255 protein-coding genes, 3 tRNA genes, 3 pseudogenes and 1 riboswitch (1 of these 262 running past the window's edge) are annotated in these 326,786 nt (G+C 69.2%); of the genes and pseudogenes, 153 read left to right on the top strand and 108 right to left on the bottom strand.

The window, feature by feature from the left end; genetic code table 11:
* Positions 1-598: pseudogene (locus tag ACTJI8_RS17655) on the top strand (hypothetical protein); the annotation flags it as partial.
* Between the two features lie 221 nt (positions 599-819).
* Here the strand turns inward: ACTJI8_RS17655 and ACTJI8_RS17650 are convergent.
* The 3 genes from ACTJI8_RS17650 to ACTJI8_RS17640 form a co-directional block, all read right to left on the bottom strand.
* On the bottom strand, positions 820-2,085 hold the full coding sequence (locus ACTJI8_RS17650; RefSeq protein ID WP_440734730.1) for a hypothetical protein: 1,266 nt from the start codon (positions 2,083-2,085) through the stop codon (positions 820-822).
* 161 nt (positions 2,086-2,246) lie between these two features.
* Positions 2,247-3,626 carry a hypothetical protein gene (locus ACTJI8_RS17645; RefSeq protein ID WP_440734729.1) on the bottom strand — a complete coding sequence of 460 codons (1,380 nt, stop codon included), beginning with the start codon at positions 3,624-3,626 and terminating at the stop codon, positions 2,247-2,249.
* Positions 3,627-3,895: 269 nt separating this feature from the next.
* On the bottom strand, positions 3,896-5,173 hold the full coding sequence (locus ACTJI8_RS17640) for an MFS transporter (RefSeq protein WP_440734728.1): 1,278 nt from the start codon (positions 5,171-5,173) through the stop codon (positions 3,896-3,898).
* 127 nt (positions 5,174-5,300) lie between these two features.
* Here ACTJI8_RS17640 and ACTJI8_RS17635 point away from each other — a divergent pair, with 127 nt between their 5' ends.
* Positions 5,301-6,941, top strand: a complete 1,641-nt coding sequence (locus ACTJI8_RS17635; RefSeq protein WP_440734727.1) for a LuxR C-terminal-related transcriptional regulator — start codon at positions 5,301-5,303, stop codon at positions 6,939-6,941.
* A gap of 322 nt (positions 6,942-7,263) precedes the next feature.
* Here the strand turns inward: ACTJI8_RS17635 and ACTJI8_RS17630 are convergent, their stop codons facing one another.
* Together ACTJI8_RS17630 and ACTJI8_RS17625 are read right to left on the bottom strand one after the other, a co-directional pair.
* Complete coding sequence (locus ACTJI8_RS17630; RefSeq protein ID WP_440734726.1) at positions 7,264-7,833, bottom strand: hypothetical protein; 570 nt, start codon at positions 7,831-7,833, stop codon at positions 7,264-7,266.
* Between the two features lie 265 nt (positions 7,834-8,098).
* A complete protein-coding gene (locus tag ACTJI8_RS17625; protein ID WP_440734725.1) occupies positions 8,099-8,494 on the bottom strand; it encodes a hypothetical protein in 396 nt (131 codons plus the stop codon).
* Positions 8,495-8,899: 405 nt separating this feature from the next.
* On the opposite strand from ACTJI8_RS17625, the gene ACTJI8_RS17620 reads away from it, so the two are divergent.
* On the top strand, positions 8,900-10,420 hold the full coding sequence (locus tag ACTJI8_RS17620; RefSeq protein ID WP_440734724.1) for a helix-turn-helix transcriptional regulator: 1,521 nt from the start codon (positions 8,900-8,902) through the stop codon (positions 10,418-10,420).
* A 114-nt stretch (positions 10,421-10,534) separates the two neighbouring features.
* Here ACTJI8_RS17620 and ACTJI8_RS17615 read toward each other — a convergent pair whose 3' ends face one another.
* The gene (locus tag ACTJI8_RS17615; protein WP_440734723.1) at positions 10,535-11,344 is read right to left on the bottom strand and encodes an alpha/beta hydrolase; all 810 of its coding nucleotides are present in this window, start codon (positions 11,342-11,344) and stop codon (positions 10,535-10,537) included.
* The gene (locus ACTJI8_RS17610; RefSeq protein WP_440734722.1) at positions 11,341-12,429 is read right to left on the bottom strand and encodes a LacI family DNA-binding transcriptional regulator; all 1,089 of its coding nucleotides are present in this window, start codon (positions 12,427-12,429) and stop codon (positions 11,341-11,343) included. Before ACTJI8_RS17610 ends, ACTJI8_RS17615 begins: the two co-directional genes overlap by 4 nt.
* 188 nt (positions 12,430-12,617) lie before the next feature.
* Between ACTJI8_RS17610 and ACTJI8_RS17605 the strand changes: the two genes are divergently transcribed.
* The 5 genes from ACTJI8_RS17605 to ACTJI8_RS17585 all read left to right on the top strand — a co-directional run bounded on the left by ACTJI8_RS17605 (position 12,618) and on the right by ACTJI8_RS17585 (position 20,836).
* On the top strand, positions 12,618-13,568 hold the full coding sequence (locus tag ACTJI8_RS17605; RefSeq protein ID WP_440734721.1) for an ABC transporter permease subunit: 951 nt from the start codon (positions 12,618-12,620) through the stop codon (positions 13,566-13,568).
* The gene (locus tag ACTJI8_RS17600) at positions 13,565-14,515 is read left to right on the top strand and encodes a carbohydrate ABC transporter permease (protein WP_440734720.1); all 951 of its coding nucleotides are present in this window, start codon (positions 13,565-13,567) and stop codon (positions 14,513-14,515) included. The genes ACTJI8_RS17605 and ACTJI8_RS17600 overlap by 4 nt, the downstream gene beginning before the upstream one ends.
* A 51-nt stretch (positions 14,516-14,566) precedes the next feature.
* Positions 14,567-16,132 (top strand): DUF3502 domain-containing protein, encoded by a 1,566-nt coding sequence (locus tag ACTJI8_RS17595; RefSeq protein ID WP_440734719.1) that lies wholly within the window; start codon positions 14,567-14,569, stop codon positions 16,130-16,132.
* A gap of 143 nt (positions 16,133-16,275) precedes the next feature.
* Positions 16,276-19,224 (top strand): hypothetical protein, encoded by a 2,949-nt coding sequence (locus ACTJI8_RS17590; protein WP_440734718.1) that lies wholly within the window; start codon positions 16,276-16,278, stop codon positions 19,222-19,224.
* 37 nt (positions 19,225-19,261) lie between these two features.
* Complete coding sequence (locus tag ACTJI8_RS17585; protein ID WP_440734717.1) at positions 19,262-20,836, top strand: family 43 glycosylhydrolase; 1,575 nt, start codon at positions 19,262-19,264, stop codon at positions 20,834-20,836.
* A gap of 80 nt (positions 20,837-20,916) precedes the next feature.
* On the opposite strand, the gene ACTJI8_RS17580 is transcribed toward ACTJI8_RS17585, so the two are convergent.
* Positions 20,917-21,573 (bottom strand): NAD(P)-dependent oxidoreductase, encoded by a 657-nt coding sequence (locus ACTJI8_RS17580; RefSeq protein WP_440734716.1) that lies wholly within the window; start codon positions 21,571-21,573, stop codon positions 20,917-20,919.
* A 461-nt stretch (positions 21,574-22,034) separates the two neighbouring features.
* A complete protein-coding gene (locus ACTJI8_RS17575; protein ID WP_440734715.1) occupies positions 22,035-24,110 on the bottom strand; it encodes a hypothetical protein in 2,076 nt (691 codons plus the stop codon).
* 212 nt (positions 24,111-24,322) lie between these two features.
* On the opposite strand from ACTJI8_RS17575, the gene ACTJI8_RS17570 reads away from it, so the two are divergent.
* On the top strand, positions 24,323-25,693 hold the full coding sequence (locus tag ACTJI8_RS17570; RefSeq protein ID WP_440734714.1) for an MFS transporter: 1,371 nt from the start codon (positions 24,323-24,325) through the stop codon (positions 25,691-25,693).
* Positions 25,690-25,833, top strand: a pseudogene (locus tag ACTJI8_RS17565) (IS110 family transposase); the annotation flags it as partial. The gene ACTJI8_RS17570 and the pseudogene ACTJI8_RS17565, both read left to right, overlap by 4 nt.
* A 35-nt stretch (positions 25,834-25,868) precedes the next feature.
* Here ACTJI8_RS17565 and ACTJI8_RS17560 read toward each other — a convergent pair.
* The gene (locus ACTJI8_RS17560; protein ID WP_440734713.1) at positions 25,869-27,068 is read right to left on the bottom strand and encodes an FAD-dependent monooxygenase; all 1,200 of its coding nucleotides are present in this window, start codon (positions 27,066-27,068) and stop codon (positions 25,869-25,871) included.
* A 78-nt stretch (positions 27,069-27,146) separates the two neighbouring features.
* Between ACTJI8_RS17560 and ACTJI8_RS17555 the strand changes: the two genes are divergently transcribed.
* From ACTJI8_RS17555 to ACTJI8_RS17470, 18 genes are all read left to right on the top strand, one after another.
* The gene (locus ACTJI8_RS17555) at positions 27,147-27,620 is read left to right on the top strand and encodes a MarR family winged helix-turn-helix transcriptional regulator (protein WP_440734712.1); all 474 of its coding nucleotides are present in this window, start codon (positions 27,147-27,149) and stop codon (positions 27,618-27,620) included.
* 599 nt (positions 27,621-28,219) lie between these two features.
* Complete coding sequence (locus ACTJI8_RS17550) at positions 28,220-29,455, top strand: D-arabinono-1,4-lactone oxidase (protein WP_440734711.1); 1,236 nt, start codon at positions 28,220-28,222, stop codon at positions 29,453-29,455.
* A 265-nt stretch (positions 29,456-29,720) separates the two neighbouring features.
* Positions 29,721-31,241 (top strand): APC family permease, encoded by a 1,521-nt coding sequence (locus tag ACTJI8_RS17545; RefSeq protein WP_440734710.1) that lies wholly within the window; start codon positions 29,721-29,723, stop codon positions 31,239-31,241.
* A gap of 219 nt (positions 31,242-31,460) precedes the next feature.
* Entirely contained in the window at positions 31,461-32,762 is a 1,302-nt protein-coding gene (locus ACTJI8_RS17540) for a Glu/Leu/Phe/Val family dehydrogenase (protein ID WP_440734709.1), read from the top strand.
* 364 nt (positions 32,763-33,126) lie between these two features.
* Entirely contained in the window at positions 33,127-33,774 is a 648-nt protein-coding gene (locus tag ACTJI8_RS17535) for a TetR/AcrR family transcriptional regulator (protein WP_440734708.1), read from the top strand.
* Positions 33,775-34,316: 542 nt separating this feature from the next.
* The gene (locus tag ACTJI8_RS17530) at positions 34,317-35,714 is read left to right on the top strand and encodes an NAD(P)/FAD-dependent oxidoreductase (RefSeq protein WP_440734707.1); all 1,398 of its coding nucleotides are present in this window, start codon (positions 34,317-34,319) and stop codon (positions 35,712-35,714) included.
* Positions 35,715-35,910: 196 nt separating this feature from the next.
* A complete protein-coding gene (locus ACTJI8_RS17525; RefSeq protein WP_440734706.1) occupies positions 35,911-37,275 on the top strand; it encodes an APC family permease in 1,365 nt (454 codons plus the stop codon).
* Between the two features lie 30 nt (positions 37,276-37,305).
* Positions 37,306-38,538 carry a tryptophan synthase subunit beta gene (trpB, locus tag ACTJI8_RS17520; protein ID WP_440734705.1) on the top strand — a complete coding sequence of 411 codons (1,233 nt, stop codon included), beginning with the start codon at positions 37,306-37,308 and terminating at the stop codon, positions 38,536-38,538.
* Positions 38,535-39,335: a tryptophan synthase subunit alpha gene (gene trpA, locus ACTJI8_RS17515; RefSeq protein ID WP_440734704.1), complete on the top strand. Its 801-nt coding sequence runs from the start codon at positions 38,535-38,537 to the stop codon at positions 39,333-39,335. The genes trpB and trpA overlap by 4 nt, the downstream gene beginning before the upstream one ends.
* Positions 39,336-39,443: 108 nt before the next feature.
* Complete coding sequence (locus tag ACTJI8_RS17510; protein ID WP_440734703.1) at positions 39,444-41,228, top strand: helix-turn-helix domain-containing protein; 1,785 nt, start codon at positions 39,444-39,446, stop codon at positions 41,226-41,228.
* Between the two features lie 151 nt (positions 41,229-41,379).
* On the top strand, positions 41,380-42,327 hold the full coding sequence (locus ACTJI8_RS17505; protein ID WP_440734702.1) for a C-terminal binding protein: 948 nt from the start codon (positions 41,380-41,382) through the stop codon (positions 42,325-42,327).
* 16 nt (positions 42,328-42,343) lie between these two features.
* On the top strand, positions 42,344-43,621 hold the full coding sequence (locus ACTJI8_RS17500) for an aspartate aminotransferase family protein (protein WP_440734701.1): 1,278 nt from the start codon (positions 42,344-42,346) through the stop codon (positions 43,619-43,621).
* 20 nt (positions 43,622-43,641) lie between these two features.
* The gene (locus ACTJI8_RS17495) at positions 43,642-44,529 is read left to right on the top strand and encodes a fumarylacetoacetate hydrolase family protein (RefSeq protein WP_440734700.1); all 888 of its coding nucleotides are present in this window, start codon (positions 43,642-43,644) and stop codon (positions 44,527-44,529) included.
* A 67-nt stretch (positions 44,530-44,596) separates the two neighbouring features.
* Positions 44,597-46,693 carry a hydantoinase/oxoprolinase family protein gene (locus tag ACTJI8_RS17490; protein ID WP_440734699.1) on the top strand — a complete coding sequence of 699 codons (2,097 nt, stop codon included), beginning with the start codon at positions 44,597-44,599 and terminating at the stop codon, positions 46,691-46,693.
* A gap of 2 nt (positions 46,694-46,695) precedes the next feature.
* Positions 46,696-48,459, top strand: a complete 1,764-nt coding sequence (locus ACTJI8_RS17485; RefSeq protein ID WP_440734698.1) for a hydantoinase B/oxoprolinase family protein — start codon at positions 46,696-46,698, stop codon at positions 48,457-48,459.
* A 213-nt stretch (positions 48,460-48,672) separates the two neighbouring features.
* Entirely contained in the window at positions 48,673-50,625 is a 1,953-nt protein-coding gene (gene iolD / locus ACTJI8_RS17480; RefSeq protein WP_440734697.1) for a 3D-(3,5/4)-trihydroxycyclohexane-1,2-dione acylhydrolase (decyclizing), read from the top strand.
* A gap of 3 nt (positions 50,626-50,628) precedes the next feature.
* On the top strand, positions 50,629-51,984 hold the full coding sequence (locus tag ACTJI8_RS17475) for an aldehyde dehydrogenase family protein (protein ID WP_440734696.1): 1,356 nt from the start codon (positions 50,629-50,631) through the stop codon (positions 51,982-51,984).
* A gap of 221 nt (positions 51,985-52,205) precedes the next feature.
* Positions 52,206-53,693, top strand: coding sequence for a PucR family transcriptional regulator (locus ACTJI8_RS17470; protein WP_440734695.1), 1,488 nt, complete (start codon positions 52,206-52,208; stop codon positions 53,691-53,693).
* A gap of 104 nt (positions 53,694-53,797) precedes the next feature.
* Here the strand turns inward: ACTJI8_RS17470 and ACTJI8_RS17465 are convergent, their stop codons facing one another.
* Positions 53,798-55,120, bottom strand: a complete 1,323-nt coding sequence (locus tag ACTJI8_RS17465; RefSeq protein ID WP_440734694.1) for an MFS transporter — start codon at positions 55,118-55,120, stop codon at positions 53,798-53,800.
* Between the two features lie 387 nt (positions 55,121-55,507).
* Between ACTJI8_RS17465 and ACTJI8_RS17460 the strand changes: the two genes are divergently transcribed.
* Positions 55,508-56,440 (top strand): 2-hydroxyacid dehydrogenase, encoded by a 933-nt coding sequence (locus ACTJI8_RS17460; protein ID WP_440734693.1) that lies wholly within the window; start codon positions 55,508-55,510, stop codon positions 56,438-56,440.
* Between the two features lie 132 nt (positions 56,441-56,572).
* Here ACTJI8_RS17460 and ACTJI8_RS17455 read toward each other — a convergent pair whose 3' ends face one another.
* Positions 56,573-57,718: a Gfo/Idh/MocA family protein gene (locus ACTJI8_RS17455; RefSeq protein WP_440734692.1), complete on the bottom strand. Its 1,146-nt coding sequence runs from the start codon at positions 57,716-57,718 to the stop codon at positions 56,573-56,575.
* Between the two features lie 187 nt (positions 57,719-57,905).
* On the opposite strand from ACTJI8_RS17455, the gene ACTJI8_RS17450 reads away from it, so the two are divergent.
* The 6 genes from ACTJI8_RS17450 (at position 57,906) to ACTJI8_RS17425 (ending at position 66,611) form a co-directional block, all read left to right on the top strand.
* The gene (locus tag ACTJI8_RS17450; protein ID WP_440734691.1) at positions 57,906-58,661 is read left to right on the top strand and encodes an SDR family NAD(P)-dependent oxidoreductase; all 756 of its coding nucleotides are present in this window, start codon (positions 57,906-57,908) and stop codon (positions 58,659-58,661) included.
* A gap of 91 nt (positions 58,662-58,752) precedes the next feature.
* Positions 58,753-60,513: an IlvD/Edd family dehydratase gene (locus ACTJI8_RS17445; RefSeq protein ID WP_440734744.1), complete on the top strand. Its 1,761-nt coding sequence runs from the start codon at positions 58,753-58,755 to the stop codon at positions 60,511-60,513.
* 56 nt (positions 60,514-60,569) lie between these two features.
* Positions 60,570-61,553, top strand: coding sequence for a D-2-hydroxyacid dehydrogenase (locus ACTJI8_RS17440; RefSeq protein WP_440734690.1), 984 nt, complete (start codon positions 60,570-60,572; stop codon positions 61,551-61,553).
* Positions 61,554-61,779: 226 nt separating this feature from the next.
* Positions 61,780-64,563 (top strand): FAD-binding and (Fe-S)-binding domain-containing protein, encoded by a 2,784-nt coding sequence (locus ACTJI8_RS17435; RefSeq protein ID WP_440734689.1) that lies wholly within the window; start codon positions 61,780-61,782, stop codon positions 64,561-64,563.
* A 216-nt stretch (positions 64,564-64,779) separates the two neighbouring features.
* Positions 64,780-65,988 (top strand): D-arabinono-1,4-lactone oxidase, encoded by a 1,209-nt coding sequence (locus tag ACTJI8_RS17430; RefSeq protein WP_440734688.1) that lies wholly within the window; start codon positions 64,780-64,782, stop codon positions 65,986-65,988.
* 80 nt (positions 65,989-66,068) lie between these two features.
* Positions 66,069-66,611, top strand: coding sequence for a VOC family protein (locus ACTJI8_RS17425; RefSeq protein WP_440734687.1), 543 nt, complete (start codon positions 66,069-66,071; stop codon positions 66,609-66,611).
* A 133-nt stretch (positions 66,612-66,744) separates the two neighbouring features.
* Here the strand turns inward: ACTJI8_RS17425 and ACTJI8_RS17420 are convergent, their stop codons facing one another.
* From ACTJI8_RS17420 to ACTJI8_RS17395, 6 genes are all read right to left on the bottom strand, one after another.
* On the bottom strand, positions 66,745-68,799 hold the full coding sequence (locus tag ACTJI8_RS17420; RefSeq protein WP_440734686.1) for a beta-galactosidase: 2,055 nt from the start codon (positions 68,797-68,799) through the stop codon (positions 66,745-66,747).
* A 47-nt stretch (positions 68,800-68,846) separates the two neighbouring features.
* Entirely contained in the window at positions 68,847-71,555 is a 2,709-nt protein-coding gene (locus ACTJI8_RS17415) for an Ig-like domain repeat protein (protein WP_440734685.1), read from the bottom strand.
* Positions 71,556-71,648: 93 nt separating this feature from the next.
* Positions 71,649-72,992 (bottom strand): ABC transporter substrate-binding protein, encoded by a 1,344-nt coding sequence (locus ACTJI8_RS17410; RefSeq protein WP_440734684.1) that lies wholly within the window; start codon positions 72,990-72,992, stop codon positions 71,649-71,651.
* 88 nt (positions 72,993-73,080) lie between these two features.
* Positions 73,081-73,977 carry a carbohydrate ABC transporter permease gene (locus tag ACTJI8_RS17405; protein WP_440734683.1) on the bottom strand — a complete coding sequence of 299 codons (897 nt, stop codon included), beginning with the start codon at positions 73,975-73,977 and terminating at the stop codon, positions 73,081-73,083.
* Positions 73,974-74,906: a carbohydrate ABC transporter permease gene (locus ACTJI8_RS17400; protein WP_440734682.1), complete on the bottom strand. Its 933-nt coding sequence runs from the start codon at positions 74,904-74,906 to the stop codon at positions 73,974-73,976. Before ACTJI8_RS17400 ends, ACTJI8_RS17405 begins: the two co-directional genes overlap by 4 nt.
* The gene (locus ACTJI8_RS17395; RefSeq protein WP_440734681.1) at positions 74,906-76,969 is read right to left on the bottom strand and encodes a beta-galactosidase; all 2,064 of its coding nucleotides are present in this window, start codon (positions 76,967-76,969) and stop codon (positions 74,906-74,908) included. Before ACTJI8_RS17395 ends, ACTJI8_RS17400 begins: the two co-directional genes overlap by 1 nt.
* A gap of 216 nt (positions 76,970-77,185) precedes the next feature.
* Between ACTJI8_RS17395 and ACTJI8_RS17390 the strand changes: the two genes are divergently transcribed.
* Positions 77,186-78,244 (top strand): LacI family DNA-binding transcriptional regulator, encoded by a 1,059-nt coding sequence (locus ACTJI8_RS17390; protein ID WP_440734680.1) that lies wholly within the window; start codon positions 77,186-77,188, stop codon positions 78,242-78,244.
* A 9-nt stretch (positions 78,245-78,253) separates the two neighbouring features.
* Here ACTJI8_RS17390 and ACTJI8_RS17385 read toward each other — a convergent pair whose 3' ends face one another.
* Positions 78,254-78,682 (bottom strand): hypothetical protein, encoded by a 429-nt coding sequence (locus ACTJI8_RS17385; RefSeq protein WP_440734679.1) that lies wholly within the window; start codon positions 78,680-78,682, stop codon positions 78,254-78,256.
* A 79-nt stretch (positions 78,683-78,761) separates the two neighbouring features.
* Here ACTJI8_RS17385 and ACTJI8_RS17380 point away from each other — a divergent pair, with 79 nt between their 5' ends.
* From ACTJI8_RS17380 to ACTJI8_RS17360, 5 genes are all read left to right on the top strand, one after another.
* Positions 78,762-78,890: a hypothetical protein gene (locus tag ACTJI8_RS17380; RefSeq protein ID WP_440734678.1), complete on the top strand. Its 129-nt coding sequence runs from the start codon at positions 78,762-78,764 to the stop codon at positions 78,888-78,890.
* Between the two features lie 410 nt (positions 78,891-79,300).
* Entirely contained in the window at positions 79,301-80,122 is an 822-nt protein-coding gene (locus ACTJI8_RS17375) for a MerR family transcriptional regulator (RefSeq protein ID WP_440734677.1), read from the top strand.
* A 96-nt stretch (positions 80,123-80,218) separates the two neighbouring features.
* Positions 80,219-80,563 (top strand): VOC family protein, encoded by a 345-nt coding sequence (locus tag ACTJI8_RS17370; RefSeq protein ID WP_440734676.1) that lies wholly within the window; start codon positions 80,219-80,221, stop codon positions 80,561-80,563.
* Between the two features lie 169 nt (positions 80,564-80,732).
* The gene (locus ACTJI8_RS17365) at positions 80,733-81,491 is read left to right on the top strand and encodes a patatin-like phospholipase family protein (RefSeq protein WP_440734675.1); all 759 of its coding nucleotides are present in this window, start codon (positions 80,733-80,735) and stop codon (positions 81,489-81,491) included.
* A gap of 169 nt (positions 81,492-81,660) precedes the next feature.
* Positions 81,661-82,773, top strand: coding sequence for a fatty acid desaturase family protein (locus ACTJI8_RS17360; protein WP_440734674.1), 1,113 nt, complete (start codon positions 81,661-81,663; stop codon positions 82,771-82,773).
* A 69-nt stretch (positions 82,774-82,842) separates the two neighbouring features.
* Here the strand turns inward: ACTJI8_RS17360 and ACTJI8_RS17355 are convergent, their stop codons facing one another.
* Complete coding sequence (locus ACTJI8_RS17355; RefSeq protein ID WP_440734673.1) at positions 82,843-83,943, bottom strand: serine hydrolase domain-containing protein; 1,101 nt, start codon at positions 83,941-83,943, stop codon at positions 82,843-82,845.
* A gap of 136 nt (positions 83,944-84,079) precedes the next feature.
* Between ACTJI8_RS17355 and ACTJI8_RS17350 the strand changes: the two genes are divergently transcribed.
* Positions 84,080-84,286, top strand: coding sequence for a DUF6458 family protein (locus ACTJI8_RS17350; RefSeq protein WP_440734672.1), 207 nt, complete (start codon positions 84,080-84,082; stop codon positions 84,284-84,286).
* Between the two features lie 295 nt (positions 84,287-84,581).
* Here ACTJI8_RS17350 and pgi read toward each other — a convergent pair whose 3' ends face one another.
* The 3 genes from pgi to ACTJI8_RS17335 all read right to left on the bottom strand — a co-directional run bounded on the left by pgi (position 84,582) and on the right by ACTJI8_RS17335 (position 88,361).
* Positions 84,582-86,264, bottom strand: a complete 1,683-nt coding sequence (pgi, locus tag ACTJI8_RS17345) for a glucose-6-phosphate isomerase (protein WP_440734671.1) — start codon at positions 86,262-86,264, stop codon at positions 84,582-84,584.
* A gap of 104 nt (positions 86,265-86,368) precedes the next feature.
* Positions 86,369-86,749, bottom strand: a complete 381-nt coding sequence (locus ACTJI8_RS17340; protein WP_440734670.1) for a VOC family protein — start codon at positions 86,747-86,749, stop codon at positions 86,369-86,371.
* Positions 86,750-86,870: 121 nt separating this feature from the next.
* A complete protein-coding gene (locus ACTJI8_RS17335; RefSeq protein WP_440734743.1) occupies positions 86,871-88,361 on the bottom strand; it encodes an amino acid permease in 1,491 nt (496 codons plus the stop codon).
* A 199-nt stretch (positions 88,362-88,560) separates the two neighbouring features.
* Here ACTJI8_RS17335 and ACTJI8_RS17330 point away from each other — a divergent pair, with 199 nt between their 5' ends.
* Genes ACTJI8_RS17330 through ACTJI8_RS17315 form a run of 4 tightly spaced genes read left to right on the top strand, consistent with a single transcriptional unit; the run spans position 88,561 to position 92,308 of the window.
* Positions 88,561-89,979: a DUF2252 domain-containing protein gene (locus ACTJI8_RS17330; RefSeq protein WP_440734669.1), complete on the top strand. Its 1,419-nt coding sequence runs from the start codon at positions 88,561-88,563 to the stop codon at positions 89,977-89,979.
* The gene (locus ACTJI8_RS17325; protein ID WP_440734668.1) at positions 89,976-90,905 is read left to right on the top strand and encodes an aldo/keto reductase; all 930 of its coding nucleotides are present in this window, start codon (positions 89,976-89,978) and stop codon (positions 90,903-90,905) included. The genes ACTJI8_RS17330 and ACTJI8_RS17325 overlap by 4 nt, the downstream gene beginning before the upstream one ends.
* Positions 90,906-90,947: 42 nt before the next feature.
* The gene (locus tag ACTJI8_RS17320) at positions 90,948-91,319 is read left to right on the top strand and encodes a PLD nuclease N-terminal domain-containing protein (protein ID WP_440734667.1); all 372 of its coding nucleotides are present in this window, start codon (positions 90,948-90,950) and stop codon (positions 91,317-91,319) included.
* Positions 91,316-92,308: an epimerase gene (locus ACTJI8_RS17315; protein WP_440734666.1), complete on the top strand. Its 993-nt coding sequence runs from the start codon at positions 91,316-91,318 to the stop codon at positions 92,306-92,308. The genes ACTJI8_RS17320 and ACTJI8_RS17315 overlap by 4 nt, the downstream gene beginning before the upstream one ends.
* Before the next feature lie 122 nt (positions 92,309-92,430).
* On the opposite strand, the gene ACTJI8_RS17310 is transcribed toward ACTJI8_RS17315, so the two are convergent.
* From ACTJI8_RS17310 to ACTJI8_RS17295, 4 genes are all read right to left on the bottom strand, one after another.
* Positions 92,431-93,414, bottom strand: a complete 984-nt coding sequence (locus ACTJI8_RS17310; RefSeq protein WP_440734665.1) for an epimerase — start codon at positions 93,412-93,414, stop codon at positions 92,431-92,433.
* On the bottom strand, positions 93,411-94,031 hold the full coding sequence (locus tag ACTJI8_RS17305; protein WP_440734664.1) for a DUF4166 domain-containing protein: 621 nt from the start codon (positions 94,029-94,031) through the stop codon (positions 93,411-93,413). The genes ACTJI8_RS17310 and ACTJI8_RS17305 overlap by 4 nt, the downstream gene beginning before the upstream one ends.
* A gap of 193 nt (positions 94,032-94,224) precedes the next feature.
* Positions 94,225-95,151, bottom strand: a complete 927-nt coding sequence (locus ACTJI8_RS17300; protein ID WP_440734663.1) for an NYN domain-containing protein — start codon at positions 95,149-95,151, stop codon at positions 94,225-94,227.
* A gap of 31 nt (positions 95,152-95,182) precedes the next feature.
* Positions 95,183-96,220, bottom strand: coding sequence for a Gfo/Idh/MocA family protein (locus tag ACTJI8_RS17295; RefSeq protein WP_440734662.1), 1,038 nt, complete (start codon positions 96,218-96,220; stop codon positions 95,183-95,185).
* An 88-nt stretch (positions 96,221-96,308) separates the two neighbouring features.
* On the opposite strand from ACTJI8_RS17295, the gene ACTJI8_RS17290 reads away from it, so the two are divergent.
* A complete protein-coding gene (locus ACTJI8_RS17290; RefSeq protein ID WP_440734661.1) occupies positions 96,309-97,184 on the top strand; it encodes a sulfurtransferase in 876 nt (291 codons plus the stop codon).
* Between the two features lie 192 nt (positions 97,185-97,376).
* On the opposite strand, the gene ACTJI8_RS17285 is transcribed toward ACTJI8_RS17290, so the two are convergent.
* The 9 genes from ACTJI8_RS17285 to hrpA form a co-directional block, all read right to left on the bottom strand.
* Positions 97,377-99,845: a CHAT domain-containing protein gene (locus ACTJI8_RS17285; protein WP_440734660.1), complete on the bottom strand. Its 2,469-nt coding sequence runs from the start codon at positions 99,843-99,845 to the stop codon at positions 97,377-97,379.
* Positions 99,846-99,872: 27 nt separating this feature from the next.
* Positions 99,873-101,522: a S8 family serine peptidase gene (locus ACTJI8_RS17280; protein WP_440734659.1), complete on the bottom strand. Its 1,650-nt coding sequence runs from the start codon at positions 101,520-101,522 to the stop codon at positions 99,873-99,875.
* A 139-nt stretch (positions 101,523-101,661) separates the two neighbouring features.
* Positions 101,662-102,132 carry a hypothetical protein gene (locus ACTJI8_RS17275; protein WP_440734658.1) on the bottom strand — a complete coding sequence of 157 codons (471 nt, stop codon included), beginning with the start codon at positions 102,130-102,132 and terminating at the stop codon, positions 101,662-101,664.
* Positions 102,122-102,820, bottom strand: coding sequence for an RNA polymerase sigma factor (locus tag ACTJI8_RS17270; protein ID WP_440734657.1), 699 nt, complete (start codon positions 102,818-102,820; stop codon positions 102,122-102,124). Before ACTJI8_RS17270 ends, ACTJI8_RS17275 begins: the two co-directional genes overlap by 11 nt.
* 93 nt (positions 102,821-102,913) lie before the next feature.
* Entirely contained in the window at positions 102,914-104,437 is a 1,524-nt protein-coding gene (locus tag ACTJI8_RS17265; RefSeq protein ID WP_440734656.1) for a Mur ligase family protein, read from the bottom strand.
* A gap of 62 nt (positions 104,438-104,499) precedes the next feature.
* Positions 104,500-105,318: a shikimate 5-dehydrogenase gene (locus ACTJI8_RS17260; protein ID WP_440734655.1), complete on the bottom strand. Its 819-nt coding sequence runs from the start codon at positions 105,316-105,318 to the stop codon at positions 104,500-104,502.
* Positions 105,319-105,450: 132 nt separating this feature from the next.
* Positions 105,451-106,812, bottom strand: a complete 1,362-nt coding sequence (locus ACTJI8_RS17255) for an O-acetylhomoserine aminocarboxypropyltransferase/cysteine synthase family protein (RefSeq protein WP_440734654.1) — start codon at positions 106,810-106,812, stop codon at positions 105,451-105,453.
* Between the two features lie 87 nt (positions 106,813-106,899).
* Positions 106,900-107,847 carry a quinone oxidoreductase family protein gene (locus tag ACTJI8_RS17250; RefSeq protein ID WP_440734653.1) on the bottom strand — a complete coding sequence of 316 codons (948 nt, stop codon included), beginning with the start codon at positions 107,845-107,847 and terminating at the stop codon, positions 106,900-106,902.
* A 59-nt stretch (positions 107,848-107,906) separates the two neighbouring features.
* Positions 107,907-111,947: an ATP-dependent RNA helicase HrpA gene (gene hrpA / locus ACTJI8_RS17245; RefSeq protein ID WP_440734652.1), complete on the bottom strand. Its 4,041-nt coding sequence runs from the start codon at positions 111,945-111,947 to the stop codon at positions 107,907-107,909.
* 77 nt (positions 111,948-112,024) lie between these two features.
* Between hrpA and ACTJI8_RS17240 the strand changes: the two genes are divergently transcribed.
* On the top strand, positions 112,025-112,957 hold the full coding sequence (locus tag ACTJI8_RS17240; RefSeq protein WP_440734651.1) for a nucleoside hydrolase: 933 nt from the start codon (positions 112,025-112,027) through the stop codon (positions 112,955-112,957).
* 39 nt (positions 112,958-112,996) lie between these two features.
* Here ACTJI8_RS17240 and ACTJI8_RS17235 read toward each other — a convergent pair whose 3' ends face one another.
* Positions 112,997-113,782: an SDR family NAD(P)-dependent oxidoreductase gene (locus ACTJI8_RS17235; protein WP_440734650.1), complete on the bottom strand. Its 786-nt coding sequence runs from the start codon at positions 113,780-113,782 to the stop codon at positions 112,997-112,999.
* Positions 113,783-113,884: 102 nt separating this feature from the next.
* Here ACTJI8_RS17235 and ACTJI8_RS17230 point away from each other — a divergent pair, with 102 nt between their 5' ends.
* Both ACTJI8_RS17230 and ACTJI8_RS17225 read left to right on the top strand, forming a co-directional pair.
* Positions 113,885-114,484 (top strand): TetR family transcriptional regulator, encoded by a 600-nt coding sequence (locus ACTJI8_RS17230; RefSeq protein ID WP_440734649.1) that lies wholly within the window; start codon positions 113,885-113,887, stop codon positions 114,482-114,484.
* Between the two features lie 70 nt (positions 114,485-114,554).
* Positions 114,555-115,394 (top strand): aldo/keto reductase, encoded by an 840-nt coding sequence (locus ACTJI8_RS17225; protein ID WP_440734648.1) that lies wholly within the window; start codon positions 114,555-114,557, stop codon positions 115,392-115,394.
* Positions 115,395-115,463: 69 nt separating this feature from the next.
* Here ACTJI8_RS17225 and ACTJI8_RS17220 read toward each other — a convergent pair whose 3' ends face one another.
* The 3 genes from ACTJI8_RS17220 to ACTJI8_RS17210 form a co-directional block, all read right to left on the bottom strand.
* Positions 115,464-115,934, bottom strand: coding sequence for an SRPBCC family protein (locus tag ACTJI8_RS17220; RefSeq protein WP_440734647.1), 471 nt, complete (start codon positions 115,932-115,934; stop codon positions 115,464-115,466).
* A 20-nt stretch (positions 115,935-115,954) separates the two neighbouring features.
* Positions 115,955-116,872 (bottom strand): acetoacetate decarboxylase family protein, encoded by a 918-nt coding sequence (locus ACTJI8_RS17215; RefSeq protein WP_440734646.1) that lies wholly within the window; start codon positions 116,870-116,872, stop codon positions 115,955-115,957.
* A 94-nt stretch (positions 116,873-116,966) separates the two neighbouring features.
* On the bottom strand, positions 116,967-117,908 hold the full coding sequence (locus ACTJI8_RS17210) for an NAD-dependent epimerase/dehydratase family protein (protein ID WP_440734645.1): 942 nt from the start codon (positions 117,906-117,908) through the stop codon (positions 116,967-116,969).
* A gap of 114 nt (positions 117,909-118,022) precedes the next feature.
* On the opposite strand from ACTJI8_RS17210, the gene ACTJI8_RS17205 reads away from it, so the two are divergent.
* The 7 genes from ACTJI8_RS17205 to ACTJI8_RS17175 all read left to right on the top strand — a co-directional run bounded on the left by ACTJI8_RS17205 (position 118,023) and on the right by ACTJI8_RS17175 (position 126,092).
* Positions 118,023-118,622, top strand: a complete 600-nt coding sequence (locus ACTJI8_RS17205; RefSeq protein ID WP_440734644.1) for a TetR/AcrR family transcriptional regulator — start codon at positions 118,023-118,025, stop codon at positions 118,620-118,622.
* A gap of 87 nt (positions 118,623-118,709) precedes the next feature.
* A complete protein-coding gene (locus ACTJI8_RS17200; RefSeq protein ID WP_440734643.1) occupies positions 118,710-120,311 on the top strand; it encodes a succinic semialdehyde dehydrogenase in 1,602 nt (533 codons plus the stop codon).
* Positions 120,312-120,342: 31 nt separating this feature from the next.
* Positions 120,343-121,026, top strand: coding sequence for a type 1 glutamine amidotransferase domain-containing protein (locus tag ACTJI8_RS17195; protein WP_440734642.1), 684 nt, complete (start codon positions 120,343-120,345; stop codon positions 121,024-121,026).
* 36 nt (positions 121,027-121,062) lie between these two features.
* Complete coding sequence (locus ACTJI8_RS17190) at positions 121,063-122,832, top strand: thioredoxin domain-containing protein (protein WP_440734641.1); 1,770 nt, start codon at positions 121,063-121,065, stop codon at positions 122,830-122,832.
* A gap of 214 nt (positions 122,833-123,046) precedes the next feature.
* Positions 123,047-124,201, top strand: coding sequence for a histidinol-phosphate transaminase (locus ACTJI8_RS17185; protein ID WP_440734640.1), 1,155 nt, complete (start codon positions 123,047-123,049; stop codon positions 124,199-124,201).
* Complete coding sequence (locus ACTJI8_RS17180) at positions 124,198-125,616, top strand: amino acid permease (protein WP_440734639.1); 1,419 nt, start codon at positions 124,198-124,200, stop codon at positions 125,614-125,616. Before ACTJI8_RS17185 ends, ACTJI8_RS17180 begins: the two co-directional genes overlap by 4 nt.
* 2 nt (positions 125,617-125,618) lie before the next feature.
* Complete coding sequence (locus ACTJI8_RS17175) at positions 125,619-126,092, top strand: Lrp/AsnC family transcriptional regulator (RefSeq protein ID WP_440734638.1); 474 nt, start codon at positions 125,619-125,621, stop codon at positions 126,090-126,092.
* 3 nt (positions 126,093-126,095) lie between these two features.
* Here the strand turns inward: ACTJI8_RS17175 and corA are convergent, their stop codons facing one another.
* Positions 126,096-127,058 carry a magnesium/cobalt transporter CorA gene (gene corA, locus ACTJI8_RS17170; protein WP_440734637.1) on the bottom strand — a complete coding sequence of 321 codons (963 nt, stop codon included), beginning with the start codon at positions 127,056-127,058 and terminating at the stop codon, positions 126,096-126,098.
* 1 nt (position 127,059) lies between these two features.
* Positions 127,060-128,631 carry a dolichyl-phosphate-mannose--protein mannosyltransferase gene (locus ACTJI8_RS17165; protein ID WP_440734636.1) on the bottom strand — a complete coding sequence of 524 codons (1,572 nt, stop codon included), beginning with the start codon at positions 128,629-128,631 and terminating at the stop codon, positions 127,060-127,062.
* Between the two features lie 23 nt (positions 128,632-128,654).
* Between ACTJI8_RS17165 and rsmI the strand changes: the two genes are divergently transcribed.
* Complete coding sequence (gene rsmI / locus ACTJI8_RS17160; protein WP_440734635.1) at positions 128,655-129,470, top strand: 16S rRNA (cytidine(1402)-2'-O)-methyltransferase; 816 nt, start codon at positions 128,655-128,657, stop codon at positions 129,468-129,470.
* A gap of 389 nt (positions 129,471-129,859) precedes the next feature.
* Here the strand turns inward: rsmI and ACTJI8_RS17155 are convergent, their stop codons facing one another.
* Together ACTJI8_RS17155 and ACTJI8_RS17150 are read right to left on the bottom strand one after the other, a co-directional pair.
* Complete coding sequence (locus ACTJI8_RS17155; RefSeq protein WP_440734634.1) at positions 129,860-130,861, bottom strand: CU044_5270 family protein; 1,002 nt, start codon at positions 130,859-130,861, stop codon at positions 129,860-129,862.
* Positions 130,827-131,393 (bottom strand): RNA polymerase sigma factor, encoded by a 567-nt coding sequence (locus ACTJI8_RS17150; RefSeq protein WP_440734633.1) that lies wholly within the window; start codon positions 131,391-131,393, stop codon positions 130,827-130,829. Before ACTJI8_RS17150 ends, ACTJI8_RS17155 begins: the two co-directional genes overlap by 35 nt.
* A gap of 107 nt (positions 131,394-131,500) precedes the next feature.
* Between ACTJI8_RS17150 and ACTJI8_RS17145 the strand changes: the two genes are divergently transcribed.
* The 4 genes from ACTJI8_RS17145 to ACTJI8_RS17130 are packed head-to-tail and all read left to right on the top strand — an operon-like array spanning position 131,501 to position 135,051.
* Positions 131,501-132,133 (top strand): class I SAM-dependent methyltransferase, encoded by a 633-nt coding sequence (locus ACTJI8_RS17145; RefSeq protein ID WP_440734632.1) that lies wholly within the window; start codon positions 131,501-131,503, stop codon positions 132,131-132,133.
* Between the two features lie 57 nt (positions 132,134-132,190).
* A complete protein-coding gene (gene metG / locus ACTJI8_RS17140; protein ID WP_440734631.1) occupies positions 132,191-133,768 on the top strand; it encodes a methionine--tRNA ligase in 1,578 nt (525 codons plus the stop codon).
* 54 nt (positions 133,769-133,822) lie between these two features.
* Positions 133,823-134,143, top strand: coding sequence for a hypothetical protein (locus ACTJI8_RS17135; RefSeq protein ID WP_440734630.1), 321 nt, complete (start codon positions 133,823-133,825; stop codon positions 134,141-134,143).
* Positions 134,144-134,169: 26 nt separating this feature from the next.
* On the top strand, positions 134,170-135,051 hold the full coding sequence (locus tag ACTJI8_RS17130; RefSeq protein ID WP_440734629.1) for a TatD family hydrolase: 882 nt from the start codon (positions 134,170-134,172) through the stop codon (positions 135,049-135,051).
* On the opposite strand, the gene ACTJI8_RS17125 is transcribed toward ACTJI8_RS17130, so the two are convergent.
* On the bottom strand, positions 135,033-136,313 hold the full coding sequence (locus tag ACTJI8_RS17125; RefSeq protein WP_440734628.1) for an MFS transporter: 1,281 nt from the start codon (positions 136,311-136,313) through the stop codon (positions 135,033-135,035). The genes ACTJI8_RS17130 and ACTJI8_RS17125 overlap by 19 nt on opposite strands.
* A gap of 36 nt (positions 136,314-136,349) precedes the next feature.
* On the opposite strand from ACTJI8_RS17125, the gene rsmA reads away from it, so the two are divergent.
* A complete protein-coding gene (rsmA, locus tag ACTJI8_RS17120; RefSeq protein ID WP_440734627.1) occupies positions 136,350-137,198 on the top strand; it encodes a 16S rRNA (adenine(1518)-N(6)/adenine(1519)-N(6))-dimethyltransferase RsmA in 849 nt (282 codons plus the stop codon).
* 133 nt (positions 137,199-137,331) lie between these two features.
* Here rsmA and ACTJI8_RS17115 read toward each other — a convergent pair whose 3' ends face one another.
* A complete protein-coding gene (locus tag ACTJI8_RS17115) occupies positions 137,332-138,015 on the bottom strand; it encodes a hypothetical protein (protein WP_440734626.1) in 684 nt (227 codons plus the stop codon).
* Between the two features lie 224 nt (positions 138,016-138,239).
* Here ACTJI8_RS17115 and mgrA point away from each other — a divergent pair, with 224 nt between their 5' ends.
* The 6 genes from mgrA to ACTJI8_RS17085 all read left to right on the top strand — a co-directional run bounded on the left by mgrA (position 138,240) and on the right by ACTJI8_RS17085 (position 145,591).
* Positions 138,240-139,307, top strand: a complete 1,068-nt coding sequence (mgrA, locus tag ACTJI8_RS17110; RefSeq protein ID WP_440734625.1) for an L-glyceraldehyde 3-phosphate reductase — start codon at positions 138,240-138,242, stop codon at positions 139,305-139,307.
* A gap of 4 nt (positions 139,308-139,311) precedes the next feature.
* Positions 139,312-140,298, top strand: coding sequence for a 4-(cytidine 5'-diphospho)-2-C-methyl-D-erythritol kinase (locus ACTJI8_RS17105; RefSeq protein WP_440734624.1), 987 nt, complete (start codon positions 139,312-139,314; stop codon positions 140,296-140,298).
* Positions 140,299-140,377: 79 nt separating this feature from the next.
* Positions 140,378-141,391, top strand: a complete 1,014-nt coding sequence (locus ACTJI8_RS17100; protein ID WP_440734623.1) for a LacI family DNA-binding transcriptional regulator — start codon at positions 140,378-140,380, stop codon at positions 141,389-141,391.
* A 164-nt stretch (positions 141,392-141,555) separates the two neighbouring features.
* On the top strand, positions 141,556-143,076 hold the full coding sequence (gene mmsA / locus ACTJI8_RS17095) for a multiple monosaccharide ABC transporter ATP-binding protein (protein WP_440734742.1): 1,521 nt from the start codon (positions 141,556-141,558) through the stop codon (positions 143,074-143,076).
* Positions 143,077-143,081: 5 nt separating this feature from the next.
* Positions 143,082-144,401 carry a multiple monosaccharide ABC transporter permease gene (gene mmsB, locus ACTJI8_RS17090; RefSeq protein WP_440734741.1) on the top strand — a complete coding sequence of 440 codons (1,320 nt, stop codon included), beginning with the start codon at positions 143,082-143,084 and terminating at the stop codon, positions 144,399-144,401.
* Positions 144,402-144,475: 74 nt separating this feature from the next.
* Positions 144,476-145,591, top strand: coding sequence for a substrate-binding domain-containing protein (locus ACTJI8_RS17085; RefSeq protein WP_440734622.1), 1,116 nt, complete (start codon positions 144,476-144,478; stop codon positions 145,589-145,591).
* A gap of 102 nt (positions 145,592-145,693) precedes the next feature.
* Here ACTJI8_RS17085 and ACTJI8_RS17080 read toward each other — a convergent pair whose 3' ends face one another.
* Positions 145,694-146,890, bottom strand: a complete 1,197-nt coding sequence (locus ACTJI8_RS17080; protein ID WP_440734621.1) for a hypothetical protein — start codon at positions 146,888-146,890, stop codon at positions 145,694-145,696.
* A 182-nt stretch (positions 146,891-147,072) separates the two neighbouring features.
* Between ACTJI8_RS17080 and eno the strand changes: the two genes are divergently transcribed.
* The 6 genes from eno to ACTJI8_RS17050 all read left to right on the top strand — a co-directional run bounded on the left by eno (position 147,073) and on the right by ACTJI8_RS17050 (position 182,774).
* The gene (gene eno / locus ACTJI8_RS17075; protein WP_440734620.1) at positions 147,073-148,353 is read left to right on the top strand and encodes a phosphopyruvate hydratase; all 1,281 of its coding nucleotides are present in this window, start codon (positions 147,073-147,075) and stop codon (positions 148,351-148,353) included.
* 100 nt (positions 148,354-148,453) lie between these two features.
* Positions 148,454-148,984 (top strand): FtsB family cell division protein, encoded by a 531-nt coding sequence (locus ACTJI8_RS17070; RefSeq protein WP_440734619.1) that lies wholly within the window; start codon positions 148,454-148,456, stop codon positions 148,982-148,984.
* Positions 148,985-149,018: 34 nt separating this feature from the next.
* The gene (locus tag ACTJI8_RS17065) at positions 149,019-149,540 is read left to right on the top strand and encodes a DUF501 domain-containing protein (RefSeq protein WP_440734618.1); all 522 of its coding nucleotides are present in this window, start codon (positions 149,019-149,021) and stop codon (positions 149,538-149,540) included.
* Positions 149,541-149,550: 10 nt separating this feature from the next.
* Positions 149,551-150,858: a S8 family serine peptidase gene (locus ACTJI8_RS17060; protein WP_440734617.1), complete on the top strand. Its 1,308-nt coding sequence runs from the start codon at positions 149,551-149,553 to the stop codon at positions 150,856-150,858.
* A 13-nt stretch (positions 150,859-150,871) separates the two neighbouring features.
* Positions 150,872-152,287, top strand: a complete 1,416-nt coding sequence (locus tag ACTJI8_RS17055; RefSeq protein WP_440734616.1) for an NAD(P)/FAD-dependent oxidoreductase — start codon at positions 150,872-150,874, stop codon at positions 152,285-152,287.
* A gap of 355 nt (positions 152,288-152,642) precedes the next feature.
* Positions 152,643-182,774: an Ig-like domain-containing protein gene (locus ACTJI8_RS17050; protein ID WP_440734615.1), complete on the top strand. Its 30,132-nt coding sequence runs from the start codon at positions 152,643-152,645 to the stop codon at positions 182,772-182,774.
* 114 nt (positions 182,775-182,888) lie between these two features.
* Here ACTJI8_RS17050 and ACTJI8_RS17045 read toward each other — a convergent pair whose 3' ends face one another.
* Positions 182,889-184,358 (bottom strand): MFS transporter, encoded by a 1,470-nt coding sequence (locus tag ACTJI8_RS17045; RefSeq protein WP_440734614.1) that lies wholly within the window; start codon positions 184,356-184,358, stop codon positions 182,889-182,891.
* Positions 184,359-184,465: 107 nt separating this feature from the next.
* On the opposite strand from ACTJI8_RS17045, the gene ACTJI8_RS17040 reads away from it, so the two are divergent.
* Both ACTJI8_RS17040 and ACTJI8_RS17035 read left to right on the top strand, forming a co-directional pair.
* Positions 184,466-184,882, top strand: coding sequence for a winged helix-turn-helix transcriptional regulator (locus tag ACTJI8_RS17040; protein ID WP_440734613.1), 417 nt, complete (start codon positions 184,466-184,468; stop codon positions 184,880-184,882).
* 25 nt (positions 184,883-184,907) lie between these two features.
* The gene (locus ACTJI8_RS17035; RefSeq protein WP_440734612.1) at positions 184,908-185,201 is read left to right on the top strand and encodes a YciI family protein; all 294 of its coding nucleotides are present in this window, start codon (positions 184,908-184,910) and stop codon (positions 185,199-185,201) included.
* A 76-nt stretch (positions 185,202-185,277) separates the two neighbouring features.
* Here the strand turns inward: ACTJI8_RS17035 and ACTJI8_RS17030 are convergent.
* A tRNA-Leu gene (locus tag ACTJI8_RS17030) sits at positions 185,278-185,350 on the bottom strand.
* Positions 185,351-185,416: 66 nt separating this feature from the next.
* On the opposite strand from ACTJI8_RS17030, the gene ACTJI8_RS17025 reads away from it, so the two are divergent.
* The 3 genes from ACTJI8_RS17025 (at position 185,417) to ACTJI8_RS17015 (ending at position 188,638) form a co-directional block, all read left to right on the top strand.
* A complete protein-coding gene (locus ACTJI8_RS17025; RefSeq protein ID WP_440734611.1) occupies positions 185,417-186,667 on the top strand; it encodes an alanine racemase in 1,251 nt (416 codons plus the stop codon).
* The gene (locus ACTJI8_RS17020; RefSeq protein ID WP_440734610.1) at positions 186,664-187,977 is read left to right on the top strand and encodes a D-arabinono-1,4-lactone oxidase; all 1,314 of its coding nucleotides are present in this window, start codon (positions 186,664-186,666) and stop codon (positions 187,975-187,977) included. The genes ACTJI8_RS17025 and ACTJI8_RS17020 overlap by 4 nt, the downstream gene beginning before the upstream one ends.
* 82 nt (positions 187,978-188,059) lie before the next feature.
* Positions 188,060-188,638, top strand: coding sequence for a LemA family protein (locus tag ACTJI8_RS17015; RefSeq protein WP_440734609.1), 579 nt, complete (start codon positions 188,060-188,062; stop codon positions 188,636-188,638).
* Positions 188,639-188,749: 111 nt separating this feature from the next.
* Here ACTJI8_RS17015 and ACTJI8_RS17010 read toward each other — a convergent pair whose 3' ends face one another.
* Positions 188,750-190,078 (bottom strand): winged helix-turn-helix domain-containing protein, encoded by a 1,329-nt coding sequence (locus ACTJI8_RS17010; protein WP_440734608.1) that lies wholly within the window; start codon positions 190,076-190,078, stop codon positions 188,750-188,752.
* Positions 190,079-190,217: 139 nt separating this feature from the next.
* Between ACTJI8_RS17010 and ACTJI8_RS17005 the strand changes: the two genes are divergently transcribed.
* Together ACTJI8_RS17005 and ilvA are read left to right on the top strand one after the other, a co-directional pair.
* Positions 190,218-191,414, top strand: a complete 1,197-nt coding sequence (locus ACTJI8_RS17005) for an AI-2E family transporter (RefSeq protein WP_440734607.1) — start codon at positions 190,218-190,220, stop codon at positions 191,412-191,414.
* Complete coding sequence (gene ilvA, locus ACTJI8_RS17000) at positions 191,411-192,664, top strand: threonine ammonia-lyase (RefSeq protein WP_440734606.1); 1,254 nt, start codon at positions 191,411-191,413, stop codon at positions 192,662-192,664. Before ACTJI8_RS17005 ends, ilvA begins: the two co-directional genes overlap by 4 nt.
* Before the next feature lie 78 nt (positions 192,665-192,742).
* On the opposite strand, the gene greA is transcribed toward ilvA, so the two are convergent.
* Together greA and ACTJI8_RS16990 are read right to left on the bottom strand one after the other, a co-directional pair.
* On the bottom strand, positions 192,743-193,231 hold the full coding sequence (gene greA, locus ACTJI8_RS16995) for a transcription elongation factor GreA (RefSeq protein WP_440734740.1): 489 nt from the start codon (positions 193,229-193,231) through the stop codon (positions 192,743-192,745).
* A 94-nt stretch (positions 193,232-193,325) separates the two neighbouring features.
* A complete protein-coding gene (locus ACTJI8_RS16990; protein ID WP_440734605.1) occupies positions 193,326-193,712 on the bottom strand; it encodes a DUF4307 domain-containing protein in 387 nt (128 codons plus the stop codon).
* Between the two features lie 93 nt (positions 193,713-193,805).
* Here ACTJI8_RS16990 and ACTJI8_RS16985 point away from each other — a divergent pair, with 93 nt between their 5' ends.
* Positions 193,806-194,066, top strand: coding sequence for a hypothetical protein (locus ACTJI8_RS16985; protein WP_440734604.1), 261 nt, complete (start codon positions 193,806-193,808; stop codon positions 194,064-194,066).
* A 58-nt stretch (positions 194,067-194,124) separates the two neighbouring features.
* Here ACTJI8_RS16985 and trhA read toward each other — a convergent pair whose 3' ends face one another.
* A complete protein-coding gene (trhA, locus tag ACTJI8_RS16980) occupies positions 194,125-194,862 on the bottom strand; it encodes a PAQR family membrane homeostasis protein TrhA (protein WP_440734603.1) in 738 nt (245 codons plus the stop codon).
* A 93-nt stretch (positions 194,863-194,955) separates the two neighbouring features.
* Here trhA and ACTJI8_RS16975 point away from each other — a divergent pair, with 93 nt between their 5' ends.
* The 3 genes from ACTJI8_RS16975 (at position 194,956) to ACTJI8_RS16965 (ending at position 198,485) form a co-directional block, all read left to right on the top strand.
* Positions 194,956-195,741: an isoprenyl transferase gene (locus tag ACTJI8_RS16975; protein ID WP_440734602.1), complete on the top strand. Its 786-nt coding sequence runs from the start codon at positions 194,956-194,958 to the stop codon at positions 195,739-195,741.
* 74 nt (positions 195,742-195,815) lie between these two features.
* Positions 195,816-196,940, top strand: a complete 1,125-nt coding sequence (locus tag ACTJI8_RS16970) for an aminotransferase class V-fold PLP-dependent enzyme (protein WP_440734601.1) — start codon at positions 195,816-195,818, stop codon at positions 196,938-196,940.
* 201 nt (positions 196,941-197,141) lie between these two features.
* Complete coding sequence (locus tag ACTJI8_RS16965; protein ID WP_440734739.1) at positions 197,142-198,485, top strand: PhoH family protein; 1,344 nt, start codon at positions 197,142-197,144, stop codon at positions 198,483-198,485.
* A gap of 47 nt (positions 198,486-198,532) precedes the next feature.
* Here ACTJI8_RS16965 and ACTJI8_RS16960 read toward each other — a convergent pair whose 3' ends face one another.
* Positions 198,533-200,827: a hypothetical protein gene (locus ACTJI8_RS16960; RefSeq protein WP_440734600.1), complete on the bottom strand. Its 2,295-nt coding sequence runs from the start codon at positions 200,825-200,827 to the stop codon at positions 198,533-198,535.
* Positions 200,828-201,003: 176 nt separating this feature from the next.
* Between ACTJI8_RS16960 and ACTJI8_RS16955 the strand changes: the two genes are divergently transcribed.
* A complete protein-coding gene (locus tag ACTJI8_RS16955) occupies positions 201,004-201,417 on the top strand; it encodes an ASCH domain-containing protein (protein ID WP_440734599.1) in 414 nt (137 codons plus the stop codon).
* A 121-nt stretch (positions 201,418-201,538) separates the two neighbouring features.
* On the opposite strand, the gene ACTJI8_RS16950 is transcribed toward ACTJI8_RS16955, so the two are convergent.
* From ACTJI8_RS16950 to xseA, 5 genes are read right to left on the bottom strand one after another with little or no spacing between them, the layout of a single operon-like run.
* A complete protein-coding gene (locus ACTJI8_RS16950) occupies positions 201,539-202,933 on the bottom strand; it encodes a class II fumarate hydratase (protein ID WP_440734598.1) in 1,395 nt (464 codons plus the stop codon).
* A gap of 40 nt (positions 202,934-202,973) precedes the next feature.
* Positions 202,974-203,627, bottom strand: coding sequence for a carbonic anhydrase (locus ACTJI8_RS16945; RefSeq protein WP_440734597.1), 654 nt, complete (start codon positions 203,625-203,627; stop codon positions 202,974-202,976).
* The gene (locus ACTJI8_RS16940) at positions 203,624-204,277 is read right to left on the bottom strand and encodes a DUF4245 family protein (RefSeq protein ID WP_440734596.1); all 654 of its coding nucleotides are present in this window, start codon (positions 204,275-204,277) and stop codon (positions 203,624-203,626) included. Before ACTJI8_RS16940 ends, ACTJI8_RS16945 begins: the two co-directional genes overlap by 4 nt.
* Complete coding sequence (locus ACTJI8_RS16935) at positions 204,274-204,558, bottom strand: exodeoxyribonuclease VII small subunit (protein WP_440734595.1); 285 nt, start codon at positions 204,556-204,558, stop codon at positions 204,274-204,276. The genes ACTJI8_RS16940 and ACTJI8_RS16935 overlap by 4 nt, the downstream gene beginning before the upstream one ends.
* A gap of 9 nt (positions 204,559-204,567) precedes the next feature.
* Positions 204,568-205,944 carry an exodeoxyribonuclease VII large subunit gene (gene xseA / locus ACTJI8_RS16930; RefSeq protein WP_440734594.1) on the bottom strand — a complete coding sequence of 459 codons (1,377 nt, stop codon included), beginning with the start codon at positions 205,942-205,944 and terminating at the stop codon, positions 204,568-204,570.
* Positions 205,945-206,075: 131 nt separating this feature from the next.
* On the opposite strand from xseA, the gene ACTJI8_RS16925 reads away from it, so the two are divergent.
* A complete protein-coding gene (locus ACTJI8_RS16925) occupies positions 206,076-207,089 on the top strand; it encodes a 4-hydroxy-3-methylbut-2-enyl diphosphate reductase (RefSeq protein ID WP_233312104.1) in 1,014 nt (337 codons plus the stop codon).
* Entirely contained in the window at positions 207,086-207,640 is a 555-nt protein-coding gene (locus tag ACTJI8_RS16920) for a DUF6264 family protein (RefSeq protein WP_440734593.1), read from the top strand. Before ACTJI8_RS16925 ends, ACTJI8_RS16920 begins: the two co-directional genes overlap by 4 nt.
* Before the next feature lie 71 nt (positions 207,641-207,711).
* Here the strand turns inward: ACTJI8_RS16920 and ACTJI8_RS16915 are convergent, their stop codons facing one another.
* Positions 207,712-208,305, bottom strand: coding sequence for a DUF4822 domain-containing protein (locus ACTJI8_RS16915; protein ID WP_440734592.1), 594 nt, complete (start codon positions 208,303-208,305; stop codon positions 207,712-207,714).
* 220 nt (positions 208,306-208,525) lie between these two features.
* Here ACTJI8_RS16915 and ACTJI8_RS16910 point away from each other — a divergent pair, with 220 nt between their 5' ends.
* Both ACTJI8_RS16910 and ACTJI8_RS16905 read left to right on the top strand, forming a co-directional pair.
* Entirely contained in the window at positions 208,526-209,029 is a 504-nt protein-coding gene (locus ACTJI8_RS16910) for a sigma-70 family RNA polymerase sigma factor (RefSeq protein WP_440734591.1), read from the top strand.
* Positions 209,026-209,679, top strand: a complete 654-nt coding sequence (locus ACTJI8_RS16905) for an anti-sigma factor family protein (protein WP_440734590.1) — start codon at positions 209,026-209,028, stop codon at positions 209,677-209,679. Before ACTJI8_RS16910 ends, ACTJI8_RS16905 begins: the two co-directional genes overlap by 4 nt.
* Positions 209,680-209,777: 98 nt before the next feature.
* Here ACTJI8_RS16905 and fbaA read toward each other — a convergent pair whose 3' ends face one another.
* The gene (fbaA, locus tag ACTJI8_RS16900) at positions 209,778-210,806 is read right to left on the bottom strand and encodes a class II fructose-bisphosphate aldolase (protein WP_440734589.1); all 1,029 of its coding nucleotides are present in this window, start codon (positions 210,804-210,806) and stop codon (positions 209,778-209,780) included.
* 183 nt (positions 210,807-210,989) lie between these two features.
* Between fbaA and glpX the strand changes: the two genes are divergently transcribed.
* Together glpX and ACTJI8_RS16890 are read left to right on the top strand one after the other, a co-directional pair.
* Entirely contained in the window at positions 210,990-211,982 is a 993-nt protein-coding gene (gene glpX / locus ACTJI8_RS16895; protein ID WP_440734588.1) for a class II fructose-bisphosphatase, read from the top strand.
* 162 nt (positions 211,983-212,144) lie between these two features.
* A complete protein-coding gene (locus tag ACTJI8_RS16890) occupies positions 212,145-212,357 on the top strand; it encodes a UDP-N-acetylmuramyl pentapeptide phosphotransferase (RefSeq protein ID WP_440734587.1) in 213 nt (70 codons plus the stop codon).
* Here ACTJI8_RS16890 and ACTJI8_RS16885 read toward each other — a convergent pair.
* Together ACTJI8_RS16885 and ACTJI8_RS16880 are read right to left on the bottom strand one after the other, a co-directional pair.
* Positions 212,332-213,687: a DNA recombination protein RmuC gene (locus ACTJI8_RS16885; protein ID WP_440734586.1), complete on the bottom strand. Its 1,356-nt coding sequence runs from the start codon at positions 213,685-213,687 to the stop codon at positions 212,332-212,334. The genes ACTJI8_RS16890 and ACTJI8_RS16885 overlap by 26 nt on opposite strands.
* A 65-nt stretch (positions 213,688-213,752) precedes the next feature.
* Positions 213,753-214,355: a 3'-5' exonuclease gene (locus ACTJI8_RS16880; protein WP_440734585.1), complete on the bottom strand. Its 603-nt coding sequence runs from the start codon at positions 214,353-214,355 to the stop codon at positions 213,753-213,755.
* A 79-nt stretch (positions 214,356-214,434) separates the two neighbouring features.
* Here ACTJI8_RS16880 and ACTJI8_RS16875 point away from each other — a divergent pair, with 79 nt between their 5' ends.
* The 4 genes from ACTJI8_RS16875 (at position 214,435) to ACTJI8_RS16860 (ending at position 216,890) form a co-directional block, all read left to right on the top strand.
* On the top strand, positions 214,435-215,175 hold the full coding sequence (locus tag ACTJI8_RS16875; protein WP_440734584.1) for a class I SAM-dependent methyltransferase: 741 nt from the start codon (positions 214,435-214,437) through the stop codon (positions 215,173-215,175).
* Positions 215,176-215,206: 31 nt separating this feature from the next.
* On the top strand, positions 215,207-216,280 hold the full coding sequence (gene ychF, locus ACTJI8_RS16870) for a redox-regulated ATPase YchF (protein ID WP_440734583.1): 1,074 nt from the start codon (positions 215,207-215,209) through the stop codon (positions 216,278-216,280).
* Positions 216,281-216,388: 108 nt separating this feature from the next.
* Entirely contained in the window at positions 216,389-216,595 is a 207-nt protein-coding gene (locus ACTJI8_RS16865; protein WP_440734582.1) for a type II toxin-antitoxin system RelE/ParE family toxin, read from the top strand.
* Positions 216,570-216,890 carry a HigA family addiction module antitoxin gene (locus tag ACTJI8_RS16860; RefSeq protein WP_440734581.1) on the top strand — a complete coding sequence of 107 codons (321 nt, stop codon included), beginning with the start codon at positions 216,570-216,572 and terminating at the stop codon, positions 216,888-216,890. Before ACTJI8_RS16865 ends, ACTJI8_RS16860 begins: the two co-directional genes overlap by 26 nt.
* Positions 216,891-217,018: 128 nt before the next feature.
* Here the strand turns inward: ACTJI8_RS16860 and ACTJI8_RS16855 are convergent, their stop codons facing one another.
* The gene (locus ACTJI8_RS16855) at positions 217,019-217,363 is read right to left on the bottom strand and encodes a LysR family transcriptional regulator (protein WP_440734580.1); all 345 of its coding nucleotides are present in this window, start codon (positions 217,361-217,363) and stop codon (positions 217,019-217,021) included.
* 45 nt (positions 217,364-217,408) lie between these two features.
* Positions 217,409-218,188 (bottom strand): alpha/beta fold hydrolase, encoded by a 780-nt coding sequence (locus ACTJI8_RS16850; protein WP_440734579.1) that lies wholly within the window; start codon positions 218,186-218,188, stop codon positions 217,409-217,411.
* Positions 218,189-218,271: 83 nt separating this feature from the next.
* Here ACTJI8_RS16850 and ACTJI8_RS16845 point away from each other — a divergent pair, with 83 nt between their 5' ends.
* Both ACTJI8_RS16845 and ACTJI8_RS16840 read left to right on the top strand, forming a co-directional pair.
* On the top strand, positions 218,272-220,041 hold the full coding sequence (locus ACTJI8_RS16845) for a GNAT family N-acetyltransferase (protein ID WP_440734578.1): 1,770 nt from the start codon (positions 218,272-218,274) through the stop codon (positions 220,039-220,041).
* 67 nt (positions 220,042-220,108) lie between these two features.
* Positions 220,109-220,270 carry a hypothetical protein gene (locus tag ACTJI8_RS16840; protein WP_440734577.1) on the top strand — a complete coding sequence of 54 codons (162 nt, stop codon included), beginning with the start codon at positions 220,109-220,111 and terminating at the stop codon, positions 220,268-220,270.
* Here the strand turns inward: ACTJI8_RS16840 and ACTJI8_RS16835 are convergent.
* A complete protein-coding gene (locus ACTJI8_RS16835) occupies positions 220,263-220,604 on the bottom strand; it encodes a YciI family protein (protein WP_440734576.1) in 342 nt (113 codons plus the stop codon). The genes ACTJI8_RS16840 and ACTJI8_RS16835 overlap by 8 nt on opposite strands.
* Positions 220,605-220,697: 93 nt before the next feature.
* On the opposite strand from ACTJI8_RS16835, the gene ACTJI8_RS16830 reads away from it, so the two are divergent.
* Genes ACTJI8_RS16830 through ACTJI8_RS16815 form a run of 4 tightly spaced genes read left to right on the top strand, consistent with a single transcriptional unit; the run spans position 220,698 to position 223,362 of the window.
* The gene (locus ACTJI8_RS16830) at positions 220,698-221,273 is read left to right on the top strand and encodes an alpha/beta fold hydrolase (RefSeq protein ID WP_440734575.1); all 576 of its coding nucleotides are present in this window, start codon (positions 220,698-220,700) and stop codon (positions 221,271-221,273) included.
* On the top strand, positions 221,273-221,827 hold the full coding sequence (locus tag ACTJI8_RS16825) for an isochorismatase family protein (RefSeq protein WP_440734574.1): 555 nt from the start codon (positions 221,273-221,275) through the stop codon (positions 221,825-221,827). The genes ACTJI8_RS16830 and ACTJI8_RS16825 overlap by 1 nt, the downstream gene beginning before the upstream one ends.
* Before the next feature lie 45 nt (positions 221,828-221,872).
* Entirely contained in the window at positions 221,873-222,697 is an 825-nt protein-coding gene (locus tag ACTJI8_RS16820) for a DNA-formamidopyrimidine glycosylase family protein (RefSeq protein ID WP_440734573.1), read from the top strand.
* A 26-nt stretch (positions 222,698-222,723) separates the two neighbouring features.
* Positions 222,724-223,362: a DUF1345 domain-containing protein gene (locus tag ACTJI8_RS16815; RefSeq protein ID WP_440734572.1), complete on the top strand. Its 639-nt coding sequence runs from the start codon at positions 222,724-222,726 to the stop codon at positions 223,360-223,362.
* On the opposite strand, the gene ACTJI8_RS16810 is transcribed toward ACTJI8_RS16815, so the two are convergent.
* The 3 genes from ACTJI8_RS16810 to ACTJI8_RS16800 all read right to left on the bottom strand — a co-directional run bounded on the left by ACTJI8_RS16810 (position 223,346) and on the right by ACTJI8_RS16800 (position 225,084).
* The gene (locus ACTJI8_RS16810) at positions 223,346-223,933 is read right to left on the bottom strand and encodes a 1-acyl-sn-glycerol-3-phosphate acyltransferase (protein ID WP_440734571.1); all 588 of its coding nucleotides are present in this window, start codon (positions 223,931-223,933) and stop codon (positions 223,346-223,348) included. The two genes, ACTJI8_RS16815 and ACTJI8_RS16810, sit on opposite strands and share 17 nt — an antisense overlap.
* Positions 223,934-224,048: 115 nt before the next feature.
* A complete protein-coding gene (locus tag ACTJI8_RS16805) occupies positions 224,049-224,348 on the bottom strand; it encodes a Fe-S cluster assembly protein HesB (protein ID WP_440734570.1) in 300 nt (99 codons plus the stop codon).
* Positions 224,349-224,511: 163 nt separating this feature from the next.
* The gene (locus ACTJI8_RS16800; protein ID WP_440734569.1) at positions 224,512-225,084 is read right to left on the bottom strand and encodes a carboxymuconolactone decarboxylase family protein; all 573 of its coding nucleotides are present in this window, start codon (positions 225,082-225,084) and stop codon (positions 224,512-224,514) included.
* Between the two features lie 147 nt (positions 225,085-225,231).
* Between ACTJI8_RS16800 and ACTJI8_RS16795 the strand changes: the two genes are divergently transcribed.
* The gene (locus tag ACTJI8_RS16795; protein ID WP_440734568.1) at positions 225,232-225,393 is read left to right on the top strand and encodes a hypothetical protein; all 162 of its coding nucleotides are present in this window, start codon (positions 225,232-225,234) and stop codon (positions 225,391-225,393) included.
* Positions 225,394-225,516: 123 nt separating this feature from the next.
* Here ACTJI8_RS16795 and ACTJI8_RS16790 read toward each other — a convergent pair whose 3' ends face one another.
* Complete coding sequence (locus ACTJI8_RS16790) at positions 225,517-227,007, bottom strand: MDR family MFS transporter (protein ID WP_440734567.1); 1,491 nt, start codon at positions 227,005-227,007, stop codon at positions 225,517-225,519.
* 238 nt (positions 227,008-227,245) lie between these two features.
* Between ACTJI8_RS16790 and ACTJI8_RS16785 the strand changes: the two genes are divergently transcribed.
* The gene (locus tag ACTJI8_RS16785; RefSeq protein WP_440734566.1) at positions 227,246-229,141 is read left to right on the top strand and encodes an ABC transporter ATP-binding protein; all 1,896 of its coding nucleotides are present in this window, start codon (positions 227,246-227,248) and stop codon (positions 229,139-229,141) included.
* A gap of 119 nt (positions 229,142-229,260) precedes the next feature.
* Here the strand turns inward: ACTJI8_RS16785 and ACTJI8_RS16780 are convergent, their stop codons facing one another.
* The 7 genes from ACTJI8_RS16780 to ACTJI8_RS16750 form a co-directional block, all read right to left on the bottom strand.
* Positions 229,261-230,034, bottom strand: coding sequence for an SDR family NAD(P)-dependent oxidoreductase (locus ACTJI8_RS16780; RefSeq protein ID WP_440734565.1), 774 nt, complete (start codon positions 230,032-230,034; stop codon positions 229,261-229,263).
* A gap of 65 nt (positions 230,035-230,099) precedes the next feature.
* Positions 230,100-231,041, bottom strand: a complete 942-nt coding sequence (locus ACTJI8_RS16775; RefSeq protein WP_440734564.1) for a glycosyltransferase family 2 protein — start codon at positions 231,039-231,041, stop codon at positions 230,100-230,102.
* Between the two features lie 9 nt (positions 231,042-231,050).
* Positions 231,051-232,196: a cysteine desulfurase family protein gene (locus ACTJI8_RS16770; RefSeq protein ID WP_440734563.1), complete on the bottom strand. Its 1,146-nt coding sequence runs from the start codon at positions 232,194-232,196 to the stop codon at positions 231,051-231,053.
* Between the two features lie 2 nt (positions 232,197-232,198).
* Complete coding sequence (gene nadC, locus ACTJI8_RS16765; protein WP_440734562.1) at positions 232,199-233,065, bottom strand: carboxylating nicotinate-nucleotide diphosphorylase; 867 nt, start codon at positions 233,063-233,065, stop codon at positions 232,199-232,201.
* Positions 233,065-234,651: an L-aspartate oxidase gene (gene nadB, locus ACTJI8_RS16760; RefSeq protein WP_440734561.1), complete on the bottom strand. Its 1,587-nt coding sequence runs from the start codon at positions 234,649-234,651 to the stop codon at positions 233,065-233,067. Before nadB ends, nadC begins: the two co-directional genes overlap by 1 nt.
* A complete protein-coding gene (gene nadA / locus ACTJI8_RS16755; RefSeq protein ID WP_440734560.1) occupies positions 234,651-235,970 on the bottom strand; it encodes a quinolinate synthase NadA in 1,320 nt (439 codons plus the stop codon). The genes nadB and nadA overlap by 1 nt, the downstream gene beginning before the upstream one ends.
* Entirely contained in the window at positions 235,967-236,674 is a 708-nt protein-coding gene (locus ACTJI8_RS16750; protein ID WP_440734559.1) for an NUDIX hydrolase, read from the bottom strand. Before ACTJI8_RS16750 ends, nadA begins: the two co-directional genes overlap by 4 nt.
* 107 nt (positions 236,675-236,781) lie before the next feature.
* Here ACTJI8_RS16750 and ACTJI8_RS16745 point away from each other — a divergent pair.
* The 9 genes and pseudogenes from ACTJI8_RS16745 to ACTJI8_RS16705 all read left to right on the top strand — a co-directional run.
* A pseudogene (locus ACTJI8_RS16745) lies at positions 236,782-237,576 on the top strand (DUF817 domain-containing protein); the annotation flags it as partial.
* A 116-nt stretch (positions 237,577-237,692) separates the two neighbouring features.
* A riboswitch (glycine riboswitch) is annotated at positions 237,693-237,786 on the top strand.
* A gap of 245 nt (positions 237,787-238,031) precedes the next feature.
* A complete protein-coding gene (gene gcvT, locus ACTJI8_RS16740; RefSeq protein WP_440734558.1) occupies positions 238,032-239,138 on the top strand; it encodes a glycine cleavage system aminomethyltransferase GcvT in 1,107 nt (368 codons plus the stop codon).
* Positions 239,135-239,512 carry a glycine cleavage system protein GcvH gene (gene gcvH, locus ACTJI8_RS16735; protein ID WP_440734557.1) on the top strand — a complete coding sequence of 126 codons (378 nt, stop codon included), beginning with the start codon at positions 239,135-239,137 and terminating at the stop codon, positions 239,510-239,512. Before gcvT ends, gcvH begins: the two co-directional genes overlap by 4 nt.
* 56 nt (positions 239,513-239,568) lie before the next feature.
* Positions 239,569-242,385 carry an aminomethyl-transferring glycine dehydrogenase gene (gene gcvP / locus ACTJI8_RS16730; RefSeq protein ID WP_440734738.1) on the top strand — a complete coding sequence of 939 codons (2,817 nt, stop codon included), beginning with the start codon at positions 239,569-239,571 and terminating at the stop codon, positions 242,383-242,385.
* 196 nt (positions 242,386-242,581) lie between these two features.
* Entirely contained in the window at positions 242,582-244,207 is a 1,626-nt protein-coding gene (locus tag ACTJI8_RS16725; RefSeq protein ID WP_440734556.1) for a peptide ABC transporter substrate-binding protein, read from the top strand.
* 183 nt (positions 244,208-244,390) lie between these two features.
* Positions 244,391-245,320, top strand: coding sequence for an ABC transporter permease (locus ACTJI8_RS16720; protein ID WP_440734555.1), 930 nt, complete (start codon positions 244,391-244,393; stop codon positions 245,318-245,320).
* Entirely contained in the window at positions 245,310-246,254 is a 945-nt protein-coding gene (locus tag ACTJI8_RS16715; protein WP_440734554.1) for an ABC transporter permease, read from the top strand. The genes ACTJI8_RS16720 and ACTJI8_RS16715 overlap by 11 nt, the downstream gene beginning before the upstream one ends.
* A complete protein-coding gene (locus ACTJI8_RS16710; protein WP_440734553.1) occupies positions 246,251-247,924 on the top strand; it encodes a dipeptide ABC transporter ATP-binding protein in 1,674 nt (557 codons plus the stop codon). The genes ACTJI8_RS16715 and ACTJI8_RS16710 overlap by 4 nt, the downstream gene beginning before the upstream one ends.
* A 5-nt stretch (positions 247,925-247,929) precedes the next feature.
* Positions 247,930-248,505, top strand: coding sequence for a PH domain-containing protein (locus tag ACTJI8_RS16705; RefSeq protein WP_440734552.1), 576 nt, complete (start codon positions 247,930-247,932; stop codon positions 248,503-248,505).
* A gap of 124 nt (positions 248,506-248,629) precedes the next feature.
* On the opposite strand, the gene ACTJI8_RS16700 is transcribed toward ACTJI8_RS16705, so the two are convergent.
* Positions 248,630-249,604, bottom strand: a complete 975-nt coding sequence (locus ACTJI8_RS16700; RefSeq protein ID WP_440734551.1) for a hypothetical protein — start codon at positions 249,602-249,604, stop codon at positions 248,630-248,632.
* Positions 249,605-249,841: 237 nt separating this feature from the next.
* On the bottom strand, positions 249,842-250,639 hold the full coding sequence (locus ACTJI8_RS16695; protein ID WP_440734550.1) for a CPBP family intramembrane glutamic endopeptidase: 798 nt from the start codon (positions 250,637-250,639) through the stop codon (positions 249,842-249,844).
* 117 nt (positions 250,640-250,756) lie between these two features.
* Here ACTJI8_RS16695 and typA point away from each other — a divergent pair, with 117 nt between their 5' ends.
* Positions 250,757-252,670, top strand: coding sequence for a translational GTPase TypA (gene typA, locus ACTJI8_RS16690; protein WP_440734549.1), 1,914 nt, complete (start codon positions 250,757-250,759; stop codon positions 252,668-252,670).
* A gap of 103 nt (positions 252,671-252,773) precedes the next feature.
* On the opposite strand, the gene ACTJI8_RS16685 is transcribed toward typA, so the two are convergent.
* Entirely contained in the window at positions 252,774-253,322 is a 549-nt protein-coding gene (locus ACTJI8_RS16685; protein ID WP_440734548.1) for a helix-turn-helix domain-containing protein, read from the bottom strand.
* A 65-nt stretch (positions 253,323-253,387) separates the two neighbouring features.
* Between ACTJI8_RS16685 and ACTJI8_RS16680 the strand changes: the two genes are divergently transcribed.
* The 6 genes from ACTJI8_RS16680 to ACTJI8_RS16655 all read left to right on the top strand — a co-directional run bounded on the left by ACTJI8_RS16680 (position 253,388) and on the right by ACTJI8_RS16655 (position 257,776).
* The gene (locus ACTJI8_RS16680) at positions 253,388-254,140 is read left to right on the top strand and encodes an AzlC family ABC transporter permease (RefSeq protein WP_440734547.1); all 753 of its coding nucleotides are present in this window, start codon (positions 253,388-253,390) and stop codon (positions 254,138-254,140) included.
* Complete coding sequence (locus ACTJI8_RS16675; protein ID WP_440734546.1) at positions 254,137-254,451, top strand: AzlD domain-containing protein; 315 nt, start codon at positions 254,137-254,139, stop codon at positions 254,449-254,451. The genes ACTJI8_RS16680 and ACTJI8_RS16675 overlap by 4 nt, the downstream gene beginning before the upstream one ends.
* 9 nt (positions 254,452-254,460) lie before the next feature.
* The gene (locus ACTJI8_RS16670) at positions 254,461-254,889 is read left to right on the top strand and encodes a histidinol dehydrogenase (RefSeq protein ID WP_440734545.1); all 429 of its coding nucleotides are present in this window, start codon (positions 254,461-254,463) and stop codon (positions 254,887-254,889) included.
* Positions 254,890-254,898: 9 nt separating this feature from the next.
* Positions 254,899-255,219: a ferredoxin gene (gene fdxA, locus ACTJI8_RS16665; RefSeq protein ID WP_045272231.1), complete on the top strand. Its 321-nt coding sequence runs from the start codon at positions 254,899-254,901 to the stop codon at positions 255,217-255,219.
* Between the two features lie 4 nt (positions 255,220-255,223).
* Positions 255,224-256,336, top strand: a complete 1,113-nt coding sequence (dapC, locus tag ACTJI8_RS16660) for a succinyldiaminopimelate transaminase (RefSeq protein ID WP_440734544.1) — start codon at positions 255,224-255,226, stop codon at positions 256,334-256,336.
* A 144-nt stretch (positions 256,337-256,480) separates the two neighbouring features.
* Positions 256,481-257,776, top strand: a complete 1,296-nt coding sequence (locus ACTJI8_RS16655; RefSeq protein WP_440734543.1) for a citrate synthase — start codon at positions 256,481-256,483, stop codon at positions 257,774-257,776.
* A gap of 90 nt (positions 257,777-257,866) precedes the next feature.
* Here ACTJI8_RS16655 and ACTJI8_RS16650 read toward each other — a convergent pair whose 3' ends face one another.
* Both ACTJI8_RS16650 and ACTJI8_RS16645 read right to left on the bottom strand, forming a co-directional pair.
* Complete coding sequence (locus tag ACTJI8_RS16650; protein WP_440734542.1) at positions 257,867-259,249, bottom strand: DEAD/DEAH box helicase; 1,383 nt, start codon at positions 259,247-259,249, stop codon at positions 257,867-257,869.
* A 197-nt stretch (positions 259,250-259,446) separates the two neighbouring features.
* Positions 259,447-260,844, bottom strand: a complete 1,398-nt coding sequence (locus ACTJI8_RS16645) for an MFS transporter (protein WP_440734541.1) — start codon at positions 260,842-260,844, stop codon at positions 259,447-259,449.
* Positions 260,845-260,982: 138 nt separating this feature from the next.
* On the opposite strand from ACTJI8_RS16645, the gene ACTJI8_RS16640 reads away from it, so the two are divergent.
* Complete coding sequence (locus tag ACTJI8_RS16640) at positions 260,983-261,552, top strand: TetR/AcrR family transcriptional regulator (RefSeq protein WP_440734540.1); 570 nt, start codon at positions 260,983-260,985, stop codon at positions 261,550-261,552.
* A 22-nt stretch (positions 261,553-261,574) separates the two neighbouring features.
* On the opposite strand, the gene dapD is transcribed toward ACTJI8_RS16640, so the two are convergent.
* Entirely contained in the window at positions 261,575-262,528 is a 954-nt protein-coding gene (dapD, locus tag ACTJI8_RS16635) for a 2,3,4,5-tetrahydropyridine-2,6-dicarboxylate N-succinyltransferase (RefSeq protein ID WP_440734539.1), read from the bottom strand.
* Positions 262,529-262,593: 65 nt separating this feature from the next.
* Between dapD and dapE the strand changes: the two genes are divergently transcribed.
* From dapE to ACTJI8_RS16620, 3 genes are all read left to right on the top strand, one after another.
* Entirely contained in the window at positions 262,594-263,667 is a 1,074-nt protein-coding gene (gene dapE / locus ACTJI8_RS16630; RefSeq protein WP_440734538.1) for a succinyl-diaminopimelate desuccinylase, read from the top strand.
* Complete coding sequence (locus ACTJI8_RS16625) at positions 263,660-264,931, top strand: hypothetical protein (RefSeq protein WP_440734537.1); 1,272 nt, start codon at positions 263,660-263,662, stop codon at positions 264,929-264,931. Before dapE ends, ACTJI8_RS16625 begins: the two co-directional genes overlap by 8 nt.
* Before the next feature lie 101 nt (positions 264,932-265,032).
* A complete protein-coding gene (locus tag ACTJI8_RS16620) occupies positions 265,033-265,206 on the top strand; it encodes a DUF3117 domain-containing protein (protein ID WP_082076728.1) in 174 nt (57 codons plus the stop codon).
* Between the two features lie 70 nt (positions 265,207-265,276).
* Here the strand turns inward: ACTJI8_RS16620 and ACTJI8_RS16615 are convergent, their stop codons facing one another.
* Positions 265,277-265,909 carry an O-methyltransferase gene (locus ACTJI8_RS16615; protein ID WP_440734536.1) on the bottom strand — a complete coding sequence of 211 codons (633 nt, stop codon included), beginning with the start codon at positions 265,907-265,909 and terminating at the stop codon, positions 265,277-265,279.
* Positions 265,910-266,003: 94 nt separating this feature from the next.
* Between ACTJI8_RS16615 and ACTJI8_RS16610 the strand changes: the two genes are divergently transcribed.
* Positions 266,004-266,465 (top strand): Sec-independent protein translocase TatB, encoded by a 462-nt coding sequence (locus ACTJI8_RS16610; RefSeq protein WP_440734535.1) that lies wholly within the window; start codon positions 266,004-266,006, stop codon positions 266,463-266,465.
* Between the two features lie 22 nt (positions 266,466-266,487).
* Here ACTJI8_RS16610 and ACTJI8_RS16605 read toward each other — a convergent pair whose 3' ends face one another.
* The 3 genes from ACTJI8_RS16605 to ACTJI8_RS16595 are packed head-to-tail and all read right to left on the bottom strand — an operon-like array spanning position 266,488 to position 269,419.
* Positions 266,488-267,615 carry an Mrp/NBP35 family ATP-binding protein gene (locus tag ACTJI8_RS16605; RefSeq protein WP_440734534.1) on the bottom strand — a complete coding sequence of 376 codons (1,128 nt, stop codon included), beginning with the start codon at positions 267,613-267,615 and terminating at the stop codon, positions 266,488-266,490.
* Positions 267,612-268,133 carry a DUF1003 domain-containing protein gene (locus tag ACTJI8_RS16600; protein ID WP_440734737.1) on the bottom strand — a complete coding sequence of 174 codons (522 nt, stop codon included), beginning with the start codon at positions 268,131-268,133 and terminating at the stop codon, positions 267,612-267,614. Before ACTJI8_RS16600 ends, ACTJI8_RS16605 begins: the two co-directional genes overlap by 4 nt.
* Complete coding sequence (locus ACTJI8_RS16595) at positions 268,133-269,419, bottom strand: magnesium transporter (RefSeq protein ID WP_440734533.1); 1,287 nt, start codon at positions 269,417-269,419, stop codon at positions 268,133-268,135. The genes ACTJI8_RS16600 and ACTJI8_RS16595 overlap by 1 nt, the downstream gene beginning before the upstream one ends.
* Positions 269,420-269,506: 87 nt before the next feature.
* On the opposite strand from ACTJI8_RS16595, the gene ACTJI8_RS16590 reads away from it, so the two are divergent.
* From ACTJI8_RS16590 to ACTJI8_RS16580, 3 genes are read left to right on the top strand one after another with little or no spacing between them, the layout of a single operon-like run.
* Entirely contained in the window at positions 269,507-270,295 is a 789-nt protein-coding gene (locus tag ACTJI8_RS16590) for a general stress protein (RefSeq protein ID WP_440734532.1), read from the top strand.
* On the top strand, positions 270,292-271,047 hold the full coding sequence (locus ACTJI8_RS16585; protein ID WP_440734531.1) for an alpha/beta hydrolase family protein: 756 nt from the start codon (positions 270,292-270,294) through the stop codon (positions 271,045-271,047). The genes ACTJI8_RS16590 and ACTJI8_RS16585 overlap by 4 nt, the downstream gene beginning before the upstream one ends.
* Complete coding sequence (locus ACTJI8_RS16580) at positions 271,044-272,222, top strand: MalY/PatB family protein (RefSeq protein WP_440734530.1); 1,179 nt, start codon at positions 271,044-271,046, stop codon at positions 272,220-272,222. The genes ACTJI8_RS16585 and ACTJI8_RS16580 overlap by 4 nt, the downstream gene beginning before the upstream one ends.
* A gap of 33 nt (positions 272,223-272,255) precedes the next feature.
* Here the strand turns inward: ACTJI8_RS16580 and ACTJI8_RS16575 are convergent, their stop codons facing one another.
* The 3 genes from ACTJI8_RS16575 to ACTJI8_RS16565 all read right to left on the bottom strand — a co-directional run bounded on the left by ACTJI8_RS16575 (position 272,256) and on the right by ACTJI8_RS16565 (position 276,200).
* Positions 272,256-273,197: a phosphotransferase gene (locus ACTJI8_RS16575; protein WP_440734529.1), complete on the bottom strand. Its 942-nt coding sequence runs from the start codon at positions 273,195-273,197 to the stop codon at positions 272,256-272,258.
* On the bottom strand, positions 273,164-274,594 hold the full coding sequence (locus tag ACTJI8_RS16570) for an aminopeptidase P family protein (protein WP_440734528.1): 1,431 nt from the start codon (positions 274,592-274,594) through the stop codon (positions 273,164-273,166). The genes ACTJI8_RS16575 and ACTJI8_RS16570 overlap by 34 nt, the downstream gene beginning before the upstream one ends.
* Before the next feature lie 109 nt (positions 274,595-274,703).
* Positions 274,704-276,200 carry a S8 family peptidase gene (locus ACTJI8_RS16565; protein ID WP_440734527.1) on the bottom strand — a complete coding sequence of 499 codons (1,497 nt, stop codon included), beginning with the start codon at positions 276,198-276,200 and terminating at the stop codon, positions 274,704-274,706.
* A 184-nt stretch (positions 276,201-276,384) separates the two neighbouring features.
* On the opposite strand from ACTJI8_RS16565, the gene ACTJI8_RS16560 reads away from it, so the two are divergent.
* On the top strand, positions 276,385-276,780 hold the full coding sequence (locus ACTJI8_RS16560) for a DUF3054 domain-containing protein (RefSeq protein WP_440734526.1): 396 nt from the start codon (positions 276,385-276,387) through the stop codon (positions 276,778-276,780).
* A 52-nt stretch (positions 276,781-276,832) separates the two neighbouring features.
* Here the strand turns inward: ACTJI8_RS16560 and ACTJI8_RS16555 are convergent, their stop codons facing one another.
* Positions 276,833-277,867, bottom strand: a complete 1,035-nt coding sequence (locus ACTJI8_RS16555) for an endonuclease/exonuclease/phosphatase family protein (protein ID WP_440734525.1) — start codon at positions 277,865-277,867, stop codon at positions 276,833-276,835.
* Between the two features lie 118 nt (positions 277,868-277,985).
* Here ACTJI8_RS16555 and ACTJI8_RS16550 point away from each other — a divergent pair, with 118 nt between their 5' ends.
* Positions 277,986-278,876, top strand: coding sequence for a PHP domain-containing protein (locus tag ACTJI8_RS16550; protein WP_440734524.1), 891 nt, complete (start codon positions 277,986-277,988; stop codon positions 278,874-278,876).
* A gap of 100 nt (positions 278,877-278,976) precedes the next feature.
* On the opposite strand, the gene ACTJI8_RS16545 is transcribed toward ACTJI8_RS16550, so the two are convergent.
* Complete coding sequence (locus tag ACTJI8_RS16545) at positions 278,977-280,500, bottom strand: DEAD/DEAH box helicase (protein WP_440734523.1); 1,524 nt, start codon at positions 280,498-280,500, stop codon at positions 278,977-278,979.
* A 210-nt stretch (positions 280,501-280,710) separates the two neighbouring features.
* On the opposite strand from ACTJI8_RS16545, the gene ACTJI8_RS16540 reads away from it, so the two are divergent.
* Entirely contained in the window at positions 280,711-281,424 is a 714-nt protein-coding gene (locus ACTJI8_RS16540; RefSeq protein WP_440734522.1) for a ferritin-like fold-containing protein, read from the top strand.
* A gap of 72 nt (positions 281,425-281,496) precedes the next feature.
* Here the strand turns inward: ACTJI8_RS16540 and ACTJI8_RS16535 are convergent, their stop codons facing one another.
* Positions 281,497-281,784: a hypothetical protein gene (locus ACTJI8_RS16535; protein ID WP_440734521.1), complete on the bottom strand. Its 288-nt coding sequence runs from the start codon at positions 281,782-281,784 to the stop codon at positions 281,497-281,499.
* A 17-nt stretch (positions 281,785-281,801) separates the two neighbouring features.
* Positions 281,802-282,026: a DUF3107 domain-containing protein gene (locus tag ACTJI8_RS16530; RefSeq protein ID WP_233311956.1), complete on the bottom strand. Its 225-nt coding sequence runs from the start codon at positions 282,024-282,026 to the stop codon at positions 281,802-281,804.
* Positions 282,027-282,193: 167 nt separating this feature from the next.
* Here ACTJI8_RS16530 and ACTJI8_RS16525 point away from each other — a divergent pair, with 167 nt between their 5' ends.
* Positions 282,194-285,418: an ATP-dependent helicase gene (locus ACTJI8_RS16525; RefSeq protein WP_440734520.1), complete on the top strand. Its 3,225-nt coding sequence runs from the start codon at positions 282,194-282,196 to the stop codon at positions 285,416-285,418.
* The gene (locus tag ACTJI8_RS16520; RefSeq protein WP_440734519.1) at positions 285,415-288,984 is read left to right on the top strand and encodes a UvrD-helicase domain-containing protein; all 3,570 of its coding nucleotides are present in this window, start codon (positions 285,415-285,417) and stop codon (positions 288,982-288,984) included. The genes ACTJI8_RS16525 and ACTJI8_RS16520 overlap by 4 nt, the downstream gene beginning before the upstream one ends.
* Here the strand turns inward: ACTJI8_RS16520 and ACTJI8_RS16515 are convergent.
* Entirely contained in the window at positions 288,930-290,363 is a 1,434-nt protein-coding gene (locus tag ACTJI8_RS16515; RefSeq protein ID WP_440734518.1) for a phosphotransferase, read from the bottom strand. The two genes, ACTJI8_RS16520 and ACTJI8_RS16515, sit on opposite strands and share 55 nt — an antisense overlap.
* Before the next feature lie 68 nt (positions 290,364-290,431).
* Between ACTJI8_RS16515 and nudC the strand changes: the two genes are divergently transcribed.
* Together nudC and ACTJI8_RS16505 are read left to right on the top strand one after the other, a co-directional pair.
* Entirely contained in the window at positions 290,432-291,445 is a 1,014-nt protein-coding gene (nudC, locus tag ACTJI8_RS16510; protein WP_440734517.1) for an NAD(+) diphosphatase, read from the top strand.
* Complete coding sequence (locus ACTJI8_RS16505; protein WP_440734516.1) at positions 291,442-293,169, top strand: ATP-dependent helicase; 1,728 nt, start codon at positions 291,442-291,444, stop codon at positions 293,167-293,169. The genes nudC and ACTJI8_RS16505 overlap by 4 nt, the downstream gene beginning before the upstream one ends.
* A gap of 756 nt (positions 293,170-293,925) precedes the next feature.
* Here the strand turns inward: ACTJI8_RS16505 and ACTJI8_RS16500 are convergent.
* Positions 293,926-295,344: a zinc-dependent metalloprotease gene (locus tag ACTJI8_RS16500; RefSeq protein WP_440734515.1), complete on the bottom strand. Its 1,419-nt coding sequence runs from the start codon at positions 295,342-295,344 to the stop codon at positions 293,926-293,928.
* Positions 295,345-295,578: 234 nt separating this feature from the next.
* Here ACTJI8_RS16500 and ACTJI8_RS16495 point away from each other — a divergent pair, with 234 nt between their 5' ends.
* The 4 genes from ACTJI8_RS16495 to ACTJI8_RS16480 all read left to right on the top strand — a co-directional run bounded on the left by ACTJI8_RS16495 (position 295,579) and on the right by ACTJI8_RS16480 (position 300,984).
* Positions 295,579-296,646, top strand: coding sequence for a YlbL family protein (locus ACTJI8_RS16495; RefSeq protein ID WP_440734736.1), 1,068 nt, complete (start codon positions 295,579-295,581; stop codon positions 296,644-296,646).
* A 77-nt stretch (positions 296,647-296,723) separates the two neighbouring features.
* Entirely contained in the window at positions 296,724-299,633 is a 2,910-nt protein-coding gene (locus ACTJI8_RS16490) for a UPF0182 family membrane protein (protein WP_440734514.1), read from the top strand.
* Positions 299,634-299,681: 48 nt separating this feature from the next.
* Positions 299,682-299,755: transfer RNA gene (locus ACTJI8_RS16485), tRNA-Met, on the top strand.
* A gap of 149 nt (positions 299,756-299,904) precedes the next feature.
* Positions 299,905-300,984 carry an alkene reductase gene (locus tag ACTJI8_RS16480; protein ID WP_440734513.1) on the top strand — a complete coding sequence of 360 codons (1,080 nt, stop codon included), beginning with the start codon at positions 299,905-299,907 and terminating at the stop codon, positions 300,982-300,984.
* Positions 300,985-301,029: 45 nt separating this feature from the next.
* Here the strand turns inward: ACTJI8_RS16480 and ACTJI8_RS16475 are convergent, their stop codons facing one another.
* On the bottom strand, positions 301,030-301,818 hold the full coding sequence (locus ACTJI8_RS16475; RefSeq protein ID WP_440734512.1) for a slipin family protein: 789 nt from the start codon (positions 301,816-301,818) through the stop codon (positions 301,030-301,032).
* Between the two features lie 139 nt (positions 301,819-301,957).
* Here ACTJI8_RS16475 and ACTJI8_RS16470 point away from each other — a divergent pair, with 139 nt between their 5' ends.
* Entirely contained in the window at positions 301,958-302,761 is an 804-nt protein-coding gene (locus tag ACTJI8_RS16470; protein ID WP_440734511.1) for a carbon-nitrogen hydrolase family protein, read from the top strand.
* Positions 302,762-302,767: 6 nt separating this feature from the next.
* On the opposite strand, the gene ACTJI8_RS16465 is transcribed toward ACTJI8_RS16470, so the two are convergent.
* Positions 302,768-303,976 (bottom strand): aminotransferase class I/II-fold pyridoxal phosphate-dependent enzyme, encoded by a 1,209-nt coding sequence (locus ACTJI8_RS16465; RefSeq protein ID WP_440734510.1) that lies wholly within the window; start codon positions 303,974-303,976, stop codon positions 302,768-302,770.
* A 98-nt stretch (positions 303,977-304,074) separates the two neighbouring features.
* Between ACTJI8_RS16465 and ACTJI8_RS16460 the strand changes: the two genes are divergently transcribed.
* From ACTJI8_RS16460 to ACTJI8_RS16450, 3 genes are all read left to right on the top strand, one after another.
* Positions 304,075-305,556: a S1C family serine protease gene (locus ACTJI8_RS16460; protein WP_440734509.1), complete on the top strand. Its 1,482-nt coding sequence runs from the start codon at positions 304,075-304,077 to the stop codon at positions 305,554-305,556.
* 127 nt (positions 305,557-305,683) lie between these two features.
* Positions 305,684-306,994: a CDP-glycerol glycerophosphotransferase family protein gene (locus tag ACTJI8_RS16455; RefSeq protein WP_440734508.1), complete on the top strand. Its 1,311-nt coding sequence runs from the start codon at positions 305,684-305,686 to the stop codon at positions 306,992-306,994.
* On the top strand, positions 306,991-308,445 hold the full coding sequence (locus ACTJI8_RS16450; protein ID WP_440734507.1) for a CDP-glycerol glycerophosphotransferase family protein: 1,455 nt from the start codon (positions 306,991-306,993) through the stop codon (positions 308,443-308,445). The genes ACTJI8_RS16455 and ACTJI8_RS16450 overlap by 4 nt, the downstream gene beginning before the upstream one ends.
* 42 nt (positions 308,446-308,487) lie before the next feature.
* On the opposite strand, the gene ACTJI8_RS16445 is transcribed toward ACTJI8_RS16450, so the two are convergent.
* The 4 genes from ACTJI8_RS16445 to ACTJI8_RS16430 form a co-directional block, all read right to left on the bottom strand.
* Positions 308,488-309,525 (bottom strand): glycosyltransferase family 2 protein, encoded by a 1,038-nt coding sequence (locus ACTJI8_RS16445; protein ID WP_440734735.1) that lies wholly within the window; start codon positions 309,523-309,525, stop codon positions 308,488-308,490.
* Between the two features lie 139 nt (positions 309,526-309,664).
* Positions 309,665-309,970, bottom strand: coding sequence for a hypothetical protein (locus tag ACTJI8_RS16440; protein WP_440734506.1), 306 nt, complete (start codon positions 309,968-309,970; stop codon positions 309,665-309,667).
* A 101-nt stretch (positions 309,971-310,071) separates the two neighbouring features.
* The gene (locus ACTJI8_RS16435) at positions 310,072-311,070 is read right to left on the bottom strand and encodes a hypothetical protein (protein WP_440734505.1); all 999 of its coding nucleotides are present in this window, start codon (positions 311,068-311,070) and stop codon (positions 310,072-310,074) included.
* Between the two features lie 96 nt (positions 311,071-311,166).
* Positions 311,167-311,859: an NTP transferase domain-containing protein gene (locus ACTJI8_RS16430; protein WP_440734504.1), complete on the bottom strand. Its 693-nt coding sequence runs from the start codon at positions 311,857-311,859 to the stop codon at positions 311,167-311,169.
* A 240-nt stretch (positions 311,860-312,099) separates the two neighbouring features.
* Between ACTJI8_RS16430 and ACTJI8_RS16425 the strand changes: the two genes are divergently transcribed.
* The 3 genes from ACTJI8_RS16425 (at position 312,100) to ACTJI8_RS16415 (ending at position 315,788) form a co-directional block, all read left to right on the top strand.
* Entirely contained in the window at positions 312,100-313,902 is a 1,803-nt protein-coding gene (locus tag ACTJI8_RS16425) for an ATP-binding cassette domain-containing protein (RefSeq protein ID WP_440734503.1), read from the top strand.
* A gap of 5 nt (positions 313,903-313,907) precedes the next feature.
* Positions 313,908-315,446 (top strand): hypothetical protein, encoded by a 1,539-nt coding sequence (locus ACTJI8_RS16420; RefSeq protein ID WP_440734502.1) that lies wholly within the window; start codon positions 313,908-313,910, stop codon positions 315,444-315,446.
* Between the two features lie 75 nt (positions 315,447-315,521).
* A complete protein-coding gene (locus ACTJI8_RS16415) occupies positions 315,522-315,788 on the top strand; it encodes a DUF3039 domain-containing protein (RefSeq protein WP_045272272.1) in 267 nt (88 codons plus the stop codon).
* 3 nt (positions 315,789-315,791) lie between these two features.
* Here the strand turns inward: ACTJI8_RS16415 and ACTJI8_RS16410 are convergent, their stop codons facing one another.
* Positions 315,792-317,114: a nicotinate phosphoribosyltransferase gene (locus ACTJI8_RS16410; RefSeq protein WP_440734501.1), complete on the bottom strand. Its 1,323-nt coding sequence runs from the start codon at positions 317,112-317,114 to the stop codon at positions 315,792-315,794.
* A gap of 64 nt (positions 317,115-317,178) precedes the next feature.
* On the opposite strand from ACTJI8_RS16410, the gene murI reads away from it, so the two are divergent.
* The 4 genes from murI to ACTJI8_RS16390 all read left to right on the top strand — a co-directional run bounded on the left by murI (position 317,179) and on the right by ACTJI8_RS16390 (position 320,444).
* The gene (gene murI, locus ACTJI8_RS16405; RefSeq protein WP_440734500.1) at positions 317,179-318,012 is read left to right on the top strand and encodes a glutamate racemase; all 834 of its coding nucleotides are present in this window, start codon (positions 317,179-317,181) and stop codon (positions 318,010-318,012) included.
* Positions 318,009-318,770, top strand: a complete 762-nt coding sequence (rph, locus tag ACTJI8_RS16400; RefSeq protein ID WP_440734499.1) for a ribonuclease PH — start codon at positions 318,009-318,011, stop codon at positions 318,768-318,770. The genes murI and rph overlap by 4 nt, the downstream gene beginning before the upstream one ends.
* Positions 318,767-319,357, top strand: a complete 591-nt coding sequence (gene rdgB / locus ACTJI8_RS16395) for an RdgB/HAM1 family non-canonical purine NTP pyrophosphatase (protein WP_440734498.1) — start codon at positions 318,767-318,769, stop codon at positions 319,355-319,357. The genes rph and rdgB overlap by 4 nt, the downstream gene beginning before the upstream one ends.
* Before the next feature lie 154 nt (positions 319,358-319,511).
* On the top strand, positions 319,512-320,444 hold the full coding sequence (locus tag ACTJI8_RS16390) for a cation diffusion facilitator family transporter (RefSeq protein WP_440734497.1): 933 nt from the start codon (positions 319,512-319,514) through the stop codon (positions 320,442-320,444).
* 18 nt (positions 320,445-320,462) lie between these two features.
* On the opposite strand, the gene ligD is transcribed toward ACTJI8_RS16390, so the two are convergent.
* Complete coding sequence (gene ligD, locus ACTJI8_RS16385; RefSeq protein WP_440734496.1) at positions 320,463-322,472, bottom strand: non-homologous end-joining DNA ligase; 2,010 nt, start codon at positions 322,470-322,472, stop codon at positions 320,463-320,465.
* A gap of 46 nt (positions 322,473-322,518) precedes the next feature.
* Between ligD and ku the strand changes: the two genes are divergently transcribed.
* Positions 322,519-323,355 (top strand): non-homologous end joining protein Ku, encoded by an 837-nt coding sequence (gene ku, locus ACTJI8_RS16380; protein WP_440734495.1) that lies wholly within the window; start codon positions 322,519-322,521, stop codon positions 323,353-323,355.
* Between the two features lie 7 nt (positions 323,356-323,362).
* Here ku and ACTJI8_RS16375 read toward each other — a convergent pair whose 3' ends face one another.
* From ACTJI8_RS16375 to ACTJI8_RS16360, 4 genes are all read right to left on the bottom strand, one after another.
* Entirely contained in the window at positions 323,363-324,049 is a 687-nt protein-coding gene (locus ACTJI8_RS16375; RefSeq protein WP_440734494.1) for a DedA family protein, read from the bottom strand.
* Between the two features lie 153 nt (positions 324,050-324,202).
* Positions 324,203-324,284 (bottom strand) — tRNA-Leu (locus tag ACTJI8_RS16370).
* Between the two features lie 48 nt (positions 324,285-324,332).
* The gene (locus ACTJI8_RS16365) at positions 324,333-325,175 is read right to left on the bottom strand and encodes an aldo/keto reductase (protein ID WP_440734493.1); all 843 of its coding nucleotides are present in this window, start codon (positions 325,173-325,175) and stop codon (positions 324,333-324,335) included.
* Positions 325,176-325,233: 58 nt separating this feature from the next.
* A complete protein-coding gene (locus ACTJI8_RS16360; protein ID WP_440734492.1) occupies positions 325,234-326,445 on the bottom strand; it encodes an MFS transporter in 1,212 nt (403 codons plus the stop codon).
* A gap of 110 nt (positions 326,446-326,555) precedes the next feature.
* On the opposite strand from ACTJI8_RS16360, the gene ACTJI8_RS16355 reads away from it, so the two are divergent.
* On the top strand, positions 326,556-326,786 hold the 5' portion of the coding sequence (locus ACTJI8_RS16355; RefSeq protein ID WP_440734491.1) for a MarR family winged helix-turn-helix transcriptional regulator. 219 nt of this gene lie beyond the right edge of the window; only the first 231 of its 450 coding nucleotides appear in the window; the start codon lies at positions 326,556-326,558; the stop codon falls past the right edge of the window.

Genomic DNA, 326,786 nt, shown 5'->3' with positions numbered 1-326,786 from the left:
AGGTGGCCTCGTTTTCACACGTCGCAATGGCCTACTTTTCGAACGTCGTCGACAGATGATACGGACAGCGCGCAATCGCAGCGGCAAGATTCGGGCGATCGGAACCGTCCGGGCCTATCGCGGGAAGGTATCCGGCTACCTCGTTCCGGAGTTCGGCGATACGCCGCTCCGGGATATCGACGTCGAGCGCATCCGCGTGATGATCGATCGCCTTGACAAGATCCCGGCGCCACTGAATCCGAAGTCGAAGTTCAACGGGATCACCCGGCCGGTGCTGATCGTGCTCATGATGATCTTGCGCCAGGCTGCCCGTGACGGCGTGATACCTGTGGCGCCGAACATCGTCGTATCTGTCGATGCTGGTGACCACTTCGTCCTCCATCCAATCGGACGGCAACCGCAGGCGGTGCGTCTCGGCATCCACGTTACGAACGGCCTCGAGCGACGCTCGGGTCCAGCCCCTATCAGCGATCACGCACCGCCAACCAGGCCCGGTGACAACACCCCCAGATCATCAAGGACAGGGGGCAGCAATCATGCCGAGCCTGGCAGGCCGTCACCCTTCAGGATCTCTCCACCCGGGCTACGAAGAAAGTAACGGGGCGTCGCGGCCCGCGACCGACAGATCTCCGGGTACATCGAGCCCGGCCACGCGCGCGGCGGCGACCGCGTCGCTGTATGCCCCCGCGCAAGTCGACGCGGTTCAGGCATCACACCAAGCCCCTGAGCGCGGATGCCACGGTTCCCCGGCTCGCCCCGGCGTTGCCGGACCGCGGCCGGAATGGCGGCGTGCGCGCGTGCCGCCATTCCGTCGCCGCGTCAGCAGACGAGGTTGTGCGTGTAGGTCGCGATCGGGTCGGTGCCGCCGTAGAGGTGCACGACGGCGCTCGTCACGCCCGTGTCGAGGACGATCGGAGCGTTGGCTCCGGCGTTGTAGTAGACCAGCCGGCCGTCGGGGGCGAGGTAGGTCGCGTGCCCGACGACGACGGAGTTCGCGGGGACGCCCGTCGCCGTCTGGTACGTGCCGTTGGTGACGCTGTAGACCGCCGGGATGCCGGTGGTCACGTACGTCACGTAGGGATCGGTGCCGCCGTAGAGCGCCGTCGTCGCGCTGGACACCCCTGAGCTGACCACGGTCGTGGTGTTGGTGGCGGCCCGGTAGTAGTACAGGAGCCCGTCGGGTGCGAGGTACGTGGAATGGCCGACCGCGGTGGTTCCGGCCGGGACGCCGGTCGCGGTGACGTAGTTCGCGGTGGTGGCGTTGTACGCCCTCGCGACACCGCCCGCGACGAACGTCAGCACGGGCTGCGTGCCGGCGAAGAGCGACACCTTCGCGCTCGACACCCCGGACGCGACGAGGACGGATGCGTTCGTTGCGGAGTTGAAGTAGTACAGATCGCCGTTGGCGGCGAGGAACGTCGCGTGACCGACGGCGGTGGATCCGTTCGGCACGCCGGCCGCGGTGATCGTGGTGCCCGTCGCCACGTCCTGCACCATGGCGACCCCGCCCGACACGTACGTGGAGTAGGACTGGGTGCTGCCGATGAGGACGGTCGTGCCGCTGGTGACATTCGTCGCGAGCGGCATCGCCTTGCCTGCGACGGTGTTGAAGTACACGAGGCTGCCGTCGGGGTTGAGGAAGGTTCCGTGGCCGACGGCGACGGAACCGAGCGGGATCCCGGTCGCGGGCGGGTTTCCGGCCGAGACGACGTCGTAGATCTTCGCGCCGACCTGAGCCGTCACCGCCACCGGCGCGGTCGCGTTCGCCCCGGTCATCGACGCGCCCATCGTCGGAACGGAGGCCGCGTTGGGCGTCGCCTTGATCGCAGGCAGGACGACCTTGCCGTTCGGGTCGGTGGTGAAGCTGCGGGGGCCGGTGAACCCGTCCGCCCAGGTGAGGCCGCTCGGCAGGACGACGCTCACCGTCGTGCTCGCCGCGGGAGTCGTGCCGTTCGTGGTCGCGGCGAGAGTCACGCCGGTCAGGTTGCTGCACCCGCCCACGGTGTAGGGGCCGTTGACGAACTTCAGCGTTGGTGCGCCCGCCGATGCTGCAGCCAGCGGCATGGCGGCGGCGGTCGCGATCACGGGGACGCTCCATGCCGCGCCCCGAACGATCGTGCGCCGACTGATCCGTCCCGCCGTGGCGCCCTCAGGCGCGCTCGGCTCCTGAGCCTGTCCCGCTGCAGGTCGTTGCAACATCGTGGTGCTTCCTTTCGCTGTGTTCTCTCGGCTTCGCTTTGCGGGCTTCAGCACGCGACGGACTCGACGTAGGTGACGCCGTCGACGCCGGCGGTGAACTCGCCGCCGACCGCGCTGACCACGTTCGACGCCGCGAGGTCGTTGCCGTGGAAGAGCCCGCCGTCGGGGGCGAGGAAGAAGCTCCAGCCGACCGGGGTGGCACCCGCCGGCACGGTGGCGAACGTCGTCGTGATGGGGGTCGACCCGTCGGGGAACCACTGGTACGACTTGGCGACTCCGCCTTCGATGAAGGAGACCCCGTCGGTGGCTCCGGTGGTCAGGTCGCCCAGCTGGTCGCCGACGGCGGCGCTGACACCGGTCCCGACCAGCTCACCCGAGCTGTGGTACAGGTCTCCGCCCGCGGTGAGGACGAAGTTGTGGCCTACCGCCTTCACTCCTGCGCCGTTGGGGACGGCCGGGAAGTCGCGCTGGATCGCGCTGGAGGGATCTGCGGGGTTGATGAAGTAGATCCGCGCCTGGCCGTTCGTCACGTACGTCACGGACTCGGCGCCGATGATCTGCTCGCCGATAGCGCTCGTGACGCCCGTGTCGATGAGGTCGTTGCCGTGGTAGAGCCCGCCGGCCGCGGTGAGGAAGAAGTTCCAGCCCACCGCGCGCGCCCCCGTGGGAACGCCGGTGAGGGCGGTTGCGCTGATCGCGTTGGTCGCCGGATCCCAGCTCCAGATGTGTGCGACGCCGTTCTCGTCGACGTACGCGACGCCGTCCAACACCCCGTTGGTCGCATCGCCCTGGGTGTCGCCGACGGCGCTGGAGACGTTCGATGCGATCAGCGTGTCACCGTGATACAGCTTTCCGCCGGGGCCGAAGAAGAAGTTCCACCCGGCCGACGTCGCGGCCGGGTTCGCGAACGTCACGATCGTGCCATCACCGGCACGCCAGTCCCGTGCGACGAGATTCGGGGTGACGGTCACTGGGGCGGTTGCCGTGGCGCCGGTGCTGGACGTCGCGGTGAGCACCGCGCTGGTTGCGGATGCGCCGAGGATCTGTCCGGAGGGGATGGTGATGCTGCCGGTCGCGTCCGTCGGAGAGAAGGACCTAGGGGCGGTCGACCCATCCGCCCACCGCAGCCCAGCCGGGAGCGTGACCGTCACGGTCTTTCCGGCGTCGGGCGTCGCGCCGTTCGACGTCAGATTCAGAACAACATCGCCCAGAGGCCCGCACCCGGTCGCCGTGTAGGGGCCGTTGACGAACTTCAGGGCCGGTGCGGCCACGGACGCCGCAGCCAGCGGCATCGCCGCAGCCGTGGCGATGATGGGGAGACTCCACGCCGCGCCTCGGACCACCGTGCGCCGACTGACCCGGCCGTTCCGAACGGCGCCGCCGTCGTCTGTGGCCTCCAGCGATTCGCCTGCACGTCCTTGCAGCATCTCGGCATGTCTCCTTCGTTCTTTGCGCTCTGGAATCCGGATTCACGGCGCGGACAGCAGGCGCGAGGATCGCACACCGCAATCGGTCATGAACGTCTTGCGCTCACGCCGGCGGAGCTGCCGCACTCCCGCGCTCGGCAGGTATCGGATACTGAACAGACTGTCCGAGCAGCCCGGAGGAAGCGACGGATTCCGGGGTGAAACGGGGGTGAAAAGGGGTCACCGCGCCTCTGCGACGGGCCTTATGCGCCGCTGGACGTTCGGCCGGATCACCGTGCTCCTGTGCGTCGCGGGCGGAGGATCGCCGTGAGTGCGACGGCGATCCAACTCAACGGGATGAGGGCGAGCAGCAGGAACAGTGCGGAGTAGTCCGCAACGCTCCTGATCGCGATCACGGCCCCGAGGACGAGCGACGGACCGATGAGCGAGCCGATGCCGATGACGGCGCTGTACACGCCCAGCCTCCAGCCCGCCCTTTCCGATGTCGTGAGCGCCAACGCTGCGGTGAAGAGCAATGTCGTGCTGATGCCGATCGCGATCCCGCTGAGAAGGCCCGCGATCGCCAGCAGCGCGAGGGAGGTCGTCATCGCCCGGAGGACCAATCCCGACACGAGCAGCACACCGGCGATGGTCAGGAGGGGCAGCGTGCGTCTCAGCATGCGGGGGAAGATCAGCATGACGACGGATGCTCCGACGAGGCCGAGGAGTGCCACGGCCAGGACGAGGGTCCCCGCCTGCGTCGCCTGATCCCATTCGAGACCGAGACGCGTCACGATATCCAGCGGGTGGTAGGTCAGGTACGCCGACAGGGCGACCTGCGAGCTGAACCCGAGCACGAGCACGGCGCCCCATGACATCCGCGGCGCCGCCGATGGCTCCGACTCGGGGGCGGGCGCGGAGGTCCTCGGGTGATGCTGAACATCTGCCGGCGCAGAGGTCCGCGCCAATGCGATCGCGACCACGGCCACGGCGCACAGCGCGAGGCAGATCGACGTCCCCCACGCAGATCCGGGCAGCAGCATCAACAACGCGATGGGGATGAGCAGCCCCACCGACGACACCGCGATCATGATCACCGCGCTGCGCTCCCGCCGAATGGCCGGCACGTGCGTCAGCAGGGCCCGAGACACGGCGATCGCTCCCGAAAGGCCTGCCTGTGCCAGGCCCCAGCCGGCGGCGAGCTCCCATCCCGAACGGGAGAGGCTCATCCACGCGAGCGCGAGAACCCCCACCGCGGTTCCACCGAAGAGCACCCACCAGCGGCTGCGGGCCGATCCCGTTCCGAGGTCGGCGGCCCGCCCTGCGAGGAGCGCGCCTACGATCGCGCTGCCGGACCCGACGGCGATGGTGGCCGCCGTCCAGCCTGCGGCGGCGTCCGCTCCCTCGATCTCCGAAGCCCGTCGCGCGATCGCCACGGTCGCCGGGGGAACGAGGGCGGCCAGCAGGAAGAACTTCGCGACGTTCGCCTTCAGGCCGAGCAGCCGTGACTCGTCGGCCGGTGTTTCCTGGTGATCACGGGGCAGCGGTTCTCCCGCGACATGCGTCATGACAGCCTCTCGTGCGGCGTGCCACCTCTGGCCTGGGCGGCATGATCGGGCGGGCGCACCGGCGTGCGGAGCATGGCGCCGCGCCCGCTGTCGGTCGGGACGCGGCGACTCCGGCAGAATATCGGATATGGAGAGCATGCCGGCTCTGGGAGACGGACAGACGAGCGACGCACACCGCAGAGAAGCTCCTTTCCGGAACCCTCCTGAGCTGGCCGTGCCGGCGACCGTGCAGGAGATCTCGGACGCCGTCGCGATCGAGGACTACGACGCCGTCATGGACCTGCTCCGGGCCGAGTGGTTCGCGCTGATCGCCGCCCATTCGGACGATCTTCGCGAGCTTCTCCGCGACCTGCCGCCGTCCGACCTCCAGAGCCGTCCGCTTCTCGGATTCGTGTACGGCCTGTCGTTCTACGGCCTCCCGCACCACCGCCTCAGGTCCGCCCGCATCCTCGTCTCCGTCCTGCGGGCGGCGCATGGCAGGAAGCGCGAGCTCCCCGCGATCGATCGCGCTCTCATCCGCGCCAGCGAGGCGGTCGCATATCGCCTCCTCGGCCGTCCCCGCCTCGGGCTCCGCTCCGCGCGGGCGGCCGTGCGCGCGCTCGACGGCCTGAGCGACGCCGAGCGCGAGGAGGTCGGTGACGTCCCCCGGATCTACAGCCAGATCGGGACGTCGTTCTACCGCGCGGGAAACGTCGACGAAGCGCTCGGGACGCTGGAGAAGGGTTACGCCGAAGCGGCGCCGGAGCGCCCGCAGAACGGGTTCTCGAACATCTCGATGCTGGCGGGCATCCACGCGTTCCGCGGCGACATGGGGCTGGCCGCGCGATACACCGAGCTCGCGCGTGAAGACTCCTGGACGGACGTCCAGAGATCGATGTATCCCGGCACCTTCTACCGCCTGGCCGAATCGATGATCGCGCTCGAGCGCTTCGATACCGCCACGGCGCGCGAGCATCTGGCGAGCATGGTCAACGACCCCGACACGATCGAGTTCTGGGTGGAGATCGCGATCGTCGAGGCCTGGACGGAGCTCGTCGACGGGCGACCGGGGGAGGCGATCGCGCGGCTCGACGCGTTCGTCGCGAGGCGGGGCGCCGAGGGACGATCCGTCGCGTCCCGGCATCGGCTCGCCGGCATACGCGGAGTGATCCATCTCGCCCTCGGCGACGCCGATGCCGCCTCGGTCGCCCTCCGTCACGATCCGGGCTCCGACGCGGACGCGCACGTCCAGCGGGCGCGTGTCGCTCTGGTGCTCGGGCGCATCGACACGGCTCTCGGCGAATCGCGGCGCGCCGCCGGCGCGGGGCTCTCCTCCCGCTCGGAGGCAGAACGGCTGACGATCGAACTGGCCGCCCTTCTGCGTTCCGCGCCGTCGGCGCGGAGCGCAAGGCTTGCTCTCCAGCTCGCCGCCGTGCTGGAGCACAGCGGTCAGCGTCTGGCACTCGTGCTGATCCCGCCATCCGACCTGGAACGGGTGCGAAGAGCGCTCGCGGACGCCGGTCGCGCCGACATCGCTCAGGACCTTCCGGCGCGATCGCTCCTGCTGCACGGGGAAGACGAGGCGAACCTGACCGAGCGCGAAGCCGTCGTGCTCGGCGAACTCGTCCGCACCTCATCGATCAAAGCCGTGGCGTCGACTCTCTACGTCTCCTCGAACACCGTCAAGTCCCAGGTCAGAAGCCTCTACCGCAAGCTCGGAGTGACCAACAGGGAAGACGCGATCGCCGTCGCCCGAGGTCGCGGCCTCCTGCACGACGGCGAACTCTGACGACTCTGACCACGCGATCCCGCGAAAGCACGGCCAGCGGGCACGCGCTCGCCGGTGATCACCGGCACGGGGCCGACCAGCGGCGCGTGCACGACCGGGTCGTCGAGGGCAGACTCGAGGGCGAGCGTCGCATCTGCGGGGATCCGGTCGAAGCCTTCGGGACTCAACAATCCGGCACGGTAAGCACGATGGCGTAATCGTGCTGGCGCACGGGTTAGCTCCACGCGTGCAGCGGTCCGACGGCACCGGCACCGGGCGAGCTCAGCGGCGTACGCAAGCCGCTGAGATCGCCCGGAACTGTTCGCTAACAGAAGTGTCGGCGTCAGCGCAGGCTGGGCACGCGTCGCACCAGGGATAGTTGCTGCCACCGGGCGTTCAGGCTCAAGCGGCGCGCGGCTGGCGTTATCGAGAGGGCGACGAGTACCAATGCGTAGATGATTTGCTCGTCGACGATCGGGTTGTTCGGGCTCTCCCACACCGCGATGCGCAGGGTCAGCATCAAGGCGATTCCCGAGACTGTGGCGATGCGTGTTGCGACTCCAGCGAGGAGTGCGATGCCGACTCCCCCCATGCCGAGCATGAAGAGCCAGTCGACGATCGGGCTTCCGGCGATGGAGGCAAAAACGGGGGCGAGTGGCCCCTGCGTCCCGAACTGAAGGAACCCGGTCGTGGGGGACCCCCCATGGATCCAAGCTTCGGGACCGAACGGTGTGACGGCGCCAGTCTTAGGATCTCGTCCGGTGGCGAAGCCGAACCCGAAGGTTTTGTCGAGGAACGTCCACAGGAAGACGAACGCAATGCCGATGCGCAATACCGGCCAGACGGCGTGCAGCGGATTAGGCTGCACGCCGCTCGTCTGCTGAGGGGATGTGGTGAAAGTGGGGGCTGTCATGGCGTCTCCGGTCTGTACCGCTTGCTTATCCTGAGCTCGTGTGAGCTCCGTCACTGGCAGAACACGACGTGGGCCTGCCTTGAGTTCATCGATATCGCCTTGAGTCCAAATATGACCGCGCGCGACCCAGTCCTCGCCGATCGTGCCGCACCGTCAGCCACCCGGCCGCTCCCATCGTGCCGGCACTGAGCCCCGCCCGCATCGTCCACCACGCCGACGGTGGTGCCGACCGGGCGTGACCGGCTCGGATCCGGGATGGCCGGACCTACTGGCAGGCGCCGTTCTGAAAGTGCGTGTTGAACGTATGCACCTGCACCCAGGCGATCTGCTTGTCCGGGTCGGTTGGCACGGTCCAGGAGGTCGAGCCGGCCGTTGGCGCATTGCCGAAGTTGGTGCCGAACGAGATGCTCGACCCGTCGGCATAGTGCACGTTCACTTCGTAGATGTCGGGAACGCGAGCGTAGGTCACCGCGACCATGTTCTGGTCGACGACGTAGCGGCCGTTGTCGCCGTCCTGGACGTTGCCGCACACGACGGCGGCTTTGCGCGTCGAGGCGGCCGCCATCGGCGCTGCGGCCGCGACCGCGATCACCGGGATTGACCACGCTGCTCCCTTCACGATCGTCCGCCGGCTCAGCATGGTCTTCTTTGTCTCGTTCATCGGTACTCCTGGGTGTGGGCTGCGCAGCTCAGTCCGGGCGGCGCTCACGGTCAATAGCCGTGCGACCTCGGATGACCCACCGCGCTGTTCTGCAGGCGGCGCTCGAGTGCGACGGCTCGGAAATCGAACCCGCAGGGCATGCCCTGACAGTCGAATGGCTGGTGACGCTCGGGCGCGTCACCGGTGTAAAACCCTGTCAGCCCTGAGATGACGGAGAAGGTCCGCGAGTTCCAAATCACCCCATTGCGCTTGTACCGCTCACCCGGTGACTCACCCTCAGGCCGGACGGGGCCCGGACCGCTGCCCTTCTGCTGGAGCGCGGCTGGGAGCTCCGCCCGACGGCATAGGATGGCCGTGCGGCGGTCCGTCAGGACGCATTCGCAGGGGATTTCGTGGGGACGAAACGTGGATATCGCGCAACGATTCATCGATGCGGCATTCGACGGCAGAGACGCTGAAGCCGTAGCGCTCATGGAGACATGGCCAGTCACGCTTTGGTACTCGATCGCGCCGCACCAACTGGGCCGTCTGCTCGCGCGACTCGATCCGCGGGCGCGGCGGCGCTCTCCGACTGTCGCTCTGATAGCCGAAGCACTCTCGCCCAAGGGGAGCCGTCCGCGCGCGCTGCAGACGAAAGGCCCGGTTCCAGATGATTTCTATCTGTGGGCGACCATCGCGGAGGCGCTACAGTTGCGGCTGTCGGGCGACCCAGTCGCCGCCTACGAGCTCTTATCCGAACTCTATGCGCAACTGCTCGGCCCGAAGCGCTACGGCATTGGGGTCTCCGACCCGATCCTCTCCTTCGTCCTGCGTCATGCCGCCGAGTCCGCGCTGCTGGCAGGACGGCTCCATGAGGCGCTGGTGCTTTTCGAGCGGCTCGCAAGCACCCCCAACGATGGCGAACTCGTCATCTTCGCGCGTGAGGCGCACCTCCGAGCCGCCCTCATCCACCAGCTCTACGGCAGCACCCGAGCGGCCGGAGCGCATCTGCGACAGGCAGAGAACGTCCCGCGCACCACCGGCTGGGCTGAGGCGCAGCTCGATCTGGACCGGCAGTTGATCGATGCGTTGCGACAGGTCGAGACCCCGGATGCGGCTGTCTCCGCGATCTTGGATCTCAGTTACGCGAGCGTGGGTGAGCTATGGCCGTTCATCGCCATCGGGTTGCATGCGTGTGCCGCGATCGCAGGGCGTCGCGACGATGCGCGGTCACGCATCGATGAACTGTGGACCGCTGGCTACGGACGCAGCGGCACCGGTTTCGTTGGTACGACCCTGCCCGCGCTTCTCGCCTATGACGCAATCCTCAGCGGCGATGTCCCGCATGCTCAGGCCGAGATTGCCGCCCTGCCCGCAGACACGTGGCTTGTGGTGCTCGTCCGCGCGCTGATCGATGTCGGATCAGGAGCGCCGATGCGCGCTCTCGCCGCCCTCGATGATGCGGAGGCGATGACGAGCGGGCTGAGGCAGGCGAATCGGCACCGCATCCTGGTCACCAGCCTTGCCCACTATCTCACCGACGACCCCGGCAAGGCAGCGCTCACCTTCCGCCGGCTTCCTGCCAAGGCACGACGATGCGGTGCCTACGAGATTTCGATCCTCACGATCCTCGCCCCCGGCGTGCTGAGCGTCGTCGCCGACCATGTGCCGGACCTACTGCCAGACGGATTCGCGACGGGCGATGCCGGCGTGCTCGAGAAGCCGCGTCTCACGCGCCCCGAGCTTGAAGTGCTGACCGGGCTCGCCCGCGGTCTGAGTCGTTCGGACATCGCGAAGGACCTGTTCCGCTCGGTGAACACGGTGAAAACCCACCAGCGCTCGCTGTACCGCAAGCTCGGCGTCTCCTCAGCCGCCGAAGCCGTGGATCATGCCATCGAAACCGGGCACCTATGGAACCGCAGCGCTCGGAGAGCACCTCTCTCTTGACAGGATGTTTCGGGACTCGGCACTCGGCATCGCCGTCCGCATGGGCCATGCCATGACGAGTGCTCAGCCGCCGATTCCGCGCCCGAGCACCAGCCCGTCGATCGCGGCGGCTCATCATGGCACGGAGGCAAAGAACCGCAGGGACTCGGAAAGGAACCACTCCGGCGCGTCGCGCCGGACGAAATGTCCCGCATCCGGAGCGACTGCATAGGTCGCGCCGCACTCGACGGCGAGTTCACGATGCGCTGCAGTCATACCGATCCGGTCCGTGCCTGTCAGGATACGGACTGGAACGCCGGCCCGCGTCACCGTGGCGAGCAGCTCTGGCCATGGTCGGGTCGGGATGATATCGCCGTTCTCGACGATCCACGGATCGGTTTCGGCCTTCGCACGTGCCCAGGCATCGATCTCATCGTCTGTCCATCGTGGAAAACGGCCACGGCCTATCGTTCTCCGCGCCTCGAGGTTGGCGTGCTGCAGAAGAACCAGATCATCGACCGCCGCGGCGGCAGCTCGCCGTTCCTGGTAGCGGGTCGGCGGCAACCGCCAGAAGGGGTCCTCAAGCAGCACGCCCGAGAACAGCGCGGGGTGATCTGCGACCGTGGCAATCACGGCGCCGCCGGCGGAATGCCCGTAAGCGAAGCGGGGGAGTTGGAGATCGACGACGCAGCTTTCCAAGGCGACCGTGAGGTCGTCGGCGATCACATCACCTGGATGCTGAGATGCGGCGGAGTCCGCCCAACGGGCGGAACCGCCATGACCACGCAGGTCGACGCGAACGACATCGAAGCCGGCTGAGGCCCAGGCCGCGGCGAGTGGGCGGAGCGTGTCTGCTGACTCCGCGAGTCCGTGCACGGCGAAGATCGAGCCCCGCGATGAACTGGCGGCGTTCATGCGCAGCATGTGGAGGGGCGATTCCGTCATCCGCGCAGCGCTGGTCCCGTAGACCCTCGCACGATCAGCTCCGGTTGGAGCATCACGTGTCCGCGGCGTTCCTGCGAGAGCGCGATGTCCGCTGCGGCGACTCCGACGTCGAAGAACGGAGGGCGAACGGTGGTGAGTCCTGGTGTGAGATCGCTCACGATCGGGACGTCGTCGAAGCCAACGACGGACATGTCGCGCGGGATGGAGATACCCGCCGCGCGCAGCGCGCGCAGCGCGCCGATCGCGATCACGTCGGTCATGCACACGAGCGCCGTCGCCGTGGCCTCGCTCTGCAGAAAACTGCGGACCGCGACTTCCGCTGGACCTTCGTGGTTCGTCGTCTCGATGACCAGGCCTGGATCGTATGCGAGGCCGTGGGAGCGCAGACCCTCGACGTAGCCGCCGTGACGCAGGTCCGCGGTGGTCATTCCTCGGCGCTCCCCGACGTACGCTATCCGTCGATGTCCGAGGGCGGTGAGGTGCTCGACGACGCTGAGAATTCCACGACGTTGGTCGTAGTCGGCGCTGGGGATCTCGTCGTGTCCATCAAGAGGGGGGCGGCCGCAGAAGACCAAGGGCGCGTCGACATCGGCCAATGAACGTGCGTACCCGACCGCGGCCCCCTCGAATGCATCATCATTCTCCGTCGACCCCACCAAGAGCACGCCGGCGGTACGCTGCTCCCGCAGCGACTTCACCAGGTCGCCTTCGCGCGCCCGATCGCCGTGGGTGGTGCAGATCATCAAGAGGTAGCCGCTGGGCGTCGTCCGAGACTCGACACCGGCCGCAAGCAACGCAAACGTCGGTCCGATCATGTCACGAACCACGAACGCCATGGTTCGCAGGCCCCGGCCGGTCATGGATCGGGCGAGGCCGTTGACGACATATCCCAGTTCATCCGCGGCATCGAGTACGCGTTTGCGCGTCACCTCGTGAACGTTCGAGGCGTCAGAGAAAACGCGCGAAGCCGTGGCCGCGGACACGCCGGCTCGTGCGGCGACGTCTCGAAGGTTGACAGTGCCGAGCCGTGCCGGCCCTGGACGCGTGCGGGGTTCACTCTCGGCGGGAACTTCTCGGTCGTTCACGGTCTCGATGTTAGGGGAAAGGTGTCAGCGAAGAAACTGGTTACATGTCGAGGGGCGGTAAGTCTGGGCGGTCACAGCAACATGTGGAACTAGTTACATTCTGCTTGACTTGAGCGGTGGCGTGGTCTACTTTCGAGCATGAAACTAGTTCCAGCACCTGCTGGAGCTAGAACCCGAGGAGACTCTCCGTGCAACGAGGCACCGCAACGACCGCGCGCCGGCGAACCAGAACGTCGAGCCGTGGCACTCTCGCACTGCTGCTACTCGCGCTTCCCGGCATCGCGTGGTTCCTGGTCTTCGCCTATGGCCCGATGGCAGGGCTCATCGTTGCGTTCAAAGACTTCAACGTCACCGACGGCATCTTCGGGAGCCCCTGGAACGGGTTGCAGAACTTCGCGTACTTCTTCGCGAGCGGTGACGCACCCCGCATCGTCATCAACACCATCCTGCTCAATGCGATGTTCCTCACCGCATCGATGGCCGCGGGCCTGCTTCTTGCGCTGATGCTCAACGAGATTCGGGGGAACCTCATTCGGCGGTTCGGCCAGTCGGTGATTTTCTTCCCCTACTTCGTGTCCCCGATCGTAGTGAGCATCATCCTCCAGGCGGTGCTGGCCGGCGTAGGTGGGCGGGGCGGCATGCTGAACGACTTCCTGAACGTCTTCGACATACCTCAACTCAACTGGTACACGACGCCGGGAGTCTGGCCGTGGATCCTCACCATCGTGAAAGTGTGGCAGCTCGGCGGATACACGTCGGTGATCTTCCTTGCGGCGATCACGTCCATCTCGGAGGACGTCTACGAGGCCGCGGCGCTTGACGGGGCCAGCCGTGCACGCATGGCGCGCTCCATCACGACACCTTTGCTGCTACCGACGTTCGGGATACTGATCGTCCTCGGCGTCGGGCGGATCTTCTTCGGAGACTTCGCCACCATCTACGCCATTGTCGGTGACAACGGGACGCTGTTCCCGACGACAGACGTGATCGACACCTACGTCTTCCGATCGCTGCGCACCGTCGGCGACTTCGGCACCACCGCGGCGATCGGTCTGTTCCAGTCGCTGGTCGGGTTCGTGTTCGTGGCCGCCGCCGTCATCGTGCAGCGGCGCATCGACAAAGAAAGCAGCATCCTGTGAGCGCTCTCACCTCGACTCGTCCTTCTACGCCGCGCGAGACGGTGTCGGCCCCGAAGGCAAGCGGCCCGGCCCGGCGGACACGCAACCGCCCCGAGGCGTTCCAGATCATCAGCTATCTCTGCATCGGGACCTTCTCGGTGTTCTGCCTGGTACCGCTCTGGATGATCATCGCCGGGTCCTTCACGGACGAGACAAGCCTTGCCGCGCAGGGGTACAGTTTCTGGCCGGCGCCGTTCTCGCTCGCGGCGTACCAGATGCTGTTCTCCGGACAATCGCTGCTGCTCGGTTATGCAGCGTCTCTGTTCATCACCGTCGTGGGAACAGCGCTCTCACTCTCCTTTACGGCGCCATTGGCCTGGGTGATCGCACGACGACTTCCGCGCGTGAGTCGGCCGCTCACGATCTTTGCGTACATACCGATGCTCTTCACGGGCGGGCTGGTACCGCTTTACCTCCTGGTGACCCAGGTGCTGCAGTTGACGAACAGCTGGTTCGCGGTGATTCTGCCCGTCATGCTGGCGCCGTTCCTCATCTTCGTGTCGGTCAGCTTCTTCCGGCAGCTTCCCGAGGAGATCTTGGACTCGGCGCGGATCGACGGCGCGGGCGAGCTGCGGGTCTTCTTCCAGATCGTGTTGCCTCTGTCGAAGCCGATCCTCGCGGTGGTCGGACTGTTCTACGCCGTCACCTACTGGAACGAATGGTTCATGGCGCTGCTCTTCCTCTCGGACCCTGACAAGTTCCCCCTGCAGTTGATCCTGCAGAACCTCATCTCCAACGTTGCGAACGCCGCGAGTCTCCCCGGTGCGTCCGCCGCTCAGGCCGCGGCGCCCGTGTATCAGCTGCGGTTCGCGATGACCGTTCTCACGATCGCGCCGATCCTCTTCGCCTACCCCTTCGCCCAGCGCTACTTCGTCAAGGGCCTCACTCTCGGAGCCACCAAGGGCTGAGAGGCCCACCGCACTGATCCCTGCCACCTGTTTTCAAAGGAGTTCACAGACATGTCAACATCCATCAGCCGCCGTGGCTTCCTGGCAATGGGCGGCGCTGCCGCCTTCTCGATCGGGCTGGGCGCAGCTCTCACCGGCTGTTCTCCGTCCGGTTCCACCGGTTCGGTCTCCGGCACCTCGCTCTCCATCCTTCCGGGCACCGCGCCCACGAACTGGAAGACAGTGCTCGACAAGTTCAATGCAGGACTGAGGAAGGAGCACGGGTTCGCTCTCGACGCGCAGTTCATCAACTGGACGAACTACGGGCAGCAGTCGCTGCTCAAGTTCACTGCCGGCGCGAAGTTCGACAATGCGCTGCAAGCGCTATGGCTGAACCTGGCGCAACTCCAGCAGCAGAAGGCGCTCGCTGATCTCACGAGTGAAGTGGCGAAGTGGCCGAATCTTTCCAAACAGCTCCCTTCCGACCTCATCGACGCCAACAAGTGGAGCGGCCATCTGTGGGGGATTCCCCAGGCGAACAGTGCCGGTCGCGTGCAGCACTTCAGCATCCGCAAGGATCTTGCCGAAAAGCACGGATTCGGCGCAATCGAGGATTACGACACCTTGGAGAAGTACTTCTACGACGTCAAGCAGAAAGAATCGGGCGTCACTCCGTTCGCAGTCGCCTCGAACCAGACCTTCGAGCTCGCGATCGGCCCGCAAGGGCCGGTCGGACTCTTCGATCAGGCAGGATGGGCCGCCCCGTCGAGGTACTTCAACACGTTGTTCGCCGGATCCGGGCTCTACTTCAGCTTCGACGAGCGCAAGCTTGCGAGCGGAACCGCCGACCCGATCCCGTTCTGGGAGAACACGCAGATCGTCGACACCCTTCGCCGTATTCGCAAGTACTACCAGGACGGCATCATCAACGCAGACGGGCTGAATACTGACAGCGCGACGATCACCGCACAGTTCCAGGCGGGAAAGTTCGGCGGCCAGTGGGCGATCACGGACGGCACGGCCAGCAACGCGCTCGTCGCTCTGCGCAAGGCTGTGCCCACGGCGGATCTGCAGGAGGTGCTGCCGTTCGGCGGCCCCCTCGGGTCTCAGAAGCCGCTGCAGACTTTCCAGGCGGACAATCTCGTGGTTGTGAGTGCCCGCGGCGGCGATCTCGACCGGGCGATGGCGCTCCAGGACTATCTGTCGATTCAGAAGAATCATGATCTGCTTGGATACGGCATCGAGGGAACGGACTGGTCTCCGCAGGGTGAGAACGGTATCAAGCAGCTCAGCTCGTACAGCTTCCCCGGGTTCGCGCTGTTGTGGCGTTCGAAGCTCGAGCGACGCTCGTCGTACATGACAGAGTCCGAAAGCGCAGTGTTCGACTGGGCGCAGAGCTACGACAACTTCACAAGGGCCACGCTCGCTTCCTTCATTCCTGACGTGACGCCCGTGAAGCAGGCGGCGGCAGCGATGAACAACGTGATCACGCAGTTCGCCAACCCCCTGTTCTACGGGGTGGTCGATGTGGACAGCCAGCTTGATCAGCTCAAGGCCGCGGCCGACGGCGCCGGCCTCAGCACGCTTCAGAACGAGATGGCCAAGCAGGTGCAGGCCTATCTGAAGGCTCGCAGCTGACAGCCAGCGGGTGCGGATGATGAGTCTTCCGCCGCTTCCCGTATGCAGATGGTAACCACGCAGGGCCATCGATGCGCCGTCATGCCTCGGCGCCGCACGGAACCATGATTCGCCATGACCGACGTCGAACAGACAGGAAACCCATGAGCAAGGACATCAGCCGCCGTCACCTTCTCACCACCGCGGCCACCGGCGCGGGACTCGCCATCGCGAACGCGGTCGTCTGGCAGTCGATGCCCGCGAGCGCCGATCCGCGGCCCGGCGTCGCCGCCGCGGGTAAGCCTGTCGATGGGCCCGCAATCGATCGGTTGGTCTTCGGTGATGCCGGATCCGAGGCGGCGCATGGTCTCACGTCGACGCTGTCGGATGTCGTCCCCGGCGCGCTCAGTCAGTCGGCACGCGTCCTCAATCCCACGGCGCAACCGGGGTGGTGGGGAGGGTCGCTGACATTCACCGTGCAGGTGGACCCGATGGCGACCAATTACGTCACGGTGAAGCTCTGGGGCGGCGACCACGGCGATGCTGCTGACGAGTCGCACAACTGGCGCCTGCAGCTCTTCGTCGATGGCGAGTCCGTCGGCTGGTACGACGAGGGCTCGATCGACAACCTTGACCTGTTGGGCATCGATCCGAGATCTCCGGAGCGGTTCTTCCTCCACACACTCCCGCTGCCCGCTGCGAAGACCTCCGGTAGAACGTCCCTTCAGGTCGAGATCCGGTCGATGGGGCGGATCTGGTCCTACGGCCAGGCGAACAACTTCTTCTACGACCAGACCGAGCCCTCGCGGCCGATCTACGGTGTCTACTCACACTCGACGCCCTACTTCGTCCCGGCATCCGACGACGTCTTCGGCGCGGCACCCGCGGCACCGGCCAGGGAGAACACGGATGACGACGCCATCGCCCAAGTACGCTCCCGAGTGCTCGCCGAGCAGCAGCGCCTGGTATACGGGGGTGGCACGCAGAACATGGACGCGTGGGGCTTCAATGCGCTGGCCGAGGGGTACGCCTGGAAGGACAGCACCGCGTTCCAGAACCCCGACGCGCTGTCGGCGATCTGCGAGGCGATCGACGGCCGTTACCTCGCGTGGAAGGCCGACGCCACGGTGCTCACGGCCTCAGATCAGCAATGGCAGGGGTTCGGTCGAGTCGGACTCGTCCTCGCCTATCTGTGGCAGGACATCCAGACCGAACTCGCCAAGAACGTCGTACCCGGGACGACCCGGTTGGTGAATCCGGGATTCGAACTCGGAACAGATGTGCCACTGGGCTGGTACGTACAGCCGTGGGCCGCGAACGGCCGTCTCTCTCGTGACGCGTCGACAGCGCACGGCGGACAGGCATCGGCAAAGGTCGTCTCGAACGGTGCGGGGATCGTTGTGTCTCCGACCGATTCGGTCCTCGTCGGCCCCGGCACCTTGACGCTGTCAGGATGGTGTAGGACCGACGGATCCACGGCGTCCTTGACCTCGGCGAAGCTGGATGTGCTGTTCTTCGACGATGCGAATCGCCTCGTAGGATCCGACAACAACTTCTTCCCTGGTTCCCGCGTGGACACCTGGCAACAGATCACCGGATCGGTCCAAGTGCCGACCGGTGCGACGCGATATCAGCTGTGGATGGTCGCGATGAACGGAGCGACGGCGTGGTTCGATGACCTGACGGTCGATGCGCCCGAGCCGATCGTCGCATCACCGGTGGCGCGCAGAGACGCGTATCGGGACATGCTCGTGTCGAGTCGGGACTACTGGATGCAGAACTCCCGCTTCTACACGAACCAGGCGCAGATCGCCGCGATCGGCATCTATCAGGCGAATCGTGGCTTGTCCCTGCTCTCACCGGGGGATGCCTGGTCAGAGACGCGCGCGCGGCGCTGGATCCACGAAAGCATCGGTTTGAAGCCCTTCCTCGGCTCCGAGCTCCCGGACGGCACGCGCACCGTCCCGCTCGGGACGGACTACGCCGTCGTCACGCCCAAGGGGTTGACGCGTGAACTGGGCTATGTCGGCAACTACGGCGAAGTGACCGACTGGCTGGTCATGATGTACGAGTCGTTGACGCGTGGTCATGGGGCTGTGGAAGCACCGGAGGTGCGCGAGCAGATCCTGAAGATCATCAAGACGCGCGCCTACTTCCGGCATTTCGACGTGGACGCCGAAGGGAAGCGGATCAGCCGTCTGGAGACCGAGATCGGCTGGCGAAACGAGGTGTATCCCGGCATCGCCGACTACGTGCAGCCGACGCACTGGGATTCGAGCCCGGTCATGGCTGCGGGGGCCTTCGGCGATACGGACCTGGTCGGCTGGACGCAGGAGATGTTCGATGACGGGCAGTTCGGGCCGCAACTGCAGCTCCTGACCACGAACCTGGGGACGAGGGTAGGCCTCGCTGCCACAAGGACCCTGGCGCGTGATCTGCCGGACTTCCGTGCCGCGGCTGCGTCATCTGCCCGCATGCCGGCCGGATGGTCGGCGCCGGACTACGTGTTCACGGACGAGGTCGCCGGGGCGATCGCGGTCAAGAACGGCCAAGAGCTCTTCTTCGCCTCGCTGTATTGGCGTGCTCGGGCAGGTGTCAACGGCTGGGGCCGTGTGCACCTCGTCACCCCGTCGTTGCAGCGCTCTGCAACGGTGCGGGAAAGGACAGACGGAGAACTCTCCGCCACGACGTTCACCGTGCAGGACTGGGTGACCTGGGACTACGCGATCAACGATGCGACCGGCGGCCCGTCTCCGATCCCCGCCGGTGGCTGGTCAGCTCCAGGCGATGTCGTGCACCAGGCCTTCTCCGGTGAGGTGATGCAGCAGGCCAAGCTTCCTGCAGGCGTCGATCCGACATTCGGCTCGCCCACTCTGGGCACGGAGGCTGCCCTCGTCGGTCTCGCGCCGTTCTATCAGCTCGAGTACGGTCGCTACATCGTCGCGATGAACACGACCCTTGACCAGACGTTCCGCCTGGGCACGTCGCAGAAGGGCAAGGCGCGGGTTCTCTCCGCGGGACCGCACGGGCGCCAGGATCTGAACTCGACGGTCGAACTGCAGCGGCCGATCAAGATTGGCCCGCGCAGCACTTTGGTGCTCTACCGCCTCTAATCCGAACCACGATCGAGAAGAGGGAGGGGGTATGCCGATGCCTGCTGTCAACCCGGTGATCCGCGGCTTCGCACCGGATCCTTCGATGCTCCGCGTGGATGAGTGGTTCTATGTCGCAACCAGCTCGTTCGAGTGGTATCCGACCATCCCCATCCGTCGCTCTCGTGACCTCGTCGAGTGGGAGTACGTGGGGAGCGTGGAGGGTGCGGTCCCGGAAGGACACCTGCATGGTGTACCCGACTCCGCCGGGATCTGGGCGCCCTCCATGAGCCATGATGGCGAACGATTCTGGATGGCATACGCGATCGTTCGGACTTTCCTTGGCAGACAGCTCGACGTCGAGACGTATGTGACGACGGCACCGGCGGCACAGGGCCCGTGGTCTACCCCTGCGAGGGTTAGCGGCCATGGATTCGACCCCTCGATCTTCCACCATGAGGGGGCGCACTATCTGCTCAATCTGCAGTGTGACTCGCGCTCCGGCGGGAGTCGTTTCTCCGGCATTCTGATCGCGCGGCTGAACGATGAAGGCACTCGTATCGCTCAGCCCCCGGTCCTCTTGCTGCAGCATGCGACGTTGATCGAGGGACCGAAGCTGCTCCACCGTGACGGCTGGTTCCATCTCATGCTCGCACAGGGGGGCACCGGCGTGGAGCACGGCGTTCTGATGGCACGCAGCCGGGAACTGTTCGGACCGTACGAGCTCGACGAGCAGCCACTTCTGACGTCGCGCGACGACTCAGGGCTTCGGCTGCAGAAGGCGGGCCACGGTGAGCTGCTCCAGGATGAACAGGGCCGGTGGTTCTTAGGTCATCTCGCTTCCCGGTGGCTGGACACGGCGCAAGGGCGCCAGTTCCCCTGGGGTCGTGAGACCTGCGTCCAGGAGATCGAGTGGCGGGACGGCTGGCCTCGACTCGCCTCGGGCGGGTGGCACCCGGCCGACACGTTCACACCGCCGGTCGTGGTCGGGGATGCCGCCCCAAAGCCCGTACCGCCCCTGGGCGCGCCCGGCTGGCCATGGCGGACATCGCGCAGTGACGGCACAAGCTGGGCCGTCACTGCGCCCGACGGGTTGCGGATCCGCGGCAGACATGGGCTCGAGTCGCTCTTCGGCGCGAGCTTGGTCGCGCAGCCCCTTCGTGAACGTTCCGTGCAGCTCGGCGCCATCGTGGACGCTGATCCTCGCTCGTACACCGAGGGCGCCGGTATCGTGCTCTGGTACGACTCAACAAGCTACTACTCGTTGGCGATCACCTGGGTCGAGCCGGACGGACAGCAGCAGCGCGGACAGCAGTGGCGCGGGGAGGGCAGCCGCGCTGTAGTGCTCACTGCACGCGACGCCATCGGGGCACGCGTACTGGCGACCCGCCGCTTGAGCGATCGGAAACCGGTCGAGCTGGTTGCTGTCATCGACGGCGCATGGGCGCATTTCAGCGTCGATGGCGAACCGATTGGACCGTCGTTGGATGTCGGAATCCTCTCGGACGACTATGCCGGAGGTCTTCGCTTCACCGGTGCCATGGTTGGCGTATTCGCGTTCGATGTCGTGAGTGCGGAGTTCTCCGCCACGTTCCGGAACCTCAACGCTGTTCAGTACAGCCAGGAGCCGTGACATCGGATGCGATGAGGTCGGCTGCCCTCGAGGGGTAGACGACTTCATCGCCCACGGGGTGTATCGCGCGCGGCGCGATGTCAACCGTTCTCGGGAAAGGCCAGCGGAAGCCCGTGGGCCAGTCTGTTCAGCTCACTCGCGACGTGCTCGCCGAGACGTGCCAGCTCGGGGCCGGTGGAGCCCGCCATGTGTGGGGTCAGCAGGACGTTGGGCAGGTCGTAGAGCGCGTGATCAGGTGGCAGGACCTCGGGCGTTGTCACGTCCAGCATCGCATCGATGCGCCCCGTGCGGAGCTCGTCCACGAGCGCGTCCTGGTCGACGAGCAGTCCTCGCGCCGTGTTGATGAATGTCGCTCCGTCGCGCAGGGAACGCAGGAGCTTGCCCGTGATCATGCCTGCCGTGTCGACGGTGAGCGGAGCGTGCAGGCTGACGACATCGCTGGTCGCCATGATCTCTTCGAGAGATGCGAGACGGACGCCGAGCGCACGTGCGTCCTCCGCGACGACGTACGGATCATATAGCGCGACATCGAGTTCCAGGCCGAGCGCGTTCAGACGCTCCATCACCATGCGGCCGATACGGGATGCCCCGATGATACCCACGGTCTTGCCGCGGTTACCGGCGTCCAGGAAGTCCTGCTCCCGATCGATGAACTCCCGTCGCCGCTGGTAGAGCCGAGCCGATTGCAGTGCGCGCTTGTTCGCGAGCAGAATCAGCGCGGTTGTGAACTCCGCCACGGGCACAGCATTCGCGTGTCCTGCGTTCGAGAGCAGGATGCCTCGGTCTCGAGTGGTGGAGGGGAGCAAGCTGGCAGCGCGGCCACCCGCGAAGAGAATCGCCTTCACGTGGGGAGCAGCGTCAAGGTCCGCCTCGGTCAAACTCGGTGCGCCCCAACCCATGATGAGCACATCGCTTTGCAACAGCGCTCGGCGCGCGTGCTCATCGATCTGGGCAAGCGGGCGTCCGACGACATCTCTCGCGGCTGCGCTGCGCAGGCCCGATCTCTCGGTGCCGAACAGGTGGTCGGCGAGCGAGGGAGGGCTCATCAGCATCGTGTAGTCGAGGACAGTTGGAGCTGTAGCGACAGGGTCAGCGCCAGGGAACGTCGATCCCATGGGGGAGGCTCTCATCGGCTTCTCTTCTGCTTGTCGGACACCGCTTGCTGCGGCTGCGTTCGACGCGCCATCTCGCACACTGTTCATGCGTGCCCCAGATGGAACATCGCAGCGGAGTGGCCTGCCACATAACCGCTTGGCGCTTCGATCTGCGCGAGGACCTCGGCGGATGCGAGCTGGGGAACAGCGACTGGGCTCGAACGATGGTTGACGATGACTAGTCGATCGCCGAAGCGAGCGAACTCGACCCCCTTCTGAGGCGGGACCACGACGGAAGGTCCGAGCCCGATGAAAATTTCGACGGGCGTCTTCCGCAACAGCGGAAGAGGGTGCATCTCTCTGCGGCCGTATCGTGGTGGGACGATGGGCATCGTTTCGCGAGCGTACGCGTAACCGTATTCGAAGCCGATGGAGTAGACGATGCCGGCGCCGAAGCGTGTTCTGATCATCGCCGGGTCTCCAGACGCCATGTACGTCGCCACCGACTCCCCGGAGCGGAACGCGGTGTTCGACCATCCATGCGGGATAACGGGTTCGACCCAGTCGATGCAGTCGAATTCGACCTCGTGCTCCGTGACCTCGAAGACCTTGTGCGCGAGTTCGCAGTGCGGCCCATGGAGCAGCGTGCCGCCATCGCGGACGAAGGATCGGATGGCATCCTCCAACCCCGTGTTCTCGCCCACGTCGTACAGCGTGTTCGTGGAGATCGCCAGCACGGCGTACTCCGTCAGCGCGCCTTCGGTGATCTGATCGGGGTGGAGGACATCGACGTGCCAGCCGAGATCGGTGAGCTGCCGATGCCAGCCAAGCAGATCCATCCTGTGTCGGCCGCCCTCATCTACCTCGAGTGGCTCGAACAGGCTCATCTCCCTGGGGAAGAGCAGTGCCGCCTCTTTCGGACGTGGTTCCTCCAAGAGCGGGATCGTCTGCGAAGCCCAGTCCAGGCCCGTGCGTAGTGACGCACGGAAGACCTCATCCGCGCGGAAGAGCACCCCGCCGTCGTCGAGGCCGCTATAGCCGTATGCGTGCAGAGCTCCGGCGCCCGCGGCGACCTGGGTGCCGATGGCTTCGGCGGGTGGAACGACGTCGTAGACATCGACATTGACATGCCGGCCGAGATAGAGGCCTGCAGTGAAACGGCGGTGCGCGTTGGCCGTCCGCATGATCGACGCCTCGACGCTCAATGCGGACGCATCGGGGCGATTCTCGGCATTCAACGGGGCGCCGATGAACAGCACTCCGTCCACGTGCTTGGCGCAGCGGTACACGTCGAGTGCGCGCTGCCCGGTCTGCCAGTCCGGCTGGCCGGGTGGGTTGAAGAAGTAGCCCCATTGGTGCAGGACGGGCTCGGCGAAGATCGGCTGCGCAAGGGTGCGCCAGCGGTCCTTCATCGAGGCGAAGTAGTTCTCTGTCACTTCGGCGAGGTATGACTGGTTGTCTATCCAGCGGTGGAAGTCTGCGGTTCGCGCCGCGAAGTCAGCGGCTGTGGGGCGCGCGCAGCCGACCCAGTCGAGCGCGTCGGGGCGCAGCCAGTACTCATTGGGTGTAAGCGCATCGAACGCGGAGGCGCGTGTCTCGTACGCATGGTTGAGTTGGGCGATGTCGGCATACCGCGTTTGAAGCCAATCGAAGTAGTGGCGCCGACCCTCCGCGTCGAAGCTGGGCTTCGAGATGGGGTCGAACATGGTCTGCATCAGGATCCTGCCGTCGTCCTTGCGATGCATCCGATCGCCGTAGAGCCGCAACAGCCCCTGCACATGATCGACCATGCTGTCCTGCGCGCGAGGGGACCAGTACTTGTACGTGCCCATGGACGAGCCATCTGGACGCACCGCATCCTCGCCACGAACGGGAGGGACATCGCGGATGGTGGGGTAGAGGTTGTCGCCGCACAGGTACAGGGCTAGACAAGTCACATCAAGGCCGTTGAGTGCGGCCTCGCTCATCATCAGTTCCTGCATGGAGACGTATCGGCTCGCGTCTTCGCCTTGGTAGCGCGCGAAGAAGTCCTCCCAGGGCTTGGAATCGAGATTCACGCTCGTGAAGCCGAGCGCGGCGATATCCGCGATCCCTCGCCTGGTAGCGGACTCGTCGCTGTAGAAGGGCTCGAAGAAGTTGCCGAACCAGAGTCCGAGCATGGGCTGTGCTGGTGTCGTCATCGAAGTGCTCCGGTGGGAAGTGATTAGCGTTCTCGAGCATAGTTGTAACTAGTTACAAAGTCTATGCCGACAGTACGTGCTGTCCAGTAAAGCGTGGCCGCTATGCTCCTTTTGGCGGGTAGCTCGTTGGGAGGGCCGGGGCGCGGTATGTGTGGTCTCTTTCGGTTCGCGTGTATTCCCGTACCGTTCGACTGTCCGCGGCGGCCGGCCGTATGACTCCCGTTCGTCGCAACGCTGTCGCGGTGCTGGTCGCGGGATGCTTCTTCATGGAGAACCTCGACGGCACGATTGTCGTCACCGCAGCACCCATGATCGCTCGCGACCTGGGCGTCACCTCGGCGGCGGTTGCCGTCACCGTTACTGCGTTCCTTCTGACAGTCGCCGTGCTGATCCCGGCATCCGCCTGGCTTACCGACCGATTCGGTGTGCGTCGCGTGTTCACCGTGGCGATTGCCGTGTTCACGCTCGCAAGCCTGCTCTGCGCGCTGAGCGCGACCCTGCCGATGCTCGTAGGCATGCGCGTTCTGCAAGGCTTCGGAGGTGCGCTCATGGTGCCAGTAGGGCGGCTCGCCGTGCTACGGGTCACGCCGCGCGGCGGGATCATCCGGGCTATCGCCATCCTCGTCTGGCCGGGCCTCGTCGCTCCGGTGATCGCGCCGTTCCTCGGTGGGTTCTTGAGCACCTACCTGTCGTGGCACTGGATCTTTCTCATCAACGTTCCGCTCGGCGTGGTGGCGTTCGCCGTCGCCCTGCGGGTCGTCCGAGATGTGGAGCTGCCCGAATCGAGCCGTCTCGACGTCGTCGGGTTCGCGCTTGTCGCGATAGGCCTTGGGGTGCTCGTGTGGGGATCGAGCTTGGTCACCAGGGAGGGCGTTGACGTGCCCGGGACGCTCGTCGCAGTGTCGGTGGGGCTCGTCGTCACCGGCGTTGCGGTGTGGCATCTGTTGCGTACGGCCGCGCCGATCCTGGATCTGCGGGTGTTCCGCTTCGAGTCATTCCGTATCGCGAATGTCGGTGGGGCGGTCTACCGCGCCACGATCAGCGCCGTGCCGTTCCTGCTGCCGTTACTGTTCCACGACGCCTTCGGTTGGTCGGCCGTGAATGCCGGCACCGCCGTGCTGACCCTGTTCGTCGGAAACATCGGCATCAAGCCGGCCACCACGTGGATGCTGCACACCTTCGGGTTCCGCGCGGTGCTCGTCGCCTCGAATGCCGTCGGGATCCTGTGCATGGTGGCGATGGCCTTCCTTACCGCTGCAGTGCCGGTGCTGCTCATCGTCGTTGTGCTGGTCGGCAGCGGCGCTGCCCGCTCCACCGGCTTCACGGCATACTCCACCATCACGTTTGCCGACATCGACGACGACATGGCCGCGGCCAACACGCTCAACGCCACGCTGCAGCAGATCGCTGCCGGCTTCGGCGTGGCGGTCGGAGGCATGATGCTCGCCGTCGGATCCGCCCTTGGGCCTGGGCTCGTCCCATACCGGATCGCGTTCCTCGCGATCGCTGCGATCACCGTCTTCCCGCTTGTCGAGGCGTTGCTGCTGTCGAGCCACGCCGGGCGCCGGCTGACCCAGGGGTGATCGCAGCGGTCGTGCCCCTCGAACCTGAGCAGCTTCGTCGACCCCGGAGCAACAACGGTATCCGGGCCGCGCTACGAGTCCTGGTCACCGCCCGCGAGCACATGACGGCCGAGCGCACCGCGACCGTCAACGGGCTCACCCGGCCCTTTCCGCGTCGCTTGGGGCCGTGAGCTAGTCACGTGTCGAGGATCGAGCTCTCCCACGGGATCGTGTGGTTGTAGAGGTGGTTGTTGCGGGTGTCTTTCATCGCGCCGCGCAGGAACAGCGGGAGCAGGGCGTCGCGCATCAGGATGGCGAGCTTCGATGAGGTCACGGTCTTCTGCCGGCCGATCGCGCGGGAGTATGCCACGACCTCCTCGGCCCGGTGCTGGCGCAGCTGCTGGTACCGGGCGAACGCCTGCTGATGGTCCGGGTGGTCGCGCAGGCAGAGTGCGAGGGTCACGGCGTCCTCCAGGGCGAGCGAGGCGCCCTGGCCGGCGCTCGGCGAGGTGGCGTGCACGGCGTCGCCCACGGCGACGACGCGACCGCGATGCCAGTGCGGCACGTGGGGCAGCTCGTAGATGCCGTACGCACCGATGGCGCCGGTCGTGTGGTCGAGGATCTGCGGGACCGGGTACGGATCCCCCGCGTGCAGGCTTCGCAGCTCGTCGATCCACGTCGTGCTCGGCACCGCCCGCAACTCATCGCGGTCCCTCTCTGCCCTGGCGGGGTTCGCGAACCAGTACGCCGTGCCGTCGTCGCGCACGAGGTATCCGAAGAACCCTCGGGATCCGAACACCATGTGCTGTGTGAGCGGGGTCGGCGCGAGACCCTCGACGCGCGCGAATCCGCCGATGCTGAGCAGGCCGGCATACGTCGGATCCGGCGCGGTCGGGTCGATCCACCGCCGGGTCGGCGAGCCGACGCCGTCGCAGCCGATGAGGATGTCGCCGATGGCCCGGGTGCCGTCGGCGAAGTGCGCGGTGACGCCGGACGCCGTCTCCTCGATGCGGTCCAGTCTCGCGCCCCAGGTGAGCGGGATGCCCGCCTCCGCGGTCGCCTCGCGCAGCACGCTGTTCAGCCATTCCCGTCGCACCACGACGCTCCCGCGCTCCGGTTCGCCGGCGGGGCCGTTGGGCACGGTGCCGAGCATGCGCCCGCGCCCGCTGGACATCTCCATGTACGGGCAGAGGTGGCCGGCCTCGAGCAGGCGATTCTTCAGGCCGAGCGTGTCGAGCACGGCGAGCCCGTTGGTGGCGACGTTGAGGAACAGCCCGCCGAAGGCATCGGGCGCGGGGCGGGCCTCGAAGATCTCCGCCTCCCACCCGGCGCGTCGCAGGAAGAGGGCGGCGGCGGGTCCGGCGACTCCGCCGCCGATGATGATCGCCTTGGGCATCGGATCGGCCTTTCGATAGTCTTGAAGAGAGCAGAGAGTCTCGTTTCTAGAGTCTCTCGATATTAGAGAGATTATCAGATGGTCGAACCGTCCGCACGTCGTGCTGCCGCGATCGCCCGCCAGGGCGAGGCGATGCAGGAGTTCATGGCGCGCGCAGTGCTGTTCCAGGACGCCGTCGCCCGCTCGGTCGGCCTCAACAGCACCGACCTGCAGGCCGTGGGCCTGCTGCTGAGCAGCGGTCCCGCGACCCCCGGCGAATTGGCGGCACGCACCGGGCTCACCGCGGGCGGCGCGGTCACGGCGATGATCGACCGGCTCGAGCGCGCCGGCTACGTGCATCGCGCGCGCGACGAGGCCGACCGCCGCCGGGTGATCGTCACGGCGGATCCGGATCCGATCATGGCCGGTGTCGGACCTGTCTACGGCCCGGTGACGGAGCGGTGGAATGCCTACCTGGAGACGCTGAGCGACGAGCAGATCGAGTTCGCCGCGGAGTTGCTGACCCGGGCTGCCGAGGTGAACCGGGAAGAAATCGACGAACTCCGGCGGTGAATGCAGAACTGAGCCGCACGTCTGGTTGCTGTTGGCGAAGACGTTCTTGACGCGCACTCGTCACATGTATGCGATACGCAGATACCGAGTCCTGGAATCGGTACTGGAAAGGCAATCAACGAGTGGCATTAGGTGTGATGTCCAGGCAGGTTGTTGAGTCTGCTGATGGGGGTGGCTCCGAGGCTGAGGCCGCGACGTACGAGCTCGCCCCAGGCGTGCGCACCAGTGATCTCATCTTGGTCTCCGGACAGCTCAGTATCAGCCCGGACGGGACGACCCCCGCCGGCGGAGCCGCGTCGGTGTGGCCGACATCGGTGGAGATGGCGCCCTCATCGAGATCGGTGCCGTCGCCCGCGTCCGCGCCTAACACCGGAGCACGTGTCGCAAGCACGTGGCACCCGCCTTGGTCCTTTGTCACTGCCAAGCCAAGCCAACTCACCCGCCACAGGCGGGACACCTCAGCGACGTCGATGATCGATGGGCGCTACGCGGCGGCCGACGTCATCCGTCTGGTCTGTCCCGATGCGGCACAACCCCGGATCTGCGCTTCATGTTCGGATGAGCTAACGCGGGAACCTCGCAACCTGAGGAGTTTGGAAATGAGCAATCTGAAGTGGACGAATTGGGCCGGCACCGAGACCTGCCGGCCCGAGTCCATCGTCAAGGCGGTCTCGGTAGACCACGTGCGGGAGATCGTGACCGACGCCACGCAGCGAGGGGTTTCCGTCCGCCCGGTAGGCAGTGGTCACTCGTTCGCCCCCCTCGTACCGACCGACGGCATCGTTCTCGACATCTCGGCGCTGTCCGGCGTGCAGTCTGTGGACGACGGCGCCGCGTCCGCCCGGGTCTGGGCTGGCAGCCGGCTCGCGGACCTCGGTGAGCCGCTGTGGGATGCGGGCCTGACACTGCGTAATCAGGGCGCCATCGACGCGCAGACGATCGCCGGTGCGATCAGCACCTCGACGCACGGGTCTGGATTGCGGCTGCAAGCGATGTCGGCAGGCGTGATCGGTGCCGACGTCGTCACGGCGTCTGGTGCCCTGATCCGAATCGGTGCCGACGATCCCCGCCTGCCTGCGCTCCGGGCGTCGATGGGGACGCTGGGCGTCATCGTCAGCTTGGACCTTCAACTTGAGCGCGCGTTCAAGCTGAAGGAAACCCTTGCATTCTGGCCCTTCGCGGAGGTCGTCGACCGCTGGGACGAGATGAATCACGCCCATCGGCACTTCAGTTTCGTTCGCGGGCGCATGTACGACATGTCTGCAGAGCTGCCTCCGATCCCGGATGGCATGAAGGAACCGACCCTCGTCCGGATCTATGACGCCGTCGACGTGGATGCCGAGGACGATGCCACGCCCGCGGCGCGCCTGAACCGGCCGTACAAAATCTACCCCGACGTCTACACCGGGTCGTGGGAGGAGATCGAACCGCTCGTCCCGTACGACACGTCGATGGACACGATCCAAGACTGCCTGGAGCTCCTCCAGCACTACCCGAACGAGTACCCGATCGAGGCGCGGACCGTGGCGGGGGACGACACCTGGCTTTCTCCGATGTACGGGCGCGATTCGGTGGCGATCGATGTCTGCCGGGCCGTCGGGAAGGACAACACCCCGTTCTTCCGGGCGGTGGACGAAGTCGTGGGTCGCTACGGCGGGCGGCCGCACTGGGGGAAGCAGCCGTACTTCCGCGACACCGAGACGTACCGTGCCATGTACCCGCGATGGGATGACTTCGCGGAACTCCGTAGGCAGCTGGATCCGACGGGTACGTTCCTGAATGCCCAACTCCGGACCCTCTTCGAAGAGGAGCGTTCGCTCGCTGGCCGTGGATGACACGCGAGCCTCTGCTTGACCCGAAGGGTTGCGGTCGAGGGCGCCCCATTCCGGGGCGCCCTCGACCGTTTGCGTCCCCCGGGGCCTCAGTGTGTTGCGCGGGGCACGTGCCGCTGCTGGGATGTCTACGGGCGCGGCCTTGTCTCGATCTGGTACACCCTCACGGTCTCCAACCTCTCTTTACTGGCACCAGCGCTGCGGTGGCGATGCTGCCCCCGCATGGATGACTTCGAGCGCGAACCATCCCGAATGACAGGAATCAATGATGATGACAAACGCTACCCCCGTGGCGCCGGACTCCACCCGAGGGGCCGCCGCCGAACGCGAGAACCTGACCGGCAACATGCGCACGCTGTCCCTGGTGCTGAGCGTGCTGGCGTTCTCCGCCCCGCTCGTCACGGTCGCCGGATACCTGGTCTTCGTGATCGCACCAGTCGGTGAGTCCGCTCCCGTGGCATGGATCATCGCCACGGTGGTGCTTCTCATCTTCTCGGTGGGGTACACCACAATGACCCGTCACGTGCCGCGACCGGGCGCGTTCTACGCGTACATTTCGGCCGCGTTCGGCCGAACGCCCGGAGTCGGGGGCGCCTACCTCGCAACGCTCTCGTACATCCTGATCGCCGCCGGCCTCTACGTCTTCGCCGGCATCACGGTCACCGGACTGATCTCAGGTCTAGGCGGCCCCTCGACGCCGTGGTGGCTGTGGACACTCGTCGCGCTGATCGGCGTGAATTTCCTCGGCTACATGAACGTCGACCTCTCCGCTCGGGTGCTCGTGGTCGTGATGATGATCGAAGTACTGATCGTGGTCATCTTCGATGTCGTCGTCATGGTACGCGGCGGCGCGGAAGGGCTGTCCTTCGCCCCGATCAACGTCGCTTCGTTCATCAATCCCGGTGCGGGTGTTGCGCTTCTCATTGCCTTCGGCAACTTCCTCGGCTTCGAGGCGACGGCGCTCTACCGAGACGAGGTCCGCAACCCGAACAAGACGGTGCCTCGCGCGACCTACATCTCGGCCATCTTCATCGGGCTCCTCTATGCTGTGTCGGGTTACGCGCTCATCACCGCCTACGGATCGGGTGCGGTGGCCGCGGCCCAGAACAACCCGAGCGAGATGTTCGCACTGGCCATCAACAAGTTCGTTCTGCCGGGATCGTCGGCGTTCGTGAACATCGTCGTTGCCACGTCTGCGTTCGCGTCGCTCCTGGCCGTCCACAACGTGGCCTCGCGCTACATGTACAACCTGGGTGTGGATCGTGCGTTGCCGAGCTTCCTTGGCAAGGTGAACCCGCGACACAAGTCGCCGAGCCGGGCATCGATGGCGGTCGGCACCATCATCCTGATTCTGCTCGTCGCCGTCGCCGGCCCATTCGTCGTGGCCAACTCGGACCCATCGGTTCTCATTGGCGCCGGAAGTGGGGTCGGCTCGGCCGGCGTCCTCATCCTCATGGCGATCGTCAGCCTCGCGGTCATCGTATGGTTCGCGCGCACGGGTGTTCCCTCGAAGGAGAACGCCTGGAAGGTGTTCATCGCGCCTGCAATCGCGTTCCTGTCCCTCGCGGCGATGGTGACGTTCGGTCTGGTGCGGTTCGATCTACTCGTGGGTGGAACGCCCGGCGAGTTCACGTGGCTGATCGCGGTGCTGCTGGGTGTTTTCGCTGCAGGGTGCGCGGTGGCCCTGTACCTCCGTTCCAACAAGTCTGAGATCTACGCACTTCTCGGACGACGGGACCGCACGATCGACGAGGAGCGACTCGAGGCGGAGATCACCACTACTCCGTAGACGACCTCGAAGCGCTGGGCCGTCGACGGAGATCAGCGGTCCACAGTCAGCCCGCGGCATGTGCCGCGGGCTGACTGTGGCGTGAGGGCGAGAGATTCGGCCGCCGTGCGCGCACGTTGCTGCCGGGCGCCCGTCCGGAATTGGAACACCTTCGTCCTGACGCCGCTCTGTAGCGTCGTAGACATACGGTGACGATGGGGAATGCTTCGAGGAGTAGTCATGACAATCAGCGCAACGGCGGACGAGGTCGCCGTCGGCGGTCCGACAGAATCGGCGGATGGTGCGAGCACCCTCGCCGCCGCACGCGAGCAGCTCGCAGCTGCGGCCGCGCGGCTCGGCCTGGACGAGGGCATGCACGCGATGTTGTCCCGCGCACGCCGGGAAATGACCGTGACCGTGCCGCTTCGGCGGGACGACGGCTCCACGACCTGCTACGTCGGCCATCGCGTCCAGCACAATCTCTCCCGTGGCCCCGGAAAGGGCGGACTGCGCTTCAGCTCGGCCGTCACCCTCGACGAGGTGCGCGCCTTGGCCATGTGGATGACGTGGAAATGCGCCCTGGTCGACATCCCCTATGGTGGTGCCAAAGGCGGTGTGACGATCGACCCACAGCAGCACTCGGCCATGGAGATCGAACGGGTCACCCGTCGATACACCAGTGAGCTCGCCGAGTTCATCGGCCCCGAGCGCGACATCCCGGCTCCAGATATCGGGACCGACGAGCAGACCATGGCCTGGATGATGGACACGATGTCCGCCAACCGCGGGTACACGGTGCCGGGCTCCGTGACGGGCAAGCCGCTGCTCATCGGCGGCTCGCTCGGGCGCACCGATGCCACGTCGCTCGGCGTCGCCCAGATGGCACTCGCCGCACTGCAGCACGTTGGTCTTCGTTCCGGGCAGACGACGGCCGCTGTGCAGGGATACGGCAAGGTCGGGCGGGGCGCTGCGCGCTTCCTCGCGGAAGCGGGTGTCCGCGTCACTGCGGTGAGCGATCAGTTCGGCGGCGTGTCGAACCCTGGCGGCTTCGACTTCGATGCGCTTGACAGGCACGTCCGCGAGACCGGCACCGTCACCGGTTTCCGCGAGGGCGATCCGATCGGCAACGACGATGTCCTGCAGACGGAGGTGGATCTGCTTCTCCCCTGTGCGGTCGAAGGCGTGATCACCGCCGCCAACGCGGACCTCGTCCGGGCAAAGGCAGTCATCGAGGGGGCCAACGGCCCGACGACGCCGGCAGCGGACCGCATCCTCGATCATCGAGGCGTGCTGGTCGTCCCGGACATCCTCGCCAACGCCGGTGGAGTGATCGTCAGCTACTTCGAATGGGTGCAGGCCAATCAGGCGTACTGGTGGACCGAATCGGATGTGCGTGGGCGCCTTAGAGAGCGGATGGTCGCGGCGTGGGCAGACGTTGCGCGTACTGCCGCACAGGCGGGGTGCACCCTTCGGGAGGCTGCGATGTCTACCGCCGTGGGCCGGGTCGCCGAGGCTCACCGTGTCCGCGGACTATACCCCTGATCAACACTTGGGACGCCGGCCGGTCCTTCGACTACGGAGAAGGCGGGTGTCGTTGCCGTGAACGGGATCGAAAGGAGTACGCCATGATATGTCCTGTGTGTGGTCTCAGGCTGAGCACTCATTGCGACAAGCATGGTTGGCCGCCATCATTGGTGCTCAGCCAGCACTGGCGTGCGGGCGAGGGCTACAGAACGCCCGGCGTCGCAGCAGTCGCCCCAGCGCAGGCCGAACGGGCGATGGCCAGCTGAGTGGTGCGGGTTGCCAACTCACACTGGATGGCGCATGCCCGGCGCCAAAAGGATAACATCGTACCGAACGTTTGTTAGGTCGCTATTGAGGCTGGCCAAAGGGGGAGGAGGCGCTCGTGAGCACTGAGACGCGTACGAGGCGCGCTGCAGCGCGTCAGGTTCTTGTCGACCACCTGGCGAGTCAGGAGCACAACGGCTGGACCCCATCGCAGGCCAGGATCCTCGATGCGTTCCTCCGGCTTGCGATCACGAACGGATTCGACTCCGTCACGATGCGCATGATCGGCAGATCCGTTGGCATCAAGGCGCCGAGCATCTATGCGCACTTTCCCGGCGGCCGAGAAGAGATCGTCGCCGAGTCGCTGCGCTGGCATTTCCGTCAGTTCGGTCTGGCGCTCCTCGACGCAACGGGCGGCCGCCAGAGTCCCGACGAATTCTGGGAAAGCATGGTACGGCTGCATTTCGTGCGACAGAGCACGCTGCCCGAGAGCAATCTCTGGGATTTGTTGGTGCAGACCGATCGCATGGCGGCGATCTTCCCGCCCGACCTGCGTCACCGCGTCGCCATGTGGGTTGAGATCCACGAGGACATGTACGTTGCGGCGGCCGAGGATCTGGGATTCGAGGAACCACGCGAGGCTGTTCGCACCGTCATTGCGCTTCTCGAAGCGACGACGCGATGGGCGTCTGCGGGGTCATCGCTCGACGATGCTTCCACGCGCGCGATAGCCCTCTCGCGGCACCTCCTGAGCTTCAACGCTTAGGTCCCGGGGCCTCATCCTGGCGGGTCTGTGATGCGTACGGCTCGTCGGCACGGTCGATCGCGCCGCGACGGGCACTGTGCGAACAGCCGACGCGATTGCCTCCTTCCGCTCGGTGGCGCATTGCAGTAAGGTGAGGAGCCAACCTAACGTTCGTTAGGACTCACTGTCGAGATACTGCCGATGCGAAGCTCGTCGCCGAGCGCATCGGCGGAGAGCGAGGAATCATGAACGGGATACTCGGTGTGTATCACGAGGTAATTCGCGTGCGCGCACAGGTCGTTCGGGAGAATCCGGGCGAAGGCGGCACCTCAACAGGCGAACGGCAGGGCGGGTCCGGTGGACTCGGCCCCTGCGCGACAGTCTTGGAGTCGCATGGCGGTCGCCAGCTCATCGATTACGTCGGTTGAACCCGTTCCTGCGCTCGATGGCAGTGCTCCTTCGCCAGACCTTGCGGGACGGAATTGCGTCTCGATATGGGACAACGAGTCGAGAACAAGTCCTGCCTACACTGCTCCGGTAACGGATCGATTGGAGAACTCCCGATGGCGAAAGTCCTCATCGTCGGTGGAGGATATGCAGGCTTCTACGCGGCATGGAACCTCGAGAAGCGCCTCCGGAAGGGTGAGGCGGAGCTCACGCTGGTGGATCCACTGCCGTACATGACGTACCAGCCCTTCCTCCCAGAAGTCGCCGCCGGCTCCATCGAGGCGCGTCATGCGGTCGTGGGGCTGCGTCGTCATCTGAAGAAGACGAAGGTTATCGCCGCCAGGATCACGGCCATCGACCACGCCAACAGAGTCGCGACGGTGACGCCTCGTCAGGGTGAGTCGTGGGTCGAGGAGTATGACCACATCGTTGTCACGGCAGGGGCGGTCTCGCGAACCTTTCCCATCCCGGGGATCGCCGAGAACGCCATCGGTCTGAAGACGATCGAAGAGGCTGTCGCGATCCGCAACCGCCTGGTGTCCAACTTCGACAAAGCCGCCGCGATGCCCGCGGGCGAGCAGCGGGCCCGGCTGTTGACAGTCGTGGTGGTAGGTGGTGGATTCGCTGGGATCGAGGTGTTTGCTGAGCTGCGTTCACTGGCTTCGGCACTTGTTGCCAAATACCCGACCCTGACGCCGGAGGACACGCGTTTCCACCTCATCGAAGCGATGGGGCGCATCATGCCGGAGGTTTCGCAGGCGACTGGCGAATGGGTGCGGCGACGGCTGGCCGCTCGAGGCGCCCAGGTGCACCTCGACGCGCAGGTGAAGGATGCAGTGGGCGGTGACGTGGCCCTTTCGACCGGCGAGATCATTTCGAGCGATCTCATCGTCTGGACTGCGGGCGTGATGGCGAATCCCACGGTCGTGCGCGGAAGCGATCTGCCGCTCGACGAGCGCGGTCGTATCCAGACGCAACCCGACCTTCGCGTGTCTCGCGACGGAGACGTCGTCGATGGGGCGTGGGCTGCTGGAGACATTGCTGCCGTGCCTGACCTGTCCGGAGGCGGGGTGGGCGGACACTGCGTACCCAATGCGCAGCACGCGGTTCGGCAGGGAAAGCAACTCGCGAAGAATCTCACGACGGTGCTTCGTGGAGGCGAGCCTCAGAAGTACCTGCACAAGAACTTGGGCGCGGTCGCGGCGCTCGGTCTCTACGACGGAGTGTTCCAATCCGGGCGCATCGCAATCAAAGGCTTCCCGGCGTGGGTGGCGCATAGGGGATATCACGGCCTGGCGATGCCGTCGTGGGAGCGAAAACTGCGCGTGATCGGAGGGTGGTGGAACAACCTCTGGCTCGGCCGCGACTTCGTGGATCTGAGCGCTGTTCACGACCCGCGGCGAGCGTTCGAGGAGTTTGCTGCGCGCCCGCGCGAAACTGCGCCCGCGCCGGAGGCCCACAAGCCAGAAGCGGATGCGCGGCTCGATGTCGCTGCAGCACCGGCAACCGCCTAGCAGCGGACGATGCGGAACAGACTGACCCCGCGGTGCATCGGGCGGAGGAGATGCTTCCTCAACGCCATCCGCGGCCTGCACATCGAACAATGATGAGGATCAATTGACAAGCCAACTATCGACACGCACCCCGGCCTCTCCGGACACCACTGCGATCAACCGCCTGAGCGGGAACATGGGAACGGGGGAGCTCGTGATGAGCGTCCTGGCGTTCTCGTCGCCGCTGGCTACCGTCGCCGGAACGATGCCCGTTCTACTGATGTTCGGGGGAAGTACTGCGCCCGCGATCTACGTGATCCTCACGGTCATGCTGCTGATCTTCTCAGTGGGCTTCGTGGCGATGAGCAGGCACATCGACAACCCGGGTGGGTTCTACTCGTTCGTGACGGCCGGCCTCGGTAAGCCCGCTGGCCTCGGAGGAGCCTTCCTCGCGCTGGTTGGGTACTTGTTCATCGGATTCTTTGCCCCGAGCTTCTTTGCAGTGACAATGCAGAGCTTCGTCGCGGGGCTCAACGGCCCGGACATCCCCTGGTACTGGTACGCGCTGGGCATCATCGTCGTCACAACCGTGCTGGCGTATAGCCGAATCGATCTGTCGGCAAAGGTTCTGACGGTCATCATGGTTCTGGAGGTCGTCGTCATCGTCGTCTTCGACGTCGTGTCGTTCGCATCGAGCGGCGGCGAAGCGAAGAGCCTCTCGCTCGCGATGCCGGCGTTGAACGACCCCACGCTCGGGCTCGCGCTACTGTTCGCGGTGGGCAACTTCTTCGGTTTCGAGGCGACGGTGATCTACCGCCAAGAGGTCAAGGACCCCGATCGCACGATCCCGCGGGCGACCTACATCGCGGTCGTCGGCATCGGCATCTTCTACGCCGCCACCGCCTGGGCCTATGTGGCCTTCTTCGGCACCGACGGAGCACAGTCAGCCGCGCAGCACGACCCCGTCAACTTGTTCAACACCGCAGTGACCGCCCTGATCGGGAAGATCTTCGCGGACATCGTCGTCGTGCTGCTCATCACTTCGACCCTTGCGTGCATGCTGTCCATCCAGAACATCGCGGCGCGGTACGGCTTCTCCCTCGCCCGCGACCGAGCGCTGCCGCGCGCGCTTGGTCGCGTGCACCCGCGTCACAAGTCCCCGTACGTCGCCGCCATCGCGATCGGCGTGCTGTGGGCGGCAGGTTACGTGGTCTGTGCCCTGCTCGGCGTTCCGGCTCAGCTCATCTATCCGATCGCGAGCGGGAGCGGCACCTTCTCGATCCTCCTCCTGCTGTTCATCGCGAGCGTGGCCGTCCTGGTCTATTTCGTGCGAGAGCGCCGAGTGCGGAGGGAATCGGTGTGGAAGACGATCCTGGCGCCGGCGATCAGTTCGGTGTTCCTGGGGTTCGTGACGTACGTCGCCGTCACGAACTTCCCAGAGCTGATCGGAGGGTCCGGACTGTTGACAGTGATCTTCATGACGTTCACATTCGCGCTCTTCGTCGGCGGGGTCGGGTACGCCCTGTTCCTGCGGGCGAAGCGCCCCGATTCGTATGCGAGGCTCGGGCGCCAGCGCTTCTGATCGCGCCCCGTTCTCTTTCCAGGCACAGTGATGCGACAGATCATTCCCAACCTCCGCGATCAGCCGGGGCCGTTCTTCGGCGACTTCGGCGGGCGGTTCATGCCCGAATCGCTGATCGCGGCGATCGACGAGCTCACCGTGGCCTACCGCGCGGCGATCGCCGACCCCGCTTTCCAGTCCGAGCTCGCGACGCTGCTGCACTCCTACGCGGGGCGTCCGTCGCCGATCACGGAGGTGCCGCGGTTCGCCGAGCACGCGGGCGGCGCGCAGATCTTCCTCAAGCGCGAGGACCTGAACCACACAGGTTCGCACAAGATCAACAACGTGCTGGGTCAGGCGCTGCTGACCAAGCGGCTGGGCAAGACCCGGGTGATCGCGGAGACCGGGGCCGGTCAGCACGGCGTCGCCACCGCGACTGCGGCCGCACTGTTCGGCCTCGAGTGCACGATCTACATGGGCGAGGTCGACACCGAGCGTCAGGCGCTCAACGTGGCCCGGATGCGCCTGCTCGGCGCCGAGGTCGTGCCCGTCACCACGGGGTCGCGCACGCTCAAGGACGCGATCAACGACGCCTACCGCGACTGGGTGGCGTCCGTCGAGACCACGAACTACATCTTCGGCACGGCGGCGGGCCCGCACCCGTTCCCTGCGATGGTGCGCGACTTCCAGAAGATCATCAGCGAGGAGGCCCGTCAGCAGCTGCTCGACGAGGCCGGACGCCTGCCGGACGCGGTGCTCGCGTGCGTCGGCGGCGGATCCAACGCGATCGGCATGTTCGGCGCCTTCCTCGACGATTCCGGCGTGCGCCTGTACGGCGTCGAAGCCGCCGGCGACGGGGTCGATACCGATCGTCATTCCGCGGCCATCGAGCGCGGTCGGCCCGGCGTGCTGCACCGCGCCCGCACCTACGTGCTGCAGGACGAGGACGGGCAGACCACCGAGTCACACTCCATCTCGGCCGGGCTCGACTACCCCGGCGTCGGGCCGGAGCACGCCTGGCTGGCGGCGATCGGCCGCGCCGAGTACATCCCGGCCACCGACGACGAAGCGATGCAGGCGCTGCGCCTGCTGAGCCGCACCGAGGGCATCATCCCCGCCATCGAGTCCGCGCACGCTCTCGCCGGGGCGATCCGCATCGGCAAGGAACTCGGCCCCGACGCGATCCTCGCCGTGTGCCTCTCCGGCCGCGGCGACAAGGACATGGACACCGCGGCCCGCTACTTCGGGCTGTACGACGACGTAGATCAGGGGGGCGGGGAATGAGTCGTGTCGCCGACGCGCTGGATGCCGTCGAGGCCGAGGGGCGGGGTGCTTTCATCGGCTATCTGGTGCTCGGATACCCCGACCTGTACACCAGTGTCGAGGCAGCCATCACCCTCGCCGAGAACGGGGTCGACGTCCTCGAGCTCGGCCTGCCCTACTCCGACCCGGTGATGGACGGCTCAATCATCCAGGAGGCCACCCAGACCGCCCTCGCGAACGGGTTCCGTCTGAGTGATCTGTTCCCCGCGGTCAAGGAGATCGTCGAGCGCGCGGGGGTTCCCGTACTCGTGATGACCTACTGGAACCCCGTTGTCCAGTACGGCGTCGACCGCTACGCCGACGACCTCGCCGCGGCCGGCGGCGCCGGGCTCATCACGCCCGACATCACTCCGGATGCCGCCGCGGAGTGGATCGCCGCCTCCGAACGCGCCGGTCTCGATCGCGTTTTCCTTGCCGCCCCGACGTCCACCGACGATCGCATCGATCTGATCGTGCGCTCGAGCACTGGTTTCGTCTACACAGTGTCGACGATGGGCATCACGGGGGAGCGGGCCCAACTGGATGCCGCCGCCCGCACGCTCGTGGGGGGCCTGCGCGAGCACGGCTGCAAACGCGCTTGCGTCGGCGTCGGCATCTCGGCCGCCGGCCAGGTCGCCGGCGTGCTCGACTACGCCGACGGCGCGATTGTCGGCACCGCGCTGGTGCGCGCCCTGCGCGACGGCGGTTTGGAGGGCCTCGCGTCCACCGCACGGACCCTCGCCGCGGGCACCGTTCGCGCGCCATCGTCGCCGTTCTGATACTGAGCGGCGTCGAAACCGTCCTTGTATGGCTCTTTCCTACCTAACTAACGTGTGTTAGGCTCACCGCGACGCCGTGGTTACGCCCGAGACGCGGAGGTACTCGAGATGGCTCTTACTGCAATGCCGCTGTTGGCCCACGAGAGGGTCGATCATGCACGCGACCTGTTTGCTCACCGAGGAAGCGAGGACCTCTCGGGCATTCGCCCGATTGTCGCGCGCTCCTGGTACCGCTGCCGGGCGGCGGGCGTGGATCCTGAAGTTGAGAGGCCCGTTCTCGAGAGTGCCCGCGTCGATGAGTTCACGATGCAGGCGGCCGAGCAGCACCTGCGAAAGCTCGACGAGTTCGCAGCGGATCTCGGCGGCTATGTGAATCTCACCGGGCCCAATGGTGCACTTGTCCACCCCGCATTCCTACGCGACGACGATGGGTTTCCTGACGGCTACTCACTGCGCGAAGAGTACAGCGGCAGCAACGGTGAGGGCCTCGCCCTCGAGGAGGGGCGCTCGGTGTGGCTCGCGCCCGAGGAGCACTACCGCAAGGACATGCAGCGCAATTGGTGCTTCGCGGCCCTCATCCGAGATCCCTTCCACAACCGCGTTCGGGGGGTCATCGGCTTGACCCTCCCAGCGGATCGTGTCGGCCACGTCGAACCCTCGTCCACTCTGCTGATGCTGAACGGCGTCGCGTCTCGGATCGAGCGCGACATCGAAGAGAGGACGTCTTCGCGCGAACGGAGTCTGCTGCATGAATACCTGACCATCTCTCGTCGGCGCAGCAACTCCGCCGTCATCGCCATGGACGGCAAGAACCTGTTCATGAACAGCTACGCCGCGGCAGCAATGGATGGCGCGGACTTCACCGTCATCAGCAGCTACGTCAAGGAAGTCATGGCGAGCGGCGGTCGGATGCATCGCAAGATCGTGTTGCAATCCCTGGGCACTGCAACGCTCGAGGTTTCCGCCGTCACAGCCCCCGCCTCGGCTGTGGGCGCGGTGGCCGTGTTCCGGTCGCTCGAGAAGAACGAGGCTGTCCTTGCGGACACGCGACGCGAGTCCCGCACTGAAACCATGTCCGACACGCTGGACGAGGGGCCGCTGCGGGCTATCCACGGTGTCAGTGCCGAGTTCCGGGCCACCCGCGATCTCGCTGCGGCCGCCATCGCGCAGTTGCGTTCTGCGACGATCATCGGCGAACGGGGGTCCGGCCGACGGCGCATTGCGGATGCGATCGCGGCAGCGCACGGCCGCGCTTCCGTGTACGACGCCGCGGACAGGTCCAACGGCGCGGCCCGCCTCGTGGACTTCCTCGCTGACCTCGATGACACTGCAGCGCCGGTGATCATCGAGCACGCGGACGAGCTGGCGATGCTCGACGCAACGCAGGCCCGCGATCACTTGCTGATGAACCCCGGGCTCTGCGTGATCCTCACCGTCAGCCGCCCGACGGACGCCACCCAGATGATCGGCGAAGCAACTGATTCGCTCGAGATCCCGACGACGCCACTTCGCAGCCGCCGCGAGGACATCCCCGTCCTCGCCCGCACGATCGTCGCCGAGATGAGTGAGCGAGTCCTGTCTCGAAATCTCGTCACCGTGCTCACCAATGCGGACTGGCCCAGGAACGTCGATCAGCTGCGAGCGGCCCTCGCCGAAGCGGTCCTCCGCGGAACCGGCCGCGAGATCACGGTCGACGACCTTCCGCGCGGGTTCCAGCGGATCGAGACAGGGGCTCGACTCTCCCGTCTGGAGGACGCCGAGCTCAGCGAAATGCGCATCGCCCTCCGTGAAGCGAACGGCAACCGCCGTCTTGCGGCCGAGATGCTCGAGATCGGCCGTTCCACCCTCTACCGCCGCATGGACTATTTCCGTGCACGGGGGTTCGACCTTTAGATTTCCAAGCCGCCTCGCCCGGCGGCGCGAGGTTTACCGATGTGTGTCGATCTGGCACGCACAGCCGGGTCCTTGGGCCCCTGTAATTGAAAGAGAATTCGGTCCAATCCGCGCGCACGCGAGGACACAAGAAAGAGATGGCAGGAGAAAGATGAACCGTGATGATCGGGGAACCATCCTGGTGGCGCCCCACCACTTCCCGGGTCTGGAGCGCGAGCACTCCCTTGCGGAGTCGCTCGGCTTCCAACTCGTGGTCGCGGCCGACGTGGACGAGTTCCGGCGTGAGCTTCCGGAGGCGGAGATCGTCATGGTGACGCCCTACGCCCGCCTCACGGCTGATGACTTCCCCAACATGGGCAAGTGCCGCGCCGTGGTGCGCTACGGCATCGGTTACGACAACATCGACGTCGACGCTGCCACGCGCGCCGGGATCCCGGTTTCGATCGTCCCGGGAACGGCATCCGAGGAGGTGGCATCCCACGCGTTCGCGATGGGCCTGTCGCTCGCACGCCGACTACCCGCCGGAGACGCGGCCATCCGCAACCTCGGTTGGAACGGCGTCATCGGATTCGACACGCCGGTTCTTTCGCAGCTTCAGGTCGGCGTGGTCGGCATGGGGCGGATCGGCCAGCACGTCGCGCGGATGTACTCCAGCGTCGGTGCCAAAGTCCGGGGCTACGACCCGTTCGTCACGGAGAGCTTCGTCGAGCTCACGGACCTCGCTGACATCCTCGAGAACTCGGATGTCGTCTCGCTGCACCTTCCGCTGACCAGCGAGACGCATCATCTCGTCTCGGCCGACGTGCTGGCGCGGATGCGCCGCGGTGCTGTTGTCGTGAACGTCTCGCGCGGCGGTCTCATCGATGAGACGGCTCTCGCGGAGGCGCTGACCTCCGGCCACATCGCCGGCGCCGGAATCGACACGTTCGCCGAAGAGCCGCTCGCCGCGGACCACCCCATCCGGACCGCGCCGAACACCATCCTTACCCCGCACATCGCGTGGCGCTCGGACCGGTCGACGGATGCCCTGCAGGACGGAGCGGTCGAACGCGTCCGTCTGGCGCTCACCGGCCAGCCCATGCTCGACCTCGTCAACTGAAGCGGAGAAGAACACCATGTCGACCACGAACCTCGGCGGCCTCGCCTCCGCTCAGACAGTGACCGAAGATCCCCACCTGCGTCGGGGCTCGCGCGGCTTCCCGCTCCTCCCGGGTGGGTACGGCCGCTCGACCTACTACACCGGTGCGCCCAGCCCCTACGCCGTCCGTGGCGACGGATACCGAGTCTGGGACGACCGCGGGCGCGAACTCATCGATGCGAACAACAACTTCACGTCGCTGATCCACGGCAACGCACACCCCGAGATCGTCGAGGCCGCCACCAAGGCGCTGTCCGAGGGGTCGAGCTGGGGAATCCCGAACCTGTACGAATGGGAGCTTGCGGATCTGCTCGTTTCGCGCCTGCCTGCCCTCGACCAGGTGCGATTCACGAACTCCGGCACCGAAGCGGTGATGTCGGCCATACGTATCGCTCGGGCCGCGACCGGCCGGGACAAGGTCATCGTCACCAAAGGCGGCTACCACGGCACGTCCGAGGTCGCCCTCGTGCCAGGCGGCCCGAGTTACACGCGCGGCGTGCCCCAAGGAGTCATCGACGACGTCACCGCCGTCCCACTGAACGACACCGACTTCCTCCGGCAGGCCATCGAGTCGGCACCGGACGCCTACGCAGCCATCATCCTGGACCTCCTGCCCAACCGGGCCGGCCTGCTCCGGATCACGGAGGACTTTGTCCGGGCGGCGCGGGAACTCGCGACCCGACACGGGGTCGTCCTCATCATCGACGAAGTGATCAGTCTGCGTCTGGGATACAACGGCTTCAGCGGCGCCTACGGCGTCGAGCCCGATCTGCTCACCACGGGCAAGCTGATCGGCGGTGGCTTCCCGGTCGGAGCCGTGGTCGGTCTCGGCGATCTCATGGCGGAGGTCGACCCCACCCGCAAGGGCAGCCTGCCGCACGGCGGCACCTTCTCGGGCAACCCGGTGAGCATGGCCGCAGGCGCCGTCGCGCTCCGGCTCTACGGCCCCGACCAGGTGGAACGACTGACCCGCCTGGGCGACACGGCCCGCGAGGCGGCGAACGCCCGCGTCGCCGACGCCGGTTGGGAGATTCGCGGAAGCGGGTCGCTCCTGCGCGCGGTTCCCCGCGGCGCCGAGAAGGTCGACGAGCAGACGCAGCACGAGCTGTGGTGGGCGTCGTATGACCGCGGGCTGCTCGGCTCGCCCGCGAATCTGCTGTCCCTGTCGACTCCGATGGACGACACCGTCGTCAACGACCTCACCGAACGTCTCGTGGACGCGGTGCTGGCCGTTGCCGCGTCGTCCCGGTCCTGACCGCAGAAGGAGGAGCACCAATGAAATTCATCTCGTATGTACACGACTCGGGTGTCCGCGGCGGCATCCTCGCCGCCGACTCGGTCTACGACCTCGAACGGCTGCTGGAGGCCGCAGACCTGCCCGGCGGGGCGACCTCCTCGGTGCGCGAATATCTCGCGCGGTCGGAAAGCATCTCCGAGCTCTCCGCAGCGGTCGGTTCCCTCATCGTCGACAATCCGGCCACTCGCGTCGGCGCCCGCTCCGACGTGACGCTGACCGCGCCGATCACCGACCCAGGGAAGGTCCTCTGCGTCGGGCTCAATTACAAGGATCACGTCGCAGAGACCGGACGGGCCCTTCCGGAGTATCCGGATGTCTTCGCCAAGTTCGCATCCACGATGGTCGGGCCCGATGACGAGATCGGCGGCGCGGACGTGAGCGCCGACCTGGACTTCGAAGGCGAGGTGGCCGTGGTCATCGGTCGTCGTGCCTCGCGCGTGGCCGAAGAGGATGCGCTCGACCATGTTGCCGGGCTCTCCGCACTGAACGACATCTCGGCACGCGATCTGCAGTGGCGGGGAACGCAATGGTTGCCGGGCAAAGCGGTCGACGGCTCGACGCCGTGGGGCCCCGCCCTCGTCACGCTCGACGAGGTGGGAGATCCGCAGACGCTCGAACTCGTCACCCGGGTCAACGGCGCGGAAATGCAGCGGTCGAACACGAAGCTCCAGATCTTCACGATCGCGCGCATCGTGTCGTACCTGTCGAGCTTCCTCACGCTCGAGCCCGGCGATGTCATCGCGACGGGCACGCCGCAAGGGATCGGCGCGAAGCGCACCCCTCCCGTCTGGCTCCGGCCGGGCGACGTCGTAGAGATCGACGTCGAGCGCGTCGGGCTCCTGCGCAACCGCGTCGGCGCGCAGTGATGCGTCGCCCCCGTCTCCGCTCAGCGGAGCCATCCACATTCACGTTCGAGAGAAAAGCGAAAGATTCATGAGCGCAGTCCAGACACAACCCGGCGGCGGAGAGACGCGGTATCGCATCGCCGTCGACACCGGAGGCACGTTCACGGACGTCGTCGTCGGGTCGAGCACTGGCGACATGGCCGTCGGCAAGGCACTGACCACCTACGACCGCGTCTTCACGGGGTTCGAGGGAGCCGTGCGACGGGCAGCACAGTCCGTCGGGTGGGATGGCGATGAGGTGCTGCGGAACGCCGATGTCATCGTGTACGGCACCACACATGCCACGAACGCGGTGCTGACCGGGCGGGTCGCCAAGACAGCGCTGCTCGTCACAGACGGATTCGCGGACACGCTGCTGCTGCGCGAGGGCGGTCGTCGCGATGCCTTCGATTCCAAGGCGGCGTACCCTCCGCCCTACATTCCTCGCCAACTGACATTCGAGATCACCGAGCGTTTGTCTGCCGAAGGGGAAGTCCTCACCCCCCTCGATGAGGAGCAGGTCCGCTCCGTCCTCCGCACCTTCCCGGATCACGGGATCGAAGCCATTGCGGTGGCCTGTCTGTGGTCCATCATCAACGACGTGCACGAGAGCCGGATCGCCGAACTCATCGAGGAAGTGCTTCCGGGCGTCCCGTACACGCTCTCGAACGACGCGAACCCCACCATCCGCGAGTACCGGCGTGCGTCCGCGGCGTCGATCGATGCATCGCTGAAGCCGCTGATGGCGGATCACCTCGGCAAGCTCCGCGGCGACCTTCTGCAGTTCGGTTTCGATGGCGACCTGCTGGTCGTCACCTCCGAGGGCGCTGTCCTCGACGTCGTGGACGTCCTCGACCGTCCGGTCCTCCTCCTGAACTCTGGCCCATCGATGGCACCGCTCGTGGGTGCCGCGGCTGCACCTGAGCGCGAAACCGTGGTGGTGTGCGACATGGGCGGCACGACCTACGATGTCTCGCTGGTCGAGAAGGGAGTCGTGCGGCACACTCGTGAGGCCTGGCTCGGTGAGCCGTTCGTCGGCCACCTCACCGGTCTGTCTTCGGTCGCCGTCACGAGCATCGGCGCCGGCGGCGGAAGCATCGCGTGGATCGACGCGGGTGGACTCCTCCGGGTCGGTCCGCAGAGTGCACGCAGCACGCCCGGCCCCGCAGCGTATGGCCTCGGCGGCGAAGAGCCGACCGTGACCGACGCCTGCGTCGTGCTCGGCTACCTCGACGCTCAGGGATTCGAGGGCGGATTCACCCTCGATCACGATGCAGCAGTCAAAGCAATCGAGACTCGTATCGCCAAGCCACTGGGAATGGACGTGCTCGTTGCAGCTCAGGCCATCCTGGATGTCTCCGGACACCAGATGGCCACGGCGACGCGACAGGCGGCACTCGAACACGGCGTCGATCCCCGGGGCGCGCTCATCGTCGCCGGCGGTGGCGCCGGCGCGATGGTGGCTGCGATCATCGGCAACATCCTCGAGGCCGATACAGTCCTCATCCCGGCGACCGCAGGCGTCTTGGCCGCCTATGGCGCTCACCGCGCCCCGATCGCAACCGAATTCCTGTCACCGCTGCACAACGACACGCGCAATTTCGACAGCGCGTCCGCGGCCAGTGCGGTCAAGGAGCTCGGCAAGAAGGCCAAGTTCTTCGCGGCGCGGTTTGAGACGGTCAACCCCGACGCGCAGTTCTCGTACTTCGTCGACGCCCGCTACCCCGGTCAGGCCTGGGATCTGCGCGTGTACCTCGATGGTGCCCCCGACGCAACCGGTGACGCAGCCCGCCAGATCGAGGATGCCTTCCACGCCGAGCATGATCGCCGAAACGGCACCCACGATCCCGCGAGCCGAGTGGAGATCATCACGTGGGGTGTCCGAGTCGAGATCCCGAGGCACGAACTGCTGAGCGACGAGGTCACTGTGACGGGCGAAAGCGTCGTGCACCGCCACGACCCGATCGTCTTCGGCGGCGAGAGCCACGTCACTCCGCGCTATCGCGGCGTGACCCTGTCGCCCGGTCAGCACATCGCGGGTCCTGCGATCATCGACCAGCCGACCACGACGATCGTCATCCCGCCCGAGTGGGACGCGGATCTCGACGATCGATCCAACATCTATCTGAACCGTAAGGAGGCGTAACCGTGACACGCCAATTCGACCCCGTCAAGCTGTCGGTCCTCGCCAACGCGTTCGACGGCATCGTCCGCGAGATGACGAACGGACTCCTCCGCTCGGCGCGGTCTTCCGTGATCAACACGGCGCGCGACTTCTCCTGTGCTGTGCTGACTGCCGACAACCAGCTCCTCGCCGCCGCGGAAGGCGTTCCCGTGCACGTCTTCGGTGCCGGCCCGCTCGGCGAGGACATGATCGAACTGCACGACGACATCCGCGAGGGAGACGCGTTCCTGCACAACGATCCCTATCGGGGAAACTCCCATGCCGCGGACCACTGCATTCTCGTACCGATCTTCGTCGAAGGCCGACACCTCTTCACCGCGGTGACCAAGGCGCATCAGGCCGACTGCGGAAACTCGCTCCCGACCACCTTCTTCGCGACAGCGCGCGACGTGTATGAAGAGGGAGCGTTGATCTTCCCCTGTGTACGAGTGCAGCGGGACTACATGGACATCGATGACATCGTCCGGATGTGCCGCGCCCGCATCCGCGTGCCGGATCAGTGGTACGGCGACTACCTGGCATCGGTGGGCGCGTCGCGCATCGCCGAGCGGCGGATCAAGGAGCTCTCGGAGAAGTTCGGCGTCGACGACCTCCTCGCCTTCGTCGACGCATGGTTCGACTATTCCGAACGCATCACCGCGAGCGCGATCGAGACCATGCCGGAGAGTACGCTGCACGGCAAGTCGGCTCATGATCCGTTCCCGGGCACCGGGCCGGACGGGGTCGAGCTTCAGGCAACCATCCACATCAAACCGTCGGACGGTCGCATCTCCATCGACCTGCGCGACAACCCGGACAACCTGCCGAACGGCCTGAACCTGACGCGGGCGACCGCGACAGGCGCCGCGCTCGCCGGAGTGCTTTCGGGCATCCCCGAGACGCTGCCGAGCAACGCCGGCACGTTCCGCCGGATCGAGGTGCTCCTGCGAGAGGGCTGCGCCGTCGGTATTCCGCAGCACCCGTTCTCGTGCTCATCCGGAACGACCAACCTCGCAGACCGCATCGTGAACATCGCCCAGGCAGCGTTCTCGCAGATCGAGGACGGTTACGGAACGGCCGAGGGCGCGGCCGGCCAGGCGCCGGCCAAATCGGTGATCTCCGGCACGGATGAGCGCAACGGCAACGCCTACGTCAACCAGATCCTCGTCGGCGGGGTCGGTGGCCCTGCAACGCCGTACGTCGACGGTTGGCCGACATATCAGCGGCCGGTGTGCGGTGCACTCCTGTACCACGACAGTGTGGAGGTCGACGAGCAGCGGTATCCGATCCTCATCCACGAGCGCACTCTGATCGCCGATTCGGGTGGGGCCGGACGCCAGCGCGGCGGCCTCGCGACCCGCGTCTCCATGGAGCCCCGGGCTGACGCCGTCACCCTCACCTACGGCATCGAAGGCAAGCTGAACCCGCCGAAGGGCGTACGCGGGGGAGGCGGTGGTGCGGAGCCCGACGCGTGGGTCGAAGATCTGACCACTGGTGAGCGGCGCGCGATCCCGGTCGTTGGGCGATACGACCTCAAGCGCGGGGAGAAGGTCGTATCCATCACCCCCGGCGGTGGCGGCTACGGCAACCCGCTCGAGCGGGATGCCGAGGCAGTCCTCGACGACCTGCGCGAGAACCGCGTGAGCGCGGAAGCCGCTCTCTCCGAGTACGGCGTCGTCATCACTGACGGTGCCCTCGATGCGGATGCGACCACCTCGCTGCGCCGGGAACGCCTGGGCGTGCACTGACGCCTACCGTGGCGTCGATCAGGCGACGGGCCGAATCAGGTCGGCTCCGGGGCTTCGGGCGGGTGCACACACTCGCCCGAAGCCCCGTTCTCGTTCCTGCCGGCGTCTCCCGGCTCTCGTATCAAACTGGCACAACCCGAGCGGATGACACGGTGTGAGGCTCGATTGCAGGCCGGGATCGATTCTCACCGGCCACCAGTCTGAGGAGTAACCATGAGCAGCACCGCCACCGTCGAGGTTCCAATCGACGCATCGGCCAATGCAATCCGCCGCCGCACCGTCGCGCAGGCGATCGTCGAGTACCTGCAGGTGCAGTACAGCGAGCTCGACGGTGAGCGCCGTCGTCTCGTGCCGGGACTCTACGGGATCTTCGGCCACGGCAATTCGGTGGGCCTCGCGCAGGCGACTGATGAGTATGGCACCGAATTCCCCTTCTACCCGGCCAAGAACGAGCAGTCGGCCGTCCACGCGGCTATCGGCTACGCGAAGGCCACCAACCGGATGTCCACACTGGCTTGCACGGCGTCGGCCGGTCCGGGCTCGACCAACATGGTCACTGGTGCGGCTACTGCCACGACCAACCGCCTGCCGGTGCTGCTGTTCCCTGCAGACATCATCAACAACCGTTTCGGTGACCCTGTGCTCCAGCAGGTCGAGCACCCGATCGAGCGAGATGTCTCGGCTAACGACTGCTTCCGCCCGGTCAGCCGCTACTTCGACCGGATCACGCACCCGGCACAGCTGCTCTCGACGCTGCCTGAGGCCATGCGTGTACTGACAGACCCGGTCGAGACGGGCGCCGTCGTGGTGTGCCTGCCCCAGGACATCCAGGGCGCGGAATTCGACTTCCCGGAGGCGTTCTTCGCTCCGCGTGTCTGGCCGATCCGTCGTCGTCCTGCCACGGAGGACGAGATCCGCGACGCGTTCGAGATCATCAAGGGTGCCAAGCGTCCCCTCATCGTCGCCGGCGGCGGCGTGCGCTATTCGAAGGCGGTCTCCGAGCTGCGCCGCTTCAGCGGTGAGTTCGGCATCCCCGTGGCCGAGACCTACGCGGGCAAGGGCGTTGGACCGATCGACGAGTTCGGGGTCGGCGGCCTGGGGGTCACGGGTACCGTCGGCGCGAACCAGCTCGCCGACCAGGCCGACTGCGTGATCGCCGTCGGCACGCGTCTGCAGGACTTCATCACCGCGTCGCGCTCGCTCTTCCAGAACCCCGAGCTCCGTATCGTGCACCTCAATGTGAGCTCGTTTGACGCACACAAGATGGGCTCGTACGCCGTCGTCGGCGACGCGAAGGGTTCTCTCAGTTCGCTGCAGGAACGTCTGGAGGCGGCCGGATATGCCACCGATGCGGACTACCGCGACGAGATCGCATCCGCGCAGAAGTTCACACGCGAGCGCCTCGAGCACGATCTGCAGGACTTCCCCGGCGAGACCCTCAGCCAGGCGCAGGTCACGCACGTGCTCAACGAGCACACCGACGCGCGAGATGCTCTGGTGCTCGGCTCGGGCGGCGCCGTCGAGCTGGTCCACAAGGCGTGGAACCCGGCGAACGGGACCGAGATCCACTTCGAGTACGCGAATTCCTGCATGGGCCACGAGATCCCGGCCGGCCTCGGCTATCGCCTCGCGACGCCCGACTCGACGGGCGACGTGTTCGTGCTGATCGGTGACGGTACGTACTTCATGCAGCCCACCGAGCTCCTCACCGCGACCCAGCTTCGGGAGAAGGTGACGGTCGTCGTCATCGACAACCGCGGTCACCAGTGCATTTGGCCGCTGCAGGTAGCCAAGGGCGGACCCGATGCGGAGTTCGGCACCCAGCTGCGTGAGCGCGGCGAGGCGACCGGCAATTTCGACGGCGCCGTCGTCGACCTCGATATCGCGGCGAACGCAGCCAGCATGGGAAGCGCGGCCTGGACGGTGACCACAGCCGACGAGCTGCGTGCGGCTTTGGTTGAGGCGCGCGAGGTCCATGACCGCCCCGCGGTCATCGTCGCCAAGGTCGAGCCGTACCGCTACCTGTCGGGCAACGGCGCATTCTGGGACGTCGGCGTGCCGATGACCTCGGAGCGACCCGGAAACCAGGCGGGCACCGCGGAGCACCTCCGCGGACGCGCCCGCCAGCGCTTCTTCGCAGCGACCACTGGGCCCAGCGAGGGCTGACCGATGAGTTCATTCGCAGTCACGGATCCAGCCACGGGGACGGTCGTCGCGCAGTATGTCGAATCGACGGACCACGAGGTCGAGGCGGCACTCCAGGCGACTGACCGCGCGTATCGGGGCTGGGCTCGCGAGACAACGGTTCGCGAACGCGCGGCGCTCGCGAACCGTCTGGCCGAGCTGTTCCTCGAGCGCGAGGACGAACTCGCGTCGATCATCAACCGAGAGATGGGAAAGCCCATCGACCAGGGGATCGGCGAGGTGCGTTTCTCCGCCGGCATCGCGGCCGCGTTCGCACAGAACGCAGAGGAGTGGTTGGCGGACGAGGTGCTGGAGGTCGCGGACGGGCTTCGCTCGTTCCTCCGCTTCCAGGGCACTGGCGTCATCCTCGGCATCATGCCGTGGAACTACCCCTACTATCAGGTGGTCCGCTTCGCCGTGCCCAACCTGATCCTCGGCAATACGATCATCCTGCGTCACGCCAGCCAGTGTCCCGAATCGGCGCTCGCGCTGCAGGAGCTGTTCACTGACGCAGGGTTCCCCGCGGACGCGTACGTGAACCTGTTCGCGACGCACGGCCAGATCTCCACGATGATCGCGGATGACCGCGTCCAGGGGGTGTCACTGACCGGATCCGAGGGCGTCGGCGCCATCGTCGCGGAGCAGGCCGGTCGCGCCTTGAAGAAGTGCGTCCTGGAGCTCGGCGGGTCGGATGTCGTCCTCGTGCTCGACACGGCGGACATCGACCATGCGGTGGAGCAGGCGGTTATCGGTCGGATGGACAACACCGGACAGAGCTGCAGCGGTTCCAAGCGCATCGTCGTTTCCGATGCTCATTTCGATGAGTTCGCAGCGAAATTCGCCTCGGCGATCGGTGCGAAGTCCTACGAGAACGGGGACTACGGACCGCTCTCGTCGACCTCGGCGACCCAGACCCTCGCGGCGCAGGTACAGGGCGCGCTCGATCAGGGAGCCCAGATGCTCGTCGGCGACAACCAGCCGCAGGGCAACCGCTACACGCCGTCGATCCTTACCGATATCACTCCGCAGATGGATGTCTACAGCGAGGAACTCTTCGGTCCGGTCGCGCAGCTCTACCGGGTCTCGAGCGATGCAGAGGCCATTGCACTGACCAACTCATCGCCGTACGGTTTGAGCGCCGTGGTGATCTGCGACGACCTCGAGCGCGCCGAGCGGATCGGCGATCAGCTCGAGGTCGGCATGGTCTTCATCGGCGCCGGCATGCTCGGCGGCCCCGATGTCCCCTTCGGCGGCGTCAAGAAGTCTGGCTACGGCAGAGAGATGGGCAAGGTCGGAATGCTCGAATTCGCGAACAAGAAGCTGTTCCGCTTCGCGAACTGAGCGCATGTCGGCGAAAGCGGTGCAGACCAACCCGGTCTGCACCGCTTTGCTCATGAATGTCGCGACGGGCCGGCCTCGAAAGTGCGCGCCCTTCAATGAGTCGAGGTTGCGAAGACGCGGTCCATGAGAGAAAGAACCCACACGATGCACTCGAAGAGTCGCCACCGAAGTTCTCGACCCAGAGAACGCCGATATGATGCTCGTCGCGTCAGCTGAGTTCAATGCCCATTGCCAGCGAGAGCCTCACGATTGCCGACCTTGTCGCGATGCCAAACCTCGGATTGAGGCTAGTGGCGGGGAGCAGCGGAGCGACGAACGAGGTGCTCTGGACGCACACCTCCGAGCTCCAGGACCCCGGACCCTGGTTTGAGGGCGGCGAGCTCCTCGTCGTCAACGGGCTCGGGATTCCGAGGGATGGGAGGAGCCAAGTCCAATACGTGACGCGACTCGCAGATCATCGCCTCGCCGGGATCGCGATCAGCGTTCTGGGGCCTGAGCTTACGACTGAGATGCTTGCAGCGGCGGATCGGCTTGATTTCCCGATCCTGCGGATTCCGCAACGGATTCCCTTCATCGAGTTCTCGCATCTGGTTGCGAACTCAAGCGAACGCGCAGCGCGTGGCCGCCTGTCTCGGCATCTGCGGATCCTGGAAACGCTCAGGCTTCGAAACAGTCTTGAGAGTGATCCGGTGCAGATCTATACCCAGTTGGAGCAAGCATCGGGTTACCGGCTCTCGCTGATCTCGCCCGCTGGGCGTCCGCTCTTGCGGGCCTGGCCCTCGGTTCCTGACGACGTTGAACTGCAGCAATCCGCGCAGGGCGCGGATCTTCAGGTGATTCCGAACGGGTACATGCTCCCGCTGTTCGTGGGCGACCGTGTCACCGCATACTTGGTCGGGGTGGAGAACCCCGAGACCGAACCCGGGGGACTCGCGGCACTCCAACACGTCAGCAGCCTCGCCGTCCTCGACGCAATCGATGATCAGCGGCGACGGGAGGCCTTGCATCGTGAAGGCGGCTTGCTCCTGTCACAAGCATTTGATGAGGACCGCGAGGAGAGTCGCCTCGACGATCGGTTCTCTGCTGCGGGGCTCTCGCTCTTCAATGGGGTTCGCATTCTTGCAATCGAAGCCGCTCATACATCCGCGGTCGATGAAATCGAAATAAGAGATTGGCTCGCTGATCGTGGTCTTCCGCATCTCATCCTGCAACGGGACGCGCTTTACGTTGCAGTCAATTGTGGGCTGGGGCAGCTCGACTCGCTCGCGGTTGGCTGTGGGGTGAGGATCGGAGTGAGCACGGAGGCTCGCACCATCTCAGAGCTTGGCCACAATCGGCGTCAGGCGAAATGGTCATTGAGGCTTGCACGGGAATCACCGGGAACAGGCGTAACGGTTGCCGAGCAGCAGTTCGGCCTGGCTCGGTGGCTGAATCCCGACTCGGAGTCGCTCGAACAGCTTGCCTCGGGCATACTGCACCCGCTCGTTCAATACGATGCCCAAAACGGCGCCGACCTGTTGGGTACGCTGCGTGTGTATTTTCGCAACCAAGGCAGGTTGCGTTCGACAGCCGCACAGTTGTTCGTCCACGAGCACACGCTGGCTTACCGTCTCAAGCGCATCGAGCAGATCACGGGACGCGACCTCAAGAGTTACCGTGATGCGTTCGAACTCTGGCTCGCCGTCGAGTCGGGTCCTTTTGCCAGTTGAAGCTGACGTCGCATCTGAGAATTGGAGCGACGAGACGCCTGGCCTGGACCTGGCGCACGGCGCCGGCGGACTGGATCCAGCTCGCCGGCGCCGTGCGGAGAGCCTCACTCCGGCAGATTTCGGCCAGCCGTCTCACGGGAGAGGAATGTGCCTGTCAGGCCGAAGCCGGTGGACACGGCCCCGAGCATCGTGACGGCGACCCAGCTGCCCGTGGCACCCAGCAGCGCGAATGAAAGCAGCGCGGTCAGGCCGGCGAAGGCCGAACCCCCCTGAAAGCCGATGGACATGCCGGTGTAGCGAACATTCGAGCCGAAGAGCTCAGATAAATACGCGGACAGCGGCCCGTAGGTCGCACCCACGAACACGAGCTCCCCGCCGACGGCCAGAATGATCGCTCCGAACGAGGCATCCGGCGTGAGGAGGTTGAAGAAGACGAAGAGCCAGAGGAAGCACCCGATGAAGCCGATGGCGAGCACGGGACGACGGCCGATCCTGTCGCACACAAAAGCCCAGGTGAGCGACGACGCGATGTAGATCACCTGGGCGACGGTGATCGCCCAGAGGACCGTGGTCGCCTGCAGGCCGAGATACGTCGTGGCGTAGGGCGTGACGAAGACGAGCGAGAGGTGGAAGTAGATCATGGAGAGGGACACGGTGATCGCGCAGAACACTTGCCGACGGTACGACTTGAACAGCCGCGCCACCGGGAGCTTGGCGATCCCGGCCCCGGAGTCCTCGGCTTCCTTCTTCTGCATCTCGAGGAATGCGGGCGTGTCCGCGATGCGCGTGCGGATATAGGCGCCGACGATCAGCAGAAGCGCGCTGATGAGGAATGGGATGCGCCACCCCCACGCCTCCAGTTGCGCTTCGCTGAGCATTCCGGTCAGAACCGCCAGCAGCGCCGATGACAGAAGGAACCCGAAAGAGGCGCCGACGTTAGCGACGGTCGAGAAGAGAGCACGATTTCGAGAATTCGCCACGTTCTCGATGACCAGGGTCGCCGCACCCGCATACTCACCACCCACCGCGATTCCCTGCGCGAGGCGCAGCAATACGAGCAGGGCGGTGGCCCACCCGCCGAGCACGGCGTACGTCGGAAGCAGACCCAGAAGCACGGTGCTCGCGCCCATGAGCCAGACGGTGACCACGAGCATCTTCTTGCGTCCTATCCGGTCACCGAAATGGCCGAAGACGATGCCTCCGATGGGTCGGGCGAAATAGCCGACGGCCAGGGTGCTGAAACCGAGCAGGATTTCGGAGATCGGATCGCCAGGCTGGAAAAAGAGGCGGCCGAGGATCAGGCCTGAGAGAGATGCGAAGATGTAGAAGTCGAACCATTCCAGTACCGCGCCGATGGTGCTGGAAATGACGACGCGTGCAATCGATGTCCGCGATTCGGCGGTTCTGATCATGACATCGGTGTCCATGTGCTCTCCGTTCCTCAGGCCGGCAACCTTGTCGATCTGATGATTTGCCTGGGCGGCACCTTGCCGTCCCGGCGCTGACTACGATGCGCCGACCCGACGGCAGAAGCCCCGCCGTCTCAGAGCGTTGGAGCGTCCTGTTCGCACGTGTGCCCTTGTTCGACCATTGCGGTTGGCGCTCTCACGACGGTAACGGCCAGCGGATCGACAACGTATTGGCGAAAGTCCCAAACGTGCTTTCCAAGAATGGCGAAAACGAGATGTCTCGGAAAGGTGTCTCGTGCCCTGACTCCCGGTAATGTCGGCCCTTGTCGTGCACTCTCGGTGAGATGAGAACGTGCCCTCGCTGCCTCGATCGCGGCAGACCAGCCCGCGGGACCAAGGACAAAGATGACTGAGATGAACGCGCTCACCGTGAGCGTGCCGACCACCGAGCTCGCGCACGATCTCCGAGGGCTTCCGGAGCGCGTTCGCGTACTGGGCTGGAACTTCGACGGTGATCCGCCCGTCCCGCACGTTGACATCGTCGTGCTGCCATACCTGTCCAGCCTGGAGCCGCTGCACGCACTCGGTCGCGTCTCCTCGCGGCTCGTGCAGAGCCCCGCGCTCGGCTTTGACGGAATCGAGGCGAGGCTCGTCCCGGGAATCACGTTCGCGAACGGAGTGGCCGTGCATGAGACATCCACAGCCGAGATGGCGCTGGCGCTCGTGCTGGCTTCGCAGCGCGATCTGCCCCGAATGCTCGTGGATCAGACGCGCGGCCACTGGCCGCAGCGGGACATCTTCGTCCCCGGCCTCGCCGACCGCCGCGTTCTTCTGATCGGCTACGGCGGGGTCGGGCGTTCGATTGCGCATCGGCTACGAGCCTTCGAGGCCGACACATCGGTAGTCGCGTCCCGGAGCTACTGCGCCGACGACGGGACGGAGATCCACGCGGTGGATGAACTGCCTCGGTTGCTCGCCACCACCGAGATCGTGATCGTCGCTGTTCCGCTCACGCGTCGCACTGAACGGCTCATCGACGGGGACTTCCTCGCCAGGCTTCCCGACGGTGCCCTCGTGGTCAACGTGTCGCGAGGGCGTATTGTTGACACAGGTGCCATGCTGCGTGAGGCCGGGCGCCTCCGCTTTGCGCTGGACGTTACGGATCCCGAGCCGCTCCCTCTCTCACACCCGCTGTGGTATGCCCCCGGCGTGATCATCACGCCGCACGCCGCGGCTGGGACGATGGCAATGCGCCCTCGGATCGCCGGCTTGGTGACGCGGCAGATCGAGCGGATGCTCGCAGGTGAGGAACCTCTGAACGTGGTGATCCGCACCTAGTGCTCGCCCGTTCATCCAGGAGCAGCGAACAACGGGGGAGGGGGATGCGGCGCGGGACGATGGAGCGGGCGAGGCGCAGGGCGGCGAGGATCTCACCGCCCCGCGTATCAAGGGTTGATTTTCGTCGGCAGGTCACGCGTCGTATGTCGTCGCCCCATCAACGGCGGCAAGGTCGACCCATGCTCCCGTCTCAGCACTTCGGAGAGATGCATCGACGAGCTCGGAAGCGCTCCACCCGTCTGCCGCAGACGGGGCGAGCTGTCGTCGCTCCGCCACAGACTTCAGGAACAGTGCCGCCTCGATGACCTTGAGGTCGTTGAATCCGATGCCAGGGCCGGCGTTCGGCTGGAAGCGGCTGAATTCGCCGAAGGCTGGTCCGGTCATGATCGTTCGGTAGCCGTGCCCGTCATCGGCGAGCTCGAGCTGATTCATGCGCTCGAAGTTCCATCGCAGAGATCCCTTGGTCCCATATACCTCGATGATGTACTCGGCGTGGGGTCCGATCGCCACCCGAGTCGACTCGAGGATCCCGATCGCGCCACCCTCGAAGCGCGCGAGGATGGCAGCATAGTCTTCGTTCTCCACCTCGCGGGTGGTGCCGCCGGGGACCGGGCGATCCTTGATGAAGGTCTCGGTTACTGCGTTCACCGAGGCGATTCGTCCGACCAGGTACTGTGCCAGGTCGAATCCATGGCTGAGCACGTCGCCGAGCACCCCCGAGCCGGCATAGGCCTGCTCGTATCGCCAGGTGAACCCCTGGGTCGGATCGGACGCGTAGCTTGTGAGAAGGCGGATCTGCACGTTTGTCACGGTGCCCAGCGCACCCGTGGCGATGAGGCGCCGGGCTTCGGCCACGGCGGGAGCATGTCGGTAGTTGAATCCCACCGCCGTGATCAGACCGGCCTCCGTCGCGCGCTGGGAGATGTCGCGCGACTCGCCGGCGCTGCGGCCCATCGGCTTCTCGATCCAGAAGTGCTTGCCGGCTTCGATGGCCGCCAGCGCGATCTCGTGGTGCAGGAAGTTCGGGGAGCAGATGGAGACGACGTCGACATCCGGATGAGCGAGCACTTCTCGATAGTCGGAGGTGGTTTCGCGATACCCCACATTGACCTCGGCATACTGGCGTGCTGCTTCGTCGGGGTCTGCGGCGATCACGAGTTCCGGGTGCTGAGGCAGCTCCGGGAAGAACTGACGGGTTCCGAGATAAGCCCGCGAGTGCAGGCGTCCCATCCAGCCGACCGAGATCAGCCCGACCCCGATCTTCTTCTGGTCTTCCACGTTGACTCCTTCGCGTCGTTGCATTGGCAGTTGTGTCGCGCGTGATGCCGTAAGGCTGGGGCGCGCTGATGCCACGCTAAGAAGCCGGTGGCCCGGCAAGTTGTTCCAATCTGGAACAGCTCAGGAGCGTGAGCTCGGGATGGAATGAGATCAGCAGGCACCGAGCCCGAAGGAGCGCCGTCCTCTCATGTCACTCAATCGAGCCGAGTTCGCACGCGTCCTCGTCACCGGAGCCACCTCCGGCGTAGGAGAGGCCGCAGCCAAGCTTTTCGCCCGACGGGGGGCGCGGGTGGCCCTGGTTGCGCGCCGCGCGGACGAACTGAGCCGTGTCCAAAGCGAAATCGGTGATTTGGGGAGCGCCTTCATCGCAGACGTTGCCGACGCGTCAGCCGCAACGGGTGCGGTGGATGCAGCGATCGCGTCGTTCGGAGGTCTGGACGTCGTGGTGAACACGGCAGGGATCGCGACGCAGACGGCTATCGAAGACCTCGACGTCGATACCTGGCGGCAGACGATCGACACGAATCTCTCGGGGACGTTCTATGTGTCGCGCGCGGCCGGCCTGCACATGGCCGAAGCCGGTGGCGGCTCGATCGTCAACGTTGCGTCGGATCTTGCGTCGACGGGGGTCGCGGGCCTCGCCCACTACAGTGCGTCCAAGGCCGGTGTCGTGGGTCTCACACGGGCTCTCGCGATCGAGCTCGCCCCCACCGTTCGCGTCAACGTGATCTGTCCCGGTCCGATCGACACCCCCATGATGCGGGCCGAACTCGCTCTCGCCGACGACCCGCAGCACGCCCGCCGGGAGAAGGAAGCGACCGTGCCGCTGAATCGACTTGCCGATCCGCTCGAAGTCGCGAAGGCGATCTACTTCCTTGCGATCGACGCCACCTTCGCCACCGGGACCAGCCTGGCGTTCGATGGCGGCACTACCGCCGCCTAGCAGCCGCATCACCACCTCCATTCCGCGCCTGCGCGGAGCCCAGAACAACCACGAACGATCAGAACACCACTCGCAAAGGAGTACCGAGGTCATGGCCGACGTCAACAACAGCGACCTGCGCAGCGCTCACTGGTTCGGTCCTCACGACCTGACCGGGTTCATCCACCGGACGGCCATTCAGGCGGAGGGCTTCTCGAACTTCGCGATAAAGGATCGCCCGGTCATCGGCATCGCCAACTCGTGGTCCGAACTCGTTAACTGCAACATCCACTTCAAGCTCCTTGCCGAAGCGGTCAAGCGCGGTGTCCTGATGGCCGGAGGCCTGCCACTCGAGTTCCCGACGATCTCCCTCGGCGAGAGCCTCATGAAGCCGTCCGCGATGCAGTTCCGCAACCTGATGGCGATGGATGTCGAGGAGTCGATCCGGGCCTACCCGCTTGACGCGATCGTGCTTCTGGGCGGGTGCGACAAGACGGTGCCCGCGCAGCTCATGGGCGCGGCCAGCGCCGACATCCCGACGATCATGCTGACCGGCGGTCCGCAGGAGCCGGCCTTCTTCCGTGGTCGTCAGCTGGGCGTCGGAACGGACACCTGGAAGTACGCGGACGAGCTTCGCGCCGGCAAGATCACGCAGGATGACTTCAACGAGCTCGAGGCCAGCGCCAAGCCCACGGCGGGGCACTGCAGCGAGATGGGGACCGCTTCGACGATGACGTCCCTCGCGGAGGCACTCGGCATGTGCCTTCCCGGCACCGCGTCGATCCCCGCGGTCCACGCGCGGCGTGCCGCAGCGGCCGAAGAGACCGGCCGCCGGGCAGTCGAGATGGCGCTGTCGCAGGGCCCGAAGCCGAGCGAGGTGCTCACCGAGCAGGCTTTCGACAATGCGATCACGCTGCTCATGGCCGTCGGAGGCTCTACCAACGCGGTCGTCCATCTTCTTGCCTTGGCACGCCGCGTCGGGTACGAGTTGCAGCTGGACCGGTTCCACGAGATCTCGCAGCGCACGCCGCGAATTGTCAACGTGCGCCCCTCGGGCGAGCACCTGGTACAGCAGCTGTTCCACGCAGGCGGCATCCCTGCTGTGCTCAAGGAGCTCGCGCCGCTGCTCCACGGGGACGCGATCACCGTCAGCGGGCGCACGATCGCGGACGGGTACGAGGCTGCGCCGAGCCCCGACGGGGACGTGATCACTACCCTCGACGCGCCGTTCGATGCGTCCGGCGGCATCGCGGTCGTGCGCGGTAGCCTTGCTCCCCGCGGTGCCGTCATCAAGCGCAGCGCCGCCTCGCCCGAGCTGCTGAGCCACCGCGGCCCCGCCATCGTCTTCGAGGACATCTACGACCTCGGGCGCCGGATCGACGACCCGGAACTCGAGATCGATGAGAACTCGGTCCTCGTACTGCGCAACAGCGGTCCGAAGGGGGCGCCGGGGATGCCTGAGTGGGGGATGCTCCCGATCCCGGAGCGGTTGCTCCAGCGTGGCATTCGCGACATCGTCCGCATCTCCGATGCGCGCATGAGCGGCACTGCGTTCGGGACCACCATCCTGCACGTGTCTCCCGAGTCGGCCGTCGGCGGGCCATTGGCCGCCGTGCGGGACGGCGACATCATCGTGCTGGATGTCGAGAATCAGGTGCTCGATCTGGAAGTGCCGGCGGAGGAGATCGCGCGTCGCCTTGCGGAATCGGTGCTGCCGGCACCCAAGTACCGGCGGGGCTACGGGCGGCTGTTCCTTGATCACGTCCTCCAGGCCGATGAAGGGTGTGACTTCGACTTCCTACAGAAGCTTCCGGACGAGGATCCGCAGCGCCTCCCGTACGGCCTGACGAGTGGTTGGCAGGGGGGCTGGTGACCTTGCCGCTCAACGACAAGCCGGCTCCGCTGGGGGCTCGCGAAGAAGGGAATGCCATGTCTCGGCCCAAAGCCATTGTGATCGTGCCGCAGGGGCGCCCGGTCCCGCCGATCGAAGCTCTGTCAACAGAGGCCGAATTGGTGGTCGTCCGCACGGCGGACGAGCTTCGCGCCGCGCACCCGGGGGCGCAGATCCTCTTCCTCAACGATTTCCGCAGCAACCTCCTGCGGGAAGTCGGCCCGGGGGAGCTGCGGTGGATCCACACGTCCAGCATCGGGGTGGACGCCCTGCAGACCGAGGAGATCGTGCACGGTGACATCGTCGTGACCAACTCCCGCGGCGTGTGCGAGCGGCCCATTGCGGAATGGATCCTGGGCGTCATCGTCATGTTCACGAAGGACCTCCGTCGCACGATCGAGCTTCAGCAGGACCGCGTCTGGCTTCACCGCGAAACGCAGCCGGTGCTCGGACGACGCGTTCTGGTCGTGGGCCCCGGGCCGGTCGGGCGCGAGACGGCGCTGCTGCTCCGTGCCGCCGGCATGGACGTGAGTATCGTCGGCCGGAGCGCGCGCGACGACGACCAGCTGGGGCGGATCGAGTCGATCGGTGACCTCGACAGCCTGCTGGGGAGGGTCGACGATGTCGTGCTCACGCTGCCGTTGACGGATGACACTCGGGGACTGTTCAATGCGGCCCGCATCGCGCAGATGCGCGTCGGCTCACGGTTGATCAACGTCGGCCGCGGCGCGGTCGTCGTCGAGGCGGATCTGCTCAGCGCGATCGACTCCGGGCACCTGAGCGGTGCTGCTCTCGACGTGTTCGAGCAGGAACCGCTACCGCAGGACAACCCGCTGTGGAGCAAGGACAACATTCTGGTGTCCCCGCACGCTTCCGGCGATCTGGTCGGTTGGCGCGGGCGAGTCGTGGAGTGCTTCGCCGAGAACCTGCGGCGCTGGAAGGCGGGCGAACCACTCCGCGATGTCGTGGATGTCGCCAGGCTCGGCGTCACCGCGCCGGCGCTCACTCCGGACGCCCCATGAGGACGGTGCGGGCCTCCCACTGGTGCCCGCGCCGCATGGAGTGGCATTCGAAGCAGCACCGATGAAAGCCCCATCGGACACGAAAGAGGATTCCCCGATGTCGACAGTCGTTCACGATGTGGTGCCCCTTCGCCGACTCATCGATGACCTTCGCGAACGCGCGGTTGAGGTCGACGACTCGCCAAGGCGTCGGTCGGAGTACTCGTACGATGCATCCAATTACCGCGTGCGACCCGTCGCGGTGGCGTTCCCGCGCGATATCGAACAGATCCGCGAGATCATGCGGCGATGCGCAGACACCGGTGTCCCCGTCATCACGCGAGGCGGGGGCACCTCGATGGCGGGCAACGCCGTCGGTGCGGGCCTGGTCATCGACGTGTCGCGGTACCTGAACACAATCCGCGACATCGACCTCGACGCGCGCACCGCCATGGTGGATGCCGGGGTTATTCTGGGCGAGCTGCGGGCAGAGGTCGAAATGCGCTCGCATGGCGCGCTGACTTTCGCGCCCGATCCGTCCTCGATCTCGCGCGCCACAGTCGGCGGCTCCGTCGGCAATGACGCGTGCGGCAACCACTCCGTCGCCTACGGTCGCATGACGCACCACGTCGAGGAGCTGGAAGTGGTGACCGCGGACGGAGCGTATCTGCGCACCGGCCCGGACGGCATTCAGGCCGTGGATGCCGACGATCCCGTGTCGGCCGCCCGGGCGCTCGCGCTGAACACCGACCTGGGCGCGCTGATGCAGACTCATCTCGCGGTGATCCGCACGGAGTTGGAGACGATCCCGCGCCAGGTCTCGGGCTACCACCTCGGCGGGCTCCTCCCAGAGCACGGATTCGACATCGCGTGCGCCCTCGCCGGCAGTGAGGGTACCTGCGCAATCGTGGTCGCCGCGCGGGTCCGTCTCGTGCGCCGGCCCCAGGCGACGGCTCTGCTCTGCCTGGGCTACCGCGACACCATCGATTCCGCAAGGGACGTTACCGCCCTCCTCGAATCGAATCCCACGGCGATCGAGGGGCTTGATTCGTCGATCGTCGAGATCATGCGGCACCGGCGCGGTGAGGCCAGTGTCGATCTGCTGCCGGAGGGGGACGCCTACCTCCTGGTCGAGTTCGCGGCAGATGACCTCGAACAAGCGCGGAAGCAGTGCGCTGATGTCATCGAGAGCCTGCGGCGACACGGTCGCCTTGTGGACGGACGGATCATCGTGGATGCCGCACAGCGGGCGAAGCTGTGGCGCGTCCGAGAGGATGGCGCCGGGCTCTCCTCCCGCCGGATCGATGGCATTCAGACCTGGCCGGGGTGGGAGGACTCCGCAGTCGCACCGGAGCGGCTCGCCGGTTACCTCGCCGAGCTGCTCCCGCTCGTGCGCAAGCACGGCTACACCGCGTTCCTGTACGGCCACTTCGGCGCCGGGTGCGTGCACATGCGACTCGACTACGACCTGCGCACGCCCGAAGGCCTGCGCAACTTCGAAGCGTTCACCCGCGCTGCCGCCGCCCTCGTCGTTGCCCACGGCGGCTCGCTGTCCGGCGAGCATGGCGACGGCCGAGCCCGCAGCGAGCTGCTGTCCTTGATGTATTCGCCGCAACTGATCCGAGCCTTCGGCGAGTTCAAGGAGGCGTGGGATCCGCGCGGGGTGCTGAACCCCGGCATCATCGTCACGCCAGAGCCATTCGCACAGTCGCTCGCCCTCGAGGGGGTTCCGTTGCCCGACCCCGTGCACGCGGGGGTGCGTTCCGGGACGCTCGGGTTACTCGCGGCGAGCAGTCCGTTCGTGGGCAACACCCACGCCTGCATCGGTGTGGGTCGCTGCCGGGCCTCCTCCGGCGGTGTCATGTGCCCGAGCTATCGCGCGACGAAGGACGAGAAGGACTCGACGCGCGGACGGGCTCGCGTCTTGCAGGAGTTCGTGCGCAACCACGGGAGCAGCTCCGGGGCATGGGCAGACCCGGAAGTCCGCGAAGCCCTCGATCTCTGCCTGTCTTGCAAGGCGTGCTCCACCGACTGCCCGACAGGCGTGGATATCGCAGAGGCGAAGTCGGAGCTCATCGACGAGCACTACCGCGGACACGTCCGTCCGTTCACGCACTACTCGATCGGTTGGCTCCCCCGCTGGCTTCCCGGTCTGACGCGGATCGCCCCACTCGCGAACCTCGGAGCCCGCAGCACTCTCGCGCGTCGCATCGGAGACATGCTCGGGGTGAGCGCCCGCCGCCGCCTTCCCTCGTTCGTCTCGGCGAGGCAGATCCGACGGCGCATCCGCGAAGCAAAGTTCGCGGATGACGGGAGCATCCTGATCTTCGCGGACAGCTTCACCAAGGCGTTTCGGCCCGAGGTGGTTCCGGCGGCGGCAAGAGTGCTGGGCGACGCGGGCGAGCAGGTGGGCTGTACTCCCGACGCCTGCTGCGGACTCACGTGGATCTCGACCGGGCAGCGGTCCGGCGCTCGCCGGAGGCTTGCAAGACTCATCGAGCGATTCGACGATGGAACCGAGAGGCCGATTGTCGTCCTGGAGCCCAGTTGCGCGGCGGCGATCCGAGACGAGGGCCCGAAACTAGTGGGCGGGCCGGCGGCGCAGCGTGTTGCGGCGCGTGTCCGATCCTTCTCCGTGGCGATCGCCGAGGCCCTGGCACGAGGGTGGACGCCGACGGTGCCCGCTCCGAGCCAAGCGGTGCTGCAGACGCACTGTCACGAGCACGCCGTCTTCGGAGCGGACGCGCAGCGCAACGCTTTGCACGGTTGGGGCGTCACGGACGTGATCGAGTCGTCATCGTGTTGTGGTGTCGCGGGAAATTTCGGGTTCGAGGCCGAGCACTTCGAGACGTCGATGAGGGTCGCCGAGCACTCGCTACGGCCGGCGATGGACGCGGCATCCGACTCGACGCCGATTCTCACCGACGGCTTCAGCTGTGCGATGCAGGTCGGCCAGCTCAATCCTGAGAGGGCGAGCTCTCACCTTGCGATGCTCATGGACCCCTCGCGAGAGGGCGCAGTGCGCGAGTGATGGCCGGCACCGTCTCGCGGCGTCCCGCTTTGGGACAGCGGCGGGGTGTCATGACCTGCTGAAATGGCGCAAAGGCCAGAACTCCGACCGTTGTCGGTCGGAGTTCGACGACCGCTGACGAAGTGGCGCGGCATCCGATGGTGCGCAGCATTCACGTGGCCAGGAACAAGGTGGACCTCGCGTCGTGCCTTGTCGCAGAACAGGAGTTGAGGACACATGAGCAATCCGACGTGGACGAACTGGGCCGGCACGGAGACCTGCCGCCCAGAGACGATCGTCAAAGCCGTGTCAGTCGAGCACGTCAGCGAAGTGGTCGCCGACGCGACCAAGCGGGGGATCTCGGTTCGACCCGTCGGAAGCGGTCACTCGTTCGCCCCGCTTGTTCCGACCGATGGCATCGTGCTCGATGTCTCTGCTCTCTCGGGTGTCGTGTCTGTCGACAAGGAGGCCGCTCAGGCGCGGGTGCTCGCCGGCAGCACGATCGCCGCCTTGGGGGAGCCGCTGTGGAACGCCGGGCTCACTTTGCGCAACCAGGGCGCGATCGACGCGCAGACGATCGCGGGTGCGACGAGCACCTCCACACACGGTTCTGGCCTTGAGCTCAAGACCATGTCGGGGAGCATCATCGGTGCGGAGCTGATCACGGCTTCGGGAGAGCTGATTACGATCGGGCCCGACGACCCCAGGCTCCCGGCCCTGCGGGCTTCAATGGGGACATTCGGCGTCATCGTCAGCCTGGATCTGGAGCTCGAGCCTGCCTTCAAGCTGAAGGAGACGCTCGACTTCTGGCCCTTCGAGGAGGTGCTGGCGCGTTGGGAAGAGGCGACTCACTCCCACCGGCATTTCAGCTTCGTGCACGGACCCATGTACGACTCGTCGGAGGAGCTGCCGCCCATCCCGAGCAACATGAAGAAGCCGACCCTCGTGCGCATCTACGACCAGGTGGATGCGGACGCCGAGGACGACGCAACGCCGTCTGCCCGTCTGGATCGCCCCTATCGGATCTACCCCGACGTGTTCACCGAGCCGTGGGAGGAGATCGAGCCGTTCGCCCCCTACGACACGATCCTCGACACGATCGGGGAGTGCCTCGAGGTCATGGAGCGCTACCCCAGCGAGTTTCCCCTCGAGGCGCGCACCGTCGCAAAAGACGACACCTGGCTCTCGCCCGCGAATGGCCGTGACTCGGTCGCGATCGACGTCTGCCGTCCTCTCGGGCAGGACAACCTTCCATTCTTCCGCGAGATCGACGCGGTCATGGCCCGCTACGGCGGTCGCCCGCACTGGGGCAAGCAGCCGTACCTCCATGACCGTGAGACGTACCGCAACTTCTACCCGAAGTGGGATGACTTCATTGCGCTTCGGCGGCAGCTGGACCCGAGCGGAACATTCCTGAATGGTCCGCTGCGAGCCATCTTCGAGTAGACGCAGGCTCTCGAGATCCCTCCCTCGGGCGAGCCAAACGAAAGACCTTCCGCTCTGCGGACTGAGCAAGGAGAACGAAATTGTCTGAAGCTGTTCGTAGTGCGCGAGTCGCATTCGACCACGTCGGCCTGTCAGTGCCCGACCTCGAAGAAGCCATCGCATTCTTCGTCGACGCCTTCGACTGCGAACTGGTGTTCACGGCCGGGCCTTATGAGAACACGGGATGGGTGTGGCCCGGGGAGACCGAGCCCGAGTCCTTGACCCTGCGCCTGGCCGTCCTGCGGCAGGGGGACACGACCAACATCGAGCTCCTGGAGTACAAGGACCGGACGCGCGAGGAGCCCAACCGGGCGCCTCGCCCGGCGGATCCGGGAGGCAACCACATTGCCTTCTTCGTCGATGACATCCACGGATTCGAGCAGCGACTTCGTGCGCGGGGCGACGTGCATTTCATGAACGCGACCGAGACCGAGGAAGGCGGTCCGATCGGCGGCGCTGAGTGGTGCTACTTCCTCACCTCGTGGGGTCAGACGATCGAGCTCATCCGATGGGATCCGGGCCTGCCGTACGAGCAGACGACGTCGCGCCGGATGGTCCCGCCGCCGTGGATAGGTCGAGCTTAGCGACGACCTCCCCGAACGGCACGTGTCCGCTGCGGGCGGTGTGGCTGCGCCCGTCCGCGGGAACGCGCCACGCCCAGAACGGCTCGTTTGTCGAGGTGGGAGTTCGCGGCATGCGGGTCCACAGCGGGGCCGGTCAGTTTGCCTGAGGCGTGATCGACGCGACGGCCACTCCGGGCGAGGGAAGGATCGTGGGTTGTCCGTTCGTGGTGGCGCCGACGACGGTGTGCGGGCGCGCATAGGCGCTCACGTCCACCGCTCGTGAGGATCGGTTGATCAAGAAGGCCGTTTCGCTGACACCGTCGGTACGCACGGCCAGTTCGACCTCGCCTCGCAACTCTCGGGGGAGCTCGCTGTCTACGCCGGTATCGGTCGTAAGACGTTCGATGAGACGGCTCCGACCTTGTTCGTCGAGGTCTGCGGAGACGTAGGTCGCCGTGCCGGCGCCAGAGACTCGTCGTGTCACAGCCGGATGTCCCATCAACGCGCCGTCGTTGTATCTGGCCAGTGTTTCCACCGAAGTCCCGGTGATGTCCATGCGCTCAGTCCATAGCGTCGCGTAGGCGCCGTCGCTCAAGCGGATGCGCTGCCCCGCGAGCAACGGATGGATCTCTTGCACGCGAATCCCCAGAACATCGCGGAGTAGGCCGGGGTAGCCGCCGAGCCAGACATGGTCGTTCTCGTCCACCATTCCTGTGTTGAAGGTGACGAGAAGGTGGCCTCCCTTCTCGGCGAACGCGATCAGTCGCTGCGCGAGGCTCTGAGGCAGGACATGAAGTGCGGGCGTGAGGAGGATCCGATACCCGTCGAAGGAGCTTTCTGCGGGGAGCACATCGACCCGGTGGCCGGCATCCAGCACGGCACTGTACCAGCGCAGTACTTCGTCTCTGTAGTCGAATCGAGTGGTGTGATGGGAGTCCTGTTCGCTGGCCCACCACGACTGCCAGTCGAAAAGGATGGCGATCTTTGCAGGCTTCCGGCGGCTGCCGGCAACGCTGCTCAGATCTGCAAGCGTCTCGCCCAGCTGTGTCACGGCTCGGAAGAGATCCGTGTCCTCGCCTGCGTGGGGGAGCATCGCCGAGTGGAATTTCTCCGCTCCGGCGCGCGACTGCCGCCATTGGAAATAGCACACCGCATCGGCACCATGGGCGACGTGGGACAGCGCGTCCGCCGCTAGAGCGCCGCGCGGTTTCGCCAAGTTGACGGGTTGCCAGTTCACCGCACTGGTGGAGTGCTCCATCAGGAACCAGGGAGAGCCGCCCGCCAAGCCGCTCGTCAAGTTGGCGGAGAACGTGAGCTCGTCACGCGCGGAGGGATCGGCGACGAGGTAGTGATCGTTCGAGACGAAGTCGACGTGCGGGGCCCAATCGGCGTAGTTCATCGCCTTGATATCCGTCATAACCATGAAGTTCGTGGTCACGGGGATCTCGGGGCTCCACTGCCGAAGGACCGCCGCTTCCGCCTGCAGATGTTGATGCAGCGCGTCTGAGGAGAACCGTTTGAAGTCGAGCTGCTGAGTGGGGTTGGGATCCGCGGCGGCCAACCGCGGTGTGAGGATCTCATCGAAGCTGGTGTATCGCTGCGACCAGAACGCCGTGCCCCAGGCGTGATTCAGGGCACCGATATCGCCATAGCGTTCGCGCAGCCAACGTCGGAACGAGGCTGTGGCGTCAGTGGAGTGATCCCAGGCGTTGTGGCAGCCGATTTCATTGCTGACATGCCAAGCCACGACGGCGGGATGCGAGCCGTAGCGCTGCGCGAGCGCTGTTACGAGCGCGAGCGCGTATTCGCGGAAGACCGGGGACGTCGGACGCCAGTGTTGACGGCCACCCGGGGAGAGGACCTCTCCCCGTTCGTTCACGGGAAGGATCTCGGGGTGTCTGGTGGTCAGCCACGGCGGTGGCGACGCCGTGGCTGTAGCCAGATCCACCGAGATCCCGTTCTCATGGAGAAGGTCGAGCACATCGTCCAACCAGCCGAAGTTCCACTCATCCTCGGAAGGCTGCAGTTGGGACCACGAGAATATGCCGACCGAGACGATGCTGACGTGTGCCTGCCGCATCAGCCGTACATCCTCGAGCCAGACATCGCGATCCCACTGGTCAGGGTTGTAGTCGGCGCCGAACAGCAGGCGACGGGGCGAACCGGACTGTGGTGCGACCCAGCGCACCGCATTGCGGTTGTCAGACATGGAGTTCCTTCGTATCGATGGACATGTGGAGCGGGCGCGTCGTTGGCCTAACCCACCACAGACCAAGGGCTGTCGGCGGTACCGGGTGCCTTATTGCGGCTGTACCACTTCGCGACATACATCACGCCGTCATACTCGGCGCGGTCTCCCGCGACGAACACGCGACTCGGCGTCCACACGGTCGCGCCGCTCTCGGTCAGCGCGAGCTGCTGCCAGGCGCCGGTGCTGCCCGAGCTCGGTTGTTCGCCTTTCGAGTACCAGCCCGCCTTGTAGACCTGGTCGCTGAAGCTGACCACGTCCCCGGCCCGGTAGGTGCTCGACTTGTTCCACGCCGTCGGGAGGGAGACGGTGACGGTCACGGACGTGCTCGCAGCGGCGACGGTATCGCTGCCGGAGTACGCAGCCGTCAACGTGTGGTCGCCTCCGGCGAGCCCGGGCGGCAGGGTGAATGTGGCTTCGCCGTTCTCCAATGCCGCAGTGCCGCGGTCGGTCGTACCCTCGGTCAACTCGACGTGACCTGTGACAGGCAGCTGTGAAGAGACGGAGACCGTCACCTTGGCGGCCGTGCCCCAGCTGGCGGTCGCGGCCGACGCGCTCACCGTCGACACCGCCTTACCGGAGTTTCCAGTGCCCCACATCAGCGGGGAGGCATCGAACGCGACCGCCACGGAGTATTCGACATTCGGAGCGAGGTCCGCAGGGAGAGCCACCGTACCTGTCTGGTCACCCCCGAACGCAACAGAGCCGAGGTCGGTCGCCGCGCCGGATCCGGTGAACAGGTAGGCGTGGCCGGTCACGTTGGCGTGCAACGCCTTCCCTGACGGGTTGGCCGCGCTCGCATTCAGCGGCAGGGCTCCGCCTGCGCCCACCGGGTTCGCACCGACCAGGTCGGCCGCTCGAGTGGCCGGGGTCAGGTCGTTCGCCGCCGGTGACTGCTGTACGAGCGTCCAGTCCTGGGCGCCGGCTCCGCCGTCTGACGGCTGGAGCGTCAGACTCGCGCCCGCGCCGGAGCCGGTGAGGTAGAGAGAAGGGTTCTGAACGCTCTGGAAGTACACGACTCCGTTCGACTTGGTGAACAGTTTGAACAGTCCGTTCGGCACGTTATCGACCCACTGACCGATGCGTTGACCCTGCGTCGCATTTCCCGTCCAGATCGACGCGGCTCGACCGCCGGACTTGTTGAGCAGCATCACGTTGCCGTCGTTCTTGGTCGTGATGTGCCACAGCTGGGTGTCGGTGTTCTGTGCAGAGCCTGCATCCTCCAATCGAACATCCGGGATGTCGCGGTTGCCGATGTTGGCGTCGGTCGTGTTGTTCGTGGTTCCGATCACCTGTCCGGTCTTGCGATTGACGATCCGGTAGTAGGCGCCGTCCGAATGACCGAGGTCGACCTCGCCGTAGCGGATGATCGATGAGCTCGTGGCACCGCCCCAGGTACCCTGAAGGATCGAGATCCGCCCGGTTCCTGCGACGTATTGAAGGGGGCGGCTATAGCCGGCGCCGACGGTCGTCTGATACTCGGTCCACGTGCCATCGCTCCTGCCGCTGCCGTTGACCCAGATGTCGCCGCTGCTGCTGGCGTTGTAGGCAATTCGTCCGTCGGGGAGGCCGATGATCACTGGGCTTCCGCCGGTTGCCAGCGCTTTTGATCCGGCCGTGAACGGCAGGCCGGTGATCGCGGAACCGGCCGGATCGTTGTCCCGCCCGAATGAGAGCGGGTCGGAGGCGAACTTGTAACGGACGTTACTGCCGCCACCCCAGTACTCGTAGGTGAGCATCCACTTGCCGTCGGTGGTCGGCACGACGTTCGTCATGCCGGGCCGACCGCCACCGATCTCGGTCTTCCCGCCGCCCATGCTCTGCGTGAGCCCGGAGACGTCTACGACCGGCGAGCTCCACGACGTAGTGGTGCCGTCCCAGGTTCGGTGCGCGAGGATCTGCCCGTGTGAATCGGTAGACGTATCGTTCTGCGGGTCGAGGATCGGCTGACCATTTCCATCGATTCCGACGTAGTCGTTCTCGTCAGAGTAGTAAGCCACGAGCTTGCCGTTGTACGCGAGGAGGTAGGGTTCCCACACTGGGTCGACCTGGTGATAGGTGTTCTCCGGCGCGATGTTCTTGCCGATCGCGCCCGCGCTGCCACCCTGCCAACCACCCGTGGTGATGATGTTCACCACCTGCCAGGTGTTGCCGTTGTCGGTGCTGGAGTAGAGCGCGAGCGCGAGGTCGCTGCGATCGCCGTCGTTGTTCGGCACCCAGTTCGGGTTCGCCGCCTTCTGCTCCTTGTAGTAGTAGTCGTCTCCGGATACAAGGCTCGCGAGAAGCAACGTGCCCTTCTTCAACGCTCCCACGTCCTCCGGGAGGGTGTACAGATAGGGGCTGGTCCAGTTGCTGGTGTACTTCGCGTATGCCGGATCGCTGGAGAGGTATGCGGGTGCTTTCACCTCGGACAACGGCTGCCAGCTTGTGCCGTAGTCGTCGCTCTTGAAGATGGGGAGTGTCTGGCCGTCGGCGCTCCCCGAGGAAGGCACGACGGTCGACTTCTCGAAGGCGGCCACGAGGCGGCCATCAGGCAGCTGAGTCGATTTGGGGTACACCGCACAGTTGCCGAGGCCTTTCAAGCACTGTGCGTTGCCGAGGTCGTACAGCACCCCGCCCGTCGGGCTGTACGCCTGCGCGTTGATGACGGGCATGACGGCGAGTGCCGACGTCACCAACGCGGCACTCAATACTGCCGCAAGTCTGTTTCTCTTCATTGCCCCTCCTTTGGGGATGGTCGAGCGAAGTCTGCGGCAGGGGAGCCGCTGGGGAGTGCCGGCCCGTCGTCAGCGGGCCGGCACTCGGGTTGTCTACTTGTTGACGGTGAATCCCTGGCTGTTTCCGTAACCGACGATGTTGTCCTGCCAGGCCTTCAGGCCGACGTTGAGATCGCTTTTGCCGGCGTACGACTTGCCGACGGTGTCGGCGAAGACGCTGTTCGCGTAGACCTGGAAAGGCAGGTACTGCCATCCGGTCGACACATTCTTGGACGCGTCGACAAGCACCTTGTTGATCTGCTGGCCACCGAAGTACTCCGGAGCCTCATTGAGGAACGAGTCGGCGTTGAGCTGGGCGTTCGTGGATGGAAATCCGCCGCTCTTCAGGAACACGTCGATGCTGGAGTCCGAGCTGTTCAGCCAGCGCAGGAACGCCGCCGCGAGCGCCGGATTCTTGCTCTGCTTGAGCACCGACTGCGCACTGCCGCCGTTCTCGGCGGTCGTGGGGCTGCCGTCGTAACTGGGCAGCGGAGCTACCCGCCAGGCGCCCTTGCCGTCAGGCACGGATCCTTCGAGGATGCCCGGCATCCAGGCTCCGGTGATGATCGTGGAGATCGTCCCGTTACCGAGGGCCTTGTACCAATCGTCGCTCCACGTCGGGATATCGGACAGCAGCCCCGGCTCCAGGAGCTTGTTCCAGGTGTCCGCCCACTTCTTGGTTCCCTTGTCCTGGAGATCGATGGTGACCTTGGTGCCGTCTGTCTTGTACGGACGCCCGCCTGCCTGCCAGATCAGGGGGTTGGCGAAGCCGGGGTCGCCAGCGTCGTTGGTGATGAACTTCGACGGGTCGGCCTGGTGCAGCTTGTCAGCGTCGGCGATGTACTCGTCCCACGTCTTCGGCACGGTCAGCCCGTACTGGTCGAAGATCGTCTTGTTGTACAGGAGCACCATCGGACCCGAGTCCTGCGGGAGACCGTAAAGGCCATTGTTGATGTTGACGGCGCCCCAAGTGGAGGCGGTGTACTTGTCCTTCAGCCCGTCGAGGCCGTACTTGGTCAGATCGAGGAGCGAGTCCGAGAGTGCGTACTGCTGCAGCGCGTAGTACTCGATCTGCGCGACATCAGGTGCACCGCTTCCGGCCTTGATGGCATTCTGAAGCTTGGTGTACTCGTCGCCACCCGTTCCCACGTTGACGACCTTCACCTTCACTCCGGGGTATTCCTTCATGAACGCGTCGGCCTGATCCTGCCCAGACGGAGTCCAGGTCCAGTAGGTGAGCTCGCCGCCCTTCTTCAGAGCCGCATCCAAATCGGAGGCGGAACCGCTGCCGCTCGCGCCTGCGGTTCCACCGCAGGCGGTCAGAGCGACCGTTGCGACCGCAGTGACGGCGAGTGCTGTGAGTCCGCGACGCCGAGCGTCCTTGCGGAGGTTGAACATGTGATGTCCTTTCACTTCATTGTGCTGAGGGCGCGGGTGACCCTGGGGAATCGAGATGATGGAACGACGTCAGACAAGGTTTCTCGGGTCATTGCTTGACGCTTCCAGCGCTCAGGCCGGACTGCCAGAAGCGCTGCAAGAACAGGAAGATCACGACGATCGGCATGATCGTGATCAGTGAACCGGTGATCACCAGGTTGTAGATCGGCTGGGCCGCGACGCCGCTGGCCTGCGCGCTCCATTGGTTGAGGCCGACCGTCAGCGGGTACCACTTCGGGTCGCTCAGCATGATCAACGGCAGGAAGTAGTTGTTCCAGGTCGCGACGATCGAGAACAGGGCCACCGTGACGACGCCGGGAGTGAGCAGCTTGAGGGAGATGGTGAAGAACGTCCGCATCTCGCTCGCCCCGTCCAGGCGTGCGGCCTCGAGTAGCTCGGTCGGCACCGAATCGATCGTGTACACCCAGATCAGGTACAGGCCAAATGGGGTGATCAGCGACGGGATGATGATCGCCCATGGCGTGTTCGTCAATCCCATCTGACTGAAGAGCAGGAAGGTCGGAACTGCCAGCGCCGTCCCCGGCACCGCCACCGCGCCCAGCACGACGGCGAAGTACGCGCGCTTCCCGGGAAACGTGAACTTGGCCAATCCGTAGCCTGCGAGCGTCGCCAGCAGGGTTGCTCCGCCGGCTCCGACGATGACATAGAGGAGGGTGTTGCCAAGCCACCGGACGAAGATGCCGTCCTTGTAGGTGAACGTCTGCACGATGTTGTCCCACAGCGCGAAGCGGTGGCCGAGGCCCAAACCGAAAGTGCTGAAGAGGTCCGACTGGGTCTTGCTGGCATTGATGACGAGCCAGGCCAGGGGCACGATCGCGTAGAGCAGGAACAAGATCATGACGATGGTCAGGACCACGGACTTGCGAGGCCGGTCGAAGGTGTATCGACGTCGGGCCTGCGGTCGAATGGTGCGGAGGGCGGTCATCGGTCTTCCTTCCGGGTGCCGCGAAGCTGGACGACGTAGGCGATCACCGCGGTGATCACGCCCATCACGATCGCGACGGTCGCGGCGTAGTTGAACTGCTGCCCGGCGAAGGACAAGTTGAAGGCGTACATGTTCGGGGTGAAGTACGACGAGATGGCGTTGTTCGCCAGCGGTTTGAGCACGTTGGGCTCGTTGAAGAGTTGAAAGCTTCCGATGATCGAGAAGATCGTGGCGATGACGATCGCGCCGCGTGCGGCGGGAAGTTTGATCGCGCGGATCACCTGGAAGCCGCGTGCACCGTCGATCTCGGCGGCTTCGTAGAGCTCGGCGGGGATCGTCTTGAGCGCGGAGTAGAAGATCAGCATGTTGTAGCCGATGAACTCCCAGGTGACGATGTTGCCGATCGAGACGAGGATCCACTGTCCTGAGAGGGGCTTCAGCACGTCGGATCCGAGCAGGTCGTTGATGTTTGCTGTCAGCCCGAAGTTGTTGCCGTACATGAAGCCCCACAACAGCACGGCGACCACGGCAGGCACGGCATACGGGAGGAAGATGATCATCCGGAACAGGCCGGTCGCGTACAGCCGCGCGCTGTCGATCGCGAGCGCTGCGACGAGCGCGAGGATCAGCATGATGGGGACCTGGACAAGCAGGAAGAGGAGCACCCGCAGGAAGCCGTCCCAAAACTGCGGATCGCTCAGCGCATGGATGTAGTTGTCGAGGCCGACAAAGCTGTTGCCGCCGATCAGTTTGTTCTGGAACACACTGAGGTAGAGGGCGTAGAACAGTGGCGCAATGAACACGAACGCGAACACGACGGCGAAAGGCCCGGTGAACTGCCAGCCGCGCCAGTCCCGCCGTGCCGGGCGGCGTCTGCCCCCAGGCGTCGCGGTCTGCGTCGCACGCGTGCGGTCCTTGATCATGGCCATCAGTGCACTTCCCCTTGTTCCGTGCGGAACACGCGCACATCCCATGCGCCGAGTTCCACATCCGTTTCTGCAGGAATGTCTATCCCCGCCACCGCGTCAGTGACGGGAGTTGCCACCGTGATCCGTTGCGGCGCCCATCCCCAGTTGAAGATGAACCAGAAGCGTGCCGCACCGGTGGTTCCCGACGTGACGGTGAGGGGCAGGCCCACGCGGCCGAAAGGCGTGGGACGGTCCGTTTCCACTGCCAGATCACAGATCGATGCCGCGAACGCCGGGTCGGGTACGGTTCCGATCGTGGTGATCTGTCCCAGCCCGTGAGCGTTGGTCGTCACTGATGAGAAGTCCTGGAACCGGGGGTGAACGTATGCCGCGCGCGACCGGGCACCGGCCGGGACCAGGCCGTCCGCCCAGAGGGTCCCCTTCGCATTGACCGGAATCACGGAGTTCCTCTCAGGCTGGATCGCGAGTGGCGACTCCAGGTTCGAGAACTCCTCGTACCGCACGCCTGCGGCCTCGGCGAGCCCTGCAGGGGCGACTTCGACGCGGGCCCGCGCCTCGTCGTCTGCGTACGCGGTGCGCGGACCCAGGATCAAGTGCCCACCGGCCGCAGCATAATCGCGCATCATGGCGAGGTCTTCATCGGTCGTGATGTAGAGGCCGGCGGCGACAAGTACCGGGAACTGCGCCGCGAGGCGGCTGCCGCCAAGCGCGCGAGCTTGTTCGACGTGCAGAATTCGAGCCTGCCGGCCGGCGTCCACGATGCCGCGATGGAAGGCGTCCACGATGCGCTCATACGACTCGTCGTCTGGCTCGTTGTTCTTTTCCAACGGGGGCATGAACTGCAAGGCGTACCGACTCGAGTTCGACCACAGCACTGCGACGTCGGCATCGGGTGTGTACCCGTCGAAGGCTCCGCCGATGGCTTTCAGCTGGGCTCCGATTCCGCTGACCTCGTCATAGACGCGTCCGGGAATCAGGCTGTGCGGGAGCACCCCGCCCCAGTAAGTCTCCGCTCCGTAGGGGAGACTGTGCCAGTGCCAGTACTCCAGCAGCGCGGCACCGCGGGAGACGAACGCGAAGGCCGCCTGCCGAAGCTGCCCGGGATACGGCGGGAAGTTGGATGCGGAGCCATCGATGGCTTGCGCATTCGTCTCGGTGACGAGGTATCGCGCCTGCTTCGAGGAGTACAGGCGATCAGCCTGGCGGAACAGTCCTGCGACACCGGTCGTGGTCCAGTAGTTGAGTTGATCCAGCTCCAGAGAAGTGTCCAGGCGGTCTTGCATGCCGTAGTACGGATTGCCCGAAGTCACATCGAGGGTTTCGAATACTGTGCGGTCGTCGACGCCGCGGCGAGGGTATTGCAGACACGTGGTGACGAACTGGTCGTCGCGGGCGTACTCGCGCACGATCTCGGCCTGCCAGGTGATGAAGTCGGCAGTGACTGCAGCCTGGTAGCGACGCCACGCCAAGTCGTATTGGGGGAACGTATTCCCGTCCGGTCGCCAGAGTTCACTCCAGTCATCGATTCGGTGGGACCAGTAGGTCAGTCCCCATTCGCGGTTCAGGGTCTCTACGTCGCCGTACTGCTCACGAAGCGATCGGACGAACCCGGCGAAGACGCCGTGATTGTGGAGCAGCTCAAGGCCCGGCTCGTTGTCGACCTGGTAGCCGATCACCGCAGGATGGGACGCGTAGCGATCGATGATGCGGCGAATCACGCGCTCCGCGTGAAACCGGAACGCCGGGTGCGAGTAGTCCACTTCCTGGCGAGCGCCCCAGGCGATGCGTTCTCCGGTCTTCCTTTCGCCAGCGATCTCCGGGTACGCCGTCTGCAACCACGGAGGTACGGCATACGTCGGCGTGCCCAGGATCACGCGGATGCGTCGAGCATGAGCTTCGTCGAGAATCCGCGCCATCCAGTCGAGTTCGAACCGTCCGTCGCTTGGCTCCCATGACGACCACACGGACTCGCCGACGCGGATGACATTGATTCCTGCGTCCACCATCAGGTCCAGATCCGTCGTCAGCCGGTCCGACTGGTGGTACTCGGCGTAGTAGGCCACACCGAACAGGATCTCCGGGGGGAGTGCGGGGGTTGCTGGGGGCATTGCGCGAAACTCCGTTGTATCGAGTGAAACTGTTCCCGATAACAGTTAGCGGGATGCGGTACATTGTTACCGATAAATGTCGTGGGCGCAACCGTGGAGTGGAAGCGCTTGTAGCTTGCCGATTCAGAGACCACGCGGGGGCGCTACGAGGCGTTTCCCAGAAGGAGACGGATGCCTGGCGACCTGGACGCAGGCCGGCGCACTGCCAAGCCGATTCGGAAGAGTGCCACGATCTACGACGTCGCACGCGCGGCGGGCGTTTCGCATCAGTCGGTGAGTCGATACATGCGCGGCCTGGACATGCGCGCATCGACCAAAGCAAAAATCGAAAAAGCCCTGGAGACGCTGAGCTACCGCCCGAACCTCAGTGCTCGTGCTCTCATCACAGGCCGGTCGCACCGGATCGGAGCGCTGACTCACGAGGTGAACCAATACGGGCCTGGTCTTATCATCCAAGGAGCGACCTCCGCTGCGCGTGAAGCCGGCTATCTGCTGGATGTGGTCACACTCGACATGGGCGACGTTGGGGAACTGAATGAGGCTCTCGAGCAGCTGCTGCAGTACGACCTTGACGGCATCCTCGCCTTCGCTTCGACGGATAGCGTGAAGTCGGTGTTCGAGCAGACGGATTTCGGGGTGCCTGCGCTGATCGCTGCTGAGGAGGAGGAGTTCCAGGTCGACGCGTCGTTCGATCGCCCAGGCATCGGTCAACTGGTGGCTCATCTCGTTGGCTTGGGCCACGAACGTCTCCTTCATATCGCGGGACCAGAGGCCTATTCGGCGGCCAGGAACCGGCAACACGCGTTCGATGCGGCGGTACGGCACTACGGCCTCGAGCCTTCGGGCAGAGCGCGCGGCGACTGGTCGGCACGGTCTGGATACGAGGCCGTGATGGCGCTCCCGGAAGGGGATATGCCCACCGCAATCGTCGCGGCCAACGATCAGATGGCATTGGGCGCGATGCATGCGCTCGCCCAGCGCGGCCTGGAGGTTCCGGGCGACGTCAGCGTGACCGGAATGGACGACACCCCCGAAGCCCCGTACTTCACTCCGGCGCTGACGACGGTGCGGCTCGACTTCCGGGAACAAGGAAAGAACGCACTCACTGCGCTTCTCAATGAGATCGGGCAGGGCGAGGAGCACCCCAATTTCTTGCCTGCCCCCACACTCGTTATCCGTGACTCGACGGGATCGGTCAACCCTTTCACCACCTTGCCGGGATCGCAGTGAAGTGATCGATTAGGAGTGGGAGCTGGTCGCGTCCCCACCGGTGAAGAGCCTGACCGCCGTTTCGATGCTCTGCGCGGCCTGGGCGGAATCGATGCGGGCGAGCGCGAATGCCGCGACCACGAGGTTCGTGACCGCGTCGGCGAGCTGCGGTTCGCCTGCGGCGCTTCTGGTGCTGTGGTGGGCGCGGATGCCCTGCGCGATCGCGTCGTGCAGCTCCGTCCGGTAATCCGCGATCAGCCGGGAGACCTGCGGGTCGCGGGCGATCGGGGCGCCGGCCGCGTTGATGAGGAGGCAGCCGTTCGACGCGGGCATCGAGCTCAGGTTGTGGAAGGCGCCGTGCAGACCCAATAGATAGTCGACGATCGCCTCGGGCGCAACAGTCTCGGCCTTCAACGGCTGCAGGCGAGGTCGGATGACCTCGTCCAGGTAGCTCTGCACCGCCGCGTCGAAGAGTCCTCGCTTGGAGCCGACTGCTCACGACCCTCGATGATCTGGAGTCGTATGAGAAGGCACCGATGTGGCCGACGGCGCGATCGTGTTTGGTGAGGGCCACCGGATACTCGGTGTGAGGGTCGCAGTTCTGAGCTCCTTCTGGATCAAGACCGGCGAGCTGAACATGCGCGAACGCACCGCCACCGCGGACTGACCCATGACCGAGTGCCGATCATGCCGTGTCGGCGACGGACCCTGGAGCGAGCACTGACCTACGCCGCTCAGCCATCAGAGCCGAAACTCCGATCAGTCGACTATCCTTGTCGCCGTGCCTCTTCATCCGCGGCCGGCCAATTAATTGGTGTCGCGGTAAGTGGCACGCGGGAGGCACGAGCGGAGCGTGGTGCTGCAGGACCCGCGGAATTTAAGGCTTGATGGTCCAGCGGGCCAATACTGGGACTTCTGAGTCGCAGGCCGTGAGTAAAGGCCCGGGTCCGCGTTCATCGCGGATCCGGGCCTCTTGTCATACCGGTGAGGATCAGCCGTTGCGCAGGCGGCCGTTGATCCCGCTGAGGTGCGCGCAGAGTGCTGGGTCGGGAACGACGGTTGTGTCAGGGTTGAGCGATGAGCGGGTTGCTGTCGATCGGGGACTTCTCGCGCTACGCCGGACTGAGCATCAGAATGCTGCGCCATTACGACGAACGCGGACTGCTCGAGCCCGCCGAGGTGGATCCGGTCACGGGCTACCGCCGCTACGCGCCGTCGCAGCTGAGCAGGGCCGGACGGATCCGGAGCCTGCGCGACGCGGGGTGCGGCATCGCTGAGATCTCCGAGCTGCTGCCGCTCTTCGATGATCCGGCAGCGCTCTCGGTCCGCATCGAGCGACATCTGCAGCGACTCGACGAGGAAGCCCTCCGGCTGAGACGGCAGCGCGCCGTCGCGGAGTCGCTCGTGGATGCGGCAGGCAGTCGTGGTGGGCCGATCACCGTGCAGGAACGGGACTTCCCGTCCCTCCGGGTGCTGATGACACGGCGTACCGTCGCCGACTATCCCGCGGAAGGCGAGCTCTGGGCCGACCTTCGACGGATCCTCGCGCTTCCTGGCGGTGTGGACAGCGCCGAGCTCGGCGAGACCGTCGGCGCCACCTATTTCGACGAGGAGTTCCGCGACGAAGACGTGGAGATGGCGATCTGGCGGGAGTTCACCGGAGAGGCGCCGAAGGCGACGGGCTTCGAAGTCGTTCTGCTCCCCGCGCAGCGCGTCGCGTGGGCGACGCATCGCGGCGGATTCGACACCATCGCGGTCACGACGGAGGCCATCGGCGCTTGGGTCGCGGACCGAGGGCTTGAGCGGACGGGACCGATGTTCAACGTCTACGTCGTCGGCCCCGGGGCCGAGCCGAATCCCGACGCGTGGATCACGGAGGTCAACGTCCCGCTCGGCTGATGTCCTCTGCGTCGACAGTTGACCCTCACACAGTGGCAGGCCCGAGGCTCGATCGTGGCGGACGAATCGGACGCCGAAACACGAAAGGGCAGGGACATGACGGATCTGGTGAACTACTTCGAGATCGGAACCCCGGATCCGGAGGCGGCACGCGCGTTCTACGGCGGCGTCTTCGGGTGGGAGTTCAGCTCGCCGAGCCCCGCGGGATACGGGTTCGTGAACGGGAACGCGGGCGGGCTGTGGGACACGACGGAGGCGGGCGGCGGGCACTGGGCCGTGTTCTATGTCGAGGTGGCCGACATCCACGCGACTCTGGAGGCGGCCCAGTCGGCAGGGGCGGGCGTCGTGCTGCCGCTCGTGGACAACGGCACGATCCTCTTCGCGCATCTCAGCGACCCGGCGGGCAATCGATTCGGGGTGTGGCAGCGCAAGGCGGATTGAGGGACCGGCGCGGCCCCGCCGCTGAGCGTGCCTGATCGGCACGCTCAGCGCCGGCGCCGGGCCACGACGGAGCACTCACACGAACGTCTGGCTCTCGTCCTGGTGAGGATCAGCCGTTGCGCAGGCGGCCGCTGATACCGTCTCCTGACGGCAGACGAGGGGAGAACCGGTGACCGACGACCCGACCCTCGGTCTGACCCTCAGCGGCGGCGGCGCCTACGGGGCTGCCCAGGCCGGGGTGCTGCAGGTGCTCGCGGAACGCGGCATCCGCCCCGGCATCGTCGCGGGCACGAGCGCCGGCGCCCTCCTCGGCGCGGCGTACGCGGCCGGCTTCGACGCCGATGCGATCGAGCGCGCGGTCCGCGGCTTCCGCTGGGGCGAGATCGCCCGTTGGTCGCTGCGTCCGCGGTGGGGGCTGCTCGACACCCATGCCGTGACGGGCGCGATCCACCGGATCCTCGGTCGTGATCCCCTGATCGAAGACCTGCCCCGCCGGTTCGGCGCCTATGCGACGGATCTGCGTGCACGGCGCGGCGTGATCCTCGACCGCGGCCCGCTCAGCACAGCCCTCCGCGCGACGGTCGCCGTCCCCGGAGTGCTGCCGCCGGTCCGCCGCGACGGCGCGCTCCTCGCCGACGGCGGGATGATCGACAACGTCCCCGACACCGTGACCCGTGCACTCGGTGCCGAGCGCACGATCGTGGTGCGCCTGCACGCCAAGTGGGAGAACGTCCGCATGATGCGCACCGTCACCGCCACGGCGGACCTCGTCGCCGACCCGTCCGTTCTCCTCATCCAGCCCGAGATGGAGCGCATGGCGCAATGGGTGATGAAGGACGTCCCCCGGCTCGTCGCCGAGGGACGCCGGGCCGCCGAGGAGGCCCTGGACGCCGCCCATCGCGATGGCCGCCTGATGTCCATCGCCTGAGCGCAGTTCGCCCGCTTCCCGGGAATCTGCGGCGAGAGCTTTCGGGGCGGATGCACAGGCGTCGCATGCCCATCCACGCATATGGATCCGCGTAGCGTGGGACCAGCGAGGGGCGCCCGCCTTTGGCTCCAGTTCCGGCCTCGGCCGGACTCAGGGAAAGTGCTCATCGATGACGTCAGTACGCACCGAGATCCCCTCGCGTCTGGGGCCCGTCCGCCAGACCTACGCCCGCCAGGAAGATTTCCCCCACGTGGCGCGTGCGTTCGTCGAGGTGTCACGAGTGGTGCGGGAGACAGGGCTGATGCAGCGCACTCCGAGGTTCTACACTCTCGTGGCCACCGCCCTCGCGCTCGCATTCGGTGCAGCGATCACGGGATCCGTGCTGCTGGGGGACAGCTGGTTCCAGTTGCTGATGGCCGCGGTCTTCGGAATCCTCTTCACGCAGGTGGCTTTCCTCGCCCACGAGGCAGCGCATCGGCAGATCCTCAGCACCGGACCGGCGAACGACCGGCTCGCCCGCATCCTTGCCGCCGGTGTTGTGGGCATCAGCTATTCGTGGTGGGACTCCAAGCACAGCCGTCACCACGCGAACCCGAACCGCGTCGGGAAGGATCCCGACATCGAAGTCGACACGATCTCGTTCCTCGAGGAGGACGCCGCACAGGCGCGGGGCGTGATGCGGTGGATCACGCGCAAGCAGGGCTGGCTGTTCTTCCCCCTGCTGACGCTCGAGGGGCTGAACCTGCACTACCTCGGCATCAAGCACCTCATGGGTCGCGAGCCGGTGAAGGGCCGCTGGACGGAACTGGGACTGATCGCCGCTCGCTTCGCGCTCGTGCTGACACCCCTCTTCCTGCTGCTGCCGCTCGGCAAGGCCGCCGCGTTCGTCGGTGTCATGCTCGCCGTCTTCGGCGTGTACATGGGAGCGTCCTTCGCGCCGAACCACAAGGGCATGGCCGTGATCGCCCCTGATGCGCGTCTCGATTTCTTCTCGAAGCAGGTTTACACCTCGCGCAACATCCGCGGCGGATGGTGGGCCACCTGGCTCATGGGCGGGCTGAACTACCAGGTCGAGCACCACCTGTTCCCGAGCATGTCCCGGATGCATCTGGCCCGGGCCAGCGAGATCGTCCGCGAGTTCTGCGTCACCCACGACATCCCCTACACCGAGACGTCGCTGGGCCGCTCCTACGCGATCGTCATCGACTACCTCAACCGTGTCGGTCTCGCCGCGCGCGACCCGTTCGACTGCCCCATGGTCGGGCAGTACCGGCGCGCCTGATCCGCGCCCCTCTCGTCGCCGTCGGTCGCCGCGGGTGACCCGCCGCCCGATGTCCGGGCGGAATGCCGCTCAGGCGAGATCCGCGAAGAGTGCCATCGTCTCCGCACCCATCTCGATCTGGGTCAGGATCACCCGGAACGATCCGTCGGGATCGATGTACACGTCGGTGCCCAGCCCTCCGGACCACCCGTAGCGGCCCCGGTGCGGCCCGTCCGTCTGCACCGCGACGCCGTAGCCCCAGCCCAATCCGTCCCAGAAGCCGGGGAAGAAGCTGTCCGGCGTCTTGAGTCGCGCCGGAACGCGGTCGGTCCGCATCTCGTCGAGCAGGCCCGGCTGCACGATCGTCCGGCCGCCCGCACGGCCGCCGGAAGCCAGCATCCGAGAGAACGCCGCGTAATCCGACGCCGTCGAGACGAGCTCGGCGTGACTCAGGTCGAACGGTGCCGGTGCGACGTAGAAGCCGGATCCGGCGGGTTCGATCTCAATGAGAGCCCCGGCGCCGTCATGACGGTGGGCCGCGGGGAGGCGATGCGCCTGCTGCTGCGGAACGGTGTATCCGGTGTCGACCATGCCGAGCGAGTCGAAGATCTCGTCGGCGAGGTGATCCGGCAGGGGGCGCTCCACAATGCGGCCGAGGAGGATCCCGAGAATCCCGAAGGAGTGGTGGTACCGCCATCCCGCACCGGGCTGGAACATCAACGGGAGCTCGGCGAGGGCATCCAGCCAGTCCTGTGCGCCGAGCGCGACCGGGGCCTGGCTCGCGTGGGTGCGACCCCGCACCATCGCGTCCCGCAGCGGTCCGGGAGCGGTCGTCATGCCGTAGCCGGAGGTGTTGGTGAGCAGGTGCCGGACGGTGATGGGTGATTCGGCGCGGACGACCTCGTCGAGCGCTGACTGCGGCGTGCGCAGAACGCGGCGATCGGCGAGCTCCGGCACCCACCGCTGCACCGGAGCGTCGAGGTCGAGCCGCCCCTCCTGCACCAGTTGGAGCGTCGCGACCGCCAGCACGGGCTTCGTCATCGACTGGATGCGCACGATGGCGTCGACCGAGAGATCGCCCGAGGAGAGGATGTCCAGCCGGCCTGCGGCATCCCCGTCGGCGACCACGATCCCGGGCGCGGTTCCGCTCGCGACGTGCCTGTCGAGGAGCTCCTGCAACGATGGCGTCATCGATCTCCCCTTCTCGTTCGCAGCCCCACGACGATGCAGGACAACCTGCCCGCTGTCAAGCCCCCTGACCTCCCGCATGACCTCACCTACCGTGAGGGTCTGCGGCACCCGGCCGCGGATCGGAGGCTTGAACCTCATGGGTATGGGAGCGGGCATCGTCCTCTTCGTCATCGGCGCGATCCTCGAGTTCGCGCTCAACATCCAGGTCACCTGGATCGACCTGCATCTCGTCGGATACATCCTGATGATCGCCGGTGCGGTCGTGTTCCTGTTGAGCCTGATCCTGATGCTCACGCGGCGCGGGCGTCGCACCGGGCCGGTCAGCGACGAGGATCTTCTCTGACGCGCGACCGAGCGCGCGGGAGGCATCCGCGAAGGCCGCGATGAACGGCGGCGTCAGAGGCCACGGTGCGCGGCCCAGCGTCGTGCAGCCCCGGTCGCCGCGTCCGTGATGAGCGCGTCGATCTCGGGGGAGTGCCGCACCGGGCGAGCGTCCCGTCGGGCAGCAGTCGCACGGTGACGGATTGCAGCTCGAACCGCTCGCCGCGGCGCTCACCTTCCCACCGCAGCTCTGGAGGGATCGCGACGTTCAGCGCCAGTGCGCCGATCTCGACCTGATCCTCGCCGATCACGGCGCCTCAGGCCTTCCGGTGCTCACGGTAGTAGGCGAGCAGCGCACGGGTGGAGGGGTCCTGCGCGGCGATCGCGTCCTGATCGCCCTCGATCGCGGGGGCGATCTGCAGGGCGAGCTGCTTGCCGAGCTCGACGCCCCACTGGTCGAACGAGTTGATGCCCCAGATCACGCCCTGTGTGAACGTGATGTGCTCGTACAGGGCGATCAACTGACCCACCACGGCCGGAGTGAGTGCGGGCGCGAAGATCGACGTCGTCGGACGGTTGCCGGCGAAGGTCCTCGCCGCCACGAGCGCGCCGGTCGTGCCCTCGGCCTCGACCTCCTCCGCCGTCTTGCCGAAGGCGAGTGCCTTGGTCTGCGCGAGGAAGTTCGCCAGGAACAGGCCGTGCACGTCGCGGCCGTCATCGGCGAGCGGATAGGCGGGGTTGGCAACGGCGATGAAGTCGGCAGGGATCAGCCGCGTGCCCTGATGGATGAGCTGGTAGAACGCGTGCTGTCCGTTCGTGCCCGGTTCGCCCCAGAACACCTCACCGGTGTCGGTCGTCACCGGCGTGCCGTCCCAGCGCACCGACTTGCCATTGGATTCCATGGTGAGCTGCTGCAGATACGCGGGGAAGCGGCTCAGCTGCTGCGCGTAGGGGAGCACCGCGTGCGACTGCGCGCCGAGGAAGTTCGAGTACCAGACGTTGAGCAGGCCCATCAGCACCGGCACGTTGCGCTCCAGGGGAGTGGTGCGCACGTGCTCGTCGACGGCGTGGAAGCCGGCGAGCAGCTCTCGGAACACGCCGGGGCCCAACGCGATCGCCAGCGACAGGCCGATCGCGCTGTCCACGGAATAGCGTCCGCCGACCCAGTCCCAGAAGCCGAACGCGTTGGCGGGGTCGATGCCGAACGTGGCGACCTTGTCCAGCGCGGTGGAGACGGCGACGAAGTGGTGCGCGACCGCATCGCTGCGGGCATCGTCGGTCGCGACGTCGACGCCGGCGGCCGCGAGACGCTCCCAGAGCCAGTCGCGGGCGAGCCGCGCATTGGTGAGGGTCTCGAGAGTCGTGAAGGTCTTCGAGGCGACGACGAACAGCGTGGTCTCGGGATCCAGATCCGCGGTCTTCTCGGCGATGTCGGTCGGATCGATGTTGGAGACGAAGCGAGCCTGAACCCCGGCATCGGCGTAGGGCCTCAGCGCCTCGTAGACCATGACCGGGCCGAGATCGGATCCGCCGATACCGATGTTGACGACGTGCGTGACCTTCTTGCCGGTCACGCCCCGCCACTCGCCGGAGCGCATCCGGTCGGCGAAAGCACTCAGCGCGTCGAGCACCGCGTGCACGTCGTGGTCCACGTCCTGGCCATCGACGACGAGCGCGGGGGAGGCGTCCGCGGGACGCCGGAGCGCCGTGTGCAGCACGGCGCGGTCCTCGGTCGTGTTGATGTGCTCACCGGCCAGCATCGCGGCGAAGCGCTCGGCGACGCCGGTCTGCTCGGCGAGCTGCACCAGGGCCGCACGGATCTCGGGCGTGATGAGGTTCTTCGACAGATCGACGCGGAGGTCCGCAAGGTCGAAGGTCAGACTCTCCACGCGCTCCGGGTCTGCGGCGAACCAGCCGCGCAGATCGGGAGAGAACGACTCCCGCAGCGCGGTGAGTGCGGTCCAGGCGGGCGTCGTGGTGGCGTCGATCGGGGAGCTCATAGAGCCCACGCTAGCGCGCCCGGGGCACGCCGTGCGGACGAAGTCGCGCCGCCCCCGCGTGACCCGGAGCGGGGCGCGCGCCGCGCCCCGCTCCGGGTCGGGGATCAGGCCTGAGCGCTGCGGTCCGGCAGCTCCTGCAGCGTCCAGCGGTTGCCGTCGGGATCGGCGAACGTGACGAAGCGGCCCCAGGCCTGCTCATCGACATCGGTCGCTTCTGCGCCCACACTGCGCAGATGCGCCAGAGCCTCGTCGGCGTTCGGCACGACGACCTGGATCGTGTTCTGCTTGCCCGGCTCGAGATCGACCCCGAGGTTGGTTCCGAACGCGATCGAGCAGGCGGATCCGGGAGGCGTCATCTGCACGAAGCGCAGCCCCTCGAACGGCGTCTGGTCATGATCGGCGTGGAAGCCGATGCGCTCGTAGAACTCCTTCGAACGATCGACGTCTGTGACCGGCACGAAGATGAGCTCGATCTTCCAGTCCATGCTGCACGCTCCTTTGAGAGGGAAACCGTAGCGGGGGATCCGCCGTCGTTCCGACGCTACGCCGGGCGTCCGACATTCGGACTCGGCCGCGAGCCGGACGGCGGGAACCGTGAAGGCGCGGTCAGCTGTCGTCGCGCAGGGCCTCGGTCGCCTGGCGGTGCGGGAGCACGGAGTGCATGCCGGTGTAGCCCTCGCGCTCCTGGGCGGCTGCGAGGATCCTCTTGCGGGCGGCGAACCACCCCACGATGAGGGCCGGGACGATGACGATGAGGGAGAGCAGCACCCAGCGGCCGGTCTCGGTGAAGCCCATGGTCACGAGCACGAACAGCAGGAACGCGAGGGTGAGGTATCCGGTGTAGGGGGCGCCGAACATCCGGAATGACGATCGCTCGAGCAGGCCCTTCTTCGTCAGCGCGTGCAGGCGCAGCTGGCAGAGGATGATGGTGGCCCACCCGCCGATGATGCCGAGCGCAGAGACCTCGAGCACGATCTCGAAGGCCTGCGACGGCACCACCGCGTTCAGGACGACGCCCGCGAGCGTGATGACCGAGGTGAGCAGGATGCCGCCGTACGGCACGCCGTTGCGGCTCATCCGTGCCGTGAAGCGCGGCGCCGACCCGTTCACCGACATGGACCGCAGGATGCGGCCGGTCGAGTACAGCCCGGCGTTCAGGCTGGAGAGGGCGGCGGTGAGCACGACGAAGTTCATCACCGATCCGGCCACGGCGCCCGTCTCGGCGCCGCCGAGGTGGGTGAAGAAGGTCACGAACGGCGACTCCCCGGCCTTGTAGGTGTTGAACGGAAGCAGGAGCGAGAGCAGCAGGATCGAGCCGACGTAGAAGATCGCGATCCGGATCACGACGGTGTTGATCGCACGGGGCATGATCTTCGCAGGCTCGGCCGTCTCGCCCGCAGCCGTGCCGACGAGCTCGATCGAGGCGTACGCGAACACCACGCCGGAGATCGCGATGAGTGGGGCGAACAGGCCCATCGGGAAGACTCCGCCGTGCTCCGCGATGATCGAGAAGCCGGTGGGCCCGACATCGGTCGGGGCCTGCATGATGAGGATGACCGTCCCGATGATCAGGAACGCCACGAGCGCGACGACCTTGATCATCGCGAACCAGAACTCCATCTCGCCGAAGAGCTTCACGCTGACGAGGTTCAGCGACAGCACCACGACGAGCGCGACGAGTGCGATGAGCCACTGCGGCACGGCCTGCAGCGGGGGCCAGTAGTGCGCCCAGAACTTCACATAAAGCGCCGCCGCGGTCACGTCGACGATGGACGTCATGGCCCAGTTGAGGAAGTAGAGCCAGCCGCTCACGAAAGCGACCTTCTCGCCGTAGAACTCGCGGGCGTACGAAACGAAGGATCCGGAGGACGGACGATGCAGCACGAGCTCGCCGAGCGCGCGCAGGATGAGGAACGCGAAGAAGCCGCACACCGCGTAGACGATGATCAGCGCCGGCCCGCTCGAGGCCAGGCGCCCGCCCGCTCCCATGAACAGTCCGGTGCCGATGGCGCCGCCGATCGCGATCATCTGGATCTGACGGGGCTTGAGGGCCTTGTGGTAGCCCGCGTCCTCGCTGGAGAAGTCCTCGACCGCCATGAGGCGATCGCCGGTGAGCTCGCGCTCGTTCTCGAGGGCGTCCTCGGGATCGACCGCGTGGCCGGGGTTCTGATCGCTCATCTGCGATGCCTTTCCTCTGGGCCGCCCCGGGACGACAGCCGATCATCGTGCATCGGAGATCATGCCTCGGATCCGGTGCGCAGGGCAACGAACGAACCGGCGCGGGGGACAATGGGCCATGACCGAAACCAGCCTCGCCGGCGACACGATGCTCTCCCGGGCGGAAGGGCTGGCCGCGGGCAGAGCCGCTCGTGACCGCATGCCCCGCACCGCCCTGGCGACGATCACCACGACCGGACGCGACCCGCTCGGGATCCTCGATCGCCAGAACAGCACGAGGTTGCAGGATCTCGTGCCGCTGCGCACGGAGCGGATGGCCGCCGATCCGTTCGCGTTCTACCGGGGCACGGCCGCGATCATGGCCGCGGACTTCGCGCGCGAGCCGCACACGGGGATACTGGTGCCGTCCTGCGGCGACGCCCACATCGGCAACTTCGGCTTCTTCGCGTCTCCCCAGCGCACGCTGATGTTCGACCTGAACGACTTCGACGAGGCCGCGTGGGCGCCCTGGGAATGGGACCTCAAGCGGCTCGTCGCGAGCGTCGTGATCGGCGCTCGGGGAAACCGTGGGCAGGCCCTGGCCGACGATGCAGCGCGGCGATGCGTCCTCGCGTACGCGAGAGCGCTGCGTGCCGCCGTCGACGCGGATCCGCTGCAGCGGTACTTCGCCCATTTCGATGCCACCGCGGCAAGGGACGGACTCGACGTCGACTCGCAGCAGACCCTGCAGAAGGCGATCGCCGCCGCCGAGAAGCGAACCGGGGCCCGCGCCGCACGCAAACTGACGGTCCGTGGCGACGACGGCCACCTGCGGTTCGTCGAGCAGCCCCCGGTCATGACGCACGCCGATCCCGAGATCCGCGAGGTCAGCGACACCGCCTTCGAGCGGTACGCCGCCACCGCGAACATCGACATCCAGCTGCTGCTGCGCCAGTACCGGGTGCGCGACGTGGCGCGCCGTGTGGTCGGCGTGGGCAGCGTCGGCACACGCTGCTTCCTCGCCGTGCTCGGCACCGCTGACGCCGAGCCGCTGCTTCTGCAGGTGAAGCAGGCGGGGCGCAGCGTGCTCGAGGAGTACGGCGGGATCGAGCAGCCCGCCGACCTTCAGGAACGGATCCGCGAGGGCGGCGAAGGAGCGCGCGTCGTCGGCGTGCAGCGGGTGCTGCAGGCGTTCTCGGATCCCTTCCTGGGGCACATCAAGGGTTCCCGTGATGACTACTACGTGCGTCAGTTCCACGACATGAAGGGCTCGATCGACACGGACGAGGTCGAGGACGAGGGGTATCGCGAATACGCGGTGGCCTGCGCGATCACGCTCGCCCGCGCGCACGCGCAGGCGCCCGCGGCCGCACAGATCGCCGGATACGCGGGCAAGGGCGCCCAGCTCGCCGATATCCTGGTGAGCTGGGCCAACGCCTATGCCGAGTTGGCGGATGATGACTACCGGTCGTTCGTGGCACGGGCGGCCGAGCAGGGCGTGACGCACGCCGCACCGGACACAGCGCAGCACGCTGCGCGGGAGGAGAGCAGATCATGAAGCAGGTCCGATTCGGATCCGGATCCGCTCCGGCGGTCGTCGCCGGGATGATGCGCATCGACGGGCGCACCCACACTCAGATCCGCGAGCTGTATGACACCGCGCGAGCGAACGGGATCGACTTCTTCGATCATGCCGACATCTACGGCGGTGCGATGCACGTCTGCGAGGACCGTTTCGGCGCCGCACTCGGGCTGTCCGCTGCGGAACGCGACGAGATCACCCTGCAGACCAAGTGCGGCATCGTGCCCTCGGAGGGGATGTTCGACTTCTCCTACGAGCACATCATGGGACAGGTCGAGGGCTCCCTGAAGGCGCTGCGCACCGACCGCATCGACGTGCTGCTGCTGCACCGCCCCGACGCCCTCGTGGAGCCGGACGAGGTCGCGCGCGCCTTCGACGAGCTGCACACCTCCGGCAAGGTGCGCTCCTTCGGCGTCTCCAACCACACGCCGCGGCAGATCGATCTGCTGAAGACCGCGGTGACGCAGCCGCTCATCGCCAACCAACTGCAGCTGTCCATCACGCACGCGCCGATCATCGCGCAGCCGCTCGCGGCGAACATGGCCGGCCTGGATCAGAGCATCGTCCGCGACGGCGGCGGGATCGTGGAGTACTGCCGTATCGAGGGCATCACCATCCAGGCGTGGTCGCCCTACCAGGCGGGCTTCTTCACCGGAGTGTTCCTGGACAACCCGGCCTACCCGGAGCTCAACGCGGTGATCGACCGGATCGCGGCCGCGCACGGCGTCACGCCCACGGGCATCGCCACCTCGTGGATCACCCGGCACCCCGCCGGCATGCAGGTCGTGCTCGGCACCACCACGCCGTCGCGCGTGCAGGAGGCGGCGGAGGGCGCCGACGTCGAGCTCAGCCGCGCCGAGTGGTACGAGCTGTTCCGCGCCGCCGGACACACCCTGCCGTAGGGGCTGGGTCGGAGCGCGTCCGCGATCTCTTAGGCTGTCGGCATGGGCCTGGTGTTCTCGATCCTCGTGCTGTTGCTGTTGATCGGCGCGCTCATCGACATCATCACGCGCCGCGACGACCAGGTGAAGCACCTGCCCAAGGTCTTCTGGATCATCCTCGTGATCATCGTGCCGCTCGCCGGATCCCTGATCTGGTTCCTGGTCGGTCGCGAATACGACGGGGAGGGGATCCGGCTGCCGCGTCCGCGCGAGCGCCGCTCCGGCCCGCCGGCGCCCGCCGCGCCGTCGCAGCCCCGCGACACACGCAGCACCGAGGAACAGATCGCCGACCTGGATCGCGAGATCGAGGAGTGGCGACTGCGCGCCGAGATCGAGAAGCGCAAGAAGCAGCAGGGCGAGAAGGGCACGGAATGAGCACCGCACCGCAGCGTCCCCGCGCCGTGATCGGCGGCGGCAGCGGCTATCTCGGCACCGCCTTGCGTGATGCGCTGCGGATCGACGGCTACGACGTGCGCACGATCGGGCGGGGTGTCGATGCCGATGCGCGCTGGGATGACGAGGACGGGATCCTCCGTCTGGTCGACGGCTCCGCGCTCGTGATCGGCCTGGCCGGCCGGCGCATCGACTGCCGCTACACCGACCGCAACCGCGACGAGATCCTGCGCTCGCGCGTACGCACCACGGCGGCCCTGCACCGCGCGATCTCGTCCGCCGCCGATCCACCGGCGGTGTGGATGAACGGCAGCTCCGCCACCGCCTACCGTTACTCGCTCGCCACGCCGCGGACGGAGGCGGATCCGCTCGAGGAGCGGGGCTTCTCGCCCGACGTCACCCGGGAGTGGGAGGCCGCGCTGTTCGCCGGTGAGCTTCCGGGAACCCGCCGGATCGCCCTGCGGACGTCGCTCGTGCTGGGCCACGGTGCTCCGGTCATGACGATGCTGCTGCGCCTGGCTCGGCTGGGTCTCGGCGGATCGCAGTACGACGGCTGGTGGTTCCCGCATCGGCGTTACCGAGGGATCGGCCCGCATCCCACCGAGCCCGCGCGGCCCGACTATGAGCACTCGCGGGGCCGGCAACGGCTGAGCTGGATGCACGAGCAGGACTTCGTGCAGGCGGTGCGATTCCTCCGCGACCACGACGAGATCACGGGGCCCGTGAACATGGCGTCGCCGAATGCGGTGACCAACATCGAGCTCATGCGCACGCTGCGCAGGGCCGTGCGCGCGCCGTTCGGGCTGCCCGCGCCGCGCTTCGTGCTCGAGCCGGGGATGGCCGTGCTGCGCACCGAATCCGAGCTCATCCTGAAGAGCCGGTGGGTGCTGCCGCAGGTGCTCGAGGACGCCGGATACGTGTTCCGGTTCCCGGAGCTGTCCGGGGCTGTGCGTCAGATCCAGGGGCGCTGAGCCCGGCTGCTCGCGGCGCCAGTTCGAAGGACGCTGAGCCCGGCTGCTCGCTGGTCGCATATTGCGGCTTCGGCCCTTGGGTGACGGCAATCTGCGACCATTGAGCGCGGCGCCAGAGGGCGTCAGGCGCGGGCGGCGGTCGTGAACGAAGCGCGCACGGCCTCGTCGAGGTCGGGGTGCGCGAACGCGTAGCCCGCGGCGAGGAGCTTCTCCGGCGCGACCCAGCGGCTCTTCAGGATCAGTTCGGTCTCGGTGCGGATCCCGATCGCGCCGAGCTCGAGCATCCAGCGCGGCTGCGGCAGCCCGAACGGCACGTCCAGGGCGCGGCGGATCGTCGCCATGAGCGTCCGGTTGTCGCCGGCCCCCGGGGACACCACGTTGACGGGGCCCTCCAGCTCGGGGTGAGCCTCGAGGAAGGCGATGATCCCCGCCACGTCGTCGAGGTGCACCCAGCTGAATCGCTGCCGCCCTCCCCGGGTGCGGAACTCGTGTGCGGTGCCCGCCGCACGACGGGCGCGGCCGATCGGCCAGTGTCCGTCGTGCTGCGTGCCGCCGAGGCCCCGCCGGGTGAGGGTGCGCAGGGTGGCGAGCACGCCGCCGTCACCGAGCACGATCGCGGTGCGCAGCGCCACGCGGCGCGTTCCCGGCAGTTCGCCCGTGAACAGTGCGCGCTCCCACGCCCTCGCGACCTCGACGGAGAACCCGGTGCCGAGCTCTCCGGTCGATTCGGTCTGAGCCCGGTCCTCCGCATGCCGGTAGATCGTCGCCGTCGAGGAGTTCACCCACAACGGGGGCGGGGTCGCCGCACGTCCGATCGCGGTGCGCAGGGCGGCGGTCGTCTCCTCGCGCGAACGGAAGATCTCGGCACGGTTCGCCGGTGTGTAGCGGCAGTTCACGCTCTTGCCGGCGAGCCCGACCACGAGATCCGCGCCGTCGACGGCGGCATCGATCCCGGCCTGGTCTCCCCAGGTCAGGTCGGCGCCGTGACGGGAGATCGTGATGACCTCGCGTCCCGCGGCGCGCCAGCGCCGGGCGAGATCCTGGCCGATGAATCCCGTGGATCCGCCGAGCACCACCCGTCCGCGGCGGGTGTCCGCTCCGTTCATGCGTCCTCCTCGATCCGGTACTGGAACGTGCCGGCGTACTCGTGGATGCGGCCGAGCAGCGGTATGTCCACGGTCAGAGCGACCCGCTGCGCGCCGACCGCGTCGTCTGCGCTCTCCCGTAGTCGAATCCGCGGAGCGAGCCACTGCGGGAACCGGATCCGCACTCGTCCCAGTCGCAGGCCCACCCGAGTGCTCCGCAGTTCGAGGGCGCCGTCGGATGCCGTCACCTCGAAGACCGCGGCGACCACTCCACCCCGTCCCAGGCGATCCACGACCCGGCCGTGCGGCAGCGGGTGCACCTGATCGCGCATGGTCCAGGGGTCGGTGCGAAGGTGCAGCGTGCGCTCTGCGGATCGGCCCACTCCGTCGCGGTTGCGCACCGTGAACGGGACTGCCTGCGCCCAGCCGGCGTAGACCGCACCGCGTCGCTGCAACATGCGCAGCACCGGGCCGAGCAGTGTCCGCAGGACGGGGTTCCGGCAGCCGACCCGCTCGAAGACGCCGTCGCCGACGCCGACCCTCCCCGCGGGGATCGGCTGGACGTACGCCTGCAGACGCGGATGCAGCGCGGTGATGCGGTTGCCGAGAGCGATCGCGTACGGGGATCCGATGGTCACGGGTTCAGATTATCGAACATGTTCAATTATGCAAATGGGGCTTCCGGAAGAGAACTCCGGGCCTTCGGGAGGACAACTCTGGCCCTTCAGGTCGCAGAAACTGCTCTTCCAGACGCTCGGAACGAGCAGATATTGCGACCTGAACGCCGAAGCGCGAGCGCGGCGAGCGGGGAAGACCGGTGGCGCTGAACCCTCAGGCGTCCTTGAGGCGCACGAGGCGCTCGTGGCCGGACTCCTCGAGCTCGGCGATGTCGGCCCGCGACTTCACGAAGGCATTGAACGAGCGGTAGCCGAGCGCCTTCTCGCTGAACGAGGGGTCCATGCGCCGCATCTGCGTCTTCACCGCCGAGCTGTGCAGCCATTCGTCGCCGTCGCTCTTGTCGTGCCCGAGGCGCAGCGCGCGCACGAGGGTCGCCGTGGCCTGCTCCTGATCGGACGTGCTGGGCACGTCCTTCTCGGTGGTCGCGCGGGACTGCTTGCGTGCGCCCTGGGTCTGCTTGGCAGCCGTCTTCTTCGGTGCCGCCTCTTCGGCCGGCGCTGCCGGCGTCACCGCGCGCTCGACGCCGGGAAGCGAGTCGTAGGCCTCGAACTCGTCGCAGGCCGCGGCGAGCGACTTGGCGGTGGAGCCGGCGACGCCGACGCCGATCACGTACCGGCCCAGGCGCTTGCACCGCTGTGCGAGCGGCACGTAGTCGCTGTCGCCGGCGACGATGACCACGTGGGTGAGATCGGGGAGGCGGAACATGTCCTCCACGGCGTCGACCGCCAGGCGGATGTCGGCGCCGTTCTTCGCGTAGGCGGCGGCTGGGAAGAGCTGCACGAGATCGACGGCCCGGGCCACCAGCTGCGACCGGTACTCGGCGTTGACCGGCGACGACCAGTCGGCATATGCGCGCGTGAGCACCAGCGTGCCGAACGAGGAGGCGTAGTCGATGATCGCGCCGACGTCGATCATCGCGGCCTTGAGCCGCTCCGCGACCTCGGCGTCGGCCGGATTGTCCTGGATCCGCTGACGGTCCTTGCTGTACGCGTTGCGTCCGTGCACGCGGTCGTACCAGGAGATGACGATGTTGTCGAAGTCGAGATAGACGGCGACACGGGTGTCCTGCGGCTCGGCCATGGGGCTCCTTCGGTTCGGAGGTTCTCGGGTATCAGGCGGTCTCGCCCGGATACTGCACGCCGATCTGCCCGCGGATCTCATCGAGCAGACCCATGATCGCCACCGACTCCGCGACGGGCAGCAGATCGCTGTCCGGCGCCGAGCCGCGCTCGGCGGCCTCCGCGACGTACCGCTCGGCGGCGAGCGCCTGGTACTGCATGCCGCGTCCGCCACCGCGACCATGAGCGGTGGTGCGACCGTCGAACTCCTCGAGCACGGTGCCATCGGCGGCGATCACGCGGAAGGTCGTGGGGGAGTACCAGACCCGGTCGATCTCGATGCGGGCCCGGGTGCCGAGCACGACGGCTGTGTTGGGGCCGGCCGCGCGCGACGAGGAGAGCGTCGTGGAGATGGCGCCTCCGGCGTGCGTCATGACGGTGGCGACCTCCGCGTCGGCGCCGGTCTCCACCAGGCGCCCCGTGGCCTGAACGGTCACCGGCGCGCCGAGGACGTCGTGCACGAACGAGATCGGGTAGATCCCGAGGTCCAGGAGCGCCCCGCCGCCCAGCTCGAGGGCGTTCAGACGATGGGCCGGATCCGTCGGCAGCGACTGCGTGTGGTCGGCCGAGACCGCGCGGATCTCACCGAGCGTTCCGGCGGCGATGATCTCGCGCAGACGTGCCATGTGCGGCAGATACCGGGTCCACATGGCCTCCATGACGAGCAGACCCTTCTCACGACCGAGGTCGGCGAGATCCTGCGCCTCGGCGCGGTTGAGGGTGAACGCCTTCTCGACGAGCACGTGCTTGCCGTGCTCGAGAGCGAGACGGGCGTCGGCGTGGTGCATCGGATGCGGGGTGGCGACGTAGACGATGTCGACCTCGGGATCCGCCACGAGCGCCTCATAGGATCCGTGCGCCCGGGCGATGCCGAAGCGCGCGGCGAAGGCGGCGGCGGACTCCTGCGACCGGGATCCGACGGCCACGAGGTCGAGCCCCGCCGTACGCAGGTCGGCGGCGAAGGCGGCGGCGATGCCGCCCGTGGCGAGGATGCCCCAGCGAAGCGCTGGACGGGGGGAGTGGCCGGTCATGTCTCCAGCGTAGGGGGTATCGGATCGCCCGGCGGAGGCGCCGGGCGCCGCCCGTGCCGCTCACGAAGGAGGTTGGCATGATGGGACCATGGCAGACCTCATCACCGCCGCCGAACTCCGCGCCCTTCTCGAGAGGGAGCCGGTCGCCGACGACGGCGCCGATCCGCGGATCCTCGATGTGCGCTACCGCCTCGGCTTCGCGGACGGGCACGCGAACTACCTCGCGGGACACATCCCCGGCGCGGTGTTCGCCGACCTGGAGGCCGATCTCGCGGGTCACGGTGCGGCGTCGGAGGGCCGGCATCCGCTGCCCTCCGACGATGCGTTGGCGGAGGCGGCGCGACGGTGGGGTATTCGACAGGGGCAGACCGTCGTGGTCTACGACGACTCCCGCTCGCTGCCCGCATCCCGCGCGTGGTGGGCCCTGCGCCGGGCGGGGATCGCGGACGTGCGCGTGCTCGACGGCGGTCTCGGAGCATGGCGCGAGGCCGGGGGAGAGATCGAGGAGGGCGAGATCATCCCGCCGCCGGGGGACGTCGTACTGAGCCGGCCCGGCACCGCGGACGTGCTCGACACCGATCAGATCGCAGGGTGGGGCGGAGTGCTGCTCGATGCGCGTGCTCCCGAGCGCTTCCGCGGCGAGACCGAGCCGATCGACCCCGTCGCCGGACACATCCCGGGCGCGCGCAACCTGCCGATCGCCGAGCTGCTCACCGCCGACGGGCGCTTCCGCAGCCCTGCCGAGATCGTGGCGGCGTTCGAGGCCGCGGGCGCCGGGGAAGAGGTGCCGATCGCGGCCTACTGCGGATCCGGCGTGACGGCGGCTCAGCTCGCTCTCGCCGGCGCGCTCATCGGCCGGGAGGTGACCGTGTACCCCGGATCCTGGAGCGCGTGGTCGAACAGTCCGGGCCGCCCGGTCGAGGTCGGACCCGTGCCGGCCGAGGATGACCCGCTGGACGAGTGACCCGGCGAAGCACGCAGGAAGGGGTGCCGCCGGTCCCCTCGGCGGCGCCCCTTCCCTCGGATCGCTGTGCGTCAACCCGACTTCGCACGTCCCCAGTTCACGGTGTCCCCAGTGACCGACGCTCTTCGCAGTGGCCGCACCGTATCGATCCGCAGAAGAAGAGCACCCAGGGCGTCCGGTGATACATCGGGCTCAGAAGCCGCTGCCGTGCGTCTGGAAGGGGGAGACGACGCCCGTCTGCTCCGTCGCCCGTGCCAGTGCGTGCGCGGGGGCGAGCCCCGCGGCGAGTCCGGCGTGGACCGCGCCGAGAAGCTCGCACGCGTCGTCGTCCGCGACGATCACGGGCGACGCGATGACCGCGCGCGTGCCCGCATGCAGCCAGACCCTGGTCATGCCGATCGCCTCCCACCCCCAGCGCACGGACGATCGTCCGACCTCGCACGCCGACAGCACGACGGTGTCCGGGACCCGCCCCATCTGGTCGATGTCATAGCCGAAGAGGGCACCGTCGGCGAGCTCCAGGCCGGAGAACATGGGGTTGCCGTCGGCGTGGCGACCGTGCGCGGCGACGTGCAGCACGCTCACCCGCGTGGACAGCTCCGTCGTCGCGCCCACGGTCGCCGCGTCGGGACCGAGCACCTGCGCGCCCGGCCACGCGGCTGCGGCACGGGCGACCTCCTCGGCGCCCCGGACGACACGCGGACCGACCGCGAAACCGGCGCCTCGGAATGGCGCCTCACCGCGGGCACGCAGCCACTGCGTCGCCGAGTCGGTCAGGGTGAACACCCGGCCGCGCATCCCGGGCAGCATGCCCCAGGGGAGGCCGTTCAGGATCGCCGCCGCAGCCAGCGCGAGGCGCCGATCGCCCACGACGGGGAGCACCGGCGTCAGCAGCGTCTCCGACAGAATCATGAGCCGCTCGTCGAGCGCGCGTCGCACGACCGAGCCCATGGGACCGTCGCGGACGGTCGCTGCGACATCCAGATCGGCGCGCAGACCGGCCATCGCCCGTCGCGCCTCGGGCCAGCGGGGGACGTCGATCACCCGGGCGTCGTCGGCGGTCACGGCGATCGCGACCAGGCCATCGCGCTGATACGCGTAGGCGACGAAGGCGCTGTCGTCATCGAGCGCCACCTGCAGCTCGTCGAGCGCGGCGCGCTCCCGACCTCCAGCCCGGCCGATCGAGGACCACTCGCGCTGCCGCACGCGCTCGCTCAGCTCGGCGGCGCGGGGCTGTGCGAGCCAGTCGCCGGACGCGGCCTCGGAACGGAGCATCCGCAGCTCGGCGAGATCCGCGGCCAACCCGGAGTCGGGCGGAGGGCGCAGCGGCACGGTCTGCTGGCTCAGGTGCCGGGCGCGCTCCGACCACTCGAACACCACCGCCGGCCGACGGGAGCGCACCGCTGCCTCCAGCCCGGCGTAGAGCAATCCCGTGCCGTGCATGACGAGGGCGGTGGCGAGATCCAGGCTGCCGAACGAGGCCTGCCACGCGGCGAGCTCGTCCAGGCCCGCCGCGGCGATCCGACGTGCGCCCGCGTCATCCCCGGCAGCGGCGGCCCGCGCCGCTCGCACCTCCTGGGCGAGCAGACGCACCTGCAGTCCCGCGCCCGGCGACACCCGTATCCGCGCCTGCGCAACCGGGACTGCGCTGCCGGTCTGCGCGTGGTGGCGCTGCCAGGCGAGCCGCAGTGACGACGCCTCGCCCCGAAGCCGGTGGTGCTGCAGCTGCGCCTCGACGCGGTCGACGCCGGCGTCGCTCGGAGCGCGCAGCCCGGTAGGCCGTCCTTCGGTCTCCACGGTCAGCAGCGCGCGCAGCCGCACGGCCTCGGCGCGCACCGCCCATGACTCGCTCCCCACGGCGCGGAACCGCCGTGCGGCCGCGGCGGAGATCGCCGCCGCCCGCTCCGGCTCATGACTCAGCAGGGAGCGGGCGAGATGGAACTCCGCCTCCGCGCGCGCCTGCCTCATCCGATGCGCTCCGAACACCCGGATCGCCCGTTCCAGCGTGCGCTCCGCATCGCGGGTGAGGCCGGCGTCACGCAGCACCTCGGCCCGATCGCGGTCGCAGATCGCCGCATTCACTGCCGACGCCGCGCTCAGCACCGCCTGCGCCTCGCCCATCTTCTCCAGCGCGGGCACCAGCTCGCCCGCGAGCAGTGCCGCGTAGCCGCGATTGTGCACGGCCATGGCACGTGAGATCTCGTCGCCCGTCGCCGCGTAGTCGAGCACCGCCCGATCGAGGTCGGCGATCGCCGGCGCCAACCGCCCTGCCTGCATGTGCGCCACGCTGCGATTGAGCAGCATCGGTCCGCGATGCTCCACCTCATCGCCGATGCCGGCGATGCCGCGATCCAGCAGCGTCACCGCTCGCGGCAGGTCGCCGCGTTCCAGGGCGACCAGGCCGAGCTGACCGTAGAGCATGGCCGCTGTCGTCACAGAGAGGCCGGGCAGGCGCAGCGCCTCGAGGCAGACGGCCTCGGCGGAGGCGCGATCTCCCTGGCGGATCGTGATCGCGGCGAGCGAGCCCGCGATCCTGGCCCGGAGATTGGGATCCTCGGTGCGCGCTCGCGCGCGCAGGAACTCGCGCCGCGCTGCAGCGTTCCGGCCGGCGTTCAGCTGCGCGCGGCCGCGCCGGTACAGCTCATCCGCCGTCAGCGTCACCCTCACAGCATGACGCTTCGGCGTCCGCTACGGGAGTGTCTTCTTCGGGCGCGACCCGTCCTGGTCCAGGCAGTGCTCGAGCACGGCATCCACCGCGTCCGCGGCGGTCGTCGGTGCTCTCGCAGCCAGTGCTCCGGAGCCGAGTTCGTGCGCGATCCGTCCGGCCACGATCGGCGCGGCGAACGAGGTGCCGCTCCACACCGCGAACCCTCCCGCGAAGTCGTCGAGATCGAGCGTCTCGCGCCGGCGATCCTCCGCGTCGTCGCGCATCCCGGCCTGTGTCCCCCCGTCGAACGACACCGGCAGGGTGGAGAGCACCGAGACGCCGATCACGTAGGTGCGCACCCACGGGCCGAAGTTCGAGAACAGCGCCACCGAGCGCGCCGACGGGTTGAGCGCGCCGACGGAGACCTGCGGGGCGAGGCCCGCTTCATCGGCAGGATCGATGCCCGACTCCGGGCCCCAGGCGAAGAGCGCCGCGGGCGACGAGGGGCGGTCGGTCGCATCATTGCCGGCCGAGCACACCACGACGCACCCGGTCCTGCGTACACGCTGCAGCAGCGCGTACAGCTCGCTCTGCGTCTCCTCGGCGCCGGGGGATTCGTGGAAGAAGCCGAACGAGAGACTCATCGCGTCCAGGTGCAGCGTCCCGGACTCGAGGAGTCCGACGATGCGCCCGAGCGCGCCCAGCAGGTCGTTCTCCATGATGATGCCGTTGCCGTCGGACACCCGGACCGGCAGGATCTGCGCCTCGGGACAGGCCTGCAGCACGAGCCCGGCGATGAACGTGCCGTGCCCCGCGACCGGATCCAGATGCCCGTCGAGGGGCTCGCTCAGACTCGGGTGCGTCTCCGGATCCGTCGCCGGATCGCTCAGCCCGAGCGGCTCGCCGGTGAGGCTCGTCCGCGTGATCAGCACGGGATCCGCATCCGGTGCGGATCCCGGCGTGTTCCCGAACCATGGGTGCGCGCCGCAGCCGGTGTCCAGCACGGCGACGACCGGACGTCGTGCGCCTGCGGGCAGCGGGGCGCGCGCGGGCGCCGCTCCGGTCCACGCGACGGGCTGTCGTCCGCCGAGGCCGGGGAACCCGTAGCTCGCGATCCCCGCCGGGTTGCCCGTGAAGGGGTTACCGGTGAAGGGATTGCCGGTGAACGGATTGCCGGTGAACGGATTGCCTGTGAACGGGTTTCCGGTGAAGGGGTTGCCGGTGAACGGATTTCCCGTGAACGGATGGATCCCGAGCACGTGGTTCAGTGCGAGACCCGGGATGCCGTCGTCGCGCGCCGCCACGAGCAGACGCCAGGCGTCCGGCGCGAGCACCGGCCGGGCGTCGCGGGCCGCGCCTGCTGACACGGCGATCCGCAGACGCGCGGAATCCGCGACGCCGGGATCGCGTGACCGGTCTGTGCGCCCTGCGTCCGGCCCGGCGTCGCCCCCCGGCGCCCGTCGTGAGGCTCGCGATCCGTCACCGGTCCTCCGCGCGTCGGGGGAGTCCTCCAGGCGCTCCACGGTCACGCTCCATCCGAGCGCCGCGGCGAGGGCGGCCAGCCGCTCATCTCCGCGGCGGCCCGATGCGTCCGGCTCGAAGAACGCCGGCCGCACCAGCAGCACGTCAGGCTCGTAGACGGTCGTGTGCGCCGCGGGGCCGTGCGCCGGCTGCAGGGTCACGTCGAGCACCGCACCCCTGAATCGCGCCGCGCGCTCCCTCTCCCGCCAGCTCGGTCGCGAGCGGGGCCTCCGTCCGTCCTCGCCCTGGCCATGCTGTCCCTCATCGTCCCGTGCCATCCGTGTCTCCTGCTCGATCCGTCGTCTCGCATCACACTTCGAACTGCGGGGTGCGGAATTCCGTCGGCTCGCCGTCCGCCCCGCGCAGGACCAGCCGCAGCGCCGAAAGACCGCTCGGCACCGCGTCGAAGGCGAACCGGCCGGGGCCCGCGATCTCCGCGGACCAGTCGCGGTCCTGCTGGATCAGGCGGATCGCGAGAACGGCCCCGTCGACCCACCCGTCGATCCGGCGCAGATCCGATTCGGTCGTCGTGACGTGCACCACGACGCCCGTGGTGCCATCGCTGAACTGCAGGGTCGCCGTATCCGCCTCGCCGCGCACGGCGATCGACCCCTCCTGCTCCACCAGCGTCAGCAACGCGTACTCGCGCCCGAGGTCCTCCACCGCGACCGCGGCGACCATCCGGTCCGCAAGCCCGGCGGGCACCGGATCGTGGACTCCCCACTCGACGCGCAGCCGCGCGAAGAGCGCCGCGTCGGCCGCTGTCTCGTCAACGGTCATCGTCGTCCTCCCATCCGTCCTGCTCCAGCAGCGCGCGGAGCTTGCCCAGGCAGCGCTGCCTGGTCGGCCCGATCGAGCCGATCGGCATCGCGAGGTCCTGCGCGATCCGGGCGTAATCCGGCCGCTCCTCGAAGGCCACGATGCGCAGCAGCCGCTGGCACCGTGCGTTCAGCGCCGCGACGGCGCTCCAGAGCGCGCCCGCCTCGGTGCCGCGCTGCGCCTGGCGCTCGGCGGACTCGCCCGCGGGCAGGTGCGGCTCGAGGAACTCCGCCTCGGTGGGATCCGCTCGGCGCTGCATCCGGCTCACGCGCCACGCCTCGCGCCGGGCGCACATCGTCAGCCACCCCGAGATGGCGCGTGGTTCGGCGATCGCGGCGTGCCGGCGCATGAGCGCCATCCAGGTGGATTGCACGACGTCCTCGGCCAGGGCACGGTCCAGCCCGTATGCGCGCGCGACGTGCCACAGCACGGGTGTCATCAGGCGCACGAGCTCGTCCATTGCGCGGGGCTCGCCATCGCGCCAGCGCAGGAAGAGCGCCGTCGCCCGCTCCCATCGCGGCGGATCCGATCCGGCGCCGTCGCTCGCCGCGCTCCGGCCGCCGGCCGCGTCTCGAACCCGCTCGCCGGCGTCGCCGAAGGCCCCGTCGCGCTCGTCGAACGGCTGCGTACGGTCGCCGGTGGCCGTCATGGCGCCCATTGTCTCCACAAGGGGCAGGAGAGCGATAGTGGCTCGTTGATACAACTTCCGCGCGCGGATGTGGTGGCATCCGCGAGAGGGGGCTCAGAGCGCTTCGATGACCTCGCGCAGCACGTCGGGGTCGTACCAGGCGATCTCGCCGCCGGCGAGGGCGTGGTAGCGCTCATGGCCCTTGCCGAGGACCACCACGGTGTCCTCGGGACGCGCCATCCGCACGGCCGCCGCCATGGCCTCGCGGCGGTCGGCGATCTCGGTGATCTCGACGGTGCTCGAGCGTGCGCCGGCGATGAGCGAGGCGCGGATCTCGGTCGGATCGTCGTCATAGGGGTTGTCGTCGGTGATGACCAGCACGTCCGCGCACATCGCGGCGAACCGGCCCATCATGCGGCGCTTGGCGGCGTCGCGATGGCCGTTCGCACCGAGCACCGCGATCAGGCGGCCCTGCGGCGTCGTGGTCCGGATCGCCCGCAGCGCGGCGTTGATGGCCTCGGGCTTGTGCGCCGAGTCGACGATCGCCGTGAACGGCTGGCCGAAGTCGAATCGCTGCAACCGTCCCTCGACGCTCGGCAGCGCGGCGATGCCCGGGGCGAGGTCGGCGAGCTCGCGCCCGGACTCGACCAGGGCGGCGACGGCGGCGAGGATGTTGTTCACATTGAACGCGCCGGTCAGCTGCGTCGTGAACGGCACGCGCTCGCCGCGGGGGGAGCGCACGATGAACGAGGATCCGTGCGCGTGCAGTTCGACGTCCTCCGCGCGCCAGTCGGCGGAATCGGATCCGCTCGCCGAGGTCGTGCGCACCGGCACCGTGGCCTGAGCGGCGAGCACGCGGCCCCAGTGCGAGTCGATGTCGACGATGCCGACCTTGGCGTGCTCGGGGGTGAGCAGCAGCGCCTTGGCGGCGAAGTAGTCGGCCTGGGTGGGGTGGTAGTCGCGGTGGTCGTGGCCGAGGTTGAGGAAGATGCCCGCATCGAACGCGAAGCCGTCGACACGGCCCAGGGTGAGGGCGTGGCTGGACGCCTCGACGGCGACCGTGCCGAGCTTCTGTTCGCGCATGACCGCGAACAGCGCCTGCAGCTCGGGCGCTTCGGGGGTGGTCAGCACGGGCGGGAAGAAGTCGTCGCCCACGGTCGTGCCGATGGATCCGATCGTGCCGGACCGTGACATGCCGGCTGCGGCGGCCACGTAGAACGCCGTCGTGGTCTTGCCCTGGGTGCCGGTGATGCCGATGCTCGTCATCGAGGCGACCGGATCCCGGTACAGGAACGCGGAGGCGGGACCGGCGGCCAGACGCGGATCCTCGACGACGAGCGTCGGCACGTCGTCGGGCACGAGGGCGGCACCCTCGGCATCGGTCAGCACTGCGGCGGCACCGGCCTCGACGGCCTTCGCCGCGAACCGGGCGCCGTGCGCGTTCGCGCCGCGGATTCCGAGGAACAGGTCTCCGGATCGGACGTGCTCCGTGCCTACGGCGACACCCGTGAACGCCGCGTCGGCGCGATCAGGGACGGCGACGTCGAGGTGCGCCGCGAGGTCGCCGAGCGTGGCGCGGAACGTCTCGACAGGGCGGGAATCCAGGCGCGGGGCGGGATAGTTCGACACGGAGGGCATGACCGTCCGAGTCTACCGGGGCGCGGGGCGGATCCCTTCGGGGGCTTCGTGGCCGAGGCGGCTCACTGCGCGCGCATGAACTCCTCGGCGGCGCGCACCTGCTCGTCGGTGGGGCGGACGCCCGTGTACAGCACGAACTGCTCGAGCGCCTGCAGCGTCGCGACGGAGGCCCCGTTGATGACGGTCTTGCCCGCGGCGAGTCCTGCGCGCACGAGCGGGGTCTCGGCAGGGAGAGCCACGACGTCGAACACGACTCGGGCGGCCTCGATCGCGGACGGGGGGAACGACAGGGCCTCGGCCTCGACGCCCCCGGCCATGCCGATCGGCGTGACGTTCACCAGTACGTCGGCGGTGCGCCCGTCCACGTCCGCGGCCCAGCCGAAACCGTACAGCCCTGCGAGCGCGCGTCCGGCGTCCTCGTTGCGCGCGACGATCGTGACGTCCGCGAAGCCGGCGTCGCGGAAGGCGGCGGCGGTCGCCTTCGCCATGCCGCCGGATCCGCGCAGCAGCACGGACGATGCCGGATCGATCTCGTTCCGCGCGATGAGCTGGGCGATCGCCGAATAGTCCGTGTTGTAGGCCGTGAGCACGCCGTCGTCGTTCACGATCGTGTTGACCGAGTCGATCGCGGTGGCGGACGGATCCATCCGGTCCACCAGCGCGATCACGTCCTCCTTGTAGGGCATGGAGATCGCGCAGCCGCGGATCCCGAGGCCGCGCACGCCGGCGATCGCCTGCGCGAGGTCGGTCGGGGCGAACGCCTTGTAGATCCAGTTCAGCTCGAGCGCCTCGTAGAGGTGGTTGTGGAACCGGGTGCCGTTGTTGCTCGGTCGCGCAGACAGCGAGATGCACAACGTCATGTCTTTGTTCAGGATCGGCACGGGACCAGCGTACCGAGCCACGGTCGTGCCGAACTCAGTCGATCCTGTCGAGATCGGGCGCGAATCCGTCGTGAGCTGCAGGATCGACTGAGTTTCGAACGCGCGAAGGACACAGGTCGCGCTGAGCGGATCTCAGACCGTGGCGAACTCCTGCTCCGCGGCCGTCTCCGCGATGGCGAGAGCGAGGGCCTGCTGGAGGTCGGCGAGGATGTCCGCAGGGTCTTCGATGCCGATCGACAGACGCACCGTGGTCCCCGCGATGCCGGCGGTGGCGCGCTGGGCGGCGTTCAGGTGCGAGTGCGTCATGGAGGCGGGGTGGGAGACGAGCGAGCGGGCGTCGCCGATGTTCGCCACGAGGCGCACGATCTTCAGACCGTCCACGAACCGCTCCACGCGCTCCTGATCCAGGGCCTCGTCACCGGTGGAGACGAGATCGATCGAGAACACCGCGGGGATCCCGCGCGGGAGGTAGCGTGCGGCCAGGTCGTGCCACGGGTTGCCGGCGAGACCGGGGTGGTGCACCGCGGCGACGGCGGGGTTCTGTGCGAGGGCCTCGGCGATCGCCTGCGCGGACGCGCTCTGCCGTGAGACGCGCAGGTCGAGCGTCTCGATGCCCTGCAGGATCTGGTGCGCGTTGAACGGGGACAGGGACGGCCCCAGGTCGTGCACGTACTTGGCCTTCACCAGTGCTGCGAAGGCGAAGCCCTGTCCGAACCGCTCCCAGAGCGAGAGCGGACCGAACCGGTCGTGCTGCGCCGTGAACTGCGGCCAGCGCGCGGGTTCCGCGCCGAAGTCGAAGGATCCGAGGTCGACCGCGACCCCGCCGAGCGAGGTGCCGTGGCCGCTCAGGTACTTCGTCGCGGAGTGCACGACGATGTCGGCGCCGTGCTCACCCGGGCGGATCAGGTACGGGGTGCCGACCGTGCTGTCGATCACGAGGGGGACGCCGGCGGCGTGCGCGAGGTCGGCGACCGTGCGGATGTCGAGCACCTGCGCGAGCGGGTTCGCGACCGATTCCGCGAAGAACAGCCGGGTGCGGTCGTGCGCCGCCGCGCGCCAGGCCTCCGGGTCGTCCTGGTCGACGAAGGTGACGGTGATGCCGAAGTCGGCGAGCGTGTCCTGCAGCAGGTCGACCGTGCCGCCGTAGAGCCGGTCGGCGGCGACGACGTGCCCGCCGCGGCCCGCGAGCGCGAGGATCGTGACGGCGACCGCGGCCTGTCCGCTCGCGACGGCGACGGCCGAGACACCACCCTCGAGCGCGGTCACCCGCTCTTCGAGCAGCTGCTGCGTGGGGCTGGCGTTGCGGCTGTAGATGTTGCCGGCACGGCGCAGCGCGAACAGGTCGCGGGCCTCGGCCAGCGAGCCGAACTCGTAGGCGGCGGACTGGTACAGCGGTGGGACGGCGGTGTTCTGCGGCGTGCCGGAGACATACGCGGCCTGCACCTGCTTCGTCGCGAAACGGGTGTCGGGGGCGGAGGCGGCGGTATCGGTCACGGACCCATCCTCGGGCGCGCGGGTGCGGATCCGCAGGGATGTTTCCGACTGTTGCGGATCCGAAGGGTCAGAGCCCGCCGGGTGGCGTCAGGGGCGCAGCACGATCTTGCCGTGCGCGACGTGCGCCTCGATGAGGCGGTGCGCCTCTGCGGCGTCGGCGAGAGGCAGCTCCGGTCCGAACTCGACCGAGAACCGGCCCCGGGTGATGAGCCCGAGCGCCGCCGGCACGGCCTCGGCGCGCCAGGCGAGCTCCTGCTCCGTGAGCGGCACGGGGCTGCCGCCGCTGAACGCGCGGATGCCGAGCGCGGCCGCGTCGGGGCCGCGCACGATCGTGGCGATCCGGTCACGGTCGGAGACGAGCGCGAGCGACGTCGCGATCGCCTCGTCGGTACCGGCGCCGTCGAGCGCCACCGTGATCTCTCGCCCGTCTGCGGCGTCGCGGATCCGCTGCTCCAGGCCCTCTCCATAGATGACCGGGATCGCGCCCAGCGCGCGCATCCGCTCCTGCGACGAGGGGCCGCCCGTCGCGATGACGGTGGCGCCCCAGTCCACGGCGAACTGGATCGCGGCCTGGCCGACCGCCCCTGATCCGGCGTGCAGGAGCAGCAGATCCCCCTGCCCGACCCCGAGCGAGAGCAGCGACTGGTATGCGGTGCCGGCGGGGATGCCGAGTGCGGCGCCCTGCGCGGCGGTGACGCCCTCAGGAATCACCGAGGCGTGCGCGGCCGGTACCGCAAGCGCGGTGGCATACGTGCCGCGGGTGTCGCGGATCGCGACGCGATCGCCGACTTCCAGATCGTCGACGCCGGATCCGATCGCGGTCACCACACCCGCTCCGTCGAAGCCGAGGTGCCGGGGCTCTGTGATCGGCGGCAGGGGGCGCAGGCCGCTGCGCTGCTTGGCGTCGATCGGATTCACGCCGGCGGCCTCGATGCGCACGACCACCTCGCCGGCAGAGGGCACCGGATCCGGAACCTCCACGAGGGTGAGGACCTCCGGTCCGCCGAGCTCGGTCTGCACGATCGCCTGCGCCATGGCTCCAGGCTACGGTGCATCGGATGGGGCGGGGCGGGCTTGTGCCCGGGCGGCCAGTCTCATTTCTCGGCGAGTGCCTTCACGATGCGCTGCGGAGACACCGGTTGCGCCGTGCCCAGACGCTGGGCGAACAGGCTCACGCGGTACTCCTCGAGCAGCCAGCGCACCTCGACGAGGCGGGGCTCGGCGCCGGCGGGCAGCGGGATCGTGCCGCCGGCATCGGCGTAGGCCTGCGCCATGCGCTCGTACTCGCTCTGCCGGGTGCGATCCTTGCCCGGGGCTTCGGCGAGGGTACGCAGCCGATCCAGGATCCCGTCCAGGTACCGCGGATAGTGGGCGAGGCGCTCCACGCCTGCGTTGGAGACGAAACCGTTCGGCAGCAGCCCGCCGAGCTGGCCGCGGATGTCGTTCAGCGGCCCGAGCAGGGCAAGAGAGTTCTGACCCTTCATCGCGCGCTCGACCTCGCGCGCCTTCGTGAGGATCTTCGCGATCAGCGACACCAGCGCGAACAGCTCGTCCACGATGACCGCGGAGACGCCGTCGCGCACGCGTGCGAAATCGGCCTCGGAGCGCACGATGCCCGCGGTCCCTGAGCCCGTCGAAGGGTCCGTCAGACGGTCGATCGCCGCCCGTGCGACCGCCGCGCGTGCGTCCTCGATGAGCGTCGCGACGTTCGGGTACGGCGAGGCGGCGAGCGCGAGCTTCTCCGGGCTGGTCAGGTGCTGCTGCACGTACGACGCGGGGGAGGGGATCCCCAGGAGCACCAGGCGCAGCACTCCGTCCCGTGTGGCGGTCAGGGCGGCCTCGGCGGTGGCCTCCACACGGAGCGCGACGGATCTGCCCTGATCCACGAGGGCGGGATAGCCGCGCACCACGCCGCCGGCCACACGGGTGTCCAGCACCTCCGGCAGATCGCCCACGTCCCAGGTGGTGATGCCATCGCGCTCGGCCGGGGCTGCGGCGTTGACCGAGCTCGCGTGAGCCACATCCGCCGCACCACGCCCACGCCGGGCCGGGCCGGGCCCCCGCTCGATCGAGCGGGCGACGCTGGCCCTCGACCGATCCGCGAGCTCCCGCTGCAGCACGGTCAGATCCCGGCCGGATCCGGCCACCCGTCCGCGCTCGTCGACTGCGCGGAAGTTCATCCGCAGGTGGGCGGGAACCCGCTCCAGGTCGAAGTCGGCGGCTGACATGGGCTGATTCGCGAGCGGCTGGATGAGACGGGCGAGCGCCTCGGTCAGGCTGCGGACGGGTAGGCCCTGGGACGACTCGGGTCCCTGGGCGGCGAGTTCGGCGCCGAACTTCTCCGCCCAGTCCGCGGCGGGAACGACGTGCCGCCGGATCGCCTTCGGCAGCGCCCGCAGCAGCGCCGTCACGAGCTCGGCGCGCAGCCCCGGCACCTGCCAGTCGAAGCCGGCGTCGCGCACCTGCTGCAGCAGCGCGAGCGGGATCACCACGCTCACGCCGTCGTCGGGAGCCCCGGGCTCGAAGCGGTAGGCGAGGCCGAGCACCTGATCGGTCTGGGTCCAGCGGGTGGGGAAGTCCTGCTGATCGGCGCGATCGTCGTCCTCGAGCAGGTCAGCCTCGCGCATGACGAGCAGTTTCGGGGTCGCCTGGAGGGCGTCGCGCCACCACGCCTCGAACGAGCGCACATCGAACACATCCGTCGGGATGCGCTCGCCATAGAACCGGAACACGGCCTCGTCGCCGACGAGGATGTCGCGGCGGCGCTCGCGCTCCTCGAGCTTCTCCAACCGGCGGCGCAACTCGGCGTTGCTGCGCCAGAACGCCGAGACGCGCCGGTCGATCCGGCTCGGATCCCATTCGCCTTCGACCAGCGCATGCCGCAGGAAGAACTCGCGTGCCGCGGGGCGGTCGATGCGCGCGAACTGCACCCGCCGGCGCGCCACGATCTCGACGCCGAACAGCGTCACCTTCTCGTACGCGACCGCGGCTCCCGCCTCCTTGGACCAGTGCGGCTCGGAGATCTGCCGCTTCGCGAGGTCGCCGGCGAGCGCCTCGGCCCACGCCGGATCGATCGCTGCGGCCGTGCGCGCGAACGTGCGCGAGGTCTCCACGATCTCGGCCGCCATGACGGCGCGCGGGGCCCCGGTCCCTGAGGCTCTCGAAGGGCGCAGCGCAGAGCCGGGGAACAGCGAGAAGCGGATCCCGCGCGCGCCGCGATACTCGGCGCTCCGTCGCTTCGGATCCTTCTGCCCGCCCTTCGTCGGCGGTCCCTTGGTGAGGTTGCGCTCGTCCAGGATGCCGATGTGGCTGAGCAGCCCTGCGAGCAGCGCGCGGTGGACGGCGTCCGGGGCGGCGGAGTCCGTCGCCGCGTCGCGGCCGGTGTTCACGAGCGTCCGCAGCTGCCGGTGCACGTCGAACCATTCCCGCACCCGGACGTAGTTCAGGTGCTCGGAGCGGCAGAGCCGGCGGAACGCGCTGGATCCGAGCTCCTTCTGCTGCTCGCGCAGGTGGTTCCACAGGTTCAGGATCGACAGGAAGTCGCTGGTCGGGTCCGCGAAGCGCGCGTGCATCCGCTCCGCCTCGTCGCGCACCCCCTGCGGCGCGTCCGCCGACGGGCGCTCGCGCACGTCCTGGATCGACAACCCCGCGACGATCGCGAGCACGGGCGCCGTCACGCCTGTCCGGCCCGCTTCCACGAGCATGCGAGCGAAGCGCGGGTCGATCGGCATGCGCGCGATGTCGCGGCCGATCCGGGTGAGCCGGGGGGCCTCGGTCGCCGAGCTCGTCGAGGGACCCTGGCCCGTCTGCACCGCGCCCAGCTCCACGAGCAGTTCGAGCGCGGAGCGCACGTCGCGCGACTCCGGGGGAGTGAGGAACGGGAACTCCGCGATGTCGCCGAAGCCGAGGCTGAGCATCTGCAGCACAACCGAGGCGAGCGAGGTGCGAAGGATCTCGGGCTCGGTGAACTCGGCGCGCTTGTCGAAGTCGTCCTCGCCGTACAGGCGGATCGCGATTCCGGCGCTCGTGCGGCCCGCTCGCCCCGATCGCTGGTTCGCCGAGGCCTGCGAAACCGCCTCGATCGGCAGCTGCTGCACCTTGGAGCGGCTGCTGTAGCGCGAGATGCGGGCCGTGCCCGTGTCGATCACGTACTTGATGCCGGGCACGGTGAGGCTCGTCTCGGCGACGTTCGTGGCGAGGATCACGCGGCGGCGCAGGCCCGCCACCGTCGACGGCTCGAAGACGCGATGCTGCTCGGCCGCCGACAACCGTCCGTACAGGGGCAGCACTTCGACCGGCGCTGTCTGAGAGCGGTAGGCGCCGCGGATCGCGTCGGCGGCGTCGCGGATCTCGGCCTCGCCCGGCAGGAACACGAGCACGTCGCCGCGCTCCTCGCGGTCGAGCTCCTGGAGGGCTCGCACGATCGCGGTGACCTCGTCCTCGGGCTCGGACTCGGTGCGCTTCCTCGGTCCCTGAGCTTGTCGAAGGGACTTCGTGGATCCGGGCCCTTCGACAAGCTCAGGGACCGGATCCACGAGCGGCCGGTACCGGATCTCGACCGGATAGGTCCGCCCCGATACCTCGACCACCGGGGCAGGCTCGCCGTCCGCTTCGGCGAAATGCTTCGCGAAGCTGTGCGGGTCGATCGTGGCCGAGGTGATGACGACCTTGAGGTCCGGGCGCTCGGGCAGGATCCGGTGCAGGTATCCGAGCAGGAAGTCGACGTTGAGGGAGCGTTCGTGCGCCTCGTCGATGATGATCGCGTCGTAGCGGCGCAGCAGCCGGTCGCGGTGGATCTCGTTGAGCAGGATCCCGTCGGTCATGAGCGCGATCCGGGTCTCGTCCGAGACCTGGTCGGTGAAGCGCACCTTGTAGCCGACGAGCCCGCCCAGCGGCACGTGCAGCTCCTCGGCCACGCGCTCCGCGATCGTGCGTGCGGCGAGGCGGCGGGGCTGGGTGTGCGCGATGCGCTCGCGGCCGAGCTCGAGCAGGATCTTCGGCAGCTGCGTGGTCTTGCCGGATCCGGTCGCACCGGCGACCACGACCACCTGATGGTCGCGGATCGCCGCGGCGATCTCGTCGCGCGCGGCGCTGACCGGGAGTTCCGGCGGATAGGAGATCACGGGCGCAGACATAGCCCTCCAGCCTATCGCGGAAGAGCGCTCCTGCCGGGCTCGTCCGGTGAACGACGAGCGGCGATACTGAAGGCACCATGAGCATCCCCGTCCTCCTCGACTGCGACCCCGGCCACGACGACGTCTTCGCGATCTGGCTCGCCGCCGCGAACCCCGCGATCGACCTGCGGGCGATCACCACGGTCGGCGGGAACGGTCTGCTGGAGTTCACCACGCTCAACGCCCGCATCGCCTGCACGGTCGCGGGGATCGAGGGCATCCCGATCGCCGCCGGCGCGGCCGGGCCGATCCATGGCCGGCTGCATCCCGCCGAGCAGATCCATGGCGCGAACACGCTCGGCGGACCCGTGCTGCCCGAGCCCACCGTTCCCGAGGATGACCGGGACGCTCCGACTCTCATCCGCGCGGTGCTGGAGTCGTCGGAGGAGCCGGTCACGATCGTCGCGACCGGGCCGCTCACCAACGTCGGCCTGCTCGTGCGCGACCATCCCGACCTGCTGCCGCGCATCGCGCGCGTCGTCTGGATGGGCGGGTCGACGGGCCGGGGCAACGCGACCCCCTACGCGGAGTTCAACGCCTGGACCGATCCCGAGTCGATAGCGCTCGTGCTCGACAGCGGCGTGGACTTCACGATGGTCGGGCTGAACATCTCGCATCAGGCGCTCATCACCAGGGAGGTGCGGGAGCGGATCCGCCGCATCGGCACCCGCACGGCGGCGTTCGGGGCGGAGCTGCTGGAGTTCTTCTGCGCAACCTACGAGGTCGCGGAGCATATGCCGGACGGGCCGCTGCACGACCCCATCACGGTCGCGATGCTCATCGATCCCTCAGTGGCGACGACCGTGCGTGCACGCCTCGACGTGGAGACGGAGGGCGTCTTCACGAGGGGCGCCACGAGCGTGGATCTCCTCGGCGTGCTCGGCGCGCAGCCCAACGCCACGATCGCGATGGACCTGGACGTCGATCGGTTCTGGGCGCTCATCGAAGAGGCGGTCGGCGCCCTCGCATGAGAGTGCCGACCGCCTCGAGGGATCAGTGGACCGCGCGGCTCAGAAGTGGGTGCCGCCGTCGATGCGCACCTCGGTGCCGGTGATGAAGGCGCCGTCGGCGCTCGCGAGCATCGCGACCACGCCGGCCACGGACTCGGGACCCGCGAAGCCCTGGCCGATGGCCGGGGCGAGCTTCATGAACAGGCTCATGTCGGCGTCCTCGGGCAGCCCCGGTCCGCGGCTCTGCCCGCTCTGGCCGGATCCGTCGGTCATTCCGGAGGAGATCGACCCGGGCTGCACGGCTGTGAAGCGGATGCCCTGCTTCGCATACTCCGCCGCCAGCGCGTGCGTCATCGACTGCACGCCGCCCTTGCTCGCCGCGTAGGCGGCCATGTACGGGTGCGCGAACATCGCCGAGGTCGAACTGAAGTTCACCACGGCGGCGTCGGTGCCCTCGAGCAGTGCGGGGATCGCCTCGCGGATCATCAGGAAGGTGCCGACGAGGTTCACCTGGATGACCTGCTGGAACTGGTCGAGCGTGGTCTCGGCCGTGTGCGAGGAGCGCAGGATGCCCGCGGCGTTCACCAGCACGTCCAGCCCGCCCAGTGCCTCGACCGCGGCGGCGACGCCGGCCCTGACGGAGGTCTCGTCGCCGATGTTGACCTCGATCGCGGTGAGACGATCGGCGGCGTCGCCTGCCTTCGCGATGGTGTCCGCGAGCCCGGCAGCGCTGACGTCAGCGGCGACCACGCGCCCGCCCTCGGCGAGCATGCGCAGCACCGTGGCCTGTCCGATGCCGGATCCGCCGCCGGTGACCAGTGCGCGGCGACCTTCATAGCGGTTCATTCGAATCCTTCTTCCTTGCGGTCTTGTCGTGCCTGAATGGCACAACGTGCCATATTGACACATAACACCGCACAACGGAAGGTATTCCCGTACGCTCGGAGCATGCAGACCCGCACCGGACTCATGTCGCGTCGCAAGGCCGCGACCGCCGGTGAGATCGCGGCGGAAGCGGCTCGCCTCTTCGCGGAGCGCGGAGTCGCCCAGGTGACCGCGGCGGAGATCGCAGAGGCCTCAGGAGTCTCGCTGCGCACCTTCTATCGCTACTTCGCGACCAAGGAGGACGCCGTCGCGCCCGTGCTCGAGATCGGCGCCGCACGGTGGCAGGCAGCTCTCGAGGAGGCCGAGGACGAACCCGCGGTCGCGATCCCCGCAGTGCTCGCCGCGCAGCTGACCCCGGAGACACCCGAAGACGCCGAAGGTCTTGCCCGCATGCGTCCGCTGCTGCGCGCGCTCGCCGAGGATCGCGAGCTCAGGGCCGTCTGGCATCGCGTGAACCACGAGTCCGAGGAGCGCCTCGTGGCCCTCATCGCCGAGCGCGGCGAGAGCGACCGGCTCGCCGCGCGAGTGCTCGCCGCGGCGGCGACGGAGGCGATCCGCATCGGCCTGGAGGAGTGGGCGCAGTCGACGGCAGGGGTGCGCGGAGCCGGATCCCCGGCGGCGCTCGCCGCCCGTGCCTACGCGGCGCTTGCCCCCAAGCGCTGAGCGCTCGTCGGCGGGAGCCGGGCCGGAGGACGCCGACCCGACCTCCGGAGCGGGAACCTAGGCTGGAGGCATGACGACGATTCCCGGAATCCTGCTCAACGACGGCCACACCATCCCTCAGCTCGGCTACGGCGTCTTCAAGGTCGACCCGGCCGACACCGAGCGCACGGTCACTGAGGCTCTCGAGATCGGATACCGCCACATCGACACCGCGGCCATCTACGGCAACGAGGCGGGCGTCGGAGCGGCGATCGCCAAGAGTGGCATCCCGCGTGACGAGCTGTTCGTGACCACCAAGCTGTGGAACGACCGGCACGACGGCGACGAGCCCGACGCGGCCATCGCGGAGAGCCTGGAGAAGCTCGGTCTCGACCACGTCGACCTGTACCTCGTGCACTGGCCGACCCCCGCCAAGGACAACTACGTGCACGCCTGGGAGAAGGTCGTCGAGATCCGCGACCGGGGCCTTGCCCGTTCGGCCGGCGTCTCGAACTTCCTCGTGCCGCACCTGGAGCGCATCGTCGCCGAGACCGGCGTGACCCCCGCGGTCGACCAGATCGAGCTGCACCCCGCCTATCAGCAGCGCGATGTCGGCTCCTGGGCGCGCGATCACGACGTGAAGATCGAGGCGTGGGGTCCGCTCGGCCAAGGCAAGTACGACCTGTTCGGCATCCCGGCCGTCGCGGACGCCGCAGCGGCGCACGGCAAGAGCCCGGCGCAGGTCGTGCTGCGCTGGCACCTGCAGAAGGGCAACATCGTCTTCCCGAAGTCGGTGCGCGCCGAGCGCCTGCGGGAGAATCTCGACGTGTTCGACTTCGCCCTGAGCGACGTCGAGTTCGCCGCGATCTCCGCCCTCGACCCGGGTGACGGATCCGGCCGCGTCGCCTCGCACCCCGACGAGGTCAACTGACTTTCTTCGATGACCGTCCAATGAGTGAAGGGGCGCGCACGGTCAGTGCGAGCCCCTTGGGCGAATCACCTAGGCGGCGGGCTCGACGGCCTTTCTGTCGAGAGCTGCGGTGAGTCGATCGAGGGTGCGGCGGTTCTCGCGTCGGGTGAACCCGACGACCGGGGCGTGAATCGCCCGTAGGAGCCCGGCGGTCGTGATCGTGCCGGTGCGGTCGATCCGCGTTCCGCCATCGGGCGCCGGGGTGAGCGCGTAGACGATGCGAATACGCAGACCGTGGGAGGCCGTTGCCTGATCGAACTCGATCCGCCGGGACGGCACGGCCGCCAGGACATGGCCGTGGAGTGTCCCTAGGGCTGTGCGGTCGCGGTATGTGTCGCCGACGGCGAGGGGGCGACGGTGTCGAGTGGGAATCGTGCCCCGATAGACCAGGGAGTGCGGCAGCCAGGACGCGAATTCAGACGCATTCCTGAGCGTGTCGAAAACCGTCGCCGGTGCCGCGTGGGTGTGAGCGGAGATCGTCTGCTCGCTCGTGCGTCGCATGATCGCTCGCTCGCTCCGGGTCATGCCCGTGTGTCGACGCTGGTAGGGGTGGGCATGTGCAGTGCGATCTGGGCGCGGGTGGTGACGTCCAGGGCCAGTACGCGCTTCGCACCGACGGAGCGGATGTCGTCGGACACTCGTCCCTGTCCGAGGGTGAGCTGCAGTCCCCTGGGGCGCAGGGCCCGGCCGGTGGCCAGCGTGTGCACCTGGTTGAGGGTTGCATGCCAGTCGCCATCGATCCGCGTGTACGAAATTCCCGTCGAGACCTTTTGCAGGGGCCGGTAGGTCTTCTGCGCCGGGGTGGGCGCGGAGAAGGTGAGATCCGCGCCGCCGGTGTCGTTCGAGACCCGGGCGGAGACCCGCCGGTCGTCGATGTCGACGTCGATCGGGGTGACCCACTTGGGGAAGCCGTAGCCGTCATGACCGCGGATCTGGGCGATCTCGGTGTTGACGGGAAGCGAGAGCACGTAGGAGTGCAGATGGTCGTCCTGCAGGGAGGACGCGAGGTCTGCGATTCCGGGACCGCCGTGCCGGACGGGCCGTACGGCGATTCCCGTGGCGGCCTCGGTGTAGAAGTCGATGTCGCACACGTCATACCGGTACAGCATGATCGAGAAGATCCCGAGCCCTGGGAGAACCTCCAGCGGAGCGAGCTCACGGGGGAGCCGCGCGCGCAGACGCTTGGTGGGGGCGAGCATCACGAGCCGCGCGATCGAGGCCGCGTAGTAGAAGTTCGGCGTCCAGGTCGGCCCGACCCGCGACTCCACACGGGTCTTCGGCAACGGCCGGAAAAAGTCGACCCCGGACACGCGCGGATCCTTCGCGACAGCGTCGAGGTCGGTGTTCATCCGATATCGGGCATAGAGCCCGTCCGCCGGCACCTCGATCGTGCGGTCTCCGAGCTCGACGGGCACCGCATCCGACTGGGTTCGATCCATGATTCCTGCTCCCTCACCGGTGTTCGGTGCTCACATTCATGCGATGACCAGGCATGCGCACCGCCGACACCCTGGCTGAACATTCGATGACGTGCTACGCGGATGTGTTCACGTCGTGCTCGCGGCGGATCTCATGGAGCCCTTCGCGATAGGTGGTCACCCGGAAATCAGGAAATCGCTCGACGAACTTCGAGGAGTCGAAGCGGTTGTCATAGCGATAGCGCGGCAGCAGCTCCTGGATCTCGCGTGCGGCGGGGGAGAAGACCCCGGCCGCACGCAGCACCCACTCGGGCACCACCCGGTAGCCCGGATCCCGGTCGAACGCCGCGGCGGCCGCCCCCACGAACTCGTGGTAGGTGAGCCGGTCGTGGTCGACAGGGAGATGCCAGGTCTGTCCGTACGCGTCAGCAGTATTGCCGAGGGTGGCCAGGGCGCGGCTGGCGTCCGGGGTCCAGATCAATGTGCGCAGCCGGTCGTCGCGCACGGGTACGCGGGGCTTCTCGCCCGCCTTCAGCCGGTCGATGACCAGGGAGTTGGTGAAGCCCTGCGTGCGGCCGGGCCCGTAGAACTCGGGAGCCCGGCCGATGAGCATCGGGATGTCGCCGCGGGCCATCTCATCCAGCACCATGGTCGCCATCTCGGCGCGGACGGCGCCCTTGCGCCCCACGGGCGCGAACGGGGTGTCCTCGGTCTGCACGCGATCATCCTGTGGATACATGTAGGTGTTGTCGAAGTACGCGAACTTCGCCCCCGCCGACCGCGCGCCGTCGAGCGCGTTGCGCAGCATCGTGGGGAACTGCGCCTCCCAGAGCGCGGTGTCGGCAGGAAGGCCTGCAGTGAAGTAGACGATCTCGCTGCCGGCAGTCGCCGCCGCTGTCTGCGCGGCATCCATCAGGTCGGCGCGCATCAGCCCGTCCGTGTCATTCACCGCGCGTGGGTTGCGACTGACGAGCCGGAGGTCAGCGGTGTGGCCGCGGTGCAGCTCTTTCGCCAGTTCCACCGCGATCTGACCATTCGCACCCAAGATCGTCTGCATCCGCGCTCTCCACCTTCACGTTCTCCACGCCACGCCTGTCCAACGTCTGCATGTTGCCTTTGCCATGCGATAATGTTTTCACCGCACACATCATCGTACGAGTGGAAGTGTTCAGTGTCAACTTTCGAGAAGAGTTACCACCACGGCGATCTGCGCGCCGCCCTCCTGGCGGCCGCGATCGAGCTGCTGGAATCGGGCGAGCCGTTCTCGATGCGCGCCGTCGCCCGCCGGGCCGGCGTATCGCAGACCGCGCCCTACCGGCATTTCGCCGATCGGAACGCCCTCGATGGCGCGGTCGCCGTCGCCGGATTCCGGGACCTCGCGTCAGACCTCACCGACGCCCTCGACGCCGCACCTCCGGGTGCGACCCCCGCGGACATCCTCGGAGGGCTCGGTGTCGCCTATGTCTTCTTCGCGTTGCGACGCCCGACGGAGTTCCGGATCATGTTCGGGAACGAATGCGATGATGCGGATGCCGAGCGCGTCCTCGCGGCGCAGCGGCTGAACGCCGTGCTTGACGACGCTCTCGCCGACCTGTTCCCCGGCGCGGATGTCCCCCACCTGTCGACGGCGCTGTGGGGCATGGCGCACGGGCTCGCCTTCCTGCACCTGGACGGCAAGATGCGTCCCGAGAACCTCGACGAGGTCGAGGCGCGCGTGCGAGCAGCCGTCGCCGCCGTCCTTGCGATGAACGCCGGCGAGGTCGCACCGTGATGACTGGGTGAACCAGCCAGGTTGACAGTGAACACATTGAGTCATACTCTCAATGTCAGCACTGAACACATTGTGTAGGAGGCAGCCATGACCATCGTCGAATCCGCTCCCATGACCGACGAGATGACGTCGACCGCGCTCCCGAGCCGGCTGTCCTCGCCATTCCTGTCGTCATTGGCCGGTCTCACCGCGGCCGGCGCCGACGCGACGACCACCGGCACGAAGGCGGTGTACAACGGCGAGGCACTCGCCGAGCTCCCGGTCGCGACGCCGGACGTCGTGACTGCGGCGTTCGCTCGCGCCCGCCGTGCCCAGGGCATGTGGGCGGCGACGCCGGTCCATGAGCGGGCGAGCGTTCTGCGGCGCTTCCATGACCTGGTCCTGGAGCGGCAGGAGGAGGCACTCGATCTGATGCAGGCCGAGAACGGCAAGACTCGCCGAGACGCATTCCTCGAGGTGATGGACATCGCGATCACGGCCCGCTACTACGCACGAAGCGCCGAAGGGCTGCTGAAGCCTCAGCGTCGCCGCGGCGCGTTCCCGGTGCTCACGCACACGACCGAGTTGCGGCACCCCAAAGGCGTGGTCACGGTCATCTCGCCGTGGAACTATCCGCTGAGCATGGCCGCCGGCGACGCGATCCCTGCGTTGATGGCAGGCAATGCGGTGGTGCAGAAGCCGGACACGCAGACCGCGCTCACCGCCCTCTGGGCCCTGAAACTTATGCGCGAGGCCGGACTGCCCGCGGACGTATGGCAGATGGTGGTCGGACCCGGCAGCTCCATCGGGGACGCGCTCATCCAGGGCGCGGACTACGTGATGTTCACCGGCTCGACCGCATCGGGGCGCCGGATCGCCGCCGATGCCGGGAAAAGGCTGATCGGCGCGTCGCTGGAGCTCGGCGGCAAGAACGCGATGATCGTCCTGCCCGACGCCGACCTCGACAAGACGGTGCGCGGGGCGATCGCCGCCGCGTTCCCCTCCGCCGGGCAGCTGTGCGTCTCGATCGAGCGAATGTACGTGCCCGACAGCCTGTACGACGAGTTCACCCGCCGATTCGCCGCAGACACGAAGCGGCTGCGCATGGGCGGGGCATATGACTGGAGCATGGACGTGGGCAGCCTGACCACGCCTTCCCAGCTGGCCACGGTCACCCGGCACGTCGACGACGCCGTGGCGAAGGGCGCCGGCGTGCTCGCCGGTGGTCGTGCGCGTCCCGACCTCGGGCCGTACTTCTACGAACCCACCATCCTCACTGACGTGACCGACGCCATGACGCTGCACGCGGGCGAGACCTTCGGTCCGGTCGTGTCCGTGTATCGGTACACCACCGTCGATGACGCCGTCCGCATGGCGAACGACTCCTCATACGGCCTGAACGCCAGCGTGTGGGGACGCAACGGCGCTCGTGCGCGTGCCGTCGCCTCGCGCATCCACGCCGGGACCGTCAACGTCAACGAGGCGTTCGCAGCCGCCTGGGGCAGTATCGACGCCCCCATGGGAGGAATGGGCGACTCGGGCCTCGGGCGTCGGCACGGCGCCGACGGACTCCTGAAATACACCGAGTCGCAGACTGTCGCGCACCAGCGCATCCAGGGATTCACTGCTCCCGACGGGGTCGCGCCCGACGCGTGGGCCCGCACGCTGACCCGTGGGCTCCGCGTCCTCCAGCGCCTCGGTGCCAAGTAACCGCCGCTCGCCGGCAACGAAAGAAGAGACCATGACCAAGCGCATCCTCCACGTCGTCACCAACGTCGGACACTACGACGATCCTGAGCATCCCACCGGACTGTGGCTCTCCGAACTCGCCCACGCCTGGGAGGTGTTCGAGGAGCGAGGATTCGAGCAGACGATCGTCAGCCCCCACGGCGGGGCATCCCCGCTCGAGCCGCGATCGCTGAAGTTCCCCAACTACGACAAGGCTGCCAAAGCGTGGCACAACGACCCCGCGCGGATGGCCCTGCTCGAGAACACGCTCAGCCCGGATCAGGTCGACGCCGCCGACTACGACGCGATCTACTACACCGGCGGCCACGCCGTGATGTACGACTTCCCCGATAGTGAGGGACTCCAGCGAATCAGCCGCGACATGTGGGAACAGGGCAAGATCGTCTCCTCCGTCTGTCACGGCTATTGCGGCCTGCTCAACGTCCGCCTCTCCGACGGCTCGCTCCTCGTCGACGGGAAGCACGTCACCGGATTCGCATGGCAGGAGGAAGTACTCGCCCGCGTGGACAAACTCGTTCCGTACAACGCCGAGGACGAGATGAAGAAACGCGGAGCCCTCTACGAGAAGGCCAAGATCCCCTTCGTCTCCTATGCGGTCACGGACGGACGCCTCGTCACCGGACAGAACCCCGGATCCGCCAAAGAGACTGCGCAGAAAGTCGCCGCGCTTCTCTGATCGCCGGCCCGCTCCGGTGCGGCGTAGCGTGAGGCCATGAGCAATCGCCTCGCCGGCACCGGCAGCCCCTATCTGCGCGCGCATGCCGACAACCCCGTCGACTGGTACCCGTGGGGGGAGGAGGCGTTCGCCGAGGCCGCGCGCCGCGACGTCCCGGTGCTGATCTCGATCGGATACTCCACGTGCCATTGGTGCCATGTCATGGCGCGGGAGTCGTTCCAGGATCCGGCTACGGCGGAACAGCTCAACCGCGGCTTCGTGTCGATCAAGGTGGACCGTGAGGAGCACCCCCAGGTCGACACCGCGTACATGGCGGCGGCCTCCGCGTTCACCCAGGATCTGGGCTGGCCGCTCACCGTCTTCGCCACGCCCTCTGGGCGGGTCTTCCACGCCGGCACGTACTTCCCGCCCGTGGCTCGAGGCCAGCTCCCCGCGTTCGGCACCGTGCTCGCCGCCGTGCGCGAGGCCTGGACCGAGCGCCGTGCCGAGGTGGAGGGGCTGGCCGGCGCGGTCGCCGAAGCGCTGGAGTCGTCGGAGTCGGCGGATCCCTCGCCGGTGCCCGATGAGGCCGCGCTGACGGCGGCCGCGAACGAGATCGTGGCGCGAGAGGACCGCCGGCACGGCGGGTTCGGCACGGCGCCGAAGTTCCCGGTCGCCACGACGCTGCGCTTCCTGCAGGCGCAGGGACGCACCGATGTCGTCGCGCGTGCGCTCGACGCGATGGCCACCTCGGAGCTGTGCGACGAGGACGGCGGCTTCTTCCGCTACGCCACGCAGCAGGACTGGGCGGTGCCGCACTACGAGCGGATGCTCACAGACAACGCCCAGCTGCTGGATGTGGCCATCGACGCCGGGCGCGCGGACGTGGCGCGCGGCATCGCGCATTTCCTGCTCACTGTGCTGCAGCGCGCCGAGGGCGGGTTCGGTGCCGCGCAGGACTCCGAGTCCGTGATCGACGGGCAGCGCAGCGAGGGCGGCTACTACCGCCGCCCGGTGGCCGAGCGGGAGAGGCTGCAGCCGCCGGCGGTCGACGGCAAGGTCATCACGGGCTGGAACGGGCTCGCGATCGCCGCGCTGGCCCGCGCCGGCGCCGCGCTCGGCGAGCAGTCCTGGATCGACGCGGGCGTCCACGCCGCGGAGACCGTGCTGGCCGTGAACCGCGACGCGGCCGGGCGCCTCGTGCGCACGTCCTTGGACGGGGTGCCCGCGGCGGCTGTCGCCACGGACGCCGACCTCGGGCTGCTTGCGGACGGGCTGTTCGCCCTCGCTCTCGCGACGGGCGATGTGCGCTGGGCGACGCGCGGACTGGAGGTGCTCGACGCCGACGCGGCGGCCGATCCGGTGCTCGCGGCGCATGCGATCCCCGCTGCCGCGGACGGCGGCGACGGCGACCTGCCGTCCGGCACGTCTGCGCGGGCGGCGGCCGAGTTGACCGCCTGGCGGCTCGGGGCGGGGGAGCAGCACCGCGAGCGGGCCGCAGCCCTGGTCTCGGCGCGGGCAGCGCAGGCGATGCGGCAGCCGTTCGGATCCGGCTCGCTCCTGCGTGTGGCGGCGGGGCTCGCCCGGCCGCCACGGCAGATCGTCGCGGTGACCTCGGAGCCGCGCGGGGCGCTCGCGATCGCCGCGCGCTCCGCCGAGGCCGATCTCACCGCGGTGCTGACTCCGCAGCAGGTGCGGGCTTTCGCCGCGGCCGGCTTCGCCCTCTTCGACGAGCGCGACGGCGTCGACGGCGTCGTGCACGACTGCCGCGGCTTCGTCTGCCGGCTGCCGGTGTCGGATCCCGCACTCGTCGCTGTCGCGCGCTGAGCGTCGGATCCGCGACTGCTGTACATTCTGACCAGGCGTACGGCACCGGGGCTCGGCAGACTGTGCGACGTGCGCAGGTCTTGCTGATCCGTTTGTCCAGCGATCGTGGCCACGGATACAGTGGCCCGGATCCCCGGCGACGTCGCCGCTGCGGCCCCGCCGCCGACGCGCCTCCCACCGGCCCGAACGAACCGCAGCAAGGACGCCCTCGACGATGCCCCTCCCTGTCACCACGCCCCCGGCCACTCCGCCGACCAACGCCCGCTTGGACGCCGTGCCGGCCTACAAGCAGGGACGATCCGCCCCGGACGGCGCCTCGAAGCTGTCCTCGAACGAGTCCCCGCACCCGCCTCTGCCGTCCGTGGTCTCCGCGATCGCCGAACGGCTCGGATCCATCCATCGCTATCCGCAGATGGCGGCGCCTGAGATCATCGGCCGCCTCGCCGAGCGCTACGGCGTCGAGCCGGAACTGGTGACGGTCGGCGCAGGTTCCGTCGAGCTCGCGTCGCAGCTCATCCACGCCACGGCCGGCGAGGGCGACGAGGTCATGTTCGCCTGGCGGTCGTTCGAGGCCTACCCGTCGTTGGTGCGGATCGCAGGGGCGACCCCGGTGATGGTCCCGCTCGACGCGGAGCACCGGCACGACCTCGACGCGATGCTCGCCGCGATCACCGACCGCACGCGCCTGATCTTCGTGTGCAACCCGAACAACCCGACTGGCACGGTCGTCGGGCCCGAGGAGCTCGAGCGCTTCGTGGCCGCAGTACCCCGCGACGTGCTCGTGGTGATCGATGAGGCCTATGTGCACTTCGACGGGTCGCCGTACTTCGCCGAGCACCCGACCGCGACCGATCCGGAGCGCGGCGCCGGCCTCGAGCTGTTCCGCCGCTACCCGCATGTCGCAGTGCTGCACACGTTCTCCAAGGCCTACGGGCTCGCCGGCCTGCGGATCGGCTACGCCATCGCGCCCGCCGGGATCGCGGCCGCCCAGCGCAAGGTCGCTGTGCCGTTCGGCGTGACCGACTTGGCTCAGGCCGCGGCCGTCGCCTCGCTCGACGCGCAGGAGGAGCTCGCCGTGCGCATCGCCGAGGTCGCCGAGCAGCGCGACCGCCTGCTCGGGGTGCTCGTCGACGCGGGATGGCCCGCCGTGCCTTCCCAGGCCAACTTCGTCTGGGTGCCGGCGGGGGAGCGCGCCGTCGAGCTCGACGAGCTGCTGCACGCGGGCGGCGTCGTCGCCCGCACGTTCCCCGGCGAGGGCGTGCGCATCTCGGCCGGATCCGCCCTGGACATCGACCGCGTCGCGGCGGCCCTCGCCACCGCGAACCCCGCTCACCCCACCGCTGCCGTTCGCGAGGAGGCGACCGCATGACCATCGAAGAAGTTCCCCTGACGACGACCACCACGAAGGGCCTGCACCCCGGGCTCACCCGTCGGCAGATCTCCATGATGGGGCTCGGCGGCGCGATCGGCGCGGGACTGTTCGTCGGCTCCGGCCAGGCGATCGGCATCGCGGGGCCCGCGGTGATCGTGTCCTATCTCGTGGCCGGCACGATCGTGGTGCTCGTCATGGCGATGCTCGCCGAGATGGTCGCCGCCAACCCGTCCTCGGGCGCATTCAGCTCGTACGCGCAGAAGGCCATGGGCCGCAGCGTCGGCAGCGCCGTGGGCTGGCTGTACTGGATCCAGCTCGTCGTCGTCATCGCCGCCGAGGCCGCGGGCGCCGCGGGCATCGTCGCGCATCGCTTCCCGGGCCTTCCGGAGTGGGCGTGGGTGCTGTTGTTCGTGCTCGCGCTCACGATCGTGAACCTGCTCGGGGTGCGCAACTACGGCCGGTTCGAGTTCTGGTTCGCCGCGATCAAGGTCGCCGCCATCATCGCCTTCCTCGTCGTCGGCGTGCTCGCGATCGTCGGCCTGATCCCCGACGTGCCGGCGACCGGCGTCGGCAATCTCGTCGATCAGGGCGGCTTCGCCCCCACGGGCATCGCCGGCATCGCGGGCGCCCTGTTGATCGTCGTGTTCGCGTTCGGGGGCACCGAGGTCGTCGCGATCGCGGCCGCGGAGTCGGACGACCCCTCGCGCAACATCAGCCGGATCGTGCGCCAGGTGATGGTGCGGATCCTGGTGTTCTACGTCGGATCCATCTTCGTGATCGTCACCGTGCTCCCGTGGAACTCCAAGGAGGTGCTCGCCGGTCCGTTCTCCGCCGTGCTGGACACGCTCAAGATCCCCGGGGTGGGACTCGTGATGGACCTCATCGTCATCGTGGCGCTGCTGTCGGCCATGAACGCGAACATCTACGGTGCCTCGCGCATGGCGTTCTCGCTCGGCGAGCGCGGGCTCGCACCGCTGGCGCTCACCCGCACGAGCACGGCAGGCGTGCCCCGCGTGGCGGTGCTGGCCTCGGTGGCGTTCAGCTTCGTCACGGTGATCCTGAACTGGATCTGGCCCGAACAGGTGCTGCCCACGCTGCTGAACGTGGTGGGATCCACCCTGCTGGTGATGTGGACGGCGACGGCGATCACGCAGCTGATCCTGCGCCGCCGGGCCGACGCCGAGGGCACGCCGCTGCCGATGCGGATGTGGGGCTTCCCGTGGCTGTCGGTTCTGACTCTCGTGCTGCTGGGCGCGATCATCCTGCTCACGATGCTCAACGAGGGTGCGCGCACCCAGCTGCTGCTGACCATCGGCCTCACCGTGGTGCTCGTGGTGCTCGCCCGGGCCACCCGGGGCCTGTCTCGCCCCGGCGTCCTCAAGGACGGCGCGGACGACGTGTTCCGGGGCTGACGATGCGCATCGATGCCCTCGACGCGGCCCTGATCCGGCTGCTCACGGACGCGCCGCAGCTGCCCGTGCTGGAATGTGCACGGCGGCTCGGCGTGGCCCGTGGCACCGTCACCAGCCGTCTCGCGCGGCTGCATGAGAACGGCGTCATCGAGGGCATCGTGCCGCGCGTCGATCCGCGCGGCTTCGGATATGCGCTGACCGCGTTCTGCCAGGTGGAGATCGATCAGAAGGTCGGCCATGACGAGGTCGCGGAGGCACTGGCGTCGGCGATCCCGGAGGTCGTCGACATGTACACGGTCACCGGCGCGAGCGACATGCAGCTGCGCCTCGTCGCGCACAGCGCAGAGCAGCTGCAGGGGGTGCTGGACCGGATCGCCCTGGTGCCCGGCGTCGCCCGCACCGCGAGCTCGATCGCGATGCGCACGCACTTCAGCGGCCGGGTGCTGCCGCTCGTGGAGCACGCCGCCCGAGGCTGAGCCCTACTCGTCGTTCCCGGTCCAGCCCTTGCGGCGGAACCACCACCACATGATCGCGCCCGAGACGACCATGGATCCGATGCCGAGCAGGAAGAACGACCACGGGCCGGACAGCACGTGCGCGATCGACCAGTCGAAGTTCATGCCGAAGAAGCCCGTGAGGAAGCTCAGCGGCAGGAAGATCGACGCGATGATCGCGAGCTGCTTCGACGTCTCGCCCTGGCGGTTCGCGACCGTCGAGAGATACAGGTCGGTGCAGCCCGACACCATCTCGTGGTAGCCGTCGATCTCGTCCGTGATCCGGATGAGGTGGTCGTAGATGTCGCGGAAGTAGTCGTGGCTGTCCGCCTCCAACCCGGCCAGATCCGTGATCACCTCGGCCTGCCGGGCGAACAGGTCGCGCATCGGGACGACGACCCGGCGCAGCTTCAGCAGCAGTCGTTTGAGACCGAAGGTCTGTTGCAGCTCCTTGCGCCCGCCTCCCGCGACGATCGCGTCCTCGAGGGCGTTGATCTCCTCGTCCAGGTCGCTGAGGATCGGGAAGTAGCTGTCCACGATCACGTCGATGATCTTGTAGACGTAGTAGCGCTCGGTCTTCGGCGCCGTGGAGTTCTGCAGCAGCGTGCGCACCTGGCGGAGATCCTGGAAGCGCTCGGAGTGCACCGTGACGATGAACTCGCCGCTGAGGTGGCAGTGCACCTCCTCCAGCGGGCGGTCGTTCTCATCCTCGGGGTGCCGCTCGACGGCGCCCTGCAGCACGAGGAGCGCTCCGTCGCCGTAGACGTCGAGCTTGGGGCGCTGGCCCATCCGCTGGGTGTCCTCGATCGAGAGCGGATGCCAGCCGAGCAGGGTGCCGAGCCGCTGGATCTCGTCCGCGGAGGGGGAGACCAGGTCGAGCCAGAAGAACTCCTCCTGCGCGCGCAGCTGCGCGATCAGTGATTCGTCGATGGTGTCGAGGATGCGCATGTCAGATCCAGGTGATCATCCAGTTATGGGCCTGCCAGAACCACCACGGCACGGGCAGACCGATCCACAGCGGGTAGAAGAACGCGCTCAGCAGCACGATCATCACCACGACGATCGCGACGGTGCGCTGGCCGGACTGCCGGCGGTGCCGCGAAGCGCTCCGGTGCCCGGCGATGTCCCTCAGCGCGAGCACGAGCGCGAGGATCAGGAAGGGCGTCATCACGACCGTGTAGAACTGGAAGATCGTGCGCTCGGGGAATGCCAGCCACGGCAGGTAGGTCGCCGCGAGCCCCACCAGCGGGATCGAGTAGCTCCACGGCATGGGGGAGCGCAGCACCAGTCCGCGCACGAATCGCACCAGCAGGTAGACGGATGCTGCGACGCCGAGGTACCAGATGAGCGGGTTCGGGATCGAGGTGATCGTGCCGATGCAGTGATCCGTGCCGAAGCACGGCGCGTTCTGCCCGCCCACCCAGAACGCGGTGGGGCGGATCAGCAGGGGCCATTGCCATGCCGGGCTCGCATAGGGGTGCGAGGAGGTCAGCCCGACGTGGAACGCCAGGATGTCGGAGTGGTACTTGAACCACGACGTGAGCGCGTTGTCCGTGATGTTCCGGTCGTAACCGCCCTTGGTGAGGAACCAGCCGCTCCAGGAGGCCAGGTACACGGCCGCCGCCACCGGCACGAGCAGCACGAAGCTCGCGAGGCCCTGCCGGAGGACGGCATCCGTGGGCCAGAGTGCGACACCCGCGCGGCGGCGGGCGAGTGCATCGGTGACGACGAGGTAGATCCCGGCCGCGGCGAGCACGTACGCGCCGGACCACTTCACCGAGGTCGCGGCCCCCAGGGCCAACCCCGCGGCGATCACCCACGGGCGGCGCCAGAACACGCGGCCCCAGAGCGTCGGGTCATCGCCGCGCTCGTGGGAGGCGCGATCCTCGAGCCGTGGCATCGTCTGGCGCCGGTCGTACACGAGGAACAGGATCCCGAGCACGAGGAAGAAGGTGAGGATCCCGTCCAGCAGCCCGATCCGGCTGAGCACGATGCCGAGCCCGTCGACGGCCATGAGCAGGCCCGCCAGGCTCGCGACCGTGACCGAGCGGGTGACGGCCTTGGCGAGCAGGTAGACGACGAGCACGGTGAGCGTGCCGATGACGGCCGTCGAGATGCGCCAGCCGAAGCTGGATCCGGGGCCGAAGGCCGCGATGCCGAGCGCGATCAGCCACTTGCCGAGGGGCGGGTGCACGACGAAGGAGGCGGATTCCTCGAGCGCGCTCGTATCGCCCTTCACGAACAGGTCGTTCGCCCCGGTGCGCCAGGTTCCCTCGTAGCCCTGCACCCACAGCGACCAGGCGTCCTTGACGTAGTAGGTCTCGTCGAACACGATCGTGTGCGGATGCCCGAGCCCTGCGATGCGCAGCACCGCCGCCAGGAGCGTGATGAGCAGCGGCGCAAGCCAGGACACGAGTCGGAGCCGGACGGGATCGCCGAGCCAGGCATCGCGCAACCGCTCCCAGGCAGTGGGACGGTCGTCGTGCCGGGCGTCGACGCCGGGCAGCAGAGGCGCGGTCACCCGCTCAGCCTATGCTGGGGCGGGTGATCATCCTCGCGGCCACTCCGATCGGAAACCTGGGCGACGCGTCCCGCCGGCTCATCGAGGTGCTGGAGAATGCGACGATCATCGCCGCCGAGGACACCCGCACCACCCAGCGGCTGCTGCAGGGGCTCGGCATCGCGAACCGGCCGAGGCTCATCGCGCTGCACGATCACAACGAGAAGGCCAAGGCCGCCGAGCTCGCCGAGGCGGCCGAGACCGAGGATCTCGTGGTGCTCAGCGATGCCGGCATGCCGACGGTGAGCGATCCCGGCTACGGGCTGGTCGCCGCAGCCGCCGAGCGCGGCGTGACGGTGACGGTGATCCCCGGCCCGAGCGCGGTGGTCACGGCCCTCGCCGTGTCGGGCCTTCCCACCGACCGGTTCACGTTCGAGGGTTTCCTGCCGCGCAAGCCGGGGGAGCGCCGCTCGGCGTTGAAAGCGCTCGCCGCTGAACCCCGCACGATGGTGTTCTTCGAGTCGCCGTCGCGGCTGGCCGCGACGCTGGACGACATGGCGACCGCGTTCGGCGCTTCCCGCCGGGTGGCGGTGTGCCGCGAGCTGACCAAGCTCTACGAGGAGGTCCGCCGCGGCGGCGCCGCCGAGCTCGCCGCATGGGCGGCGGAGGGCGTGAAGGGCGAGATCGTGGTGGTCGTGGAGGGAGCCGCGCCACGGGCGGTCTCGCCGGAGGATGCGCTGGCCCAGGTGCAGGCGCTGGTCGCCTCGGGTGTGCGCCTCAAGGACGCCTGCGCCGAGGTCGCCGCCGCCACGGGCCTCGGCTCGCGGGATCTGTACCAGGCGGCGCTCGCTGCGCGCTGACGGCGGCCTCTGAGGGCGGTTTCCGAGGCGCCCGGTGCTCGCGATGCCCCGGCAGGCCTGAACGCTTCGCGCGGAGAGGTGCGACATCTTCGGACGGATCCGCGGATCCAGTCCGACGATCGCCTACATCTCCGCGCCAGGCGCTACGGCCCGCCACGCCCTGGGACCTGCCACGCTTCGCGCGGCGAGGATCTGAGAGTGCTGTGTGGTTCGCCACAGCGCCCTCAGATCTCGACCGTGCGATCGGCTCAGCGTGCGCCCGGCCGGATCCCTCGCCGGGGATCCGGTGCAGCCGGGTCTGCTGGAGGCCGGAAGATCACTGGCACGGGCACGCTGACCGTCGGCGGCAGCGTGAGCGCGGCGGGGGTGAGCGTCGGGCGCATCGCCGGTCAGCCGTTCTCGTCGCGTGCCGGCGTGGTCGCCGGCGGCACGGTGTCGACCACCGTCGTGGACATCGCCGTCAGGGTGGTCTGCTCCTCACCGGCCGACACGGTGCCCGCGGGGTAGAACCGGCGCTCGCCGATGACCTGGCCCGTGTCCGGGTCGATGATGATCTCCTGGCGCTCGCCCGACCGCTGCGGTTCGTTGCGGCCGATCGCGACGCCGACCCGACCGTCGAGATTCGCGATGCCGTCGGTCGACGTCGTGCCGGGGATCAGCGCGAGCGCCTCGAACATGCGGGCCCGGAGCGCGGCCGGCACCGGGTAGTAGCGCAGGATGTCGGTGATACGGACGAAGTTGTCCTCGTCGCGACTCGCCGATCCGCCCTGGTACTGCGCGTCGAAGTACGCGAGCGTCTCAGCACCGGATCCGGTCGGGATGGCGCTGAGATCCTGGCGTGCCCAGGGGCCGCCGTAGAACTCACCCCGAGGAGCGTGGATGGTCTCGGTCTCGAAGTCGCCGTCGCCGGTCTCCCCGTGCTCCCAGTCCCGGTACAGCGCCCAGTCGGCGTTCGTGTCGGACGGGATGTAGACGTCGACGTTCTGGATGTTCGACGGCATCCGGGAGATCGTCCCATCGGCCCTGCCCTGGTGACCGACCCAGTCCGCGCGGATATGGAACTTCAAGTACTGTCCCGGCCCGGCTTCCGGGTCACTATAGGTGATCGCCTCGGCGGCGGCCTTACGCAGCACGGTCGCCGCACTCGCCGATTCCGGATGCGGCGGGGCGAGCACGCCGCCCACCACGACCGCCGCGGCGACGGCGGCTGCGGCGGTGAGGCCGACGGCAGCCCAGCGGATCGGGTGCCGACGACGCGGCGCGCGGGACGCCGGCGTCTTCTCGGCGGCGTGGATCGCGGTCTCGAGCTTCAGGTACGCGGGAGCGAGTCGAACCGCGTCGGGCTCGGCGACGTCGTCACGCAGACTGCGGAGCAAGGTCAGGTCGTCCATTTTCACCCTCCTCAGGTGTGGAGCGGAGTAGGCGCCGGGCGCGGTTCAGTCTCGACTTCACCGTGCCGACAGGGATGTGCAGGGCTTCGGCGATCTCGTCGTACGAGAGCTCGGCCCAGGCGAACAGCAGCAGGCAGTCGCGGTCCCCGGCGGAGAGCCGGCGGATCCGCCCGGCGAGACGTCCGACCGCGAGCTGCGCGTCCAGCGCCTCGTCGGGATGGTGCGTCGTCGCCGGCTCAGGCGCGCTGCGCTCCATCGCCTTCAGCACGCGCGCGGTGGCGATGCGGTGGCGGTGGATGAGGTTCGTCGCGATGCCGAACAGCCAGGGTCGGGCATCCTCCCGTGCGGGGTCGAACCGGGCGCGGCGCTGGAACGCGATCAGGAAGGTCTCGCTCGTGACGTCGTCGGCGACGACGTCACCGGCCCGTCGGGCCGCGTAGCGGTGCACCGATCCTGCGTAGCGGTGGAAGATCTCGCCGAAAGCCGACGGATCCGTCACCGATCTCGCGATCACCGTGTTGTCGTTGTTCACATCCTGTATTCCTCGGAGGGGTCGATCGTGTTCACGATTCTTCCGGTTTCGCGCTCGACCGGGTGGCGAACACCGTGAGACGGCAAGTGAGAGGCAGGATGCTCGTCGTGGATGACGAGACGGTGGCCGCCGCCTACGACGCACGCGCGGCGGAGTACATCGCGCTGATCGGGAGCATCGACCAGATGGAACGCGCCGACGTCGCGATGATCGGCCGGTGGCGGGATGAGACCGCGGGCGGGTTGCTCGACGCCGGATGCGGACCGGGGCTGTGGACGGCGTTCCTGGCCGAGCCGGGGTCGCGACCGGGATCCGGCCGCGATGTCGTCGGCGTCGACCTGTCAGCGGAGCTCCTCACCGCCGCCCGCGAGCGGCATCCCGGGGTGCGATTCGAGTCGGCGTCGTTCCGTGACCTGCCTTTCCCGGACGGATCCTTCGGCGGAGTGCTCGCCTGGTATTCGCTCATCCATCTGCCGCCGGACGAGCTGCCAGCGGTGCTCGGCGAGCTCGCCCGCGTGCTCGCGGTCGGCGGCCGGATCCTGATCGGCTACTTCGACGGCGAGCCGCGGGAGCGGTTCGCACACGCGGTCGCCCCGGCGTACTACTGGTCCGCGGAAGCCCTGGGCGTCCTTCTCCGGGATGCGGGCTTCGCGGTGACCGACGTCGAGCGCCGCGAACGGGAGCCCGGCACCGCCGGCAGCGTGCGCCCGCACGGCGCGATCATCGCCGAGCGGTGCTGAGGCCCTGCCGTCGTCATCGTCCGAACCGGCCCTCGCATCCCGCCTAGAATCGAACGCATGCCCGCAGGCGAGTCCTTCTACATCACCACGCCGATCTACTACCCGTCGGACGTGCCCCACATCGGGCACGGCTACACCAGCGTCGCCGTGGACACCCTCGCGCGCTGGCACCGCCAGTCGGGTGACGACACCTGGATGCTCACCGGCACCGACGAGCACGGCCAGAAGATGCTGCGCGCGGCAGCGGCGAACGGCGTGACCCCGCAGGAGTGGGTGGACAAGCTCGTCAGCGAGAGCTGGTTCCCGCTGCTGACGACCCTCGACGTCGCGAACGACGACTTCATCCGCACCACCCAGGAGCGGCACGAGACCAACGTGCAGGTCTTCTTCCAGAAGCTCTATGACGCGGGCTACATCTACGCCGGCGAGTACGAGGCGCTGTACTGCGTGGGCTGTGAGGAGTTCAAGCCCGAGTCCGAGATCGTCGACGGCACCGGTCCCTTCGAGGGCCTCAAGGTCTGCGCGATCCATTCCAAGCCGCTCGAGCTGCTGCAGGAGAAGAACTACTTCTTCAAGCTCAGCGAATTCCAGGACCGTCTGCTGGAGCTGTACAAGACCGAGCCCGACTTCGTGCGCCCCGACTCGGCGCGCAACGAGGTCGTCTCGTTCGTCTCGCAGGGGCTGAAGGACCTCTCCATCTCGCGCTCCACGTTCGACTGGGGCATCCCGCTGCCGTGGGACACCTCGCACGTCATCTACGTGTGGGTCGACGCGCTGCTGAACTACGCGACCGCCGTCGGCTACGGCGCCGACGAAGAGCTGTTCGCCCGCCGCTGGCCCGCCTACCACGTGGTCGGCAAGGACATCCTGCGCTTCCACGCCGTCATCTGGCCGGCGATGCTGATGGCCGCGGGACTCGAGGTCCCGAAGGGCGTCTTCGCGCATGGCTGGCTGCTCGTCGGCGGCGAGAAGATGTCGAAGTCGAAGCTCACCGGTATCGCCCCGACCGAGATCACCGACGTGTTCGGATCCGACGCGTACCGGTTCTACTTCCTCTCCGCGATCGCCTTCGGGCAGGACGGATCCTTCTCCTGGGAGGACCTCTCGGCGCGCTACCAGGCGGAGCTGGCGAACGGCTTCGGTAACCTCGCCTCGCGCACGATCGCGATGATCGAGCGCTACTTCGACGGCGTCGTGCCCGCGGCAGGGGAGTACACGGCGCAGGACCTCGCGGTGCAGCAGCTCGTCGCGAAGGCCGCCGCCGATGCGGACGCTGCCGTCGAGCGATTCCGCATCGACGAGGCCATCGCCGACGTGTGGACCATCGTCGACGCACTCAACGGCTACATCACGGAGAACGAGCCCTGGGCGCTGGCGAAGGACGACGAGCAGCGCGAGCGCCTCGGCACCGTGCTGTACACCTGCGCGGAGGGTCTGCGCGCGCTCGCCGTGCTGCTGTCGCCGGTGATGCCGCAGTCGACCGCGAAGCTCTGGAACGCTCTCGGGGCCGAGAGCGGCCTCGGCGCGCTCACGGCGCAGCCGCTGCGCGAGGCGGGACGCTGGGGCCAGCTGCCGGCGGGCACCACCGTGCAGACGCTCGCGCCGCTGTTCCCGCGCATCGAGGCCACGGCCTGATCCGGAGGACGCAGCGGATGCGTGCCTCGGGCGTGCGTCGGACAGGGGGATGAGATGGGATTCGAAGCGCAGGAGAGCGTTGAGGTGGCCTCGGCCGCGCCCGTCGTCGGCCAGCGGATCGCCGAGGTCCTCGGCGCCGAGAAGGCGACTGTCACCGCGGCCTCGCCGGACGGGCTGACCGTCGACTTCACGACGCGCAAGACGTTGCTGTCGTGGGAGCTCGAGGGCCGGATCGCGGTCACCCCGCTCGCGCAGGGCAGCCGCATCAGCCTTGTGCTCAACACGCATCACAACCGTCCGGCGGCGGCGCTGGACGGCGTGAAGAACGCGAAGAGCGCGAAGAAGCTGATCGACAAGATCACCGCCGGGCTCTGACCCGGCGCCGAAGGGCGGAGGCCGCAATGGGCGAACCGGACACCTACGTGCGCGAGCGCGCGACCGAGGGGCGCAAGGACCTGCGCTATCCGGCCGCGCCCGAGCCGCTCGCAATGCCCGTCTACGACAACCACTGCCACCTCGAGATCACCGATGGGGAGTACTCGCTGACGCTCGTCGAGCAGTTGGACCGGGCACAGGCCGTGGGCGTCGTCGGCGTCGTGCAGGCCTCGGGCGACGTCGAGTCGTCGCGCTGGGCCGTGGAGGCCGCGGAGTCGGATCCGCGCGTGCTCGCCGCCGTCGCGATCCACCCCAACGACGCCCCGGCCTATGCCGAGGCCGGACGCCTCGACGAGGCGATCGCCGTGATCGATGAGCTCGCTGCACGCCCGCGCACCCGGGCGATCGGCGAGACCGGGCTCGACTACTTCCGCACCGAGGAGCCGGGGCGCGCCGCCCAGCACGCCTCGTTCGAAGCGCACATCGCGCTCGCGAAGAAGCACGGGATCGCGATGCAGATCCATGACCGCGACGCGCACGACGACGTTCTGGAGACGCTGCGCCGCGTCGGCGCACCGGACCGCACGGTGTTCCACTGCTTCTCGGGCGACGAGGCGATGGCGCGGATCTGCGCCGACGCCGGTTACTACCTGTCGTTCGCGGGCAACGTGACGTTCAAGAACGCGCAGAACCTGCGCGACGCGCTCGCGGTCACGCCACGGGACCGGATCCTGGTCGAGACCGATGCGCCGTTCCTGACGCCGGTGCCGTTGCGAGGGCGCCCGAACGCGCCGTACCTGATCCCGCTCACCCTGCGCTTCATGGCTGCCGAGCTCGGTGCGGACGCCGACGAACTCGGCGCGCAGATCGCCGCGAACACCGTCGAGGTCTACGGCTCGTTCGCCTGAACCTCGTCCAGAACGGGGCGCGCGGAGACGATCTGCGAGATCGGGCGCCAGACGAACAGCAGGGTGAGCGCCGCACCCGCGAAGGCGAACCACCACGGCGCCGTGAGGCCCCAGGTCTGCGCGATCACGCCGCCCAGCGCCTGCCCGATCACCATGCCGCCGAACACGCCCACCGAGTTCACCGAGGACACCCGGCCCTGCAGTTCGTGCGGCACGAGCCGCTGCCGCACGGTCGTCGAGATCGTGCCCCAGACGAACGCGTAGAACCCGAACACGAACATGATCAGCAGCGCGATCCAGCCCTGCGTCGTCAGTGCGAACGCGAGGTGCATCATCACCTCGAGCGACAGGCAGACCCGCATCATCGTGGCGAAGGACACGTGGCGCTCGAGCCAGCCGAAGCTCAGAGTGGCGAGCAGACCGCCGGTCGCGGAGGCCGTGGTCAGCATGCCGTAGCCGACGGCGCCCATGTGCAGGTGCTCGGTCGCGTACAGCACCAGCACTCCCCACGGCGCTGCCCAGGTCACGTTGAACAGCAGGATGATCAGCACGAGCATCCGCACCGGAGGATTGCGCCACAGCCAGCGCAGGCCCTCCGCGATGTCGGTGTGCACCTTCGTGCCGGCGGCGGAGGATCCGGTCGTGCCGGTCGCGTCCCGCGGCGGTATCGGCGTGCGCGCGATGCGGGAGATCAGCACGATCGCCAGGCTCACGCACACCGCCTCGAGGAGGAAGGGCCACGCGTGCCCGGCCGCGAACAGGAACGCGCCGAGCGGGGGGCCGGCGAACTGGTTCGCGACGAGATACCCGGCCTGCAGGCGGGCGTTGCCGAGTCCGAGATCGGCGGGCTTCAAGAGCATCGGCAGCAGCGTGGATCCTGCGGTGTCGACGAACACCTCGGCGGTGCCGTAGAGGAATGCAGAGGCCAGCACGATCCAGATGTTCGCGCCGCCGGTGATCAGGAACGCGCACAGCGCGAGCAGCACCACGGCACGCGCGGCGTTCGCGACCATGACGAGCCGGCGGCGGTCGAAGCGGTCGGCGATCGCCCCGGCGTGCAACCCGAACACCAGCCAGGGCAGGAACTGCAGGATCGCACCCGCCGCGACGAGGATCGGCGACGACGTCATCGACGCGATCAGCAGGGGAGCGGCGGCCAGGGCCACTCCGTCGCCGACGTTGCTGGTCCAGCTGGAGGCGAGCAGCCAGCGGAAATCCCTGCCCATGCGCCGAGGCGCGACGAGTTCACCGATCGAGGGCATCCGAGAAGACTACCGACGGTAGGGGACAATGGTCAGATGACCGTCTCCCTGCTCGGCGCCGCCGACATCCGCCGGCTCGCGGCCGAACTCGATGTGACGCCCACCAAGAAGCTCGGCCAGAACTTCGTCGTCGACGCGAACACGGTGCGCAAGATCGTCCAGGCCGCCGATGTGCAGCCGTCCGAGCGCGTGGTGGAGATCGGGCCCGGCCTCGGATCCCTCACCCTTGCGATCCTCGAGACGGGGGCGGCGGTCACGGCCGTCGAGATCGACCACCGTCTCGCCGCGCGCCTGCCGCAGACCGCCCTCGAACGTGGCGTGCCCGAGGGGGCGCTGACCGTGGTCGATGCCGACGCGATGCGCGTGACGGCACTGCCGGGGGAGCCGACGGTGCTCGTCGCGAACCTGCCCTACAACGTGTCGGTGCCCGTACTGCTGCACTTCCTCGAGACATTCCCGTACCTCCAGCGCGGCGTCGTGATGGTGCAGGCCGAGGTCGCCGAGCGGCTGGCCGCGAAGCCCGGCTCGAAGATCTACGGCACGCCCAGCGTCAAGGCCGCCTGGTACGGTCCGTGGAAGCTCAGCGGCACGGTCTCCCGGCAGGTGTTCTGGCCGGTGCCGAACGTGGACAGCCTGCTCGTCGGGTTCCATCGGGATCCGCAACCGCGCGGATCCGAAGAGGAGCGCCGTCGCACGTTCGCGATCGTCGACGCCGCGTTCAACCAGCGTCGCAAGATGCTGCGTCAGGCGCTGTCCGGCATCTTCGGCAGCTCGGCCGAGGCATCGGCCGTGCTCGAGGCGGCGGGTGTCGCACCGACCGCGCGTGGCGAAGACCTCACCGTCGACGACTACCACCGCATCGCGCTGGCGGCGCCGGTCGCCTGACCTTGTCGAGGTCGCCCCAGGGCAAAGTTGTGCCCTCCCGGGATCGGGTTCCCGAGAGGGCACATTCACTTCGACTGGAGGTACCTTCATGTCGGCCGAGTCCCCAGTCCCGGTCGACATCCTCAGCTGAGGACTAGACAGTAACACCGGATGGCCTTGTCCCCCAAATGGGGGACAAGAACAAATGCTGAGAATTTGCCGTGAATGGCGCGGCGGGCACGCTCGGGAATCGCTTCGCGCGTGTCTCGAGGGCATGCAGCCAGGTGATGACCGAGCCGAAGGCGAGCGCTTCGAACACCGTCAGAGTGAGCAGGCCCGCGACCAGACCGGCCATGCCGAGGGACAGCACGACGACCGCTCCGATGGCGATGCGGTCCAGACTCCGCGACAGACCCCGCAGGTAGCGGCGATGCAGGAGCAGCAGGCCCGCGGAGGAGGCGAGTGCTCCGTTCGCCGCGCGCTCGTGCGCGAAGATGTTGAACGAGAGCGGCAGCACCCCGATCAGGATGAGGCTGAGACCGAGGGTCGCGATGAGCAGCGGCACGAGGGTGGGAGCAGCACTGTGCGCCCGGAATCCCGCGGCGGAAGCGGCACGGAGGCCGCGCATCACGGGCAGCGCGGAGAGCGCGATCACGATGCCGGTCAGCACCATGCCGCCGTTGAACAGCAGGCTGGAGGCGTCGTCCATCGCGCCGAGTCGGCTGAAGCAGGACAGCCACCAGCGCGGGTCGGACGTCGTCAACGCGGCCGCGGGGATGCTCGCGCAGAGCACGCCTGCCGCGATGAGGACGAGCGGTAAACGCCGGTGCCGGTGCATGACGATCCTGTCGCCGCACGCTCGGGCGAATGCACTGGCCGGGTTTGGATCCGCACTCGGGCGAGCGTGATCGGACGCGGATCGGGCTCGGTCCGCGGTTGGCGGATCATCATAGCGATCCTGGGATGCCACGGCGAGCGGTGCGGCCGCGGGGAGGCGTCGTCTCCTGCGCCCCCTCGCGTCGGACCAGCGCCGAGAAGGACCGGCGACGCTAACCTGGGACGGTGACCGAGCCGCGCTTCCGCCCAGACGTCCTCGACATCCACCGCCCTTACACGGCCGCGGCGGACCGCTATGAGGGAGCCCATTTCCGGCAGGTCGGAACCTCGGGTCTCTATCTGCCGGCGATCTCGCTCGGGCTGTGGTGGAACTTCGGCGACAACATCCCGCTGGACGACCAGCGCGCCCTGTTGCGGCACGCCTTCGACCGGGGCATCACGCACTTCGACCTGGCGAACAACTACGGTCCGCCCTACGGATCCGCGGAGAAGAACTTCGGCCGCATCTTCGCGGAGGACTTCCGGCCCTATCGCGACGAACTGATCATCTCGTCGAAGGCCGGCTGGGACATGTGGCCGGGACCCTACGGCGACCTCGGCAGTCGCAAGTACATCCTGGCGAGCGCCGAGCAGTCGTTGACGCGGATGGGACTGGACTACGTCGACATCTTCTACTCCCACCGCGTGGATCCGGTCACCCCGGTCGAGGAGACCGTCGGCGCGCTGGACACCCTGGTCCGCCAGGGCAAGGCCCTCTACGTCGGGATCTCCTCGTACAGCGCGGAGCGCACCGAGGCCGCGATGGACATCGCCCGGGAGCTCGGCACGCCGCTCGTGATCCACCAGCCCTCGTACTCCATCCTGAACCGCTGGATCGAGGACGGCCTCACCGAGACGCTCCGCGAGGAAGGGATGGGTGCGATCGCGTTCACGCCGCTCGCACAGGGGCTGCTCACCGACAAGTACCTGGGCGACGGCACCGCCGCACGCGCCCAGAAGCGCGGCTCGCTGCCGGACAAGCCCCTCAGCGATGAGGGGCTCGCCGTCCTGCGCGCCCTGAACGACCTCGCGAGAGAACGCGGGCAGAGCCTCGCCCAGCTCGCGCTGCAGTGGGTGCTCCGCGACGGCGTCGTGGCCTCGGCGCTCATCGGCGCCTCGCGTCCGGCGCAGCTCGACGAGAACCTCGCCGCCCTGGACGCGCCCGAGCTGACCGCGGCGGAGATCGCCCGCATCGACAGCATCGCCGGCGCGGGCCTCGACGTGAACCTGTGGTCGGTCTCATCGGAACTGTGAGCCGATGAGCATCGCAGAGGAGCAGTCGGACGAGCAGCCGCTGCAGCGCGTGCACGTGCGCGCACCGGGGAAGGTCAACCTCTTCCTCGGAGTCGGAGATCTCGACGAGGACGGCTACCACGAGCTCTCCACGGTGTTCCAGGCGGTGTCGCTCTACGAGGATGTGATCGCGACGCACGCCGACGACTTCACGATCAGCGTGTCGGGCGTCGCGGATCCGTCCACGGTCCCGCTCGACGACCGCAACCTCGCCATGCGCGCGGCCAAGGTGCTCGCCGCGGCCACCGGCTACGACGGCGGTGTGCATCTGGACGTGCACAAGACCGTGCCCGTCGCGGGCGGCATGGGAGGAGGGTCCGCCGACGCCGCCGGCGCTCTCGTGGCCTGCAACGAACTGTGGCGCACGGGGCTCGACCACGGTCGCCTGCACGAGCTGGCGGCCCGCCTGGGCGCTGACGTGCCCTTCTCGCTCATGGGCGGCACCGCCGTCGGCTCGGGGCGCGGCGACGTGCTGACGCCGGCGCTGTCGCGGGGCCGGTACGAGTGGGTGCTGCTCCTCGACGACGAGGGGCTGTCCACGCCGGCGGTGTACCGCGCCTTCGACATGGTCACGGCCGAAGACCTGCAGAGCGACCCGGAGGGCCACGCTCAGCGGCGCCGGCTGGACCCCGTGCAGGTGCCGCCGTCATTCTTCGAGTCCCTGCTGTCCGGCGAGGCGTTCGAGCTCGGGCAGAGTCTGCGCAATCAGCTGGAGGCCGGATCCTTCCGGCTGCGGCCGTCGCTGGAGGAGCTCATCGACGAGGTGGTCGGCGGGGGCGGCGGGCCGGTCGTCGGAGGGATCGTGTCGGGTTCCGGCCCCACCATCGCCTTCCTCTGCGAGACCGCCGAGGGCGCGGACGCCACGGCCGAGCGACTGCGCGGATCGGGGCGCACGGCCCTGCGCGCGCACGGGCCGGTGCGCGGGGCGCACGTGGTCTCCGCTGACGACTGAGCCGGGCAGCGTGCGCGCCGAGGGCTGCGACCCCATAATGGACTCATCCATGTGACCGTGCACATCGAGGAGGCTATGCATGTCGACCTCCTCCGAGCGTGCCCGGATGCCCAGCATCCGCGACGTCGCGCGGCTGGCCGGCGTCTCGCATCAGACCGTCTCGCGCGTGCTGAACGACCACCCCAGCATCCGGCCGGAGACCAAGGACCGGGTTCTCGACGCGATCCGCGTGCTGGATTACCGACCGAACGTGGCGGCGCGAGCGCTCGCCACGAGCCGGTCGAACATGCTGGGCATCCTGTCCGCCACCACGGGGGAGTTCGGCCCGACCTCGTCCATCGCGGCGATCGAGGACGCCGCGCGGGCCGAGGGCTATTCGGTGAGCACGCTCAATCTGCCCGACACGACGCCCGAGGTCATCGGCGCGGCGGTGCGCCAGCTGGTGCGGGAGTCCGTCGACGGGATCGTCGTGCTCGCGCCGCAGGTGCGCGTGTTCAACGTGCTGCGGGGGATGGCGGTGTCGGTGCCGTTCGTCAGCCTGCAGACGGCGTCCGGCTCCGACGGCTTCAGCCATTCCGCTGATCAGCTCGCCGGAGCCCGGATGATCACCGAGTACCTGATCCGGCTCGGGCACAGCGACATCCTGCATCTGGCGGGGCCCCAGGACTGGATCGAGGCGGAGTCGCGCATGCGCGGCTACCTCGACGCGATGCGCGATGCCGACCTGCCGACGATCCCGCCCATCCGCGGCGACTGGACGGCCGACTTCGGATACTTCGCGGGCCAGGAGCTCGCCCGGCGACGCGACTTCTCGGCGGTGTTCGCCGCGAACGACCTCATGGCGATCGGGCTCATGCACGGCTTCCGAGACGCGGGGCTGCGGGTGCCGATCGATGTGAGCGTCGTCGGTTTCGACGACATTCCGGTGGCCGCACATGTCGCGCCGCCGCTGACCACGGTGCATCAGGACTTCGCCGAGCTCGGCCGACGTGCGGTGCAGATCCTGCTGGCGCAGTTGCGCGGGGAGACGGTGCCGACGTTCGGACCGGTCGTCCCGGTGCTGTGCGGACGCGAATCCGCCGCGTCACGGTAGGGACACGAAATGGGCGGTGTGACTTGACACTGTCCGCCCGGGCGGTGCACGATGTATCCCGATGTGAACGGTAACATTGACCGTAACATCACCGGACCTGGTATCGAAGGAGATCCGTGAGCGAGACGACGACGCTGCCCACTGTGGCCGGACCGATCCTCGAGATGCGCAGCATCACGAAGGAGTTCCCGGGTGTGAAGGCCCTCTCCGATGTGTCGATCACTGTTCGCACCGGCGAGGTGCACGCCATCTGCGGTGAGAACGGCGCGGGGAAGTCGACCCTGATGAAGGTGCTGTCGGGCGTGTACCCGTACGGCAGCTACGACGGCGAGATCCTGCTCTACGGACAGGAGCAGCGCTTCAAGGACATCGCAGCCAGCGAACATGCCGGAATCGTGATCATCCACCAGGAGCTCGCGCTCATCCCCGAGCTGTCCATCACCGAGAACATCTTCCTCGGCAACGAGATCCGCCGCGGCGCCCGCATCGACTGGACGGCGCAGAAGCAGCGCACGGTCGAGCTGCTGGCCCGCGTCGGCCTCCGGGAGGACCCCGACGTCGCGATCAAGCACCTCGGCGTCGGAAAGCAGCAGCTCATCGAGATCGCCAAGGCGCTGAACAAGGACGTCAAGCTGCTCATCCTCGACGAGCCCACCGCGGCGCTCAACGAGAACGACTCGCAGCACCTGCTCGACCTGATCCTCGGCCTGAAGGCGAAGGGGATCACGTCGATCATCATCAGCCACAAGCTCAACGAGATCGAGCAGATCGCCGATGAGATCACGATCATCCGCGACGGACGCACGGTCGAGACGCTCGACGTCGGCCGCGGGGAGATCAACGAGGACCGCATCATCCGCGGCATGGTCGGCCGTTCACTCGAGAGCCGCTATCCCGATCGGACCCCGGAGATCGGCGACGTCTTCTTCGAGGTCAAGGACTGGTGGGTGCGCCACCCCAGCGTGTCCGAGCGCATGGTCGTGAAGGGCTCCAGCATCGAGGTGCGCCGCGGCGAGGTCGTCGGCATCGCGGGCCTCATGGGCGCAGGCCGCACCGAGTTCGCGATGAGCATCTTCGGGCGCTCCTACGGCCAGTTCCTCTCCGGCACGATCATCAAGGACGGCCAGGAGATCTCCCTCCCGGACGTGCGCAGCGCGATCAGGCATGGGCTCGCCTACGTCAGCGAGGACCGCAAGGTCCTGGGTCTCAACCTGCTCGACACCATCAAGCGCTCGATCGTATCGGCCAAGCTCTCCAAGATCTCCCGCAACGGCGTCGTGAACGACGTCGAGGAGGCGCAGATCGCGGAGCGCTACCGCAAGTCGCTGCGCATCAAGACGCCGACCGTCGACCAGGGGGTCGGCACGCTCTCCGGCGGCAACCAGCAGAAGGTCGTGCTGGCGAAGTGGATGTTCACGGATCCGGATCTGCTGATCCTGGACGAGCCCACCCGAGGTATCGACGTCGGCGCGAAGTACGAGATCTACGGCATCATCAACGAGCTCGCCGCACAGGGCAAGGGCGTCATCGTGATCTCCAGCGAGCTGCCCGAGCTGCTCGGCATGTCCGACCGCATCTACACCGTGTTCGAGGGACGCGTCACCGACTGCCTCCCCGCATCCGAAGCCACCCCGGAGGCGCTCATGCGCAGCATGACCTCCCTGACGCAGAAAGCATCCGCATGAGCACCATGACCACTCAGACCCCGCCGACGACGACGCCGGCGCCCGAGGAGGGCTTCCGCTTCCGCGACCTCGGCAAGATGATGGGCGGCGGCCAGTCCACCAGCCGTCAGTTCGGGATCCTCGGATCCCTGGTCGTGATCATCATCATCTTCCAGATCTGGACCGGCGGGCTGACGCTCTCGCCCGGCAACCTGATCAACGTCGTCAGCCAGTACTCCTACATCCTGATCCTCGCGATCGGCATGGTGATGGTCATCATCATGGGCCACATCGACCTGTCGGTCGGCTCGGTCGCCGCGTTCGTCGGCATCATCGTGGCGCAGTCGATGGCGAACTGGCACTTCCCGTGGTGGGCGGCGATCCTCCTCGGCCTGGCGCTCGGCGCCCTGGTCGGCGCCTGGCAGGGTTTCTGGGTCGCTTTCGTGCGCGTGCCCGCGTTCATCGTGACCCTGGCGGGCATGCTGTTCTTCCGCGGTGCCAACCAGTGGTTCGGCCAGTCGACCTCCGTCGCCGTGCCCGCGGACTTCCAGTGGATCGGCGCCGGCTATCTGCCCGAGCTCGCCGTGCCCCTCGCCTTCAACGTGCTCACGATGGTGCTCGCGCTGCTCGCGGTGGTCTGGGTCGTCGTCTTCGAGGTCTTCCTGCGTCGCTCGCAGCGCAAGGCCGGCACCGAGGTCGCACCGGTCTGGGTGAGCGTCGTCAAGGTCGTCATCCTGTCCGCGCTGATCCTCGTCGCTGGCTGGCTGTTCGCCACCGGCCGTCCGGGCACGAGCTTCCCGATCTCCGGCGTGATCCTGCTGCTGCTGGTCATCGTCTACACGTTCGTCACCCGCAACACCGTGTTCGGCCGCCACCTCTACGCGGTCGGCGGCAACCGTCAGGCCGCGCGCCTGAGCGGTGTGAAGGACCGCTGGACCGACTTCTTCGTGATGATGAACATGTCCGTGCTCGCCTCCGTCGCCGCCATGATCTACGTGGCCCGTGCGACGGCCTCCGGCCCGCAGGACGGCAACGGCTGGGAGCTCGACGCGATCGCCGCGGTGTTCATCGGCGGCGCGGCCGTCTCCGGCGGCATCGGCACCGTGATCGGATCCATCATCGGTGGTCTGGTCATGGCGTTCCTCAACAACGGCATGGCGCTGCTGGGCTTCGGCGCGGACGTCGTCTCGATGGTGAAGGGCCTCGTGCTGCTGCTCGCGGTCGCCGTCGACGTCTGGAACAAGCAGCAGGGCCGCCCGTCCCTGACCGGTTTCATCACCCGACGGTTCTCCCGCGCGGAGGAACCGTTCAGCACCACCGCTCCCGGCAGCGCGAGCGGCAAGTAAAAGAGGTCCGGGCCGTTCGCGGCACGATCCTGCATTCACCTGAGATGCACACACCAAGAGAGAAAGAGATCCCAATGAAGAAGATCCTCCTTTCGGCGACAGCGGTCGTCGTCGCGGGTGCCTTCGCCCTCACCGGCTGCTCGTCCGAGCGCGGCGGAACCCCCGCTTCGAGCGGTGCGGCAGCGAAGGGCTTCGCCGCCGACGCCAAGATCGGTGTCGCCCTGCCGGACAAGACCAGTGAGAACTGGGTGCTCGCGGGCAAGCTGTTCACCGACGGTCTGACCAAGGCGGGCTTCAAGCCCGACGTGCAGTACGCGCCGGCCAGCAACACGGTCGCCGAGCAGCAGAACCAGATCCAGGCCATGGTCACCGGCGGTGCGAAGGTCATCATCATCGGGGCGAAGGACGGCAAGCAGTTGTCCACCCAGGTCAAGGCGGCGCACGATGCCGGCGCGACCGTGATCGCCTACGACCGCCTGATCGAGAACACCGACGCGGTGGACTACTACGTCGCGTTCGACAACTTCAAGGTCGGCCAGCTGCAGGGTCAGGCCCTGCTCGACGGTCTCGCCAAGCGCGCGGGTCACCCGGCGCCGTACAACATCGAGCTGTTCTCCGGATCCGCCGACGACGCGAACTCGGCGGTCTTCTTCAAGGGCGCGATGGATGTGCTCGAGCCGAAGATCAAGGACGGCACGCTCAAGGTCGTCTCGGGTCAGACCGAGATCACCCAGACCGCGACCGACGGCTGGAAGGCGGAGAACGCGCAGCGCCGCATGGACGCGCTGCTCACCGCCAACTACAGCTCCGCCACGATCGACGGCGTGCTGAGCCCGAACGACACCCTCGCCCGCGCCATCATCACCTCGGTGCAGCAGGCCGGCAAGCCCGTCCCGGTGGTCACCGGTCAGGACTCCGAGGTCGAGTCCGTGAAGTCGATCATGGAGGGCGTGCAGTACTCCACGATCAACAAGGACACGTCGCTGCTCGTCGCCCAGGCGATCAAGATGTCGCAGGAGCTGCAGAAGGGCGAGAAGGTCGACGTCAACGACACGAAGTCGTACAACAACGGCGTCAAGGTCGTCCCGTCGTTCCTGCTCGCGCCGGTCATCGTGACCAAGGACAACGCCGCCGAGGCGTACGCCAACGTCCCGAACCTGCTCGACGTCGTGAAGTCGTACAACAAGTAAGTTCCTGCACCAGGCAGGGAGCTGAGGAGGGCCGCGCGGTTGCACCGCGCGGCCCTTCCTCGTTCCGGGGACGGGGCCCGAGACGGCGGCGATCGGATGCGCCTAGGCCACGTCGGGTCGGACTCGTCCTCGCAGCGAGCTCGCCGCCGTCCGTGTCGCGCGTGCGGCGCGGCGCAATGCCGCGCGCGGTCGCGTCGCCGATCCCCATCGCCAGCCCTTCGCATCGGCGAACTCGACCAGCTCGACGTCGTTCGGCTCCTCCGATGCCAGCAGCTCGACGTAGTAGCGCGCCCGCTGCGCCAGATACGGTTCGCGTCGGAACACGTGCGGCACGAACTCCTCGAGACGGCCCGCCACCTCGAGGGTCAGCATGGTGCGCATGCATTTCCAGCAGCGTGAGCAGTTCGTCGTCCGCGCCGGGTCGGGATCGATGCACACGTCGAGGTATCGCGCGTGGGGCGTTCCCGCGAGGGCGAGCGTCCTCTCGATGCGGGACAGGCCGGAACCGGTCGATTCGAGCGTCAGTGCGGGGGTCGACAGCAGCGGGAACGTCATGGCGCCCGCCAGGCCGATGTCGCCGTGCAGCGGCGGCATCCGCACGTTCCGGTAGGCGCCTTCGGATGCGTGGTACGAGCGTCCGACGCCCCCGTTCAGCAGATGCACCGCGGCCGCATTCCGGAACGTGGCCGTCTCCATGAACCCCATGTGCGGGTAGTGCACCGCGATGTTGCTGTCGACGCGGAGGAACGGAAGACCGAGATCGGCGGCGAGGGGCGCCAGCGCCCGGTAGCGCGTCTCCCACAGTGCGCCACCGCCGTCGCCGTGGGCCCCCACGTTGTTGTTCAGAAGGTGAGTGATCCGCATGCCGGACGGCACGCCGGGGCGGAGGGCGTACTCCATGAGCGTCGCGAAGCTGTCCACGCCCCCGGAGAAGCCGGTCACGACTCCGGCCGGGGCGGATCCGGCGGGGAGGACGTCATCCGACGTCACGGCGACTCTGCGGTAGCCGGGATGCACCGATCGGACGAGCGGCTGCAGGTCGTGGTTCAGCCGGTGCAGCAGGCTGTCGGTGACCGTCCCGCCCACGTGGAGGTCGCGCCCGTACCGCATCGCCGGAAGCAGAAGGGCGACGGCGACGTGGTCGGCTCGATCTCCGAGGATCGCCTCGTGCTCCCCGGCAACCGAGAACCACAGCGGATCCGCTCCCTCGATGTCCGCGGACACGCGCACCTCTCCGCTCCCGTCGCGGATCCGGCGGGGCGCCGCGGTGAGCAGGGGAGGCAGGGGATCGAGCGCCACACCGGAACAATACCGATCCCGCACCGCAGCGTGATAGGGATCCCGCACTGCAGCGTGATAGGAGTGAGGGGACTCCGCGCGAGTGCTTCATCATCCGTGGTCCGCGCGCGGCTCCGACTAGACTGGGTGGCGGATCGACGTCGCTCCACCACCCCACTTCCCTCTTGAACAAGGAGCACCCTGTGGCACTGATCGAGGCTGTAGGCGCACGCGAGATTCTCGACTCCCGTGGCAACCCGACCGTCGAGGTGGAGGTGCTCCTCGACGACGGCATCGTGCAGCGCGCCGCCGTGCCGTCCGGTGCGTCCACCGGTGCCTTCGAGGCGTACGAGCTGCGCGACGGCGACAAGAGCCGCTACGGCGGCAAGGGCGTGCTGAAGGCCGTCGAGGCGGTCATCGACGAGCTCGGGCCCGCGATCGAGGGCGTCGAGGCCAGCGAGCAGCGCATCATCGACGAGATCCTCATCGAGGTCGACGGCACCGACAACAAGAGCCGTGTGGGTGCGAACGCGATCCTCGGCGTGAGCCTCGCGGTCGCCAAGGCTGCGGCCGACTCGGCAGATCTGCCGCTGTTCCGCTACCTGGGCGGCCCGAACGCGCACCTGCTGCCCGTTCCCCTCTTCAACGTCATCAACGGCGGCTCGCACGCCGACAACGGCATCGACATGCAGGAGTTCTTCCTCGCCCCGATCGGCGCCGACAGCTTCTCCGAGGCGCTGCGCTGGGGCACCGAGGTCTACCACGTGCTCAAGGGCGAGCTGAAGGCCGCGGGCTTCGCCACCGGCCTCGGCGACGAGGGCGGCTTCGCCCCCGACCTGCCCAGCAACCGCGAGGGCCTCGAGTTCCTGGTCAAGGCGATCGAGAAGGCCGGCTTCACGCCGGGCGCCGACATCGCGCTGGGGCTCGACGCCGCCGCCACCGAGTTCTACAACGACGGCGTGTACCGCCTCGACGACAAGGACTGGGACGCCGCCTCGCTCACCGACTACTACGTGGGCCTGGTCAAGGACTTCCCGATCGTCACGATCGAGGACGCGCTGGCCGAGGACGACTGGGACGGCTGGAAGGGCCTCACCGAGAAGCTCGGCTCGGCGATCCAGCTCGTCGGCGACGACCTGTTCGTCACCAACCCGGAGCGCCTGCAGAAGGGCATCGACCTGGGTGTCGCCAACTCCCTGCTGGTCAAGGTGAACCAGATCGGCACGCTGTCCGAGACGCTCGACGCGATCAGCCTGGCGCACCGCTCCGGCTACACCACGATGCTCTCGCACCGTTCGGGAGAGACCGAGGACACCACGATCGCCGACCTCGTCGTCGCCGTGAATTCGGGCCAGATCAAGAGCGGCGCGCCCGCTCGGTCGGAGCGCGTCGCCAAGTACAATCAGCTTCTGCGCATCGAGGAGGAGCTGGGCGATGCGGCGGTCTTCGCCGGGCGTTCCGCCTTCCCGCGCTTCAAGGGCTGAGCGGCACATCCGCACATTGCTGGTCTTGTCACCGGCCAGGGGCCGCTGACGGCCTGTCTGGTCATCGGGCCGGTGGCTGATCGATAACGGAGGAGGAGTCATGACGACACGTCGGACTCCTCCTTCGTCGTCCGCCCCCGCTGCCTCGGGAGTCCGCGCGGCGGGACGCGCCGACCGGCCCGCTCCCGACCGGGCCGTCGACGTGCGGAGCTGGGTCGGCGGCATCCGGCTCAGCGGCTTCATGGTCATCATGCTGTCGCTCGTCGTCCTCGGCGCGTGGGTGCTCGTGCCCACGCTCGGCACCTATCTCGACCAGAAGCAGCGGATCGCGGCCCTGGAGCACTCGGTGCAGGTCACGCAGAAGCAGATCGACGATCTCACCGCGGAGCGCGAGCGCTGGAACGACCCGGCGTACATCACCGCGCAGGCCAGGGAGCGCCTGTTCTACGTCAAGCCGGGCGAGGTCGTCTACCTCATCGACAACGACATCGATCCCGCCGCGCAGCCCGTCGAGCAGGCCGCCGTCAGCGACACCGCGCAGGTGAAGTCGTCCGACTGGGCGGGCCAGCTGCTGCGCAGCGTGACCGGGGCGGGCCTTGCCAAGACCGCCGCGGGCTCGGCCGCGCGCTGAGGCGTCCCGCAGGCGGACCCCGTACCCTTGAGGGGTGACCACGCCGCCCTTCGCCCCGCCCACCGACGCCGAGATCGCGGTCGTCTCCGCACAGCTCGGCCGCGACGCCAGGGGAGTCGTCGGGATCGCCGCGCGCTGTGTCTGCGGCAACCCCACCGTCGTCGCGACGCTTCCGCGACTGGCCGATGGTTCGCCGTTCCCCACGTTCTACTACCTCTCGCACCCGGCCGCGGCCGCCGCGATGTCGACCCTCGAGGCCGAGCACGTGATGCCCGAGCTCGCCGCGCTGCTCGAGGAGGAGGACGCCGCAGCCGCCTATCTGCAGGCCCACCAGGCCTACCTCGCCGACCGCGCGCAGTACGGCGACGTCCCCGAGATCGCCGGAGTCTCCGCCGGCGGCATGCCGACCCGCGTGAAGTGCCTGCACGCCCTGGCCGGCCATGCCCTGGCCGCGGGGGAGGGCGTCAACCCGATCGGCGACGAGGCCCTGCGGCGTGCGCGATGGTCGCCCGAGCGCTGCGAGTGCCTGGAGCCGGGAGCCGCCCTGGGGCGGTGAACCGAGTCCGATGACGTCGACCACACGCATCCTGAACGCACGGCGGATCCGCTCCGCCGTGGCGGTGCTCGCGCTCGCGCTCGTGGCGCCGCTCGCGATCGGGGCGACCCCGACGCCCAGCCCGACCGACCCCGAGCGCACGGCGGAGTACTGGCTCGAGGGCGCGCACATCGACGCCGCGTGGAAGACCACCCGCGGTGCGGGTGTCACCATCGCCGTCATCGACACGGGCATCGCCAAGGGGCCGGCCCCGTTCGAGGGTGCTGTCACCGACGGCACCGATGTGTCCGGCATCGGATCCGACGACGGCCGGACGCCGCTCGGGCCGCTGGACAGCGATCACGGATCCCGGGTCGCCTCCTTGGCCGCGGGCAGGCCCAAAGCCGACGGCACCGGCATGATCGGCGTCGCGCCCGAGGCGAAGCTGCTCTCCATCTCGCTCGGATTCGGAACCACGGCGCCGGTGCCGTTCACGAAGCAGGTGGCGGATGCGATGAAATGGGCCGTCGACCACGGCGCCGACGTGATCAACCTCTCGTTCACCACGAACACGCTGGAATGGGACCGCAGCTGGGACGATGCGTTCCTCTACGCCTTCCAGCACGATGTCGTCGTGGTGGTGGCCGCGGGCAACCGCGGCAGCGGCACGGCCATGGTCGGCGCCCCCGCGACGATTCCCGGCGTGCTCGCGGTCGGGGGAGTGGATCAGCACGGCGTCGCCAGCAAGGCCGCCTCCACGCAGGGCATCTCGATCGCGGTCTCGGCCCCCAGCGAGTCGCTGCTCGGCGTCGATGCGAACGGATCGATCGAGACCTGGAACGGCACAAGCGGCGCGGCCCCCATCGTGGCGGGCGTGGTGGCGCTCGTGCGTGCGGCGCATCCGGACATGGACGCGAACAACGTGATCAACCAGATCATCCAGACCGCCCGTCCGGCGCCGCAGATGACGGCGCATCCGGATCCGCTGTACGGCTACGGGCTGATCGACGCGGCCGCCGCGGTGACCGCGTCGCTGCCGTCGGTCGATCAGAACCCGCTCGGCGACCTCGCCGACTGGATCCGCCTCAACCGCCGCGCCGAGGCTCCCGCGCCTGCCGCGCCGACCTCGACGCCGGTCGCGATCCCGCCTCTGCCGGAGGCCGATACCCCGACCAAGGCCACCTCGCCGCTGATCCCCAGCCCCGATTCGCTGCTGTACGGTACCCTCCCGCTCGTGGCGCTCACCGTGCCTGGTATCCTGATAGCGCTTGGCGTCACCGCTGCTGCCCGGCGCATCCGTTCGGCGCGCGCATCTGCACGCCAAAATCCCGATGACTGAGGAGTAAGCCTCCGTGACTGAGAGCACCGTGGCAAAGAGCGCTGCCGCGCCCAAGATCCTGATCGTGGGCGGTGGTTACGCCGGCTTCTACACCGCGTGGAAGCTCGAGAAGCATCTCCGCAAGGGCGAGGCCGAGGTCACGATGGTGGACCCGCTGCCGTACATGACCTACCAGCCCTTCCTGCCGGAGGTCGCTGCCGGGTCGATCGAGGCGCGGCACGCGGTCGTGGCCCACCGCCGCCACCTGAAGCGCACGAACGTGGTGACCGCCAAGGTCACCGGCATCGATCACGCCGCCAAGGTCGCCACGATCACGCCGTCGCTGGGTGAGCCGTACGAGTTCGCCTACGACCAGATCGTCGTGACCGCCGGCGCCGTCTCGCGCACCTTCCCGATTCCCGGGATCGCCGACAACGCGATCGGTCTCAAGACCATCGAAGAGGCCGTCGCCGTGCGCGACAAGCTGCTGTCGAACTTCGACAAGGCCGCCTCGATCCCCGCCGGACCCGAGCGGGACCGCCTGCTCACGGTCGTCGTCGTCGGCGGCGGATTCGCCGGCATCGAGGCGTTCGCCGAGCTGCGCTCCTTCGCATCGTCGCTGATCGCGAAGTACCCGCAGCTGTCGTTCGAGGACACGCACTTCCACCTCATCGAGGCGATGGGCCGGATCATGCCCGAGGTCTCGCTGAAGACGAGCGAGTGGGTGCTGAAGGACCTCGCCAAGCGCGGCGCGAACGTGCACCTGGACACCCAGGTCAAGGGTGCGGTCGACGGCAACGTCGAGTTCTCCACGGGCGAGGTCATCCCGTCCGACCTGATCGTGTGGACCGCGGGCGTCATGGCCAACCCCACCGTCGTGCGCGGCGGCGACCTGCCGGTCGAGGAGCGCGGCCGCATCCAGACCCGCGCCGACCTGCGCGTGGGCACCGCCGACGCCTTCGTCGAGGGGGCCTGGGCCGCCGGTGACGTCTCGGCCGTCCCCGACCTGTCCGGCGGCGGCGTGGGCGGCATGTGCGTGCCGAACGCGCAGCACGCCGTGCGCCAGGCCAAGCTGCTCGCGAAGAACCTCGTGGCGGTGCTGCGCGGCGAGACGCCGAAGGACTACTTCCACAAGAACCTCGGCGCGGTCGCCGGCCTCGGCCTCTACAACGGCGTCTTCCAGTCGGGCAACCTCGCCCTGAAGGGCTTCCTGGCCTGGATCGCGCACCGCGGCTACCACGGCCTCGCGATGCCCTCGTGGGAGCGCAAGTGGCGCGTGCTGTGGGGCTGGTGGAACAACCTGTGGCTCGGCCGCGACATCGTCGGCCTCGAGGCCGTGCAGACGCCGCGCGCCGTTTTCGACGAGTTCGCCGCCCGTCCGCGACCGGCCGCCGAGGCCGCTCCGGCCGCAGTCGAGAAGGCCAAGGAGACGGTCGGCGCCGCCAAGTAGGCCCCGTCTCGTTCAGAACGCCCCCGGATCCTCGTCACAGAGGAACCGGGGGCGTTTCGCGTCTGCAGGGGCATCGCGGCGCGAAGGCTCCGCAGGAAACGCCGTCGGAGCTGGTTGTATGTCCTCGCCGGCATGAGGGCGGATCTCGCGAGGGACGCGCGAATCGAGCACACTGCGGACTTCCGGAATTTTGGGTATTGACGCGGGAGCTTCAGGGCGAGTACCACTTGTCTCGGTATCCGCGTGGGGGAGCGCGCCTACCAGTTCTACGGAGCTGTGGCGTTCTACGGAGCTGGAGGTCTTGGTGTCGACCAGGACGGATGACAGGGGGCGGCGCGCGTCGGATCTTCCGATCGTGCGCAGCTGGCGCACACGCGCTGTGGCGCTGGTCGCCGCGTTCGCGACCGCGCTCGTCATGTCGTTCCCGGCGAGCGCCTCGGCCGTTCCGCCGGTGGCGGCACCCGCCTCGGCCCCGTCTCGGACCGCTCCCGCGACCATCGGCCTCGCTGCCGACGGCGCGAACAGCCGTGCCCGGCTCGAGGGTCTGATCGCACAGCAGCAGTTCTCCGCCTACGCGGATGCGCTGGCCGCCTACCTCGCCGAGAAGGCCGCATACGAGGCCGCACTGCAACAGGCGCAGGTGGACGCCGCGAGCCAGATCGCCACGGTCTCGGACGCAGGGACGGTGACGACGGGCACCGTCGAGGCGACGACGAGCGACACCGGCACCGTCGTGACCGTGACTCCCGCCGCGACGCCGGTGGCGACGGACCCCGCGCCGTCGAACCAGGGGTCGCAGATGCACTGCGTGCGCAGCACCGATGGCAACTCCGTCACCTGCAGCTCGGGCACGCCTGCCACCGGCTCCACAGGAGCCGGGTCGACGGGCACGGGATCCACCGGGTCCACGGGTACCGGGTCGACGGGCACGGGATCCACCGGCTCCGCGGGTACCGGGTCGAGTGGAACAGGAACGACGAACACCGGGTCCACCGGCACCGGATCGACGGGCACGGGTTCGACGGGGACGGGTTCGACCGGCACCGGATCCACCGATACGTCCTCCGGAACCTCAGGGACGGGAACCGGCAGCACGAGCCCGACTCCGGATCCCTCGCCGTCGCCGATCATGGCCGACTCCGCGCCCGCCACCCCGGTGGACGCCGCCGCGGCGCTCACCCAGGACCAGCTCGACTCCGCGGTGGCTCAGGCCCAGGCCGAATGGCAGGCCGTCGACCCGAACGCGGACTTCTCCGGATTCAGCGCGACGGTCGGCGACCTCGACCCGGGATGGCTCGGCAGCGAGGACTCCGGATCCGTCATCATCGACGCGCACGCCGCGGGATGGGGCTGGGACGTGACGTTCCCCGGCGACCCCGCCTCCGCGCACATGGACCTGCTCACGGTGGTCCGCCACGAACTCGGGCACGTGCTCGGTCTCGGGCACACGCCCGGCACTGTGATGACCCCCTCGCTCTCCGCCGGCGAGAGCTACGGCGTCGACGCGTCACTGCTTCCGGCCCCCGCCCCGGCTCCGGTCCCGGATCCGGCCCCCGCGCCGGCCGCGGACCCCACGCCCGCGCCCGTCGCCGGCCCCGCCGTCGACCCGGCACCCGTCGTCGACCCCGCGCCTGCCCCCGCCCCGGCCACGGACCCGACGTCCGCGCCGGCCGGTACCGCGACTCCCGCCGTCGCCACGAGCGATGCGAACGCGTCCGTCCCGGCGACCTCCACGACCGCCGGCACCACGCCGACGACCGCCGCGTCGGCCGTCACCACCCCGGGGCCGGTCCTCTGGAGCGTGCAGCTGCCGACCGGAACCGGAACGCTCGCTTTCCACGCCGACGGGACGGTCAGCTTCACCAGCGCGGCAGGCACCACCTCGACCAGCTACGCCGGCCTCACCGAGATCGACGTGCAGGGCGGGCACGACGACACTCTGGTCGTCGATCGCGGCGCGCTCGATCCCGCGCTCACCGTCCGGTTCGACGGCGGTGACGGCTACAACACCCTGAACTTCGCGGGCACGGCGGCCAGCACGGTCTCCCGGCCTCTCGACCAGCACTCCGGCACCGTGGTCCTCGACCGCACCACCGTGATCTACTCCCGCATCGCACCGATGAGCATGAACACCTCGACCGACGTGGCGTTCGACCTGGGCAGCGCGGATGCGACCTGCACGCTGTCGCCGTCGGCGACGGCCGGCAGCATGAACATGAACTGCCCCGGGGCCGCCGAGGTCACCGACTTCGTCATCCCGACGAGCTCGCTGACCATCACCGGCACCGGCAACGACATCCTGCATCTGCAGGGCGCCCTGAACCTGGCCGCGGCCAATCTGACGGTCGTGTTCCGGCAGATCCTCTTCGACAGCGGCATGACGCTCACCGCAGGCGACGTGTCGTTGACTGCGACGCAGACCGTCACCGGCGGACTCTCCAACGCCCTCTCCTGCCTGGTCAACGCAACCCTCGCGACGCACTGCGCCGATACGTCGATCGGCTTCACGAACGCGGCGATCACGGCGAACAGCCTCACCGCGACGGCCAGCTCCACGGTCACGCCCGATTCGTTCTACGGGATCATCGTGAGCGATCATGCCGCGGTGACCGTGCAGGGCGGCTCGATCCACACCACCGGAGCGCTGTCCCTGTCGGCGACCGCGACCGTGCCGGACTTCACGGCGAACAAGAAGTACACGGACAACCTCCTCCTCGACGCCGGGGCGACCGTCTCGGTGGGCGGATCCGCACAGCTCACCAGCGGCTCGACCGCCACGTTCACGACGACCTCCGACGTGCACGGCACGGCGAACCCGCAGGTCGACAGCGGCAAGAGCGAGGGCAGCGCGGGCGGCGACGGCAGCACGGCCCAGCAGGATGCGGCCGTGGCCACGGTGACCGTGTTCAGCAACGCGCTGACCACCCTGACCGGCACGGCGACCCTGTCCGCCACCGGCGCGGCTGCCCTGCACGCGAACAACCACGTGAACGTGGTCGCGACCGGCGACGCCACCCCGGCGAACAGCGGCGCCGGCATCGCCGTGATCATCGTCTCCCAGAACACGACCGCCTCGATCGACTCGACCTCCGGCACGGCGATCACCGCGGGCGGGCTGACCGTCGCCGCGGACAGCGACAACACCGCGACCGCGACCGCGCAGACCAGTCCGAAGGGCTCGACCGGCAACGACAAGGGCGTCAACGACCCGAGCAGGGCGAACGGCCAGGCGCAGTCCGCCGACGGCCCCGCGGGCGGCACCAGCGGCAGCAACACCGGCATCGCGGGCGCCCTCGGCGTCGTGGCGCTCACCGGCGGCACCCACGCCTTCATCGCCCCGACCGCGGGCGCCCTCGTGATCACGACGACCGGCGGCACGCAGACCGTGCATGCCGCGGCGACGAATGTGGACGCGGCATCGGCCTCCGGTGGCAGCGCGGACGGATCCGGCGGCATCGGCATCGGCATCGCCGTGAACGTCGCGACGTTCACGACCGAAGCGTACGTCGGCGGCGGCGCCACCCTCAACGCCTCCGGCGTCACGGTGGAAGCGGTCGCCCCGGGACAGTCGCAGTACGCAGCGACCGCTCAATCCGGTGCCGCCGGCGGCGGCTCGGTCGGCGTCGCCGGCTCGCTCGCGGTCAATGTCGCGATCCTGAAGACTCTTGCCGAGGTGCGTGGAGCCCCGACCGTCAACGCGGATCTCACCCTGACCGCCGGCTCGAACGTGCGGGACCGTACGGACGCGACCTCCAAGAAGGACGGCACCGGCAAGTCCATCGGCGTCGGAGCCTCGATCTCGATCGACATCGTCGAGGACAGCACCAACGCCGGCGTGGTCAGCGGCGCGACGCTCGCCGGGGCTCACGCCCTGACCCTGAACGCGACGGGCGCGAGCGACAGCGGCACGACGGCGAAGAGCGGTGCCAAGGGTGGCGGCAGCCTCACCTTCACCGCCGTGGTCGCCCTCAACGTCGACAACGTCTCCACCTCGGCGGGGATCGCGGACGGCGCGGCCCTGCACACGACCGGCGCGATCGCCGCGCACGCGAGCCAGACCGCGAAGGCGGTCACCACGGCCACCGGCGCGACCGACGGCGGTGACCTCGCGATCGGCGCATCGTTCGCGATGACCCTGGCCAAGCACCGCTCCGACTCCTCACTCGCCCGCAACGCCGTCGCCGGCGGAGGCGACGTGAGCTTCCGGGCCGACGACGCGAGCGACACCGACACCGAGGCCACCGCGAGCGTCGCGGGCGCGAAGGGCGAGCAATCCGCGAGCGACCCCAGCGGCGACACGACCACGGTGAACGGCAAGGGCGACAGCCAGGCCGGCTTCGCCAACGGGCGTTCGACTGCCAACGGCGGCAAGGGCAGCCGCTCCACGACGCCGGCGGCGAAGTCCGGCGACGGCGCCGGCGGCAGTGGCGGCACGTCGATCAGCGTCGCGGCGGCGATCGCCTTCAACATCGTCGACTCCACGTCGACCTCGCAGCTCGCAGACGGCCAGTCCGTCACCGCGACGGGCGGCCAGGTGACCCTGGCGACCACGAACACCACGCACGCCAAGGCGATCGCGACCGGCACCGCGAGCACCGGTTCGTCGCTCACGATCGGCGCGGCCGTGGCCGTCAACCTCGCGAACATCACGAACCAGGCATCGATCGGCGTCGGCAGCACCGTCACCGCACTGAACGGCCTGACCCTCACGGCACTGATGAACACCGTCCCGAACGCGACCCACACGATCGACGCCGAGGCCACGGCGGGTGCCTCCAGCTCCGACGGCACCCTGGGCCTTGCCGGCGCCTTCGCCATGAACCTGCTCAACGAGAAGACGATCGCGGCCGTGTTCGCTTCGCCGGCGGGCGGCGGCGGGGTGCACATCACCGGCGTCGGCGACGTCGTGATGACCGGCACCTCGTCGGGCAGCAGCACCACCAAGGCGGCCGCCCAGCAGGAAGGCGGAGCGACCGTGGGGATCGGCGCATCCGTCGCGCTCAACCTGGTCAACAACGACGTCTTCACCGGCTTCGACCTGAACAGTTCTGCGGCCAACGGCCCCCCGGTCACCGGAGCGCGCAACATCACGCTGAACTCGACCAACGCCGATGCGCTGACGAACGAGACCGACGCGGGTGGCAAGGGCGGCAAAGTGACCGTCACCCCCTCCGTCGCGGTATCGATCGCGAACGAATCGTCGCAGGCTGCCCTGGGGGCCGGGCCCACCATCCAGGTGACCGGAACCATCACGGTCGGCGCCACCTTCACCGGCGCCGTCGACACCACCGCCAAGGGCGACACCACTGTCGGATCCACGGCCGGTATCGGCCTCTCGCTGGCCCTCGCCGTCGTCAACCACACCGTCGACGCGCACACCGACCGCAGCCTGCAGGCGGGCGACGCCATCGGGTTCACGGCCACCGGCAGCTCGCAGACGAGGAGCGAGGCGGAGGCCTCCGCGAGCGGCGCCTCGGACGACGGCCAGGACACGAACAGCAAGGCCGATGACAACCTCGGCAACGCGAACAAGACGCAGAAGGACAACAACGCCGCGGGCAAGGATTCGGGCAAGACCTCGACCCCGAAGACCGGCACCGCCGACGGCCAGGACAACAGCGGCGGATCGAGTTCTCCGTCCCTGTCGGTGGCCGCGGCACTCGCGATCAACATCGTCACCACCGTCAGCACCGCGACCGTCGCCGACGGCCTGAGCATCACGGCAGGCGGGGTGCTCACCCTGAAGAGCTCGGCGCACACCGACTCCTCGGCGCACGGCAAGGGCGACACCACCGCGAAGGCGGCCGTCGGCGTCGGCGCGGGCGTCGGCGTCAATGCGGTCGACATCACGAACCGGGCCTCCACCGGCGCCACCACGATCGTCGCGACCGGCCTCGACGCCGAAGCCGGCATGACGGACATCGCCGACCCGGACAACCACGACGTGCTGCGGCACTGGAACGGCACCTCGTGGGACATCATCGACCGCGGCAAGGACCTGCCCGGCCCGTACGCGGGGGAGTACTTCCGGCTCACCGCCGACGACGGCTCGAACGGCAAGGGCGTGTACCAGTACTCCGCCGGCGGCAGCTGGGGCAGCGCGGTGGTCGCCGGGGCCGTGCCCGAACAGGGCAAGCTCGACGACTGCGCGCACGCCTCCACCCCGGCCTTCTGCGTCCTGACCGCGCCGAACGCCGGCCACCCGCAGGGCAGCGTTTACCGCTGGGACGGCTCCGCCTGGCAGTACGCCGGCGACCAATCGGGCGAGAAGCTGCCGACCGACGGGCCGAAGGACAAGGACTACTACCAGCTCACCGCCGACGACGGGCTCGGTCACACCGCGGGCCTGTACAGGTTCGCCAGCGGCGGGCACGCGTGGAGCTCGCTGGGCAGCACGTTCGACCACGGCATCGACCTGCCGGGCTCGCCGACCACCGACCAGATCTTCCGCCTCGACGAGCACGAGTTCGAGGCGCAGGCCGAATCCGGCGCGGGCGACTCGACCACGATCGGCGTCGCCGGATCCGTCGCGATCAACATCGTCAAGAGCCGCACCGAGGCCGTCATCCCCGCCGGTGCGTCGATAACGCTCAGCAGCGAGGATCTCACGCTGAAGAGCCGCAGCACCGAGCGCGACGCGGCCAAGGCGACGAGCAAGGCCGAGACCGGCGACTCGGTCGGTGTAGGCGCCTCGGTCGCGATGAACATCCTCGCCGGCCAGGATCCGGTGACGAACCTCCCGGCGAACCGGGTGCGCTCCGAGGTCGCGAACGGCGCGACCGTCTCGGGCGGCCGCAACGTCGAGATCGAGGCGAAGGGGTGGCGGCAGATCTCGACCGAGGTCGAGGCCGGCACGAAGACCAGCGGCGACAACCCCGCGATCACCCCGGCCGTCGCGCTCGTCGTGAGCAACCACGAGACCGTGACCGCCCGTCTCGGCACCGGAACCGCCCTGACGGTCGCGGGCACCGTCACGGTCAGCGCCGAGCACACGAACGAGGTCGACACCTCGGGCAAGGCCGAGGCCGCGAGCAAGGACGTCGCCGTCGGCGCCATCGTCGCCCTCAACGTCATCCTCGACTGGAACACGCTCGCAGCGGTCGACCGTTCGATCAGCGGCACCTCGGTCACGATCGAGGCGACCTCCGAGCTGGCCGACGCGGCCAACGCCACGGCGAGCGCCCGCGGCAGCAGCGACGGCGACAACGACTCCGACAAGAAGTCCGACCAGCAGATCAAGGACAACCCGAACGCGTCGGGCGCGACCGCCGGGAAGAGCACCCCGAAGTCGAACGACCAGACCACGTCCGCGAACAGCAGCTCGAGCGGCAAGACCGGCCAGAGCGGCGGCGGCACCGGCATCGCCGCGTCGATCGCCTGGAACTGGATCGAGGCGACCAACGAGGCGCGCATCGGCGGCGGCATCACGGTGACCGCCACGGGCGGTGCGGTGAAGGTCAGCGCGTCCGATCTGACCGGCAACACCGCGAAGGCCATCAGCACCGCGTTCGACCTCACCTCGGGCAGCACCGAGATCGGCGCCGCGGTCGGCTTCAACTACCTCAACCTCACCAACAAGGCGCACGTGCTTCAGGGCGCCACCGTGACCGGTGCCGGCGTCACCGTCGAGGCGATCACCCCCGCCGGCAAGCACGACGACTTCATCATCTGGGCGTTCGCCGCCGCCGGCGGCAAGTCCGGCACCAGCTTCGCCGCGTCGGCGGGCATCAACGTCCTCAACCTGTACACGGCGGCACGGATCGGCCAAGGCGCCACCGTCACCTCGACCGCGGGCATCGACGTCAACGCCGTCACCGACATGCGCCTGCTGAACCTCGCGCTCTCCGGTGCGCTGTCGACGAGCGGCAAGGGCATCGGCGGCGCGTTCACCGTGAACATCCTGCCCGCCGTGTCGACGGTCGCCTCGGTGTGCTCGGGGACGGATCCGACGACGGATCCCGACTGCACCGGCTCGTCCGCCGCGACGACGCTGCAGGCCTCCGGCGCGATCGGCGTCACCGCGCACCAGACGTATGCCCCGCTCGCCCCGAGCACCGGCAACAGCACGATCGACAGCCACCTGCCGGCGTTCTCGTCGTTCGCCCTCGGCGGCGCGGTCGGCGGCGACGGACTCGCGGTGAGCGCCACCATCGTGGTGGACGTGCTCCTGTTCGACACCGAGGCGTACATCGGCGACAGCGCGAAGGTCAACCAGACCGCCACGGGCGGCTCCGGCCAGTCGGTGACCGTCTCCGCTCAGGACGACACGAACATCGTGGACGTCTCCGGCGGGCTGGCCCTGAGCGGAGGATCCGCCTCGGTCGCCGGATCCATCATCGTCCTCGTCATGACGAAGGACGTGCGGGCGCGGATCGGCGCCGGCGCGAAGGTCGCCGCGGGCGGCGGGGTCGCGGTCACCGCGGTCTCGACCGAGAACCTCCTCGAGATCGTCGTCGGCGGCAGCGCCTCCGACTCGAGCGCGGCCGTCGCCGGCACCTTCGCCGTCATCGTGATCAACCCGGGGGACCACGCCACGGCGGCCACGATCGGCGACAACGCGGTCGTGCACGCCGGCGGCGACGTCGCCGTCACCGCCTCCGACCACGCCGACAAGCTCAGCATCGCCTCCGGGAACGTCGCGATCTCCACGAGCAGCGCCGGCATCGGCGCCTCGCTCGCGCTCCTCGTCCGCAACGGAAACGTCACCGCGACGATCGGCGACCACGCCGACATCGAGGCCGACGGCGCCACCGGCCTCACGGTCTCGGCGACGCAGGTCGGCGACATCCTCCTCGTCGCGGTCGCCGGGGCCGGTGGCAACAACGCGGGCGTCGCCGGATCCGTCTCGATCGACGTGCTCACCGACGTCACCACCGCCGGCATCGGCTCCAACACGACCGTGAACTGCGTCGGCGTGAGCTGCACGAACGCGAGCGCGCACACCTCGCAGGCGGTCGCCGTCACCGCGTCCGACACGACGACGATCCTCGCGCTCGCGGGTGCGGTGGCCGTCGGCGGAACCGCGGGCGTCGGCGTCGGCCTCGACGTCGAGGATCTGCACAAGACCACCTCGGCGACGATCGGCTCCTCGTCCACCGTGCACGCCAACGGCGACGTCGTCGTCACCTCGACCTCGAGCGAGGACATCACCTCGATCTCGGCGGGCGTCTCGGTCGGCGGCACGGCCGCGGTCACCGTGAACGCGGCGGTCCCCGTGATCAGCGTGACGACGACGGCGGGGATCGGATCCGGCGCGAACGTCCGCGCCGGCGGCAACGTCGTCGTCTCCGCCGACGAGGCCCTGACCCTGTTCGTCATCGCCGGCAATATCAGCGTCGGCGGCACGGCCGCGATCGGCGCGGGCGTCGCGGTGCCGGTCGTCACGAAGACCACGAACGCGACGATCGGGTCCTCCGCGATCGTCACCGCTCTCGGCGGCGCCACCACGCACGGCACCGTCAACACGGGCGGGTACAGCACGTCCGGCGTGGACACCCGGTTCGACCCGCGCGGCTACCAGGGCAACTATCCGGGAGGCCCGCTGCCGAACGCCCCGACGCCGCAGGGCCTCATGCTCGACGGCACCACGATCAACCTCGGCTACACGCACAACTTCGTGGAGGGTCAGCAGGTCGTCTACGACGCGGGCGGCGGCAAGCCGATCACGGGTCTCTCCGACGGCGCGACCTACTTCGTGCACCTGGTGAACGGATGCGGCACGTGCATCCAGATCCGCGGGCCCAACGCCGACTCCCCGATCATCACCGGCATGTCCCTGCCCTCCGGGATGATGAGCGAATCGCAGCGCTTCATCCCGACCAACACCCCGGGCGCCGCGGGCGACGACGCGCCGCGCTTCAACGCCGGCGTCGACGTCGGCTCGAACTACATCGTGCTGCCGTACGACCCGAACGCCGCGAACGGCGACCCGGTCGTCTACAGCGCCGGCGGCGGCACCCCCATCGGCGGACTCGTGGATGGTGCGACCTACTACGTCGTCGACCACACGCCCACCCACTTCCAGATCGCGCGCACCAAGTGCGAGGCCACGCTGAACGCCGACGACTGCGCGCACGACGGCATGGCCGTCCCGGGCGCGACTGTGCCGATCACCTTCGGCTCCACAGGCAGCGGCCGCTCGCACAGCTTCGTCCGCTCCGGTCAGCTCCCGGGCGCCGACGGCCGGCAGACCGGCCCGCAGACCATCACGACCGGCACCTCGTCCGGGTTCTCCGGGGTCGCGGTCACCGCGACCAACAGCGACTACATCGCCTCGCTCGGCGTCTCCGCGGGCGTGGCCGGAACCGTCGCGGTGAACCTGTCCGGATCCATCTCCGTGCTGACCGTGCACACGATCGCGTCGATCGGCGACCACGCCAAGATCAACTGCGCGAGCGCCGCGTGCGCGGCGAACGACGCCGCCGCCGGATCCGGCCAGTCGGTGCGGGTCGCCGCCGGCAACAACTACCGCACGCTCGGCCTCGCCGCCTCCGTCGCGGTCAGCGGCACGGCGGCGGTCGGTCTGTCCGCCGCGGTCAGGGTCGTCGAGCTGCATGCCGACGCCTACATCGACCACGACGCGACGGTCAACGCGCGGCACGACATCGAGGTCGTCTCGCACACGAGCGACGCCGTCGTCTCGGTCAACCTCGCCGCGGCGGGCGCCACGGTCGGCGTCGCCGGCACGGTGGGCGTCACGGTCCTGAAGACCTTCACGAACGCGTACACGGGCAATGCGGTCACGCTGCGCTCCGACGGCAACATCGCCGTCCTCGCCTCTGACGACAGCTCGCTGATCCTCGTCACCGCGTCCCTCGCCGTCGGCTGGGTCGGCGTCGGCGTCGGCGTCGACGTGGTCGTGGCCGCCAAGAGCACCCAGGCGCACCTCGGCACGAACAACACCGTCGTCGTCAAGGGCACCGGAGCCGGATACGGCTGCCCGAGCACCGGCGAGGCCTGCATCGACAACGGCTCGATCGCGAACGACTCCTTCGGATCGCAGACGGTGCACGGACTCGTCGTGCAGGCCGGATCCACCGAGAAGCTCTTCGGCATCGTCGCAGGACTCGCGGCCGGGTTCGTCGGCGTCAGCGGCAACGTCGGGGTGAGCATCCTCACGGTCGGCACGGGCGCCTGGATCGACGACGGAACGACCGTGAACAAGGGCTCCGGCACGATCCTCGGCGGCGTCGCGGCGAACCAGTCGGTGACGGTCAACGCGACCGATCGCCTCGATTCGCTCACCTTCGCGGGCGGCGTGGCCGGCGGGTTCGTGGGCGCCGCGGGCGGCATCGACATCGGCGTCGCGAACGTCAGCGTCACCTCGTACATCGGCACGGCGGACGTCTGGGCCAACGGCGGCGTCGCGGTGAACGCGCTCGCGATCAAGCACGTCTCCAGCTACGCGGTGAGCGTCGGCGGCGGATTCGTCGGTCTCGCCGGCGCGGTGTCGGTCTGGTCGATCGGCACGACGCCGACGGACCAGTACAACTCGGACGCGAACGGCCCGCAGCGCGGCGCCTACTCGTCGGCGAACAGCTACACGACCGGCGACGTGGTCACCGACTCGGGGCACACCTACGTCGCCCGCAAGAACAGCGACCCCGCGCACGTGCACACGACCTCCGACGCGGCGTACTGGGAGCTGTCCGACCCGAAGAGCGCCGCCACCGGCGACAGCGGGGCCATGTCGGCACAGGATCAGGCCGACGGCACGGCCTCCGGAACTGGCGACGGCTGGGGCAGCGCACTCAGCGGCACCGCGGCGCAGAAGGTCGCGAACTACCAGGCCGGCCACGCCTACAAGAACGGCGTGATCGTCACCGACGGCAGCGGGCACTACTACCAGGCCAACGTCGCCTTCACCTCCGGCGCGTCGATCGCCGCGGACGGCACGAAGTGGACCCCGATCAACGCCCCGTACGCGAGCTACGTGTACTCGGGCGGCGACCGCGCGAACCAGGGCCTCGTCGCGGCATCGCCGGGCGGATCCGTCACGGCCGACACGTTCCACCCGACCGTCGGTCACCCGGCACCGCCCGCGGGCACCTCCGCGACCATCTACGGCACGGTGCACTCGATGCTGTCCGACGTGCAGGTCACCGCGGACGACCGCCTCGACGTCGTCGCCCTCGCGGGCGCGGCGAGCGTGGGCCTCGGCGCCCTCGGCGCCGGCATCTCCGTTCTCACGATCGGCCTGCACACCGACGCGGGCGTCGCGAACACCGCCAGCGTCTCCGCCGCCGGCATCGTGGGCGTGCACTCGAACCTCACCGAGAACGTCACCGACATCGCCGTCACCGGATCCGTCGCCGGCATCTCCGTGACGGGCCAGATCGTGGTGCTGAGCGACACCAGCTCGCAGGCCGCGCACATCGACACCGGTGCGAGCATCCCGAAGGCCGGCACGAGGATCGACGTCACGACCCTGGCGACCCGCACGATCACCGCCTACGCGGTCGGCATCACCCTCGCGGCCGGCGCGGTCGGCGTCGCGGTCGCGGTGCTGAACCTCAGCGGCGACACCACCGCCACGATCGGCGACGTCGCGATCGGATCCGGCGGGGCGATCGGCGGCCTCACCGTCACCGCGACCGATCACGTGTCGCCGAACGTCCTCGCGGTCTCGGCGCAGGGCGGCATCCTCGCCGGCATCAGCGGCATCGTCGCGATCCTGAACTACACCGGCACCACCCGGGCGGCCTCCGCCGCACACGGCACGGTCACGATCGGCGGCACCGGCGTCACGGTGAGCGCCACCGGGACGCGCACCGACATGACCCCGGTCGCCGTGAACATCTCGACCGGTGCGCTCGCGGTCGGCTTCACGCTGCTGATCGCCTCGAGCGGCCGCCACACCGAGTCGGAGCTGGGCGGCGACGTCACCACGAGCGGTGCCGTGGACGTCGAGACGAATGCGAGCAACGTCGTGACGGCCTGGACTCCGGGCGTCGCGGTCGGGGCTGCCGCGATCACCGCGATGATCCCGATCGCCACGATCTCCGGGCACACGACGGCCGAGCTCACCGGCCGGGTGGGCGGATCCGCGAGCGTCACAGTGCACGCGAGCGGCGAGAACCACGCGAAGGCGGAGGTCGACATCCTCGGCATCGCCGGTCTGTCGCTCAACGTCGGCGTCGCGAAGGCGACCATCGCGGACGGCGCCGACATCGCCGCCACCGTGAGCTCGGACGCCTCGATCGCCTCGGGCGGTACGGTCACCGTGACCGCGGACATCCACGGGACGAACACCCGCAACGAGGCGATCGCGATCGGCAAGAACCTGAGCGCCGGATTCGTCGGCGCGGGCGCCGTGTTCGCCGCGCAGGCCCTGATCGGCGGCGCCGTGCACGCCGAGCTCTCCGGCAGCGTCACCAGCTCCGCGAGCGTCGCGGTCAGCGCGATCGGCGCCAACCGGGCCGAGTCGCAGCTGCTCGTGGTGAGCGTGGGCGGCCTCGCCGGGGTCTCCGTGAGCCTGGCCGACGCCGAGATCCGCGCGGCCGCGAAGGTCGAGGCCGTCGCGGTCTACGCCGGTGCGGCCCGCACCATCACGAGCGCCGGCCCCGTGACGTTCGACGCCGAGTCGCACGACACCGCCTACACCAAGACGCAGATGGGCTCGGGCGGCGGCCTCGTCGGCATCAGCGTCAGCGTGCCGACCGCGGACATCGCCGCCGCGACCACCGCCTCGGTCGACATCGGCGTCGACGCAGCCTCGCTGTCGGTCACCGCGGACGGCACGAACAACGCCTCCTCGGTCACCGACATGCTGAGCATCGGCGGACTCGGCGCCGGCGGCGCCAACGACGCGCACGCGACGATCCAGTCCTCGGCGCTCGTCACCGCCGCCGTCGGTTCGCACAGCACGGTCACCCTGACGGGGGCCGCGATGATCAGCGCCGTGAAGAAGAACACCGTCGTCGCCACCACCAGCAGCGTCAACGCCTCGCTCGTGATCAGCGTCGGGATCATCGGGTCCAGCGCGGCCGACCACGGCGGCAGCACCGCGACGTTCGGCGGCGAGCTCGTCACCGGCAGCCAGCTCACGGTCCAGACCGACGCGACGGATGCGACGACGACCACGCTCGACATCGTCTCGGTCTCCCTCGTCGTCGGCGTCTCGGTGGTCTCCGCGACCGGCGCCATCGACGGCACCGACGCGGCCACGCTGGGCGGGTCGACGAACATCCACAGCCCCGGTACCGCCATCACGGTGCACGCGGGCCGCGGGGCGATCACGCTCACCAACGTCACCGGCGGCGCGGGCGGCATCCTCGGATCCGGCACGGACATGAAGGCGATCGCCACCGTCGGCGGCACCGTCTCGGCCTCCGTCGACGACGGCGCGACCGTCGGCACCGTGTCGGGCCGGCCAGGGTCCCTCGCGGTCACCGCCGACGACGCGGCCGTCGCGGGCGCCGGCGCCAAGGCGGGGGCGGGCTCCATCGGCCTCACGATCGGCGCGGCGGTCGGATCGGCCACCGCGAACCCCACCGTGAAGGCGTACCTGGGCACGGGCGTGCACGTCGTGCTCGGCACGGGAGCGACCAACGGCGTCACCGTGACCGCGATCTCGCACCGTGCGCAGGCGGTCGGCACGGCCAAGGTGGTCGGCGGCGGCATCGCCAACGTCGGCCTGCCCGGCGCCGACGCCACCACGTCGCCGACGGTCGACGCCCACGTCGGCGCGAACAGCACGATCCTCGCCGGCGGCACAGTCACCCTCGACGCGCAGTCACTGGCCGACCCGCAGGGCGCCCTGCTCACCGACGACATCGTCGGGCTCAACGTCCACGGCGGCGCGGCTCCGACCGACTCCGTGCTGTTCCCGCAGCACGGGCTGTCCACCGGCGACCAGGTGCAGTACAGCTCGTCGAGCCCGATCGGCGGGCTCCGCAACGCCCACGTCTACTCGGTCGTGGTGCCGGTCGTGAACGGCGACCCCGACCCCGACCACCTGGGCTTCGGCGTCACCTGGACCGCCGCGTCGATCGACGCGCTGAGCCTGGTGCCCGGCGCGTCCGGCGTCGACACGTCCCGGGGGCTGCTGCGCTTCAGCGGCCCGCACCACTTCGAGAACGGCGACGCCCTCATCTACCGCTACGACCCGGTGCACGCCTCGTCGATCGGCCTGACCAACGGCGGCGTCTACTACGTGCGCGTGATCGACGCCTACACGGTCGCGCTCTACGCCGCCCAGGCCGACGCGCTGCAGGCCGCGAGCGTCTTCCACACGGGCGACGTGAGCGGCAACCTCATCGGCGGCACGCCGTTCACCGTCGGCCAGCAGGTCACCTACCGCTCCGCGCCGGCGAGCACCTTCACGCACGGGGCGGGCATCCCGGCCGTGAACGGCCACCCCGCCTGCGCGTACTGCAACCACGCCGTCGACGTGACGGTCGATGGCAGCGGGCACGTCACGGGCGACAGCGGATCCGCCTACAACGTCTACCTGCCGACCGTGAACGTCGACCCGGTGACCCATGCGGTCACCCTCTCCGACCACAACCTGCACGACGGCCAGGCCGTGATCTACCGGGTCAGCGACTCCTCGCACAAGATCCCCGAGCTCACGGTCGGCGCCACCTTCTACGTGATCCGGCAGAGCGCGTACGCGATCCGCCTCGCCGCGACCTACTGCGACGCGGTCGGCCACGCAGGCGACGCGGCCTGCCCGAACGCATCCGTCGTGACCCCGATCCACATCTCCGCCCCGCTCGAGTCGCGCGACGTGCAGGCATTCGCCCCCGCGGGCATCGGCCTCAGCGACGGCGCCACCTACACCGTGGGCAGCCGCAACGGATCCGGCCAGATCACCCTCGCCGGCCAGTCGCTCAGCACGGCGCACGTGTTCGGCGACCAGACGCTGTACCTCGCCGGGGCGGCGCTCAGCGCGGGCACCGGCGCGCAGGAACTCGTGCTGCGGCTCACCGGATCGCTCACGGGCTCGCAGAAGCTGCTCACCGCCGACGGCTCGTCGCTGCGGGCGGCCTCGCCGCCCCCGGGCACGGGCGTGACCAACGCCGCGGCCAACGGCGGCGGGGGAGGACTGGGATCCTTCACCTCGCAGACCGCGCAGACCACCGTCAACCCGACCGTGCGCGCCTACGACGCGGCCGCGTCGATCACCGCGGGCGGCAACGTGGGCATCAGCGCCACGACGCACACCAACGCGACAGCGACCACGAGCAACGGATCCGGCGGGCTCATCTCCGGCGCCGGCGTGTCCTCGCACGTCGACGGCACCGGCAACACCTCGGCCTTCATCGGCAGCGGCCCCGACGGCATCACCGGCACCACCCCGGCGACGCAGGTGAACGCGAGCGGAGTGAACATCACCGCCGGCGGCATGGTGCGGGTGTTCTCCACCGCCACCTTCGTGGCGAACGCGGACGCCGATACGGAGAGCGGCGGACTGGCGGGCGGATCCATCGCGCACGCCGAGGTGCACCTCACCGACAACAGCGCCTCGGTGATCGGCGCCGGTGCGCACGTCGTCGGCGGAACCGTCAACGTGCTGGCCACCACCACCGGCTCGAACATCACGAGCCATGCGCGGTCGATCTTCATCGCGTTCGCCGGTTTCGCCACAGCCAAGGCGGTCTCCGAGCTGAAGAGCCGCGACACCGCGCTCATCGACGGCCAGACCGGCACGCCCACCCGGGTCGAGGGCGACAACGGCGTGGATCTGCGCGCCTTCCACAGCGGCAACACCCGCTCCCACGACGACGACCCCGAATGCTGGTGCATCGGCCCGTCCTACAGCGACGGCTACGACAACTTCGAGTTCTCGGAGACGGCCGCGGCGCATGCAGGCGTGACGGTCGAGGCGGGCACGCGGATCCAGTACGGCGTGAGCACGAACGATCAGAGCCTCGACCCGGCCGACCCGTCGCCGTGGCACCTCGCGCACCCGGCCGGCCAGACGCACCTCGCGCTGTACGTGCAGGCGGAGACGAGACCAGGCGATCCGGTCGACAACACCGGCACCCGACACGTCGACTGGAACGCGGACGTCATCATCCACGAGGGACCGAGTCCGCTGCTGATCATCGGCCCGGACGGCCACGTGGTGACCGCGGTCAACATCACCGTCAACGGGGTGAGCAACCCCGCGCCGGGAACGGACTTCAGCGGCGCGCCCGTGATCGAGGTGAACGACCTCGTCAACCACGACACCGGCGACGTGCTGATGAGCTCGGGCGGCGGCACCATCCACAACACCCTCAATGGTGGCGCGAACGTGTCGAGCCACTACTGGGGAACGTTCTACTACCGCGACAACTGGGCGGCGGTGACGATCCTCAACCACTCCATCGAGCGCCTCGTGATCGACGACATCACCGTGCTGAACGTCGGCACGCCGACCGTGACCCTCGCCGCCCCCACCGTGAGCGCGATGTTCGCGATCGTCCGCCACGTCGACCCGACGCTCGTCACGATCACGAACGACGCCCCGACCTCCGCGCCCGACCTGCTCATCAACGGCACGATCCTGAACCCGATCGGCGAGACCGACGTCTCCAGCACCGGATCGATCTCGTCGTCGACCGCGCGCGGCGGATCCAGCTCCCTGTTCAGCGGCCCGCACACGGACTTGATCCGCACGAACACCCTGCACCTCGTGGCCGGATCCTCGATCGCTGCGCCCGCGACCTACCTCAACATCGATCTCGTGCAATGGGCGGGGCACGACGAGGACCTCACGGCGAACTCCGGCACGAGCCAGTACCTCGACCTGCGGACGCTGCTGCGCGACCCCGTGATCGCGAACCCGCAGACGCCCGCGTACGTGATCCCGATCGACCACCTCGTCGCCGGCGAGAGCATCTTCGTACGGCTGCAAGCCACCCAGTACCAGACCTCGGTGGGCACGGTGCCCGGCATCCAGGTGACCGCGACGCCCGGGCCGAGCGGGCAGTACGTGAGCTTCTACCACCCCGACGGCGCGCACTGCTACTACGCCGACGGCTGCGTCAGCCCGCACCCGACGTTGGAACCGGGAGCCTTCGCGACCGGCGGCAGCGCCACGGACAGCACGTACGACTTCAGCCTGCTGGACGCCGGGTCGAACGGCACCCACGGTCTGATCGACGTGTTCGCCGCGAACGACGCGCCGTCGGCGACCCGGATCAACATCGTCGGCCTCGTGCTCATCCAGCAGCCGGCGTCGGGGGTGACCGCGGCCACGTACGGCACGGTCAACGCCGACACGAACGGCTTCATCACCCTCACCGAGCAGTACGGAGACCTGCGCGCGGGCCTGATCCGCTCCACCGACGACGATGTGACGCTCACCGCGCCCGGATCCATCTACGACGCCCCGCAGCCGTCTCCGAACCCGCCGAGCTCCGGGCACACCCCGGCGGCGACCACGCCGCAGGTCGTGGGCGTGAACGTCACCCTGACCGCGCAGCACGGCACGATCGGCCTCGACAGCAACTTCCTCGAGATCCAGTCCTCGGTCGACAGGTTCGGCGTCCTCAACGCGCAGGCCCCCGGCGTGATCCGCGTCTCGCAGACCACCGGCGACCTGCACGTCGACACCGTCACCACCTGCTACGGCTCCAGCGCCAGCACCTGCGCGAACATCTCGCTGACGAACTTCCACGGCTCGATCACCGACGGGCACAACCTCGGGACCGGCGGCACCAGCGCGAACGTGATCGGCGACACGATCGACCTGCTCGCCCGGTACGGCAGCATCGGCGCCGCGGACGGCACGAACGACCTCAAGCTCGACTCGGCGAAGGGCAGCGGCTGCACGAGCCACTACACACTGCTGTACCAGGGCGCGAACTACCAGAACGCCACCGATGCCCAGCGAGCCGTCACCGCGACCTGCGACGTCGCGGCCCAGGCCGACGGCAGCATCTTCCTCACCGAGGTCGCCGGCTCCATGAACGTGCTGCTCGCACACGCGGGGGAGAACACCGGCCACGTCGCCGGCCCGAACAGCGTGCGCCTCACCACGACCGAGACCGGCGCCGAGGGCAACGACATCCTGCTGCTGCACTCCGGCTCGACCCTCGTCGTGGAGAACGCCCCGCAGAGCGTGCTGCAGGGCCTGATCGAATCCGATGGCGGCAACATCGTGCTCCGCTCGGCCGACGACATCGTCACGGATCCGAGCAGCATGATCCTCGCGTTCGCGAGCACGGTCGCCGCCGTCGTGAGCGACCCGAATCAGCGGGACAACGCCACCGGCAACATCGACATCTACGGCGACTGCCACAACGCCGGCTCCGGCGCCTGCCAGATGCCGACGCTCGACACCACCGCACCCGACCCGACGATCGGCGACGGCACCGTGATCGTGCTGCGCAGCGGCCAAGCGGCGGCGGGCGGACTGCCGGGCGAGATCGCGAACGGCGCCGGCGGACTCACCCGGGTGTTCGGCAACTCCGAGGCCGACACGATCGTCTTCGACCGCACGATCCTCGTCGGCCAGACCCGCGCCTACGGCGACGGGACGCCCACCCAGGCCGGGCTGTACGCCCCGCTCTGCAACGGCCCCCCGAACACGTGCGTCGACACGTTCGTCGTCAACCGGCTCCAGTCGATGGTGCCGCTCGGCCAGCAGGTGAGCCGCGGCGCGACCCTGACCCTCGACGGCCAGTCCGGCAGCAACGTCTACTCGATCTTCACGAGCGGCAGCCAGTTCACCAGCAACAACTACGAGCTCAATGTGCTCGGCTCGCACGCCCCCGCCGACGGCACGGACACGCTCAACATCTACGGCTACGACACGTACACGGCCGGATCCCCGGACTCCACCGGCATCGATCCGAGCACCCAGCACGAGTACGCCACCAACGACATCTTCCTGCTGCGCGGCACCCCCGCCGGCATCCTCGGAGAGACCGCCGCGCGGCCCGCCCTCTACCAGGGCACCGGTGCCCACCCGGTCTCCGCGGACCCGTACTCGGCCGGATCCGGTTTCGTCGCCCTGCTGCACTCGACCCTCGCGGGCACGCAGGCGAACCTCGGCGGCACCACGACCACCGGCGCCACGGGCGTCTACGGCGTCGAGCGGATCAACTACGACTCCGCGATCAACGGGGGCCTGCACGTCTACGCGCTCGGCGGGAACGACTACTTCGCGGTCGACGACAACGCCGCCGCCACCTACCTCGACGGCGGATCGGGTGACAACCAGTTCCAGATCGGCCAGATGTACGGCGAGCGCCGCAGCAGCGGCGCGGTCGCCTCGCCCGCGCCGTCCTACGGAGCCTCGGGCAATCTCGCCGCCGAGAACGTGTTCGACGTCGCGACCGTCGCCACCACACGCGGCTGGCTCTCCCGCGGCACGAGCGCCCCCCTCGTCGCCCAGGGCGGCACCGGGAACAACACGTTCACCGTGTACTCGAACCATGCGGTGCTGCACCTCGAAGGCGACGGCGGCAACAACCTGTTCATCGTCCGCGGCTTCGCGCTCGCGCAGACCGACGCGGCCGGCAACATCATCCTCCCCGGCGGCTGCACCACGATCGAGGCGCCCGCATGCATCCCGATCCCGATCACGACCAACGGCTACTCCACCGCCGCGCAGACCGACGTGCGCACCGGCGCGGGCAACAACCAGGTCGAGTACAACATGAACGCCCCGGTGTCCGTCGACGGCGGCACGGGCTTCAACAAGCTGATCATCCTGGGCACCGAGTTCGCCGACCACATCGTCGTGACCGACCACGGCATCTTCGGCGCCGGGGTGTCGGTGACCTTCAAGAACATCCAGGTGATCGAGGTCGACGGGCTCGAGGGCGACGACGTGATCGACGTGCTCTCCACCGCCCCCGGGGTGGCCGTGCGGGTCATCGGCGGCCTCGGCAGCAACCAGATCAACGTCGCCGGCGACGTGAGCGGCAACGTGTACTCGCGCGACATCAACGGCACGAGCGGCACGATCAACCTCGCCGTGATCACGCAGGACCAGCTCTACCAGGATGTCGTGATCCCAGGCGTCGCACTCAGCGTCGCACAGGGCTCGCAGGGCGCCGTGATCATCACGGAGCACGCGGGCGGCACGCTCGTCAAAGAGACGCAGAACGGCCAGGCCACACGTCCGCCCATCGGCACGATCGACTCGTACAGCGTGCGGCTCGCGCAGGCGCCGACCTCGACCGTCTACATCGCGGTCACCGCCGAGCCCGACATCCGGCTGAACCGCGAGGGCAGCCCGCAGGGCGACTCGATCCTGCTCGCCACGACCCCGCTCGGATCCGTCCCGAACCCCGGCACGACCACCGCGGACAGCGACTTCTACCGGCACGTGCTGATGGACGCGCTCGCGACCGACCTGCCGCAGCGCGCACTGGTGCTCGTGTTTACGCCCGGCAATTGGCAGATCCCGCAGCTCGTCTGGGCAGGCGCGATGAACGATGCGCTCGACGATGGCCTCCGCACCTACGAGATCAGCCACAGCGTGCTCAGCGCCGACCCGTTCTTCGCCAACGCGCCCGTGCGCAACGTCGAGGTCACCAAGATCGATCCGGGCACCCCGGCGATCCTCGTCACCAACCTCGGCAACACGAACACGACCGGGATCTCGATCGCCTCCCGCTTCACGGACGGCGTCGGCAACGGTTCGACGACCTTCACGTCGAACACCGCGCACTTCACGCTCAGCGACGTCGGCCAGCCGATCTCCTCGATCGACGGCAGCGCCGCGATCCCGGCCAACACCGTCATCCTCTCGGTTGTCGACGGGCACACCGTCGTCCTGTCGGCCGCGGTCGCCGGCGCGAGCGGCATCCACTTCGCCCTGCCGAGCCGGCTCGCCGCCGTCCAGCAGTACCGCGACGGCGCGACCACGAGCGGCTCGAACCGGCTGTACTCCGCGAGCGCGGGCTTCAACGGCGGCGACGTCGGCCGCAGCCTCGTCGAGGCCGACACCGGCAGTGCGATCCCCGCGGGCGCGACGATCGTCGCGGTCGCCGCGGACGGCACCTGGGCGCAGCTCTCGGTGGCCGCGGTGGCGACCGTCACCGGCCTGGTGTTCGCGATCCCGGACCGCAACGCGAGCAACCTGATCCTCGGCGGCAGCGGCAACACCACCTACGCGATCTCCGGTTACGCCTCGGTCGTGCTCGCCGCTCAGCCGAGCGCGCCCGTGACCGTCACGATCACCGCGGCGAACGACGCGCGCATCTCGCTCTCCAGCACCGACCCGCGGTTCCACGTGGTCACGCCGGCGTTCGGCACGACCGCGGGCGTGTACACGATCACGTTCTCGACGTCCGACTGGTCGACGCCGGTCATCGTCAAGGAGGACGCGACCCCGCATTACAGCATCGCCGACCCGCACAACTCGTACCTGGTCGCAAGCATCACCACCAGTGGGCCGGAGTATGTCGGCGTCGACAACAGCCTGACCCCGTGGGATGTGCTGGTCATGAACGACCTGACCCCGGCCGGGATCGTGCAGGCGCCTGCCGACATGGTCGTCACCAAGTGCGGCGACGCGCTGTGCACCGTACCCGGCCCCGGATCGAGCATCAGCATCCGCCTCGCCGCCCCGCCCAGCACCGATGTCACGGTCGCGCTCGTGACCGACGGCCAGACCGACATCGTCACCGACGGCGTGCGGGTCACGAACGGCGCGATCGGCGCGAAGAAGACCGTCACGTTCTTCAGCGGCAACGTCACGATCGCGGGTCTCGTCGTGACCCTCGCCGCCACCGAGCTGGGCAGCTTCCTCGCCTCCGGGTTCGCGATCGGGCAGCTGATCCAGCTCACCGGGGCGGGAGCGCCGCTCACCGCGACGATCACCGGCGTCACCACGACGACCATGACTCTGAGCGCCGCGCCCGCCGCGGGGCCGCACACGGTCACGATGGGGCGGGTCGTGAACGCCGGACTCCTCACCGCCGGATCCGTGGTCTACGACGCGGCGGCCGGCACCCTGCGCCGGGCGGACGGGTCGAGCTGGCTCGACGACGGGTTCCTCGAGGGTCAGATCTTCAAGATCGGCGCCTCCGCGGTGATGCTGAAGATCCAGGCGCTGACCGGCAGCACGTCCACGAAGGTCGACATCCTGACGGTGACCGACAAGACCGCGCTCGCCGCCGTGCTGGGCGCGTCCGGCACGATGACGCTCACCCTCACCCAGTGGGCGGCGCAGGTGACGTTCACGCCGTCGAACTGGTACCAGCCGGTCGCGATGGGCGTGGTCGCCGACCCGAAGTACTCCGTCCCCCCGGGCAACGCATCGCTGCTCAGCTTCCCGAAGACCCCGCACCTGCTCTCGGCGATCCGCGGCCCGCTGTCGGTCGAGGGCGGCCCGACCGCCGGCAACCACGCCGCGCTGCAGCTGCCGGTGATGCTGCCGCAGGAGGGCAACGCGCTCCCGTCCGGCATCGGGATCCAGCCGCCCGAGGCGCAGCAGGTCAACGTCCTGAACATCTTCGACGACGGCGCTCAGCAGAACCAGACGGGCGTGCTCAGCTCGACGACCCTCACCGGCTTCGGCATGGGCCCTGGCCTCGACTTCACCCACCACAAGGGCTACGAGCCGGGTAACCCGGCCAAGCCGACCTTCGGCGAGCCGCCGGTGTTCCCGAGCGGCATCAGCTTCGGCTCGGTCACGGTCGACCCGGCCACCGGGCAGATCCAGACCAACGCGAGCCTGTCCACGATCCAGTCGCTGAACATTCTCGAGGGCCAGGGCAACGACACCCTCACCGTGACCGGCACGCTCGTCGGCGGACCGTACACGAATGAGGACGGCACGCCCGGCACGACCTTCGTGCACGGCGGCCTCACGGCGCTGCACGGCGGCGGCGGTGCAGCGCTCAGCATCACCGGCACCTTCGACCTCACGGCGACCACGATCACCCGCGACGACGGCACCGCCTGGGCGGCGGACCAGTTCGCGGTCGGCCAGCAGCTGATGTGGAACGGTGCGCCGATCGGTGTGATCACGGCGATCACCGGGGCGGTGATCACGTTCGTCGGCCACGGACCCGCGGCAGGATCGGCCGTGCACGGCATCGTCGCAGTGTTCGACCCCGCCGTCCACGTCAGCACGAACGTCCACTTCGTCGGCAGCACCCTGATCCGCACCGACATGAGGAGCTGGGTCGAGGCGGGCTTCTCGATCGGGCAACTCGTCACGGTGAACGGCGTCGTCGTCGGCACGGTCACCGGCTTCACCGGCCCGACGCAGGACATCCTGCAGCTCACCGCGACGGTCGTCCCGCCGTGCGCGAGCGGCACGACCTGCACGGTCACGGTCGCGCAGGCCACCGCGAGCAGCAACGCCGTGCGCTACGGCGGCAACGTCTTCACGGTCACCGGCGGCGCCGGCCCCGGCCCGGGTGCGACCCCGCCGACCGTCACCGGCACGTTCGCGACTGGACTCTCCGGATCCGCGCCGACGCTCACCCGCGCGAGCGGATCCTGGAGCGCCGACGGCTTCGTGGACGGCATGGTGCTGCAGGTCGGCGGACTCCCGGCCTGGACGATCACCGGCGTCACCGCCACCGTGCTGACCCTCAGCGGCCCCGCGTTCGCGAACCCGACCGTCAGCGTCGCGGTGGTCGGCTACGCCCCGTCGCCGCTCGTGGTCTACGGCGCCACCTCGCAGGACGGCATCTGGTACTCCGGCGACCCGCACACGCAGACCAGCCGGGTGTTCGGATCCAAGCCGTTCCCGAACCAGGTCGGCGTCGGCACGCCGCAGTTCGTCTTCCCGGTCGCGAACCCGTTCCGCCACGCCGGCAACAACGTCATCGACGCGAGCGCCCTGTTCGCGGCCGTCCCCAACGGGCAGGTGCCGTCGGTCGGGCTCACGATCTACGGCGGATCCGGAGACGACACCATCCGCGGCAGCCAGGCGGGCGACTGGATCGCCGGCGGCTCCGGGAACAACACCATCTACGGCGGCCGCGGCGACAACATCATCCTCGGCGCGAACGGCGTCAACACGAACGTGATCAGCCGTGCGATCTCGTTCCCGACCGTGAACAACAGCGTCTACGAGAACGCCGACCCGCTCATCGCGGGGAACAACCTCATCTACGGCGACGTGCCCGGCGCGACCGCGACCGACCGCTACGGCGACTACGACAACATCATCTTCGGCGCGATGGGCGTCGTCGTGCAGGACACTCAGGAGGCGACGGTCGGCGTGATCACCGCGGGCCCCCTCGGCGGCACCCGCACCGTCACCGGGGCGCTCGCCTCGCACGCGCCGTCCGGCTCGGCTCTCAACGGCGTCGCGACGGTCACCTGCCAGGCCGCCTGCTTCCGTCTGACCGACGTGGGCCTCGCGATCGCCGACACCGCCGGCACGCTCCTCTCGGCCGGCACGATCATCACGGCCGTGAGCGGCGACCTCAAGACCGCCACGCTATCGCGCAACGCGATCGCCGGCGTCTCCGTCGGCAGCGCCTCCTTCACCGTCGGCCCGCCGCAGGGCTACTGCCGGCCGACCGGCGCGAGCGCGCTCAACGTCTACTGCCCGGCGAGCGGCACCACACCGTGGGGCGACGCCAGGGTCGAGAAGATCCAGACCACGCACGACATCCTCGCCGCGTACTCCGACGCGACGCAGAACCACGGCGACAACCGGATCTACGCGTCCGGCGGCGACAACGTGATCGTGGGCGGCGACGGCGCGAACGACATCCAGGGCGGACCGGGACGCAACCTCATCATCGGCGGCAGCGTCGCCCTGAACCGGGCCTCGCACCTGTTCGACTACCGCAACCCGCGCTTCCAGGACCTCGCCGGAACGCAGATCTACAGCACCACGCCCGGCTCGCTCACGCAGAGCCTCACCGACGGACTCGCGCAGAACGACCCGACCGGACACGCGTGGTGGGGCGACTTCCTCTCCGGCACCGGGGGGATCCTGCTCTCCGTCCCGCTCGGCGACGCGAACCGTCCCTCGCAGCTGCAGGACTCCGCCAACAAGGGCGCCGACTACATCGCCGGCGGATCCGGATCCGCGATGATCTTCGGCGAGTCGAACGACAACATCATCCAGGCGCACGGCTCGATCGACATCGCCGCGCCCGCCTCGCCCACCGGCTACCCGACCGGCCCGAACGGCTCGCCGTCGATCGGCAGCGTCTTCGGGGGCGCGGCCACCTGCTCGTTCCGCGGATCCTTCCTCGGCAATCGCGTCGGCGCCTGCCGCGACGCGAACAACGCCCTGCTGATCAACCCGTCCGTCGACGACTATGCGGCCCTGCAGTACCGGCTGAACGGCAGCCTCGTCTTCGGCGCCCACACGATCGCCCGCACCGACGGCCTGTGGTGGGCCGACGCCGGCATCGCGGTCGGGCAGACGCTCACGGTGAACAACGTCATGGTCGGCGTGGTCACGGCCGTCAACCAGGGCACGCTCACGGTCACCGGAGCTCCGGCGCCCGCCTCGTGCACGACGCTGCCGTGCACGGTCATCGCGACCGTCGCGGCGACCGACGGCCAGAGCTACGTGGAGGGCGGACGCGGCAACAACACGATCTTCGCCAACCGCGGGCAGAACGACATCCTCGGCGGCAACTCCGACTTCTTCAGCCTGACCCTGCCGAGCGAGCGCGCGAGCGGCTCGAACCTGATCTTCGGCGGATCCGGCCTGAACGCGGGCCGCGAGGACTGCGGAGACGGCGTGCTCGATGCGACCAACCACTGCATCACGAACCCCAACGGGCACGCGCACGACGCGAACGTGATCGTCGCGAACAACGGCGAGATCGTCCGCCTGGTCGGCACGAACCGCACCTACGGTGTCGCAGGCGGCGTCGCCATGTCGGTCGGCTACCTGAACTTCAACTACGACGTGAACGGGTACACGACCGCGACCGAGCGCATCATCGCCCGCGCCGTGAACCTGCTCGACGTGACCCCGGGCGGCCCCGACCTCGCGAACCAGCCCGGCCCGCAGGTCACCGGTGCCAAGGCAACCAACGGCGTCGGCGACATCGGCGGCACCCCGATCGTGGTCGACGGCGTGCACCTCATGCGCGGCAGCGAGATCCATGCCGAGTCCGGTGACGCGTTCATCTACGGCGGCCCCGCGAACGACGTGATCTACGGCGGCGGGCAGAACGACATCATCATCCTCGGCTACGCGGACAACTGGGTCTCCGGCGGCCGAGGCGACAGCTGCATCATCGGCGGCGGCGGACGCTGCTTCGCGAGCCGCAACAGCTCGAGCTACGGCGAGCCGCTGTACGGCATCGCGCCGATCGCCGCCGCGAACCTCTCCGAGCTCATCACGACGCCCGGCAACGTGCAGCAGGCGGTCATTAACGTCGCCGGCGCCCTCAGCTACACCGCAGTGCTCTGGCCGTACAACTGGGATCCGGCAGCGAACGGCAGTCCGACCTTCTCCACGGGCTGCAAGCAGAACGCGATCTGCGACCACTACCAGCCGCGCTTCGGCCACAACATCATCTACGGCGGCTGGGGCAACGGCGTCATCCACGCCGGCCCCGGACAGTCCGCGGTCTCGGGCGCCGAGGCCCCGGAGCTAGGCTACGCCGACAACTTCGACCTGTCGGGCTCCGCGATCAACCAGACGCCGTACGAGACCGACTGGTACCACCCGTTCAACCCGGGCAACCCGGCCGGCTGGCACCCGCTCGGAGACGACGGCAACGGCAACGCCGCCCGCGCGGGCATGTCCGGCAAGTCCAGCTACTTCGACCCGTCCGACCCGCGCCGCGAGGTGTGGCTGAACTCGGTGGTCTCGAACGCCTTCGTGCTCGGCGCGCCGAACCCGCTGCTGTGCAAGACGATGGCGCTCAGCGCGACCTGCCTGCCGTTCTTCCTCACCTTCGACCCGACCGACGCGGGCCTCCCGCTCGACCTCACCTGGTACCCGGGCACGGGCGAGCCGCAGATGCCGACCACGGGGGACGAGGCGATCTTCGGCGACCTCGGCAACGACTACATCGTCGCCGGCATGGGCCGAGTGCGGGTGTACGGCGGCTGGGGCAACGACCTCATCGACCTCCGCGCCGACACCCACGTCGACGGCGGCCTCAACGACGGCCCGGTGCCGAACCTCGTCCGCAACGCCGACGGCTCGTTCAGCCGCGCGACCGGGAGCTTCGTCTGGGGCACCCCGGCCTGGGAGTCGCTGGCCTACGGCGGCGCCGGGCAGGACATCTTCTTCGCCGGAACCGGGGGAGACCGCCTGATCGACTGGGTCGGAAACCACAACAGCTACTACGTGCCGTTCTCGCAGTTCGGCATGCCGGCGGTCAGCCGCACGCTGCAGCCGTTCCTGCCCGAGTTCCTCTACGCCCTGTCCAAGAGCGACGGCGCCGACCAGACGCTGATGACCCGGTACGCGCCGTACGACGACCGCTACCAGGGCCTCGCGTCCCGCAACGGCGAGCCGTTCGGCGAGCTCGGCCTCGTCCTGCAGCACGACGACGCCTGGCACCAGCAGACCGGCGATCCGTTCAACCAGATGCCGGAGAACCTCGGCGGCACAGCGAACGACGTGCAGAAGACCGCCAACGTGCGGCCGTTCAACTCCTCCGGGATGGGCGCCTCTTCGGGCATCGTGAACGCCGCGGGAACGTTCGCGGCCGCGCGTCTGTCGCTCCCGTCCGGAGCAGGGGTGAACCTGCCCTCCGGCATCACCCCGGCCACCGCCACCGCTGTGCCTCTCGTCGTGAGCGGTGCGCCGGGGGCCTCGGTGACCTACACGTTCACTCAGGGCAGCCGGGCCGTCTCCGGTTCCGGCACGATCGCGGCGGGTGGATCCTTCGCCGTCGTGCTCGACCTGTCCGCCTTCGCCGACGGGGTCATCACGGTGACGGTCGTCGTCACGGTGCCCGCCCAGACACCCACCAACCTCACCTCACCACTCGCGAAGAGCAGCATCGCGCCGACCGCGCCGACGGTCTCCTCCGCGACCTGGGCGAACCTCGCGACCAGGTCCGTCTACCTCGTCACCGTCCGCGGCCAGGCGGGCTCGATCGCGAACGTCATCATCACCGACGGCGCAGGACACGTCGCGAACGGCATGGACATCATCGACACGAGCGGCGTGCTGATCATCCCGGTCGACGTGTCGCAGCTGCTCGACGGCTCGCTCTCCATCACGACGACGCTGACGAACGGCATCGGCGCGAGCACTGCGACCGTCACGTCGACGACCCTCGACTCCGTTGCTCCGTCGCTCACGGTCGGTGCGGTGCCGGCCACGGTCACGTCCTCCAACGTGGGCGGCGTCTCCGTGACGGTGTACGGCGAGACCGGCGCCCTGGTCCGCTTCGTGTTCAGCGACGGGGTCACGGCCGTCTCCGGTGCGGCGACGCTCAACGGCAGCGGGAAGACCAACCTCTGGAGCGGATCCCTCTCCTCGCTGCGCGACGGTCCGATCACGCTCACGATCACCGAGACGGATCCGGCCGGCAACCCGACCGTCTTCAGCCAGACGCTGCTGAAGAAGGTGACTCCGCCCGCCGCGCCGAAGATCACGCTCAATGCGCTCGACGACAGCGGCGCCTCGAGCTCCGACTCCGTGACGAACGTGGTGTCGCCGCGATTCGTCGTCATTCAGGCGGCGGACGCGGTCTCCACCACGGTGTACGTGAACGGCATCGCGTACACCGGCCAGGCCCTCGCGACGGGCACGTACACCGTGACAGCGGTGAGCGTCGACGCCGCGGGAAACACGTCGGCCACGGCATCCGCACCGGCGACGCTGGTCGTCGACAACTCTCCCCCGTCGGGGACCGTCACGGTCGCGGGTGCCGTGGCAGGCGGCACCACCTATGTCGGTGCCGGATCCATCTCTCTCAGCCTGTCGTTCAGCGGAGCACCCGCGGGGCTCTCGCAGGTCTCGTTCTCGATCGACGGCGCACCCTTCAGCGCCCCGGTCGGCTACGCCGCCTCGGCGACGATCGCGGCGCCATCCGCCGAGGGCGCGCACACGGTGGCGGTCCAGGTGACGGACCGCGCGGGCAACACGATCACGGTGACGCGCTCGTTCGTGATCGACCGGACGCCGCCGACGAGCACCTGGGCGATCACGGCGCCGTCGAACGGCACCGCGTACGACGTCTCGCAGCGCATCACCCTCACCAGCAACGCGACCGACAGCGGATCCGGGATCGCGTCGGTGCGCGTCACGATCGACGGTGCGACCTGGGGGAGCGGGATCGCGCTCATCGGCGAGAATCTCACCGCCGGCTCGCACACCGTGGTCGTCACCGCGACCGATGCGGTCGGCAACAGCTCGACGTCCACGTTCACGATCATGGTGCGGGCGACCATCGCGGGGCTCCGGACCGCGGTGTCGTACGGGGCGTCGAGCGGATACATCACCTCGTCGACCGTGTCGTCGAAGCTCCTCGGCGATCTCACGACCGCGCAGAACGCCCTCGCGGCGGGAAACCTCGCCGCCGCGAAGTCCGCCCTGGCGACCTTCGCCTCCGACGCCGCCGGCCGCTACGTCTCCTCCGCCTACTCGGTCCTGCTGAAGAGCTGGGCGAACGATCTCGCCGCGTCACTCTGACGGCGGAACCGCGTCGCCGATGCGGTGTGAGCCGCAGGGGACGCCGCAGCAACCGTGTCCGCGAGGATGGGGACACGGTCGCTGCCTCAGGATGGCGCCGCCGGGGCCTTCCGGTCACGCGGCGATCGGGCCCTCGTGCCGGGGGATCGCCGGCAGCAGGATCAGAGCGGTGATCAGCGCGAGCCCGGCGAACACCGCGCCCACGGTGAATCCGTCGTGGAAGACGGCGGTGCGTGCCGCCTCGATCAGCGCCGGATCGCCGTGCGCGGCCTCGGTGAGCGCATCCACGCGACGGAACGCCCAGGTCGCCGATACGGCGACGCCGAGCGCCCCGCCGACCTCCTGGCTGGTGTTGATGAGGCCGGCAGCGAGTCCGGCGCGCTGCTCCGGCACGCCGGCCTGCGCGGCGATCTGCAGCGGCACGAACGAGAGCCCCATGCCGAGGCCGGCGAGCGCGAAGATCGGCAGCACTCCGGTCAGGAAGCCGATAGACGCCGGCGCGAGCGCGAGCAGCACGAGCGCGGTCGTGAGCAGCACGAGGCCGGTCACGAGCACGATCTTGCCGGGAACGCGCGACACCAGGTTCGACGCGACGCCCGCGCCCACGGCGACGAGCACGGCGAGCGGCACGTAGGCGAGCCCGGTCTGCAGGGGTGTGTAGCCGAGGACCTGCTGCAGGAACAGGCTGGCGAAGAAGAACACCGTCACCACGGTCCCGAGCAGGAACAGGGTGGCGAGATTCGCGGAGCGGGTCAGCCGCGGACGGAAGACGTCCAGCGGCACGAGAGGCGCGGCCGTGCGCCGCTCGACGGCGATGAAGAGGGTGAGCAGCAGCACACCCAGGGCGAGGAAACCGATCACCACCGTGCTCGTCCAGCCCTGCTCGATCGTCTCGTTGAGTCCGAACAGCAGGCTGAGCAGCGAGGCCGTGAGGAGCCCCGCCCCGAGCGCGTCGAAGCGGCGGCGCGGGCCTCGGGTCTCCGGCAGCACGCGCGGGGCGAGCAGCACAGCGCCCAGAGCCACGGGCACGTTGATGAAGAAGATCCAGCGCCAGCCCGGGCCGTCGGACAGGACGCCGCCCAGCGTGACGCCGGCCACGGAGGCGATGCCCGTCAGGGCTCCCCAGACGCCGAGCGCCTTCGCGCGCGCCGAGCCGCCGGTGAACGTGGTGGTCAGCGTCGAGAGGGCGGCCGGGGCGATGAAGGCGGATCCGAGCCCCTGCGCGGCGCGGGCGGTGAACAGGATGCTCTGGTCCTGCGCGACGCCTGCGGCGAGCGAGGCGAGTCCGAACACGGCGAGCCCGATCTGCAGCATCCGGCGACGTCCGAGGGCGTCGGCCAGGCGCGAGCCGAGTAGGAGGAAGCCGCCGAGGATCGCGCCGTACAGCGTGACGACATAGGGGAGGTTCGCCTCGGAGATCCGGAGGTCGTGCTCGATGGAGGGCAGTGCGACGTTCACGATGCTCACATCGAGGAACACCATGAACTGGGCGATCGAGAGGAACGCGAGGATGAGCCCGGGGTGTGCGATGCCCGGCGCGATGCCGGAGCGTGTCACGGGCGGAACAGTGGAGGAAGCGGTCATGGGAGTGTCTCCTGTGGGGGTGCGTTCGTGCGGTTGCCACCACGTTAGTTTCCTCAGTACACTAGGTACCTAGGAGAAACTGAGACCCTTTTTTGGAAAGAGTTGCGATGAACGCCACGGCCGCCGCCATGATCCGCCCCCGAGCAGGGGAGATGCTCCCCGATCTCGGGATCGGCGCATGCCCGATCTCGCCGGTCGTCGACATCGTGTTCAGCCGCTGGACCACGCCCATCCTCTGGCAGCTTGAGGCGCACGGCCGTCAGCGGTTCAACGATCTGCGAGATCTCGTGGACGGCATCACGGCGAAGGTCCTGACGCAGCGGCTCCGCCAGCTCGAGCGCGACGGGCTCGTCTCGCGCACCACGTATGCGGAGATCCCGCCGCGGGTGGAGTACGAGATCACGGAGCTCGGGCGCAGTCTGGCACCGGTGTTCTCCGCATTGGTGAACTGGTCCGGTGACCATCTGGCGCGCGTCGCCTCCGCGCGCCACGACTACGACGCCTCGGATCGTCCCCGGCCGTAGCGGGAGTCGGCGCTACGATCCGTCTGTGAACCATGTCGTGCTGTACCGTCTGCGCGACGGCGTGGACCGGGCGAGGGTGGGCGAGGTCTTCCCCCGTCATCAGGCCTATTACCGGGCCTTCCACGACGCCGGCCGCGAGCTCATCGCGCTCGGCCCCTTCGCCACCGCGGATGCGGCGGCCGGATCCATGGGGATCTTCGCGACGCGCGACGCCGCCGAGCGCTTCATCGCCGCCGATCCGTTCGTGACGGAGGGGCTCGCCGAAGCCCGGATCCTGGACTGGAATGCGGTCTGGCTCGACGACCGCACGGAGAGCTGACCGCGGCGTGCGCGAGCCCGCGGAGCGTGATCGCGCCGTTTCCGGCGTCCCGCGCGCGGTGCGGCCGATGTCGAGGTGCCCCCGCTGGGATTCGAACCCAGACTGAAGCGATTTTAAGTCGCCTGCCTCTGCCGTTGGGCTACGGGGGCCGCACGTCGAGCCTAGCGAGCGCGGCCCCGCGAGCGATGTTGACTCGGAGCCAATAGGGTGGGGGAGTGCTCGAGCTCATCGCCGATCAGGGCCACGCGTCCGCGTCCGCCCGCCCCGCTGCGCACGCCTGGGAGGACCCGGCCCGCTGGTGGCCGCGCCTGACCGAGGCCACGGCGCACCTGCCCGCGCCGGTCGCCGTGATCGATCTCGACGCGCTGCGCTACAACACCATGGACATGGTGGTGCGCGCGGGCGGGCTGCCGATCAGGATCGCCACGAAGTCGGTGCGTGTGCGCGAGGTCATCGATGCCGCGCTCCGAGTGCCCGGGTACCGGGGCCTGCTCGCCTTCACACTGGCTGAGGCGCTCTGGCTCGCCGAGGACCACGACGACATCGTGCTGGCCTACCCGACCGCCGATCGTCCAGGGCTCGAGCGCCTGCTCGCCGACGAGCGCGCGGTCGCCCGGATCGCGCTGATGGTCGACGACGAATCGCAGCTCGACCTCATCGACGCGGTCGCCGCACCCTCGCGCAGGCCTCGGGTGCGCATCGCGATCGACGCCGATGCCTCCTGGCGCGCCCCGGCTCTCGGCCACATCGGCGTCTTCCGCTCGCCCCTGCACACGCCGGAAGAGGTCGCGCGCTTCGCCCGCAGGGTCGCCGAGCGCGACGGCTTCCGCCTCGTCGGCCTGCAGATGTACGAGGCGCAGATCGCCGGCCAGGGCGATGACACCGGCAGCGGCGACACGCTGATCCGCACCGTGCAGGCGCAGTCCCGGCAGGAGCTGCGCGAGCGGCGTGCGCGCATTGTCGAAGCCGTGCGCGCGCTGGTGCCCCTCGAGTTCGTCACCGGAGGAGGCACCGGATCCCTGGAGTTCACCGGATCCGATCCCGCGCTCACCGAGATCACGGCCGGAAGCGGGCTGCTCGCGGGGCACCTGTTCGACGGCTACCGTTCCTTCGCGCCGGCGCCCGCCAGCGCCTTCGCGTTCGACGTGGTGCGCCGTCCTGCGTCTGACATCGCGACGATCCTGGGGGGCGGGTGGATCGCTTCCGGACCGCCGGTCGCCTCGCGTCAGCCACTGCCGGTGTGGCCGCAAGGCTTGCAGACGGCGCCGCGGGAGGCCGCGGGTGAGGTGCAGACGCCGCTGCGTGGTGATGCTGCACGCACGCTCCGAGTGGGGGATCGCGTCTGGCTGCGGCACGCGAAGAGCGGCGAGCCGGCAGAGCGGATCCTGAGCTATCACGTCGTCGACGGCGATCGCGTCGTCGACGAACTGCCCACCTATCGCGGTGAGGGAAAGGCGTTCCTGTGACACGCATGGGCGGAACCTGGCAGAACTGGGGCCGTTCGGCCTCGATCCGACCGATCCGCGTCGAGCGCCCGCGCTCCCCGGAGGGTGTGCAGCGCGCCGTTCTGGCTGCGGCCGCCCAGGGACTGCGCATCAAGGCGGTCGGCGCCGGTCACAGCTTCACAGAGGTGGCGGTCGCTCCCGATGTGCTGCTGGAGCTCGACGACCTGCAGGGGCTCGTCTCGGCCGATGAGGCACGGGGCCGCGTCACGCTGCTCGCTGGGACACGTCTGCACCGCGTCCCCGCGCTGCTGGCGCCGTACGGCCTGGCCATGGAGAACCTCGGCGACATCGACCGGCAGTCGATCTCCGGCGCCATCTCCACGGGCACGCACGGCACGGGCGCAGCCTTCCGCGGCATCGCGGCCCAGGTCGTGGGCGCGACCCTGATCACGGCGGCGGGCGATTTCCTCCGCGTGGACGAGGAGCACAACGCCGAGCTGCTTCCGGCCGTCGCACTGGGACTCGGCGCGCTCGGCATCCTGGTCGAGGTGACTCTGCAGTGCGTGCCCGCGTTCGTGATGCACGCGGTCGATGAGCCGGCTCCGCTGGACGAGGTGCTGGAGAGCGTGCACGAGCGTGTGGCCGCGGCGGACCACTACGAGTTCTACTGGTTCCCGCACACGGACGTGGCGCTCACGAAGACCACCGAGAGGCTTCCGGAGTCGACGGTGCGGCGCCCGTTGCCGAAGGTCGGCAAATGGATCGACGAGACACTGCTCTCGAACGGCGTGTACCGGGCCGTGTGCGCGGCCGGCGTCGCCGTGCCCGCGATCACCCCCTCGTTCAGCCGGCTCGCGGTGAAGCTCACGGGTGACCGCGAGTACACCGATCTCTCTCATCGCGTGCTCACGCAGAGCCGCACGGTGCGGTTCCGCGAGATGGAGTACGCGCTGCCGCAGGATCAGATCGTGCCCGTGTTCCGCGCGGTGCAGACCCTCATCGCGAAGCGCGGCTGGCGCATCGAGTTCCCGATCGAGGTGCGCTTCGCGGCGGCCGACGACCGCTGGCTGTCCACGGCGCACGAGCGCGATTCCGCATACCTCGCGGTGCATCGCTACTGGCGCCAGGACCCGCGCGAGTACTTCGAGGCCGTGGAGCGGATCTGCCTCGCGCACGGTGGCAGGCCGCACTGGGGCAAGCTGCACACGCTGGGATCCGACGAGCTCCGGGAGCGCTATCCGCGCTTCGACGACTTCCTCGCGGTGCGCGACCGGCTGGATCCGGAGCGCCGATTCGGCAACGGCTATCTGGAGCGCGTGCTCGGTGCCTGACGGTTCCCTGGCAGCCCGGCCAACACGGAGCATGCCGGGATAGGATGGGCCGAAACCGCGTCTGCAAGGGGGGTCGTCGTCCGTGGATGTTCTTGTTCCAGTACTCGTCGTCGTCGGAGTGATCGTCGTCCTGATCATCGCCGTCGGCATCTATCTGTGGGCCACGTACAACTCACTCGTGCAGCTGGGGGTCCGCGTCGACGAGGCGTGGAGCGACATCACTGTGCAGCTCAAGCGCCGGGCCGATCTGATCCCCAACCTCATCGACACGGTGAAGGGCTACGCCGCGCACGAGAAGGCGGTGTTCGAGAACGTCACGCGCGCCCGCGCCGAGACGCTGTCGGCCTCCAGCCCAGGTGAGGCAGGGGCCGCTGAGGGGCACCTGCAGCAGGCGCTGAAGAGCCTGTTCGCGGTCGCCGAGGCGTATCCGCAGTTGCAGGCCAGCCAGAACTTCCTGCAGCTGCAGGCCGCTCTCGTCGACACCGAGGACAAGATCCAGGCCTCGCGCCGGTTCTACAACGGTGGTGTGCGCGAGCTGAACACCAAGATCAAGGTGTTCCCGAACAACCTCTTCGCCCGCAACCTCGGATTCACCGAGCGCGAGTTCTTCGAGGTGGCCGACGGCGCCGCCATCGCGGAGCCCCCGCGCGTCCAGTTCTGATACGGAAGGGCTCAATGCCGCGAAGCGGCGTTGAGCCCTTCCGTATCAAGGTTGAGCGAGGACGCCGAAGGCGACCGAGCCGAAACCCTCACGTCCCTCTCGGGCTGACGATCAGATCCCGAGCGGCACCTGATCGGATCGTCCTACGTCGTGCCGGTGGACCCGCTCCGGATGCCCGTCCAGCACATCGGCGAGGGCTGCGGAGGCGTCACCCCAGCCGGACACTGAGACGTGCTCGAGGCCCTGCCACTCGGCGGCGATGCGCAGCTCAGCGGCGATGGGCTCGAGGTCGTCCGTGGGGCGGGCCTGCGGTTCCCACCATGCGGACTGCACGCGCAGCGTGCCCGCGGCGCGATCCGCTTTGAGATCCAGCCGGGCGGCGATCCGATCGCCGACCAGGACCGGCAGCGAGTAGTAGCCGTAGCGGCGCTTGGCGGCAGGCGTGTAGATCTCGATCCGGTAGTCCAGCGAGAACGCCCGCAGCGCGCGGTCACGGAACCACACGACCGGATCGAACGGCGTGAGGATCGCGGTGGTCTCGATGCGCCGCGGCAGGACGGCCTCGACGTGCCGCCAGGCCGGCACGGGGCGACCGCCGCGCTCCCACCCGCGCACCCGGACGGGCTCCAGCTCGCCCTGCTCCACGAGGTCGTCGATCGCGCCGAGCACCCCCGCGCGGTCCTTGATCCGGTAGTAGTCGGCGATATCGGCGGCGGTCGCGACTCCGTGCGCCCTGGCCGCTCGCCGGACGAGTTCGCCGATCGCGGCGGTGCGGTCCAGATCGCGCCCGAGCAGGTCGGCCGGCACCACGTCCTCGGCGAGCGCGTACCGGCGCTCGAAGCCGTCGCGTCCGGCGATCGCCACCTCTCCGATGCGCCACAGGTACTCCAGAGCGTGCTTGACCTCGTCCCACGCCCACCAGCCCGCCTTGCCGCCGGGGGCGTCGCCGCGGATCTCGGCGGGGCGGGAAGCTCCCCGCTCGCGCAGCTCGGACCGGACCCAGTCCAGCGTGCGCGCCGAGGAGGTCCGCCCCCAGAACTCGCCCCGCTTGGCGCGGAACGCGTCGCGGCGGAAGCCCCACAGGGGCCAGTCCTCGACGGGCAGGAAGGTCGCCTCATGAGCCAGGTACTCGGTGTACCGGCCGGATCGCGCGGCGGTCGGGCGGGACAGGAACGCGCGCTCCAGTAGGGCGGGGTCGTATGCGCCCAGGCGCGAGAACAGCGGCAGGTAGTGCGAGCGCGCGAACACGTTCACCGAATCGATCTGAAGTACGCCCATGCGCGCCATCGCCGTGTGCAGGTGGCGCACGCCCGGCTCCGCGGGGCGCCGCCGGGAGAAGCCCTGCGCGGCCAGCGCGATCCGCCGGGCCTCGCCGGCGCTCAGCGTGGCGGTCGCGGGGCGTGCGGCTGTCCGGCGGGCGATGGCGGGGGAGTCGGTCACGTCGGTCAGCGTACCGACAGCCATCGACATCGGACGTGCCCGGACACCGCCGCACGGACGAGGCGGCCGCCGTCGCACGGACGAGGCGCCCGTCGTCGCACGGACGAGGCGCCCGCCGTCGCGCCCGTAGACTGGGTCGATGAGCGAGGACAGCACCCCCCGGCTGCGCGATCTCATCCGCCAGCGCACCGTCACCGGCCATGTGGACGTACGCGACGATGTGCAGCGATCGCTGCCTCCCGGGTTGCGCATCGCGACCTCCTACGCCTGGCGGCTGCTGGTGATCGCCGCCGCGCTCGGTGTCGTGATCTGGCTGGTCATGCTGTTCAAGATCCTGGTCATCCCGCTGATGGTCGCGATCCTGCTCACCGCTCTGCTCTGGCCCGCGTTCAGCACCATGTTGCGGGCGCGCTGGCCGCGGTGGCTTGCGATCGTCGTGGCGCTCGTCGGCACCCTGGCGATCGTGGGCGGTCTGCTGTGGCTGGCGGTCTGGCAGATCACCCAGCAATGGGACGGCGTCCAGACGCGCACCGTCGCCGCCTGGGGGCAGCTGCAGCAGTTCCTCCTCGACGGTCCGCTGCACCTCACGGCGAAGCAGATCCAGGATCTGCTCGACCAGTCGGTGAAGTTCCTCGGTGAGCAGGGCGAACTTCTGAAGAGCGGAGCGATCGCGGTCGGCACCACGTTCGGGCATGTCGCGACCGGAGCCGTGCTGACGCTGTTCATCCTGCTCTGCCTGCTCGCCGACGGCGGCGGGATCTGGGGCTGGACCGTGAAGCTCTTCCCGAAGGCCTCCCGCCCGGCCGTCGACGCTGCCGCGCGCAACGGCTGGGCCACCGTCATCAACTACGCGCGCACGCAGATGCTGGTCGCCTTCATCGACGCGGTCGGCATCGGTCTCGGCGCGTTCCTGCTGGGCGTGCCGCTGGCCGTGCCCGTCGCCGTGCTGGTGTTCCTCGGATCCTTCATCCCCATCGTCGGCGCAGTCGTCACGGGCACCCTGGCGGTCTTCCTCGCGCTCGTCTACAACGGACCGTGGATCGCACTGTGGATGCTCGTCGTCGTGCTTGCGGTGCAGCAGATCGAGGGCCACATCCTGCAGCCGATCCTGATGGGATCCGCCGTCAAGGTGCACCCGCTCGCGGTGGTGCTCGTGGTGGCCGGCGGCGCTCTGATCGCCGGCATCCCCGGAGCCCTGTTCGCGGTGCCGCTCGCGGCGTTCGTGAACGTGGCCGCGGTGACCGTCAACTCCGGTGCGTGGCGCACCGGCGCCGCCCCGAACGGCGACTACATCTGGCAGACCGTGCCGCGGGCGCGGAGAAGGAGCAAGCGATGACGAACGACGCGACCCCCACCGGCGCCCACGTCCCCACCCTGGCGGAGATCCAGCAGGCGGCGGACGGCCTGGAGGGCGTGATCGTGCGCACCCCGACGCTGCCCTCGGTCGCGCTCACGAAGGTGCTGGGATCGCCCGTCCTGCTGAAGATGGAGAACCTGCAGCGCACGGGGTCGTTCAAGATCCGCGGCGCGGTGCATCGGCTCTCCACGCTCACGGCGGAAGAGCGCGGCCGCGGCGTGGTCGCGGCCTCCGCCGGCAACCACGCGCAGGGCGTGGCCCTCGCGGCGCAGGCGCTGGGCATCCCCGCCACGATCTTCATGCCCATGGGCGTGCCGGTGCCGAAGCTGCTCGCCACCCGCGGATACGGCGCGGAGGTCGTGCTCGAGGGCGAGACCGTGGCCACGTCGCTGCGCCTCGCGGCCGAGTTCGCCGAGCGCACCGGTGCGGTGCTGATCCCGCCCTTCGACCACCGTGACATCGTGACCGGCCAGGCGACCCTCGGCCTGGAGCTCGTCGAGGACGTGCCCGACGTCGACACGATCCTCGTCGGCATCGGCGGCGGCGGCCTGATCGCCGGCGTCGCGGCGGCGGTGAAGGCGCGTGCGGCCGAGCAGGGGCGCACGGTCCGCGTGATCGGCGTGCAGGCGGAGAATGCCGCCGCTATGGGGCCGTCGCTCGCCGCCGGCCACCCGGTCGAGATCACCACGCAGCCGACCATCGCGGACGGCATCCTCGTGGCGCGCCCCGGCGACGTTCCCTTCGCTGTGATCGCCGAACTCGTCGACGAGGTCGTCACCGTCAGCGACGATGACATCGCCCGCGCGCTGCTCCTGCTGCTGGAGCAGGCCAAGGTCGTGGTGGAACCCGCCGGCGCGGTCGGCGTCGCGGCGATCCTGGCGGGCAAGGTTCACGAGAGCGGCACCACGCTGGCCGTGCTCTCGGGCGGCAACATCGACCCGCTGCTCCTGCAGCGCGTGGTCTCGCACGGCCTCGCCGCCTCGGGGCGCTACCTCACGCTGCGCATCCCGCTGCCGGACCGCCCCGGTCAGCTCGCCCGGGTGTCCGAGCTGATCGCGCACGCCGGCGCCAACGTCATCGAGGCGATGCACACGCGGCACGGCCACGGACTGCAGATCAACGACGTCATCCTCGAGCTCAGTGTGGAGACGCGCGGTCCCGAGCATTCCGAGCTCACCCTCGACACGCTGCGGGCGGCCGGCTTCGAGCCGATCGTGGTGCAGGACTGACGCCTCGAGGAGTCCTCTGCATACGACGAACCCGCCGGCCCTCGATGGCGCGGCGGGTTCGTCGTCTGCGGGGTGCGATCAGCCCGCGAAGGTCTCGACCTTCAGGATCTCGACCTCGATGGAGCGGCCATTGGGTGCCTCGTACGAGGTCTTCTGACCGACCTTGAGGCCCTGGATCGCGGATCCGAGGGGGCTCGCCTCGCTGTAGACGTCGAGGTCGGTGCCGCCGGCGATCTCGCGGCTGCCGAGGAGGAAGACCTCCTCGCCGCCCGCCACCGTCGCGGTCACGACGGTGCCCGGCTCGACGATGCCACGGCTGGCCGGGGCCTCGCTCACCTTGGCGGTCTTCAGCAGCGTCTCGAGCGTGCGGATACGGGCCTCGATCTTGCCCTGCTCGTCCTTGGCGGCGTGGTAGCCGCCGTTCTCCTTGAGGTCGCCCTCCTCGCGCGCGAGCTCGATGCGCTTGGCGATCTCCTCGCGGCCGACCGTGGAGAGGTTCTCCAGCTCCGCGACAAGACGGTCGTAGGCCTCCTGGGTGAGGAAGGGGACCTGTGCGTCGTTCGACACGGTGAACTCCTTGCGAATCGGATCCGGGAACAGCAGGTCCCGGATATGCCAAGACGCCCCGGCACCTGCCGGGGCGTCGCTCAACACGATGAGCCTAGGACACCCAGCAGGAGTTCACCAAACCCGTTGTCGCAGCCGAGACGACCGGCACATGCTCGGTGAACGCCCGGGCGTGCTGCTCCGATGCGGGGTAGGTGACGAGTCGCCAGCCCACGATCCCGAACTCCTCGTCCTGCGCCTCCACGATGCAGTGCACAGGCCGGTTCGTGGGCGCCGAGATCTGGAATGACACCGTCACGGTGTGATCGTCGCCGAGGTGGAAGCCCGTGCCGGTGACGTCGACGGTGTCAGCGGATCCCTGCCATGTCCACCAGCCGAAGACGCCGACGACGACCGCGGCCGCGGCGATCGTGAGGATCATCGGCAGGCGCCGTCGGGGTCCGCGGCCGTAGCGCTCGTCGAGCTGGGCGGGGGTCGTCACGGCGGGGTGCATCCGATCGTTAGGCTGGTGGTTCCAGGTTATCCCGATCCAGGCCTGGGGCCCGAACGGGGCCGTGCCCAGAAAGGCTGAGACATGATCGAGGCGATCCTTGCCGCCGTGACGGCGACTCCTACTCCGACTCCGACGGTCGACCCGAACCTGGTCACCCCGGGACCCGTGGGATTCGTGATCGTCGCGGTGATCGTCGTGTTCGCGGCTCTGCTGATCTGGGACATGCAGCGACGGATCCGCCGGGTGCGCTACCGCGAGGAGGTGCGCGCCGAGCTCGACGCCGAGGAAGCCGCCCAGGGTGATGACGCGGGCGAGGGCGAGTCCGACGCTCCCCGGTCCTGACACCGTCTGGCAGAGCGGATCCACCCCGGCAGGCCGGGGTCAGGAAGGCGGGCCCGGTTCAGCCGGGCAGGCCCAGCGACGGCTGCAGCGGCGCCAGCGAGATGAGCAGGCACGCGGTCCAGTGGCAGAGGAAGGCCAGCACGGTGCACACGTGGAAGATCTCGTGGAAGCCGAACCTCCCGGGCCACGGGTTGGGTTTCTTCATCGCGTACACGATCGCGCCGCCGGTGTAGAGCAGTCCGCCCACGCAGACCAGCACCATCATCGCGACGTTGGCGTGCAGCAGGTCGACGATGTACATCATCGCCGCCCAGCCGAGCAGCAGGTACAGCGCGACGTACAGCCAACGCGGGGCGTTGATCCAGAAGACGCGGAACAGGATCCCGAGGATCGCCCCGGACCACACCAGGATCAGCAGCAGCGTGCCCTTCTGCGGCGCGAGTGCGAGCGTCGCGAGCGGCGTGTAGGTTCCGGCGATCAGCAGCAGGATGTTGGCATGGTCGATGCGCTTGAGGATCGCTTTCGTCTTCGGCTTCCAGTCGAAGCGGTGGTACAGCGCGGAGTTGCCGAACAGCAGCAGCGATGTGACCATGAACACGACGGCTGCCCACTTCGCGGGGGTGCCGTGTGCGAGCACGATGAGCACGATGCCCGCGCCGATAGCGATGGGGAAGGTGCCGGCGTGGATCCAGCCCCGCCAGGTCGGCTTGATGTCGAGCTGTGCGTCGGCGGCGGCCGCCTCCATGAGGGGCAGCTCCGGCACATCGGGGGCAGCGGTTCGGCTCGCTCTGCGCATGGTTGAACTCTAGGCGTCCGCCCATGCCGCAAGCCGCACATATCCCGTGGGCGACATGGCGGCCGGGCCCCCTCCGCGCGGTAGCGTAGGGGAGTGAGCGCACGGTCCGAACAGCCAGGGAGTGGCCCCCTCTATCGGCTGTACTCCCGACGCCTGCGACGGCGGATGGACCCGGCCACCATGCCGCACCACATCGCGATGATGATCGACGGCAACCGTCGCTGGGCGCGGCAGCTCGGCTACGCGACCCCCGCGCACGGCCACCGGGCGGGAGCCGCGAAGATGCGCGAGTTCCTGGGCTGGTGCGACGAGCTCGGCATCCGGGTGGTGTCGCTCTACCTGCTCTCCGCGGACAACCTGCTCAAGCGGGATTCGGCGGAGCTCGCCGACCTCATCGAGATCATCGGCGAACTCGCCGACGGCCTCTCCCACGAGGGCAACTGGCGGGTCAAGCACGTGGGGCGCGCCGACATCCTGCCCGCGGAGCTCGCGCGCGTGCTCGCGGAGGCGGAGGAGCGCACCCGCGACCACACCGGGCTGCACGTGAACCTCGCCGTGGGCTACGGCGGACGCAACGAGATCGTCGACGCGGTGCGCTCGATCATCGCCCAGCACGAGGCCTCGGGCGGCACGCTGGAGGACCTCGCCGCGCACCTCACCCCCGAGATGATCGGCGAGCATCTGTACACCGGCGGCCAGCCGGATCCGGATCTCGTCATCCGCACGAGCGGCGAGCAGCGGCTCAGCGACTTCCTGCTCTGGCAGAGCGCGCACAGCGAGTTCTACTTCGTCGAGGCGCTCGGACCGGATCTGCGACAGGTCGATTTCCTGCGCGCGATCCGCGACTACGCCGACCGCGACCGCCGCTTCGGCCGCTGAGCGACGGGCGGAGCCGGGAGCGGGACCGCGGAGCCGCTCCGCTGAGCCGCTCCGCTGCGTGTCAGACTGATGGGATGCGTGCCATCGACGAGTACATCGCATCGTTCGACGAGGATCCGGGATATCTGAACTGGGCGGCTTTCGGGCCGCTGTCCCCGGCCGCGCGTGCTGCTCTGGTCTCGGACGCCGAACTGCTCGCCACGGGGCGACCCGAAGGCATCGCCGCGACGGCGGGTCGGACGACCGAGGCGCAGACGGCGGTCGCCGGGCTGCTCGGATCGCGTCCGGACGAGGTCACGGTGCACCCGTCGTCCACGCACGCGCTGCAGCAGGCGCTGGCGGGGCTCGATGGCGCCGTGATCGCCTCGGCAGCCGAGTTTCCCAGCGTCACGATCACGCTCGAGCGGGCTGCGGCCGCGTCCGGCGGACGGCTGGCACCCCGCTGGATCGTGCCCGCCGGCACCCGGGTCACCGCCGATGCCGTCGCCGAGGCGCTGGACCCCGCCGCGACGGCGCTCGTCGTGAGCCATGTCGACTTCCGCTCCGGGTACCGCGCCGATCTCGCAGGCATCCGCGAGGTGCTCGGCGAGGATCGGCTGCTCCTCGTCGATGCCGTGCAGTCCTTCGGTGTCGTGGACGAGGACTGGGCCGTTGCCGACGTCGTCGTCGGGCACGGCTACAAGTGGCTGCGCGCAGGGCGGGGCACCGGATTCGCCCGGTTCACGGATCGTGCGCGGGAGCGGATCCGCCCCGTGCTCAGCGGCCGGATCGCGACCGCTGCGGCGAGTCTGCCTGCTGACGTGCTGCCGGATCCGGCGCTGTCGGCGCAGGCGTACGCGGTCAGCGCGCCGGATCCCTTCGCCGCCGGACGCCTCGCAGCGGGCGCCGCCGAGATCCAGGCGGTCGGAGTCGGCGCCGTCGCGGAGCGCCTGTCCCGCAACGTCGACGCCCTGCTCGCCATCGCGGACCGACACGGGGTCGACGTGGTGTCCGCGCGCGAGCCCGCGCAGCGCGCCGGCATCGTGGTGCTCGCGCCTGCGGATCCGCAGGCGCTCGGCGACGCGCTCGCCGCAGCCGGCATCCAGGTGACGGTGAGGTCCGGAGCGGTCCGGGTGGCGCCCCATGCCGGTACGACGGCGGAGACGCTCGGCCTGTTCGACGCCGCCCTCGCCGGCGCCCGAGAGTTCACACGTTCTTAATCGGACAGAGGGCGTGTCCCTCCTGCGCGATGTCGGTGGGGAGTCGTACGTTCATGGCATCGGACACGGCGTCCGATCGAGTCGGCCTCAAGGATCGCGACTCGTGGCCCTGGCCGACTCGCCTACTACCGGGAATCCCCGGGTCGGGAGAGGGTCGTGGCCGCACGTACCGCACTGAAGAGCAGCACCCGTACCAGCGCCGTGAACGCCGCCAACGAAGCGGCAGGACCGAACGGAGGTGCAACGCCCGATCAGGATCTGAAGACGTACGTGCTCGACACGTCCGTGCTGCTGTCTGATCCGCAGGCGTTCTTCCGCTTCGCCGAGCACTCCATCGTGCTCCCGGTCGCCGTGATCGGCGAGCTGGAGGGCAAGCGGCACGACCCCGAGCTCGGGTACTTCGCCCGGCGAGCGCTGCGCCACCTCGACGAGCTGCGCGTCGAGCACGGCCGCCTCGACTTCCCGGTCCCGATCGGCGACGGCGGCACCCTGCGCGTCGAGCTGAACAACTCGGACCAGACCGTGCTGCCCAGCGGCATCCGCCTCGGCGACAACGACAGCCGGATCCTCGCCGTCGCGATGCATCTCTCCCAGGATGGTCAGGACGTCACGGTCGTCTCCAAGGACCTGCCGATGCGCGTCAAAGCGGCCTCCCTCGGGATCAACGCCGAGGAGTATCTCGCCGAGCAGGCGGTGGACTCGGGCTGGACAGGGATCAACTCGATCTCGCTCTCGGGCGATGAGATGAGCGACCTCTACGAGAGCGAGGTCGGCACGAGCGAGGAAGCGATCGGGCTTCCGGTCAACACGGGGCTCATCATCCACTCGGAGCGCGGATCCGCGCTCGGACGGGTCACGGGCGACGGCGAGTACACGCTGGTCCGCGGAGACCGTGAAGTGTTCGGCCTGCACGGCCGCTCGGCCGAGCAGCGCATCGCGATCGACCTGCTGTCGGATCCCGAGGTCGGCATCGTCTCACTGGGCGGCCGCGCCGGCACCGGCAAGTCGGCCCTCGCCCTGTGCGCGGGCCTGGAGGCGGTACTCGAGCGGCAGCAGCAGAAGAAGATCATCGTGTTCCGGCCGCTGTTCGCCGTCGGAGGGCAGGAGCTCGGATACCTGCCCGGCGACAAGGACGAGAAGATGAGCCCCTGGGGACAGGCGGTCTTCGACACGCTCGGATCCGTGGTCTCCGGCAACGTCGTGGAAGAGGTCGTGGAGCGAGGCATGCTCGAGGTGCTCCCGCTCACGCACATCCGCGGACGCTCGCTGCACGACGCCTTCGTGATCGTCGACGAGGCGCAGTCGCTCGAGCGCAATGTGCTGCTCACGGTGCTGAGCCGCATGGGGCAGAACTCGCGGGTCGTGCTCACCCACGATGTCGGCCAGCGCGACAACCTGCGAGTGGGCCGCCACGACGGCATCGCCAGCGTGATCGAGACGCTGAAGGGGCACAGCCTCTTCGGCCACGTCACCCTGCAGCGCTCCGAGCGCTCCGCCATCGCGGCGCTCGTCACGGAGTTGCTGGAGGGCGGCGAGCTCAGTTGAACCTCGCGCCGTGGACGAGCCTGGATGCTCGTCCGCGGCGCGGCTCGCTAGCGGGCCGCGCGCCGCCGCGGGACGCGACGACCACGGTGAAGGGCGAGCAGCAGGATGAGCGCCCCGGGGAGGCTGAGGGCGCCCGCGATCCACAGCGCCGTCACCGGCGAATCGCCGCCCGTTGCGGCGAGTCGGGCACTCGGAGCGTCGCTCGCCTGCGGCACCGGCGTGCTGACTTCCTGGGCCGCTCCGCAGGCTCCGCGATGGTAGTCGACGGGCAGCCCCGAAGACGGGATCCAGGTGACGATCTCCTGCCACACGACGGGGAAGCGGATGTCGTGGACGGCCGGGCTCAGGTACTCGCCCGGACTCGAGGTCACGGTCACCGGTGTGCCGTCCAGCGGGAGCTGGTTCTCCGCGGTGCAGACGGTGCTCAGATCCGCCGGGCCTTCTGGTGCCCGGAACGCCTCCCACCGCACCGTGATCGCGCCTGTTCCCGGCAGGGGGCCCGCGACGTGCGCCGTATCCGTGGCGCTCCCGCCCCACGGGAGGTCGGTCTGGGCGACGGTGGTGACGGTCGGCAGCTGTATGCGCTGCGTCTGTTCCGGCAGCCCGAACTTCTCGTTCGACGGGATCACGAGTTCGGGAGACGCCTGCGCCGCGAGTGGGATGGACCACTGCCAGGACATGGCTCCGTCGGCGACTTCGGGTGCGGATATCTCGCCGGAGAGGACCTCGAGCGACGTCGTGTCCTGCGTGCCGGCCGCTGTGAAGACGGCCTTCACGGTTCCGCGCACCTCGGCGCCCGCGGGAAGTTCATCGCTCGGTTCGGTCGTGCCGGCCGGGAGATGGACATAGGAGCCGATCGCGACGACTTCGATGGGCCGGCCGGAGGCATCGTTCAGCCACGGTCCGTCCGTCTGCACGGTCACCGCGTCATCCCCGCGTCCGCCGGGCCCGATCGCATCCGTGAGAATCCTCGACGAGAGCGTGACTCGCATCGGCACGGCCGTCGTCTCGGTCGCCATGCCATAGGCGTGCGACCAGGAGTATCCGGGCGGGAGCCATGACCGGGTCTGGGGAGGTGTGCCCGCCTCGTCATAGGCGGCCACGAAGGTATAGCGTCCCTGCGGGTGGGTTCCGGGGATCGCGACCGTCTGCGACGTTCCGGGGCCCATGGCGAGTACCGCGACGGTGCCGACGGCTTCGGCATCCGCAGGGACGTCCGGGCTCTCCACCGGGGCGGAGGCGCCCGCGGCATAGGCCGTGACGGTGAACGAGACGGGTCGATACCCGCCTGCCTCGTGCCGCGGCCAGGCGTTGTTCACGCCGTCCTCACTCGGAGCCGTCGTGAACGTCAGGGTGTCGCTGAGCTCGCCGCCGGGGCTGATCGGCGCCGTCAGGCTGGTGAGCGCCGGCCGGAAGACGGTGCTGCGGTCGCGCGCATCCTCACCCCGCACCGGGAACTCCACGGCGACGGGCCCGATGCCGGTGATCACGCGCTGGAAGCCGGATCCGTAATCCAGCGCCCGGATGCGCCCCGGCCAGGTGCTGCCCGCTGAGAAGCCACCGATGCTCATCGCACTGACGCGGTAGGGCGCGCCATCGGCGGTCGGAGGAACGCCTTCGATGGCATAGTCCACGCCGGTTCGCACGTCGGAGAGCGTGTCGGTCCCGCTGTCGACGAAGATCCCGTTCGTCAGTGCGAGCGTGCCGGTCGCCGGAACGGTGGCGTTCACGCGCAGCGAACCCCGGTACTCGTCCGACGAGTCGATCGTCAGCGCGACCTCCCCGTGCGCCGCCTCGTCGATCGCCGCGGCGATCACGCTCTGCGCCTGGTCGTACATGCGCCGTGCCTGTTCGATCACGTCGCTGCGGCTCGCGTACGAGGCCGCGGTCGCGAATCCTCCTGCCTTGACGAAGGCCGTGATGGCGATCTCGACCGCGGCGGCCGTCACGTCGTCACCCGTGCCGCCCCAGGTGCTGGCGATGAAGTTCATCCCGCGCACCGCGTCCTCATCGGCATCGATGGCGTTCACCACGCCGGGACGCGCCGCGAGGGATGACACGATCGTGTCGCTCTGGATCCCGCGTCCGAACGAGATGTCCAGGCTGCTGTCGATACAGTACACATTGCCGACACCGGGCTCGATCGTCGCGCCGATATGGCCGTGAGTGCCTCGAACGCCGGGGCCGAGCGCGGACACCGCGGATGCCGCGGGAGCGAAGGCCGCCCCGGTGATGATCATCGCCAGGCTCAGGCTGACCGCGGCAGCCGTGCGCCATCTCTGCCATCTTCTCGGCGCCTCGTTCCCGCTGTCATCGGTGGCGTTCTTCTTCTTGCGTGGCATCTCCGCGCTCCTCTCGGGTAGGAACGAGGATGCCGAAGCGAGCATGTGCGCACCGAGCCGGATACGGAACCGGTGCAGAACTCGCTGAGATCCCTTGATGTGTGGGACGTCTTCGCCGGCACTCGGCGAAGTTCGCGCCCGACTTCGCGTCGTGCGGCGCCGCCTAGGCTGGACGCATGCTCGACGATCTCCCCGTCTCCGAATACGCGTTCCCCGGACCTCTGCGCGATCAGCTGATTGCCGCCATCCGGGCGGGAGAGAAGACAACGACGACGAGCCTGTTGCTCGACTACGAGCGAGAAAATGATCCGCTGCCCTCGGTCGGCGACCGTGCCGTCGTGATCGATTCCGAGGGCGAGCCCATCGGAATCGAGGAGATCGTGCACGTGCGCCGGGCGCGACTCGCCGAGGTCGATCTGCCGCACGCGATCGCCGAAGGCGAGGGCTTCACGACGGTCGCCGAGTGGCGCGAGGGGCACGAGGGGTTCTGGCACGGCACCGAGTACCGCGCCTCGATCGAGGATCCGTCCTTCACCGTCGATGACGACACGCTCGCGGTTCTGGTGCGCTTCCGGTTCGAGCCGATCTGAACGCCGTCGTGGGGGGGGGCGTGGGGGTGCGTGCGGGGAGGCGCGCACACCGCACGAGCCCGGGAACGACGGATGCCGCGCCCCCGAGGGGACGCGGCACCCGCGAGGCAGGGATCCGGTGTCAGCCGGCGTGCGTCATCGAGAGCAGGTCGAGCTTGGCGTCGAGCTGCTCGAGGGTGAGCTCGCCGCGCTCCACGTAGCCGAGCTCGATCACGGCGTCGCGCACGGTGATGCCCTTGGCGACAGCGTGCTTGGCGATCTTCGCCGCGGCCTCGTAGCCGATGAGCTTGTTCAGCGGCGTCACGATCGAGGGGCTCATGCCGGCGAACGCGGCGGCGCGCTCCAGGTTCGCCTGCAGGCCGTCGACGGTCTTGTCGGCCAGCACGCGCACGGCGTTGGAGAGCAGGCGGATCGACTCGAGCAGCGCGGTGCCCATGACCGGGATCGCCACGTTCAGCTCGAACGAGCCGGAGGCGCCGGCCCAGGCGACGGTCGCGTCGTTGCCGATCACGCGGGCGCACACCATCAGCACGGCCTCGGGGACGACGGGGTTGACCTTGCCCGGCATGATCGAGGATCCGGGCTGCAGGTCGGGGATGTGCAGCTCGCCGAGACCGGTGTTCGGGCCCGAGCCCATCCAGCGCAGGTCGTTGTTGATCTTGGTCAGCGAGACCGCGATCGTGCGCAGCGCGCCGGACGCCTCGACGAGGCCGTCGCGGTTGGCCTGCGCCTCGAAGTGATCCTTGGCCTCGGTGATCGGCAGCTCGGTCTCGGCGGCGAGCAGCTCGATGACCTTCTGCGGGAAGCCGAGCGGAGTGTTGATCCCGGTGCCGACGGCGGTGCCGCCCAGGGGCACCTCGGCGACGCGGGGGAGGGCCGACTGCACGCGCTCGATGCCGAGGCGGATCTGGCGGGCGTAGCCGCCGAACTCCTGGCCGAGGGTGACCGGGGTGGCGTCCATGAGGTGGGTGCGGCCGGACTTGACCGCGTCCTTCCACAGCTCCGCCTTGGCCTCGAGGGCCACCGCGAGGTGGTCGAGCGAGGGGATGAGGGTGTCGATGAGCGCCTGGGTGACGGCGATGTGAACCGAGGTCGGGAAGACGTCGTTGGACGACTGCGACGCGTTCACCTGGTCGTTCGGGTGCACGGTCGCGCCCAGGATCCGGGTCGCGAGGGTCGCGAGCACCTCGTTCATGTTCATGTTCGAGGAGGTGCCGGATCCGGTCTGGTAGGTGTCGACCGGGAACTCGCCGTCGTGCTTGCCCGCGGCGACCTCGTCCGCGGCCTGGGCGATCGCGTCGGCGATGGCGCCGTCGAGCGTGCCGAGCTGCTTGTTGGCGAGGGCGGCGGCCTTCTTGATCCGGGCGAGGGCCGCGATCTGCGTCGACTCCAGACCCTTGCCGGAGATCGGGAAGTTCTCCACGGCGCGCTGCGTCTGCGCACCGTACAGAGCGTTCACGGGCACGCGCACCTCGCCCATGGTGTCGTGTTCGATGCGGTACTCGATATCAGCCACTGCTGTTCCTCCAGATGTGACGGTGTGTTGAGGGGGATGTTCAGGCGTGGGCGTCGCTGAGGCCCACGGTGACGACGGGCACGGCCGTGCCCTCGTTCAGTCGGTAATTGGCGCCGACGATGCCCAGTGCGCCGTCGGCGACGGCCTGGGCGATCAGCTCGGAGGACTGCAGCAGATCGCGCACGGTGTTGCGCAGGTGCTCCTGGCCGACGAGCTCGGCGTCGATGTCGGCCACGGTGGACCCGCCCTGCTCGGCGAGCACCTTGCGGGCGGCCGGCACGATCGGGGCGATGAGCTTCCAGATGTGCGGCGGGAGGGGCGCAGCGTCGATCGCGGTGCCGTCGATGGCGGCGCGCACGGCGCCGCAGCTGTCGTGCGCGAGCACGACGATCAGCGGCACGCCGAGGACCGCCACGGCGTACTCGAGGCTCGCGACGATCGACTCGCCGAGGACCTGCCCGGCGTTGCGCACGACGAACAGGTCGCCGAGGCCCTTGTCGAAGATGATCTCGGCGGCGAGGCGCGAGTCGGAGCAGCCGAACAGCGTCGCGAGCGGCGCCTGCCCGTCCACGAGCTCGTGACGTTTGCCGACGTCCTGGTTGGGGTGCTCGGGGTCGCCGGCGACGAAGCGCCGGTTGCCCTCGCTCATGAGTCGCCAGGCCTCATCGGGGGTCAGGGTGGTGGTATCCGTCATCGTCCGCTTCCGAGTTGGTCGATCTGCGGGCTGATCTTGGCGACCAGCTCCGCCGTGCCCGCCTTGCCGAGGGCGCCGTAGACGAGGACGTAGTCCTTGCCGACCTGGGTGCCGAGCGCGTAGTTGATGTTCGCCGCCGAGTCGGGGTTCGGGATCACGTATTCGTCCCACGTGCGCCCGCCGATCTTCACGGTGCCCTTCGAGGAGGTCCCGCGCAGCGGCGTGGCCGCCCAGTCGGCGTCGGCGTCGAACGCCTGGGCGATGTGCGCATAGCCGCGGGCGTCGTCGGCCTGCGGTGCCACCGTGATGTCCCACACGACCGGCTTGCCGTCGATCAGCACGGCCTTGTTCACGCGCCAGTTGTTGGGCGGCGTCGGCAGCAGCACCGGGCGGTCCAGGGTGCTCTGCGCGTTCTTGGCGGCCGCGGGAAGATCCACGGCGTTGGATCCGGTGAAGTCACCGCGCGGCACGATGAGCACGATGAGCAGGACGACGCCGACGGTCGCGATCAGGGCCGCGATGAGGCCGCGGAACGTCTGGCTGGACCGGTACGCGGCAGAGGAGGCGGCTTTGCGGTCGGCCGTCTCCGCGGCGGTCTCGGGGCGGCCGAGCTCAGCGACGACCGGCGGCTGCTTCGGGGCGCGGCTCATCGTGCGTCCTCCTCGGTGGGACGCGAGGCGGCACCGGCTTCCGGACGCGAGGCATCCAGGCGGCGCTTGGCGCCCAGCAGCCACTCCTCGCAGCGCGCGGCGAGCGCCTCGCCGCGCTCCCACAGCGTGAGCGACTGCTCGAGGGTCGGGGCGCCCTGCTCGAGCTCGGCGACGACACGGACCAGCTCATCCCTGGCCTGCTCGAAGCTGAGGCCCGCGGGATCGGCGACGGTCGGCGCAGAACTCCCTGCGGAGGCGGACGGCTCGTTCGACACAGTCACGCCTCCATCCTACCGGCGCGCGTCGGAGCCCTCGGCCGGAGCGGGGTCGGATGCGCCGGCCTTCAGCGGAGCGGCGGATTCCGGTCGCGCAGGGTTCGTGGCGTCTGTGGCGTCCGACTCGGCGATCTCGCCCTCCGACAACGCGCGCAGCGAGCCGCGGTCCACCGTGAGGGTGAGCGCGGTGCCGGCCGGGGCGTCGGCGGCGTCGCGCACGATCACGCCGTCGTCGCGGTGCGCGATCGCGTACCCACGCGCCAGGGTCGCCGCCGGCGACAGGGCGCGCAACGAGGCGCGCAGCTCGGCCGTGCGCCGGCCCGCGGCGTCGACGGCGCGGCCGACCGTGTCACGGGAGCGGGCGGCGAGCAGCCACACCTCCTGCGCGCGGCGCTCGATGAGCGGATCCGGATCGCGCAGCACAGGACGTGAGCGCAGCTGCTCGAGCTGGGCGATGTCGTGCGCCACGCGCTGCGACACGCGAGTCGTCGCTCGTGCGCGCAGCTGGGCGACGAGCGCCCGCTGCTCACCGACGTCGGGCACCACGCGCTTGGCCGCGTCGGTGGGGGTCGAGGCGCGCAGGTCCGCCACGTCGTCCAGCAGCGGATGGTCGTTCTCGTGACCGATCGCGCTGACCACGGGCGTGGCCGCGGCCGCGACCGCGCGCACCAGCCGCTCGTCGCTGAAGCCGAGGAGGGTCTGCGGATCTCCGCCGCCGCGTGCGATGACGATGACGTCGACATCGGGATCCGCATCGAGCTTCTTGAGCGCGGCGAGCGTCTCCGGCACGCAGCGGTCGCCCTGCACCGCGGCATGCACGGTGCGGAAGCGCACCTGCGGCCAGCGCAGTTCGGCGTTGCGGTGCACGTCCTTCTCCGCGTCGGAGTTCTCACCGGTGATGAGCCCGATCACGTGCGGGAGGAACGGGAGCGGCTTCTTGCGGGACGGGTCGAACAGCCCCTCCTGACGCAGCTGCACGCGCAGACGCTCCAGGCGCTCGAGCTGATCGCCCAGGCCCACGTGCTTCATCGCCGAGACGGTGAAGCTGAAATCGCCCGCCTTGACGAAGTAGTCGGCCTTGACCGCGGCGACCACGTGATCGCCCACGGCGAGATCGGCGGGGATCCGCGCACGCACGCTCGACCACAACCGGATCGAGATCTGCGCGTCGGAGCGGGTGTCCTTGAGGCGCGCGAAGACGTTGCCGGCGCGCACGTTCCAGCTCGTGATCTCGCCCTCGACCCAGACCGTGCCCCACTGCGCCACGAAATCGCGGATCGTGGCGTTCAGCCTCGCGATCGACGTCGGGGCGTCCGCGGAGGACTCGCGCGGCGCGACGGAGTCGGCGGGCGGGGCCTCACCGGGCACCGAGGCTGCTTCGAAGACGGTCATCGCCTCCCCAGCGTAGCAATGGCCATCCGTCGCATCCCGGCCTGCTGTCAGGACGCCGCCGGTAGAATCGGGGCGTGAGTTCACCCGTCGCGCTGCCCGTGCCGCAGATCCCTCGTCGCCGCCCCACGGCCGTGCGCGAGCCGCTCCAGGACCGTCCCGTCGACGGGCGCAAGCGCGTGCTGCTCGCCGCCCCGCGCGGCTACTGCGCCGGTGTCGACCGCGCCGTGGTCGCCGTCGAGAAGGCCCTGCAGCGCTACGGCGCCCCCGTGTACGTGCGCAAGCAGATCGTGCACAACATCCACGTGGTCACCGAGCTCGAGGCTCAGGGCGCGATCTTCGTCGACGAGGTGGACGAGATCCCGGAGGGGTCGCACGTCGTCTTCAGTGCGCACGGCGTCTCGCCGATGGTCGTCTCCGCCGCCGAGGATCGGCATCTGCACGCGATCGACGCGACCTGCCCGCTGGTGACCAAGGTGCATCGCGAGGCCGTGCGCTTCGCCCGCGACGACTTCGAGATCCTGCTCATCGGTCACGACGGGCACGAGGAGGTCGAGGGCACCGCCGGTGAGGCCCCGGATCACGTGACCGTCGTGAACTCGCCGGCGGAGGCCGACACCGTCGAGGTGCGCGATCCTTCCAAGGTCGTCTGGTTGTCGCAGACGACGCTCTCGGTGGACGAGACCATGGAGACCGTGAACCGGCTGCGCACGCGCTTCCCCGAACTGCAGGATCCGCCCTCCGACGACATCTGCTACGCCACGCAGAACCGCCAGGTCGCGATCAAGAAGGTCGCCGCCGATGCGGATCTGGTGATCGTGGTCGGATCCGCCAACTCCTCCAACAGCGTCCGCCTCGTCGAGGTGGCGCGCGAGTACGGCGCGAAGGCGGCCTATCGTGTCGACTACGCCGACGAGGTGCAGCAGGAGTGGCTGGACGGCGTCGCGACGGTCGGCGTGACCAGCGGCGCGTCCGTGCCCGAGGTGCTCGTGCAGGAGGTGCTGCAGGTGCTCGCCGAGGCTGGATACGGTGACGTTGAAGAGGTGCGCACCGCGGAGGAGGACCTGATGTTCTCGCTGCCCAAGGAGTTGCGCCAGGACATCTCAGGCCAGCGCGACGAGCGGGCACTGGGCGGACGCAGCCGATGACCGATTCCGGCTCCGCGGAGCAGTCGCGCAGGCCGGCCTTCGGCGAATATGCGACGCCCGAGGAACAGAGCAGACGGGCGGGACGACCGCTGCCGCCGCCCGTCGTGCACACGCCACCCGCAGCCGTGCCCGGCGCGCAGCCCGCGGCTCCCGCGGAGGTGGTGGAGGAGCGCTCGGCGCACCCCGTCGATCGCATGGCGTCGATCGCGCTGCTCGCCTACGGGCTCTGGAACGTCATCACCTCGACCTTCGCGTTCCTGAACCCGTCGTCTCTGATGGCGACGATGATGCAGGCCGTGGGGATCTCCGGCACGTTCTCGAACTACTCCCAGGCGCGGACCTGGGGCATGGTCGCGGGGATCCTCCTGATCGTGGGGTGGGTCATCACCGCCGCATGGTCCGTGGCTCGGCTGCGGCGCGGCAAGCTCACGTGGTGGCTCCCGGTCACCGGCGGTGTCGTGTTCGTCACCCTGACGACGCTCTGCATGATGGTGCCGTTCTTCACGGATCCGGCGGTCATCGCCTACCTGAACCAGCAGCTGCAGAAGTAGCGCCCTGAGAGGGCGAGAGCCCGGCCCCCATCGGGTGCCGGGCTCTCGCGTTCTGCGGGGCCGTCGCGGGATCAGCGCGCGTTGCCGTTGTTGAAGTGATAGTCGCCGTTGCCGGTCGTGCCGTTGCCGTTGGCGCCCGGACCGCGGCCGTCGGTGCCCGGCTCGACGTGGTTGGTCCTGGTGTGCACGATGTCGTAGTAGACGGTCTGGTCGGCCGCGTTCGGGAACACGCGGTAGGTGAACACGTTCTTGTTCAGCTCGACGATCGGGACGACGCGCTGGAACAGCACGTTGCCGTTCGCGTCCTTCGCCGCGATCCAGCGCGAGGAGCCGTCGGCGGGGACGGACCAGTCGCCGTGCATCTTCGGGCTGTTGTCGAGGTTGTACATGGTGAACGTGCCGTCGGCCTTGAAGTACGCCCAGCCCACGAAGTTCGACACGGCGGGGTTGTCCAGCGCCACGCGGTTGCCCTGGGCGTCGCGTGCGCTCGTGGTCTTCCAAGGGGTGGAGGCCAGCGTCTCGGACGGGGTCAGAACCTGCTTCGAGAAGGACACGGAAGCGGTGGTGGTCGGAGCTGCGGCCGCGGCGGTCGTCGGGACGACGGCGACGGCGGCGAGGGCGATGGTCGACGCGGCGATGAGCTTGCGGGAGAAGGAGATGTTCATGTCCTCCACGTTAGGAATCGCGGTGCATCGTCCACATCAGCCGATCGGCTACTTCCGGCCTCGCCGAGCGGATGATCCGGCTCCCGGATCCGAGGAGGGGGGCGCCACCATACTGAGAGGACGACAGGTCGGGATCCGGGTTCATCGATGGTCGGATCCGGGATCCGCCCGCCGATGAACCTTCGGGGCGCGGGCCTCGTTTCCCACTGAGGAGGCGACTGTGGATGACGACGACGAGCGGCTGACCGCGCTCTACGACGTGCACGCGGGTCCGATCCGTCGCTACGTCGTGCACCTCACGGGGAGCAGCGCCTCGGCGGACGACGTCGTGCAGGAGACGCTGCTGCGCGCCTGGCGCACGCCGCGGATCCTGGAGCAGGAGGTGACGACGACGCGGGCCTGGATGTTCACCGTGGCTCGGCACCTCGTCATCGACGAGGCGCGCAGCGCCCGCCGCCGCCACGAGCATCCGGTCGCCGAGCTTCCCGAGCGAGCATCGGGCGATGTCACGGACCGGCTGTTCGACGCGATCCTCATCGAGGACGCGCTCGCTGAGCTCAGCCCGGAACACCGCGCGGTGATCGTGGCGGCCTACTACGGAGGACACAGCGTCGCCGAGATCGCGACCGAGCTGGGGATCCCCGGCGGCACGGTGAAATCCAGGATGCACTACGGACTGCGGGCCCTCCGGCTCGCGCTGCAGGAGAGAGGGGTGATCCGGTGAGCGCTGATCCGTTCGCGACGTGGGATGCCGCCTACGTGATGGGCGCGCTGTCCGCCGCGGACCGAGCGCGGTACGAGGCGCACCTCGCGGAGTGCGCCGAATGCCGGGACGCCGTCGCCGAGCTCGTGCCGGCCGTGGGGCTCCTGTCCCGGGTGCACGCGGACGACGCAGCCCGCATCGGCGCTGGAGCGGCGGACCCCGCCGGGCCGAAGCTGCTGTCGATCGCGCGCGCCCGAAAGCGCTCCCGGCGCCGCGCACTGTGGACCGGCGTCGGCATCGCCGCGGCGCTCGCCGTCGCCGTCCCCGTCACGATCGTCGCCGTCGCCCCTCGGCCCGCGGTCGAGGTGGCGTTGCAGGGGTCGGCCACGGTGCCGGTGAGTGCGACGGTGTCCCTGACGCCGGTCGCCTGGGGGACCAGGATCGACATGGCGTGCCTGTACGGCGCGGATGCCCCCGACGCCGGCTGGACATACGTCCTCACCGTCGTGGACCGAGACGGCACGACGACGGATCTGTCGACGTGGAAGGCCCAGCCCGGGCGCACCGCGACGCTGTCGGCGGGAACGGCCGCCGCGCTGACGGACATCCGCACGGTGGAGATCCGCACCGCCACGGGAGATGTGATCCTGCGTCACGACATCGGCGGCTGATCCGCAGACGACAGGAGCGCCGCCGGGACGGATCCCGACGACGCTCCTGGACGCTGCTGCGGCTGTGCCGCTGGTCAGCTCTGCGGCGGTGCTGGTGGTCAGCTCTTGGACTGGCCGTACGAGCCGAGCTGGCGGGTCGACTCGATGACACGCTGGGCCATCGCGGTCTCGGCGACCTTGCCCCAGGCGCGCGGGTCGTAGACCTTCTTGTTGCCGACCTCGCCGTCGACCTTCAGCACGCCGTCGTAGTTGCTGAACATGTATCCGGCGATCGAGCGGGTGAACGCGTACTGGGTGTCGGTGTCGATGTTCATCTTCACCACGCCGTTCGCGACCGCGAGGGCGATCTCCGCGTCCGTCGAGCCGGATCCGCCGTGGAAGACGAGGTCGAGCGGCTTCGCGCCCGTGCCGTACTTCGCGGCGACCTGCTGCTGGATCTCGCCGAGCAGCTCGGGGCGCAGCTTCACGCCGCCGGGCTTGTACACGCCGTGCACGTTGCCGAACGTGAGTGCGGCGATGTAGCGGCCCTGCTCGCCGAGGCCCAGCGCCTGCACGGCCTGGTCCACGTCGGCGAAGGTCGTGTAGAGCGCCTCGTTCGAGCCCTCGTGCGCGACGCCGTCCTCCTCGCCGCCGACGACGCCGATCTCGACCTCGAGGATCGCGTTGATCGCCTTCATGCGGGGGAGCAGGTCGCGGGCGATCTCGATGTTCTCCGCGAGCGGCACGGCCGAGCCGTCCCACATGTGCGACTGGAAGATGGGGTTGCGGCCCGCCTTGACCTCTTCCTCGGAGGCCGCGATGAGCGGCTCCACGAAGCCCGCGAGCGCGTCCTTGGGGCAGTGGTCGGTGTGCAGCGCGACCGTGATCGGGTAGTTCTTGGCGACCTCGGTGGCGAACTTGGCGAAGGCGAGGGCGCCGGTCGCGCGGGCCTTCACGGTCTGGCCGGCGAAGTAGTCGGCGCCGCCGGTCGTGACCTGGATGATGCCGTCGGATCCGGCTTCGGTCAGACCCTGCAGCACGGCGTGGATGGTCTGCGAGCTGGAGACGTTGAACGCCGGGTAGGCGAAGCCGCCTGCCTTCGCGCGGTCGAGCATCTCGGCGTACTGATCCGGGGTGGCAACGGGCATGGCATCTCCTGTGCTGGATGACGGGGGTCGGTGCCACTCTAGCGCCGCAGGATCGGCGATTCAGAGCGCGTGACGGCGGCCTCGGGAGGGCGGATCTTCGGCCTGGTAAAGAAGCGCGTATCTTTCGGTTTCGCAGCGCAGAAATCTGCGGATCCGTAACCGTCCCGCCCCTACGCTGGGGGCATGGTGAGCCTCACAGCCGATCTCAACCCCCTCCACCCCGACCGCAACCTCGCACTGGAACTCGTCCGTGCGACGGAGGCCGCGGCGATCCGCGCCGTCCCGTTCATCGGACGCGGCGCGAAGGAGGCCGCTGACGGTGCCGCTGTCGATGCGATGCGCGCCTTCCTCGGAACCGTCGACTTCGACGGCCTGGTGGTGATCGGTGAGGGCGAGAAGGACAACGCTCCGATGCTCTTCAACGGGGAGCACGTCGGCAGCGGCGTCGAATGGGCGCAGCAGTACGACATCGCCGTGGACCCGATCGACGGCACCACCCTCACCGCGGACGGTCGGCAGAACGCGGTCTCCGTCATCGCGGTGTCCGACCGTGGCACGATGCTCGACGCCTCGAGCGTCTTCTACATGGACAAGCTCGTCACGGGCCCTGCCGGTGTCGGCGTCGTCGACATCCGCCTCCCCGTCGCGGAGAACATCAAGCGCCTCGCCGGCGCTCTCGGCAAGCCGGTCGACGAGATCGTCGTCTCGGTGCTGAACCGTCCGCGTCACGAGAAGCTCATCCAGGAGATCCGCGCTGCGGGAGCGGGCACCCGCCTGATGAGCGACGGCGACGTCGCCGGCGGCATCAACGCGGCCCGGCACGGGGCGCGCACCGACATGTGCATCGGCATCGGCGGCAGCCCCGAGGGCATCGTCACGGCGTGCGCGATCAAGGCGCTCGGCGGGCACATCCAGGGCCGGCTGTGGCCGCGCGACGATGACGAGCGCCAGCGCGGCATCGACGCCGGGCTCGACATGGACAAGGTCTACGAGGCCGACGACCTGGTGAGCGGCAACAACACGATCTTCGTGGCGACCGGTGTGACCGACGGCCAGCTGGTCGCCGGCGTCCGGCGCGAAGGCGACTACCTCTACACCGAGAGCGTGGTGCTGCGCAGCGCCTCCGGCACCCTGCGCCGGATCGCCTCGGAGCACCTCGTCTCCAAGTGGCTCTGAGCGGGTTTCCCGTCGCACCGGGTTCCTGAGCGAACCCGGTGCGATAACGACCTGATCGCATTCCGTGTCTTCACGGCCTCACCTGTCACAATGGAGGGGCGCCGATCGGCGTGCACGGCGCATTCAGCGCGGTTCGGAATGCGGAGCAGGGGAGCGTGGACGATGGCTGCGGAGAACATCTACCGCCAGGAGACGGTCACCGACACCGGTTCGGTCAAGATCGTCGAGATGGATGCCGCGCGCCGTACCGACGTGCTGTTCCGCGTCCGTCGCGACGAGGGTCACGAGATCAGCGCCTGGTGGATGATCGGCGCCTTCGTGCTCTTCTCCGCCACCGTGGTCTTCCTGCTCAGCGCGGTTCCGGGGAGCGCGTGACCTCCCGCTCGGCCTGATCTTTTCGCTCCGCACGATCGTTCGGCTCGGCGTGGTCCGGATCCTGACCGCTCAGGCGCGCACGCAGCTCGCCGAGGTCTGCGCGGATCCCCTCAGGATGGCCCTCAGCCGCGGAACGCCCCTCGTCATCGGATGAGACCAGATCGTCGGCGGACAAGACCAGCTCGTCGGCGGTGAACCGTCGCGTGGCACTGGTCAGGGCCGGAGGCGCGATGAGTGCTCCCGCATCGACGCCGGGGAAGCGGCGAGCCGTCACCAGCACCCTGCTTTCCAGGGATCCGGCGAAGCGGTTGTAGCTGTCGACGGTGCGCTCGAGCGCGCGACGCAGGTCGTCCGCATGGCCGGCGAGTACGCCGAGCCTGTCGTACAGCTGCGTGCCGAGGTCGAGGAGCACGGCCGCCTCGGCCGACAGCTCCTGCTGCTTCCAGGTGTACGCGACGGTCTTCAGCACCGCCCACAGGTTCACCGGGGTGGCCAGTGCCACTCGCTTGCCGAATGCGTAGTCGAGCAATGCCGGATCCTCGTCGAGCGCCGCGGACAGCAGCGACTCCGTGGGCAGGAAGCAGATCACGAACTCGGGGCTCACATCGAGGCCCGACCAGTACGCCTTCTTCGCGAGTGCGTCGACGTGCGCACGCACAGCCTTGACGTGCTGCTGCATGAGCGACCGCCGCTGCGGATCCTCGGACGCGAGCGCGCCCGCCGCCAGGAACGCGTCGAGGGGAGCCTTGGCGTCCACCGCGATCGACGCGCCGCCGGCGAGGCGGATCACCATGTCGGGACGGCCGTGGCCCGCATCGGAGTGGATCGTGGCCTGCAGGTCGAAATCGACGTGCCGGGTGAGGCCCGCGGCCTCCACCACGCGGCGCAGCTGGGTCTCGCCCCACACGCCGCGCGCGGAGGTCGAGCGCAGCGCGCCGGCCAGGGACTCGGTCGTGGAACGCAGCGCCTCGCCGTTCTCCTCGGAGCGCCGCAGCTGCTCGCTCAACTGTCCGAATTGCGTCTGGCGCTCGCGCTCCAGCACGGTCACCGTCTGCTGCATCCGGTGCAGGCTCTCCCGCACCGGCGCGAGCGCGGTGAGCACGGCGTTCTCCTGCCGCACGCGCTCCGCGGCGTCGTGCTGCTCGCGGCGGGCGTGCTCGACGGCATCGCGGTACAGGTCGTGCTGACGGTCGCGGTCCTCGCGCACGACGGAGAGTTCCGCATCGGCGCGGGCGAGATCGGCGGCGCCGCGGCTGCGGCCGAGGAACCAGCCGACCGCAAGGCCCGCCACAGCGGTGAGTGCGGCGATGAGCAGTGCGAGCGCGTCCATGCGTCCATCATGGGCGCGGCCACCGACATCGCCGGAGAGCGCGCCCTCGGAACGCAGAAACCGCGTCAGGCGGCGGCGCGCACCTTCGCGGGTGCGGCCGGGGCGAGAGGGGCGCCGAGGCGCACGCCGATCGCGTCGGCCAGCTGCTGCACCGAGCCGGATGCGGTGCGCCGGGCTGCGTCGATCACGATCTGCGCGCAGGCGCGTGCGTCGGCCAGGGCATCGTGGTGCGGGAACGCGCCGAAGCCGGCGGCTGCCGCGGCCACAGGGAGCTTGTAGGAGTCGAGGTCGTACACCTTGCGCGCCACGCTCAGACTGCACAGCGACTGGTACGGCGGGCACTCGTCGCCGGTGGCCTCGCAGGCACGACGGATCACGTTCAGGTCGAAGCCCGCGTTGTGTGCGACGAGCACGTCGGCGCCGGCGAACGCGCAGAGCCGGTCGAGCTGCTCGCTCCAGCCGTCGGCGTTCACGACCTCGTGCGGCTGGATGCCATGGATCCGCACGTTCCACTCCTGGAAGGCATCGTGCCCCGCGGGCGGCCGGATCAGCCATCCGGTCTGCGCGACGACGATGCCGTCCCGCACCCGCACCAGGCCCACCGCACAGGCGGAAGCAGGGGAGGAGTTCGCCGTCTCGAAGTCGATTGCGGTGAAGTCCAGGGCCACGCATCAAGCCTCCGTCGCGGAGGGGCTGGCATCGTCCAGGCGCGCCGATCCTGGGCGGATCCGAGCGTAGGCTCGGGCCATGGTCGAACGTGCGACGAGCTTCGGGTCCGAGACGGGCAGTTACGAGAAGGGACGTCCGGAGTACAGATCCGACGCGGTGGCCTGGCTGCTGGAGCCGCTGCCGGGCCCTGACGCGGCGGTCGTCGACATCGGCGCGGGCACCGGCAAGCTCACCCGCGCCGTGCTCGGCCTCGGAGGCACGAGCGTCGTGGCCGTGGACCCGGATCCGCAGATGCTGGATGCGCTGCGCGCGAAGACGCCGGATGTGGACGCTGTCGGCGGCACCGCGGAGTCGCTGCCTCTGGCCGATGCGACCGTCGACGCCGCCACTCTCGGCCAGGCCTGGCACTGGGTGGATCCGGTCGCCGCATCCGCCGAGATCGGCCGTGTGGTGCGCCCGGGCGGCGTGCTCGGACTGATCTGGAACGTGCGCGATGACCGCACCGACTGGGTGCGCCGGCTGACGGCGATCATGGGCGGCAGCGCCGCGGAGGAGATGATCGCCGACAACGCCGTGCGGGTCGCGGCGCCGTTCGGCCCCCTCGAAGAGCGGCGCTGGGAGTGGAGCAGGGAGATGACGCGCGCCGAGCTGCATGCGATGGCCAGCTCGCGCAGCCTCATCATCACATCGTCCGACGAGGAGAAGGCGCGGATCGCCGCTGCCATGGACGAGCTGTTTGACGAGTTGAGGCTCATCGAGGGCGAGACGCTGTCGATGCCGTACGTCACCGCGGCCTACCGCGCGATCCGCGGATCCTGAGTCGATGCGGGCCCCGGTAGACTCGTACCCCGTGGCTCTCACCATCGGAATCGTAGGACTGCCCAACGTCGGCAAGTCCACCCTGTTCAACGCCCTCACCAAGAACGACGTGCTCGCGGCGAACTACCCGTTCGCGACGATCGAGCCGAACGTCGGCGTGGTGAACCTGCCCGACGTGCGGCTGAACAAGCTCGCCGAGATCTTCGGCAGCGAGCGGATCCTGCCCGCGACGGTGTCGTTCGTCGACATCGCCGGCATCGTGCGTGGCGCCAGCGAAGGGGAGGGCCTGGGCAACCAGTTCCTCGCGAACATCCGCGAGGCCGACGCCATCGCGCAGGTCGTGCGCGGGTTCGCGGACGACGACGTGGTGCACGTCGAGGGCGCGATCGACCCGAAGAACGACCTCGAGACGATCAATGCCGAGCTCATGCTCGCCGACCTGCAGACGCTCGAGAAGGCGATCGTGCGGATCGAGAAAGAGGTGCGCGGCCGCAAGACCGATGCCTCTGTGCTCGAGGCCGCGAACGCAGCCAAGGACGCGCTCGAGCGCGGGCAGCTGCTCTCCACGAGCGGCATCGACCTGGCCCCGATCAAGGAGCTGGGCCTGCTCACCTCGAAGCCGGTCATCTTCGTCTTCAACGTCGATGAGGCCGTGCTCACGGACGCCGCCCGCAAGACGGAACTCGCCGCTCTCGTCGCCCCGGCGCAGGCGATCTTCCTGGATGCCAAGATCGAGTCCGAGCTGATCGACCTGGATCCGGAGGACGCCGCCGAGCTGCTCGCCTCCACCGGTCAGGACGAGTCGGGCCTGGATCAGCTCGCCCGCATCGGCTTCGACACGCTGGGCCTTCAGACCTACCTCACGGCAGGCCCGAAGGAAGCCCGCGCCTGGACGATCCACAAGGGCGACAAGGCTCCTCAGGCGGCCGGCGTGATCCACACCGACTTCGAGAAGGGCTTCATCAAGGCCGAGGTCATCTCGTTCGAGGACCTGGTCGCGACCGGATCCGTCGTCGAGGCCCGCTCCAAGGGCAAGGCCCGCCTCGAGGGCAAGGACTACGTCATGCAGGACGGCGACGTGGTGGAGTTCCGCTTTAACGTATAGCGTTATTGACGGTCTTCGTTATATGCTTGCCTCGCGATCAGATCGTTCGGGGGCAAGGACACCGAACGAATCTGGCGCGAGCAGTACGTCAAGGGTGTTGATCGAACCGTGCAGCGGGCGACGCTGCGTAAGCTCGAGCTGGTTCACGCGGCAAAGGATGTCGACGACCTGCGGATCCCACCGGGGAACCGATTGGAGAAATTGGCCGGAGATCGTCGCGGTCAGTACAGCATCCGCGTGAATGCGCAGTGGCGTATCTGCTTCGTCTGGAGAGATGGAGGTGCGGAAGATGTCGAACTCGTCGACTATCACTGAGGCTGACGCGATCGAGCCGATTCACCCGGGAGAGATCCTGATGGAGGACTTCATCGAGGGCTTTGGAATCACGCAGAACAAGCTCGCGGTGTCGATCGGGGTGCCGCCGCGACGGATCAATGAGATCGTGCACGGCAAGCGGGGGATCACGGCTGACACCGCGATTCGTCTGGCTCGGTACTTCAGCACGTCTGAGGAGTTCTGGATGAACCTGCAGACGAACTACGAGCTACGGCTCGAACGCCGGGCTCTTCGGGACAAGGTCGCCGCCATCACGCCGCTGCAGGCCGCGTGAGCGACTCCATCGACCATCGGACGCGCATTCGCTGATGCCGCCGCTCCGTCGTTGGCGACGTGGCTCTGGACACTCGTGACGAGCAGCATGCGCTGATCCGCCGCCGAAATCCGCAGGTCCGATCCGCCTCAGCGCCCCTGGCGCTTCTTGTACGGCTTGGGCTGCCCCTTCACCACGGGTGCGCGGCCCTTCCCCTTCGACGCCTTGGCCTTGCCTCCGGACGGCGCGGCAGATTTCTGCTGAGGCGGGGGAGCGGCGGCGATCCGCTCGCGCGCCTCGGGTAGCAGGAGAATCCCTGCACTCGTCAGACGGGTGGCGCTGCCACGGGTGATGAGCGGGTGCCCGACCTCTTCCTCGAGCTTCTCGATCGCCGAGTACAGAGCGGTGAGTGAGATTCCGAGCCGGTCTGCCGCACGCGGGAAATGCAATTCCTCTGCGACGGCGACGAACCGCCGGAGCTGGGTGATGTTCATGCAAGCCCGTCCTTTCCCGCACGGATCGCGGCCGACCCCAGCGTACTAGCGGGTGCGGGCGACGTCGTGCTTCAGCACCTGGGGCCAGGTGTCGACGTCGACGGGGTCGCTCGCGACAGACAGAGTGGCGTGGGGGAGCAGAGCGGCCAGCGTCTGCGCCGTCGCTAGCGGGTGTCCCGGATCCTCGATCCACGCCAGAATCGTGGTCGGGACGTCGATGCGCTCGATCGCCTCATGGGCGGGCAGGTCGCTCATCGCGGCACCGCGCAGCAGGGAGGGAAGCAGCGCGTCGGCGACGTCGGGCACGGTCTCGGGCGCGCCCGCGGTCGCCGGCGGACGGGTCCCTCCGCGATGGGCGGCGACGAGGGCATCGACGCCCTCGGTTTCGACGAGGGCGGCATCATCCCGGTAGTTCTGCGCCTGCGCGGCCCGGGTTTCCCACGCGGTCGGGGGCACCATGAGCGTGAGCCCGACGAACCGGCCCGGCTCTCGCGCCGTGGCATGCAGCAGCGTCGCCGCTCCCATGGACGGCCCGACCCCGTGCACCTGTTCGCCCGGAAACCAGTGATCCAGCAGCCGCAGCAGATCGTCGGCGAGGTTGGACCACACATAGTCCTCCGCCACCTTGCGGCCGGTCGATCTGCCGTGACCGCGTGCGTCGTATCGCAGCAGCCGCGTCCCGCTCAACCCTCGGCCGAGGTCCAGATTCAGCACCCGATCCCTGGCTCGGCTCGAGGTCAGGCCGTGCAGCTGCACGACGGGATGCCCGCCCTCGTCGCTGAGCGCGACGGCGAGTTCGGCGCCGGTGACTTCGAAGGTGGGCATCGGGTTCCTTCCGCTCCGGCGTCGTACGTCGGATCCGCAGGCGACGCCGTTTTGTCAGAGTAGCGAGACGCTAGGGTACTGCCATGCGTCTGACCCACGTCACGCAATTGCGCCTCCCGTTCGGCCGGCTCTGGGGGTACGACGTCAGCGCCTCCGAACTCGGCCCGCGCCTGCCGGTCTCCTTCGACCAGCGGATCCACGTCGGCCTCGGAGACCGACCGGGATCCTGGATGGCGATCTCGTTCCACCTGTCGCGGCCCGTGACGAAGGACGCGCTCGCCGACGCGTGGCTCGCGGTGATCGCGCGGCACGGCACCCTGCGCACCGCGTTCGCTCCGGGCGAGGACGGGCAGCCGCAGCTCCACGAGCTCGCGATCGGCGCTGGATCCTGGGTCGAGCACGAGATCCTGCCGGGGCAGGCGGTGAACGACGCCGTCCGCGACGTGCTCGATGGGGCGTGCTCGCCCTACCACCGACCCTCGTACCGGCTATGCGTCCTCGAGAACGCGACGGGGATCACGGTCGTGATCGGATCCGACCATGCGCACGTCGACATGTGGTCGATGCTCGTCATCGCTCGCGATCTCCTCTCGGCACTGGACGCGGCGCGCGACGGCCGGGATCCCTGGACCGCGCCGGCCGCGGCATTCGTCGACCACACCCGGTCGCTGCTCGAACGCGCTCCGGCCCCTGACGAGGTGCGCCGACGGTGGGCCGACATCATCCGCGACAGTGGTGGAGCAATGCCGCGATTCCCGCTCCCGCTGGGCTCGCCGGATCCGCAGCGCGAGAGGGTCGAGGTGCGCGACGTGCTCGATCCGGATGACAGCGCAGCCTTCGCGGCGCAGGCGCGGGAAAGCGGCGTCTCGACGCTGACCCTCGCGGTCGTGGCCATGACGGCGGTCACCCGCGCGCTCGCCGGTACGGCGCTGCGCGCGATCTTCCCGGTGCACAGTCGCTACGAGGACACCTGGCACGACTCCGTGGGCTGGTTCATCACCAACTCCGTACTGGAGTCGGCGGTCGCGGAGCCGCGTGCAGCGGCCGCCGCCGTCAAGGAGGCCGTACAGCTCGGGTCGTGGCCGCTTGCCGACGTGCTCGCGCCCTGGGGCGGGATGCCGGTCGCGCCGGGGATGTTCGCGATCTCCTGGCTCGACCTGCGCCGTTTGCCGGTGCGGATCGACTCGGTCGGACTCGACGCGCAGTACGTCGGCGCGGCGATCGACACGGACGGAGTCATGCTGTGGTTCATCCTCGATGAATCCGGCCTGCACCTGAGGTGCCGGTACCCCGACACGGCAGAGGCCCGCGCCAACGTCGGCGAATGGCTTGATCTGCTCGTGGCGCGACTGCAGGCGGAAGCGAAGACGTCCGTCCGAGGGCTGCTGCGGGCGGCGGGCCGCACCTACCGGATCGAGCGGGCGGGCCACGCGGACATCGAGGCGATCGCCGAACTGCTCGCCGATGATCCCTTCGGTGCCGAGCGCGAGGACGCCGAGCTCAGCCGATACGAGGCTGCGTACAACTCGGTCAGACGTGATCCCTCGAACTATCTCGGGGTGGTTCGAGACGACGCCGGCCGCATCGTGGCGACCATGCAGCTGACCGTCATCCCCGGGCTCTCTCGCGGAGGATCCACTCGGCTGCAGATCGAGGGTCTGCGCGTCGCTCCGGCCGAGCGTTCACAGGGCCTCGGCACAGCGATGCTGGAGTGGGCGCACGACTTCGGACGGTCCCGCGGGGCGACCCTCGCCCAGGTGACCACCGATGAGGCCCGGGATCGGGCACGCGCTTTCTACACCGGGCTCGGTTATCAGACCGCGCACGTCGGCCTGAAGCGGCCGCTCGACTGATCTGCCGGCCGGCCGGCCCGCTGCGCGCAGGCGTACGCTGGCGGTGTCTTCCTGAGGAGGTGCGGCTATGTCCGACACTGATGAGCGGTCCGTTTCCGCGCACATTCCGGAGCCGGGCGAACCGAGCATTCCCGAGCTCGAGGCGGACGAGAACATCGCGCCCCGTCCGGAGGAGGAGATCGCGGACCTGCTCCGCGCCGAGCCCGACGTCGATGAGGACGTCAGCTGACTCGTCGGACCTCCTGCGGCCAACCGCAGGCCTCGGCGATCCTTCCGGCCCAGAGCTTCGCAGCGTTATCGTCCGCCACGTCGATGATGGTGAGGCCGCCGATGTACTGCTCGCCGGGGGCGAACTGGCCTTGGCTGATCACTGGCGTGCCACTGGAGGCGTCGGCGGTGAAGGCCGCGCTCAGGTCCTCGTGCACGCCTCCCGCGAACACGAGGACGCCGGCGTCACGCATGTCTGAGACGACGGCGTTGGCGAGTGGCCCGCGTTCGGCGAACCACTCGGCGCTGTGCTCGCCGACCCATTGCTGGTTGAAGTAGATGATGTACTGGCTCATCCTCGTCGCTCCCTGCATCGTCCGCGTTCTCAGGCCCGTCCAGCGATCGTACGCCGCCGTCGACCGTCGAGCGGGACTCGATACGATGGCTCGGTGACTACCGAGAACAACAGCATCTTCGAACCCGATGGCCGCGCGATCCCCTACGTCGACGAGATGTCGGAGGGCGACGGACCCGTTCTGGTGCTGATTCCGGGGCGCGGCCTCGAGGGCGGCGCGCTCGGTTCGGTCGCGCACATCCTGGCCGGCGAGGGGATCCGCGTGCTGCGGATCGGAAGTCGCGCCGATGATGCCGCGACGCTCGAGGAGCGCGTCCAGGATGCGAGCGACGTCATGGACCACGCCGGCATCGGCGCCACCTGGATCGGGGGTCACGGCGTCGGCGGCACTGTCGCCCGCGCGCTCTCCGCGAAGCGCACGGACCGCGCGCTCGGCGTGCTGCTGCTGGGCGTGGAGGACGTCGATGTGCCGATCGCGCCGTCGGTGCCGATTCTCATCATCCAGGGATCCGAGGACGACGTCATGCCCCCGGCGAACGGCGAGAAGCTGCGCGCGTCCGCGGTCGAGCGCGCCAGTGTCGTGACGATCGAGGGTGGCGGGCACCTGTTCCCCGTGAGCGATCCGGTCGACACGGCGTTCGCGATCGAGGACTACCTGGCCTGGGACTGATGCGAGGCGCCATTCCGCCGGCGGACGCCCGCACCGTCCTGCTCGTGATCGACATGCAGGCGGGCGTCATGCCCGACTGCTTCGACGAGCACGGGGTGCTGATGCGGACCGACGCGCTCGTGCGCCGGGCGCGCGATGAAGGGGTTCCGGTGGTATGGGTGCACCATGAACCCATCGGCGTGGGGACGCCGGATTGGGAGCTGGCGGCACCGCTGGCCCGCGCCGAGGGCGAGGCGGTCGTGCGCAAGAGCTACCGCGACGCCTTCGCGGAGACCGAACTGCGGACCGTGCTCGACGGATACGGCGCGACCCGCCTGGTCGTCGCCGGCGCGCAGTCCGACTTCTGCGTACGCACCACGACCCAGCGTGCAGCGGCGGAGGGCTACGACGTCACGCTCGTGCGCGACGCGCACACCACCGTCGATGCGACGATCGAGGGCGTTCGGATCTCCGGCGAGCAGATCGTCGCCCACACCAACATGTACTTCGCCGGGCTGCGCTATCCGGGGCAGGAGTTCGCGGTGGCGCGGCACGACGAGGTCGCGTTCGCCTGATCGCCACCACGCGCGCATGTCCGATCCCGGTGCGAGGATGGGCGCATGCCCGAGTCTCCGGAGGTGCAGGCGCTGGTCGAGTTCCTCGACGAGCGGATCCGCGGTCGTGTGATCGCCGACCTGGATGTCGGCGAGTTCCGCATCGTCAAGACTCGCGACCGCCCGCCCGGATCGCTGGTCGGTGCGCGGATCCGGCGCCTGGAGCGCTTCGGCAAGCACGTCGGCTTCGATACCGAGGCGGGCTGGCTGATGATCGGGTTCGGGCGCAACGGCTGGATCCGCTGGCAGGCGCCGGACGCCCCGCGGAGCGACGAACCTGTGCCCGAGGTCGCTCGAATCGCGCTCGACGACGGTGCGCTGATGCAGGTCGTCGACCTGGGTGACTTCCTCGCGGTGACCGCGTCGGTCGTCGATGCCCCGACTGATGTCTCGGGCATCGCGGCGCTCGGACCGGATCCGCTCGCCGCCGACTTCGACCGCGACGTGTTCGAGCGCGCCCTAGGCACCAGGCGCAAGCAGATCAAGGCGCTCCTGCAGGAGCAGACGTCGCTCGCCGGCATCGGCAACGCCTATTCGGACGAGATCCTGCATCGGGCGCGGATCGCTCCCACGGTGCACGCCGCAGTGCTCGACGATGCCGAGCGGGAACGGCTCTTCCACGCGACGGTCGACGTGCTGCGGGGCTCCCTCGCGGATCGGCGGGGCCTGCCGCCGGGCCAGCTCAAGCAGGCCAAGGTCGCCGCGATGGCCGTGCACGGGCGCGGGGGAGAGGCCTGCCCGGTGTGCGGCACGACGATCATCGATCGCGTGTTCTCCGGTGCCTCCGCTCAACTCTGTCCGCACTGCCAGCCCGAGCCCTCCACGACGTGACGCGACATGCGGGTTAGCATTCCGGGGTGAGCCCGCTTCCTCTGCGCCATCGTTGGCGCGTGCGCTCGTCCGTCGCGCTCCTTGTAGGGGTCGCGGTCGGCTTCGTCGTCACGCCGTTCCTCGGCCTCGCCGCGGGCATTCTCGCGGCCTGGGGCGCGCTGGCTCTCGTCAGCACCGTGTGGATCCTGCTGGTCGTGTGGCCGATGAACGCCGAGCAGACGCGCTCGCACGCCACCGAGGAGGACCCCGGTCGACGCATCGCCCGGGTGGTCGCCGTGGTCGGGAGTTTCGCCAGCATCGCGGCCGTGCTGGTCGTCGTGCTGCAGGCTCGGCACGCGGAGGGGTGGACCCAGTTCGCGCTCGCGGGGAGCGCGGTGCTCAGCGTCGCCGCCTCCTGGGGGCTGATCCAGGCCGACTACATGCTGCGGTACGCGAAGCTCTACTACGACGGATCCGCCGGCATCATCTTCAACCAGAACGAGGACCCCGAGTACACCGACTTCGCGTACTTCTCGGTCGGGCTCGGCATGACTTACCAGGTCGCCGACACCAATGTCACGCGCAACGCGATCCGGCGGATCGTGATCGCGCAGACCACGATCGCCTACGTGTTCGGCGCGCTGATCCTCGGCACGATCATCAACCTCGTCACAGGCCTGGGGTGATCTCGGGGCGCTCCTCGCGCAGCCGGGGTTCCGTGCGCCGCTCCGGACGCACGCCTGCCTTGTCGGCGTAGAAGACGCGGATCCGGTCCATGTCCGCGGCCACATCGCCGGTGAGGTCGAACGTGGGCCCGAGCCCGGTCGTCATCGTGGTGCGGTCGACGAACCCGAGTGTCACCGGCATGCCGGTCTCGCGTGCGATGCGGTAGAAACCGCTCTTCCAGTACGTGTTGCCGCCGCGGGTGCCGTCAGGCGTGACGACCAGACCGAACACCGTGCCGGCGTTCACCTGCGCCACGACCTCGCCGACGACCCGCGCAGGATCCTCTCGATCCACCGGGATGCCGCCGAGGCGTCGCATGAGTGGGCCGCGCCAGCCACGGAACAGGCTCTTCTTGCCGAGCCAGTGCACCTCGATGCCGAGCCGCCAGGCGATGCCGAGCATCAGCACGAAGTCCCAGTTGGAGGTGTGCGGGGCGCCGATCAGCACGGTGGGGCGCGTCGGAGCCGGTTCGCTCGCGAGCGTCCAGCGGCTGAACGTCCAGAACACGCGGGCGATGAGGCGACGAAGCATCCGTCCACCGTAGAGGGAAGCGCATGCCGTGCTCCGCATGAAAGGGAGCGGAATGGGAACGGGCGCATGACCCGGACGGGAGGTCCGGGTCATGCGCCCGTTCACGTGCCGCGGGTCAGGCGACCTGCGGCATCAGGGAGAACGACACGGCGCCCTCCTCATTCACGTTCGCGTCGAGGACCTTGTCGTCCAGGACGATGGCGGCTTCCCCTTCGAGGAAGACCGGGGCGCCGGGCAGATCGAGGATCTGATCATCCGGCTCCGGCGAGACGACCACGTCGGCGGCGAGGCGGGGTTCGCCCGCCTTTCCCGGCGTCTCGGCCGTGTGGATGCGCAGTCCCGCACCCTCCGTCTCGGTACGACGACGGACGAGCGTGGTGACCAGCGCAGTGGCGTTGTCGGTCAAGGTGAGCACGAGGCACTCCTTCCGGTTGCGGACATGCCGAGGTCACGGCATGTGTCCGGCCACGATTCCCCTTCTGGATCGAGCTCTCAACCGCTGTGCGGCGATTCGGCCCGATTCGGAGGGTCTTCCCACCTGGGAGCGGGGGAACGCGATCGGCGGGCGGTGACCGGCCTCAGCGCGCGGCGGCTCGCAGCGCCTCGGCCGTCTCCGGATCCAGGCCCGGCATCTCGTCCGTCGGCACGGCGAGCGCGAGCAGAGCGCGGCTGAAGTAGTTCCGCGCCGCCGCGGCCAAGGTGATGTCCACGATCTGGCGATCGTCGTAGCCGGCGTCCCGGAGCGCCTGCGTGTCGGTGTCGGACATGCCGCGCGGATCGGTGGAGAGCTTGGCCGCGTACTGAACGACGGCCTGTTCGGCGGCGGAGAAGCCGTCGTCGTCGCCGCGGGCGAACGCCGCGAGGCCATCGCCGCTGAGGACCTCCGCCCGCAGAGACTTGCGTCCGTGCGCGAGCAGACAGTGCGGGGATCCGATCGCGCGGGCCGCGCCGAGCGTCGCCGCCTCATACACGCGCACGCCGATGGACGGCACGATCGCACGGATGAGCGCCATGAACGCTTCGTGCGCCTCGGGGTTCACCGCCATCGCGCGGGTGTAGGCGAAGACGAAGCCCGCGTCGGCGATGTCCTCGGCATACATGTCGGCGGCGTGCCCCTGCGCGGTCTCGGCCGGGGGAGTGCTGATGATCATGGGAAGCTCCTTCGCGTCCATGCGCGGCATGCTCGCGGACGGCGAGCCCCAGCGCCTGAGCGAAGACTATGCCCGAGATGCGTTCGGCGACATGGGTGGATGCCTCAGAACGGCGCCGATGCTCCGGTACGGGCGTAGCATCGGGGGGTGACCACGACAGCCGAATCCCCGCAGCAGACACCCGCGGACGCGACGCGTCCGACATCGGGAGCCGCTCCGGGCGGGCTGTCGTTGCTCCCGGGCCTCGACGCGGGAGACGTCGGACTGTGCATCGACGGCGTCTGTCGTCTGCCCGGCGCGAAGGACTGACCTCGCCGATCGCGACCCCCGTCGGGATCCCCTCGCGGCCGCGGACGCAGAATCGTCCCCGTCGGAGGCGCCTATGGCGTGCGCTGACGGGGACGATTCGAGGTGCAGCGAAGTGGGAAAGGCTCAGTGCATCGCCGGGGCGCTGCCCTCGGGGGAGCCCACCTCGTGCGGCTGATCCGCGGGCTTGCGGATGATGAACGCGCCCAGGATCGTCACCGTCGCGATGACCGCGCCGATCACGAACGTGCTGCGCGAGCCCGCCGCAACCGCGGCGGGCACCTCGGTGCCCCCGTTCGCGTTCACGATGAGGGTAAACACCGCGATCATCACGGCGATCCCGGTTGCGCCCGCGACCTGTTGCACGGTGCCGATGACCGCGCTGCCGTAGGAGTAGAACTTCGGCGTCAGCGAAGCCAGCGACGCGGTGAACAGTGGGGTGAACGAGAGCGCGAGTCCGATCGACAGCAGCGTCTGCGCGATCAGCACGATCCACACCGAGGTGTTCGTGGCGAGCGTCGTGTAGAACCACAGCGTGGCAGCGGTGAGGATCGAGCCCGGGATCAGCAGGATCTTCGTGCCGCGGGCGTCGTAGATCCGCCCGATCACGGGGCCGAGCAGTCCCATCGCGAGAGCGCCGGGCAGCAGCACCAGCCCCGCTTCCGTGGTCTCCAGACCGAGCGCCTTCTGCAGGAACAGCGGGATCACCGTGAGCGTGCCGAAGAAGGCCAGCGACAGCAGGAACATCTGCACCATCGACAGGGTGAAGTCGCGCGAGGCGAACACCCGCAGATCCAGCAGGGCGTCGTCCTTGCGCTGCAGGATCACCTGCCGCCAGAGGAACGCCACCAGCCCCACCACGCCGACGACCAGCGCGATCACCAGGGGAGCGGAGGATCCGCCACCGCCCGCGAGGGCCCCGATCTGGCTGAGGCCGAAGACCAGCCCGCCGAAGCCGAAGGCGCTCAGCACGATGGACAGCACGTCCAGCGGCGCGTCGGTGCGCTCGCCGACGTTCGTCAGCCAGCGCCAGCCGATGAACATCGCGGCGAGCGCGATCGGCAGCACGACCACGAAGATCGCGCGCCAGCTGAAGTGGTCGAGCAGGAAGCCGGACAGCGTGGGACCGATCGCCGGCGCGAGCGAGATGACGATGCTGACGCGCCCCATCATCCGGCCGCGGCTCTCCGCGGGAACCAGGTTCATGAGCGTCGTCATGAGCAGCGGCATCATGATCGCGGTGCCCGATGCCTGTACGACGCGTGCGATGAGCAGCACGGTGAAGCCGGGCGCGAGCGCGGCGATCAGCGTTCCCGCGGAGAACAGGGTGAGCGCGCCGAGGAACATCTGCCGCGTCGTGAAGCGCTGCAGCAGGAAGCCCGTCGTCGGGATCACGACGGCCATGGTCAGCATGAACGCGCTCGTCACCCACTGCGCCGCGAGCGGGGTGATGCTCAGATCGTCGATGAGGTGCGGGATCGCCATGCTCATCGTCGTCTCGTTGAGGATCGCGACGAAGGCGGCGGCCAGGAGCACCCAGATGACCGCCATGTCACGGCGGGGGATGAGAGAGGATCTCGCGCTGGTCGGCACGGATCCGGTTTCGATGGCGGACATTTGTTTCCTCCGACTCGGCGGGGGCGAAAAAAGGGGGATGAGCTGTACAGAGATGCCAGCGACATTCAGCGTAACCACAGGGTCGGACATTTCATTCCCCGGCGCCGTCGGCGCTGCTCTCAGCAGCGTTGCGCCCTGAGCGGACGTTCTCGACGGCGGCGCCCCATGCCCGGCGCGGGGATCTACGCTTGCGAGGTGCCGAAGGTGCAGGTGACCCGCGGCGGGCAGGGGTGAGCGGATGAGCATGATGGCCAGAGGCGGCGGACCCCGGGGCGGAATGCGCCCCGTGGACGAGGCATCGCAGCGCCGGCAGAACGCCGAGGCGCCGAAGATCGCGAATCTCGGCCGCCGGGTGGTCGCGCTGTTCCGCCCCTATCGCGGACGGATCCTCGTCACGGGCCTCCTGGTGATCATCTCGGCCGCGCTCGGCGTCATCCCGCCGCTGCTGGTGAAGCTCGTCTTCGACGACGCGCTGTTCCCGGCGGGCGGCGGAGGACCGCGCATCGCGCTGCTCGTGGAGCTGGTGGTCGGCATGGTCGCGCTCTACCTGCTGTCGGCCGGTCTCGGCGTCGTGCAGACCTGGCTCACCTCGACCGTCGGCAACAGCGTGACGGGCGACCTGCGGGTGCGTCTGTTCGAGCACCTGCAGGCGATGGAGCTGGCGTTCTTCACCCGCACCAAGACCGGGGTGATCCAGTCCCGGCTGCAGAACGACGTCGGCGGTGTCGCCGGAGTGCTCACGAGCACGGTCACGAGCATCCTCGGAAACACGGTCACGGTGATCGCCTCGCTGGTGGCGATGATCCTGCTGGACTGGCGGCTGACCATCATCGCGGTGTGCGTGATGCCGATCCTGGTGCTCGTGCAGCGCCGCGTCGGTCAGGTGCGCGCGCGGATCGCCGGCGAGACGCAGGAGTCGCTGAGCGAGCTCACCGCGATCACGCAGGAGACGTTGAGCGTGTCCGGCATCCTGCTGTCCAAGTCCTTCAACCGGCAGCGTTCCGAGTCGGCCCGCTACCAGGCGCAGAACCGCACGCAGATCCGGTTGCAGGTGCGCCAGGCGATGAGCGGGCAGGGCTTCTTCGCGGTCGTGATGGTGCTGATGTCCAGTGTCCCGGCGATCATCTACCTCGTGGCGGGGCTCCTCGTCGCCGGAGGGACAGGATCCATCACCGCCGGCGCCATCGTGGCCTTCACGACCGTGCAGGCGCGGCTGCTGATGCCGCTCATCGGACTCATGCGCGTGGCACTGGACGTGCAGACGTCGCAGGCCCTGTTCGCGCGCATCTTCGAATACCTCGACCTGGTGCCGCAGATCCAGGATGCGCCGGACGCGTCGGCTGCTTCTGCGGCGCCCGGCCCCCGCGGGCGCCTCGAGTTCCGCGATGTTCGGTTCCGCTACCCGGACGCGTCGTCCGCCGCGCGCGACACCCTGCAGGGGATCTCGTTCACCGCCGACCCGGGGCAGCACGTCGCCTTCGTCGGCCCCTCGGGGGCCGGCAAGACGACGATCCTCTATCTCGCTCCCCGGCTCTACGAGGCATCGGAGGGAGCGATCCTCTTCGACGGCGCCGATGTGCGTGACCTCACCCAGTCGTCGATCATCGACGAGATCGGGATCGTGTCGCAGGAGACGTATCTGTTCCATGCGACGATCCGCGAGAACCTCGTCTACGCGAAGCCCGATGCGACCGATGAGGAGCTCGTGGCGGCGTGCACCGCCGCCAACATCCACCACGTGATCGTCGGCTTCGAAGACGGCTACGACACCGTGGTCGGAGAGCGCGGCTACCGGCTGTCGGGCGGCGAGAAGCAGCGCATCGCGATCGCGCGGGTGCTGCTCAAGGATCCGCCGGTGCTGCTGCTGGACGAGGCGACTTCCGCGCTCGATACGGTGTCGGAGCGCGTCGTGCAGGAGGCGCTGGACGAGGCGGCCAAGGGCCGCACCACGCTCACGATCGCGCACCGGCTGTCCACGGTGATCGGCGCGGACGTCATCCACGTCGTGCAGGAGGGGCGGATCGTCGAGTCGGGCACCCACTCCGAGCTGCTCGCCCAGGGGGGACTGTACGCCGACCTCGCCGCGCAGCAGGTTGCCGCAGCGAGGATCGATGACGACGTGCGCTCGGCCTGACCCGCGATGCCGCGGGGTGACAGCCTCGGGGCGTGCTGAACTCAGTCGAATCGTGCGCTGAGACGCGCCGGCGCCCGAACACAGGCCGGATCGACTGAGTTCAGCACACAGCGCCGGCCTCAGTGCACGCTCAGCCCGCCGTCCACGAAGAGCGAGTGACCCGTGACGTACGACGATCCGGCGCCCGAGAGGAACACGGCGGCGCCGGCGAAGTCGGACGGCAGCCCGTTGCGGCCGATCATGGTGCGGGCGGCGAGCGCCGCGATCTGCACCGGATCCTCCTGGAGGCGGGCGTTGAGCGGCGTCAGCACGAAACCCGGCACGAGGGTGTTGCTGGTGACGCCGGTCCCGCCCCAGGCCTCCGCTTCGGAGCGCATCAGCGACTCGACGGCACCCTTCGACACGCCGTAGATGCCGCTGCCGACGAAGGCGCGGTGCGCCTGCTGCGAGCTGATGTGGATGAGTCGGCCGTAGCCTCGCTCGGCCATGCCCACGCCGTAGCGCTGACCGAGCAGGAACGGGGCGAGCGCGTTCACGGTCATCGTGGCGTCCCAGTCGGCCTCGGTGATGTCGGCGAAGGCAGGCCGGATGTTGATGCCGGCGGAGTTCACGAGGATGTCGGGCTCGCCGAACGGACGTGCCGCGGCGTCCGCCACGGCGAGGATCCCGTCGCGCGTGCCGAGGTCGCCCACGACGCCCGCGGCGCGGCAGCCGGCATCGGTGAGCTCGCGCACCGTCTCGTCGATCCGGTCGGCGCCGCGGGCGACGATCACGGTGGCGGCACCGGCACGGGCGAGCGCGGTCGCGATGCCGCGCCCGATGCCGGAGCTGCCGCCGGTGACCACGGCGGTGCGACCCTCGAGGGAGAACAGGTCGGAGAGATAGGCGTTCATGACGGTCCTGATTCTGGGCGGAGCGACGCGCACGGGCGCATCGGCCGTCCGGGCAATGGCCGCGGCTACCAGCGCAGCGCGGCGGCGAGAGTGGGGTCCACGCGAGCGTCGGCGAACTCGGGGAGTGCCTCGAGGTCTTGCACGAACGCTCGCACCGTCGCGGGATACGCGGAGTCGGTGTGGCTGCCGGCGATCTCCTGGAGCGGCGGCAGGTCCATCGCGAGGATGAGGTCGAGCCTAGCGACAACGGCGGCCTGCGCGCCCGCCCGATGCAGCACGTCGATGCCCCCGCGCAACGCGGCGAGATAGTCGCGGAGCACGCGGAGGCGGTGCTTGCCCTGCGTGATGGAGGATCCGTCCTCCCGCAGCCGCCATCGCACCACCACGTCGGGGATGACATCGAAGGCGCGCGCGGTCGTGTACATGCGCTGGGCCACGATCTGGTCCTCGTAGGCGACGCCCTCCGGGAAGCGGAGATCCTGCCAGAACGCGGTGCGGCTCAGCTTCGACCAGGCCACGATGTTCGCAGACGCGGCAGGGTGCTCGAAGATCGTGGTGCCGAGGCGTTCCGGATCCGTCGCCGCCGCGACCCACGGCTGCACACGGCCCGGCGCGTATGTCTGCCCGTCCCAGCGGGAGCGCACGTACGCGCCCGCCACGAAGTCGCTCCCAGACGCGGCGAGGGTGCCGGTCATCCGCTCGAGCGCGGTCAGCGTCAGCTCGTCGTCGCCGTCGAGGAAGCCGAGGTACTCGGTGTCGACGAGTTCGAGCGCGGCGTTGCGGGCGCCGCCGAGCCCGCGCGCCTCCGTGTGCCGCAGGACGGTGAAGCGCGGATCCGCGTCTGCTGCGGCGTCGAAGATCCGGCCGGTGTCGTCGCGCGATCCGTCATCGACGAGGATCGCCCGCCAAGAGGTCTCCGTCTGCGCGCGCAGCGAGTCGAGGGCGGCAGGAGCGAAGGCGGCGATGTCGCGACCGGGGACGATCACGGTCACGAGCGGGGCGGGCACTCCGCCAGTCTAGGAGCGCACAGCGGACACGGCGTCGGCGACGAGCGCCGCGAGCTGTTCCGGGCCGTCGCCGGGAAGGCCGCCGTGGCCGAGCGTGAAGCGCACCGCGGTCTGCGCGACGGCGGGGTCGATGCCGCAGGCCAGCAGCACGTGCGAGGGCTCGTCGCTGCCGGCCGCGCAGGCCGATCCGCTCGAGGAGACCACGCCGCGCCGCTCCAATTCGAGCAGCACCGCCTCGCCGGAGACCTCGGCGAACGTGAAGCTCGCCGTGCCGGGCAGCCGGTGCACCGGATCGCCCGTCACGCGCGCCGAGGGGACCGCCGCGAGGACCCCGGCGATGAGCCGGGCGGACTGCGCCCCGACGCGCGCAGAGGCCTCGGCGCGCTCGCCCTCGGCCCGCTCGAGCGCGGTGGCGAGACCGACCGCGCCCGCCACGTTCTCGGTGCCGGAGCGGCGGCCGCGCTCCTGCCCGCCGCCGTGCAAGAGGGGCTCGATCGGCACCCGGCCGCGCACGGCGAGCGCACCGATGCCCTTGGGGGCGCCGAGCTTGTGCCCGGCGATCGCGATCGCGTCGGCACCGAGGCCCGACAGTGCCAGCCATCCCGCGGACTGCACCGCGTCCACGTGCACCGGCACGCCCTGCGCGGCGGCGGCCGCGGCGATCCCCGCGACATCCTGGATCGTGCCGATCTCGTTGTTCGCATGCCCGACGGCGATCAGCGCGGTGTCGTCGCGGATCGCCGCAGCGACCGCGTCCGGATCCGCCCGTCCTGCCGCGTCGACCGGGACCAGGGTCGCGGCCGCGCCGTGGAACCGCTCGAGATAACGGACCGACTCCAGGATCGACTCGTGCTCGATGGGTGTCGTGATCACGTGGCGGCCGCCCCGGGCGAGTGCGGCCAGCACGATGCCCTTGACCGCGAGGTTGTTCGCCTCGGTGCCGCCGGCAGTGAAGACGACATCGCCGGCACGCATCCCCAGCACGCGGGCCACCCGCGCGCGGGCGTCCTCGAGCGCCGCGCTCGCCGCCTCGCCCACGGTGTGATGGCTGGACGGGTTGCCGAACGTGCGGGTGAGGAACGGGGCCATCGCCTCGAGAACCTCTGGCCTGATCGGCGAGGTCGCCGCGTGGTCGAGGTAGAGCGGGACGGACATGGTCAGTCGATCCGCACGTCGAGCCCGAAGTCCAGTGCCCGCGCGGAGTGGGTCAGGGCGCCCACCGAGATCACGTCGACCCCGGTCCCCGCGATCGCGCGCACCGTGTCGAGGTTCACGCCGCCCGAGGCCTCCGCGGTCGCCCGACCGTCGATCAGCGCGACGCCCGCGCGTAGATCCTCGAGGGAGAAGTTGTCCAGCAGCACGGTGTGGGCGCCGCCGTCGAGCACCGCGGGGATCTGGTCGAGCCGATCCACCTCGACGACGACGTGCGTGGTGTGCGGCAGCATCGTGATCGCCTCGCGCAGCGCGGTCGCGACGTCGCGACCACCCCGGGTCAGCACGGCGAGGTGGTTGTCCTTGGCCATCACCGCATCCGACAGCGAGAAGCGGTGGTTGCGTCCGCCGCCCGCGACGACGGCGTGCCGTTCGAACGCCCGCAGCCCGGGGGTGGTCTTGCGGGTGTCGGCGATGCGCACCTGCTTGCCGTCCGGCCCGGCGCCCTCGACGGCGGCGACGTAGGCGGCTGTGAGGGTCGCGATGCCGCTCAGGCGCTGCGTGAAGTTCAGCGCCACCCGCTCTGCCGTCAGCAGGCTGCGGGCGGATCCGGTCGCGGTCGCGAGCACGTCTCCGGCGGCGAAGGCGTCTCCGTCCGCGACATGCAGATCCACGACCGTCTCCGGATCCGTGAGTGTGAAGGCGGCTGCGAACACGTCGCCCCCGGCCAGCACTCCGGGCTCGCGCGCGACGAGGTCGGCGGTCGCCGTGGCGTCCGCAGGCAGCAGCGCGGTGCTCGTAAGGTCGCCCCAGGGGGCGTCCTCTTCGAGGGCTGCTCCGACGACGCGGGTGAGGAGGGCGGGGGTGAGCATCAGACTCCGATCAGGGCGGGCGACGGTTCGAGATGGTGGGCGCCGATCGAGACCGGGCGGGCGAGCGCGGTGGCGATCATGGCCTCGGCGACCTGGAGCAGGTTGCGGTCCTCCACGGCCGTTCGGGTGAGGCCCTCCGGCGGGCGCCAGGAGCGGACCGTCGCCAGAGCCTCTTCCAGACCTTCGCGGGTGCGCAGCGGGCCGACCAGATCCCACATGAGCTCCTGCAGCGCGGGCCGGGAGAACGGATCCCCGAACGGAGCCGTTGAGCGAGCTGAGTGAGACGAAACGTCGCGCGTCGAGAACGTTGTTTCGTCGTGGTGCTCTGCGATGCCCCTGCTCGACGCGCGGACCCACGGGGTGTCCAGCGCGGACGCTGCCCGTGCGCCGAACACCGCGCCCTCGAGCAGGGAGTTCGAGGCGAGCCGGTTCGCACCGTGCACGCCGGTGCGCGCGGTCTCTCCGACCGCGTAGAGGCCGGGTAGCGTGGTACGGCCGTCGGCGTCGGTGACCACCCCGCCCATCAGATAATGTGCGGCCGGAGTGACCGGAAGAGGCTCGCGGGCCCAGTCGAAGCCGCGCTCCCGCGTGACCCGGTCGATCGTGGGGAACCGGCGCGCGAGGCGCTCCGCGCTCCAGCCCTCGCGACGGCAGATCGGCGTGGCGTCCAGACGCACAGGGCCGCCCTGCTGACGCGCGCGGCGCACGACCGCGCGCGTCACGACATCGCGCGGCGCGAGCTCGCCGTCGGGATGCGCGTCGAAGGCGAAGCGCCGTCCCTCGTCGTCGATGAGGGTTGCGCCCTCCCCGCGCACCGCCTCGGAGATCAGGAACGCCGGCCCGGGTGCAGCAAGGATCGTGGGGTGGAACTGCACGAACTCCAGATCCTCGACCGCGGCGCCGGCCCGCAGCGCCGCGGCGATCCCATCGCCGGTGCAGACGGCGGGGGCCGTGGTGTGCTGGAACAGCCGGCCCGCGCCGCCGGTCGCGAGGATCACGGCGTCCGCTGCGAGCTCGACGATCCGCCCCGCGATGAGCAGCCCGGCCCCGCGTACCACTCCGCCGGAGACGATCAGATCGACCAGCATCGCGTGCTCGCGGACGGTGATCCCCGCCTCCCGCACGGCGCGGACGAGGGCAGCGGAGATGGCCGCCCCCGTGGCGTCGCCGCCCGCGTGTGCGATCCGTGCCGCGGAGTGGGCCGCCTCGAGCCCGCGCAGCAGCCGCCCCTGGGGATCCAGGTCGAACGGCACTCCGCGGGCGACCAGTTCTGCGATCCGCGCGGGCGCTTCGCCGACGAGCACGTCCACCACAGCGGGGTCGGAGAGCCCCGCTCCTGCCGTGAGCGTGTCCGCGGCGTGCGCGGCGGGAGAGTCGGCCACGCCAACGGCATCCGTGCCGTACACCCCGGCGATCCCGCCCTGGGCGAGCGCGGTCGCGCCGTCGCCGAGGGCGTCCTTCACGACGACCTCGACACGGTGGCCGGCCTCGTGCGCATGCAGGGCGGCGGTGAGACCGGCGATCCCGCCGCCGATCACGAGCACGTGCTGCGCCCCGGGGGCGCGGCGCTCGCCGGGCGCGGGCATCAGGCCACCGCTACCGGAGGGCGGGCCGCCAGCATGCGCTCGAGTGCGACCCGCGCCGGGTCCGCCACGTCCGCGGGAACGGTGATGCGGTTCGGCGTGCGCCCCGCGACGAGCTCCTCGAGCACCCAGGCGAGGTAGCCGGGGTGGATCCGGTACATCGTGGAACAGGGGCAGACCACCGGATCCAGGCAGAAGATCTCGTGCTGCTGATACTGCGCCGCGAGCCGGCGGACCAGGTTGATCTCGGTGCCGATCGCGAAAGTCGTGGGCTCGGTCGCCGCGTCGATGGCCTTGCGGATGTAGTCGGTGGAGCCGGCCTCATCGGCGGCGTCCACGACCTCCATCGGGCACTCCGGGTGCACGATCACGCGCACGCCCGGGTGCTCGGCGCGAGCCTGGTCGATCTGGGCGACGGTGAAACGGCGGTGCACCGAGCAGAAACCGTGCCAGAGGATGACGCGGGAGTCCTTCAGCTCGACCGCGGAGGATCCGCCGAGCGGACGGCGTGGATTCCACATCGGCATCTGCTCCAGCGGCACGCCCATCGCCTTCGCCGTGTTGCGGCCCAGGTGCTGGTCCGGGAAGAACAGCACCCGCCGACCTCGAGCGAACGCCCACTCCAGCACGGTGCGGGCGTTCGATGAGGTGCACACGATGCCGCCATGACGTCCCACGAAGCCCTTGATGGCGGCGGAGGAGTTCATGTAGGTGACGGGGATCACCGGCACGAGTCCGTCGGCGTCGGGCTGGTCCAGCGGGCCGAGCACGTCGGCGAGCTGCTCCCAGCAGTCCTCGACCTGGTCGATGTCCGCCATGTCCGCCATGGAGCATCCGGCGGCGAGGTTCGGCAGGATCACGGCCTGATCCGGTCCGGAGAGCAGATCGGCGGTCTCCGCCATGAAATGCACGCCGCAGAACACGATCGCCTCGGCGTCCGGGTGCTGCTTCGCGAAGCCCGCGAGCTGGAACGAGTCGCCGACATGGTCCGCGTGCTGCACGACCTCCTCGCGCTGATAGAAGTGCCCGAGCACCACGACGCGCTCGCCGAGGGTGGCCTTCGCCGCACGGATCCGCTCGTGCAGCTCGTCCTCGCCGGCCTCGCGATAGGCGGCCGGGAGCTCGCCCTGGCGCGGCGCGCCGGTCGGGATCACGTCGCCCATGGACGATCCGGGACCGTACCCCGGGATCGTGTCGAAGTTCCAGGGCCCCGCGGCGAGATCCGTGGTGCAGGTCGATTCCGAGGAGGCGCCGGTGACGATCAGGCGCAGCGCATGGTCGACGGACGGATCGATCGGAGAGTGCAGAGAGGTGGTGCTCATGAGGTTCTCGTCTCTTCGGGGGCGAGCGGGCCGCGGTCGGCGAGCTCGACATCGGTGGCATCGCGGTACAGCCGGGCGGGCCGATGGCTGCCCGTGCGGAACGCATTGGTGGGGATCAGGGTCCGCGTCGCGTCGACCTGACGCCGGAAATTCGCGGGATCCAGCCGGCGACCCAGGATGGTCTCGTACGCCTCGCGCAGGTCGGCCAGGGTGAACTCCGGAGGGAGGAAGCCCTGTGCCACACGGCTGTAACCGGCCTTGTTGCGCAGCCGCCACAGTGCGTACTCGATGATGCGGCCGTGGTCGAAGGCGAGCTCCGGCAGGTCGGCGGCGTCGAACCAGTCGACGTTCTCCGGATCCGATCCGACCGCGCCGACGGACTCCTCCTCGCGCACGAGCGCCCAGTACACGACGGAGATCACCCGGCTCGGGGAGCGGTCCACCGCGCCGAACGCGTAGAGCTGCTCAAGGTAGCTGGGGGTGAGCCCCGTCGTCTCGGCGAGCGTGCGGGCCGCCGCGGCGGCCAGGCTCTCCGTGTCGTCGAGCCATCCGCCGGGAAGCGCCCAGGCGCCCGCATGCGGATCGCGCGTGCGCCGGACGAGCGGCAGCGCGAGCCGCGGCGCCTCGCCGCCGTCGCGGCGCAGCGTCAGGATCACGGTCGACACCGCGACGCGGATCCCGTCCTCGTGCTCGCTTCTGGTCATGCTGACTCTAACCTCCGTGGATCATCTTATAGTCGCCGTGACCAGAACTCGCGATCATTACGGCGACCTCTCAGCCGCGCGCCCGCCGCGGCGGATAGCGTCGGGACATGCAGCAGCCGACGCGTCTCGAGGCGCGGATCGATGCCCGCGCTCGCCGGATCCTCGCGGGAGCCCCCTCGACCGGCGTGCGCGGCTTCCTCGTCGAGGCGTCCGTGTTCCTCGCCAAGCAGGCGTGGGCGTGCGTGTTCGGCGTGGCCCTCCTCGTGGCGATCGTGCTCGTGCGCACGCTGTACCCGTCCGACCTCGCCCTCACCCGCAACGACCTGCTGACCCTCATCGCGGTGCTGATCCAGGTGGCGATGCTCGCCACGCGCCTGGAGTCGGGGCGGGAGCTCTGGGTGATCATGCTGTTCCACGTGACGGGAACCGCGATGGAGCTGTTCAAGACCGACGTCGGTTCCTGGTCATACGAGGCCGACGGCTTTCTGAGGATCGGCGCCGTCCCGCTGTTCAGCGGCTTCATGTATGCGGCGGTCGGCTCGTACATGGTGCGCGTGCACCGCTTGTTCGACCTCGCCTTCGTGCGCTACCCGCCGCGCTGGGCCACCGTGGTGCTGGCGACGCTGATCTACGCGAACTTCTTCACGCACCACTGGATCTGGGATGCGCGCTGGGCGCTCACGGCGCTCGTCGTCGTCCTCTGGCTGCCGACCGTGATGCATGCACGCGTCTGGCGGCGCACCCTCCGGATCCCGCTGCTGCTGCCGTTCGCCGGCGTCGCGCTGTTCATCTGGCTGGCCGAGAACATCGGCACCGCGAGCGGGGCCTGGCTCTATCCCGACCAGGTCGGTGGCTGGCAGCCGGTCTCCCTGTCGAAGGTGTCCAGCTGGTTCCTCCTGATGATCATCTCGGTCGTCCTGGTGACGCTCGTCTTCCCGCCGCGCCCGCCCGGGAAACCGGCGGCGCGACGGGCATCCCGCACGGTAGGATGGCGCAGGAAAACTGAACACGTGGCCGCATGGTCCGCGCGGGAGAGTCCGGTGATCGCAGCCGGACACCGAAGGAGCAAGCCTCCCCGCCAATCTCTCAGGTAACCGCACCGCGCAGACCCGGCCGCTCTGAAAAGCGATTTCGAGTGAAACGAGAAATCGGGTTGAGCGAAGACGCTGAAGGCGCCTGAGCCGAAACCCTGGTGACTGGATCCCCGCGGATCTCCACCTCTCGCTCGGGATCCGCCGACGGTGAAAGCTCTGTCGCCTCTCGAAGGCGCGGGCGAAACTCTCAGGCTCATGACAGAGGGGGAGTTCTCGGATCCGTGCGCCGTGCGGATCCTCACCGATCCGCACGGGAGAGCTCCATGACAGACGCCCGCTACACCCCCCTTCGGGAGCGCCACGAGGCGCTCGGGGCATCGTTCACCGACTTCGGCGGCTGGCAGATGCCCGTCCGCTACACGTCCGACCTCGCCGAGCACCACGCGGTGCGCGAGAGCGCGGGCATCTTCGACATCTCGCACATGGCCGAGTTCACGATCGTCGGCTCCGGCGCGGCCGCGTATCTCGACTACGCGCTCGCCGGCCGGCTCTCCGCCCTCGCCGTCGGCAAGGCGAAGTACTCGCTGCTGCTCGCCGAGGACGGCGGCATCATCGACGACGTGATCGTCTACCGACTCGGCGATGACGACTTCCTCATCATCAGCAACGCCGGCAACCGCGACGCCGTGCGCGAGGCGCTGCTGGCGCGCACCGCGGGTCGTGAGGTCGTCGTCGAGGACGTCTCCGACTCCTACGCCCTCATCGCCGCGCAGGGCCCGAACGCCGAGGCGATCGTCGCCGCGATCGACGGCATCCACGATGTCTCGATCCCGTGGGCGGAGCAGAAGTACTACGCCTGGGCCTCCGCGACCTACAACGGCAAGCCGCTGCTGCTGGCGCGCACCGGCTACACCGGCGAGGACGGCTTCGAGCTGCTCGTCGAAGCCTCCGACGCCGCCGCGCTGTGGGACGCGGCGCTCGCCGCGGGCGCCGACCGCGGCCTGGTGCCCGCCGGTCTCGCCGCGCGCGACACGCTGCGCCTGGAGGCGGGCATGCCGCTGTACGGCCACGAGCTGAACCTCGAGACCAAGCCCGCCCAGTCGGGCCTGGGTCGCGTGGTCGTGGAGGACAAGGACGACTTCGTCGGCAAGGGCGCCGTCACGCCCGCCGAGGGCGCGCGCGTGCTCATCGGCCTCGCCGCCGAGGGCCGCCGGGCCGGCCGCGCCGGGTACGCGGTCGTGACCGAGGACGGCGCGGTGATCGGCGAGATCACCAGCGGTGCGCTCAGCCCGACTCTCGGCCACCCGATCGCGATGGCCTTCGTCGACCCCGCCGTCGCCGACGGCGCCGTCCCCCTGTTCCTCGACGTCCGCGGCACCAAGATCCCCGCGACCGTCACCGCCCTGCCTTTCTACCGGAGGAAGAAATGACCGATCTCAACACCCTGCGCTACAGCGAAGAGCACGAGTGGGTCGCCGTCGACGGCGATTCCGCGACCATCGGGATCACCGACTTCGCCGCGGACGCCCTCGGTGACATCGTCTTCGTCGAGCTGCCCGCCGTCGGCACGTCCTTCAGCCGCGGCGATGTCTTCGGCGAGGCCGAGTCGACCAAGTCGGTCTCCGAGCTGTACGCGCCGGTCGACGGCACGGTCGTCGAGATCAACGACGCCGTGGTCGACGACCCGTCGCTGGTCAACTCCGCGCCCTTCGACGGCGGCTGGCTGATCAAGGTGTCCATCGCTGCGGGCGCCGTCGACGGTCTTCTCGACCGCGACGCCTACGTCGCGCACACGGAGGGCTGAGAGTGACCGCGTTCCTCGACCGCCACATCGGCACCACGGCCGACGCCCAGCGGGCGATGCTCGACGCGATCGGCATCTCCTACGGCGCCGACGAGCGTCCCGTCGACGCGCTCATGCGCGAGGCCGTCCCGGCCTCGATCCGCTCGGCCGCCGACCGCGTCAGCGTGCTGCCGGCCGCCGCGAGCGAGGCGGAGGCCCTCGCCGAGCTGCGCTCGATGGCGAACCGCAACACGGTGAACCGTCCCATGATCGGCCTCGGCTACTACGGCACCCTCACTCCGAGCGTGATCCAGCGCAACGTGCTGGAGAATCCGTCCTGGTACACGGCCTACACGCCGTACCAGCCGGAGATCTCGCAGGGCCGCCTCGAGGCGCTGATCAACTTCCAGACCATGGTCTCGGACCTCACCGGCCTGGACACGGCGAACGCGTCGATGCTCGACGAGTCCTCGGCCGTCGCCGAGGGCATGCTGCTCGCGCGGCGCGGATCCAAGTCGCCCTCGCCCGTGTTCGTGGTCGACGCCGACGCCCTGCCGCAGACCAAGGCTCTGCTGGCCACGCGCGCAGCGGCGCTCGGGATCGAGCTCGTCGAGCGCGACCTCGCCGGCGGGGAGACCCTGCCCGAGGAGCTGTTCGGCGTGTTCGTGCAGTATCCGGGCGCCTCGGGACGGATCTGGGATCCTTCCGCCGTCATCGATGCGGCGCACCTCGCCGGCGGCCTCGCTGTCGTCGGGGCCGACCTGCTCGCGCTCACCCTGATCGCCTCGCCGGGTTCGCTCGGCGCGGACGTCGCGGTGGGCACGACGCAGCGCTTCGGCGTGCCGATGGGCTTCGGCGGCCCGCACGCCGGCTACATGGCGGTGCGGTCCGGACTGGAGCGCCAGCTGCCCGGGCGTCTGGTCGGCGTCTCGCAGGACGCGGACGGCCACCCGGCCTATCGCCTGGCCCTGCAGACCCGCGAGCAGCACATCCGCCGCGAGAAGGCCACCTCGAACATCTGCACCGCCCAGGTGCTGCTGGCCGTCATGGCGGCGATGTACGCGGTCTATCACGGCCCGGAGGGCCTCAAGGAGATCGCCACGGGGGTGGCCTCCAAGGCCCGCTTCCTCGCCACGCAGCTGGAGAAGGCCGGCGCCGAAGTCGTGCATGCCGACTACTTCGACACCATCACGGTGCGCGTTCCCGGCAGGGCCGACGCGATCGTCGCCGACGCCCACGCCGCAGGGATCCTGCTGAACCCCGTCGACGCCGACACCGTGAGCATCGCCGCCGACGAGACCACGACCTACGAGGACATCCTCGCCGTGGCCACGGTCTTCGGTGCGGGAGAGGGTTCGTTCGCCTACATCCCGGTCACCAGCGTGCCGGCCGCACTCGCCCGTCAGGACGAGTACCTCACGCACCCGGTGTTCCACGCGCACCGCTCGGAGACCGCCATGATGCGGTACCTGAAGAGCCTCGCCGACCGCGACTACGCCCTGGACCGGGGCATGATCCCGCTCGGATCCTGCACGATGAAGCTCAACGCGGCGACCGAGATGGCGGCCATCACCTGGCCCGAGTTCGCACAGCTGCACCCGTTCGCCCCCGAGGCGGACGTGCAGGGCTCGCTCGAGTTGATCGACCAGCTCGAGGCATGGCTCGCGGACGTCACCGGCTACGACGCGGTGTCCCTGCAGCCGAATGCCGGATCCCAGGGCGAGCTCGCGGGCCTGCTCGCGATCCGCGGCTACCACCTCGCCAACGGAGACGACCACCGCACGGTGTGCCTGATCCCGTCGTCCGCGCACGGCACCAACGCCGCGTCCGCGGTGCTCGCAGGCATGAAGGTGGTCGTCGTAGCGACCGATGAGCTGGGCAATGTCGACCTCGACGACCTGCGGGCGAAGATCGCCCAGCACGCCGACGAGATCGCGGCGCTCATGATCACCTACCCGTCCACGCACGGCGTGTACGAGCACGACGTGCTCGACATCACGGCGGCGGTGCACGCGGCCGGTGGTCAGGTGTACATCGACGGCGCGAACCTGAACGCGCTCCTCGGCTACTCCCGGTTCGGTGACCTGGGGGGCGACGTCTCGCACCTCAACCTGCACAAGACGTTCGCGATCCCGCACGGCGGCGGCGGCCCCGGCGTGGGCCCCGTGGCGGCGAAGGCGCACCTCGCGCCGTACCTGCCAGGGCACCCGCAGGCGCAGCGCACCGCGCACGCGGGCGGCTACGTGTTCGAGGGCGGCCCGGTCTCCGCGGCGCCCTACGGATCCGCCGGCGTGCTGCCGATCTCGTGGGCGTACGTGCGGATGATGGGCGCCGACGGCTTGCGGGATGCGACCGCGGCCGCCGTGCTCGCGGCGAACTACGTCGCCGCACGCCTGGCCGCGCACTACCCGGTGCTGTACTCGGGGGAGCAGGGCCGGGTGGCGCATGAGTGCATCCTCGACCTGCGTCCGCTCAAGGAGGCGACCGGGATCACGGTCGACGACGTGGCCAAGCGCCTCATCGATTACGGCTTCCACGCGCCGACCATGTCGTTCCCGGTCGCGGGCACGCTCATGGTGGAGCCCACCGAGTCGGAGGACCTCGGCGAGCTCGAGCGCTTCGTCGAGGCCATGATCCAGATCAAGGCCGAAGCCGACGAGGTCGCCGCAGGTGTCTGGCCGGCCGACGACAACCCGCTCGTGCATGCGCCGCACACCGCGGCCGCGCTGCTGATGGGGGAGTGGGATCACGCCTACACCCGCGAGCAGGCCGCCTATCCGACGCACGCGCTCATCGCGGGCAAGTACTGGCCGCCGGTGCGCCGCATCGACAACGCGTACGGCGACCGCAACCTGGTGTGCGCCTGCCCTCCGGTGGAGGCGTTCGCGCTGTAGGGATCCGCACGATCCGAAGAACGACGAGGCGTCCTGGGAACCGCTCCCAGGGCGCCTCGTCGTTCAGGTCACCAGTGAGTAACGGTTAACGCAGTCGGTTCGCCGGATCGGGGGTGCGGCGGTTACCCTCGAGTATCCCTACGCGCTCGACGATGAGCGTGCAGATTGCTGTTATCTGTCCACAGGAGGACACAACGTGAAGCGCAACAAGATCGCCCTCGCGGGCATCGGACTGCTCGCGGTGGGCGCACTCGCCCTCGCTGGCTGCTCCAGCAAGAGCGGCGGAGACGCAACCCCCACCAAGGGCGGCGACTCGAAGACCATCATCAAGGTCAGCGGCAGCGAGCCCGAGAACCCGCTGATCCCGACCAACACCAATGAGGTGGGCGGCGGCAAGATCCTCGACTCCCTGTTCGCGGGCCTTGCGTACTACGACGCCAAGGGCAAGCTCGTCAACGACATGGCCGAGTCGATCAAGGTCGACGACGCCTCGAGCCTGACGGTCAAGCTGAAGCAGGGCAACACCTTCTCCAACGGCGAGAAGGTCACGGCCGACAGCTTCATCAACGCGTGGCAGTACGGTGCGCTGTTCTCGAACAAGCAGCTCAACCAGTCGTGGTTCAGCGACATCGAGGGCTTCAGCGACTCCGCCGACTCCCCGCTGACCGGTCTGAAGAAGACCGATGACTACACGTTCACGATCAAGCTGTCCAACCCGGTCGCCGCGGACTTCTCGCAGCGCCTCGGCTACTCGGCCTACTACCCGCTGCCCGCTGCCTCCCTCAAGGACATGGCCACGGCCGGCGAGAACCCGATCGGCAACGGACCCTACAAGTTCGCCAAGTCGGGCGCCTGGCAGCACAAGGTCGAGCTCGACCTGGTCAAGAGCGACACCTACAAGGGCGGACGTCAGGCGAAGAACGGTGGCGTGAACTTCATCTTCTACGCAACCGCCGACGCGGCTTACGCCGACCTGCAGAGCGACAAGGTCGACGTGATCGACCTGATCCCGGCCGCAGCGCAGCAGACGTTCGAGTCCGACCTGGGCGACCGCGCGGTCAACCAGCCGGCCGCGATCTTCCAGTCGTTCTCGATCCCGGGCAACGCCGCGCACTTCACCGGTGACGAGGGCAAGCTGCGTCGCGAGGCGATCTCCATGGCGATCGACCGTGCTGCGATCACCAAGACGATCTTCAACAACACCCGCACCCCCGCCAGCGACTTCACCTCGCCGGTCATCGCGGGCTGGTCCGACTCCCTCAAGGGTGCGGACGTGCTGAAGTTCGACGCGAAGAAGGCGAAGGACCTGTGGGCTCAGGCCGACAAGATCTCGCCGTGGGAGGGCAAGTTCCAGATCGCGTACAACTCCGACTCCTCGCACCAGGCGTGGGTCGACGCCGTGTCGAACCAGCTGAAGAACAACCTCGGCATCGACGCCTCCGGCAACCCGTACGTCGACTTCGCTGCTCTTCGCAAGGACGTGAACGCGCGCACCATCCAGACCGCGTTCCGCACCGGCTGGCAGGCCGACTACCCGGCGCAGTACAACTTCCTGCAGCCGATCTACGGCACCAAGGCGTCGTCGAACGACACCGACTACTCGAACCCCGAGTTCGACAAGCTGGTCGCGAAGGGCGCCTCGGCGACCGACCAGTCCGAGGCCACGAAGGACTACGCCCAGGCCCAGGAGCTGCTGCTCAAGGACCTCCCGGCCATCCCGCTGTGGTACTCGAACGTGAACGGCGGCTTCGCCAAGGGCGTGAACAACGTCCAGTTCGGATGGAACTCCGTTCCGCTGTACTACGAGATCACCAAGGGCTGACCGGCCCGGGGATCACACCCGCGAGGCGGTGACGACCACGTCACCGCCTCGCGCGCTGTTGAAAACAGCCACCGAATTAGTGTCGTGCGCGTCGAACACGTGCCACGATTCTCAGTGAGGCGTCGCACCCGCACGGATCGTGCTGGGTTCCCGAGGCGCCTCCTCATCTGAAAGGAGGGGCGAATGGTCGGTTACATCCTCAAACGCCTCTTGCAGGTGATCCCCGTCTTCATCGGGGCCACCCTGCTCATCTACTTCCTGGTCTTCGCCATGCCAGGCGACCCCATCGCTGCGCTCTTCGGAGACAAGCAGCCGAGCAAGCAGCTGCACGACGCGCTCGTCGCGCAGTACCACCTCGATCAGCCGTTCATCGTGCAGTACTGGTACTACCTGACCGGCATCTTCCGCGGCGACATGGGCACCACGTTCTCCGGACGCTCCGTGAACGACGTGCTCGCGGCGACGCTGCCGGTCACGGGCCGTCTCGCCGTCATGGCGATCGGGATCGAGTTCACGCTCGCGATCATCATCGGAACGTTCTCCGCGCTGCGCAAGGGCAAGATCTTCGACAACACGATGCTGGTCATCTCGCTGGTCTTCATCTCGCTGCCGATCTTCGTCATCGCGTTCCTGGCGCAGTACTTCCTCGCGGTCAAGCTGCAGTGGTTCAGCCCCACTGTCGGCGCGACCAACGATTGGGGCGACATGTGGCTGCCCGCGATCGTGCTGGGACTCAGCCTCTACGCGGTGAGCATGCGTCTGATGCGCGGATCCGTCATCGACACCCTCAACCAGGACTGGGTACGCACCGCGTACAGCAAGGGCCTGCCGCGGCGCCGGGTCATCCCCGTGCACGTGCTGCGCAACTCGCTCATCCCGGTCATCACCAACTCCGCGACGAACTTCGGCGTGCTGCTGGTGGGCGCGACCGTCACCGAGGGCATCTTCAACATCCCCGGTGTCGGCAACACTCTCTTCCAAGCCATTCGACAGCACGAGGGCTCGACCGTGGTGTCCTTCGTGACGGTGTTCGTGATCATCTACGTGCTCGTCAACCTGGTCGTCGATATGCTCTACGGCCTGCTCGACCCGAGGATCCGCTATGTCCGGTGACACCAGCGCGACGCACTACGTCGCACCCATCAAGGACGGCACGATCGCCGTCGACGTCGTCAAGATCGCGGAGAAGCCCTCGAACCTGTGGCGCGATGCCTGGGCGGACATGCGGCGCCGGCCGATGTTCTGGATCTCCATGGTCATCGTGCTCGTGGTCCTGCTGATGGCCCTCTGGCCGACGCTGTTCACGCAGACCCCGCCGAACAGCAACTGCCAGCTGTCCGACTCCAACGGAGGACCTGCCGCCGGGCACCCGCTCGGCTTCACGTTCCAGGGTTGCGACATCTACGCGCGGACGGTGTGGGGTGCGCGCACCTCGGTCTCCGTCGGTCTCATCGCGACGATCATCGGGTCGGTCATCGGCCTCATCATGGGCGCCCTGGCCGGATTCTACGGCGGTTGGCTGGACGGGCTGCTGTCCCGCGTCGGCGACATCTTCTTCTCGATCCCCTACATCCTCGCCGCGGTCGTCGTGATGAGCGTGTTCGCGCAGTTCCGCAACGTGTTCACGCTCGCGTTCGCGATCGGCGGATTCGCCTGGGCCTCCACGGCCCGTGTGGTCCGCGCCGAGGTGCTGAGAGTACGTCAGGCCGACTTCGTGATGGCCTCGAGGGCGCTCGGGAAGTCGCGGTTCGGCACCCTGATCGCCCACGTCATCCCGAATGCGATCGCACCGCTGCTCGTCGTCACCACGCTGAGCCTCGCAGCCGCGATCGTCGCGGAGGCGACGCTGTCGTTCCTCGGCGTCGGGCTCGGGAGCGACACGATGAGCTGGGGCAACGACATCAGCCAGGCGCAGCAGTCGCTGCGGGTGGCGCCGATGGCCCTCATCTACCCGTCGATCGCGCTGACCATCACGGTGCTCGCGTTCATCATGCTGGGCGAGCTCGTGCGAGACGCCCTCGACCCGAGAGCGAGGGCTCGCCGATGAGTGCATCAACCGACACTCCGCTGCTCCGGATCCGTGACCTGAAGGTCGCCTTCGACACCCAGAAGGGCTCGAGGGAGGTGCTGCACGGGATCAACCTCGAGCTGTACCCGGGTGAGACGCTGGCCATCGTGGGCGAATCCGGATCCGGCAAGTCGACGACCGCATCCGCGATCGTCAATCTGCTGCCCGGCACGGGTCATGTGACCGCGGGAAGCATCACCCTCGACGGTCAGGAGCTGACCGGGCTCACCGAGGGTCAGATGGAGAAGATCCGCGGGCGCGAGATCGGCTACGTGCCGCAGGACCCGATGTCCAACCTCAACCCCGTGTGGTCGATCGGCTTCCAGGTCAAGGAGGCGATCCGTGCGAACGGTCTCGCCACCGGGCGCAAGGAGGTCGAGGCCCGCGCGGTCGAGGTGCTGCAGCAGGCGGGACTCGCGGACGCCTCCAAGCGTCTGCACCAGTACCCGCACCAGTTCTCCGGCGGCATGCGCCAGCGCGCGCTGATCGGCATCGGCCTCGCGGCCGACCCGAAGCTGCTGATCGCGGACGAGCCCACATCGGCGCTCGACGTCACCGTGCAGCGCGTGATCCTGGATCACCTCGCGTCGCTGACGAAGGAGAAGGGCACTGCGGTCCTGCTGATCACGCACGACCTCGGCCTCGCGGCCGAGCGCGCGGAGAAGATCATCGTCATGCAGAACGGCGAGATCGTCGAGGCCGGGCCCAGCCGGGAGATCCTGGAGAACCCGCTGCACCCGTACACGAAGAAGCTGGTGGCCGCGGCCCCGAGCATCGCGTCGCAGCGCATCCAGGCGGTCCACGAGCGACAGGGCATCGAGACCAGCGAGGACATCGCCGGCATCCCGCCGACCGTGTCCGTGCGCGACCTGACCAAGGACTACAAGATCCGTCAAGGTCAGTTCCGCAGCATCCCGTTCCGCGCCGTCGACGCGGTCTCGTTCGACATCCCCAAGGGCAAGACGCTGGCGCTGGTCGGCGAGTCGGGCTCGGGCAAGTCGACCGTGGCGAAGATGGTGCTGAAGCTGGAGGATGTCACCTCCGGCTCGATCGCGATCGACGGCGTCGACATCTCCAGCCTCTCCGGGCGGGAGACGCTCGCGCTGCGCCGGCGCATGCAGCCGGTGTTCCAGGATCCGTACGGATCCATGGATCCGCTGCGCAACATCGGAAACACGATCTCGGAGCCTCTGGACATCCACGGCGTGGGTGACAAGGGCTCTCGCCAGGAGCGCGTGCTCGAGCTGCTGGACCAGGTCTCGCTCCCGCGCGAGCTGGCGACGCGGTACCCGAACGAGCTCTCCGGCGGTCAGCGTCAGCGCGTCGCGATCGCGCGTGCACTGGCGCTCAAGCCCGACATCGTCGTGCTCGACGAGGCGGTCTCCGCGCTCGACGTGCTGGTGCAGGATCAGATCCTGAAGCTGCTCGCCGAGTTGCAGAGCGAGCTCGACCTCACGTACCTGTTCATCACGCACGATCTCGCGGTCGTGCGCGTCGCGGCCGACCTGGTCTGCGTGATGGAGAAGGGCAAGCTCGTCGAGCAGGGCACGGTGGACGAGATCTTCGCCAACCCGCAGCAGGAGTACACGGAGCGACTGCTCCAGGCCATCCCTGGCGTCTCGATCGCCCTGGGCGGTCGCAGCGCGTGAGTTCGATGGACCAGATGCCCGTGGGGGCGCGGACGTACCGCGCCTCCACGGGCATCGCCGTGCTCGTGGTATGCGCCGTGCTGGCCGTCTTCCTGCTCGGTGATGCGGTGGTGCGCGGCAGCTGGGCGCAGATGCTGCTGTACGCGCCGTGGGTGCTGCTGGTGCTGTGGCTCATCTACGTGATCAGCGTGGTCTCCCTGGTGCGGGTGGACGAGGACGGCGCGACCGTGCAGAACTTCCTGCGCCGCACGACTTTCGGCTGGCGCCGGGTGACCGAGCTCGACCTGCGCTGGCAGCTGGACTTCGCGCTCGATGACGGCCGGAAGCTGGCGTGCTGGGGAGGGCCCGGACGCATCCAGTCACCGCGGCTGAGCAGGCGCTCGGGCGAGGTCAAGGTGCCGCAGAGCCTGCAGGCGCTCACCGAGGTGCGCACCCGCTGGGAGAACGCCGTGGAGCGCCCGCAAGGCGCCGCGGGCGTGGGCGCCGATGCGCCGATCCGGCGCAGCTGGGACGGGCCCGCGATCGGCGCTCTCGTCGTGATCGCGGTCGGAGCCGTGATCGCGATCGTGGTCACGCGCTGACGTGGCTCGGCTTCCGGCCGCGCCCCGAAGTCCTGAGTACCTTACTGACCGCGAGACTCCATCTGAGTAACGAGACAGCAAGTCTGAACTGCAGCCTCGTTACTCAGATGGAGTCTCGCGGTGCTTAGCGGGTTCGCGCCCGGAGCGCGTCGCGCAGCGAGGCGAGCATGAACGGATCTGCCGGGGCGACGCGGGGGACCCGCGCCGTGCCCAGGATCTCGAGGAACGGATCCATGTCGCGCAGCTCGGACCAACCCCAACGGATGCGCCCGGCGACGTGACGCTGCAACCGCGCTTCGCGGCGCTTCTCGTTCAGGATCGCCTCGGCAGGATCACCGAACTCTCCGGTGTACTTCACGTCGCCATCGGCTTCGCCGACGAGGTTGCGCGATCGCCAGAAGAAGTCGGCCCGGTCCGCGATGCCGTCAGTCACGAAAGTCACCTGGAGCTCGGGCAGTTCGTATCCAGCACCTTCGATCGCTGCGAGGCTGAGCGAGTCGAGAGGGCTCTCCGGACCGCCTGTCGCCCGCGCGAGCGCCCAACGTGCGCGGCGTCGACCGCGCGAGGAGAGGCGCGACTCGTTGATCGCAGGCAGCTGCGCCGGAGCGAGGTCACGTGAACGGCGTAGCAGCGCATCGGCATAGGCCAGACCAGCAGCGGGAGCTACGGTACGGGCGACATCGACGATCGTGTCGCCGGCAGAGGTGAGAAGGATCCCGTCGATCTCATCGATCGTTCGAGCATCCGCGGATGTGAGTACGCGTACGGGGCCGCAGATCCTGCTGGTGCGATCAGGATCCAGGATGAGAATCGGATCCTGCTGGCGCCCGAGGAAGACTCCTCGCAGTGCGGCGGCCGTGATCCCGCAGAATACTGAGGCGGGGTGGGTGAGCGCGACGGCATACGCGCGGGCGAGATAGCGATCCCAGGGCGGGATCTGGCTCCATCGAGATGTTTCGGCGAAGACACCGGGGATCACCCGGACGACTTCACCGCGGCGCCAGGCCCGAAGGAGAACAGTGGAGCTCACCATCTCGCTGGAACGCAGCAACTCAAGAGGTGGGGCGGCGAGTCGCGGTGCGATTCCGGCGTTCAGCATGTGCCGATCCTGCCGCTCGGGGCGGTCCCTCGGAGTCTGCTGGCCGCAGTCGGTGCGTTCCCGCAGGCGCGCGTCTGTGTGGAACCGATCAAGGACCTCCTCATCTGGCCGCGAGACTCCAACTGGGTAACGAGACTTCGCACATGGCCTGCAGTCTCGTTACTCAGTTGGAGTCTCGCGGATCTGGATTCGGGATCCGGGGGTCCGGCCGGAGCCAGCCAGACGCACGGCGCCGAGTCAGTGCGTCGGCAGGCCGAACAGGGCCGGCCACATGGCCGCCGCCCAGGGGTAGCCGACGAAGACGGCCGCGTCGATGAGGAAGTGCGCGACCAGGAACGGCAGCAGCCGGCCGGTGCGCAGGAACAGGAAGCCGAACAGCAGCCCCATCCCGAGGTTGCCGATGAACGCACCGGGTCCCTGATAGAGGTGGTAGCTCGCGCGCAGCACGGACGTGGCGAGCAGGATCGTCCACGGACCCCAGCCGAGCTGGCGCAGTCGGGCGAAGAGGTAGCCGAGCACCACGAACTCCTCCTGCACGGCGGCCCGAGCCGCGGACAGCAGCAGCACCGGGACGGTCCACCAATACGCGCTCTGCGCCCCCGGATCCACCGCGACGAACCAGCCGTTCATCCGCCCGAGCACGTACAGCGCGAGCCCCGGGATCCCGATGGCGAGGACGAGCAGGAGACCCCCTCCGACGTCGCGGCCGATTCGTGTTCCGTCCAGGCCCAGCGCGCCGAGGCGGGGGCGCACCGGGCGCCAGAGCAGGAAGCACACCAGCAGCACCGGCACCACGGAGAACCCGATGCCGAGCAACTGGTAGAGCAGGTCGAACAGCTCGCGGCTGGACTGCGAGGGGTTCAGCGTCGCCGTCTGATCCGCCAGCGGCGTCGACAGGGACAGGCGATCCAGCAGCTGCACGATCGCGTACACCGCGGACTGTCCGAGACCGAGGCCGAGCACGATCGCGATCTCCCACCCGATCCGCGCCCGCGACGGCGCGTCAGGCGGGGGAGGGGGCAGGGCGATCCTCATGGGTCGAGCGTACGGCGAGGCGGTATGCATGCGCCCCGCAGAGGATGCCCAGGAGCGGTGATGTATCCTGAAGAGTCCGGAATCCCGGGCGAAACCCCAGCTGCATTGGATTCCTTCATGGCGCACGCCCTCCGTTCCGATCTCCGCAACGTCGCCATCGTCGCGCACGTCGACCACGGCAAGACCACGCTCGTGGACGCCATGCTCCGCCAGACCGGATCCTTCGGCTCCCACGAGCACATGGAAGAGCGCGCCATGGACTCGAACGACCTGGAGCGCGAGAAGGGCATCACGATCCTCGCCAAGAACACGGCGATCACCTACAAGGGCGAGCACGCCGGCGGCAAGGACATCACGATCAACGTGATCGACACCCCCGGTCACGCCGACTTCGGCGGCGAGGTCGAGCGCGGCCTGTCCATGGTCGACGGCGTCGTGCTGCTCGTGGACGCGTCGGAGGGCCCGCTCCCGCAGACGCGCTTCGTGCTGCGCAAGGCGCTCGAGGCCAAGCTCCCGGTGATCCTGCTGGTGAACAAGACCGACCGTCCCGACGCTCGCATCGCCGAGGTCGAGGAGGAGGCGCACGACCTGCTGCTGGGCCTCGCGTCCGACCTCGTCGACGACGTGCCCGACCTCGACGTCGATGCGCTGCTCGATGTGCCGGTCGTGTACGCGTCCGGTCGCGCCGGAGCCGCATCCCGCAACCGGCCGGAGAACGGTGCGCTGCCGGACAACGACGACCTCGAGCCGCTGTTCGAGGCGATCCTCGAGCACGTGCCGGCCCCGGCGTACGACGATGAGGCTCCGCTGCAGGCGTGGGTCACCAACCTCGACTCCTCGCCGTTCCTCGGCCGCCTCGCACTGCTGCGCGTCTTCAACGGCACGCTGAAGAAGGGCCAGACCGTGGCCTGGGTCCGTTCCGACGGCTCCACCAGCAACGCCCGCATCACGGAGCTCCTGAAGACCCGCGCGCTCGAGCGCTACCCCGCCGAAGAGGCCGGCCCCGGCGACATCGTCGCGATCGCCGGCTTCGAGAACATCACGATCGGCGAGACCATCGCGGATCCGGAGGACGTGCGGCCGCTCCCGGCCATCACGGTCGACGACCCCGCGATCTCCATGACCATCGGCACCAACACCTCGCCTCTGATGGGCAAGGTCAAGGGGCACAAGCTCACCGCCCGGATGGTCAAGGACCGCCTGGACCGCGAGCTCATCGGCAACGTCTCGCTCAAGGTCGTCGACATCGGCCGCCCGGACGCGTGGGAGGTGCAGGGCCGCGGCGAGCTCGCACTCGCGATCCTCGTCGAGAACATGCGCCGTGAGGGCTTCGAGCTCACGGTCGGCAAGCCGCAGGTGGTCACGAAGAAGATCGACGGCAAGACCTACGAGCCGTTCGAGCACCTCACGATCGACACCCCGGAGGAGCACCTGGGTGCGATCACCCAGCTGCTGGCGAACCGCAAGGGTCGCATGGAGAACATGACCAACCACGGCACCGGCTGGGTGCGCATGGAGTTCATCGTCCCCTCGCGTGGTCTCATCGGCTTCCGCAGCGAGTTCCTCACCACCACCCGCGGCACCGGCATCGCGAACGCGATCTCGCACGGCTACGAGCCCTGGGCGGGCCAGATCACCACGCGTCAGAACGGCTCGATCGTCGCCGACCGTCAGGGCGTCGTCACCCCGTTCGCCATGATCGCCCTGCAGGAGCGCATGTCGTTCTTCGTGCAGCCCACGCAGGAGGTCTACGAGGGCATGGTCATCGGCGAGAACTCGCGCGCCGATGACATGGACGTGAACATCACCAAGGAGAAGAAGCTCACCAACATGCGTTCGGCCACGGCCGACAACTTCGAGTCCATGACGCCGCCGCGGCTGCTGACTCTCGAGGAGAGCCTCGAGTTCGCCCGCGACGACGAATGCGTCGAGGTCACGCCCGAGGTCGTGCGCATTCGCAAGGTGACACTCGACCAGACCATTCGCGCCCGCGAGACCGCGCGCCTGAAGCGCCAGGACGCCAACGCGTAACCCACGCCGGTTCCGAACGGCCCGTCTGCTCCGGCAGACGGGCCGTTTCGCGTTTCGGGCGTTCGCACGTCGTGCACGCACCGTGTGCAGCGTGCGGCGCGGCTCAGCGCAGCTCCGAGATGAGCACCGCGGAGGTCCCGGGCTCGAGCGCCTCGAACACGTGCGACGCATCTCCGGGATAGGAGAGGTAGTCCCCGGGGTGCAGCTCCTCGGCTGCCTCGGAAGGGCCGATCAGAGCGCGTCCGCTGATCAGCACGACGTGCTCGGTGGTGCCGACGTGGTGCGGCGTCGAGCGGCGGGGCTCGCCGGGCTCGGCCTGGATGATGTAGAGGTCTCGACGGGCGCCCGGCGGGCAGGCTGCGATGAGCGTGGCCAGATACGGCGCGGCAGCCGACGGCACGCCGGCGTGCTCGCCGGCCCGGATCAGGGTCGGGGCATTCGTGCGCTCCTCCACGAAGGCGGCGAAGGGCACGCCCAGGGCGTCGGCGATGGCCCACAGGGTCTCGACGCTGGGCCCCGAGGATCCGCTCTCCAGCTGCGAGACGGTGGCCTTGGACACGCCGGCGCGGCGGGCGAGTTCGGAGACGGAGATCCCCGCCGCCTCGCGCTCGCGACGCAGAGACCGGGAGATGCGGGCGCGGAGATCATCCATGCGGCCAGTATTCCAAACATTCGTTCGCCTTGACAAACGATTTGCGGATGTTCAGAATGATCGTCATGCGTTCAGAGGAGCGAACGATCGACCGCGACCCCGAGGACGCCGTCGCCGAGGTGCGCGTCGCGCGCCGGGAGGCGATCGGCGTCGCCCTCGCCACCAGCGCGTACGGGATCTCGTTCGGCGCGCTCGCCGTCGCGAACGGGTTCGACGTGTGGCAGACCTGCGTGCTGAGCCTGCTGATGTTCACCGGCGGATCGCAGTTCGCGTTCGTGGGCGTGATCGGGGCGGGCGGGCTCGCCGCCGCGCCCGCGGCGATCGCCTCCGCACTGCTTCTGGGAGTCCGCAACGTCGCCTACGGCATGCGGATGTCTCCGGTGATCGGGCGCGGTGCCGCGCGGCGCGCGCTCGCGGCTCCGTTCACGATCGACGAGTCCACCGCCGTCTCGCTCGCACAGCGCTCGCCGCGGGCGCGCCGCGTCGGATTCTGGATCACCGGAGTCGGCATCTATCTCGGCTGGAATCTGATGACGCTGCTCGGCGCGCTGCTCGGAGACGTGCTGGGGGATCCGAAGACCTATGGGCTGGACGCGGCTGCGGCGGCGGCGTTCCTCGCCCTGCTGTGGCCGCGTCTGCGCACGCGGCAGGCCATCGCGGTCGGCATCGCGGCCGCCGCGGTCGCCACGGCGCTCACGCCGGTGCTGATCCCGGGGCTGCCCGTGCTCGTGGCGGCGTTCGTGGCGATCGTCGTCGGCTGGTTCAACTGGTTCGGGTCGAAGGCCGCCGGCCCGGCGGCGGGGGAGGAGCCGGCATGACCCTGTGGAACGCCGTGCTGCTGGCCGCCATCGGCTGCCTCGCGCTCAAGGGCGCGGGCTATCTGGTGCCGGCGTCCGTCCTCGAGGCGCCGCGGCCCGCGCGGATCACCGACCTGCTGACGGTCGCGCTGCTCGCCGCGCTCGTGGCCGTGCAGACGCTGGCCGCGGGCCCGCACATCGTGGTGGACGCTCGTGTGCCCGCGGTGCTCGTCGCGGCGGGGTTGCTGGCGCTGCGGCAGTCGTTCCTCGTCGTGGTGATCGCCGCCGCGGTCGTCGCGGCTCTCCTGCGGCTCCTAGGGTGGGCCGCGTAAGCTCGAGCCGTGCGTGGAACGTGGCTCAGCAGAGCGCTGTCGTGGGTGGCTCTGTTCGTGGTCGGCGCCGTGTTCGGTCTGGCGACGACCGTGACGCATTCGACCTCGGTGTGGGGGCTCCCGTGGGTCGGGCTGGTGCTCGGCGCGATCGCCTGCGGAGGCATGCTCCTCGCCGTGCGGCTGCTGCTGCACGACCGCTGGGGTGCGCTCGCGACGGGGCTCGGCATGCTCGCCGGCATGGTCGTGATCTCGGGCCGCGGACCCGGTGGATCGGTGATCGTGCCGAATGATCTGCTGGGCGTGACCTGGACCTGGACCATCGCCGGCATGGTGCTGCTGGTCGCCGCGTGGCCGGACTTCTCGCGGATCCGCCGTCTCCAGCAGGAGCAGGCGGCCCGTGCGCGGATGGCGGAAGAGGCGCCCGCCGACGGGTCGTAGACTGGGTCCGTGACATATGTGATCGCTCTTCCCTGCGTCGACGTGAAGGATCGTGCCTGCGTCGACGAGTGCCCCGTGGACTGCATCTACGAGGGTGAGCGATCGTTGTACATCCACCCCGACGAGTGCGTCGACTGCGGCGCCTGCGAGCCCGTGTGCCCCGTCGAGGCGATCTACTACGAGGACGACCTCCCCGAGGAGTGGGCGGACTACTACAAGGCGAACGTCGAGTTCTTCGACGAGATCGGATCCCCGGGCGGCGCCGCCAAGGTCGGCGTGATCCATCACGACCACCCGGTCATCGCCGTTCTCCCGCCGCAGGGCGAGTAGCGCGGTGAGCGTCCGCGACCTCGCCGACTACCCCTGGGACGCGGTCACCCCGTTCCGCGAGCGTGCGGCCGCGCACCCGGACGGCATCGTCGACCTCGCCATCGGATCCCCCGTGGATCCCACCCCCGAGATCATCCGACATGCCCTCGCCGAGGCCACCGACGCGCATTCGTATCCGCAGACCGTCGGCACCCCGGCCGTGCGCGAGGCGATCGTGGACTGGTACGCGCGACGCCGGGGCGTGCCCGACCTGCGCGTGGACAACGTGATTCCCACGATCGGCTCCAAGGAGCTGGTCGCACTACTGCCGACGCTGCTGGGGCTCGGCGCGGGCGACATCGTGGTGCAGCCGCGCGTCGCATACCCGACATACGCCGTCGGCGCCCAGGTCGCCGGCGCGACGGTCGTGAGCGAGGACGACCCCGCGCGCTGGCCGGAGGGCGCCAAGCTCATCTGGATCAACACCCCGGGCAACCCGGACGGGCGCACCTGGACCGTCGACGAGCTCGCCGCGGCCGTGCGCCGCGCACGTGAGCTGGGCGCGATCCTCGCGAGCGACGAGTGCTACGCCGAACTCGGCTGGGACGGGCCGTGGGCGAGCGAGCCGGTGCCCTCGGTGCTGGATCCGCGCGTCACAGGCGGCACCAGAGCGGGTCTGCTCAGCGTCTACTCGCTCAGCAAGCAGTCGAACCTCGCCGGTTACCGCGCCGCCTTCGTCGCCGGCTGCGCCCGCGTGGTGGGGGAGATCCTCACCGCCCGCAAGCACCTCGGTCTGATGCCGCCGGCTCCCGTGCAGCACGCGATGGCCGTCGCGCTGCGCGACGACGAGCACGTCGCGGTGCAGAAGGAGCGCTACCGGCAGCGCCGTGACGTGCTGCGGCCGGCGCTCCTCGACGCGGGCTTCCGGGTCGACGGCTCGGAGGCGGGGCTGTACCTGTGGGTCACCCAGGGCCGCGATGCCTGGGAATCCATGGGTGCGCTCGCCGATCTCGGGATCCTGGCGGGTCCCGGACCCTTCTACGGCGACCACTCCGCACAGCACGTCCGGCTCTCGCTGACCGCGCCCCTCGAACGGATCGAGGCGGCCGCGGCGCGCCTGCGCGGGGCGGCTTCGTAGCATTCCACAGGTGTTTCGGCGCCACTCTTGGTCGTTTTCACAGTAGGTGCGCACGCGGACTAGGCTGTATGAGCGACGCGATCGCGGGCCCATCGGCGCCGATCGCGCATCCCCCACACGAGACAGACGCATGAGGAGGTCTGCGTGAGCGCAGCGGGCGAGCGGCCTACGAAGGCGACGCTGACAGTAGGCGACAAGACCGCGGAGTTCCCGATCCTTCAGGGCACCGACGGGCACGCCAGCATCGATTTCTCCACCCTGACCAGGCAGACCGGCCACACCGGCCTCGATTACGGATTCGTGAACACGGCCTCCACCAAGTCGGAGATCACGTTCATCGACGGTGACCAGGGGATCCTGCGCTACCGCGGGTACCCGATCGAGCAGATCGCGAACACCTGCTCCTACCTCGAAGTCGCGTGGCTGCTCATCTACGGCGAGCTGCCCAGCGCCTCCGAGCTCGCGGAGTTCGATGACAAGATCCGCCGGCACACGCTGCTGCACGAAGATCTCAAGCACTTCTTCCAGGCGCTTCCGGACAACGCGCACCCCATGGCGGTGCTGTCGTCAGCCGTCGCGGCGCTCTCGACCTACTACGAGAACGAGTCCGACCCGCACAACCCCGAGCACGTCGAGCTGAACACGATCCGGATGCTCGCCAAGCTCCCGGTGATCGCGGCGTACGCGCACAAGAAGAGCGTGGGCCAGGCCTTCCTGTACCCCGACAACTCGCTGAGCTTCGTGGACAACTTCCTCAAGCTCAACTTCGGCGTGCACAGCGAGCCCTACGAGATCAACCCCGTGATGTCCAAGGCGCTCGAGCTGCTGCTGGTGCTGCACGAGGACCACGAGCAGAACGCATCCACGTCGACGGTGCGGCTGGTCGGCTCGACGGGGGCGAACCAGTTCGCCTCCGTCTCGGCCGGCATCCAGGCGCTCTCCGGCCCGCTGCACGGCGGCGCGAACGAGGCGGTGCTGACCATGCTCGGCCAGATCCGCGAATCGGGCCAGAGCGTCCAGCGCTTCGTCGAGCGCGTGAAGAACAAGGAAGACGGCGTGAAGCTCATGGGCTTCGGGCACCGCGTGTACAAGAACTACGATCCGCGCGCGAAGCTGGTCAAGGCCGCCGCGGACGAGGTGCTCGCCGAGCTCGGCGTCACGGATCCGCTCCTCGATCTCGCGCGGGAACTGGAGGAGGTGGCGCTTGCGGACGACTACTTCCAGGAGCGTCGCCTGTACCCGAACGTCGACTTCTACACCGGCGTGATCTACAAGGCGATGGGCTTCCCCACGCGCATGTTCACGGTGCTGTTCGCGATCGGCCGCCTGCCGGGCTGGCTGGCGCAGTGGCGCGAGCTGAACCTCGACCCGCAGACCAAGATCGGCCGCCCGCAGCAGCTGTACACGGGCTCGCCGGAGCGCGAGTTCCGCCGGTCCTGACCGGGCGGGCGACGCACGACGACGAAAGAGGGGGGATCCGGATCGGATCCCCCCCTTGTTCGTTTCCGCCGCTGTCCGCGGTGAGGACTGTCAGCGCGCGGTCGAGGTGCCCTGCGGGCGCGAGGACCGGCGACGGCGACGCGAGGGAACCGTATCGCCGACCCCGAGCGGGCGCGGCGCGCGGTGGGATCCCTGGCCCTGGCCCTGGCCCTGGCGCTGGCCGCGCGGCTGGGCGGACGCCGCGGGCTTCTTCTTCGCGGGGCGCTGCTGCTGCGGCGGCTGAATCGGCGCGGGCTTCACGAAGGCGGCCTTCTCGCCGACCAGCTCCGCGACGGCCGCGGAGGAAGGCGAGACCGGCTCGATGTCGACGCTGATCCTGGCCTTGCGCAGGAGGTCCTTCGTGTCGCGGCGCTGCTCCGGCAGCAGCACGGTCACGACCGTGCCCGCGGCGCCCGCACGCGCGGTGCGGCCGGAGCGGTGCAGGTACGCCTTGTGCTCGGCGGGCGGGTCGACGTGCACGACGAGATCGACGTCGTCCACGTGCACGCCGCGGGCCGCGACGTCCGTGGCGACGAGTACGCGCACGCCGCCGTCCGCAGGGTCGGCGGAGAACGCGGCCAGGTTGCGCTCGCGCGCGCCCTGGGCCAGGTTGCCGTGCAGGTCGACGGCGGGGATGCCGGCGGCCGTGAGCGCCTTGGCGAGCTTCTTCGCCTGGTGCTTGGTGCGGGTGAACAGGATCCGGCGTCCCATACCGGAGGCGAGAGTCTGCACGAGCGTCTTCTTGGCGTCGGCGTCGGCGACCTCGAGCACGCGGTGAGTCATCTCACCCACGGGCACGCTCTCCTCGTCGACCTCGTGGCTCACCGGGCGGGTGAGGAAGCGGCGGGCGAGCACGTCGATGCCGTTGTCCAGCGTCGCACTGAACAAGAGGCGCTGACCCTCGGACGGCGTGGCCGAGAGGATCCGGGTGACGCCGGGCAGGAAGCCGAGGTCGGCCATGTGGTCCGCCTCGTCGAGCACGGTGACGCGCACGTCGCCGAGACGCACGACGCCCTGCTTCATGAGGTCCTCGAGGCGGCCGGGGCAGGCTACGAGGATGTCCACTCCGCGACGCATCGCCTCCTCCTGCGGGCGCTGGCTGACGCCGCCGAAAACGGTGGCGACACGGAGGTTCGCCGCCTGGGCGAGAGGGGTGATGGTCGCGGCGATCTGCGAGGCGAGCTCACGCGTCGGCGCCAGCACGAGTCCGCGCGGGTACTGCGGGCGGGCCTTGAAGCCCGTGAGGCGGGCGACCAGGGGAAGGGCGAAGGCGATCGTCTTGCCGCTGCCGGTGCGTCCGCGGCCGAGCAGGTCACGGCCGGCGAGGGCGTCGGGCAGCGTGTCGCGCTGGATGGCGAACGCTTCGGTCTTGCCATCGGCGGCGAGGACGGCGGCCAGGGCCGCGGGCACGCCGAGATCGAGGAAGGAAGTCATGGGTGTCTCCTGGGCCGGTGTCCGGCCACGGGGTCAGGGCGTCGCAATGAACGTGTCGCAACGACGCATCAGGTCGCCGCTCACAGAACCGGATCGCGAGGGGGAGCGAACTCCGCGCCCAGGGATCCAGGATGGCGACGAGATGCCGGATGATCCGACATCCCCTACATCCTATCCTGGATCCCCTGACAGTCGGTTCAGGCCTCGACGAGCTCGGGCAATGCCGTCGCCGATGTCGTGACGTGGGGGCGGGTGCGCACCGCCCACACGATCGCGCCCGCGAGGATCGTGGCGACCGCGACGAGCCCCCATGCGGTGGCGAAGCCGGAGCCGGTGCCGTGCGTCGCAGAGCCGAACACGATCGCGCCGGTCGCCGCCGAGCCGATCGCGGATCCGATCGTGCGGAGGTTCGCGTTCACGCCGGTCGCGACGCCGGTGACCGCGGCGGGCACGCTCTGCACGACGATGCCGGCCGAGGCCGCGTAGGCCAGCCCGCAGCCGATGCCGAAGCCCGCGCCTGCCACGGCGAGCTGCCAGGGCGTCGAGTGCGCCAGGGCGGCGCTCGCGCCGGAGACCCCCATCAGCAGCGCGCCGATGACGAGCAGGGTGCGCAGCGAAAGGATGCGGTTCAGCGCGCCGGTGGCGAAGCCGACCCCGCTCATGCCGATCAGCATCGGAACGAGCATGAGCCCGGCGTCGCGCACGGTGAGACCCGTGCCGCCCGCGGAGGCCGACAACTCGAGGAACTGCGGCAGGTAGCCCCAGAACGCGAAGACGCCGGCCCCGATCAGGAGCGATGCGGCGTTGACCGGCCAGATCGCGGGGGACGCCAGCATCCGCAGGTCCACGAGCGGCTCGGCGGAGCGCAGCTCCGACACGATCCACGCGGCGAAGGCGAGCACGGCGACGCCGAACAGCGCGAGCACGGCCGGCGAAGTCCAGCCCCAGCGCGAGCCGGTGCTGAGCGGGACGAGTAGTGCGACCAGCCACGCCGAGAGCAGCACCGAAGAGCGGGTGTTGACCCGCCCGAGGGCGCGGGTGCCGGTGTCGCGCACCGCGGCGAGGGTGAGGAAGGCGCCGAGTGCGGCGACCAGGAACGGCACCGCGAACGTGCCGCGCCAGCCGACGAGGTCCGCCAGCGGGCCTGCGAGCACGGTGCCCGCGGCGCCGCCGATGCCGATCACGGCGCTCACCACGCCGATCGCTCCGGTCACGCGCTCACGGGGGAGTGCGTCACGCAGCAGCCCATAGGCGAGGGGGAACAGCGCACCGCCGATGCCCTGCAGCACGCGGGCGACGATGAGCACCTCGAGGGTCGGGGCGACCGCGGCCAGCACGTCCCCCGCCGCGGTCGCGCCGAGGGTGATCAGGAAGGTGGTGCGCCGTCCGCGCAGGTCGCCGACGCGGCCGAGGGTGGGTGTGGCGACCGCGGCGGCGATGAGCCACGCGGTCATGGTCCAGCTGGCCGCATCGGCGGTGACGCCGAACTCCGCCTGGATGAGCGGCACGAGCGGGATGACGAGGTTCTGCAGAAGAGCGATGGAGGAGACCGCTACGGCGATCGCGACCAGGACCGAGGTGGATGAGCGGGACATGAGTTCCCTTCCGAAGCCTGGAGAAGAGGGGTAAAGTGGAGGAAGGCCTCCGAACGGAGGATGCCTCCGGATTGAGATTACCGGAGGGTCCCTCCGGTTTGCAAGAGGTCTTCTGAGACTTTTCGGAAGGACGGCACGATGGGCGGCCAGAACAGGGCGACGGCGACGCTGGAGGAGCGGCGACCGCGCCGTGCCGACGCCGCGCGCAACTTCGACGCCCTCGTCACCGCCGGGCGCGAGGCTTTCGCCGAGGATGGCTCGGGCGCCTCGCTCGAGGACATCGCGCGCCGCGCAGGGGTCGGCATCGGCACGCTGTACCGCAACTTCCCGACCAGGGACGACCTGATCGAGACGCTCTACCTCCGCGAGGTCGCCGCTCTCGCCGACGCCGCGGACGAGGTGGCGGACCTGGAGCCCTGGCCCGCACTGGAGGCCTGGCTGGGGCGTTTCGTCGAGTACGTCGGCACCAAGCACGTCCTGCTGGACGGACTGAACCGGGAGTCGTCGGTGTTCGCGGAGTGCCGCGGCGTGATGCTGGGCGCGGGGGAGCCGCTGCTCGCCCGCGCGCAGGAGGATGGCGCCGTGAAGGCCGATCTCGCGATCGCCGACGTCGTCAAGCTCATCGCCGGTGTGAGCGCGGTCGCCTACGACGACGAAGAGCAGCGCCGTCGCGTGCTCGGCCTCGCGATCGGCTCGCTGCGGACCTGAGCTCTGCTCGAGAGCCCGTCACTCAGGCGTGCAGCGCCTCGTTGAGCGTCACGCCCACGCCGGTCCGGCGCACGGCCTCGACAGCTCCGGAAAGGGAGTTGCGCCGGAACAGGATCCCGTTCTCGCCGCTCAGCTGCGCGCCCTTGACGACAGGGCGGCCCCCGTCGGCCAGCGGAGCGCCGTCGGCGAGCACGATCTTCGTGCCCGCCGTGACATACAGGCCCGCCTCGACGATGCAGTCGTCGCCGAGGGAGATCCCGATGCCGGCGTTCGCGCCGAGCAGGGTGCGCGCACCGATCGAGACGCGGTGGGTGCCGCCTCCCGAGAGCGTGCCCATGATCGAGGAGCCTCCGCCGATGTCGGATCCGTCGCCGACGACGACGCCCTGCGAGATCCGGCCCTCGACCATCGAGGCGCCGAGGGTGCCCGCGTTGAAGTTCACGAAGCCCTCGTGCATGACGGTGGTGCCGGGGGCCAGGTGGGCGCCCAGGCGCACCCGCGAGGCGTCCGCGATGCGCACTCCTTCCGGCAGCACGTAGTCGGTGAGCCTCGGGAACTTGTCCACGCCGGTGATCTGGATCCCGGCGCGCTGCAACAGCGGGCGCAGCCGTGCCGCATCGGCGGGGAGCATCGGACCGGCGTTCGTCCAGGCGACGTTCGGGAGGTGCGCGAAGATGCCGTCGAGGTTCACCTCGTTGGGGCGCACCAGAAGGTGCGAGAGGGCGTGCAGGCGCAGATACGCGTCGGCGGTCGAAGCCGGAGCCGCATCGAGGTCGATCGACAGCTGCACCGCCTCGACGGTGACGTTGCGGCGATCGTCGGCACCGGCGAGCGCCTCGAACGTCAGGGCGGACGCGGCGCGGTCTCCGGCGGACGGCTCGACGGCGCCGATCTCGCCGTACCAGGCGTCCAGGACGGTGCCGTCGCCGGCGATGGTGGTCAGGCCGGATCCGTGGATCATGCGCGCGTCGGTCATGCGTCCACGGTATCGAATCGGCACCCCCAGCTTCCCCTTCATGACGCGGCGCTAGGGTGGGGACCATGCCGCTCGATCTCACCGCCTCCGCGGCGGACATCACCCGCGCGATCTGCGACATCCCCAGCGTCTCGGGGGAGGAGAAGCCGCTGGCGGACCTGATCGAGGAGGCCGTGCGCGCGCTCGGCCATCTCGAGGTGCTGCGCGAGGGCAACACGATCGTCGCTCGCACGAACCTGGGCCGCGCGCAGCGCGTGGCGATCGCCGGGCACATCGACACGGTGCCGATCAACGCAAACGTGCCGACGCGTGATGTCGAGATCGACGGCGAGGCTCTGATCTGGGGGCGCGGCACGGTCGACATGAAGGCCGGGGTCGCGGTGCAGCTCAAACTCGCCTCGGAGCTCACCGAGCCCGTGGTCGACATCACTTGGATGTGGTACGACAACGAAGAGGTCGAGGCCGCCCGCAACGGGCTCAAGCTGCTCGCCGATCACCGGCCGGATCTGTTCGAGGCCGACTTCGCGATCCTCGGCGAGCCCTCGAACGGCGAGGTCGAGGGCGGCTGCAACGGCACGCTGCGCGCTGTCGTGCGCACGACCGGGGTGCGCGCGCACTCGGCGCGCGCCTGGATCGGCGAGAACGCGATCCACCGTGCGGCGCCGATCCTCGCGCGTCTCGCGGAGTACCGTCCGCGCGAGATCACGGTGGACGGCCTGGAGTACCGCGAGGGGCTGAACGCGGTGCGGATCACCGGCGGCATCGCCGGCAACGTCATCCCCGACGTCTGCGAGGTCGAGGTGAACTACCGCTTCGCCCCGAGCAAGTCCGCGGCCGATGCGGAGGCGCACGTGCGCAACGTGTTCGCCGGTTTCGCGGTCGAGATCACCGACGTCGCCGAGGGTGCTCGTCCTGGCCTCGACGCGCCGATCGCACAGGAGTTCGTGGCGGCCGTCGGCGCGACCCCGAAACCGAAGTACGGGTGGACCGATGTGGCGCGGTTCTCCGCGCTGGGCATCCCCGCGGTCAACTACGGACCGGGGGATCCGCACCTCGCACACCACGACGAGGAGCGTGTGCCGCTCGCGCAGATCACGGCCACCGAGCGGGGCTTGCGCTCCTGGCTCAGCGGTGTCTGAGCTCGCCGCGGCGGCGGTGCATCGCCGGCAGGGCGCGACGACCGCACCGCGCTGGGCCGCCCGGCTCTATGCACGTACGCCCGCCTGGGCGGGTATCCTCGCGATCTACGTCGGGGCGCGCCTGATCACCACCGGCCTGCTGCTGTGGGCGACCGGGCTGTCCGGCGCGCCCGGCTCGCGGTTCGGCCACGGCGCGTCGATCGCCTCATTCGTCACCGGGTGGGACGCGCAGTGGTACTGGTACATCGTCGTGTACGGGTACCCGACCACGCTGCCGCTCGGGCCGGACGGACACATCACCCAGAACTCGTGGGCGTTCCTGCCGCTGTACCCGTGGGTGTCGCAGGTCGTGGCGCTGCCGTTCGGTGCAGGCGGCTGGGGCGTGGGCGCGGCGCTCGTCTCCCTCGTGGCGGGATACCTCTGCTGCCTCGTGCTGTTCCGCATGATGCGCGGGCGGATCGGGCGGATGGCGGCGGTGTGGACGGTCGTCTTCTTCGCCTCCGGCCCCCTCGGCGCGCTGTTCCAGGTCGGCTACGCCGAGGTGCTCAACATGCTGTTCCTGCTGCTCGCGCTGGACGGCCTGATCCGCCGCCGCTACGTGCGGCTGTATCCGCTGATCGTGCTGATGGGCTTCACGCGCCCGGGTGTGCTGGCGTTCGCGCTCACGCTCGGCCTCATGCTCGTGGTGCGCTGGATGCGACGGAAGTCGGATCCGCTGACGGGATCCGAGATCGCGCACTACCTCGGTCTCGGGGCGCTCGGCGTCGTGGTGGGTTTCGCGTGGCAGATGATCGCGGGCGTGGTCACGGGCGTGCCGAACGCCTACCTGGAGACCGAGCTGAGCTGGCGCGGATTCTGGATGCCGCAGGACGGGCACACCGCCTTCTCGCCCTTCGAGGGGTGGCTGAGCGCGATGCCGTACTGGGCGCAGCTGCTCGGGCTGCCGGGATGGCTCGGCCTCGTCATCCTCGCCCTGCTGGTGGCGCTGTTCGCGGCGGTGCTGATCGCGGGGCGCGGCGTGCGCCGGCTCGGGCCGGAGATCCGGCTCTTCTCGGCGAGCTACGCCCTGTACCTGCTGGCCGTGTTCTTCCCGCAGTCCAGCACGCTGCGGTTGATGTTCCCGCTCGCGCCCCTGTGGGGCGGCGTCGGTTGGCACCGTTCCTGGTGGCTGCGGACGACGGTGCTGGTGGTGTGCATCGCGCTGCAGGCGCTGTGGATCGCGAACGTCTACGGCCTCGCGAACACCTTCTGGCGCGTGCCCTGAACCTGCTCGATCGTCTCGCGGCCTCGCCGCGCCGCGGTAAGCGGTGTCCCAGCACCCACTAATATGGGAGTCGTAGACCACCGAGGAAAGGGAGCACCGCGATGGCAGCGATGAAGCCGAGGACTGGCGACGGACCCATGGAGGCCGTGAAGGAGGGCCGGCTGATCATCGTGCGCGTTCCGCTCGAAGGCGGCGGGCGTCTGGTCGTCTCCGTCAACGACGCAGAGGCGAAGGAACTTCACGACGTGCTCAGCAACGTCGTGGCAGCAGCCTGAGTTCCGACTCGCACGATCAAGACCAGATCTCTTCAGATCTTCGAAAGGCCCGCTTCCTGCGGGCCTTTCGTCATTCGGCGATGCCGGTCAGCTGCAGCAGGCCTTCGCCGACCGTGCTCAGCGCGGCGAGTACGGCGGGGGACTGCTGGGTCTCCTGGATGAGCGAGCGGTAGGCGACCGTGACGTCGTCGCGCTGCACTGGATCCGCGACCCTTCCGCCGGCGAGCACGCGCGGCACGAGCACGGTCCCTCCGGCGCGCACGAGCCGCAGACCGTGCTCGACGTACTCGATCACGTTCTCCGGATCCGCGTCGACGAGGACGATGTCGTAGGCGGCCTCGTTCATCCGAGGCAGCACATCGGCGGCCCTGCCCGCGATGAAGCGCGCGCGGGTGGGGGCGATCCGTGCGTCCTGGAAGGCGCTGCGTGCGGCGGCCAGGTGCTCCGGCTCGTTGTCGATCGACGTGAGCACGGCCTTCGGGGCGCCGCGCAGCAGCCAGAGCCCGGAGACGCCGGCGCCGGTGCCGATCTCGACGATCGAGCGCGCGCCGGTGGCTGCCGAGAGCACTGCGATCTGCGCGCCGACGGCGGCGCTGATCGGCTGCGCGCCGAGTTCGACCGCATGTGCGCGCGCCTTGGCGATCTCATCCGGCTCGATGATTGCTTCGCGCACGTACCGCGCGTTGGCGTCCTGCTCGCTCACTTCGACTCCCTGGCGGTCGCTCACTGCACCGCATGCCCCCAGCGTAGGCGTCCTCCGTGTCCGCAGCGGCCAGGCGCGGCGGTACCCTTATGACATGTTCTTCGGCATCACCTTCGAGAAGCTGATCGTGATCGGCGTGATCGCGGCCCTTCTCGTCGGCCCTGAGCGGCTCCCGCGCTACGCGGAGACGTTCGCGCGCCTGGTCAAGAAGGCGGGCGACTACATGCGCGGCGCCAAAGATCGCATGCGCGAGGAGGTCGGGCCGGAGATCGATGAGCTGGACTGGCGCAAGCTGGATCCCCGGCAGTACGACCCGCGCCGCATCATCCGCGATGCGCTGATGGATGACACCCCGGCGCCGCCGCGTCCGGCAACCCCGGTCGCGGCGGTCGAGACCGCTCCGGCGCCGGCGGCTGCGGGTTCGGCAGCAGCTCTGCTGGCCACGGCGACCGCGATGAACGCCGCGTCCACAGGGAGCGAGACGGCTCCCGTGTCGAAGGCGCCGAAGATGTTCTCCGCCGAGGACCTTCCGCCGTACGACAGCGAAGCCACCTGATCGTCCAGCCCAGGCTGGCTGTCTAACCCAGGCTGACGGGAAGGCGCCGCCCGGAAAGACCACGGCCCCCTCGATCGATCGCGTCCGCGACAGCCAGGATCGCGCGTGCCGAGGGATCCTGCGGGTCCGCGAGCACCACGGGCACTCCCGCGTCCCCGCCCGTGCGCAGCGCGGGGCTCAGCGGGACCGAGGCCAGCAGCGGAACCGGATCCGCATCCTGCGAAAGGGCGTTCGCGACGGCCTGCCCGCCGCCGGATCCGAACAGATCGAGCACCGTGCCGTCGGGCAGCGTCAGCGCGGCCATGTTCTCCACGACCCCGATCACCCGTTGCCCGGTCTGCCGGGCCACGAGAGCGCTGCGGATCGCCACGTCGGACGCCGCTTCCTGCGGCGTCGTCACGACCAGCACCTCGGCATGGGGGAGCAGCTGGCCGAGGGTGATCGCGATGTCGCCGGTGCCCGGCGGCATGTCGATGAGCAGCACGTCCAGGTCGCCGAAGAACACGTCGGTGAGGAACTGCTGCACCGTGCGATGCAGCATGGGTCCGCGCCATGCGACGACGGATTCCCCCTCCCGCAGGAACATCCCGATCGAGATGGTCTTCACATCGTGCGCGACCGGGGGCAGCATGAGGTCGTCGATCCGGGTGGGCTGCGTGCCGGGGGCGATCCCGAGGAGGCCGGGGATCGAGAAGCCGTGCACGTCGGCGTCGATGAGCCCGACCCTGCGTCCGCGGGCCGCCAGAGCGACCGCGAGGTTGGCGGTGAGCGAGGACTTGCCCACTCCGCCCTTGCCGCTCGTGACGGCGATCACGCGCGTGAGCGATTCCGGGCCGAAGGGCATCTGCCGGGGCTCCCTGCCGTCCCGCAGGCGCTCGGTGAGGGCGCGACGCTCGTCCGGCGTCATCACGCCCACGGCGACCTCGACCGCATCGATTCCGGGCACCGCCGCCGCGGCCGCGTGCACGTCGGCCTCGATCCGGGTCGCGGCGGGGCAGCCCACGATGGTCAGCGCGATGCCCACGTGCGCGACCGTGCCGGCGACCGTGATGTCGCGGAGCATGTCGAGGTCGGCCAGCGGGCGGCGCAGCTCGGGGTCGGTGACGGCGCCGACGGCGCGGCGGACCGCGTCGGCGAGGTCGACGGTCACGGGGTCTGCTCCGCCGGATCCTCGTCGCGGAGTTCGGCGAGCATCGCCCTGAGCTCGGCGCGCAGCACCTCGCGGGTGACGCCCTGCGCGGAGCGCTCCTCGAGCGACATGCGCAGGGCGACGATCTCCCGGGCCAGGTACTCGGTGTCGGCGAGGTTGCGTTCCGCGCGCTGTCGATCCTGCTCGATCTGCACGCGGTCGCGGTCGTCCTGCCGGTTCTGCGCGAGCAGGATCAGCGGGGCGGCGTAGGAGGCCTGCAGCGAGAGGATCAGCGTGAGCAGGGTGAAGTTCGTCGCGGCCGGGTCGAACTGCCACTCCTTGGGCATGGCGATGTTCCACCACAGCCAGACGATGACGAACACCGACATCCCGATGAGGAAGCCGGACGTGCCCATGGCCCGCGCGAACGCCTCGGAGAACCGCCCGAAGGTGTCGCTGGATCCCGTCGACGTGCCGCGCCCGAGCATGCCGGACCGGCCGCGGGGCAGATCCAGCCCACGACGGCCCGACTTCGCCATCATCCGCTCGCTCCCTGCGTCGGCACGGACTGCGCGGACCCGGGACGGTCATCGGCGTCGTGCGAGCGCCAGTCGTCGGGCAGCAGGTAGTCGAGCACATCATCGACGCTGATCGCGCCGACGAGCCGGTGCGCCTGATCCACGACGGGCAGCGAGACGAGGTCGTAGCTGGCCAGCATGCGCGCGACCTCGGCCGCCGAGGCGGTCGCGGGGACGGGTTCGAGGGTGTCATCGACGATGGCGCCGAGCCGTTCGTGCGGGGGATAGCGCAGCATGCGCTGGAAGTGCACCACGCCGAGCAGGCGTCCTGTGGGCGTCTCGAACGGCGGCAGCGTGACGAAGACCGCGGCGGCCAGGGCAGGGTGCAGCTCGTGCCGGCGGATCAGAGCCAGGGCCTCGGCGACCGTGGCATCCGCGGAGAGGATGATCGGCTCGGGGGTCATCAGACCGCCCGCGGTGTCGGGGCTGTAGCGCAACAGCATGCGCACGTCCTCGGCCTCCTCCGGCTCCATGAGCTCGAGGAGGTGCTCCAGGCGGCCCTGGGGCAGCTGCGCGAGCAGGTCGGCGGCGTCGTCCGGCTCCATCTGATCGAGGATGTCCGCGGCGCGTTCGTCGCCGAGACGGTCCAGGATGTCCATCTGGTCGTCCTCGGGCATCTCCTCGAGGGCGTCGGCGAGCCGCTCGTCCGGAAGCTCCTCCGCGACCTCGATGCGACGCTGTTGGGGCAGGTCGAGCAGGGTGTTCGCGAGGTCGGCGGGGTGCATCTCGGAGTAGGTGGCGACGAGCTGCTCGGCGGACTGCGCCTCACCGGGACGGTTGTGCTCGTGCACCTGGTTCCAGGTCGCGAACGTGGTGGGGCCCTTGGCGAACGGCGAGGCGCTCGTCTTGGGCTTGCGCAGGAACAGCTGGCTCACGGACCACTCGCCGAGCCGGTTCGGCTCGATCGCGACGTCCTCGATCACCGCCGTGCCCGAGGCGTCGGAGAAGTCGACGCGCCGGCCGATGAGCTCGGCCATGATGCGCACCTCGCCGTTGCGGGGCTTGAACCGGCGCACGTTCATCAGCCCGGACGTGATGACCTGTCCGGTGCTGATCGATCCGACCCGCCCGATCGAGAGGAACACCTGCCGGCGGCCGGGGATCTCGCAGACCAGGCCGATCACGCGCGGGGCCGCGCTACTTCGGTACACGACGACGACGTCACGGACTTTCCCGATCCGGTCGCCGGCGGGGTCGAACACGGCGCACCCGGCCAGGCGCGCGACGAAAACCCGCTGTGTGCTCATGGTTCCAGCGTAGTGTCCTGCGCCTTGGGATCCGGGGTGGGTGACGGCATCGGCGGTCTCCGGGCAGCCGCGTGGAACAATGGTCCGATGAGCATGCTGAACGCGTCGGGCCCTGCGGGCGAGATCGGCGAGACGGTCGCCACGGTGACCGAGTACGAGGCCGCGCAGAAGCTCGTCTCGCAGCTGATCGCGGGGGAGATCCCGGCCAGGGCGATCGCCATCGTCGGGGTCGGCGTGCAGACCGTGGAGCGGGTCACCGGTCGCCTCGGCTATGCGAACGCGGCGCGCTCCGGCGCGGTCAACGGCGTGCTCATCGGCCTCTTCCTCTCGGCGATCTTCGTGCTGGGCAACCCCGCCGTGCCGATGCAGGCGTTCGTCGGGATCCTGTTCGTGGGCGTCGCGATCGGGATGATCCTGAGCCTCATCACGTATTCGATCGTGCGTCGTCGCCGCGACTACGCGAGCGTGATGCAGCTCAAGGCAGATCATTACGAGGTCACGGTGCTGTCCGATTCGGTCGGCAAGGCGCGCCAGGTGCTCGGCCGTGCCGTCACCCCGATCCCGCAGTCCGGCCCTGCCGCCGGCACGACCGCGGCAGGGCCGCCCCAGTACGGAGAGCGGGTCGAGGAGCCGCCACGGTACGGCGAGCGCATCGCGCCGCCGCGCCCGCCGATGCCGCCGGCACCGCCGACCGCCTCGGTGCAGCCCGCACAGGACGGTGGCCCGGCGACGGACGGTACCCCGGCGACCGACGGTATCCCGGCGACCGACGAAGCTCCCGCCGCCCCCGCGGAGAGCCCCGCCCTCGAGACGCCGCCCTCTGCGGCCACGCCCGTGGACGGCGAGAACCCGGCGGGCGACGGCACCTCGCGATGACGGGACGGGCCGAGGAGCGGTTCCGGATCGCGGTTCCGCTCCCTGCCGGTACGGCCGAGGTGTCGGCCGCGTTCGGTGCTGCCGACGGGGACCTCGCTGCCGGGGCCGATGCGCCGATCGTGGCGATCGCCCATGGCGCGGGCGCGGGCATGGATCATCCGTTCCTCATCGGTTTCGCCACGGCGCTGCGCACCGCGGGCCTGCACACGCTGCGGTTCAACTTCCCGTACGTCGAGGCGGGACGGCGCATGCCGGGCCCGGCGGCGCACGCGATCCTCAGCTGGCGCGCCGTCGTCGCCGCGGCGAGCGAGCGCGGATCCGGATCCGTCGTCGCCTGCGGCAAGTCCTATGGTGGGCGGATGGCGTCCATAGCCGCCGCCGAGGAGGCCGGCCTCGCCGCGACGGGGCTCGTCTACCTGGGCTATCCGCTGCACCAGCCGGGCAAGCCGGAGAAGCCGCGGACCGAGCATCTGCCGGCGGTGCCGCAGCCGCAGCTGTTCGTGGAGGGCACGAACGATCCGTTCGTGCAGCCGCTGTCGCAGCTCGAGGAGGCGGTGGCGTCGTGTCAGGAAGCACGGATCGCCTGGATCGACGGCGGCGGGCACTCGTTCGAGGTGAAGGGCCGCAAGCGCCCTGCCGCGGAGATCGGGGCGGATCTCGCGCCGCTGGTCGTGGAGTTCGCGTGGTCGGGTTTCGGCAAGGGCGCGTCGGAGACCGGCGCATCGGGGCGCAACGAAGGGGGAGACGCATGAGCATGGCGCAGGAGCTGGACGCGATCGACATCGCCCGGCTGCGCGAGATCGGCAGCCTGAAATGGTCGGTGTTCCCCGAGGCGATCGGCGCGTTCGTCGCCGAGATGGACTTCCCGCCCGCGCCGGCGATCGCAAGCGCGATGAAGGGCGCGATCGATGACGGCCTGACCGGATATCTGCCGGCGGCCGTGCGGGCACGCATGACCGAGGCGACCGCGCGCTGGCAGAAGGATCGCTACGGCTGGGACGTGCCGGCCGATCGGATCCGCCCCGTGCCGGATGTGCTGACCGCACTGCGCGCGACGATCGACTTCTTCACCGAGCCCGGCTCGAAGATCGTGCTGCCCACGCCCGCGTACATGCCGTTCCTGACGATCCCGGCGATGCATGACCGCGAGATCATCGAGGTGCCGATGCTCGTCGAGGGCGGGCGCCACGTCTACGACCTGGACGGCATCGACCGGGCGTTCGCGGACGGCGGCGGCCTGCTGATCCTGTGCAACCCGTACAATCCGCTGGGACGTGTGTTCGAGCGCGCGGAACTCGAAGCGGTCGCGGAGGTCGTCGCGCGGCACGGCGCGCGCGTGTTCTCGGACGAGATCCACGCGCCGCTCGTCTTCGCGCCGCACCGCCACGTTCCCTACGCCGGCATCAGCGCCATGACAGCGGGACATACGATCACCGCCGCCAGCGCCTCGAAGGCGTTCAACCTGCCCGGCCTCAAGGCGGCGCAGGTGATCCTGACGAACGACACGGATGTCGAGACCTGGGCGCGGCCGGAGGTCGCCTGGGCCGAGCACGGCACGGCCAACCTCGGCGTGATCGCGACCACGGCGGCCTTCGACGACAGCCGCGACTGGCTCGACGGCACGCTCGACTACCTCGACGGCAACCGCCGGCTCCTGGGCGAACTCCTCGCCGAGCACATCCCCGGAATGGGCTACCGCGCCCCCGAGGGCACGTACATCGCCTGGCTGGACGCGCGCGGGCTCGGCATCGAGGGTTCGCCCGCCGCGTTCTTCCGCGAGCGCGCGGGCGTCGCCATGACCGACGGCATCGCCTGCGGCGCCGCCGGGGAGGGCTACCTGCGCTTCATCCTCGCCACGCCCCGCCCGGTCATCGAGCAGGCCGTGCGCCAGATGGCGGCGGCGCTGGGCGAGCACACCGTCGGCTGACAGCCGGAACATCCCCGCCGAAGAGCCTCGGCGTCAGTCCAGATCCGGATCCGCGAGGAGACGTCGCATCGTGCGCAGGCCGAGCGCGGCCATGGCGGGGTTCGTGCGCTCGTAGTACCAGCCGAGGCCCATCGCCTGCTGCAGCGCCCATGCAGCTCCCCGGCACCATTCCTGGCCATCGCTGCCCAGAGCCGCACGGAGCCGGCGCCGGTCGTCGAGTCCGAGCAGGTGCCACGCGACCACGAGATCGAGCGACGGATCCGCCGCTCCGAAGGACCCGCCGTCCAGCACGCCGGCGAGCCGATGATCGTCCGAAACGAGCAGGTTCGGCGGGATCAGGTCCTTGTGCGACATGACCTCCGTGCCGGGATGCGGGATCTGCGACAGCCGCTGCCAGAGCGCACGCGCGGACGGGACATCCAGCAGATGTCCGCTCTTCGCGAAGCACTGCGTCATCCACTCCTCGTGCGCGTGCAGCTCGCCGCCGCGCCCTCGGCCGTCGAACGTCCGCCCCCGCAGGGGTGCGAGACGCAGGGCTCCGATCAGCCGCGCCAGATCGTCGGCGAGCAGCGGGAGCGCACCAGGATCCTCGTCCGCCAGAGTCTCGGAGGCAGTGCGACCGGGGATCCAGGCCTGCACCGACCATGCTGAAGGGTAGCCCTCGTCCCGGTCGACGACACCGCGCACGACGGGTGCGGGGAACGGGGAGCACGTCGCGAATTCGTCGAGGGCGCGCGCCTCCGCGGCCACGTCCTCGAGCGCCGCGGACTGCAGCGGGAACCGGGCGACGTGCGCGTCGCCGATCCGGAACAGCGCGTTCATCGTGCCCGGTGTCGACAGCGCCACCACCGGCTGCCCCGCCAGCGCGGGAAAGGCCGCCGCGATCCTCTCGGTCGCGGCGGCCTCGTCCAGCCGGAGCTGATCCGGGTGCATGTCCTCGGTCAGGACGCGGATCCCTGCACGCGGGCGATCCACGCCTCGACCTCGGCGGAGGTGCGCGGGATGGCGGCTGAGAGATTCACCGGGCCATCGGCGGTGATGAGGATGTCGTCCTCGATGCGCACGCCGATGCCGCGGTACTCCTCGGGCACGGTCAGATCGTCGATCTGGAAGTACAGGCCGGGCTCGATCGTGAACACTATGCCGGGCTCGATCAGGCCGTCGTAGTACATCTCGCCGCGGGCCTGGGCGCAGTCGTGCACGTCGATGCCGAGATGGTGGCTCGTGCCGTGCACCATGTAGCGGCGGTGCTGGCCGCCCTGGTCGGCGTCGAGGGCCTCCTCGGCGGAGACGGGCAGCAGACCCCACTCGGCGGTACGACGGGCGATCACGTCCATCGCGGCCGCGTGCACCTCGCGGAACGGCACACCGACCTCGGCCGCGGCGAAGGCGGCGTCCGCGGCCTCGACCACGGTGTCGTAGATGCGGCGCTGCACCTCGCTGAACGTGCCGTTCACCGGCAGCGTGCGCGTGATATCGGCCGTGTAGAGGCTATCGGCCTCGGCTCCGGCATCGATGAGGATGAGGTCGCCCGGAAGCACGGCGCCGTCGTTGCGGGTCCAGTGCAGGTAGCACGCGTGCGGGCCGGATGCGGCGATCGTGTCGTAGCCCTCCCAGCTGCCGTCGCTGCGGGCGCGCTGGTGGAAGACGCCCTCGACGATGCGTTCGCCGCGCGGGTGCGCGACCGCCCGCGGAAGGTCGCGGATGATGTCATCGAAGCCGTCGGCGGTGATCGCCACGGCTCGGCGCATCTCCGCGACCTCGTACTCGTCCTTGACGAGGCGCAGCTCGGAGACGAACCGGGTGAGCTCGTCGTCCTGGTCGACCACGAGGTCTTCCTCGCCCGCGGCGAACTCGTCGAGATGCGCGGTGGTCACGCCCAGGTCTGCGGCGACGCCGGCGAGAGCGGGACGCGGTCCGATCCAGAACTCGCCGATCGTCGCGTCGGAGTAGAACTCGCTCGTGGTGCGGTCGGCGCGCTCGCGGAAGTACAGCGTGACGTCGTGGCCATCCGCGGTGGGCTCGAACACGAGCAGCGAGTCGGGCTCGGAGTCGACCGCCCAGCCGGTGAGGTGCGCGAACGCCGAGTGCGCCCGGAACGGGTAGTCGGTGTCATTGCTGCGCTGCTTGAGGGATCCGGCCGGGATCACCAGGCGCTTGCCGGGGAAGGCCGCGGAGACGGCGGCGCGACGTGCTGCTGCGTAGGGCGCCTGCGCGCGCGGAGCGGGCAGGGACTCGGGGCGTTCGGCCCAGCCCGTCGAGATGGTGTCGAGGAAGCCCTGCGGGAAAGGCTGGCGGCGGTTGGTCGTCGTCGAGGTGGTCGCGGTGGCGGCATCGCCCGGCTGCTCGATCGTGTCGTGCTCGGAGGTCATGGATCCATCCTCTCACCGGCCGGTGCGGGAAGGATCCGGGCGGCAGGGCGACAAAGGGCTCGGATCGCCGTGCCGGCGATCCGAGCCCCTCCTGTCGATCCGGATCAGATCACTGCACGGCCTTGAGTGCGTTCACGATGCCGTGACCGTAGTAGCTGTTCAGCTCGGCGGTGCCGACGCAGGCGGCTCCCTCGTCGTACTGCGGAGCCGAGCACTCGGTCGGCGTCGCGTCGTCCTCGAGCTTCTGCACGAGCTGGGCCGGGGTCAGCTCCGGGTGCGCGGACTTCATCAGCGCCAGCACGCCGGCGACGTGCGGGGAGGCCATCGAGGTGCCGCTCTTGAGGCCGTACTTCGCGCCGGGGATCGTGGAGAGGATCCTGGATCCGGGCGCCGCCACGTCGATCTCGCCGAGACCGCGGTTGGAGAAGTACGACAGCTGGCCGTCCTTGGTCAGCGAGGCGACGGTCACGACACCGGGGACCTGGGCCGGGATGTCCTTGCAGCCGTGGTTGATGGTGCGCGGCGTCGGGGTGGCTGCATCGTCCGGGCTGCCCTCGTCGAGGGTGTTCACCGTCAGGTCGAGGCCCGAGTTGCCGGCCGCGGCCGCGCTCACGACGCCCTTGGAGTTGGACCAGTTCACGGCGCGGGCGACGGCCTCGCGGACCGCTGCCTGGTCGGGCTGATCGTCGCACCAGAACTCGAACGGGTCGATGTAGTAGCTGTTGTTCGTGACGTCCATGCCGCGCTGGGCCGCCCACATGAAGCCGCAGACCGCGTACTCCGGGTAGATGAACCCGTCGTCGTTGACGACCTTGACCGACGCGAGGCGCACATTCGGGGCGACCCCGACGATGCCCACGCCGTTGCGGGCTGCCGCGATCGTGCCCGCGACGTGCGTGCCGTGGTCGGACGTGGTCGGGTACCACCCGCCATCGGTCTGGTCAGGGCGGCCGCCAGTGGTGCAATTGACCGAGTCGGCGACGTCGATGTTCGCCTGCAGGTCGGGATGGGTCGGGTCGATGCCGGAGTCCAGCACGCCCACGAGCACGTTGCGGCTGCCGTCGGTGATCTGGTGCGCCTGATCCGCCTGGATCATGGTCATGTCCCACTGCTGGCCCTCGAGCGAGTCGGACGCGGAGGCGGGCACCGGCTCGGTGGGCTCATCGCCGTTGACCGGCTTGTTCTTGCCCTGGTTCCATCCGGAGGCTCCCGGACCCCACGGCGCCTGCGGGCCGGTGACCTTGTCCTTCACCTCGACGGTGCGGGTCGCGCCGACCGACGCGACGACGTTGCGGCCCTTGGCCTTCACGGTGTCGCGGAACGCCGCGCGATCGGACTGCGCGATCACGACGCCGATCTCGGGCCAGCTCTGCACGACGACGCCGCCCGCGTCGGTCACCGCCTTCTCGGCCTTGCGGGTCTGGCCCGGGTTCGCCTGGCCGGTGTTGACGACGTAGCTCATGACCGTGCCGTCCGGCGGAGTGATCGGGACGGGCGTCGAGGGCTCGCTCGTCGCCGCAGTGGCGCTGACGGAGCCCGCCAGGACCAGTCCCAGCGCCGCGACGGTGCAGGCGATGGTGCGGAACGAGCGGTGGGGGGTTGGCATCCTCATTGGTGAGGGTCCTCTCGTGGGGGTGGGTGCCGACAGGTCGGCGCGGGCGGATGGCCCTGCATCGTTTCTACTGGGCGCTCCCAGCCATTTCAATGCTTGCTGATAGCCGAATATCAGGGTAGGAGCGCGGCACGGCGCACGGCGCAGGACCCATAGCCCGCCGGGCTACCGTGGAGGGATGACCGAAGCCGCCCCTGACCGCCGATCCGTTCTGACATGGCCCTGGGCGCTGGGGATCGACGCCGTGCTGGTGATCGTCTTCGCCGCGATCGGCCGGGCGAGCCATGATCACACGGTCGACGCCGTGGGCGTACTGGAGACGGCGTGGCCGTTCCTGGTGGGCTTGGCGGCGGGCTGGCTGATCCTGCGGGCATGGCGGGCGCCCTCTGCCCCGCTGCGCACGGGGATGGGGCTTGTCGTGATCACGGTCGCGCTCGGGATGATCCTGCGCGTCGTGACCGGCGGCACCACCGCGGTCGCGTTCATCATCGTGGCCACGATCACTCTGCTCGTGTTCCTGGTCGGCTGGCGCGGGATCGCGGCGCTCATCGCCCGGGGGCGCGCTCGCCGCTGAGCCGCCGCGCCGCCCGGGCGCGCTTCGCGGATCGGCGCGCACGCACGCTCCGCTAAGGCGTCGCGGGCTCCAGCTGGGTGATCAGGGCGCGGTGGTCGCTGCCGCCCGCGCCGGCCGGGAGCACGGCGGATCCCGTGGCGCGCCAGTGCGCGGTCGCCATGACGTGGTCGATCGGGGCGCCGAGCAGCGCCGGCACGGATGTCGGCCAGGTGCCGACGCCACCCGAGCCGGAGTGGGAAGCCGCGTCGTGGCAGGCGCCGAGGTCGCCGCCGCCGGTGCCGAGCCCGCCCATGTGGTCCAGGGTCGCGTTGAAGTCGCCGGCGAGGATCACGTTCTTCCCGGCGGGGCACTGGTCGGCGACCCATCGCAGATCCTGCGTCCAATCCGCCATCTCGTCCTCGCGCGGAGCGACGGTGTGCACGGCGACGACGATGGGGCCGTCGCCGTCGACCGGCATCACGACCGCGCTCGGGACCGAGGAGGTGTTGCTGGATCCGTCGGCGGAGGAGGGGATGACCGCGTAGTCGCCGAGGGCCGGCGAGATGAGCACCGTGGTCTGCCACGAATCCGGTCCCTGGGTGACCTCGGGACGATACTGCACGTGGTGCACCCACATCGGGTGCCCTGCCTCGCGCAGTGTGAGCGCGATCTCCTCTCCCACGGCCTCGGTCGTCTCCGGGAGCGCCACGATGTCGGCCTTCTGGGCGACGATCGTGGTCGCGATCTCGTCGGCCGAGACTGCCTCGCCCGCGGTGTTCCAGGCGAGCACGCGCACGCTCGTCGCGGTCTTGTCCGGCAGGGAGTCGGCGGTGTCGATGCCGCGCAGCGCGAGGATGCCCGCCGAGGCGCCTCCGCCGAGCAGGGCGACGAGTGCGATCGACGCCGCGAACCCGCGCAGCGGGCGGGCGAACAGGAGCAGCAGCGCCAGCACCAGGATCCCGGCGAACACGAGCACGAGCATCGCGCGCGAGGCGACGATCTGCGTGATCGGGAACGTCTGCTCGAGGTGGAAGAACTGCGGCCAGGTCACGATCGCGGTGGCGATCGCGAAGAGCACGGTGAGGAGGATCCCGATCAGTCGAAACATCGCCTTCGAGCCTAGGCGAGCCGATCTGTGAGACATCTGGTGCGCAGCCGGGGATCCGCCCGACCGCCGCCCCGTGGCCGCGGCGGTCCGAGAGGCGGGGGATCGCTACGCTCGGAGGATGACCGATGCCGATCCGACGTCACGCCCCGCCCTCTTCGACGGGCCGATCGATCTGCATCTGCACTCGAACCGCTCGGACGGCACGGAGGATCCCGCGACCGTCGTCAGACGTGCCGCGGACGAAGGCCTGGGCACGATCGCTCTCACGGACCATGACACGACGGCCGGATGGGGCGATGCGGCCGCTGCCGCGACGGAACGCGGCATGACGTTCATCCCCGGCATGGAGCTGTCCTCGAAGGACGGCTGGCGCAGCGTCCACGTGCTCGCGTATCTGTTCGACCCCACAGATCCGGATCTCCTCGCCGAGACGGCGCGCATCCGCGACGACCGCATCGGCCGTGCCGAACGCATCGTGCGCAACATCGGCCGTGACTACGCGCTGCGCTGGGAGGACGTGCTCGAGCAGACCGATCCGGGGGCGACCGTGGGCCGGCCTCATATCGCCGATGCGCTGATCGCGCGAGGGATCGTGGGCGACCGCGGAGAGGCGTTCGACGGGATCCTGCATCCGCGCCAGGGGTACTACGAGGCGCACTACGCGCCGGATCCGCTCACGGCGATCGAGCTCGTCGTCGGCGCCGGGGGAGTGCCCGTGATCGCGCACCCGGCCGGGCGCGAGCGCATGACCGACGCCACCCTGCGGCGTCTCATCGACGCGGGCCTGGCCGGACTCGAGATCGATCACCGCGAGAACACCGCCGAGGGGCGCGCCTGGCTGCGCGGCATCGCCGCCGAGAACGACCTGATCGTGACCGGGTCCAGCGACTACCACGGCGCGGGCAAGCCGAACGTGCCCGGAGAGAACACGACGGATCCGGCCATGCTGCAGCGCATCATCGACCGCGGATCCGGTTCCGCCCCGGTCTACCCGATCCGGGCCCGGTAATTGCCCGCGAGACTGCAACTGGGCGACGAGACTGCGCCTGTGAAGTGCAGTCTCGTCGCCCAGATGGAGTCTCGCGGTCAGAGGCGAGCGCGGGGCGGGCTCAGGCTCCGGGCTGCGGCGCGCTGCCCGCGGCGGCACCGCCGGAGGGACGGCGACGACGGCGACGACGACGCTGCGCGGCGGGCTTGCCGTCGTGATGCTCGGCGCCCTGGCCGTCGTGCGTTCCGGATCCCTCGGCGGCACGGTCGGCGTCACCGGATCCGGCCGCCTTGGCGGCGGGAGCCTCCGCGCCCTCGGTGAACGTCGATCCGACCTCGTCCTCCGCGTTGCGGCGGCGGCGGCGACGGCGGGTGGTGCCCTCGCTCGTGCCCTCGGCGGCCGCGTCGGCGGCACGCTGCGGCTCGCGCTGCTTGCGGGCCGGCTTCTCGGAGACCGGTGCGGTGACCAGGCGTCCCTTGGTGCCGGCCGGAATGTTCAGGTCCTCGTAGAGGTGCGGGCTCGACGAGTACGTCTCGATGGGCTCGGGCTGGCCGAACTCGAGGGCGCGGTTGATGAGGGCCCACTTGTGCAGGTCCTCCCAGTCGACGAACGTGACCGCGATACCGGTCTTGCCCGCGCGGCCGGTGCGGCCCGCACGGTGCAGGTAGGTCTTGTCCTCGTCCGGGATCGTGTGGTTGATCACGTGCGTGACGTCATCGACGTCGATGCCGCGGGCGGCGACGTCGGTCGCGACCAGCACGTCCTTCTTGCCGGCCTTGAACGCGGCCATCGAGCGCTCGCGCTGATCCTGACCCATGTCGCCGTGCACGCCGCCGACATTGAAGCCGCGGTCGCCCAGCTCGTCGACCAGGCGCTGGGCGGCGCGCTTGGTGCGCGTGAAGATCACCGTCTTGCCGCGGCCCTCGGCCTGGAGGATGCGGGCGATGACCTCGTCCTTGTCCAGCGAGTGCGCGCGGTAGACGAGGTGCTTGATGTTCGCCTGGGTGAGGCCCTCGTCGGGGTCGTTCGCGCGGATGTGGATCGGGTTCGTCATGAACCGGCGCGCCAGCGCCACGATCGGTCCCGGCATCGTGGCGGAGAAGAGCTGCGTATGGCGCACCGCGGGGACCTTCTGGAAGATCTTCTCGATGTCGGCGAGGAAGCCGAGGTCGAGCATCTTGTCGGCCTCGTCGAGCACGACCTCGGTCGCGTGGGACAGGTCGAGCAGGCGCTGCCCCGCGAGGTCGATGAGGCGCCCGGGGGTGCCGACCACGATCTGCGCACCCGCCTTGAGCTGGTCGATCTGGCCCTCGTAGGCCTTGCCGCCGTAGATCGCGACGACGCTCGTCGAGCGGTTGCTGGTCAGCAGATCCATGTCCTCGTACACCTGCACCGCGAGTTCGCGGGTGGGCACGACGATGAGCGCCTTCACACCGGGCTCGGGGTCGAGTCCGAGACGCTGCACCACGGGGATGCCGAAGCCGAAGGTCTTGCCGGTGCCGGTCTTGGCCTGGCCGATGATGTCCTGGCCGGGAAGGCCGAGCGGGATGGTCTGCTCCTGGATCGGGAAGGCGTCGACGATGCCCTTCGCCGCGATGGCGTCCACGATGTCCTGATCGATGCCGAGATCGGCGAAAGAAGTCACAGTCTTTGATTGCCTGTCCGGCGGGCCTTGCGATCGCGGCGCCGCCTCGTTGATGGGGTCCACGCCGAATCCGTATGCACAGGCGCGGGGCTCCGATCCGTCGCCGGAGCGGGATCCAGCCTACCGGAGCGGGCACGCGTACCCGGGATCGGAGTGATCGGCGTGCGCGGCGCCCCCGGTCGGGCGGGACGTCTCGACTAGGCTGGGCGCGTGGTGAGGTGGTTCTGGCAGCGCGATAAGGCGCCGCGGCGCGCGCTGGTGCTCCGCTCCCGGGGCGATGCGGGTGACGCGACCCGCGTCGACTTCGCCGAGCTGGCGCCCGAGCTGAACACCTTCCTCGGTCAGGCCGCCTACCTTCAGCTCGGCTACTTCGAGACGCTGACCCGCCTCATCCGTGCGACGGACGATCTCGCGGAGAAGGAGATCCTCTCCCGCGCCGCCGGGGCGGCCCTCGCCAAACACCACGGCATCGTCGCGATCATCGCCGCGCACGGCGACCGTCCGACCGAGGTGATGCTGCCGTTCCGCGAGCAGCTGGACGCGTTCCGCCGCAAGACCCTGGGCCCGCGCATCGCGGAGACCATGCTCGCGGTGTACCTCACCGCCGGCATGCTCGACGACTTCTACCTCGCGCTCGCCTCCAGCTACGGCGAGACCGGGACGAAGGTCGCCAGGATCCTCTCCGAGGCTGATGACCGGCACGAGATCGTCGGGATCGTGCAGGCCACGATCGCGAGCGACGAGCAGTGGCGCTCACTCCTGTCGATGTGGGGGCGCCGTCTCGTCGGCGACACCATCCTCGTCGCCCGCGCGGCGCTGCGGCCGCACCTGCCCGGCGCGGAGGACGACAAGCTCGAGCCGGTGTTCACCGAGCTCATGGGTGCGCACGCCCGCCGCATGGACGCGATGGGCCTCGCCTCCTAGCGGGCGGAAGCCCGGCGCTCTCCGCGCAGCGTGAGGGCGCGATCCCCGCCCTCGGAGGCGGTCACGCTCGGCTCAGACGCCGAGTTCGGCGCGGCGCACGGCGTCGCCGTGACTCCGCACGCGGGTGAGGATGACGCCGGCTGCCGCGGAGATCACGATCGCGCCGCCGAGGGCGATCAGCCACAGCCACACGCTCGACTCCTTCAGGCCCGCCCACTGCCCGAGAGTGTAGGCGGCGGCTGCGACGGCCGTCGCGATCGCCGGCACGAGAGCCACACCGCGGAGTTCGCGCTGGGGGATCGTGAAGTGCACCACGACGCCGAGCGCGCAGGCGGCGATCAGCGCGAGCAGGATGTACACGCGGCTCGGTCCCTGCGTCAGGCCACGAAGCCGACGCGGCGGGACTCCTCGGTCCCGAGCTCGACGTAGCCGAGGTTCGCGGTCGGCACGATGTAGGAGTTGCCCTTGGTGTCGCTCAGGGTCACGTGGCTGGCACCCTGATCGAGGGCGCCGGCGATCTGCGTGCGCACCTCGTCGGCGGAGGCCGAGGTCTCGAAGCTGAGCTCACGGCCGGTGTTGATGATGCCGATGCGGATCTCCACGGGAATGCTCCTTGAAAGGTCGTGCTCTTGAAAGCCGATGTCCCGTCACTCTATCGCGGGGTCGAGCGGGCGGGACCGCGTGCCGGGCGGTGTTCGCCGAGGGCGATTCCCCGCCGGTGCCGCGGATCGTGGGCGGCGATGTCGGCCGCGGCGGATAGCGTGGGAGCATGCCCGCACAGCCCGCCCCGACCCCTGCGCAGGCAGCCGTGATCGGCGCCCCGGCGACGGCGGTCGGCACCGTGATCGGCGCGCCGGGCACGGGAAAGACGCACGCGCTCGTGGAGCGGGTCGCCGCGCTCGTCGACGGCGGTCTCGCCCCGGAGCAGGTGCTCGCACTGACCCCGAACAGACAGGCGGCCACGGCCCTGCGCGACCGGATCGGCGTGCGCGTGCGCGTTGCGACGCCGGGCCCGCTCGCCCGATCTCTGGGCTCGTTCGCGTTCCAACTGGTCCGCGGCACCATGGTGCACGCGGGGCAGGAACCGCCGGCGCTGCTCACCGGTGCCGACCAGGATCGCATCATCGCGGATCTGCTCTCCGGCGATGCGGAGGACGAGGCCGAGGGGATCCGCAGCCGCTGGCCGGAGAGCCTGCCGGCGGCGGTGCGCTCGTCGAGAGCGTTCCGCTCCGAACTGCGCGCGTTCCTCGCCGAATGCACCGAGCTCGGCGTCACCCCGGCGGAGCTGGGGCGATCGGAGCGCCCGGCCTGGCGTGCCGTCGGATCCTTTGCACAGTCCTATCGGCGGGTGCTGGATCGCGCCCGCGCCGCGCACCGCGACGCCGCGGATCTGCTCGCGGAGGCCGCCGCCATCCTGCACACCGCCGCACAGGAGATGCTGGGCCCGCTCGGACGTCTGCGGGTCGTGCTCATCGACGACGCGCAGGAGCTGACCGCCGGCGGCGTGACGCTGGTCGAAGCTCTGCGCGCTCGCGGCATCGCGGTGCTGGCGTTCGGGGATCCGGACATCTCCTCGGGGGCGTTCCGCGGCGCCGGCCCCGAGCTGTTCGCGCGCCTCGCTGCGATGCTCGGCGACGTGCACGTGCTGGACGAGTCGCATCGGCAGGATCCGCCGCTCACCGCGCTGACCCGCACCGTGGTTCAGACGATCGGCGCGTCGGGACGGATCGAGCACCGCCGCGCGCCGGGAGCGGCAGAGGACGGCGCGCCGAGTGACGCCGTGCAGGCGTTCATCGCGCCGTCGCCGCACGAGGAGCACGACCTCATCGCACGCACGCTGCGCGAATGGCACCTGCTGCGGGGCATCGGGTGGGAGCGCATGGCCGTGATCGCCCACGACACCCGCCAGGTGGCGGCCCTGGAGGCCGAGCTCGCCGCCCGCGAGGTGCCCACCCGCGCGGCCGGCGTGCAGCGCCCGCTCGGCAGCGAGACCATCGTGCGCGACATCGTCGGGATCGTGCGGCTCGCGCTCACCGAGCCGACGGAGCGGGATCCGCAACTGCTCGCCGAGGCGCTGCGCACGCCGTTCGGCGGGCTGGACGGCGTGGGGCTGCGCCGGCTCCGGGCGCGGCTGCGTCACCTCGAACTGGAAGCCGGCGGGTCCGCACCCGCACGGCTGCTGCTGCGTGACGGTCTCGCGGAGCCCGCGCGGTTCGCGAGGGTCGACACGGCCGAAGCGCGTACCGCGGACCGGTTCGGCACCGTGCTGCACGAGGTGCGCGAAGCCCGGCTGCGCGGCGAGACGATCCACGAGCTGCTCTGGCGGGTGTGGGACTCCTCCCGCGCCCCCGACGGCCGACGCCTCGCGCTCGCGTGGCAGGAGGCCGCGGGCTCTCCTTCCGGTGCCGAGACCGCGCGCGCCCTGGACGCCCTGGTCGCGCTGTTCGACGCGGCCAAGCGCTCGGTGGAGCGCGCGCCGGAGAAGGGCCCCGAGGCGTTCATCCACGACATCCTCGACAGCGAGGTGCCGGAGGACTCCCTCTCCGCCCCGGAGCGCCCCGCCACGGTCACTCTGATGACGCCGGCCACCGCCCTCGGCACGGAGTTCGATGCCGTCGTGATCGCCGGCCTGCAGGACGGGGTGTGGCCGAACGTCCGGCTGCGCGGCGGGCTGCTGGAGACCTGGCGGCTCGGCGAGGCGGTCGCCGCGGCGCGCTCCGGTGAGCCGGAGCACGAGCACTCCACACTCGACCGGCGTCGTGCGGCGCTGCATGACGAGCTGCGTCTGTTCGTGCGGGCGCTCTCCCGCGCTCGCCACCGGCTGCTGGTGACCGCGGTCGACGACGACGATCAGAGTCCGAGCGCGTTCTTCGGCTTCCTGCCGGATCCGCTGCCCGCCCAGGCGCGGCATGCGCATCCGCTGACCCTCCGAGGCCTCGTCGCCAAGCACCGCAGGGCGCTCACGACCTCGCCGGACCCGGCTGCGCGGTCCGAGGCGGCCGGGCAGCTGCGACTGCTGGCCGAGGCGGACGTGCCGGGGGCGGATCCGGATGAGTGGTTCGGCGTGCGAGGGCCGTCCGATGAGCGTCCGCTGCGGGATCTGGAGACCGGATCGGTGTCCGTCTCGCCGTCACGGCTCGAGGCGTTCGAGGAGTGCGGGGTCAACTGGGCTGTGGCCGCGCTCGGGGGAGACACCGTCGCTCCGCCTTCGGCGGGCATCGGCACGATCGTGCACGCGGCGATGGAGCACGTGCCCGACGGCGACCTCGAGGCCATGCGGCGCATCCTCGAGGAGCGCTGGGGCGAGCTCGACTTCGAAACGCCGTGGATCGACGCCAAGGAGCGCCGCAGAGCGGACCTGTACCTGCAGCGCGTGCACGACTACCTGACCGAGGTGCAGCGCGAGGGAGGCCGAGTGATCGCCTCCGAAGGCGGATTCCGCTTCGCCGTCGACCTCGCCGCCGAGCCGACCGCGCACTCCATCGATCCCGAGAAGTCGGCGCAGCAGGCGATCGTCAGCGGCTACATCGACCGCGTCGAGGCGTATCCGGCGGGTTCCGGTGAGCACGAGGCCGCGCGCGGGCGCACCTGGAGCACGATGGCGGACGGCGCCGGGGGAGAGCGCGTGGTGGTGGTGGATCTGAAGACGGGCAAGTACGAGCCCGGCACGGAGGCGCTCGTGACCGAGCACGCGCAGCTGGCCGCATATCAGCTCGCAGTCGAACAGGGTCAGGTCGAGGACGCGGATCCGGCCGCGCTCGCCGGTGCTCGCCTCGTCCTCGTCGCGCAGACCATCGGGCAGAGCCCCTACCGCGTGGCGCACCAGCATCGGCTGGGCGACGAGGCGCGCGCCGCGTTCCTGCAGCGCGTCGCCGAGGCGGGCCGCGGCATGGCCGCGTCGAGCTTCACGGCGCAGGTCGAGGCGCACTGCGCCGACACGCAGGTGCGGATCAGCCCTTGTCGCATCCACACCATCCCGGCGGTGAGCGCATGAGCGGCGCGGGCGGGCCGGCCGTCGCAGGCCCGGCCGTGGTCAGCGATGGCGCGACCGAGGACGGCTGGGGCCCCGGCCACGGCATCGCCGCCACCGACATCTCCGCTGCCCTCGGCCTGCCTACGCCGACCCTGGCGCAACAGCGCGTGATCGAGGCGCCTCCGACTCCGGCGCTCGTCGTGGCCGGCGCCGGCAGCGGCAAGACCGAGACCATGTCGGGCCGCGTGGTCTGGCTCGTCGCGAACGGTCACGTCGAAAGAGACGAGATCCTCGGGCTCACGTTCACCCGCAAGGCCGCCGGCGAGCTCGCGGAGCGGATCGCGCTGCGTCTCGATCGCATCGACGAGTACGGACGCAGGGGCCTGCTGCCGCATCTTGCGGAGATCGTGCGCACCGGCGCGCTCGACCGGGTGGGGGCGGCGACCGGTCCCTCGCAGCGCGCCGCCGTGCAGCGCGAGGTGCTGGACGAACTCGCCGTGCGGTTCGACACCGGGTGGGATCCGACGGCCCCCCGCGCTGCGGAGGATCTCATCATCCGGCCTCGCGTGTCGACGTACAACGCCTTCGCGGACGGCATCGTGCGCGAGCACGCGGCGCACATCGGCCGTGACCCCGATGCGGCGATGCTCAGCCAGTCGGCGTCGTGGCTCATCGCCCGTTCTGTCGTGCTGCGTGCTGAGTTGGATGGCCTCGACGAGGTGGACCGCTCGTTGAACGGCGTGATCGATGCCGTGCAGCGTCTCGCGGGGGACGTGCTCGATCATCGGGTCGACCTGGATGCGATGGTCCGCATCGCCGCTCGGACTGCCTCCGACTTCGAGCCCTATCGCGGCAACGCCGATGTGGCCAAGGCCGTGGACAACCTCCGCACGATGCCGATCCTCGTGGATCTGGTGCGCGAGTACATCGCGGAGAAGGGACGCCGCGGCGTGCTCGACTTCGCCGACCAGGTCGGCGGTGCATTCGACATCGTGCAGGCGTCGCCCGAGGTGCGTGCCGAGCTGCGCGCGCAGCACCGCGTCGTGCTGCTGGACGAGTATCAGGACACGTCCGTGATCCAGACGCGGTTCCTCGCCGCGCTGTTCCGCGACGGTGCCGTGATGGCGGTCGGGGATCCGCACCAGTCCATCTACGGATGGCGCGGTGCGAGCGCGGACAACCTCTACGCCTTCGGACGCACGTTCGCCGAGGAGCGGACCGCCGAGACCTACAGCCTGATGACGAGTTGGCGCAACGACGAGCGGATCCTCGATGTCGCGAACCGCCTGCTGCTGCCGCTGCAGCGCCCGGGCCTGGACGTACCGGCTCTCGAGCCGCGGCCCGGATCCGGCACGGGACGGGTGCAGGTGCGGTACGGCGAGACGGCGGACGACGAGGCCGAGGCGGTCGCGACCTGGTTCGCCGAGCGCCGGGCCGCGCACGACGAGGCACAGGAGGGGCGCACGCAGGATGCCCGCCCGCACACCGGCGCGATCCTGTTCCGGTCCAAGCGGCACATGCAGACCTTCGCGGGCGCCCTCGCCGCACAGGGCATCCCGCACCGGATCCTCGGTCTCGGCGGACTGCTGGCGACGCCGGAGGTGGTGGACGTGGTCTCGGCGCTGCGGGTGATCCACGATCCGACGGCGGGATCCGCGCTGATCCGGCTGCTCGTCGGCCCGCGCTTCGCGATCGGCGTCGCGGACATGGCGGCGCTGTACGACCTGGCGCGCGAACTCGCGGTGCGAGACGGCGCGCTCGCTCCGCTGACGGACGAGCTGAAGCAGCGGCTGCGCTCCTCGCGCGGCGCCGACGAGGCCGTGTCGATCGTCGATGCGGTCGATTTCGTGCGCACCGCCCGCGACGACTACCGGCTGATCGAGCGGATCAGCCCTGCCGGCCGCGCGCGGCTGCGCGCGGCGGGAGAGATGCTGGAGCGACTGCGCCGGGCGGCAGGGCAGCCGATCCTCGAGCTGATCCGCGCGATCGAGTCCGAGCTGCGCTTGGACATCGAGCTCGCCGTGAACGAGACCCGGGGGCCTGCGAGGGTCGCCGCGACGCAGCTGCGCGCGTTCGGCGACGAGGTGCGCGCGTTCCTCGTCGCTGACGACCGTGGCACGATCTCGAGCCTGCTCGCCTGGCTCGACAAGGCCGAGATGACGGACGAGCTCATGCCCCGCACCGAGCCGCCGGAACCGGGCGTGGTGCAGCTGCTCACGATCCATGGCTCGAAGGGGCTGGAGTGGGACGCGGTGGCCGTTGTCCGCCTCGTGGAGGACGAGCTGCCGGGCCGGATCGCCGATGCGCAGGGCTGGTTCGGCTTCGGCGTCGTACCTTTCGCGCTGCGCGGCGATAGCGATGCGCTGCCGCGGTTCGCCTGGGATCCGCAGGCCGCCAGGGACGTCGCCGGCGACGATCCCCGCAAGCGCGAGAAGGCGGCTCTCGACTCGCTCGCCGCGGGCATCACCAAGGCCTACCCGCACGGCGGTGCGCTGCGCCGGTTCAAGGACGACTATCGCGATTACCAGCGCGCCGAGGAACGACGGCTGGCGTACGTCGCCGTCACGCGGGCGCGCACGGATCTGCTGCTGACCGGCTCGCACTGGTCCGGGCAGAAGAACATGCGCAAGCCGAGTCCCTACCTGCTCGAGGCGATCGAGGAGCTCGGACTCGATCCGCTGCCCGAACCGCAGTCGGAGGACAACCCGTACGAGGGGGCGGCACGCACGAGCGTGTGGCCGATGGATCCACTCGGCGGACGCCGGGAACGGGTCGCAGGCGCCGCCGAGGAGGTGCGCCGGGCGATGGCCGATGCGACGGCACCGGCGCCGAGCGCGGAGCTCTCACGGCTGCTCGCCGAGCGGGCGGCGCGGCAGCGCGGCACGATCGCGGACGCGCCCACGCGCGTGCCGGCCTCGCGCTTCAAGGACTACGTCACCGACTACGGCGGCACGATCCGTGCGATCGCCCGTCCCATGCCGGAGCGCCCCTACCGGCAGACCCGGCTCGGCACGCTCTTCCACGCCTGGGTCGAGCACCGCTCCGGATCCGTGGGCGTCGGCACATCGCTGGATGATGCGCTGTGGGATCTGGACGACGATCAGCTCTCCCTGGCCGGCGGCGGTGCAGCCGCGGCAGAGGGCGATGCGGGGGACGAGATCGCCCGCGCGGACGCCGAGGACCTTGCACGACTGCGGGAGATCTTCGAGCGCAGCGAGTGGGCGCCACTCCGGCCGATCGCCGTGGAGACGGAGATCGATTTCGCTCTGCCCGTCGGCGACGGCGAGCCCGCGCGCATCGTGATCTGCAAGCTCGACGCCGTCTACCGGCGCGAGGATCGCGGCGGGCGCATCGAGATCGTGGATTGGAAGACCGGCCGACCGCCCGCGACGGCTGCCGAGCGCGAGGAGCGCATGCTGCAGCTCGCGCTGTACCGGCTCGCCTACCATCGCCGGTTCGGGGTGCCGCTGGACGAGATCGACGTCGCGCTGTTCTACGTCGCTGACGACCTCGTGCTGCGGGGCGACACCGTCTACTCGGAGGAGGCGCTGGTCCAGCGCTGGAATGCCGCCCGCGCCGCGCGGTGAGCCTCGGCGACGTCGGAGTCGGAGCCGGCGATGCCGCCCTCGCTGGGCAGCAGCGTGCCGGGCCGCTCCGGGCTGTCTTCATCGTCCCCGTCCGCGGATCCCTGCGGGCTGGTGCCGCTGGGGCCGAACGACGCGCGCAGATCACCGAGATCCTCGGTCGCGTTCGGATCCCGATGCTCGATCGAGCCCGTCGCGGTCAGGTCCTCCCGGGCTCCGTCGTGGGGCGCCGCATCCTCCTTGGGCGCCTTGGATGCGCCTTCGTCGTCCTCGTCCGTGCGCGCGGCACCGCGTGGCCCGAACGCGGAGGTGTCGTCCATCGAGATCCCCGCGAACGCGCTCGCGTCGTAGGTGTCGGTCTGCATGGAGGTGTCGATGCGGGTCGCGCCGGTCGCGGGCACCCGGTCCAGGGCGGACATCGCCTCGTCCACGCCGGCGCCGGCGCCCGCGCGCGGGGCCAGGTCGTCATGGATCCCGTCGGCGAGAGCGTCCAGGAGCTGTGCCGCGTCGTCGACGATGTCGGCGCGATGCGTGTCGTGCCCGTGCAGCAGCCAGCGCGCGAGCTCGAGCTCGGCAAGCAGTCGGGCGCGCGTGGCGAGGCCGGCATCGGGAGCGCGCAGCGTGGCGGACGCATAGGCGTCCAGCACATCGGAACGCGCATCGGCGGCCAGGGTCAGCCAGGCGAGGTCCACGGCGGGGTCGCCGATCGACAGCGCATGCCACCCCACGATCCCGGTGACCCGCGGGCCGCGCTCGTCGTCATCCGCGAACACGAATGACTCCGCATGGGCGCCGCCCAGGGTGACGGCGGACTCGAAGCGCCACAGATCGTCGGCGTCGACCGCCTCGCGCCAGCGCACCGTGAGGCGAGCCGAGACGCGGCCGGTGGCTGCGGCGCGATCGATGAGCAGGCGCACCTCGTCGCGCGCCTCGGCGGCCGTCCGCTCCGCAAGACCCGCGCTGCGGACGACCGACGCGGGAAGGGCGTGCACCCCGGCGACGGCCTTGCCGATCGCGACGGCGGCGCCGGGGCCGGCCGGCACATCGGCGGCGTCGATCTGGAAACCGGGCAGCAGCGTCGTGACCAGCGCGCGCGTGTCCCCGACCCGGCCGTCGCCGAGGTGCTCGGGGGCGGCGAAGCGCAGCATCGAGCGGGCCCCGGCGGTGAGGGCGCGCAGCGCCAGGCTCTCCTTGGCGAGTTCGGAGGCCGTCTCGTCGTCGTTCGACGCGCGGATCACGACCTCCGTGCCGTCGGCCAGCGTCGCCACGGCGGAGTCGAAACGGCCGTCGCCGCCGGATGACAGGGCCCGTGCGCCGACGACATCGGCTCCGGGCACCGCCGCCGTGACCGCCGCGGCTAGAGTGAAGGGTGAGCGAGCCATGTCACCAGGGTAGGTCGAGCCTCGTCCGCACAGGGCCCGCCACGCCTGTGAGAAGGGGAGTCGAGACCGTGCCGGAGACCGTCCCCGAACCGAACGCCGACGACACCGTGGTCCTGGACGCCGCCGTCCTGGATGGCGTGGTCGCCGAGGGCGCAGCGCTCGACGGAGCCGCCCCCGAGGGCGCAGCAGCCGACAAAGGTGCCCCCGAGCGTGCGGCACTCGACAAGGGTGCGCAGTGGCGCGACAACCCGCAGACGATCACCCGTCTCCGCGCCGATCCCCGCACCGGAGTGCTCGTCGTGCGTGAGCGCCGCGTGCCCCTGGACGACGGCCTCATCCTCCTCTCCGCCGGTGACCCCGTCCTCGCCCGCACGCGGGAATGGGCTCTCTTGGGACGTCGTGCCGACGGATCCGGTCTGCTTCTCGCACTACAGGATCCGGAAGATGACACGGACGCGGACGGATCCTGGGCGCCGCGTTGGAGCGACCTGCGGGAAGCTCTCCCCGTGGTCGACGAGGTCGACGCGGAACTGGTCGTCTCCGCCATCGCCCTGGCCGGATGGCTGCACGACGCCGGATTCTGCCCCGCCTGCGGCAGCGCGGCCGAGCTGAGGCAGAGCGGCTGGTCCCGGCACTGCCCCTCGTGCGGGCGGGAGCACTTCCCCCGTACGGACCCCGCCGTGATCGTGGCCGTGCAGAGCGCCGACGGCGAACGCCTGCTCCTCGGCGCCAATGCGCAGTGGAAGGGCCGCTTCTACTCCTGCTTCGCGGGCTTCGTCGAGGCGGGGGAGTCACTCGAGACCACGGTGCACCGCGAGCTGTTCGAAGAGGCGGGCGTGCGCGTCCGCGACGTGGAGTACTTCTCCTCTCAGCCGTGGCCGTTCCCCCGCTCGCTCATGGTCGGGTTCCACGCCACCGCCGTGGACGAGGAGGGCGTGCAGGGCGACGGCGAGGAGATCATCGACGTGCGCTGGCTCACCCGCGCGGAGGTCGGATCCGCTCTCGAGGGGAACGGACCCGTGGGACTGCCCGGCGCGGCATCGATCGCGCACCGTCTCATCGTCGACTGGCTTCGGCGGTGAGCGCGCTCGACGGCCTCGACGAACGCCAGCGGGAAGCCGCGTCCGTGCTGCGCGGACCGGTCGCCGTGCTCGCAGGTGCGGGCACCGGCAAGACCCGGGTGATCACGCACCGCATCGCGCACGGCGTCGAGACAGGCGCCTATACGCCGTCACGCGTCATGGCCGTGACGTTCACCGCGAAAGCGGCGGGGGAGCTGCGCGGCCGACTGCGCGCGCTCAACGTGCAGGGCGTCGCCGCACGCACGTTCCACGCCGCCGCCCTCTCTCAGCTCGGCTTCTTCTGGCCGCAACTGGCAGGAGCCCCCGCCCCCGCGATCGTGGACAACAAGGTGCGCCTGCTGGCCCAGGCCGCGGACATGCTGCGCCTCCGGCCCGACACCGCCACGCTGCGCGATCTGGCCTCCGCGATCGAGTGGCGCAAGGTCTCCATGCTGTCCATCGAAGAGGCGGCGCGGCGCGGACGGTCCGTCGGGCGGTTCGACGAGGACCAGGTGGCCGAGCTGTCCCGCGCCTACGAGACGCTCAAGGATGACCGGCATCAGCTCGACTTCGAGGACGTGCTGCTCGCGTGCGCGGGCATGCTCGAGGCGGAACCCCGGGTCGCCGCCGCGGTGCACGAGCAGTACCGGCACTTCACGGTCGATGAGTTCCAGGACGTCTCCCCGCTGCAGCACCGTCTGCTCGAGCTGTGGGTCGGCGACCGCGGGGACCTGTGCGTGGTCGGTGACGCCTCGCAGACCATCTACTCCTTCGCGGGCGCCGACCAGCATTACCTGCTCGACTTCGAGCGCCGTCACGCCGATGCGACGGTGGTGCGGCTGGAGACCAACTACCGCTCCGAGGCCGGGGTGCTCGGTGTGGCCAACGCGCTCATGAAGGGACGTCCCGGGGCGCTCGAGCTCGTGCCGGCCGCAGCCCCCGAATCCGAGGAGCCGCCGGCGATCCCCGTGCATGACCCGGTCGTGGTGGCGTTCGACGACGACGCGGAGGAGGCTCGCGGGGTCGCTGCGGCGATCGCCGCGCGCATCGCCGAGGGGGTGTCACCCGAGGAGATCGCGGTGCTCTACCGTGCCCACTCGCAATCCGGGGCGCTGCTGCAGGCGCTCGCCGCGGCCGGGGTCGCGGCCACGGTGCTGGGAGGGAAGCGCTTCTTCGACCTGCCGGAGGTGCGTCAGGCCGTGCAGGGCCTGCGCGCCGCCGCTGTCGCGCCGCAGCAGCACTCGTTCCTCGGCGCCGTGCGCGACGTGCTGCGCGGCCTCGGCTACACGGACGATCCGCCCGAGGCTGGCGGAGCACTGCGCGACGCCTGGGAGGCCCGCCGCGCCGTGCTGCGCCTCGCCGAGGACGCTCCGGCCGACACCACCATGCGCAGCTTCGCGGACGACCTCTTCGCCCGGGCCAAGGATCAGCACGAGCCGGTGCTGCGGACCGTGACCCTGTCCACGCTGCACGCCGCGAAGGGCCTGGAATGGCCGCACGTGTATCTCGTGGGCTGCTCGGAGGGTCTGCTGCCGATCTCGTACGCGACGGGCTTCGACGCGATCGACGAGGAGCGCCGGCTCGCGTACGTCGGAGTCACGCGGGCCGCGCGAGCGCTGACGATGACGTGGTCGCGGGATGCGGATCGCGCAGGGCGGCGCCCGTCTCGCTTCCTTGCGGAGATCGGCAGAGGCAGTCTGCGTGAAATTCCACCGTCCGCGATGATCGGCGCCCGTCGCGGGTGATCCGCATCAGCCGGCCCGAGCCGTCGCGTACGGCCTGGGATCGCGTGCTGAGCAGGTCGGCGATCGCCTCCGCGGCGGACGCGATCCCGCCGAGCGGGACCCGGCCCGGATCCCGCTCGAGCAGCTGGACATGCAGGGCCGCCCAGGACGGATCCCGTTCGCGGTCGTGCGAGTCGCGGCAGGAAAGGCACGGGGTCCGCCCTGGCACCACGAGGGGCCCGACGGTCGATCCGCCGGCATCGAAGGCCAACGGCAGGTGCGGCAGATCGTCTGCCAGCATCGCCGCGGCGTCGCGCGCGGCTACGGCCCCGTGCCGGACGACCACCGCGACCGTGTCCGTGTCGTCCACGACATCGACGCCGGCATCCGCGAGCGCCTCCTCGAGGCGGAGCAGCGTGCGGGCCCCGACCACGGGCGACGGCGCCAGCCGTGTCGCGGCCCGGGGGACCACCTCGACGAGCACCGGCTCCAGCTGGGCGTGCAGTCTTCGGGCGGCGGGCAGCGGCGCGCCGACTCCGTGGGCGACGACCTCGAACGCGCGGGCGGGGATCCCGTGCGCGAGCTCCTGCAGCATGCGGGGGATCCACGGCGCTTCCACGTGCAGTGTCAGCGCCGGGTCGGCGCCGAGCTGCACGGTGTCGGCGTCGCGCCAGAGCACGGGGTGCGCCGGATCGAGTCGGATCGTGGACATGCCCCGATCATGACCGGTCCACGACCCTGCCTGGAGACCGGATGCGCGATCGGTGGAGAACTCGGTCAGACCGGCTTCTCGTCGGACCCATCGCCGGAGTCGTCCGGTTCGCCCGATCCGTCATCCTCGGAACCGTTCACGGCCCCGGGATCATCCGACTTCTCCGGATCGCCGAAGTCCTCGCCGTTCAGCAGCCGCTCGAGCGCCTCGTCCATCTCGTCGGGCGCGGGCTGCTCGCCCCGTGCGCGCGACTGCAACCGCGCCACGAGCGCGGCCGGATCATCGATGTCGGACGCATCCGGCATCAGGTCGGGATAGTCCCACAGCGCGTCGCGGGCCTCCACGCCGACCGCCTCGGTGACGGCCCGCCACATCGCGGCGGCCTCGCGCAGCCGGCGCGGCCGGATCTTCAGCCCGACCAGGGCGCCCAGCGCGTCCTCTGCGGGACCTCCCGCCGCGCGGCGGCGGCGGGCCGCCTCGGCGATCCGAACGCTGTCGGGCAGTCGTGAGGTGGCCTGGGTGGTGACCACGTCGACCCAGCCGTCGATGGTGGCGATGAGGTTCTCCAGCCGCTCCAGCGCCTCTCGCTGCGCATCCGACAGCTCCGGCAGCAGCGCCCCGCCCTCGATCGCCGCGCGGAGCTCCTCGGGGTTCGACGGATCGAGCCGGCCGGCGACGTCCTCGAGCTTGTCGACGTCGACCGTCACTCCCTTCGCGAACTCGGTGATCTGCGTCATCACGTGCAGGTGCAGCCAGCGCGCGTGCCGGTACAGCCGGGCGTATGCGATCTCCCGGGCGGCCAGGTACAGCGCGATCTGATCCTCCGGGATCTCCAGCCCTTCGCCGAATGCGGCGAGGTTCTGCGGGATGACGGCCGCGGTGCCGGCCGGCAGCACGGGGATGCCCACGTCGCCGCCGGAGACGACCTCGAGCGACAGGTTGCCCAGCACCTGACCGAACTGCATCGCGAACACCGAGCTGCCGATGCCGCGCATCAGGCGCCCTGCGCCCTGAACCATGCCCTGCATCTCTTCGGGGGTCTGGCCCTCGAGCGCGCTCATCAGCGCGTCGGCGATGCTCGTGGACACCGGGGCGGCGACCTCCTTCCATACCGGAAGGGTCTGCTCGACCCACTCGCCGCGCGTGAGGGCGCGCGGGGCGGAGCCGAGCTCGGAGATCGTGGTCGCCTCGCCGACCCAGAGATCCGCGAGGGCGAAGGCGTCGGCGATCGACGCGCGGGAGCCCGTGTCGATGCCCTGACCATCACGGTTGGCGATGTGCAGCGCCTGCCGCAGCGTGGTCTCCCACGGGTCGCCGTTCATGGCGCCCTGCATCTGCTGCATCATCTGCTGCATCATCGCGGGGTCGAGGTTCAGCCCCTGCATGCCCTGCAGGGCGCTCAGGTCGAAGTCATCCGCCGACCCGCCGAGCATGCGGCGGAGGAACTGCAGGAAGTCGTCGGAGTTCGGGTCGTTCTCAGCCATCGGGAGCCCTCTCAGCACGTGTATAGCCCGTGCTGACTACGCTAGTTGCACCACCACAGGATGCGCCGGGAACGGACCGCTCCGCTGTACGCCGCTCGCGAACGAGCATCAGACCCCCGGCCTGGAGGCCCTGTGACGATCAGTCCCGCGCCGAGCGATCCCGAGCAGACCGGGCGCGGAGGATCCGACGCGGGAGCGACGCGCGGGCGGCGGCGTGCGCCCCGGGGCACCCGGATCGGGCTCATCGCGTTCATCGTGTCGCTCGTCGCGCTGCTGGTGCTGACCTTCCTTCCGCTGCCGTATGTCATCGAGCAGCCGGGACCGGTCTTCAACACGCTTGGCGAGGTCAAGGACGCGAAGGGCAAGTCCGTGCGGCTGATCTCCGTCACGGGCGCCGACACCCATCCCACCAAGGGTGCGCTGGATCTCACCACCGTGCAGGTCGTGGGCAACCGGGAGAACCCGCCGTCGTGGATGCAGCTCGTGCTGGCCTGGTTCGACCCGTCCAAGGCCGTGGTGCCGGTCGACGCCGTCTTCCCGCAGGGCGTCACCACGACGCAGCGCGATCAGGCGAACCAGCTGATGATGGTCGACTCGCAGCAGGAGGCCACCGCCGCAGCCCTGCGTGAACTCGGCCACGACGTGCCGGTCACGATCCAGGTCGCCTCGGTCACCGATGACGGCGCCGCGCACGGGATCCTGAAGGCGGGAGATGCGGTCATCGCCGTCAACGGCGCGAATCCGTCGGACACGGACGCGGTCCGGGCGGAGATCCAGCAGTCGGCGGGATCTCCTGTCACGCTCACGATCGAACGCGATGGCACGAGGCAGGATGTCTCGGTCACCCCGAAGAAGCAGGTCCAGAGCGGAAGCAGCCGCTGGCTGCTCGGCATCACGCTGCAGCAGAAGTACGACTTCCCGATCGATGTGAAGCTGCAGCTGGACAACGTCGGCGGTCCGAGCGCCGGCATGATGTTCGCGCTGGGCATCATCGACACGCTCACCCCCGGGGCCCTCAACGGCGGCAAGCAGGTCGCAGGCACCGGCACGATCACCGCGGACGGCACGGTCGGCCCGATCGGCGGCATCCGGCAGAAGCTCTACGGTGCGCGCGCGGCCGGCGCGGACTACTTCCTCGCGCCGGGGTCCAACTGCGACGAGGTCTACGGCCACGTCCCCTCCGGGCTGACGGTGGTGCGCACCGACACCCTGAAGCAGTCGCTCGATGCGCTCAAGGTCATCGCCGACGGGGGAGACGTCGCCGCGCTGCCCACGTGCACGGCGGCCGACCTGAAGAAGTAGCCCGCGCGTTCGCGACGGGCGAAGCCGGGGCGCCCGCGGCTCGGGATCTCGACAAAGCGCCGACCTAGGATGGAACGGTGACCACCTCACCCGCACCGGCCGCGCCCCGTACTGCCCGACGCATCGTCCTCGCGACGGTGGTGATCCTCGCCGTGCTCATCGCCGCGTTCTTCGTGTTCGCATCGATGTACACCGATTTCCTCTGGTACGACCAGCTGAACTTCGCCGGCGTGCTCACCACCCGCTGGATCGCGACCGCGACGATGTTCGTCGTCGGCTTCCTCGGCATGGCGGTGCCGATGTTCATCGCCATCCAGCTGGCCTACCGGATGCGGCCCGTCTACGTGCGGCTGAGCTCGCAGCTGGACCGGTACCAGGAGGTCGTCGAGCCGCTGCGTCGCCTGGCGATGTGGGGGATGCCGGTCTTCTTCGGCCTGTTCGCCGGCTTCGCAGCCGCGGGGCAGTGGGAGACCGTGTGGCAGTGGGCCAACGGCACCGCGACGGGCCAGAAGGACGCGCAGTTCCACCTGGACACCGGCTTCTACCTGTTCGACCTGCCCTTCTACGAGGCGCTGCTCGGCTTCATCTCCGCGGTGCTGATCCTGTCGCTGCTGGTGTCGGCGCTCGTGCTGTACCTGTACGGCTCGGTGCGGATCGGCCAGGGGGAGCTGCGCATCTCCAAGGCGGCCCGTGTGCAGCTGGCCGTGATCGCCGGCGTCTACCTGCTGACCCAGGCGGTGAGCCTGTGGATGGACCGTTACAAGACGCTCACCACCACTGAGGACAAGATCACGGGTGCGGCCTTCACCGGCGTCAACGCGGTGATCCCCGGTCTGTCGATCCTCGCGATCATCGCCGCGCTCGTGGCCGTGCTTTTCTTCGTCACCGCGGTGATCGGGCACTGGCGCTTCCCGCTGGCGGCGACCGCGCTGCTCATCGTGGCGGCCCTCGTGCTCGGCATCGCCTATCCGTGGGCGGTGAACACCTTCCAGGTGAAGCCGAACCAGAACCAGCTGCAGGCGCAGTACTACGAGCGCAACCTGACCGCCACCAAGGCGGCCTACGGGATCAACGGCGTGGAGACCACCCCGTTCAAGGCGCAGACCACGGCCGAGTCGGGGCAGCTGCGCAGCGACGCCGACACGACGGCGTCGATCCGCATCATGGATCCGAATGTGATCGGGCCGACGTTCCAGCAGCTCGAGCAATACCGGAGCTATTACAAGTTCCCGTCGAAGCTCGACGTCGACCGCTACACGATCGACGGCAAGACCCAGGATGCGGTGGTCGCCGTCCGCGAGATCGACACGGACCGCATCGGCAGCCCGACGTGGAACAACAACACCCTCGTCTACACGCACGGCTACGGCCTCGTCGCCGCCGCCGGCAACAAGCGCACCGACGACGGGGAGCCGGTCTTCCTGGAGCGGGGCATCCCGACCTCGGGCACGCTGACCGACGCCCAGAAGTTCGAGCCGCGAGTGTACTTCGGCGAGAACTCGCCGGCCTATTCGATCGTGGGAGCGCCGAAGGGCACCGCGCCGGTCGAGATCGACTATCCGCGCGGCAAGGACTCCAGCGAGAACCAGACGAAGACGACGTTCACGGGTGACGGCGGACCGCGGGTCGGCAACTTCTTCACGAAGCTGCTGTACGCGCTGAAGTTCCAGTCCGAGCAGATCCTGTTCTCGGAGAGCGTGAACGAGGACTCCCAGATCCTCTACGACCGTGCACCGAAGGATCGAGTGCAGAAGGCGGCGCCGTACCTGACGCTGGACAGCGACCCGTACCCGAGCATCGTGGACGGCCGGATCGTGTGGATCGTGGACGGCTACACCACGAGCTCGAGCTACCCGTACTCGACCACCGTCAACCTGCCCAAGGCGATCAGCGACTCGGTCAACACCCAGCCCGGCTTCGTGACGGACGACATCAACTACATCCGCAACTCGGTCAAGGCCACCGTCGACGCCTACGACGGCAAGGTCACGCTGTACGCGTGGGATCCGACCGACCCGGTGCTGAAGACCTGGCAGAAGATCTATCCGTCCACGCTCAAGCCGATCAGCGACATGTCGGCGCAGCTCATGAGCCACGTGCGTTACCCCACCGACCTGTTCAAGGTGCAGCGCGCGATGCTCGGCACCTATCACGTCAACGACGCGGCCTCGTTCGCCCGGCAGGACAACCTCTGGGAGACCCCGAACGACCCGCAGAGCGATTCGGCCAACCCCGAGCTGCAGCCTCCGTACTACCTGACCATGAAGATGCCCGGGCAGGAGCAGTCCCAGTTCTCCATGTACACGAGCTTCATCCCCGCGTCGCAGGGATCGAACAGCCGGAACGTGCTGATGGGCTATCTGTCCGTCGACGCGGATGCCGGTTCGACCGCGGGGAAGAAGTCGGACTCCTACGGCAAGCTGCGCATGCTGGAGATCGACGCCGACACCACGGTGCCGGGCCCAGGCCAGGTGCAGAACTCGTTCGACTCGGATCCGACCGTGGGCCAGCAGCTCAACCTGCTCAAGCAGGGGCAGTCGAAGGTGACCCACGGCAACCTGCTGACGCTGCCCGTCGGCGGCGGGTTCCTGTACGTGCAGCCGGTCTTCGTGCAGTCGTCCGGTGGCACCCAGGTGCCGCGTCTGCAGAAGATCCTCGTCGCCTTCGGCGACAAGATCGCCTTCGCCGACACGCTCACCGAGGCTCTGGACCAGCTGTTCGGCGGCGACTCGGGCGCCGCGGGCGGTGACAACAACATCACGCCCACTCCGACGCCGACCCCCGGGACGGGGACCGGCACCACGCCGCCCACCGGCGACGCGGCGTTCCAGTCCGCCCTGGCGGACGCCAAGGCGGCGATGGTCGCGCGCGACGCCGCGCTGAAGGCGGGGAACCTCTCGGAGTTCGCCGTGCAGGACCAGAAGCTCACCGACGCCGTGAACCGGCTGATCGAGCTCGAGGGGAGCGGCAGCACCACCACGAAGTAGCGCTCGATTCGCGCACTGCCGATTCCCGTGTTAGGCTATTCCTTGTGCCGCGGGGTGGAGCAGTTCGGTAGCTCGCCGGGCTCATAACCCGGAGGTCGCAGGTTCAAATCCTGTCCCCGCAACAAGAGAAGGCCCCCTGATCAGGGAAATCTGATCAGGGGGCCTTCGTCATGCGGCGATCGTGAGTCGTTCCGAAGGCCGCGATCCGGTGCCCAGGCGATCCGCATGCCGGTATCGGAATATCGTGCGAGGGCCGCGCCTTACCCTCCTTGTGAATCTTTACGAACCCGCCGTCTTCGGCGCCCTTCAGCTGTCCAACCGCGTGGTCATGGCCCCGCTCACCCGCACTCGTGCCCGGGCGGATGGCGTGCCGACGGCGACCATGGAGGAGTACTACCGGCAGCGGTCCGGACAGGGGCTCATCCTGACCGAGGGCACCTGGCCGTCCGCGGAGGGCAAGTCGTACCCGGGACAGCCGGGCATCGTGACTCCCGAGCAGATCGACGGCTGGCGGCGGATCGCCGATGCCGTGCACGCGGCAGGCGGCACGATCGTCATGCAGCTCATGCATGGCGGCCGGATCTCCCATCCCGACATCTCGGGCGAACCGCGCGTGGTCGGCCCCAGTGCGCTCGCCGCGCCTGGGGAGACGCACACCCCTCACGGCAAGGCCGAGCTGCCGGTCGCGCACGCGCTGACCGAGGAGGAGATCACCGAGGTGATCGCCCAGTTCGCCGACGCGGCCCGCAACGCGATCGCTGCCGGCATGGACGGGGTGGAGGTGCACGGTGCGAACGGCTATCTGGTGCATCAGTTCCTCTCACCGGCGTCCAACACCCGTGAGGACCGCTACGGCGGCTCTGCCGAGAACCGAGCACGCTTCGCCGTCGAGGTCACGCGCGCCGTCGCCGACGCCGTGGGCGCCGAGCGGACCGGGATCCGGCTGTCGCCGCAGCACAACATCCAGGGGGTGCTGGAGCAGGACGACGCCGACGCCTGGGCCGTGTACACGGCGGTCGCCCAGGGCCTCGCGCCCCTGGACCTGGCCTTCATCGACGTCCTCTACGCGCAGCCCACGGCGGAGATCGTGCAGCACATCCGTCGCGCGGCGGGCGCGCCGCTCATCGTCAACTCCGGATTCACCGCCGTGACCGTCAAAGAGGAGGCGGAGATGCTCGTCGCCGACGAATGGGCGGATGCGGTGGCCGTCGGTCGGCCCGTCATCGCCAACCCCGACCTGGCGACACGGTGGGCGCAGGACGCCGGGCTCAATGCACCGCGACCGGAGCTGTTCTACGGCGCCACGGCGGAGGGCTACATCGACTACCCGGCGCTCGAACCCATCGCGTGACTGTGTCCGGAGGGCGGCGCCGCGGGTGCCGTCCTCCGAGGCCGCTCAGTGCGCACGCATCTGGGCGACCGCCGCCTCCCTGTCGATCAGGTTCATCACGTCGCCGATCGAGTTCACCAGCGGGGCCGGTGCGATCACGAGCGTGTTCTTGTCCACGCCGATCTCCACGAGCGTCTGCAGGGTGCGCAGCTGCAGCGCGAGCGGGTGCGCCATCATCGTGTCCGAGGCCGTGCCGAGCTGCGCGGCGGCGAGCGCCTCGCCCTCCGCGGCGATGATCTTCGCCCTCTTCTCGCGCTCGGCCTCGGCCTGCTTCGCCATCGCGCGCTTCATCGTGTCGGGCAGCAGGATGTCCTTCAGCTCGACGAGCGTCACCTCCACGCCCCAGTCCACCGTGGTGACGTCGAGGATCTCGCGGATGTTCACGTTCAGCGCCGCCGTGTCGGAGAGGGTCTCGTCGAGGTGGTGCTGGCCGACGACCTTGCGCAGTGTGGTCTGCGCGATCTGGTCGATCGCGGAGCGCACGTTCTCGATCGCGATCACCGACTTCACCGGATCGACCACCCGGTAGTACGCCACGGCTGAGACGCCCACCGTCACGTTGTCCTTGGTGATGATGCCCTGCGACTGGATCGGCAGTGTGACGATCCGCAGCGGAACCTTGATCATGACGTCGACGATCGGGAAGATGAACCGGATCCCCGGCTCGCGCAGGTTGTGCAGGCGCCCGAACCGCAGCACCACACCGCGTTCGTACTGCCGCACGATGCGCGCGGACATGAAGAACACGATGACCGCGAGGATCACGACGACGATGAGGACGACGAGCGGGGTCATGGGAACCGCCTCCTCCGGCCCCGGTGACGTGCCGCGGGCCAGTGCCTCCATTGTCCTCCTGCCCGTGGCGCGCATCGCCGGTTCGGGTTACTTCGGGTGGGCGTTCTGTCCATGCCTCGAGGTGAGCGATGATGGAGCGATGACCGCCGTCACCGTCTCCGTCGCCGTGTGCCAGTTCGCGCCTGTCGCCGACCGTGCGGCGAACCGGGAGAAGATCGGCGACCTCGTCGCGCAGGCCGCCGGACGCGGGGTGCGGCTGATCGTGCTGCCGGAGTACTCCAGCTATTTCGTGGATCCGCTCGACGAGAGCCTCGCCGCGAACGCGGAGGAGCTGGACGACGCGTTCACCGGTCGGCTGCGGCAGCTCGCGGACCGGCACGGGGTCGTGATCGTCGCGGGTCTGGTCGAGCGGGCAGGTGCAGGACGGATCCGCAACGCCCTCGTCGCGGTGGACCGGGCGGGGCTGCTCGCCGTCTACCGCAAGCAGCATCTGTACGACGCGTTCGGTCAGTCGGAGTCGCGCTGGATCGAGGCGGGCGAGCTCGGCGATGCCGCGACCTTCACCGTCGACGAGATGACATTCGGGCTGATGACCTGTTACGACCTGCGTTTCCCCGAGGTCGCCCGCACCCTCGTCGACGCGGGCGCCGAGGCGCTCGTGGTGCCTGCGGAGTGGGTGCGCGGCCCGCTCAAGGAGCACCACTGGAACACGCTGCTGGCGGCGCGCGCGATCGAGAGCACCGCCTACGTCGTCGCGGCCGATCACCCGATGCCGGTCGGCGTGGGGCATTCGGCCGTGATCGATCCGCAGGGCGTCACGGTCGCCGGGGTCGGCACGGGGGAGGGGATCGCCGTTGCCGACCTGGACGCGGCGCTCGTCGCCCGCACCCGCGAGATCAACCCGGTGCTGCGGCTGCGCCGCTACCGGGTCGTGCCGCGCTGACCCCGTTCACACTCCCGCGCGAAGTCCCGCCAGGCGCTCTGCGGCCTCCGCGATCACCTCGGGGCGCTTGCATGCGGCGAAGCGCACCAGGCCGCGGTAGTCGTCCCGGTGCTCGGGGCGCACGAACGCGGTGAGCGGGATCGCCGCGACGCCGATCCGCTCCGGCAGCGCCCGGCAGAAGGCGTCAGCGTCCGCCCCTCCGATCGCGGAGGCGTCGGCGACCGTGAAGTAGCCGCCGTCCGGGCGGTGCACCTCGAAGCCGGCCGCACTCAGGCCCTCCGCGAGGAGATCGTGCTTCGCGCGCAGCTGCTCCGCCGCGCCCGTGAAGAACGCGTCGGGCAGGCGCAGGCCCGCGGCCACCGCCGGCTGGAACGGCCCGCCGTTGACGTACGTGAGGAACTGCTTGACGCTGAGCACCGCGGTGATGAGCTCGGCGGGGCCGTGGATCCAGCCGATCTTCCACCCGGTCACCGAGAACGTCTTGCCCGCTGAGGAGATCGTGAGGGTCCGTTCGGCCGCGCCGGGCAGGGTCGCGATCGGCACGTGCGGACCGGCGAAGGCGAGGTGCTCGTACACCTCGTCCGTGACGATGATCGCGTCGTGCTGGTGCGCCAGGCGCACGATCTCGGTCCGTACGGCGTCGCCCAGCACGACTCCCGTGGGATTGTGCGGGTCGTTCACGAGGATCACCCGGCAGCGATCCGTGATCGCCGCCGCGAGCTCGTCCGGATCCGGCTGGAAGTCGGGCAGGCGCAGCGGCACGGTGCGCAGCGTGGCGCCGCTGAGCGCCGCGATCGCCGCATACGAGTCGTAGAACGGCTCGAACACCACGATCTCGTCCTCGGGGCCGTCCACGAGCGCGAGGAGGGACGCGGCGATGGCCTCGGTGGCACCGGCGGTGACGAGGATCTCGCGGTCCGGATCGACGTCCAGGCCGTAGAAGCGCCGCTGATGCTCAGCGATCGCCTGCAGCAGATCCGGCACACCGCGCCCGGGCGGGTACTGGTTCGCGCCGGCGAGGATCGCCGCGCGGGCGGTCTCGAGGACCTCGGCCGGTCCGTCCTCGTCGGGGAACCCCTGTCCGAGGTTGATCGCCCCGGTACGGCCCGCGAGCGCGGAGATCTCGGCGAAGATGGTAGGGGCGACCTCACCGGCTGCGGAGAGCAGACCGGCGCCGGCCGCCGTGCGGCGCCAGGCGCCGGGCAGGATTCCCATGCCGCCCAGAGTAACGCCATAGCGGAATCTCCCAGCCGGCATAAGAAAAACACAGAAACGGCCGTCAGTCTGTAAGGGCAAGGTTCAAAGGAGCAGACATGAACGAGCAGACGCCTCACCCCGACGCCGGGCACTCCGTGCCCCCGTCGTTCTCGTCCACCCCCGCGGCCGCCCCGGGCGCCTCCGCCCCGGACGGCGCCACGGCGCCCACCACCTCGATCCCGCCCACCGGCGCCTACGCGATGCCGGAGCAGGCGCACCCGACTCAGCCCGTGAACCCCGGGCATCCTGGAGCGCACGCCGGCGCCGCATTCGGTGCGGCCGCCACCACGGTTCCGGCTGCAGAGTCCCGGGCCAAGAGCGGCGTCGGCGGCGGCAAGATCGCGGCGATCATCATCGCTGCGGCCCTCGTCGGCGGCCTCGCCGGCGTCGGCGGAGCCGTCGGCTATGGTTCGCTGACCTCGTCGAACTCCTCGTCGACGAAGTCGAGCTCCGGGCCCAGCACCGTCACGGTGAACAACCCCGAGTCCGTGTCGGAGGCCACCGCGATCGCTGCGAAGACCGTGCCCTCGGTGGTCACGATCGAGGTCTCCGGATCCAGCGCCGCGGGATCCGGTTCCGGCATCGTGCTCGACAAGGACGGACACATCCTCACCAACGCGCACGTGGTGACGCTGGACGGCGAGGTCTCCGACCCCACGATCCGGGTGACGACCTCGGATGGCCGCATCCTCGACGCCACGGTCGTCGGCGTCGACCCCACCTACGACATGGCCGTGATCAAGGTGAAGGACGGCTCGAGCCTGACCCCGATGGAGTTCGCCGACTCGTCCAAGCTCAACGTCGGATCGATGACGGTCGCCGTGGGCGCGCCCCTGGGCCTGTCCAACTCGGTGACCACCGGCATCGTCAGCGCGCTCAACCGCAGCATCCAGATCCAGTCGTCCGCCGCTCCCTCGCAGGGCTCCAACGGCGACCAGCAGCAGAGCCCGAACCAGGACGGTTCGCAGCAGCCGTTCCAGTTCGACATCCCCGGACGCGGATCCGGATCCCAGAGCGCCGCGGCGACCATCTCCATCTCCGTGATCCAGACGGACGCGGCGATCAACCCCGGCAACTCCGGTGGCGCGCTGGTCGACAGCGACGGCAAGCTCATCGGCGTGAACGTGGCGATCGCGAGCGCCGGATCCTCGTCCTCGTCGTCGGGCCAGTCCGGCAACATCGGCGTGGGCTTCGCGATCCCCTCGAACATCGCCAAGCGCGTCGCCGGCGAGATCATCGCCGACGGCAAGGCCACCCACGGCCTGCTCGGCGCCACCGTGCAGGACGCGAGTGGTCAGAAGGGCGCCACGGTCGTGGGCGCTGCCATCGCCTCGGTCACGAGCGGCGGCGCGGCGGCGAATGCGGGCGTCCAGGCCGGCGACGTGGTCACCGCTTTCAACGGCAACCCGATCACCGACGCCAGCGACCTCACCGCGCAGGTGCGCTCGGTCGCCGGCGGCAGCTCTGCGACCCTCACCGTCAACCGTGGCGGGAAGTCGCAGGACATCAAGGTCACCCTGGGCACGCTGTCCCAGTGACCCGCGCCTGAACCTTGCCAAGCAGAAGGGCGCCACCTCGCGACGCGGTCGCGGGTGGCGTCCTTCCTCTTCTGGGTCCCGGGGGATCCGTTCGTCGGCTCCGCCGACAGGGCGCTAGGCTCGCGGGGTGGCGTCCTTCTCCTTCCGTGCGGGCAACGCCGGCAAGCTGCTGAGGATCCCGCTCTATCTGCTCGGACGCGTGGGGACCCTGATCGTCCCGCGCGGGCGCGGCTGGGTGATCGGCTGCGGGGCGGGGATCGGAGACGGCGCCCTCGCCCTCTGGCGGGCCGCGGTCGAGGCGGGGCTGCAGCCGCTCTGGCTGACCGGATCCGACCGAGAGCAGCGCGATGCCGCAGCGCTCGGCATCCGCACGATCCCGAAGAACGGACTTCGCGGCTGGTGGGCCACGGCCCGTGCCGGCGTGGTCGTCGTCACGCACGGATTCGGCGACGTCAACCGCTACGCGACATCGGGCGCCTATCTCGTCCAGCTCTGGCACGGCATCCCGCTCAAGCGCATCGGGCTCGACTCCCCGGCCACGGTGCAGAGCGCGTTCCTGCCCGGCTTCGTGCCGCTGCAGAAGCTGCTCGGGCTGCTCTACCGCGCGCAGACCCGGCGCATCCGCGTCCTGCCCGCGGCGTCCGAGCGCTCCCGTGGGCGCCTGGAGTCCGCCTTCGGTCTGGGCGTGCAGCAGGTGCTCGTGACCGGCGAACCGCGCGTCGATGTGCTCTCCGCCGGAGATCCGGCCGAACGTCGTGCCGACGCGGTCGCGCGCCGCGACGACGCCGTCGGCCCCATCGCCGAGGGCACGCGCGTGGTGCTGTACGCGCCCACCTGGCGCGACGGAGCGCCAGACCCCGCCGTGCCGAGCGATACGGAATGGACGCGGATCCTCGAGGTCCTCGAGCGCACGGACAGCGTGCTGCTGGTGCGCTCGCATCCTCTGGGCGAAGGGGAGTACCGCCCTCCCACGCCGTCGGAGCGCGTTCGCACGATCGGATCCGCGCTGGTGCCCGACATCACGCCCGTGCTGCCCGCGATCGACGTGCTCGTGACGGACTACTCGTCGATGGCCTACGACGTCGGGCTGCTCGCGATGCCGGTGATCTACCTCGCTCCGGACCCGGTCGCGTACGCCACTTCGCGCGGCTTCTACGGAGAGTACGCCGAGGTCGCCGGCTCCGACCCCGCTGCGGACTGGACCGACGCGGCGGCGCAGCTGCAGGCGACCCTGCTGGAGGATGCGGAGTTCGAGCGCCGTGCCGCCCTCTCCCGCGAGCTCAGCGCGCGCATGCACGCGCATCGTGACGGCGGCAACACCGCCCGTGTGCTCGCCGCGATCCTCGCCCGCACCGGTGTCGCCACGAGCGCGGCGACGCCCGGCACCGCGACGGCGTTCCACGCATCTCCGACCCCCGCTTCGAAGGGAACCGCATGACGACCCCCCGCGTCACCTCTGTCCGCGTCGATGAGGAGCAGCAGGCGCTGCTGATCGCGGGGGAGGGCTCCGCGCCTGCCGAGGTCGAGCTCGCCGGCCGCCGTGCTGTCGCGGCCGCGCTCGTCGCCGAGGACGGTCCGGACACGTGGAGCGCCGAGCTGCCGCTTCGGGCTTCGCGCTGGGGCGGGGCTGAGCTGCCGCTGCCGAGTGGGGACTACGAGCTCACTGTGGACGGCGTCCCGCTCGACGACTTCGAGATCAGGAGCGTGCTGCTCGCCGGGCTCCGTGTGTCTGCGACGAGCGGCACCGTGCGCATCGCGCCGCCGGTCGACCCCGCCTACGAGACCGCGGAGGGCCGTCTCGCGCTCGAGGGCCGCTACGCGGCGCTGCCGGGCGCCGGCGAGAACGCGGTGTTCTTCGAGTCGTTCTACGGGCAGTCCAGTGGCTGCAATCCCGGCGCGATCGACCGCGAGCTCGCGCGACGCGCACCCCGCGTGACCCGCTACTGGAGCGTCGTGGACCTCTCCGTCCCGGTGCCGGAGGGGGCGATCGCCGTCGTCGAGGGTTCGCCGGAGTGGTGGCGGGCGCGTGCGGACGCGCGGCTGCTCGTGGTGAACGACTGGCTGCGCCGTCGGTTCGACCGCAAGCCCGGCCAGCGCGTGCTGCAGACCTGGCACGGCACTCCGCTCAAGCGCCTGGCGCTGCACCGCCCTGGGCTGCATCCGCGGCGCTGGCTCGCGGTCATCCGCGAATCCCGGCGCTGGGATGTTCTGCTCGCGCAGAACCCCTATGCGGAGCGCGTGCTGCGCAAGGCCTACGCGTTCCTGCGGAAGCCGATCTGGGTCGACGGCTATCCCCGCAACGACGTGCTCCTCACGGGCGACGCCGCACGCGTCCGCACGGCTCTCGGGATCGGCGAGAGCGAGCGAGTGCTGCTGTATGCGCCGACCTGGCGCGACGACCGGTCCGAGATGGTCGACTTCGTGGATCCGAATGCGCTCGCCGCGGCCGCCGACGCGGTTGTGCTCGTGCGCGGGCACTCCCGCACGATCCGCCCCGGGCGCGACCACGCCGGATCCCGCGTGATCGACGTCACCGGCTATCCCGATACCGCGGAGCTGCTTCTCGCTGCGGATGCGCTGGTCACCGACTACTCCTCGGTCATGTTCGATTTCAGCGCGACGGGCAAGCCGATGTACTTCCTGGTGCCGGATCTCGAGCACTACCGGGGCAAGCTGCGCGGCTTCTACTTCGACCTCGCCGCACGTGCGCCCGGGCCGCTCCTGCACACTCAGGAGGAGCTGGTCGCGGCGCTCTCCGACATGTCCGCGGTGGCACAGCATGCACCGAAATACGTCGCCTGGCAGGCGCAGTTCAATGGACGCGACGACGGGTCTGCCTCCGGCCGCGTCGTCGACCGGATCCTGGACCTCGGCTGGCTGGAGGCCTGACGCCCTCTCGGGCGCGGCCGGAGACAGGCGCAGGTACGCCGGTCAGGGCAGCGGGGTGTTCCGCGACCCGAGCCGTGAGGTGTCGACGGTGTCGTGCGCGCCGCGCAGCACCCCCATCAGGAAGCCCAGTCCCCAGGAGAGGTGCATGGTCGGCAGTACCGCGAGGGTCCACAGCCGCTCCCGCGGGCTGCGGGGCGGATCGTGGGGGCGTGCGGGAGTGAGAGCCATTGCGATGACGAGCAGCGCATACGCGACGAGCGGCAGATACACCGCGGACGCGATGACCGAGCCGATGCCCGCGAGCACCCCGGTCGCCTGCAGCACGCCGACGACGACCGCGAGCACCAGGAGCACGAGCAGCGCGGGCGGGGCGAAGAAGCGCACGCCGTTGCTGCGGCCGTAGCGCCGCACCAGCTCGCCGCGCCACGCACCCGTGGAGCGGAACTGTCGAGCGAGCCGGATCCAGCTCTCCCTCGGCCAGTAGGTCACCGCGAGCTGCGGATCGAACCACACCATGTGCCCGGCCTGACGGATCCGGAGGTTCAGCTCCCAGTCCTCGCCGCGCCGGATGGACTCGTCGAACAATCCGACCTCGTCGAGGACGGCGCGGCGCATGACACCCAGGTACGCAGACTCCGCCCTGCCCTCCCTGGTGCCGCCGTGATAGCTGCCGCCGCCGAGACCCACCGGTGAGTTGTAGGCGCGGGCGACAGCGGCCTGGAACGGCGTGCGTCCGTCGGCGCGCATCACGCCGCCGACGTTCGCCGCGCCGGTGCGCTCGAGGGTGTCCAGGGCGCGCGCCGCGTATCCGGCGGAGAGCTCGGAGTGCGCGTCCACGCGGATGATCGTCGGATACCTGCTGGCGCGGATCGCGGCGTTCAGTCCGACCGGGATGTCCGCGGCGGGGTTGTGCACGATCCGGAGCCGTGGCTCGCGCGCGGCCATGCGCTCGGCGAATTCGGTGGTGCCGTCGGAGGAGGGGCCCAGTGCCAGCACGAGCTCGGTCGGCCCGTCCACGTCCTGAGCGAGCACCGACGCGACGGCATGCTCGAGGTAGGCGCGTTCATTGAGGACCGGCATCACGAACGACACGCCAGCGCCGGACAGCGGGGCGTCCGCGTCGGAGGGGGGCTCGCGAAGGGTCACTCGTCGATCCTTTCATGTCGGACTGCGAGATCAGCGGGAGCAGCGTCCGGGCGCGGCGGATTGCCGGTACGGCTCAGACGACGAATCGCCAGATGTACTCGTGCCCGTCCTCGGGGCGGAACCATGCGAGAGTGACGACGACGTCGTCGACGTCGGTGTCGCACAGGCACACCTCCATCTGCTCGCCGTGCTCGACGTGTCCCCACATGAGGGTGCGCCCCGGAGCGCGCGAGGTGCGGGCGAAGACCCGGGCGAACTGCACCGTCGCACCACGGTTCGTCACCATCGGGTGCGTGCGGTCGCGACGATCGACGTGCCAGGGCACGGGATAGGACGGCTGGGGGAGAGGCGGCTGCGGAGGGTCGGCGGAACGGTTCATGGCGTCACGCTAAGAGCAGGCGCCGACGAAGAGTCGTCGTCTCGCCCCGCGATCACCGAGACGGTGCAGACTTCGCCCGAGCACGCGTCTGTGCGGATCGATCAGACGTCCCGGTCCGGATCCGTCGGGCGCAGTTCGGGCCCCGGCGCCTCGGGGGCCGAGATCGGCGCGGGCTTGCGGTGCAGCGAGTCCACGGCCTTGCGGCCGACGAACCCCACGCCGCGCGCGGCGCTGCCGGCGGCTCCGACCACGGCCGATCCCGCCAGTTGAGCGCCACGGGCGATCCGACGTTCGATGCGCTGGGCACCCGGCACCGGCTCGAGTTCTGCCGGCAGCACCTGGGGCGGAAGGCCGAAAGCGCGATGCGAACTGGTGAGCACCCGGCGGCCGAGCACGTGGTTCCCTGCGCCGCCGATCACCGCGCCGACGCCGAACGGCAGTGCCTTGCCGATCAGTGATGCGCCGCCCATGCCGGCGAACTGCTTGATGAGCATGCTCTTCAGCCGGTCAGCGAGCGGCCCCACGGCGGCTCGCGGCAGGGACTTCGTCACCAGCTCGCCCCAATAGGCGGGCCGGCCCACCCCTTTGCCGCCGGCCTGGCCTGCGAGCTGGCGGATCAGATCCACCCCCTCCTTGCCGAGCATGAGGGTCATCACGAGAGCCCTGGCGCGGTCGGGGTTCGTCACCGTGATGCCGTGCACCTCGGCGATCGATTGTGCGAACAGCGCCGTCGTCTCGACGAAGCCCGCCGTCTCGACACCGGACAGCGCAAGGGTCACGCCCGTGCCGATCCCGGGGATCACAGCGGTCGCCCCGACTGCAGCCCCGCCGGTCGTGACAGCCGCGAGGTAGCGTCGCTCCAGCAGCGTGATGATCTGTGCCGGGGTCGCATCCGGGTGGCGCAGGCGGATGCTGCGGATGTGCGCGAGCACGAGCGGCCGCTGCACGGCCAGGACGCGGTCGAGGCCGCGGATGTGCGCCGGGTGCTCTGAGGACCCGGCCGGAGGGAGGCCGCCTGCCCACGGCGCGTCATCCGGCAGGGAGTGGATCCGATGGATCGTCTTCTCGTCCCTGCCGCCCTTGCCTTCTTTTCGCCCCATGGTTCAGAGCCTATGTCGACAGCCCTGCGAGAACGCCCGCAACGCAGAGAGCCCGTGCGCGCGACGGTCGCGGCACGGGCTCTCTGGGTAGGAACGTCAGACGAAGAGGTTCGCCCGCTCCAGGTCCTCGGCGAAGTCGACCTCGACGGCGTACAGGTCGGAGATGTCCATCGGCTCCAGCAGCAGGCCGTTCTCGACGATCGCGAGCTCGAGTCCGCGCTCGAAGTAGTCCTGGTCGTCGACGCGCTGCAGCTGGCGCATGAACGCCTGCTTGTCGCGCGAGGAGATGTAGTTGATGCCGACGGCCTCGCCGATGCCGCCCTTGACGGTCTTGGAGAGCTCCTTGATGAAGCCCTCGGTGTCGACCGTGTACTTGACCTCTTCGTCGCTCACCTTGGCGGTGTTGACGGTGACGAAGGACTGGTCGCGCTCGATGTAGGCGATCGCGCGGCCCAGGATGCGCGGGTCGAACACGACGTCGCCGTTCATCCAGAGCACGCCCTTTCGCCCCGTGGCGGCGAGGCCGCGCAGGAGGCTCTTGGAGGTGTTGGTCTGGTCGTAGCGCTCGTTGTGCACGTAGTTCACATCGGGGAAGGCCTCGATGATCGTCTCGGCGCGATATCCCACGATGGTCGTGATGCGCACGTCGTCGCCGAAAGCGGCGTGGATGTTGTCGTGCTGCTGCTGCATGATCGAACGCCCGTCGTTGAGCTCGGTCAGCGGCTTCGGGAGGGAGCGCCCGAGGCGCGAGCCCATCCCGGCAGCGAGAATGATGGTCTGAAGAGTCACAGAAATACTCCTGTTACGTGTGTTCACGGTTATGTCACCGATGGGACACTTCCTCGTGCCGAAGATCATGGTATCGATCTGCCCTGAGTGCTTCATGGGCAGAGGGGGTGCGATGCCATTCCGTTACCGACTGCTCGGTTCATTCCCAGGTTCATCGTGGGCGACATCCTGTGCGTCGGATCCCGTCACTTCGGGTCGTCGGCCCTTTGCGCATCATCGTCGGTTGCTACCGTGAAGGGCATGACCGGAGCTCCCAACGACCCTCGCGCGCCCAAGGATTCCTCTCCTCCTGCAAAGCCTCGCCGCCCCGCGTCCGGCGGCGCCAGAGCGACGACGGCGCAGACGGCGCGGGTGAAGGCCGAAACCCAGGCGGCAGCGGCGCGTTCCGCGGCCGCGAAGCGCACGGCGGCCCGGACGAGTGCCGCGCGCGCCGCGGCCGCGAAGGCTGCGGCGGAGAAGGCGGGCGCGGCGAAGGCGGAGGCCGCCGCCGAGGAGGCGAAGGAGTCCGCGGCCAAGGTCGCCGCGGTCAAGGCTGCGACGCCGCGCGCCGCGCGCGCGCCGCGCGCCACGGCCAAGGGCTCGACGGCCGCCGGGCGCACGACCGCTGCGGCGAAGAGCACCGCTGCGGCTGCGGGAACCGAGGCGCCGGGGGACGCCTCGGGCTCGGAGGCCGGTGCCACCACGGCGAAGCGCACGACCGCAAAGCGGGCGACCGCAAAGCGCGCGACCACGCCGAAGACGACGGCTGCGAAGAGCACGGCATCGAACGACACAGCCGCGAAGCGCACTCCGCAGGCGAAGGCCGAGGGCGCGGCGCCTACGACCGCACCCGCCGCCCTCGCCGCGCAGTCCGCGGCCTCCGTTGCAGAGGTCGTGAACCCGCCGTCCCCGGCGGAATCGGCGATCGAGACGGAACCGGACCAGCACACGCCCTCCCCGGAAGAGGCCGTGACGGGGCATGATGCTCCTGTGGACACCGAACTGGGGGCGGCCGCGCCGGCCGCGGATTCGGCGCAGGGCGCAATGGAGCCCGACACGCGGACGGGGACCGACGCCGCATCGGCGGAGATCGTCGACTCCGTGCCCGAACCGACGGACTCGGACGGATCCGCCGAGCCTGAGCCTGAGCCTGAGCCTGAGCCTGAGCCGGCCGACCCCGCGCCCGCGCAGACGACTTCGAGCGAGCCGCCTACGGCTCCGCCTGCAGAAGAAGACGCATCCGCGTGGCAGGACGTCGCGGAAGATGCCGCCGCGGTGTCGGAGAGGCCTGCCGCAGACGTCGACGGACAGGCCCTCGTCGTGCGCGGGCTCGTCAAGCGCTTCGGCGACTCCGTCGCAGTGGCCGGGATCGACCTGACCGTCCCGGCCGGGTCCTTCTACGGCATCGTCGGGCCCAACGGCGCCGGCAAGACCACCACCCTCTCGATCATCGCGGGGCTGCTGCGCCCCGACGAGGGCACGGTGCGGATCAGCGGAATCGATCAGAGTGCGGATCCGGCTGCCGCGAAGAAGGCGCTCGGTGTGCTGCCTGACCGACTGCGCACCTTCGACCGGCTCACCGGACGTCAGCTGCTGCACTACTACGGTCTGCTGCGGGGACTGCCCGCCGACGTCGTCGAGAAGCGCGTGGCAGATCTGGCCAGGGCGTTCGATCTCACCGGTGCGCTCAGCCGCGTGGTCTCCGACTACTCCGCCGGTATGACGAAGAAGATCATGCTCGCCGGCGCGATGATCCACTCGCCGCGCGTGCTGGTGCTGGATGAGCCGTTCGAGTCGGTGGATCCGGTCTCCTCCGGTGTGATCCTGGACATCCTGCGCGCCTACGTCGCACACGGCGGCACCGTCGTCCTCTCCAGCCACGGCATGGATCTGGTCGAGCAGGTGTGCGCGCGGATCGCGATCATCGTCGGCGGCGAAGTGCTCGCCGAGGGCACGGTCGACGAGGTGCGCGCGGGGCAGACCCTCGAACAGCGCTTCGTGGAGCTCTCCGGCGCGGCCTCCGAAGTGGAGGGGCTGGAGTGGTTGCACACGTTCTCCGACTGAGACTGATGCTGGCGCTCGGCGCGCTGCGCGGCGACCGCAGCCGAGTGACCCGCACCGTCCTGGCGCTGCTGCTCACCGCCGCGGCGACGACCGTGTCGGTCATCGCGATCCGCAGTCTTGCGCACACCTCCGAGGCCGCCGCGCACACGGTGATCGTGCTGGGCAGCTCGGCGGTGGTGCTGGGGTTCTTCGTGGCGCCGATCCTGGCGGGGTCCGTGGACCAGCTGGATCCGCGCCGCTTCGTGGTGTTCGGGGTCGATGAGCGCCGGCTTCCGCTCGTGCTCACCCTCGCCGCCTTCGTGAGCGTGCCGAGTCTGGCGCTGCTCGTGATCCAGGTGGCTGTGGTGATCGTCGCGATCTCGTTCGGAGCGCCCTGGGTCGTCGCGGTGCTCTCCGCGCTGCTGACGTTCGTCGCGGCGGTGCTCGCAGCGCGCGTCGGGATGGCGCTCAGCGCGCGACTTCTGCCGGAGCGGCGCTCTCGCGAACTCACTGCGCTGTTCGCGCTCGCGGTGATCGTGATCGCGGTGCCGGTGTGCGTGTTCGTGGCCTCACTCGGCTGGGCTGGGGCGGTTCCCCCGGTCCTGCATGCCGTGGCCGGGGTGCTGGGCGTCACGCCGCTCGGCGCGTCTGCGGCGCTCCCGTTCCTCGCCGCATCGGGGCAGGCGGGTGCCGCGTGGGCGGCGGCCGTCATCGCGGTGCTGACGGCTGCGGTCGTCACGGCCGGGTGGCTGATGCTCGCCCGGCGCGCGCTGAGCACGACAGAGCGGCCGACAGCGGTGCGCGAGCGCCCGGGCCTCGGCTGGTTCGGGTTGCTGCCGTCGAATGCGTTCGGCGCCGTGGCGGCGCGCAGCCTGGTGTACTGGCTGCGGGACCGCCGCTACATCATGAACTTCGTGATCGTGCCGATCGCCGGCGCGCTCACCGTCGTGCCGCTGCTGGTCGCCGGGGTGCCGGTCGAGATCGCCGCGGCGTTGCCGGTCACGGTGATGGCGCTGTTCTTCGGCTGGCTCCCGCACAACGACGTCGCCTACGACTCCACGGCGTTCTGGATCCACGTGGCGAGCGGCATCAAGGGAGTGCCCGATCGGCTGGGCCGGCTCGTCCCTGTGCTCCTGATCGCAATCCCGACGTTGGCGGTGGCGATCCCCGTCACGCTCGCCGTGATCGGGCGCTGGTCCCTGCTGCCGGCGTTCGTGGGCGTGGTCGCAAGCCTGCTGCTGACCGGCCTTGGGCTGTCGAGCATCCTGTCTGCGGTGGCGCCGTACGCCGTCTCACGCCCGGGCGACAGCCCTTTCCAGCAGCCGCAGCGGGCGCGCGGTGGCGCACTGGGGCAGGCCGGCACGCTGGTCGGCGCCGTCGTGCTCAGTCTCCCGGCGCTTCTGCTGGCGTGGCCGGCACTGGTGTCGGACGAGGTCTCCACCGCTCCGGCGCTGTGGACCGGCGTGCTGGTGGGCGTCGCCGTGCTCTTCCTCGGCGTCCAGACCGGCGGGCGTGCGTTCGATCGTCGTGGTGCCCAGTTGATGGAGTTCGTCGAGACGGCGTGAGCGGATCCGTCGGCGCTGCGATCGGATGCGTGCGATCACGCGCCCACCCAGCCTCACGCGATTAGACTCGCGGTCATGAGTACCCCGCTGGATGCGCCGGACCAGGGCGGCGTCGCCACCCTCGATCGCGAACTCGAGCAGCTCCTCAACGAGGAGCTGCAGGAGCCGGGAGACCACGAGCGGTTCTCCCATTACGTCAAGAAGGAGAAGATCCTCGAGTCTGCGCTCACCGGCAAGCCCGTGCGGGCGCTGTGCGGCAAGAAGTGGACTCCGGGACGGGACCCGGAGAAGTTCCCGGTCTGCCCGACCTGCAAGGAGATCTACGAGTCGATGGTCGGCTGACTCTCAGGCCACGTCGACGAACTCGGTCGGGATCGCCGGATCCGACTTGCTGAGCGCGAGGGCGCGCACCGGCAGTTCCTCGCGCACCCTGAGGTGGTGCTCCCGCGCGGCGACCGTGCCGGCCGGGCCCTCGAAGGCCGAGTCGATCTCACCAGCCTCGACGAGGGTCACCTGAAGCGCTCGCCCGTCGGGGTGCTCCCCAGCTCCGAGCTCCTCGAAACCGTCGGCGACGAGCACGGTCTCCGACTGCGCGACGCCGTCCGCGAGGATCCGGAACGCCGCCTTGCGCCCGCCCTTCGAGGCTTTGTCCGCCGATGCCTTGGCCACGGCGACCCAGCCGCCGTCGGATCCCTGCCGCGCCACGAGCTTGTAGACCATGCTCGCGGTGGGGTAGCCGGATCCTGTGACCACCGAGGTACCCACGCCGTAGGCATCCACCGGCGACGCGGCGAGGGCGGCGATCGCGTACTCGTCGAGGTCGCTGGTCACGGTGATCTTCGTCTCGGTCGCGCCGAGCTCGTCGAGCTGCGCGCGTACTTCGGCGGCCATGATGGGCAGGTCGCCGGAATCGATGCGCACCCCGCCCAGCCCGGTGCCCGCCACGCGGATGGCCGTCTCCACGCCCTGGCGGATGTCGTAAGTGTCCACGAGCAGTGTGGTGCCGGTGCCGAGCGCCGCGATCTGCGCTCGGAACGCGTCCTCCTCGCTGTCGTGCAGCAGCGTCCACGAGTGCGCCGCGGTACCCATCGTGGGGATGCCCCAGGTGCGCCCCGCCTCGAGGTTGCTCGTCGCGCCGAAACCGGCGATGAATGCGGCGCGGGCTGCGGCGACCGCAGAATCCTCAGCCGCGCGGCGCGACCCCATCTCGGCGAGGGGGCGCTCTCCGGCGGCGATGCTCATGCGGCTTGCCGCCGTGGCGACCGCCGAGTCGTGGTTGAGCACGCTGAGCGCCAGGGTCTCCAGGATCACGGCGTCGGCGAAGGTGCCCTCGACGGTGAGGATGGGGGATCCGGGGAAGTACAGCTCGCCCTCGCGGTAGCCGCGGATCGTCCCGGTGAACCGGTAGCTCTCGAGGTAGCGCAGAGCGTCGGCGTCGACGACCTTCGCGTCGCGCAGGTAGCGCAGCTCGTCGTCGCCGAAGCGGAAGTCGCGCAGCAGCGAGAGCAGGCGGCCGGTGCCGGCGACCACGCCGAATCGGCGCCCCCCGGACAGTCGTCGTGAGAACAGCTCGAACACGCTCTGCCGCGCGGCGGTGCCGTCGCGCAGCGCGGCCTCCAGCATCGTGAGCTCGTAGCGATCGGTCTTGAGGGCGCTGGACGCGGTCATGATCGACAGCATAGGACGCACACCGCACGGGACCGCGCGGATCCGGCGACTAGGCTGGAGCATCATGAACGACGCGCCGATCGGGATCTTCGACTCCGGGGTCGGCGGTCTCACCGTCGCCCGGGCGATCAGGGCGCAGCTGCCCCGGGAATCCTTCGTCTACATCGGCGACACCGCGCACTCGCCCTACGGGCCGAAGCCCATCGCCGACGTGCGCCGCTATGCGCTCGAGGTGCTCGACACGCTCGTCGACCAGGGTGTGAAGATGCTCGTGATCGCCTGCAATACGGCGTCCTCGGCGATGCTGCGAGACGCCCGCGAGCGCTACGACCTGCCCGTCGTCGAGGTGATCGGCCCGGCCGTGCGCCGGGCGATCTCGACCACGCGCAATGGTCGGATCGGCGTGATCGGCACCGTCGGCACGATCGGATCCCGCGCCTATCAGGACATGCTCGAGGTGAATGAGAACCTCGCGGTGTTCACCGCCGCCTGCCCCCGGTTCGTCGAATTCGTCGAGGCGGGCATCACCGACACCCCGGAAGTTCTCCGGGTCGCCGAGGAGTACCTGGCGCCGCTGCGCGACGCTGACGTGGACACCCTCGTGCTCGGCTGCACGCACTACCCGTTCCTCCGTGGTGCGATCGGCTACGTCATGGGGGAGGGGGTCTCGCTCGTCTCCAGCGACGATGAGACCGCGGGCGACGTGTACCGCCAACTCGTCCGCGGCGACCTGCTCGCCCCCGCCGATGCGCACCCCAGTTACGTGTATGAGGCGACCGGAGCCTCCGCCGACGACTTCACCGCTCTCGCCAACCGCCTGATGGGCCAGGAGGTGCGGGGCGTCCGGCTCGTGCAGACCGGCGTCATCGACCTTCCCCACCTCAAGGAGATCCCATGACCACGTCCCGTTCTGACGACGCCACCATCCGCAAGGACGGCCGCACCGTCGACCAGCTCCGCCCCATCACGATCGAACGCGGCTGGAGCGCTCAGGCGGAGGGATCCGCCCTGATCAGCTTCGGCAACACGAAGGTGCTGTGCACGGCGTCGTTCACGAACGGCGTGCCGCGCTGGCTCACCGGCAAGGGCAAGGGCTGGGTCACGGCCGAGTACGCGATGCTGCCGCGGGCCACGAACGAGCGCAACGACCGGGAGAGCGTGAAGGGCCGCATCGGCGGGCGCACGCACGAGATCTCGCGCCTGATCGGCAGGGCACTCCGTGCCGTCGTCGACACCAAGGCTCTCGGCGAGAACACGATCGTGATCGACTGCGACGTGCTGCAGGCCGACGGGGGCACCCGCACCGCGGCGATCACCGGGGCGTACGTCGCCCTCGCCGATGCGATCGAGTGGGGACGGCGCAAGAAGTTCATCGGACAGAAGGCCCAGGTGCTGCACGATTCCGTCGCCGCGGTGTCGGTCGGCATCATCGACGGCGAGCCCATGCTCGACCTGGCCTACGTCGAGGACGTGCGCGCCGAGACCGACATGAACGTCGTCGTGACCGGGCGCGGACTGTTCGTCGAGGTGCAGGGCACGGCCGAGGGTGCGCCCTTCGACAAGCGCGAGCTCGACACACTGCTCGAGCTCGGCGTGAACGGCTGTGCGGATCTGCGTGACCGCCAACTCGCAGCCCTCGCGGAGGAGCGGGCGTGAGGATCGTCCTCGCGACGCACAACGCCCACAAGGTCACCGAGTTCGGCGGGATCGTCGCGGCCACCCGGCCCGATCTCGAGGTTGTCGGCTACGACGGGCCCGAGCCCGTCGAGGACGGCGTGACCTTCGAGGACAACGCCCTGATCAAGGCCCGTGCGGCCGCCGCGCACACGGGCCTGCCCGCGCTCGCCGACGACTCCGGCATCGCGGTGGACGTGCTGGGTGGTTCGCCCGGAGTCTTCTCCGCCTACTGGGCGGGGCAGCAGAAGGACGACATCGCGAACCGGGAACTGCTGCTGGATCAGCTCCGCGACATCGCGGATCCGCACCGTGCCGCGCACTACGTCAGCGTCATCGCGCTGGTGCTGCCGGATGGACGCGAGTGGACGGTCCGCGGCGAATGGCCGGGCCGGCTCGCGCACGCGGCCGTCGGCGCCGGCGGCTTCGGCTACGACCCCGTCTTCGTGCCCGAGGGGCAGAGCGGCGCCGAGCGTACGGTCGGTGAGTTCACGGCGGAGGAGAAGCAGGCTCAGTCGCACCGCGCCCGCGCCTTCGTCGCCCTGGTGCCGCTGCTCGCGGAACTCTGACCACCGCGAACCCGACCGTGGACGCCGTCGCGACCCGCGGGTAGCGTCGGCGGCGTGGAGCCGCGCCCGACCGCCCGCGCAACTGAGAATCATCCCCATTCCCGACTAGGCGAAAACCCCTCCGACCGGGGGATCCCGGCTCTACCCTGGAGGTATGCACGATCACGCACCCGCTACCGGGATCCGCTCCGCAGGCCATCGACGGCTGCTCGCGATCTCGCTGACGCTGACCTGCGTCATCATGCTCGTGCAGGTGGTCGGTGCGATCCTCAGCGGATCCCTCGCGCTGCTCGCCGACGCGGCGCACATGTTCACGGACGCATCCGCCCTGGTCATCGCGCTCATCGCGAGCGCGGTCGCGGCCCGTCCCGCCGACGATCGGCGCACGTTCGGCTACCAGCGCGCCGAGGTGTTCGGAGCGCTCATCAACGCGATCATCCTGATCCTGCTGTCGGCGTGGGTCGCCTTCGAGGGCGTCACACGGCTCCTGCACCCGACCCAGGTCGAGGTCGCCGGAACGCTCATGCTCATCGTGGCCGCCGTCGGCCTCGTCGCGAACGCGATCTCGATGTGGCTGCTCAGCGCGGCGCAGCGGGAGAGCATCAACGTGCGCGGCGCGTACCTGGAGGTGATGGGGGATCTGATCGGATCCGCGATGGTGATCGTCGCCGCGATCGTCATCATCACGACGGGCTGGATGCTCGCCGACGCGATCGCCTCCCTCGTGATCGCCGCGATGATCATCCCTCGGGCGGTCTCGCTGCTGCGCGAGGTGTTCTCGGTGCTCGCCGAGTCGGCGCCGAAGGGCACGGCCGTGAGCGAGATCCGCCAGCACCTGCTCGACTACCCTGGCGTCACCGGGGTGCACGATGTGCACGTCTGGCAGCTCACCCGCGGTGCGCCCGTCTTCACCGCGCATGTGTCGGTGCAGCCCGCGCTGCTCGTCGGCGGAGGAGCGTCGGCCCTCCTCGTGCAGATGCAGTCCTGCCTCGCCGAGCACTTCGACGTCGAGCACTCCACGTTCCAGATCGAGCCCGATGCGTCTGGTTCGGGCAACGTGGGCGACTGCGAGGCCGTGCACGCCTGACGGCCCTTTCGCGACCGGTCAGGACTCGACGACCACCTCGCCCGGCGACTTGTCCGGACGCAGGCCGCGCCAGCGCGAGTGCCTCAGCACGCCGTCGTCGGTCCAGTTCGCGAACTCGACCTCTCCGACGATCTCCGGACGCACCCACAGCGCGTCGGACGCATCGGCGACGGGGACGCCGTCCACGGCCGGCGCCGACGTGCGCAGCGCGTCCAGCCGCGTGCCCAGCTCCTGCAGCATGCGATCCGTGAAGCCGGTGCCCACCCTGCCCACGTAGCGCAGGCCCGAGGGCAGCGCGGGGTCGGGGATCGCGAGCAGCAGCGACCCGATGCGCCCGGTGCGGTCGCCCTTGCCGGGGCGGATGCCGACGATCACGACCTCCTGCGCGCGGGTGAGCTTGATCTTCAGCCACCGCGGTGAGCGCGCACCCGGGGCGTATGCCGACGCAGGGTCCTTCACGACCACGCCCTCCAGATCGAGCGCGGCGCTCGTGGCCAGGGCCGCATCGACGTCGTCGAACACCGGCGGCACGAGCACCGGCGCGGGCAGGTCGGCGGCGATCTGCTCCAGCAGCTCCCGGCGGTCGCGCAACGGCAGGGCGGTGAGGTCGTGCCCCTCCAGGCGGAGCAGATCGAACAGGTGGTAGCGCACCGGCGTGCGGATGACCTCGCGCTCGATCTCGCGTGCCCGGGTGAGGTGCATCCGATCCTGAAGGCGGTGGAAGCTCGGTCGGCCCGCGGCGTCCAGAGCGACGATCTCCCCGTCGACGACGGCTTCGCCCACGGGGAATCGGGGTGCGCCGTCGGCGGTGAGCTCGGGATAGCGGTCGGTGATGTCGGTGCCGCTGCGCGCTCGTAGCCGGAACCGGCCGTCCGACCAGGTGCCGATCGCGCGGATCCCGTCCCACTTGATCTCGGCCCAGCCCAGTCCGCGGGCCGTGCCCGGTGTGCCGTGGTCGGCGAGCATGGGGGAGTAGCCGGGGACCGGATCATCCGCCGGAGGGACGGAGGAGGCTTCTGGAGCGGTGGCCGTCCCGCCGGCAGCCGGTCCCGTCGAGGAGGCGACGCGCGTGCGGGCTTTCTCGACCGGTCGCCGATCCTGCCGACGCACGGGGAGCGGGGTGTCGGCCGTCGGCGGATGATTCTGCGTGATCACCGTGAACGGATCCAGCCCGCTCTCCGCCCGCTCGAGCACCTCGTCGAACCGCAGCTGCCGGAGATCCGGAGCCTCCAGCTCCTCCCAGGTGCGGGGGGCGGCGACCCACGGCTGAGGGCGGCCGCGCAGTGAGTAGGGCGCGATCGTCGTCTTCTTGCCGTTGTTCTGGCTCCAGTCGAGGAACACCTTGCCTGCGCGCAGGGTCTTCGTCATCACGCTCGTCACGAGATCCGGGCGATCCGTCTCGATCGCCCGGGCGAGGGCGTGCGCGAAAGCGGAGATCTCCTCGCTCGTGCGGTCGCCGGGCAGGTGCGCGTAGAGGTGGATGCCCTTGCTGCCGCTTGTGACGGGCACCGGATCCATACCCATGCCGTCGAGGATGCCGCGTGCGATGAGCGCCACCTCGGCGCACTGCGCGAGCGTGACGCCCGGCCCCGGATCCAGGTCGAGTACGAGGCGATCCGGGTTGCCGCGCCCGCCGTCGGGAGCGAAGCGCCACTGCGGGATGTGCAGCTCGATCGCAGCGACCTGCGCCATCCAGACGAGCGTGGCGACCTCGTCGACGAGCGGATAGTCCTTCGCACCGCCGGAGTGCGGGATCTCCTGGCGCGGGATCCACCCGGGGGCGCCCGGTTCGAGCTGCTTGGCGAAGAAGGATCCCTGCGGATCCTCCGCGGTGCCGACGCCCTCCACCCAGCGTTTGCGCGTGACGGGGCGTCCGGCGAGGACCGGCAGCAGCTGCGGGGCGATCCGCGCGTAGTAGTCGATCACCTCGCCCTTGGTGGTGCCGGTGACCGGGTACACGACCTTGTCGAGGTTCGTCACACGCAGACGACGCTCGCCGATGCGCGCGAACTGCGGGCCGTCTGCCATGTCGTCAGGCTATCCCGCTGCTGCGGGAGTGGTGTGTACTGGTGCCATGAGGACGATCTGGAAGGGCTCGCTCACCTTCGGCTTGGTCAACGTGCCGGTCAAGGTGTACTCGGCGACGGAGGACCACGACGTCTCGCTGCACCAGGTGCACGACGCGGACGGCGGGCGGATCCGGTACAAGAGGGTGTGCGAGATCTGCGGACAGACCGTCGCCTACTCGGAGATCGACCGGGCTTACCAGGACGAGTCGCAGACCGTGGTGCTGACCAAGGAGGACCTGGAGTCGCTGCCCGCCGAGCGCAGCCGGGAGATCGACGTCGTGGAGTTCGTGCCGTCGGACCAGGTGGATCTGCTCACCCTCGACAAGGCGTACTACCTGGAGCCGGATTCCAAGTCGCCCAAGGCCTATGTGCTGCTGCGCAAGACCCTGGAGGCCACGGACCGCACCGCGATCGTGCGTTTCACCCTGCGTCAGAAGACCCGGCTCGCGGCCCTGCGCGTGCGCGGCGATGTGCTCGTGCTGCAGACGCTGCTCTGGGCCGATGAGGTGCGCGAAGCCGACTTCCCCATCCTGCAGGAGGAGGTCACGGTCTCCGACAAGGAGCTCGAACTGTCGGCGTCGCTCGTCGAGGGCTTCTCCACCGACTTCGACCCGAACGCGTTCGTCGACGAGTACCAGGTCGAACTGCGCACGCTCATCGACGCCAAGATCGAGAAGGGGGAGGCGTTCGAGACCGAGGAGACGTTCGCGCCCGCCGAGAAGGGTGGCGAGGTCATCGACCTCATGGAGGCGCTGCGGGCGAGCGTCGAGAAGTCGAAGGCCGCGCGTGCGGCGGCCTCCGAGAAGGGCGATGCGGACGGAGCCGCTCGCGACGTCGGTTGAGCCCGGCTCAGATCTCCGGCTCGACGGCCGGGATCCCCGCGGCGGACTCCTTCTTCGCCTTGCGGCGCTCGTTGAAGTAGTGCCAGGCGGTGACGGCGAGCGTGAGCGCGACGACGCCGAGCAGGATCACGTCGATGTACTTCGTCACGAGGTCGGCGATCCAGGGGATGTAGGCGATCAGGAAGCCGACGTAGGTGAGGCCGAAGCCCCAGATCAGGGCGCCGATGAGGTTGTACAGGCTGTACTTGCGCCACGGCATGTGCCCGACGCCGGCGGCGACGGGCGCGAAGGTGCGCACGACCGGCACGAAGCGCGCCAGGATCACCGTGAGACCGCCGAAGCGCTCGAAGAAGTGGTTCGTGCGCTCGACGTTCTTCCGGCTGAACAGACCGGACTCCTTGCGCTCGAAGACCGCAGGGCCGCCCTTGTGGCCGATCAGATAGCCGACCTCGCCGCCCAGGAACGCCGCCAGTGCGATCAGCAGGCCGACCGCCCAGATGTCCAGCCCGAAGACGTGGTTGGTGTGGGTCAGCAGACCCGAGATGATCAACAGCGTGTCGCCCGGAAGCAGGAACCCGATGAGCAGACCTGTCTCGGCGAAGATGATGAACAGCACCACAGCGAGCGCCCAAGGGCCGGCGCCGTTGATGATGACGTTCGGGTCGAGCCAGGGGATGAGGGCGGCGTGGTGCACAGGTGATTCCCGTCCGTGGAGTCGTCGCTGGAGTGTTCGCCGAGATGCCGGCTTCTGTGAAGTCTAGAGCGGGCAGGTCTCGCTCGGCTGGGAGAGCGACGCGCGGAATCGGCGCTGGTGGGGTGACCTCGGGTCATTCCACCAGCGATGTCGTGCGGAAGGTGGGACTTGAACCCACACGCCCGGAGGCACAGGAACCTAAATCCTGCGTGTCTGCCAATTTCACCACTCCCGCGAGTGGATCCAGTCTACTGAGGCCGGATCCACTCGCCTCTGCTGCTGATCAGCCGTGGAACTCGTGCGGGTGCGGTCCCGTGCGGCCATCGCGGTCGAGGGCGTCGATCGCCGCGAGCTCGGTGGCGTCGAGGTCGAAGCCGAACACGTCGAAGTTCTCCGCGATGCGGCTCGGCGTCACCGACTTCGGGATGACCACGCGGTCCTGCTGCAGGTGCCAGCGCAGCACCACCTGGGCCGGAGTGCGGCCGTACCGGGCGGCGATGGCCGTGATGGCCGGATCCTGCAGCACCGCGCCCTGGGCGAGCGGGCTCCAGGCCTCCGTGGTCACGCCGGCGGCGGCGTCCGCGGCGATCACCGCGCGGTTCTGGAACGCGGGGTGCAGCTCCACCTGGTTGACCGCGGGGACGACGGATCCGGTCTCGAGGATCCGCGCGAGGTGCACGGGCTCGAAGTTGGAGACGCCGATCGCGCGCACCCGGCCCTCGGCGTAGAGCGCCTCCAGTCCGCGCCAGGTGCCGGCGTAGTCGCCGTCGCCGAGCTCGGGCCAGTGGATCAGGTAGAGGTCGAGGGCGTCCAGGCCCAGCTTCTCGAGGCTCTCATCGTACGCGCGCAGGGTCGCGTCGTACCCCTGCTCGGCGTTCCACGCCTTCGAGGTGACGAAGAGCTCGTCGCGGGCGATGCCGGACTCGGCGATCGCGCGGCCGACGCCGCGCTCGTTGCCGTAGATCGCCGCGGTGTCGATGCTGCGGTATCCGGTCCGCAGCGCAGTCGCGACGGCGGCCGTCGTCTCGTCGTCCGAGACCTGGAAGACCCCGAAGCCCAGCTGGGGCATGGCCACGCCGTTGTTCAGCGTGATGGTGGTGTTCGGGGTGATGGTGGGAACGGTCATGTCGTTCGTCCTTCTGTGCGTGTTGCGAAGAGGGTGTCGTCGGGGGCGGAGCCGGGGATCAGCGCGCCACCCCCGCGGGGACCGGAGTCGTGGTCGTCGGAGTGTGCGCTGCGCCTGGACGCGCGGTGCCGCGACGAGCGGTGAGCGCGGCGATCACCATCACGACGAGAGCGAGTGCGGTGATGCCGGCGCCGATCCAGATGGGGGAGGTGTATCCGAGGCCCGCGGCGATGCCGACGCCGCCGGCCCAGGCCCCGAGCGCGTTGCCCACGTTGAACGCGCCGATGTTCGCGCCGGATGCGAGCGTCGGGGCCGACGACGCGTATCCCATGATCCGGGACTGCAGCCCGGGCACGGTGCCGAATCCGAACCCGCCCATGAGGAAGAGAGCGACGACGGCGGCCGGACCGCTCGACGCGAAGAGCGCGAATCCGACGAGCACGACGATGAGGGCCGCGACGAAGACGATGAGCGTCACGTCGATGGATCGGTCCGCTGCCTTGCCACCGGCCCAGTTGCCGAGGAAGAGGCCCACGCCGAACAGCACGAGCAGCCACGGCACCATCGTGGAGGCGAAACCGCTGACCTCGGTGAGCGTGTAGGCGATGTAGGTGAACGCGCCGAACATGCCGCCGTACGCGAGCACGGTCACGACGAGCGAGAGCCACACCTGGCCGGAGCGGAAGGCGCCGAGCTCGTCGCGCAGGCGGGTGGGCGGGATGTCGTGCGTCGCCGGCACGAGCAGGGCGATCCCCACGAACGCGACGACCCCGATGATCGCGATCGCCGAGAACGTGGCGCGCCAGCCCAGCTGCTGGCCGAGGAAGGTGCCGAACGGGACGCCGAGCACGTTGGCCGCGGTGAGGCCGGTGAACATGATCGCGATCGCGCCCGCCTTCTTCGCGGCGGGGACGAGCGAGGCGGCCAGAACCGATCCGATGCCGAAGAACGCCCCGTGCGTGAGCGCGGCGATGATGCGGCCCACCATGGCGAGGCCGTAGCCCGGGGCGAGCGCGGTGACCGCGTTGCCGATGATGAAGAGCACGATGAGGCCGAGCAGCACGGGCTTGCGCGGAAGGCGAGTGGTGGCGGCGGTCAGGAACAGCGCGCCGACCACGACGCTCAGCGCGTAGCCGGAGATGAGCCATCCGGCGGCGGCCTCGGTGACGCCGAAGTCGGCGGCCACCTCGGGCAGCAGGCCCATGATGACGAATTCGGTGAGGCCGATTCCGAAGGCGCCGAGGGCGAGGGCGATCAGGCCGAGAGGCATGGGGGAACTCCTGATACAGTGAGATAGTTGCAGACGCGGGTTTTTGCGTCGGTGACCACAATACTTGCACGTGCAAATAGAAAGCGCAAGCAACTACTTTTGGAGGATCCATGGGCATCGCCGATGACGCCGTCGAGATCCGCGCCCGCGGATGGCGCACGATGGCCGCTCTGCACGCCATGATCGAGGCCGAGCTGGAGCGTGCGCTGTCGACCGAGGCAGGGCTCTCCGTGGTCGAGTACACCGTGCTGGAGGCGCTGAGCCGGCAGGACGGCTGGCACATGCGCATGCAGCAGCTGGCCCGTGCCGCAGCGCTCAGCCCGAGCGCGACCACCCGGTTG

The sequence above is a fragment of the Microbacterium sp. 22303 genome (genome assembly GCF_052045265.1).
GTDB lineage: Bacteria > Actinomycetota > Actinomycetes > Actinomycetales > Microbacteriaceae > Microbacterium.
The sequence above is the reverse complement of the archived record's forward strand: the minus strand, read 5'-3'. Positions and strand labels throughout refer to the sequence as shown.

Coding starts and splice junctions, on each gene's coding strand:
- ACTJI8_RS17645 (WP_440734729.1), bottom strand. CDS start 3,626: ATGCTGCAAGGACGTGCAGGCGAATCGCTGGAGGCCACAGACGACGGC.
- ACTJI8_RS17640 (WP_440734728.1), bottom strand. CDS start 5,173: ATGACGCATGTCGCGGGAGAACCGCTGCCCCGTGATCACCAGGAAACA.
- ACTJI8_RS17635 (WP_440734727.1), top strand. CDS start 5,301: ATGGAGAGCATGCCGGCTCTGGGAGACGGACAGACGAGCGACGCACAC.
- ACTJI8_RS17630 (WP_440734726.1), bottom strand. CDS start 7,833: ATGACAGCCCCCACTTTCACCACATCCCCTCAGCAGACGAGCGGCGTG.
- ACTJI8_RS17625 (WP_440734725.1), bottom strand. CDS start 8,494: ATGAACGAGACAAAGAAGACCATGCTGAGCCGGCGGACGATCGTGAAG.
- ACTJI8_RS17615 (WP_440734723.1), bottom strand. CDS start 11,344: ATGACGGAATCGCCCCTCCACATGCTGCGCATGAACGCCGCCAGTTCA.
- ACTJI8_RS17595 (WP_440734719.1), top strand. CDS start 14,567: ATGTCAACATCCATCAGCCGCCGTGGCTTCCTGGCAATGGGCGGCGCT.
- ACTJI8_RS17590 (WP_440734718.1), top strand. CDS start 16,276: ATGAGCAAGGACATCAGCCGCCGTCACCTTCTCACCACCGCGGCCACC.
- ACTJI8_RS17585 (WP_440734717.1), top strand. CDS start 19,262: ATGCCTGCTGTCAACCCGGTGATCCGCGGCTTCGCACCGGATCCTTCG.
- ACTJI8_RS17575 (WP_440734715.1), bottom strand. CDS start 24,110: ATGACGACACCAGCACAGCCCATGCTCGGACTCTGGTTCGGCAACTTC.
- ACTJI8_RS17570 (WP_440734714.1), top strand. CDS start 24,323: ATGACTCCCGTTCGTCGCAACGCTGTCGCGGTGCTGGTCGCGGGATGC.
- ACTJI8_RS17560 (WP_440734713.1), bottom strand. CDS start 27,068: ATGCCCAAGGCGATCATCATCGGCGGCGGAGTCGCCGGACCCGCCGCC.
- ACTJI8_RS17555 (WP_440734712.1), top strand. CDS start 27,147: ATGGTCGAACCGTCCGCACGTCGTGCTGCCGCGATCGCCCGCCAGGGC.
- ACTJI8_RS17550 (WP_440734711.1), top strand. CDS start 28,220: ATGAGCAATCTGAAGTGGACGAATTGGGCCGGCACCGAGACCTGCCGG.
- ACTJI8_RS17545 (WP_440734710.1), top strand. CDS start 29,721: ATGATGACAAACGCTACCCCCGTGGCGCCGGACTCCACCCGAGGGGCC.
- ACTJI8_RS17540 (WP_440734709.1), top strand. CDS start 31,461: ATGACAATCAGCGCAACGGCGGACGAGGTCGCCGTCGGCGGTCCGACA.
- ACTJI8_RS17530 (WP_440734707.1), top strand. CDS start 34,317: ATGGCGAAAGTCCTCATCGTCGGTGGAGGATATGCAGGCTTCTACGCG.
- ACTJI8_RS17525 (WP_440734706.1), top strand. CDS start 35,911: ATGAGCGTCCTGGCGTTCTCGTCGCCGCTGGCTACCGTCGCCGGAACG.
- trpB (WP_440734705.1), top strand. CDS start 37,306: ATGCGACAGATCATTCCCAACCTCCGCGATCAGCCGGGGCCGTTCTTC.
- trpA (WP_440734704.1), top strand. CDS start 38,535: ATGAGTCGTGTCGCCGACGCGCTGGATGCCGTCGAGGCCGAGGGGCGG.
- ACTJI8_RS17510 (WP_440734703.1), top strand. CDS start 39,444: ATGGCTCTTACTGCAATGCCGCTGTTGGCCCACGAGAGGGTCGATCAT.
- ACTJI8_RS17505 (WP_440734702.1), top strand. CDS start 41,380: ATGAACCGTGATGATCGGGGAACCATCCTGGTGGCGCCCCACCACTTC.
- ACTJI8_RS17500 (WP_440734701.1), top strand. CDS start 42,344: ATGTCGACCACGAACCTCGGCGGCCTCGCCTCCGCTCAGACAGTGACC.
- ACTJI8_RS17495 (WP_440734700.1), top strand. CDS start 43,642: ATGAAATTCATCTCGTATGTACACGACTCGGGTGTCCGCGGCGGCATC.
- ACTJI8_RS17490 (WP_440734699.1), top strand. CDS start 44,597: ATGAGCGCAGTCCAGACACAACCCGGCGGCGGAGAGACGCGGTATCGC.
- iolD (WP_440734697.1), top strand. CDS start 48,673: ATGAGCAGCACCGCCACCGTCGAGGTTCCAATCGACGCATCGGCCAAT.
- ACTJI8_RS17475 (WP_440734696.1), top strand. CDS start 50,629: ATGAGTTCATTCGCAGTCACGGATCCAGCCACGGGGACGGTCGTCGCG.
- ACTJI8_RS17470 (WP_440734695.1), top strand. CDS start 52,206: ATGCCCATTGCCAGCGAGAGCCTCACGATTGCCGACCTTGTCGCGATG.
- ACTJI8_RS17465 (WP_440734694.1), bottom strand. CDS start 55,120: ATGGACACCGATGTCATGATCAGAACCGCCGAATCGCGGACATCGATT.
- ACTJI8_RS17460 (WP_440734693.1), top strand. CDS start 55,508: ATGACTGAGATGAACGCGCTCACCGTGAGCGTGCCGACCACCGAGCTC.
- ACTJI8_RS17450 (WP_440734691.1), top strand. CDS start 57,906: ATGTCACTCAATCGAGCCGAGTTCGCACGCGTCCTCGTCACCGGAGCC.
- ACTJI8_RS17445 (WP_440734744.1), top strand. CDS start 58,753: ATGGCCGACGTCAACAACAGCGACCTGCGCAGCGCTCACTGGTTCGGT.
- ACTJI8_RS17440 (WP_440734690.1), top strand. CDS start 60,570: ATGTCTCGGCCCAAAGCCATTGTGATCGTGCCGCAGGGGCGCCCGGTC.
- ACTJI8_RS17430 (WP_440734688.1), top strand. CDS start 64,780: ATGAGCAATCCGACGTGGACGAACTGGGCCGGCACGGAGACCTGCCGC.
- ACTJI8_RS17420 (WP_440734686.1), bottom strand. CDS start 68,799: ATGTCTGACAACCGCAATGCGGTGCGCTGGGTCGCACCACAGTCCGGT.
- ACTJI8_RS17415 (WP_440734685.1), bottom strand. CDS start 71,555: ATGAAGAGAAACAGACTTGCGGCAGTATTGAGTGCCGCGTTGGTGACG.
- ACTJI8_RS17410 (WP_440734684.1), bottom strand. CDS start 72,992: ATGTTCAACCTCCGCAAGGACGCTCGGCGTCGCGGACTCACAGCACTC.
- ACTJI8_RS17405 (WP_440734683.1), bottom strand. CDS start 73,977: ATGACCGCCCTCCGCACCATTCGACCGCAGGCCCGACGTCGATACACC.
- ACTJI8_RS17400 (WP_440734682.1), bottom strand. CDS start 74,906: ATGGCCATGATCAAGGACCGCACGCGTGCGACGCAGACCGCGACGCCT.
- ACTJI8_RS17390 (WP_440734680.1), top strand. CDS start 77,186: ATGCCTGGCGACCTGGACGCAGGCCGGCGCACTGCCAAGCCGATTCGG.
- ACTJI8_RS17375 (WP_440734677.1), top strand. CDS start 79,301: ATGAGCGGGTTGCTGTCGATCGGGGACTTCTCGCGCTACGCCGGACTG.
- ACTJI8_RS17370 (WP_440734676.1), top strand. CDS start 80,219: ATGACGGATCTGGTGAACTACTTCGAGATCGGAACCCCGGATCCGGAG.
- ACTJI8_RS17360 (WP_440734674.1), top strand. CDS start 81,661: ATGACGTCAGTACGCACCGAGATCCCCTCGCGTCTGGGGCCCGTCCGC.
- ACTJI8_RS17355 (WP_440734673.1), bottom strand. CDS start 83,943: ATGACGCCATCGTTGCAGGAGCTCCTCGACAGGCACGTCGCGAGCGGA.
- ACTJI8_RS17350 (WP_440734672.1), top strand. CDS start 84,080: ATGGGTATGGGAGCGGGCATCGTCCTCTTCGTCATCGGCGCGATCCTC.
- pgi (WP_440734671.1), bottom strand. CDS start 86,264: ATGAGCTCCCCGATCGACGCCACCACGACGCCCGCCTGGACCGCACTC.
- ACTJI8_RS17340 (WP_440734670.1), bottom strand. CDS start 86,749: ATGGACTGGAAGATCGAGCTCATCTTCGTGCCGGTCACAGACGTCGAT.
- ACTJI8_RS17335 (WP_440734743.1), bottom strand. CDS start 88,361: ATGGCGGTCGAGGACTTCTCCAGCGAGGACGCGGGCTACCACAAGGCC.
- ACTJI8_RS17330 (WP_440734669.1), top strand. CDS start 88,561: ATGACCGAAACCAGCCTCGCCGGCGACACGATGCTCTCCCGGGCGGAA.
- ACTJI8_RS17325 (WP_440734668.1), top strand. CDS start 89,976: ATGAAGCAGGTCCGATTCGGATCCGGATCCGCTCCGGCGGTCGTCGCC.
- ACTJI8_RS17320 (WP_440734667.1), top strand. CDS start 90,948: ATGGGCCTGGTGTTCTCGATCCTCGTGCTGTTGCTGTTGATCGGCGCG.
- ACTJI8_RS17315 (WP_440734666.1), top strand. CDS start 91,316: ATGAGCACCGCACCGCAGCGTCCCCGCGCCGTGATCGGCGGCGGCAGC.
- ACTJI8_RS17310 (WP_440734665.1), bottom strand. CDS start 93,414: ATGAACGGAGCGGACACCCGCCGCGGACGGGTGGTGCTCGGCGGATCC.
- ACTJI8_RS17300 (WP_440734663.1), bottom strand. CDS start 95,151: ATGGCCGAGCCGCAGGACACCCGTGTCGCCGTCTATCTCGACTTCGAC.
- ACTJI8_RS17295 (WP_440734662.1), bottom strand. CDS start 96,220: ATGACCGGCCACTCCCCCCGTCCAGCGCTTCGCTGGGGCATCCTCGCC.
- ACTJI8_RS17290 (WP_440734661.1), top strand. CDS start 96,309: ATGGCAGACCTCATCACCGCCGCCGAACTCCGCGCCCTTCTCGAGAGG.
- ACTJI8_RS17275 (WP_440734658.1), bottom strand. CDS start 102,132: ATGACCGTTGACGAGACAGCGGCCGACGCGGCGCTCTTCGCGCGGCTG.
- ACTJI8_RS17270 (WP_440734657.1), bottom strand. CDS start 102,820: ATGACGGCCACCGGCGACCGTACGCAGCCGTTCGACGAGCGCGACGGG.
- ACTJI8_RS17265 (WP_440734656.1), bottom strand. CDS start 104,437: ATGCCCTCCGTGTCGAACTATCCCGCCCCGCGCCTGGATTCCCGCCCT.
- ACTJI8_RS17250 (WP_440734653.1), bottom strand. CDS start 107,847: ATGGCGCAGGCGATCGTGCAGACCGAGCTCGGCGGACCGGAGGTCCTC.
- hrpA (WP_440734652.1), bottom strand. CDS start 111,947: ATGTCTGCGCCCGTGATCTCCTATCCGCCGGAACTCCCGGTCAGCGCC.
- ACTJI8_RS17240 (WP_440734651.1), top strand. CDS start 112,025: ATGAGCATCCCCGTCCTCCTCGACTGCGACCCCGGCCACGACGACGTC.
- ACTJI8_RS17235 (WP_440734650.1), bottom strand. CDS start 113,782: ATGAACCGCTATGAAGGTCGCCGCGCACTGGTCACCGGCGGCGGATCC.
- ACTJI8_RS17230 (WP_440734649.1), top strand. CDS start 113,885: ATGCAGACCCGCACCGGACTCATGTCGCGTCGCAAGGCCGCGACCGCC.
- ACTJI8_RS17225 (WP_440734648.1), top strand. CDS start 114,555: ATGACGACGATTCCCGGAATCCTGCTCAACGACGGCCACACCATCCCT.
- ACTJI8_RS17220 (WP_440734647.1), bottom strand. CDS start 115,934: ATGCGACGCACGAGCGAGCAGACGATCTCCGCTCACACCCACGCGGCA.
- ACTJI8_RS17215 (WP_440734646.1), bottom strand. CDS start 116,872: ATGGATCGAACCCAGTCGGATGCGGTGCCCGTCGAGCTCGGAGACCGC.
- ACTJI8_RS17210 (WP_440734645.1), bottom strand. CDS start 117,908: ATGCAGACGATCTTGGGTGCGAATGGTCAGATCGCGGTGGAACTGGCG.
- ACTJI8_RS17200 (WP_440734643.1), top strand. CDS start 118,710: ATGACCATCGTCGAATCCGCTCCCATGACCGACGAGATGACGTCGACC.
- ACTJI8_RS17195 (WP_440734642.1), top strand. CDS start 120,343: ATGACCAAGCGCATCCTCCACGTCGTCACCAACGTCGGACACTACGAC.
- ACTJI8_RS17190 (WP_440734641.1), top strand. CDS start 121,063: ATGAGCAATCGCCTCGCCGGCACCGGCAGCCCCTATCTGCGCGCGCAT.
- ACTJI8_RS17185 (WP_440734640.1), top strand. CDS start 123,047: ATGCCCCTCCCTGTCACCACGCCCCCGGCCACTCCGCCGACCAACGCC.
- ACTJI8_RS17180 (WP_440734639.1), top strand. CDS start 124,198: ATGACCATCGAAGAAGTTCCCCTGACGACGACCACCACGAAGGGCCTG.
- ACTJI8_RS17175 (WP_440734638.1), top strand. CDS start 125,619: ATGCGCATCGATGCCCTCGACGCGGCCCTGATCCGGCTGCTCACGGAC.
- corA (WP_440734637.1), bottom strand. CDS start 127,058: ATGCGCATCCTCGACACCATCGACGAATCACTGATCGCGCAGCTGCGC.
- ACTJI8_RS17155 (WP_440734634.1), bottom strand. CDS start 130,861: ATGGACGACCTGACCTTGCTCCGCAGTCTGCGTGACGACGTCGCCGAG.
- metG (WP_440734631.1), top strand. CDS start 132,191: ATGCCCGCAGGCGAGTCCTTCTACATCACCACGCCGATCTACTACCCG.
- ACTJI8_RS17135 (WP_440734630.1), top strand. CDS start 133,823: ATGGGATTCGAAGCGCAGGAGAGCGTTGAGGTGGCCTCGGCCGCGCCC.
- ACTJI8_RS17130 (WP_440734629.1), top strand. CDS start 134,170: ATGGGCGAACCGGACACCTACGTGCGCGAGCGCGCGACCGAGGGGCGC.
- ACTJI8_RS17125 (WP_440734628.1), bottom strand. CDS start 136,313: ATGCCCTCGATCGGTGAACTCGTCGCGCCTCGGCGCATGGGCAGGGAT.
- rsmA (WP_440734627.1), top strand. CDS start 136,350: ATGACCGTCTCCCTGCTCGGCGCCGCCGACATCCGCCGGCTCGCGGCC.
- ACTJI8_RS17115 (WP_440734626.1), bottom strand. CDS start 138,015: ATGCACCGGCACCGGCGTTTACCGCTCGTCCTCATCGCGGCAGGCGTG.
- ACTJI8_RS17105 (WP_440734624.1), top strand. CDS start 139,312: ATGAGCATCGCAGAGGAGCAGTCGGACGAGCAGCCGCTGCAGCGCGTG.
- ACTJI8_RS17100 (WP_440734623.1), top strand. CDS start 140,378: ATGTCGACCTCCTCCGAGCGTGCCCGGATGCCCAGCATCCGCGACGTC.
- mmsA (WP_440734742.1), top strand. CDS start 141,556: ATGCGCAGCATCACGAAGGAGTTCCCGGGTGTGAAGGCCCTCTCCGAT.
- mmsB (WP_440734741.1), top strand. CDS start 143,082: ATGACCACTCAGACCCCGCCGACGACGACGCCGGCGCCCGAGGAGGGC.
- ACTJI8_RS17085 (WP_440734622.1), top strand. CDS start 144,476: ATGAAGAAGATCCTCCTTTCGGCGACAGCGGTCGTCGTCGCGGGTGCC.
- ACTJI8_RS17070 (WP_440734619.1), top strand. CDS start 148,454: ATGACGACACGTCGGACTCCTCCTTCGTCGTCCGCCCCCGCTGCCTCG.
- ACTJI8_RS17060 (WP_440734617.1), top strand. CDS start 149,551: ATGACGTCGACCACACGCATCCTGAACGCACGGCGGATCCGCTCCGCC.
- ACTJI8_RS17045 (WP_440734614.1), bottom strand. CDS start 184,358: ATGACCGCTTCCTCCACTGTTCCGCCCGTGACACGCTCCGGCATCGCG.
- ACTJI8_RS17040 (WP_440734613.1), top strand. CDS start 184,466: ATGAACGCCACGGCCGCCGCCATGATCCGCCCCCGAGCAGGGGAGATG.
- ACTJI8_RS17005 (WP_440734607.1), top strand. CDS start 190,218: ATGAGCGAGGACAGCACCCCCCGGCTGCGCGATCTCATCCGCCAGCGC.
- ilvA (WP_440734606.1), top strand. CDS start 191,411: ATGACGAACGACGCGACCCCCACCGGCGCCCACGTCCCCACCCTGGCG.
- ACTJI8_RS16985 (WP_440734604.1), top strand. CDS start 193,806: ATGATCGAGGCGATCCTTGCCGCCGTGACGGCGACTCCTACTCCGACT.
- trhA (WP_440734603.1), bottom strand. CDS start 194,862: ATGCGCAGAGCGAGCCGAACCGCTGCCCCCGATGTGCCGGAGCTGCCC.
- ACTJI8_RS16970 (WP_440734601.1), top strand. CDS start 195,816: ATGCGTGCCATCGACGAGTACATCGCATCGTTCGACGAGGATCCGGGA.
- ACTJI8_RS16960 (WP_440734600.1), bottom strand. CDS start 200,827: ATGCCACGCAAGAAGAAGAACGCCACCGATGACAGCGGGAACGAGGCG.
- ACTJI8_RS16955 (WP_440734599.1), top strand. CDS start 201,004: ATGCTCGACGATCTCCCCGTCTCCGAATACGCGTTCCCCGGACCTCTG.
- ACTJI8_RS16945 (WP_440734597.1), bottom strand. CDS start 203,627: ATGACGGATACCACCACCCTGACCCCCGATGAGGCCTGGCGACTCATG.
- ACTJI8_RS16940 (WP_440734596.1), bottom strand. CDS start 204,277: ATGAGCCGCGCCCCGAAGCAGCCGCCGGTCGTCGCTGAGCTCGGCCGC.
- xseA (WP_440734594.1), bottom strand. CDS start 205,944: ATGACCGTCTTCGAAGCAGCCTCGGTGCCCGGTGAGGCCCCGCCCGCC.
- ACTJI8_RS16920 (WP_440734593.1), top strand. CDS start 207,086: ATGACCGATTCCGGCTCCGCGGAGCAGTCGCGCAGGCCGGCCTTCGGC.
- ACTJI8_RS16915 (WP_440734592.1), bottom strand. CDS start 208,305: ATGAACATCTCCTTCTCCCGCAAGCTCATCGCCGCGTCGACCATCGCC.
- fbaA (WP_440734589.1), bottom strand. CDS start 210,806: ATGCCCGTTGCCACCCCGGATCAGTACGCCGAGATGCTCGACCGCGCG.
- glpX (WP_440734588.1), top strand. CDS start 210,990: ATGGTGAGCCTCACAGCCGATCTCAACCCCCTCCACCCCGACCGCAAC.
- ACTJI8_RS16890 (WP_440734587.1), top strand. CDS start 212,145: ATGGCTGCGGAGAACATCTACCGCCAGGAGACGGTCACCGACACCGGT.
- ACTJI8_RS16885 (WP_440734586.1), bottom strand. CDS start 213,687: ATGGACGCGCTCGCACTGCTCATCGCCGCACTCACCGCTGTGGCGGGC.
- ACTJI8_RS16875 (WP_440734584.1), top strand. CDS start 214,435: ATGGTCGAACGTGCGACGAGCTTCGGGTCCGAGACGGGCAGTTACGAG.
- ACTJI8_RS16860 (WP_440734581.1), top strand. CDS start 216,570: ATGTCGAACTCGTCGACTATCACTGAGGCTGACGCGATCGAGCCGATT.
- ACTJI8_RS16855 (WP_440734580.1), bottom strand. CDS start 217,363: ATGAACATCACCCAGCTCCGGCGGTTCGTCGCCGTCGCAGAGGAATTG.
- ACTJI8_RS16850 (WP_440734579.1), bottom strand. CDS start 218,188: ATGCCCACCTTCGAAGTCACCGGCGCCGAACTCGCCGTCGCGCTCAGC.
- ACTJI8_RS16845 (WP_440734578.1), top strand. CDS start 218,272: ATGCGTCTGACCCACGTCACGCAATTGCGCCTCCCGTTCGGCCGGCTC.
- ACTJI8_RS16840 (WP_440734577.1), top strand. CDS start 220,109: ATGTCCGACACTGATGAGCGGTCCGTTTCCGCGCACATTCCGGAGCCG.
- ACTJI8_RS16835 (WP_440734576.1), bottom strand. CDS start 220,604: ATGAGCCAGTACATCATCTACTTCAACCAGCAATGGGTCGGCGAGCAC.
- ACTJI8_RS16825 (WP_440734574.1), top strand. CDS start 221,273: ATGCGAGGCGCCATTCCGCCGGCGGACGCCCGCACCGTCCTGCTCGTG.
- ACTJI8_RS16820 (WP_440734573.1), top strand. CDS start 221,873: ATGCCCGAGTCTCCGGAGGTGCAGGCGCTGGTCGAGTTCCTCGACGAG.
- ACTJI8_RS16810 (WP_440734571.1), bottom strand. CDS start 223,933: ATGCTTCGTCGCCTCATCGCCCGCGTGTTCTGGACGTTCAGCCGCTGG.
- ACTJI8_RS16800 (WP_440734569.1), bottom strand. CDS start 225,084: ATGATCATCAGCACTCCCCCGGCCGAGACCGCGCAGGGGCACGCCGCC.
- ACTJI8_RS16790 (WP_440734567.1), bottom strand. CDS start 227,007: ATGTCCGCCATCGAAACCGGATCCGTGCCGACCAGCGCGAGATCCTCT.
- ACTJI8_RS16785 (WP_440734566.1), top strand. CDS start 227,246: ATGAGCATGATGGCCAGAGGCGGCGGACCCCGGGGCGGAATGCGCCCC.
- ACTJI8_RS16780 (WP_440734565.1), bottom strand. CDS start 230,034: ATGAACGCCTATCTCTCCGACCTGTTCTCCCTCGAGGGTCGCACCGCC.
- ACTJI8_RS16770 (WP_440734563.1), bottom strand. CDS start 232,196: ATGTCCGTCCCGCTCTACCTCGACCACGCGGCGACCTCGCCGATCAGG.
- nadC (WP_440734562.1), bottom strand. CDS start 233,065: ATGCTCACCCCCGCCCTCCTCACCCGCGTCGTCGGAGCAGCCCTCGAA.
- nadB (WP_440734561.1), bottom strand. CDS start 234,651: ATGCCCGCGCCCGGCGAGCGCCGCGCCCCCGGGGCGCAGCACGTGCTC.
- nadA (WP_440734560.1), bottom strand. CDS start 235,970: ATGAGCACCACCTCTCTGCACTCTCCGATCGATCCGTCCGTCGACCAT.
- ACTJI8_RS16750 (WP_440734559.1), bottom strand. CDS start 236,674: ATGACCAGAAGCGAGCACGAGGACGGGATCCGCGTCGCGGTGTCGACC.
- gcvT (WP_440734558.1), top strand. CDS start 238,032: ATGACAGACGCCCGCTACACCCCCCTTCGGGAGCGCCACGAGGCGCTC.
- gcvH (WP_440734557.1), top strand. CDS start 239,135: ATGACCGATCTCAACACCCTGCGCTACAGCGAAGAGCACGAGTGGGTC.
- gcvP (WP_440734738.1), top strand. CDS start 239,569: ATGCTCGACGCGATCGGCATCTCCTACGGCGCCGACGAGCGTCCCGTC.
- ACTJI8_RS16720 (WP_440734555.1), top strand. CDS start 244,391: ATGGTCGGTTACATCCTCAAACGCCTCTTGCAGGTGATCCCCGTCTTC.
- ACTJI8_RS16715 (WP_440734554.1), top strand. CDS start 245,310: ATGTCCGGTGACACCAGCGCGACGCACTACGTCGCACCCATCAAGGAC.
- ACTJI8_RS16710 (WP_440734553.1), top strand. CDS start 246,251: ATGAGTGCATCAACCGACACTCCGCTGCTCCGGATCCGTGACCTGAAG.
- ACTJI8_RS16705 (WP_440734552.1), top strand. CDS start 247,930: ATGGACCAGATGCCCGTGGGGGCGCGGACGTACCGCGCCTCCACGGGC.
- ACTJI8_RS16700 (WP_440734551.1), bottom strand. CDS start 249,604: ATGCTGAACGCCGGAATCGCACCGCGACTCGCCGCCCCACCTCTTGAG.
- ACTJI8_RS16695 (WP_440734550.1), bottom strand. CDS start 250,639: ATGAGGATCGCCCTGCCCCCTCCCCCGCCTGACGCGCCGTCGCGGGCG.
- typA (WP_440734549.1), top strand. CDS start 250,757: ATGGCGCACGCCCTCCGTTCCGATCTCCGCAACGTCGCCATCGTCGCG.
- ACTJI8_RS16685 (WP_440734548.1), bottom strand. CDS start 253,322: ATGGATGATCTCCGCGCCCGCATCTCCCGGTCTCTGCGTCGCGAGCGC.
- ACTJI8_RS16680 (WP_440734547.1), top strand. CDS start 253,388: ATGCGTTCAGAGGAGCGAACGATCGACCGCGACCCCGAGGACGCCGTC.
- ACTJI8_RS16675 (WP_440734546.1), top strand. CDS start 254,137: ATGACCCTGTGGAACGCCGTGCTGCTGGCCGCCATCGGCTGCCTCGCG.
- ACTJI8_RS16650 (WP_440734542.1), bottom strand. CDS start 259,249: ATGACTTCCTTCCTCGATCTCGGCGTGCCCGCGGCCCTGGCCGCCGTC.
- ACTJI8_RS16645 (WP_440734541.1), bottom strand. CDS start 260,844: ATGTCCCGCTCATCCACCTCGGTCCTGGTCGCGATCGCCGTAGCGGTC.
- ACTJI8_RS16640 (WP_440734540.1), top strand. CDS start 260,983: ATGGGCGGCCAGAACAGGGCGACGGCGACGCTGGAGGAGCGGCGACCG.
- dapD (WP_440734539.1), bottom strand. CDS start 262,528: ATGACCGACGCGCGCATGATCCACGGATCCGGCCTGACCACCATCGCC.
- dapE (WP_440734538.1), top strand. CDS start 262,594: ATGCCGCTCGATCTCACCGCCTCCGCGGCGGACATCACCCGCGCGATC.
- ACTJI8_RS16620 (WP_082076728.1), top strand. CDS start 265,033: ATGGCAGCGATGAAGCCGAGGACTGGCGACGGACCCATGGAGGCCGTG.
- ACTJI8_RS16610 (WP_440734535.1), top strand. CDS start 266,004: ATGTTCTTCGGCATCACCTTCGAGAAGCTGATCGTGATCGGCGTGATC.
- ACTJI8_RS16600 (WP_440734737.1), bottom strand. CDS start 268,133: ATGGCGAAGTCGGGCCGTCGTGGGCTGGATCTGCCCCGCGGCCGGTCC.
- ACTJI8_RS16595 (WP_440734533.1), bottom strand. CDS start 269,419: ATGAGCACACAGCGGGTTTTCGTCGCGCGCCTGGCCGGGTGCGCCGTG.
- ACTJI8_RS16590 (WP_440734532.1), top strand. CDS start 269,507: ATGAGCATGCTGAACGCGTCGGGCCCTGCGGGCGAGATCGGCGAGACG.
- ACTJI8_RS16585 (WP_440734531.1), top strand. CDS start 270,292: ATGACGGGACGGGCCGAGGAGCGGTTCCGGATCGCGGTTCCGCTCCCT.
- ACTJI8_RS16580 (WP_440734530.1), top strand. CDS start 271,044: ATGAGCATGGCGCAGGAGCTGGACGCGATCGACATCGCCCGGCTGCGC.
- ACTJI8_RS16570 (WP_440734528.1), bottom strand. CDS start 274,594: ATGACCTCCGAGCACGACACGATCGAGCAGCCGGGCGATGCCGCCACC.
- ACTJI8_RS16565 (WP_440734527.1), bottom strand. CDS start 276,200: ATGCCAACCCCCCACCGCTCGTTCCGCACCATCGCCTGCACCGTCGCG.
- ACTJI8_RS16560 (WP_440734526.1), top strand. CDS start 276,385: ATGACCGAAGCCGCCCCTGACCGCCGATCCGTTCTGACATGGCCCTGG.
- ACTJI8_RS16555 (WP_440734525.1), bottom strand. CDS start 277,867: ATGTTTCGACTGATCGGGATCCTCCTCACCGTGCTCTTCGCGATCGCC.
- ACTJI8_RS16550 (WP_440734524.1), top strand. CDS start 277,986: ATGACCGATGCCGATCCGACGTCACGCCCCGCCCTCTTCGACGGGCCG.
- ACTJI8_RS16525 (WP_440734520.1), top strand. CDS start 282,194: ATGCCCGCACAGCCCGCCCCGACCCCTGCGCAGGCAGCCGTGATCGGC.
- ACTJI8_RS16520 (WP_440734519.1), top strand. CDS start 285,415: ATGAGCGGCGCGGGCGGGCCGGCCGTCGCAGGCCCGGCCGTGGTCAGC.
- ACTJI8_RS16515 (WP_440734518.1), bottom strand. CDS start 290,363: ATGGCTCGCTCACCCTTCACTCTAGCCGCGGCGGTCACGGCGGCGGTG.
- ACTJI8_RS16500 (WP_440734515.1), bottom strand. CDS start 295,344: ATGGCTGAGAACGACCCGAACTCCGACGACTTCCTGCAGTTCCTCCGC.
- ACTJI8_RS16475 (WP_440734512.1), bottom strand. CDS start 301,818: ATGACCCCGCTCGTCGTCCTCATCGTCGTCGTGATCCTCGCGGTCATC.
- ACTJI8_RS16470 (WP_440734511.1), top strand. CDS start 301,958: ATGACCGCCGTCACCGTCTCCGTCGCCGTGTGCCAGTTCGCGCCTGTC.
- ACTJI8_RS16465 (WP_440734510.1), bottom strand. CDS start 303,976: ATGGGAATCCTGCCCGGCGCCTGGCGCCGCACGGCGGCCGGCGCCGGT.
- ACTJI8_RS16460 (WP_440734509.1), top strand. CDS start 304,075: ATGAACGAGCAGACGCCTCACCCCGACGCCGGGCACTCCGTGCCCCCG.
- ACTJI8_RS16450 (WP_440734507.1), top strand. CDS start 306,991: ATGACGACCCCCCGCGTCACCTCTGTCCGCGTCGATGAGGAGCAGCAG.
- ACTJI8_RS16445 (WP_440734735.1), bottom strand. CDS start 309,525: ATGCCGGTCCTCAATGAACGCGCCTACCTCGAGCATGCCGTCGCGTCG.
- ACTJI8_RS16440 (WP_440734506.1), bottom strand. CDS start 309,970: ATGAACCGTTCCGCCGACCCTCCGCAGCCGCCTCTCCCCCAGCCGTCC.
- ACTJI8_RS16435 (WP_440734505.1), bottom strand. CDS start 311,070: ATGGGGCGAAAAGAAGGCAAGGGCGGCAGGGACGAGAAGACGATCCAT.
- ACTJI8_RS16425 (WP_440734503.1), top strand. CDS start 312,100: ATGACCGGAGCTCCCAACGACCCTCGCGCGCCCAAGGATTCCTCTCCT.
- ACTJI8_RS16420 (WP_440734502.1), top strand. CDS start 313,908: ATGCTGGCGCTCGGCGCGCTGCGCGGCGACCGCAGCCGAGTGACCCGC.
- ACTJI8_RS16415 (WP_045272272.1), top strand. CDS start 315,522: ATGAGTACCCCGCTGGATGCGCCGGACCAGGGCGGCGTCGCCACCCTC.
- ACTJI8_RS16410 (WP_440734501.1), bottom strand. CDS start 317,114: ATGACCGCGTCCAGCGCCCTCAAGACCGATCGCTACGAGCTCACGATG.
- murI (WP_440734500.1), top strand. CDS start 317,179: ATGAACGACGCGCCGATCGGGATCTTCGACTCCGGGGTCGGCGGTCTC.
- rph (WP_440734499.1), top strand. CDS start 318,009: ATGACCACGTCCCGTTCTGACGACGCCACCATCCGCAAGGACGGCCGC.
- ACTJI8_RS16390 (WP_440734497.1), top strand. CDS start 319,512: ATGCACGATCACGCACCCGCTACCGGGATCCGCTCCGCAGGCCATCGA.
- ligD (WP_440734496.1), bottom strand. CDS start 322,472: ATGGCAGACGGCCCGCAGTTCGCGCGCATCGGCGAGCGTCGTCTGCGT.
- ku (WP_440734495.1), top strand. CDS start 322,519: ATGAGGACGATCTGGAAGGGCTCGCTCACCTTCGGCTTGGTCAACGTG.
- ACTJI8_RS16365 (WP_440734493.1), bottom strand. CDS start 325,175: ATGACCGTTCCCACCATCACCCCGAACACCACCATCACGCTGAACAAC.
- ACTJI8_RS16360 (WP_440734492.1), bottom strand. CDS start 326,445: ATGCCTCTCGGCCTGATCGCCCTCGCCCTCGGCGCCTTCGGAATCGGC.